The organism is Luteimonas galliterrae (assembly GCF_023374055.1).
In the GTDB taxonomy this organism is placed as follows: domain Bacteria; phylum Pseudomonadota; class Gammaproteobacteria; order Xanthomonadales; family Xanthomonadaceae; genus Luteimonas_C; species Luteimonas_C galliterrae.
This window is the reverse complement of record NZ_JAMBEP010000001.1, coordinates 513,502-974,874: the sequence shown is the minus strand read 5'-3', so window position 1 is coordinate 974,874 and position 461,373 is coordinate 513,502. Positions and strand designations below refer to the sequence as shown.

The 461,373-nt window shown below is 65.3% G+C and carries 393 protein-coding genes, 8 tRNA genes, 1 other RNA gene and 5 pseudogenes (1 of these 407 only partly in view); 187 read left to right on the top strand and 220 right to left on the bottom strand.

Annotation, left to right across the window (positions count from 1 at the left end; genetic code table 11):
* Positions 1-70: 70 nt before the first annotated feature.
* The 6 genes from M2650_RS04410 to M2650_RS04385 all read right to left on the bottom strand — a co-directional run bounded on the left by M2650_RS04410 (position 71) and on the right by M2650_RS04385 (position 5,419).
* Complete coding sequence (locus M2650_RS04410) at positions 71-982, bottom strand: C13 family peptidase (RefSeq protein ID WP_249471708.1); 912 nt, start codon at positions 980-982, stop codon at positions 71-73.
* A gap of 23 nt (positions 983-1,005) precedes the next feature.
* Positions 1,006-1,710 carry an acireductone synthase gene (mtnC, locus tag M2650_RS04405; protein ID WP_249471705.1) on the bottom strand — a complete coding sequence of 235 codons (705 nt, stop codon included), beginning with the start codon at positions 1,708-1,710 and terminating at the stop codon, positions 1,006-1,008.
* A 177-nt stretch (positions 1,711-1,887) separates the two neighbouring features.
* On the bottom strand, positions 1,888-2,445 hold the full coding sequence (locus tag M2650_RS04400; protein ID WP_249471702.1) for a 1,2-dihydroxy-3-keto-5-methylthiopentene dioxygenase: 558 nt from the start codon (positions 2,443-2,445) through the stop codon (positions 1,888-1,890).
* Between the two features lie 136 nt (positions 2,446-2,581).
* The gene (locus M2650_RS04395; protein ID WP_249471700.1) at positions 2,582-3,226 is read right to left on the bottom strand and encodes a methylthioribulose 1-phosphate dehydratase; all 645 of its coding nucleotides are present in this window, start codon (positions 3,224-3,226) and stop codon (positions 2,582-2,584) included.
* 179 nt (positions 3,227-3,405) lie between these two features.
* Complete coding sequence (locus M2650_RS04390; RefSeq protein WP_249471698.1) at positions 3,406-3,786, bottom strand: cupin domain-containing protein; 381 nt, start codon at positions 3,784-3,786, stop codon at positions 3,406-3,408.
* 88 nt (positions 3,787-3,874) lie between these two features.
* A complete protein-coding gene (locus M2650_RS04385) occupies positions 3,875-5,419 on the bottom strand; it encodes an amino acid permease (RefSeq protein ID WP_249471695.1) in 1,545 nt (514 codons plus the stop codon).
* A gap of 172 nt (positions 5,420-5,591) precedes the next feature.
* On the opposite strand from M2650_RS04385, the gene M2650_RS04380 reads away from it, so the two are divergent.
* Positions 5,592-6,149 carry an NUDIX hydrolase gene (locus tag M2650_RS04380; protein WP_249471692.1) on the top strand — a complete coding sequence of 186 codons (558 nt, stop codon included), beginning with the start codon at positions 5,592-5,594 and terminating at the stop codon, positions 6,147-6,149.
* Between the two features lie 214 nt (positions 6,150-6,363).
* On the opposite strand, the gene yeiP is transcribed toward M2650_RS04380, so the two are convergent.
* The 10 genes from yeiP to M2650_RS04330 all read right to left on the bottom strand — a co-directional run bounded on the left by yeiP (position 6,364) and on the right by M2650_RS04330 (position 16,228).
* Positions 6,364-6,930 (bottom strand): elongation factor P-like protein YeiP, encoded by a 567-nt coding sequence (yeiP, locus tag M2650_RS04375; protein ID WP_249471689.1) that lies wholly within the window; start codon positions 6,928-6,930, stop codon positions 6,364-6,366.
* A gap of 150 nt (positions 6,931-7,080) precedes the next feature.
* Positions 7,081-7,851, bottom strand: coding sequence for an SDR family NAD(P)-dependent oxidoreductase (locus M2650_RS04370; protein WP_249471686.1), 771 nt, complete (start codon positions 7,849-7,851; stop codon positions 7,081-7,083).
* Positions 7,852-8,019: 168 nt separating this feature from the next.
* Positions 8,020-8,517: a GNAT family N-acetyltransferase gene (locus M2650_RS04365; RefSeq protein WP_249471684.1), complete on the bottom strand. Its 498-nt coding sequence runs from the start codon at positions 8,515-8,517 to the stop codon at positions 8,020-8,022.
* Positions 8,510-11,080 (bottom strand): sensor domain-containing protein, encoded by a 2,571-nt coding sequence (locus tag M2650_RS04360; RefSeq protein WP_249471681.1) that lies wholly within the window; start codon positions 11,078-11,080, stop codon positions 8,510-8,512. The genes M2650_RS04365 and M2650_RS04360 overlap by 8 nt, the downstream gene beginning before the upstream one ends.
* Positions 11,077-11,970, bottom strand: coding sequence for a hydroxymethylglutaryl-CoA lyase (locus M2650_RS04355; protein WP_249471679.1), 894 nt, complete (start codon positions 11,968-11,970; stop codon positions 11,077-11,079). Before M2650_RS04355 ends, M2650_RS04360 begins: the two co-directional genes overlap by 4 nt.
* Positions 11,967-12,563, bottom strand: a complete 597-nt coding sequence (locus M2650_RS04350) for a hypothetical protein (protein WP_249471676.1) — start codon at positions 12,561-12,563, stop codon at positions 11,967-11,969. The genes M2650_RS04355 and M2650_RS04350 overlap by 4 nt, the downstream gene beginning before the upstream one ends.
* Positions 12,560-14,569 (bottom strand): acetyl/propionyl/methylcrotonyl-CoA carboxylase subunit alpha, encoded by a 2,010-nt coding sequence (locus M2650_RS04345; RefSeq protein WP_249471673.1) that lies wholly within the window; start codon positions 14,567-14,569, stop codon positions 12,560-12,562. Before M2650_RS04345 ends, M2650_RS04350 begins: the two co-directional genes overlap by 4 nt.
* A 4-nt stretch (positions 14,570-14,573) precedes the next feature.
* Positions 14,574-14,984: an endonuclease domain-containing protein gene (locus M2650_RS04340; RefSeq protein WP_249471671.1), complete on the bottom strand. Its 411-nt coding sequence runs from the start codon at positions 14,982-14,984 to the stop codon at positions 14,574-14,576.
* A 65-nt stretch (positions 14,985-15,049) separates the two neighbouring features.
* Positions 15,050-15,433 carry a VOC family protein gene (locus M2650_RS04335; RefSeq protein WP_249471669.1) on the bottom strand — a complete coding sequence of 128 codons (384 nt, stop codon included), beginning with the start codon at positions 15,431-15,433 and terminating at the stop codon, positions 15,050-15,052.
* Positions 15,434-15,436: 3 nt separating this feature from the next.
* Positions 15,437-16,228 (bottom strand): enoyl-CoA hydratase-related protein, encoded by a 792-nt coding sequence (locus M2650_RS04330; RefSeq protein WP_249471668.1) that lies wholly within the window; start codon positions 16,226-16,228, stop codon positions 15,437-15,439.
* A gap of 115 nt (positions 16,229-16,343) precedes the next feature.
* Here M2650_RS04330 and M2650_RS04325 point away from each other — a divergent pair, with 115 nt between their 5' ends.
* From M2650_RS04325 to M2650_RS04315, 3 genes are read left to right on the top strand one after another with little or no spacing between them, the layout of a single operon-like run.
* A complete protein-coding gene (locus M2650_RS04325; protein ID WP_249474200.1) occupies positions 16,344-16,607 on the top strand; it encodes a FeoA family protein in 264 nt (87 codons plus the stop codon).
* Positions 16,604-18,487, top strand: a complete 1,884-nt coding sequence (gene feoB, locus M2650_RS04320; RefSeq protein ID WP_249471666.1) for a ferrous iron transporter B — start codon at positions 16,604-16,606, stop codon at positions 18,485-18,487. The genes M2650_RS04325 and feoB overlap by 4 nt, the downstream gene beginning before the upstream one ends.
* Entirely contained in the window at positions 18,484-18,738 is a 255-nt protein-coding gene (locus tag M2650_RS04315) for a DUF6587 family protein (RefSeq protein WP_249471663.1), read from the top strand. The genes feoB and M2650_RS04315 overlap by 4 nt, the downstream gene beginning before the upstream one ends.
* Positions 18,739-18,887: 149 nt before the next feature.
* Here M2650_RS04315 and M2650_RS04310 read toward each other — a convergent pair whose 3' ends face one another.
* The 6 genes from M2650_RS04310 to M2650_RS04285 form a co-directional block, all read right to left on the bottom strand.
* Entirely contained in the window at positions 18,888-19,247 is a 360-nt protein-coding gene (locus tag M2650_RS04310) for a hypothetical protein (RefSeq protein WP_249471659.1), read from the bottom strand.
* A complete protein-coding gene (locus tag M2650_RS04305) occupies positions 19,244-19,774 on the bottom strand; it encodes a bactofilin family protein (protein ID WP_249471657.1) in 531 nt (176 codons plus the stop codon). The genes M2650_RS04310 and M2650_RS04305 overlap by 4 nt, the downstream gene beginning before the upstream one ends.
* Before the next feature lie 207 nt (positions 19,775-19,981).
* Positions 19,982-21,589 carry a carboxyl transferase domain-containing protein gene (locus M2650_RS04300; RefSeq protein WP_249471656.1) on the bottom strand — a complete coding sequence of 536 codons (1,608 nt, stop codon included), beginning with the start codon at positions 21,587-21,589 and terminating at the stop codon, positions 19,982-19,984.
* Between the two features lie 168 nt (positions 21,590-21,757).
* Positions 21,758-22,129 (bottom strand): hypothetical protein, encoded by a 372-nt coding sequence (locus tag M2650_RS04295; protein WP_249471654.1) that lies wholly within the window; start codon positions 22,127-22,129, stop codon positions 21,758-21,760.
* A gap of 126 nt (positions 22,130-22,255) precedes the next feature.
* A complete protein-coding gene (locus tag M2650_RS04290; RefSeq protein WP_249471653.1) occupies positions 22,256-22,636 on the bottom strand; it encodes a hypothetical protein in 381 nt (126 codons plus the stop codon).
* 123 nt (positions 22,637-22,759) lie between these two features.
* Positions 22,760-23,935 carry a thiolase family protein gene (locus M2650_RS04285; RefSeq protein ID WP_249471652.1) on the bottom strand — a complete coding sequence of 392 codons (1,176 nt, stop codon included), beginning with the start codon at positions 23,933-23,935 and terminating at the stop codon, positions 22,760-22,762.
* A 229-nt stretch (positions 23,936-24,164) separates the two neighbouring features.
* Here M2650_RS04285 and M2650_RS04280 point away from each other — a divergent pair, with 229 nt between their 5' ends.
* From M2650_RS04280 to M2650_RS04270, 3 genes are read left to right on the top strand one after another with little or no spacing between them, the layout of a single operon-like run.
* Complete coding sequence (locus M2650_RS04280) at positions 24,165-26,984, top strand: autotransporter serine protease (RefSeq protein ID WP_249471651.1); 2,820 nt, start codon at positions 24,165-24,167, stop codon at positions 26,982-26,984.
* Between the two features lie 59 nt (positions 26,985-27,043).
* On the top strand, positions 27,044-27,481 hold the full coding sequence (locus M2650_RS04275; protein WP_249471649.1) for an ArsR/SmtB family transcription factor: 438 nt from the start codon (positions 27,044-27,046) through the stop codon (positions 27,479-27,481).
* Between the two features lie 19 nt (positions 27,482-27,500).
* Positions 27,501-28,040: an SRPBCC family protein gene (locus M2650_RS04270; protein ID WP_249471647.1), complete on the top strand. Its 540-nt coding sequence runs from the start codon at positions 27,501-27,503 to the stop codon at positions 28,038-28,040.
* Between the two features lie 121 nt (positions 28,041-28,161).
* Here M2650_RS04270 and M2650_RS04265 read toward each other — a convergent pair whose 3' ends face one another.
* A complete protein-coding gene (locus tag M2650_RS04265) occupies positions 28,162-28,965 on the bottom strand; it encodes a 3-hydroxybutyrate dehydrogenase (RefSeq protein WP_249471644.1) in 804 nt (267 codons plus the stop codon).
* A gap of 298 nt (positions 28,966-29,263) precedes the next feature.
* On the opposite strand from M2650_RS04265, the gene M2650_RS04260 reads away from it, so the two are divergent.
* The 6 genes from M2650_RS04260 (at position 29,264) to M2650_RS04235 (ending at position 33,135) form a co-directional block, all read left to right on the top strand.
* The gene (locus tag M2650_RS04260) at positions 29,264-29,881 is read left to right on the top strand and encodes a CDP-alcohol phosphatidyltransferase family protein (RefSeq protein ID WP_249471641.1); all 618 of its coding nucleotides are present in this window, start codon (positions 29,264-29,266) and stop codon (positions 29,879-29,881) included.
* Between the two features lie 73 nt (positions 29,882-29,954).
* Positions 29,955-30,989 carry a class III poly(R)-hydroxyalkanoic acid synthase subunit PhaE gene (phaE, locus tag M2650_RS04255; protein WP_249471638.1) on the top strand — a complete coding sequence of 345 codons (1,035 nt, stop codon included), beginning with the start codon at positions 29,955-29,957 and terminating at the stop codon, positions 30,987-30,989.
* Positions 30,986-32,059, top strand: coding sequence for a class III poly(R)-hydroxyalkanoic acid synthase subunit PhaC (locus M2650_RS04250; RefSeq protein WP_249471635.1), 1,074 nt, complete (start codon positions 30,986-30,988; stop codon positions 32,057-32,059). The genes phaE and M2650_RS04250 overlap by 4 nt, the downstream gene beginning before the upstream one ends.
* Positions 32,056-32,430 (top strand): YfeK family protein, encoded by a 375-nt coding sequence (locus M2650_RS04245; RefSeq protein ID WP_249471633.1) that lies wholly within the window; start codon positions 32,056-32,058, stop codon positions 32,428-32,430. Before M2650_RS04250 ends, M2650_RS04245 begins: the two co-directional genes overlap by 4 nt.
* Positions 32,431-32,470: 40 nt before the next feature.
* Positions 32,471-32,674 carry a PspC domain-containing protein gene (locus M2650_RS04240; RefSeq protein WP_249471630.1) on the top strand — a complete coding sequence of 68 codons (204 nt, stop codon included), beginning with the start codon at positions 32,471-32,473 and terminating at the stop codon, positions 32,672-32,674.
* Positions 32,671-33,135, top strand: coding sequence for a hypothetical protein (locus tag M2650_RS04235; RefSeq protein WP_249471628.1), 465 nt, complete (start codon positions 32,671-32,673; stop codon positions 33,133-33,135). The genes M2650_RS04240 and M2650_RS04235 overlap by 4 nt, the downstream gene beginning before the upstream one ends.
* A 317-nt stretch (positions 33,136-33,452) precedes the next feature.
* On the opposite strand, the gene M2650_RS04230 is transcribed toward M2650_RS04235, so the two are convergent.
* The 3 genes from M2650_RS04230 to M2650_RS04220 form a co-directional block, all read right to left on the bottom strand.
* Positions 33,453-34,070, bottom strand: a complete 618-nt coding sequence (locus tag M2650_RS04230) for a DUF3011 domain-containing protein (protein ID WP_249471626.1) — start codon at positions 34,068-34,070, stop codon at positions 33,453-33,455.
* The gene (locus M2650_RS04225) at positions 34,067-34,483 is read right to left on the bottom strand and encodes an EF-hand domain-containing protein (RefSeq protein WP_249471624.1); all 417 of its coding nucleotides are present in this window, start codon (positions 34,481-34,483) and stop codon (positions 34,067-34,069) included. The genes M2650_RS04230 and M2650_RS04225 overlap by 4 nt, the downstream gene beginning before the upstream one ends.
* Before the next feature lie 124 nt (positions 34,484-34,607).
* On the bottom strand, positions 34,608-35,405 hold the full coding sequence (locus M2650_RS04220; protein WP_249471621.1) for an NRDE family protein: 798 nt from the start codon (positions 35,403-35,405) through the stop codon (positions 34,608-34,610).
* A 229-nt stretch (positions 35,406-35,634) separates the two neighbouring features.
* On the opposite strand from M2650_RS04220, the gene M2650_RS04215 reads away from it, so the two are divergent.
* Positions 35,635-35,847, top strand: coding sequence for a hypothetical protein (locus M2650_RS04215; RefSeq protein ID WP_249471618.1), 213 nt, complete (start codon positions 35,635-35,637; stop codon positions 35,845-35,847).
* A gap of 21 nt (positions 35,848-35,868) precedes the next feature.
* Here the strand turns inward: M2650_RS04215 and M2650_RS04210 are convergent, their stop codons facing one another.
* Positions 35,869-36,486, bottom strand: a complete 618-nt coding sequence (locus M2650_RS04210) for a cation efflux transmembrane domain-containing protein (protein ID WP_249471615.1) — start codon at positions 36,484-36,486, stop codon at positions 35,869-35,871.
* A gap of 110 nt (positions 36,487-36,596) precedes the next feature.
* Positions 36,597-37,970, bottom strand: coding sequence for an ATP-dependent RNA helicase DbpA (dbpA, locus tag M2650_RS04205; protein ID WP_249471612.1), 1,374 nt, complete (start codon positions 37,968-37,970; stop codon positions 36,597-36,599).
* Positions 37,971-38,164: 194 nt separating this feature from the next.
* Here dbpA and M2650_RS04200 point away from each other — a divergent pair, with 194 nt between their 5' ends.
* Together M2650_RS04200 and M2650_RS04195 are read left to right on the top strand one after the other, a co-directional pair.
* Complete coding sequence (locus tag M2650_RS04200) at positions 38,165-38,521, top strand: DUF1428 domain-containing protein (RefSeq protein ID WP_249471609.1); 357 nt, start codon at positions 38,165-38,167, stop codon at positions 38,519-38,521.
* A 136-nt stretch (positions 38,522-38,657) separates the two neighbouring features.
* Positions 38,658-39,239: a dihydrofolate reductase family protein gene (locus M2650_RS04195; protein WP_249471605.1), complete on the top strand. Its 582-nt coding sequence runs from the start codon at positions 38,658-38,660 to the stop codon at positions 39,237-39,239.
* A 7-nt stretch (positions 39,240-39,246) separates the two neighbouring features.
* On the opposite strand, the gene M2650_RS04190 is transcribed toward M2650_RS04195, so the two are convergent.
* The 7 genes from M2650_RS04190 to M2650_RS04160 form a co-directional block, all read right to left on the bottom strand.
* On the bottom strand, positions 39,247-40,527 hold the full coding sequence (locus M2650_RS04190; RefSeq protein WP_249471602.1) for an RNA polymerase sigma factor: 1,281 nt from the start codon (positions 40,525-40,527) through the stop codon (positions 39,247-39,249).
* A gap of 48 nt (positions 40,528-40,575) precedes the next feature.
* The gene (locus M2650_RS04185) at positions 40,576-40,764 is read right to left on the bottom strand and encodes a hypothetical protein (RefSeq protein ID WP_249471599.1); all 189 of its coding nucleotides are present in this window, start codon (positions 40,762-40,764) and stop codon (positions 40,576-40,578) included.
* A gap of 46 nt (positions 40,765-40,810) precedes the next feature.
* Entirely contained in the window at positions 40,811-41,233 is a 423-nt protein-coding gene (locus M2650_RS04180) for a YciI family protein (RefSeq protein WP_249471596.1), read from the bottom strand.
* A 179-nt stretch (positions 41,234-41,412) separates the two neighbouring features.
* Positions 41,413-42,627 carry a hypothetical protein gene (locus tag M2650_RS04175; RefSeq protein ID WP_249471593.1) on the bottom strand — a complete coding sequence of 405 codons (1,215 nt, stop codon included), beginning with the start codon at positions 42,625-42,627 and terminating at the stop codon, positions 41,413-41,415.
* Between the two features lie 204 nt (positions 42,628-42,831).
* Positions 42,832-44,079, bottom strand: a complete 1,248-nt coding sequence (locus M2650_RS04170; protein WP_249471592.1) for a TCR/Tet family MFS transporter — start codon at positions 44,077-44,079, stop codon at positions 42,832-42,834.
* 285 nt (positions 44,080-44,364) lie between these two features.
* Positions 44,365-44,808: a nuclear transport factor 2 family protein gene (locus tag M2650_RS04165; protein ID WP_249471589.1), complete on the bottom strand. Its 444-nt coding sequence runs from the start codon at positions 44,806-44,808 to the stop codon at positions 44,365-44,367.
* Positions 44,809-45,027: 219 nt separating this feature from the next.
* Complete coding sequence (locus M2650_RS04160) at positions 45,028-45,471, bottom strand: GNAT family N-acetyltransferase (RefSeq protein WP_249471586.1); 444 nt, start codon at positions 45,469-45,471, stop codon at positions 45,028-45,030.
* Positions 45,472-46,310: 839 nt separating this feature from the next.
* On the opposite strand from M2650_RS04160, the gene M2650_RS04155 reads away from it, so the two are divergent.
* From M2650_RS04155 to M2650_RS04145, 3 genes are all read left to right on the top strand, one after another.
* A complete protein-coding gene (locus M2650_RS04155) occupies positions 46,311-46,457 on the top strand; it encodes a hypothetical protein (protein ID WP_249471583.1) in 147 nt (48 codons plus the stop codon).
* 66 nt (positions 46,458-46,523) lie between these two features.
* On the top strand, positions 46,524-47,180 hold the full coding sequence (locus tag M2650_RS04150) for a hypothetical protein (protein WP_249471580.1): 657 nt from the start codon (positions 46,524-46,526) through the stop codon (positions 47,178-47,180).
* An 89-nt stretch (positions 47,181-47,269) separates the two neighbouring features.
* Positions 47,270-47,785, top strand: coding sequence for a hypothetical protein (locus M2650_RS04145; protein ID WP_249471577.1), 516 nt, complete (start codon positions 47,270-47,272; stop codon positions 47,783-47,785).
* 340 nt (positions 47,786-48,125) lie between these two features.
* Here M2650_RS04145 and M2650_RS04140 read toward each other — a convergent pair.
* From M2650_RS04140 to M2650_RS04075, 14 genes are all read right to left on the bottom strand, one after another.
* Positions 48,126-48,212 (bottom strand) — tRNA-Leu (locus tag M2650_RS04140).
* Between the two features lie 79 nt (positions 48,213-48,291).
* The gene (locus M2650_RS04135; RefSeq protein WP_249471574.1) at positions 48,292-48,744 is read right to left on the bottom strand and encodes a DUF2214 family protein; all 453 of its coding nucleotides are present in this window, start codon (positions 48,742-48,744) and stop codon (positions 48,292-48,294) included.
* 58 nt (positions 48,745-48,802) lie between these two features.
* Positions 48,803-49,402, bottom strand: coding sequence for a cysteine dioxygenase family protein (locus tag M2650_RS04130; protein WP_249471571.1), 600 nt, complete (start codon positions 49,400-49,402; stop codon positions 48,803-48,805).
* Between the two features lie 178 nt (positions 49,403-49,580).
* Entirely contained in the window at positions 49,581-50,696 is a 1,116-nt protein-coding gene (metX, locus tag M2650_RS04125) for a homoserine O-acetyltransferase MetX (protein WP_249471569.1), read from the bottom strand.
* 120 nt (positions 50,697-50,816) lie between these two features.
* Complete coding sequence (locus M2650_RS04120) at positions 50,817-51,836, bottom strand: tetratricopeptide repeat protein (protein WP_249471566.1); 1,020 nt, start codon at positions 51,834-51,836, stop codon at positions 50,817-50,819.
* Positions 51,836-52,249: a cytochrome c-type biogenesis protein gene (locus M2650_RS04115; RefSeq protein WP_249471564.1), complete on the bottom strand. Its 414-nt coding sequence runs from the start codon at positions 52,247-52,249 to the stop codon at positions 51,836-51,838. The genes M2650_RS04120 and M2650_RS04115 overlap by 1 nt, the downstream gene beginning before the upstream one ends.
* Before the next feature lie 197 nt (positions 52,250-52,446).
* On the bottom strand, positions 52,447-52,986 hold the full coding sequence (locus M2650_RS04110) for a DsbE family thiol:disulfide interchange protein (RefSeq protein ID WP_249471561.1): 540 nt from the start codon (positions 52,984-52,986) through the stop codon (positions 52,447-52,449).
* Entirely contained in the window at positions 52,986-55,028 is a 2,043-nt protein-coding gene (locus M2650_RS04105) for a heme lyase CcmF/NrfE family subunit (protein ID WP_249471558.1), read from the bottom strand. Before M2650_RS04105 ends, M2650_RS04110 begins: the two co-directional genes overlap by 1 nt.
* A gap of 180 nt (positions 55,029-55,208) precedes the next feature.
* Entirely contained in the window at positions 55,209-55,667 is a 459-nt protein-coding gene (ccmE, locus tag M2650_RS04100) for a cytochrome c maturation protein CcmE (RefSeq protein ID WP_249471555.1), read from the bottom strand.
* Positions 55,668-55,728: 61 nt separating this feature from the next.
* Entirely contained in the window at positions 55,729-55,899 is a 171-nt protein-coding gene (locus tag M2650_RS04095) for a heme exporter protein CcmD (protein ID WP_249471552.1), read from the bottom strand.
* A complete protein-coding gene (gene ccmC, locus M2650_RS04090) occupies positions 55,896-56,648 on the bottom strand; it encodes a heme ABC transporter permease CcmC (RefSeq protein ID WP_249471549.1) in 753 nt (250 codons plus the stop codon). The genes M2650_RS04095 and ccmC overlap by 4 nt, the downstream gene beginning before the upstream one ends.
* 73 nt (positions 56,649-56,721) lie before the next feature.
* Complete coding sequence (gene ccmB / locus M2650_RS04085) at positions 56,722-57,405, bottom strand: heme exporter protein CcmB (protein ID WP_249471546.1); 684 nt, start codon at positions 57,403-57,405, stop codon at positions 56,722-56,724.
* 204 nt (positions 57,406-57,609) lie between these two features.
* Positions 57,610-58,257: a heme ABC exporter ATP-binding protein CcmA gene (gene ccmA / locus M2650_RS04080; RefSeq protein ID WP_249471543.1), complete on the bottom strand. Its 648-nt coding sequence runs from the start codon at positions 58,255-58,257 to the stop codon at positions 57,610-57,612.
* Positions 58,258-58,292: 35 nt separating this feature from the next.
* On the bottom strand, positions 58,293-58,778 hold the full coding sequence (locus M2650_RS04075; RefSeq protein WP_249471540.1) for a DUF3293 domain-containing protein: 486 nt from the start codon (positions 58,776-58,778) through the stop codon (positions 58,293-58,295).
* A gap of 65 nt (positions 58,779-58,843) precedes the next feature.
* On the opposite strand from M2650_RS04075, the gene M2650_RS04070 reads away from it, so the two are divergent.
* Together M2650_RS04070 and M2650_RS04065 are read left to right on the top strand one after the other, a co-directional pair.
* A complete protein-coding gene (locus M2650_RS04070) occupies positions 58,844-59,989 on the top strand; it encodes a pyridoxal phosphate-dependent aminotransferase (protein ID WP_249471536.1) in 1,146 nt (381 codons plus the stop codon).
* A gap of 114 nt (positions 59,990-60,103) precedes the next feature.
* A complete protein-coding gene (locus M2650_RS04065; RefSeq protein WP_249471533.1) occupies positions 60,104-60,901 on the top strand; it encodes an amidohydrolase in 798 nt (265 codons plus the stop codon).
* Positions 60,902-60,942: 41 nt separating this feature from the next.
* Here the strand turns inward: M2650_RS04065 and M2650_RS04060 are convergent, their stop codons facing one another.
* Both M2650_RS04060 and M2650_RS04055 read right to left on the bottom strand, forming a co-directional pair.
* Positions 60,943-61,512, bottom strand: coding sequence for a hypothetical protein (locus tag M2650_RS04060; RefSeq protein WP_249471530.1), 570 nt, complete (start codon positions 61,510-61,512; stop codon positions 60,943-60,945).
* 6 nt (positions 61,513-61,518) lie between these two features.
* Entirely contained in the window at positions 61,519-62,619 is a 1,101-nt protein-coding gene (locus M2650_RS04055; RefSeq protein ID WP_249471527.1) for an NAD(P)/FAD-dependent oxidoreductase, read from the bottom strand.
* A 218-nt stretch (positions 62,620-62,837) separates the two neighbouring features.
* Between M2650_RS04055 and M2650_RS04050 the strand changes: the two genes are divergently transcribed.
* Together M2650_RS04050 and M2650_RS04045 are read left to right on the top strand one after the other, a co-directional pair.
* Positions 62,838-63,125 carry a DUF3247 family protein gene (locus M2650_RS04050; RefSeq protein WP_249471524.1) on the top strand — a complete coding sequence of 96 codons (288 nt, stop codon included), beginning with the start codon at positions 62,838-62,840 and terminating at the stop codon, positions 63,123-63,125.
* A 109-nt stretch (positions 63,126-63,234) separates the two neighbouring features.
* Positions 63,235-63,693 (top strand): hypothetical protein, encoded by a 459-nt coding sequence (locus M2650_RS04045; RefSeq protein WP_249471521.1) that lies wholly within the window; start codon positions 63,235-63,237, stop codon positions 63,691-63,693.
* 97 nt (positions 63,694-63,790) lie between these two features.
* On the opposite strand, the gene M2650_RS04040 is transcribed toward M2650_RS04045, so the two are convergent.
* The 3 genes and pseudogenes from M2650_RS04040 to M2650_RS04030 all read right to left on the bottom strand — a co-directional run bounded on the left by M2650_RS04040 (position 63,791) and on the right by M2650_RS04030 (position 67,405).
* Positions 63,791-65,488, bottom strand: a complete 1,698-nt coding sequence (locus M2650_RS04040) for a pseudouridine synthase (protein WP_249471518.1) — start codon at positions 65,486-65,488, stop codon at positions 63,791-63,793.
* A gap of 203 nt (positions 65,489-65,691) precedes the next feature.
* Positions 65,692-66,292: pseudogene (scpB, locus tag M2650_RS04035) on the bottom strand (SMC-Scp complex subunit ScpB); the annotation flags it as partial.
* A gap of 192 nt (positions 66,293-66,484) precedes the next feature.
* A complete protein-coding gene (locus tag M2650_RS04030) occupies positions 66,485-67,405 on the bottom strand; it encodes a segregation and condensation protein A (protein ID WP_249471515.1) in 921 nt (306 codons plus the stop codon).
* Between the two features lie 427 nt (positions 67,406-67,832).
* On the opposite strand from M2650_RS04030, the gene M2650_RS04025 reads away from it, so the two are divergent.
* The 12 genes and pseudogenes from M2650_RS04025 to M2650_RS03970 all read left to right on the top strand — a co-directional run bounded on the left by M2650_RS04025 (position 67,833) and on the right by M2650_RS03970 (position 87,610).
* Positions 67,833-68,132, top strand: coding sequence for a YciI family protein (locus tag M2650_RS04025; protein WP_249471511.1), 300 nt, complete (start codon positions 67,833-67,835; stop codon positions 68,130-68,132).
* Between the two features lie 2 nt (positions 68,133-68,134).
* Complete coding sequence (locus tag M2650_RS04020; RefSeq protein WP_249474197.1) at positions 68,135-68,413, top strand: BolA family protein; 279 nt, start codon at positions 68,135-68,137, stop codon at positions 68,411-68,413.
* Between the two features lie 2,441 nt (positions 68,414-70,854).
* Entirely contained in the window at positions 70,855-73,875 is a 3,021-nt protein-coding gene (locus M2650_RS04015) for an RHS repeat domain-containing protein (RefSeq protein ID WP_249471508.1), read from the top strand.
* 348 nt (positions 73,876-74,223) lie between these two features.
* A pseudogene (locus M2650_RS04010) lies at positions 74,224-74,498 on the top strand (BolA family protein).
* A 292-nt stretch (positions 74,499-74,790) separates the two neighbouring features.
* The gene (locus M2650_RS04005; protein ID WP_249471505.1) at positions 74,791-75,813 is read left to right on the top strand and encodes a LacI family DNA-binding transcriptional regulator; all 1,023 of its coding nucleotides are present in this window, start codon (positions 74,791-74,793) and stop codon (positions 75,811-75,813) included.
* A gap of 74 nt (positions 75,814-75,887) precedes the next feature.
* Positions 75,888-78,920: a TonB-dependent receptor domain-containing protein gene (locus tag M2650_RS04000; RefSeq protein WP_249471502.1), complete on the top strand. Its 3,033-nt coding sequence runs from the start codon at positions 75,888-75,890 to the stop codon at positions 78,918-78,920.
* Positions 78,921-78,986: 66 nt separating this feature from the next.
* Positions 78,987-80,615, top strand: coding sequence for a glucoamylase family protein (locus tag M2650_RS03995; protein WP_345779834.1), 1,629 nt, complete (start codon positions 78,987-78,989; stop codon positions 80,613-80,615).
* A gap of 9 nt (positions 80,616-80,624) precedes the next feature.
* Complete coding sequence (locus M2650_RS03990) at positions 80,625-81,908, top strand: sugar ABC transporter substrate-binding protein (RefSeq protein ID WP_486624465.1); 1,284 nt, start codon at positions 80,625-80,627, stop codon at positions 81,906-81,908.
* The gene (locus M2650_RS03985) at positions 81,905-82,786 is read left to right on the top strand and encodes a carbohydrate ABC transporter permease (protein WP_249471496.1); all 882 of its coding nucleotides are present in this window, start codon (positions 81,905-81,907) and stop codon (positions 82,784-82,786) included. The genes M2650_RS03990 and M2650_RS03985 overlap by 4 nt, the downstream gene beginning before the upstream one ends.
* Complete coding sequence (locus tag M2650_RS03980) at positions 82,783-83,619, top strand: carbohydrate ABC transporter permease (RefSeq protein ID WP_249471493.1); 837 nt, start codon at positions 82,783-82,785, stop codon at positions 83,617-83,619. Before M2650_RS03985 ends, M2650_RS03980 begins: the two co-directional genes overlap by 4 nt.
* Positions 83,620-83,741: 122 nt before the next feature.
* Entirely contained in the window at positions 83,742-86,870 is a 3,129-nt protein-coding gene (locus M2650_RS03975) for a discoidin domain-containing protein (RefSeq protein ID WP_425602528.1), read from the top strand.
* A 56-nt stretch (positions 86,871-86,926) separates the two neighbouring features.
* Positions 86,927-87,610 (top strand): hypothetical protein, encoded by a 684-nt coding sequence (locus tag M2650_RS03970; RefSeq protein ID WP_249471486.1) that lies wholly within the window; start codon positions 86,927-86,929, stop codon positions 87,608-87,610.
* 122 nt (positions 87,611-87,732) lie between these two features.
* On the opposite strand, the gene eda is transcribed toward M2650_RS03970, so the two are convergent.
* The 6 genes from eda to M2650_RS03940 all read right to left on the bottom strand — a co-directional run bounded on the left by eda (position 87,733) and on the right by M2650_RS03940 (position 95,098).
* Complete coding sequence (eda, locus tag M2650_RS03965; RefSeq protein ID WP_249471483.1) at positions 87,733-88,389, bottom strand: bifunctional 4-hydroxy-2-oxoglutarate aldolase/2-dehydro-3-deoxy-phosphogluconate aldolase; 657 nt, start codon at positions 88,387-88,389, stop codon at positions 87,733-87,735.
* 132 nt (positions 88,390-88,521) lie between these two features.
* Positions 88,522-90,441, bottom strand: coding sequence for a phosphogluconate dehydratase (edd, locus tag M2650_RS03960; protein ID WP_249471480.1), 1,920 nt, complete (start codon positions 90,439-90,441; stop codon positions 88,522-88,524).
* A gap of 46 nt (positions 90,442-90,487) precedes the next feature.
* Positions 90,488-91,237, bottom strand: coding sequence for a 6-phosphogluconolactonase (pgl, locus tag M2650_RS03955; protein ID WP_249471477.1), 750 nt, complete (start codon positions 91,235-91,237; stop codon positions 90,488-90,490).
* On the bottom strand, positions 91,237-92,259 hold the full coding sequence (gene glk / locus M2650_RS03950) for a glucokinase (protein WP_249471474.1): 1,023 nt from the start codon (positions 92,257-92,259) through the stop codon (positions 91,237-91,239). Before glk ends, pgl begins: the two co-directional genes overlap by 1 nt.
* Positions 92,256-93,686, bottom strand: coding sequence for a glucose-6-phosphate dehydrogenase (zwf, locus tag M2650_RS03945; protein ID WP_249471471.1), 1,431 nt, complete (start codon positions 93,684-93,686; stop codon positions 92,256-92,258). The genes glk and zwf overlap by 4 nt, the downstream gene beginning before the upstream one ends.
* Before the next feature lie 20 nt (positions 93,687-93,706).
* Positions 93,707-95,098, bottom strand: a complete 1,392-nt coding sequence (locus tag M2650_RS03940) for a GH1 family beta-glucosidase (RefSeq protein WP_249471467.1) — start codon at positions 95,096-95,098, stop codon at positions 93,707-93,709.
* A 178-nt stretch (positions 95,099-95,276) separates the two neighbouring features.
* Between M2650_RS03940 and M2650_RS03935 the strand changes: the two genes are divergently transcribed.
* Positions 95,277-96,359: an ABC transporter ATP-binding protein gene (locus tag M2650_RS03935; protein ID WP_249471464.1), complete on the top strand. Its 1,083-nt coding sequence runs from the start codon at positions 95,277-95,279 to the stop codon at positions 96,357-96,359.
* A gap of 157 nt (positions 96,360-96,516) precedes the next feature.
* Here M2650_RS03935 and M2650_RS03930 read toward each other — a convergent pair whose 3' ends face one another.
* From M2650_RS03930 to M2650_RS03910, 5 genes are all read right to left on the bottom strand, one after another.
* On the bottom strand, positions 96,517-97,692 hold the full coding sequence (locus tag M2650_RS03930; protein WP_249471461.1) for a mechanosensitive ion channel family protein: 1,176 nt from the start codon (positions 97,690-97,692) through the stop codon (positions 96,517-96,519).
* A 91-nt stretch (positions 97,693-97,783) separates the two neighbouring features.
* On the bottom strand, positions 97,784-99,727 hold the full coding sequence (locus M2650_RS03925) for a S9 family peptidase (RefSeq protein WP_249471458.1): 1,944 nt from the start codon (positions 99,725-99,727) through the stop codon (positions 97,784-97,786).
* A 300-nt stretch (positions 99,728-100,027) separates the two neighbouring features.
* On the bottom strand, positions 100,028-101,845 hold the full coding sequence (locus M2650_RS03920) for a hypothetical protein (RefSeq protein WP_249471455.1): 1,818 nt from the start codon (positions 101,843-101,845) through the stop codon (positions 100,028-100,030).
* A gap of 99 nt (positions 101,846-101,944) precedes the next feature.
* Positions 101,945-102,868: an ABC transporter ATP-binding protein gene (locus M2650_RS03915; RefSeq protein WP_249471453.1), complete on the bottom strand. Its 924-nt coding sequence runs from the start codon at positions 102,866-102,868 to the stop codon at positions 101,945-101,947.
* A 35-nt stretch (positions 102,869-102,903) separates the two neighbouring features.
* Positions 102,904-103,314 carry a GntR family transcriptional regulator gene (locus M2650_RS03910; protein WP_249471450.1) on the bottom strand — a complete coding sequence of 137 codons (411 nt, stop codon included), beginning with the start codon at positions 103,312-103,314 and terminating at the stop codon, positions 102,904-102,906.
* 387 nt (positions 103,315-103,701) lie between these two features.
* On the opposite strand from M2650_RS03910, the gene smc reads away from it, so the two are divergent.
* The 9 genes from smc (at position 103,702) to pbpC (ending at position 123,948) form a co-directional block, all read left to right on the top strand.
* Entirely contained in the window at positions 103,702-107,205 is a 3,504-nt protein-coding gene (gene smc, locus M2650_RS03905; protein WP_249471447.1) for a chromosome segregation protein SMC, read from the top strand.
* A 104-nt stretch (positions 107,206-107,309) separates the two neighbouring features.
* Entirely contained in the window at positions 107,310-108,053 is a 744-nt protein-coding gene (gene zipA, locus M2650_RS03900; protein ID WP_249471445.1) for a cell division protein ZipA, read from the top strand.
* A gap of 230 nt (positions 108,054-108,283) precedes the next feature.
* Complete coding sequence (gene ligA, locus M2650_RS03895) at positions 108,284-110,362, top strand: NAD-dependent DNA ligase LigA (RefSeq protein WP_249471442.1); 2,079 nt, start codon at positions 108,284-108,286, stop codon at positions 110,360-110,362.
* Positions 110,363-110,366: 4 nt separating this feature from the next.
* On the top strand, positions 110,367-111,350 hold the full coding sequence (gene epmA / locus M2650_RS03890) for an EF-P lysine aminoacylase EpmA (RefSeq protein WP_249471439.1): 984 nt from the start codon (positions 110,367-110,369) through the stop codon (positions 111,348-111,350).
* A 109-nt stretch (positions 111,351-111,459) separates the two neighbouring features.
* Complete coding sequence (locus M2650_RS03885) at positions 111,460-112,158, top strand: DUF3011 domain-containing protein (protein WP_249471436.1); 699 nt, start codon at positions 111,460-111,462, stop codon at positions 112,156-112,158.
* Positions 112,159-112,296: 138 nt separating this feature from the next.
* Positions 112,297-113,355 (top strand): S-methyl-5-thioribose-1-phosphate isomerase, encoded by a 1,059-nt coding sequence (mtnA, locus tag M2650_RS03880; RefSeq protein ID WP_249471433.1) that lies wholly within the window; start codon positions 112,297-112,299, stop codon positions 113,353-113,355.
* Positions 113,356-113,667: 312 nt separating this feature from the next.
* Complete coding sequence (gyrA, locus tag M2650_RS03875; RefSeq protein ID WP_249471429.1) at positions 113,668-116,259, top strand: DNA gyrase subunit A; 2,592 nt, start codon at positions 113,668-113,670, stop codon at positions 116,257-116,259.
* Between the two features lie 272 nt (positions 116,260-116,531).
* Complete coding sequence (locus M2650_RS03870) at positions 116,532-121,442, top strand: alpha-2-macroglobulin family protein (RefSeq protein WP_249471426.1); 4,911 nt, start codon at positions 116,532-116,534, stop codon at positions 121,440-121,442.
* 142 nt (positions 121,443-121,584) lie between these two features.
* Positions 121,585-123,948, top strand: a complete 2,364-nt coding sequence (gene pbpC, locus M2650_RS03865; RefSeq protein WP_249471423.1) for a penicillin-binding protein 1C — start codon at positions 121,585-121,587, stop codon at positions 123,946-123,948.
* Between the two features lie 131 nt (positions 123,949-124,079).
* Here pbpC and M2650_RS03860 read toward each other — a convergent pair whose 3' ends face one another.
* Entirely contained in the window at positions 124,080-124,652 is a 573-nt protein-coding gene (locus M2650_RS03860) for a ferritin-like domain-containing protein (RefSeq protein WP_249471420.1), read from the bottom strand.
* A 21-nt stretch (positions 124,653-124,673) separates the two neighbouring features.
* Positions 124,674-125,150, bottom strand: coding sequence for a peroxiredoxin (locus M2650_RS03855; RefSeq protein WP_249471417.1), 477 nt, complete (start codon positions 125,148-125,150; stop codon positions 124,674-124,676).
* A 160-nt stretch (positions 125,151-125,310) separates the two neighbouring features.
* On the opposite strand from M2650_RS03855, the gene M2650_RS03850 reads away from it, so the two are divergent.
* On the top strand, positions 125,311-125,769 hold the full coding sequence (locus M2650_RS03850; protein ID WP_249471414.1) for an Hsp20/alpha crystallin family protein: 459 nt from the start codon (positions 125,311-125,313) through the stop codon (positions 125,767-125,769).
* 74 nt (positions 125,770-125,843) lie between these two features.
* The gene (locus M2650_RS03845) at positions 125,844-126,740 is read left to right on the top strand and encodes a DnaJ C-terminal domain-containing protein (RefSeq protein ID WP_249471411.1); all 897 of its coding nucleotides are present in this window, start codon (positions 125,844-125,846) and stop codon (positions 126,738-126,740) included.
* A 131-nt stretch (positions 126,741-126,871) separates the two neighbouring features.
* Here the strand turns inward: M2650_RS03845 and M2650_RS03840 are convergent, their stop codons facing one another.
* The 11 genes from M2650_RS03840 to purB form a co-directional block, all read right to left on the bottom strand.
* Positions 126,872-127,249 carry a response regulator gene (locus M2650_RS03840; protein WP_249471408.1) on the bottom strand — a complete coding sequence of 126 codons (378 nt, stop codon included), beginning with the start codon at positions 127,247-127,249 and terminating at the stop codon, positions 126,872-126,874.
* 65 nt (positions 127,250-127,314) lie between these two features.
* A complete protein-coding gene (locus tag M2650_RS03835; protein WP_249471406.1) occupies positions 127,315-128,307 on the bottom strand; it encodes an oxidoreductase in 993 nt (330 codons plus the stop codon).
* 120 nt (positions 128,308-128,427) lie between these two features.
* Positions 128,428-128,721: a GIY-YIG nuclease family protein gene (locus M2650_RS03830; protein ID WP_249471402.1), complete on the bottom strand. Its 294-nt coding sequence runs from the start codon at positions 128,719-128,721 to the stop codon at positions 128,428-128,430.
* Between the two features lie 143 nt (positions 128,722-128,864).
* A complete protein-coding gene (locus M2650_RS03825) occupies positions 128,865-129,458 on the bottom strand; it encodes an LOG family protein (RefSeq protein ID WP_249471399.1) in 594 nt (197 codons plus the stop codon).
* A gap of 137 nt (positions 129,459-129,595) precedes the next feature.
* Entirely contained in the window at positions 129,596-131,020 is a 1,425-nt protein-coding gene (lpdA, locus tag M2650_RS03820; RefSeq protein WP_249471396.1) for a dihydrolipoyl dehydrogenase, read from the bottom strand.
* A 144-nt stretch (positions 131,021-131,164) separates the two neighbouring features.
* Positions 131,165-132,400, bottom strand: a complete 1,236-nt coding sequence (gene sucB, locus M2650_RS03815) for a dihydrolipoyllysine-residue succinyltransferase (protein ID WP_249471393.1) — start codon at positions 132,398-132,400, stop codon at positions 131,165-131,167.
* A gap of 19 nt (positions 132,401-132,419) precedes the next feature.
* On the bottom strand, positions 132,420-135,254 hold the full coding sequence (locus M2650_RS03810) for a 2-oxoglutarate dehydrogenase E1 component (RefSeq protein WP_249471390.1): 2,835 nt from the start codon (positions 135,252-135,254) through the stop codon (positions 132,420-132,422).
* Between the two features lie 274 nt (positions 135,255-135,528).
* Positions 135,529-136,443: a GNAT family N-acetyltransferase gene (locus M2650_RS03805; protein ID WP_249471388.1), complete on the bottom strand. Its 915-nt coding sequence runs from the start codon at positions 136,441-136,443 to the stop codon at positions 135,529-135,531.
* Between the two features lie 19 nt (positions 136,444-136,462).
* Positions 136,463-137,644 carry a cupin domain-containing protein gene (locus M2650_RS03800; RefSeq protein WP_249471385.1) on the bottom strand — a complete coding sequence of 394 codons (1,182 nt, stop codon included), beginning with the start codon at positions 137,642-137,644 and terminating at the stop codon, positions 136,463-136,465.
* 43 nt (positions 137,645-137,687) lie between these two features.
* Complete coding sequence (locus M2650_RS03795; RefSeq protein WP_249471382.1) at positions 137,688-138,086, bottom strand: VOC family protein; 399 nt, start codon at positions 138,084-138,086, stop codon at positions 137,688-137,690.
* 8 nt (positions 138,087-138,094) lie between these two features.
* Positions 138,095-139,468 (bottom strand): adenylosuccinate lyase, encoded by a 1,374-nt coding sequence (purB, locus tag M2650_RS03790; RefSeq protein ID WP_249471380.1) that lies wholly within the window; start codon positions 139,466-139,468, stop codon positions 138,095-138,097.
* 218 nt (positions 139,469-139,686) lie between these two features.
* On the opposite strand from purB, the gene M2650_RS03785 reads away from it, so the two are divergent.
* Positions 139,687-141,108 carry a class II fumarate hydratase gene (locus M2650_RS03785; protein ID WP_249471376.1) on the top strand — a complete coding sequence of 474 codons (1,422 nt, stop codon included), beginning with the start codon at positions 139,687-139,689 and terminating at the stop codon, positions 141,106-141,108.
* 79 nt (positions 141,109-141,187) lie between these two features.
* Here the strand turns inward: M2650_RS03785 and M2650_RS03780 are convergent, their stop codons facing one another.
* From M2650_RS03780 to M2650_RS03760, 5 genes are all read right to left on the bottom strand, one after another.
* Positions 141,188-141,949 carry a DUF4097 family beta strand repeat-containing protein gene (locus M2650_RS03780; protein ID WP_249471374.1) on the bottom strand — a complete coding sequence of 254 codons (762 nt, stop codon included), beginning with the start codon at positions 141,947-141,949 and terminating at the stop codon, positions 141,188-141,190.
* A 143-nt stretch (positions 141,950-142,092) separates the two neighbouring features.
* Complete coding sequence (locus M2650_RS03775; RefSeq protein ID WP_425602499.1) at positions 142,093-143,124, bottom strand: ABC transporter permease; 1,032 nt, start codon at positions 143,122-143,124, stop codon at positions 142,093-142,095.
* Positions 143,121-144,008: an ABC transporter ATP-binding protein gene (locus tag M2650_RS03770; RefSeq protein WP_249471371.1), complete on the bottom strand. Its 888-nt coding sequence runs from the start codon at positions 144,006-144,008 to the stop codon at positions 143,121-143,123. The genes M2650_RS03775 and M2650_RS03770 overlap by 4 nt, the downstream gene beginning before the upstream one ends.
* Positions 144,005-144,367 (bottom strand): GntR family transcriptional regulator, encoded by a 363-nt coding sequence (locus tag M2650_RS03765; protein WP_249471368.1) that lies wholly within the window; start codon positions 144,365-144,367, stop codon positions 144,005-144,007. The genes M2650_RS03770 and M2650_RS03765 overlap by 4 nt, the downstream gene beginning before the upstream one ends.
* A 3-nt stretch (positions 144,368-144,370) precedes the next feature.
* Positions 144,371-144,883 (bottom strand): hypothetical protein, encoded by a 513-nt coding sequence (locus M2650_RS03760; protein ID WP_249471365.1) that lies wholly within the window; start codon positions 144,881-144,883, stop codon positions 144,371-144,373.
* A 150-nt stretch (positions 144,884-145,033) separates the two neighbouring features.
* Here M2650_RS03760 and M2650_RS03755 point away from each other — a divergent pair, with 150 nt between their 5' ends.
* The 6 genes from M2650_RS03755 to M2650_RS03730 all read left to right on the top strand — a co-directional run bounded on the left by M2650_RS03755 (position 145,034) and on the right by M2650_RS03730 (position 149,838).
* A complete protein-coding gene (locus tag M2650_RS03755; protein ID WP_345779853.1) occupies positions 145,034-145,582 on the top strand; it encodes a glutathione peroxidase in 549 nt (182 codons plus the stop codon).
* Between the two features lie 88 nt (positions 145,583-145,670).
* Positions 145,671-146,618, top strand: coding sequence for an FKBP-type peptidyl-prolyl cis-trans isomerase (locus tag M2650_RS03750; protein ID WP_249471362.1), 948 nt, complete (start codon positions 145,671-145,673; stop codon positions 146,616-146,618).
* A 101-nt stretch (positions 146,619-146,719) separates the two neighbouring features.
* Positions 146,720-147,553 carry an FKBP-type peptidyl-prolyl cis-trans isomerase gene (locus M2650_RS03745; protein ID WP_249471359.1) on the top strand — a complete coding sequence of 278 codons (834 nt, stop codon included), beginning with the start codon at positions 146,720-146,722 and terminating at the stop codon, positions 147,551-147,553.
* Between the two features lie 20 nt (positions 147,554-147,573).
* A complete protein-coding gene (locus M2650_RS03740; protein ID WP_249471356.1) occupies positions 147,574-148,914 on the top strand; it encodes a UDP-glucose dehydrogenase family protein in 1,341 nt (446 codons plus the stop codon).
* Between the two features lie 4 nt (positions 148,915-148,918).
* The gene (locus tag M2650_RS03735) at positions 148,919-149,137 is read left to right on the top strand and encodes a SlyX family protein (protein WP_249471355.1); all 219 of its coding nucleotides are present in this window, start codon (positions 148,919-148,921) and stop codon (positions 149,135-149,137) included.
* A 59-nt stretch (positions 149,138-149,196) separates the two neighbouring features.
* Positions 149,197-149,838, top strand: a complete 642-nt coding sequence (locus M2650_RS03730) for a DUF2058 domain-containing protein (RefSeq protein WP_249471352.1) — start codon at positions 149,197-149,199, stop codon at positions 149,836-149,838.
* A 90-nt stretch (positions 149,839-149,928) separates the two neighbouring features.
* Here M2650_RS03730 and M2650_RS03725 read toward each other — a convergent pair whose 3' ends face one another.
* The 4 genes from M2650_RS03725 to M2650_RS03710 form a co-directional block, all read right to left on the bottom strand.
* Positions 149,929-150,978 carry an acyltransferase family protein gene (locus M2650_RS03725; protein WP_249471350.1) on the bottom strand — a complete coding sequence of 350 codons (1,050 nt, stop codon included), beginning with the start codon at positions 150,976-150,978 and terminating at the stop codon, positions 149,929-149,931.
* A gap of 17 nt (positions 150,979-150,995) precedes the next feature.
* Positions 150,996-153,701, bottom strand: coding sequence for a methionine synthase (metH, locus tag M2650_RS03720; protein WP_249471347.1), 2,706 nt, complete (start codon positions 153,699-153,701; stop codon positions 150,996-150,998).
* Entirely contained in the window at positions 153,698-154,783 is a 1,086-nt protein-coding gene (locus M2650_RS03715) for a homocysteine S-methyltransferase family protein (RefSeq protein WP_249471345.1), read from the bottom strand. The genes metH and M2650_RS03715 overlap by 4 nt, the downstream gene beginning before the upstream one ends.
* 117 nt (positions 154,784-154,900) lie before the next feature.
* Entirely contained in the window at positions 154,901-155,830 is a 930-nt protein-coding gene (locus tag M2650_RS03710) for an ArsR/SmtB family transcription factor (RefSeq protein ID WP_249471342.1), read from the bottom strand.
* 102 nt (positions 155,831-155,932) lie between these two features.
* Between M2650_RS03710 and M2650_RS03705 the strand changes: the two genes are divergently transcribed.
* The 4 genes from M2650_RS03705 to M2650_RS03690 all read left to right on the top strand — a co-directional run bounded on the left by M2650_RS03705 (position 155,933) and on the right by M2650_RS03690 (position 164,141).
* Entirely contained in the window at positions 155,933-157,114 is a 1,182-nt protein-coding gene (locus tag M2650_RS03705; RefSeq protein ID WP_345779852.1) for an acyl-CoA dehydrogenase family protein, read from the top strand.
* A gap of 64 nt (positions 157,115-157,178) precedes the next feature.
* Positions 157,179-162,152, top strand: coding sequence for an NAD-glutamate dehydrogenase (locus M2650_RS03700; protein ID WP_283254613.1), 4,974 nt, complete (start codon positions 157,179-157,181; stop codon positions 162,150-162,152).
* 123 nt (positions 162,153-162,275) lie between these two features.
* Positions 162,276-163,055, top strand: coding sequence for an NAD kinase (locus tag M2650_RS03695; protein ID WP_249471336.1), 780 nt, complete (start codon positions 162,276-162,278; stop codon positions 163,053-163,055).
* Positions 163,056-163,232: 177 nt separating this feature from the next.
* Positions 163,233-164,141 carry a 5'-nucleotidase gene (locus tag M2650_RS03690; protein WP_249471334.1) on the top strand — a complete coding sequence of 303 codons (909 nt, stop codon included), beginning with the start codon at positions 163,233-163,235 and terminating at the stop codon, positions 164,139-164,141.
* 97 nt (positions 164,142-164,238) lie between these two features.
* On the opposite strand, the gene M2650_RS03685 is transcribed toward M2650_RS03690, so the two are convergent.
* The 16 genes from M2650_RS03685 to asnS all read right to left on the bottom strand — a co-directional run bounded on the left by M2650_RS03685 (position 164,239) and on the right by asnS (position 177,866).
* Positions 164,239-164,808 (bottom strand): DUF2939 domain-containing protein, encoded by a 570-nt coding sequence (locus tag M2650_RS03685; RefSeq protein WP_249471331.1) that lies wholly within the window; start codon positions 164,806-164,808, stop codon positions 164,239-164,241.
* Positions 164,809-164,837: 29 nt separating this feature from the next.
* On the bottom strand, positions 164,838-165,524 hold the full coding sequence (locus tag M2650_RS03680) for a DUF2461 domain-containing protein (protein ID WP_249471328.1): 687 nt from the start codon (positions 165,522-165,524) through the stop codon (positions 164,838-164,840).
* The gene (gene sbcB, locus M2650_RS03675; RefSeq protein ID WP_249471326.1) at positions 165,521-166,963 is read right to left on the bottom strand and encodes an exodeoxyribonuclease I; all 1,443 of its coding nucleotides are present in this window, start codon (positions 166,961-166,963) and stop codon (positions 165,521-165,523) included. The genes M2650_RS03680 and sbcB overlap by 4 nt, the downstream gene beginning before the upstream one ends.
* Positions 166,963-168,330 (bottom strand): FAD-dependent oxidoreductase, encoded by a 1,368-nt coding sequence (locus M2650_RS03670; protein WP_249471322.1) that lies wholly within the window; start codon positions 168,328-168,330, stop codon positions 166,963-166,965. The genes sbcB and M2650_RS03670 overlap by 1 nt, the downstream gene beginning before the upstream one ends.
* 59 nt (positions 168,331-168,389) lie before the next feature.
* The gene (locus tag M2650_RS03665; protein ID WP_249471319.1) at positions 168,390-168,719 is read right to left on the bottom strand and encodes a GIY-YIG nuclease family protein; all 330 of its coding nucleotides are present in this window, start codon (positions 168,717-168,719) and stop codon (positions 168,390-168,392) included.
* Positions 168,720-168,780: 61 nt separating this feature from the next.
* Positions 168,781-170,049, bottom strand: a complete 1,269-nt coding sequence (gene kynU, locus M2650_RS03660) for a kynureninase (RefSeq protein WP_249471316.1) — start codon at positions 170,047-170,049, stop codon at positions 168,781-168,783.
* Between the two features lie 32 nt (positions 170,050-170,081).
* Positions 170,082-171,092 carry an amidohydrolase family protein gene (locus M2650_RS03655; protein WP_249471315.1) on the bottom strand — a complete coding sequence of 337 codons (1,011 nt, stop codon included), beginning with the start codon at positions 171,090-171,092 and terminating at the stop codon, positions 170,082-170,084.
* A gap of 1 nt (position 171,093) precedes the next feature.
* A complete protein-coding gene (locus tag M2650_RS03650) occupies positions 171,094-171,624 on the bottom strand; it encodes a 3-hydroxyanthranilate 3,4-dioxygenase (RefSeq protein WP_249471313.1) in 531 nt (176 codons plus the stop codon).
* A gap of 5 nt (positions 171,625-171,629) precedes the next feature.
* Complete coding sequence (locus M2650_RS03645; protein WP_249471310.1) at positions 171,630-172,058, bottom strand: RidA family protein; 429 nt, start codon at positions 172,056-172,058, stop codon at positions 171,630-171,632.
* 15 nt (positions 172,059-172,073) lie between these two features.
* Positions 172,074-172,727: a carbonate dehydratase gene (gene can / locus M2650_RS03640; protein WP_249471306.1), complete on the bottom strand. Its 654-nt coding sequence runs from the start codon at positions 172,725-172,727 to the stop codon at positions 172,074-172,076.
* Positions 172,724-174,151: an aldehyde dehydrogenase gene (locus tag M2650_RS03635; protein ID WP_249471305.1), complete on the bottom strand. Its 1,428-nt coding sequence runs from the start codon at positions 174,149-174,151 to the stop codon at positions 172,724-172,726. Before M2650_RS03635 ends, can begins: the two co-directional genes overlap by 4 nt.
* 148 nt (positions 174,152-174,299) lie before the next feature.
* Positions 174,300-175,085 (bottom strand): SDR family oxidoreductase, encoded by a 786-nt coding sequence (locus M2650_RS03630; protein ID WP_249471302.1) that lies wholly within the window; start codon positions 175,083-175,085, stop codon positions 174,300-174,302.
* 13 nt (positions 175,086-175,098) lie between these two features.
* On the bottom strand, positions 175,099-175,719 hold the full coding sequence (locus M2650_RS03625; RefSeq protein ID WP_249474184.1) for an FMN-binding negative transcriptional regulator: 621 nt from the start codon (positions 175,717-175,719) through the stop codon (positions 175,099-175,101).
* 8 nt (positions 175,720-175,727) lie between these two features.
* Positions 175,728-176,033: a hypothetical protein gene (locus tag M2650_RS03620; protein ID WP_249471299.1), complete on the bottom strand. Its 306-nt coding sequence runs from the start codon at positions 176,031-176,033 to the stop codon at positions 175,728-175,730.
* Positions 176,030-176,338, bottom strand: a complete 309-nt coding sequence (locus M2650_RS03615; protein WP_249471296.1) for a hypothetical protein — start codon at positions 176,336-176,338, stop codon at positions 176,030-176,032. Before M2650_RS03615 ends, M2650_RS03620 begins: the two co-directional genes overlap by 4 nt.
* 127 nt (positions 176,339-176,465) lie before the next feature.
* Entirely contained in the window at positions 176,466-177,866 is a 1,401-nt protein-coding gene (gene asnS / locus M2650_RS03610) for an asparagine--tRNA ligase (protein WP_249471291.1), read from the bottom strand.
* Positions 177,867-177,931: 65 nt separating this feature from the next.
* Here asnS and M2650_RS03605 point away from each other — a divergent pair, with 65 nt between their 5' ends.
* The 10 genes from M2650_RS03605 (at position 177,932) to M2650_RS03560 (ending at position 187,123) form a co-directional block, all read left to right on the top strand.
* Positions 177,932-178,270: a HesB/IscA family protein gene (locus M2650_RS03605; RefSeq protein ID WP_249471288.1), complete on the top strand. Its 339-nt coding sequence runs from the start codon at positions 177,932-177,934 to the stop codon at positions 178,268-178,270.
* Positions 178,271-178,652: 382 nt separating this feature from the next.
* Entirely contained in the window at positions 178,653-179,084 is a 432-nt protein-coding gene (rpsF, locus tag M2650_RS03600) for a 30S ribosomal protein S6 (RefSeq protein ID WP_249471285.1), read from the top strand.
* A gap of 12 nt (positions 179,085-179,096) precedes the next feature.
* Positions 179,097-179,327, top strand: a complete 231-nt coding sequence (rpsR, locus tag M2650_RS03595; protein WP_249471282.1) for a 30S ribosomal protein S18 — start codon at positions 179,097-179,099, stop codon at positions 179,325-179,327.
* A 175-nt stretch (positions 179,328-179,502) separates the two neighbouring features.
* The gene (gene rplI, locus M2650_RS03590; RefSeq protein WP_249471279.1) at positions 179,503-179,958 is read left to right on the top strand and encodes a 50S ribosomal protein L9; all 456 of its coding nucleotides are present in this window, start codon (positions 179,503-179,505) and stop codon (positions 179,956-179,958) included.
* 318 nt (positions 179,959-180,276) lie between these two features.
* Positions 180,277-181,686, top strand: coding sequence for a replicative DNA helicase (locus M2650_RS03585; RefSeq protein ID WP_249471277.1), 1,410 nt, complete (start codon positions 180,277-180,279; stop codon positions 181,684-181,686).
* Positions 181,687-181,689: 3 nt separating this feature from the next.
* On the top strand, positions 181,690-181,902 hold the full coding sequence (locus M2650_RS03580; protein ID WP_249471276.1) for a KTSC domain-containing protein: 213 nt from the start codon (positions 181,690-181,692) through the stop codon (positions 181,900-181,902).
* Positions 181,903-182,058: 156 nt separating this feature from the next.
* On the top strand, positions 182,059-183,177 hold the full coding sequence (gene alr / locus M2650_RS03575; protein WP_249471274.1) for an alanine racemase: 1,119 nt from the start codon (positions 182,059-182,061) through the stop codon (positions 183,175-183,177).
* Between the two features lie 52 nt (positions 183,178-183,229).
* On the top strand, positions 183,230-184,657 hold the full coding sequence (locus tag M2650_RS03570) for a cryptochrome/photolyase family protein (RefSeq protein WP_249471272.1): 1,428 nt from the start codon (positions 183,230-183,232) through the stop codon (positions 184,655-184,657).
* A gap of 146 nt (positions 184,658-184,803) precedes the next feature.
* Positions 184,804-186,276: a WS/DGAT/MGAT family O-acyltransferase gene (locus tag M2650_RS03565; protein ID WP_249471268.1), complete on the top strand. Its 1,473-nt coding sequence runs from the start codon at positions 184,804-184,806 to the stop codon at positions 186,274-186,276.
* Between the two features lie 109 nt (positions 186,277-186,385).
* Positions 186,386-187,123: a YiaD family glycine zipper/OmpA-like lipoprotein gene (locus tag M2650_RS03560; RefSeq protein WP_249471265.1), complete on the top strand. Its 738-nt coding sequence runs from the start codon at positions 186,386-186,388 to the stop codon at positions 187,121-187,123.
* Positions 187,124-187,282: 159 nt separating this feature from the next.
* Here M2650_RS03560 and M2650_RS03555 read toward each other — a convergent pair whose 3' ends face one another.
* Positions 187,283-188,164, bottom strand: coding sequence for a DUF6999 family protein (locus tag M2650_RS03555; protein ID WP_249471262.1), 882 nt, complete (start codon positions 188,162-188,164; stop codon positions 187,283-187,285).
* A complete protein-coding gene (locus M2650_RS03550) occupies positions 188,161-190,041 on the bottom strand; it encodes an iron-containing redox enzyme family protein (protein ID WP_249471259.1) in 1,881 nt (626 codons plus the stop codon). Before M2650_RS03550 ends, M2650_RS03555 begins: the two co-directional genes overlap by 4 nt.
* A 235-nt stretch (positions 190,042-190,276) precedes the next feature.
* Between M2650_RS03550 and M2650_RS03545 the strand changes: the two genes are divergently transcribed.
* The 19 genes from M2650_RS03545 (at position 190,277) to M2650_RS03455 (ending at position 218,341) form a co-directional block, all read left to right on the top strand.
* A complete protein-coding gene (locus tag M2650_RS03545) occupies positions 190,277-191,305 on the top strand; it encodes a glucokinase (protein WP_249471256.1) in 1,029 nt (342 codons plus the stop codon).
* Between the two features lie 162 nt (positions 191,306-191,467).
* Positions 191,468-192,472: a glycosylasparaginase gene (locus tag M2650_RS03540; RefSeq protein ID WP_249471253.1), complete on the top strand. Its 1,005-nt coding sequence runs from the start codon at positions 191,468-191,470 to the stop codon at positions 192,470-192,472.
* Positions 192,469-193,218 (top strand): copper homeostasis protein CutC, encoded by a 750-nt coding sequence (locus M2650_RS03535; protein ID WP_249471250.1) that lies wholly within the window; start codon positions 192,469-192,471, stop codon positions 193,216-193,218. Before M2650_RS03540 ends, M2650_RS03535 begins: the two co-directional genes overlap by 4 nt.
* A gap of 435 nt (positions 193,219-193,653) precedes the next feature.
* Positions 193,654-196,578, top strand: a complete 2,925-nt coding sequence (locus M2650_RS03530) for a TonB-dependent receptor plug domain-containing protein (RefSeq protein WP_425602527.1) — start codon at positions 193,654-193,656, stop codon at positions 196,576-196,578.
* A gap of 296 nt (positions 196,579-196,874) precedes the next feature.
* Positions 196,875-199,178 (top strand): GH92 family glycosyl hydrolase, encoded by a 2,304-nt coding sequence (locus M2650_RS03525; protein ID WP_249474181.1) that lies wholly within the window; start codon positions 196,875-196,877, stop codon positions 199,176-199,178.
* 155 nt (positions 199,179-199,333) lie between these two features.
* Complete coding sequence (locus M2650_RS03520) at positions 199,334-200,383, top strand: LacI family DNA-binding transcriptional regulator (RefSeq protein WP_249471243.1); 1,050 nt, start codon at positions 199,334-199,336, stop codon at positions 200,381-200,383.
* A complete protein-coding gene (gene fucP / locus M2650_RS03515) occupies positions 200,380-201,705 on the top strand; it encodes an L-fucose:H+ symporter permease (protein ID WP_425602498.1) in 1,326 nt (441 codons plus the stop codon). The genes M2650_RS03520 and fucP overlap by 4 nt, the downstream gene beginning before the upstream one ends.
* Positions 201,702-202,706 carry a carbohydrate kinase family protein gene (locus tag M2650_RS03510; RefSeq protein ID WP_249471240.1) on the top strand — a complete coding sequence of 335 codons (1,005 nt, stop codon included), beginning with the start codon at positions 201,702-201,704 and terminating at the stop codon, positions 202,704-202,706. The genes fucP and M2650_RS03510 overlap by 4 nt, the downstream gene beginning before the upstream one ends.
* Positions 202,693-203,892, top strand: coding sequence for an AGE family epimerase/isomerase (locus M2650_RS03505; protein WP_249471237.1), 1,200 nt, complete (start codon positions 202,693-202,695; stop codon positions 203,890-203,892). Before M2650_RS03510 ends, M2650_RS03505 begins: the two co-directional genes overlap by 14 nt.
* Positions 203,893-203,916: 24 nt before the next feature.
* Complete coding sequence (locus M2650_RS03500; protein ID WP_425602497.1) at positions 203,917-206,550, top strand: beta-mannosidase; 2,634 nt, start codon at positions 203,917-203,919, stop codon at positions 206,548-206,550.
* A gap of 7 nt (positions 206,551-206,557) precedes the next feature.
* Positions 206,558-207,949, top strand: coding sequence for a glycoside hydrolase family 47 protein (locus tag M2650_RS03495; protein ID WP_249471231.1), 1,392 nt, complete (start codon positions 206,558-206,560; stop codon positions 207,947-207,949).
* A 40-nt stretch (positions 207,950-207,989) separates the two neighbouring features.
* A complete protein-coding gene (locus M2650_RS03490; RefSeq protein WP_249471228.1) occupies positions 207,990-208,493 on the top strand; it encodes a hypothetical protein in 504 nt (167 codons plus the stop codon).
* Positions 208,494-208,999: 506 nt separating this feature from the next.
* Positions 209,000-209,347, top strand: a complete 348-nt coding sequence (locus M2650_RS16500; RefSeq protein ID WP_249471225.1) for a DUF6531 domain-containing protein — start codon at positions 209,000-209,002, stop codon at positions 209,345-209,347.
* A complete protein-coding gene (locus M2650_RS03480) occupies positions 209,322-212,963 on the top strand; it encodes an RHS repeat-associated core domain-containing protein (protein WP_249471222.1) in 3,642 nt (1,213 codons plus the stop codon). The genes M2650_RS16500 and M2650_RS03480 overlap by 26 nt, the downstream gene beginning before the upstream one ends.
* Positions 212,960-213,235, top strand: a complete 276-nt coding sequence (locus M2650_RS03475; RefSeq protein ID WP_249471219.1) for a hypothetical protein — start codon at positions 212,960-212,962, stop codon at positions 213,233-213,235. The genes M2650_RS03480 and M2650_RS03475 overlap by 4 nt, the downstream gene beginning before the upstream one ends.
* A gap of 521 nt (positions 213,236-213,756) precedes the next feature.
* The gene (locus M2650_RS03470) at positions 213,757-214,911 is read left to right on the top strand and encodes an RHS repeat domain-containing protein (protein ID WP_249471216.1); all 1,155 of its coding nucleotides are present in this window, start codon (positions 213,757-213,759) and stop codon (positions 214,909-214,911) included.
* Positions 214,868-215,191, top strand: coding sequence for a hypothetical protein (locus tag M2650_RS03465; protein WP_249471214.1), 324 nt, complete (start codon positions 214,868-214,870; stop codon positions 215,189-215,191). The genes M2650_RS03470 and M2650_RS03465 overlap by 44 nt, the downstream gene beginning before the upstream one ends.
* A gap of 1,081 nt (positions 215,192-216,272) precedes the next feature.
* The gene (locus tag M2650_RS03460; protein WP_249471213.1) at positions 216,273-216,485 is read left to right on the top strand and encodes a hypothetical protein; all 213 of its coding nucleotides are present in this window, start codon (positions 216,273-216,275) and stop codon (positions 216,483-216,485) included.
* Positions 216,486-216,544: 59 nt separating this feature from the next.
* A complete protein-coding gene (locus M2650_RS03455; RefSeq protein WP_249471211.1) occupies positions 216,545-218,341 on the top strand; it encodes an RHS repeat-associated core domain-containing protein in 1,797 nt (598 codons plus the stop codon).
* Positions 218,342-218,639: 298 nt separating this feature from the next.
* On the opposite strand, the gene M2650_RS03450 is transcribed toward M2650_RS03455, so the two are convergent.
* On the bottom strand, positions 218,640-218,966 hold the full coding sequence (locus M2650_RS03450) for a hypothetical protein (protein WP_249471209.1): 327 nt from the start codon (positions 218,964-218,966) through the stop codon (positions 218,640-218,642).
* A gap of 730 nt (positions 218,967-219,696) precedes the next feature.
* Here M2650_RS03450 and M2650_RS16495 point away from each other — a divergent pair.
* Together M2650_RS16495 and M2650_RS03440 are read left to right on the top strand one after the other, a co-directional pair.
* On the top strand, positions 219,697-220,407 hold the full coding sequence (locus M2650_RS16495) for an energy transducer TonB (protein ID WP_249471206.1): 711 nt from the start codon (positions 219,697-219,699) through the stop codon (positions 220,405-220,407).
* A 129-nt stretch (positions 220,408-220,536) separates the two neighbouring features.
* Positions 220,537-220,857, top strand: coding sequence for a DUF6166 domain-containing protein (locus M2650_RS03440; RefSeq protein WP_249471203.1), 321 nt, complete (start codon positions 220,537-220,539; stop codon positions 220,855-220,857).
* Between the two features lie 296 nt (positions 220,858-221,153).
* Here M2650_RS03440 and ssrA read toward each other — a convergent pair.
* Positions 221,154-221,507: a transfer-messenger RNA gene (gene ssrA / locus M2650_RS03435) on the bottom strand.
* A gap of 115 nt (positions 221,508-221,622) precedes the next feature.
* Here ssrA and M2650_RS03430 point away from each other — a divergent pair.
* Positions 221,623-223,842, top strand: a complete 2,220-nt coding sequence (locus M2650_RS03430; RefSeq protein WP_249471201.1) for a CHASE domain-containing protein — start codon at positions 221,623-221,625, stop codon at positions 223,840-223,842.
* A 127-nt stretch (positions 223,843-223,969) separates the two neighbouring features.
* On the opposite strand, the gene smpB is transcribed toward M2650_RS03430, so the two are convergent.
* Positions 223,970-224,476, bottom strand: coding sequence for an SsrA-binding protein SmpB (gene smpB / locus M2650_RS03425; protein WP_249471198.1), 507 nt, complete (start codon positions 224,474-224,476; stop codon positions 223,970-223,972).
* Positions 224,477-224,522: 46 nt separating this feature from the next.
* Here smpB and M2650_RS03420 point away from each other — a divergent pair, with 46 nt between their 5' ends.
* Together M2650_RS03420 and M2650_RS03415 are read left to right on the top strand one after the other, a co-directional pair.
* On the top strand, positions 224,523-224,948 hold the full coding sequence (locus M2650_RS03420) for a type II toxin-antitoxin system RatA family toxin (RefSeq protein WP_249471195.1): 426 nt from the start codon (positions 224,523-224,525) through the stop codon (positions 224,946-224,948).
* Positions 224,949-224,951: 3 nt separating this feature from the next.
* Complete coding sequence (locus tag M2650_RS03415) at positions 224,952-225,206, top strand: RnfH family protein (protein ID WP_249471192.1); 255 nt, start codon at positions 224,952-224,954, stop codon at positions 225,204-225,206.
* A 13-nt stretch (positions 225,207-225,219) separates the two neighbouring features.
* Here M2650_RS03415 and M2650_RS03410 read toward each other — a convergent pair whose 3' ends face one another.
* On the bottom strand, positions 225,220-225,624 hold the full coding sequence (locus M2650_RS03410; protein WP_249471189.1) for an outer membrane protein assembly factor BamE: 405 nt from the start codon (positions 225,622-225,624) through the stop codon (positions 225,220-225,222).
* Between the two features lie 107 nt (positions 225,625-225,731).
* Here M2650_RS03410 and fur point away from each other — a divergent pair, with 107 nt between their 5' ends.
* Positions 225,732-226,133 carry a ferric iron uptake transcriptional regulator gene (fur, locus tag M2650_RS03405; RefSeq protein ID WP_249471186.1) on the top strand — a complete coding sequence of 134 codons (402 nt, stop codon included), beginning with the start codon at positions 225,732-225,734 and terminating at the stop codon, positions 226,131-226,133.
* Positions 226,134-226,248: 115 nt separating this feature from the next.
* Here the strand turns inward: fur and recN are convergent, their stop codons facing one another.
* Entirely contained in the window at positions 226,249-227,916 is a 1,668-nt protein-coding gene (gene recN, locus M2650_RS03400) for a DNA repair protein RecN (protein WP_249471184.1), read from the bottom strand.
* Between the two features lie 119 nt (positions 227,917-228,035).
* Here recN and hrcA point away from each other — a divergent pair, with 119 nt between their 5' ends.
* The 15 genes from hrcA (at position 228,036) to recJ (ending at position 245,399) form a co-directional block, all read left to right on the top strand.
* Positions 228,036-229,091, top strand: coding sequence for a heat-inducible transcriptional repressor HrcA (hrcA, locus tag M2650_RS03395; RefSeq protein WP_249471182.1), 1,056 nt, complete (start codon positions 228,036-228,038; stop codon positions 229,089-229,091).
* A gap of 42 nt (positions 229,092-229,133) precedes the next feature.
* Positions 229,134-229,652, top strand: coding sequence for a nucleotide exchange factor GrpE (gene grpE / locus M2650_RS03390; protein WP_283254612.1), 519 nt, complete (start codon positions 229,134-229,136; stop codon positions 229,650-229,652).
* 104 nt (positions 229,653-229,756) lie between these two features.
* Positions 229,757-231,676 carry a molecular chaperone DnaK gene (dnaK, locus tag M2650_RS03385; RefSeq protein ID WP_249471180.1) on the top strand — a complete coding sequence of 640 codons (1,920 nt, stop codon included), beginning with the start codon at positions 229,757-229,759 and terminating at the stop codon, positions 231,674-231,676.
* Positions 231,677-231,773: 97 nt separating this feature from the next.
* Positions 231,774-232,268 (top strand): group II truncated hemoglobin, encoded by a 495-nt coding sequence (locus tag M2650_RS03380; protein ID WP_249471176.1) that lies wholly within the window; start codon positions 231,774-231,776, stop codon positions 232,266-232,268.
* Positions 232,269-232,308: 40 nt separating this feature from the next.
* Positions 232,309-233,436, top strand: a complete 1,128-nt coding sequence (gene dnaJ, locus M2650_RS03375) for a molecular chaperone DnaJ (RefSeq protein ID WP_249471173.1) — start codon at positions 232,309-232,311, stop codon at positions 233,434-233,436.
* A 147-nt stretch (positions 233,437-233,583) separates the two neighbouring features.
* Complete coding sequence (locus M2650_RS03370) at positions 233,584-234,888, top strand: dicarboxylate/amino acid:cation symporter (protein ID WP_249471170.1); 1,305 nt, start codon at positions 233,584-233,586, stop codon at positions 234,886-234,888.
* A gap of 141 nt (positions 234,889-235,029) precedes the next feature.
* Positions 235,030-235,737, top strand: a complete 708-nt coding sequence (dapB, locus tag M2650_RS03365; RefSeq protein ID WP_249471167.1) for a 4-hydroxy-tetrahydrodipicolinate reductase — start codon at positions 235,030-235,032, stop codon at positions 235,735-235,737.
* A gap of 247 nt (positions 235,738-235,984) precedes the next feature.
* Positions 235,985-237,109, top strand: a complete 1,125-nt coding sequence (gene carA / locus M2650_RS03360) for a glutamine-hydrolyzing carbamoyl-phosphate synthase small subunit (protein ID WP_249471164.1) — start codon at positions 235,985-235,987, stop codon at positions 237,107-237,109.
* Between the two features lie 149 nt (positions 237,110-237,258).
* On the top strand, positions 237,259-237,708 hold the full coding sequence (locus M2650_RS03355; protein ID WP_425602526.1) for a DUF6973 domain-containing protein: 450 nt from the start codon (positions 237,259-237,261) through the stop codon (positions 237,706-237,708).
* Positions 237,611-238,351, top strand: a complete 741-nt coding sequence (locus M2650_RS03350; protein WP_249471161.1) for a hypothetical protein — start codon at positions 237,611-237,613, stop codon at positions 238,349-238,351. The genes M2650_RS03355 and M2650_RS03350 overlap by 98 nt, the downstream gene beginning before the upstream one ends.
* Before the next feature lie 59 nt (positions 238,352-238,410).
* Positions 238,411-241,674 (top strand): carbamoyl-phosphate synthase large subunit, encoded by a 3,264-nt coding sequence (carB, locus tag M2650_RS03345; protein ID WP_249471158.1) that lies wholly within the window; start codon positions 238,411-238,413, stop codon positions 241,672-241,674.
* Positions 241,671-242,147 carry a transcription elongation factor GreA gene (gene greA / locus M2650_RS03340; protein ID WP_249471155.1) on the top strand — a complete coding sequence of 159 codons (477 nt, stop codon included), beginning with the start codon at positions 241,671-241,673 and terminating at the stop codon, positions 242,145-242,147. The genes carB and greA overlap by 4 nt, the downstream gene beginning before the upstream one ends.
* On the top strand, positions 242,144-242,728 hold the full coding sequence (locus M2650_RS03335) for a hypothetical protein (protein WP_249471152.1): 585 nt from the start codon (positions 242,144-242,146) through the stop codon (positions 242,726-242,728). The genes greA and M2650_RS03335 overlap by 4 nt, the downstream gene beginning before the upstream one ends.
* A 14-nt stretch (positions 242,729-242,742) precedes the next feature.
* Complete coding sequence (locus tag M2650_RS03330) at positions 242,743-243,690, top strand: phosphoglycerate mutase (protein ID WP_249471150.1); 948 nt, start codon at positions 242,743-242,745, stop codon at positions 243,688-243,690.
* Positions 243,687-245,399: a single-stranded-DNA-specific exonuclease RecJ gene (gene recJ, locus M2650_RS03325; protein WP_249471147.1), complete on the top strand. Its 1,713-nt coding sequence runs from the start codon at positions 243,687-243,689 to the stop codon at positions 245,397-245,399. The genes M2650_RS03330 and recJ overlap by 4 nt, the downstream gene beginning before the upstream one ends.
* A 104-nt stretch (positions 245,400-245,503) precedes the next feature.
* Here the strand turns inward: recJ and M2650_RS03320 are convergent, their stop codons facing one another.
* On the bottom strand, positions 245,504-246,694 hold the full coding sequence (locus M2650_RS03320; RefSeq protein ID WP_249471145.1) for an acyltransferase family protein: 1,191 nt from the start codon (positions 246,692-246,694) through the stop codon (positions 245,504-245,506).
* A 154-nt stretch (positions 246,695-246,848) separates the two neighbouring features.
* Between M2650_RS03320 and M2650_RS03315 the strand changes: the two genes are divergently transcribed.
* The 5 genes and pseudogenes from M2650_RS03315 to M2650_RS03295 all read left to right on the top strand — a co-directional run bounded on the left by M2650_RS03315 (position 246,849) and on the right by M2650_RS03295 (position 253,930).
* Positions 246,849-247,745 (top strand): LytTR family DNA-binding domain-containing protein, encoded by an 897-nt coding sequence (locus tag M2650_RS03315; RefSeq protein ID WP_249471142.1) that lies wholly within the window; start codon positions 246,849-246,851, stop codon positions 247,743-247,745.
* 51 nt (positions 247,746-247,796) lie between these two features.
* A protein-coding gene (prfB, locus tag M2650_RS03310; protein ID WP_249471139.1) for a peptide chain release factor 2 occupies positions 247,797-248,925 on the top strand; the annotation gives its coding sequence in 2 pieces (ribosomal slippage) (positions 247,797-247,871 and positions 247,873-248,925; 1,128 coding nt in all).
* A gap of 102 nt (positions 248,926-249,027) precedes the next feature.
* Positions 249,028-250,545, top strand: coding sequence for a lysine--tRNA ligase (gene lysS, locus M2650_RS03305; protein ID WP_249471136.1), 1,518 nt, complete (start codon positions 249,028-249,030; stop codon positions 250,543-250,545).
* A 180-nt stretch (positions 250,546-250,725) separates the two neighbouring features.
* Positions 250,726-251,781: pseudogene (locus tag M2650_RS03300) on the top strand (HD-GYP domain-containing protein); the annotation flags it as partial.
* Position 251,782: 1 nt separating this feature from the next.
* The gene (locus tag M2650_RS03295; RefSeq protein WP_249471132.1) at positions 251,783-253,930 is read left to right on the top strand and encodes an ATP-binding protein; all 2,148 of its coding nucleotides are present in this window, start codon (positions 251,783-251,785) and stop codon (positions 253,928-253,930) included.
* 76 nt (positions 253,931-254,006) lie between these two features.
* On the opposite strand, the gene M2650_RS03290 is transcribed toward M2650_RS03295, so the two are convergent.
* Together M2650_RS03290 and M2650_RS03285 are read right to left on the bottom strand one after the other, a co-directional pair.
* A complete protein-coding gene (locus M2650_RS03290; RefSeq protein WP_249471130.1) occupies positions 254,007-254,909 on the bottom strand; it encodes a crotonase/enoyl-CoA hydratase family protein in 903 nt (300 codons plus the stop codon).
* A 147-nt stretch (positions 254,910-255,056) separates the two neighbouring features.
* Positions 255,057-256,745, bottom strand: a complete 1,689-nt coding sequence (locus tag M2650_RS03285; protein WP_249471127.1) for a long-chain fatty acid--CoA ligase — start codon at positions 256,743-256,745, stop codon at positions 255,057-255,059.
* A gap of 214 nt (positions 256,746-256,959) precedes the next feature.
* On the opposite strand from M2650_RS03285, the gene M2650_RS03280 reads away from it, so the two are divergent.
* Positions 256,960-257,379 (top strand): nuclear transport factor 2 family protein, encoded by a 420-nt coding sequence (locus M2650_RS03280; RefSeq protein WP_249474173.1) that lies wholly within the window; start codon positions 256,960-256,962, stop codon positions 257,377-257,379.
* 172 nt (positions 257,380-257,551) lie between these two features.
* Here M2650_RS03280 and acnA read toward each other — a convergent pair whose 3' ends face one another.
* The 4 genes from acnA to M2650_RS03260 form a co-directional block, all read right to left on the bottom strand.
* Positions 257,552-260,317, bottom strand: a complete 2,766-nt coding sequence (gene acnA, locus M2650_RS03275; protein ID WP_249471124.1) for an aconitate hydratase AcnA — start codon at positions 260,315-260,317, stop codon at positions 257,552-257,554.
* Between the two features lie 269 nt (positions 260,318-260,586).
* A complete protein-coding gene (gene hflD / locus M2650_RS03270) occupies positions 260,587-261,189 on the bottom strand; it encodes a high frequency lysogenization protein HflD (protein ID WP_249471121.1) in 603 nt (200 codons plus the stop codon).
* The gene (gene mnmA / locus M2650_RS03265) at positions 261,186-262,334 is read right to left on the bottom strand and encodes a tRNA 2-thiouridine(34) synthase MnmA (protein WP_249471118.1); all 1,149 of its coding nucleotides are present in this window, start codon (positions 262,332-262,334) and stop codon (positions 261,186-261,188) included. Before mnmA ends, hflD begins: the two co-directional genes overlap by 4 nt.
* Positions 262,331-262,795, bottom strand: a complete 465-nt coding sequence (locus M2650_RS03260) for an NUDIX hydrolase (protein ID WP_249471115.1) — start codon at positions 262,793-262,795, stop codon at positions 262,331-262,333. The genes mnmA and M2650_RS03260 overlap by 4 nt, the downstream gene beginning before the upstream one ends.
* A gap of 120 nt (positions 262,796-262,915) precedes the next feature.
* Here M2650_RS03260 and clpS point away from each other — a divergent pair, with 120 nt between their 5' ends.
* From clpS to M2650_RS03245, 3 genes are all read left to right on the top strand, one after another.
* Entirely contained in the window at positions 262,916-263,236 is a 321-nt protein-coding gene (clpS, locus tag M2650_RS03255) for an ATP-dependent Clp protease adapter ClpS (RefSeq protein ID WP_249471112.1), read from the top strand.
* An 80-nt stretch (positions 263,237-263,316) separates the two neighbouring features.
* A complete protein-coding gene (gene clpA / locus M2650_RS03250; RefSeq protein WP_249471109.1) occupies positions 263,317-265,596 on the top strand; it encodes an ATP-dependent Clp protease ATP-binding subunit ClpA in 2,280 nt (759 codons plus the stop codon).
* Between the two features lie 61 nt (positions 265,597-265,657).
* Positions 265,658-266,362 carry an aspartate/glutamate racemase family protein gene (locus M2650_RS03245; protein ID WP_249471106.1) on the top strand — a complete coding sequence of 235 codons (705 nt, stop codon included), beginning with the start codon at positions 265,658-265,660 and terminating at the stop codon, positions 266,360-266,362.
* Between the two features lie 26 nt (positions 266,363-266,388).
* On the opposite strand, the gene M2650_RS03240 is transcribed toward M2650_RS03245, so the two are convergent.
* The 6 genes from M2650_RS03240 to trxB all read right to left on the bottom strand — a co-directional run bounded on the left by M2650_RS03240 (position 266,389) and on the right by trxB (position 272,072).
* Positions 266,389-267,738, bottom strand: a complete 1,350-nt coding sequence (locus M2650_RS03240) for a choice-of-anchor Q domain-containing protein (RefSeq protein ID WP_249471104.1) — start codon at positions 267,736-267,738, stop codon at positions 266,389-266,391.
* 266 nt (positions 267,739-268,004) lie between these two features.
* Positions 268,005-268,532: a DUF4124 domain-containing protein gene (locus tag M2650_RS03235; RefSeq protein ID WP_249471101.1), complete on the bottom strand. Its 528-nt coding sequence runs from the start codon at positions 268,530-268,532 to the stop codon at positions 268,005-268,007.
* A gap of 8 nt (positions 268,533-268,540) precedes the next feature.
* Complete coding sequence (gene infA, locus M2650_RS03230) at positions 268,541-268,759, bottom strand: translation initiation factor IF-1 (RefSeq protein ID WP_112926214.1); 219 nt, start codon at positions 268,757-268,759, stop codon at positions 268,541-268,543.
* An 88-nt stretch (positions 268,760-268,847) separates the two neighbouring features.
* A complete protein-coding gene (aat, locus tag M2650_RS03225) occupies positions 268,848-269,591 on the bottom strand; it encodes a leucyl/phenylalanyl-tRNA--protein transferase (protein ID WP_249471099.1) in 744 nt (247 codons plus the stop codon).
* Positions 269,592-269,735: 144 nt separating this feature from the next.
* Entirely contained in the window at positions 269,736-270,863 is a 1,128-nt protein-coding gene (locus M2650_RS03220) for a GNAT family N-acetyltransferase (protein ID WP_249471097.1), read from the bottom strand.
* Positions 270,864-271,118: 255 nt separating this feature from the next.
* Complete coding sequence (gene trxB / locus M2650_RS03215) at positions 271,119-272,072, bottom strand: thioredoxin-disulfide reductase (RefSeq protein ID WP_249471094.1); 954 nt, start codon at positions 272,070-272,072, stop codon at positions 271,119-271,121.
* Positions 272,073-272,353: 281 nt separating this feature from the next.
* Between trxB and M2650_RS03210 the strand changes: the two genes are divergently transcribed.
* The 7 genes from M2650_RS03210 to M2650_RS03180 all read left to right on the top strand — a co-directional run bounded on the left by M2650_RS03210 (position 272,354) and on the right by M2650_RS03180 (position 281,156).
* The gene (locus M2650_RS03210) at positions 272,354-273,421 is read left to right on the top strand and encodes an alanine dehydrogenase (RefSeq protein WP_249471091.1); all 1,068 of its coding nucleotides are present in this window, start codon (positions 272,354-272,356) and stop codon (positions 273,419-273,421) included.
* A gap of 226 nt (positions 273,422-273,647) precedes the next feature.
* Positions 273,648-276,011 (top strand): DNA translocase FtsK, encoded by a 2,364-nt coding sequence (locus M2650_RS03205; RefSeq protein WP_249471088.1) that lies wholly within the window; start codon positions 273,648-273,650, stop codon positions 276,009-276,011.
* A 284-nt stretch (positions 276,012-276,295) separates the two neighbouring features.
* Complete coding sequence (locus M2650_RS03200) at positions 276,296-276,694, top strand: hypothetical protein (protein ID WP_249471085.1); 399 nt, start codon at positions 276,296-276,298, stop codon at positions 276,692-276,694.
* Positions 276,695-276,759: 65 nt separating this feature from the next.
* Positions 276,760-277,383, top strand: a complete 624-nt coding sequence (gene lolA, locus M2650_RS03195) for an outer membrane lipoprotein periplasmic chaperone LolA (RefSeq protein ID WP_249471082.1) — start codon at positions 276,760-276,762, stop codon at positions 277,381-277,383.
* Between the two features lie 121 nt (positions 277,384-277,504).
* Complete coding sequence (locus M2650_RS03190) at positions 277,505-278,857, top strand: replication-associated recombination protein A (protein ID WP_249471080.1); 1,353 nt, start codon at positions 277,505-277,507, stop codon at positions 278,855-278,857.
* Positions 278,858-278,954: 97 nt separating this feature from the next.
* A complete protein-coding gene (gene crcB, locus M2650_RS03185) occupies positions 278,955-279,353 on the top strand; it encodes a fluoride efflux transporter CrcB (RefSeq protein WP_249471077.1) in 399 nt (132 codons plus the stop codon).
* 129 nt (positions 279,354-279,482) lie between these two features.
* Positions 279,483-281,156: a Kelch repeat-containing protein gene (locus M2650_RS03180; protein WP_249471075.1), complete on the top strand. Its 1,674-nt coding sequence runs from the start codon at positions 279,483-279,485 to the stop codon at positions 281,154-281,156.
* A 106-nt stretch (positions 281,157-281,262) separates the two neighbouring features.
* On the opposite strand, the gene M2650_RS03175 is transcribed toward M2650_RS03180, so the two are convergent.
* Positions 281,263-283,260 carry an LVIVD repeat-containing protein gene (locus tag M2650_RS03175; RefSeq protein ID WP_249471074.1) on the bottom strand — a complete coding sequence of 666 codons (1,998 nt, stop codon included), beginning with the start codon at positions 283,258-283,260 and terminating at the stop codon, positions 281,263-281,265.
* Positions 283,261-283,410: 150 nt separating this feature from the next.
* Positions 283,411-285,786 carry a winged helix-turn-helix domain-containing protein gene (locus tag M2650_RS03170; protein ID WP_249471072.1) on the bottom strand — a complete coding sequence of 792 codons (2,376 nt, stop codon included), beginning with the start codon at positions 285,784-285,786 and terminating at the stop codon, positions 283,411-283,413.
* A 368-nt stretch (positions 285,787-286,154) separates the two neighbouring features.
* Between M2650_RS03170 and M2650_RS03165 the strand changes: the two genes are divergently transcribed.
* The 9 genes from M2650_RS03165 to M2650_RS03125 all read left to right on the top strand — a co-directional run bounded on the left by M2650_RS03165 (position 286,155) and on the right by M2650_RS03125 (position 293,224).
* A complete protein-coding gene (locus tag M2650_RS03165; RefSeq protein WP_249471069.1) occupies positions 286,155-286,733 on the top strand; it encodes a hypothetical protein in 579 nt (192 codons plus the stop codon).
* 24 nt (positions 286,734-286,757) lie between these two features.
* Positions 286,758-287,171, top strand: a complete 414-nt coding sequence (locus M2650_RS03160; RefSeq protein WP_249471066.1) for a hypothetical protein — start codon at positions 286,758-286,760, stop codon at positions 287,169-287,171.
* Between the two features lie 399 nt (positions 287,172-287,570).
* Positions 287,571-288,467, top strand: a complete 897-nt coding sequence (locus M2650_RS03155) for a hypothetical protein (RefSeq protein ID WP_249471063.1) — start codon at positions 287,571-287,573, stop codon at positions 288,465-288,467.
* Between the two features lie 151 nt (positions 288,468-288,618).
* Positions 288,619-288,990: a hypothetical protein gene (locus M2650_RS03150; RefSeq protein WP_249471060.1), complete on the top strand. Its 372-nt coding sequence runs from the start codon at positions 288,619-288,621 to the stop codon at positions 288,988-288,990.
* Entirely contained in the window at positions 288,987-289,667 is a 681-nt protein-coding gene (locus M2650_RS03145; RefSeq protein WP_249471057.1) for a C39 family peptidase, read from the top strand. The genes M2650_RS03150 and M2650_RS03145 overlap by 4 nt, the downstream gene beginning before the upstream one ends.
* A 7-nt stretch (positions 289,668-289,674) precedes the next feature.
* On the top strand, positions 289,675-290,178 hold the full coding sequence (locus M2650_RS03140) for a hypothetical protein (protein WP_249471054.1): 504 nt from the start codon (positions 289,675-289,677) through the stop codon (positions 290,176-290,178).
* Positions 290,175-291,488, top strand: a complete 1,314-nt coding sequence (locus M2650_RS03135) for an acetate kinase (RefSeq protein WP_249471052.1) — start codon at positions 290,175-290,177, stop codon at positions 291,486-291,488. The genes M2650_RS03140 and M2650_RS03135 overlap by 4 nt, the downstream gene beginning before the upstream one ends.
* Positions 291,489-291,620: 132 nt before the next feature.
* Positions 291,621-291,923, top strand: coding sequence for a hypothetical protein (locus M2650_RS03130; protein ID WP_249471049.1), 303 nt, complete (start codon positions 291,621-291,623; stop codon positions 291,921-291,923).
* A gap of 11 nt (positions 291,924-291,934) precedes the next feature.
* Positions 291,935-293,224 (top strand): M20/M25/M40 family metallo-hydrolase, encoded by a 1,290-nt coding sequence (locus M2650_RS03125; RefSeq protein WP_249471046.1) that lies wholly within the window; start codon positions 291,935-291,937, stop codon positions 293,222-293,224.
* 2 nt (positions 293,225-293,226) lie between these two features.
* Here the strand turns inward: M2650_RS03125 and M2650_RS03120 are convergent, their stop codons facing one another.
* A complete protein-coding gene (locus tag M2650_RS03120; protein WP_249471043.1) occupies positions 293,227-294,132 on the bottom strand; it encodes an arginase family protein in 906 nt (301 codons plus the stop codon).
* Positions 294,133-294,240: 108 nt separating this feature from the next.
* Positions 294,241-294,762 carry a hypothetical protein gene (locus tag M2650_RS03115; protein WP_249471040.1) on the bottom strand — a complete coding sequence of 174 codons (522 nt, stop codon included), beginning with the start codon at positions 294,760-294,762 and terminating at the stop codon, positions 294,241-294,243.
* A gap of 114 nt (positions 294,763-294,876) precedes the next feature.
* Between M2650_RS03115 and M2650_RS03110 the strand changes: the two genes are divergently transcribed.
* Positions 294,877-295,353, top strand: coding sequence for a DUF305 domain-containing protein (locus M2650_RS03110; RefSeq protein ID WP_249471037.1), 477 nt, complete (start codon positions 294,877-294,879; stop codon positions 295,351-295,353).
* 27 nt (positions 295,354-295,380) lie between these two features.
* The gene (locus tag M2650_RS03105) at positions 295,381-295,773 is read left to right on the top strand and encodes a DoxX family protein (protein WP_249471034.1); all 393 of its coding nucleotides are present in this window, start codon (positions 295,381-295,383) and stop codon (positions 295,771-295,773) included.
* Positions 295,774-295,796: 23 nt separating this feature from the next.
* On the opposite strand, the gene M2650_RS03100 is transcribed toward M2650_RS03105, so the two are convergent.
* Positions 295,797-296,294 (bottom strand): lipocalin-like domain-containing protein, encoded by a 498-nt coding sequence (locus M2650_RS03100; protein WP_249471031.1) that lies wholly within the window; start codon positions 296,292-296,294, stop codon positions 295,797-295,799.
* 32 nt (positions 296,295-296,326) lie between these two features.
* On the opposite strand from M2650_RS03100, the gene M2650_RS03095 reads away from it, so the two are divergent.
* The gene (locus tag M2650_RS03095; protein ID WP_249471026.1) at positions 296,327-297,250 is read left to right on the top strand and encodes a LysR family transcriptional regulator; all 924 of its coding nucleotides are present in this window, start codon (positions 296,327-296,329) and stop codon (positions 297,248-297,250) included.
* A gap of 21 nt (positions 297,251-297,271) precedes the next feature.
* On the opposite strand, the gene M2650_RS16365 is transcribed toward M2650_RS03095, so the two are convergent.
* Positions 297,272-297,664: a GFA family protein gene (locus M2650_RS16365; RefSeq protein WP_283254609.1), complete on the bottom strand. Its 393-nt coding sequence runs from the start codon at positions 297,662-297,664 to the stop codon at positions 297,272-297,274.
* A 122-nt stretch (positions 297,665-297,786) separates the two neighbouring features.
* Between M2650_RS16365 and M2650_RS03080 the strand changes: the two genes are divergently transcribed.
* The 10 genes from M2650_RS03080 (at position 297,787) to M2650_RS03035 (ending at position 321,629) form a co-directional block, all read left to right on the top strand.
* A complete protein-coding gene (locus M2650_RS03080) occupies positions 297,787-299,043 on the top strand; it encodes a serine hydrolase domain-containing protein (protein ID WP_249471023.1) in 1,257 nt (418 codons plus the stop codon).
* Between the two features lie 151 nt (positions 299,044-299,194).
* Complete coding sequence (locus tag M2650_RS03075; RefSeq protein ID WP_249471020.1) at positions 299,195-299,437, top strand: hypothetical protein; 243 nt, start codon at positions 299,195-299,197, stop codon at positions 299,435-299,437.
* Between the two features lie 730 nt (positions 299,438-300,167).
* Complete coding sequence (locus M2650_RS03070; RefSeq protein WP_249471017.1) at positions 300,168-313,031, top strand: autotransporter-associated beta strand repeat-containing protein; 12,864 nt, start codon at positions 300,168-300,170, stop codon at positions 313,029-313,031.
* A 923-nt stretch (positions 313,032-313,954) separates the two neighbouring features.
* The gene (locus M2650_RS03065; RefSeq protein WP_249471015.1) at positions 313,955-316,318 is read left to right on the top strand and encodes a YadA family autotransporter adhesin; all 2,364 of its coding nucleotides are present in this window, start codon (positions 313,955-313,957) and stop codon (positions 316,316-316,318) included.
* A 121-nt stretch (positions 316,319-316,439) separates the two neighbouring features.
* Positions 316,440-316,874 carry a heavy metal-responsive transcriptional regulator gene (locus tag M2650_RS03060; protein WP_345779832.1) on the top strand — a complete coding sequence of 145 codons (435 nt, stop codon included), beginning with the start codon at positions 316,440-316,442 and terminating at the stop codon, positions 316,872-316,874.
* Between the two features lie 4 nt (positions 316,875-316,878).
* The gene (locus M2650_RS03055) at positions 316,879-318,636 is read left to right on the top strand and encodes a copper resistance system multicopper oxidase (RefSeq protein ID WP_249471012.1); all 1,758 of its coding nucleotides are present in this window, start codon (positions 316,879-316,881) and stop codon (positions 318,634-318,636) included.
* A gap of 242 nt (positions 318,637-318,878) precedes the next feature.
* Entirely contained in the window at positions 318,879-319,724 is an 846-nt protein-coding gene (locus M2650_RS03050) for a copper resistance protein B (protein ID WP_249471009.1), read from the top strand.
* A gap of 50 nt (positions 319,725-319,774) precedes the next feature.
* A tRNA-Ala gene (locus M2650_RS03045) sits at positions 319,775-319,850 on the top strand.
* A 54-nt stretch (positions 319,851-319,904) separates the two neighbouring features.
* Positions 319,905-319,980 (top strand) — tRNA-Glu (locus M2650_RS03040).
* A gap of 131 nt (positions 319,981-320,111) precedes the next feature.
* A complete protein-coding gene (locus M2650_RS03035) occupies positions 320,112-321,629 on the top strand; it encodes a serine hydrolase domain-containing protein (RefSeq protein ID WP_249471006.1) in 1,518 nt (505 codons plus the stop codon).
* Between the two features lie 83 nt (positions 321,630-321,712).
* Here M2650_RS03035 and M2650_RS03030 read toward each other — a convergent pair whose 3' ends face one another.
* Complete coding sequence (locus tag M2650_RS03030; protein WP_249471003.1) at positions 321,713-322,198, bottom strand: DUF1249 domain-containing protein; 486 nt, start codon at positions 322,196-322,198, stop codon at positions 321,713-321,715.
* A 255-nt stretch (positions 322,199-322,453) separates the two neighbouring features.
* On the bottom strand, positions 322,454-323,275 hold the full coding sequence (gene ppsR, locus M2650_RS03025; protein WP_249471000.1) for a posphoenolpyruvate synthetase regulatory kinase/phosphorylase PpsR: 822 nt from the start codon (positions 323,273-323,275) through the stop codon (positions 322,454-322,456).
* Positions 323,276-323,406: 131 nt separating this feature from the next.
* On the opposite strand from ppsR, the gene ppsA reads away from it, so the two are divergent.
* Positions 323,407-325,779 carry a phosphoenolpyruvate synthase gene (gene ppsA / locus M2650_RS03020; RefSeq protein WP_249474167.1) on the top strand — a complete coding sequence of 791 codons (2,373 nt, stop codon included), beginning with the start codon at positions 323,407-323,409 and terminating at the stop codon, positions 325,777-325,779.
* A gap of 134 nt (positions 325,780-325,913) precedes the next feature.
* Here ppsA and M2650_RS03015 read toward each other — a convergent pair whose 3' ends face one another.
* Together M2650_RS03015 and orn are read right to left on the bottom strand one after the other, a co-directional pair.
* A complete protein-coding gene (locus tag M2650_RS03015) occupies positions 325,914-326,342 on the bottom strand; it encodes a YciI family protein (protein WP_249470998.1) in 429 nt (142 codons plus the stop codon).
* Positions 326,339-326,917: an oligoribonuclease gene (gene orn / locus M2650_RS03010; protein ID WP_249470996.1), complete on the bottom strand. Its 579-nt coding sequence runs from the start codon at positions 326,915-326,917 to the stop codon at positions 326,339-326,341. Before orn ends, M2650_RS03015 begins: the two co-directional genes overlap by 4 nt.
* A gap of 60 nt (positions 326,918-326,977) precedes the next feature.
* Here orn and M2650_RS03005 point away from each other — a divergent pair, with 60 nt between their 5' ends.
* A complete protein-coding gene (locus M2650_RS03005; RefSeq protein WP_249470991.1) occupies positions 326,978-327,493 on the top strand; it encodes a DUF2721 domain-containing protein in 516 nt (171 codons plus the stop codon).
* Positions 327,494-327,548: 55 nt separating this feature from the next.
* On the opposite strand, the gene tadA is transcribed toward M2650_RS03005, so the two are convergent.
* Positions 327,549-328,055, bottom strand: a complete 507-nt coding sequence (tadA, locus tag M2650_RS03000; protein ID WP_249470988.1) for a tRNA adenosine(34) deaminase TadA — start codon at positions 328,053-328,055, stop codon at positions 327,549-327,551.
* A 93-nt stretch (positions 328,056-328,148) separates the two neighbouring features.
* On the opposite strand from tadA, the gene M2650_RS02995 reads away from it, so the two are divergent.
* Positions 328,149-329,534, top strand: coding sequence for a serine hydrolase domain-containing protein (locus M2650_RS02995; RefSeq protein ID WP_249470984.1), 1,386 nt, complete (start codon positions 328,149-328,151; stop codon positions 329,532-329,534).
* 3 nt (positions 329,535-329,537) lie between these two features.
* On the opposite strand, the gene M2650_RS02990 is transcribed toward M2650_RS02995, so the two are convergent.
* From M2650_RS02990 to folD, 8 genes are all read right to left on the bottom strand, one after another.
* Complete coding sequence (locus M2650_RS02990) at positions 329,538-330,122, bottom strand: DUF1993 domain-containing protein (protein WP_249470981.1); 585 nt, start codon at positions 330,120-330,122, stop codon at positions 329,538-329,540.
* A gap of 102 nt (positions 330,123-330,224) precedes the next feature.
* Positions 330,225-330,638 (bottom strand): GFA family protein, encoded by a 414-nt coding sequence (locus tag M2650_RS02985; RefSeq protein ID WP_249470978.1) that lies wholly within the window; start codon positions 330,636-330,638, stop codon positions 330,225-330,227.
* Positions 330,639-330,674: 36 nt separating this feature from the next.
* Positions 330,675-331,157, bottom strand: a complete 483-nt coding sequence (locus tag M2650_RS02980) for an SRPBCC family protein (RefSeq protein ID WP_249470975.1) — start codon at positions 331,155-331,157, stop codon at positions 330,675-330,677.
* Positions 331,154-331,453: an ArsR/SmtB family transcription factor gene (locus tag M2650_RS02975; RefSeq protein WP_249470972.1), complete on the bottom strand. Its 300-nt coding sequence runs from the start codon at positions 331,451-331,453 to the stop codon at positions 331,154-331,156. Before M2650_RS02975 ends, M2650_RS02980 begins: the two co-directional genes overlap by 4 nt.
* 278 nt (positions 331,454-331,731) lie before the next feature.
* The gene (locus tag M2650_RS02970) at positions 331,732-332,157 is read right to left on the bottom strand and encodes a YciI family protein (RefSeq protein ID WP_249470970.1); all 426 of its coding nucleotides are present in this window, start codon (positions 332,155-332,157) and stop codon (positions 331,732-331,734) included.
* A 145-nt stretch (positions 332,158-332,302) separates the two neighbouring features.
* Positions 332,303-333,871 (bottom strand): glutamine-hydrolyzing GMP synthase, encoded by a 1,569-nt coding sequence (guaA, locus tag M2650_RS02965; RefSeq protein ID WP_249470967.1) that lies wholly within the window; start codon positions 333,869-333,871, stop codon positions 332,303-332,305.
* Positions 333,872-334,095: 224 nt separating this feature from the next.
* Positions 334,096-335,553, bottom strand: coding sequence for an IMP dehydrogenase (gene guaB / locus M2650_RS02960; RefSeq protein WP_249470963.1), 1,458 nt, complete (start codon positions 335,551-335,553; stop codon positions 334,096-334,098).
* Positions 335,554-335,846: 293 nt separating this feature from the next.
* Complete coding sequence (folD, locus tag M2650_RS02955; RefSeq protein ID WP_249470960.1) at positions 335,847-336,707, bottom strand: bifunctional methylenetetrahydrofolate dehydrogenase/methenyltetrahydrofolate cyclohydrolase FolD; 861 nt, start codon at positions 336,705-336,707, stop codon at positions 335,847-335,849.
* Between the two features lie 197 nt (positions 336,708-336,904).
* On the opposite strand from folD, the gene M2650_RS02950 reads away from it, so the two are divergent.
* Positions 336,905-337,225: a DUF1244 domain-containing protein gene (locus M2650_RS02950; RefSeq protein ID WP_249470957.1), complete on the top strand. Its 321-nt coding sequence runs from the start codon at positions 336,905-336,907 to the stop codon at positions 337,223-337,225.
* A complete protein-coding gene (locus tag M2650_RS02945) occupies positions 337,222-337,989 on the top strand; it encodes an alpha/beta hydrolase (RefSeq protein WP_249470954.1) in 768 nt (255 codons plus the stop codon). Before M2650_RS02950 ends, M2650_RS02945 begins: the two co-directional genes overlap by 4 nt.
* Positions 337,990-338,014: 25 nt before the next feature.
* Here M2650_RS02945 and moeB read toward each other — a convergent pair whose 3' ends face one another.
* The 10 genes and pseudogenes from moeB to ndk form a co-directional block, all read right to left on the bottom strand.
* Positions 338,015-339,148 carry a molybdopterin-synthase adenylyltransferase MoeB gene (gene moeB, locus M2650_RS02940; protein WP_249470948.1) on the bottom strand — a complete coding sequence of 378 codons (1,134 nt, stop codon included), beginning with the start codon at positions 339,146-339,148 and terminating at the stop codon, positions 338,015-338,017.
* A gap of 233 nt (positions 339,149-339,381) precedes the next feature.
* Positions 339,382-340,599, bottom strand: coding sequence for a molybdopterin molybdotransferase MoeA (locus M2650_RS02935; RefSeq protein ID WP_249474164.1), 1,218 nt, complete (start codon positions 340,597-340,599; stop codon positions 339,382-339,384).
* A gap of 129 nt (positions 340,600-340,728) precedes the next feature.
* Positions 340,729-341,166 (bottom strand): annotated as a pseudogene (mobA, locus tag M2650_RS02930) (molybdenum cofactor guanylyltransferase); the annotation flags it as partial.
* Positions 341,167-341,316: 150 nt separating this feature from the next.
* The gene (gene der, locus M2650_RS02925; protein ID WP_249470945.1) at positions 341,317-342,717 is read right to left on the bottom strand and encodes a ribosome biogenesis GTPase Der; all 1,401 of its coding nucleotides are present in this window, start codon (positions 342,715-342,717) and stop codon (positions 341,317-341,319) included.
* A 117-nt stretch (positions 342,718-342,834) separates the two neighbouring features.
* Positions 342,835-344,040, bottom strand: coding sequence for an outer membrane protein assembly factor BamB (gene bamB / locus M2650_RS02920; RefSeq protein WP_249470940.1), 1,206 nt, complete (start codon positions 344,038-344,040; stop codon positions 342,835-342,837).
* Positions 344,041-344,095: 55 nt separating this feature from the next.
* Positions 344,096-344,728: a YfgM family protein gene (locus M2650_RS02915; protein WP_249470937.1), complete on the bottom strand. Its 633-nt coding sequence runs from the start codon at positions 344,726-344,728 to the stop codon at positions 344,096-344,098.
* Positions 344,729-344,852: 124 nt separating this feature from the next.
* The gene (locus M2650_RS02910; protein WP_249470934.1) at positions 344,853-345,671 is read right to left on the bottom strand and encodes a RodZ domain-containing protein; all 819 of its coding nucleotides are present in this window, start codon (positions 345,669-345,671) and stop codon (positions 344,853-344,855) included.
* Positions 345,668-346,486, bottom strand: a complete 819-nt coding sequence (pilW, locus tag M2650_RS02905) for a type IV pilus biogenesis/stability protein PilW (protein ID WP_249470930.1) — start codon at positions 346,484-346,486, stop codon at positions 345,668-345,670. The genes M2650_RS02910 and pilW overlap by 4 nt, the downstream gene beginning before the upstream one ends.
* The gene (rlmN, locus tag M2650_RS02900) at positions 346,473-347,630 is read right to left on the bottom strand and encodes a dual-specificity RNA methyltransferase RlmN (protein ID WP_249474162.1); all 1,158 of its coding nucleotides are present in this window, start codon (positions 347,628-347,630) and stop codon (positions 346,473-346,475) included. Before rlmN ends, pilW begins: the two co-directional genes overlap by 14 nt.
* 34 nt (positions 347,631-347,664) lie before the next feature.
* A complete protein-coding gene (ndk, locus tag M2650_RS02895) occupies positions 347,665-348,090 on the bottom strand; it encodes a nucleoside-diphosphate kinase (protein WP_249470927.1) in 426 nt (141 codons plus the stop codon).
* 245 nt (positions 348,091-348,335) lie between these two features.
* On the opposite strand from ndk, the gene M2650_RS02890 reads away from it, so the two are divergent.
* From M2650_RS02890 to M2650_RS02880, 3 genes are all read left to right on the top strand, one after another.
* A complete protein-coding gene (locus M2650_RS02890; RefSeq protein ID WP_249470924.1) occupies positions 348,336-348,953 on the top strand; it encodes a TetR/AcrR family transcriptional regulator in 618 nt (205 codons plus the stop codon).
* 59 nt (positions 348,954-349,012) lie between these two features.
* Positions 349,013-351,400, top strand: coding sequence for a 3-hydroxyacyl-CoA dehydrogenase/enoyl-CoA hydratase family protein (locus M2650_RS02885; protein WP_249470920.1), 2,388 nt, complete (start codon positions 349,013-349,015; stop codon positions 351,398-351,400).
* A 109-nt stretch (positions 351,401-351,509) separates the two neighbouring features.
* Positions 351,510-352,715: an acetyl-CoA C-acyltransferase gene (locus M2650_RS02880; protein WP_249470916.1), complete on the top strand. Its 1,206-nt coding sequence runs from the start codon at positions 351,510-351,512 to the stop codon at positions 352,713-352,715.
* Between the two features lie 226 nt (positions 352,716-352,941).
* Here the strand turns inward: M2650_RS02880 and M2650_RS02875 are convergent, their stop codons facing one another.
* The 9 genes from M2650_RS02875 to cmk all read right to left on the bottom strand — a co-directional run bounded on the left by M2650_RS02875 (position 352,942) and on the right by cmk (position 361,517).
* The gene (locus M2650_RS02875) at positions 352,942-353,277 is read right to left on the bottom strand and encodes a tRNA-binding protein (protein ID WP_249470912.1); all 336 of its coding nucleotides are present in this window, start codon (positions 353,275-353,277) and stop codon (positions 352,942-352,944) included.
* A 6-nt stretch (positions 353,278-353,283) separates the two neighbouring features.
* Complete coding sequence (gene galU, locus M2650_RS02870; protein ID WP_249470909.1) at positions 353,284-354,180, bottom strand: UTP--glucose-1-phosphate uridylyltransferase GalU; 897 nt, start codon at positions 354,178-354,180, stop codon at positions 353,284-353,286.
* A gap of 4 nt (positions 354,181-354,184) precedes the next feature.
* Positions 354,185-356,092: a polysaccharide biosynthesis protein gene (locus tag M2650_RS02865; RefSeq protein ID WP_249470906.1), complete on the bottom strand. Its 1,908-nt coding sequence runs from the start codon at positions 356,090-356,092 to the stop codon at positions 354,185-354,187.
* Entirely contained in the window at positions 356,089-357,090 is a 1,002-nt protein-coding gene (locus M2650_RS02860) for an MraY family glycosyltransferase (protein ID WP_249470903.1), read from the bottom strand. The genes M2650_RS02865 and M2650_RS02860 overlap by 4 nt, the downstream gene beginning before the upstream one ends.
* Positions 357,090-358,268, bottom strand: coding sequence for a lipopolysaccharide assembly protein LapB (lapB, locus tag M2650_RS02855; protein ID WP_249474159.1), 1,179 nt, complete (start codon positions 358,266-358,268; stop codon positions 357,090-357,092). Before lapB ends, M2650_RS02860 begins: the two co-directional genes overlap by 1 nt.
* 6 nt (positions 358,269-358,274) lie before the next feature.
* On the bottom strand, positions 358,275-358,547 hold the full coding sequence (locus tag M2650_RS02850) for a LapA family protein (protein ID WP_249470896.1): 273 nt from the start codon (positions 358,545-358,547) through the stop codon (positions 358,275-358,277).
* A gap of 86 nt (positions 358,548-358,633) precedes the next feature.
* Positions 358,634-358,936 (bottom strand): integration host factor subunit beta, encoded by a 303-nt coding sequence (locus M2650_RS02845; protein ID WP_249470893.1) that lies wholly within the window; start codon positions 358,934-358,936, stop codon positions 358,634-358,636.
* A gap of 63 nt (positions 358,937-358,999) precedes the next feature.
* Complete coding sequence (rpsA, locus tag M2650_RS02840; RefSeq protein ID WP_249470890.1) at positions 359,000-360,694, bottom strand: 30S ribosomal protein S1; 1,695 nt, start codon at positions 360,692-360,694, stop codon at positions 359,000-359,002.
* Between the two features lie 142 nt (positions 360,695-360,836).
* Positions 360,837-361,517, bottom strand: a complete 681-nt coding sequence (gene cmk / locus M2650_RS02835; RefSeq protein WP_249470887.1) for a (d)CMP kinase — start codon at positions 361,515-361,517, stop codon at positions 360,837-360,839.
* A 102-nt stretch (positions 361,518-361,619) separates the two neighbouring features.
* Here cmk and ykgO point away from each other — a divergent pair, with 102 nt between their 5' ends.
* From ykgO to M2650_RS02790, 9 genes are all read left to right on the top strand, one after another.
* The gene (gene ykgO / locus M2650_RS02830; protein WP_144899174.1) at positions 361,620-361,745 is read left to right on the top strand and encodes a type B 50S ribosomal protein L36; all 126 of its coding nucleotides are present in this window, start codon (positions 361,620-361,622) and stop codon (positions 361,743-361,745) included.
* 160 nt (positions 361,746-361,905) lie between these two features.
* Positions 361,906-362,601: a hypothetical protein gene (locus M2650_RS02825; RefSeq protein WP_249470880.1), complete on the top strand. Its 696-nt coding sequence runs from the start codon at positions 361,906-361,908 to the stop codon at positions 362,599-362,601.
* 198 nt (positions 362,602-362,799) lie between these two features.
* A complete protein-coding gene (locus tag M2650_RS02820) occupies positions 362,800-363,129 on the top strand; it encodes a hypothetical protein (RefSeq protein ID WP_249470877.1) in 330 nt (109 codons plus the stop codon).
* 61 nt (positions 363,130-363,190) lie between these two features.
* Positions 363,191-364,219 (top strand): agmatine deiminase family protein, encoded by a 1,029-nt coding sequence (locus tag M2650_RS02815; protein WP_249470873.1) that lies wholly within the window; start codon positions 363,191-363,193, stop codon positions 364,217-364,219.
* A gap of 148 nt (positions 364,220-364,367) precedes the next feature.
* Positions 364,368-365,255 carry a carbon-nitrogen hydrolase gene (locus tag M2650_RS02810; protein WP_249470870.1) on the top strand — a complete coding sequence of 296 codons (888 nt, stop codon included), beginning with the start codon at positions 364,368-364,370 and terminating at the stop codon, positions 365,253-365,255.
* A gap of 73 nt (positions 365,256-365,328) precedes the next feature.
* Complete coding sequence (locus tag M2650_RS02805; RefSeq protein WP_249470868.1) at positions 365,329-366,264, top strand: alpha/beta hydrolase; 936 nt, start codon at positions 365,329-365,331, stop codon at positions 366,262-366,264.
* Positions 366,265-366,353: 89 nt separating this feature from the next.
* On the top strand, positions 366,354-366,959 hold the full coding sequence (locus tag M2650_RS02800) for a TetR/AcrR family transcriptional regulator (protein ID WP_249470864.1): 606 nt from the start codon (positions 366,354-366,356) through the stop codon (positions 366,957-366,959).
* 32 nt (positions 366,960-366,991) lie between these two features.
* Positions 366,992-367,906 (top strand): alpha/beta hydrolase, encoded by a 915-nt coding sequence (locus M2650_RS02795; protein WP_249470861.1) that lies wholly within the window; start codon positions 366,992-366,994, stop codon positions 367,904-367,906.
* A 97-nt stretch (positions 367,907-368,003) separates the two neighbouring features.
* Complete coding sequence (locus tag M2650_RS02790; protein WP_249470858.1) at positions 368,004-369,224, top strand: TraB/GumN family protein; 1,221 nt, start codon at positions 368,004-368,006, stop codon at positions 369,222-369,224.
* A gap of 84 nt (positions 369,225-369,308) precedes the next feature.
* Here M2650_RS02790 and M2650_RS02785 read toward each other — a convergent pair whose 3' ends face one another.
* Genes M2650_RS02785 through M2650_RS02770 form a run of 4 tightly spaced genes read right to left on the bottom strand, consistent with a single transcriptional unit; the run spans position 369,309 to position 380,256 of the window.
* Entirely contained in the window at positions 369,309-372,404 is a 3,096-nt protein-coding gene (locus M2650_RS02785; RefSeq protein ID WP_249470855.1) for an efflux RND transporter permease subunit, read from the bottom strand.
* A 49-nt stretch (positions 372,405-372,453) separates the two neighbouring features.
* Positions 372,454-375,564 (bottom strand): efflux RND transporter permease subunit, encoded by a 3,111-nt coding sequence (locus M2650_RS02780; protein ID WP_249470852.1) that lies wholly within the window; start codon positions 375,562-375,564, stop codon positions 372,454-372,456.
* 13 nt (positions 375,565-375,577) lie between these two features.
* Positions 375,578-379,102 (bottom strand): efflux RND transporter permease subunit, encoded by a 3,525-nt coding sequence (locus tag M2650_RS02775; RefSeq protein WP_249470849.1) that lies wholly within the window; start codon positions 379,100-379,102, stop codon positions 375,578-375,580.
* Positions 379,102-380,256: an efflux RND transporter periplasmic adaptor subunit gene (locus M2650_RS02770; protein ID WP_249470846.1), complete on the bottom strand. Its 1,155-nt coding sequence runs from the start codon at positions 380,254-380,256 to the stop codon at positions 379,102-379,104. The genes M2650_RS02775 and M2650_RS02770 overlap by 1 nt, the downstream gene beginning before the upstream one ends.
* Before the next feature lie 220 nt (positions 380,257-380,476).
* Here M2650_RS02770 and M2650_RS02765 point away from each other — a divergent pair, with 220 nt between their 5' ends.
* A complete protein-coding gene (locus M2650_RS02765) occupies positions 380,477-380,812 on the top strand; it encodes a c-type cytochrome (protein WP_249470843.1) in 336 nt (111 codons plus the stop codon).
* Complete coding sequence (locus M2650_RS02760) at positions 380,809-381,258, top strand: c-type cytochrome (protein ID WP_425602496.1); 450 nt, start codon at positions 380,809-380,811, stop codon at positions 381,256-381,258. Before M2650_RS02765 ends, M2650_RS02760 begins: the two co-directional genes overlap by 4 nt.
* 184 nt (positions 381,259-381,442) lie before the next feature.
* Here the strand turns inward: M2650_RS02760 and M2650_RS02755 are convergent, their stop codons facing one another.
* The 3 genes from M2650_RS02755 to M2650_RS02745 form a co-directional block, all read right to left on the bottom strand.
* Entirely contained in the window at positions 381,443-383,596 is a 2,154-nt protein-coding gene (locus M2650_RS02755) for a TonB-dependent siderophore receptor (protein ID WP_249470836.1), read from the bottom strand.
* A 214-nt stretch (positions 383,597-383,810) separates the two neighbouring features.
* The gene (locus M2650_RS02750) at positions 383,811-385,466 is read right to left on the bottom strand and encodes a hypothetical protein (protein WP_249470833.1); all 1,656 of its coding nucleotides are present in this window, start codon (positions 385,464-385,466) and stop codon (positions 383,811-383,813) included.
* Positions 385,467-385,481: 15 nt separating this feature from the next.
* Positions 385,482-386,078 carry an NfuA family Fe-S biogenesis protein gene (locus M2650_RS02745; protein WP_249470830.1) on the bottom strand — a complete coding sequence of 199 codons (597 nt, stop codon included), beginning with the start codon at positions 386,076-386,078 and terminating at the stop codon, positions 385,482-385,484.
* 161 nt (positions 386,079-386,239) lie between these two features.
* On the opposite strand from M2650_RS02745, the gene M2650_RS02740 reads away from it, so the two are divergent.
* Complete coding sequence (locus M2650_RS02740) at positions 386,240-386,581, top strand: 4a-hydroxytetrahydrobiopterin dehydratase (RefSeq protein ID WP_249470826.1); 342 nt, start codon at positions 386,240-386,242, stop codon at positions 386,579-386,581.
* Between the two features lie 167 nt (positions 386,582-386,748).
* On the opposite strand, the gene M2650_RS02735 is transcribed toward M2650_RS02740, so the two are convergent.
* Positions 386,749-387,711, bottom strand: coding sequence for an RluA family pseudouridine synthase (locus M2650_RS02735; protein ID WP_249470824.1), 963 nt, complete (start codon positions 387,709-387,711; stop codon positions 386,749-386,751).
* A gap of 394 nt (positions 387,712-388,105) precedes the next feature.
* Here M2650_RS02735 and rne point away from each other — a divergent pair, with 394 nt between their 5' ends.
* A complete protein-coding gene (rne, locus tag M2650_RS02730) occupies positions 388,106-391,285 on the top strand; it encodes a ribonuclease E (RefSeq protein WP_249470820.1) in 3,180 nt (1,059 codons plus the stop codon).
* A 21-nt stretch (positions 391,286-391,306) separates the two neighbouring features.
* Here the strand turns inward: rne and M2650_RS02725 are convergent, their stop codons facing one another.
* Both M2650_RS02725 and M2650_RS02720 read right to left on the bottom strand, forming a co-directional pair.
* Positions 391,307-391,954, bottom strand: coding sequence for a response regulator (locus tag M2650_RS02725; RefSeq protein WP_249470816.1), 648 nt, complete (start codon positions 391,952-391,954; stop codon positions 391,307-391,309).
* A 115-nt stretch (positions 391,955-392,069) separates the two neighbouring features.
* Positions 392,070-392,963, bottom strand: coding sequence for a ZIP family metal transporter (locus M2650_RS02720; protein WP_249470814.1), 894 nt, complete (start codon positions 392,961-392,963; stop codon positions 392,070-392,072).
* Positions 392,964-393,072: 109 nt separating this feature from the next.
* Here M2650_RS02720 and M2650_RS02715 point away from each other — a divergent pair, with 109 nt between their 5' ends.
* Positions 393,073-393,996, top strand: a complete 924-nt coding sequence (locus tag M2650_RS02715) for a M28 family metallopeptidase (protein WP_249470812.1) — start codon at positions 393,073-393,075, stop codon at positions 393,994-393,996.
* A 72-nt stretch (positions 393,997-394,068) separates the two neighbouring features.
* Entirely contained in the window at positions 394,069-394,878 is an 810-nt protein-coding gene (locus M2650_RS02710) for an isocitrate lyase/PEP mutase family protein (RefSeq protein ID WP_249470809.1), read from the top strand.
* Here the strand turns inward: M2650_RS02710 and M2650_RS02705 are convergent.
* Positions 394,842-395,255 (bottom strand): hypothetical protein, encoded by a 414-nt coding sequence (locus M2650_RS02705; protein WP_249470806.1) that lies wholly within the window; start codon positions 395,253-395,255, stop codon positions 394,842-394,844. The two genes, M2650_RS02710 and M2650_RS02705, sit on opposite strands and share 37 nt — an antisense overlap.
* 314 nt (positions 395,256-395,569) lie before the next feature.
* On the opposite strand from M2650_RS02705, the gene M2650_RS02700 reads away from it, so the two are divergent.
* On the top strand, positions 395,570-396,022 hold the full coding sequence (locus M2650_RS02700) for a fasciclin domain-containing protein (protein ID WP_249470803.1): 453 nt from the start codon (positions 395,570-395,572) through the stop codon (positions 396,020-396,022).
* Between the two features lie 142 nt (positions 396,023-396,164).
* Here the strand turns inward: M2650_RS02700 and M2650_RS02695 are convergent, their stop codons facing one another.
* The gene (locus M2650_RS02695) at positions 396,165-397,991 is read right to left on the bottom strand and encodes a hypothetical protein (protein WP_249470800.1); all 1,827 of its coding nucleotides are present in this window, start codon (positions 397,989-397,991) and stop codon (positions 396,165-396,167) included.
* A 215-nt stretch (positions 397,992-398,206) separates the two neighbouring features.
* Between M2650_RS02695 and M2650_RS02690 the strand changes: the two genes are divergently transcribed.
* Complete coding sequence (locus M2650_RS02690; protein ID WP_249470797.1) at positions 398,207-399,805, top strand: tetratricopeptide repeat-containing sulfotransferase family protein; 1,599 nt, start codon at positions 398,207-398,209, stop codon at positions 399,803-399,805.
* A gap of 470 nt (positions 399,806-400,275) precedes the next feature.
* Here M2650_RS02690 and M2650_RS02685 read toward each other — a convergent pair whose 3' ends face one another.
* The 3 genes from M2650_RS02685 to M2650_RS02675 all read right to left on the bottom strand — a co-directional run bounded on the left by M2650_RS02685 (position 400,276) and on the right by M2650_RS02675 (position 402,658).
* Positions 400,276-401,115, bottom strand: coding sequence for an N-acyl homoserine lactonase family protein (locus M2650_RS02685; protein ID WP_249470794.1), 840 nt, complete (start codon positions 401,113-401,115; stop codon positions 400,276-400,278).
* Positions 401,116-401,171: 56 nt separating this feature from the next.
* Positions 401,172-401,261, bottom strand: a tRNA-Ser gene (locus M2650_RS02680).
* 389 nt (positions 401,262-401,650) lie between these two features.
* Positions 401,651-402,658: a LysR family transcriptional regulator gene (locus M2650_RS02675; protein WP_249470791.1), complete on the bottom strand. Its 1,008-nt coding sequence runs from the start codon at positions 402,656-402,658 to the stop codon at positions 401,651-401,653.
* Positions 402,659-402,775: 117 nt separating this feature from the next.
* Between M2650_RS02675 and M2650_RS02670 the strand changes: the two genes are divergently transcribed.
* Positions 402,776-403,357 (top strand): FMN-dependent NADH-azoreductase, encoded by a 582-nt coding sequence (locus tag M2650_RS02670; RefSeq protein ID WP_249470788.1) that lies wholly within the window; start codon positions 402,776-402,778, stop codon positions 403,355-403,357.
* A gap of 218 nt (positions 403,358-403,575) precedes the next feature.
* Here M2650_RS02670 and serS read toward each other — a convergent pair whose 3' ends face one another.
* A complete protein-coding gene (serS, locus tag M2650_RS02665) occupies positions 403,576-404,856 on the bottom strand; it encodes a serine--tRNA ligase (protein WP_249470785.1) in 1,281 nt (426 codons plus the stop codon).
* 117 nt (positions 404,857-404,973) lie between these two features.
* Here serS and M2650_RS02660 point away from each other — a divergent pair, with 117 nt between their 5' ends.
* Positions 404,974-405,621 (top strand): energy transducer TonB, encoded by a 648-nt coding sequence (locus tag M2650_RS02660; RefSeq protein ID WP_249470782.1) that lies wholly within the window; start codon positions 404,974-404,976, stop codon positions 405,619-405,621.
* A 121-nt stretch (positions 405,622-405,742) separates the two neighbouring features.
* On the top strand, positions 405,743-406,324 hold the full coding sequence (locus M2650_RS02655) for an energy transducer TonB (protein WP_249470778.1): 582 nt from the start codon (positions 405,743-405,745) through the stop codon (positions 406,322-406,324).
* Positions 406,325-406,352: 28 nt separating this feature from the next.
* Here the strand turns inward: M2650_RS02655 and M2650_RS02650 are convergent, their stop codons facing one another.
* The 7 genes from M2650_RS02650 to M2650_RS02620 all read right to left on the bottom strand — a co-directional run bounded on the left by M2650_RS02650 (position 406,353) and on the right by M2650_RS02620 (position 414,683).
* Complete coding sequence (locus M2650_RS02650; protein ID WP_249470775.1) at positions 406,353-407,810, bottom strand: O-antigen ligase family protein; 1,458 nt, start codon at positions 407,808-407,810, stop codon at positions 406,353-406,355.
* Between the two features lie 11 nt (positions 407,811-407,821).
* Positions 407,822-408,811, bottom strand: coding sequence for a glycosyltransferase (locus M2650_RS02645; protein WP_249470772.1), 990 nt, complete (start codon positions 408,809-408,811; stop codon positions 407,822-407,824).
* 162 nt (positions 408,812-408,973) lie between these two features.
* On the bottom strand, positions 408,974-410,281 hold the full coding sequence (aroA, locus tag M2650_RS02640; protein ID WP_249470769.1) for a 3-phosphoshikimate 1-carboxyvinyltransferase: 1,308 nt from the start codon (positions 410,279-410,281) through the stop codon (positions 408,974-408,976).
* Positions 410,271-411,404 (bottom strand): histidinol-phosphate transaminase, encoded by a 1,134-nt coding sequence (hisC, locus tag M2650_RS02635; protein ID WP_249470766.1) that lies wholly within the window; start codon positions 411,402-411,404, stop codon positions 410,271-410,273. The genes aroA and hisC overlap by 11 nt, the downstream gene beginning before the upstream one ends.
* Complete coding sequence (gene pheA / locus M2650_RS02630) at positions 411,401-412,576, bottom strand: prephenate dehydratase (RefSeq protein ID WP_249470762.1); 1,176 nt, start codon at positions 412,574-412,576, stop codon at positions 411,401-411,403. Before pheA ends, hisC begins: the two co-directional genes overlap by 4 nt.
* Positions 412,569-413,654, bottom strand: coding sequence for a 3-phosphoserine/phosphohydroxythreonine transaminase (gene serC / locus M2650_RS02625; RefSeq protein ID WP_249470759.1), 1,086 nt, complete (start codon positions 413,652-413,654; stop codon positions 412,569-412,571). Before serC ends, pheA begins: the two co-directional genes overlap by 8 nt.
* Before the next feature lie 267 nt (positions 413,655-413,921).
* Complete coding sequence (locus tag M2650_RS02620) at positions 413,922-414,683, bottom strand: FHA domain-containing protein (RefSeq protein ID WP_283254682.1); 762 nt, start codon at positions 414,681-414,683, stop codon at positions 413,922-413,924.
* Between the two features lie 141 nt (positions 414,684-414,824).
* On the opposite strand from M2650_RS02620, the gene M2650_RS02615 reads away from it, so the two are divergent.
* Positions 414,825-415,100: a polyhydroxyalkanoic acid system family protein gene (locus tag M2650_RS02615; protein WP_249470755.1), complete on the top strand. Its 276-nt coding sequence runs from the start codon at positions 414,825-414,827 to the stop codon at positions 415,098-415,100.
* Positions 415,101-415,209: 109 nt separating this feature from the next.
* Here M2650_RS02615 and M2650_RS02610 read toward each other — a convergent pair whose 3' ends face one another.
* Positions 415,210-415,926, bottom strand: a complete 717-nt coding sequence (locus tag M2650_RS02610; protein WP_249470753.1) for a DUF8198 family protein — start codon at positions 415,924-415,926, stop codon at positions 415,210-415,212.
* A gap of 211 nt (positions 415,927-416,137) precedes the next feature.
* On the opposite strand from M2650_RS02610, the gene M2650_RS02605 reads away from it, so the two are divergent.
* The 3 genes from M2650_RS02605 (at position 416,138) to M2650_RS02595 (ending at position 419,244) form a co-directional block, all read left to right on the top strand.
* Positions 416,138-417,409 (top strand): patatin-like phospholipase family protein, encoded by a 1,272-nt coding sequence (locus M2650_RS02605; RefSeq protein WP_249470750.1) that lies wholly within the window; start codon positions 416,138-416,140, stop codon positions 417,407-417,409.
* Between the two features lie 190 nt (positions 417,410-417,599).
* Complete coding sequence (locus M2650_RS02600) at positions 417,600-418,136, top strand: phasin family protein (protein ID WP_249470747.1); 537 nt, start codon at positions 417,600-417,602, stop codon at positions 418,134-418,136.
* A gap of 166 nt (positions 418,137-418,302) precedes the next feature.
* Entirely contained in the window at positions 418,303-419,244 is a 942-nt protein-coding gene (locus tag M2650_RS02595; protein ID WP_249470744.1) for a restriction endonuclease, read from the top strand.
* A 128-nt stretch (positions 419,245-419,372) separates the two neighbouring features.
* Here the strand turns inward: M2650_RS02595 and M2650_RS02590 are convergent, their stop codons facing one another.
* Complete coding sequence (locus M2650_RS02590) at positions 419,373-421,364, bottom strand: SDR family oxidoreductase (RefSeq protein ID WP_249470741.1); 1,992 nt, start codon at positions 421,362-421,364, stop codon at positions 419,373-419,375.
* Positions 421,365-421,506: 142 nt separating this feature from the next.
* Between M2650_RS02590 and M2650_RS02585 the strand changes: the two genes are divergently transcribed.
* Together M2650_RS02585 and M2650_RS02580 are read left to right on the top strand one after the other, a co-directional pair.
* On the top strand, positions 421,507-421,764 hold the full coding sequence (locus M2650_RS02585; RefSeq protein WP_249470738.1) for an acyl-CoA-binding protein: 258 nt from the start codon (positions 421,507-421,509) through the stop codon (positions 421,762-421,764).
* 182 nt (positions 421,765-421,946) lie between these two features.
* Entirely contained in the window at positions 421,947-422,573 is a 627-nt protein-coding gene (locus tag M2650_RS02580) for a TetR/AcrR family transcriptional regulator (RefSeq protein ID WP_249470735.1), read from the top strand.
* Positions 422,574-423,208: 635 nt separating this feature from the next.
* Here M2650_RS02580 and M2650_RS02575 read toward each other — a convergent pair.
* The gene (locus tag M2650_RS02575; protein ID WP_249470732.1) at positions 423,209-423,604 is read right to left on the bottom strand and encodes a hypothetical protein; all 396 of its coding nucleotides are present in this window, start codon (positions 423,602-423,604) and stop codon (positions 423,209-423,211) included.
* A 140-nt stretch (positions 423,605-423,744) separates the two neighbouring features.
* Here M2650_RS02575 and M2650_RS02570 point away from each other — a divergent pair, with 140 nt between their 5' ends.
* Both M2650_RS02570 and M2650_RS02565 read left to right on the top strand, forming a co-directional pair.
* Positions 423,745-424,596: a tetratricopeptide repeat protein gene (locus tag M2650_RS02570; protein WP_249470728.1), complete on the top strand. Its 852-nt coding sequence runs from the start codon at positions 423,745-423,747 to the stop codon at positions 424,594-424,596.
* Between the two features lie 124 nt (positions 424,597-424,720).
* Positions 424,721-424,795 (top strand) — tRNA-Val (locus M2650_RS02565).
* A gap of 126 nt (positions 424,796-424,921) precedes the next feature.
* On the opposite strand, the gene M2650_RS02560 is transcribed toward M2650_RS02565, so the two are convergent.
* From M2650_RS02560 to M2650_RS02545, 4 genes are all read right to left on the bottom strand, one after another.
* Positions 424,922-425,167, bottom strand: a complete 246-nt coding sequence (locus M2650_RS02560) for a hypothetical protein (RefSeq protein WP_249470725.1) — start codon at positions 425,165-425,167, stop codon at positions 424,922-424,924.
* 43 nt (positions 425,168-425,210) lie between these two features.
* The gene (locus M2650_RS02555) at positions 425,211-425,783 is read right to left on the bottom strand and encodes a type II toxin-antitoxin system VapC family toxin (protein WP_249470722.1); all 573 of its coding nucleotides are present in this window, start codon (positions 425,781-425,783) and stop codon (positions 425,211-425,213) included.
* Positions 425,776-426,579, bottom strand: coding sequence for a hypothetical protein (locus M2650_RS02550; RefSeq protein ID WP_249470719.1), 804 nt, complete (start codon positions 426,577-426,579; stop codon positions 425,776-425,778). The genes M2650_RS02555 and M2650_RS02550 overlap by 8 nt, the downstream gene beginning before the upstream one ends.
* Positions 426,580-426,712: 133 nt before the next feature.
* Entirely contained in the window at positions 426,713-427,291 is a 579-nt protein-coding gene (locus tag M2650_RS02545) for a dihydrofolate reductase family protein (protein ID WP_249470716.1), read from the bottom strand.
* A gap of 549 nt (positions 427,292-427,840) precedes the next feature.
* Between M2650_RS02545 and M2650_RS02540 the strand changes: the two genes are divergently transcribed.
* Positions 427,841-428,395: a DUF1579 domain-containing protein gene (locus M2650_RS02540; RefSeq protein WP_249470714.1), complete on the top strand. Its 555-nt coding sequence runs from the start codon at positions 427,841-427,843 to the stop codon at positions 428,393-428,395.
* 52 nt (positions 428,396-428,447) lie between these two features.
* On the opposite strand, the gene M2650_RS02535 is transcribed toward M2650_RS02540, so the two are convergent.
* The 6 genes from M2650_RS02535 to xth all read right to left on the bottom strand — a co-directional run bounded on the left by M2650_RS02535 (position 428,448) and on the right by xth (position 434,543).
* On the bottom strand, positions 428,448-428,834 hold the full coding sequence (locus tag M2650_RS02535) for a response regulator (RefSeq protein ID WP_249470712.1): 387 nt from the start codon (positions 428,832-428,834) through the stop codon (positions 428,448-428,450).
* Positions 428,831-430,021, bottom strand: a complete 1,191-nt coding sequence (locus tag M2650_RS02530) for a two-component system sensor histidine kinase NtrB (RefSeq protein WP_249470710.1) — start codon at positions 430,019-430,021, stop codon at positions 428,831-428,833. The genes M2650_RS02535 and M2650_RS02530 overlap by 4 nt, the downstream gene beginning before the upstream one ends.
* A gap of 98 nt (positions 430,022-430,119) precedes the next feature.
* Complete coding sequence (locus M2650_RS02525; protein ID WP_249470708.1) at positions 430,120-431,739, bottom strand: FMN-binding glutamate synthase family protein; 1,620 nt, start codon at positions 431,737-431,739, stop codon at positions 430,120-430,122.
* A 5-nt stretch (positions 431,740-431,744) separates the two neighbouring features.
* A complete protein-coding gene (locus tag M2650_RS02520) occupies positions 431,745-433,022 on the bottom strand; it encodes a nucleotide sugar dehydrogenase (RefSeq protein WP_249470706.1) in 1,278 nt (425 codons plus the stop codon).
* A 97-nt stretch (positions 433,023-433,119) separates the two neighbouring features.
* Positions 433,120-433,731: a GIY-YIG nuclease family protein gene (locus tag M2650_RS02515; RefSeq protein ID WP_249470704.1), complete on the bottom strand. Its 612-nt coding sequence runs from the start codon at positions 433,729-433,731 to the stop codon at positions 433,120-433,122.
* A complete protein-coding gene (gene xth, locus M2650_RS02510) occupies positions 433,728-434,543 on the bottom strand; it encodes an exodeoxyribonuclease III (RefSeq protein ID WP_249470702.1) in 816 nt (271 codons plus the stop codon). Before xth ends, M2650_RS02515 begins: the two co-directional genes overlap by 4 nt.
* 111 nt (positions 434,544-434,654) lie before the next feature.
* Here xth and M2650_RS02505 point away from each other — a divergent pair, with 111 nt between their 5' ends.
* A complete protein-coding gene (locus M2650_RS02505; RefSeq protein WP_249470700.1) occupies positions 434,655-434,852 on the top strand; it encodes a hypothetical protein in 198 nt (65 codons plus the stop codon).
* Positions 434,853-434,858: 6 nt separating this feature from the next.
* On the opposite strand, the gene M2650_RS16360 is transcribed toward M2650_RS02505, so the two are convergent.
* Positions 434,859-434,987, bottom strand: a complete 129-nt coding sequence (locus tag M2650_RS16360; protein ID WP_283254606.1) for a hypothetical protein — start codon at positions 434,985-434,987, stop codon at positions 434,859-434,861.
* Positions 434,988-435,086: 99 nt separating this feature from the next.
* Entirely contained in the window at positions 435,087-437,426 is a 2,340-nt protein-coding gene (locus M2650_RS02500; protein ID WP_249470698.1) for an HzsA-related protein, read from the bottom strand.
* Between the two features lie 899 nt (positions 437,427-438,325).
* Here M2650_RS02500 and M2650_RS02495 point away from each other — a divergent pair.
* Both M2650_RS02495 and M2650_RS02490 read left to right on the top strand, forming a co-directional pair.
* On the top strand, positions 438,326-443,302 hold the full coding sequence (locus tag M2650_RS02495; protein WP_249470696.1) for an RHS repeat-associated core domain-containing protein: 4,977 nt from the start codon (positions 438,326-438,328) through the stop codon (positions 443,300-443,302).
* Positions 443,290-443,769, top strand: coding sequence for a hypothetical protein (locus M2650_RS02490; protein WP_249470694.1), 480 nt, complete (start codon positions 443,290-443,292; stop codon positions 443,767-443,769). The genes M2650_RS02495 and M2650_RS02490 overlap by 13 nt, the downstream gene beginning before the upstream one ends.
* Before the next feature lie 36 nt (positions 443,770-443,805).
* Here the strand turns inward: M2650_RS02490 and M2650_RS02485 are convergent.
* The 13 genes and pseudogenes from M2650_RS02485 to M2650_RS02425 form a co-directional block, all read right to left on the bottom strand.
* Positions 443,806-443,892, bottom strand: a tRNA-Leu gene (locus tag M2650_RS02485).
* Positions 443,893-443,998: 106 nt separating this feature from the next.
* Positions 443,999-444,072, bottom strand: a tRNA-Cys gene (locus M2650_RS02480).
* A 107-nt stretch (positions 444,073-444,179) separates the two neighbouring features.
* Positions 444,180-444,255, bottom strand: a tRNA-Gly gene (locus M2650_RS02475).
* On the bottom strand, positions 444,246-444,890 hold the full coding sequence (pgsA, locus tag M2650_RS02470) for a CDP-diacylglycerol--glycerol-3-phosphate 3-phosphatidyltransferase (protein ID WP_249470692.1): 645 nt from the start codon (positions 444,888-444,890) through the stop codon (positions 444,246-444,248). Before pgsA ends, M2650_RS02475 begins: the two co-directional genes overlap by 10 nt.
* Positions 444,887-446,740 (bottom strand): excinuclease ABC subunit UvrC, encoded by a 1,854-nt coding sequence (gene uvrC, locus M2650_RS02465; RefSeq protein WP_249470690.1) that lies wholly within the window; start codon positions 446,738-446,740, stop codon positions 444,887-444,889. The genes pgsA and uvrC overlap by 4 nt, the downstream gene beginning before the upstream one ends.
* A complete protein-coding gene (locus M2650_RS02460; RefSeq protein WP_249470688.1) occupies positions 446,737-448,140 on the bottom strand; it encodes a hypothetical protein in 1,404 nt (467 codons plus the stop codon). Before M2650_RS02460 ends, uvrC begins: the two co-directional genes overlap by 4 nt.
* 35 nt (positions 448,141-448,175) lie before the next feature.
* Positions 448,176-448,652, bottom strand: a complete 477-nt coding sequence (locus M2650_RS02455; RefSeq protein ID WP_249470686.1) for a low molecular weight protein-tyrosine-phosphatase — start codon at positions 448,650-448,652, stop codon at positions 448,176-448,178.
* The gene (gene kdsB, locus M2650_RS02450) at positions 448,652-449,437 is read right to left on the bottom strand and encodes a 3-deoxy-manno-octulosonate cytidylyltransferase (RefSeq protein ID WP_249474156.1); all 786 of its coding nucleotides are present in this window, start codon (positions 449,435-449,437) and stop codon (positions 448,652-448,654) included. Before kdsB ends, M2650_RS02455 begins: the two co-directional genes overlap by 1 nt.
* Before the next feature lie 114 nt (positions 449,438-449,551).
* Positions 449,552-450,541, bottom strand: coding sequence for a tetraacyldisaccharide 4'-kinase (gene lpxK, locus M2650_RS02445; protein WP_249470684.1), 990 nt, complete (start codon positions 450,539-450,541; stop codon positions 449,552-449,554).
* The gene (gene msbA, locus M2650_RS02440; RefSeq protein ID WP_249470682.1) at positions 450,538-452,313 is read right to left on the bottom strand and encodes a lipid A export permease/ATP-binding protein MsbA; all 1,776 of its coding nucleotides are present in this window, start codon (positions 452,311-452,313) and stop codon (positions 450,538-450,540) included. Before msbA ends, lpxK begins: the two co-directional genes overlap by 4 nt.
* Positions 452,310-452,732: an ExbD/TolR family protein gene (locus M2650_RS02435; protein WP_249470680.1), complete on the bottom strand. Its 423-nt coding sequence runs from the start codon at positions 452,730-452,732 to the stop codon at positions 452,310-452,312. The genes msbA and M2650_RS02435 overlap by 4 nt, the downstream gene beginning before the upstream one ends.
* Before the next feature lie 17 nt (positions 452,733-452,749).
* Positions 452,750-453,427: a MotA/TolQ/ExbB proton channel family protein gene (locus tag M2650_RS02430; protein WP_249470678.1), complete on the bottom strand. Its 678-nt coding sequence runs from the start codon at positions 453,425-453,427 to the stop codon at positions 452,750-452,752.
* Positions 453,321-455,832: pseudogene (locus M2650_RS02425) on the bottom strand (DNA internalization-related competence protein ComEC/Rec2); the annotation flags it as partial. The gene M2650_RS02430 and the pseudogene M2650_RS02425, both read right to left, overlap by 107 nt.
* 146 nt (positions 455,833-455,978) lie before the next feature.
* Between M2650_RS02425 and M2650_RS02420 the strand changes: the two are divergent.
* Positions 455,979-456,488 (top strand): rhodanese-like domain-containing protein, encoded by a 510-nt coding sequence (locus M2650_RS02420; RefSeq protein ID WP_249470674.1) that lies wholly within the window; start codon positions 455,979-455,981, stop codon positions 456,486-456,488.
* Positions 456,489-456,681: 193 nt separating this feature from the next.
* Here M2650_RS02420 and lolD read toward each other — a convergent pair whose 3' ends face one another.
* From lolD to M2650_RS02380, 8 genes are all read right to left on the bottom strand, one after another.
* Positions 456,682-457,383, bottom strand: coding sequence for a lipoprotein-releasing ABC transporter ATP-binding protein LolD (gene lolD / locus M2650_RS02415; RefSeq protein ID WP_249470672.1), 702 nt, complete (start codon positions 457,381-457,383; stop codon positions 456,682-456,684).
* Positions 457,376-458,620, bottom strand: coding sequence for a lipoprotein-releasing ABC transporter permease subunit (locus M2650_RS02410; RefSeq protein WP_249470670.1), 1,245 nt, complete (start codon positions 458,618-458,620; stop codon positions 457,376-457,378). Before M2650_RS02410 ends, lolD begins: the two co-directional genes overlap by 8 nt.
* A gap of 60 nt (positions 458,621-458,680) precedes the next feature.
* On the bottom strand, positions 458,681-459,046 hold the full coding sequence (locus M2650_RS02405) for a hypothetical protein (protein ID WP_249470668.1): 366 nt from the start codon (positions 459,044-459,046) through the stop codon (positions 458,681-458,683).
* A 37-nt stretch (positions 459,047-459,083) separates the two neighbouring features.
* Positions 459,084-459,332: an FAD assembly factor SdhE gene (locus M2650_RS02400; RefSeq protein WP_249470666.1), complete on the bottom strand. Its 249-nt coding sequence runs from the start codon at positions 459,330-459,332 to the stop codon at positions 459,084-459,086.
* The gene (locus M2650_RS02395) at positions 459,329-459,760 is read right to left on the bottom strand and encodes an MAPEG family protein (protein WP_249470664.1); all 432 of its coding nucleotides are present in this window, start codon (positions 459,758-459,760) and stop codon (positions 459,329-459,331) included. Before M2650_RS02395 ends, M2650_RS02400 begins: the two co-directional genes overlap by 4 nt.
* A gap of 6 nt (positions 459,761-459,766) precedes the next feature.
* Positions 459,767-460,549 (bottom strand): succinate dehydrogenase iron-sulfur subunit, encoded by a 783-nt coding sequence (locus tag M2650_RS02390; RefSeq protein ID WP_249470663.1) that lies wholly within the window; start codon positions 460,547-460,549, stop codon positions 459,767-459,769.
* Between the two features lie 2 nt (positions 460,550-460,551).
* Positions 460,552-461,097, bottom strand: a complete 546-nt coding sequence (locus tag M2650_RS02385; RefSeq protein WP_249470661.1) for a hypothetical protein — start codon at positions 461,095-461,097, stop codon at positions 460,552-460,554.
* Positions 461,098-461,174: 77 nt separating this feature from the next.
* Positions 461,175-461,373: the 3' end of a hypothetical protein gene (locus tag M2650_RS02380; protein WP_249470659.1), read on the bottom strand. 260 nt of this gene lie beyond the right edge of the window; the window shows 199 of its 459 coding nt (coding positions 261-459); the start codon falls outside the window, past its right edge; the stop codon is at positions 461,175-461,177.

Here is a 461,373-nt window from a genome sequence, read left to right as displayed (position 1 = left end):
GAGCTCTTGATCTTCGTTGCCAAAAAGCTCGCGGCTGAAGCCGCTCCTACGAAAAGCAGAATGCTTCGCTCTACAAAGTGGGGGCTTTACGTTTGCGGTTGACCGCGGGGTAGGGATAAGGCACGGGTTTTCCCGGCGCCAGATCCGATTCCCAGGCCTGCAGGCGCTTGCCGATGCGCTCGCCGACGTCGACCTGCGGCAGCGACGGCTCGAAATCCTCACGGCGCTCGCGTTGCGCGATCGATTTGCTGGCGATGTCGTACGCGGCGACGAAGCTGGTGGTGCGGTTGAGGCCGTCGATCAGCCAGGCGCGCCCGAAATAAGTGGCCTCCGATTCGCTGCCGCAACCGAACGAAGCGCGGTCGGCGCGCGCGGCGGTCAGCAGCAGCGTGTCGGGGCTGCGCAAGGCGGGCACGAATCCGCCCGAGTAGCAGGCGGAAATCACCACGACGCGGTTACGGATGCCGGCGTCGTCGAGCGCCTGGCGCAGGTCTTCGGGCGTCAGCCAGTCTTCCAGCACGGGCTGCAACTGCAGGGCCAGTTCGTGGTCTTCGGTGCCGTGCATGGTCAGGTAGAGCAGCAACAGGTCCTGCTCGCGATCCATGAGCTTGCCGATCCGCGCCAGCGCGTCGTAAAGATTGTCGTAGGTGGCCAAGGCCGCAGGCGACTTGCCCAGGCTGTCGGGATGGTTGATCAGCGTGAGCACATGGCCCCGCGCGCCGAAACGCCGCTCGAACAGCGATCTCAAGTAGACCACCTCGTTGCGGAAAACGTTCTCTTCGCCGTCGCCGGCGAAGCCGACGACGTAGAGATCAGGCTTGCCGGCGCGTTGCGGCGCCAGCGCGGCGAAGTCGCGGTCGAGCAGCGCCCGGTCGCGCTCGGCGAGCGTCTGCCCGGGTTCGACGGCGTCGACAGGCTTGGGCTGGTCGGCGGCCAGGGCGGTCGACAGCAGCAACAGGCCTATGAGCGCTGCGAAGCGCATGGCGTACCGGCGCGCCCGCCTTCTCACGCCGGATCCGGGCGGACGCCCGAGAAGTCCTCGGCGCGCGGATGGCCGTGGGCAGCCTCGCCGGTGCGCGGTTGCGGATAATCTTCGCGACGGTCGATCAGCACCGTGCGCAGGCCCGCTTCGCGTGCGGCATCCAGTTCTTCCACCACGTCGGACAGGAAAACGATCTCGCCGGGCGCGCGGTCCAGGCGCTGGGCGATGTTGCGGTAGCTGGCGGCATCGCGCTTGTGCCCGACTTCGGTGTCGAAGAAGGCCGAGAACAACGGCAGGAAGTCGCCGGCGTCGGTATGGCCGAACAGCAGCTTTTGCGCCGCCACGGAACCGGACGAATACACCGCCAGCGCATGCCCGTCGCCATGCCAACGCTTGAGCATGCGCGCCGCGTCCGGATACACCGGTGCGACGAAATCGGCGCTGAGGTAGCCGTCCTGCCAGATCATGCCCTGCAGGGCCTTCAGCGCGGTGTGCTTGCGGTCCTGGTCGATCCAGCCCTGTAGCGTTTCGACGATGACTTCGTCGGTGCAGATGCCGCCGTTTTCGATGGCCACGGCGTCGAGCCAACGACGCACGTCGGGATCGTCGTGATGATCGCGGACGAAGTCCGGCAGCGCGTCGCGGGCATACGGAAACAGCACGTCCTTGACGAAGGAGATGCTGCTGGTGGTGCCTTCGATGTCGGTGAGGATCAGGGGCTTGGTCATTTTCGCTCGTCATCCCAGCGCAAGCTGGGACCCATTTTGATTTTTATCGTGGAACGGCAAAGTCACTGGATTACCCGCTTCGCTCGCCCTCCGGGCCATCTGCTGACGCAGATGTTCGCTACGGCCTTCGGCCTTCGCAGTCTCGCCTTCGCGGGAATGACGGCTTAAAGCTAACGCCTATCGGGCTCCACCCTTTTCGTAACGCGGAAATTTCTGAGCGATATCGGTGCCGGTGAAATGGCCCACCCATCCGTCCGGCTCGGTGAAGAAGCGGATCGCGACGAAGCTCGGTTCCGGCCCCATGTCGAACCAGTGCGTGGTGCCGTCCGGCACGGCGATCAGGTCGTCCTTGACGCATTCGATCTCGTACACCTTGCCGCCCACGTGCAACGTGAACAGGCCGGAGCCGGCGACGAAGAAGCGCACTTCGTCTTCCTTGTGGAAGTGTTCGTCGAGGAATTTCTTGCGCATCTCGGCACGGTTGGGGTTGTCCGGCGCGATGCTGACCACGTCGACCGTCTTGAAGCCGTGCTGCTTCACCAGCCGGTCGATGTCGGTCTTGTATGCGGCCATCACTTCTTCGGGCGTGGCGCCGGGCTGGATCGGCTGCGCGGCCTGCCAACGCTCGAAGGTCACGCCGATCTTCTGCAGCTCGCGCGCGATGTCGCCGCCATCGCTGCTGCTGAACTGCGGGGTGTCGGGGGCGTCGTCGGCGAAAATGCGGAGTCGGCTCATGGCGGTGTGGGGTATGAGTGCGGGTTATCAAGATTAACAGGATGGGCATGTAGGTCGGGGCATGCCCCCGACGGCTCTTCTCCCACGAGCGGCGTCTCTCGCAATCGAGCGGCGTCGGGGCGTAGCCCCGACCTACTCAGTGTCTGGGGGCGAGTTTGCGCAATTCCAGCTCGCAGCCCAGCAGGAATTCGAAGGCTTCCAAGTGGCGGCGGGCCTCGGCCATGTCGCCGCCCCAGGCGTAGAGGCCGTGGCCGTCGATCAGATAGCCCCACATGCACTGCTTGTCGAGCAGGGCATCGACCTGGGCGGCGAGGGTCGGCATGTCCTGGGTGTTGGGGAACACCGGCACGTCGATGGCCACTTCATGCGTGGTGTTGCCGGCGAACGCCTTCAGCAGCTCGTAGCCTTCCAGGTGCACGTGGCCCGCGCCCGCGTACAGGCGCGAGGCGATGGTCTGGGTGGGCGAATGCGTATGCAGTACGCAGCCGATTTCCGGGAAGCGGCGATAGAGCTGGGTATGCAGCAGGGTTTCGGCGGACGGGCGGTGGTCGCTGCCGGCGGCCTGGCCGTCCCAGTCCACGACCATGATGTCGGCCTCGGTCAGCCGGCCCTTGTCGCGTCCGGATACGGTGATCGCGGCATGGCGCTCGTCCAGCCGGCGCGAGAAATTGCTGCTGGTCGCCGGCGTCCAGCCCAGCGCGGACAGTTCGCGCACGTTGACGATGATCTCGCCGGCCAGCTCGCGCAGGCGGTGAGTGTCGTAGGGCAGGGCGTCGCTCATGGCGGGCAGTTTACCGCGGCTTTCTTCCTCTTTGAAAAAGGCAGTTGGGGGATTTGCTTTCCCCCCTTTGAAAAAGGGGATACAGGGGGAAATTTGCTTTTGATCTTGCCTTCCGCAGCGCGCGGTGAACAGCGAAGAGCAAATCCCCCCAACCCCCGCCCTTTTTCAAAGGGGAGTTTTCAGGGTGGGGAAGCACCGAGCTGTTCGGCGATGCTTCGCGTCATCTCGGTGACCACATCGCCGGTATGCAGCGTGGTCTTGCGCTCGATCAGCAACAAGCGGCATTCCTCATCCGCTACCGGGTTATGGCGCACCCCCTTGGGCACGACATACATTTCGCCCGGGCCGAGCTCCACCGACTCGTCGCCTTCCAACTCGATCTTCAACCGCCCGGAGAGCACGTAGAACAATTCGTCCTCGTCGGCATGCGCATGCCAGGCCAGCGTGCCCTTGACCTTGGCGACCTTGATATAGGCGTCGTCGACTTCGGCCAGCACGCGTGGGGACCAGTATTCGTCCAGGCGTTCGGCCTCGGCGGCGGGGGAAATGGGTTGCGGCATGGCGTTGTCCGAGGCGTGGGCTGCGAAGAGTGTGCCGCAAAAGAAAACGGCGCGGTTGCCCGCGCCGTTTCGGTATCGCTTGAGACGCTTACGGGCCCGGATCCGGACCTTCGTGGAAGGTCGGGTGCGGCTCGAGCACGGGCTTGTCGGCCGGCGGCGAACGGCCCGGGGCCAGATCGCTCTTGCGGTAGCCGTACAAGGCGTAAACGATCATGCCGATCACCGCCCAGCCGAAGAACAGGCTCAGCGTGTACATCGACAGGTTGAGGAACAGCAGCAGGCAGCCGGCGATCGCCAGCGGGCAGACCAGCCATACCATCGGCGTGCGGAACGGACGCGGGCGGTCGGGCTGCTGCTTGCGCAGGACCATCACCGCGAACGCCACCATCACGAACGCGAACAGCGTGCCCGAGTTGGAGATGTCGGCGAGCACGCCGACCGGGAACCAGGCGGCGAAGCCGGCGACGAACAGGCCGGTGATAATGGTCACCACGTACGGCGTGTGGAAGCGCGGATGCACCTTCGACAGCACGGCCGGCAGCAGGCCGTCGCGCGACATGGTGAAGAAGATGCGGGTCTGGCCGTAGATCATCATCAGGATGACCGAAGGCAGTGCCAGCGCGGCAGCCAGGCCGATCATGTTGCCCCAGCTGGCGAAACCGAGCATGCGCAGCACGTGCGCCAGCGGCTCCTTGCTGCAGACCAGCGCTTCGCTGCCTTTGCAGGCCGCAGCCAGTTCCGGACTGCCGGGATGGAAGGCCATGCCGTTGGCATCGAGCATCGGCTGCGAACCGATCGAGCCGACGGCGCCATAGCCCACCAGCAGGTAGAAAATGGTGCAGACGCCGAGCGAGGCGATCAGGCCGATCGGGATGTTGCGGTTCGGGTTCTTGGTTTCTTCCGCGGCGGTCGAGACCGCGTCGAAGCCGACGTAGGCGAAGAAGATCGACGCCGCCGCACCGAGCACGCCGATGCCGCCGAGCGGGCTGCCCCAGCCGGTCGGGAAGAAGGGCTCGAAGTTCGGATCCTGCGCGGCGGGGACGGCGATGATGATGAATGCGGTGAGCGCCGCGACCTTGATCAGCACCAGCACGGCATTGACCTTGGCCGACTTGGAGGTGCCGAGCACCAGCAATATCGTCACCAGCAATGCGATGCAGAACGCGAGCAGGTTGAAGGTGCCGCCGTCTCTGGGGCCGGTGCGGAGGAATTCAGGCAAGGGATAACCGATGCTGATCAGCAGCCCGTTCATGTAGCCGGACCAGCCGACCGAGACAGCGCAGGCTGCGACCGCATATTCGAGCACCAGCGCCCAACCGACGGCCCAAGCCAGGCCTTCGCCGAGCACGCCGTAGGTGTAGGTGTAGGCGGAGCCGGACACCGGCACCATCGAGGCCAGTTCGGCATAAGCCAGCGCGGCGAGTCCGCAGACCACCGCTGCGATCACGAAGGCCAACATCATCGCGGGGCCGGCTTTCTGGCCCGCTTCGGCGGTCAAGACGAAGATACCGGTGCCGATGATCGCGCCGATGCCCAGCATGGTCAGTTGGAAGGCGCCCAGCTGGCGTTTGAGCGATTTCTTTTCGGCTGTAGCGAGGATCTGATCGAGCGGCTTGACGCGCCAAAAAAGCATTGCGTTCTCCCCAAAAAATTTCGAAGACGGCGGGTAAGTGAGCCCGGCGGCAGGCCGCCCGGAACTGCGGGACATTAACCGGCGCGCCGCCCGCGGCACAAGCGCCATGAGTGGGGCCGGGGCTGGATAATGGCCGCTTGGACGGGACAATCCGGATATGCGGCAGTGCAGCATGAGTAATGACGGGACGACTGAACAGGGACTTTTACATGCGGCGCTGGCCGAGTACCGACAGCGTGCGCCGGACGAGGCGGACAGCGTCGACGACTTCCTGCAGCTGCTCGGCGATGCCGAAAACCCGTTCGTGCGCGAGCGCCTCGCCGGCCATTTCACCGGCGCGGCCTGGCTGGTCAGCGCCGACGGCGAACGGATCCTGCTGACCCATCACCGAAAGCTGGACCGCTGGTTGCAACTCGGCGGCCATGCCGACGGAGACGCCGACCTGAGGCAGGTGGCTTTGAAGGAAGCCGAGGAGGAGTCCGGACTGACCGGCTTGTCGGTCGAGCCGGACATCTTCGATCTTGACCGGCATTGGATTCCCGAGCGCAAGGACGTGCCCGGGCATTGGCATTACGACGTTCGCTACGTGGTGCGCGCCGGCGCGGACGAAGCGTTCACGGTCAGCGACGAGTCGCACGCGTTGGCTTGGCGCGAGATCGCCTCGCTGCTGCAGGACGCGTCGCTGGACGCATCGCTGCACCGCATGGCGCGCAAGTGGCTGGCGCGATAACCCATGCGCTTGTAGAGCGGGGCTTGCCTGGCTGCTTTCCGCTCTCTGTAGGAGCGGCTTCAGCCGCGAGCTTTTCCAGCGTTGGAAATACGAGATCAAGAGCTCGCGGCTGAAGCCGCTCCTACAAGAAAGGCAGCGGAGCAAGCTCGGCTCTACAAGGTTTAGGCGAAGAGCAGTGGGGCAAGTCCCGCTCTACATAAGCAAGAGTGGCGACTTAGTCCGCACGGCCGGCGAATTCGCCGGTCGTGGTGTTCACCAGCACGCGCTCGCCGACCTTGACGTACTCCGGCACCTGGATCTCGATGCCGGTCGACAGCGTGGCCGGTTTCGGCCGCTTGGTGGCGGTGCCGCCCTTGAGCTCGGGCGGCGTGTCGGTCACTTCCAGCGTCACGCTGGTCGGCAGCTGCAGCGCTACCGGCTGGTCGTCGATGATCTGCACGTAGCAGCCGGACAGGCCCTCGCTGATATAACCGGCGCCGTCGCCGACCACGTCGGCGTCGAGCGTGTAGGGCGTGTAGTCCTCGTCGTCCAGGAACACGAACGCACCGCCGTCCTTGTACGAGAACGTCGCCTGGCGGCGCGACAGTTCGACTTCCTTCAACTCGTCCTCGGCGCCGAGGCTGAGATCGTATTTGCTGCCGCCGGGCACGCTGTACATCGTGAAGCGGAACTTGACGTTGCCGCCGCGGCCCTGCGGCGAGCTGCGTTCGATGTCGCGCACCTGGTACACGGTGCCGTTGTGTTCGACTACGTTTCCTTTCTTGACGTCGTAGGCTTTCATGTTCTTTATTTCACGAGAAGTGGGAAGTCGTTTTTTACTCGTCATCCCGGCGAAAGCCGGGATCCAGTGCTCTTGGTTCGAGCTGGAACGGCATCGACGGCAAAGGCGCTGGATCCCGGCTTTCGCCGGGATGACGGACGAAGGAGTTTGTTATTTCGGCGCCAAACGGACCGCGCCATCCAAACGAATCGTTTCGCCGTTCAAATAACGATTCTGCAGGATGTACGCGACCAGGTCGGCGAACTCTTCCGGCTTGCCCAAGCGCGACGGGAACGGAATCGAAGCGCCCAGCGACTGCTGCACTTCCGGCGGCATGCCGTCGACCATCGGCGTCCAGAAGATGCCCGGCGCCACGGTCATCACGCGGATGCCGAAGCGCGACAGTTCGCGCGCCATCGGCAAGGTCATGCCGACCACGCCGCCCTTGGAGGCGGAGTACGCGGCCTGGCCGATCTGGCCTTCGTAGGCGGCCACCGAGGCGGTGTTGACGATCACGCCGCGCTCGCCGTCGTCGCCGGCGGCGTTGTGCTGCATCAGCGCGGCGGCGGCTTTGGCGACGTTGAAGCTGCCGACCAGGTTGACCATCACGGTGCCGGCGAAATTCTTCAGCGGCATCGCGCCTTCCTTGCCCAGCACACGACCGGCGCCGAGGATGCCCGCGCAGTTGATCACCGCGTTCAGACCGCCGAGGAATTCGTTCGCAGCCGCGACGTTCGCGACCACGCCGGCCTCGTCGGTGACGTCGGTGCGGAAGTAGCGCGCCTTGGCTTGGCCCAGCTCGGCGACCGCAGCGGCGCCCTTATCGTCGTTGACGTCGAACAGCGCGACCTTGCCGCCGTGGGCGACCAGATGGCGGGCCACGGCCAGGCCCAGGCCGGAGACGCCGCCGGTGATGAGGGCGCGGGTGGTGTCGAGTTGCATGGGGGTTCCTGGCGGGCGGAAACCGCCATTTTACCCGTTAGCTTCTGTCCGGAAGAAGCGGATTCAGAGCCTGCTTTTTGTGGGAGCGACTTTAGCCGCGAGCTTTTGCGGGCAGACCATCGCCCTCGATAAAAGCTCGCGGCTGAAGCCGCTCCCACAAGGGCGAGCCTACAAATCGAGGAGGTAGAAGGTGTTGCAGCCGCCGTGGCCGGTGGCGCCGCGAGGGCCGTCGATGCGGCGAAACCCGGTGCGCTCGTAGAGCTTCATGGCCGAATCCATGCCGGTCAGCGTTTCCAGGTAGCAATGCTTGAAACCGATCCGGCGGGCCACGTCCAGACAGCGCGACATCAGTTCTGCGCCGGCGCCTAGGCCGCGAAGCGTGGGCAGGAAATACATCTTGCGCAGTTCGCAGGTGTCGGCATCGCCGCCTTCCAGCGGCGCGACCCCTCCGCCGCCTTCGACATTGCCGTCGCGTTCGACGACGAAATACGCGCAGCGCGGGCCGTCGTAGGCGCGGCTCATCCAATCCACTTCCGGGTCGTTGATGGCGAAGCCGGTGCCGCAAGCGCCGAATTCGGGCATCACGGCGCGGATTATGCGGGCGACGGCGGCGTCGTCGCGCGGTTCGATGGCACGGATGGAAAATGCGGCGATCGTTTCAGGCATGGGCAAGGTTGCGGTCGAGGCGATGCACGAATTCGTCGGGCGCCAGGCCCGGCGCGAACAGGAAGCCCTGTCCGACCGGCACGCCGAGCTGCATCAGGAACTGGCGCTGCGCTTCGGATTCTACGCCCTCGGCCACCAATCCCAAGCCCAGGCTGCGCGCGATCGCCGCCACCGCGCGGCACACGGCGACGTCGGATTGGTTCTCCGGCACGCCCTGCACGAACAGCTGGCTCAGCTTGAGGCCGTGGATCGGCAACCGGCGCACGTAGTTGAGCGCGCTGTAGCCTTCGCCGAAGTCGTCGATGGTCAGCATCACGCCTAGCTCGCGCAGTTCCATGAAGGTCTTGACCGTATCCGGAGCGTCCTCGATCAGCACGCGCTCGGTGAATTCCAGTTCGAGCGCGGCGCCGGGCAGGTCGAATTCCGACAGCGCGTCGCGCACGCTCGCGGCGAGGTCCTCGGCCAGGAACTGGCGATAGGACACGTTGATCGCCACGCGAACGATGCCGTAGCCCTGCTTGCGCCACTGGTCGATCTGCCGGCAAGCCTCGCGCAGCACCCAGCCGCCGATGCGGACGATGTCGCCGGTGGTTTCGGCATGGCCGATGAACAGGTCCGGCCGCATCTCGCCGAGCTGGTGGTTTTCCCAGCGGATCAGCGCCTCGGCGGCGATCACCCGGCCGTGGCGCAAGTCGACCTGCGGCTGGTAGACCAGATGGAACTCGTCGTTGTCGGCGGCGCGGCGCAGGTGCGTCTCGATCTGCAGGCGGTCCTGCTGGCGCTGCGCCAATTCCGGCGTGAACGCCTGCCAGCCGTTGCGCACGCGGCGCTTGCTGTCGTACATCGCCACGTCGGCGTTCTGGATCAGCTGCTGCGGACGGTTGCCGTCCTCGGGCGCATAGGCGATGCCGATGCTGGCGGTGATGGTGAATTCGTCGTCGCCGAAGCGGAATACGTCGCCGAATGCGGCCAGCAACGAATTGGCGAGGCGTTCCGGGCGCAAGGGGTCGTCGCCGGTGGTGCAGACGATCAGGAATTCGTCGCCGCCGAAGCGCGCGATCAGGCCTTCATGCCCGGCCGCCCCGACGATCCGCTGCGCGGCCGTGACCAGCAACTCGTCGCCGGCGGCGTGGCCCAGCACGTCGTTGACCGTCTTGAAGCGGTCCAGATCGACGTACAGCACCGCGATGCTGTCCTGGCCGGGCGTGGCGAGCATGGCGGAGAGTTCGCCCAGGATCGCGTCGCGGTTCATCAGCCCGGTCAGCGGGTCCGTGCGCGCTTGCACGCGCAGCACGTCTTCGGCCTGCTTGCGCTGGGTGATGTCCTGGATGGTGCCGCTGAGGCGGGTGGCGCTGGGGTTGCCGGCCTCGGCCTCGCCGATCATGCGGATCCAGAATGCATGCCCATTTTCGCGCAGGCCTTGAAGTTCCAGGTCGAAGCCGGCGTTTACATCGACCAAACGGTTGAGTGCCGCCTGCAGTGCCGGCCGGTGGTGCGGGCGCAGGCAGTCGAGCAGTTCCATCATCGTCTCGGGCGCATGCGCATGGCCGAGGATGCGGCGCACTTCGCCGGTGAGGTAGAGCTGCTGGTTGACGCGGTCCCATTCCCAGCCGCCGACGTGCGCCAGCGCCTGGGTGCGGTCGAACAGCGCGTTGTCGCGCTTGAGTGCGGTGACGTCGCTGAACAGCGCGAAGACCTGGTCGGGCGCAGAGCCGCCCGCGGAGAACACGGGAACGTGGGTGACCGAAATCCAGGTCATCTGCCGCGTCGGAATGTGGAACATGCCCAGCACCGTGCTCTCGATGATCTGTCCGGTGCGGATGGCGCGCATCGTGGGCTGCTGTTCCAGGGTCAGTTCCCTGCCGTTCTCGTCCACCACCTTCCAGTCGGCGGGCTTGAAGCTGCGCTGCAGGTTTTCGCCGGGCGCGACGCCGAAGATGCGGTGCGCGGCCGGGTTGGCCGAGACCACATGCGCGCCGGTCTCGTCGGCGCGGAACAGGATCACGCCCTTGTCGATCGATTCAAGAAGGAGGCGGTACTTGGATTCGGTTTCCCAGCGCTTGCTCAGGTCGCGCGCGACCGCAACCAGCGCGCGAGCGCCGTCGTACTCGATGTTGGCCGAATGCACTTCCACCGGGAAGCGGGTGCCGTCGGCGCGCATGTTGGTGACTTCGATGACGTAGCTTTCGCCCTGGTCCAGCGCTTCCAGCACAGGATCCATGTGGTCGCGCGGCAAATCCGGATTGAGCACGTGGATCGGCCGGCCGACGATGTCTTCGCGCGGCCGGCGGTAGGCGGCCATGCCAGCGGCGTTCAAGTCCAGCACGGTGCCGTCGAGCGCGATGATGCTGGTGGGGTCGGGCACCGCGTCGAACAGCGTGCGGTAGCGCTTGCGCGCCGCTTCGGCTTCGGCCATCGCCGCATGCAGGGCGCCGTGCGCTTGCGCGAGCAGCGCGCGCGTGGCTTCAGGCAGGTGCTTGTCGTTGCCGGCCTTTTCGAGCGCCTGCAGTGTGGCTTGCGTCGCCGCGAGGGTATCGGTCTCCGGCGGCGAGTGGGCGTTCACGCGGCCGCCAGCGCCTTGCCGACCTTGCTGCCGGTCTCGCGGCCGAGCAGGGCAGAGAGCCACCGCCCGGTGTCGGCGAGCTTGTCGAGATCGACGCCGGTTTCGATGCCCAATCCGTGCAGCATGTAGACCACATCTTCGCTGGAGACGTTGCCGCTGGCGCCTTTCGCATACGGGCAGCCGCCGGTGCCGCCGACGGCGGCGTCGACCACGGCCACGCCTTCTTCCAGGCAGGCGAGGATATTCGCCAGCGCCTGGCCGTAAGTGTCGTGGAAGTGGACGGCGAGCGCGGCCATCGGCACTTCCGCGGCGACGGCCTTCAGCATGGCGCGGGCTTTCTGCGGCGTGCCCACGCCGATAGTGTCGCCCAGCGATATTTCGTAGCAGCCCAGCGCGTGCAGCTTCGCCGCCACGCGCACCACGTCGGGCACCGGCACTTCGCCCTGGTAAGGGCAGCCGAGCACAGTCGATACGTAGCCGCGCACGCGCACGCCGTCGTCCGTGGCGCGTTCGAGCACCGGGCGGAAGCGTTCGATGGATTCGTCGATGCCGGCGTTGATGTTCTTGCGGTTGAAGGCTTCCGATGCCGCGGTGAACACCGCGATTTCCTCTGCGCCGACCGCGCGTGCGCGTTCATAGCCACGTTCGTTGGGCACCAACACCGGATAAGCGATACCGGGCTTGCGATGGATGCCGGCGAAGACTTCGGCGGCGTCGGCCAATTGCGGGATCCATTTCGGGCTGACGAAGCTGGTCGCCTCGATGGTGCGCAGGCCGGTGCCGGACAGGCGATCGATGAGCTCGATCTTGTCGGCGGTGGCGATCATCGCCTTCTCGTTCTGCAGCCCGTCGCGCGGGCCGACTTCGACGATACGCACGGACCGGCTCACGGCGCGAGCCCCGCGCCCAGGCGGCGGAATTCCGCCCAGCCGCGCCCCTCGGAAACGAACAGTTCGGGATGCGAAGCGAGCAGGCCAGGCATGCCGTCGGCATCGGTTTCGACCAGCGACACGGTCTCCGCCAATGCCTTGCCGGACAGCATGCCTTCGTCGATGGCGTCGCTGGCGTAGGCCTGGTCGGCCATCGCCGCTTGCAGCGTTTCGCCGTCGATGCGGTAACGCATCAGAAAGCGCTGCTTGTCGAGAGCCTGCAGATCGCTGTCGGCCAGGGCGCCCTCGGCCAGGCCGGTCAAGCGTGCGATATCGCCTTTCTCGAAGACCAGATAACCCTGGCCGTCGAGCTGGAAACTGCGCAGCTTGAAACGCAGCGGCTCGGCCGCGCCCCTGGCCTGCGAACCGCCGGGGATCGTAGCCTGGCACTGGCGGTCGATCACGACGGCATCCTTGGCGGCCATGCCGTCCGGGGCCCAGCGGCCTTCGAGCCTGGGATCGCAGGCCAGCGCGACTTCGGGCAGGTGCTCGAACGCCACGCAGGCGCCCAGCGCAAGCGGAAGCGATGCGGCCGCCAGGATGCGTGCGTTCATGTCGATAGCGTCGCCAGCACCGCATCGGCCTCGACGAAATCGCCGGCGTTGGCGCGCAGTTCGGCGATCACGCCGTCACGCGGCGACTTCAACGCCAACTCCATCTTCATCGCTTCCATCACCAAGAGCTCCTGGCCTTCGATCACGCTATCGCCGGCACCGACCTTGACCAGCACCACCCGCCCCGGCATGGGCGCCACGATGCGGTCGTCGCCCCGGCCCGCGCCGGCCGGCTCGTATCGATATAGGGCTACGGGCTCCAGACGCAAGCGGCGCGCACCGTCGTGCACGTCGAGCGACCCCGGTCCCGCCGTCACTTGGAAACGCCACCCCTGTTCATCAAAACGCGCACTGAGGCTGCTTTCGGTCAGGCCCTCATCGGTCAGGCGCGCGCCGGAGACCGACACGGTGCGGCCGTCGTGTTCGATGCGGTACTCGCCGGCGCTGCCGTGACCGACCACCTGCAGGCGTCGGCCGCGGTGGATGAAGGCCAAGGTGCGGCCGCCGGCGTGGCCCAGGCGCCAACCGTCGGCGATGGCCCAAGGCGAATCGGGCTCGGACGAGGCGCGCGCTTGTTCGCGCTGCGCCGCTTCCTGCAGCAGCAGCGTTGCGACCGCCGCGGCCAGCAGCAGGTGCGGCTCGGCGTCCTGCGCCGGCATGAATTCGTCCAGGTGACGGTCGAGATAGCCGGTGTCGATATGGCCGCCGACGATCGCCGGATGCCGCACCAGTTGTTCCAGGAATTCGATATTGGATTTCGGGCCGGCGATGCGGCATTGCGCCAGGGCTTCGCGCAACCGCGCCAGCGCGCGCGGGCGGTCTTGGTCCCAAACGATCAGTTTTGCGATCATCGGATCGTAGAAGATGGTCACCGTGTCGCCTTCGATCACGCCAGAATCGATGCGCACATGCTCCGACGGCGGCGGCAGACGCAACTGCTGCAGCTTGCCCGAGCCGGGCAGGAAGCCCGCTTCCGGATCCTCGGCGTACAGGCGGACTTCGATCGCATGGCCCTGTTGGGCGATTGCGTCCTGCGCCAGCGGCAATGCATCGCCGGCAGCCACGCGCAATTGCCATTCGACCAGGTCCAGGCCGGTGACGAGCTCGGTCACCGGATGTTCGACCTGCAGGCGGGTATTGATTTCCATGAAATAGAAACCGCCGTCCGGCGCGACGATGAATTCGACCGTGCCGGCGTTGACGTAATCGATCGCGCGCGCAGCCAGCACCGCCGCTGCGCCCATCGCCGCGCGCATCTGCGGGGTGAGGAAGGGCGAGGGCGATTCCTCCAGCACTTTCTGGTAACGACGCTGCGCCGAGCATTCGCGTTCGTTGAGGTGGACGACATTGCCGTGGCTGTCGCCGAACACCTGGATTTCGATGTGGCGCGGCTGTTCGACGTAGCGTTCCAGCAGCACCCGGTCGCGGCCGAACGCGCCCTTGGCTTCGCGCTGGCAGCTTTCCAGATTGGGCAGGAACTCCTCGGCGCTGCGCACGATGCGCATGCCCTTGCCGCCGCCGCCGTGGGCGGCCTTGATCATCAGCGGAAAACCGATCCGTTCCGCTTCGCGCGTGAGCAGCTGTGGCGATTGGTCTTCGCCGGTGTAGCCGGGCACCACCGGCACCCCGGCCGCCTGCATCAGTTCCTTGGCGCCGGCCTTGCTGCCCATCTTGCGCATCGATGCCGCTTTCGGGCCGATGAAGGCGATGCCGGCCGCTTCCACCGCATCGGCGAAGTCGGCGTTTTCGCTGAGGAAGCCGTAACCTGGGTGGATCGCCTGCGCGCCGGAGCGTTTTGCCGCATCGATGATGGCTTCCCCGCGCAGGTAGCTGTCCTGCGGCCGCGGTCCGCCGATCGGATAGGCCTCGTCCGCCAGGCGCACGTGCTGCGCATCGGCATCGGCGTCCGAGAACACCGCCACGGTGCGGATGCCGAGCTTGCGCGCGGTGCGGATCACGCGGCAGGCGATTTCGCCGCGGTTGGCGATCAGGATCTTGTCGAACATGCTTTTAGCCCTCCCCTTCAAGGGGAGGGTTGGGTGGGGATGGTTTTGCTCTCGCGCGCAATGTCGTCCAAATCACTTCAAGCACTCCATCCATATTTTCGAATACTTCATTGTTCCAGAACCTGAGTACGACAAAGCCTGCTTTTTCTAGCGTGGCAGTGCGTTTGGCATCGTAGTCGGCAGCGTCAGCGTGCTGGCCTCCGTCAAGTTCGATAACGATCGTCCGTTCGAGGCAAGCGAAGTCGAGTATGTAGTCATCAAAGGGGTGTTGGCGTCTGAATTTCGCGTTGTCGAGCTGTCTGGCGCGTAGTCGTTGCCATAAGGCGTTCCGCATCCGTCGGCATGTTGCGTAGTTGCCGCTGCAATTTGGCGCCGAGGATTTTTCTGTTTGTCTGACCATCCATGCGGGCTCCATGCGGCTTTCCGGCGTTTAAAACCATCCCCACCCAACCCTCCCCTTGAAGGGGAGGGCTTCAAGCCTTATTCCGGTGCGTGACAGACCGCTTCGATGTTGTGGCCATCCGGATCAAGGACGAACGCGCCGTAGTAGTTCTCGTGATAATGCGGCCGCAGCCCGGGCGGTCCGTTGTCTTTGGCGCCGGCGGCGATCGCGGCTTCGTAGAAGGCGCGCACGGCGGCGCGGTCCGCGGCGGCGACGGCGACGTGGGTGCGCGCCTGCTTGTCGTGCGTGCCGATCCAAAAATCCGGTTTGCCTTTGCCGAAGCCTGCCGCGCTGGAACCGTCGCCGGTCATCTCCGGGGTCACTTCCATCACTAAGCTATAGCCGAGCGGCGCGAACACGGCGGCATAGAACGCTTTCGAGCGTTCGAAATCGGAAACCGGAAGGCCGACATGATCGAGCATGGTCTACTCCTTGGATGCCCAAGCGGGAGAACGTTTTTCCAGGAATGCGCCGATGCCTTCCTGACCTTCCGGCGAGATGCGCAGGCGCGCGATCAGATCGGCGTTGGCGGCATCCGATGCGTCGCGGTCGTTGCTGTGGGCGACGTCGCGCACCAGGGTCTTGGCGCTTGCCGCCGCGATCGGGCCGGCTTTCAGCAACAACTCCGCCTGCCGTTGCACGGCCGCGTCGAGCTGGTCGGCGGAAACCACCAAGTGCAGCAGGCCCATCTGCAGCGCCACGTCCGCGCCGAAGGTTTCGGCGCTGGCGAACCAGCGCCGTGCTTGGCGCGGACTGATCGCGGCGATCACGTAGGGCGAGATCACCGCCGGCAGCAGGCCAAGCTTGCTTTCGGTCAGCCCGAACCTGGCCTCGGGCACGCCGATCGCGATATCGCAACAGGCGACGAGGCCCACGCCGCCGCCGAAGGCCGCGCCGTGCACGCGGGCGATGGTCGGCTTGGGAAGTTCGTCCAGGGTTCGCATCAGGCGGGCGAGGGCGAGAGCGTCTTCGCGGTTCTCGGCCTGGCTGGCCTGGGCCATGCCGCGCATCCAATGCAGATCGGCGCCGGCGGAGAACGAAGCGCCGGCGGCTTCCAGCACCACCACGCGCACGGCGGAGTCGGCGGCCACGGTTTCCAGCGCCCGGGTCAGTTCGCCGATCAGGCCGGCATCGAAGGCGTTGTGCAGCTCCGGCCGGTTCAGGCGCAGATGGGCGATCGGGCCAGCGCGTTCGGTCAGCAGCGGCGGGGTCGTCATCCGTGGGGCTCGCGGGGCGGGCCTGCATGATAGCCGGAGGCAGCGTTGCGCCCCGGCAGCCGCCGGCGTCGCCGGCAGATGCTAGAATGAGAACAATTCTTGTTTGCCGATGAACATGATGCTTTCCGACCTGCCGCGACGCACTTTGGCCACCGTGGAAGCCGTCGAGGATCGGGGTCCGAACGACCCCATCGCGCGGCGCCTGCGCGAACTGGGTTTCGTCGATGGCGAGCAGGTGCAGGTGATGGCGATCGGCCCGATCGGCGCCGAGCCGTTGCTGGTGCAAATCGGCTACACGCGTTTCGCGCTACGCCGCGAGGAAGCGGCCCGCGTCCGCGTGCGCAGCAACGGCGCGGATCAAGGCGCGGGGCAGGCATGAACGCCGCCGCCATTCCGATGCGCCTGGCCCTGGTCGGCAATCCGAACAGCGGCAAGACCGCCCTGTTCAACCAGCTGACCGGCAGCCGGCAAAAGGTCGCGAACTACGCCGGCGTCACCGTCGAACGCAAGGAAGGCCGGCTGGTCGCGCCCTCGGGCCGGCATTACGCCGTGCTGGATCTGCCCGGCGCCTACAGCCTGCATCCGGCGAGCCTGGACGAGGCGATCGCGCGCGACGTCTGCCGCGGCTTCTATCCCGGCGAACCGGCGCCCGATGCGCTGGTGTGCGTGGTCGATGCCACCAACTTGCGCCTGCACCTGCGTTTCGTGCTGGAGCTGCGCGAGATCGGCAAGCCGATGATCGTGGCGTTGAACATGGCCGACGCGGCGCGCCGGCGGGGCATCGTCATCGACGTCGATGCCTTGCAGCGCGAACTCGGCGTGCCCGTGATCGAAACGGTCGCCGTGCGCAGCGGCGGCGCGAACGCGCTGGTGGCCGCGCTCGATCGCATGGATGCGGCCGCGCCGCCGCCGCAGAAACGCCTGGCCGCGCACGATCGCGACGGCGCCGTCGAAACCGACGCGCTGCACGCCGAAACGCGCCGCCTGCTGTCGCTGGCGGTGACCATGCCGCGGCGCACCGCGCGCATCGACGATGCGCTCGACCGCTGGCTGCTGCATCCGGTGTTCGGATTGCTGGCGCTGGCGGCGGTGATGTTCCTGATCTTCCAGGCGGTGTACGCCTGGGCCACGCCGATGATGGACGGCATCGATGCCGGCACCGCCTGGCTCGGCGAGTGGGTCGGCGCCACGCTGCCGGAAGGGCCGCTCAACAGCCTGCTGGTGAACGGCATCATCGCCGGCGTCGGCGGCGTGATCGTGTTCCTGCCGCAGATCCTGATCCTGTTCGCCTTCATCCTCGCGCTGGAGGAATCGGGCTATTTGCCGCGCGCGGCGTTCCTGCTCGACAGGATGATGGCCGCCGCGGGCTTGTCCGGTCGTTCGTTCATCCCGCTGCTGTCGAGTTTCGCCTGCGCCATTCCCGGCATCATGGCCACCCGGTCGATCCAGGATCCGCGCGACCGCCTGGCCACGATCATGGTCGCGCCGCTGATGACGTGCTCGGCGCGCCTGCCGGTGTATGCGCTGCTGATCGGCGCTTTCATTCCGCAGCAGCAGGTGTGGGGCGTGTTCAACCTGCAGGGGCTGGTGCTGTTCGCGCTGTACATGGCCGGGATCCTCAGCGCGCTGGCGGTGTCGTGGGTGATGAAGAAATGGCGCCGCGACAAGAGCGAGCATGCGTTGCTGCTGGAGCTGCCTTCGTACCGCCTGCCGCATCCGCGCGACCTGCTGATCGGGCTGTACGAGCGCGCGATGATCTTCCTAAAGCGCGTGGGCGGCATCATCCTGGCGCTGACGGTGCTGCTGTGGTTCCTGCTGTCGTTCCCCGCGGCGCCTCCCGATGCGGTCGGTCCGGCGATCGACTACAGCTTCGCCGGGCGCATCGGCCATGCGATGACGGCGATCTTCGCGCCGGTCGGATTCAACTGGCAGATCTGCATCGCGCTGATTCCGGGCATGGCGGCGCGCGAAGTGGCGGTGTCGTCGCTGGCTACGGTGTACGCGTTGTCGGCCGCGGACGACGACGCGGCCGCGCAGGCCTTGTCGCCGTTGATCTCCGACGGTTGGTCGCTGGCCACGGCATTGTCGCTGCTGGTGTGGTTCATCTATGCGCCGCAATGCCTGTCGACGCTGGCGACGATCCGGCGCGAGACGAATTCTTGGAAGCAGGTCGCGATCAGCGCGGGTTACCTGTTCGCGCTGGCTTATCTGGCGTCGCTGATCACCTATCAGGTCGCCGTGGCGCTGGGGGCGGGATGAGCGCGTCGCTGCTGCTGCAGTACGCGGTGATCGGGCTGGCGGTGGCGGTCAGCGCGGCCTTCGTCGCCAAGAAGCAGTTTCCGAATGCGACGCGCAGGTTGCGCATGGCCTGCGCGCTGCCGCTGGTGCGCGAGGGCAGGCCGGATTGGGTGCGCGCGATGGGTCGCTGGATAGCGCCGCCGGCTTCGCTCATAGGCGCGGGCGCTTGCGGTGGATGCGACAGCTGCGGCAGCGCGTCACGTGGACCTTGATCCGCGGAGTTTTTGTGGGAGCGGCTTCAGCCGCGAGCTCTTAATTTCGTGCCAGCGGGAAGAAAGAGCTCGCGGCTGAAGCCGCTCCCACAAATTCGCGCCTCGAGGTTCAAGAGCAGCGGAGCAAGCCCCCCGCTCTACAAAGCCGATCAGTGCCGGCGCGCCTTGGCGCCGGTTGGCGCGAACATCTCCACCGCCAACGAAAACGTACGTTGCTCGTTGGGATGCAAAGCGCCCACGCCGACGACGTGGCGCGACACTTCCTCGCCGCGTTCGTTGGTCACCACCACCACCACGGAATATTCCGAAGAGCCGCCGTCGGCCGGCTGCCGGATGATGCCTTCGACCTTCAGCGGCGAAGGCAGCGGCTGCGCCAGCGGCGACGCAGCCGAATCGATGCGCAGATAGTGCTTGCACGCCGGGCATACCGCGGCGCTTTCCAGGATCCTGGTCTTGCAGTGCGGGCAGGTTCGCGTGGAACCTGCCGTGCCCGGGCGCGGCGTGCTCATGCGCCGGCGCCGTTCTCCGACTTCTTACCGCCCTTGTCGTCCTTCCAACCGAAGTCGGCCTGGCCGCGCATGCGCGAACCGGCGGCGACGGTGAGCGAGCCGGCCTTCAGATCGCCGACCAGCACGCCGCTGGCCTGCAATTCGACGACGGCTGCGGATTCGATATTGCCTTCGAGTTCGCCGGCGATCGTCACCTTGTTGGCGCGCACGCCGCCGGTGAGCTTGGCGCCGTTCTCGATGGTCAGGTCGCCCTGCACATTGACGTCGCCCTTGAACTTGCCGGCGATGCGTACGTGGCCGGTGCCTTCGATCTTGCCTTCGATGGTGAGATCGGAAGCGATCAGCGATTCCTTGCCGGCGGGCTGCGCGGCCGGCGCCGGCGCTGCGCTGAAACTCGGTGCCGGGGTCGGCGCCGGTGCGAAATCGTTGCTCGCATTCTCGCGCGGCGGCAGCGGCGCGGGCGGCGGATCCAGCGGGAAGCTGGCAGTGTCTTTCTTCGCGGGGGTCTGTTCTTTCCAGATCGCCATGGGGCGGTTCCTCTTATCGATTGCAGGGCAGGGGACGACGGCGTCGTACCCGGAGACTAACACGTCAATTCTGCGTGATGGTTGCGATAAGTCTCACAAAACCCATGACTTGCGCGATGTTTCGATCCGGCTTGTTAAAAAGCCATCACGCGATCTGAGCGGGGCTGAATGCCGTTAAATTTCCATTAGCGTGGCCTATGCGCGGGCCTACATCCTGAATACGCCGAATTTGGCCGGTTCGATCGGCGCATTCATCGAAGCGGAGATCGCCAGGCCGAGTACGCGCCGCGTATCGGCCGGGTCGATCACGCCGTCGTCCCATAACCGCGCCGTGGCGTAGTACGGATTGCCCTGCGATTCGTACTGCTCGCGGATCGGTGCCTTGAACGCGGCTTCTTCTTCGGCGCTCCAGGTCTTGCCCGCGCTCTCGATGCCGTCGCGCTTGACGGTGGCGAGCACGCCTGCGGCCTGCTCGCCGCCCATCACGCTGATCCGCGCGTTCGGCCACATCCACAGGAAGCGCCCGCCGTAAGCGCGGCCGCACATCGCGTAGTTGCCGGCGCCGAAGCTGCCGCCGATCACTACGGTGAATTTCGGCACGGACGAACAGGCTACGGCGGTGACCATCTTCGCCCCGTCTTTGGCGATGCCGGCGTTCTCGTATTTCCTGCCGACCATGAAGCCGGTGATGTTCTGCAGGAACACCAGCGGGATGCCGCGCTGGTTGCACAGTTCGATGAAGTGCGCGCCCTTCAGCGCGCTTTCCGAGAACAGGATGCCGTTGTTGGCGACGATGCCCACCGGATAGCCGTGCAGGTGCGCGAAGCCGCATACCAGGGTCTTGCCGTAGCGCGCCTTGAATTCCTGGAACTCGCTGCCGTCGACGATGCGCGCGATCAGCTCGCGGATGTCGAACGGACGGCGCGTGTCCCTGGGCACGATGCCGTACAGTTCCTCGGTCGCGAACGCCGGCTCGAGCGCCGGCCGCGTTTCGACCGGCATTTTCTTGCCGCGGTTGAGCGTTCCGACGATGTCGCGCGCGATCTGCAACGCATGCATGTCGTTCTCGGCGAAATGGTCGGCCACGCCGGACACGCTGGTGTGCACGTCGGCGCCGCCCAGCGATTCGGCATCGACCACTTCGCCGGTGGCGGCTTTCACCAGCGGCGGGCCGCCGAGGAAGATCGTGCCTTGTTCCTTGACGATGATCGACTCGTCGCACATGGCCGGCACGTAGGCGCCGCCGGCGGTGCAACTGCCCATCACCACCGCGATCTGCGGGATGTTCTCGGCGCTGAGCCGCGCCTGGTTGTAGAAGATGCGGCCGAAGTGCTCCTTGTCCGGAAACACTTCGTCCTGCAGCGGCAGGAAAGCGCCGCCGGAATCGACCAGATAGACGCAGGGCAGCCGGTTCTCGCGCGCGATTTCCTGCGCTCGAAGATGCTTCTTCACCGTCATCGGAAAATAGGTGCCGCCCTTGACCGTGGCGTCGTTGGCGACGACCACGACTTCCTGGCCGAGCACGCGGCCGATGCCGGTGACGATGCCCGCAGCGGGCGCGGCGCCGTCGTACATGCCTTCGGCGGCCAGCGCGCTCAGTTCCAGGAACGGCGAGCCCGGATCGAGCAGGGCGGTGATGCGGTCGCGCGCGAGCAGCTTGCCGCGCTCGGTGTGCTTGTTGCGCGCCTTCTCGCCGCCGCCCGCGGCCGCGGCCGAAAGCCGCGCGTCGAGTTCGTCGACCAGGGCGCGGTGGTAGGCGGCGTTGTCGCGGAATTCCTGCGAACGCGGGTCGAGTTGGGACGCGAGTACGGGCATGTCCGATGTCCGGCAATACGCAGCGAAGTCGCCATTGTGCCGGATTTGCGGGTGCGGCTTTAGCCGCGAGCTTTTCAGCCGATTGCGTAAAGAGCTCGCGGCTAAAGCCGCTCCCACAAAAGCGAAAAGCCCCGGGTGCGGGGCTTTTCGGTGAGGCGATCGGACGGCTTACTTCTTTTCTTCGGCTTTGACTTCGTCAGCGGCCTGCTGCGCCTTGTCGGCCACGTCCTTCGCGGCGTCGGCGGTGGCCTGCGCGGCGTCGGCGGTGGCTTCGTTGGCGGCGGCGGCAGCCTTGTCGGCGGCGGCGTCTACGGCCTGGGTAGCTTCGGCAGCGGCTTCGCCGGTGGCGGCAGCGGCAGCGTCGGCGCCTTCGGCCACGGCCGTACCTGCTGCGCTGGCGGCATCGGACGCTTCGGTGGCGGCCTGGTCGGCGGCAGCGGCGGCTTCGGACGTTTGCTGTTCGGCGGTGGCGGTTTCGTTCTTGCAGGCCGAGAGGGCCAGGACGCCAGCGGCGAGCAGTACGTAGAGCTTGGTGTTCATGGGCTTCTCCGGTCGATTGCGGAAAGGGTGGTGTCGCAACAACGGTCGCAGCCTAACGCAGGCTTCGTAAAAGAAAAAGCCGCCGGCAGGGCCGGCGGCTTTTCTGACAAACAAGACAAGAAGCGATTACTTCTTCTCTTCTTCCTTGGCAGCGTCGGCGCCGGTCTCGGCGGCGTCCTTGGCAGCGTCGGCAGCCTGGCCAGCGGCGTCGGCGGCGTTGGCAGCGGTATCGGCAGCAGCGTCGGCAGCACCGGTGGTCGCGGTGGTGGCGGCGGCGTCGGCCGAGGTCGCAGCGGCGTCGGCGGCGGTGGCAGCGGCGTCGGCCGACTGCTGGGCGGCGTCGGCGGCCATCGTGTCGCCAGCGGCGGCAGCGGTGTCGGCAGCCTGCTGGGCTTCGGTCGCGGCGTTGGCAGCGTCAGCGGCCGACTCTTCAGCCTGCTTCTGGTTGCTGCACGCGGCCAGGGCCAGACCCATCGCCAGGGCGAGCAGAGCCTTGTTCATGGACATAATCGAATTTCCTCGTCGTTTAGTTTAGGCAACGCGCAGATGCGCGCCAATAACATGATGACAAGCCCACCGGACGTGTCAAGCGGTTGACCGGCTTTTTTTGTGTTATCCGTTTTTAACCTTTCACAGAATCTCCACGGCCACGGCCGTGGCTTCGCCGCCGCCGATGCACAGCGAGGCCACGCCACGCTTGCCTCCGCGCGCTTTCAGCGCATGGATCAGGGTCACGACCAGACGGGCGCCGCTGGCGCCGATCGGGTGTCCCAGGGCCACTGCGCCGCCGTTTACGTTCAGTTTCTGGTGTGGGATGCCCAGGTCTTTCATGGGCGCCATCGCCACGCAGGCGAAGGCTTCGTTGATTTCGAACAGGTCGACGTCGCCGACCTGCCAGCCCGCCTTCTGCAGCACGTTTGAAATCGCTTTCACCGGCGCGGTGGTGAACCATTCCGGCGCTTGCGCGTGGCCGGCGTGGGCCACGATCCGCGCGAGCGGTTTCAGGCCGCGCTTGCCGGCTTCGTCCGCGGACATCAGCACGGTGGCGGCCGCGCCGTCGGATATTTTCGATGACGAAGCCGCGGTCAGGCGGCCTTCCTTGCCGAAGGCGGCGCGCAGGCCGGGGATCTTGGCGGTGTCGATCTTGCCCGGTTCCTCGTCGCTGTCGACGACCGTTTCGCCCTTCCTGCCCTTGACCGTCACCGGCACGATCTCGCCTGCGAAAGCGCCGTTGCCGATCGCCGCCTGCGCGCGCTTGGCGCTTTCCGCCGAATAGGCGTCGAGGTCTTCGCGGCTGAAGTCGTACTTCTCGCAGGCCATGTCGCCGAATACGCCCATCGCCTTGCCGTCGTAAGGATTGGTCAGGCCGTCCCAGGCCATATGGTCCAGGAATTCGGCGCTGCCGTAGCGGATGCCGGTGCGCGAATTGTTGAGCAGGTGCGGCGCATTGGTCATCGACTCCATGCCGCCGGCGACGATCACCGACGCGCTGCCGGCCTTGATCAGGTCGTGGCCCAGCATGATCGCTTTCATGCCCGAACCGCAGACCTTATTGATGGTGGTGCAGCCTGTCGCGTCGGGGATGCCCGCCGCGCGCGAGGCCTGGCGCGCGGGCGCCTGGCCCAGGCCTGCCGGCAGCACGCAACCCATGATCACTTCGTCGATCTGATCGGCGGCGAGGCCGGCGTGTTCGAGCGCACCGGTGATCGCGGCCGCGCCCAGGACGGGCGTGGCGACGCCGGTGAACTGGCCTAGGAAAGAACCGATGGCGGTGCGCTTGGCGCCGACGATGACGACTTCGGACATGGACAACTCCGGGAATGAACGGCATGTAGCCAGTAGCGCCATTATCGCGCTTTATCGGTCCGGATGCTGCGCCGCGTCATAACGCTGCCGGAAAGGGGTTCAAGTCACGAAAGCGGCCCCGCGGAATTGCCGGGCGCGCATTTCTGCACTAAAACACCGACAACCGCTGCTCGAATGTGGCGAGCGGCTGCCGAGCGCAATCTCAGACTCGAATCGCCAGGGAACGATGATGAATGAACTGATCCGGCGGCGCTGCCGCAAATCCTCGCTGACTTTCGCAGTGGCTATGGCATTGGCTTTGAGCCAGGCGGGTTGCGGTGGAGGCGGCGGCGACGGCAACGTGCGGCCCACGCCGCCGCCACCGCCGCCCACGACGCGGCCCGAACCGGCGATCGACGCGCACCTCGCGTTGACCAATACCGAGCCCGCGCACGTGGCCGGGTTCACCGGCGACGGCGTAGTGATCGGCGTCGTCGATAGCGGCGTCAATCGCAACCATCCCGCGCTGGCGGGACGGGTCGTCCAGAACCTGGTCTATGTCGATCCGGCCAGCAACGACCTGAGCGTCGACGACGTGGCCGAGCACGGCACCGCGGTCTCGCAGATCATCGCCGGCAAAGCGGTAGGCGCGTGGCCCGGCGGCATGGCACCCGGTGCGCAGATCGTGTCGGCGCGCATCATCAACGACAACCCGCCGCCGGACGACGGCTCGGGCATGGGCAACGAAGTGCCGCCGGGCGACGACACGCCGAATTTCCTCGGCATGGTCAATGCCGACCTGATCGATGCGGGCGTGCGCGTCACCAATAATTCCTGGGGCGGCCTGTATTGGAACAGCAGCGTGGTCACCGATGCCTTCGTGCAGGCCTACACCCCGTTCGTGATCGACCATGGCGGCCTGGTCGTATTCGCCACCGGCAACGAGGGCAACCCGCAACCCAGCGATACCGCTTCGCTGCCCAGCCAGGGGGGCGCCGGCGCCGCTGCCCTCGAAAAGGGCTGGCTCGCGGTGGGCTGGCTCAATAACGCCAATCCGACCCAGCTGGATCCGAGTTCCAACGCCTGCGGCGTGGCGATGAATTACTGCCTGGTAGCGCCGGGCGGCGTCATCGTCACCGGCGCCAACGATACGGTCGGCAACCCCACCTACTGGCAATGGTTCGGCACGTCGCTGGCGGCGCCGCAGGTCACCGGCGCTGCGGCACTGGTGTGGGAAGCGTTTCCGTATTTCGACAACGACCTGGTCAGGCAGACGCTGCTGGGCGGTGCGAAAGATCTCGGCGCGGCAGGGCCCGATGCGGTGTTCGGCTACGGTCTGCTCGATGTGGGCAAGTCGATCCAAGGGCCTTCCAAGTTCGACTGGGGCGATGTCGAGGTCGCGTTCGACGGCATCACCTCGACTTGGGGCAACGCGATCCACGGCGACGGCGGCTTGACCAAACGCGGCACCGGCACGCTGGTGCTGGCCGGCGACAACACTTATTCGGGCACGACCGACGTGCTCGGCGGCACCGTGAGGGTGTCGGGCACCGTTTCGGAATCGACCTTCCACGTCGGTCCGCAGGGCAACCTGGCCGGCTCGGGCTTCATCCTGGGCAATGTCAACAACGACGGCACCGTCACCGTGCAAGGCGTGGCCGACATGAACGTCGGCGGCGATTACCGCCAGTCCCCCACCGGCCGATTGGCGGTCGATCTGGGCAATGCGTTGCAAGTGGGCGGCCAAGCCTTCCTGGCCGGCGACTTGCACGTGCTCGGCATCAAGGACGGTTACGTGACCCAAGACCGCGAAACCGTCCTCGCCACCGCGGGCGGCGTCACCGGCACCTTCGCCAACCTGACCGTCGCCCCCGGCGTTTTCTTGAATGCGACGCCGGGCTACGACGCGACCACCGCTTGGCTGGACATCACCAGCGTCAGCGTCACGGCGGTGCAAGGCTTGAACTACACCGCGGCATCGACAGCGTCGGCGGCGCGCGTGGAAAACGCGATGAAGGCGATCGACAGGCAGATCGCGAACGGCGGAGCCGGCGCGATCGACGGCGGATTCATCGCCGCGGCCGCGGATTTCCAGCGCGCGCCGACGATGCGGGCGGCCGAAGCCTCGTTGCAGAGTCTTTCCGGCGAATTGCACGCCACCGCCGATGCGATGACGTACGAAGGCATGGAGGCGAGCCGGCATGCGTTGTCGTCGCGCTTCGATGCGCTCGGCGAACGGCCGCGGTCGATAGGCATGTGGCAGCACAACCTCGACCAGGGCGGCGGCATGTCGCGCGCCGGCTTCAGCGGTTTCGATTACGACCTCAGCGGCCGGATGACCGGCATCGACATGCGCCTGGGCGAATATGGCGTGCTTGGCCTGGCGGGCAGCCAGACGCAAGGCACCGGCTGGTTGAATCAGCGCGACGACCGCAGCCGCAGCCGCCAGAACGAGGGCCAGGTCTACGCAGGATTGATCGGCGAGCATGCGTACTTGCATGGCGGCCTCGGCTTCGGCCGCTTCGACCGCAAGATCGACCGCAGCATCCTGCTGGGCAGGCGCGACGCGCGTGCGAGCACCGCGTATTCCGGTGACTACGACGTGACGCATTTCGAAGCCGGCTGGCGCATGCGGATGGGTGGCACGCGCATCACGCCTTACCTGGGCAGCCAGTTCGCGCGCATCCGCAACGAAGGCTTCAGCGAATCCGGCGCGGACGGTTTCGGGCTGAAAACCCGCGGCAACGAAAGCGAACGCTGGCAGGCTATTTCCGGCCTGCGTGCGGACAAGCGGTGGCGGTGGGCCGGTGGCTGGCTCAGCCTGGAGGCGCGCGCCGAATGGCAGGAGACCCTGTCGGCGGACGGTGGCGCGTTCGATGCCAGTTTCGTGGGCGTGGACCAGTGGCAAACGCTCGCCGGCATCGGCTTGGCCGATCGCAGCCGGCTGTTCGGCGTAGGCATGGACTGGGGCTTCTCCGATCGCGCCAATCTGCGCTTGGACTTCAGCCGCCGCTATGCGCCGAACCTGGAGGACAACCAGGCTTCGCTGCAGTACGCGATCGGGTTCTGACGCCGTACCGTTTCAGCGCCAGGGCGGAATGAGCACGGCCGGATTCCCCGCCGCCATTCTTGGCCGAACGGGATGATTCAACCTTGCGGTTGACAATCGCCGCGGCCGGGCATAATATCAACCATATGGTTGAACATAATTCCTCCCGGCTGGACCAGGTTTTCCGAGCGCTGTCCGACCCCACGCGCCGCGCGATGCTGCGCCGCCTTTCCGCGCGCGAACGCAGCGTCGGAGAGTTGGCCGAACCGCTGGACATGTCGCTGGCCGCCGCATCCAAGCACATCCAGGTGCTGGAGCGGGCAGGGCTGGTGGAACGCGAAATCCAGGGCCGCATCCATGTGTGCCGGCTTTCGGCCGAACCGCTCGCGCATGTCCAGGACTGGCTGAGGTTCTACGAACGCTTCTGGAACCAGCGGCTCGATGCGCTGGAAGGCCTGCTCCGCGCAGAAGACGCCGCTACGGCGAAGAAACCGCGCAGGCGCAAGCAAAAACGCTGATCGCTTCAAGGAGTCCGCTATGAATGACCACGGCATCGTCACCGCTCCCGGAACGTTGCGCATCGAACGGCTCATGCCCGGTCCGATCGAACGCCTATGGGCCTATCTCACCGAACCGGAAAAGCGCCGCGCCTGGTTGGCGGGAGGCGACATGCAACTGCGCCCCGGAGGCGAAGTCGAACTGGTGTTCCGCAATTCGGAACTGACCGACGGCGACGACCGGCCGCCTCCCAAATACGAGAAGTACGCCGGAGAAAGCCGCATGCGCGGGCGCATCGTCGCCTGCGAGCCGCCGCGCCTGCTCAGCTATACCTGGGGCGAGGGCGGCGACAACGTCTCCGAGGTCAGCTTCGAACTCACGCCGCGTGCCGACAAGGTGCTGCTGGTGGTCACGCACCGCAACCTGGCCACGCGCGACGACATGCTCAGCGTCGCCGGTGGTTGGCATGCGCACCTCGGCATCCTGGACGACCGCCTCAACGGTCGCGAGCCGGCAGGCTTCTGGCGCACGCACGCGCGCCTGGAAGCGGAGTACGAGCGTCGAATAGCGCCAGCCTGAGCGTCGCCGCGCTTTTTGTAGAGTCGAGCTTGCTCGACTGCTTTCCCCGTAACACGCGTCGCGGCCGCGAAAGGATCAAGAACAGTCGAGCAAGAAGCCGCGCATGGCGATCGCACGGCGACTACTGCGCCGTCCAGCCGCCGTCGACCGGAATCGCCGCGCCGGTCATGTTGTGCGCCTCGCGCCGGCACAGCCAAGTCGCCAACGCGGCGATGTCGTCGGGCAAGGACATGCGCAGGCTGGGCTGCTTTTCGCTCAGCAGCGCGCGCACCCCGTCGTCGCGGCTGCCACCGTTGCGGCGGGCCTCGATCTGCGGCTCGATCAGCGGCGTCTCGACCCAGCCCGGGCAGATGCAGTTCACCGTGACCCCGCCGCTGTCGCGGCTACCGCTGCTGGCGTATTCGAGCGCCGCCACCTTGCTCATGCCGACCAGGCCGAACTTGCTCGCCACATACGGCGCTTTCTGCACCGAGGCCACCAGCCCGTGCACCGAGGCGACGTTCACCACGCGACCGAAACCGCGTGCGGCCATGCCCGGCAGCAAGGCCTGCATCGTGTGGAAAGCCGCACTCAGATTGATCGCGAGGATCGCGTCCCAGCGTTCGGCCGGCATGTCGGCGACCGCAGCGGTGTGCTGGATGCCGGCGTTGTTGACCAAAACGTCGATCGGCGACCAGGCCTGCGCGTCGCGCATCATCGCCGCGATGCGTGCCGGATCGCGCAGGTCGGCGTCGAAATGGCGGACGTCGGCCGCGCCGGCGTCGCGCACGGCGCCGACCGCAGCGTCGATCTGGGCGGCGTCGCCCAGCCCGTTGATGGCGACGCGCGCGCCGCAGGCGGCGAGGGCGCGGGCGATGGCGAGCCCGATGCCGGAGGTGCTGCCGGTCACCAAGGCGGCGCGTCCTTCGAGGAAACGGTCGTTCATGGGGAATTTCTGCGCTGATGTCTGCAAGAGCGAACCGTAGCAGGATTGCGCGCCGGAAGCGTGGTACCGAAGTACGATGAAGGCCGGCACCGGCCTTGCCAGCGTCGCCGCATGGCGCATCTGGAAAGCGGGCTGCGTTGCCGGCCAATCAGTAGGGGGCGGAACGCGCGCAGCGCATTCCGCCGCTCGCACAGCTGCCGCGGATGGCCGCCTATGCGGCGAAATCGCCTTCGGCGGTTCCGCCTTACCGGCTTCACGCGGGTTTTGGCAGTCTGTCGCATCCGCACCGGAGCGCGACATGAAGCAACGCCATTTTTCGATGCTGCGCGACTTCCATCTGGCCGACTGGTTCACGCTGGCCAACGCTTTTTGCGGCACCGGCGCGATTTTCGCTGCGATGCGCTTCCTGCAGGAAGGCGTGGTCGGGGATCTGCTGATCGGGATGGCGCTGATCCCGCTGGCTTTCGTATTCGATGCGCTGGACGGACGGATCGCGCGTTGGCGCAAGGTCGCCTCCACGCTCGGGCGCGAGCTCGATTCGCTCGCGGACGTGATCTCGTTCGGCGTCGCTCCCGCCGCGCTCGGCTACGCCTGCGGGCTGCAGGGCGGCTGGGACTGGATCGTGCTGAGCTATTTCGTGGTTTGCGGCGTCAGCCGCCTGGCGCGTTACAACGTCACCGCCGAAACGTTGGCCGACGGCGGCGACAAAGTGAAATTTTTCGAAGGCACGCCGATCCCGACCAGCCTGGCGATCGTAGTGCTGCTCGCCGTCGCCGCCTGGCAAGGACGTATCGGCGAATCGTTGTGGCTGGGCATGGTCCAGCTCGGACCGTGGCAACTGCATCCGTTGGCGCTCGTGTACGCGCTGTCGGGCTCGCTGATGATCAGCAAGACCCTGCGGATCCCGAAGCCCTGATCCGCCGCCTGCGAACCGTAACGTGGCTTGGGCGGCCGGTTGCTATCATCGGCCCGGACCCACGGAGGCGGCGATGACCCAAGCTGGAAACGCGATGCCCGGCGATTTCGAAGCGCTGGCCAAACAGTACTGGAATGCCTGGAGCGGGATGATGCGCGGCGCCGCTGCGCCGGGCGCAGCGGCCTCCGGCGCGCAGGGCTGGCACGAGGCCATCGAAGGCTGGAGCAAGCTGGTCCACGGCGGCCGCGAGGAGATCAATGTCGCGGTCGAACGCTTCAATGCGCAGGCGCGCGGCTGGTACGGACAGATGCAGCAGGTGGCCGCGCAGTTCGCCGGCCAGGACAGCAATGCGGCCGAAGTGGCCCGGGCCTGGAAGCAGGCGATGGGCGCGGTCGGCGAGAATCCCTTTCCGGAAATGTTCCGCTCGATGCGCGGACAGGGCCAGCAAGGCCTGGAGCAGTGGATCGAAGACGCATCGCCTTATCTGGAAGCCTGGCGCCGCGAAAGCGCCTCATGGCTCGGCATGCCCGCGTTCGGCTTCGCGCGCGAGCATCAGGAGCGCTGGCAGAAGCTGGCGCGGGCGCAACTGGATTACCAGGAGCGCAATAGCGCCTACAACGCGCTGATGATGAGAGCCTCGCAGCGCGCCTACGAATTGTTCGAGGACAAGCTGCTGGAACGCGAAGAGCCCGGACGCCAGATCACCTCGGCGCGCGCGTTGTTCGACCTGTGGATCGATGCCGCCGAAGAAGCCTACGCCGATATCGCGCTGTCGCCCGAGTTCCGCGAAGTATACGGCGAACTGGTCAACGCCCAAATGCGCTTGCGCAACGCGTTCCAAAAAGAGGTCGAGCAGGTCAACGCCATGCTCGGCATGCCGACCCGGACCGAAATGGACGGCGCGCACCGCAAGATCGCCGAACTCGAGCGCGCCTTGAGCCGGTTGCGCAACGCCGCGGGCGGGCAAGCCAAAACGCAGCCTCCTGCCGAGCCGGCGGCGAAAAAGACCGCCGCCAAATCCGGGCAGAAACCAGCGCCGAAAAGACAAAACGCCGATGCGGCCGCCAAGCGCGGCAACGGCAAGAACGCGAAGGGGACGCGCCGATGAACGGCCCGCTCAACGTCAGCGCCGACGGCCTGGCCCACGAGGCGCTGCGGATGCAGCAGAAACTCGCCGCCGGCGTGGAGACGCTGCGCAACGTCGACGACATCGAGTACGGCGCCACCGCGAAGCAGGAAGTCTGGCGCGACGGCAAGGTGGCGCTGTACCGCTTCGTCGGCGAAAAAACGCCCACGGCCAAGGTGCCGCTGCTGATCAGCTATGCGCTGGTCAACCGTCCGTACATGGTCGATCTGCAAGCCGACCGTTCCATCGTCAAGGGATTGCTGGCGCGCGGCGAGGACGTCTACGTCATCGACTGGGGCTATCCGGACCGCTCCGACCGTTTCCTGACGCTGGAGGATTACATCGAGCGCTTCCTCGGCGGCGCGGTCGATCATCTGCGCCGCGCTCACGGCCTGGATGCGATCAACCTGCTCGGCATCTGTCAGGGCGGCGCGTTCTCGCTGTGCTACAGCGCGCTGCATCCGGACAAGGTCCGCAACCTGATCACCATGGTCACGCCGGTCGATTTCCACACGCCGGACAACATGCTGTCGAACTGGACCCAGGGCATCGACATCGATCTGTTCGTCGACACGCTCGGCAACGTGCCGGCCGACCTGATGAACTGGTGCTACCTGACGCTGAAGCCGTGGCGGCTGTTCTCGCAGAAATACGTGGGGCTGGTCGACATCCTCGACGACAAGAAGGCGGTCGAGGACTTCCTGCGCATGGAGAAGTGGATCTTCGATTCGCCGGACCAGGCCGGCGAGGCCTTCCGCCAGTTCATCAAGCAGTTCTACCAGGGCAACGGTTTCGTCAAGGGCGGCATCGTCATCGGCGAGAACGAGGTGCATCTGGGCCTGATCGAGATGCCGGTGCTGAACATCTTCGCCGAGCAGGACCACTTGGTGCCGCCGGCGTCGTCCAGGGCCCTGAAGGGCCTGATCGGCAGCGGCGATTACACCGAGCTGTCGTTCCGCGGCGGCCACATCGGCATCTACGTCTCCGGCCGCGCGCAGAAGGAAGTGCCCGATACGATCCACTCGTGGCTGGATCAACGTTCGCCGAAATGAGGCGGTTCGCGCTCGCGCTCGCCGGCGCCGTTTGCTTTCTGTCGCCGCACGTGCCCGCCGCCGCTGCGCAAGCGGACGCGCAGGCGGAGATCGCCGGGCTGATCGCGGCGCTGGACGCTTCCGACTGCCGTTTCGAGCGCAACGGCAAGTGGTACGGCGCCGCCGAAGCGCGCAGCCATCTGCAGCGCAAGTACGATTGGCTGCGCAAACGCAACATGGCCGCGACGGCCGAGCAGTTCATCGAGCGCGCGGCCAGCGAGAGCAGCGTCAGCGGCCGGCCGTACCACGTGCAGTGTCCGGGCCAGGCCCGGCAGGCGTCCGCGGACTGGTTCCGGCAGCAGCTGCGGCGGTTGCGCGCAACCGCGAAATGAGCGGTTAGACTGGGCTCGACCCGTCCAGCCACCGAGCCAGATGAACACGTCCAAGCCCATCCTTGCCCGTTCCATCAACGACCGCGTCCTGGCCGGCGTGATCGGCGGCATCGCCCATCGCTTCGGCTGGAATTCCACGCTGCTGCGCGTGATCTACGTCGTGCTGTCGGTGATATCGGTTGCGTTCCCGGGGATCCTGGTCTACCTGATCCTGTGGTTGCTGATTCCGGAAGGGAACGATTGAGCGAAGCGCCGCGCTTGCCGATCGCCGCGGCCTGCGCGCTCGGCGCGCTGTGGACGTTGCCCAACACCTTGCTCGGCCTGATCGCGGGCGTCGTCGGCATCGCGTTCGGCGCGCACGCGCACTACAGCCATCGCGATCTGGCGATCGTTTTCCACCGTTGGCCTTGGGGGCCGGGGGGCGCGATCACGCTGGGCAACGCCATCCTGCACACCGGCGACACGTTGGATTCGCCCTGCCTGACGTACGCGCATCGCGCCGGCCATGGCGAAGAGTCCGAGATCCTGCTCGCCGATCACGAACGCGCTCATGTCTACCAATACATGGCGCTGGGGCCGTTGTTCCTGCCGTTGTATCTGTTGTGCGGCGGCGTCAGCGTGCGCAATCGTTTCGAACGCGCGGCCGACCGTTATGCGCGGCACGGCAGCGGTTGGTGGCCATGGGCGCGACCGCCGCAGAAATAATTTCGTCGCATGGCGCTTTTTTGACACCGGCTTAACGCCGCCGCCCGTATCCTGCAAACGTCGAAGAAAAAGCGACGACGCAAGTCAGAGCAGAAGCTTCGGCAACGAAGGCTCAGCCGATCAGGGAAACCTGAAAGACTGGGCCTTCACTTTTTTGCATTTGTTTTTTAGCAGATTTATCCGCGACTTGTGCATCGCCACCGCAGTGGATTCTGGAATGCGCGCGTAAGCGACTGATCGTCTTCGCGACCGCGCATTCAGCCTGAACAACGACGGCCCGCATGGCGGGCCGTCGTTGGTCCTGCGGCAATGTCGTATCAGTACACGGCGAATTCCGCGCGGCAGCCGTTGGTCACCCAGATCGATCCGGGCTGAGTACCCCAGGTGTTGCCGTAGCGGCACGGCGTGCCGCTGATCTGGCGGTACACCTCCACCGGTCCGTTGCGCGGCACCGCGCAGTTGGTCAGGCCGTTGTTGCGGGATTCGCAACGGATCACGGCGATCGGGTTGTAGCCGCCGCCGTAACCGGGGCGGTAGCCGCCGCCATAGCCGGGGTTGTAGTGCTGGTCGTAGCGGTCGTCGTCGCGGTCCTTGTCTTTGTTGGCCAGGATCGCCGCGCCGATCAGCGCGGCGATCGCGACGCCCGCCACCGCGCCGCTGTTGCTGCCCGAGCTGTGGTTTTCGCCGACCGTGAATTCCGCACGGCAACCGTTGGTGACCCAGATCCGGTTGCGGTCGTAGCCCCAGGTATCGTTCTGCCAGCAACCTTGCGAGCTGAGCTGGCGAGACAGGCGCACGCCGCCACGCGTGTCTACGCCGCAGCTCTGGTAGCGCCCGCCCTGAGATTCGCAACGCACCGTTTGCTGTGCGCGGGCCTCGCTGGCTGAGAAACCGGCGGCGGCCAGCAAGCCGCAAAGAAGGACGAAGCGGTTCATGGCGTGGCCTCCTTCAGCTTGCGTCGCGCCTGCGCCAGGGCTTCGATCTCGTCGCCGGCGAGGGCGCCGTCGCGGTCGGCATCGAACTCGTCGAAGGCCGGCCGCAGCGCGGCGCTGTAATCCTCGAGCTTCACTTCGTTGCTCGCGCCTTCGCTCTTGTTGACGACGATCGAATGCGTCGGCACCTCGTCGCCGCTCAACATGCCGTCGCCGTTCGCGTCGGCCGCGGAGAAACGGCGCATCATGGCGTTGCGGAATTCCTCGTGCCCGATCTTGCCGTCGCCGCTGCGATCCATCCGCTTGACGATGGTTTCGCTGGTGACGTTGACGCTCTTTCTTTCTTCGGCCTGTCCGTGCGCAGCCGCGGCGGCCAGCAGCGCGGCCGCGGCGCACCATCCCCATCGGCGCTTCATAAGTCCTGCCCCCATAGCGTTTATCGGCATGGCTATGCCGCTCCCGAGATTCGGCGGAGTCCGGTTAAGCCCGAATGAAGGCCGCCTGGCGGGATGTCTACTGCATTTCGATGACGCGGACGATCTAGCCCGGAGCGGCTGTCCGCGCCAGCGTCGCCAGGCTTTCGCCTAATGGCGTCGCATTCGGGCCGAAGCGGCGCTCGGCGAAAACGATCCGCTCGCGGCCGACCAGCACCACGCTGCTGCAGCGGGTGCCGTAGCGTTCGCTGCGCACGAAGGGCGGCGACAGCGCCCGTTCCAGATCCAAGCCGACGCCGGTGTCGGGCAGGGCGTCGTCGGGCGCGGGCGTGGTGTCGGCCAGCGCGTCCAGCAGAGGAGCGATCGACGCCGCGTCTTGCGGACCTTCGGCAGCCGGCGACTGCAGCCAGGCCGTCAGTGCACGCGTCGCATGCCCGCTCTTCGGCCAGGCCGCATCGAAGGGGCCGTTGGACATGGCATGCAAGCCCGCTGCGACGCTATCGGCGACGTAATGCGGATGGTTGCTGGCGAAAGTCAGCGCGGCGCCATCCCACACAAGCAGGTTGAAACGGCCGTATTCGGCCGCGCTCGGACCTATGCTGTCCGCATAGTCCCCGGACGAGGCAGTGCCGCGTACGAAGTCGCGCACCAGCGATCCACGCGAACGCGGCAGAGACTCGGCGGATAGTCCGGCACGCACATTGGTTACGGCCGCGAGGCGGCCTCGCGTGGAAGCCATCAGCCAACCACCACCAGCCTGCAGGTCGCGGCCGCCGTAGACCTCGGGCGCCTCGGGATCGGCGCCTGCCGGCGCGGTAGGGCGGCTGTGCAGCTCGTCGCGGTTGGCGATCAAGGCCAGTTCGTAACGCGGATGGGCACGCCAAGCGAGCGCGATCAAGCACATACGGCCATCCTAGCCTATCGCCAAGGGGGTAGGAAAATTCCTACAAAGGCTCGGGCAGTCCACCTATGCCCTAATCGTGACGCAGGACGCAATCTGCGCAGGCCCCGGCAGCACGGCTTGATGCACTGGCAACGGACGCCGCTCAGCAAAGGAGATTAGCCGCCACCTTGAGCAAGTGGAAAGCAGGGCCGGGGCGCTTTTTTTCTACATAGTTTTTTGGGAGGCCGCCATGGAACGGACGCTCTATACCGTGGAACCGACCGAACCAGGCTGGCAGGTCAGCGTCAGCGGCAAGCCGCTCGAACACTTCCGTCTCAAAGTCGCCGCCCTCTGCGCGGCCGAAACCTTCGCCCGCATCCGCTACCACGCCACCGGCGAGCCCACCGGCGTGCACATGCGCATGCTGTGCGGCGATCGGGTGATGGTGGGCAAGCACGGTTGACTCGGCGAACGCGCCTCGGCGCTAGCCAGGCGCGCGCAATCCCTGTAGCGACGCACTGAATACGCGGAACGACGAGCGCAGGAACATCGCCAGCAAGGCTACTGCGATCAGCATATCCGGCCAACCGCTGTCGAACAGCCATACGCCCGCGCCGGCGACCAGTACCGCCAAACCTTCGCCGACATCGTTGCGCGAGCATTCCCAAGCCGAAGCCATATTGACGTCGCCATGGCGATACGGATGCAGCAACCGCAGGCAAGCGATGTTCGCCGCGAGGTTGATCAGCGCGGCGATGCCGATGGTTTCGAAGATCGGCGTGGCCGGGTGGGCCAGACGCCAAGCGATCTGGACCGCCACGGCTATCGCAGCGAACAGGATCAGCGCGGATTTCAGCAGCGCGACGCGCGCTTTTACCTGCAGCGTCGAACCCACCACGGCCAGGCTCGCCGCGTAGGTGAGGGCATCGCCCAGGTTGTCCAGGCCGCCCGACAGCAGCGAAGTCGAGCGGCCCTGGATCGCAGCCGCGACCATCAATACGAAGGTGGCCAGATTGATCGCAAGCACGATCGCCAGCACCCGTCGCTCCTGGCGCCGCAGGGCGTCGGCGTCGATCCGCTTTTCGCAACAATCCTTGGACATCGACGGGCGAGTTTCCTAGGCTTGGCTCGGATTTTACGCTCAAGGTTGACAGACGGCGCCGGCGATACAAGTACCGACGAAAAAAGCCCGAATTCCGCAGAAGCGGCCGACTAGATCTTCCGCACGCGGAACTTGCGGCCCTTGATGCCGCCGTCGCGCAACTGCGCGACGGCATGATCGGCCTCCGCCCGCGCGACCGCGACGTAGGCGCGCGTGGCGAACACGTCGATCTTGCCGACGGCCTCGGCCGGCAGTCCGGCGCGGCCGGTCAGCGCGCCCATTACGTCGCCCGGCCGCAGCTTGTCGGTGCGGCCGGCGTCGATCTGCAGCGTGGCCATCGGCGCCTGCGGCGCATTGCGCACCTGTTTTCCGGCCATCGGAGCACGGCGCCAGCGCAGTTCGACGCCCTGCAGTTTCTCCAGCGCCAGCGCGCGCGGTATTTCCGGCGGCGCGCACAGGCTCAAGGCCAAGCCGCTTCGTCCGGCGCGTGCGGTGCGGCCGATGCGGTGGGTATAGACGTCCGGGTCGGTCGGCAGTTCGTAGTTGATCACCGCGCCGATGTCTTTCACGTCCAGTCCGCGCGCGGCCACGTCGCTGGCGACCAGCACGTTGCAGCTGCGGTTGGCGAACTTCACCAGCACCTCGTCGCGGTCGCGCTGTTCCATGTCGCCGTGCAGCGCCAGCGGCGAGAAGCCGTAACGCATCAGTTCGGACACCAGCGCCTCGGTATCGCGGCGCATGTTGCAGAACACCACGCTGGATTCCGGCCGGTGCTCGATCAGCAAACCGGCGAGCGCGGCGGGCTTTTGCGAGGCGTCCACCTCGTAGAACCATTGCTCGATGGCGGGCGTCTCGGATTCGCCGCCGACCGTCACTTCGACGGCATCGCGCAGCATGCGGCGTCCCAGGCCGCGGACCGCTTCCGGGTAAGTCGCCGAGAACAGCAGGGTCTGCCGGGTTTTGGGCGTCTTGCCGACGATGTCGCGGATCGCTTCCTCGAAGCCCATGTCGAGCATGCGGTCGGCTTCGTCCAGCACCAGCGTGCGCACGCCGGCCAGGCCCAAGGCCTGCTTGCGAAGCAGTTCCTGGATGCGGCCGGGCGTGCCGACCACCACGTGCGGCGCATGCGCCAGCGACGCCAGCTGCGGCCCGAGCGGGATGCCGCCGCACAGCAGCGACAGTTTCAGGTTGGGGATGCCGACCGCGAGCCGGCGGATCGCCTTGCCGACCTGATCGGCCAGTTCGCGGGTCGGGCACAGCACCAGCGCCTGGGTCTGGATCTGCTGCGGATCGACGCGCTGCAGCAAGCCGAGCGCGAAGGCGATGGTCTTGCCGCTGCCCGTCGGCGCCTGCGCGATCAGGTCGCGGCCGTCGAGGATCGCCGGCAGGGCTTGGGCCTGGATCGGCGTCGTATCGGCGAATTCGAGCGATTCCAGGCCTTGCAGCAGGGCGGGGGACAAGGGCAGGGCGGCGAATGCGGTCATGCGACATGATCGCAGGATTAACGCCATTGCCGGCACTCTGGGCGCCATTGCGCCGCCGGAGCCAGTCCCGAACTGCCGATTGCGGCCCCGGCGAGAAAATCGCCGACGGATGTCGAATTCGGTCCGTGCCGTGCGTCGTACCCGGAAGGGCGCCTGCTTAGGCGCTCAAGTTCACCCACCCCGCTGGAGGAATCATGAGCTACGTCGATGGATTCGTGGTACCGGTACCGAAGAAGAACGTAGAGGCCTACCGCCGCTTCTCGCGCAAAGCGGGCAAGATCTGGATGGAATACGGCGCGTTGGAGTATCTCGAGTGCGTCGCCGACGACGTGCCGCCGGGCAAGGTCACCTCGTTCGCGATGAGCGTCAAGCTGAAGAAGGACGAAGTGGTGGTGTTCTCGTGGATCCGCTACAAGTCCCGCAAACACCGCGACGCGGTCAACAAGAAGGTCATGGCCGATCCGCGCATCGCGAAGATGGGCCCGGACAACATGCCCTTCGACGGCAAGCGCATGATCTACGGCGGTTTCAAGCCCATCGTCAGCCTCTGAGCGGAGCTTGCGCCGCCTTGCGCGGTCGTCCCGGCGGCTTGCCCCGCTCTTTGTAGAGCGGGGCTTGCCCCGCGATCGACGATATCGCCGCTTGGCTGGGTGCCCAAAAACGCACAAGGAAGAAGGATCGTTCGATATGAGCAAAGTCGTACTGCATTTTTCGATGTCGCTGGACGGCTTCATCGCCGGTCCGGGCGTCACCGTCGCATCGCCGATGGGCGAGGGCGATGCCGGTTTGCATCTGCACGATTGGATCTTCGAAAAACCCCAAGATGCGATCGATGCCGAAGCGGCGGAACAGATGCAAGCAGGCACCGGCGCCGTGGTGCTCGGCAGGCGCACTTTCGACGTCGGCATCGGCGAGTGGAAGGACGTGCCGTATCCGGCGCCTTGTTTCGTGCTGACCCATCGCCCACAGGCGCCGCTGGCCCAGAAAAGCGGCGCATTCACCTTCGTTGCCGACGGCATCGAAAGCGCGATCGCCCAAGCGCGCGCGGCGGCCGGCGACCGGGATGTCACCGTGATGGGCGCCGATACCGCGCAGCAGGCGCTCAAGGCCGGACTGGTCGACGAACTGAAACTGCAAGTGGTCCCGATCCTGATGGCTCGCGGCGTGCGGCTGTTCGATCGCCTCGGCGTCGACGGCATCGATCTCGAGTTGATCCGGCAGGCGCAGTCGCCGCGGGTCACCCACCTGCATTACCGCGTCCTGAAATGATCGGCGGCTATGCCTGTCCGGAAGCGGCCGCAGCGGCATCCCGCGCCCGCTCGAGCAGCAGGTCGCGCTCGCGCGCATTGCGGGTGAGCGAAGCCGCGCGTTCGAACTCGGCGCGGGCTTCGTCAAAGCGGCCCAGCTTCTTGAGCAGGTCTCCGCGCACGCTAGGCAGCAAGTGGTAGCTCTTCAGCGCAGGCTCGTCGGTCAGCGCATCGACCAGATCCAACCCCGCCGCCGGGCCGAAGAGCATGGCCAACGCGACAGCGCGGTTCAATTCCACGACGGGCGAGGGCGATAGTTCGGCCAAGGCGCCGTACAAGCCGACGATGCGCGCCCAATCGGTCTGCTCCGGCGCCAGCGCGCGCGCATGGCAGGCTGCGATCGCCGCCTGCAAAGCGTAGGGACCGCGCGCGCCGCCGAGTTTTTCGGCGCGTTCCAATGCGGCTAGCCCGCGCTGGATCAGCAGGCGGTCCCAACGCGCGCGGTCCTGGTCGAGCAGCAGGATGGGTTGCCCCGACGGCCCCACGCGTGCGCCTGCGCGCGAAGCCTGGATTTCCATCAGCGCCACCAGACCGTGCACTTCGGGTTCCGATGGCGCCAGTTCGGCCAGGATGCGTCCCAGGCGCAAAGCCTCGTCGCACAAGCCGGGCCGGATCCAGTCGTCGCCGACGGTCGCCGAATAGCCTTCGTTGAAGATCAGGTAGATGACGCCGAGCACCGACGACAACCGCTCGGCCAGCTCGGGCCCGCGCGGCACTTCGTAGGGCACCTGCGCATCGGCGAGGGTGCGCTTGGCGCGGACGATGCGCTGGGCCACCGTCGGCTCGGGCACCAGGAAGGCGCGCGCGATCTCTTCGGTGGTCAGGCCGCCCAGCAGGCGCAGCGTAAGCGCGACCCGGGCTTCGGTGGACAGCACCGGATGGCAGGCGGTGAAGACCAGGCGCAGCAGGTCGTCGCCGATATCGTCGTCGACGAAATCCTCGATCCGGGTCGCCGTGGCCTCCTGCACGTCTTCCAGTTCGTAGCCGATTTCTTCGTGTTTGCGCTGCTGCAGCTTGCTGCGGCGCAGGCGGTCGATCGCGCGATGCTTGGCCGTAGCCATCAGCCATGCGCCGGGGTTGTCGGGCACGCCCGATTCGGGCCAGCGCTCGAGCGCAGCGACGAGCGCGTCCTGGGCGAGCTCTTCCGCCAGCCCTACGTCGCGCACCATTCTCGCCAAGCCGGCGATCAGCCTGGCCGATTCGATCCGCCAGACGGCATCGATGGTGCGGTGGGTCTCGGTCGCCGTCATGGCGACCGATCAAACCATCATCGATGGGTGCGCGCAAGGCCCGGAACGTCAGTGATCCATGCGGTCCGCACCGGTCAGGCGATGCCGCCCGCAGGCATGGAGGCCGATACCGGCCCGCACCGTCTCCGTCGCTCGCGCCTCCATTTCTGCAAGTTCGCGCGATTCGTTCGCGGAGACGGTTTCCTCGCGCCTCTGGTCCGCAGCGGCGGGATCGCGGTGCAGCAGCAGCCACAACATCGACATATTCGATACGTTCGGGTCGGCGCGCCGGGTACGGTCCGCGTTATTGCCGGCGCGCGACTTCGGCGCGCAGGCGCTCTTCCTGCTCGCGCAGTTCGGGGGTGAATTCGGCGCCGAAATCCTCGGCTTCGAACACCTGGCGGATCTCGACCTCGGCGCCGTCGCCGAACGGCGCGCGCTTGAGCCATTCGATCGCTTCTTCCTTGGAACGCACCTGCCACAGCCAGAACCCGGCGACCAGTTCCTTGGTTTCCGAGAACGGGCCGTCGATGACCGAAGTGCGCTTGCCGCCATGGAATTTGACGCGTGCGCCCTTGGAACTGGCCTGCAGGCCTTCGCCGGCCAGCATTACGCCGGCCTTGACCAGTTCTTCGTTGTATTTGCCCATTTCGGCCAGCAGCTCTTGGGTCGGCAGCACGCCGGCTTCGCTGTCCTGGTCGGCTTTGACTATCACCATGAATCGCATCGTCGTTTCTCCTCGTCGGTTGGGAAGGGAGGCGGCTGCCGGCGACGGGCGCCGGCAGCGCTGGCCTCTTATGGCATCGACGAATCGAAGACGGCGTTATCGACAAATTTCCGAATCTTTTTCCCTGGTCGTTAAGTGCTTGTAATCGCTGGCTTTAGCGGCCATCGGCCGCGGCGGTTTCAATGTCCGGCGATGAACGGCGTCGCCACGAATGCCACCGTCTTGCCCGCCACGCTGGCGACGCCGGTGATCCGGCCCAGGTTGTCGATGTCGTTGGCCGCGGTGAGCAATGCGGTGTTCCCGGGCGAGATCAGCAGGTTCAGATCGCTGGGTACGCCGTTCTGCCAGATCACGGCGCGGCAGTCGCCGCCTGCGCTGTTGCAGGATTGGCCCACGATCTGGCGCCACTCGTTGATGCCCAGCGCTTGGCCGCGGCCGAGTTGCTCGGCATCGTGGGCAGGCAGCAGGTCCAGGCGCTTGATCGGCTGGCCCTTGGTCCACAGGAAGGCGCGCGGCCGGAAGGAGGTGCCGACCTCTGCGGAACGGTTGGCGAAGCCGACCACGTCGCCGCGTTGGTTGATCGCCATCGGCGTGTTCCAGGCGATGCCGCCGAAATCGCCGATGTCCTGCGGCTGGCCGTTCTCCCACAGCACATTGCTTTTGGCGCTGAGCCCGCCGACGGCGTTGCTGCAGGCGCCGGAGATGCCGACGACCTGGCCGCGGTCGTTGATCGCCGTGGCCGAGCTGACGCCGTCGCCGGGCAGAGGCGGAAGCTCGCGCAACTGGTGCTTGCCCGGGCCCCACATCGCGGCGCGGAACTGCAGGACCTGCGGCGCGGTGCACTCGGGATCGTGCACGCCGTTCTCCGCCCAGCCCACGGTCTGGCCCCAGTTGTTGGTGCCGGTCGCGAAGCTGTGCGTGCCGCCGGCGAACGGCGGCAGCCGGGTCATGATGCCGTTCTGCCACTTGAAGCCCATGCAGCGTTTGCCCGTGGCCGTGGCTTCGGGGAAGAAGAAGCCGCAGCTCCAGATCTCGTTCAGCGGATCGGGTTCGTCGGTCTGGGCGATGCCGGTGACGATGCCGCGTATGTTCTTCACCGGCCACAGCACCGCGCTATTGGTGCCCGCGCCGCCGAGCGTGCCCAGGTCGGTGCGCGCGTTTCCTCGCCACAAAACCGCGTGGGTGACCTGTTCGCCTTCGAAACTCGACTGGCCGGCGACCCAGCCGCGGTCGTTGATGCTGTTGCCGGAAGTGGCGTTGCCGCCGAGCGTGGACAGCAGTTCCAGCCGGTAGCGGATTTGCAGCGATGAGCGCGATGCTTCGGAATCCGCAGCGTAGGCCGGGCTGGCCATCAGCGCCGCGGACAGTACGGAAAGTGCGATAGAAGTCTTCATGGGGCCTCCTTCGGGCCGAGCGAACCCGTGGCGGCCGCGCGTGCGCGGCCGACGGATGACAAAGGACGTCGGTTTGTCTTCGCGCGCAACGCAGAACTGTTGCGCGGCATCGGTATGCCACCGCTGCGTTGCGTTTGCTCGCCGTTTCCGGACAGGTTTGCCGGCGGCAGCGGGCGCGGATCGGCGAGCTCCGCGCCCGCGACGTCAAGTTTCGGCTTTCGCCAGCGTCTCCCGATGCGCGCGTCGCGCAACGCGCCAGCCGATCACGCCTGCGAAGGCCAGCACCAGCGCTGCGATCAAGAAGGCCGCGCCGGGATGCGGCAAGCGCGCATCAGGCCCGATCGATACCGCGTAAAGCGTGCCGAAGAACAACGGCGACAGCACGCCGGCGATGCTGGCGACGCTGTTGTTGGCGCCCTGCAACTGGCCCTGTTCGGATTCGGAGACGCGTTGCGTCATCAGCGACTGGATCGTCGGCATCGCCAGGCCCCACAGCGCGTTCGGCAGCATCGCCAGCGCGAACAGCAGTCCGCTCGGCGCCAGTCCCATGCAGGCGATGCCGACCGCGCCGGCGAACAGGCCGAACACCATCGTCTTGCGGTCGCCGAAACGCTTCACTACCGGTCCGACCAGAACGCCCTGGACGAGCATGTCGAGTACGCCGACCATCGCCAACAACACGCCCACCTGCCACGGGCTCCACCCGTAGCGGTAGCCGGCGTACAGCACGAACACCGCCGAAAACACGTGGTGGGCGAAGTACAGCAGGAAGTTGACGCCGGCCAGGCCGAGCAATTCGTGATGCGACTGCAGCAGCCGCATCGCGCCCAGCGGATTGGCGCGGCGCCACGAGAACGCCATGCGTTTTTCCGGCGGCAGCGACTCGGGCAGAATGAGGGCGCCGTACAGGAACGCGACGCCGCTCATCGCCGCCGCCGTCCAGAACGGCGCACGCGGCGAAATTTCGCCCAGCACGCCGCCCAGCAGCGGTCCTGCGACGAAGCCGGCGCTGAACGCGGCGCCGATCAGCCCGTAGCCGCGCGCACGCTGTTCCGGTTCGGTGATGTCGGCCATGTACGCGTACACCGTGGTGAAACTTGCCGACGTGATGCCGGCGACGATGCGGCCCAGCGCCAGCCACCACAGGTCGGGCGCCACGGCCATCAGCACGTAGTCGGCGGCCAAGCCTGCGGTGGAGAGCAGGATCACCGGCCGGCGTCCATACTGGTCGGACAGCGAGCCGATGATCGGCGACGCGACGAACTGCATCAGCGCCCACAGCGCCACGAACACGCCGTTGATCACGCCGGCGCGGGCATTGGAGCCGGTGAACTGTTCGATCAGCGTCGGCAGCACCGGAATGACGATGCCCATCGCCACGATGTCCAGCATCGCGGTGACCAGAATGAAGGCGATCGCGGCCTTGCCGGCGCGAAAGTCGGTAAGAGACATGAGTGGGTTTCCGAGAATGGAGGCGCGCGGCCATGGGCCGCGGCGGGACAAGGGGCATCCGGGGTCAGGCGACCCGGGAGCGGTGCGGCTTGTCAGTTAAAAAACAATTCTCATAGCGGCGGCCTCGGCGAACCGAGCGGCGATTCTACACGACAAGAGCGGCGGGGGAACACCCGCATAGCAGACCGCTCTTCGTAGGAGCGGCTTTAGCCGCGAGCTCTTCCTCACATTCCGCGTTAGCAGATCCCTCGCTGCGCTCGGGATGACACGAGAACGGTGAATACGTCACTTCACCGGCAAACGCGACGCATGGCTGGCCACGATCACCCAACCCTCGGGCTTGCGTACGTAAGTGTCGGTGAACTGGAAATCCAGCGAATAGGGCTTGCCGTCGCTCTTGCCCTCGACCCGCGTGATGCCGGTGGTCACCGCGGCGTCGCCGTACAGGCGGACGACCGTATCGCGGTTGCGGAACACGTCGTATCGCGTGCCGCGGCGCAGGTCGGCGACTTCGTCGGCGCGGGTGGTGACTTTGCCGGTGGAACTGGTCAGGGTGAACGTCGGGTCCAGATGCTGCTCCAGCCATTGCGCATCCTCGCGCTCGAACGCCGCGCAGATCTCGGTTTCGGCCTGCAGGATCGCCTTGACGTCATCGGCATCGGAGGCGAAGGCGGGCAGACAGGCGAGCAGGGCGGCGATCGGCAGCGACAAGACAAAACGATGGGGCATGGCAGGCTCTCCTGTAGTGCCGTCAATTTAACCCACGCGCATGGGCAGGCTGCAGGCTATTGGCGCTGCCGGAAATGACCGTACCGGTGCTTGCCGAGCCGGACTCGGCGCGTTAGACATTTGTGTGCTAGACGCGTTTGCGTAGCGCTCGCGCAAATCGGCAGGAGAACGAGCAGCCGCGTTATGCGCCGAATCCCGGGTGCGCTGCGCTTACCCGAGCTACGCGGACTGGCTCAGCGTTTTCTCGAAACGCCACACTTCGAGCGGGAATGCGCCATCGGGGGTCGGCAACTCATCGATCATGTTTCCCGCCAGCACCCAGCCGTTTTTCTCGTAGAACCTCGCCGCCCGGTGATTGCCTATCGCACAGGTCAGCCAAGTGGCATGGACGCCGCGATCGCGCAACCGCGCCTCGCCATCGGCCAATAGGGCAACGGCGACTCCGGTGCCTCGCGCGGCGGCCGAAACGAAGAGTTGATAGAGCTCGTCGCCCCGGGTGATGCACAACCCGAGCGGCTGCCCGGGTTCGCCTATTACCCGCACCTGCGGCATGAGTGATTGCAGCCTGCTTCTGAAACTCTCCAGCGTCCGGTACTTGGCGAGCGCCGGCGGCAGGATAGGCGCATGCGAATCGACCCACCCTTCGTGCCAAAGCCGGGCCAAGGCATCGAGCTCCGTTTCGTAGGCAGTCCTGACTTCCACCCCGGTTCTCCGTTGACCCAGGCTCCGATGGGGCCGATGGATAGTCGCCACATAAAAAAGTCAGGCTGCGAAGCCTAACCCTTTTTTCTTGGTGCGAAGGTGGGGACTCGAACCCACACGCTCCAGCGGTGCCGACCGCATCTTGATGCATGCGGTGTGGGGTCCAACGTATCGCTTGGGCCACTACGGCGGATATGCGAATCGGGCGCCCAACGTAACGCACATTCCGCTTGGTGGGTGCAGGGTCGGCATCTCCCAGAGCTGTCGACCCTTTTTTCGCCTCGAAGCCCTTGAAAAACGTGACTACCATCACAATTCCGTCGTGGTGGCGGTAGTTTAAGGGGAGAGGATTGTGCCGTTGCCACGAGCCAATATGTCGTTCAGGTTTCTTGTGGGTAACGGGGTGGAAACACTGTGTGTAGTGGTCTGTCTCATCTGATGAGACCACATATAGTGGTTGCAGGTGCTTGTTAATTCGTTAAAGGGTGATAAAATCGAGACGAACTGTCCCAAAAAAAACGCCCCGCATGGGCGGGGCGCTTGTTCTACAACTGACAGCTAAGGAGGGAACCACAACCTAGAACCTGAACAGACTGTCCAATGGTTCGGATAGTGGATCGCGTTAGCTGCCCGTCCTGGCAGACACGAAAGTATAGGCCGATATGGCCCCTTTCGGCAAGCATCTATGCAGGTCTCCACTTCCGGCCAAGTGGCCATCTTCGATCCCTACTTGGGGACGGCGGTGTTCCGTTGGGCAGTCGCAATGACTGAATCCAACCAACGACCAGAGGTGAATCGCAATGAGCGACAAGAAGACCACTCAGTACCGCAGTGCGAAGTCCGGCGAGTTCGTCACCAAGCAATACGCCGAAACGCACAAATCGACCACGGTCAAGGAACGCAACAACGTTCCGAAACCGTCGCCGTCGAAATCGCGCGGTAAATGAGAAACGGAAGGGGACAGCGATGTCGCCCTTTTTTCATTCGTAGATGCAAAAGGAAATCAAACAGATATGAGCGCTGTCCCTAAACCCCATGTAATTTTGAATCCCCGGTTGTCTGCCAGAAACGCGGCAAAGTATTTCTTATTGCCCGGTGCAGACCAAATACGGTTACTGCGAGATCAGAAGTTCCCGAGATTGGAACCGCAAGTTTTCAAGCAGCCGTACTACGCAATCTCGAAGCGCGGAATTCGCGCTTTTCTAGAGCGTGGCCCTGAAAGTTTAGTTGATACCCGAGCCCAAATTCAGAGGATGCGTAACGCACCTCAACGTATGCATCTAACCAGGGTGCTGGGCGAATTTTTGAATTCAGAGCACGCCCAGCGCGGGTTGAAGCCGATCTCATTTCCTCGCTGCCAAGCATACATCCGGAATCTTGAGCTTCGTCTCTCTCCGGATTTGGTGGCATATGAAGGTAAGGAAGAGCGCTTTATATATTTCAATGAGAAGGCTGAGCAGTGCAGCCCGGAAGTGGCACGGATTACGCTTGAAATTGCCTACTGGATTCTCAAGCAGAATGGGGTGGAGTTAAAACCCCAACAGCTAGAGTACATCGATCTATTTACGGGGGTCCTTTATCGAGGCCGCAAACCTCGAAAGAAGACGATGCAGGACTTAGAAGAAAACGCGCGGCTGATTGAAAGTTTGTGGCCAACGATCGAGCCGTAAAGTTATCCCCTGCTCACATCCATGGCGTACATGAGCAGGGGCATTTAACGTCATATCGGTAGCGTTTGTCGTATTCTCAGGGGTACTAAATGGCTATTAAGTACACCAGCTCGGATGACATCTATAGGGAGCTGGTTGAGGAGTCTAATCAAAGTTGGCTGCTTGGTTTAGTGGCTTTTGCAATTGTTGAGGAGCAGCGCATTGAATGGATCAAGCACAAGCTAGATACCACAGGAAAGCGCCCAACTTCTGCACAGATTGATGATTGGTATGCATCGCAACCGCAGAGTGTTTTGATCCGTGCGAAAGGTGAGGCAGAGTCTGCGTTAGAGGCTTACGGTGCAGAGGCGGTTGAGGAATTTGATGCGACGTATCGGAAAGATATCGAAAACGGCATTGTTGTTGGCGCCATCAAGGATTTAAAGCGATTCTGGCCACAGTTCTTCATGAATCTAGGAAGCGGCATCCTGAGTTCGTTTATTTTTGCAGCTCTTCTGATATGGCTGGCGTTCTTGCTGTTCAATGAGCCGTCAACCAGTGATATATCTTCAAAACTTAAACAAACATTGGAGTTGAACGATGGCGAAGTCAGAGCAAACAAGTAAGCGTGCTGCGAGCGCAGCGTCTAAGGTTCTGCGCGAAAGCGGATCTAGTAAGTCTGCGAAAAGCGCAGCAGGCTCTGCGCTAAGTCAGCGCAGCAATTCAAAGTCAACGTCAGGCGGCGCCGCGTCTGCTGCCTCTAAGGCCCTGCGCGGCGCCGGTACAAGCAAATCAGCGAAGACTGCGGCGGGTTCGGCGCTCACGCAGAAGCCAGGTCGCGGCAAATAAGACGTGCTTAAACTGCCGATCTGCTAGGCCGCCTTAAGCGGAGTTACAAAGCATGTATAAATCTGCGGTTGCCCAAAAGGAAAGGGCCTAGCCTCGCGGCTAAGCTCTTGTTTTTCTTGGTGCCGAAGGTGGGACTCGAACCCACACGCTTTTAAGGGCGGCGGATTTTGAGTCCGCTGCGTCTACCGATTCCGCCACTTCGGCGCGGCCGCAAAGTATAGCGGAGTGGGCCAGGTCATCGCGACTCGCCCTCACCCAACCCTCTTCCGCAAGCGGGAGAGGGCTAGAAACCGCCGTAGCGGGCCATGGCCGCGGCGCAGACCAGGATCACCGCGATCAGCATCAGCTCGAAGCGGATGATCCGGCTCAGGCCGGCGACTTCCGCGGCGGGCGGGACGAAGGCCGGATCTGCCTTCAGGGCCTTGCGCCAGCGCAGGAAGCGCAGCGTCGGCCAGATCGACAGCACGGCGGCCAGCAGGAAAGCGCCGACCTTGGCATGGAACCAGGGATTGTGCAGATAGAAGTCGTAGCCCTTCATGCCATGGAAGACCCGGGCGAAGCCGACCGCCAGCAGCAGTACCGCGACGATGCCGTAGCCGCGGTCCACGCCGCGCAGGCGCTCGAGCGCGGCGGCGTCGATCGGGCGGGCCAGCAGCACCGATTGGGTGACCAGCATCGAGATCAAGCCGAAAAACAGCAGATGGTGGAACGAAGCCAGCAGAAGATCGGTCAGCATCGGGCTACCTGTTCGGTGGCGGATGGCGTCCGCGCCAGGCGGATACGAACGGTTCGGCTCAGGCCGCTTCGTCGGTCCGCAACTCGCTGTCGGTGCGCAAGAACCACTCGCCCGACTGCGGCTGGAACTTGGAGCAGCACTCCATCGGCGCCTTGTAGATATGCAGCGATACCGCGACGCGGTCGGCGCTGGCGTTGCCGATGGTGTGGTATTCGTGCGGCGGAATCAGGCTGCCTGCGCTGCCGGGGCCGGCGTGCATGCCGCCGGCGGCGCGGAAGCGGAAGCGGTCGCCTTCGCGTTCCAGCAATTCGTACTGCGTGATTTCCAGTTCGCCGTCCCAGACGCCTTCCACGCACCACAAGCCGGAATGATCGTGGATCGGCGTACCTTGGCCGGGGCCCCAGGTCATCGCCACGACGCTGTAGCCGTGCTCCGGGCTGCGGTAGATCTCGCGGCGCGCGTAATGGTCTTCGATGGGTTCGAACACGCAGTCGGGGAGATGCACGTCCGGATCGCGGATCAGCGCGCACAGGCTGTTGCGCAGCGCGGCGGTGACGGCGTGCTCGTCGGCTTGCGCGACGGCGGCGTCGACCGCGGCGACCAGCTTGTCGCGACCCTGGAATTCGACGCTGTGACAGTCAGACTGGATGGCGTTCATACGGGCATTCTAACGCCGTGGCCGGGCATTCGCTCGCCGTCGCGAATTACCGGCCGGAACGGCGCATTAAAGCCCTGCCCTTCAAGGGGAGGGCTGGGTGGGGATGGTTTTAATCCCGGTAGCTGAGGTGGAGCTCAAAACCATCCCCATCCCAGCCTTCCCCTTGAAGGGGAAGGGGTTAGAGCATGGCCAGGAACCCGGAGACAGCCGGCCCGAACCGGTCGATATCCACCAGGAAGGCGTCATGGCCCTGCGGCGACTCCAGCGCTAGGAAGGCGGCCTGATTGCCGCCGGCGCGCAGCCCATCGGCGATCTGCTGTTGCTGCTGCAGCGGGAACAGGATGTCGGTATGCACGCCGATGGCCAATGCGCGGCCGATACGGATCCGCGCCAAACCATCGTCCGCGGATCCGCCGCAGGATTCGCCCAGGTCGAACCAATCCATGCAGCGGCTGAGATAGAGATAGCAGTTCGGGTCGAAGCGCCGCACGAAGCGGCGGGCGTGGCCTTCGAGATAGCTTTCCACCTCGAATTCCAGGCCGAACGGATCCTCGTCGTCGCGCCGGTCCGAATCCAGCCGGACGCGGCCGAAGCGGCCGTCCCATTCCAGCGCCGAGCGATAGGTGATCACGCCGAGCTTGCGCGCCATGCGCATGCCGCTTTCGGGGTAGTTCTGCTCGTCGTAACGGCCGTTGTTCCACTTCGGATCCAGGCGGATGGCCTCGCGCTGCAGCGAGCGGATCGCGATCGAGAACGGCAGCGCGCGCGCCGCGCCGGAGATATTGATATGGCTGCGCGCGAACGACGGATGCCGCGCCAGCAAGGCGAGCGCGGTCATGCCGCCCATCGAATTGCCTATGACGCAGGCCAGCTGCTCGATGCCCAGCGAGCGCGCCACGTGCACGGCGGCGTCGGCGATGTCCTCGATGGACAACTCCGGAAAGGCGAGGCGGTAGAGATCGCCGGTATCGGGGTTCACCGACGCGGGACCCGTGGAGCCCTTGCAACTGCCGAGCGAATTGACGCAAACCACGAACCAGCGATCGCTGTCGATGGGCTTGCCGGGGCCGAGCATCGCTTCCCACCAGCCGGCTTCGGGGTCGCCTTCGTTGGCGGCCGCGTGCGCATCGGGCGACAGGCCGGTGACGATCAGCACCGCATTGTCCCGCGCTGCGTTCAATGCGCCCCAGGTTTCGTAGGCGATGCGCGCGCCGTGCAGTTCGCCGCCGCGTTTCATCGGAAAAGGCGAGGGCAAGGTGGCGAAGCGGGTGCCTGGGGGGATGAATTCGGTCATGGGCCAGTTTAATGTGTTGCTTTTCGTGGGAGCGGCTTCAGCCGCGAGCTCTTGATCTTAGGCGCATGCACCGGTGTGAAAAAAGCTCGCGGCTGAAGCCGCTCCCACGAAAAGCCGCTTTCATAAGGATTTGGCGCCGATCACCAGCTCCACCGGCTGCTTCGCCGGCAACGCCACCCGCATCGGTTCCGATTCCAGGTCGCCTTCTTGCCGCATAGCGTTGCCGCTGGCCGACAAGCGCGCGACGATCTCGACTTCCTGCAGCGCGGACAGCTTCTGGGTAGGCATCGGGCCGTCCGCGTCGTCGAGCACGACGGTCAGCGGCAATTCCTGGAGCGAATGCTTTTCGACCGCGACCGGCATCGGTGGGCCGCCGGGTTTGCGTGCGATCACGAACACGCTCGCGTCGCCGCGCAGGCGCACGCGCGAAGCGAAATCGGGGTCGAGCGACACTTTGACGGTCAGCGCCGTAGCGCCGGCCGCAGGCTGCGCATTCTTTTCGGCGGCCGGCAAGGGCGGCAAGCCTGCGGCGGTGCGTGCGGCGTCGATCTGCGGGCGCAGCGTGGCGGCGGTGTTCTCATCGACCATAGCCAGCAATGGTTCCCAGGTCTGCGCAGCCTCCGCCGGCTTGTCGGCCTGACGTTGCGCGATGCCCAGGAACCAGCGCGCGCGCTGATGCTGCGGCGAGCGCTTCAGCACGACTTCCAAGGACGCCACGGCTTCTTGGTCGAAGCGATGCTGGGGATTGGCCAGGGCGCGCGATTCGGCGTATTCCACCTGCACGTCGTCGTTGTCGGGAGCCAGCGCCGCCGCCTTGGCGTAGGCATCGCGCGATTTTTCCGGTTGCTGCCGCTCGCGATAGGCGCGACCGAGCAGGCGCCAGCCGTCGATCTGGCGCGGGTCGCGTTGCAGATCGCCTTCGAGTTGGGCGATCGCTTCTTCGATGCTCGCGGGTGCGCGCTGCGCTACCGGGTCGAGCGAGGCCGGCGTGCCGACCAGCCAGTACAGACCCGCGGTCGACAGCAGCAATGCACCGGTCAACCCGGCGGCGGACGCAGGGCGGCTGCGCCACAGCGGCCGCAGTACGAAAGCCACAGCGAGAATCGCCAGCAGGGCGGCGAGGACGATGAAAAGCGCCATCACCACTCCTGTTTATCGTCGGCCGCCACGCTTAGGTCGCTACCGCGCCTGCGCACCACGCGATAGACCACGAAACCGCCGATCAGCAACAGCGCGGCCGGGCCGAACCACAGCAGCCAGGTCTTGGATTCCACGCGCGGCTTGTACAGGACGAAATCGCCGTAGCGCTGGGCGAGGAAAGCCTTGATCTGCGCATCGGTTTTGCCCTGACGCATCAGTTCGAGCACTTCGGCGCGCAGGTCGTGGGCGATCATCGCGTTGGAATCGGCCAGCGACTGGTTCTGGCACATCACGCAACGCAGTTCGGCGGCGAGGGCGTGGAAGCGGCGTTCTTCAACGCTGTTCTGGAATTGCAGCGGGGTGGGGTCGGTGGGGGTTTGGGCATAAGCAACGGATGCAGTAAGCGCGAGCATCGCGACGATTGAGAGCGCGAACCTCTTCACCGTCATCCCAGCGAAAGCTGGGACCCATTTTGATCCTGCTTCGATAACGAAACGGCTCAAAGACAAAATGGGTCCCAGCTTTCGCTGGGATGACGGCATAAGGCAAAGGCGCTGGATCCCGGCTTTCGCCGGGATGACGCCTTTTGGGACAGAGTGGGCGGCGGACATCAGCGCTTGCTCTCGGCAGCTTCCAACGCCGGCAACAACTCTTCCATCACCACCGTATCGGTCAGCGGCCCGACATGCTTCCAGCGGACGATGCCTTTCGCATCCACGAGGAAGGTCTCTGGCGCGCCGTAAATGCCCCAGTCGATCGCGGTCTTGCCTTCCACGTCGGTAACGACCACGAAGAAGGGATTGCCGAACTGTTCCAGCCAGCGCAATGCGTCGGCGCGCTCGTCCTTCCAGTTGTAGCCGATCACGCGCACGCGCTTGGTTTCGGCGAAACGGGTCAGCACCGGATGCTCGACGCGGCATTCGGCGCACCAGCTGCCCCAGACGTTCATCACGTACGGGGCGCCGCGCAATTGCCTGGACGAGACGCGGTGGCCGGGGTCGTGCAGCACCGGCAGGTCGAACGCTGGCGCGGGCTTTCCGATCAGCGGCGACGGCAGCGCATCGCGGTTGGGGTTGCGGCTGAGCCAGACGCCGGCGGCGAGCAGCACGCCCAAGGCGATGAAAACGAACAGTGGTAACCAGCGTTTCATCAGTCGCTGTCTCCTGCGGATACGTCGGACATGCTTTCTTCGTGGCGGCGCGGCGCGCTTTCGCCAGAGGCGTCGGGCCCGTCGGCCCAGGGTTGCGCGCGCTTCACCGCGCGCTCTTTAATGAGGGCATCGTTGCGCGTCGCGCGAAAACGGCGATCGGACGCGGCGACGAGACCGCCCAATGCCATCAATGCCGCGCCGAACCAGATCCAGCGAACGAACGGTTTCACGTGCACGCGCACGGCCCAGGCATCGTTGCCCAGCGGTTCGCCGAGCGCCACGTACAGGTCGCGGAAGACGCCGGGCGCGATGTCTGCCTCGGTCATTACCTGGCCGCCGCTGGCGTAGCTGCGTTTCTCGGGGTGCAGCGTGGTCAGCGGCACGTCGTCGCGCAGCACCTGCACGGTGCCGCGGTCTGCGACGTAGTTGGGGCCTTCGTGGTGCGTCGCGCCGTCGAAGCGGAATGCGTAGCGGCCCAGCTCGACCGATTGGCCCGGCGCCAGCGCGAGCTCGCGCTGTTGGCTGAGGCCCTCAGTCAGCAAGGCGCCGACCAGAAAAACTGCGATGCCGACGTGCGCCAGCGTCATGCCCAGCATTTCGGCGGTGAAACGCGCGCCGTTGCCTGACAAACGCGTCCAGAGGAAGCGCAACGTTCCGGCCGCGACCCAGGCGGCTGCGGCAAGCCCGGCCGCGGTCTTCAACGGGCCCTGCGGCGCCAGGAAGAACGCGGCGATGCCGATGCCGAGCGCGAGTCCCAGCCACGGCACGAGCATCCTCATCGGACGCGACACTTCCTCGCGCTGCCAGCGCGACACCGGACCGAACGGCAACAGCAGCACCAGCGGCGCCATCAGCAACACGAAAAGCAACGAGAAATACGGCGGGCCGACGGAAATCTTGCCCAGCTCCAGCGCATCGGCCAGCAGCGGATACAACGTGCCGAGCAACACCATGCCGCAGGCGGCGACCAGCAGCAGATTGTTGGCCAGCAGCAGGGTTTCGCGCGATGCCGCGGCGAAAGGCTTGCCCTCGTCCTTGGCCGGCGAGCGCAAGGCGTACAGCAGCAGCGAGCCGCCGATGACGATGCCGAGGAAGATCAGGATGAAAAGCCCGCGCGAAGGATCGGCCGCGAACGCATGCACGCTGGTCAGCACGCCCGAGCGCACAAGGAAAGTGCCCAGCAACGACAGCGAGAACGTAGCGATGGCCAGCAGCAGCGTCCAACTGGCGAAGCTGCCGCGTTTTTCGGTGACGGCCTGCGAATGCAGCAAGGCGGTGCCGGCCAGCCAAGGCATGAAGCTGGCGTTTTCGACCGGATCCCAGAACCACCAGCCGCCCCAGCCCAATTCGTAATACGCCCACCAGCTGCCGAGCGCGATACCGGTGGTGAGGAAGGCCCACGCGACATTGGTCCACGGCCGCGTCCAGCGCAGCCAGCGCGCATCGATGCGGCCGTCGAGCAGCGCGGCGATGGCGAACGCGAACGGCACCGCGAAACCCACGTAACCGACGTACAGCATCGGCGGATGGATGATCATGCCCGGGTCCTGCAACAGCGGATTCAGGTCGCGGCCCTCGGCGGCGGCCGGCAGCAAACGCAGGAAGGGATTGCTGGTGAAGATCAGGAAGGCCAGGAAACCGACCGTGACCAAGCCCAGCACGCCGAGCACGCGCGCGATCACCGGTGCGGGCAACGATTTCGAGAAGTACGCCACCGCCCCGGTCCACAAGGCCAGGATCAGCGCCCACAGCAGCAACGAACCTTCGTGCGCGCCCCAGACCGCGGTGTAGCGGTATACCACCGGCAATAGCGAATTGGAGTTCTCGGCGACGTACTGCAGCGAGAAATCCTGGGTCACGAAGCCGTAGGTGAGGATGGCGAACGCCAGCAGCACCAACGACAGCTGCGCGTAGGCCGCCGGCCGCGCGACCGCCATCCACGCATCGATGCCGCGCTGCGCGCCGACCAGCGGCAATGCCGCCTGCAAGGCGGCGATGAGCATCGCCAGGATCAGTGCGATTTGGCCGAGTTCAGGCAGCATGGTGGCGCTCTTGCGGCTCAGCTGCGGGGAAGTGCGACGGCAAAGCGCCAAATCCCCCTGCGCCCCCCTTTTTCAAAGGGGGAGAAAGCAAAGAGCCGCGATTGCTGCAGCTCGGCGAGCGCACTGCTGTTGCTGTTCCCCCCTTTGAAAAAAGGGGGCAAGGGGGATTTGCTGTTCCGTTCACTGCGCAGACCCAGGCGTCGGCACATCGTGCTTCTTGTGCGCGGCCCCCATCTTGTCGGCGACTTCCTTGGGCATATAGGTTTCGTCGTGCTTGGCGAGCACCTGTTCGGCGATGAAGACATCGCCCTGCATGCGTCCGGTGGCGATCACCGCCTGCTTTTCGCGGAACAGGTCCGGCAGGATGCCGGTATAGCTGACGGGCAGGGTGGCATCGCCGTCGTCGACCACGAAATGCGCTTCCATCGAACCCGGCGCGCGCTGGAACGAGCCGGCTTTGACCATGCCGCCCAGGCGGAAACGCGCCTGTTCGCCGGCTTCGCCCTTGAGCACTTCCGAAGGCGTGTACAGGTAGGCGACGTTGCGCTGCAGCGCGAGCGCGACCAATGCGGTGGCGATCGCGGCGGCGGCGACAAGCGCAAGGATCAGGAGCAAGCGGCGTTTGCGGGTGGGGTTCATCGGTTTTCGATTCTTTATCTTCCGTCATCCCAGCTTTCGCCGGGATGACGGGTCTGGTGATTCACGATTCTCTTGTCAGCGGCTCGTTCTTGTCGGTTCTCGTCTGCCGCGCCGCGCGTGTCTTCGCCGCTTTCAGTAGTTGCCGGATACTGACGCGCGGCGCGACGAAATCCCAAAGCAGCACGGCGAAGAACACCGAATAAGCGGCGATGACATAGCTCTGATAACTCATTTCGCGCCTCCGCCGGCCGACTGCCGCACCCAATCCTTCCCGAACTCTCGGCGCAGATTGTCCGCGCGCGCGCGGGCCAGCAGCGAGCCGATGAACCAGAGCTTGGTGCCGACGATCATCCAGATCAGCGGCTGCACCATGCTCGCGTCCATCGTCGACTTGCCGAACAGGCTGATGGTCTGGCCCTGGTGCAGCGAGTTCCACCACACCACCGAATAGCGGATCACCGGCAGCAGCGCGACGCCGACGATCGCCAGCAGGCCGGCGGCGCGTGCGGCGGCGCGGCGGTCGTCGATGGCGTGGTACAGGCCGATCACGCCGAAATACAGGAACAACAGCACCAGTTCGGTGGTCAGACGCGGATCCCAGTCCCACCAGGTGCCCCACATCGGCTTGCCCCAGATAGAACCGGTGGCCAGTGTGATCGCCGTGAACGCCGCGCCGATCGGCGCGCAGGCCATCGCCAGGATCTCGCACAGCTTGATCCGCCAGATCAATGCGATCGCGGCATAGAAGGCCATCAGTGCGAACACGAACAGGCTCATCCAAGCGCTCGGCACATGGATGTAAAGGATGCGGAAACTGTCGCCTTGCTGATAATCGGCCGGCACGTCGAACAACCCGCCCCACAAACCGTAGGCCATCACCAGCACCGCCAGGCCATAGGACCACGGCGCCCAACGCGCGGCGAAGCGGTCGAAGTAGGGCGGCGAACCGAGTTGGTGGAACCAGCGGACGACAGGATTCATTCTTTTCGTTCCCTCTCGCGCAGGGCGAAAGAGGGCAGGGGGATAGGTGGGTGGCTATGCATCTGTGGCGACCTCAGCTGAGCGCGATCCGGATCGCCGCCGCAGCTGCCAACGGCGCTAGCACCAATGCCAGTACCAGGCCGGCGGCGAGCATCAGCAACGCGCCGACCGGGTCCAGGCCCTGCGCGGCGCGAGCCACGCTTCCCGCCCCGAACACCAGCACCGGCACATACAAAGGCAGCGCCAGCAGGGCGACAAGGATACCGGAGCGGCGCATGCCGACGGTTAAAGCGGCCACCACGGCGCCCAACAGGCTCAGCAGCGGCGTGCCCAGCGCCAGCGAAGCCAGCAGCACGGGCAACTGGGCATGCGGCAGGTGTAGCAGCTCGGCCAACAGCGGCGTGGCGACCAGCAGCGGCAGGGCCGTGGTCGCCCAGTGCGCAAAAACGCGGATCGCCACCAGCCAAGCCAGCGGTACCGGCGCCAGCAGCCATTGTTCGAGCGAGCCGTCGTCGGCGTCGCCGCGGAACAGGGTGTCCAGTGCCAGCAGGCCGGCAAGCAGGCTGGCCAGCCACAGCACCGGCGCGGCGATCCGCGCCAGGGTTTGCGCTTCGCCGCCCATCGCCAGGCCGAACAGCATCGTCACCAGCAGGGCGAACAGCGCCGGTTGCAGCGCGTCGCCGCGGCGGCGCCAGAGCAGGCGCAGGTCGCGGACGAGCAGGGCGCGGGCGGATTCGAGCAGGGAGGGAGTGCTCATGCGCCATCTGCCTTGCTTTTTGCCGTCATTCCCGCGAAGGCGGGAATCCAGTGACTTGGCTTTAGCCCTCTCCCGCTGTGCGGGAGAGGGTTGGGTGAGGGCGCGCGGGATGGCAGATCGCATCGTCGCTGTATGGAGAAGCGAAAGTCACTGGATTCCCGCCTTCGCGGGAATGACGGCTTTAAAAGCGGTGCGGCCATGCGGTTAAGCATCCCCGCCTCCCAGCACCAATTCCCGCGTCCGCACCGGCGGCGCCGCATATGCGCCATGCGTGGTCACCAGCGCCGCGCCGCCATCCTGCAGGTGCGCCGAAATCATCCGATTGACCAGGTGGATGCCGTCCAGGTCCAGGTTCGCGTAAGGCTCGTCCAGCAACCACAACGGCGCCGGAGACAGCCACAGGCGCGCCAGAGAGAGGCGTTTCTTCTGGCCGGCCGACAATTGCCGCGCCAGCGCGTCTTCGTAGCCGCTCAGGCCGACGATGCCGAGCGCGCCGGCGATCGTCTGCCTGGGGCGGCGGCCATGCAGGCCGCACAGGAATTCCAGGTTCTCGACGGCGCCAAGATCGGCCTTCAAAGCCGGCAGATGGCCGAGATAGGCGATCGCATGGCTGCGTTCGCGGCTGCGGGCGCGCCGGCCTTCGATTTCGATTTCGCCTGCATCGGCCCGCAGCAAACCGGCCAGCACGCGCAGCAGGGTGGTCTTGCCGGCGCCGTTGTCGCCTTGCACCAGCAGCGCCTCCCCGGATTCGACGGCGAAATCCAGCGGCCCGAACACGGCTTGCTCGTTGCGCGCGAAACTCAGGCCGTGTGCGGCTAGCAACGGCGGGGTGTGGGCGGTGGCGTCGGTCATCGGGGGTCGCAGGCCGCGGTCCGGCGGCTAGCCGCTCATTCTACCCAGTCGACGAAGCCGAGTCGTTCCAGCGGGTCTTCCAGCCGGTCGGGCATCGGCGCGAGCATGCGCAGCCGCAGCGGCTGCCCGCGCCGCCAAGCGACCATGCCCAGTTGGCCGAAGCGCCGCCCCATCGCGTCCAGATCGGGCATCGGCAGGTCCATCACCAGCCAGCTCGGTTCGCGCCAGCGGCGGTCGGGCGCGGAAGAGAACGCCGGTACGAAGACCCTGCCGCTGGCGAGCAGCGCATCGTGCAAAGCCTGGTCGGCGCGACGATTCACCGACTCCGGGCGCGGCACCGATTGCGGATCCCAAGCCGACAGCAGCGCGAATTCGCCCGCATCGCCGAAGACCAGCTCAGCCCCCGGAGCGGGCAGGCCGATGCGCAAGTCGTGCCAGCTGCCCTCGTGCTGCCAGCGATAGTCCGCCGCCAGATAAGCGAACAGCAGCTGTCCGACGCGTTCGTTTTCCGTTTGTTGCATGGCCAAGGTTTAACCGATCACCGCCAATCCGTAAACTCGGAAATCTCGCATCGCCGGACGCTTCCATGCTGCAGACCAAGTTGCCCAAGGTCGGGACGACGATTTTCACCGTGATGTCCCAACTCGCCGCCGAACACGGCGCGGTCAATCTGGGCCAAGGCTTTCCGGATTTCGCGGTGCCGGCGCGCCTGGTCGACGAACTCGACAAAGCGATGCGCGCCGGCCATAACCAGTACGCGATGATGACCGGCGTGCCGGCGCTGCGTCAGGCCATCGCCGCAAAGACGGAACGCGTTTACGGCCATCGACCGGACGCGGACAGCGAAATCACCGTCACCAGCGGCGCGACCGAGGCGATTTTCAATGCCGTCGCCGCGGTGGTGCGGCCCGGGGAAGAAGTGATCGTGCTCGACCCTTGCTACGACAGCTACGAGCCGGCCATCGACCTCGCCGGCGCACGCGCCGTGCACGTGCCGCTGGATCCGCGCAGCTTCGCGCCCGACTGGCAGCGCGTGCGCGAGGCGATCGGGTCCAAGACGCGGATGCTGATGATCAACAGCCCGCACAATCCGTCCGGCGCCATGCTGTCGGCCGACGATATGCGCACGGTAGCGGACCTGTTGCGCGATACCGGCGTGTTCCTGCTGTCCGACGAGGTATACGAACACATCGTATTCGACGGCGCCAGGCACGAATCGGCGCTGCGCTACCCGGAGCTGCGCGAGCGCACCTTCGTGGTGTCCAGTTTCGGCAAGACCTACCACTGCACCGGCTGGAAGGTGGGCTATTGCATCGCTCCGCCCGCGCTCAGCGCCGAATTCCGCAAGGTGCACCAGTACAACGTGTTCTGCACCTTCAACCCGGCCCAGCACGCGTTCGCCGCGATGCTCGACGCCGAGCCGGAGCACTACGAGCAGCTCGGCGCGTTCTACCAAGCCAAGCGCGACCGTTTCCGCGAACAGCTGCTGACCACGCGCTTGAAGCCGCTACCGGTGCCGGGTGGTTATTTCCAGCTGGTCGATTACTCGGCGGTAAGCGATCTGGACGACCTGGCGTTTTGCCGCTGGCTGACCATCGAGAAGGGCGTCGCGGCGATCCCGTTGTCGCCGTTCTACGAGTCGCCGCCGGCCGGACAGCGGTTGGCGCGGCTGTGCTTCGCAAAGAACGAAGCCACGCTGGATGCGGCGATCGAGCGTCTGCAAAAATTGTAGGAGCGGCTTCAGCCGCGAGCTTTTCCTGCAAGCCGCCAAAAAACAAGATCGAGAGCTCGCGGCTAAAGCCGCTCCTACAAAAAGCGAAAAGCTCGTTCAAGGACTGGAAACATTGTGAACAACCTCCGCATCTCGCTCGTCCAAGGCGCCACCCGCTGGCACGATCCGGCCGGCAACCGCGACTATTACGCCGACCTGATCGCGCCGCTGCACGGCACCACCGACCTGGTCCTGCTGCCGGAAACCTTCACCAGCGGCTTCAGCAACGAAGCGATCGACCAGGCCGAGACCATGGACGGGCCGACGGTGGCCTGGATCAAGGCGCAAGCGAAGAAGCTCGATGCCGCCGTCACCGGCAGCGTGCAACTGCGAACAGACGAAGGCGTGTTCAACCGTTTGTTGTGGGCGACGCCCGACGGCGACCTGAAGCATTACGACAAGCGCCATCTGTTCCGCTATGCCAAAGAGCACGAACGCTATGCCGGCGGCCGCGAGCGGCTCACGGTGGAATGGAAAGGCTGGCGGATCTGCCCGCTGGTCTGCTACGACCTGCGTTTTCCGGTTTTTTCGCGCAACCGCTATGACGTCGAACGCAAGGGCGGGCTGGATTACGACCTGCTGCTGTACGTCGCCAATTGGCCCTCGGCGCGCGCTTATCCTTGGAAGACGCTGCTTCGCGCGCGCGCGATCGAGAACCTGTGCTACGTGGCCGGCCTCAACCGCGTCGGCACCGATGGCAATGGCCTGCACTATGCCGGCGATAGCGCGGTAATCGATTTCCTCGGCCATCCGGTCAGCGAATGCACGGACGAGGAAGTCGTGGTCACCACCACGCTGCTCGCATCGGAACTCGCCGCGCATCGCGAGCGTTTCCCGGCGATGCTCGACGCAGACGCCTTTACGCTTTCGTAGGCTGGGTTGGCTCCATCAACCCGGCGCGCGCCGCATCGGCCTCAGCGGCAAACACCGCCGCTCGATTCGGGTCGCGAATCGGCGACGAAACGAAACTCGCGATAGCTCCAGAGGTAGCGGTCGCCGTTTTTGACCATCCAGGCGTGCGACTGTGCATGCTCGCCGCGGTCGTGCAGGGAAGCCATCAAGCTCGAGGTTTCGTAGCACTCCGGCCCTGCGACGATCAGGGCCGCATGCATGGCCGCCGCGCGTACGATTTCTCCAGAAAAAAGGGGAAGCCAGACAGCGAAGAAGGGCAGATAGAAGAAATAGGCGATAGCCGGCGCCGCGAGCAGGCGCCGTCCGAAAAAGATGCAGATCGCCGACAGGCTGAAGAAGTAGACGCCTGCCGCCCACAGCGAAAACGTCGTGAACTTCGCCAGATCGTCCATCGCCGCGAACAGCAGCACGGGCGGGAATACCGCATAGATGAGCGCCAACAGCGGGTTGATCGCCAGCATCACGTTCAGCGCCAGCCATAGGTGCACGGCGAGCACCGTACCGACGGCGCGCATCGCGTCGCAGAAGAACGAACCTATCGCCTGGCGCCATTCGACGAATTCGCCGTCCATCGCCGGTCAGGCTCCGCGTCGATGGAAATAGATCCGTTCCGCAGCCCATCGCAGCGGCGCCGAATCCAACAACATGTCGAAAGGCCAATCCGCCTGGAAGCGGTCGTACGCACCGCGCAGCACGCGTTTCAGCCGAAAGCGCGGTGCGGCCTGCGCAGCGACGCGTTCCGGCGGCGGTCCGCCATGCCGCATGTGCCTGGCGATGGCCTCGCCGACCGCCCAGCCGTGCTTCCATGCCGAATGGATGCCGCCGGCGGTGACCGGCGAGACGATGCCGGCCGCATCGCCGACCAGCATCACGCCTGGCGCGGATATCGACGATACCGGTCCGCCGCAAGGGATGAGTCCGGCGCGCGTCGCGCTGGCTTCGACGCCTGCGGACAGTCCGATCAGCGGCCGGATGCAATCGAGGAAGCCGTCGATGTCCGGCCCCTGCGTGCCGGCGCTGCGATGCCGCAATGCAAGCCCTACCTGCACGCCGGTCGGATTCTGCGTCGCCCAGCCGATGTAGCCGGGCGCGTAGCGCTTGCTGATGAAGCAATGCAGCGCGTCGGCTTCGCGCAATCGCGCGCCGGCGAACTCGTATTCGATGCCATACAGGAAATCCCGCACGCGCCCGAGCCCGGCGCGCTGCGCGACGCGCGACTTCGCGCCGTCGGCGCCGACCAGATAGCGCGTGCGGCCCAGGCCTTCGAGCATCCAGCCTTCACCGTCGCGTTGCGCCGCGTTGAAGGAACATTGCAGCCGCAACTCCACGCCTTGCGCGTGCAGTTCATCGGCCAGCCAGCGCATCAGATTGGGCGTGTCGGTGGTCAGGAAGTAGTAGTCCGGCGCCCGCAGCGGCAGGCTGCGCAGGTTCGGCGAGTACAAGCGCACGCCTTCGACGCGGCGGTACAGCGCTTCGGGCATGCGGTTGAGCCAGGTCTGTTCCGCGGCCTCCTTCACGATGATGCCGGTGGTATGCAGCTTGATGCCGGGATCGCGCTTGCGCTCGAGCACGCACACACGCAAGCCGTACTGCGCCGCCGCCAGGGCGCAGGCCGCGCCGGCGAAGCTGGCGCCGACGACGGTCACGTCCCAGTCTGATTTTTCGCTTGTTTTCGCCATCGCCCTTACCGCCAGCCTCCCGCAAAGCCAAGCCGGCAAGGTCGCCGGAAGCAACGGCAGTTTCGCGCCGCGCCGCGTGCGCACGATGGGCGGAATGTGAAGCCGGCGCGAAGTGGACCGGTGTCGAGATGGATGAATCGGGGCCCTAACGAACGCCTCACCCGGCGATTACGCGAGCGCGCGGATGCTGTTTCCGAATTCTTCCCGGAGGCGCTTCCATGGGCCAGTTCGCAGAATGCGTCTACACCGACCAGGCGGATATCGCGCTGTTGGAATCGCGGGCCACGCAATTGCCCGACGAAGCCAAGGTCGAAGTCGTCCTGATAGACGGCAGCAAGCTGCAGGGCGTGGTTTCGGCGCGACCCGTCGTGCAGGTGTTCCGCGACGGCGACGGCGACGAAGGCATCAACGGCGTGGTGCGGATCGACGATGCGCGCAATCCGGAACATGCACACTATCTCTGGCTGGACGAGATACTCGAAGTCCATCAGACGGGATCGGCATAGCCCGCCTATTCAGTCGCGCGACAGGCTGGGGACGCCGGCATCACCGTGGCGTGATCCGCCTGGGTGGACACTGGGCGCGGTATCGGGATGTTTCCACCCAGGAGGTCCTATGAAAACCGCCGCCAAACACAGCGTCATCCCGCTCATCGCCGCGTTGGCCTTCGCTTTGGGCCTGTCGTGCTCGCCGCGCGCGCTCGCCGCGGACGGACTGGAATGCAAGCTGGCGTACAACATCGACGGCTGGTCGCTGGTCTACAAGCATGCGACCGGCAACGGCACCGTAACCTGCAGCGACGGCAAATCGTTGCCGGTCAAGATCAAGGCGCAGGCGATCGGCCTGACCGCGGGCAAATGGGAGATCCGCGACGGCAAGGGACGCTTCAGCGATGTCAGCAAGATCGACGATGTGCTCGGTACTTATGCGCAGGCCGAAGCCAACGCCGGCGTGGTGAAGAGCGGTTCGGCGCAGGTGTTGACCAAAGGCCCCGTATCGCTCGCGCTGGCCGGCACCGGCGGTGGTGTTAACTTGGGCGTGGATGTGGGCCGCTTCGAGTTGACCCGTCCATGAGCCAGCGTCGATGCAACCGATGACCGCGTAAACGAGACAAGGCCGGCATAAGCCGGCCTTGTTTTATTTCGCATCCCCAGGCGTTGTACCGCCCAAGTCAGCGGTTGCCGCCTTGCGGTCCGCGGTTGCCGCCCGGTCCGCGATTGCCGCCAGGCCGCGGTCCGCGCGGTCCGCCCGGCGGACGATTGCCGCCGGGGCGATTGCCGGCCGGACGCGGCCCGCGCGGACGATCGTAGGGATTGAACGTGCCGGGGTTGGCATGGTCGGACGGGAAGCTCGGCGCATTGCCGGGATGGCCGTACGGGCGCGGCGAACGCGGGCCTTGTCCCTGGCCTTGTCCGGGACCGCGCGGTCCGCGCTGCTGATCGTTGCCGAAACCGCCTTCGCGACGCGGCCCGCGCTCGCCCTGGCCTTGATACCCGCCGCCTTCATTGCGCTCGCCGCGGTAAGGAGCGCGTTGTCCGCCCGGCCCGCTATTGCGTGCACCGCCGGGACGCGCGCCGCCGCCCGGCCGTGCGCCGCCCGGCTTGTTGCCGTAAGGCTTGCCCGGCCCGCGACGCGGCTGCTGGCCGTCGGCATTGCGGTGTCCGGTCGGGCCGGTATCGACGCCTTCAGGCACATACCAGGTGCGGAACGCGGCCGGATTGCCTTCCGGCAACGGCTTGGGCCCCTTGTGCGCGCGTTGCTTGAACGGCTTCTGCGATTGCTTGGCGGCGGCTTCGCCGCTCACCGTCAAGCCGCCGTGCCCGCCTTTACCGAATCCGCCCTTGTTGCCGAAACGGCCGCGGCCGCGATCTTCGCGGACGTGATCGAAGCGGCGCAGCTCGCGGCCTTCGTCGGCGGTGTTGTGGCCGCCGACGTAGCCGTGCGAGCGTTCGCCGGCGATGTGCACGGTCGACTTCTTGGCGGCCTTGCGCTGGCCGATCACCGGCTGCAGCGTCAATGCGGGCGGCGGACCTTCTTCCAGCTTCAATTCCTTGCGCAGCGCTTCGACCTTGTCGGCCGCCATTTCCTGCGACTGTCCGCGCAGCAGCGGCTGCGGCAGCGATACCGAGCCGTAACGGATGCGCTTCAGGCGGCTGACCTGGCAACCCTGCGATTCCCACAGGCGGCGCACTTCGCGGTTGCGGCCTTCCTTCAGCAGCACGCGGAACCAATCGTGCGAATCGGTGCCGCCGATGCGTTCGATGTCGTCGAACTTGGCCGGGCCGTCGTCCAGGGCCACGCCGCGGCGCAGGCGGTCGACGATGTTGTCGGGCACGGTCTCCATGCCTTCGGGCGCGCGCACGCGGCAGACGTATTCGCGTTCGACTTCGAACGAGGGGTGCATCATCGCATTGGCCAGCTCGCCGTCGGTGGTGAGCAGCAGCAGGCCGGTGGTGTTGATGTCCAGGCGGCCGATCGCGATCCAGCGCGCGCCCTTCAAGGCCGGCAGCGCTTCGAAGATGGTCGGGCGGCCTTCGGGGTCTTCGCGCGTGGTCACTTCGCCTTCGGGCTTGTTGTACAGCAGCACGCGGGCCGGTTCGGTCAGGGCGCTGGCGACGAAGCTGCGGCCGTCGAGTTCGACCTTGTCGCCGCTCTTGATGCTCATGCCGGTCTGCGCGACCTCGCCGTTGACCTTGACCAGGCCGTCGGCGATGCGCTGCTCCAGCGCGCGGCGCGAGCCTAGGCCCGCTTGCGCCAGCACTTTGTGCAGGCGTTCTTCCAATCGGGGGGCGTTGTCGTTGTTCTGTTCGGCGCCGCGCTTGAGCGAGAGCTTGCGCGTGCCGTTGCTGGGAGTGGTTGAATCACTCATTTAAGTACTCCGGGCGCTGTCGCCGTCGTCGGCGAGGGCGGTGTCGTTCGATTCGTCTTGCGATTCGGGGTGGGTGAGGTCCGCGTCTTCGTCGTCGTGTGCGGCGTCTCGCGGGTGTTGCTCGTCTTCGTCGACGAGGTCGGCATCGAGGCCGTAGCTGTCGGTTTCGGCGGCGAGGTCGGGGTCGATGCCGGTTTCGGCGTTGGCTGCGTCGACGGCGACATCGCCGATCGGCAGCGTTTTCTCGCCTTCGAGCTGCAGTTGCGGTTCGAGTTCGCCGAAATCCTTCAGCTCGGACAGCGGCGGCAGTTCGTCCAGGCGCTTGAGGCCGAAGTAATCCAGGAAACCCTTGGTGGTGCCGAGCAGTTCCGGCCGGCCGGGCATGTCGCGATGGCCCACCACGCGGATCCATTCGCGCTCTTCCAGCGCCTTGATGATGTTGCTGTTGACCGTCACGCCGCGGATCTGCTCGATCTCGCCGCGGGTGATCGGCTGGCGGTAGGCGATCAGCGCCAACGTTTCCAGCGTGGCGCGGGTGTATTTGGTCTGGCGCTCGGTCCATAGCCGCGCGACCCAGGCGTGCACGTCGACCTGCACCTGGTAGCGGAAGCCGGAAGCGACCTCGACCAGCTCCACGCCGCGCTCGGCGGACTGCTCGCGCAGCGTTTCCAGCGCCTTTTCGACGCTGTCGGCCGGCGCCGGCTGGTCTTCGGGGAACAGCGCATGCAGCTGCGCCAGCGTCAGCGGTTGGTTGGCGGCCAGCAGGGCGGCTTCGACGATGCGGTTGATGAGTGTTTGATCCATCGGGAATTGCGATTCTTTGGTTTGTTGATTTGTCTTGAGCCGTCGTTCCCGCGAAGGCGGAATCCAGCGACTTTATTTTTGTCGTCATCCCAGCGAAAGCTGGGACCCATTTTGCTTTTCGAGGTTGCTACAACGGCAAGATCAAAATGGGTTCGAGCTTTCGCTGGAATGACGGGCGTGATGTTTTTGCCATTACTCCGCGTCGTTCGCCGCCGGCGCGTCGTCGTCAAACTCGCTCGACAACTCAAGCGCCGTGTTGCCATCGCCGCCATCGCCGATGGCCAGCGATTTCAGATAGATCGGCGCCAACGGCGCTTCCTGGACGATGTCCAGCAACTGCTCCTTGGCCAGCTCCAGCAGCGCAAGGAAGGTCACCACCACGCCCAATTTGCCTTCGCGCGGCTCGAACAGCGATTCGAAGCGGTGGAAGGCGCCATCGCCGAGCCGGGTCAGCAGCTCGCCCATGCGCTGGCGCACGCTGAGCGCATCGCGCTTGATCGCGTGGCCGGTGAACAACTCGGCGCGCTTGAGCACGTCGTGCAAGGCCAGCAGCATCTCCCGCAGGTCTACCGGCGGCGGCAGGCGCACCGAGGCGCGGTCCGGGACGAAGGCATTGGCGGTCGCGGTATCGCGGTCGAGCCGGGGCAGGGCGTCGATATCCTCTGCGGCCTGCTTGAAGCGCTCGTATTCCTGCAGGCGGCGCACCAGGTCGGCGCGCGGGTCGTCTTCCAGGCCTTCTTCGGCCGGCGGCCGCGGCAGCAGCATGCGCGACTTGATCTCGGCCAGGATCGCGGCCATCACCAGGTACTCGGCCGCCAGTTCGAAGCGCAGCTCGTGCATGGCCTGGATGTAGTCGACGTACTGGCGGGTGATCTCGGCGACCGGGATGTCCAGGATGTCCAGGTTCTGCCGGCGGATCAGGTACAGCAGCAGGTCCAGCGGACCTTCGAAGGCCTCCAGGATCACTTCCAGCGCGTCCGGCGGTATGTACAGATCCTGCGGGATCTGCAGCAACGGCTGGCCGAGCACCATCGCCAGCGGCATTTCCTGCTGCTGCGGATGGACGGGCGCGTGGTTTTGGGGTGTCGCGTCGGGCGCGGTTTCTGCAGTCATCTTGGGTAGCGGCCCCCTCCGGGCCACTGGACGTACGGTGGGCGCGGCGGGCCGCGGCGCTTGGATCGGTACCGCTTAAGTTCTGCGAACCCAGTCGCAAGGGCGGAGCGTCGCCCAAACATCACGACCGGCCGCGCCGCGCGGGGACGAGGCGGGGGACGGCGGAAGAGATGGTCGGGCGCGGGCCGGTGGGGGCAGCGATTCGAGCGTCAGCGTGAGGCGTGGGGCGCCTGGTTCGCGACGGCCGCTGCTTCCGGCCTCGAGCAATGGGTCAAGGGTACGGGCTGCGGTGGGCCGTGTCCAGCCTGTGCCCTTTTTCTGCGGCAGGGGCTTCAGCTGCGGTCGTGAGTCGCGGCTGGCTTCGGATGCGGGCAGGGCGCCCGATACAATCGACACTTCTCGGATCGGCGAAGGCGGGTGCAGGCGGATGTGGTACGCGATCGAAGGCCACGATGGCCCGGATGTACTGGCCAAGCGCCTGCAGGCCAGGCCCGAACACCTGGCTCGCCTCACCGCGCTGCGCGACGAGGGCCGCTTGCTGCTGGCCGGGCCTTGCCCGGCGATCGACGCCGAGGATCCCGGCCCGGCCGGTTTCAGCGGCAGCATCGTCATCGCCGAATTCGCATCGCTCGCCGACGCCCGCGCCTGGGCCGATGCCGACCCATACGTCGCCGCGGGCGTCTACCAGCGGGTCGACGTGCGTCCGTTCCGGCCGGTGTTGCCGTGAGCCTGCCGCGCGAGCAACGCGTGGAAGCGATCCGCGCCGCGCTGCAGGCTTCGCTGGCGCCGACGCTGCTGGAGATCCGCGACGACAGCCATCGCCATGCCAAGCATGCCGGCGCTCAGGACGGGCGAGGGCACTTCCATGTCGAGATCGTCAGCGAGGCGTTCGCAGGGCTGGCGCCGCTGGCGCGCCACCGTGCGGTCTATGCGGCGCTGGGCGATTTGATGGTTACCGACATCCACGCCCTGTCGATGCGGGCTCGCACGCCCGACGAAGTCGACTAGCATTGTAGGGGGCTTGCCCTGCTGCCTTCGCTTTTGATTTACGGGTTGCCCTAGATGCAAGACGAGTCCTGGGGCCGCGGTCTAAGCGACGAACCGCTCAAGTGCAGCCTCATCTGTCGGATTTGGCCTGTCGAATCGAAGTGCAAGCCGAAGCTGGTGATGGTTGTTGTTGTCTATGTCAACTTACAGTGGGTCTGATGGGGGAACTGTTTCGCCCGAAGCTGTGTCATCCGAAGTTTGGCCTGCTAAAGCAGATTGGGCCATCTAGTCTTTGACAAGGGAAGTGAGGCTGCGATTGCGCGGGGGCGCAGGGTAATTAAAAAGGGTGCTCCATGGGGTTCAAGACAGCATCAGCAAAACTGAGTGTTTTCTGTCGTATGCGGCAGTACGCCGAGCCATGTGCCTATGTGTCGAGCCCTTGCGATAGCAAATATATATGATTAGGTTCTGATGCAGCAGAGCCTTTATCAGCTTGGAATACTTAAGCGTACAGAAGGGAATACATTTTGGAACGGCAGCTCTCGTTTGCATTAGCTTGCGTGGCGATCCTCGTTTCTGGCTCTGCATCAGCGCAGCTTGTAGCCACTGTGGCTGGGGACTATCAAAGCGTTGAGAAGGAGAGCTCTCCTAGCATAATGCAATCGGATAGTCCTTTCGGTGAGGAAATCGAGCTGTCCACCGGGCAGGTGCAATTCCGTGTGACTGATATAGAAGTTAAAACAAACGGATTACCAGTCTTTTTCGGGCGAAAGCTAGATATAGCAAAAGGAGTGCAAAGGTGTGTGGGGGATGCTGACAACATCCTATGTGGATGGCGCCTCGATGTGCCTCATCTGCATGGGGTATTCACAGATTCATCGGGATGGGTTTCGTCAAACTCCCAAGAGCCTCTCAAGCGATGCAGCAACGGCATTAAGCCACCTAACGTGCATGGAATTCAGTTCACTGAAATTGAGTATGGTGCTAGCGAGTACTGGGGCGGCAACAAGATAAGTATACCTGGATACCCAGAATCGTTAATGCTGTCCTTGCTGCCGGGCGCAGAAATTCCAACCGATGGCGCAGTCTATGCTGGATCTACAACCCAGGACTGGCGTGTTGGTTGCTTGCCTTCCATTAAAAATGGGACCGGTGAAGGCTTTTTTGTTCGCTTGCCTGACGGCACCAAGTATCAATTCGATTGGATGGCTTCTCGATCAGCCCCTCCATTGATTGATGCCTCTTTATATTGCAAGTATGGAGGTGGTGAATGCCGTACTGGCATAAATCTCTATAGAAAAGAAGTATTCCTGTTTGCGACCCGCGTTGAAGATAGATTTGGAAATTGGGTTGAGTACGAATACGATCCTGCAAACCCTTTCAGGCTTAAGGCGATTAGGTCTAATGACAACGCGTCTATCGCCATTGCGTACGACTCACAGGGAAGAATCGGCTCAGTATCCTCTAGCACGAGAAGCTGGACCTATCACTACACTCCAGACGTAAATGGATACTCCATTCTGTCTGAAGTCATACGGCCTGACGGAAGTAGCTGGAAATATGTGTACGACAATATCGGTCGCCCGGCCAGAGACGTGGGCAACTATTTATGGCAGGGCTGTTTGCTGGCCCAAAACGTAAGTGCCAATAACTGGTCCTCTAGTCAAGCCCCAAAGCCTGAGGACGTAGGTTCATTTGTCGCTACTAATCCCGCTGGGGCCATAGGTACATTTAAATTTCGCAAATTAGTGCATGGCAGCGACAAGACCCCATTTACATGCTACGACCCAATATATCCGCCCTATACGACTTTCTTTGGTGATGAAGAACTAAGTGGGCCTCCAATGGCCTTTGATGTTGCTTCGCTGTATGAAAAAACAATCACAGGCTCTGGCCTTGCCACGCAGCGTTGGGAATACAAATACGACTCGAGTTGGAGCACTGTCAGTGCTTGCAATCAAGGACAACCCTGCAGGGGCTATTCGATAACGACAGTCGTAGATCCTGGTCAGGTAACTGCAGAGTTCAGGTTTAGCACTGATTATTCGAGCAACTTCGGCAGACTTCTGAGCGAAACCATCAAAAAAGGTGGAAACGTTGTAAGAACTATAACGCACTCTTATTTAGCATCATCGTCCGGTCAGCCATTTCAAGATGTTTATGGTCTCGTCGAGCACGGAAATTATAACCCCGTCCTCTTTAAAGTCCGGCCTGTTGCATCGATAACCATATCTCAAGATGGTGCGCAGTCCATTTGGAAGGCGAATGCCTTCGACAACTTTGCACGCCCCACGGAGATCACTCGTTCCAGCGCGCCGGGCGGTTACACCCGCACCGACACAAGGCTTTACCACTACAACACCGCCAAGTGGGTCATCGGCCAGGTCGCCAGTAGCACCTGCAATCAGCCGCTTAGCTGCGCCAATCTGGTCGAGTCCAAAATCGACTACGACGCCAACGCCATGCCATGGAAGACCTACGCCTTCGGCAAGCTGCAGCAAACCCTGACCTACGACACCGCCTCCGCCGTCGCGACCGGCCAACGCGGCACCCTTAAAACCGTCACTGACGGCAACAGCAACGTCACCACCTTCACCGATTGGATGCGTGGCATCCCGAAAAAAATCACCTTCGCCGACGCCAAGTTCAAATCGGCGACGATCGGCGACCTGGGCCAGATCACATCGATCACCGACGAGAACGGCTACACCACTGCCTACGGCTACGACGCCATGGGCCGGTTGAACCTGATCGACTATCCCGATGGCGACACGCCCAACTGGGTCAACACCACGATCACCTTCGCCAAGAACGGCAGCGCGGTCTACGGCCTGCCGGCGGGCCATTGGGAACAGACCGTCGCCACCGGCAACGCGCGCAAGGTCACTTACTTCGATGCGTTGTGGCGGCCGGTGGTGGTGGTCACCTACGACACCGCCAACACCGCCGGCACGCTCAGCCAGAGCGTGACCCGTTACGACGCGGACGGCAGGCCCGTATTTGCGTCCTATCCGCAGCGCAGCCAGGATCCGGCCGTCTTCAATACCTGGGCCAACCCGGCCGTCGCGCCCAACGCGTTGGGCACGGACACCGTCTACGACGCCTTGGGCCGCGTCACCGCAGTCACCCAGGACAGCGAGTCGGGCCCGCTGACCGCGAACACCGCCTACCTGAGCAATGTGGACGGCCCGTACACGGTGCTCACCAACCCGCGCGGCTTCCAGACCCGCACCTGGTTCCAGGCCTACGACCAGCCCAATTACGATACGCCCGCAGAAATCTGGCACCCCGAAGCCACCCGCACGGTGATCGACCGCGACGTGTTCGGCAAACCCAAGACGCTGACCCGCCGCAACGATGCCGGCACGGTCTCGCTGACCCGCAGCTACGCGTACAACGCCCACCAGGAACTGTGCCGCACAGTCGAACCGGAAACCGGCGCCACCCTGCTGGGCTACGACCTGGCCGGCAACCTGAAATGGTCCGCCGCCGGTTTGCCCGGAGCCACGCCCTGCGAGCCCAACGGCACCACTCCCGCGGTCGCGGTGCGCCGGGTCGACCGCACTTACGACACCCGCAACCGGCTCAAGACGCTGGCCTTCTATGGCGGGCTGGGCAACCAGACCTGGACCTACACGCCCGACGGCCTGGCCCAGAGCATCGTCACCGACAACGGCGGCGGCGATGTGGTCACCAATAACTACGCCTACAACAAGCGTCGCTTGATGAGCAGCGAGAGTCTGGTGTGGGGTGCGGTCAACTGGCCGATCGTCTACGACTACAACACCTATGGCCACCTGGCTTCGCAAAATTGGCATGGCCTGCTGGTCGACTACGCGCCCAATGCCCTGGGTCAGCCGACCAAAGCCGGCGCCTATGCCAGCGGTGTGACCTACCATCCCAACGGGGCGATGGCCCAGTTCACCTACGGCAACGGCATGACGCATACGCTGAGCCAGAACGCGCGCGGCCTGCCCGAAATCAGTTGCGATTTTTACGGCACTTGCACCGGCGCAGCCGCCTTGCGCGATGTCTACGGTTACGACCAGAACGGCAACGTGCTGGCCATCCTGGACGGCCGCACCGGTGCGCGCAGCGACCGGGACATGACCTACGACGGCCTGGACCGGCTCAAGACCGCGGTCTCGCCGATGTTCGGCAACGCCAGCTACAGCTACGACGCGCTGGACAACCTGACCCGGGTCGCGATCGGCGGCACCGCGGCGCGCGACCACTATTACTGCTACGACGCGGCCTGGCGCCTGACCAACCTGAAGACCGGCAGCTGCGCCGGCACCAGCGTGATCGGGCTGGGCTACGACGTGCAGGGCAACCTGATCAACAAGAACGGCGTCACCTATACGTTCGACCTGGGCAACCGCCTGCGCAGCAGCAGCGCCTTGGCCTCGCGTTACCTCTACGACGGCCACGGCCGCCGGGTGCTGGACCAGACCTCGGCCGGGGACAAGGTCAGCCAGTACAACCAGGCCGGCCAGCTGACCCTGGCCGGCGACGGCCGGGCCAACACGGTCAGCGAGTACGTGCACCTCAACGGCAGCCTGCTGGCGATCCGCGAGCGCGATGTGGGCACCGGGGTGTACACGACCCGGTACCAGCACACCGATGCGCTGGGCAGCCCGGTGGCGGTGACCGATGCCAATCGCGTCGTGATCGAGAAGAGTGAGTACGAACCTTACGGCGGCCTGCTGAACCGACCGCTGGAGGACGGGCCGGGCTACACCGGGCACGTGAGCGATGCCGCCACCGGGCTTAGTTACATGCAACAGCGCTATTACGATCCTAAGATCGGGGGTGGGCGGTTCTTGTCTGTCGACCCTGTCACCGCCACGAGCGTGGGCGGCAACTTCAATCGGTATTGGTATGCAAATAACAACCCTTACCGATTTACCGATCCTGATGGTCGTGAAAGCGCATGTTTCTCGACAGGCGTGGGTTGCGGTCTAACGCCAATTACTGCAGAGATTGAGCGGAAGCAGGCGGTTGCGATGGCCGGATTAGCCGCGACGGCGCTTGCATTCGTTTCACCCGCTGCAAGCAGGCAGCTCTTAACTTGGGCAGGCTCCAACTTTGGCGCTGTTTCTACAGGAACCAGCGTCGCAGCTGAGGCAGCTGGTGTGACGGGGACTGCTACTGCGGCCATGGCGGCTGCCGTGAAAAGCGCCTATACCGTGAGGATTGTTGAACAGGCTGGTGACACTGTTGAAATCCTGGGAAAGGGTGCCAAGGGCAACATAACTGTAATTGCAGAAATGGTTAAAAAAGGTGGACAGCTGATATTGAACGGCGCTCACATAAGTGGGCAAGGCAAAGGCACTAGCTCATTAAAAGAGCTCAAGCAGTTGGCCCGTGCCTTAGGCCAGCAACAAGGTGCAGAATCGGTCATTATTAAAGGAGGCGTCAGAACTACCGGCGCGAATCCAGGCAAAGTTCCTATTGAAATCAAGGTAAAGGTGGACCAATGAAAACAATCAAGATCAGTGGATGGGAGCCTGGTTTTGATAAAGTGGCCATGAATAAACTCCTTCGGGATGAGTTCGGTTATTCACTGAACGAGGCGAAGAGCGCGGTTGATAAGATAGTCTCAAACGAGCCTGTAGCGCTGACGGTTGATCATGCCTCTCTTGCGCGAATTACATCGGAGCTAAACCGATTGAGGGTTAAGTTTGAGGCGTAGATTAGGAACGGCATTGATGCGCCAAGGCTATACACAGCGACGTGCGTCCGTTCGGGCCGGTGTAGACTCTGAAATGGTAGGCTTTGGCTGCGATGTGCCCAGCCGGAGAGAGCCGCATGGTTGACTTGCCGTGAGCCTGCCGCGCGAGCAACGCGCGGAGGCGATCCGCGCCGCACTGCAGGCTTCGCTGGCGCCGGTGCTGTGGAGATCCGCGACGACAGCCATCGCCATGCCAAGCATGCCAGCGCTCAGGACGGGCGAGGGCATTTCCATGTCGAGATCGTCAGCGAGGCGTTCGCAGGCCTGGCGCCGCTGGCTCGCGCGGTCTATGCGGCGTTGGGCGATTTGATGGTTACCGACATCCACGCCTTATCCATGCGCGCCCGCACGCCCGAAGAGGCTGCTTCGTAACGACGAACTTCCCTGACTACGATTCGCTTTTCGTAGGAGCGGCTTCAGCCGCGAGCTCTTTCCAGCACGCCGCGACCGGATCGAAAGAGCTCGCGGCTGAAGCCGCTCCTACGAAAAGCAGGTGGTGTCGCATCGTGTCTTGTTGCGATGCAGCAACCGTCATGGCCTGTCTGAAGCGAGTCCCCTTGTCGCCATGCCGATGCTGCACTTGCAGCATAACGTTTGCTTTACATCGCGCGTTGTAAACGTTTACATTCCCGGCACACCCCCGCCGGCGGAGGCGCATAAACGCGTGAACGTGACGATCAAGGACGTAGCGCGAGCGGCGAACGTGTCCGTCGCCACGGTTTCGCGAGCCCTCAACGGCCACCACAACGTGGCCGAAGCCGTCCGTCTTCGCGTGATCCGCGTCGCCAGCGAGTTGCGTTACAGCCCGCATGCCGCTGCGCGCAGCCTCAGCAGCCGCCGCACCCACACCATCGGTGTGGTGCTGCCCGACCTCTACGGCGAATTCTTCTCCGAACTGATGCGCGGCGTCGACCAGGTCGCGCGCGAGCGCGGCTTCCACCTGCTGGTGTCCAGCTACCACGGCAACCCGGAAGAACAGGGCGCCGCCCTGCGCGCCATGCGCGGGCGCGTCGACGGCCTGTTGCTGATGTCGCCCTACATCGGCGACACCGGGCACCTGACCGACAATCTGTCGCCGACCCAGCCGGCCGTGCTGATGAATACGCACCTGCCCGACAGCGGGCTCGCCTCGCTCAGCGTCGACAATTACGGCGGCGCGGTGGCGATGGTCAAGCACCTGGCCGACAGCGGCCGCAAGCGCATCGCCTTCATCGCCGGTCCGCAGGACAACTTCGATGCGCGCGAACGCCAGCGCGGCTATGCCGATGCGCTGGCCGAACGTGTGCCCGGCGCGCAGCCGTGGATACTGCCGGGCGATTTCAACGAAGCCTCCGGCCATGCGGCGGGCGTGCAGCTGGCGTCGTCGGAACCGCGTCCGGACGCCGTATTCGCCGCCAACGACATGATGGCGCTGGGCTGCCTGTCCGCCTTCCACCAGGCCGGCGTTCGCGTGCCCGAGCAGGTCGCGCTGGCCGGTTTCGACGACATTCCCTTGTCGCGTTACGTGCAACCGTCGCTGACGACGGTGCGCGTCAACATCGCCAGATTGGGCGGGCAGGCCATGAGCGCCTTGTCCGACGCCATCGGCACGGATGCCTCTCCACCCGCTTCGGTGTCGTTGCAACCGGAGCTGATCGTGCGCGAGTCCACCGCGGGCCGCATCGAAAAACCGGCCGGCAGTTCCTGATTGCGAGCGAACGTTTTTTTGTCTTTCGATGTAACCGATTACAACCGATGCATCGCCCTGGGAGGGGTCTGGTCATGAAACAGCTGCAAGCGAAGAAGACGCATTTGAATCGCAGAATATTGAGTTGTGCGCTGGCGAGTTGCCTGGCGATGGTCGCTGGCGGTGCGTTGGCGCAATCCACCGGCGCTACTTTGCGCGGGCAAGTGACCGCCGATTCGGCCCCAGCTTCGGGTGCATCGGTAACGGCAACCAACACTCGTACGGGCCTGACCCGGACGGTACAGACCTTGGGCGGCGGCAACTATAGTTTGGCCGGCCTGCCGCCTGGCAGCTATAAAGTGGATGTGACCGCCGACGGCAAGACCACCTCCAAGACGGTCACCCTGCAGGTGGGCCAAACGGCGACGTTGAACATGAGCGTCGGCGGTCTGCCCGAGACGGCCACGACCGGGGAAGCGACGACACTCGATACCGTGACAGTCATTGCCGCGCCACTGGTGGAAACCAAGACTTCGGAAGTATCGACCTACATCTCGACCAAGCAAATCGAATCGCTGCCGCAAGGAACGCGCAACTTCCTTGCGTTCGCGGACACCGTGCCCGGCGTCCAGTTCGTAGTGTCCGGAAACGGGTCGGCCACGGTGCGCAGCGGTGCGCAGACGGCCAACGGCGTGAATGTGTTCATCGATGGCGTCGGCCAGAAGAATTACGTCTTGCCCGGCGGCGTCAGCGGGCAGGACGACACCCGCGGCAATCCGTTCCCGCAATCCGCGATCGGCGAATACAAGGTCATCACGTCCAACTACAAAGCCGAATTCGATCAGCTGAGCAGCGCGGCCATCACCGCGGTGACCCGCTCGGGCACCAATGAGTTCGAAGGCGACGTATTCTGGGATCGTACGTCCTCCGACTGGCGCAAGCCGACCCCGGCGGAGGAAAAGGCGGGCATCAAGGCGCGCTCGAAGGAAGAGCAGTACGGCATCACTTTCTCCGGTCCGATCATCAAGGACCAGATGCATTTCTTCCTCGCGTACGAAGCCAAGACCTATGCGACGCCATTCACGGTCACGCAAGGCGAAGGCGCTGCGCCTTCCGACATTCCGGAGCAGTTCCGCGGCCTGTTGGGGCCGACCGTGGCGCCGTTCCAGGAGGACCTGTTCTTCGGCAAGATCGATTGGTCGATCGGCCAGAGCCATTTGCTGGAGCTTACGGCGAAGTATCGCGACGAGACCGAGATCACGGGCATCGGAGGAGTCAACGCGCTCCCGTTCGCTACGGCCAAGGACAACGACGATCTGAGGGTGGACCTGCGCTGGCAATACAGCGCGGACCGATGGATCAACGATATGCACGTCACTTTCGAGGATTCCAATTACGAGCCCGGCCCGGTCGAAACGGGCAACGGCTACATACTCACCCGCGACGACAACGACGAGAACGGCGGTCGACGCGTGCTGGCCGCCGGCCCCGGCGAGAACGGACAGCAGAAAGGGCAGAAAGGGTATTCGCTCCAGGACGACCTGACCTTCCTCGATCTGGAATGGCACGGCTTCCACACGGTGAAGGCCGGCTTCAAATACAAGGTGATCGACGTCAACGCGGTCGAGCAGTTCTTCAGGAATCCCCAGTATTTCTACGACATCGACGAAAGCACCACGCAACCGTACCTGGTGCGCTACGCCAGCGCGCTGCCTGGCATCGGCAACGGCAGCGTCGAATCGCGCAATAAGCAGTTCGGCATCTATATCCAAGACGATTGGGAAGTCAACGACAAGCTGACCTTGAACTTGGGCATCCGCTGGGATTGGGAAGAAAGCCCCATCTACCTGAACTACCGCACGCCGGCCGACGTGCTCGCTGCGTTCAACGGTCCCGATCCGCGCGCGTCCGATCCGAACCAGACTTATGCGCAGACGTTGGCCTTGGGCGGCATCGACATCAACAAGTTCATCAGCAACGGCAGCAATCGCAAGAACTTCAAAGACGGTTTCCAGCCGCGGCTCGGGTTTTCGTATGACCTGAAAGGCGACGAGCGGCACGTGATATTCGGCGGCGCAGGCCGTTCCTACGACCGCAATATCTTCAACAATCTGCAGCTCGAGGCGACCAAGGGCACATTCCCGGTCTACTCGCTCAAGTTCAACACGCCCGACCATCCGTGCACGGTCGGCGTCGACAATTGCTTCGACTTCGATCCTAGTTTCTTCAATCGCGCGACGTTGGATGCGATCGCGGCCGCTAGTCCCAACGCCGGACGCGAAGTGTTCATGCTCAGCAACGACCTGAAGACGCCGTACTCGGACCAGTTCAGCATCGGCATGCGCAACGCCGTCGCATGGGGCGGTACCGACTTCAACACCACGGTCACGCTATCGCGTATCGAGAGCCACGACGGATTCGCCTTCCTGCTCGGCAATCGCCGTCCGGACGGTTCGTTCTTCGAGCCGGGCGCGATACGCGAGTCGCCGTTCGGCTTCGGACTACCCGGCTTCCAGTCGGTGCTGCTGGGCGTCAACGGGATCGAAACCAAGGCGAACGCCTTGGCGCTGCAGATCGATAAGCCCTACACGCAGCAATCGCCGTGGAGCTTCACCGCCGCCTATACGTATACCGACGCGAAGGAGAATCGCCAGTTCAACGAGACGTTCTCGCTCGATTACCCGACGCTGGAAGGTTACGGTTGGTTCCAGGCGGCAGGCATACCAGAGCATCGATTGGTGCTGTCGGGCATCTACGACGGCCCTTGGGGCCTGACGTTCTCCGGCAAATACACGATATCGACCTCGACGCCTTACTACTACGTCGACGATACGAACTCGCCGCCTGGCCGAAGCACGCAATCGGTCGTCGCCCAGTTCGAGCCCGACTCCAATTTCCAGCAATTGGATCTGGCGGTGCAGAAGAACTTCATCATTCAGGACGATGTCAGATTCAGGATCAGGGCGGACCTGTTGAACGTCTTCGACGAAAGGAACTACAACAGCTATGACCTTTTCACTGGACGCTTGTCTGAGCCGAGTGGGCTGAACGAAAAGTTCGGTATTGAAACCGATGGAATCATCCTGCCGACGAGAACGTTCAAGCTATCCGCCGGCTTCAGCTGGTAAAACCAACGCGGGCCGGCCCCCGCGCCGGCCCGCTGCTCCCCAACGCTATGAAAGGTTCCTGGCTACATGCGCGTACGTCCGCTCCAACTCTTCTTCGTTTCCATGCTGGCATTCGGAGCCTGCGCGCTGACCGGTTGCGGACAGGATGAACCCGAGCGGAAACCCGATATCGCCGCGCCCAAGCCCGGCCCGATCGCGCAAACGCCGGCGCCGGCGCCGGTGAGGCCCGGCCCGCCGGAGCTGCCGCCGCTGTTCCGCGACATCGAGCGCAAGACTTTCCAGTTCTTCTGGGACACCACCAACGAATTGAACGGGCTCACGCCCGACCGTTTTCCGTCGCGGCCGTTCGCCAGCATCGCCTCGGTGGGCTTCGCGCTGACCGCGTACCCGATCGGCATCGAGAACGGCTGGATCAGCCGCAGGCAGGCGGTCGACCGCACCCTGGTCACGCTGAAATTCTTCCGCGACGCGCCGCAAGGCCCGCAGCGCACCGGAAAGACCGGTCATCACGGGTTCTATTACCACTTCCTCGACATGCAGAGCGGCCATCGCTACGAGCCATGGGTCGAGCTATCCAGCATCGACACGGCGCTGTTGATGAGCGGTGTGCTGTTCGCGCAAAGCTATTACGATCGCGACGACCCGCGCGAGAAGGAGATCCGCGACCTGGCGGAGGAGTTGTACCGGCGCGTCGACTGGGCCTGGTTGCAGCAGCGCAAACCGCTGATCTCGATGGGCTGGTATCCGGAGAGCGGCTTCATCCAGCACGACTGGAGCGGCTACAACGAAGCGATGATGCTGTACATCCTGGCGATGGCCTCGCCGACGCACCCGGTCGGCCCGGATGCGTGGTCGGTATGGACGCGGACCTACGACCTGAGCTGGGGTGTTTTCGAGGGACAGGAATACCTTAGCGGCGCGCCGCAGTTCTGGCACCACTACGCTCATGTCTGGATCGACTTCCGCGGCATCCGCGACGATTACATGCGCAATCGCGGCATTGATTATTTCGAGAATAGCCGGCGCGCGACCTACGCGCAGCGCGCGTACGCGATCGAGAACCCCATGAAGTGGAAGGAATACGGCGAGAACGTTTGGGGCCTGACCGCGAGCGACGGGCCGCAGCGCACCACCCAGTATTATCAGGGCCAACAACGCGAGTTCCGCCACTACAGCGCGCGCGGCGCCGGGCTGCGGGACGATTTCGACGACGGCACGCTCGCTCCGACCGCCGTGGTGGCATCGTTGCCATTCGCACCGGAGATCGTGATCCCGGCGACGCAGGCGTTGCACGAGCGCTACGGCGAGTACCTGTATTCCAGCTACGGTTTCCTCGACTCGTTCAACCCCAGCTTCGATTACGACATTCCGTTGAAGACAGGGCGGCTGGTGCAGGACAAGGGCTGGGTGGCGAGCGATTACATCGGCATCGATCAGGGGCCGATCCTGGCGATGATCGCCAACTATCGCAACGAGTTCGTCTGGAAGGTGATGAAGCGCAATCCGCACGTCCGCAGGGGCCTGGAACTGGCCGGATTCCAGGGTGGTTGGCTGACGCCGCAGGGCGAGGCCCCGCAGGTTTCGCCGCCGGATCCCAAAGCCGCGGCGGCGCGGGCGGTCGGCGTAGCTGAATCGCGCGCTGCCAATGCGCAATCGCAGCCGCCGGAGGCGCCGCGCCCGGCGCCTCCGCAATAAACTGGGCGGGTGCGCATCGCCAAGCCTCTGTTGATACTCGCCCTGGTCGCGTGGCTGCTGGCCGGCTGCGCGCGCGAGCCCGAGGTCACCACGATCCGTTTCTGGGCGATGGGCCGCGAAGCCGAAGTCGTCGGCGAACTGATCGACGATTTCGAACGCGAAAACCCGGATATCCGGGTCGACCTGCAACAGATCCCCTGGACGGCTGCCCATGAAAAGCTTCTGACCGCTTTCGCCGCCGACGGCCTGCCGGACATCTGCCAGCTCGGCAACACCTGGATACCGGAGTTCGCCGCGCTCGGCACGCTCGAGCCGATGCAGCCGTATGTGGACGCGTCGAAGGTCGTCGATCCCCAGGATTATTTCCCGGGCATCTGGGATACCAACGTGATCGATGGCCGGCTGCTCGGCGTGCCCTGGTATGTCGATACCCGCCTGGTGTTCTATCGCAAGGACATTCTGGCCAAGGCCGGCTTCGACCATCCGCCGGCCACTTGGGAAGAATGGGATAGGGCGATGGCGGCGGTGAAGCGCGTGGTCGGACCGCAACGCTACGCTTCGATGCTGCCGCTCAACGAGTTCGAGCAGTTGCTTTCGCTGGGCCTGCAACAGCCCGATCCGCTGTTGCGCGACGACGACGGCCGCGGCAACTTCGAAAGCCCCGGCTTCCGCCGTTCGCTAGCGTTCTACGCCAACATGTTCGAGCAGGGCTGGGCGCCGCCGATGTCCGAGACGCAGATCTCGAACGTGTGGGACGAGTTCTTCAAGGGCTTCTTCACTTTCTACGTGTCCGGCCCGTGGAATATCCGCGAGTTCAAGAAACGCGTGCCGGCAGGGTTGGAAGACGCTTGGGGCACCGCGCCGTTGCCCGGACCCGACGGTCCCGGCGCCGGCATCGCCGGCGGCACTAGCCTGGTGCTGTTCCGTTCTTCGCCGCGCAAGGCCGCTTCGTGGAAGCTGGTCGAATTCCTGTCGCGGCCCGCCGTCCAGCAGCGTTTCCACGCCGCGATCGGCGACCTGCCGCCGCGGCGCAGCACCTGGGAATATCCGCAACTCAAGGACGATCCGTACGCGCAGGCGTTCCGCGACCAGCTCGAACGGGTCAAGCCCACGCCCAAAGTGCTGGAGTGGGAACGGATCGTGCAGGAGATGCGCCTGGCCAGCGAGCGCGTGGTGCGCGGCGGCGAAAGCCAGGACGACGCCTTGCGCGACCTGGACAAGCGCGTCGACGAAATCCTGGAAAAGCGGCGCTGGATGCGCGACCGCGATCGCGGCACGGCAGGCGCGCAATGACCAAGGCATCGTTCGCCGGTTGGATGTTCGCAGCCCCCGCGCTGATCGTGATCGGCGTGTTCTTCGGCTTGCCGGTGCTGGCGGCGCTGGCATTGAGCCTGACCGATTTCGATCTGTACGCGCTCGCGGACATGGGCAATCTGCGCTTCGTCGGCGCCGGCAACTATCTGGAATTGCTGCGCACGCCGATGTTCTGGAAGTCGCTCGGCAACACCACTTACTTCGTCGTGGTCGGCGTGCCCTTGTCGATCGGAGTGTCGCTCGGCGCGGCGATGCTGCTCAATGCGCCGGTCGCGCGCTTCAAGGCGCTGTTCCGCACGGCGCTGTTCGCGCCGGTGGTGACCACGCTGGTGGCGGTGGCGGTGATCTGGCGTTATCTGTTCCATACCAGCTACGGGTTGGTGAATTGGGTGTTGGGCCATTTCGGCATCGCGCCGATCGACTGGCTCGGCGATCCGACCTGGGCCATGCCGACGATCATGCTGCTCGCGGTGTGGAAGAACTTCGGCTACAACATGGTGATCTTCCTCGCCGGACTGCAGTCGATTCCGCAGGATCTTTACGAGGCGGCGCGGATAGACGGCGCGTCGAAATGGCGGCAGTTCCTGCACATCACGCTGCCGATGCTGGGACCGGTGCTGCTGGTGGTGGGCGTGATCACCATTTCAGGCTATTTCCAGCTGTTCGCCGAGCCTTACGTGATGACCCGCGGCGATCCGCTGCAGAGCACGGTCAGCGTGCTGTACTACATGTTCGAGGAAGGCTTCCGCTGGTGGAACCTGGGCCGCGCTTCGGCGGTCGCGTTCCTGCTGTTCCTGATCATCCTGGCGGTCACCACGCTGCTGCTGCGCTTCGGGCGCAAGAAGGAGCTGGTATGAGCCGCCAGGTGGGCGAGTCGCGGTTCGGCGCGTTCGCGGTGAACGCCGCGCTGGCGTTGCTGGCGGTCGTCAGCCTGGCGCCGCTGGCCTGGATGGTGTCGGTATCGTTCATGCCGATCGGCGAGGCCAGCCATTTCCCGCCGCCGCTGCTGCCATCGTCGGCGACGCTGGTGAATTACCACCAGCTGTTCGAGCGCACCGGCATGGCGCGAAATTTCGCCAACAGCCTGATGGTATCGGTGGCCATCACCGGCCTGTCGCTGCTGGTCAACACGATGGCCGGCTACGCCTTCGCCAAGCTGCGCTTCGCCGGGCGCGAGCGCATCTTCCAGCTGCTGCTGGCGGCGCTGGTGATCCCGGCGCAGGTGGCGATGCTGCCGTTGTTCCTGATGATGAAGCAGCTGCACCTGGTCAACAACTACGGCGGCGTGATCGTGCCGGCGCTTGCGACGGTATTCGGCATCTTCCTGGTGCGCCAGTACGCGCGTTCCATTCCCGACGAATTGCTGGAAGCCGCGCGGATCGACGGCGCCAGCGAGTTGCGCATCTTCTTCCAGATCGTGCTGCCGATGCTCAAGCCGGTGCTGGTCACGTTGTCGATCTTCACCTTCATGGCGGCCTGGAACGATTTCATGTGGCCGTTGATCGTGCTGACCGACCAGGAGCACTACACGCTGCCGGTGGCGCTGGCCTCGCTGTCGCGCGAGCACATCCAGGACGTGGAGATGATGATGGCTGGGGCGGTGATCACGGTGTTGCCGGTGCTGCTGTTGTTCCTGTTGTTGCAGCGGTACTACATCCAGGGCTTGTTGCTGGGGAGCGTGAAAGGTTGATGGCAAGGAAAAGTCAAAAGCAAATCCCCCCCAGCCCCCCTTTTTCAAAGGGGGGAGAAAAGCGAAGCATGTTTCCGTCGCCATCGGCTGTTCCCCCCTTTGAAAAAGGGGGGCTGGGAGGGATTTGCTTCTGCTTGGCATTGCTCTACGCGTCGTCGACCCACGCCCAGCCAGCATCGCGCCTGCTTGATGCATTCGAGAACCCATCCGATTGGAAAGTCGTCGTCTCCAACCAGGTCAGCGGCAAGTTGAGGCAGATACAAGGCGTCGACGGCAAGGCCCTGTGCCTGGACTACGACTTCAGCGGCGTCTCGGGCTACGCCGGCATCCAGCGCGACATCGCCATCGACTATCCGCAGAATTACCAGTTCACGTTCCAACTGCGCGGCGATTCGCCTAAGAACGATCTGCAGTTCAAGCTGATCGACGCCAGCGGCGACAACGTATGGTGGGTCAACCGCCCCAAATACGACTATCCGCGCGATTGGGCGCAGGTCCGCTACAAGAAGCGCCACATCGACAAGGCCTGGGGTCCCGACCCGGACCGCACGCTGCGGCGCAGCGCGAAACTCGAATACACGATCTACAACAACGAGGGCGGCAAAGGCTCGGTCTGCTTCGACGAACTCGCCTTCGCGCCGCTGCCGCCCGATGACCGTTCGCCGTTGAAAACGACTGCGATGGCCACTGCCGCCAACGGCGGCGCCGTGGCGGGCAGGGCGGCCGACGGCGATCCGGGTACGGCCTGGTACGCCGATTTCGCCGCCGAGCCCAGTCCGCAACTGACGCTCGACCTCGGTAAGCGGCGCGAATTCGGCGGCTTGGTGCTCGAATGGCAGCCGAAGGAATACGCGACGGATTATCTAGTGCAGCTGTCCGACGACGGCAAGCAGTGGCGAGATGTCCGCACTGTGATCGGCGGCGACGGCGGCACGGATTACCTGGCGCTGCCGGAATCGGAAGCGCGCTACATCAAACTATTAGCCGGCGACGGTCCGCAAAACTCGTTTGGCCTATCCGAAGCGACGGTGCAGCCGCTCGAATTCGCCGCGACGCCCAACGATTTCGTCCGTTCGGTCGCCAAGGATTCGCCGCGCGGCTGGTATCCGCGCGGGTTCATCGGCGAGCAGCCGTATTGGACGATTCTCGGCATCGACGGCGGCGAAGAGCAAGGGTTGATCGGCGAAGACGGCGCGATCGAGGTCGCAAAGAGCGGTTTCAGCATCGAGCCCTTCGTGATGGTCGATGGCGAAGTCGCCACCTGGGCCGATGTCGGTCTTTCGCAATCGCTGCAGGACGGCTATCTGCCGATTCCCAGCGTGGAATGGAAACACGACTTGTTCGGACTGCGGGTTACCGCATTCGCGCAGGGCGAACGCATGCGTTCGCAACTGGTCGCCAGATATCGGCTGACGAACGCCAGCGACGCTGCGCGCGACTATGTCCTGGCGCTCGCCGTACAGCCTTTCCAAGTGAATCCGCCGACGCAGTTCTTGAGTACGGTCGGCGGCGTCAGCGCGATCGGCCGGCTATCGGTCGACGGCGGCACCGCATCTATCGCCGATAAGGCGCGCGTATTCGCCGATCACGCACCCGACGCCAGTTTCGCCAGTACTTTCGATGCAGGGATGGCGATATCGCACCTGTTCGCCGGCGCTTTGCCCGAGCCGCGCAGCGTCGACGATCCCACCGGTTTGGCGTCCGGCGCGATGCTGTACCGCATGCGCCTGATGCCGGGCGAATCCCATGAAGTGGCATTGATGATCCCGATGAACGGCCCCGGTACGGTCGCTGCAAAACCGTGGGATGCCGAACGGTTGCAACAGGCGGTCGCCGCGGACTGGCGCGGCAAACTCGACCGCGTGCACATTTCAGTGCCGAAGCAAGGCCAGGCACTGGTCGACACCTTGCGCACCGCGACCGCGCACATGCTCGTCTCGCGCATCGGTCCGCGCCTGCAGCCGGGTACGCGTTCGTATGCGCGCAGCTGGATCCGCGACGGCGCAATGATCTCCGAAGGCCTGCTGCGCATGGGCCGGGAAGACGCGGTGAAGGATTACGTGGCCTGGTACGCGCCGTACCAGTTCAAGGACGGCATGGTGCCGTGTTGCGTCGACCGCCGCGGCAGCGATCCGGTGCCCGAGAACGACAGCCACGGCGAACTGATCTTCAATATCGCCGAACTCTACCGCTACGACGGCGACCGCGCGTTCTTGGCGAAGATGTGGCCGCATGTGCTCGGCGCTTTCCAATACATGGAAAAACTCAGGCTGAGCGAGCGCACCGAAGCGAACCGGGCCAAGAACCGGGCGTTCTACGGCATGATGCCCGTGTCGATCAGCCACGAAGGCTATTCGGCCAAGCCGGTGCATTCGTACTGGGACAATTTCTGGGCGCTGCGCGGCTACAAGGATGCGGTCGAAGTCGCGCAGTGGCTGGGCAAGACGCAAGACGCGGAGCGCTTCGCGGCGGCGCGGGACCAGTTCCGCGACGATCTGTACGCATCCCTGCAAGCCGCGGCGGCCTTCCACAAGATCGACTATCTGCCGGGCTCGGCCGAGCTGGGCGATTTCGACGCGACCTCAACGACGATCGCGCTGGCGCCCGGCGGCGAGCAAGGCAGATTGCCGAAGAGGCTGCTCGACAACACCTTCGAGCGCTATTGGCGCGAATTCGAACAGCGCCGCGACGGCGAGCGCGAATGGGAAGCCTACACGCCCTACGAATGGCGCAACGTCGCCGCTTTCGTGCGCCTTGGCTGGCGCGAGCGCGCCTGGAGCGCGGTCGATTTCTTCTTCGCCGATCGCGAACCCGCAGCCTGGAACCAGTGGGCCGAAGTAGTCGCGCGCGAGCGGCGCAAGCCGTTCTTCGTCGGCGACCTGCCGCATGCGTGGGTCGCGTCGGATTTCGTACGCTCGGCGCTGGACATGTTCGCCTACGTTCGCGAGATCGACGACAGCATCGTGCTGGCGGCGGGCATTCCGGCGGCGTGGCTGGACGGCGAGGGCGTCGCGATCCGCGATCTGCGCACCGCCAACGGCAAGCTCGCCTATTCGCTGCGTCGCGAAGGCGGCACGCTGCGGCTCGACATTCCGAAAGGGCCGGCGTTGCCGAAAGGCGGCCTGGTGCTGCCTTGGCCTTACAAAACCGCGCCGGGAAGCGCAACGATCAATGGCAGGCCGGCGCAGTGGCACCACGGCGAATTGCGGATCGCGTCGCTGCCGGCGAAGGTGGAAATCGCGGCGCCTTGATGTCCTAATGCCGCATCGGGTGTAAGTTCGCCTCCTGACAGTCTGCGGGAGATTACGTGGAACGCATCGCCGCTCCGCTATGGCCGCTACCGTTGGCGATCGCGCTGGTGATGCTGGTCGCCACCCATCTGGCCTGGATGCTGTCGGTGCAGGCGGGTTACGTACCGCTGTGCAACCCCTACTGGGACGGCTGCACATCGATCAGCCGCGCTGCGCGCCATGGGCTGGGCAATCATCTGTTCCGTCTCATGATGCTGCCGTGCGCCGTCTTGCAGGGCTTGCACTGGTGGTCCGCGCGCGATTGGTTGCGTTTGCAGCGCCCGGGCGCGAACGGCGGAGGCGCCTTGCTGCCTTTAGGCATAGGGGCCGCGCTGTCGTTGGCGGTCTATGCGACTTTCCTCGGCACCGAGGGCGAGGTCTACCGTTTTCTGCGGCGCTACGGCGTGATCGTCTATTTCGCGTGCAGCTATCTCGCGCAATTGGTGTTCCTGCGCCAGTTGCGGCGCCGCGGGCTGGCGCAGGGTCCGCTGCCCGGAGTCATGCTGGTGATCTGCGTGACGATGCTGCTGCTGGGCGTGATCAATGCGGTACTCGCCGCCGTCGCGAGCGAACGGCTGAAGGACGTGATGGAAAACGCGTTGGAATGGCAGTTCGGAATACTGCTGGTGGCCTGGTTCGTCGCCCAGGCCTGGCTGTGGCGGCGCAGCGGTTATGCGTTCGGCTTTCGATCCGATTCGTAGGCTTTCTCGCAGAGTCGAGCTTGCTCGGCTGCCCTTTGCAAGCCCCGCTCTACAGAAGCGGAAAAGCAGCGGAGCAAGCTACGCTCTACAAAAAAGCGGAGCTACGCGTTAAAAAAGCGGGGTTACGCACTGCGCGCACGCACGATGGCCGCTGCGCGCGCAGAACTTTCGCGGACCTTGGCGTAGTCGCCGGCCGCCAGCCATTCCTTGGCCAGCATCCACGAGCCGCCGATGCAGGCGACATTGGGCTGCGCGAGATAGTCGGCGGCGTCGTGCTCGCCGATGCCGCCGGTCGGGCAGAGTTTCAGTTCCGCGAGCGGGCCGGCCAGGCCCTTGAGCATCGCCAGCCCGCCGACGGCGCTGGCCGGGAACAATTTACAGACGCGGAAGCCGCGCGCCATCAGCGACAGCAGTTCGGTCGGCGTGGCCGCGCCCGGTACCGCGGGGACCGCGGCTTTCGCGAGTGCGTCGGCAAGCGCGGGCGGGGTGCCTGGCGTGACAAGGAAGTCGGCGCCGGCGTCGATGGAGCGCTCGATCTGTTCTGTTGTCAGCACCGTGCCTGCGCCGATCACGATGTCCGGCAAAGTTTTCTTCAATGCCGCCAAGGCGTCGATGGCCACCGGAGTTCGCAACGTCAACTCAATGGCGGACAAACCGCCTGCGAGCAGAGCCTCGGCCAGTTTGTGCGCCTGGTCGATGCTGTCGACGGTTACGACGGGAAGGATGCCCGCAGCGCGGAGCAGTCGTTCGGCTTTGTCTTGATGCTGGGCAATGGTCATTGCGTTTCCGGAGTTGCGCTTTGCAGGTTCGAGTATCGAAGCCGTCATCCCGGCGAAAGCCGGGACCCAGGCTCGTGCGGCTATCAGCGGCCTGGATCCCGGCTTTCGCCGGGATGACGGCTTGAAAGTGGATCAAGCATCCTTCGCTTCATGCGGCGCTTCCGCAGCGAGGGTACCGCCGCCGAGTTCGTATTCGGCGTCGTATTCCGGTTCGGTTTCGCCATGCTGGAAAACCGGCCCGCAGGAAATGGACAGCGCGCCCTGATCCGGCGGCGTCACCAGCGCGCGGCTGTTGGCGAAAAGATTGCGGCCCATGTCGAACGCGGGCGGCGTGCTGTCGACGGCGATGCCGCGCGCGTTCCACTCGGCGGCATCGACCAAGGCCTCCAGCACGCCGGCTTCGCCATCCAGGCGCACCATGTCGCCTTCGCGCAACTTCGCCAGCGCGCCGCCGTGCGCGGCTTCGGGCGTGACGTGGATCGCCGAGGGGATCTTGCCCGAAGCGCCCGACAGGCGGCCGTCGGTGACCAGCGCCACGCGCCGGCCCTGGTTCTGCAGCATGCCCAGCAGCGGCGTCAGCGAATGCATTTCGGGCATGCCGTTGGCGTGCGGGCCCTGGAAGCGCACCACGGCCACGAAATCCTTCGGCAGCGCGCCGGCGGCGTGCAGTTTGTTCAACGCCTGCGGGTTGTCGACGACCACGGCGGGCGCGGTGATGCTGCGATGCTCGGGCTTGATCGCCGATAGTTTGATCAGCGAACGGCCCAGATTGCCCTTGAGCAGACGCAATCCGCCATGCGTCTCGAACGGCGCCGACACCGGCCGCACGACTTCTTCGTCGCCCGATTGCGCAGCGCCGGGCGCATACGCCAGCGATCCGCCGTCCAACCGCGGCTCGTCGCAGTAAGCCCGCATGCCGCCGGCGACCACGGTCGGGATGTCCGCATGCATCAAGCCGGCGTCGATCAGTTCCCGGAATACGTACGCCGTGCCGCCGCTGGCGGCGAAGCGGTTCACGTCCGCCTCGCCGTTGGGATAGACGCGCGCCAGCAGTGGCACCGCCAGCGCCAGCGCGTCGATGTCTTCCCAAGTCAACACGATGCCGGCGGCGCGCGCCACCGCGACGAAATGGATGGTGTGGTTGGTGGAACCGCCGGTAGCGAGCAGCGCGACGACCGCATTGACGATGGCGCGTTCGTCGATCAGCTGCCCGATCGGCCGGTAGTCGGCGCCGAGCGCAGTGATGCGCAAAGCGCGTTCGGTCGCGGCGCGGGTCAGCGCGTCGCGCAGCGGCGTGCCGGGATTGACGAACGACGCCCCGGGCAGCTGTATGCCCATCGCTTCGAGCAGCACTTGATTGGAATTGGCCGTGCCGTAGAACGTGCAGGTGCCTGGCGCGTGATACGAGCCCGACTCGGCTTCGAGCAGCTCCTCGCGCGTGGCTTCGCCGGCCGCGTAGCGCTCGCGCACTTCGGCCTTCTGCTTGTTCGGGATGCCGGGCGTCATCGGCCCGGCCGGGATGAACACCGCCGGCAGATGGCCGAACGCCAGCGCGCCGATCAACAGGCCCGGCACGATCTTGTCGCACACGCCCAAGTACACGGCCGCGTCGAACATGTCGTGCGAGAGCGCGACGGCGGTGGCTTGTGCGATCGCATCGCGCGAGAACAAGGACAATTCCATGCCGGCGCGGCCCTGGGTGACGCCGTCGCACATCGCCGGCACGCCGCCGGCGACCTGCGCCGTGGCGCCGAGCGAGCGCGCGATGTCGCGGATCTGCGTCGGATACGTCTCGAACGGCTGGTGCGCCGACAGCATGTCGTTGTAAGCGCTGACGATGCCCAGATTCGGCGTGGCATCGGCCTTCAGCCGCGATTTGTCGGTGGCGTTGCTGCCGGCGAAGCCGTGCGCCAGATTGCCGCAGCTCAAGCGCGCGCGCAGCGGCCGGTTCTCGTGCATCGCTGCGACGCCGTCCAGATAGGCCGCACGCCAGCCGCGGCTGCGTTGGCGGATGCGTTCGGTGACTTCGTGCAGGACGGGGTGCAAGGTCATGGGTATCGGATCGCTGTCGAGCGGAGATGGAGCGGGATGAGGCGGATCAAGGGCACCAGTGGATCTGCAGCGCCGCACCGGGCGTGGTGAAGGCCGCGCGGACCGGCATCCGGCCGATGTCGTCGCTGTCCGGCACCCGGTCGAGCAGCTTGCGCTTGGATTCGCCGCGCACCAGCAGCATCCGTTCGCGCGCCTTCGACAATCCTTGGGGCGTCAGCGTGATGCGCAACGGCCACGCGCCGGCGCCGGGGCAGCCGCTGGCATCGAAGGACACGTAATCGGAATGGCTGGCCAGCGCCCGCGCCAAGTCGCGCGCGCCGGGGAACAGCGATGCAGTGTGGCCGTCCTCGCCCATGCCCAGCACCGCCGCGCTCGCCTGGCGGCGCGCATGGGCGTTGGCGGTGGCGACGGCTTCTTCCAGCGTGCGGCCGACGCGCGTCATCGGTTCGAAATGCGCGGCTTTGGCATGATTCTGCAGCAGCGTATCGCGCACCAGCCGCGCGTTGCTGTCGGCATCGTCCGGTTGCAGCCAGCGTTCGTCGACCAGCGCGATGTCGACCTTGTTCCAGTGCAGCGGCGTTTTCGACAAGGCGCGGTATACCGGTGCCGGCGTCGTGCCGCCCGAGAGCAGCAGGCGCGCGTGGCCGTTGCGCTCCAGATCGCGGCGCACGATGGCGGCCAGGGCCCCGGCGCAGGCCGAAGCCCAGGCGTCGGCGTCGGGATAGGCATGGAATTTCACCCGTGTCGGCGACGCGGAATCGTCATCGGTCAGCGGCGGCCGGATTTCGTTGGGCATCAGTGGCTGGCAGCGTGCTCGTTGCCGTATTGCAATGCTAGCGCGGCGGCGCCGAGCAAGCCGGGATGCGGATGGACGACGGCAAGCGTCGGCACGGCCGCCATGTTGGACGAAAACCGCCCTTTGTGCTCGAAGCGTTGCCGAAAACCCGAGTGCTGCAGCGCATTCAGCATCTTCGGCACCAGGCCTCCGGTCAGATAGACGCCGTCCCAAGCGCCGGTGGTGAGCACCAGATCGCCGGAGATCGCGCCGAATACGGCGCAGAACACGTCGATCGTGCGCATGCTGCGCACATCGCCCTGCGCGGCGCGTTCTGTGATGTCCGCCGGCCGCATCGGGCCAGGATCTTCGCCGGCGATTTCGCTCAGCGCGCGGTGGATGTTCACAAGGCCGGGCCCGCAGATCAACCGTTCGTTGGATACGCGCCCGAATTGCGCGGACAAGCGTTCGAGGATCTCGATCTCTTCCGGCGTGCCTGGGGGAAAGCTCACGTGTCCGCCCTCGGTCTCGAGCGGATAAGCGCGGCCGTCGCGGATGATCAACGCGCCCACGCCAAGGCCGGTGCCTGGGCCGAGTACGGCATAAGTGCGGTCGGCGCCGGCACGCACGGGCTTGGCCGTCGCGCCGCCGATCGGGACCAGCGCATCGCCTTCCAGCAACAGGATCGCCATCGCCTGCGCGGCGAAATCGTTGATCAGATGCAGGTCTTCGAAACCAAGCGCGGTCTGGGTGCGGCTGCGCGAAATCACCCAGGGATGGTTGGTGATGCGCGCTTGGTCGCCTTCCACGCGGCCGGCCACTGCGAACACGCCGCTGCGTATGCCGCCATCGTCGAGCGGAGTGGGTTCGATCGTATCCAAGTAATGGCGGGCGGCGTCGCCCAGCGAGGGGAAATCGGCGACCGCGAATTCGCGTACGCTCTCCACCACCAGCGGCATCGCCGCGCGGGTATCGGCCAGCGCGAAGCGCGCATTGGTGCCGCCGATGTCGGCCAGCAGCACGCGGGGGCCGGTCGCGTTCACTCGGATTTCTTCCGGTGTCCGTTGCCCGACAGCGTCGCCGGCAGGAACGCCTCGGCCGCGGCCGGGCCCCAGGAGCCGGCCGGGTAGGGCTGCGCCGGCGTGCCGGCTTTCCGCCAGGCGTCGCTGATGCTGTCGATCCACTGCCAGGCCGCTTCGACTTCGTCGTCGCGCACGAACAGCGTCTGGTCGCCCTTCAGCGCGTCCACCAGCAGGCGTTCGTAGGCGATGCGGCGTTTCGGAGCCGGCGACATCGACAAATCCAGCGACATCGGCTGCAGTTCCGTCGCGCCCCATTCCGGCGCGGCCAGGCTGCCCATCAGGCCCAACTCGATGGTTTCTTCCGGCTGCAGGCGCATGCGCAGGCGGTTGTGGCGCGCGCGTTCCTTGCTCGGCCGTTCGAATACCCAGTGCGATACCGGCTTGAACGAGACCAGCACTTCGGTGGCGCGCGAGGGCATGCGCTTGCCGGTGACCAGCCGGAACGGCACGCCGGACCAGCGCCAGTTGTCGATGTAGGCGCGCAACGCCACGAAGGTCTCCACGTCGCTGTCGTGCTTGAAGCCGCGCACCGCCTGTCCGTCGACCACGCCGTCGGCGTAGCGGCCGCGCACGCTGTCCTGGGCCACGTCGGCCACGGTCATCGGCCGCAGCGAACGCAGCACCTTGCGTTTCTCGTCGCGGATGCTGTCCGCGTCGAGCGCCGACGGCGGCTCCATAGCGATCAATGCCAGCAGCTGCAGCATGTGGTTCTGGACCATGTCGCGCAGCGCGCCGTAATGCGCGTAATAGCCTTCGCGGCCGTCGACGCCGGCGGTCTCGGCGACCATGATGTCGACCGATTCGATCCAGCGGTTGTGCCACACCGCTTCCATCAGCGTATTGCCGAAGCGCAGCGCCAGCAGGTTCTGCACCGGCGCCTTGCCCAGGTAATGGTCGATGCGGAAGATCCGCGATTCGTCCAGCGCCGCCTTGAGCGTGGCGTTGATTTCGCGCGCCGAAGCCAGATCGTGGCCGATCGGCTTTTCCAGCACCAGCCGCGATTCGCCTTCCAGCAGGCCGGCGGCCTTCAGGCCGCGGGTGGCGGGCGCGAACAGGTCCGGCGGCGTGGACAGGTAGCTCACGCTGGGCCGGTCCGCGTATTGCGACAGCGCGGCCGCCATCGCGTCGGCATCGTTGAGGTCCAGGGCGTGGTAGCGAGTGCGGCGGAGCAGGTCCTCCAGCGCCGCGTCGTCGCGCGAGTCGCCGTTCGCCAGCCGTTCGCGCAGCCAGGCCTGGAAGCCGCCGTCGTCGTATTCGCTGCGGCCGACCGCGATCACGCGGAATTCCGGCGGCAGCAGCCGATCGCGCAACAGGTGCTGCAGGGAAGGGAAGAGGTAACGCTGCGACAGGTCGCCGGTGGCGCCGAACAGCAACAGGGTGTCGTGCATGGCGCGGCTCTGGAACTCCGTCAGTAAGGTAAGGGGTCCGAAAGCGCGTCGCCATTGCTGGCGATGACCTTGCTGTAGAAGCGCGCGCTGTCCTTCGGCGTCCTTTCCTGCGTGCCGTAGTTCACGTGCACGATGCCGAAGCGCTTGGAGTATCCCAGCGACCATTCCAGGTTGTCCAGCAGCGACCACACCATATAGCCGCGGATGTCGCAACCGGCGGCGATGGCGTCGTGGATGGCGGACAGGTGCTTGCGCAGGTAGTCGATGCGCAGCGGGTCGCGGATGCGGCGGGCTCCCGATGGGTCTGTGTCGGCCACCGGCGGATCGAAGAACGCGGCGCCGTTCTCGGTGATATAGGTCGGGATATTGCCGTAGCGGTCCTTGGCCCAGACCAGCAAGTCCGTCAGGCCTTGCGGAAAGACTTCCCAGCCCGTTTCGGTGTACGTGCCGAGCGGTTGTTTGACCGGTCCGGCGCGCAAGGGATAACTGTCGTTCGCCTGGGTGACGTTGCGCGTGTAGTAGTTGATGCCGATGAAGTCCAGTTGCTGTCTGATCAGGTCAAAATCTTCGGCCGGCCAGTCCGGCCAGGCCTCGCCGAAGATCTCCTTCATTTCGTCCGGGTAGCTGCCGAGCAAGGCCGGATCCAGGTACTGGCGATTCATGTACGCATCGGCGCGACGCACCGCCGCCTGATCTTCGGCCGAATCCGACGCGGCGTATTTCGGTTCGATGTTCACCACCAGGCCGATCTCGTGCCTGCCCTCGGCGCGGTAGGCCTGCACCGCGGCGCCATGCGAACGCATCAGATTGTGCGAGGCGATCGGCGCTTCGAAACGGCTGCGATGGCCCGGCGCCAGCGCGCCGTGCAGATAGCCGCCGTCGGTGATCACCCACGGCTCGTTGAGCGTGACCCATTTCTTCACCCGGCCGTCGAGCGCGCGGTACAGCACGCGGCCGTAGTCGGCGAACCAGTCGGCGCAATCGCGGTTGAGCCAGCCGCCGCGGTCGTCCAGCGCCGCCGGCAGGTCCCAGTGGTAGAGCGTCAGCAGCGGTTCGATGCCGTTGGCCAGCAGCTCGTCGACCAGGCGCGAATAGAAGTCCAGACCTTTCTGGTTCACCCGGCCGGTGCCCTCGGGCAGGATCCGTGACCAGGACACACTGAAGCGATAGGCCTGCATGCCCAGTTCGCGCATCAGCGCCACGTCTTCCTTCCAGCGCCGGTAGTGGTCGCAGGCGACGTCGCCGGTGTCGCCGTTCAAGGTCATGCCAGGCGTGTGCGCGAACCGGGTCCAGATGCTGGGGCCGGCGCCGTCGGCCAGGGGAGAACCTTCGATCTGGTGGGCGGCCGTGGCCGACCCCCACAGGAAACCTTTGGGAAATTGCTTTTTTGCAGCGGTAAGCGGTGGGCTCATCGCATGATCCTTGGCGGTAGTCGGCTCGGCGGAGCCTGTGAAAACGATTACATGGCAGAATACCGCATGCGTCCGGCCAGTGTAATGGTGCGACCGCACAGAATGGGTCCCTCTGCAATCGTATGCGGTCCGCAGGGCGCCTTCAGGCAGGATGGAACAGGCAGCAGCCGGAGAACCGATGGCCAGAGTCCAGCTAGACCAGGTGCGCAAGGTGTATCCGAACGGCTTCGTCGCCGTCGACGGCGCCACGTTCGAAGTCGCCGACGGCGAATTGCTGGTGCTGGTCGGGCCCTCGGGCTGCGGCAAGTCGACGCTGCTGCGGATGATCGCCGGGCTGGAATCGATCAGTTCGGGCACGCTCAAGATCGGAGAGCGCGCCGTCAACGACGTGGCGCCCAAGGATCGCGACATCGCGATGGTGTTCCAGAGCTATGCGCTGTACCCGCACATGACCGTGGCCGAGAACCTCGCTTTCGGATTGAAGCTGCGCGGCCACGACAAGAACGCCATCGGCGCCCGCGTGGCCGAAGCGGCCAAGACGCTCGAGCTCGATGCCCTGCTCGACCGCAAACCCGCGGCGTTGTCCGGCGGCCAGCGCCAGCGTGTCGCCTTGGGTCGCGCGCTGGTCCGTCAGCCGCAGGCGTTCCTGCTGGACGAACCGCTGTCCAACCTCGACGCCAAGCTGCGCATGTCGATGCGGGTGGAGATCGCCCGCCTGCACCGCCAGTTGGGTGCGACGATGATCTACGTCACCCACGACCAGATCGAGGCGATGACGCTGGGCCAGCGCATCGTCGTTCTCGACAAGGGCGTCATCCAGCAGATCGATACGCCGATGGCGCTGTACAAGAAGCCGGCGAACCTGTTCGTAGCGACGTTCCTGGGCAGCCCGGCGATGAACGTGCTGCGCGGGCGCTTGTCCGGCGAGGGTGGATGGGCCGTGCAACTGGCCGATGGCATGCGCGTGCCGCTGCCCGGGGCTCGCGTGCGCGAGCAATGGATCGGACGCGAGATCGACATCGGCATCAGGCCCGAGCATCTGCGCCCGACGTCCAATGGAGAGGCGGGCGCTTTCGAGGCGGAAGTGGAAGTCGTGGAACCGGTCGGCAGCGAAGTGTTCGTCAATCTCCGGCTCGGCCAGCAGCCGCTGGTCGCGCGTTTCGAACCGAACGTGCTGCCCGAGCGCGGCAAGCCGATGGCGATCGCGGTGGCCGGCGAGCGGACGCATTTCTTCGACCCCGACAGCGGCGCTGCTCTGTAGAGCGGAGCTTGCTCCGCTGCTTTTCGCCTTTCGTAGGTGCGAATTTATTCGCACGATTTTGGCCCGAAGAGCGTGCGAATAAATTCGCACCTACGAGAGCAGCGGAGCAAGCTCCGCCTACAAAAGCGAAAGCGGATGCGTTGCCAACGCCACGGCGCTATCCGGAAATCCCGTCCCGTGCCGGCGCTTCGGCCAGGTCGGCTTCGTTGACGTCCTCGGCGCCCGGCGAAGTCGTGGCGCCATGGAATTCGGCCTCGGACATCGTCCGCTCGCGCATCTCGTCGGGCTTGACGCGCCCGAAGCGCAGGCGCAGGCGCGGCAGCGCGTAAGGGTGCGACGTGTTGAGGAATTCGACCATCCGTTCGCGCACCGCGCAGCGCAGGTCGAACAGGTCGCCGGAATTGCGCGCGCTCACCAGCAGGCGGATCTGGATGGCGCGCTGGTCGGCGTCGGTGACCTGGGCCACGCAGACCCGGCCATCCCAGCGTTCGTCGCTTTCGCAGATCCGCTGCAACGCATCGCGGACTTCGGCCATCGGCGTGCGGTAGTCAAGCCAAAGGAAAGCGGGTCCGAGCAGTTGCGAAGTGGTGCGCGTCCAGTTCTGGAAAGGATTTTCGATGAACCATTGCAGCGGCACCACCAATCGGCGTTCGTCCCAGATCCGGACTACGACATAAGTGCTGCCTATTTCTTCGACACGGCCCCATTCGCCCTCGACGATGACGACGTCGTCGAGCCGGATCGGCTGCGCCAGCGCGATCTGCAACCCCGCGATCAGGTTGCCGAACACGGGCTTGGCGGCGATGCCCGCAGCCAAGCCGAGGATGCCGGCGGAAGCCAGCAACGCCGTGCCGAGTTGGCGGATGGGCGGAAAGGTCATCAGCGCGATCGAGATGCCCAATAAGATGATCCCGCCCTGGACGATGCGGCTCAGCACACGCGCTTGCGTCTGCACCCGGCGCGCGCGCAGGTTGTCGGCGATCTCGACCGGATGCTCGCGCAGGATGCGCCTTTCCACGGCCCCCACTGCGCGCACCGCCAGCCACGTGAAGCAGAGCAGGACGCCGACGCTGAGCCAGTGCTGCGCCCGCGCGATCCACTCCGAGGGCAATGGCGTGGCGTGCACCGCGATGCTCAGGAACAGCAGCGGCAGCGCGACCGCGGCAGGCGTCGCGATCACGCGCACGACCCTGGCGCGCAACCGGGTGGCGACGTGCGCCTTCGCCCGGCGCGATACCGACGATAGCGCTTGCTGGACGAGAAAGCCCAGAGCCAGCGCGATCGCCAGCGGCCAGGCGATGGCGCCGGCTTGTTGCCAGAACCCGGATTCCATGGCTACAGCTTCGCAGCGAAGCCGTAAACATAGCGTCGACCCGAATGGGCAGCCGAAAAAGGGCGGTCCCACGGCCTATTGCCGCGAATCGCTATTGCAGGTCGCGGAAATCCGAGCCGGCCAGCAGCAGGTTGCGGCGCAGATGCTGGCGCAATGCCTTGTCCGGCCGCTTCGGCTCCACGCCGCCGAGCCGGCGGTGCAGGATTCGTTCGAGCAGGTAAAGATAGGCCTCCCGAGTGAGAGGGTCGACGAGCTGGTGCTCGCCTTCGGCATCGACGAACAGGCTCACATCCTTGCCCAGCGTCTTGAGCTCCGCCGCGTAATGCAACACGCTGCGGATCGGCACCCGTTCGTCGTCGCCGCCGGCCAGCAGCAGTACCGGGCGATTCATGCGCGGCGCGTTCGCGATCGGCGATTGCGCGCGCAGTCGCTCGGCGATGGCGGCATCGGCCGGGTCCAGCGACAGCAGACGCATGCTGGTCGAGAGCGGAATGCCTGGCGACACCCGATCTACGCTGCGCGAATACCAACGCAGCACCCAGCCGAAATCCGCCGGCGGCACCGCCGCCACGCCGACCTTGAACAATTCGGGCTGGAAGGTGACGCCCTGCAGCGCGGAATAACCGCCGAACGACGCGCCGATCATGCCGACCCGGCCGGCGTCGCCGATGCCCTGGGCGAGCAGATAGCGCACGCCGTCGACGATGTCCTGCTGCACGCGTCCGTTGCCGAAATCGCCTTTGCCCGCGAACATGTATTCGCGGCCCAGGCCGGTCGAACCGCGGAAATTGGGCTCGAAAACCACGTAGCCGCGATTGGCCAGCAGCTGCGATTGCGCGCTGAATTCCGGGCGGTACAGATTGAACGGACCGCCGTGCACGTTGGCGACCAGCGGTGCGCGCGCCGGGTCGACGCCGGGCGGCAGCAACACGAAGCCCTGCAACCGCATGCCGTCCGAGCCGGGATAGGCGAACGCGATCTTGCGCGCCATCTGCGTTTCCGGAAGGCGAGACGTCGGCGTACGGCCGTGATGGAAGCCGGCGTCGCCGAGGATCTCGCGGAAGTCGCCCGAGACCGGGTCGTACAGATGCAGCCGCTCGCCTTTCAGCGAGCCCGCGCGCTCGTGCACGAGCCAGCGCGCGCCGGCGCCGCGGCCGACTTCGATCCGCAGATTGCGTTGCGGGCAGCGCTTTTCGATGGCCTCGACATGGCGACTGGCGTCTGGCGTCAGTCCGAAGTTGGCCGCGACCGTGCTGCGGTAGCTCGCAATCAGCGGTTGCCGGGTGAGCGGATCGAGCGCGACCTCGTCGATGTCGGCTTCGCCCCGCGGATCGTCCTGCAGGGTCTGCAGCCTTCCGCCGGGATCCAGGCGGGCGAGGCGAACTCGATCGCTGCCGACGTTCGTTTCCAGCAGCGCGCTGCCGTCGTTGCCGGCCGAGAGCAGCGAGCAGCGTTCCAGGTTCACGCAGCGCATGGCTTCGCGTCGGCGGCCGCCAACGATCCGGTAGACGACGTATTTGTCGCTTTCCGCAACGCTGACGAACGCCAGCTTCGCGCGATCGTCGAACGCGAAGCCGACGATCTGCCGGGCATCTTCGTGCAGTAGCGTTTGCTTGCCGTCGACGCCGATCCGATACAGCCGCCATCGCTTGGACAGGCGCGACACCAGCGGCGGGCTTTCCAGGACGATGGCGGCGGCGGGCGATGCGGGGTCGGCCGTCTCGAACTCGCGCTCCCAGCGCCCGCCGAGTTTGGCGATCGCGCCGGAACCGGCTTGGCCGGCCGTCGCCAGCGCGAACAGCTGCCGCGGCGAGGCCAGGAACAGCCAGCGACTATCGCGCGACCACGACAATCGCGCGGCGTCCGTCTGCGACAGCAGCCGCCTCGGCGCGCCGCCGGCCGTGGGCAACAGCCAGACGCCGCGGTTGCGGCCTTCTTCGCGCAGGTAGGCGACATGGCGGCCATCGGGCGAGAGCGTGGCGCCGGAGACATCGGGGCGGGCAAGGAATTGGACGCGATCGAATTGCGGGGGCAACCGGCGTGCTTTTTCCACTGTGGCGGCAGCGCGTAGTTCGTTTGCATCTTGGGCCCGCACGAGCGGCGCCAGCAGCATCAGAGCAAGCAGCGCTTTTCTTGGGAGCGGCTTCAGCCGCGAGCTTTTCCCAACAGATAGCGATGAAAGCCAAGAGCTCGCGGCTGAAGCCACTCCCACGAAAAGCGGCCATCGCATTTTTGGGGGCGACTGCGTCCGCGCCCCGCGATACTCCGGGAACGTTGTCATGTTGTTCTCCTGCGAGGCCCGTCCAGGGACGGGCCGGAATGGGTCAGCGATCGGTCATGCGGTCGCGGCTGTCGTGAGCGGCAAGTCCGCCAGCGTTTCGCGTTTCGGATACAGCAGCCAGAGGCTCATCAGCGCCGGCAGGCCGATAGCCCCGCAGAGCACGATCCAGGCGATGCGCGTCGGCATCGGCAGCGATGTCTGGCGCGTGCGCCACACCGCTCCCAGTAGCGAGAACAGCATCAGCGTCCCGGCGATCGCCTTCGCGCCGCCCGGCACCGGCGGACGATTCGTGTCGAAATAGGGGACGTAGCCGGCGAACAGACCGGTCGCCGCTCTTTGGACGGCGTACAGGACAGGCGACACGTACCAATTGCGATAGCGCCACGCGACCGGGTAGTCCAGGCCGGTTTCGCGCCGTGCGATCCGCGATACGCGTCCTTGCTCGTCCACGCGCACGATTTCCTGGTAGGGCAGGGCGCCTTCGGCGTTGTACGAACGCCAGGTGAAGGCGAAGGAAATCAGATAGCCGTCGAGCAGTTCCATCATGTCGATCCGCGACATGTCGCCGATCTTGCCGGGCAGCGGCACGCGCTGGCGCGGCGTCAGCACGCCATCGTCGTTCTTGAACTCGTCGGCGTCGTAGAAATACAGCGCGCGATCGCTGAGCAGGGCCATGCTGTCGCCGACGTTGCCGTAGCCGGCGACGATCTCTCCGGCGGGCAGGCGCGCGCGGGGCAGCACGATCTCGTCGTCGCTGTCGTACTGGTAGACGGTGTCCCTGCTGACCAGGATGCCGTCGGCGGCGGGCAGCGGCGGATATGCGAACGGCGTCTGCCCGGCGACGCCCAACGCGCCGACTGGACGCTTGTCGACCAGGCTGTAGCCTTCGAAGCGCATGCTGTCGTGGCTGAACACCCAGCGCACGCGGCGTTCGTTGTCGTCGAACTCCATCGGCGCGAGATTGGTCAGCTCGTTGCGTACCGGCGCCGCGCGGAAATACTGGTCGATGCCGTAAATTTCGGAGATCCCCGCCTGCTCGCGCCACAGCGGCGTTTCCGGGCCGCGGCTGTCCTTCAGGCCGATGACGATCAGGTCCTTGCCTTCCGCGTTCTCGGCTTCCTTCTCGCCGCCGGCCATCGGTACGGCGCGGTTGTTGGGATGCGAGCCTTGCGCGATCCAGACGAATTCGACGCCGAAGAACACCATCACCAGCGCGAACCACATCGTCATCTGCAGCGGTGCGGCCGTCGCGACCGTGCCCACCGTGCTTCGTGGCGCCGCGCCGAGGTCGGGTTTGAACGCGGCCAGCACCATTGCCGACAGGAAGGCCAGCGCCATCAGCTGCACCACGATCGCGCCGATGCCGGTAGCCCGGCCGAACGCGAGCAGCAGCAGGAAGACCAGCGCGCAGAAACTGTAGCGCTTGTTCGCCAGCATCGCGTAACCGCCGGCAAGGTAAGCGCATAGCGCGATCAGCCATCCCGACAGGCACAGCAGCAGGTGCCGCGCGTCGACCACGCGCGCGGTCATCAATTCCTGCCAGCCCGCGATCAGCAACAGTGGCAGCAGCACCGCGATCGCCAGCAAGGCGACGCCGGCGCCGAACAATGCGGCCGCCACCTGCCAGTGCGGCATCGGCCTGTGCAGCAGATTCAACCAGGTGTTGGGACGGCGATATCCGCCCATCTGGTACAGCCCCAGCAACATGCCGGTGAGACCGTACACGCCTCCCAGCACTTCGTAGACGAGTTCGGGCTGCTGCGCCAGATCGACCACGCGGGTCATGAAACCCAGCACCACCACCTGCAGCGCGGCGTAAGCGGCGACCCAACTGCGGAAGCGCAGAATTTCGGCCTTGAATAGATCCCACATGTCTGTAGTCCTTTTTCCTGTCATCCCGAACGAAGTGAGGGATCTGCTTTCCCAGGGAGTAGATCCCCACTTCGTTCGGGACGACGAATTGGATGATGTTCAGGCCGTCTGCTGCACCGGCGCCGCGTGGTTCTTGGCCAGGAAACTGTTCACCGCACGATCCAGGCTCACCTGCATGCTCTGCACCGAGCGCGCGCCGTTGGCGCGCAGGAAATCGGCGAAATCCTCGTCCTGGTCCAGCACCAGGTAGTGGTGCAAGCCATCCAAACGCTGCATTTCCAGCAGCCCCGGCACCGTGGCCGGCGGCGGTCCCTTGAACGGGATATCGGCGATCCAATGGCTGACGCGCGCGCAGAAATCCTCCGGCGCCGACATGTTCTTCAGCTGCCCGCGTTCCAAGATGATCAAGTTGTCGGCGACGCGCTCGATCTCTTCCATCTGGTGCGAGCAATAGATCACCGTGCATTCGTCGGCGGCATTGCTGTACATCAGCGATTCCAGGAAGGCGCGCTTGGCGACCACGTCCAGGCCGAGCGTCGGTTCGTCCAGCACCAGCAGTTCCGGTCCCTGCGCCAACGCGAGCGCCAGGTTGAAGCCGGCGCGTTCGCCGCGCGACAACTGGCCTACTTTCTGCTCCGGCAGCACGTGGTAGTGGCCCAGCACGCCTTCGAAAGCGGCTTCGCTCCAGCGCGGATACTGGCGGCGGTGCATGTCCTTCACCGCCGACACGCGCATCCAGCCGGGGAGGGTGTGCTCTTCGTTGACGAAGCCGATGCGGGCGCGATCCCGCGGCGTCAATCGCTGGCTGTCGTGCCCGAGGATGCGCGCTTCGCCCGCGGTCTGCGGCAGGAAGCCCAGCAGGATGCGGAACAGCGTGGATTTGCCGGCGCCGTTGGCGCCGACGATGGCATGGATACGGCCGCGCGGTATGCGCAAATCGAGGCGATCGAGCGCGAGCTTGCGGCCGTAGCGTTTGCTCAGCTCGACGGTCTCGATGACGTATTCGGGTTCGGGGACGGACATGGCGGTCTCGTGCGGTGGTCGTCGGGTTTCAGGAATCAAGCGGTCTTGCGGGGAACAAGCAGACGAAACTCGTGGTGCAGGCGCGCCTGCACCTCGTCAGGCGGGTAATCGAGCGCGATCACGTCGTGCAGGAAGCGCTGGATGGCGTCGTCCAGGCGGCGCTCGCGTTCTGCATCGCTCAAGCGCTGGCGGGGCGGCGCCACGTACAGGCCCAGGCCCTGGCGCGACTCGAGCCAGCCCTCGGTAGTCAGCTCGGTGTAGGCCTTGGCGACCGTGTTCGGATTGATCGTCAGTTGCTGCGCCAGGCCGCGCACGCTGGGCAGTTGCGCGCCGGGCTCGAGTTCGCCGGTGGCGATCTTCATGCGCACGGCATCGACGATCTGTTTGGTGATCGGGCGGGGATCGCCGGTGGCGATCTGGATCATCAGGGCTTGGGTACGGGCCATCTCGACTCCTGCTGCACTAACTGTACTATAGGTACCAGTACAGTACATACAGGTCCGGTCTGTCAAGCGGCATACGACGAAATGGGACAAGGCGGCGCCGAAACCGCTTTTCGTAGATGCGAATTTATTCGCACGCTTTTTTCGCCCACCCGAAAAGCGTGCGAATAAATTCGCACCTACGGAGGGCGCACCCTCGACGCCGCTGGTCGATCCGGAGTCGCTGCCGCATCCCGGCCCGCGCTCGCTATACTCTGTGAATCTCCGGCGAAACCGCCGGATTGTCGCTATATGAATCAACTATTTAGCGGCTGGAAGAAACCCAAAACCTGAACCAGATGCGCGCGCGGCACGGCGGGACGCATCGAGCCTGAGAGAAATCACCGCCGCATGCGCCTGTCCACGATCAAGCTGTCCGGTTTCAAATCCTTCGTAGAGCCGACCACCCTCCACCTGCCGACCAATATGACCGGCGTGGTCGGGCCCAACGGCTGCGGCAAGTCCAACATCATCGATGCGATCCGCTGGGTGATGGGCGAAAGCGCGGCCAGCCGCCTGCGCGGCGACTCGCTGACCGACGTGATCTTTTCCGGCTCGACGTCTCGCAAGCCGGTGTCGCAGGCGATGGTCGAACTGATCTTCGACAACTCCGACCACACCATCACCGGCGAGTACGCGGCGTACAACGAGATCTCGGTCAAGCGCACGGTCAGCCGCGACGGGCAGAGCAGCTACTACCTCAACGGCGGCAAGTGCCGGCGCCGCGACATTACAGACCTGTTCCTGGGCACGGGCCTGGGCCCGCGCAGCTATTCGATCATCGAGCAGGGCATGATCTCGCAGGTGATCGATGCGCGGCCGGAAGAGCTGCGCGTCTACCTGGAAGAAGCCGCAGGCATCTCCAAGTACAAGGAGCGGCGCAAGGAAACCGAAACCCGTATCCGCCACACCCGCGAAAACCTCGATCGACTGAACGATCTGCGCGAGGAAGTCGGCAAGCAACTCGACCACCTCAAGCGCCAGGCGCGCCAAGCCGAGCAGTACCAGGCCATCCAGGAAGAACGCAAGATCAAGGATGCCGAGTGGAAAGCGCTCGAATTCCGCGGCTTGGACGCGCAATTGCAGGCCCGTCGCGAGGCGCTGTCGCAGCAGGAAACCAAGCTGCAGCAGCTGATCGCCGAACAGCGCGAAGCCGAACGCCAGATCGAAACCGGCCGCGTGCGCCGCGAGCAGGCGGCCGAGGCCTTGAATAAGGCGCAGGCCGAGGGCTACGAAGTCGGCGGCAATCTGGCCCGCATCGAACAGCAGATCCAGCACCAGCAGGAAATGGCGCAGCGTCTGCAGCGCGCGCGCGACGAAGCGCAGGCCGCGCTGGCCGAGCTCGGCCAGCACATCAGCGGCGACCAGGCCAAGCTCGACGTGCTGCGCGCCGCGATGGCCGAGGTGGAACCGCAACTGGCGCAATTGCAGCAGGACGACGGCGCGCGCCAGGACGCGTTGCGCGACGCCGAAGCGGCGCTGGCCGACTGGCAGCAGCGCTGGGACGCGCACGCGCGCGAGCAATCCGAAGCCGCGCGCGCGGGCGATGTGGAACGCACCCGCGTCGACTATCTCGACCGTCAGGCGTTGGACGCCGACCGCCGCCGCGAAATTCTCGGCAACGAACGCAGCGGCTTGGACCTGGACGCGCTGGCGGCTTCGTTCACCCAAGTCCAGGCCCAGCACGATACGCAGAAAGCCTCGCTCGAAACGCTCGACCAGGAAGTCGAGACGCGCAAGCGGGCCGTCACCGAATTGCAGGACCAGCAACGCACCGCGCAGGCCGAACTGGCCGAAGTGCGCAAGCAGGCGCAAACGGCGCGCGGCCGCCTGTCGTCGTTGGAAACGCTGCAGCACGCCGCGTTGGGCCAGGAACAAGGCGCGGCGGTGGAATGGCTGCGCCAGCAGGGCCTGGATTCGTCGGCGCGCGTCGGCGAGAAGCTCGTCGTCGAAGCCGGCTGGGAGAACGCCGTCGAAGGCGCGCTCGGCCAACTGATCGAAGGCGTGCTCGTCGAAGCGCCCGAAGCGCTGGTCGATGCGCTGGGCGAGCTGGCCGAAGGCCGCTTGACCCTGGTGTCGCCGGCCGATGAAGGTTTCAGCGCGCCCGCGGGCACACTCGCGGCGAAGGTGAAGGGCCCGGATGCGATCCGCCGCCTGCTGGCCAAACTGCATGTCGCCGAAGACCTGCCGTCCGCGCGCGCTTTGCTGCCGCGCCTGGGCGAGGGCGAATCGGTCATCACCCGCCACGGCGAGCGCCTCGGCGCCGGTTGGGTGCGCATGGTGCGCTCGGGCGCCGCCAAGCAGGGCGCGCTGCTGCGCGAACGCGAAATCCAGACGCTGCGCGCCGAGATCGAAGCGCTGCAGAAGCGCGAAGCCGAGCTCGACCGCGGCATCGTCGCCTGGCGCGATCGCCTGCTCGCCGCCGAACAGCAGCGCGAAGACGCGCAGCGCGCTTCGTACATGGCGCACCGCGGCGTGTCCGAACTCGCCGGCCAGCTGCAGAGCCAGCAGGGCCGGCTCGAATCCGCACGCGCCCGCATCGAGAAGATCGACGCCGAACTCGCGCAACTCTCCGCGACGCTGGAGACCAGCCGCGAACAGGCCCGCGAGGCGCGTTCGAAGCAGGAAGACGCCGTATCGCGCATGGCGCAATTCGAGAACGCGCGCCGCGCGCTCGACGAAGAGCGCACGCGTCTGGTCGAAATCCGCGACGCTGCCCGCAGCGCCGCACGCGAATCGCGCGATGCGGCGCACGCGCTCGCGCTGACGCTCGAATCGCAACGCGCGCAAGTGTTGGCGTTGACCCAGGCCCTGGACCGCATGGGTGGCCAGCGCGGCCAGCTCGACGGGCGCCTGGGCGAGCTGACCTCGCAGTTGAGCGAAGGCGACGACCCGGTCAAAACACTGGAAGTCGAACGCCAGGCGCTGCTCGAAAAACGCGTCGTCGCCGACAAGGCGCTGAATGCCGCGCGCGCCGATGTCGAAGGCATCGACAACGAGCTGCGCGGTTTCGAGCACACCCGGCACCAGCGCGACGAACAGGCCATCGTGCAGCGCGATGCGATCTCGCAGGCCAAGCTGGACCAGCAGGCCTTGTCGCTTAAGGCGGAACAGCTATCGGAAGCGGTCGCCGCCGCCGGCTTCGTGCTCGACGATGTCGTCTCCAGCCTCGCCGACGACGCGGACGTCGCCGCGTGGGAAAAGACCGTCCTCGATTTCGACGCCAAGCTGCGTCGCCTGGAACCGGTCAACCTGGCCGCCATCCACGAACACGCCGAAGCCGCGCAGCGCAAGGAATACCTCGACGCGCAGGACGCCGACCTCACCGCCGCGCTGGAAACGCTGGAAGACGCCATCCGCAAGATCGACCGCGAGACCCGCGGCCGCTTCAAGGACACCTTCGACCGCGTCAATTCCGGCATCCAGGCCCTGTATCCGCGCCTGTTCGGCGGCGGCCACGCCTATCTGGAGTTGACGGGCGAGGACCTGCTCGATACCGGCGTGACGATCATGGCGCGCCCGCCGGGCAAGCGCGTTTCCAACATCACGCTGCTGTCGGGCGGCGAGAAGGCGATGACGGCGGTGGCGCTGGTATTCGCCATCTTCCAGCTCAATCCGGCGCCGTTCTGCCTCCTGGACGAAGTCGACGCGCCACTGGACGAAGCCAATGTCGGCCGCTTCACGGCGCTGGTCAGCGAGATGAGCGAACACGTACAGTTCCTGTTCGTCACCCACAACAAGGCCACGATGGAGGCCGCCCACCAGTTGAGCGGCGTTACCATGCGCGAACCCGGCGTGAGCCGGTTGGTGTCGGTCGACCTGGCCGAAGCCGCGCGCCTGGCCGGTGCTGCTTGAGCCGTGATTCGGAATTGGTGATTCGAGATTGGGAAATGCGAGCGGCTCGCTCGACGAATCCCAAACCCCGAATCCCGAATCCCAGCAGTTAGAAGGAGGAAACGATGTCCGACGTATGGCTGTTGCGAACCGGAATCCTCATCGCCGGCATCCTGCTGGTGGCCGCCATCTATTTTTTCGGACGCCCGCGCCGGGGCGCGCAAGGACGGCGCGTCGACAAGGCCGCGCGCAACGAAGGCGAGCGCATGGAGCCGACGCTCGGCGCGCAGATCGAAGGCGACTTGGCCGGCGGCGGATATAGCGACGATGCGGCCGTGCAATCCGAGTTGAGCCTGCTCGACGACGCGATCGGCGGCGCTTCGGCCGGCAGCGACCTGGGCCGCCGCGACAGCGAAAACTTCGACAAGATCATCTCGCTGTACGTCGCCGCGCGCGCCGGCCAGCAGCTGCAAGGGCCGGACATCGTGGTCGCTGCGGAAAAGGCCGGGCTCACCTTCGGCCACATGAACGTGTTCCACCGGTTGATGGAAGGGCATCCCGAACGCGGCCCGATCTTCAGCGTGGCCAACATCATGAAACCGGGCAGCTTCGAGATGGCCGAGATCCAGTCGTTGCAGACGCCGGCGATCGCCTTCTTCCTGACGCTGCCGGCGCCGCTGTCCGCGCTGGAAGCCTGGGATACGATGCTGCCGACCGCGCAGCGCATGGCCGAACTGCTCAACGGCGTGGTGCTGGATCAGGAGCGCAATGCGCTCGGACGCCAGCGCATCGCCCACATCCGCGACGACCTGCGCGCCTACGACCGGCAGCACGAAGCGCCGCCGATCAAGCGTTCCCCGCGCTGGTAGTACCGCTTTTCGTAGGAGCGGCTTTAGCCGCGAGCTCTTGCCTTTCTTCCCCTTTGTAAAAGGGGGATTGAGGGGGGTTTGCTTTTGCTGTTGCTTTTAAAAGCAAGATCAAGAGCAAATCCCCCGTAGCCCCCTTTTTCAAAGGGGGGGCAACAGCAGGAGCAAAAGCTCGCGGCTAAAGCCGCTCCTACGAAAAGCCGCGGCCGAATCGGGCGCGCTAGAATCCGCCGATGAGCCCCAAACCCGCCGACCGCATCGCCAAGCTCCGGCGCCAGCTGGAAGACGCCAACTACCGCTATCACGTGCTCGACGATCCCAGCATCCCGGACGGCGAGTACGACCGCCTGCTGCGCGAACTGGAAGCGCTCGAAGCCGAGCACCCCGAACTGGCCGATCCCAATTCGCCGTCCCAGCGCGTAGGCGACAAACCGTCGTCCAAGTTCGCCGAAGTGAAGCATGCGGTGCCGATGCTGTCGCTGGCGAACGCGTTCGCCGACGAGGAAGTGGCCGATTTCGTCGCCCGCATCAGCAGGGAAACCGGCGACGACGCCCCGGAATTCTCCGTCGAACCCAAACTCGACGGCCTGGCGATCAGCCTTCGCTACGAAGACGGCAAGTTCGTCCGCGGCGCCACGCGCGGCGACGGCGTCACCGGCGAAGACGTCACGCCCAATCTGCGCACCGTGCGCGCGATCCCGCTGCAATTGCGCGGCAAGCCGCCGAAAGTGCTGGAAGTGCGCGGCGAGGTCTACATGCCCAAGGCCGCTTTCGAAAAGTACAACGCCTGGGCCGCCGAACACGGCGCGAAGACGCTGGCCAATCCGCGCAACGGCGCGGCCGGCTCGTTGCGCCAGCTGGATCCGCGCATCACCGCGCAGCGTCCGCTGAGCTTCTACGCCTACGCGCTGGGCGAAACCGACGCCAAGCTGCCAAAAACCCACACCGAAACGCTGGCGTGGCTGCGCGAACTCGGCCTTCCCGTGTCGTCGCTGGCCGACGCGGCCACCGGCACCGAAGGATTGCTGGCCTATTACCGGCGCGTCGGCGAGGAGCGAAATGCGTTGCCGTTCGACATCGACGGCGTGGTGTACAAGCTCAACCGCTACGACCAGCAGCGCGCGATGGGCTTCGTCTCGCGCGCGCCGCGCTGGGCCCTGGCGCACAAGTTCCCGGCGCAGGAAGAGGCCACCGTGGTCGAGTCGATCGAGGTCAACGTCGGCCGCACCGGCGCGGTGACTCCGTGGGTGCAGATGACGCCGGTGCATGTGGGCGGCGTCATGGTAGGCCGCGCCACGCTGCACAACGCCGACCAGATCGCACGGCTCGATGTGCGCGTCGGCGACAGCATCATCGTCCGCCGCGCCGGCGACGTGATTCCGGAAGTCGTGCGGGTGATCGAGGAGCGGCGCCCGCTCGACAAGAAGGGCAAGCCGCTGCATCCGCCGTACGCGCTGCCGACGGAATGCCCGATCTGCGGCTCGGACGTGGTGCGCGAAGAAGGCGAAGTGGTCGCGCGCTGCACCGGCGGCCTGTTCTGCCCCGCGCAGCGCAAGGAGGCCCTGATCCATTTCTCGTCGCGCCGGGCGATGGACATCGGCGGCCTGGGCGAACGCTTCGTCGATGCGCTGGTCGAATTCGGTTATGTCGAAACGGTCGCCGATCTGTACAAGCTGACCGTCGACGACTTCCTGGAAATGAAGCGCCGCGCGGACGAGCGCGACGGCACCGTTCCCGAAACGGTGAAAGCGGGCAAAGTGGCCAGCAAATGGGCCGAAAACCTGATCGCCGGCATCGACGCCAGCCGCAACACCACGCTCGAGCGCCTGTTGTACGCGCTGGGCATCCGCGACGTCGGCGAAAGCACCGCGAAAACGTTGGCGCGCCACTTCGGCGCGTTGGCGCCGCTGATGGCCGCCGACGAAGCGACGCTGACCGAAGTGCCCGATGTCGGACCGGTGGTGGCCGCGCGCATCGCCCACTTCTTCGCCGAACAGCACAACCGGGAAGTGATCGCCGGATTGCGCAAGAACGGCGTGCACTGGCCGGAAGGCGCGCCGCAGCGCGCGGTCGACGGACCGCTGTCGGGCAAGACGGTGGTGCTGACCGGCGGCCTGGAATCGATGTCGCGCGACGAAGCCGGCGCCAGGCTCGAAGCCCTGGGCGCCAAGGTATCCGGCAGCGTCTCCAAGAAGACGGGCATCGTAATCGCCGGCGAAGCGGCCGGCTCCAAGCTGGCCAAGGCGCAGGAGCTGGGCCTGGAAATATGGGACGAAGCCAAGCTGCTCGACTTCCTCGCCAAGAACGGCTGAAGCCATGACGGCGAAGGCAGGCGATTGGCGCCCGTCCGCGCAACCGGAAGCCATCCGGCTGCGCGCGCGGCTGTACGCGGCCATCCGCGCTTTCTTCGCCGAGCGCGATGTGCTGGAAGTGGAAACGCCGATCCTGTCGGTGGCCGGCAACACCGATCCGAACATCGCCTCGTTCTCGCTGCAATTCTCCGGCCGCACCGAAGGCGCGCCGCGCACGCGCTGGCTGCGCACGTCGCCCGAGTACCCGCTCAAACGCTTGCTCGCCGGCGGCGTCGGCGATTGCTACGAATTGGGCCGCGTGTTCCGCGACGGCGAGGCCGGCGGCCGCCATAACCCCGAATTCACGATGCTGGAGTGGTACCGCACCGGCTGGGACCATTTCCGGCTGATCGACGAGAGCGTGGCCCTGGTGCGTGCGGCGCTCGCGTTGGTCGGACGCGATGCGCGCGTCGAAAAGATCACATACCGCGACCTGTATCGCCGGCACCTCGGCATCGATACCGCGACGGGGACCGACGACGAATTCCGCGCGGCCCTGGGCGAGATCGAAATCGATCCCGCAGGCCTCGGCCGCGACGACTGGCTGGATTTGCTGATGACCCACCGCATCCAGCCGACGTTCGCGGCGGACCGCCTGACCGCCGTATACGACTATCCGGCCTCGCAATGCGCGTTGGCGCGGATACGCCCGGGCGATCCGCCGGTGGCCGAGCGCTTCGAAATCTACTTGGGCCCGCTGGAGCTCGCCAACGGCTACCACGAGCTGCAGGACGCGGCCGAACAGGGGAAGCGTTTTCAGCGCGACCTAGCCGTGCGCGAGTCGCGCGGCGCGCCGTCGCCGCCGGTCGACGAAAGGCTGCTGGCCGCGCTCGAGCACGGACTGCCGCAATGCGCCGGCGTGGCGCTGGGCGTCGACCGCCTATTGATGGCGATGCTCGGCGCTGACCGTATCGGCGACGCGATCGCGTTCGGTTTCGAAAGAGCCTGAACGGCAAGCGCAACACTTGCGGCGCATCGTAGGCCGGGCGAAGATCTTTGCGCCCGCTTTCATGTGCGCGGGTTAGAGTCGCAATATGGCGTTTAATCCAGGGGTCGCCATGCGTCAGATGCTGTACTGCGGCGTTCTGTTATTCGCTGGCTCGATGCTCGGCATCGGCGATGCCTGCGCGCAGGTGGAGAACTACAACGAATCGCGCAGGGCGCTTCCGAAGGACGTGGTCCGCTGCGAATCGGACGAGGGAAGGACGCGCCAGTGTCCGGGCGATACCAGCGGCGGCGTGAAGTTGGTCCGGCAATTGTCCGATTCGCCCTGCATCGAGGGCACGTCCTGGGGATTCGGCCGTAACGGCATCTGGGTGACGCAGGGCTGCCGCGCGTACTTCGCGATCGGAAACAATCGCGGTAGCCAAGCGAGCGATCTATTGCGCTGCGAATCGGGAGATGGCCGTTGGCAGTCTTGCCCCATCGAATCCAAGGAACGCATTTACCTGGTCCGGCAATTGTCGGACAGCCCTTGCATACTGGATCAGAGTTGGGGCCGGGACGAACGCGGGATCTGGGTATCGCAAGGTTGCCGCGGCGAGTTCAAGGTAGCGGGCGGACATGGACTGGGCGAACGCGTGCGATGCGAATCCAAAGGCGGCAAGGAGCGCCGCTGCAAAGCCAGCATCGACCAAGGCGTAAGATTGCTGCGGCAGCTGTCCGATGCCGTGTGCGTCAAGGACCAGACCTGGGGCTGGGACGAAGAGGGCGTGTGGGTGCGCAGCGGATGCAGGGCCGAGTTCGAGCTGCGTTGAAGGCTCTTCGTGGGAGCGGTTTTAGCCGCGAGCTCTTTTTCCCTTGGATCGCGCGGACGGGAGGAAGGAGCTCGCGGCTAAAGCCGCTCCCACGAAGAGCAGAGACGCTCGGCCCATGCGCATTGTTAAACTAGCGGCATGGCCAACGATATCGAGTACGACCGCTACGACCGCATTCGCCCGATCCGCTGGACCGGCGCGGCGCTCGAACTGCTCGACCAGCGCAAACTCCCGTTCGCGGTGGAATACCTGACGGCTGCGACCAGCGACGAGGTCGCAGGGGCAATCCATGCCCTCGCCGTGCGCGGCGCACCGGCGATCGGCATCGCTGCGGCCTGGGGCGCGGTGCTCGCCGCGCGCGATATCGATGCCGGCGACGGCGCAGCGGCGCTGGCGAAACTCGAACCCGCCTTGCAGCGGCTCAACGCTGCGCGCCCCACCGCGGTGAACCTGGCTTGGGCGCTGGCGCGGATGCGGCGCGCGCTGGCCGGCGCCGGCGGCGATTGGCGGGACGTGCTGGAACGCGAAGCGCAAGCCATCGCCACGGAAGACCTGGCCGCCAACCGCCGGATGGGCGAGATGGGCGCTGCATTGATCGCTCCGGGCAGCGGCGTGCTCACCCACTGCAATACCGGCTCGCTGGCCACCGCCGGCTTCGGTACCGCCTTAGGCGTGATCCGTGCCGGCGTCGCGCAGGGGCGCATCGGCAAGGTGTTCGCCGACGAAACGCGTCCGTGGATGCAAGGTTCGCGCCTGACGGTGTGGGAATTGCAGCAGGACGGCATCGACGCCACCCTGATCGCCGACGCCGCCGCCTCGCACTTGATGAAGAGCGGGCAGGTGGATTGGGTCGTCGTCGGCGCCGACCGCATCTGCGCCAATGGCGACACGGCCAACAAGATCGGCACCTACCAGCTGGCGATCTCCGCGCGCCACCACGGCAAGAAGTTCATGGTGGTGGCGCCGTCGTCGACGGTCGACATGGACACGCCCAGCGGCGACCTGATCGAAATCGAGGAACGCGACCCGAGCGAACTGCTCGGCGTGTCCGGCAGCCGCACCGTGGCCGACGGCATCCAGGCCTGGAACCCGGTGTTCGACGTGACGCCGGCCGCGCTGATCGACGCCATCGTCACCGAGAAGGGCATCGTCGAGCATCCGGATGCCGAGCGCATGAAGGCTATTTTCGGCGCCTAAAGCGCTTTTGCTCTTCGTAGGAGCGGCTTTAGCCGCGAGCTCTTTCCATCATATCGTGGCATGTAGGAAAAGCTCGCGGCTAAAGCCGCTCCTACAAAAAGCGGGACTGTCGCAAGACCTCTGAGACCAATGCCGGGGCAGTCCGGGAAAACTCACTGCAAGTGCCTGTTTCTACGCAGGTTTTCGGTGGTTTCACAAGCTGTTTCTGTGGTATGATTTCACGTCTCCGAAACCGGCCCATTTCCGGCGTCGCGGACCCCCGGTCCGCAGGTCGGCCTTGGGCGTGCAAACCCCTTCAATTACGGACCCCTGATGGCAGAACTCGCCAAGGAAATCATCCCCGTCAATCTCGAAGACGAGATGCGCCGCAGCTACCTGGATTACGCCATGAGCGTGATCGTCGGGCGCGCGCTTCCCGACGTCCGCGACGGCCTCAAGCCGGTCCACCGGCGCGTGCTGTACGCGATGAACGAGCTCGGCACCCACAGCAACAAGCCGCACGTGAAGTCGGCGCGCATCGTCGGCGACGTGATCGGTAAGTACCACCCGCACGGCGACCAGTCGGTGTACGACACCCTGGTGCGCATGGCCCAACCGTTCTCGCTGCGCTACCTGCTGGTCGACGGCCAAGGCAACTTCGGTTCGGTCGACGGCGACGACGCCGCGGCGATGCGCTACACCGAAGCGCGCATGACCCGGCTCACCCACGAGCTGCTGGCGGACATCGATAAAGAAACCGTCGACTTCCAGCTCAACTACGACGAGAAGGAAAACGAGCCGACCGTCCTGCCGACGCGGTTCCCGAACCTGCTGGTCAACGGCTCGGCCGGCATCGCGGTGGGCATGGCCACCAACATCCCGCCGCACAACCTGGGCGAAGTGATCGCGGCCACGATCGCGCTGATCGACGATCCCGAGATCGACATCGACGGCCTGATGCAGCACATCCCGGGTCCGGATTTCCCGACCGCCGGCATCATCAACGGCGTCGGCGGCATCCACCTGGCCTACCGCACCGGCCGCGGCCGGGTGCGGATGCGCGCCAAGGCCGATATCGAGATCAACGACGACAACGGCCGCGAGGCGATCGTCGTCACCGAAATCCCGTACCAGGTCAACAAGTCGCGATTGATCGAGAAGATCGCGGAACTGGTCAAAGAGAAGAAGCTGGAAGGCATCAGCGAGCTGCGCGACGAGTCCGACAAGGACGGCATGCGCATCTACATCGAGATCAAGCGCGGCGATTCGGCCGATGTGGTGCTGAACAATCTGTATTCGCAGACGCCGATGGAATCGGTGTTCGGCATCAACATGGTCGCGCTGGTCGACGGCCGGCCGCAGCTGCTGAACCTGAAGCAGATGCTGGAAGCGTTCGTCCGCCACCGCCGCGAAGTGGTGACCCGCCGGACCATCTTCGAACTGCGCAAAGCTCGCAACCGCGCCCATATTTTGGAAGGCCTGACGGTCGCGCTCGCCAACATCGACGAGATGATCGAGCTGATCAAGACCTCGGCCAACCCGAACGAAGCGCGCGAGCGCATGTTGGCCAAGACCTGGGAACCGGGTCTGGTCGGCGCGCTATTGGGCGCGGCCGGCGCGGAAGCCTCGCGTCCTGAAGATCTGTCCAAGTCGATCGGTTTGATCGATGGGCGCTACCAGTTGTCCGAGGCGCAGGCCAAGGAAATCCTGGAAATGCGCCTGCACCGCCTGACCGGGCTGGAACAGGAGAAGCTGACCGACGAGTACAAGCAGTTGCTGGAAACCATCCGCGGCCTGATCGAGATCCTCGAGAATCCCGACGTGCTGATGGAAGTGATCCGCACCGAGCTGCGCAACGTGAAGGAAGAGTTCGGCGATGCGCGCCGCAGCGAAATCCGCGCCAGCGAAGAGGATCTGGACATCCTGGACCTGATCGCGCCGGAGGACGTGGTGGTCACGTTGTCGCACGCCGGCTACGCCAAGCGCCAGCCGGTGAGCGCCTACCGCGCGCAGCGCCGCGGCGGCCGCGGCCGTTCGGCGGCGGCGACCAAGGAAGAGGATTTCATCGACCAGTTGTGGCTGGTGAACACGCACGACACCTTGCTTACCTTCACCAGCGCCGGCCGCGTGTTCTGGCTGTCGGTGCATCAGTTGCCCGACGCCGGCCCGAACGCGCGCGGCCGGCCGATCATCAACTGGATCCCGCTGGAGCAGGGCGAGCAAGTGCAGGCCGTGCTGCCGGTGCGCGAGTACGCCGAAGGCCAATACGTGCTGTTCGCCACGCGCAACGGTACGGTCAAGAAGACACCGCTGCCCGAGTTCGCGTACCGCCTGCAGCGCGGCAAGATCGCGATCAGCCTGGACGAGGGGGATGCGCTGATCGGCGTGGCCCTGACCGACGGCGAGCGCGACGTGATGCTGTTCGCTTCCAACGGCAAGGCCGTTCGTTTCGCCGAACGCGAAGTGCGCGCCATGGGCCGCACCGCTACCGGCGTGCGCGGCATCCGCCTGGCCGAGGGCGAAGCGGTCAAGAGCCTGGTCGTGGTCGAAGGCGAGGGCGACATCCTCACCGCCAGCGAACGCGGATTCGGCAAGCGCACGCCGGCGGCCGACTACCCGCGCAAGGGCCGCGGCACGCAGGGCGTGATCGCGCTGCAGACTACGGCGCGCAACGGCAAGCTGGTCGGCGCGATCCAGCTCAGCGACCACCACGAGGTGCTGCTGATCTCCGATGGCGGCACGCTGGTGCGCACCCGCGCCGCGGAGATCTCGCAGGTCGGCCGCAATACCCAGGGCGTGACCCTGATCCGGCTGGCGGACGACGAGAGCCTGCAGGCGATCGAGCGCCTGGACGCGTCGCTGGACGAGGGCGAGGAGGCGGCCGGTGCGGGCGCCGATCTGCCGGAGCAGCATCCGCCCGCTTAAGAGTAGGGGCTCATCAACCTTCTCCCCTCGGGAGAAGGTGGCGCGCAGCGCCGGATGAGGATTCGGCGAAGCCGCGATCATCGCTGGTCGCGGCATCCTTCGAACATGCGGTGTTTTTTCTCGCGAACTTGAGCGATATCGCTCCGCCGAACCCTCACCCCAACCCCTCTCCCGACGGGAGAGGGGCTTTGGTTTCCACGCATTGAAGCGACCGCTTTTCGCTCACTTCTTCGTCATATACTCGAATCGACTCGAGGGAATGGGGAAGGGGCATGCGCAATCGCGGAATTGTGGTGGCCGGAATCGCGGCCAGGATCCTGTTGCTGGCGTTGCTGCTCGCCGGTTTCGCCGCCTGCAAGCGCGACGACCACGGCCAGCTGCCGCCGCCTAGCGGCGAGGCGATCAAGGCCAAGCCCGAACAGGTGCAGGGTTTCGCCCTGGCGTCCGCCTATCCCGACCAGCACGACGGCGATCTGGCCATCGCGCTCGAATTCAGCCGTCCTCTGGTCGGTACCCAGTCCTTCGACGAACTGATCGCAGTCGCCGGCCCCGGCGGCGCCACCGTCAAGGGCAGCTGGGTGCTGGACAAGGGCGGCAAGATCCTGCGTTTCCCTTACGTTGAAGCGAGCAAGGACTACGAAGTCACGATCCGCGCCGGCCTGAGCGCCGCGGACGGCAATCGTCTGGGCAAAGAGATCAAGCAGAAGGTCTATACCGGTCCGCTGGATCCGGTGGTCGGTTTCGCCTCGCAGGGCAGCGTGCTGCCGGCCAAGGAATCGCGCGGCCTGCCGGTGGTGTCGGTCAACGTCAAGGAAGTCGATGTCGAGTTCCTGAAGGTCTCCGACAAGTCCTTGCCGAAGTTCTTCGCCGAATACCAGCGCGGCGGCCGCCGTGGCAGCTGGGAACTGGAGCGCGACTACGACGACAACGTGCCGCTGTCCAAGCTGGCCGAACCGGTCTACGTCAACCGCTTCGTGCTCGGCGGCAAGCCCAACGAACGCGTGCTGACCTACCTGCCGGTGCAGGACATCGCCGAGCTGCAGGAGCCGGGCCTGTATTTCGCGGTGATGAAACGCGCGGGCCAGTTCCAGGATCAGTTCGAAACCGCTTACTTCTCGGTGAGCGACGTCGGCCTGCATACGCGCGCCTACAAGGACAAGTTGTTCGTGCATACCGCATCGCTGTCCGGCGGCGCCCCGGTGGGCGGCGTGGAGCTTCGCATCCTGGATGCCAACGGCGAGCCGGTGCTGAAGGGCGAGACCGACGGCAACGGCAATGCGATGCTCAATTACAAGCTGGACGCGGCGCACGTGCTCACCGCCACGCGCGGCAAAGACGTGTCCCTGCTGCCCTTCAACCAGCCGGCGCTGGACCTTTCCGAATTCGCCGTCGCCGGCCGCGAGCAGGCCTGGTTCGACGTGTTCGCCTGGTCCGGCCGCGATCTGTATCGCCCCGGCGAAACCGTGCGCCTGTCCGCGCTGCTGCGCGACCAGGACGGCAAGCCCACCAAGCCGCAGCCGCTGTTCCTGCGCCTGAAGCAGCCGGATGGAAAAACGTTCGACGAGCGCCGTATCGAACCGGGCGCCCAAGGCTACTTCTCCTACGAAAAGCTGATCCCGTTCGAAGCGCCGACCGGGCGCTGGCAGGTGGAGTTCCGCACCGATCCCGACAGCAAGGAAGCGGTGCAGGGCATGACCCTGCGCATCGAAGAATTCCTGCCCGAGCGGATGAAGTTGGACCTGGATGCGCCCGCGGTCCTCAAGCCCGGACAGCCGCTGAAGCTGCAGGCGACAGGCGCGTATCTGTATGGCGCGCCGGCGGCCGGCAATCGCTTCACCGCGAAGCTTGCGGTGGCCGTCGAACAGCATCCGGTCGAAAAGCTGCCGGGTTACTTCTTCGGCGACCCCACTCTGGAGCTGCCCAAAGAAGCCAAGGACGTCGTCGATACCGAACTCGATGCCCAGGGCAAGCTGCAGCAGGACCTCGCCCTGCCCGCAGAGGTCAAACCGGTCAGCCCTGTTGCCGCCGTCGTTTCCGGCAGCGTTTACGAAACCGGCGGCCGTACCGTCACCCGCACGCTCAAGCGCGTGCTGTGGCCGAACGACGTGCTGGTCGGCGTGCGGCCGATGTTCGACGACAAGGAAGGTGCCGATTCCAACGCCGCTGCGCGTTTCGAGCTGCTGCGCGTGGACGCCGCGGGCAACGCGCACGCCGGCAAGGGCCTGAAGGTCACGTTGGTGCGCGAGCGCCGCGACTACCATTGGAATTACGACGACGAAGGCGGCTGGGACTACGACTTCACCCGCCGCTTCGAAAACGTCGAGACCAAAACGATCGATGTCGGCACCACGGCCGCACGCTTCGACTTCCCGGTGGAGTGGGGCGAATATCGCGTCGACGTATTCGATCCCGCCACCGGCCTGACCAGCCGCTATCCCTTCACCGCCGGCTGGAGCTGGGACGACCAGAACCGCGGTAGCGACGCGCGTCCCGACAAGGTGAAGCTGTCGCTGGACAAGACCCAATACCGCGCCGGCGACAAACTCAAAGTCACGCTGACGCCGCCGCACGACGGCAAGGGCGTCTTGATGGTCGAGAGCGACCACATGCTGTACGTGCAGGACATCGACGCGAAGGCCGGGAGCACGTTCGAAATCCCGGTGACGCAAGAATGGGAGCGCCACGACGTCTACGTGACCGCACTGGTATTCCGCGGCGGCAGCGCGCCGAGCAAGATCACGCCGGCGCGCGCGGTCGGCGTTGCGCACGTACCGATGGACCGGCGCGACCGCAGGGTCGGCGTGGGCCTGTCGATGCCGCAGCAGATGCGGCCCGAGCAGGACCTCAAGGCCACCATCGCCGTGCCCGAGCTGGCCGGCAAGGAAGCCTACGTGACCGTGTCGGCGGTCGATGTCGGCATCCTCAACATCACCCGCTTCCCGGTGCCTGACGCCAATGCCCATTTCTTCGCGCAACGGCGCCTGGGCGTGGACGCTTACGACCTGTATGGCCGGGTCATCGAAAGTTTCGAAGGCAGCGTCGCCAAGATCCGCTTCGGCGGCGACATGGCCCTGCAGCCGCTGTCGCAGGCGCGACGGCCGACGTCGCGCGTGCAGACCGTGGACTTGTTCGCCGGCCCGGTGAAGCTGGACGCGAAAGGCGTGGCGCGCATCAAGCTGGCGGTGCCTGATTTCAACGGCACCTTGCGCGTGTCGGCGCTGGTCTATTCCGACCAGCGCTACGGCAACCGCGACAAGGAACTGCTGGTGCGCGCGCCGATCGTGGCCGAGGCCAGCCTGCCGCGCGTGCTGGCGCCGGGCGACCGCAGCACGGTCACGCTGGACGTGCAGAACTTCACCGGCAAGCCCGGCGATTTCAAGATCCGCGTGGACGGCGAGGGCCCTCTCGGCATCGCCGACAATGCGCGCAGCGCGAAGCTGGCGGGCGACGCCAAGACCACGCTCAGCTTCCCGCTGGTGGCGAAGGAGGGCTACACCACGGCCAAAGTGCGGGTCCGCGTGGACGGCAACGGCTTCAAGGTGGACCGCCGATACGACGTGCCGGTGCGCGCAGCCTGGCCCGGCGTGCTGCGGGCGCAGACGCGGGTGCTGGATCCGGTCGCGCCGGTATCGCTCGGGGCGGATTTCGCCGACGGTTTGATGGCCGATTCGGTCAGCGCCCGCATGACGGTCAGCGCGCTGCCGCCGATTCCCTTCGCCAGCGTGCTGAAGGGCGCGCTCGAATATCCGTACGGCTGCGCCGAGCAGACCACCAGCAAGGGCTATGCCGCACTGCTGCTCGACGAACCGACCGCGAAGATGCTCGGCGTGAAAGGTCTGGACGCGAAGCAGCGCCGCGCCCGCCTGGAAGGCGCCTTCGGCCGGCTGGGATCGATGCAGGTCGGCAACGGCCATTTCTCGATGTGGGGCGACGACGATTACGTCAATCCCGGCCTGACGCCGTACATCGTCGAATTCCTGCTCGATGCGCGCGACGCCGGCTTCGACGTTCCCGACGGCGTGCTGCAGAAGGCGCTGACCCGCCTCAACGAGGACCTGCTCGGCGGCGGCGCGCCGTTCTACGGCTACGACAACCGCGATCACCTCAAATTCGCCTATCAGGCGCATGCGGGTTACGTGCTGGCGCGCGTCAACCGGGCGCCGTTGGGCACGCTGCGCGCCTTGTACGACAACGACCGCAGCAAGTCGCTGACCGGCCTGTCGCTGGTGCACCTGGGCCTGGCGCTGTCGCTGCAAGGCGACAAGAACCGCGGCCAGAAGGCGATCGCGCAGGGCTTCGCGCTGCGCAAGGAACGGCCGGAATACCTTGGCGATTACGGCACATCGTTGCGCGACGAAGCGCTGATGATCGCGCTCACCCACGAGCGCGGTCTGAACAAGCCCGAATACGATGCGCGCGTGGTCGACCTAGGCCGCGAGCTGGATGCCCGCCGCAACCGGCAGTGGACCTATTTCAGCACGCAGGAACAGGTCGCGCTGGGCCGCGTCGGCAAGGCCTTGCTCGCCCAGCAGGGCAAGCAGTTCAGCGGCACCTTGCAGGTCGGCGATCTGGCCGAGGATATCCCCAGCGCCAAACTGTGGGGACGCGATTTCGACTACGCCACGCTGAGCCGCGGCGTCCGTTTCGCGCCGGAAGGACAAGGCCCGCTCTACGTGAGCCTCGAGGCCGCCGGCATCCCGCGCAGCGCGCCTGCGCCGGACAACAGCGTGCTCGATGTCGAGCGCAAGTGGTACACGCCGGACGGCAAGCCCTGGGCAGGCGGCAAGCTGCGCGAAGGCGATGCGCTGATCGTCGCGGTCAGCATCACCGCTAGCCGCGCCATGCCCGATGCTTTGCTCACCGACCTGCTGCCGGCGGGGCTGGAGATCGAGAACTTCAACCTCGGCGACGCCAAGCAGTGGGCGGACGTGGTGGTCGACGGCATCGAAATCACCGACCGCGGCAGCGCGGCCGAAGTGCGGCACGAGGAGTACCGCGACGACCGTTACGTGGCTGCGCTCAAGCTGGAGAGCAACGACAGGGCCCGCGTGTTCTACCTGGTCCGCGCGGTTACGCCGGGTACTTACACCGTGCCGCCGCCGCTGGTGGAGGACATGTACCGGCCGGATTTGCGCGGCGTGGGCAAGTCGAATCCGGCGACGATTACGGTGGTGCAGCCTTGAGACGATGGGATGTCCGCTAGTTGCGGGCATCCCATCGCTGCCACCCTTACAGCCGTCATCCCGGCGCAAGCCGGGATCCAGTGGATCCGACGTCATATCCGTGCCCATCGCAACTCCCGAACACGCGGGCCTGGATCCCGGCATGCGCCGGGATGACGGCCGAAAACAACCGCGGCAGTGGCGGCCATGGCTGCGCTGGAGCACCGTCGCGTTGCTTTCGTCGCTATTGCTGCTCGACCTGATCTTCCCGATCCCGCTGCCGAAGCAACGCGACACCAGCATCCTGGTCGCCGCGCGCGACGGCACTCCGCTACGCGCTTTCGCCGATCGCGATGGCATCTGGCGCTATCCGGCCTCGCTGCAAACCGTCTCGCCGCTTTACCTGCAGGCACTGCTCAACTACGAGGACCGCCATTTCTGGCGCCACCCCGGCGTCAACCCGGTGGCGCTGGTACGCGCAGGGTGGCAATGGGCGCGCCACGGCCGCATCGTCTCCGGCGGTTCGACGCTGACGATGCAGGTCGCGCGCATCCTCGATCCGCACTCGCGCACGCCGTGGGGAAAACTGAAACAGCTGCTGCGCGCGTTGCAGCTGGAAGCGCATCTGTCCAAGCGCGAAATACTGACGCTCTACCTCAACCGCGCGCCTTACGGCGGCACCATCGAAGGCGTGGAAGCCGCGAGCTGGGCGTATCTGGGAAAACCGGCGGCGCGATTGTCGCAGGCTGAAGCGGCCTTGCTGACCGTGCTTCCGCAATCGCCCAGCCGCCTGCGTCCGGACCGCGAACCGGAAGCCGCGCGTCGCGCGCGCGACAAAGTGCTCGCGCGGATGGCCGCGCTCGGCGTGTGGAGCCGCGCGGAAGTCGAAGACGCCCGAATAGAGCCGGTGGTAGCGCGCGCGCTGCAGCCGCCGCTGTCGGCGGCGCTGCTGGCCGAACGCTTGCGCCGCGCGCATCCGCGCGCCGAGCGCATCGTCTCTACGATCGACCCGCAATTGCAACGCACGCTGGAAGAACGCGTCGCCGCCTATTTCTCGCAACTGCCCGAACGCACTTCGGCCGCGTTGCTGGTCGTGGACAACGCCACGCTCGAGGCCCGCGCCTACGTCGGTTCGGTGACGTACGGCGACAAGGCACGCCTGGGCCACGTCGACATGGTACAGGCCTGGCGCTCGCCGGGTTCCACGCTGAAGCCGTTCCTGTACGGACTGGCGCTGGACGACGGCCTGATCCATTCGGAAAGCCTGCTGGTCGACGCGCCGCAGGCCTTCGGCGATTACAGGCCGACCAATTTCGATACCGAATTCAATGGACCGATCGGCGTGGCGCAGGCCTTGCGCCTGTCGTTGAACGTGCCGGCGGTGGATATGCTCGATCGCGTCGGGCCTTCGCGATTCGCAGCGCGGTTGGCCAATGCCGGCGTCGAACTGAAATTCCCGCGCGGCGCCAAGCCGAATCTGGCATTGATACTCGGCGGCACGGGCGTGCGGCTGGAGGATCTGGCCGGCGCATTCGCCGCGTTCAACCGCGAGGGTGTCGCCGGCCGCGTGCGTTATGCCGCGGGCGACGCGCGCGTCGAACGGCGCCTGCTATCGCCCGGCGCTGCATGGATCGTGCGCGAAATACTCGAAGCCAACCCGCGGCCGGGACAGGCATCGGAGGCCTTCGATCCCGGATTGCGACCCAAGGTGGCGTGGAAAACCGGCACCAGCTACGGCTTCCGCGACGCTTGGGCGGTCGGCGGCACGCGCCGCTACACCGTCGGCGTCTGGGTCGGCCGTCCGGACGGCACGCCTTTGCCCGGACAATACGGCGCAGTCACGGCCTTGCCGCTGATGTTCGAAGTGGTCGATAGCCTGCCGCGCGTGCGCGGCGAGGCCGTGCCGCGGCCGGCGCCCGCGAGCGTGGCGGAGGCCGAGATCTGCTGGCCGTTGGGCACCGGCGCCGACGCGCAGTCCGCCGCGCTCTGCCATCGCAAGATGAAAGCCTGGACGCTCGACGGCGCGTTGCCGCCCACCTTCGCCGAACGCGGCGCACGCTTGTGGAGTCCGGGCCTGGAGCGGTTCCGCATCGATGCCGACACGGGCCAGCGCCTGTCGGGGGACTGCGCGCGTCCGCATCGGGCGCAGGTTGCGGAAATCGCGCGCTGGCCATCGTTGGCGTCGCCGTGGCTTTCCAGCGCAACCCGCAAAGCGTCCAGCTTGCCGTCGCTGGCGCCGGACTGTACGCCCGACGGGCGCGACGCCGCCGAGGAGCTGCACATCGAAGGCATCAACGATGCCGCCACGCTGGCGCGCGCGCCCGGCAGCGACAAGCCCTTGCGTCTGCAAGTCCGTGCGCTCGGCACGGACGCGCGGGTGCAATGGCTGCTGGACGGGCGATGGATCGGCGAGACGCGCGGTGCGCAGGTGTTCGCCCACGACTACGATGCAGGCGGCGAGCACACGCTCACAGCGCTGGCGAACAGCGGTGCTTGGAAGCGCGTGAGGTTCCGCATTCTGCGTTGATGTTCTTCCCCCTTTGAAAAAGGGGGATTGAGGGGGATTTGCTTTTGATCTTGTCTTCGGGCAAAACAAGATCAAAAGCAAATCCCCCATCGCCTTCGGCGATTGCCCCCTTTTTTCAAAATGGGCAACAGCTACTTGCCGATCCAGCCGTTGAGCAGGTCGGCGAACTCGTCGGCGTGCTCTTCTTCCTGCTCGAGGATGCCTTCCAGCATCCGTTTGGTGGTCGTATCGCGGTCGCCGATGTAGTTGATCATCTGCCGGTAGCTGTCGATCGCGATGCGCTCGGCGATCAGGTCTTCCTTGACCATGTCGCGCAGGTCCTTGCCTTCCTGGTACTCGGCATGGGAACGGCGGGTCAGCGTATCCGGATTCAGGTCCGGCTCGCCGCCCAACTGCACGATGCGTTCGGCGATCTTGTGCGCATGCGCTTGTTCCTGCTGCGCGTGCTCCAGGAATTGGCCCTTGACCGCATCCGCGAGCATGCCCGAGGCCATGAAGTAATGGCGGTAGTAGCGCAACACGCAGACGTATTCTGTAGCCAGCGCGTCGTTGAGCAGCTTGATCACGGCGGCTTTGTCGGCCGCGTAGGTTTGGGTGACGGCGCCTTTGTCGATGTTCTTGCGCGCGTTGGCGCGCAGCGTGGCGGTACTGTCGATGCCGCCTGCGGAGGCGACCTTGGCACTGTTGGCTGGCTTCTTGCTCATGGCTGGCCTCGGGGACTGGGTTCAAAGCTGCGAAAGCATGTGCTCGGCCGACGAAACGCGGAATTCCCCGGGCGCTTCGATATTGATCTTCTTGACGACGCCGTCCTCGGCGTAAAGCGCGAACCGTTTGGAGCGGGTGCCCATGCCGTAAGCGCTGGCGTCCATCTCCAGGCCCAACGAGCGGGTGAAATCGCCGTTGCCATCGGCCAGCATCATCAGCCCGTCCGGCACGTGCTGGCTTTCGCCCCAGGCCTTCATCACGAACGGGTCGTTGACCGACATGCACAGCACTTCGATACCCTTCTCACGGAACTGCCCGAAATGCTCGACGAACCCGGGCAGGTGCCGTTCCGAACACGTCGGGGTGAACGCGCCAGGCACCGCGAAGAGCACGACCTTCTTGCCGTCGAACAGCGTGGGGGTATCGACCGTTTCGACGCCTTCGCGGATGCGTTGCAGGGTGGCTTCGGGCATGCGGTCGCCGACTTGGATGGTCATAGGGCTCTCCGTGGGGAAGGCCCGAGTCTAGCGGGGCGCTGCTAAAACCGCGTCAACGGCGCCCGCCGGGGCGGGCTTGAAATCGTTCCGCCGGGACCTATTTTCCCGGCATGGCGGCCGTGCGCCGCCCTTTCCGAGCCAACGTATTGGAGTGAAGACCATGAGTATCGTCCGTTACCGCCAGTGGCCCGGCCAGACCGCGCTGCAGGATGAGATCAAGCAGGTGTTCGACCGCTTTTTCGACAACGCCGACACCGACGAATCGGCCGTGGTGACCGCGCAGTGGGTGCCGCGCGTGGACATCAAGGAAGAACCGAACCGTTTCGTCATCTACGCCGACCTGCCGGGCATCGATCCGCAGGACATCGAGGTGCAGATGGACAAGGGCATCCTGTCGATCAAGGGCGAACGCAGCAGCGAAAGCACCGCAGAAACCGAGCGCTTCTCGCGCGTGGAGCGCCGCTACGGCAGTTTCCACCGGCGTTTCGCCCTTCCGGACAGCGCCGACGCCGACGGCATCGCCGCCAGCGGCCGCAATGGCGTGCTGGAAATCACCATCCCCAAGAAGCCCGAGACCACGCCGCGACGCATCCAGGTAGGCGCGCCGACCGTGCAGTGATCGCGGCCTGACAACAAGTGGGCTAATCTCGGCCTGCGGCAGCGATGCCGCGGGCCGAGCGTCGTGGAGCCGATATGCAGTTCAAGGATTACTACCAGATACTCGGCGTCGAACCGAGCGCGGGCGAAGCGGAACTGAAGACCGCTTATCGCCGGCTGGCGCGCAAATACCATCCCGACGTCAGCAAGGAAGCCGGCGCCGAGGAAAAATTCAAGGCCGTCAACGAAGCTTACGAAGCGCTGCGCGATCCGCAGAAGCGCGCCGCCTACGACCAGTTGCGCACGCGCGGCTACCGGCCGGGCGACGAAGTGCAACCGCCGCCCGGCGGATTCGGCCACGGCCCCGGCGATTTCGATTTCGACGAAGTCTTCGCCGGCGGCGATGGCGGCGGCTTCAGCGATTTCTTCGAGAGCCTGTTCGGACGCGCGCGCGGAGGCGGCGGTTTCGGCCAGCAGGCGCCCGGCCGCGGGCCGCGGCCGCAGGGCCCCACGCGCGCCAAGTTGGCGGTGCCGCTGGAAGCGGTCCACGACGGTTCCACGGTGCGCATCGGCATCAACGGAAAATCGCTGGACGTCCGCATCCCCAAGGGCATCAAGCCGGGCCAGCTGATCCGGCTGGCCGGGCAGGGCGCGCATGGCGATTTGCTGCTCGAAATCGAATACGCCGCGCATCCGCAGTTCGAAGTGGACGGCCGCAACATCATCTACGTGTTGCCGGTGGCGCCCTGGGAAGCCGCATTGGGCGCGACGGTCAGCGTGCCCACGCTCGGCGGTGCGGTGGACCTGAAAATTCCCGCGGACTCCGAAGCCGGCCGCAAGCTGCGCCTGCGCGGCCGCGGACTGCCGGGTGCCCAGGCGGGCGATCAAATCGTGGAGCTGGAAGTGCTGGCGCCGCGCGCCAACAACGACGCCGAGCGCGAGGCGTATCGCCGCATGCAGGAAGTGTTCGGCGACGATTGGCGCCGGGCGTAGTCTTGCCGTGTTTTTTGTGGGAGCGGCTTTAGCCGCGAGCTCTTGATGCCCTGCGACGGCTCGAAAAGCTCGCGGCTAAAGCCGCTCCCACAAAAGCCGCTTCTGGAAGTCGCGCAACAAGAAGCGGCTTATCAGGCGGCCGCGGGGCCGCCCAGCAACAGGCCGACGACTTCGGCCAATTCGGACTCGCTGAAAGGCTTGGTGATGTAGGCCTTCGCGCCTTGGCGCATGCCCCAGACCCGGTCGGTGTCCTGGTCCTTGGTGGTCACCAGCACCACCGGGATGTGCTGGGTCGCCGGGTCGCGGTTGATCGAACGCGTCGCCTGGAAGCCGTTGAGATTGGGCATGACCACGTCCATCAGGATCAGGTCGGGCAATTCGCGCTTGGCCGCGTCCACGCCGGCGGCGCCGTCCTCGGCGGTCAGCGCTTCGTGGCCGAGTTTTTCGACGATGCGACGGATGCCCATCAATTGCGACGGCGAGTCGTCGACGATCAGGATGCGCGCCATACTTTCCCCCATGGAGTCGGGCAGATTGTAACGCGGGCCCCGGCTTTGCAAGCGCGGGTTTAGGCTCAGAGTGTGACCAGCGTCCTGCCGTGCGAGCCGCCGGCCAGCATGCGTTCGAAGACTTCCGGCAGCTGCTGCAGCGTCGCTTCGCGGGTGCAGATGGCGTCCAGGTGCGCCGGTTTCCAGTCCGTGGCCAGCCGGCGCCAGATTTCGTCTCGGATGTCGCGCGCCGTGCCGGCGGAGGCCACGCCGAGCAGGGAAACGCCGCGGATGATGAACGGCATGACCGTCGCGGGCAGGTCGTGCGAAGCGGCCAGGCCGGCGCTGGCGACGTTCCCGTAAGACGCCGTCTGCGCCAGCAGGCTGGCGAGCATCTGTCCGCCGACGTTGTCCAAGCCGCCGCCGAAGCGCGTCGATTCCAAGGGCCGGGCGGTGGAGAGGGCATCCCGGCCCAGCACTTCGTGCGCGCCGATCGCGGTGAGATAACCGGCCTGGTCGGCTTTGCCGCTGACCGCGTGCACCTGGTAGCCGGCACTGCTGAAGATATCGATCGCAAGCGAGCCAACGCCGCCGGTGGCGCCGGTGACGGCCAGCGGACCGAGTTCGGGCGTCTGTCGGTTTTCGGTCATGCGGAACAGGGCCAGCGCGGCGGTGAAGCCGGCGGTGCCCAGGATCATGCTTTCGCGCAGGCTCAATCCTTTCGGCAGCGGGATGGTCCACTTCGCTTCCAGCCGGGCGTACTGCGCGTAACCGCCGTCGCGCGTTTCGCTCAGGCCCGAGCCAGTGACGAGAACGGCATCGCCTTCCTTGAATTTCGGATCGGTCGAAGAGACCACGTGCCCGGCGACGTCGATGCCGCCGACCAGCGGAAATTTCCGCAGGATCTTGCCTTGGCCCGTGCCGGCCAGCGCATCCTTGAAGTTGACCGAGGAGTAGGCGGTCTCGATCAGGACTTCGCCGGGGGCGAGGTCGCCGAGCGCGATCTCTTCGATGCCGCTGCGGTAGCCGGCGGGGTCGTTGTGGATGCGGAAGGCGTTGAAAGTCTTTGACGTCGTCATATTCCCAGCTCGTCATCCCGGCGAAAGCCGGGATCCAGGGTATCCGACGGAGCTCGGGCCGCCAACGGCATCCTCATATCTGCCATTATCGCAGAAGCTGGATCCAGGGCCGACCTAAATTCAGTGATCCACGATGTCGGGATACAGATCCCGCCACCTGCGGTTCGTGTCCTCGATCAGGCGCAGCTTCCATTTGCGCGGCCACTCCTTGATCGCTTTCTCGCGGCTTATCGCAGAGACCATGGTGCCATGCAGCTCGTACCACACGAGGTCGTGTACGCGATACCTTCTCGTGAACCCTTCGACGACATCGTTACGGTGTTCGTAGCAGCGCTTGACCAGATCCGAGGTCGCACCGATGTACAAAGTGCCGTTGCGGCGGCTCGCCATGATGTAAACGGCCGGTTGTTTCATCGGTGCGACCTCCATGCCTGGATCCCGGCTTTCGCCGGGATGACGGTATTGGAGGTTATCGGGCCATATCGAGCGCGTACTTTCGCTGGGGCGACGGCTGGAAAAATTGTCGGAGAAGTGACGAGCGTTGCGCGGGAAATTTCCTAGCGCAATTCCTTGCGCCGCTTCTCGTCCATCCATTTCGAAGCCTGCGCAGGTTCGTACGCGCGGAGCCACGAGAACAGCGCGTCCATATCGTCGCCATGCCACAGGTCGGCGCGCTGGTCGGCGTGCAGGAAGCGTTCGGCGACCATGCGATCCATCATCGCCACCAGCGGCTGGTAGAAGCCGTCGACATCGAAGAACGCGCAAGGCTTGTCGCCCAGGCCGAGCTGGCGCCAGGTCAGCATCTCGAACATCTCGTCCAGGGTGCCGAAGCCGCCGGGCAGGGCGACGAAACCGTCGGACAGGTCGAACATGCGCGCCTTGCGCTCGTGCATGTTGGCGACGATTTCCAGCCGGGTCACGCCGCGGTGCGCGACTTCCCATTCGACCAGCTGCTGCGGGATCACGCCGACCACTTCGCCGCCGGCTTCCAACGCCGCATCGGCAACGATGCCCATCAGGCCGACGTTGCCGCCGCCGTAGACCAGGGCGAGATTTTCCTTGGCGATGCGGGCGCCGAACGCGGCCGCGCGTTCGGCGTAGATCGGCTTGTTGCCGGCGTTGGAGCCGCAGTAGACGCAGATCGATTTCATGCTTTCTCCTTCTCCCTCCGGGAGAAGGTGCCCGAAGGGCGGATGAAGGTTCGGTGTAACGACGCAAGTTCGAACTAGCGCCGCTCCGCCGTACCCTCACCCCAACCCCTCTCCCGGTGGGAGAGGGGCTTCGAACGTCAATTGGCCTTATGGATCGCGCGCTTGTCGACCGCCATCGCAGCGTCGTGGATCGATTCGGACAACGTCGGATGCGCATGACAGATGCGGGCGAGATCGTCGGCCGAGCCGCTGAACTCCATCGTCAGCACGCCTTCGTGCACCAGCTCCGACACGCCCACGCCGACCAGATGCATGCCCAGCACGCGATCGGTCTCGGCATGCGCGATCACTTTGACGAAGCCGGCCGGTTCGCCCATCGCCACAGCGCGTCCGAGCGCGGCGAACGGGAAGCTGCCGGTCTTGTACGGCACGCCGTCGGCCTTGAGCTGCTGTTCGGTCTTGCCGACCCATGCGATTTCCGGCTCGGTGTAGATCACCCAAGGAATGGTGTCGTAATTGACGTGGCCAGGCAGACCGGCGATCAATTCGGCCACCATGATGCCTTCCTCGAAGCCCTTGTGCGCCAGCATCGGCCCGCGCACGCAGTCGCCGACCGCCCAGACGCCGTCGACGCCGGTGTGGCAGTGTTCGTCCACCTCGATCACGCCGCGCTGATCCAGCTTCACGCCGACGCCATCGGCCAGCAGGCCCTTGCTCGCGGCGCGACGACCGACCGAGACCAGCAACTTGTCGACAACGATCGTCTTTTCGCCTTCGCTGTCGGTGTAGGTGACATGCACCTCTTTCTTCTTAACCTCGCACTTGGACACCTTGGCGCCGAGGCGGATGTCCAGGCCTTGCTTTTTGAATTCTTTCGCGGCCGTCTTGGCGACTTCGGCATCGGCGGCGGCGAGGAAATCGGGCAGGGCTTCGAGGATGGTGACCTCGCTGCCCAACCGCTTCCACACGCTGCCCAATTCCAGGCCGATCACGCCGGCGCCGATCACGCCCAGGCGCTTGGGCACGGCGGTGAAATCGAGCGCACCGACGTTGTCGACGATCATGTCGTTGTCGAATTTGGCGAACGGCAGCTCGATCGAATCAGAACCGGCGGCCAGAATCACATTGGTGCCCTTCAGCTCGACTTCGGAGCCGTCGTGCTGCTTGACCTTGACGATGTTGCCCGGAAGCAGCGTGCCGAAGCCGTAGTACGGCGTCACTTTGTTCGCCTTGAACAGCATCGCGATGCCGCCGGTGAACTGCTTAACGATCTTGTCCTTGCGGCCGATCATCGTGCCGATATCGACCTTGGCGTCCTTGAACGTGATGCCGTGCTCGCCGAACAGATGGCCCATGTTCCAGTACTGGCGCGAGCTGTCGAGCAGCGCCTTGGACGGGATGCAGCCCACGCGCAGGCAGGTGCCGCCGAGCGCGGGCTTGCCGTCCTTGCCTAGCGCGGCATCGATGCAGGCGGTCTTCATGCCCAACTGCGCGGCGCGGATCGCGGCATGGTAGCCGGCCGGGCCGGCGCCGATGACGATGACGTCGAATTGTTCTGCCATGGTTCGGTTCCTTGCATTTCCTTCTCCCTGCGGGAGAAGGTGGCGCGAAGCGCCGGATGAGGGTTCGGTGTGGGGTTGCGGTTACGCACTCGCGCCGTACCCTCACCCCAACCCCTCTCCCGCAGGGAGAGGGGCTTTAGAGCATCACATCCCGAGCAGCATCCGGTTCGGGTTCTCCAGCTGGTTCTTGATGTCGACCAGGAACAGCACCGCATCCTTGCCGTCGATGATGCGGTGGTCGTAGGACAGGGCGATGTACATCATCGGCGCGGCGACCACGGCGCCGTTCTCGACGATGGCGCGCTCCTTGATGGCGTGCATGCCCAGGATCGCACTCTGCGGCGGGTTGACGATCGGCGTGGACATCAGCGAGCCGAAGGTGCCGCCGTTGGTGATGGTGAACGTGCCGCCCTGCAGGTCGTCCAGCGAAAGCTTGCCGTCGCGCGCCTTCTTGGCGTACTCGGCGATCTGCTGCTCGATCTCGGCGAAGGACAGGCGCTCGACGTTGCGCACCACCGGCGTCACCAGGCCCTTGTCGGTGGAGACCGCGATCGAGATGTCGGAATAGCCGTGATAGATGATGTCGTTGCCGTCGACCGAGGCATTGACCACCGGATGGCGCTGCAGCGCGTTCGCCGCGGCCTTGGCGAAGAAGCTCATGAAACCGAGCTTGATGCCGTTGGCCTTCTCGAACGATTCGCCCAGCTCCTTGCGCATCGCCATCACCTTGCCCAGGTTGACTTCGTTGAACGAGGTGAGCATGGCGATGGAGTTCTTGGACTGCATCAGGCGCTCGGCGATGCGGGCGCGGATGCGGGTCATCGCTACGCGCTCTTCCGGGCGCGCACCGCCGCCGACGCCGGCGGTCTTGCCGCTGGCGTAGTTGATCAGGTCTTCCTTGGTCACCGCGCCGCGGCGGCCGGTGCCTTCGACCTGAGCCGGATCGATGCCTTCCTTCGCCGCGGTGAACTTCGCGCCGGGCGGCAGTTCGTTGCCGCTGGCGACAGGCGCAGGCTTGGTGGTGGCCGGCGCGGCGGCTTCGGCTTTGGCGGCTTCCGCCTTCGGCTGCACTTCCTGGGCGCCGGCGGCAGGGGCCTTTTCGGCTTTCGCTTCGGCCTTAGGCGCTTCGGCGGCAGCGGCAGCGCCTTCCTCGATGATCGCGATCACCTGCTGGCTGGTGACGGTGTCGCCTTCCTTGAACTTGATTTCCTTGAGCACGCCGTCGACGGTGGACGGCACTTCCAGCACCACCTTGTCGGTTTCCAGGTCGACCAGGTTCTCGTCGCGCTTGACCGCGTCGCCGGCCTTCTTGTGCCAGGTGGCGATGGTCGCGTCGGAAACGGATTCGGGGAGAACGGGGACTTTGATTTCGGTGGCCATCGGAGGCGTCCTAGTTGAGTTACTCGGCAGCGTGCTTGCCATTGAACGGGTTGACCAACGCGTCGGCGACCAGCTGTTGCTGCTCGGCGACATGGTCGTTGAAATGACCGACGGCAGGCGAGGGCGAGCGCGCACGGCCGGCGTAATGCAGGCTTTGCTTGGGTTGCAGGCAGACATCCAAGTGATGCTTGATCTGGTACCAAGCGCCCTGGTTCTGCGGCTCTTCCTGGCACCAGACCACGTCGGCGGCCTTGCCGAAGCGCTTCAGTTCGGCGACGAGTTGCGTGCGCGGGAACGGGTACAGCTGTTCCACGCGGACCAGGGCCACGTCTTCCAGGCCCTGCTTCTGCGTTTCCTCGAACAGGTCGTAATACACGCGGCCCGAGCACAGCACCACGCGTTTGACTTTCTTCGGGTCGGCCTTGGCATCCGGAATCAGATGCTGGAATTCGCCATCGGCCAATTCGTCCAACGACGACACCGCCAGCTTGTGGCGCAGCAGCGACTTGGGCGTCATCACCACCAGCGGCTTGCGCGTGTTCATGCGCATCTGCCGGCGGATCATGTGGAAGGCCTGCGCCGGCGTGGTCGGCACGCAGACCAGCATGTTCTCCAGCGCGCACAGCTGCAGGAAGCGCTCCAGGCGCGCCGAGCTGTGCTCGGGGCCCTGGCCTTCGTAGCCGTGCGGCAGGAACAGGGTCAGGCCGCACAGGCGTTCCCACTTGGCCTCGCCCGAAGACAGGAACTGGTCGATCACCACCTGCGCGCCGTTGGCGAAATCGCCGAACTGCGCTTCCCAGATGTCCAGCGTGTTCGGATCGGCGGTGGAGTAACCGTATTCGAAGGCCATCACCGCTTCCTCGCTGAGCAGCGAGTCGAGGATGGTGGCGTCTTCCGGGTTCTTGACCAGTTGCTGCAGCGGCAGGAAGTCCTTGTCCGTCTTCTGGTCGTGCAGCACGGCATGACGGTGGAAGAACGTGCCGCGGCCGCTGTCCTGGCCGACCAGGCGCAACTGATGGCCTTCGTCGAGCACCGCGGCATACGCCAGGTTCTCGGCGAAGCCCCAGTCCGCCGGCAGTTCGCCGGCCGCCATCTTGCGGCGGTCTTCGTAGATTTTCGCGACGCGCGCGTGCAGCACGACATCGGCGGGCACGGTATTGATCAGCGCGGCCAGCTCGTCGAGTTTCTTGCGCGGCACGGTGGTGTCGACCGGGTCGCTGAGCTTGCCGGACAGGTACTTCGACCAGTCGATGGTGAATTCGTCCGGCTTGACCGTCGCCAACTCGGTAGTGACTTCGCCGGCATCGAGCTTGTCGCGGTACTTGTCGACGACCGCCTGCGCCTCGCCTTCCTTCAGCACGCCGGTGGCGAGCAGGCGGTCGGCGTAGAGATCGCGCGGCGTCTTGTGCGCGCGAATGGTCTGGTACATCAGCGGCTGGGTGGCGGCCGGCTCGTCGGCTTCGTTGTGGCCGTGGCGGCGGTAGCAGACCAGGTCGATGACCACGTCCTTGCCGAAGCGCTGGCGGAAATCGAAAGCCATTTCGGCGCAGAACACCACGGCCTCGGGATCGTCGCCGTTCACGTGCAGCACCGGCGCGCCGACCATCTTGGCGACATCCGTGCAGTACAGCGTGCTGCGCGCGTCCTGGCGGTCGCTGGTGGTGAAGCCGACCTGGTTGTTGATGACCACGTGCACGGTGCCGCCGACGCGGAAACCGCGCGCCTGCGACATCTGGAACAGTTCCATCACCACGCCCTGGCCGGCGAATGCGGCGTCGCCGTGCAGCAGCACCGGCAACACCTGCTTGCGTTCTTTGTCGCCGCGGCGGTGCTGGCGCGAACGCACGCTGCCGACCACGACCGGATCGACGATTTCCAGGTGCGAGGGGTTGAACGCCAGCGCGATGTGGACCGGGCCGCCCGGCGTTTGCACGTCGGCGCTGAAGCCCATGTGGTATTTGACGTCGCCGGTGTGGGCGCGGTCGTCGCGGCTGTGCTCGAACTTGCCTTCGAACTCGTCGAACAGCTTGCGCGGCGATTTGCCCAACGTATTGACCAGCACGTTGAGGCGACCCCGGTGGGCCATGCCCAGAACCACGTCCTTGACGCCGTCGCTGCCCGCGCGGCGGATCATGTTGTCCAGCAGCGGCACCAGCGCATCGCCGCCTTCCAGCGAGAAACGCTTCTGGCCGACGTACTTGGTGTGCAGGTAGCGCTCCAGGCCTTCGGCCGCGGTCAGGCGCTCCAGGATGCGGCGCTTGTCCTCTTCGCTGCGCTTGAAATCGCCGCCGGCGCTTTCCAGGCGCTCGTACACCCAGCGGCGCTGCTCCGCGTCGGAGATGTGCATGAACTCGGCGCCGATCGGGCCGGTATAGGTCGCCTTGAGCAGGGCCAGCAGATCGCCCAGCTTCATGCGCTCGCGGCCGGCGACGCCGCCGGTGCTGAACTCGGTGCCCAGGTCGCTTTCCGACAGGTGGTGGAAACCCAGGCTCAGATCCGGCGCGTCGGGCTTGTCGAGCATGCCCAGCGGATCGAGGTTCGCGGCCAGATGGCCGCGCGAGCGGTAGGCGGTGATCAGGCGGCCGACGTGGCGTTCGCGCTCATCGCCGCCGCTGCCGGCGCTAGCGACGACCACGCCGCGCGCGGCTTGGCGGCCGGCCTGGGCGACGGCATCGATGACCGCCGAATGCGGCACGTCGCCGGCTTCGCGGCCCTTGAACGCATCGAAATAGGCTTTCCACTTGGGTTCGACGCTATCTGGCGCGACCAGGTATTGCTCGTACAGTTCCTCGATATAGGCGGCGTTGGCGCCGAGCTGGGAGGACTGCGCAAACTGCTTGAGGAGACTGTCCACGTCTGGCGTAAGTAGGCTCGTGATGGGGGCAAGCGCTTGATTCGACAGGAATATCAGCTTCCTGTGAAACCCTGGGCGCAAGAATCGAAATTATAGCCGCTACGGTTGCCGCAGCGCATCATTCGTTGGTCGTACGCTGCTTTCCGGCTTTCGTAGGAGCGGCTTTAGCCGCGAGCTTTTCGGTTCGGGCAGGACCGATATCGGGGTCAGATGAGCGATCCGCAAGATCAAAAGCTCGCGGCTAAAGCCGCTCCTACGAAAAGCAGGCTCAGGGTCAAAGGCCCAACGCTCGGAACTCGGTACAGGGCCGCGAACGTTCCCAGATGGGCCTGAAGCTCTCGGCCAGTTGGCGGGCGCGACCGGCGCCATCGAGGTCGGTCTCGCCATCGAAGCGGTGGCCCAGGCCGCGGAAGTAATACCCGCCCGTATCGTTGGCGACGAAGGCCGACGGATAGGCGCGGTCGGCGGGATCGTCCACCTCGCGGAACACGAATACGCTCGGCAACCGTTGCGCCAAACCCAGCAGCGGCGCATGCGCGTGCTGCACGGCGTCGGCGTCCTGCAGCAGGATCCGGGCTTCCCCGCCGTGGCCGCCCGTGCCGTAGCGGCGCAGGGCTTCGAGCACCTCGGGCGCATCGAACAGGCCCGGGTCCAGCTCGCGGCTATAGATGTACAGGTTGCGCCGCGCGCGCAACGCGATGGCCACGGTGGTGGCGATGGCGGCATCGCGATCTTCGACCGCGGTGGCGCCGTCCAGCTTGCGCCGCATCGCCTGGTGCTCGATGCCGGCTTCCCAGAACCGTTCGCCGTAGGGCACAAAGCCATGGCGGGTATAGAAAGCGGAGGCCGACACCTGCGAATTCAGCGCCAGCTCGCGCCAGCCGCGCTGTCGGGCCACTTCGATCAGCGCCAGCAGCATCGCATCGCCCACGCCTTTGCCGCGCCATTCGCGCAGCACGGCCATCCGCCCCACCTTGTGTTCGGGGGTCAGGCGGCCGGTGCCGATCGGGCGGCCGGCGTCGTCGCGGGCGATCACGTGCAGGCATTGGGGATCCAGCGCGTCCCACTCCTCTTCGAGCGGCACGTTCTGTTCCTGTACGAATACCGTCTCGCGGACGGCACGCAATTCGGGCAAGCCGGTTTCGTAATCGATCGGCTTCACCGTGAAACCGGGAGTGTTGGCGCTCATGCCTGATCCTCATCGGGCATTACCAACTGTAGTGGCCGCCCAGCAGCAGCTCGTAGACGACGTCGCGGCCGCTCTCCGACAGCGCGGCATAACTGCGGCTGTCGAAGCGGTCGGCGGCGGCGATGCGTTGCGCGTCGCGCACGGGCAGGGCATGGTCCTGGCCCGCGGCGTACAGGATCGCGCCGCGTGCGGCCTTGCGCCAGGCCATCCGCGTCCACGGATGCCGCTGCAACGCGGCGCCCTGCTGCAGGTCCCATTCGATCTCGATGCGCGAGCGCGTCTGCTCGCCGGGTACGGCCTGTCCGGCACTGCGATAGAGCGTGATGAAGCGGCCGAACCAGTCGCCGAGGCGTTCCGTATCGTTCATGCGCAGCGCGTTGAGCGCTTCGACCACGCGACGCATGGCCTCGTCGTCGATTTCGTTCGGATCCTTGGCCGGCGCCAGGTCCGGGTCGCGGTAGCGCAGCGATTCGTCCGCATCCGCGGCCAGCGTGTCGACGAAATCGCCGAGCAGTTCCGCGGCGGCCGGCGCACGCATGCCGATCGAGAACGTCAGGCAGGCATCCTCCGCGACGCCGTGATGCGGCACGCCGGGCGGCAGGTAGAGCATGTCGCCGGGGCCTAGCACCCAGTCGTGGGTCGGATCGAAACGCTGCAACAGTTTCAGTTCGGCATCCAGGCGGAAATGCACCGGCGGGTCGGGACGATCGTCGATTTGCCAGCGCCGATGGCCTTGCGCCTGCAGCAGGAACACGTCGTACTGGTCGACGTGGGCGCCGACCGAGCCGCCGGGCGCGGCGAAGCTGACCATCACGTCGTCGATGCGCCAGCGCGGCAGGAAGCCGAATGCGAGCAGCAGCGCGGCGATGTCGGCGTCCCACTTGTCGACGTCCTGCACCAGCAGGGTCCAGTCGTGCTGCGGCAGCGTCGGGAACATGTCTTCCGGGAACGGGCCGTGGCGCAGCAGCCAGCGGTCGTGTTCGCGTTCGTGCGCGACGATCCGCGCCAGCACGCCGTCCTCGCAGGCCAGGCCGGCGAGGTCTTCGGGCGAGATCGGCGAGACGAAATCGGGGAAGGCGTTGCGGATCAGTAGCGGTTTTTTCTGCCAGTAGTCGCGCAGGAAGTCTTCCGCAGGCATGCCGAGCGGCTGTTGGCGGGTGGCGTCGACCTCGATGGGAAGTGCGGATTTGGGCTTGGCCATGATCTGTCGTTTCGCTTTTAAGCAACGGCGTGGATACATGGGGTCATGTCGCGATCTCGTCATATCCACGCCCGAGGAACTGCACCAGGCACCAACCGTGGCCGAACGGATCGGCCAATTGCACGATACGCCCCCAGGTGCCTTCGCGGATGGCGCCTTCCTGCGCGGCGCCTGCGGCCAGCGCGCGGGCCAGGGCGGCTTCTAGGTCGTCGACGACCACATCGCAATGCATCGGCGTCCAGTGGCGCGCATACTCGCGGCTGCGATCGGCGGCCGCGATGCTGCCGGCATCTTTCTGCAACAGGTAGATCGGCGCTTCGGCACCGAGCAGTTCGACGATCGAATCGCCCAGCCGCCGCGCTGGTTTCAAGTCGAACGCAGCGGCGTAGAACGCGACCGCGGCGTCGAGGTCGGGCACGTCGATGTTGATCAGCAGCCGCATGGCCGCGCTCAGATGTCCTTGGCGAGCTTTTCGGCCAGGCCGGTGTAGCTGCCGGGCGTCATTTCGAGCAATCGCTGTTTGTCCGCCGGCGGCAAGTCGAGCGAACCGATGAATTCGCGCATCGATGCCTGGGTAATGCCCTGGCCGCGGGTCAGCGCCTTCAATTGTTCGTACGGGCTGGGCAAGCCGTGCCGGCGCATCACGGTTTGAACGGCTTCGGCCAGCACTTCCCAGGCGCCGTCGAGGTCGGCGGCCAGGCGTTCCGGGTTGACGCTGAGCTTGTCCAGGCCGCGCAGCAGCGCATCGGTGCCGACCAACGCATGGCCGAACGCGGTGCCGAGCGCCCGCAGCACGGTCGAATCGGTCAGGTCGCGCTGCCAGCGACTGATCGGCAGCTTGGCGGCGAAATGCTCGAACAAGGCGTTGGCGATGCCGAAGTTGCCCTCGGCGTTCTCGAAATCGATAGGGTTGACCTTGTGCGGCATGGTCGAGCTGCCGACTTCGCCGGCTTTCACCGCCTGCTTGAAGTAACCGAGCGAGATGTAGCCCCAGACGTCGCGGCACAGGTCGATGCAGATCGTATCGATGCGTTTTTGCGCATCGCTAATCTCGGCGATGCCGTCGTGCGGCTCGATCTGCGTGGTGTAGGCGTTGAAATCCAGGTCCAGCGATTCGACGAAGCGCTTGGCGAGCGCCGGCCAGTCGACTTCGGGGTACGAGGCGACGTGCGCGTTGTAGTTGCCGACCGCGCCGTTGATCTTGCCGCCCAGCGCGACCGCCGCCAGTTGTTCGCCCTGGCGCTGCAGGCGCGCGACCACGTTGGCCAGCTCCTTGCCGACGGTGGTGGGCGAAGCGGTCTGCCCGTGCGTGCGCGACAGCATCGGCAGCGCGGCATGCTCGTGGGCCATCGTGCGCAGCTTCTGGATCAGCGCGTCCAGCTTGGGCAGCAGCACCGATTGGCGCGCTTCGTTGAGCATCAGCGCATAGGACAGGTTGTTGATGTCCTCGCTGGTGCAGGCGAAATGCACGAACTCGAGCGCCGGGCCGAGCTCGGCGTCGTCTTTCAGCCGCTCCTTGATGAAGTATTCGACCGCCTTGACGTCGTGGTTGGTGGTGCGTTCGATTTCTTTGACCCGTGCTGCGTCGGCGACCGAGAAATCCGCTGCCAGCGCGTGCAGGCGCGCGGCTGCGCCAGCTGCGAAGGGCTTGAGCTCGACGATGCCAGGTTCGGCGGCCAGGGCCAGCAGCCATTCCACTTCCACCTGCACCCGCGCCTTGATCAGCCCGTATTCGGAAAAGATCGGGCGCAGCGCGTCGACTTTGCCGGCGTAGCGGCCGTCGAGCGGGGAGAGGGCGAGCAGTTGGGATTCGGCGGCGGACATGGATTCGGCGGCGGCGGGCAAGCGATCATTTTAGCGCGCCCATGGTCGGCCCGCTGATTCGAGGGCCTCCAGTCGCCAGGCGGCCGGCTTTTTGTGGGAGCGGCTTCAGCCGCGAGCTCTTTTCCGCAGGTCGCAGCGGTCTGGAGAAAGAGCTCGCGGCTGAAGCCGCTCCTACAAAAAAGCGGCGTATCCTGCCCGGCAGCGAAAGAGGAACCGCCATGGCCAAGCGTAAAACTCCATCGGACTACCGCATCGAGCACGACAGCATGGGCGAATTGAAAGTGCCCGCCGCCGCGCTGTGGGGCGCGCAAACCCAACGTGCGGTCGAGAATTTCCCGATCTCGGGCCGGCCGATGCCGCGCGGTTTCATCCGCGCGCTGGGCCTGATCAAGGCCGCGGCCGCCGCGGTCAACGCCGATCTTGGCCTGTTGCCGAAAAACGTCGCCAAAGCCATCCGCGATGCCGCTCTCCAGGTCGCGGACGGCACGCACGATGCGCAATTCCCGATCGACGTGTACCAGACCGGTTCGGGCACGTCGTCCAACATGAACGCCAACGAGGTCGTCGCCACGCTCGCCTCGCGCGCCGGGAAAGCCCAGGTGCATCCGAACGATCACGTCAATCTCGGCCAAAGCTCGAACGACGTGATTCCGACCGCGATCCGCGTTTCGGCGCAACTGGCCACGGTGGAAGGCCTGTTGCCGGCGCTCAAGCATCTGCGCCAGACCATCGACCGCCGCGGCAAATCCCTGGACAAGGTCGTCAAGACGGGACGCACCCACCTGATGGACGCGATGCCGCTGACTTTCGCCCAGGAATTCGGCGCCTGGTCGTCGCAACTGTCGTCGGCGCAGGCGCGCATCGAAGACGCGCTGAAGCGGTTGCGCCGCCTGCCGATCGGCGGCACGGCCATCGGCACCGGCATCAATGCCGATCCGCGTTTCGGCAAGGCGATGGCGAAATCGCTGTCGTCGCTGGCCAAGGCGAAATTCGAGTCGGCCGAAGACAAGTTCGAAGGCCTGGCCGCGCAAGACGACGCGGTGGAACTGTCGGGCCAACTCAACGCATTGGCGGTGGCGCTGATGAAGATCGCCAACGACCTGCGCTGGATGAACGCCGGCCCGCTGGCGGGCATCGGCGAGATCGAATTGCCGGCGCTGCAGCCGGGCAGCTCGATCATGCCGGGCAAGGTGAATCCCGTGATCCCTGAAGCGACCTGCATGGTCTGCGCGCAGGTGATCGGGCATCACGCCGCGATCACCGTTGCCGGCGCCAGCGGCAATTTCCAGCTCAACGTGATGCTGCCGCTGATCGCGCACGACCTGTTGGATTCGATCGGGCTGCTGTCCAATGCGATGCGTCTGCTCGCCGACAAGGCCATCGCCGGGCTCAAGGTGCGCAAGGACACCGTCGAGGCGGCGCTCGGCCGCAACCCGATCCTGGTGACGGCGTTGAACCCGATCATCGGTTACGAAAAAGCAGCCGCGATCGCCAAGCGCGCTTACAAGGAAAACCGGCCGGTATTCGATGTCGCATTGGAAGACAGCGGGTTGTCCGCGGCGCAACTGAAAAAACTGCTCGACCCGGCGGCGCTGACCAAGGGCGGCATCCACGCCGGCGGCGCGGGTGGCGGCGGGTAAAAAAAGCCCCGCTTTCGCGGGGCCAGTACGGCGAACGCTGGGAGGGCCGATCGCCGCGTAGGGGGCTTGCTGTTAGCTCTCAGTCTTCGCTGGGAATATCGATGCGGCCTTTCACGTCGCGATGGTCGACGCTGCCGCTGCCGACGTGGTTCACCCGCAGACCGCCGCCGACCGCGGCCACGTTGAGGCCACCCGAACCGATCGTGCGGGCTTCGACGTTGCCGCCGACCTTGCGCAGGTCGACATCGCCCGAACCGATCGTGCCGATCCGCACGTCGCCGCGGATGTTGCTGCCTTCGACATCGCCCGAGCCCACCGCGGCCAATTCGAGCTTGCCGATGTCTTCGACCTTGATGTCGCCGGAACCGACGCCGGCATCCAGGCTTTCCGCGCCGCGGACGACCAGGTCGCCGGAACCGACGTGGGCGACGACGTTCGTCAAGCCGGTAACGTCCGCATCGCCCGAACCGACCGCCACTTCAAGCGCGACGGTCTTGGGCAATGTGATGTTCACATCCAGATAAGCGTAGTTTCTGCCGAACCAGCCGCCGGACCCGTTGCTGCGCTCGTTCTCGGTGGTGATGATCAGGCGATCGCCTTCGCGGCGCTGGGTCAGTTGGATCTGGTCGAGGCCTTCCTGCGAGCTGGCGCAGGCGCGGCCTTCGACGCGGGCGGCGTTGCCGGCTTTGACGTGGAAATCATAAGGACCGGTCCGCACCACGACAGTACGCACGCCGGCCATGTTCACCGACAGGTTGCGGGCCGCCTGGAACTGGCAGTTTTCGGCGGCGCAGGCCAAACCGGGCAGGGCCAGCAGGACGAGGGGCAGGGCTTTCCACATGGGTCGTGACTCCTGGTTGGTGGCGATCGCTGGCGCGGCCTGGGCCGGCATATTTGGGTTTGATGCGCCAACCGCTGCGAGGGTTGCAAACGCCTTGCCCTGTCGCGAACCGGCCCGCATTCGCGGGCCGGTGTCTGTCGCTATCAGCCCTCGTCGCGCCAGCGGCGCAGCCGGATCGCACCGTAGATCATCGCAGCGCCTATCGCCGCGCCGATCCAGAGATCGACCGTGGCGAAGGCCTGCCAGCTGCTGGTGAGGTCGATCGCGCGGGCCAGGTCTTCGGCGTCGTTGATGCTCGAGCCGTTCTCGCCGACGTTTTCGTTGAAATACCAGGTGCCGGGAACGATGCTCATCAAGCCGCGGAAGACCAGCACGTACCAGACGTCGGTGTGCGGAATCGAGATGCCGGGCAGGGTGCCCATCCAGCTGATCACGGTCGCGGCCAGGATCGGCACCAGCACCGCCCACAGGAACGGTTTGCTGCGCGCCCAGGCCGAGCACAGCATCAGCCAGCCGACGCTCGGCAGGGCCCACAAAGCGTAGACCGGAATGGTCGACAGCGCATGCAGCAGCACGCGGAACGGATGCGACTCGGTGAAGATCGCGCTGGCCACCGGTATGCCGTTGGCGAACAGGCTCACCGCAGCGCATAGCCACAGGGCCAGGCCGATGGCCATGCCGATGGCGGAGGCGACGATCGGCGCCAGCAGCAGCGCCCACGCGGCCTTGGACAGCACGACCTGGGTGTCTGACATCGGCAGCGACTTCCAGAACAGCACGCTGCGGTCCTTGCGCTCGTCGTACAGCGAACCCAGCGAGTAGAAGAAGGCCACGAACACGAACACCGCCATGGCGATGCCGATGCCCATCAGCAGGCTGATGTCGCCGCCGTAGCCGACCGCTTCGCGCGCCGCCTCCAGGCCCTGCTTGCCGTTGAGCTCGACGCCGAACCAGTCGATCTCCTCCCGGTGCTTGGCCTTGTTCAACAGGATCGAACCGGTGATGGTGCCCAGCAAGGTCAGCGCGGTGACGATGGCGCCGGCGACGATCGGCGCCCAGAAGAAGCCGCCCTTGTGCTCCCAGAACTCGCGCCGCAGCAGCATCTTGAAGACGTGGGTCGGGTGCGCGGCTGCGTGGGTGCGCGTCGCGGCCATGTTTTCGGCGGGGGCGTTCATGCGTAGGTTCCCTTCATGGTGGCGACGAACAGGTCGGCCAGGCCCGGCGTGCGGGTTTCGCCGAATTGGGCAAGCTGCGCTTGCGGCACGCCGTCGTAGAGCAGCACGGTCTTGCCGAACGGCAGCGCGCGCTCGTCGATCGGCTTGAGCGTGCGCGCGGCCTCGGCCTTGTCGGCGCCGACCAGCACTTCGACGTAGCGCGCGCCGACGTCTTCCATCGGCGCCTGCAGCACGATCTTGCCGTCGCGGATGAACATCACGTCGGTAAGGATATGCTCGACTTCCTCCACCTGGTGGGTGGTGACGATGATCGTCTTCTGCTCGTCGAAATAGTCCTCCAGCAAGCGCTGGTAGAACTGCTTGCGGTACAGGATGTCCAGGCCCAGGGTCGGCTCGTCCAGCACCAGCAGCTTGGCGTCGATGGCCATCACCAGCGCCAGGTGCAACTGCACGATCATGCCCTTGGACAGCTCGCGCACGCGCATGTTCGGCAAGAGCTGGGTGTTGGCCAGGAAGCGATCGCAGCGGGCGCGGTCGAAGCGCGGGTGCACGCCGGCGACGAATTCGATCGCCTGGGCGACGCGGATCCAGCGCGGCAGCACCGCCACGTCGGCAATGAAGCAGACGTCGTTCATCAGTTCGTCGCGCTGCGTGCGCGGGTCGCGGCCGAGCACTTTCAGTTCGCCTTCGAAGGGGATCAGGCCCAGCATCGCCTTCAGCGCGGTGGTCTTGCCGGCGCCGTTCGGACCGATCAGGCCGACGATCTTGCCGGCTTCGATCTCGAACTGGGTGCCGTCCAGCGCCAGCTTGTTCTTGTAGGCCTTGCGCAGGCCGCGGGCGCTGACCACGCGCTCGTGTTCCGGATAGAGGGACGGGGCGTTCATCGCGCGCCTCCCTTCTTCAGCAACTCGTCCGGCGAAAGCCCCAGGCGCTGGATGCGTTCGAGCACCAGCGGCCATTCCTCGCGCAGGAAGCGCTCGCGCTCGCTGGCGAGCAGTTTTTCCGACGCACCCTCGATGACGTACATGCCCAATCCCCTACGTTTTTCGACTAGAGATTCGTCCGCGAGCTCTTGGTAGGCGCGCGAGACGGTAATCGGGTTCAGCTGGTATTCGGCGGCGACCTGGCGCACCGAGGGCAGCGGATCGCCGGGCTTGAGCAGGCCGTCGAGCAGCATGGCCACGACGCGCTCCTTCAGCTGGCGATAGATGGGAGCGCCTTCGCTCCATTGGATTGCGGTCATGGGTCAGCCCCGGTTTGCGAACGAGAAGTAGGGCATGGCCAGCGAGCGGCGGTGCTGCCGCGGCTTGCGGACCGGCGCCGGCGGTGCGTCGTAGGTTTCGGTTGCTTGGGCCGCTTCGGCCGTCCCGGCCGAAGCGAATTCTTGGAGGGCGGCGTTGAACGCGGCTTCGGTGGCGACCTCGGCGGTGAAGCCGGCGACCCGGCCGAGAATCTCGCCGACGTCCTGCTTGCCGCCCTGCAGTTCCTTGGCCAATGCCTGCGCGCGCAATTCGATGTTCTTGGCCTGGACTTGCGCGGCGCGTTCGACGGCCTTGGCGCGGGCTTCGGCGGCGCGGATGCGCTCGGCCTGCCGGCTTTCGGCTACGGTCGCAGCTTCGACGACTGCCGCGAGGGCGGTCGACTGCAACCGGGCCGTCGGCTCGGTCTGCGGAGCGGGCGTTGCCACGATCAGCCCTGCCGTCATCAGGACGGTCGCTACAGACAGTGCGGAGAACGTGTTGTGCAGCTTGCGGTTCATGGCCGTCGTCCTGGTCTGGGGTGACTGGTGTTGTAGTCAACTATAACACCAATCCAACTTTCGTCAATATCGCCAGGACCCAACTAAAGGCATACTCCGCCAACGCCCAACCGAGATCCGGAAGTGAACGCAAATAATTGTTTTTTAAAGATATTTGCTCTATCAGCAGTATTGGTTTCCGGTTTGGCCCTGGCGGCGGGCGGGTTGCTGGACCGGTCGTATCGGCCATTGACCGGCAAAACCCCGGTCAATCTGCAGCAGCAGTACGGCGGAAAAGTGCTGCTGGTGGTGAACACGGCCAGCAAATGCGGCCTGGCGCCGCAGTTCGAGGCGCTGGAAGCGCTGAACGCCAAATACCAGAAGCAGGGCTTCGCGGTGCTCGGTTTCCCGTCAGGCGACTTCAAGAACCAGGAATACGGCGATGAGAAGCAGATCCAGGAATTCTGCACGCTGACCTATGGCGTCAAGTTCCCGATGTTCGAGAAAGTGCATGTCAAAGGCGATGAGGCCACACCGCTGTACCAGGATCTGATCAAGGCCACTGGCGACACGCCGGAGTGGAATTTCCACAAATACCTGATCTCCCGCGACGGCCGCGTGGTCGGCAGCTTCGCCAGCCGCACGGTGCCGGACGACAAGGCGCTGGTCGCCGCGATCGAGCGCGAATTGAAGGCGTCCGCACCGGCCGCCAAGCCCTGAGGCCGGCCCGAGATTGCCCTGAGCCGTTGACGCAAACGACAATACCCGCTTCGCGCCGCCGCGGCGGCGGCGCAGGCAGGAGTCCCGAATGAAAGATTGGATGCGCGGCGCGGCCGCGGCGGCATTGGCTGCGGTCGCATTCGGCGCGGCCGCCCAGCAGGCGCAAGCGCCGCTGGTCACCGAACGCGACAAGGTCAGTTACACGATCGGCATGGACGTCGGCCGTTCGATCGCGCCAGCCGCGCCCGATATGGACATGGCGGCTTTCGAACGTGCCGTGCGCCATACCTTCGACGGCGGCCAGCCGCTGTTGACCGAAGCCGAGATCAAGCCGCTGGCCGACGCGCTGATGAAGCGCATCGCCTCGCGCAGCCCGGCGCCCAATGCGCCCAAGCCCAGCGGCCCGCCGCCTGCGATCTCGCGCGAAAAGGTCGGTCTGCTGGTGGGTAGCGACGTGGGCCGGTCGCTGACGCCGATCAAGGACGAGATCGACGTGGCCGTGCTGACGCGCGGCCTGCGCGCTGCGACCGGCGACGGCAAGCCTTTGCTGACCGACGCCGAAGCCGCGGTGGTGCGCGATGCCTTCACCCAGCGCATCCAGGCCAAGATGCAGGCCCAGGCCGCCACGCTGGGCGCCAAGAACGAAGCCGACGGCGCCGCCTTCCTGGCCAAGAACAAGACGGTCAAGGGCGTGTTCACTACGCCCTCCGGACTGCAGTACATGGTGTTGCGGCAGGGCTCGGGCGTGCGGCCCAAGCCGAGCGACCGCGTCCGCGTGAACTACCACGGCACGCTGCTCGACGGCACGGTGTTCGACAGTTCCTACGATCGCGGGCAACCGGCCGAATTCGGCCTGAACCAGGTGATCGCCGGCTGGACCGAAGGCGTGACCCTGATGCCGACGGGGGCGAAATACCGCTTCTGGATCCCCGGCAACCTGGCTTATGGCGCGAAAGGCTCGCCGCCGAAGATCGGCCCGAACTCCACCCTGATTTTCGATGTCGAATTGATGGCCATCCTGCCCGCCGGGCATTGACCGGACGGCCGTAACCCGGTCGTTCAGCCCCGGGCTCTCAAAGTAACCGCTTTGCTGCGTCCGGATTTCCGGACTTCCCCCGATTCGAGGAGTACCGCTTGATGACGTCCCGCCTGCGTAACAGCGCCACCGCGCTAGCCTTGGCCTCGCTCACCCTGTTCGTTGCCGCTTGCAACAAGCCCGGCGACAAGGACAAGGCCGACACCGCCGCCAAGCCCGCCGACGCTGCTGCCGATGCCAAGGCCGACGGCAAGAAGGCCATCCCGGGCCTGGCCACCGAGAAGGAGCAGGTCAGCTACATGGTCGGCATGGCCATGGCGCGGCAGCTCCAGCCGATGAAGGAAGAACTGGACGTCGACACGATGGTGAAGGCCATCAAGACCTCGCTGGCCGGCGAGAAGCTGCTGCTGGACGACAAGCAAGCCGCCGAAATCAGCGAGGCCTTCGGCCAGCGCATGCAGGCCAAGCAGATCGCCGACATGCTGAAGAAGGCCAAGGACAACCAGGAAGCCGGGCAGAAGTTCCTGGCCGAGAACGGCAAGAAGCCGGGCGTGGTGACCACCGCTTCGGGCCTGCAGTACCAGGTGATCACCGAAGGCAAGGGCGCCAAGCCCAAGGCCAGCGATGTGGTCCGCGTCAATTACAAAGGCACGTTGCTGGACGGCAAGACTTTCGACAGCACCTACGACCGCAACGAGCCGGCCATGTTCCAGCTCCAGCAGGTCGTGCCGGGCTGGCAGGAAGGTATCGCGCTGATGCCGGTCGGCAGCAAGTACCGATTCTGGATCCCGAGCAAGCTGGGCTACGGCGAGCAGGGCACGCCGGGCGGCCCGATCGGGCCGAACGCGACGCTGGTGTTCGAAGTGGAGCTGCTGGACATCGTCAAGCCCGAGCAGATGCCGAGCCGGTTGCCGCCGGGCGCACCCACCAAGTAATCGCGGCTCCGGGAGTCTAGATGCGACTTACGATATTCGGGACCGGCTATGTCGGCCTGGTCACTGGAACATGCCTGGCCGAAGTAGGCCACGACGTGGTCTGCGTCGACATCGATGCAGACAAGGTGGCGGGCCTCAAGCGCGGCGTGATTCCGATCTACGAACCTGGGCTTGCGCCGATGGTGCAGGCCAACCACGCCGCAGGACGCCTGGATTTCACCACCGATGCGGCGACGGCCGTCGCCCACGGCGACGTGATCTTCATCGCGGTGGGAACGCCGCCGGACGAAGACGGCAGCGCCGACCTGAAGTACGTGCTGGCGGTGGCCCAGACCATCGGCAAGCACTTGGCGCGCAACGCGGTGGTCGTGAACAAGTCCACGGTGCCGGTAGGCACCGCCGACAAGGTGCGCGCCGCCATCGCGCAGGAGCTTAAAGCGCGCGGAGCCGATGTCGCTTTCGACGTGGTCTCCAATCCCGAATTCCTGAAGGAAGGCGATGCGGTCAAGGACTGCATGCGCCCGGACCGCATCGTGATTGGCGCCTCCAGCCCGCAGGCCATCGAGAAGATGAAACGGCTCTACGCGCCGTTCAACCGCAACCACGAACGCATCGTGGCGATGGACGTGCGCTCGGCCGAGCTGACCAAATACGCCGCCAACGCGATGCTGGCGACCAAGATCAGCTTCATGAACGAGATCGCCAACATCGCCGAGAAAGTCGGCGCGGACATCGAGCATGTGCGGCAGGGCATAGGCTCGGATCCGCGCATCGGTTGGCACTTCATCTACCCGGGCGCCGGCTACGGCGGCTCCTGCTTTCCGAAGGACGTGCAGGCGCTGGCGCGCACCGCGCGGCAAGTCGGCCACGAGGCCGCGCTGCTGCAGGCCGTGGAAACGGTCAACGACCGCCAAAAAGGCCACCTGTTCGAGCTGATCGCGCGCCATTACGACGGCGAAGTGAGCGGCCGCACGTTCGCGGTGTGGGGGCTCGCTTTCAAGCCCAACACCGACGACATGCGCGAGGCGTCCAGCCGGCGCCTGTTGCAGCAACTGTGGGATGCCGGCGCCCACGTCCGCGCCTACGACCCGGAGGCCGCGCAGGAAGCCGGGCGCATCTTCGGCCAGCGCGATGGATTGGTGTTGTGCGAATCCGCCTCCCAGGCGCTGGAAGGCGCCGATGCGCTGGTGGTCGTCACCGAATGGAAGCAGTTCCGCAGTCCCGATTTCGCGCGCTTGCACGCGAGCCTGCGCGACCGCGTGATCTTCGACGGCCGCAACCTGTACGAGCCCGACGAAGTCGAAGCCGCGGGCCTCGCTTACTGGGGCATCGGCCGCGGCCGTTCGATCCGCGTCGACTGAAGCCATGGGCAACGACGACCTGCAGCGGCGGCTGGTGGAACTGGAAACGCGGCTCGCTTTCCAGGAACAAGCCTTGGCCGAACTGAGCGACGCGCTGGCCGCATCGCGCCTGGAAACCGCGCGCAACGCCGAGCTGCTGCGTCGCGCGCTGGAGGAAATGAAGCAGGCGCGCGGCGAATTCTTCGCCGACCCCGCCGAAGAGCCGCCGCCGCCGCACTACTGAGCGCCGGCCCTGTGTGCCTTGGCGTAGCCCGCAGGCGGCACGACGAATAGAATCGACGCATGAGCGACTCCCTCCGCGACCAATTGCTCGGCCTGGGCTTCAAACCCGCGCCCAAGCCCGACAAGCCTGCGCGGCCCGACAAGCCGAAATCCGCGGACCATGCCGGGCGCAAGCCGCAGCCCGGCAAGTCCCACCCGGGCCGGCCGCACGGCAAGCCGCAACATGGCCGGCCTGCGCACGGCAAGCCCGGCCATGCGGGCAAGCCGCGCTCGCAGGAAGAGATCGACCTGGCCAAGGCCTATGCGATCCGCGCGCAAAAGGAAAAGGACGAGCGCATCGAAGCCGAACGCTTGCGGCAGGAAGAGGCGCGCAAGCGCCGCGAAGCCAAGGCCAAGCTGGCGGAATTGCTCAAGGACAAGGCGCTGAACGATCCGAATGCGGAGATCGCCCGCCATTTCGACTACGGCGGCAAGATCAAGCGCGTCTACGTCAATGCGGAGCAGCTGAAGGCGCTCAATGCCGGCGAGCTCGGCGTGGTGCAGCTCGATGGTCGTTATCTGCTGGTCGCCTCGGCGCTGTTGGCCGAGGCCGAAGCGATCTTCGCTCCGTCGGTAGCGCTGAAGGTCGATCCGGACGCGACGGCCGAAGAAGATCCCTATGCCGATCCGCAATACCAGGTGCCCGACGACCTGGTCTGGTGATCTTGCTTTCGTAGGTGCGAATTTATTCGCACGCTCTTTACAGGCAAAAGCGTGCGAATAAATTCGCACCTACGAAGATCCACAGCGAAACTAGACGGCAGGCAACGGCGGAGCCGCCGCGGAAGGTTTGTAGCGATGCAGCGCGGGCCGCTCCACCAGATGCCACGACAGCATCGCCAGCAGCAAAGCGCAGCACGCCGAACTCGGCAGCAGCTGCAGCGGGGTCAGCGACGGGAACAGTGCGACCAGCGATTGCTGCACCGGAAACCCGTACAGGAATAATCCGTACGAATAATCGTGGCCGCCCGGCCAACGCAGCGTCGGCAGCCGATAGGCCGCCCAGAAGGTGAAGTAGATCGCCGCGATCACAGCAGCGGGACCGAATGCGCCGGTGCCGTGCGTGGCGAATGCGATCAGCGCGAACGCCGCCATCAGCCAATGCGAAGCCGGGATCCGGTCGCGCCAATGCGCGCATAAAGCCGCGATCAGATAGGTCTGCGACAAAGCTCGGTACTCGTTGACGTCCGGTTTGCCGCTCAACCATTCCCAGCCGCCATAGCCCACCACCGCGAGCGCGACCAGAGTGAAAGCCCAGCGCCGCCTGACGATCGTCAACGCCGCCAACAGGCCCAGATAAAAGTACCAGCGCACTTCCAGGCTCAGCGACCACAGCGTGCCGTTGACCACCTTGGGGTAAGGATTGTTCTCGAACACGCCCGGCAGCGTCCATGCCAGCGTGACCGGTTGCAGATTGCGGCTCAGATACCGCCAGGTCTCCTCCGCCCGCAGATACTCGGCGGGGGGCAGCGTGGTGAATGCCAGGCCGATCGCGAACACGCAGACCAGCAGGCAGGCGAGATAGGCCGGATACACCCGCAGGAAACGGTTGCGCACATAGCGCCACAATCCGGGATTGCGCAGCAGGCTCAACGTGACCAGATAACCGCTGATCGCGAAGAACAGGTAGACCGCGAGGTTTCCGGCATAGAACCCCGGCATCAGCTTCGCGAATGCGTCCGCTTCGCCGGGCGCATGTCGGCTCAGCGCGTAGCTATGGCCGTAGATCACCATCAGCGCCGCCAAGTGGCGCAGCGGCAGGTAGTTGTCGCTGCGTTTTCTTGCGGCTTCGTCGAGGGTCACGGCGCGATCCGGCTGGGCTATTCCGGATCGTAATCCAGGTTGGAGGCCAGCCAACGCTCGACCTGGGCCAGGCTCGCGCCCTTGCGCCGCGCGTAATCGGCGGCTTGCTCCTTCGATACGCGGCCGACGACGAAGTATTGGCTCTGCGGATGGCTGAAGTAGTAGCCCGACACGGCCGCGGTGGGCAGCATCGCGAAGCTTTCGGTCAGGGTCATGCCGGCGTTGCCGCCGGCATCGAGCATCGCGAACAGCGCGCCTTTCTCGCTGTGCTCGGGGCAGGCGGGATAGCCCGGAGCAGGGCGGATGCCGCGATACCGTTCGGCGATCAGCGCTTCGTTGTCGAGCGATTCGTCGGCGTCGTAGCCCCAGAATTCCTTGCGCACGCGCTGGTGCAGGCGTTCGGCCAACGCTTCGGCCAGGCGATCTGCGAGGGCCTTGAGGAGTATCGCGTTGTAATCGTCGTGATCGGCCTCGAAGCGCGCGACGTGCGGTTCGATGCCGATGCCGGCGGTAACGGCGAAGGCGCCGATCCAGTCCGGCTTACCGGAACTTTTCGGCGCTATGAAGTCGGCCAGGCAGAAATCGGGCCGCTCGACCGGCTTGTCCACCTGCTGCCGCAGAAAATGCAGCGTCGTTGTTTTTGCGGAGGAGGGTTCGGCCCCCACACAGGCGACTTCCACATCGTCGCCCACGCTGTTCGCCGGCCACAGCCCGAACACGGCCTTCGCGGTCAGCCATTTCTCGGCGACTATCCTGTCGAGCATGGCCCGCGCATCGCGAAACAGTTCGCTCGCCTGCTTGCCGACCACGTCGTCGGTCAGGATCGCCGGATACTTGCCGGCCAGTTCCCAGGCCTGGAAGAACGGCGTCCAGTCGATCAGTTCGATCAGTTCCGGCAGCGGGTAGTCGTTGAAGACGGTGATGCCAGGCTTGTTCGGCGCCGGCGGCGTGTACTGCTCCCAGCCGCCGTCGAATTTCTGTCCGCGGGCCTTTTCCAGCGACACCAGCCGCTTGGCGTCGCCGCGATTGCGGTGGCGCTCGCGGATTTCGGCGTAATCGGCATCGTTGGCGGCGACGAAGTTGGCGCGCAGGTCCTTGGAGATCAGCGACTGCGCCACGCCGACCGCGCGCGAGGCGTCCTTCACCCAAACCGTCGGCGATTTGTAGTGCGGATCGATCTTCAGCGCCGTGTGCGCGCGCGACGTGGTCGCGCCGCCGATCAGCAGCGGCATCTCGAAGCCCTGGCGCTGCATTTCGCGGGCGACGTGGCTCATCTCCTCCAACGACGGCGTGATCAGGCCGGACAGGCCGATCAGGTCAGCGTTCTCGGCCTTGGCGCGGTCCAGGATCACCTGGGTCGGCACCATCACGCCCAGGTCGACCACATCGAAGTTGTTGCAGGCCAGCACCACGCCGACGATGTTCTTGCCGATGTCGTGCACGTCGCCCTTCACCGTGGCCATGACGATCTTGCCGTTGGACTTGCCGACGTCGCCGGTGCGCAGCTTCTCCGCTTCGATGAAGGGCAGCAGATAGGCCACCGCTTTCTTCATCACCCGCGCCGACTTGACCACCTGCGGCAGGAACATCTTGCCGGCGCCGAACAGGTCGCCGACCACGTTCATGCCGTCCATCAGCGGGCCTTCGATCACGTCCAGCGGGCGCTCGCTCAGCTGGCGCGCTTCCTCGGTGTCGGTCTCGACGTACTGATCGATGCCGTGCACCAGCGCGTGGCTCAGCCGCTCGCGCACGCCTTTCCCGCGCCAGGCCAGTTCCTCGGCCTTGGTTTCGCCCTTCTTGCCTTTGTAGCGCTCTGCGACCTCCAGCAGGCGCTCGGTGGCGTCGGGGCGACGGTTGAGGATCACGTCCTCGACGTGCTCGCGCAGTTCCGGGTCCAGGTCGTCGTAGATCGGCATGGCACCGGCGTTGACGATCCCCATGTCCATGCCGGCCTTGATCGCGTGGTACAGGAACACCGAGTGGATCGCCTGGCGCACGGTCTCGTTGCCGCGGAACGAGAACGACACGTTGGAAACGCCGCCGGAGATATGGCAGTGCGGCAGCGTCTGCCGGATGATGCGCGTGGCCTCGATGAAATCGACCGCGTAGTTGTTGTGTTCCTCCATGCCGGTGGCGACGGCGAAGATGTTCGGATCGAAGATGATGTCTTCGGGCGGGAAGCCGACCTGTTCGGTGAGGATCTTGTAGGCGCGGGTGCAGATTTCGACCTTGCGCTCGCAGGTATCGGCCTGGCCCTGTTCGTCGAAGGCCATTACCACGGTCGCGGCGCCGTAGCGCAACACCTTGCGGGCGTGTTCGATGAACGCTTCTTCGCCTTCCTTCAGCGATATGGAATTGACCACGCCCTTGCCCTGCAGGCATTTCAGGCCGGCCTCGATCACGCTCCACTTGGACGAATCCACCATCACCGGTATGCGGGCGATGTCCGGCTCCGACGCTATCAGGGTGAGGTAACGCGCCATCGCTTTCTCGGAATCGATCAGGCCCTCGTCCATGTTGACGTCGAGGATCTGCGCGCCGTTGGCGACCTGCTGTCGCGCGACCTCCACGGCCTCTTCGTAGCGATCTTCCTTGATCAGCTTGCGGAATTGCGCGCTGCCGGTGACGTTGGTGCGCTCGCCGACGTTGACGAACAGCAGTTCGGGCGTGATGACCAGCGGTTCGAGGCCGGAAAGCCGCGTGTAACGGGGGGAAGTACTCATGCGGCTTCGGACAGTTCCGTTTGCGAGGGCAGGCGCCGCGGCGCGAGGCCGCGTACGGCTTCGGCGATCGCCTGGATGTGGGCCGGCGTGGTGCCGCAGCAGCCGCCGACGAAATTGAGCAGGCCCGATTCGGCGAATTCCTTCAACGTGGCCGCCATTTCCTCCGGCGTCTCGTCGTACTCGCCGAACGCATTCGGCAGGCCCGCGTTGGGATGCGCGCTGACATAGCCTTCGGCGATGTTCGACAGGGTTTCCACGTGCGGACGCAGATCCTTGGCGCCGAGCGCGCAGTTGAGCCCGACCGACAGCGGCCGGCCGTGCGCGACCGAAGCGTAGAAGGCTTCGGCGGTCTGGCCGGACAGCGTGCGGCCGGAGGCGTCGGTGATCGTGCCGGAGATCATCACCGGCAGCCGGCCGCCGCGCGCATCGAACACTTCCTCGATCGCGAACAAGGCGGCCTTGGCGTTGAGCGTGTCGAAAATGGTTTCCACCATGATTACGTCGGCGCCGCCGTCGATCAGGCCTTCTACGGCCTCGCGGTAGGTGCCGCGCAATTCGTCGAAGCTGGTGTTGCGGAAGCCGGGATCGTTGACGTCGGGACTGATCGATGCGGTGCGGCTGGTCGGGCCGAGCACGCCGATCACGAAGCGCGGCTTTTCCGGCGTCTTCGCTTCGACGGCATCGCAGCAGGCGCGGGCAACGCGGGCGCCTTCCTTGTTCAACTCGTAGACTAGGTGCTCGAGGTGGTAATCGGCTTGGCTGATCGACGTGGCGTTGAAGGTATTGGTCTCGACCAAATCGGCGCCGGCTTCGAGATAGGCGGTGTGCACGCCGGCGATCACGTCCGGCTTGCTAAGCAGCAGCAGGTCGTTGTTGCCTTTGAGGTCGTGGCCGCACTGCGGGCCGTGTTCGTGGGTGCTGTCGAAGCCGCCCGCGAAGCGTTCGCCGCGGTAGTCGGCTTCCTGCAGGTCGTGGCGCTGGATCATCGTGCCCATGGCGCCGTCGATGATCAGGATGCGTTCGGCTAGCGCGTTTTCGAGCTTGGCGACGCGGTCCGGGTTCAACCAGGGGAGGGTTTTCATGTCAAGTCTCCGTGGAGCGGTTGCTTCTTGTGGGAGCGGCTTCAGCCGCGAGCTCTTGCCTTCGTTGCGGCTGGAAAAAGCTCGCGGCTGAAGCCGCTCCCACAAGGAAAGTAGCGGTCATGGTTTCCTGGCGATCAGCGAGATGACTTCGAAATGCGGTGGGCGCTTCTCGCGGGTGATGGTCTCGGCGTTCTGCACCTCCAGCCCGGCCTTTTCGGCGAACTTGCGCAGTTCCTTCTCGCTGAAGCCCAGGTTGACGTGGCCGTACAGATCCACCGCGGCCTTGTGCTCGTGCTTGGCCAGGCTGGACAGCAGCAGCCGGCCGCCCTTCCGCAATGCCCGCGCCGCTTCGGCCACGGCCTGCGCCGGCTTGGCCGCGTAAGTCAGCGCATGCATCAGCACGACCAGGTCGAATTCGCCGGCGGCGAAGGGCAGGGCGTGCATGTCGCCATTGCGCACTTCCACGTTTTTGAACGGCCGCAGGCGCTCGGCGGCCGCGGCGACCACGCGCGGGCTGGCATCGACGCAGACGTAACGCTGCGCATGCGGCGCCAGCAACTCGGCCAGCACGCCGTCGCCCGAAGCGATGTCGAGCACGTCGCCGGTTTCCAGCAGCGGTAGCGCGCCCCGCGCCAGCGCTTCCCATGTGCGCCCCGGCGAGTAGTGGCGTTCCATGTCGCCGGCGACCGAATCGGCCCAGTTCTGGTCGGCCGCGCGGGTGGCGAGTACCGCCGGTACGCGGTCGGCGTCCTGCCGCAGCAGCGGGTCGTCGCTGCCGTCGCGGATGCTTTGCCACAGCGCGCGTTGCGCCGGGTCGAGCGTGGCATCGTCGAAACGGTAATAGGCCGACACGCCGGCGCGCCGGTCGCGGACCAGGCCGGCTTCTTTCAGCTTGGCCAGATGGGTCGAGACGCGCGGCTGCGCCAGCCGGGTGATCGCGGACAGTTCGGCCACCGTCAGTTCTTCGCCTTCCAGCAAGGCGAGCAAACGCACCCGGGTGGCGTCCGCGAAAGTCTTCAGGCGGCTGGACCAGCCTTCCAGATCCATAAATATCTTCCCATCGCGATATAAAGATAATTGTCGGCCCGAAGGGCTCGCAGGTCAAGCCGGGGTGCCCGGAGGTGGGGTTATCGCGAGGCGGCGGCTACAATTCGCAATTCGACCGATTGCGGAGTGCGCGACGTGGATTTTGGGTTCACCGAAGAGCAGTTGATGATCCAAGACGTGGCGCGGCGCATCGCGCAGGAGAAGATCGCGCCCAGCGCCGAGCGTTTCGACAAATCCGGCGAATTCCCGCTCGACAACATCAAGCTGCTGGGCGAAAACGGACTGATGGGCATCGAGGTGCCGGCCGAGTACGGCGGCGCCGGCATGGATCCGGTCGCCTATGTGCTGGCCATGGTCGAGATCGCCGCCGGCGACGCGGCGCATTCCACCATCATGTCGGTCAACAACTCGCTGTTCTGCAACGGCATCCTCACCAACGGCACCGAGGCGCAGAAGCAGAAATACGTGCGCGCCATCGCCGAGGGCGCGGAAATCGGCGCGTTCGCGCTGACCGAGCCGCAGTCCGGCTCCGACGCCACCGCCATGCGCTGCCGCGCGGTGAAGCAGGCGGATGGCACCTTCGTCGTCAACGGCAAGAAAAGCTGGATCACCTCCGGCCCGGTCGCCAAGTACATCGTGCTGTTCGCGATGACCGACCCGAGCAAGGCCTCTCGCGGCATTTCCGCTTTCCTGATCGACACCGCCCGCGAAGGCTTCCACCGCGGCAAGACCGAGCCCAAGCTCGGCATCCGCGCTTCGGCCACCTGCGAGATCGAATTCACCGATTACGTTGTGCAGCCGGACGAGTTGCTGGGCGACGAAGGCCACGGCTTCAAGATCGCGATGGGCGTGCTGGACGCCGGCCGCATCGGCATCGCCTCGCAGGCGATCGGCATCGGCCGCGCCGCCTACGAAGCCACGCTGGCCTACGTGCGCGAGCGCCAGGCCTTCGGCCAGCCGATCGGCGCCTTCCAGATGACCCAGTCCAAGATCGCCGACATGAAGTGCAAGCTGGACGCGTCGCTGCTGCTCACCTTGCGCGCGGCCTGGCTCAAGGGCCAAGGCAAGCGTTTCACCACCGAAGCCGCGGTCGCCAAGCTGACCGCGTCCGAAGCGGCGATGTGGATCAGCCACCAGGCCGTGCAGATCCACGGCGGCATGGGCTATTCGAAGGAGATGCCGCTCGAGCGCTATTTCCGCGACGCCAAGATCACCGAAATCTACGAGGGCACCAGCGAGATCCAGCGGCTGGTCATCGCCCGTCACGAAACCGGCCTACGCTGAACCACGACGGCGTGAACGACGGCGCGCCGCACCGCGCGCCTTTTTCCATCGGACGACAGTTCCCATGAGCAGCAAAAGCACCAAGAAAGCTTCCGTTCCCGTCGCAGCGGCGCGAAAACCGTCCGCTCCGCAAGACAAGGCAGGCGCCAGCCTGTTGCAGCCGATCTTCGATGCGATCCGCAAGCTGGCCGGCAAGGCCCGCCAGGAAGACGCCAGCGCCTTCGCCAGTGCCTTCTACTACCGCATGACCGCCGACGAGTTGCCGCTGCACAGCCCGGCCGGCTGGGCGGCGCTCGCCAACGATTTTCTCGATTTCGCGCGCACCCGCAAACCCGGCAAGCCGGAACTGCGGCTGTTCAACTCCAATATGAAGGAGCACGGCTGGGAATCGCCGCATACCGTGCTGCAGATCGTCAACGACGACATGCCGTTCCTGGTCGACTCGGTGACGATGGCGCTGGCCGAACTCGGCATCGGCGTGCATGTGCTCGGCCATCCGGTGGTGCAGATCGCGCGCGACAAGGCCGGCAAGCTGACTGCGGTCGGCGAGGGCAAGCCCGAATCGCTGATGCATCTGGAAATCGACAGGCAGCAGGTCGCTGCGATCCCCGCCATCGAAACCAAGATCCGCGATGTGCTGGGCGACGTGCGTTCGATCGTGGACGACTGGGACGCGATGCGGCAGAAGATGCAGCAGGTGGCCGATGGGCTCGGCGCGCGCCGCATGCCGGTCTCGGACGCGGGCCGCAAGGAAGCGCAGGAATTCCTGCGCTGGGCAGCCGACGACCACTTCACTTTCTTCGGCTACCGCGAATACCAGGTCAAGAAGAAGGGCGGCGACGACGTGCTGGCGGTCGTCGAAGGCTCCGGCCTGGGCCTGCTGCACGGCAAGGACCTTGGCAAGCCGCGCCTGCTCAAGTCGCTGGCCGCGCACTACATGCCGCAGTCGGGTTCGGTCGATGCGCTGATCCTCACCAAGACCAACGCGCGCTCCACTGTGCATCGCCCGGGCTATATGGATTACATCGGCGTGCTCGAGTTCGACGACAAGGGCCGCCCCGTCGCCGAGCAACGCTTCCTGGGCCTGTACACGTCCAGCGCCTACAACCGCCGTCCGTGGGAGATCCCGCTGGTGCGCGAGCGCTACGAACACGTGATGCGCGAGTCCGGCCTGCGCTCCAACAGCCACAGCGGCAAGGCGCTCAAGCACATCCTGGAGACGCTGCCGCGCGACGAGCTGTTCCAGTCCAACGAGGAAGAGCTGTACCGCACCGGCATGGGCATCCTGGGCCTGCAGGAGCGCGTGCGCAGCAAGCTGTTCCTGCGCCGCGACCGCTACGGCCGTTTCTTTTCGGTGCTGGTCTATATTCCGCGCGACCGCTTCAATACAGACGTGCGCCTGCGCATCGAAAGGATGCTGCGCCGCGCGCTGCACGGCGAGCAGGTCGACACCAGTGTGGTGTTGGGCGAGTCGCCGCTGGCGCAGTTGCACCTGATCATCCGGCCCAAGTCCGGCGAAGCGATCGAGATCGACTCGGCCGAACTCGAAACACGCCTTACCCAGATCGTCCGCAACTGGCAGGACGAGCTGCGCGACCAACTGGTCGTGCGCCATGGCGAAGAGCGCGGCCTGAAGCTGGCCAACCGTTATGGCCGCGCGCTGCCGGCGGGCTACATCGAGGAAGTCACGCCCGCGGTCGCCGCCAGCGACGCCGAGCACCTGTCCGCGCTGACCGGTCCGGACGACCTGCGCCTGAGCCTGCAGCGCTCGCGCCGCCGCAACGAGAGCAGCCTGCGCTTCAAGCTGTACCGCTACAACGACGACATCCCGCTGTCCGACGCGCTGCCGATGATGGAGAACATGGGTTTGCGCGTGCTCTCCGAGCATCCGTACCGCATGGAGATCGAAGACCAGGTCGTCTACATCCAGGATTTCGAAGTAGAAGGCGTACGCGACGACTTCGACATCGACAGCGTCGACGAGAATTTCGAGGAAGCCTTCGCGCAGATCTGGCGCGGCGCGGCCGAGAACGACGGCTTCAACCGCCTGGTGCTGGCCGCGGGCCTGACCTGGCGCCAGGTGGCGATGCTGCGCGGCTACTGCAAGTACCTATTGCAAGTCGGCGTGCCGTTCTCGCAGGCCTACGTGGAAGCTACGTTCGCCCGCTATCCGTTGCTGGCACGGCTGCTGGTGGAACTGTTCGAAGCCAAGTTCGATCCGTGCACCGGCCTTGAGAGCAAGGCGCAAATCAAGCAAGGCGTGGAACGCTTCAGCAAGCAGCTGCAGAGCCTGGTAGGCCAGGACGAGGCCGCCCAGGCAGCTCTCGCGCCGGTGCTGGAAGCGCGCGGCAGCGATCGCGGCACGCAATACGAGAACACGCGCATTGCGCTGAAGAGCCTGCTCGACCGCGTCGCCAGCCTGGACGAGGACCGCATCCTGCGCAGCTTCATCGGCGTGATCGACGCTACCCTGCGCACCAGCTATTACCAGACGCGCGACGGCAAGCCGGGCGACTGCATCAGCTACAAGTTCGATTCGGCCAAAGTGCCGGACCTGCCCAAGCCGCGGCCGTACCGCGAGATCTTCGTGTACGGCGCGCGCGTGGAAGGCGTGCACCTGCGCTTCGGGCCGGTGGCGCGCGGCGGCCTGCGCTGGTCCGACCGGCGCGAGGACTTCCGCACCGAAGTGCTGGGCCTGGTGAAGGCGCAGATGGTCAAGAACACCGTGATCGTGCCGGTCGGCTCCAAGGGCGGCTTCTTCGCCAAACGGCCGCCGGCAGGCGGCGACCGCGACGCGGTGCTGGCCGAGGGCATCGCCTGCTACAAGATGTTCATCAACGGGCTGCTCGACATCACCGACAACATCGCGCCCGACGGCAAGATCGTGCCGCCCAAGGACGTGGTGCGGCACGACGGCGACGATCCTTACCTGGTCGTCGCTGCGGACAAGGGCACGGCCACGTTCTCCGACATCGCCAACGGCATCGCCCGCGAGCACGGCTTCTGGCTCGACGACGCCTTCGCGTCCGGCGGTTCGGTCGGTTACGACCACAAGGCCATGGGCATCACCGCCAAGGGCGCGTGGGAATCGGTCAAGCGCCATTTCCGCGCGATGGGCCGCGACAGCCAGAAGCAGGACTTCACCGTGGTCGGCATCGGCGACATGTCCGGCGACGTGTTCGGCAACGGCATGCTGCTGTCCAAGCACATCCGCCTGCTGGCCGCGTTCGACCACCGCCACATCTTCCTGGATCCCAATCCGGACGCCGCAACAACGTTCAAGGAACGCCAGCGCATGTTCAAGCTGCCGCGTTCGAGCTGGGACGATTACGACAAGAAGCTGATCAGCAAGGGCGGCGGCGTGTATCCGCGCAGCGCCAAATCGATTCCGCTGTCGCCGGAGATCAAGGCCGCGCTGGGCATCGACAGCGGCATCGGCGCGATGAGCCCGGTCGAATTGCTGAGCGCGATCCTGAAAGCGCCGGTGGACCTGCTGTGGAACGGCGGCATCGGCACCTACGTCAAGGCCAGCAGCGAAACCCACGCCGATGTCGGCGATCGCGCGAACAATGCGTTGCGCGTCAACGGCAGCGACCTGCGCTGCAAGGTGGTGGGCGAGGGCGGCAACCTGGGCCTGACCCAGCTGGGCCGCATCGAAGCGGCGCTGCATGGCGTGCTGCTCAACACCGATTTCATCGACAACTCCGCCGGCGTCGATACCTCCGATCACGAGGTCAACATCAAGATCCTGCTCAACGGGCAGGTGCAGGCCAAGAAGCTCAAGGTCGAAGACCGCAACAAGCTGCTGGCGTCGATGACGGACGAGGTCGCGAACCTGGTGCTCAACGACAACTATCGCCAGAACCAGGCGATCAGCCTGATGGAGCGGATGAGCCTGACCCGGCTGGGCTCCAAGCAGCACTTCATCCGCACGCTGGAGTCGCAGGGCCTGCTCGATCGGCAGATCGAATTTTTGCCGTCGGACGCCGAACTCGCCGAACGCAAGGCGCGCGGCACCGGGCTGACCCGTCCGGAACTGTCGGTGCTGCTGTCCTACGCCAAGCTCGTCGCCTTCCAGCAGTTGCTGGAATCGGACGTGCCCGAAGATCCGTATCTGTCGAAGGAACTGGTCCGCTACTTCCCCGTGCCGCTGCAGCAGAAATACGCCAAGGCGATGGAACAGCACCGCCTGAAGCGCGAAATCATCGCCACCGCGGTCACCAACTCCACCATCAACCGGATGGGCGCGACGTTCCTGCTGCGGATGCAGGAAGACAGCGGGCGCACGCCGGGCGAAGTGGCCAAGGCCTTCACCATCACCCGCGAAACGCTGGATGCGCGCGAGTTGTGGACGCAGATCGATGCGCTGGACGGCAAGGTTTCCGAATCGACGCAGATCGACGCCTTGCAGGTGATCTGGACGCTGCAGCGCTCGTTCACGCGCTGGTTGCTGGCCAGGCCGGGCGCGATTCCGGACATCGCCACGGCGGTGTCGCGCTATCACGACGGCTTCAAGGACATTCGCGCCGGCAAGAACATCCTGCCCGATTCGCAGCGGCCAGCTTACGAGGCCAGCCTGCAGGACTGGAAAGCCAAGGGCGTGCCGGACGAGCTGGCCGGTCAATTGGGCGCGTTGCCGTATCTGGAGCCCAGCTGCGACATCATCGAAGTCGCGCGCGAGCGCAAGCTCAAGACGGTCGAAGTGGCCAAGGTGCATTTCCGCCTGGGCGAGGCGCTGCGGTTGCCGTGGCTGGTCGAGCAGATCGATAAGCTGGTGGTGGACGGGCGCTGGCACGCCGTCGCCCGCGGCGTGCTGCGCGACGAGCTGGCCACGCAGCAGCGCATCCTGGTCGGCCAGGTGCTGGCCATGCCGGGCGCCGATGCCGACGCCAAGGTCAAGCACTGGCTCGAGCGCGACGACGCATCGCTGCGCTTCACGCTGGCGATGCTCAACGAGCTGGCCGCGCAGAAGTCGCTGGACTATCCGACCGCATCGGTCGCCGTGCAACGCCTGTCTCAGCTCGCGTCGCGCGGCTGACCGATCCGAAGCCCGGGTGGAGCGAAGCGATACCCGGGACCTCACGCCGCGGGAAAAGCCCCGGGTATCGCTGCGCCTCACCCGGGCTACGCGTGGTCGCAGAGCTCGGGTTATGCTCGCGGCATGAGTTCTCCACGCATCGCCTTCCTCGCCAGCCCCGCCGACGGCGCCCAGGGCGCGCTCGCGCGGCTGGCCGGGCGTTACGGTCAGGTCGAGCCGGCCGAGGCGGACGTGATCTGCGCGCTGGGCGGCGACGGCTTCATGCTGCAGACCTTGCACCGGCACGGAAGCCTGGGTAAACCGGTGTACGGCATGAAGCTCGGCACGGTCGGTTTCCTGATGAACCATTACGACGATGCCGGCAACGGGCCGGCGTTGCTGGAACGCCTTGCGCAGGCGGAACCGGCGGTTTTGCGGCCGTTGGAGATGGTCGCTTCGACCGAATCCGGCGCCTCGGTGGGCTCGCTGGCCTACAACGAAGTGTCGTTGCTGCGTCAGACGCGCCAGGCCGCGCACATGCAGATCGATTTGAACGGCCAAACCCGTTTGGACGAATTGGTCTGCGACGGCGTGATGGTGGCCACGCCGGCCGGCAGCACCGCCTACAACTACTCCGCGCACGGACCGATCCTGCCGCTGGGCTCCAGCGTGATCGCGCTGACGCCGATCGCGCCGTTCCGGCCGCGGCGTTGGCGCGGTGCGCTGCTGAAGGCCGACACGGAAGTGCGTTTTCGCATCCTCGACCCCTACAAGCGCCCGGTCAGCGCCACCGCCGACTCGCACGAAGTACGAGACGTGGTGGAAGTGACCATCCGCGAGTCGCGCGACCGTACGGTGACCTTGTTGTTCGACCCCGAGCACAACCTGGAAGAGCGCATCCTCAGCGAGCAGTTCGTCGTCTGACTGCTTTTCGTAGGAGCGGCTTCAGCCGCGAGCTCTTGATCTTTCTGGTTATCTCCGAGCCGAGCGGGAGCCTGCTAATTGCGTCCCTGCTCGAAAAAAGCTCGCGGCTGAAGCCGCTCCTACGAAGAGCGGCCGTTCGTCGCTGACGGTGAGACGCCATGCGTGCAAAATAAGCGCATGAGCGAAACCGTCGTCAACCCGCCGCTGGTCGTAGCCATCACCGCTCGCGCCCTGTTCGATCTGGAAGACAGCCACGGCCTGTTCGAGCGCCAGGGCATCCAGGCCTATGCCGAGCATCAGCGCAGCCGCGAGGACGACGTACTCGAGCCCGGAATCGCCTTCCCACTGGTGCGCAAGCTGCTGGCGCTGAACGAGGGCGCGCCGCCGGACGCGCCCCATGTCGAAGTGATCCTGCTGTCGCGCAATTCGTCCGACACCGGGTTGCGCATCTTCAATTCCATCCAGCACCACAACCTGGGCATCGTGCGCGCCACGTTCACGTCCGGCGCGCCGACCTGGCCGTACATAAAGCCGTTCGGCGCGCAGCTGTTCCTGTCCGCGAATCCGGAATCGGTCAGGCTGGCGCTTGAAAACGGCGTCGCTGCGGCCACCATCCTGCCGGCCAAGGCGCCGCAGCAACGCAGCGGCCAGCTGCGCATCGCCTTCGACGGCGATGCGGTGATTTTCGGCGACCAGGGCGAACGCTATTCGCGCGAGCAAGGCGTGGAGGCCTTCGGGCGCTACGAGCGCGAGAATGCGCATGAACCGTTGCCGGGCGGCCCGTTCCGCGGCTTCCTCGACGCATTGCACCGCTTGCAGGCCGCCTTTCCCTCCGGCGATGCAGCGCCGATCCGTACCGCGCTGGTCACCGCGCGCTCGGCGCCCGCGCACGAGCGCGTGATCCGCACCTTGCGCGCCTGGGATGTGCGCCTGGACGAGGCCCTGTTCCTAGGCGGCCGGGACAAAGGACCGTTCCTGGACGTCTTCGGCGCCGACATCTTCTTCGACGATTCGCTGCACAACATCGATTCGGCGCGGCAGCACGTCGCTGCTGGGCACGTTCCGCACGGCGTCGCGAACAACTGAGCGGTTGCTCTTCGTAAGAGCGGCTTCAGCCGCGAGCTTTTCTCGGGTCGATGGTTCTGAAATCAAGAGCTCGCGGCTGAAGCCGCTCCTACGAAAGCTATAGCGGCAGGCGGATGTCCGAGAGCTTCCAGTTGAGCCCATCGCGGGTCATCACGAACACGATCGGCCGTCCGGAATCGTCCTGTACGGTGGCGCTGAACCGCGACAGCGACTCGTAGCGGTACTTGGCGCCGTCGAACGGGCGGGCCGACGGAGCGGCTGTCGCAGAGGCTTCCGCATCGCCGGTCGGTGCGGCCGGCGCTGGCGCAGGCGAGAAGCCATCATCGATGCGTCTCCAAACCTTGCGTCCCTCCATCAACGCGCCCAGGCCGGTCGGCGTGACCATCGCGTCCACCGCGCCGCCGGCCAGGCCGCTGGCGATCGACAGGCCGATCGCGCCCAGCGCGCTGGATTGCACCTCCGGGCCCGCCTCGCGCACCAGCCGATCGGCGAGCTGCGCCTTCAGGCTGGCGCGCAGCGCGGGGAAATCCACTTGCTTGGACAACGCAGCCGCATCCTGCCTTTCTACCGCGGACCGGATCGCGCGCACGGTGAGGTAGGGCCCCGCGCCGACATAGGCGACCAGCGCGATCAGCGCCGCTGCCACCAGCCAAAGCCATCTTTTCATCGCAGGACTCCCGTTGGCGTTGGGCACGATCAGAACTCTAGGTCGAGCGCCGCGCAAAGATAATCGACGAAAGGCGACAATCCGGCCAGGTCTTTTTCCAGCGTTTGCCGCAGCCGCGGGCCCAGCATCGTGCTGTCTTCTATCCGGCGCACGGCGACGAAATTCTTGTGGCGCAGGTCGTCGATGAACTCGAAATCGGCCGGAAAGCCGCGCGGAGGCCGCACCAGCATCTCGTCGGATTCGAAATCATAGCGCCGCGCGAACGCCGGCGCATGCGCGGCGGCCTTCCAGCCGCCCGGATTCTCGAATATGAACTGGCGTATGCGCCGCTGCGTTTCCGGCTCCGGGTGCCACAAGCCCGCGCCGACGAAGCATTCGCCAGGCTCCACGTGCAGATAGAACGACGGCGCGGGTACCTGCTTGCGCCGTTCGTGGTAAAGCCGCGCACCCTGCCAGGATTTGTAGGGCGCCTTATCGTTGGCGAAACGGGTATCGCGGTAGATGCGGAACAGCGAGCCGTTGCTGGGCCGAGGGTCGGAACGGAAGTGTTCGCTGACTTCCTTCAGTGCCGGCTGGAGTTCGGTCAGCAGGCGCAGGAACGGATCGCGCAGGTGATTCTCGTAATCGGCCCGGTGCGCGTGGAACCATTCGCGGTTGTTGTGCCGCGCCAAACCGCGCAGGAACTTGAAGGTCTTGTCGTTGAAATAAGCCGTCATTGCAGGTCGTTCTCGATGTTTTCGCCCCAGGCCGCCAAGCGGTCCAGCAATTCGCGCTTTTTGCCATCTTCCGCGTGGGCGGCGCGTAAAACCGCGATTTCGGCCTTGAAGGCGTCGAGTGTGAACTCCGACAAGCCGCTGTCGTCGATCAGCCGGTGGCGGCGGTAGGCGTTCCAGCGTTCGTGCTCGGCCGTGCTCAACGTATCCGGCCAATTGCGCGCGCGATACCGGAACAGCAGTTCGGCCAGCCGGGGATCCTGGAATCCGAAATCGCGCTGGCCCAGCTGCTGCGGCGCAGTGCCGCGGACCTGCGCGAACTTGCGCTTGTCGGCGTCGCCGATGAAGCCGTCGTATAAGCCCGCATCGGCGTCTGCCGGGCCGCGTTGCGCTTCATCCGCGTAGATGCGCCGCACTTTTTCGGCCAGCGCCGGGCCGGCGGCGCGAAGTTTCTCCGCGCGCAGCGACACGACCGCCGCGTCGATCCCCAGGCGCTCGAAATCGGGCGCACGCAGGTGTTCCCAAGCCACCAGGGCGGGGCAGCGGTTCAAGTGCACTTCCTTCAGGCCAATGCGCTTCTCGCCCTCTGGCAAGTCGGCGGCCGGCGTATACAGGCGATCGGCGATCTCGTCGGCGGCGAGGTCGAGCAAAGCCTCGGGTTCGCCGTCCAGATCGAACACGATCACCCGGCTGTCGATGCGCGGGTGGCGGGCCAAGGGCAATACCGCCGCTGCGCTCAGGCGGCTGGCCGGGTAGCGTTGCGATACGTGCAGCACCGGCACCATGCCGACCACGTCGAGCATGCCCGCTACACGCCGCTTGTCGCGCAAACCCAAGGCGTATTCCCAGAACCGCGGCTGCGCCTTGCGAAGCAGGCGCGCCATCCCGATCAAGGCGCGCACGTCGGAAAGCGCTTCGTGCGCATCGCCTTGGCGCACTGCATTGGCCACGGCCAGGTGCTCCAGCCGGAACGAAGCGAAGCCGTCTTCGCGCTTGGGCCATGCGATGCCGTCCGGCCGCAGCGCGTGCGCCAGGCGCATCACATCGAGCAGGTCCCAGCGCGAATTGCCGCCGCGCCATTCGCGTTCGTATGCGTCGTAGAAATTGCGGTACAGCCCGTAGCGGACGAATTCGTCGTCGAAGCGCAGCGAGTTGTAGCCGACGCTGCAGGTTTCCGGCCGCGCCATTTCTTCGAAGATGCGGGCGAAGGCTTCGGCCTCCTCGACGCCGTCGCGCTGCGCGTCCTGCGGCGCGATGCCGGTGATCAGCGTGGCGATGGGCGAGGGCAACAGGTCGTCGGCGGGTATCACGAAGAAATCGATCGGCGCCTCGATTTCGTTCAACTCGGCGTCGGTGCGGATCGCGGCGAATTGCGCGATCCGCGTCCGGCGCGGATCGCTGCCGAAGGTTTCCAGATCGTAGAACAGGAAGCTGGCCGGCACTACGCGGCGTCCTGCAGCGGTCGCAGGCGGGCCAGCACTTCCGCATCCACGGCCGGCCAATCGACGCCTTCCAGCGAATTTAGGCCCTGCGTGGCGCGCACCAGTATTTCGCGTTGGATATCGCTTCGTTCGAGCGCGACCGAGTACGGGATCAGCATGAAAGTGACCATCGCGTAATGCGGCACGAAGCGGCCCGGATGGCGTTCCTGCAGCGCGCGCTCGAGTTCGCGTTGCAGCAGGAAATCTGGGTCGTCGACGCGGTCGCGCATCTCCAGATAGTTCTCCAGCGCCATCTGCTGGATGGCGGCGGCGTTGGGCTTGCGGTCGGCCTCGAAAGCGGCGAACGCAGCGGCAAGATCGTCGGAGGCTTCGAGCTTTCGCGCCAATGCGACGCAGTCTTCGAAAGCGCAATTCATGCCCTGGCCGTGGAACGGCACCATCGCGTGCGCCGCATCGCCCAGCAGCACGGCGTCGCCGCCCAGATGCCAGCGATCGAGATAGAGCGTCGCCAGCGTGCCTGGCGGATTGCGCTGCCAGTCCTCATCCAGCTGCGGGATCAGCGGCAGGGCGTCCGCGAAGTCGCGCTCGAACAAGGCGCGCGCGTCGGCTGCGGTCTTGACCGTGGCGAAGCTGGGATCGCCTTCGTTGGGCAGGAACAACGTGACGGTGAAAGTCTTCTCGTCGTTCGGCAGGGCGATGCACATGTAATGGCCGCGCGGCCAGATGTGCAGAGCGTTGGGCTCGATGCGGAAGCTGCCGTCCGGCGCCGGCGGGATCTCCAATTCCTTGTAGGAGTGATCCAGGAACTCGGTGCGTTCGCCCAAGCCGGAGCGCCGGTTCATCGCGGCGCGCAGCGCAGAGCCCGCGCCGTCGGCGCCGACCAGGGCGCGGAAACCGATTTCGTGGGGCTGGTCCGTACGGTCGTCGCGGAAGCGGGCGGTACGGACCTCGAAATCGACGCTTTCGAGCCGGCGGTCGAAATGCAGCTTGGCGCCGGCGCGCTCGGCCAGGTCGAGCAGGGTGATGTTGAGATCGCCGCGGTGCACCGACCAGATCACTTCGGAATCGTCGCGGCCGTAGCGTTGCAGCTGCGATTGGCCGTCGAGGAAATGCACCATGCGGCCGCGCATCATCACCGCTTGCGCCATTACCGGCCCGTCGGCGTCGGCTTGGCGCAGGGCATTGAGCCCGCGTTCGGCCAGCGCGAGATTGATCGAGCGGCCGCCTTCGTAACCCTTGACTCGCGGATCGCCGCGTTTCTCGTAGACGTCGATCGTCCAGCCGCGCCTGGCCAGCAGGGTGGCAAGCAGGGCGCCGGCGAGGCCTGCGCCGACGATGGTGAGGGAATTGTCGTTCGAAGTGTTCAAGACGTCATCCAAATACGATCTTTACTGTTGCTGTTGCTGTTGCTGTTGCCTCTAAGCCGTCATTCCCGCGAAGGCGGGAATCCAGTGACTTTGCTCTGGCCCGTAATCTCGTCCCAATGGTCGTTCCAATACGGATTCTTTTCTTCGATCAGCCGAACCTTCCAGGCTCGATTCCATTTCTTGATCTGCTTCTCGCGTGTTATGGCCGAAACCATGTCGCCATGAAGTTCATACCAAGCCAGCTTCCCGATATCGTATTTCTTGGTGAAGCCATCCACGATGTGTTCCCGGTGCAGCCAGGTCCGGCCGACGAGGTTGCTCGTAACGCCCAAATACAAAGTCGCATTCCGATCCCTTGCCTTTATGTAAACCGCTGGTTGTTTTTCCATCGCCGTCTCCAAGCCCAAGTCGCTGGATTCCCGCCTTCGCGGGAATGACGGCTAAAAGCAACTATCCCGGCCACCCTTGCACTGTCTGGATGAAACGGAGCACGTCAGCGAAAGTGTTGTACAAAGGCGCAGGCGAAATACGGATCACATCCGGCTCCCGCCAATCGCCCAGCACGCCCTGGGTGGCCAGGTAGTCGAACAATAGACGCCCGCGTTCGCGCCCGCCGACCACCCGCAACGACAACTGGCAGCCGCGGCGTTCCGGCTCGGCTGGCGTAGCGATCTGCAGCGTGTCTGACAGGCGCTCCCGTATCAGTGTTTCCAGATATCCGGTCAGCTTCACCGACTTCTCGCGCAATGCGGCCATGCCGGCGCGTTCGAACAATTCCAACGAGCCGCGCAACGGTGCCAGGCCGAGTATCGGCGGGTTGCTGAGCTGCCAGCCGTCGGCGCCCGGCGTCGGCACGAAATCGGGACCCATGCGGAAGCGCGTCGACTGTTGGTGGCCCCACCAGCCTGCGAAACGAGGACGGCCGCTGTTCGCGTGCCGCTCGTGCACGAAGCAGCCTGCGACTGCGCCAGGACCGGAATTCATGTACTTGTAGTGGCACCACACGGCGAAATCGGCATCGCTGTCGTGCAGTCCCAGGGGAATGTTGCCCACCGCATGCGCCAGATCGAAGCCGACGAGCGCGCCGGCCGTATGGCCCAAGCGCGCGATTTCCTTCAGGTCGAAAGCCTGGCCGTTCCGGTACTGCACGCCCGGCCAAACGATCAGCGCCAGGCGCGAGCCGTGTTCGGCGATGGCGCGTTCGATCGACTGCATCGAGAAGGTGCCGTCCGGCTCGTCCGGTTGCAATTCGATCAAGTCGGTCGCCGGATCGAAGCCATGGAACCGGACTTGCGATTCCAACGCATATCGATCCGACGGGAACGCGCCGGCTTCCATCAATATCGCGGGTCGTTCCCGCGTCGGTCGGTAGAAACTGACCATCATCAGGTGCAGGTTGGCGGTGAGCGAATTCATCGCCACCACTTCGGAAGGCTGCGCGCCGACCACGGCCGCGAGCGGATCGCGGACCAGCTCGTGGTACGGCATCCACTGCGCCTGTCCGGTGAAATGGCCCTCGACCGCTTCCATGGCCCACTTGTCCAGCACTTCCTCGACATGGGCGCGCGCCGATTTCGGCTGCAGGCCGAGCGAATTGCCGCAGAAGTAGGCCTGCTCGGCGCCGTCGTGCCTGGGGATGAGGAATTCATCGCGAAATGCGCGCAGTGGGTCGGCGGCATCCTGCGCCTGGGCGTAGGACTCGGAGTGCAGTGGGTTCATTTCGGGCATCGAGGACAAGGGCGGTGGCGCCGTCAAGCGAAACGGGAAGCGGGCAGGCCCAGCCATTCCAGTGCCGTGCCATGGTAGAGCCGCGCCTGGTCGGCGGCGTTCAAATCCAGCGCGGCGATGCCGGCGCCCGGCTCTTGCTCGCCGAGCGGGAAGGGATAGTCCGTGCCGAGCATCACCCGTTCCACACCACAGGTATCTATGAGATATCGCAGCGCGCGCGGATCGGCCACCCAGGAATCGAAATACACGCGGTGCAGGTACTCGCGCGGATTGCGCGGGTTGTCGGTGGCGACCAGGTCCGGGCGCATGTTGAAGCCGTGTTCGATGCGGCCGATCGTGTACGGGAACGCGCCGCCGCCGTGCGCGAAGCAGACCTTCAGTTTCGGCAAGCGCTCGAGCACGCCGCCGAAGATCAGGCAGCAGGCGGCGCGGGCCTGTTCGGCCGGCATGCCGACCAGCCACGGCAGCCAGTATTTTGGCATGGTGTCGGTGCCCATCATGTCCCAGGGATGCACCAGGATCGCTGCGCCCAGTTCGCTGGCCGCCTGGAAGAATTCGAACAGTTCCGGCGCGTCGAGGTTCCATTCGCCGATGTGCGAACCGATCTGGACGCCCTGCAGGCCGAGCTGGTCCATGCAGCGCTCGAGCTCCTGCACGGCCAGGCGAGGGGACTGCAGCGGCACCGTGCCGATGCCGGCGTAGTGGCGCGGATGCGCACGGCAGGTTTCGGCCATGTGGTCGTTGAGCGCGGCGTGCAGCTCCAGCGCGTGATGCGGCTTGGCCCAGTAGCTGAACATCACCGGCACCGTGCTGATCACCTGCACCTGCACGTCGAAGCGCGCGTAGTCGGCGATGCGCTCGTGCGGATCCCAGGTCTTGGGCCAGATTTCGCGGAAGAATTTGCCGTCCTTATAGATGCGATGGCGGCCGTCGTCGCCGTGATGGATCACGGGGAAGCGGTTGTCGCCGTATTTGGCGGCGAGGTCCGGCCAGTCGCGCGGCAGGTAATGGGCGTGGGTGTCGATTTTCAGCACATCAAGTATCCGGCATCACGTATTTCGAAGGCGCCGGATTCAGATGCCCGCAGTTCTTGCAGGTCCGATGCTCCTTCGACGAATAAAACCGCTCGAACACAGGCGGAAAATCCTTTTCGATGTCGTGCAGGAAGAAATATTCCTCGTAGATCTTGTGGTTGCAGTTCTCGCAGAACCACAGCAATCCGTCGTCCTCGTGCGGCAGACGCTTGCGTTCGATGACCAGGCCGATGGAATTCGGGCCTCGCTGCGGCGAATGCGGCACGCGCGGCGGCAGCAGGAAGGTTTCGCCGGCCTTGATCGGGATGTCGCGGACCTTGCCGTCCTCCTGGATGCGCAGCGTCATCTCGCCTTCGAGCTGGTAGAACCACTCCGGGCCTTCGTCCCAGTGGTAATCCGTGCGCTCGTTCGGGCCGCCGACCACCATGACGATGAAGTCGCCGTCGTAGACGCACTTGTTGCCGACCGGCGGCTTGAGCAGGTGGCGGTGTTCTTCGATCCAGGCTTGGAAATTGAGCGGTGCGGCTAGCATTGGCGCTACTCCTTGATCCTCGCGACGCACTTGAGCTCGATCGCGATCGGCGTCGGCAGGGCGGTGATGCCGAGCGTGGTGCGGCAGGGGGCGCTGGCCGCATCCGGGAAATGCTCGGCCCAGACGGCATTGTAGGCCTTGAAGTCGCGCGCCATGTCGGTGAGGTAGACGGTGACGTCGACCAGGTCTTCCCAGCGCGCGCCGCTGGCTTCCAGCACGGTGCGCACATTGGCGAAGACCGCATGCGCCTGCGCGACGATGTCGTACTTGCGTACGCGTCCGTCGGCGAACATTTCGTTGCCCGGAATGGCGTCGGTCGCGGGATCGCGCGGGCCGATGCCGGACAGGAACAGCAGCTCGCCGACGCGGCGCGCGTGCGGATAGGCGCCGACCGGCTTAGGGGCCGCGCTGGCGTGGATCGAGGGCGAAGTCATGGGCGGCTCCTGCGTTCAATCCATCAACGAAATGGAATCGATGGCGGTACGGTACGCGGCGGTCACTTCGTCGGCGGCGGCGACGTCGATCGACAACTGCCGTACGCGTCCGTTCTCCAGGCTGTAGACCCAGCCGTGCACCGCCACCTGCTGGCCGCGGGCCCAGGCGTCCTGCACGATCGTGGTCTGGCAGACGTTGAGCACCTGTTCGATCACGTTGAGCTCGCACAGGCGCTCGTGGCGAGAGCGTTCCGGGCCGGCTTCTTCCAGCAGGCCTTCGTGCTTCTGCATCACATCGCCGACATGGCGCAGCCAGTTGTCGGCCAGGCCGACGCGGGTGCCGGTGAGCGTGGCGTGGACGCCGCTGCAGCCGTAATGGCCCACGATCAGGATGTGCTCGACCTTGAGCAGGTCGACCGCGAACTGGATCGCGCTCAGGCAGTTGAGGTCGGTGTGCACCACCAGATTAGCCACGTTGCGGTGCACGAACACTTCGCCCGGATCCAGGCCCAGGATCTGGTTGGCCGGCACGCGCGAATCCGAGCAGCCGATCCACAAGTACTTGGGCGTCTGCTGCTTCGAGAGCCGGTCGAAGAAGCCGGGATCCTCGCGGACCACGCGCTCGGCCCATTCGCGGTTGTTGCGCAGCAGTTCGTCGAGCGCGGTCATGACAATGCGATGCCTATGTTCTTGGGTTCGGTGAAGAAACGCATCGCCTCGGCGCCGCCTTCGCGGCCCAAGCCGGACTGGCCCATGCCGCCGAACGGCGTGCGCAGGTCGCGCATCAGCCAGGCGTTGATCCAGACGATGCCGGCATGGATCTCCGCCGCGATGCGGTGCGCACGGTTGAGGTCGCGGGTCCAGATCGAGGTGGCCAGGCCGTAATCGCCGGTATTGGCCAGGGACAACGCCTGCTCGTCGTTATCGAAACGCTGCAACGTCACGACCGGGCCGAAGATCTCGTCGCGGTTGGTGGCGCAATCCGGACCGAGACCTTCGATGACGGTGGGCTCGACGAACCAGCCCGGACGCTCCAGGGCTTTGCCGCCGCACAGCACCCGGCCGCCTTCATCGCGCGCGCGCGCGATCGCCGCTACGACCTTGTCGAAATGCGCCTGCGACACCAGCGGTCCGAGCTGCGCGTCGCTGTCGATCGGATCGCCGACGCGCAAGGCCAGCGCGCGCTGCACCAGCGCGTCGCGGAACTCGTTGTAGATCCCGCGTTCGACCAGGATGCGCGAGCCGCACAGGCAGATCTGGCCGCTGTTCTGGAAAGCCGAACGCACGATCGTGTCGAGATGGTCGCGCCAGTCGCTGTCGGCGAACACCAGCGTGGCGTTCTTGCCGCCGAGTTCCAGCGAGATCTTCTTGAGCATCGGCGCGGCGATGCCGGCGATGCGCTTGCCGACGGGCGTGCTGCCGGTGAACGAAATCGCCTTGATCTTGCGGTGCGCGACGATGGCTTCGCCGACGTTCGGCCCGAGCCCGTTGACGATATTGAGCGCGCCTTTCGGAAAACCGATCGCGGCCATCAACTCGCCGAGCATCGTCGCGGTCTGCGGCGTGATCTCCGAGGGCTTGGCGACGACGGCGTTGCCGGCGGCCAGGGCAGGCGCGATCTTCCAGGTGAATAGGTACAGCGGCAGGTTCCACGGCGAAATCGTGCCGACCACGCCCAGCGGCTGCCGCAGCGTGTAATTGAGTCCGGCTTGGCCGTGGTGCGATTCGCTGGCGAACTGGGTCGCGGCATGCGCGAAGAAGCGCAGGTTGGATATCGCGCGCGGGATCTCGACTTCGCGCGCCAGCTTCAGGGGCTTGCCGCCGTCGCGGGATTCGGCGTGGGCGAAATCGTCGAGCCGCGCTTCCAGCGCATCGGCCAGTTTTTCCAGCCAGCGCGAGCGCTCGCTGTTGGGCAGGCCGGACCATGCCGGGAAGGCGGCTTCGGCCGCGGCGACGGCCGCATCGACATCGCTCGCGTCGCCGTCGGCGACCTGGGCGAAAGGCTTGCCGTTGGCGGGATCGAAGACGTCCAGCCAGCGCCCGTTGGCCGGGGCGTGCGCCTTGCCGTCGATCCAGTGAGGGAGCTGCTGCATGCCTTTAGCTTAACCGATAGCTTTGTGGAGCGGCTTTTGCAGGGATTTTGTGGGAGCGGCTTCAGCCGCGAGCTCTTTCCTCATTAGCGCCGGGTTTTCGAAAAGCTCGCGGCTGAAGCCGCTCCCACGAAAACCATATAAAGCTAGGCTAGATGGAGTTCATGCGGCCGCCATCGACCGCCAGGCTCACGCCGTTGATATAGGCCGCCGCCGGCGAGCACAGGAAGGCGATCACGCCGCCGGTTTCTTCGGGCTTGGCGAAACGGCCGACGGGTACCGTGGCGCGCATGGCCGCGATCACCGCCTCCTCGGATTTGTTTTGGGCCTTGGCACGGTCTTGCACGATCTGCTCGACGCGCGATGTCTCGGTATAGCCCGGCAACACATTGTTGACGGTGATGCCGTGCGGCGCCAGTTCGCGCGACAGCGTCTTGGCCCAACCCGCCACCGCGCCGCGCACGGTGTTGGATACGCCCAATCCCGCGATGGGCTCCTTCACCGAAGTTGAGACCACGTTGACGACGCGGCCCCAGTTCGCCGCCTGCATACCCGGCAGTACGGCCTGCAACAGGATCTGGTTGGCGATCAGATGCTTGTTGAACGCATCCAGGAAGGCTTCCGCATCCGCGCTATGCGCAGGACCGCTGGGCGGGCCGCCGGTGTTGTTGACGAGGATGTGGACCGGCCTTTCGGCGACGAGGGCTTGCATTCGGGCCCGTAACGCTTCGCCATTGGAGACGTCGGCGGCGATCCAGCCGTGCCATTGGGTCCCGCTGCGGGGCAGGGCATCGGCGACCTGCTGCAATGCTTCGGCGCGCCGCGCGAGCACGGTCACGTCGGCGCCGAGCAGGGCGAGTTCGTGCGCGGCAGCGCGGCCGATGCCTTCGGAAGCGCCGCATACGAGTGCGTGTCGGCCGCTGAGGTTCAGGTCCATGACTTTCTCCAGGTCACGCTTCGCGCGCCTTCATCATGCTTGCGATGGCGTTCGCGCCGACGTCGGCCTGGCCGGACAGCGCGGCGATCACGGCGCGCCGATTGGCTTCCGGATGGTTCTGGCTGAGCTTGAACTTCATCTCGATGCGCTGCGGTACGAAACGGAAGCCGACGATGCCGCGCAATTGGCTGCGGTGATCCTCGCGCCCGGGCTCGAACTCCCAGTCGCTGCCGACCTGCGCTTCGAAGCGCTTGCTCAGGCGCGACACCAAATCGGCCAGCCCGGCTTCGTCGTCGTAGCGCTGCAGCGCGCCGCGCAGATGGGCGACGGCGTAGTTCCAGGTCGGCACGCGCGCGGCTTCTTCCTTGTCCGGATACCAGCCCGGCGACACGTAAGCGTGCGGGCCATGCAGGATCATCAGTGCGTCGCCTTCGTGGCGCGCCTGCGGATTGGGTTTGGCCCAATGGCCTTCGATCAGCACCGCGCCGCCGTCGCGCCGGTACAGCACAGGCAGGTGGCTGGCGTGCGTTTCGCCCTGCGCATCCGTGGTGATCAGGGTGACGAAAGCGTCGGACGCGACCAGCGCATCCAATCGTGCCAGATCGGTTTCGGCGAACGCGCGCGGCAGGTACATCTGCGCGTTCATGCGCGGCTGCCGAGTTGCTGGACCATGCGCGGGCGCAGGCTGTCCTCGGTCAGGCCCTGCGGCGGCGCGATCTCGGCCAGGCTGAAGCCGCGCGCCAATGCATCGTCTTCGTCGAGGCCGTCGAAAGCCACGAATTCCGCGTCCATCAGCATCGCGCGGGCGGTGTCCTCGCTGTCGTAGACCAGGGTGTTGCCGTCGCTGTCGAAGACGTCCGCGACGCCGGATTCGTGCACGTGCAGCCGCGCCCACACGATCGTGCGTCCGAGCGAGGCCAGCCACCATTCGTAGCGGCCGCCGCTCATGCCGCGCCCGCCAGCGACCACAGCCACAACAGGCCGGCGCACACCAGGCCGAACAGGATGGTCATCAGCGACAGCCGCGCCGGCGTGGCCAGGCCGCTGAACTGCGGATCGCGCGTTTGCCGATAGCCGCCGGCCAGCAGCCACCACAACGCGGACGGTTTGAGGAAGGCGCCTGGACCGAGTTGCTCCGCGATCGCCGGGTGGCGGTCGCGCACGTGCACCAGCGCCAGCGGCCAGAAGATGACGAAAGCGCAGGCGCCGGCGATGGCGATGGCGACGAAGAGTAGGGCGAGGAAGAGGATCACGTTTAGGCGTTGCCTTCAAATTCCCGTCATTCCTGCGAAAGCAGGAACCCATTTTGACGTTGCCGTTCTTGTTCGAAAATCAAGATCAAAATGGGTCCCAGCTTTCGCTGGGATGACGATGATGTGGTTAGAACTCGGCGTTCCCGGGCGCACGCGGGTAGGGAATCGCATCGCGGATATTGCTCAGCCCGCACACGTACACCACCAGCCGCTCGAAGCCCAGGCCGAAACCGGCGTGCGGCACCGTGCCGTAGCGGCGGAAATCGCGGTACCAGCCGTAATGCTCCGCATCCAGGCCGAACTGCGCCATGCGCGCGTCGAGCATGTCCAGGCGCTCTTCGCGTTGGCTGCCGCCGATGATCTCGCCGATGCCCGGCGCCAGCACGTCCATCGCGGCGACGGTGCGGCCGTCGTCGTTCAGGCGCATGTAGAACGCCTTGATCTGTTCGGGGTAGTTCATCACCACCACCGGCCGGCCGACGTGCTGCTCGGTCAGCCAGCGCTCGTGCTCGGTCTGCAGGTCCAGGCCCCATTCGACCGGGAAATCGAACTTCTGCCCGGACTTCTGCAGCAGCGCCACCGCCTCGGTGTAGTCGATGCGTTCGAACGGCGAGTTGATGAAGGCTTCCAGTTTGCTTACCGCAGTCTTGTCGACGCGCTCGGCGAGGAAGGCCAGATCGTCGGCGCGCTCGGTGAGCACGGCGCGGAACAGGTACTTGAGGAAATCCTCGGCCAGCTTGGCGTCGTCGTTGAGGTCGGCGAAGGCGATCTCCGGTTCGATCATCCAGAACTCGGCCAGGTGGCGCGTGGTGTTGCTGTTCTCGGCGCGGAAGGTCGGGCCGAAGGTGTAGACCTTGCTCAGCGCCAGGCAGTAGGCCTCGACGTTGAGCTGGCCGGACACGGTGAGGAAGGTTTCCTTGCCGAAGAAGTCGCGGCTGAAGTCGATCGCGCCGTCCTTGCCTATCGGCAGGTTGGCCAGGTCCAGGGTCGAGACGCGGAACATCTGGCCCGCGCCTTCCGCGTCGGACGTGGTGACGATCGGCGTGCTGATCCAGTAGAAGCCATGCTCGTGGAAGAAACGGTGCACCGCCATCGCCAGGCAATGGCGGATGCGGGTGACCGCGCCGAACAAGTTGGTGCGCGGGCGCAGGTGCGCCACTTCGCGCAGGAATTCCAGCGAATGGGCCTTGGGCTGGATCGGATAGGTTTCCGGATCCTCGACCCAGCCGACGACTTCGACCTCCTCGGCCTGGATTTCGAAGCTCTGGCCCTGGCCCTGCGATGCGGCCAATTTGCCGGTGGCGATCACCGCACAGCCGGCGGTCAGCCGCTTCACCTCAGATTCGTAGTTGGCCAAGCTGTCCGGCGCCACGACCTGGATCGCGGCGAAGCAAGAGCCGTCGCTGACGTTCACGAACGACAGGCCCGCCTTGGAGTCGCGCCGGGTGCGCACCCAGCCGCGGACCGTGACTTCGCCGCCTTCGGCGACGTGCCCAGCGAGCGCCTGTTCGACGCTGATCGTCGTCATACCTTGAATCCTGCGTTTTAGTAGCGATATAGGTCGGGCAGTTTAACAAGAGTAGAATGCCGGTCATGGCCATTACCCTCGCTCCCGCCGCACTCGAACGCGTCAAGGGCTATCTTGCGGACACGCCGGCCGCCATCGGCCTGCGTTTCGGCGTCAAGCGCACCGGTTGTTCCGGTTGGGGCTATGTGGTCGATCTGGCCCGCGACCAGCGCGAAGACGACACGATCAGCGAGCAGGACGGCGTGCGGATCTACGTCGATGCCGACAGCCAGGCCCTGGTCGACGGCACCGAGATCGACTTCCTCAAGCAGGGCCTGAACGAACAGTTCGTGTTCCGCAACCCCAACGTGGCCGCCGAGTGCGGGTGCGGGGAGAGCTTCACGACGGATGCCGAAGCGGCCTGATCCGCTTTAGCCCTCTCCCGCCTGCGGGAGAGGGTTGGGTGAGGGCGCGCGGAGCATCAGATGCCACGTCGCTTTCTGGGGAAGCCCGAAGTCACTGGATTACTCGCTTTGCTCGCCCTCCGGGCCATCTGCTGACGCAGATATTCGCTACGGCCTTCGGCCTTCGCAGTCCCGCCTTCGCGGGGATGACGGCCTCTATAGACCTCTTCCGGGCGTAGCGCAAGGCCGCAGGTCAACCCTATTTGCGCCCAAGTCCCTGAATCTGCCATAATTTCCGGCTCCCGATCCATCGGGAGACCTTGCTCCACCGCGCCCAGCCCGGGCGGTCGGGGAGCTGTCCGGCCCGGATGCGAATCCGGACCCCATCCATAAGGAATCAAACATGCGTCATTACGAAATCGTATTCCTGGTCCATCCGGACCAGAGCGAGCAAGTACCGGCCATGGTCGAGCGCTACAAGGGCTTGATCGAAAACGCCGGCGGCAAAGTCCACCGTCTCGAGGATTGGGGCCGCCGCATGCTGGCCTATCCGATCCAGGACCTGGTCAAGGCCCATTACGTGCTGCTCAACATCGAAGTCGGCCAGGAAGGCCTGAACGAGCTGGTCGATGGCTTCCGCTTCAACGACGCCATCCTGCGCCACCTGGTCATGAAGCGCGACGACGCCGTGACCGAGATGTCGCTGATCATGAAGAACAAGGACGAGAAGGGCGACAAGCCGGAGCGCGGCGAACGCCGCCGCCGCGACGAGGACAGCGAAGGCGCGATCGGTACCGCCGACGTTGCCACCGACGAAACCGCCGAAGCCGCCTAAGGAGCATCTGACATGTCCAAGTTTTTCCGCCGCCGCAAGTTCTGCAAGTTCACCGCCGAGGGCGTGGTCGAGATCGACTACAAGGATCTCAACACCCTGCGCCAGAACCTCACCGAGACCGGCAAGATCGTGCCGAGCCGCATCACCGGCACCAAGTCGCGCTACCAGCGCCAGTTGGCCAGTGCGGTCAAGCGCGCGCGTTTCCTGGCGTTGATCCCGTACACGGACAACCACAACGCGTAACGAAATCCTCCTTCCCCTTCAAGGGGAAGGCCGGGATGGGGATGGTTGAGCCGCGACGTAGCAAAACCATCCCCACCCAACCCTCTCCTTGAATGGGAGGGCTTAATCCACCGTCCTTCGGACAGCAACTTAAGTTGCGGCGCTCTGCGTCGCTAACGAATACGGAGTCAATCAAATGCAACTGATCCTGCTGCAGAAAGTCGTGAACCTCGGCAACCTTGGCGACAAGGTCAACGTCAAGCCGGGCTACGGCCGCAATTACCTGGTGCCGCAAGGCAAGGCCGTGCCGGCCACGCCAGCCAACATCGCCCAGTTCGAGGCCAAGCGCGCCGAGTACGAAGCCAAGGCCAAGGCCATCCACGACGAGGCCGAAGGCCGCCGCGCCAAGCTGGAAGGCGCCAGCGTGACCCTGCATGCCAATGCGTCGACCGAAGGCAAGCTGTACGGCTCGATCGGCCCGCGCGACATCGCCGAGGCGCTGACCAAGGCTACCGGCGTGACCGTCGAGAAGTCCGAAGTGGTGATGGGCGAAGGCGCCATCCGCCACATCGGCGAGTTCGAGGTCATCGTGCACCTGCACGCCGACGTCGAAACCCCGGTGAAGGTGGTCGTGGAAGCAGAAGCCGCCTAACGCGCTTCGAAGCTTTTTACGGACGGGCGCCGCAAGGCGCCCGTTTCGTTTGGGGCCGTGGCTTTTCGTAGGAGCGGCCTCGGCCGCGAGCTTTTTGCCAGACGATCGCGACGACAAAAGCTCGCGGCTGAAGCCGCTCCTACGAAGAGCGGAGCACGGCGATTGAAGGCCACCGTTGGGTGCGTCGCAGCATTTGCGATTCCCACCGGTTATCCACATGGTTATCTGCAACGCTTCCGGCAAGGAGCGACTACGATGGCCGACCCGATACCCTTTACCTCCGTCAGCCACTCAAGAGCTCTGGAATCCCAAAACCCGATGTCCGCACGCCCCGGTTTCCGCAACGACCTCCGCAACGACCGTGGCGACAGCCGCATCGAGCAGCTCCGCGTGCCGCCGCAGTCGGTCGAAGCCGAACAGGCGGTGCTCGGCGGCCTGATGCTGGCGCCGGATGCCTTCGACCGCATCGCCGACCAGCTCACCGACCACGACTTCTACCGTCGCGACCATCAGTTGATCTTCCGCGCCATCCGCGAACTGGCCGAGCGCAATCGGCCCTACGACGCGGTCACCCTGGGCGAATGGTTCGAATCGCAGGGCCTGATCGAGCAGGTCGCCGGCGGCGCCTATCTGGTCGAACTGGCCAGCACCACGCCTTCGGCCGCCAACATCGCCGCCTACGCCGAGATCGTGCGCGACAAGGCGGTGTTGCGGAAGCTGATCGATGTGGGCACCGGCATCGTCAACGACGGCTTCCAGCCCGAAGGCCGCGACAGCAGCGAGATCCTGGCCAAGGCCGAGCAGGACGTGTTCGCCATCGCCGAGGCCGGCGCGCGCGGGCGCAGCGACTTCACCAGCGTGCACAAGGCGCTGTCCGAAGCCTTCGACGTACTGCAGACGCGCTACGCCAACGGCGGCAGCATCACCGGCCTGCCGACCGGCTACACCGAGTTCGACGACATGACCGCCGGCTTGCAGCCTACGGATCTGGTGATCCTGGCCGCGCGCCCGTCGATGGGCAAGACCACGCTGGCGCTGAACATGGCCGAATACGCCGCGCTCAAGACCAAGAAGGCGGTGGCCGTGTTCTCGATGGAAATGTCGGCCAGCCAGCTGGCGCTGCGCCTGATCTCCTCGGTCGGCCGCGTCAACGCCACCCGCCTGCGCACCGGCCAGCTGGAGGACGAGGACTGGAGCCGAGTCACCAGCGCCATCCGCCAGCTGCGCGAAGTGAAGGTGTTTATCGACGACACCCCGGCATTGTCGCCGGAAGTGCTGCGCAGCAAGGCGCGCCGCCTGAAGCGCGAGCACGACCTGGGCCTGATCGTGATCGACTACCTGCAACTGATGGCCGTGCCCGGCAACAGCGAGAACCGCGCCACCGAAATCTCGGAGATTTCGCGCGGTTTGAAAGCGCTGGCCAAGGAGCTCAACGTACCGGTGATCGCGCTGTCGCAGCTGAACCGCTCGCTGGAAACGCGCACCGACAAGCGCCCGGTGATGGCCGACTTGCGCGAATCGGGCGCGATCGAGCAGGACGCGGATCTGATCGTCTTCATCTACCGCGACGAGTACTACAACAAGGAAAACTCGCCGGACAAGGGCCTGGCCGAAATCATCATCGGCAAGCAGCGTAACGGCCCGACCGGAGCGATCAAGCTGAAGTTCTTCGGCGAATACACCCGCTTCGACAACCTGGCCCACGATTCGGTGGGCAGCTTCGAATAGGCCATGCGCCGGGAGCAGGTCGAATCGGATGCGCTGCGTAGCGTGGGCTACGACCCGGACCGGCGCATCCTGGAGATCGAGTTCAACAGCGGCAAGGTCTACCGTTATTTCGATGTGCCGGAGACGGTGTATGCCGGGCTGATGACCGCGGCTTCGCACGGGGAATTCTTCAGCGACCACATCCGCGATGCGGGCTTCCAGTACGAACAGCGGTAAGTCCGCCGCACAGCCTCGCTCTTACGAAGAGCTGAAGCGGCGCGGCACGGGACATTACAATGGCGGCATGGCCAGACCTGCCTCCGCCCACGTCGCTTCCATGTCCCGCGCCGCAACTTCGGTCCGTTGCTCGGTCGGCCGCTTCGAGTCGGCGCGATGAGCGATCCCTCCCGGCCCACCCGCATCGTGGTCGACCTCGACCGCCTGGCCTTCAACCTGCGCAGCATCCGTGCGCATGTCGGCGTGCCGGTGATGGGCATCGTCAAAGCCAACGCCTACGGGCATGGGCTGGTGCCCGTGGCGGCGCATCTGCAAACGCAGGGCGTGGACGCGTTGGGGGTCGCGTTCCTGGAGGAGGGCATCGCCCTGCGCAGAGGCGGCATCACGGCGCCGATCCTGGTCATGGGCGGCATCTTCGGGCCGCAGGCGGCGCAGTTCATCGCGCACGATCTCGAGATCACAGTGTCTTCGGTCGACAAGCTCCGTCAGGTCGAAGCGGCCGCCGAGGCCTTGGGGCGCAAGGCCGTGATACATCTGAAGGTCGATACCGGCATGGAACGCATCGGCGTGCACAGCTATTCCGCCGGGCCTTTCATCGAAGCTGCCGCGGCGTCGCAATGGTGCGTGGTCAAGGGCGTGTATTCGCACCTGGCCTGCGCCGACGATCCGGTTTCGCCGATGACGGCCTTGCAGCTCGAGCGCTTCCTCGAAGCCTGCGAGCATTTCAACCGGATCGGCGCGCCGATGCCACTGCGCCACCTGGCCAATTCCGGCGGCGTGCTGCATTTTCCGCAGACCCATCTGGACATGGTGCGCCCGGGCATCGTGCTGTACGGCGTGCTGCCCGATCCCGCCTCGCGGCCCGCCGTGGCGGTGAAGCCGGCGCTATCGCTGGTCTCGCAAGTCGTGTACTTCAAGGTGGTCAAAGCCGGCAATCCGGTCAGCTACGGCGCCACCTGGGCGCCGGCTCACGACACCCGCGTAGTGACCGTGCCGATCGGCTACGGCGACGGCTACCCGCGCGGCCTCTCTTCGCGCGGACAGGTACTGATCCGGGGCCACGTCTATCCCGTGGTCGGCAGGATCTGCATGGACCAGTTCATGGTCGACATCGGCAGCGACAGCGCCTGGAACGAGGACGAAGTCGTCTTGATCGGCGCGCAGGGCGACGCCGCGATCGCGGCCGAATCGCTCGCACAGGCCGCGGGCCTGATTCCATACGAAGTGCTGGTCGGCCTGAACGAGCGCATCCCGCGCGAATACCGCCAGGCCTGAGCCGGGCCGCGGGCGCTGATGCGGCCTGCACGGGGCTTGGCGATACTGCGCCATGCCCAACGCCCTGGTCTGGTTCCGCAACGACTTGCGCCTGGCCGACAACCCGGCGCTGCAGGCCGCGCTGGACGACGGCTACGTGCCGATCTGCATCTACATCCACGCGCCGGACGAGGAGGGCGGCTGGGCGCCCGGTGCGGCCTCCGATGCCTGGCGCCACCGTTCGCTGGCGGCATTGGATGCGGATCTGCGCCAGCGCGGTTCGCGGCTGCGCCTGTTCTTCGGCCCGACTTTGCCGACGCTGCAGACCTTGCTGATGGCCTGCGATGCCGAGGGCGTGTTCTGGAATCGCCGTTACGAGCCCGCCATCGAGAAACGCGACACGGCGATCAAGAAGACGCTGCGCGCGCAAGGCCTCCGCGCCGAGAGCTTCAACGGCAGCTTGCTGTTCGAGCCCTGGACGTTGCAGACCCGAGAACGCGGGCCCTACCAGGTGTTCGCGCCGTTCTGGCGCGCTGCGCTCGCCGCATGGCGGCCGCAAGCGGTGCACGATGCGCCCAAGCGCATCGAAGAAACGGAAGAAGGGCCCGACGGCGTCGCGCTGGACGTGCTGAAACTGTTCCCGTCGCAGCGTTGGGACGAAAACTTCTGGCGACAATGGTCGCCGGGCGAGGCGGGTGCGCGCGAAGCGCTGGAGGCCTTCGTCGACGGCGCGCTGCACGGCTATCGCGAACAGCGCGATCGCCCCGACCGCATCGGCACTTCGCGCCTGTCGCCGCATCTGCATTTCGGCGAGATCGCGCCGTGGCGCGTGATCGCCGTGCTGGAAGACGTGCGCTCTGCGGGCATGGCAGCCGATATCGACACCTGCATTCGCCAACTGGGCTGGCGCGAATTCGCCCACCATCTGCTGCATCACTTCCCCGATACGGTCGATCGCAACCTCAACCCGCGGTTCGACAAGTTCGATTGGGCGCGGCGCAATCCGCGCCAGACCGAAGCCTGGCGTTCGGGCGCGACGGGCGTGCCGATCGTCGATGCCGGCATGCGCGAGCTGTGGCAGACGGGCTGGATGCACAACCGCGCGCGGATGGTCGTCGCCAGCTATCTGTGCAAGCACCTGCGTCAGCACTGGCTGGAGGGCGCGCGCTGGTTCTGGGACACGCTGGTCGACGCCGATCTGGCCGACAACACGCTGGGTTGGCAATGGGTCGCCGGCACCGGCGCCGACGCCTCGCCTTACTTCCGCGTCTTCAATCCGGTGGTGCAGGCCGAAAAGTTCGATCCGGACGGTGCCTACATCGCAAAGTGGGTGCCCGAGCTTGCGGCCTTGCCGGTGCCGGCGAAATTCGCGCCATGGTTGCATCCGCACCTGGCCGCGACTTACGCACCGCATTATCCAAGCAAGCCGATCGTGGACCTGGCCAAAGGCCGCGACGCCGCGCTGGCGGCCTATCGCGCTTTGACGCTCCGCTCTTCGTAGGAGCGGCTTCCGCGAGCTTCTCGTTACACATTCTTATGGGCAGGCAGGGCTCGCGGCTGAAGCCGCTCCTACAAGAGCAGGCCGAGTCGCGTTGACCGTCATCCGAGGCCGTGATTCACTGACCGCATTGCCAGCGGGAGCATGCAATGCCCAAGCAGGGCGCAGTCAAACCGGTCCGCAAACGGGCCCGGCGCAAAGAGGCCATGTCGCGCGTCGATACGGCATGGCTGCGCATGGAGCGCCCGACCAACCCGATGATGATCACCGGCGTGCTGATGTTCGCCGAGCCGATGGCGCTGGCCAAGCTCAAGAGCGTCATCGAGCACCGCTTCCTGGATTACGCTCGCTTCCGCCAAAAGGCCGTCGATGCCGCCGCCGGCGCGTCCTGGCAGGACGACGAGCATTTCGATCTCGACTGGCACGTGCAGCTGGCGGCGCTGCCCGGACGCGCCGACAAGAAGGCTTTGGAACGTTTCGTAAGCCAGCTGGCCTCCAGTCCGCTCGACAAGTCCAGGCCACTCTGGCAATTCCATCTGGTCGAAAAATACGAAGGCGGCTCCGCGCTGGTGGCGCGCATCCACCACAGCTACGCCGACGGCATCGCGTTGGTGCAGGTGCTGTTGTCGCTGACCGACACCAAGGCCGTGCCCGACAAGCGCAGCGAACTCGACAAGGCATGGTTGAAGCAGGACGGCGCCGAAGTCGCGCGCCGGGTCGGGGCGGTCGCGCGCTACAGCAAGCTCGGCGGCAAGGTCCTCGAAAAAGGCATGGAGATGTACCGCGATCCGACGCTGGCGGCGATGCTGGCCAAGGAAGGCGGCGAGATCGCGCGCGAGCTGCTCCATGCGCTGTCGCTGCCGGACGACCCGCCGTCGATGCTGCGCGGCAAGCTCGGCGTCAGCAAGCGCGTGGCCTGGGCGCCGCCGCTGGACCTTGAAGAGGTCAAGGCGGTCGGCCGCGCCTGCGATTGCACTGTCAACGACGTGCTGATGGCTGCCGCCGCAGGTGCACTGCGCGATTACATGCGGGAGCGCGGCGACGATGTCGACGGCATGACCTTGCGCGCCACGGTGCCGGTGAACCTGCGACCGCTCGAACACGCACGCAAGCTCGGCAACCATTTCGGCCTGGTCTTCCTCGATCTGCCGGTCGGGGAGGGCAATCCGATCCGTCGGCTCGAACACGTCGCGGAGTGCATGAACCAGTTGAAGAACTCACGCCAAGCTATTGTTGCATTTGGGCTATTGGCGGCTTTAGGCATGGCGCCGGCTGCCGTCCAGGGCGTCGCTCTGGAGTTGTTCAGCCGCAAGGCCAGCGCGGTGGCGACCAATGTGCCGGGCCCGCAGCAGCCGCTGTACATGGCGGGCTGCACTTTGCGCGAGATGATGTTCTGGGTGCCGCAAACCGGCTCGATCGGCATCGGCATCTCGATCCTCAGCTACAACGGCCGCGTCCATTTCGGCCTGATCGCCGACGCCAAGCTGATCCCCGATCCGGACGCGGTGATCCGCCGCTTCGGCGCCGAGTTCGACAAGCTGCTGTACCTGTCGCTGATGGGCGATTGGGACCGTTCGATGGATTCGGTCTCCGCCGAAGCGCTGATGGCCGACATCGGCTGAACGGGGCGTATGCGGCGATTCCGACGTTTGGGGTCCCGTCACCCGCCGGCGACGCCGACGTGATTAGCTTGTCGGCGCGAAATCCACTCCCAACGACGAGGAGCGTCATATGAACTTGTTCAAGCAATCCGCAATAGCGATGGCGGTAGCGGGAAGCATGCTGCTGACGGGCTGCATGAGCACCGGCGGCGGCTACAACGGCGGCTATTACGGCAACCAGCCGCCTCCTCCGCCGCAAGGTCAGCAAGGCCAGCCGCAGCAGCAGGGCGGCATGAGCAAAACCAGCAAGGGCGCACTGATCGGCGCGGCCATCGGCGCGGCTGCGGGCCTGCTCAGCGGCGGCGACGCCACCGAGCGGCGCCAGCGCGCCCTGGTCGGCGTGGGCGTCGGCGGCCTTACCGGCGGCGCCATCGGCGCCTACCAGGACCGCCAGGAGAAGATCCTGCGCGAGCGCACCGCCGGCAGCGGCGTGGACGTGGTCCGCCAGGGCGACAACATCACCCTCAACATGCCCAGCGGCATCACGTTCGGCTTCGACAGTTCCAACCTCGATCCCGGTTTCTATCCGGTGCTCGACAACGTCGCCAACACGTTGCAGGAATACAACCAGACCATCATCGAAGTGGCCGGCCACACCGACAGCGTCGGCACGGACAGCTACAACCAGGCGCTGTCCGAGCGCCGCGCCAATGCGGTCGGCAATTACCTGATGAGCCGCGGCGTGATGCGCGACCGCTTCATCATCGTAGGCGCGGGCGAGTCGCGGCCGATCGCGAGCAACGATACCGAATCGGGACGCGCGCAGAACCGGCGCGTGGAGATCACGCTGGTGCCGGTGCGGTCGTAACGCCGAGGGGCAATCTTCCTCAGCAAAACGGGCCGCTTTTGCGGCCCGTTTTTTTGGCATTCCGGAAGCGAGGGCTCTGCTCTTCGTAAGAGCGGCTTCAGCCGCGAGCTTTACCAATCGCGATCGTTCGGCACAAGAAGCTCGCGGCTGAAGCCGCTCTTACGAAGAGCTGGCGGCTTGCTCGGCTTTCGCGCGGCTCAACAACGCATGCAGCATCTCGGTCGACAATCCATGCAGCACCAGCCGGAACCCGGCCCGCAACGTGGTCAACGGCACCAGCGGATGCTTGTTGTTGAGGAAGACCAGATACTCCGGCTTCTTCAGCAGCGTCGCCGCATAAATGCCGATCACCTCGTCCAGCTGCAGCGAATTGGTCGCGCGCCAGAAATCGTTGTCTGTCAGGAACAATTGGTACACCGGCGTGTAGACCTCGATCGCGGTCTGCAGGTCGATGAAATTGGTCCAGCGGTCCGGCATGTCCTGCAGGCGCAGCGGCGGCTGGTCGATCATCGAGAAATCCGGCCGCGCCGGCGGTTCGATCGGCTTCCCGCCGAGCGCGCGGTTCAGGTTGATCACGAAATTGAAGAGGTTCAGGTCGTGCTGCAGGAAGACGTCGTCGCGCAGCGCGTCGATATCGGCAGGTTTCAGCGGATGAGACGGCAGCGTCTGCCCAGGTAGCGCATTGGCGCCGATGAAGGCCAGCACCTGCGAGCCGAGGTGGAAATGGCGCAGGATCAGCCAGTTCGCTTCGGGACGGACGAAAGTCTTCATGCCCCAAACGATCAGCCGGTGCAGGATCCGCGACGAGGTCAGATCGTTCGGCATCACGATCTTCAGCAGCTGGATCAGCACGATCGCCAGCCGCGCCAGCGGCCGCACCACCGGCAGGACGAATTGCCGCGAACGGGAAGCGGCATCCGACAGCCAGGCGCGTTTGACTTCGTCCGCCAAGGGTCCGCTGGCATCGAGATAGAGCGCGAGCCAGGGATTGGGATCGCGAGGATCGTGCGGCGCATGCAGCCAGGCTTCGGTCTTGCTCACCGGATCATCTCCAACTGCCTGGCGTAGAGCGCGGCCACATGGCGCGCATCATCGACGATGTCGTCGGCGATGTCGCGCCCGCCGATGGCCAGCGCGGTTTCCACCGCCGCCAGCCAGCGTTGCAGATGCGCCACGTCGTTCTCTCCGTGATAGGCCAGGAAGTTGAAACTGCGGCCCAGCCAGCCCAGCCGCTGCCGCAGCAAAGGCAACAGCGCCGGCACGATCCGCTGGCCGGTGCCTTCGATGACGTACATCGCGCCGAGCAGGCCCAGCGCGTCGGGTTGCGCGGCGCGCGCATGCAGGTAGGCGTTGAGCGCTTCGCCGCCGGGATTGCGCTTGAGCTCGTCGAGCGAGGCGACCTTGCCGCCGGCGTTGCGGTAATCCTCGAACAGCACGTCGTAGTCGAACTGTTCGTCGTCGGCGTGGTGGCGAACGGTGTCGCGCAGCACGGCGTATTTCGGCGTGAGGTGGTCGGCCGCTTTACGCATCCAAAGGCTGCCTTGGCGTACCTGCGGCACCCATTGCTCCATCCAGCCGACGTAATCGGCCTTGCCGACGCTGCCGTCGAGGATCTTGCCGACCAGCGGCGTTTTCCAGACCCGGCTGCGGTAGTCGTGCCAGACCAGGGCCAGTTCGCGCAGCAGGCGCGCGACTTCGGGCAGTTGCCTGTCGTCGGCGGCATGCGGCGGCGCCGGCAGCGGCACGGGCGAGGGCGAGGGCGGTTCGATCGCTCGCGTCGTCGCCGCGGTCTGCGTTGCGGGCGCGTCCGCATCGACGACTTTCAGCAGCGCGAAGGCGACGGTGAAACGTCCGGATTCCGGCACGAACAGCAATATGTTCTGCCCCGGCTGCGGTCGCCGCTCGCGCAGGAAATCGTCGAGCATGGTGAAGATCGATGCCGAGCCTAGGTTGCCGCGGAACTTCAGGTTGCTGTACCACTTGTCTTCGGGAATATCGAGTTGCGCCAACTGCAGGCACTGCTTGACCACCGGCGCGAAGCGCTCAGAAGAATAATGGCAGAGGAAGTGGTCGACCGCGGCCGGATCGATGGCGCCGGCCTGCGCCAGCTTCACGTATTCGTGCGTGGCCACGTCGAACAGTTGCGGTAGCAGGCGGATGTCCTGGCGCAGCAGCATCGCGCCTGCCGCGTCGGCGGCGGTGAAATCCTCGTGGTCGCCCCACAGGCTGCCGTCGGGCGCCTGACCGGCTTGCATGCACAAAGGCAATTCGCCGGAGAAGGATTTCAGGTGCAGACGCTCGAGTTTCAATGCGATGCCGGCGCCGGGACGCGTGGACAGGCGCCATGCGCCGGCGCCGTCGGACAGCATCCAGCGCAAGAAGTGCGCGTCGAAATCGGCGTTGTAGCCGCCCGGAGCGAAACGCGAGCGCTTGAACAACCGCGACGGGAATTCCGCCGCCGCCACGACTGCATTGCGGTGCTGCCCATGCTGCAGCGCAAGCGCCGCATGTTGCAGCGCCGCCATGCCCGATGCGCAGACGCCGTGATGGCTGGCCGTGGTCATCGCCGGCGCGCGCAGTTCGGCCTGCAGCATGTTGGCGAAGCCGGGCAGGATCAGGTCGCCGGACGAACTGGCCGCGGCCAGCAGGTCGATCTCGCGCAAGGCCGCCTGGGCATCGTCGCCCAGGCAGGCGCGTACGGCGTTGGCGGCCAGCGCCGCGCAGGTGTGCGTGCTGCGGCCCTGCTCGTCCAGGGCGTAATGGCGGGTCTGGATGCCGTTTTCGCCCAGGATGCGGCGTTTGATCCGCGGCGACAGGGCGTTGATCGGCGCGATGTAACGGTCGATGTCGTCGTTGCCGACCGGGTCGCCCGGGAAATAGGCGCCCGTGGAGGTGATGTAGACGTTGTCGAACCGCATGCGATTTCCTTGTCCGTGTCCGCTTTATACCGAAAAGCCGGCCCGGCCCGTAATGCGCCGAACCGATCGGAACGGTCCGGGCTCGCCGCAAACGCTACCGTATTGATGCCGTCATGCGCCTGCGCACGACGCCGGGCGCCGGGAATCGATAGGAATGTCGCGCGGAATATTCAATAATCCGCCGCAGGAGCCCAATGATTCGAAGATCACCGCCGGTCTTCGCCACGGGAGCGTAATGGCCCAGAGCGCAATCGCAGCGATGCCCACTTCCGTGCCGCACGAGCGGCCTTTCATCGCTGCGGATGTCGGCGGCACCCACGCCCGTATCGCGCTGATGCGGGCCGGCATCGGCGGCGGCGCGGCGACGATGCTGCATTACCGGCAGTACGTCTGCGCCGAGCACGAAGGCCTGTCGGCGATCGTGCGGGATTTCATCGATGCTTTCGACGCCGGCGGCGTCGAGCATGCCGCCATCGCGATCGCCGGGGTGCTGCACGGCGACGAGCTGGTCAACACCAACCTGCCGTGGCAGGTCTCGCTGTCGCAGATGCGGCGCGCGCTGTCGCTGAGCGAACTGGCGCTGATCAACGATTTCGAAGCGATGGCCCGCGCTACGCCTTACATCGATCCGGCCGCGGCCACGCTGTTGACCGGCCCCGCGCTGGCTGCGCCGCCCGGGCCGACGCTGGTGATCGGTCCGGGCACCGGACTCGGCGCCGCCTTGTGGATGCCGCCGGCATCGCGCGACGCGCATTCGACGGTCATGGCCACCGAAGCCGGCCATGCGGCATTGGCGCCAGGCAACGAACGCGAGCTGGAATTGCTGCGCCGGCTGTTGCGGCAATGGCCGCACGTCGACAACGAACGCGTGCTGTCGGGTCCGGGGCTGCTCAACGCCTATCGCTGCCTGTGCGACATGGAAGGCGTCGCGCCGCGATGGACGGATCCCGCCGAGATCGCCGCGGCTGCGGAACGCGGCGACGATGCGCAAGCGTTGGAAGCCCTGCAGATCTTTTGCGCCATGCTCGGCAGCCTGGTCGGTGACCTGGTGCTGACGTTCGGTGCGCAAGCCGTGTACCTGGCCGGCGGCATACCGGCGCATATCCGCCCGTTCCTGCAGCAGAGCGGTTTCGTCGAGCGCTTCCTCAACAAGGGCGTGCTGCGCAGCGTGCTGGCGAGCGTGCCGGTGTGGTTGATCGAGCATGGCCGCTTCGGGCTGATTGGTGCGGCCGCCTGGTACATGGATCGGCGTGCCGCGGAGTGATTGCGAGCTTCTTCCAGCAGCTTTTGCTCTGTCATCCGGAACGCAGTGAGGGATCTGCTTCACGCACTTCGCCACGTCCGTCGGGCCTGAGATCCTCACTGCGTTCGGGATGACAAGGCGTGTAGGGACGTTCCCACGACACAACGAACCAAGGCTTCCACAGTGACCACTCGCCGCGACTTCCTGCAAACCTCCCTGATCGCCGCCGGCGCGCTGGCATTGCCGCGGGCGGTGCGCGCCGCCGCCGCAAGCAACGGTGCGAAAGTCGTATCGACCTGGGATTTCGGCGTGCCGGCCAACCAGGCCGCATGGCGGGTCCTGGCGCGCGGCGGTTCGGCGCTGGATGCGGTCGAAGCCGGCGCGCGCTGGGCCGAAAGCGAACTGTGCAATCCGACCGTCGGCCGCTGCGGCAATCCCGATCGCGACGGCGCGCTGACGCTCGATGCGAGCATCATGGATGGCGACGGCCGTTGCGGCGCGGTCGCGGCCTTGCAGGACATCGCGCACCCGGTGTCGGTCGCACGGCGGGTGATGGAGAAAACGCCGCACGTGATGCTGGTGGGCGAGGGCGCGCAACAGTTCGCCGTGCAGCAGGGTTTCGCCAAGGAAAAGCTGCTGACGCCGCAGGCTGAAAAAGCCTGGCGCGAATGGTTGAAGACCGCGCAATACCGGCCGCAGATCAACGCCGAGCGCGCCAGAATTCCCGGCAACAAAGAGAACCACGACACCCTGGGCATGCTCGCGCTCGATGCCGGCGGCAAACTCTCAGGCGCCTGCACCACCAGCGGCATGGCGTGGAAGCTGCATGGCCGCGTCGGCGACAGCCCGATCGTCGGCGCGGGCCTGTACGTGGACAACGAAGTCGGCGCGGCGACCGCGTCCGGCGTCGGCGAGGAGATGATCCGCAACGCCGCGAGTTTCCTGGTCGTCGAACTGATGCGGCAGGGCCGCACGCCGGCCGAGGCCTGCCGCGAAGCGATCGACCGCGTGGTGCGCAAACGGCCTGAAGCGAGCAAAACGCTGCAGGTGTGCTTCCTCGCGTTGAACAAGCACGGCGAGGTCGGCGCGTTCGCCCTGCACAAGGGCTTCGTTTACGCGGTTTGCGATGCAGGCAAGCAGGATGCGTTGCTAGATGCGGATTCGGTCTACGCGACCGAACAGAAATGAGCGCGGCGGACCGGCCGCTGCTGGAAATCGCGGCCAATTCCGTGGCTTCGGCATTGGCCGCGCAAGCCGGCGGCGCCGACCGCATCGAATTGTGCGAGAACCTGGGCGAGGGCGGCACCACGCCCTCGCACGGTACGCTCGCCGTCGTCCGCGAGCGCCTGCGCATACCGGTGTATGTGCTGATCCGCCCGCGCGGCGGCGATTTCCTTTACGACGACGCCGAGTTCGAAACGATGCGCCGGGATATCGAGCACTGCGTTCGTTTGGGCTGCGATGGCGTGGTGATCGGGGCGCTCGACGCCGACGGCGCGATCGACATGCCGCGTTGCCGCGACCTGATCGCCGCCGCCGGCCCGATCGGCGTTACCTTCCACCGCGCCTTCGACGCCGCTCGCGATCAGACCGAGGCGTTGCAGGCGGTCATCGCGCTGGGTTGCGAACGCGTTCTGACGTCCGGCGCTGCTGCCGATGCCCTATCGGGCGCCAGCAACATTGCCGCACTCGCGAAAGGGGCAGGGCAGGGACTGCGCATCATGGCTGGCGCCGGGATCACGGCGGACAATATCGGCCTGATCGCCGAACGCAGCGGTGCGCACGAGTTCCACGCTTCTGCGCGCGCTTTGCATCGCTCCGCGATGCGGTTTCGGCAGTCCGGCTTGCAGGGATTGGAGCCGGATCGCATGCAAACCGATGTCGAGAGGGTGCGGGCGTTGATGGTCGCGCTGAAGCGCGTGCCCCGCTCTTAAGAAGCCGTCATTCCCGCAAAGGCGGGAATCCAGTGACTTGGCTTTAGCCCTCTCCCGTTGGCGGGAGAGGGTTGGGTGAGGGCACGCGATATTTCCGATGGCCTCGTGGCGATCTGGTGAGGCCTTCAAGTCACTGGATTCCCGCCTTCGCGGGAATGACGGCTTAAAAACGAAGCAATGTGAATCCCGCAGGACGCTAGGAGCGTGCACAGCACTTGCTGCGCCGCGTCATGCCTTTCCGCTGTCATCGTGCTTTCATTTAGATCGATCCAGTTCACAGGGGCGCTGGATCACCGGCTCATGCCGGTTTTATTTATCGTGAATTTAGATCGATCTAAATCAAATAAATCCGATATTTAAGCCGAATATCCGACCAAGGGGACTCCAGTGACGATCCAGCCCAGGCCCGCCCGAAACGCCCTGTCCAAAGCCCTGCTGCCGATCCTTTTCGCACCGCTCGCTGCGCTGGCGCAGGCGGCGCCCCAGACGACGCAGGCGCAACCCGAAGAGCCCGCGGCGCAAACCGGCGCGAAACAGCTGGACAAGGTCACGGTCACCGGTTCGCGCATCAAACGCGCAGAAGTCGAAGGCCCCGCGCCGCTGACGCTGATCACGGCCGAGCAGATCAAGAAGGAAGGCTTCGTCACCGTTTACGACGCGCTGACCACGCTCAACGAAGCGATCGGCACCGTCGAATCGGACGTGCAATGGGGCTCGCATACGCCCAACGCCAGTCCGTTGAACCTGCGCAATATGGGCCCCGGCCGCAGCCTGTTGCTGGTCAATGGCCGCCGCGTTGCGGATTACCCGCTGCCTTACGGCGGCCAGAGCAATTTCGCGAATTACGGCAACATCCCCGCTGCGGCGGTGGAGCGCATCGAAGTGCTCACCGGCGGCGCTTCGGCGATCTACGGCTCCGATGCCGTCGCGGGCGTGGTCAACGTCATCCTCAAGCAAGGCTATCAAGGCGACGAGATCCGCCTGCGGCATGGCGCGTCGACCGAGGGCGGACGCGAGACCACCGACCTGTCGTGGGCCGGCGGCAAGAGCGGGCCGCAGTGGAATCTGACCTATGCCGTGCAGTACACCAAGCAAGAGCCGCTGTTCGGCCGCGACCGGCCGCAGATGGACGACGCCGGCGACGCGCCTTATCCGTCGTGGAATGCGGAGCAGCGCAAGCTCGGTTTCCGCCCGAGTACGGGCCTGGGCCTGATCGACGCCGATACCGGCAACCGCCTCGCGCCGCCGGCGGGCGCCTGCGACCGCTTCGGCGGCGAGTACTACCTCGCCAATCGCCAGTTGTACGACCGCAACAGCGGCACGATCACCGATACCGGCCAACTCTGCGGCCTGTCCGCGGACTTTGCCAATTGGCTGTTGCGCAGCGGCAGCGAGGACTTCTCCGGCTACCTGCACGGCACCTGGGATTTCGAGAACGGATTGCAGGCTTGGGCGAACCTTGCGGTGTACGACGCGAAGGGCATCTGGGGCACATCGCCGCCGGCGGTGGTGCTGCCGGGCAACCCCGCGCTGCCGGCGTTCCACGATGCGGGCAGCGGCCGCAACCTGATCGGCATCCGCAACATCACGCCCAGCGAGGCCGGCGGTTTCGACGCCTTGCGCAACTCCAACAAGGAAAAATCCTGGGACTTGAGCGCGGGCTTGCGCGGCACTATCGCGGATCGCTTCGATTGGGAAGCGTCGCTGGGCCGGGCCCGCTACACCGTGCGCGAGAACATCTCGACGGTCGATTGGGACAAGGCCGAAGCCTATTTCCTCGGGCCGCAACTGGGCACGACGCCGGACGGACTGCCGATCTACGACCTGGACGAATCGCGCTGGTGGAGTCCGGTCACGCCGGAGCAGTACCGGCAATTCGGCGCGCACTCGATCAACGAGGCCTCGTCCTGGGTCACGCAGGGCAGCTTCACCATCGACGGCGACCTGTTCGAAGGCTGGGCCGGACCGATCGGTTTCGCCGCGGTGCTCGAAGCGGCCGAGCAGGGCTATCGCCTGCGGCCGGATCCGCGCGCCAATCTCGATTACGAAGTGCAGAACGTCGATCGCGGCGGCGGCGAACGCAGGCGCTATTCGGCGGGCGTCGAATTCAAGGTGCCGTTGCTGGAGTCGGTGACCGCCACGCTTGCCGGCCGCTACGACCGTTACGGCGATTACAAAGCGTTCGACAACGCCGACCGTCTCGAGATCGGCACCCAGAGCGAATCCACCTGGAATGCAGGCTTGGAATGGCGGCCCACCGACAATCTGTTGCTGCGCGGCAGCTATGCCACCAGTTTCCGTGCGCCCGATATGCACTTCCTGCTGGCGCAGCCGAGTTCGTCGCAGGTGCAGACCACCGATCCCTACACCTGCATCCAGAGCGGCGACTATCTGATCGCCAATTGCGGGCAGGGCAGTCCGCATTTCTACGCTTTCGACATCAACCGCCGCGGTACCCCCGATTTGCGCTCGGAACTGGGCGATTCGTGGACGGTCGGCCTGGTCTGGGACGTGCTGGACAACCTGTCGCTCACCACCGACTACTGGTCGATCGACCTGGAAGACGAAATCCGCGACATCGGCGAGGACATCGTGCTGCGCGACGAAGCCGGCTGCCGCACCGGCAAGACCATCGATCCGAACGTGCCATGGACCAATCCCGGCGGCGCGGACTATTGCGCATCGATCGTCTCGCGCGTGGTGCGCGACGCCGACGGCCAGATCGTATCGGTCGAACGCGGGCCGATCAATATCGCGCAGAAGCACGTCGAGGGCATCGACGCTTCGTTGCGCTACCGCCTGGATACGGCCCGCTGGGGCGATTTCCAGTTCGCGCTCAACTACACCAACCTGCGCTCGCTGCGCGAACAGACCTACCGCACCGACCCGAACCCGGAGCGTCGCGATCGCGACATCCGCAGCAAGATCCGCGGCAGCGTCAGCTGGCAGGGAGAGAAGTGGAACTGGAACGTGTACGGCGACCGCATCGGTTCGGTGCCGGGCGTGCGCTATCACTGGGATCCGGTGCTGGGCGGCTTTGGCGGCTGCACGCCGTTCCCGGATGGCGGCGTGCCCAACGATCGCGCCGATTGCGTCGATACCGACCCCAATAGCCCCACCTACCAGCAGAAGACCTCGCGCTATTTCGGCCGGGTGGGCCCTGCGATCACCTGGAATTTCAATGTCGGCTATCAGTTCAGCGAGCGGGCCCGGTTGAATTTCTACGTCAACAACGCGTTCAACAGCACGGGCTGGAACCATAAGGATCCGTATAAGCTGGACTACGAGTTCTACAACAGCCGCCTGTTCAATCCGGTCGGCCGCGAGATCGCGCTGGAATACGTGTTCAAGCTAAATTGAGTACTTCCGGACGCGACGGGTCTGCGACGATGCTTAAGCTGCCGAGTCATGCAAAATCCGGCTCGACCCGCCGCAATGGCGGGTTGATCGCCGTCTTGTTCGCGGTGTTGCCAGCTTTCCTTCTCCCAACGGGAGAAAGTGGCGCGACAGCGCCGGATGAGGGTTCGGCGCAAGTGCGTAGCCCCGGTCCCGTGCCGAACCCTCATCCGCCCTACGGGCACCTTCTCCCGGCGGAAGAAGGAAAGCAGGATGCCGGCGGGCGAAGCGCCGACCTTGCGACTCAGGTCAACACTTTCATCGGCAGCAAGGACGACGGCAATACCTTTCCAGGCGCATCGGCGCCGTTCGGGATGATCCAGGTCAGCCCGATCGGCACGCATTACTCCGGCTGGCGTTACGACGATCCCAAGATCCGCGGCTTCGGCCATTTCTTCCTGTCCGGCGCGGGTTGCTGGGAACAGGGCGGACAAGTGTCGGTGCTGCCGGTGACGGGCAAGATAGGCCCGGGCGCCGCGTTCGACACCCGCAAGGCGGACAGTTTCGATCAGAAGAAGTACGCCTCGGCCTACAGTCATGACGGCGAAGTCGGGCAGGCCGGCTACTACAAGGTCCGTTTGACCGATTACGGCGGCATCGACGCCGAAGCCACCGCGCTGACCCGCGCCGCGGCGGAACGCTACACGTTCTCCGGCGGCAAGCAGGGCCACCTCCTGGTCAACCTGGGCCAAGCCAACGAGCGCCATCGGGTGATGCGCAGCGCGCTGCGCATCGTCGGCGACCGCATCGTGGAAGGCGAAGTGGAAACGCTGAGCTTCTGCGGCGGTACGCGCTACACCACCTGGTTCCGCTTGCAGTTCGACCGGCCATTCAAAGGACATGGCACCTGGAACGCGGCCGGCGGCAAGTCCGATTCGCGCGAAAGCAGCGCCGGCGAAGCGGCCAACGGCGCTTGGTTGAGTTTCGACCTGGGCAAAACGAAATCGGTGACCGTCGTCAGCGCCGTTTCGCACGTCGATGCGGATGGCGCCCGCGGCAACCTGCAGACGGAAGGCATGCAAGGCAAGCGACTGCTGCGTTTCGACGAGATGAAGCAGCGTGCGCAGGATGCGTGGCGCAAGGAGCTGGCCACGGTGCGCATCGACGGCGGCGGCGCGGACGACCGTATCGTCTTCTACACCGCGCTGTACCACGCGCTGTTGCAGCCGTTGACCGGCAACGACGCCGATGGCCGTTACCGCGGCTGGGACGGCCGCATCCATCGCGCGGACGGTTGGACCTATTACGAGTTCTTCTCGCTTTGGGACACCTACCGCACCCAGAACCAGTGGCTGGCGATGCTGCGTCCGCAACGCGCCCGCGATATCGCCGCCTCGGTGCTGAAGATCCACGAGCAGGCCGGCTGGCTGCCGCGCTGGGGCTACGCCAATTACGAAACCAACATCATGACCGGCGACCCGGTGACGCCGTTCCTGGCCGACCTGTGGCGATTCGGCGCGCTCGAAGGCCGCGAAAAACAGGCTTATGCGGCGTTGAAGCAGAACGCGGACGGCTTGCCGCCGACGGAATCCAGGATGGCGGGGCGTTCCGGCAACGAGAGCTATCTAAAACAAGGGTTCGTGCAATACGACAAGGCGTTCAAGCCCAAGGGCATGGACGTGGATCCCCATCACGGCGGATCGGCCACGCTCGAGTACGCATTGGCCGATTGCGCGTTGTCGCAGATGGCGCAGAGCCTGGGCGAAACCGCCGATGCGGCCCGCTACAGCGGACGCGGCCGAAATTGGCGCAAGCTTTGGGATGCCGACGTGCGCGACAAGGAACGCGGTTTCACCGGTTTCCCGCGGCCGCGCACGCTCGACGGCAAGTGGTACGTGCCCAAGGAAGGCGCCTACAGTCCGGCGTCCGACCATGGCTTCCACGAAGGTACGGCTTGGCAATACCAATGGTTGGTGCAGCAGGACGTGCCTGGCCTGGTGCGGGCGATGGGCGGCAAAACCGAAGCGATAGCGCGTCTGGATGCGTTCTTCGCCTACGACGATCTGCTCGCCAATCCATCGACGGCTGCGCGCAAGGATTGGGTAGTCGGCCCCTACAGCTACTACAACCAATACCGCTACAACCCCAACAACGAACCCGATCTGCATGCGCCGTGGATGTACACGCTGATCGGCGAACCGTGGAAGACCTCCACGGTGCTGCGCGCCGCACAGGCCTTGTTCGCCAATGCGCCCAATGGCGTTACCGGCAACGACGACCTGGGCACGATGTCGGCCTGGTATCTGTTCAGCGCCATCGGCCTGTATCCGGCGGTGCCCGGCACGGGCCAGTTGCTGCTGCATGCGCCGCGCTTCCCTGCCGTGACGCTGGACCTGGGCGAGGGCAGGTCGTTGCGGATCGAGGCTCCGGGCGCCGACGGGAACCGGCTGCAGTACGTCGCCGGCGTGCGTATCGATGGCGAATCCAGCGACCGCGCCTGGGTGGATTGGGCGCAACTGCGCGACGGCGGCACGCTCTCGTTCGAGCTGACGGCAACGCCCGGCGCAGGCTGGGGAACGCGCCCGGCCGACCTGCCGGCGTCGCCTTGCGCGGCGCCGCGGTGATGCGAACGGCCATGCCTATCTCCAGCCGTCGCCCGCGCCGTGTAATGATTCGCGGATTCCGAGGTTTGCGCAGGACGGCATTTCCCTATGAAGCAGGCCCCTATGAAGCGCGCCGACATGGAGCAACGCGCATGCCGGCCGCAGGCCCGCAAACGATGAGCGGATCCCGCAGCGAACGCAAAGCCGTGACCGTCACGGATATCGCCCGCGGCAGCGGCGTGTCGCGCGCGACGGTATCGCTGGTGCTGCGCGGCAGTCCGTTGGTGCATGCCGATACGCGCGCCAAGGTCGAGGCCGAGCTCAAGCGCCAGGGCTACGTCTACAACCGCAGCGCGGCCAACCTGCGCCGGCGCACCTCGTCGAGCGTGGCGCTGGTCATCAACGACCTGTCCAATCCCTTCTTCGCCGAGTTCGCGGCAGGCGTGGACGATGTCGTCATGGCCGAAGGCTACGTCACGCTGCTCGGCAATACCGGCGAATCGCCGGAACGCGAGCAAGCGGTGCTCGCTTCATTGATGGAGCACCAGCCGGCGGGCGTGATCCTTTCGCCGGCCGAGCACAGCGACGGCGAGCGGCTGGAACGCGTGCTCGGCACGCAGGCGCCGGTGCTGGTGTTCAACCGCGAATTGCCCGGCGCGCACTGGGACTTCCTGGCTCTGGACAATCGCCGCGGCGCCAGGCTGGCGACGGAACATCTGCTCGAACTCGGCCATCGCCGCATCGCCTTCTTCGGCGGCCATGCCGATTCCAGCTCGTGCCGCGAACGCCGCCAAGGCTATACCGATGCGCTGGCTGCGGCCGGCATCGCCCCGTCGCCGGAAGGGCTGATCGAAACCGCGCCGACCCGCCTGGATGCGGCTACGCACAGCGACGCCTTGTTCGCGGATGCCGCCGTGCCGCCGACCGCTGCGGTCTGCTACAACGACACGGTCGCGCTGGGCCTCATGCTGGGACTGACCGCGCATGGCCGTCGGCCCGGCCACGATTTCGCCCTGACCGGCTTCGACGATATTCCCGAAGCGGCCCTGGCCGTACCCGCGTTGACCACGGTAGCCGTCGATCCGCGCGAACGCGGCCGCCAGGCCGCGCGGTTGCTGCTGCAACGCATCCGCCAGCGCGAACAGCCGGCGCAGCAGACGGTCGCGCCGGTGCAATTGCTGGTGCGCGCAAGCAGTTGTCCTCCTCCCGATAGAGACGGCGCATGACCGGAACAGGTATTCCATCCCCTTCGGCCGAGCGCGCCGCAAACGCGGCGGCCGGCGCGATGCCCACCGTCGACACGCGGATCGCGTTCGCGGCGGTTACCGCCATCTTCTTCATGTGGGGCTTCCTGACGGCGCTCAACGATGTGCTGATCCCGCACCTGAAGGCCGTGTTCGAACTCAACTGGACGCGGACGATGCTGATCCAGTTCACTTTCTTCGGCGCGTACTTCGTGATGTCCGTGCCGGCGGGATGGGTGGTGGACAAGGTCGGCTACAAGCTCGGCATCGTGATCGGCCTGGTCGTGGCGGGCTGCGGCGCGTTGCTGTTCCTGCCGGCTGCGCAGATCCAGTGGTATTACCTGTTCCTCGGCGCGCTCTTCACGCTGGCCAGTGGCATCACCTTGTTGCAGGTCTCGGCCAATCCCTACGTCAGCCTGCTGGGCGATCCCGCCCGCGCCGCCAGCCGCTTGAACCTAGCCCAGGCGCTGAATTCCCTCGGCCACACCACCGCGCCGTGGGTCGGCGGCATGCTGATCCTGGCGACGGCCGTACTGGGAGCCGAACAACTGGCCGCGCTCAGCGAGCAGCAGCAACAGGCTTACCAGGCCGCGCAAGCCCAGTCCGTCCAGATTCCCTATCTCGGTTTGGCGCTGACGTTGTTCGTGCTGGCGGCGGTCGTGTTCGTCCTGCGCCTGCCGGCATTGACCGAAGCGACCGAACGCGCGGCCCGGCGCCATCACACGTTTTCCGAAGTGCTGCGCATTCCGCACGTGCGTTGGGGCGTGGTGGCGATCTTCGTTTACGTCGGCGCCGAAGTCGCGATCGGCAGTTTCCTGATCAATTACATCGCCCAGGCCGACATCGGCGCGATGAGCGAGGCCAGCGCCGCGAAATACGTGTCGTTCTATTGGGGCGGGGCGATGGTCGGCCGTTTCCTCGGCTCCGCGCTGTTGCTGCGGGTGAGCGCCCGCCGGCTGCTGGCGTTGTACGCGGCGATCGCCTGCGTCCTGCTGCTGGTTACGGTGTCCAGCCATGGGCTCGTGGCGATGTGGAGCGTGATCGCGATCGGGTTGTTCAATTCGATCATGTTCCCGACCATCTTCACCCTGGGCATCGAGCGTCTCGGGCCGATGACAGAGAAAGCCTCCAGCCTGCTGGTGATGGCGATCGTCGGCGGCGCGATCGTGCCGTTGGCGCAAGGCGTTCTTGCCGATCGCATAGGCGTGCAGGCCGCATTCGCGCTGCCGCTGCTGTGCTATGCCTACATCATCTGGTACGGCCTTTACGGCTCGCGCCTGGCGCCGGAGGCGCCACAGACATGACGCGGACCGGGACGATCGTCTGCTTCGGCGAAGCCCTGATCGATTTCCTCGCGCAGCCGCCGCAAACGGCGGACTCGCCGCGTGCGTTCCTGCAATTCGCCGGCGGCGCGCCGGCCAACGTCGCGGTCGCGGTCGCGCATCTGGGCGGCGACACGCAATTCGTCGGCATGCTGGGCGCGGACATGTTCGGCGACTTCCTGCTCGACAGCCTGCACGGAGCGGGCGTGGGCACGGATTTCGTGGTTCGCACCGAGCAGGCCAAGACGGCGCTCGCTTTCGTCGCGCTGGATGCGGACGGCGAACGCAGTTTCAGTTTCTACCGCCCGCCGTCGGCGGACCTGTTGTTCCGTGCCGAGCACTATGCGCCGACCTGCTTCGACGGCGCCGCCGCGTTCCACGTCTGTTCTAACAGCCTCACCGAAACCGGCATCGCCCATGCGACCTTGGCGGGCATGGGGCGGGCGCACGAAGCCGGCGCCTTGGTCAGCATGGACCTGAACCTGCGTCCGGCGCTTTGGGCGCAGGATGTCGACCCTCATCCTCGGCTCTGGGACGCGTTGCAGGCTGCGGACCTGGTCAAGCTCGCCCGTTCGGAACTCGAATACCTGGCGGCGCCGTCGGGCGGCGACGAGGAAGCCGTGCTGGCGCGGCTATGGCGGGGACGGACCCAGATCGTTGTCGTTACCGATGGCGCTGCGCCGGTTCGCTGGTACACGCGCGCAAGCGCCGGCGACGTGCCGAGTTTCGATGTGCGTGCGGTGGACACCACTGCGGCCGGCGATGCGTTCGTCGGCGGCTTGCTGTTCCGCCTGGCCCGGCACGGCATCGATGGCGCCCATTTGCCCGGTTTCCTGAGCGATACGGCGGCCCTGGCCGATGCATTGCGTTTCGCGGCGGCGGCCGGCGGCCTCGCGGTGACCCGCAATGGCGCCTTCGCCGCGATGCCGCGGCTTTCCGATGTCCAAGCCTTGCTGGAAGCGCGATCGAATGAACACGCCTGAGACGAATCCGCTACCCGATTTCCGTTCGCGCGCATTCCTGCGCGCGCATATCGCCGACACCATGGCGTTCTACCATCCGCGCGCCATCGATCCCGCAGGCGGCTTCTTCCACTATTTTCGCGACGACGGCAGCGTCTACGACGCCAGCCACCGCCACTTGGTCAGCAGCACGCGTTTCGTCTTCAACTACGCGATGGCTTATCGCGAGTTCGGGAATCGCGAGTACCTGGATGCCGCGCGCCACGGCCTGGATTATCTGCGTCGAGCGCATCGCGACCCCGGCGGCGGTTATGCCTGGACGCTGCGCGACGGCGTACCGGAGGACCGGACGAATCACTGCTACGGCGTCGCATTCGTGCTGCTGGCGTATTCGACCGCGCTGAAGGCAGGTGTCGAAGAGGCCAGCGCGTGGATGGACGAAACCTGGCGCTTGCTCGAATCCCGTTTCTGGGAGGCCGAGGCCGGCCTGTACAAGGACGAGGCCGACGCCGATTGGAATTTCTCGCCCTACCGCGGCCAGAACGCCAATATGCACATGTGCGAGGCGATGCTGGCCGCGTTCGAAGCGAGCGGCGAACGCCGCTATCTGGATCGCGCCCTGCAACTGGCCGACCGCATGACGCGCCGCCAGGCGGCGAAAGCCGACGGCCTGGTTTGGGAACATTACGATCGCGACTGGAACATCGACTGGGACTACAACCGCGATGATCCCAAGCACCTGTTCCGTCCGTGGGGCTTCCAGCCCGGCCACCAGACCGAATGGGCCAAGCTGCTGCTGATCCTGGATCGCCACGTGCAGGCAGAATGGCTGGTGCCGACCGCGCGCCATCTTTTCGATACGGCGCTCACGCGTTCGTGGGATGGGCGGCGCGGCGGCATGTACTACGGCTTCGCGCCCGACGGCAGCGTATGCGACGACGACAAGTATTTCTGGGTGCAGGCCGAATCCCTGGCCGCGGCAGCCTTGCTCGCCGCGCGCACGGGCGACGCCGCCTATTGGGATTGGTACGAACGCCTGTGGACCTACGCATGGCGGCATTTCGTCGACCACCAATACGGGGCGTGGTACCGCATCCTCGACGCGGATAACCGCAAATACAGCGACGAGAAGAGCCCCGCTGGCAAAACGGACTATCACACGATGGGCGCCTGCTACGAAGCGTTGAACGTAATGGATTCCCCTTAACCGCCGCCGAGGAGCCGATCTGCGATGCACGCATGGCGGCATTCTTTGCGCATTTGGCTTGCGGTTTTCGCCATGGCCTGGACCGCCGCAGCGACGGCATCGCCCGTATCGCGCGCGCTCGATAGCGGCTGGCAGTTCCGCCTGTCGCCGAACGATACGGTCGCGGCCGCGCATGCGAAGGCGGCGGAGTGGCATCCGGCCAGGGTACCGGGCAGCGTGCATACCGACCTGCTGGCGAACGGACTGATCGCCGATCCCTACGCCGGCGCGCCGGAAGCGGGCCTGCAATGGATCGGCCTCGCAGAATGGGAGTACCGCACCGAATTCGACGTGGACCAGGCCACGCTCGGCCGCAAGCACGCCGAACTGGTTTTCGAAGGCCTGGACACGTTCGCCGACGTCCACCTCAACGGCAAGAAGCTGCTTTCGGCCGACAACAGCCATCGCACGTGGCGCATTCCGGTGCAGGGCGTTTTGTCGGCGCGCGGCAACGAATTGCGGGTGGTGTTCCATTCGCCGATCCGGCGACTGCTGCCCCGGGTGCAGGCGATGCCGCACAAGATCGCCGGCAATTACCCGTCGCCCTACGGCGACGAGCCGAAGGACGCGATGACGGCCAATTTCGCGCGCAAGCCCGGCTACCACTACGGTTGGGATTGGGGGCCGCGCTACGTGACCGCCGGCATCTGGCGGCCGCTGCGCCTGGAAAGCTGGGATGGTTTGCGTATCGACGAACTGCACATCCGGCAATCGCACGTGGATAGCGAGCGGGCCGAGCTGTCCGCCGAGTTGCGGATCCAGGCCGATAGCGCGCAGGAAGCCACGCTGGAAATCGAATACCTCGATCCCGACGGCAAAACGATATCCGCCGCGAAGCAACGGGTGACGCTCGCGCCGGGCAGCAACCGGACATCGCTCCCCGTGAGCATCGAACGCCCCAGGCGCTGGTATCCGGCCGGTTACGGCGAACAGGCGCTATACCGGTTTACCGCGAGAATCGTGGGCGCCGACGGCTCGGCAGCGCAATCCGGCCGCCGCACCGGCCTGCGCAGCATCGAGCTGCGCCGCGACAAGGACCGGTGGGGCCGGGGCTTCGCCTTCGTCGTCAACGGCATCCCGATCTTCGCCAAGGGCGCCAATGCGATTCCGCTCGATGCTTTCCCCGCGCGCGTGACGCAGGCGCAATTGCGCCGCGTGCTGGAATCGGCGCGCGACGCGAACATGAACATGATCCGCAACTGGGGCGGCGGTTATTACGAAAGCGATGCCTTCTTCGATCTGGCCGACGAATTGGGTCTGTTGGTCTGGCAGGACTTCATGTTCGGCGGCGGCATGCAGCCCGGTTACGATGCGGCGTTCCGCGCCAACGTCCGCGCCGAAGCGCGCGACCAGGTGCGGCGCTTGCGCCACCATCCCAGCATCGCGTTGTGGTGCGGCAACAACGAGGAAGAAACCGCCTGGAAGGATTGGGGCCAGGGCAAGAAGCTGACCGCGGAGGCGCCCGCGTTCGCCCGCAAGGTTTGGGACGGCTACGTGCAGTTGTTCGGCAATGATTTGCGCGAGATCGTGGCGGAGGAGGGCGGCGGCGTGCCTTACTGGTCCAGTTCGCCCAGCAACGACCTCGATGGACGCAGCAACGATTCCGACCACGGCGACAAGCACTACTGGGGGGTATGGGCGGGCTCCGAACCGTTGGAGAATTATCTCGACGAGACGCCGCGCTTCATGTCCGAGTACGGCCTGCAGGCCTGGCCGTCGATGGCGACCATCCGCAGCTTCGCGCAACCGAGCGACCTGCGAATCGACGCGCCGGTCGTCCGGGCCCACCAGAAATTCCTGGCCGGCGACGGCAACCAGCGCCTGCTGCACTACATCCGCGCCGGCTACGGCGAACCGCGGGATTTCGAGGATTTCGTCTATCTCAGCCAAGTAATGCAGGCCGAGGGCATCGAACTGGCCGCATTGCACCATCGTGCCTCGCGCCCACGCACGATGGGTTCGTTGTATTGGCAGCTGAACGATGTCTGGCCGGGGGCGTCGTGGTCCAGCATCGACTACTACGGCCGCTGGAAGCCGCTGCATTTCCATGCGCGGCGTTTCTATGCCGACTTGGCGGTCGCTGCGCTGCGCCATCGCGGCAGGACTGCGGTAATGCTGGTTTCCGACAAGACCGAACCGGTCGATGCGCAATTGCGCATTCGCGTACTGGACGTAGACGGCAAGACGCACCGCGACGAACACAGAACGGTCGTATTGGCGCCGCTGGCAGCGACGCCGGCGGGCGACTACGCGGACGCGGACTTGCTGCAGGGCGCGGACCCGAAGCGAACGGTGGCCGTTTTCGAGTTGTCGGTGAACGGCGCTCCGGTTTCGCGCCGCCTGGTCTATTTCGAGGCGGCCAAGTCGCTGGATTTGCCCGATCCGGGCCTGCGCGCGACGTTGCGGCGCGACGACGGCGAGTACCGGCTCGAACTCCGCGCACTCGCTCTCGCGCGCGCAGTGTGGGTCGAATTCGGCGATACGGATGCCGAAGTGTCGGACAACGCGCTGACCTTGCTGCCCGGCGAAACCGTCGCGTTGCGCGTGCGCTCGAAAGCCGGCGCGGAAGAACTGCGTCGCTCCATGAAACTGCGCTGGTTAAGGCCACAACAGAGGTGATATCCCGATGAGAGCCCTCCTATCCATCACGCTGACCGCGCTTGCGCTGGCCTTCCTGCCGTCGCCGGCGCAGGCGGCGGACTCGAAAGGCCCGATGACCGATGCGGAAGCCGCGACGCTGGCGCAGCGCGTCAAAGCCGAAACCCAGCACGCCTGGCAGGGCTACAAGCGCTACGCCTGGGGCCACGACGACCTGAAGCCCCTCAGCAAGGGCGCGCGCGACTGGTACGAGCAATCCTTGCTGATGTCGCCGGTGGACGCGTTGGACACGCTGATCCTGATGGGCTTGGACGCAGAAGCCAAGGAAGCGCGCGAATTGATCATCGCCAAGCTGTCCTTCGACCGCGACCTGTACGTGCAGAATTTCGAAGTCACCATCCGCCTGCTCGGCGGATTGCTGTCCGCCTACCAGCTGACCGGCGACGAGCGGCTGCTCAAGCTTGCCGAAGACCTGGGCAAGCGCCTGCTGCCCGTGTTCGGTTCCAAGACCGGCCTGCCTTACACGCACGTCAACCTGCGCACGGGCCAGGTGAAAGGAAAAGTGAGCAATCCGGCGGAGACGGGCACGTTGCTGATCGAGTTCGGCAGCCTGAGCAAGCTGACCGGCGACCCGGTCTATTACGAAAAAGCCAAGCGGGCCCTGGTCGAAACCTACAAGCGGCGTTCCAAGATCGGGCTGGTCGGCGCGGCCATCGACGTCGAAACCGGCGATTGGACGCGCAGCGACAGCCATATCGGCGGCGGCATCGATTCGTACTACGAATACCTCTACAAATGCTGGCTGCTGTTCGGCGACGCCGAATGCAAGAAGATGTGGGACGACAGCATCCCGGCCGTGAACCGCTATCTGGCCGACGAAGTGCGCGACGGCGAGCTTTGGTACGGCCGCGCGGACATGAACACCGGCAAGCGCACCACGACGCGTTACGGCGCCTTGGACGCCTTCATGCCGGCGCTGCTCGCTTTGGGCGGCGATCTGCCGCGGGCGCGCCGGCTGCAGGATTCCGGGTTGAAGATGTGGCGGCTGCACGGCATCGAGCCCGAATCGCTCGACTACGTCGCCATGAAAGTCACCTCCGGCAGCTATCACCTGCGCCCGGAAATCGTCGAATCGGCCTATTACCTCCACCACTTCACCGGCGACGCGAAGTACCGCGAGATGGGCCGCGAATTCTTCGAGGATTTCGTGCGCCATTGCCGCACGGAGCATGGCTACGCGGCCTTGAAAGACGTGCGAACGATGGAGAAGGACGATTCGATGGAGAGTTTCCTGTTCGCCGAGACCTTCAAGTACTACTACCTGCTGTTCGCATCGCCGAAGGCGTTGGATTTCGACGGCATCGTTTTCAATACCGAAGCGCATCCGCTGCGCCGCGCGAGCGTTCAGCCCAAACAGTGAGCCGGCAACGCCGCTTCTATCGCCAATACTGGAGGGACCGATGGATTACCGTCTGCTGACCAAGCGGCTCGACATGCCCGCCGACTTTTCCCCGCCGCTCCGCCTGGCCGGCGAAGGGATCGTGGCCACGGCGATCACGCGGGACGACCTCCAGGACGATGTCCGCGGCATCAATGCGAGCCTGGCGCTGATCCGCAGGACGAGAGGTGGAGGATGGCCGGCCGAAGCCGTGACAGAAGACTTCAACTACGTCGACCTGGTCTGGCACGAGCTCGAGTTCCGCGAGCGCGAGTCGTTCACGTATGTCCTGCGGGACGACGAAGGCGGCTATCTCGGCTGCTGCTACCTGTACCCGATGGGACGGCGCACGCAGCTCGACGACGAATTGCTGCGCTACGACGTCGATGTCAGCTGGTGGGTCACGCCGAGCGCTTACGAAGCAGGCTACTACGCCAAGACGTACCGCGCGTTGCGCCAGTGGCTCGCGGACGAATACCCGTTCTGGAAAGCCTACTTCTCGAACCGCGAAATTCCGGACGAGTGAGCGAAGATGTTCAAGCTGATCGATCTGTGTGGCCGACAGGCGCTGAGAATCGGTTGAGCTTGGAAGTGCTGAGATAAATGCGACTCCTATCGCATATCGGAAATTGATCTCGTATCACTGAATTTCGAAAGGCCGCCATTGGCGGCCTTTTTCGTCTTTGAACCCGCATCGCATTCCACAGACGTGGTCGTGGGATGCGATCCGTATCGGGGAGGCGAGCAGGACGCAATGCCTGTAATTTCACTCAGGAAGTACACATGAAGTGTCTATCGGAGCCCCGACGCATCGCATGGGGGCTTTTCACGGCAATGCTTTTGTTGCCGGCATTAGTTTGTGCAGAACAAGCACAAGATTTGCCCAAGGTCACGTCACATGGTGAATGGCCTTATCCAGGGAATACCGTTGGCGAATGGCCGAGCGGACTTTTTGTCAGTGCAAACCGGGATCAACCCGTCATCGATGGCTTCAATCACGGCTCAGATGCCTTCGTCGGCAACCCAGGCGACGTGGCCCAAGGCGCCCAAGACGCCGCCCAAAAAGACTGCGGCCTGGGCAATCCCATCCTCCCGTCCACCGGCAACAAGATCGAACCGGAGACCGACTTCGTCTCCACCGGCGAGATGCCGCTGTTCCTCAAGCGCACCTACAACCGCTACTGGGACCAGAAGGGCCTGTTCGGCTACTACTGGCTGAGCAATTTCGATTTGCGCATCGCCAAGACGCCGGACAACAAGATCATCACCGCCTACCGCAGCGACGGCCGCAAGGTGAAGTACGTCTACAACGCCGTACCCAGTGCGGCCTGGTACGAGAACCAAGGAGCAGCCGGTGTCCAAGATCGTGGCCAGCGGTAGCGGCTACCTCCTGTACGGCGAAGACGACAGCCTGGAGACCTACAATGCCGCCGGGCAGATCACCAGCCTCAAAAACCAGCAAGGCATCGGCATCGCCTTTACGTACGCGGACGGCAAGCTGACCCAGGCCGGCCACACCTCCGGCCGCAAGGTCCTGTTCGGCTGGACCGGCGATCTGTTGACCAGCGTCACCGATCCGGCCGGCAACGTGTTCACCTACAGCTACTGGAATTCGGCGCCGGGCATCCACCAGCTGGTGTTCGTTTCCCAGCCCGGCACGCCGATTACGACGATTACCTATCACTACGAACTGCCGTTCAATCCCGGCGCGCTGACGGGCAAAAGCTATAACGGCGTGCGGTATTCCACCTTCACCTACGACAACTACAACCGCGCCACCAGCAGCGTGCACAGCGGCGGCGCGGACAAGCACACGTTTGTGTACGGTTTTGGCGGTGAGGGCATCCTCAATGTCGAGCACACCAATCCGCTGGGCAAGAAAACCGCGTTCGTATTCAAGCATGGCGAGCTGCAGTCCGAGACCGGTCAAGCCTCTCTGTATTGTCCCGGCGCGACCTACCGCGAGATCACCTACGACGCCAACGGCTACCAGGACAAGGCCACCGACTTCGGCGACGGCATCACCGACACCGACTACAACGCCAAGGGCCAGTTGCTGAAGAAGACTGAAGGCGCGGGCACGCCGTACGCCCGGGTCACGACCTACCAGTGGGATCCGGCCAAGAACCGCATCACCCGCGAGACGGTGACCGGCTACCGACAGACCGATTACATTTACTTCGCCAACGGCCGCCTGAGCCAGGTCAAGACCACCAACCTCAGCGCCAAGGGCGTCGCGGGCCAAGTCCGCACCACCGCCTACAGCTACACCACGCATCCCAATGGCTTGTTGAAAACGTCCACCATGGATGGCCCGCTGCCCGGCGATGGCGATGCGGTCACTCAAGAATACGACGCGCTGGGCAACCTGATCGCGGTGCGCAACAAGCTGAGCCACACGGTGACCTATTCCCAGCACAACGGACTCGGGCTGCCGGGTCGAGTGACGGGGATCAACGGCGCGGTCACCGGCTACACCTACGATGCGCGCGGCAAAGTGCTGGTCGAAGCGCATTTTGTCCTGGGGGTTTGGCACGCAACGAACCACACCTATGACAACCGTGGGCGCCTGATCAAGACGACCGCGCCCGATGGCGTGACCACCACGTACGCCTACGAGACCAATAACCGCCTGGTCACCATCACCCGGCCGGACAAGCACTCGGCCTATGTCAGCCTGGGCAGCGACTTCATCGCCTTCCAGCGCTTCACCTACGACTTGGCCGGGAACCCGACCAAGATCGAAAAAGGCGTCGATTACCTGCCCTTGAACGGCTTCGCGCCCCCCGAAGCGTCCGACGCCGAAGAACCCGGCCTGTGCCACCCGCAGCCTGATTGCGAGATGGACCCGCCCAACCCGCAGCCCACCCGCAAGGTCCTGGTCACCTGGCGCACCTTCATCGACTACGACGAACTGGGCCGGGTCCGCGCCCGCCGCGGCAACGCCGGCCAGAACGTGCGCTACACCTACGATGCCAACGGCAACATCAAAACGATCGTTGATTCGTTGAACAAGACCACCACGCTGGCCTACGACGCGCTGGGCCAGCTGATCCAGTCCACCGATCCCAAAGCCGGTATTACCCAGTTCGCCTATGACCCCGGCGGCCAGCTGATCCAGGTCACCGATCCGCGCAACGCGATCACCCGCTACGACCTGGACGGCTTCGGCCAGTTGTGGAAGCAGACCAGCCCGGATAGCGGCGTCAACTCGTTCGCCTACAACGCGGCCGGGCAACGCACCCAGCTCACCCGCGCGGATGGCACGGTCACGACCTATGCCTATAGCGACACACTCGGCCGCTTGACCGGCATCACCGCGGCCGGGCAAGTGCACGGCTTTACCTACGATGCTTGCACCGGCGGCAAGGGCCTGCTGTGCCGGGTCACCGATCCCTACGGCCAACTGGACTACACCTACTCGCCCCAAGGCTGGCGGCTGTCGCAGTTGCAGAAGATCGGCGCCAGCGGCATCGCCTTCAACCAGACCTTCGCCTACGACGGCCAGGGCCGTTTGACCTGGCACATCCACTCCGGCGGGGTCGCCTTCACGTATGCCTATGCCGACGGCCAGCTGACCGAACTGTGGGCCAAGATCGGCGATACCTGGAAAACGGTGGCCGACCCGCTGACCTACCAACCGTTCGGCCCGGTGGCGGGTTGGAATTACGGCAACGGTCTGGCCCGCGGCACCAACCACGACTTGGACGGACGCACCTTCGGCCTGAGCACCATGAACGCCAACACGGTGCTGCAAAGCCTGACCTACGCGTTCAACGCCAACGATGCGGTCACCAAGATCACCAACGGCGCCAACGCGGCATTGACGCAGACCTACGGCTACGACGAGCTATCGCGGCTGACTTCGGTCACGGCCACCAACGCCAACCAGAGCTTGGGATACGACAAAACCGGCAACCGCACCAGCCACACCTGGGGCGGGCTGGTGGATGGCTACGCCACCGCCCCGGCCAGCAACAAGCTCACCGCGATCACCGGGCCGCGGGCCAAGACGTTTATGCACAACGCCAACGGCCACATCACCTCGGTAGGCGCGACCACTTACACCTACGATGCGTTCAACCGGTTGAGCAGCGCGACCAAGGATGGCATCCAAACCACCTACTGGGTCAACGCGCTGGGCCAGCGGACGTACAAGAGCCAGGGCGCCCCCAAGGCCAAGGGTTTCGTATACGGCCTGGACGGGCAGCTGGCGGCGGAGTACGACTGGAACGGTCCGGGCTGGACCCACTACCTGCGCCTGGGCGGCGAACCGATCGCGATGGTGCGCGGCAACCAGCTGACCTTCCTGCACAACGACCATCTGGGGCGGCCGGAGTTGGCGACCAACGCCGCCAAAGCCCCCGTGTGGCGGGCCAGCAACTATGCGTTCGACCGCACGGTGACGCTGGACAGCATCGGCGGGCTCAATCTCGGGTTCCCGGGGCAGTATTTCGATGCCGAGACGGGGAATTGGTACAACCTCAACCGGACGTTCGTGCCTGGATTGGGGCGCTACTTGGAGACCGATCCGATTGGGTTGGCAGGAGGGATCAACCCGTTTACCTATGTTGCGGGAAATCCGGTCAATGCGATTGACCCGCTTGGGCTCGATACTTTTGTGGTTAATAGGGATTTGTCTGCACTAGGTGATTCGGCCCGTTCAATTGACAATCCGCTTACACATACTTTCATGTTTACCACGAACCCAGATGGCTCTCTTGAGCACACTTACAGCTGGGGTAACGATGCAAACTTGAGAGGATGGAATCTAGATCAAGCGATCGATAGAAAAACTGCTGCAGAAGCCTTGGTTAAGGGGCTTGCTGTCAAGGTTGGAGATGCGAAGCTCGATCCGTATGTGATGAAAGCATTTCGTGAGCTAAATCAATCGAAATACGAACACGGCAATGGGGTCATTACAAATAACTGCAAAACCGAAGTCCAGAATCTTTGGGGGTTGTCGATGCAGATGATGTATGGAATATCGCCATGACACGAAGTACGGCGTTAGCTGTTCTCTTGTGCGCAACCATTTTTGCGGGCACGGCGTTCATCGCATATTGGCTCGTGCTTCCGGCGTTTTTTGGTGGAGCGCGAAGCTATATTCCACTTTTTCTTTTTACAGCTGCATCGTTCTTATCGGGTATCTATTTAACGGTTCGCCGATCGGGAATTGGTGTCAAGTCGGTATTTGTTGGATTAGTTGCTGCGGGGTTTACTTTTGCAGTTTCGATTGCGCTAATCGTTCGTTTCTTAGGTTCCTGATGACCCTGGGCGGATCAGCGAAACGGTGGTCAGAGTGCGTTTTTCAGAAAGACAATCTGATCTCGTTTTTTAGAGGTTGGCGATGAGCACCGCAGTTAAGGTCATAGCAATTTTATTCATTGCGTCTTGTCTGTTGTGGTCTGACGCCGGCTCATCGATGCGGACTGGTCCTCCAAACCATGGACCAAAAAAGGGGCGGAGTAATTATCTGTTTGAATTCGGTGTTTTCTACAACCTATGATTCTGTCAGCTGATGCCACCTGATGAAGCCGATTCGAACGGATAATTACTCCGTCCCCTTTATCTGCGGTCGTGAGCTCTAGGCATTAGGCGTTCCCGACGGATTATGTGCCCCCCCCCCCCCCCCCGCAAGCTCTTAGGCCGAGAAGGCTGGAATGAACTCTAGGCGAAAAGGAGACGGAGTAATTATCTGTTTGAATTCCAGAAAAGGGGGCGGAGTAATTATCTGTTTGAATTCGGTGTTTTCTACAACCTATGACTCTGTCAGCTGATGCCACCTGATGAAGCCGATTCAAACGGATAATTACTCCGTCCCCTTTATCTCGCCCAGCAACAAGCTCACCGCCATTACCGGGCCGCGGGCCAAGACGTTTATGCACAACGCCAACGGCCACATCACCTCGGTAGGCGCGACCACTTACACCTACGATGCGTTCAACCGGTTGAGCAGCGCGACCAAGGATGGCATCCAAACCACCTACTGGGTCAACGCGCTGGGCCAGCGGACGTACAAGAGCCAGGGCGCCCCCAAGGCCAAGGGCTTCGTATACGGCCTGGACGGGCAGCTGGCGGCGGAGTACGACTGGAACGGTCCGGGTTGGACCCATTACCTGCGCCTGGGCGGCGAGCCGATCGCGATGGTGCGCGGCAGCCAGCTGACCTTCCTGCACAACGACCATCTGGGGCGGCCGGAGTTGGCGACCAACGCCGCCAAAGCCCCCGTGTGGCGGGCCAGCAACTATGCGTTCGACCGCACGGTGACGCTGGACAGCATCGGCGGGCTCAATCTCGGGTTCCCGGGGCAGTATTTCGATGCGGAGACGGGGAATTGGTACAACCTCAACCGGACGTTCGTGCCTGGATTGGGGCGCTATCTGGAGACCGATCCGATTGGGTTGGCGGGTGGGTTGAATACGTATGCCTATGTCGGAGGGAATCCGGTTAACTTCGTTGATCCGCTTGGATTGGTGTGTATCTCGAATCGTGCCAAGAGCGCGATTTCAGGTGCAGCTGGTGCTGGGGCAGGTGCTGCTGTTACGACGAAGAATCCCTGGGCAACTGCAATTATGACGGTGGTGGGTGGCATTAGTGGTTATGCACTAGGTGATGCGGGCGGAAGCGCCGCAACCGGGGGCGTAGCGGCCGGTTTTTCTCCTGGAGGCGGGAAGTTCAGCCCCAGAGCAGCTGCAATTGGCGCGGCTACCGGCGGGCTTGCAGGAGCGGAATCATCTGCACTGGTAGCTGGGTCTATGGGGGCTATCGAAGGAGCAGCAAATGCACCGCGGGCAATCAACCCGACGGGTTGGAATGCAGTTGCAGGCCCTGCGCTACGTGGCGTGGCTGGTGGGGCCGTAGGCTATGGTGCAAGCGAACTGGCTGAAAGCGCTGTGGATGCTTTCAATTCGCGCTTTGGAGACTGTAGCTGTGAAAAGTAGAAGAGAAATTCGTTGGTTGCGGATAGCCGGAATTCTGCTGCTCTTTGCTTTAGTTGCGTTTGGCTGTCGATTTATTCTCGATGAAGTGACCGCGGCCTTTCCAGAGTATTCCGTTGCTGTCAATGTGGTACTGATGATTTTGTTTGCAGTCTTGCTGGCTTTTTTAGTCATGCCGTTACTAGTCAAAGAATTAGGTTTTCAAATCGTTGGAAAGCAAACTCATCCTCCTCAGAAAGAGAGTCCAGCAGATGGGCATGATGATCGCGGTAATCAGGGCTGATGAGATCGGGCGTTGAACGTATATGCCTACGTCTCGGCCAATCCGGCAAATCGAATTGATCCAGCAGGTTTGGATGACGTAAGTGCAATCTTGTATGGGTCTGGCGTGGTAGACAGAATGCCAGAGCGAAAAGCAAACATGAGAGCGCCGGACTATGTGAGAGTTCAAGCCAGTCTCTATGTCTTTAGTGCCGCCAGAACGCTTTCACGCAGCGGCAACATGTATGTCTCAGGAGGAGTTGGGCGCGCATACCCAACCCCAAAATTCAAGTTGCAAGCCTCGCTATCAGTGGGCTGGTTGAATCAGTGCGAAGAACCATCGGGGTCAGACGTTGATGATTTTCTTAGTGGCTACGGCATGGCTGGAGCTGCGGGTTACGATGGCATTGGCGGGGGAGTTTCCTGGTCACCTGGCAACGGTACCGCGACGGAGGCGGGCGTTGGCGTGGGCGGCGGGGCATCTCCTGGAGAGGTCGCATATCCAGATGGCAGTCTTGGCGGAGGATGGTGATGAATTTTTTATCAAAAGTAATCGTCATTGCATTCATCATCGTTTGTTTTTGGATAGTTAGCCTCCGATTGGCAAAAACAGATTGGTCTTCGAAACCATCGATCGAGCAATTAAAGGTAATTCACAATGGAGTAGGAGTTCCGTTAGGCGGAAAAAAAATTTCCGAGATACAAGTTTCAAAGATTACTTTCTTCGGATACAAATCACGAATTATTTCTAATTCAAGTATTCGAGTATTGATTGATGAGTACTCGAAAATTGCGGAGAAGAAAAAATGGACCATCAAGACTAAGCAAGAACGAGAAGGTCACTATCGCGTAATTTACTGTGACGATTCATTTGCTCACGACATTGAAATGAATTCCAACCACTCCGAACAGAATGTTATTACGACTGGAACTTATTGGTCATCCGATCCGGGCGATTCGAGATATTGTCGGTGATGTCAGGAAAGCAATTATCGAGGCGCTAAAATGCACGAGGAACATGCGTCAGAGTACGTTTTTCAGAAAGACACTCTGACCCTATTTTTAAGCTCACCGCCATCAGCGGACCGCGCGCCAAGGCCTTCATGCACAACGCCAACGGCAACATCACCTCGGTCGGCGGCACCGCTTACACCTACGATGCGTTCAACCGGTTGAGCCAGGCCTCCAAGGACGGCGTAGGCACGGTGTATTGGGTCAATGCCCTGGGCCAGCGTACCTACAAGAGCCAAGGCGCACCGAAGGCGAAGGGGTTCATGTACGGCCTGGACGGTCAACCAGAAAAGGGGACGGAGTAATTATCTGTTTGAATTCGGTGTTTTCTACAACCTATGATTCTGTCAGCTGATGACACCTGATGAAGCCGATTCAAACGGATAATTACTCCGTCCCCTTTATCTGCCGCGGCTTCACCTACGATGCTTGCACCGGCGGCAAGGGCCTGCTGTGCCGGGTCACCGATCCCTACGGCCAACTGGACTACACCTACTCGCCCCAAGGCTGGCGGCTGTCGCAGTTGCAGAAGATCGGCGCCAGCGGCATCGCCTTCAACCAGACCTTCGCCTACGACGGCCAGGGCCGTTTGACCTGGCACATCCACTCCGGCGGGGTCGCCTTCACGTATGCCTATGCCGACGGCCAGCTGACCGAACTGTGGGCCAAGATCGGCGATACCTGGAAAACGGTGGCCGACCCGCTGACCTACCAACCGTTCGGCCCGGTGGCGGGTTGGAATTACGGCAACGGTCTGGCCCGCGGCACCAACCACGACTTGGACGGACGCACCTTCGGCCTGAGCACCAAGAACGCCAACACCGTGCTGCAGAGCCTGACTTATGCGTTCAACGCCAACGATGCGGTCACCAAGATCACCAACGGCGCCAACGCGGCATTGACGCAGACCTACGGCTACGACGAGCTATCGCGGCTGACTTCGGTCACGGCCACCAACGCCAACCAGAGCTTGGGATACGACAAAACCGGCAACCGCACCAGCCACACCTGGGGCGGGCTGGTGGATGGCTACGCCACCGCCCCGGCCAGCAACAAGCTCACCGCGATCATCGGGCCGCGCGCCAAGACGTTTATGCACAATGCCAACGGCCACATCACCTCGGTAGGCGCGACCACTTACACCTACGATGCGTTCAACCGGTTGAGCAGCGCGACCAAGGATGGCATCCAAACCACCTACTGGGTCAACGCGCTGGGCCAGCGGACGTACAAGAGCCAGGGCGCCCCCAAGGCCAAGGGCTTCGTATACGGCCTGGACGGGCAGCTGGCGGCGGAGTACGACTGGAACGGCCCGGGTTGGACCCATTACCTGCGCCTGGGCGGCGAACCGATCGCGATGGTGCGCGGCAACCAGCTGACCTTCCTGCACAACGACCATCTGGGCCGGCCGGAGTTGGCGACCAACGCCGCCAAAGCGCCCGTGTGGCGGGCCAGCAACTACGCGTTCGACCGCACGGTGACGCTCGACAGCATCGGCGGGCTCAACCTCGGGTTCCCGGGGCAGTACTACGATGCGGAGACCGGGAATTGGCATAACGGATTCCGGGACTACAACAAGAGCATCGGGCGGTACTTGCAGACCGATCCGATTGGGTTGGCAGGAGGGTTGAATACGTATGCCTATGTTGGGGGGAATCCGATTAATGCGTATGACCCCTTTGGCTTGTTGTGTATTAGTAAGAATGCAAAAAATGCGGCTTCCGGTGCCACAGGTGCCATGGTTTCGATGGGATTCGCTGCGCGAGGGAATCCTTGGGCGATAGCCGGTGCAGGAATAGTGGGGGGAGGCGTTGGTTACTTCGCCGGACCCACGGCGTCGTCAGCGCTTACGGGAGGTTTGAGCGCAGTTGCCGCAGGGCCGCGAAATTTTGTGACCTTTGCGATAGGTGCTGCGGCCGGAGGGCTTACTGAAGCTTCGGGAGGCCAGCCGATAGCCGGTGGTGCCATAGGCGCGATTGAAGGCGTCCTGAACTCCCCGGTTACATCAGCGGCTCGAGCGACAACCTATGGTGCGACGCTCGGGCCAGCAATAAAGGGGGGATTGATTGGTAGTGCGGCGGCCTCAGCAAGTAAGATTGTTGAGAAAGGAATTGATGCTGCAAACGCTCGCTGGGGAGATTGCACCTGTGAAGGAGAATAAATGGTCTCTGGCGGTCAGAATAGGCCTTGGTTTACTGCTTGCCATTCTTACAGGGCAGATCAACAAGTATTTAGCGCACATAGCACCGGGCTCTATAAACACTATAAAAATAGCCACGGCGTTATTACTGGCAGCTGCACTCTATGTTTTGGTTTTGAGGCCACTGCTTGAGTATGCTGATGCCCAACGGAAAGCAAAGCGCGATAAATAATTCTTCTGACCCCCTTGGCTTTAGGCAAAAAAGGGGACGGAGTAATTATCTGTTTGAATTCGGTGTTTTCTACAGCCTATGACTCTGTCAGCTGATGCCACCTGATGAAAGCCGATTCAAACGGATAATTACTCCGTCCCCTTTATCTGCCCTCGCTTGGACAGACGCCTCTAGATATTCCATGGGATCAGAAAGCTGACTACATTCAAGCATCCATATCGCTCTATTTTTTCTCGGGAAATTTGACATTGAGCAGGAGCGGAAATCTTTACGGATCGATGGGGATTTCGCGAGGATATCCAAATCCAGTTCGAGGGCTTGGGGCGTCGGTAAACGCTGGCCATTTGACGAAGGAATGTCCAGATCGCGATCAGCAAGCTGCAGCCGCGGACAAGCAAATAACAGGGCTGTCATATTCTGCAACGGCTCATGCCGTATTTGGCGGAGGCTATGAATACTCACCGGGCACAGGTGGTGCAGTGCTATTTGGATTTGGTGCTGGCGTTGACGTGTCGCCTGGCACCGTAGGTGGCTCAAATCCTCTAATGCAGACTGGGCTGGATTGGTGATGAAAGTTTGGATAAACGTACTAGGCGCGATGTTGATCGCGGCGATTGGTTTTTTAACGTTGAGAAGTATGCAGAGCGGGTCAAATAAGCCAAGGCCAAGCAACGAATCGCTCAGACAAGATTTGCTAATAGCAGCGTCGAGCTCGGATCAATTCCAGATAGGAAGAATTGATTTTTTGGATAAAACCATATTGGTTTCCGCAAGTACAACAGTCATTTCATCAGATCGAGTAGCCGAAGAAAAAATTGGCGTAAATCTGGCAAGACATGGTTGGAGGCAGATGGAAACTCCGCTTGTGAGAACTTACATTCATTGCAAGGAACCAGTTGTCATAAAAATAGTTGGGCCGACTGCTTTATCAGAAAATTCCTTCAGGTACTACCTGGAAGCCAGTTGGGGAAATTTTGCTTCCTACTGTAAACGAAGGTCATAGCAAAGAAACGGGATAAGTGAGGCCCTGGGAACTTGCAGGCTGAGGCGGTCTCAAGCTGCGAATGGGCTACGACACTAGGTTGATAGAGGCAGCTCAGTTCGCGACTCTGCTTTTGTTCTTATAGAAACTAAGGAGTGCTTCGTGTCTTTACGCATGATTGTATTCGCCGGTCTGCTGGTGTTGATATCCACAAACGTGAGTGCTCAGTCAGAAGAGATGGCAAAGCAAGCAATGAAAGCTTATGAGGAAAAAGATTACGCTGCATGCGCGAACTTATTTCTAGATTCGTTCAATGCGACAAGCCAATTTTTCAAGGACGATCAGGCCATGCAGGTTGATCACTACAACGCGGCCTGTTGCTTAGCCCTGGCGGGTCGTGAGACGGAAGCCATGTCGTATCTAGAGAAAGCTATCAACAACCCGTACTTCTGGGACTTAAAACACCTCAAGGAAGACCCAGATCTGATCGGACTCCACGACACGGCCCCGTGGTCTGCCGTATTGGCAAAGGCGGAAAGCAATATGGCGACCCGTCAACCAATGACGGGAGCAAGCTTGGACATCGAATGGGCACGCAAACATATGCCAAAGGTACCTCGGGAGGTTTCACGGGCCCGTGGGCACGGCATGGTGCTTCTTGTCGTAACTGTAGATTCGAATGGCCTGCCGAAGAAGATATTGATTGGGCAATCGAGTGGTGACGATTTACTGGACGGTGCTGCCGCTGAGGCGGCGAAAAGATGGCGCTATTATCCGTGGGTTACAAAAAACGGCATTAAATTCTCGGGCTTGGTCCGTATTCCCGTTAATTTCACCCTAGATCGAAAATTCATGATCGAATTTCGACATTAGCAAGTTGGCATAGGATGAGTTGAGCGAAGCGATACTCAACATGCCATCTAGCTGAAAGTTCAGGTTGTCCACACAACAAATGTATCGGGGGATGCGATTTCCAATGATGATGAAGCAAGGAGTTTCGTCATGCCAGAAATCCTCCTCCGCTATGTCGAAGGCGCCGGCGTAGCTCTGTATCGACACGAGGCCAGCCAAGCCGCTGAGCTGCTTGCGCCTCGACGCGATTTATACGATTACAGCGGCGGCTTCAGTTGGGGCTACGGCGGCCCCGGTCCGGTCAACTTGAGCCATGCCATTGTCGGCAAGGTGTTCGAGTTCGATGGTTTCCGCAAAAGCATATGCAGGAAGCACGCCCGTATTCTGCTGCACGAGGTCATCGTCAAACTGAAGCCGGAATGCGAGTACGACCTCCCGGTCGAGGCCTTGAAGGAGCTGTTGACGCAGTGACAGGTACTTTGGCGGTCGTTCGTTTAAACGCCTCTGCCATCTCTTTTTTTCGAATGAAAGCTGGGATAAAAATCCCGCTTTCAAGAACGTCTCGCTGCTTCGTGAACTCAGAAGGCCGCCGTCGACGGCCTTCTGCGTCCTTCGGTGCGGTAGGTCGGGATGAAACCCCAAGATCACGTGCTGGAACGCCTACTTCTCGAACCGCGAAATCCCGGACGAGTAGGCGCCGGACAAGAAAAAGGCCGGAACTCCGTGCGGAATTTCCGGCCTGTCTCGGTCCTGATCGGACCGGCTAATGGTGGAGGTGGGGGGAATCGAACCCCCGTCCGAAGGCACTCCATCCCCGGCACTACATGCTTAGCGCGCCGTTAGTTCTCGTACCTGGGCAACACGGCGCGCAAAGCACACCCAGGCACACACCCGCTAAGGTTGAACCGCGGTTGGCGGGTCGCCGCCGCGATCGATTCCGTGATAATGACCCTACATCCACGAGCACGGACACAAGTGGGTTCGGGGCTTACGCCTTAAGCGGCGAGAGCGTAGTTGTCGTCGTTGGCAACTAGAGTTTTGCAGCTGGATTAACGAGGAAAGCTACCCCCTCGGCATGCGCCAGGCGATTTCGCGACCCCCGTCGAAGCCAGTGCACCCCCGGGATGTCGTTGTTGCTGACCTGTGCAGTATAGGGCGTGCCGGCCCGGTCTCAAGGGCGTTCGCGCCCAGGCACAGGACGCGTTCATCGGCGCCATGGCCGGCTATGCTGGCGCCATGAGCGCCCAGGCCCGTCCCCCCGCATCGGCTCCACCGCCCGGCGAATACGGCAGGCATGTGCCGGTGACGCCTTTCCGGGGCTATTTGCTGGCGCTGGCGGTGCTGCTCGGTTCGGTGGCGTCGGTGATCCTGTTCTGGCGCAACGCCTACGAGCGGGAAATGAGCGCGGCGCAGGCGGATTTCGTTTCCGCCACGCAGCAGATGGCCGCGCTGGTCCAGCAGCGGATGATCAACTACGAGTTGGCGCTGGGCGGCGGCGCCGCGCTGTTCGCCAGCGTGCGGCCGACGCCGCAGCAGTGGCAGTCCTTCGTCGATGGCCTGGATACGCGCGAACGTTTTCCCGGCCTGCTGGGCATGGGCTTCGCGCCGTACGTGACGCCGGACGGACTGCGCCAGTTGCAGATCGAAAGCCACGACGCCGGTTATGGGCTGTTCCGCATACGGCCGCCGGGCGTCCGCGCCAACTACGGGCCGATCCTGTACCTGGCGCCGATGACGCTGGAGAACCGCGGCGTGATCGGTTACGACATGTTTTCCGAGCCCGTGCGGCGCACGGCCATGATCGCAGCGCGCGACAGCGGCAAGCCGCGACTGTCCGGACCGGTGAAGCTGTTGCAGGACGATTTCGCCGGGAGCCGGCAGACGGGCCTTCTGCTGTACTCGCCGATCTTCCGCCTCGGCGACACGCCCCGGAGCCTGGATGCGCGGCGGGAATCGTTGCAGGGCTGGGTCTATATCCCGTTTCATATGCCGGCGCTGGTGCAGACGGCGTTGCCGTACCGCGATCGTTACGAAGGCATCCAACTGCAGATCTACGACGACACGGGGCCGAAGGCGGAACTGTTGTACACCGACGCCGAATTCGGCAAATCGGACGAAGCCGCTTTCTCGCGCAGCGTGCAATCGGAAGCGTACGGGCGGCGCTGGCGCATGGACTTCCGTTCGGGCCCTGCGGAAGCGATCAGTCCGGGCCTGGCCGGGTTGCGCACGCTGTTGCTGGTCGGACTGCTGTCGTCGCTGCTGCTGTTTTGGCTGGCGATGCTGTTGGCGCGGACCGAGAACCGTGCCCGCCAGATCGCCACGCAATTGACCGAGGACTATCGGCGCAGCGAACAGCGCTTCCGCATGGCGATGGTGTATTCGGCGATCGGCAAGGCGCTGCTGGACCACGAAGGGCGCGTGGTCGAAGCCAATCCCGCCTTGTGCGACATCGTCGGGCGCGACCCCGAGCGACTGGCGGGCGTGCCTTTCTCGTCCCTGTTCGACGACGCCACCGATCCGATCCGCACGACCGAGATGGAAGCGGTAGCGGAGGGCGTGTATCGGACCACGCGTCGGCTGCACCGCAACGACGAGCTACGTTATGTGCAGCTCACTTACGCGCCGGTGCCAGGCAACGTGGGGCAGGACATCGCCCGCCTGGTGCAGGTGGAGGACGTCAGCGAGCGGCTGCACGCCGAAGCGCAGGTGCGCGCCCTGAACCGCACGCTGGAGACCCGCGTCGCCCAGCGCACGCGCGAGCTGAGCGCCGCCAACAACGAGCTGGAGTCGTTCGCATACAGCATTTCGCACGATCTGCGCACGCCGTTGCGGTCGATCGAAGGCTTCAGCCGCCTGCTCGCCGAACGCTATCAGCAGCAGCTTGACGGAGCGGGCCGCGACTATCTGGCGCGGATCCGCAACGCCACCTCGCGGATGAGCGAGCTGATCGAAGCCTTGCTGAAGATGTCCCGCCTCAGCCGCAGCCAACTCAATCCGTTGCCGTTGGATCTGAGCCAACTGGCGGCCGAAGTGGTCGCCGAATTGCGCAGCGCCGAGCCGGGTCGCGAAGTCGAGGTGGCGATCGCGCCCGGTTTGCAGGCCGTCGGCGACCCGGCACTGGTGCGCAATCTGTTGATGAACCTGTTGGGCAATGCCTGGAAGTTCACCCGCGATTGCGACCGGCCGCGGATCGAATTCTTCCGGGAGACGCGGGGTGTCGCGGACGAACCGGTTTTCGTAGTGCGCGACAACGGCGCCGGTTTCGAAGCGGATTACGTCGGAAAATTGTTCCGCCCGTTCCAGCGCCTGCATAGCCAGGAGCAGTTCAGCGGACACGGCATCGGACTGGCCTCGGTCAGGCGGATCGTGGAACGCCACGGCGGCACGATCCAGGCCGACGGCAAGCCGGGCGAGGGCGCGACATTCAAATTCACGTTGCCTGGCGAGGGCGCCTGATTTTGTAGACGCGTGCTTTTGTAGGAGCGGCCTTAGCCGCGAGCTTTTCGAGCGGCGACGCGCTTGGAGAAAGAGCTCGCGGCTAAAGCCGCTCCTACAAAAAGCCGATCTACAAGGAGAGGACGGTTCAGGCGTCTTTGTTGTGGCGTCGCATCAGACGCTGCTTGTCGCGCGCCCAATCGCGGTCCTTGGCGGCTTCGCGCTTGTCGTGCGACTGCTTGCCCTTGGCCAGGGCCAATTCCGCCTTCACCTTGTTGCCTTTCCAATACAGGGCGGTCGGCACCAAGGTATAGCCGTCGCGCTGCACGCGGCCGATCAACTCGTCGATCTCGCGCTTGTGCAGCAGCAGTTTGCGGGTGCGGTGGGCGTCGGCCACGACGTGGGTCGAAGCGGAGATCAACGGCGTCATTTGCGCCCCGATCAGGAACAATTCGCCCTTGAGGATCATCGCGTAGGCTTCGACGATATTGGCGCGGCCGGCGCGGATCGCCTTCAGCTCCCAGCCCTGCAGCGCCAGGCCGGCTTCGAAGCGCTGCTCCAAGTGGTAGTCGTGGCGCGCGCGCTTGTTCAGCGCGATCGTCCCGCCGCCGTTTGCCTTATCCTTGCCGGCCTTCTTGTTGGAAGTCTTGCTCATCGTGTCCATTGTCCCCGATGGGGGCCTGGCGCGCTAATTTCCCGCCATGCCTACCATCCATCGCTCCGCCCTGGTCGAACATTCCGCCGCCCGCATGTTCGCGCTGGTCAACGATATCGGCGCCTACCCGCGGCGCTTCGACTGGTGCGAATCGGCCCAGGTGCTGGAAGCCGGCGAGAGCCGCGTGGTGGCGCGGCTGGATCTGAAGCTGGGCAGCTTCCGCACCTGGTTCGTCACCGAGAACTCGCTGGCGCCGCCGCACCATATCGACATGAAGCTGCGCGAAGGGCCGTTCAAGGCACTCGGCGGGCGCTGGGAATTCCATGCGCTCGACGAGTCGGCCTGCAAAGTGACGCTGACGTTGTCGTTCGAGGCGGCGTCCAAGCTGCTGGCGCCAGCGGTGGCGCTGGGCCTGCAAGGCCTGGCCGACCGCATGGTCGACGATTTCGTCCGCACCGCGGACCGCGGCTGAACTATGAAGATCGAAGTAGTGCTGGCCTGGCCGCGGCGCGCCGAATCGGCGACGCTGCAATTGCCGACCGGTGCCACCGTGGCCGATGCCGTCGCCGCCGCGGGCTGGAGCGATATCGCAGGGATCGACGGCTATGCGGTCTTCGGCCAGCGCGTGCGGGCCGATACGGTGTTGGGCGAGGGCGACCGGGTGGAATTGCTGCGGCCGTTGCAGGCCGACCCCAAAGAGGCGCGGCGTCGCCGCGCGCGCAAGGCTTGAGCGCGCCGAACGATCAGCGGCCGCCCTTTTTCTTGTCGTCCCTCTTCAGGTTGTAGCCGAATTGCTTGGGCGCCAGGATCGCCAGTTGTTCGTCCTGCTCGGGGAAGTATTCGCCTTCCCATTTGGTCAAGGTGTCGTTCTCGAAATGCAGGGTGAGATTCTTGACCTCGGTCTTGCCGACGCGGCCGGTGCGCTGGGTGGTGGTGTAATCCCAGCGGTCGTGGTGGAAGGGGTCGGCGATCGACGGCGAACCGAGCAGCGCTGCGACCTGCTGCTTGCCCATGCCGGGCTGCAACTGGTCCACCGCGCTCTTTTCCAGCAGGTTGCCCTGGTAGATCGGCTGCCGGTAGACGATGCCGCAGCCGGCGGTGAGGGCGGCGATGAGGACGAGGAGGACGGCTTGGCTCGGCTTGCGCATTCAGGGTTCGCGGCTGGGGCGGATTGCGGCGATAATACACCGAAGCCACGCGGCCCCGCCCGCGCCCGCCAACGCGTTCATCCTTGGTTATCGCGCACGGAGTGCTGATGGAATCGCAAGATCTACGCAAGGTCGGCCTGAAGGTCACCCACCCCCGGATGCGCATCCTGGAGCTGCTGGAGCAGTCCAAGCCGCGGCACATGACGGCAGAAGACATCTACCGGCACCTGCTGGAAGAGGGCGAGGAGATCGGCCTGGCCACGGTCTACCGCGTGCTGACCCAGTTCGAAGCGGCCGGCCTGGTCCTGAAGCACAACTTCGAGGGCGGGCATGCGGTTTACGAGCTCGACCGCGGCGGCCACCACGACCACATGGTGGACATCGATACCGGCAAGATCATCGAGTTCGAGAGCGTCGAGATCGAGAAGCTGCAGCACGAAATCGCCGCCCGGCACGGTTATCTGCTGGAAGAGCATTCGCTCGTGCTGTACGTCCGCAAGAAACGCTGAGCCTCACTGCGCGCTTTTCGTGGGAGCGGCTTCAGCCGCGAGCTCTTGTTTTCCGATCGCCGCGCATGAAAAAAGCTCGCGGCTGAAGCCGCTCCCACAAAAGCCAAGCGGACGCTCAATCGACGTTGCTGAGAAGACGCTTGGCCGCGGCGCGCGCTTCCTTGCTCACTTCCACGCCGCCCAGCATCCGCGCCAGCTCTTCGGCACGCTGCTTGGCATCGAGTTTTTCCACCGCGCTCTGGGTCACGCCATCGCTGGCGGCCTTGCTGACGCGGTAATGCGCATGCCCTTGCGCCGCCACCTGGGGCAGGTGGGTCACGCATAGGGCCTGGCGCTTTTCGCCGAGTGCGCGCAGCTTTTGGCCGACGATTTCGGCCACCGCGCCGCCGATGCCCGAATCCACCTCGTCGAACACCATCGTCGGCACCAGATCGCCGCCCAATGCGGCCACTTCGATCGCCAGCGAAATGCGCGACAACTCGCCGCCGGACGCGACCTTGCGCAACGGCCGCGGGGGCTGGCCCGCATTGGCCGAAACTAGGAATTCCACGCGCTCGGCGCCGTTGGCATCGGGACGCTCGGCCGCGTTCGGCTCCAACGCCACTTCGAATTTGCCGCCGCCCATGCCCAGCTCGCCGATCAGGGCGGTGGTGGATTTGGACAGCGCTTTGGCCGTCTTGGTACGGGCCTCGGTGAGTTTGGCGGCAGCAGCTTGCCACTGCTTGCGGGCGGCGGCGATCTCGCCGTCGAGTGCTGTCACGCGCTGGCCGGCGCTGCGCAGCAATTCCAGCTCCGCCGCGAGCGCATCTCGCTGCGCCGCAAGCTGCTCGGGCGCGACGCGGTGTTTGCGGGCGAGATCGTGGATGCGGCCCAGGCGGCGTTCCATGTCTTCGAACTGTGCCGGATCCAGGTCCAGGTCTTCGCGGACGCGTTCGATCAGCGCGATCGCCTCGTCGAGCTGGATCGATGCGGCGTCGAGCAGGGCATCGATGTCGGCCAGCCGCGGCTCGTGTTCGACCACCCGCATCAGTTCGCTGCGGGTCTGTTGCAGTTGCCGCGTCATCGATGGCGCGTCCTCGCCGGCCAGGCGCGCGAAGGCGCCGTCGCAGGCCGCGATCAGCGCGGCTGCATGCGCGTGCCGGCGATGCGTGGCGCCGAGTTCGGCGATGGCATCCGGCTCCAGCGCTTCGCGCTGCAATTCTGCGAACTGGTGCTCCAGGTAGGCGATGCGCTCGGAGACGTCGCCCTGTTTCGATAACGCCTCGCGCTCGCGCAGCAAGGCGTTCCAGTGCGCGGCCACGGTTTCGACCGCAGTCAATGCCGCCTCGTGTCCGCCGAAACCGTCGAGCAGGGCCAGCTGGCTGGCCTTAGACAGCAACGCCTGGTGTTCGTGCTGGCCGTGGATTTCGACCAGCAGGCCCGCCAGTTCGCCCAACTGCGCCAGCGTGGCCGGGCGGCCGTTGATCCAGGCCTTGGAACCGCCGTCGGCGCGTAGGGTGCGGCGCAGCTGGCAGTCGTCGCCTTCGTCCAGTTCCTGTTCGCGCAGCCAATCGCGGGCGGGCATGGCATCGCTCAGGTCGAATTGCGCGCTGAGTTCGGCGCGCTCGGCGCCGTGCCTGACCATGCCGCTGTCGGCGCGCAGCCCGGACAGGAAGCCGAGCGCATCGACGAGCAGCGACTTGCCGGCGCCGGTTTCGCCCGAGATCACGGTCAAGCCCGCGCCGAACTCGAGTTCGGCGGTCCGGACGACGGCGAAGTCCTTGATCGTCAGTAGCGTCAGCATGGATGCAATTGTGCCGTGCGGCCCGCCAGCCTGCCATGCGCGGGTCGCGGAACTTGCGACAGGGCCGCAATCCACGAGCGACGCTTGCGCGCACCGCCGGTCCGGCTTATACCGCCCACGTGGCCAGACCTTCCGACGACTCGTCCCTAGACCCGCGCGCGCGCCAGCTGCTGCGCACGCTGATCGCGCGCTACATCCGCGACGGCGAGCCGGTCGGTTCGCAGACCCTGGCGCGCCACGCCGGTCTGGACGTCAGCCCGGCGACGATCCGCAACATCCTGGCCGACCTGGAAGACACCGGCCTGCTCAGCGCGCCGCACGCTTCCGCCGGGCGCATACCCACCGCCCAGGGCTACCGCGTCTTCGTCGACAGCCTGCTGCAGGTCAAACCGCTGGCCGAAGGCGAACTGTCGCGGCTGCGCAGCGAACTGCCGGCGGGGGCGGGCACCCAGAACCTGCTCGGCAACGCTTCCGAGCTGCTGTCGGCGATGACCCATTTCGTCGGCGTGGTCAGCGTGCCGCAGCGCGAGCAGTTTGCGTTCAAGCACATCGACTTCGTCCCGCTGGACGGCCAACGCGTACTGGCGATCCTAGTGTTCGCCGACAACGACGTGCAGAACCGCATCCTGCAGACGCGCCGCGTCTACGGCCCGGCCGAGCTGGAGCGCGTCGCCAATTACCTCAACCATCATTTCGCCGGACGGCCGCTGGCCGACATCCGCGCCACGCTGCTGCACGAAATGCGCAGCGCCCGCAGCGAGATGGAGAGCCTGCTGGCGCAAACCGTGGAACTGGCCGAACAGGCCCTGGCGCCCGGCGCCGAAGACATGCTGCTGGCCGGCCAGACACGGCTGATCGGCGTGCAGGACCTGGCGGACCTGGACCGCCTGCGCGAGTTGTTCGAAGCCTTCGCCCGCAAGCGCGAGATCCTGCAATTGCTGGAGCGCACGGTGCACGCGCCCGGCGTGCGCATCTTCATCGGCGAGGAGACCGGCCTGGCGCCGCTGGACGGCGTGTCGCTGGTGACCGCGCCGTATGCCGCCGGCGGCCGCGTGCTGGGCGTGCTGGGCGTGATCGGGCCGACCCGGATGGCCTACGACCGAGTCATTCCGGTCGTGCAGGCGGCGGCCGACGCGCTGGGTTCCGCCTTGAATCCCGGGGCCCAGCCCTCATAGGTTGTCGGGTAGGGCGGCAGGACGACCGCCCGGAACCTGGACATGACCGCAACCGAACAACGACCCGACGATGCGGCCGCAGAAGCGGCCCTGGACGCCGACCACCCCCTGTACGGCTTGATCGAGACTCTGAAAGGCGACCTGGAACAACTGCGCGCCGAATCGCTGCGCGAGCGCGCCGACCTGGACAACCAGCGCAAGCGCCTGGCGCGCGACGTCGAGCTGGCCCGCAAATTCGCCAACGAGCGCCTGCTGGCCGATCTGCTGCCGGTGTTCGACAGCCTGGAAGCGGCGCTGGTCACCGCCCCGCAAAACGACCCGCTGCGTGCCGGCGTGGAGCTGACCCTGCGCCAGCTGCACAAGGTCGCCGAGGCCAATGGCCTGGTCGAAGTGGCGCCGATGCCCGGCGACAGTTTCGACCCGGACCGGCACCAGGCCGCGAGCGTGGTCGACGCGCAGGGCGTGCCCCCGGGCGCGGTCGCCCAGACCTTCCAGAAGGGTTACCTGTTGAACGAGCGCTTGCTGCGGCCGGCCATGGTGGTTGTCGCCAAGCACGACTAGACGATGTAGGCGAACGCTTGAACCGGCGGCCCCAGGCCCCAGATTACGGACATCGACGGCAACGGCCGTCCCCAACATTCAGATTCGAGAGAGGGAGCAATACCATGGGCAAGATCATCGGCATCGATCTCGGCACGACCAATTCGTGCGTGGCGATCATGGAGGGCGGCAAGGCCCGCGTCATCGAAAATTCGGAGGGCGACCGCACCACGCCTTCGATCGTCGCCTACAGCAAGGACGGCGAGGTGTTGGTGGGCGCTTCCGCCAAGCGCCAGGCCGTCACCAATCCCAAGAACACCTTCTACGCCGTCAAGCGCCTGATCGGCCGCAAGTTCAACGATGCGGAAGTGAAGAAGGACCGCGACCTGGTCCCGTACGCGATCGTCGAGCACGACAACGGCGACGCCTGGGTCGCGACCAGCGACGGCAAGAAGCTGTCCGCGCAGGAAGTGTCCGCGCGCATCCTCGAAAAGATGAAGAAGACCGCCGAGGCCTACCTGGGCGAGACGGTCACCGAAGCGGTGATCACGGTGCCGGCCTACTTCAACGACAGCCAGCGCCAGGCCACCAAGGACGCCGGCAAGATCGCCGGCCTGGACGTCAAGCGCATCATCAACGAGCCGACCGCGGCTGCGCTGGCCTATGGCCTGGACAAGGCCGGCGGCGACCGCAAGATCGTCGTCTACGACCTGGGCGGCGGCACCTTCGACGTGTCGATCATCGAAATCGCCAACGTCGACGGCGAAAAGCAGTTCGAAGTGCTGGCTACCAACGGCGACACCTTCCTGGGCGGCGAAGATTTCGACAAGCGCGTCATCGACTACCTGGTCGACGAATTCCAGAAAGAGCAGGGCATCGACCTGCGCAAGGATCCGTTGGCGTTGCAGCGCCTGAAGGATGCGGCCGAGCGCGCCAAGATCGAGCTCTCCAGCTCGCAGCAGACCGAAGTGAACCTGCCGTACGTGACCGCCGACGCTTCCGGTCCCAAGCACCTCAACCTGAAGCTCACGCGCGCCAAGCTCGAAGCCCTGGTCGAGGACCTGATCAAGAAGACCATCGAACCGTGCCGCATCGCGCTGAACGACGCAGGCCTGCGCGCCAGCGAAATCGGCGAAGTGATCCTGGTCGGCGGCCAGACCCGCATGCCGAAAGTGCAGCAGGCCGTGGCCGACTTCTTCGGCAAGGAACCGCGCAAGGACGTCAACCCCGACGAGGCCGTGGCCCTGGGCGCCGCGATCCAGGGCGGCGTGCTGGCCGGCGACGTCAAGGACGTGCTGCTGCTCGACGTGACCCCGTTGTCGCTGGGCATCGAGACGCTGGGCGGCGTATTCACCAAGATCATCGAGAAGAACACCACCATCCCGACCAAGGCCTCGCAGACCTTCTCCACCGCCGAGGACAACCAGTCCGCGGTGACGGTGCATGTGCTGCAGGGCGAGCGCGATCAGGCTCGTTTCAACAAGTCGCTGGCCAAGTTCGACTTGTCCGGCATCGAGCCGTCGCCGCGCGGCATGCCGCAGGTGGAAGTGTCGTTCGACATCGACGCCAACGGCATCCTGCACGTGCACGCCAAGGACAAGAAGACCGGCAAGGAGCAGAAGGTCGAGATCAAGGCTGGTTCGGGCCTGTCGGATGAGGAAATCCAGCGCATGGTCAGCGATGCCGAAGCGCATCGCGAGGAAGACAAGAAGTTCCACGAGCTGGTCAACGCGCGCAATCAGGCCGATGCGCTGATCCATGCCACCCGCAGCGCCATCAAGGAGCACGGCGACAAGGTCGGCGGCGAGATCATCGGCAAGACCGAAGCCGCGCTGGCGGACCTGGAAACCGCGATGAAGGGCGACGACAAAGCCCAGATCGAGGCCAAGTCGAAAGCGTTGGAAGAAGCCGGACAGTCGCTGTACGCCGCCGCTGCCGCCGCGCAGCAGCCGGGTGCCGAGAGCGATGCCGGCGCGTCCGCCTCGAAGAACGACGACGTCGTCGACGCCGAGTTCACCGAGGTCAGGGACGACGAGAAAAAGTAAGCCCGGGTACGGGAATCGAGAGACGGGAGACGTGGTTCGCTGCGTGCTCCCGTTTCTTTTGAAGCTCCGCTCCGACGGTATGCAAACGGATCGCGCAATGACCACTGAAGTCCAGGAACCTGCATCCGCCGCACCGTCCAGCCCGTATGACTGGGCAGGCGGGATGGCCGCATTGGAAACGCTGACCGAAGCGTTTTACGGCAAGGTCAACGCCGATCCGTTGCTGCAGCCGGTGTTCGCGAAAATGGATCCGGAACACCCGCGGCACGTCGCGCGTTTCCTCGCCGAAGTGTTCGGCGGCCCGAAGGCATATTCGGAAAGCCACGGCGGGCACGCGGAGATGATCAGGCACCATCTGGGCCGCCATCTGCAGGAAGCGCAGCGCCGCCGTTGGGTGCAGTTGCTGATCGATGCCGCCGACGAAATCGGCCTGCCGGACGATCCGGAATTCCGTTCGTCCTTCGTGGCGTATATCGAATGGGGTACCCGCCTGGCCGTGATCAACTCGCAGCCGGGCGCGGAAGTCGCCGAAGAACAGCCAATGCCGCAATGGGGTTGGGGCGAAACCAAAGGGCCGTACGTCGCGCCATGAGCGACGCCGGCGAATTCATGCATTCCAAGAAAACCAATACATGAGCAAGCGGGATTACTACGAAGTACTGGGCGTGGCGCGCACGGCGACCGACGAGGAGCTGAAGAAGGCCTATCGGCGCTGCGCGATGAAATACCATCCGGACCGCAATCCCGGCGACAAGGAATCCGAAGCCTCGTTCAAGGAATGCAAGGAAGCCTACGAAGTGCTGTCCGATGGCGGCAAGCGCCGCATGTACGACGCGCACGGCCACGCCGCTTTCGAGCACGGCATGGGCGGCGGCAACAGCGGCCCGGCGGGCTTCGGCGACGTCGGCGATATCTTCGGCGACATTTTCGGCAACATTTTCGGCGGCGGTGCCGCGCGCGGTCCGCGCCGCGGCGCCGATATCGGCTATGTGATGGAGCTCGACCTGGAAGAAGCCGTCGCCGGCCTCGAAAGGCGCATCGAAATCCCCACGCTCGCCGCCTGCGGGCATTGCAACGGCACCGGTTCCGAAGACGGCAAGCTGGAGACCTGCCATACCTGCCGCGGCCATGGCCAGGTGCGGATGCAGCGCGGCATCTTTTCGATGCAGCAGCCGTGCCCGCATTGCAACGGCCGCGGCAAGACCATCAGAAATCCATGCGCGGAGTGCCACGGCAACGGCCGCGTCGAGCAGGAAAAAGTGTTGTCGGTGAAGATTCCCGCCGGCGTGGACAACGGCGATCGCATCCGCCTGTCCGGCGAAGGCGAAGCCGGCCCGCCCGGCAGCCCGCCGGGCGATCTCTATGTCGAGATCCGCGTGCGCGAGCACGAAATCTTCACCCGCGACGGCGACGACCTGCATTGCGAAGTGCCGATCCGCATCTCGCAGGCCGCGCTCGGCGACACGGTGCGCGTACCCACCCTCGACGGCGAGGCCGAAATCCGCATACCGGCCGAAACCCAGACCGGCAAGGTGTTCCGCCTGCGCGACAAGGGCGTCAAGTCGGTGCGCAGCCGCGCGCCGGGCGATTTGTACTGCCGCGCCGTGGTCGAGACGCCGGTCAACCTGACCGCCGAGCAGCGGACTTTGCTGGAGCAGTTCGAAGCGACCTTCATCGGCGAGGGCGCGCGCCGCCATTCGCCGCGGTCCAGCACTTTCATCGACGGCGTCAAGGGTTTCTGGGACCGCATGACGTCCTAGCGGCTTTGTTGTCGCTCTTGTGGGAGCGACTTTAGCCGCGAGCTCTTCGAGACCTGGAAGAGCTCGCGGCTAAAGCCGCTCCCACAAAGGCCGCTCCCACGAAAAGCAGTGCGTGCTAGGCTCGGCCGGTTCGTCTGGGAGGGCGGCATGGCCAAGGGCTGGTGGAAGAACCTGTACATCCAGGTGCTGATCGCGATCGCGATCGGCGTACTGGTGGGGCACTTCCACCCCGAGCTCGGCGCCAAGATGAAGCCGCTCGGCGACGGCTTCATCAAGCTGGTCAAGATGATCATCGCGCCGGTGATCTTCCTCACCATCGTCGCCGGCATCGCCAAGATCGGCGACTTGCGCCACGTCGGCAAGATCGGGCTGAAGGCGCTCATCTATTTCGAAGTGTTGACGACGCTGGCGCTGGTGATCGGCCTGGTCGTGGCCAATGTGCTGAAGCCGGGCGCCGGCATGAATATCGATCCGGCGCAGATCGACGCGTCCGGCATCGCCCAATACCAGAAGGCCGCACACGAACAGGGCACGGTCCCTTTCCTGCTGGACATCATCCCGCACGATTTCCTCTCGGCCTTCACCGAAGGCAAATTGCTGCAGGTGTTGCTGGTGGCCCTGCTGACCGGCGTCGCGCTGACCCGGATGGGCGGCGCAGGACAGCGGGTGCTCGAACTGTGCGAGGACCTGTCGCACGTGGTGTTCGGCATCGTCGGCATGATCATGCGGTTGGCGCCGATCGGCGCGTTCGGGGCGATGGCGTTCACCATCGGCAAGTTCGGCCTGGGGTCGCTGGCGTCGCTGGGCTGGCTGCTGTTCGCGGTCTACATCACCTGTTTCGCGTTCGTGTTCGTGGTGCTGGGCGCGGTGGCGCGGATCTCGGGTTTTTCGCTTTGGCGCTTCCTCAAGCACATCCGCGGCGAGCTCTTGCTGGTGCTGGGCACTTCGTCTTCGGAATCGGCGCTGCCGCGCCTGATCAACCGGCTGGAAGAAGCCGGCTGCGACCGTGCCGCGGTCGGCCTGGTCGTGCCTACCGGCTATTCCTTCAATCTCGACGGCACCTGCATCTACCTGACGATGGCGGCGATATTCATCGCCCAGGCCGTCGGCGTCGACCTGAGCCTGGGCGAGGAGCTCACCTTGTTGGCGGTGCTTCTGCTGACATCGAAGGGCGCGGCCGGCGTCACCGGTTCGGGCTTCGTGACGCTGGCCGCGACGCTGGCCGCGCTCGGCGGCAAGGTGCCCGTGGAAGGCGTGGCGCTGATCCTGGGCGTGGACCGTTTCATGTCCGAGGCGCGGGCCATCACCAACTTCATCGGCAACGGCGTGGCGACGATGGTGATCGCCAAGTGGGAAGGCCTGCGCGACGACGCCAAGATGCGCGCCGCGTTCGCGGCCGGCCCGCAGCCGGAAAGCGCGCCGGTGCTGCGCGATCCCGACCAGGGCGATTGACTGCTTTTCGTAAGAGCGGCTTCAGCCGCGAGCTTTTTTCCCGTACCGCGATTTGCAGTGAGAAGGCTCGCGGCTGAAGCCGCTCTTACGAAGAGCACGCGGCTCTTGTGGACGGTGGGGCGCTGCGGCTAGCCTGAGCGCATGACCGAAACGGCGAAACTGCTGATCCACGGCGCCTCCGGCCGCATGGGCCAGGCCCTGCTGCGGCTGTGCGCGGAAGGCGGGAATTGCACTGTCGTGGGCGCCGTATCGCGCAAGGTCGGCCAGCGCGTGATCGACGGCGTACCGCAATTCGCCAGCAACGAGCTTGCGGGCGTGCCGGCGTTCGATGCGGCCGTCGATTTCAGCCTGGCCGAAGCCTTCGACCCGATCCTGGCCCTGTGCGCCGAACGCGGCGCGGCGCTGGTATCCGGCACTACCGGCTTAAGCGAGGCCCAGCGTGCGGCCATCGCCGAAGCCTCGGCCCGGATCCCGGTGCTCTGGGCGGCGAACTTCAGCCTGGGCGTGGCGGTGCTGAGCGAGCTGGTCGAACGCGCCGCCGCGGCCTTGCCCGGCTGGGACTGCGATATCGTCGAAGCGCACCACGCGGGCAAGAAAGATGCACCTTCGGGCACTGCGCTGGCACTGGGCGAAGCCGCGGGGCAGGGCGGCGCCCTGGCGCGTTACGCCAGCCTGCGTGCTGGGGACATCGTCGGCGAGCATCTGATCCAGTTCGCCGGCATCGGCGAGCGGATCGAATTGGTCCATCGCGCCACCAACCGCGATATCTTCGCCCGCGGCGCGCTGCATGCCGCCGGGCGGCTTTCAGGCCGTGCTCCTGGCGTTTACCGGCTACGCGATCTGCTCTGAATAGCGGCTTTTCGTAAGAGCGGCTTCAGCCGCGAGCTCTTGACCACAGCAGGGGCGTATCCAGTGCCTGCTTTGAGGCCTGATGCCACCCGAGAAGCTCGCGGCTGAAGCCGCTCTTACGAAAAGCAGATTCGCGCTGGCGTCCTTAGCCCCGGCCCGGTATCATTCTCGCTCGCCTGACACCCCTGCCTCCGGACCGGTTCCCGCCGCTTCGGCGGTTTCTTGCAATCCGACGTAGGCGAAGCACGTGACCCAGCCCGCAATCCTTGCGCTTGAAGACGGAACGGTCTTCGAGGGCGTTTCCGTAGGCGCGCCCGGCCTTTCGGTCGGCGAGGTGGTGTTCAACACCGCCATGACCGGCTACCAGGAAATCCTGACCGATCCGTCCTATGCCCGGCAGATCGTCACGCTGACCTATCCGCACATCGGCAACACCGGCTGCACCGGCCAGGACGACGAAGCCGCGCAGGCCTGGGCCGCCGGCTTGATCGTGCGCGACGTGCCGCGCCGGCCCAGCAGCTGGCGCAGCCAGGTATCGCTGCCGGAATGGCTGCTGGCGCGCGGCATCGTCGCCATCGCCGATATCGACACCCGCAAGCTGACGCGTCTGTTGCGCGACCGCGGCGCGCAGAACGGGGCGCTGATGGCTGGCGAGATCGATGCGGAGAAAGCGGTCGAGGCCGCCCGAAAGTTCCCCGGCCTGAAGGGCATGGATCTGGCCAAGGAAGTCAGCGTCCGCGCCGCCTATCCATGGCGCGACGGCCAGTTGGACCTGGACAGCAACCGGTTCGCCCGTGCGGAAGCGAAATACAAAGTGGTGGCCTACGACTTTGGCGTGAAGCGCAACATTCTGCGCATGCTCGCAGAGCGCGGTTGCGACGTCACCGTAGTGCCGGCGCAGACCTCCGCGGCGGACGTGCTCGCGCTGAAGCCCGATGGCGTGTTTTTGTCCAACGGCCCGGGCGATCCCGAGCCCTGCGATTACGCGATCGCCGCGATCCGTGAATTCGTATCCAGGAAGATTCCGACTTACGGCATCTGCCTGGGCCACCAGCTGCTCGGCCTCGCGGTCGGTGCGAAGACGCTGAAGATGAAATTCGGCCACCACGGCGCCAACCATCCGGTCATCGACCTGGACACCGGCCGGGTGATGATCACTTCGCAGAACCACGGCTTCGCGGTTGACGAATCGACGTTGCCGGCCAATGCGCGCGTCACGCATCGCTCGCTGTTCGACGGCAGCAACCAGGGCATCGCCTTGACGGATGCGCCGGCGTTCAGTTTCCAAGGACATCCGGAAGCGTCGCCGGGTCCGCACGATGTGGCGCCGTTGTTCGATCGGTTCATCCAGGCAATGGATAGCGGCAGGTGAAACAAGGTTTTCGCCACTGGATGACTGCAAAGGCGAAGCTCTTCGCTTTCAGCCGTCATTCCCGCGAAGGCGGGGCTTTCAACAGCCGAACGGCTGGTCATCCAGTGACTTCGCTCTTCGGACATTCCGCGGCCTCGTCACGAAAGCCGCTGGATTCCCGCCTTCGCGGGAATGACGGCACGAGGAAACGATGGTTTCGCCGCCTCGCTGTTATCTGTGCACTGCTGGCGGCTTATCCGATCTTCGTCTTCGCCACCGTCTACGCGCAATGGTTCGCCGCAGACCTGCCGGGCGGGCGCAACGGGCCCGCCGACGCCTATCGCCATGCGTTGGCCAGCGCCACCGTCGCCTACACCGCGACGCCGCGCTGGGTCGACTGGGTCACCGCGGTGATGGAACGCGGTGGCGCCGGCAACGAAAGCCGTGCCATGGACGCCCACAACAACCGCATCGGCGCGGCGATCGGCGCGCAGGCCGAGAGTTGGAGCGCGATGCAAGCCCATGTGCTGGCTGCCGTGCAGGCCGGCGGCATCCGCGCTGCCGGCGAGAACACGATCACTTGGCTGCCGCCCGAGCGGTGGCAGAACCGTTTGTATTGAGAGCGATATGCGAGAGCGCCCCGACATCGAAGCCGTCTCGGTTAGCCGCGCAGGTTCCTCAGCGAAGGGCTTCGAGATAAAACGGTCGGCCGCAGTATCTGCGTTCGTTGCAGCATCGCTTTTGTGGTTCATGCAGCCGGCGCACGCGCAAACGCCCACCGACATCGAAATCTCCCAGATAAAGAGCTTGCTCGGCTTCACGCCCGACGTCACCCGCAAGGTGGTCCGGGCCAGTTTCGACAGTCAGCCGGAGTTGAAGCGTTACGACGCCGCGCAGCAGGATTGTCTGCTCGACGCGCTGCAGCCGGAGGTGGAAGGCAAACTGAGCGAGGCTTTCGGCGACCTGTTCGAGGACAGCGAGACGGTCGCTGCATGGTTGCGCTTCGCCGGCACGCCGGGCGGCGCCAAGCTTACCGGCGCGATGCGCGCGGGCGTGGACGCGATGATCAACGGCGGCACGGCGCCGAATCCGTTCGGCACGGTTTCCGGCATGACGGCGGCCGAACGCGCCGATGTGGCCGCCTTCATGGAAAGCCCGGCCGCCGGCGTGCTGAAGAAGGATTTCCCGGATTTGGAAAAGCCTGTCGCATTCGGTCAGGACGCCGCGCGCAAGTGCGGCATCGACGAATGGAACGAAAGTTGAAGAACCCCAGCCGCAGCGGGCGCACCGCGCCGCCGGCCCATATTCTGTAGAGGAACGTCATGCCAAAACGCAGCGACATAAAAACCGTACTCATCATCGGCGCAGGCCCGATCGTCATCGGCCAGGCCTGCGAGTTCGACTACTCAGGCGCGCAAGCCTGCAAGGCGCTGCGCGACGAGGGCTACCGCGTGGTGCTGGTCAACAGCAATCCGGCCACGATCATGACCGATCCGGAAATGGCCGATGCGGTCTACATCGAGCCGATCAACTGGAAGACGGTCGAAAAGATCATCGCCAAGGAAAAGCCCGATGCGCTGCTGCCCACCATGGGCGGACAGACCGCGCTGAACTGCGCGCTGGACCTGGCCGACAACGGCGTGCTCGAGAAATACGGCGTCGAGCTGATCGGCGCCTCGCGCGACGCGATCCGCATGGCCGAGGACCGCGAGCTGTTCCGCGTGGCGATGGCCGAGATCGGCCTGGAATGCCCCAAGGCCGAAGTCGCGCGCAGCTTCGAGCAGGCGGTCGACATCCAGACCCGCGTCGGCTATCCCACCATCATCCGCCCCAGCTTCACCCTGGGCGGCAGCGGCGGCGGCATCGCCTACAACCGCGAGGAATTCGAGGACATCGTCAAGCGCGGCCTGGAGCTGTCGCCGGTGCACGAAGTGCTGGTGGAAGAATCGGTGCTGGGCTGGAAGGAATTCGAGATGGAAGTGGTCCGCGACGCCGCGGACAACTGCATCATCGTCTGCTCGATCGAAAACCTCGATCCGATGGGCGTGCATACCGGCGACTCGATCACCGTCGCCCCCGCGCAGACCTTGACCGACAAGGAATACCAGCGCCTGCGCGACGCCAGCATCGCCGTGCTGCGCAAGATCGGCGTCGACACCGGCGGCAGCAACGTGCAGTTCGGCATCAACGCGCAGACCGGCCGCGTGGTCGTCATCGAAATGAACCCGCGCGTGTCGCGCTCGTCCGCGCTTGCGTCGAAGGCGACCGGCTTCCCGATCGCCAAGGTCGCGGCCAAGCTGGCGGTCGGCTACACGCTCGACGAATTGAAGAACGAGATCACCGGCGGCCTGACGCCGGCCTCGTTCGAGCCGAGCATCGATTACGTGGTCACCAAGATTCCGCGCTTCGCTTTCGAAAAATTCCCGCAGGCCGACGCGCGCCTGACCACGCAGATGAAGTCGGTGGGCGAGGTGATGGCGATCGGCCGCACTTTCCAGGAATCGCTGCAGAAGGCGCTGCGCGGCCTGGAAACGGGCAAGGTCGGCCTCGATCCGACCGGATTGAACCTGGCTAACGAGGACGACCTGGCCACCATGCGCCGCGAAGTGAAGGAAGCCGGCCCCGAGCGCCTGTTCTACCTCGGCGACGCGTTCCGCGCCGGCATGAGCGTGGAGGAAGTGCATGCGCTGTCCTTCGTCGATCCCTGGTTCCTGGACCAGATCGAAGAAATCGTCGCCACCGAGAAAGAAGTCGCCGCGGCGGGCGTCGATGCGCTCGATGCCAAACGCCTGCGCAAGCTCAAGCGGATGGGCTTTTCCGATGCGTGCCTGGCGCAGTTGGTCGGCACCGACGAGAAGGCGCTGCGCGCTTTGCGCCGCGCGCACGGCATCAAGCCGGTCTACAAGCGCGTGGATTCCTGCGCGGCCGAGTTCGCCACCACCACCGCCTATCTGTATTCGACCTACGAGGACGAATGCGAGGCGCAGCCCACCGCGCGCGACAAGATCATCGTGCTGGGCGGCGGGCCGAACCGGATCGGGCAGGGCATCGAATTCGACTACTGCTGCGTGCACGCCGCGCTGGCGCTGCGCGAAGACGGCTACGAGACCATCATGGTCAACTGCAACCCAGAGACCGTGTCGACCGATTACGACACCTCCGACCGCCTGTACTTCGAACCGCTGACGCTGGAAGACGTGCTCGAGATCGTCGAGCTGGAAAAGCCCAAGGGCGTGATCGTGCAGTACGGCGGGCAGACGCCGCTGAAGCTGGCCCGTGCGCTGGAAGCCAACGGCGTGCCGATCATCGGCACCTCGCCGGACAGCATCGACCTGGCCGAAGACCGCGAGCGCTTCCAGCAGTTGGTCGAGAAGCTGGGCCTGAGGCAGCCACCGAACCGAACCGCGCGAAATCCCGAGGAAGCGCTGGCGCTGGCCCGCGAGATCGGCTATCCGCTGGTCGTGCGCCCGAGCTACGTGCTCGGCGGCCGCGCGATGGAAGTCGTGCATGCCGACGCCGACCTGGCGCGCTACATGCGCGAGGCGGTGCGGGTGTCCAACGATTCGCCGGTGCTGCTCGACCGATTCCTGGACAACGCGGTCGAAGTGGACATCGACGTGATCGCCGACGACACCGGCGCAGTGCTGATCGGCGGCGTGATGGAGCATATCGAAGAGGCCGGTGTGCACTCCGGCGACTCGTCGTGCTCGCTGCCCCCGTATTCGCTGTCCGCCGAAACCCAGGCGCGTCTGCGCGAACAGGTGGTCGCGCTCGCCAAGGCGCTGAACGTGGTCGGCCTGATGAACACCCAGTTCGCGGTGCAGGCCGGGGAAAACGGCGAGGACGTGATCTTCCTGCTGGAAGTCAATCCGCGCGCCTCGCGCACGGTGCCGTTCGTGTCCAAGGCCACCGGCATGCCGCTGGCCAAGATCGCGGCGCGCTGCATGGCCGGCAAGTCGCTGGCTTCGCTGGGCGCCACCCAGGAAATCGTGCCGGACTACCACTCGGTCAAGGAAGCGATCTTCCCGTTCGCCAAGTTCCAGAACGTGGATCCCATCCTCGGCCCGGAAATGCGTTCCACCGGCGAAGTCATGGGCGTGGGCCGCCATTTCGGGGCCGCTTTCGCGCGCGCCCAGGAAGCCGCCAGCATCAAAGCGCCGCCGGCTACGGGCAAGGCCTTCATCTCGGTGCGCGACCCGGACAAGCCGCGCGTGCTGCCGGTCGCGCAGGACCTGATCCGCCGCGGCTATACGCTGGTCGCCACCAGCGGCACCGCCGCCTGGCTGCACGGCCAGGGCATCGAATGCGAGCGCATCAACAAAGTGATCGAGGGCCGCCCGCATGTGGTCGACTTGATCAAGAACGGCGAGATCGCCTATATCGTCAACACCACCGAGGGCAAGCAGGCCATCGCCGACTCGTTCTCGATCCGCCGCGAGGCGCTGCAGCACCGCGTGACCTATTCGACCACCATTGCCGGCGCCAAGGCCTTGCTGCATTCTTTGGACTATCGAGACAGCGGCCCGGTGTGGTCGCTGCAGGAATTGCACAAGGAACTGGACATGCAGGAAGAGGCCAAGGCATGAGGGCGCCGTTGACCACCCAGGGCGCGCAGCGGCTGCGCGCCGAGCTGGAAGAGCTGAAGTCGGTCAAGCGGCCGGCGGTGATCGCCGCGATCGCCGAGGCGCGCGCGCACGGCGATCTGAAGGAGAACGCCGAGTACCACGCGGCGCGCGACCAGCAAAGCTTCATCGAAGGACGCATCAAGCAGCTGGAATCGGAGCTGTCGCATGCGCAGGTGATCGACGTAGCCACGCTCAATGCCGGGTCGAAGATCGTGTTCGGCGCCAGCGTGGTGCTGGCGGACGTCGAAACCGACGAGGAGCGCCGCTACCAGATCGTCGGCGACCTCGAAGCGGACATCAAACACGGCCTGATCGCGATTTCCTCGCCGGTGGCGCGCGCATTGATCGGCAAGCACGAAGGCGACAGCGTCGTAATCGAAGCGCCGGGCGGCACGCGCGAGTACGAGATCGTGGGAGTGAGCTACCAGTCATGAACGCATCGCTACGAATACTGCTGTGTGCCCTGGCGCTCTCCTGCGCCGGCTCCGTCGCGGCGGCCGAGCGCGCCGATTGCGCCGCGCTTGCCGCCACGGCCGATGGCGAACCGGATTTCCGCCCGCCGCTGCAGGCCAAAGTGACGGGCAAGGGCAGGCTGCATTTCCACAACGCGCCGTCGGCGGCCTGCAGGCAGAAAATCTTTGTGATCCCGGGCGATGCTCTGACCGTCTACAAACCGTATCAGGGCTGGGTGCAGGTGATGTACGTCAGCCGCGCCGGCAAGGATTTCACCGGTTGGGTCGAAGAGAAACGGCTGGCGATCGAAGGTGCCTACGGCCAGGATCCTGCTGCTGCGGAGTTGCCGAAAGACGTGGTCGCCTTCATCAGCCGCCGCGACGATTGCGAGCATTTTCTGGGCGAAGAACCGTACGACGCCGAACGGCGCGAATATCTGGCCAAAACCGTGCGCGAGCTGTGCACCGGCAGCAACGAAGAACTGGCGGCCTTGCGTGGCAAGTACCGGAACAACGAGGCCGTGATCCAGGCCTTGTCCGGCTACGAGCGCATCGCCGAATGAGAATGGGCTGACCCATGGCGCGGGCCACCTTCCTGTTGCCCGCTGCCGAACGTTTCGGCGGTCAGCGCCTGTCCGCGACAACCGCCGTCGCGCTGGGGCGCGCCGATCGTCCGCCGGCGACGCAAGCCGGCAGGCGCGCCCAGCTGCTGCGGCACTACAGTCTGCCGCCCGGCACCTGGCCGATCGCCGCGCTCTCGCGCCAGGCCGATGCGGGCGACGCCGGTACGGACGCCTGGTTGCGTGCCGATCCGGTGTACATGCGCCCGGACATCAATGGCGTGCGATTGATGGCGCACGGCGAATCGATGGGGATGACGCGGACCGATAGCGAGGCGCTGCTGCCGGCCCTGAAGCCGCTGTTCGGCGATGCCGGGTTCGCGCTCGATGCGCCGGCGCCCTCGCGTTGGTACCTGCGTATGGCGCGCGAAACCCGTATTCCCGCCTTCGCCGATCCGGGCGATGCGCTGGGCGACGACGTATTCGAACATGCCGACCTCGGCCCCGACGGCTCCCGCTGGCGCGTGCTTCAGAGCGAAGCCCAGATCGTGCTGCATAACCACCCGTGGAACGCCGCACGCGCCGCGCAAGGCAAGCCGCCGATCAATTCGCTCTGGTTCTGGGGCGCGGGCACGCTGCCGGACGCGCGCATGCGGGCGCATGACGCGCATCCGACCGCGTGCACCGGCGATCCGACCTTGCACGCTTTGGCCTCCGCAGCCGGCGGTGCACAGAGGTTGCCGGCGCGGTATCCGGGCGCTGCCGGCGACGCGCTGTTCGACCTGGCGGCAATGCGCGATCTGGCTCGCCTGGATGCCGACTGGCTGCAACCTGCGCTGGACGCATTGCGCCGCGGCGATATCGAACGCTTGCAATTGGACTGCGAGGACGGCCGCCGCTTCGCCCTCGAGCGTGCGCATCGCTGGCGCTTCTGGCGCAGGCCGCTGCAGCGGCTGAGCGAATGATCCAGCGCACGATCCGCCGCAGGGAATGCCAGATCGGCGAAGGCTGGCCCGACAGCGTGCCGCCGCTGCTGCGCCGCATCTACGCAGCCCGCGGCGCGCACGATCCGCAGCAGGCGCAGCCGCGCCTGGCGAACTTGCTGCCGCCGGATTCGCTCGGCGGTCTCGCGCAGGCCACCGCGCTGCTCGCGGACGCTATCGCACGGGACCGCCATATCGTCGTGGTCGGCGATTTCGACTGCGACGGCGCCACCGCCTGCGCAGTCGGCGTGCGTGGCTTACGAATGCTCGGCGCCGCGCATGTGTCGTATGCGGTTCCCAATCGGATCGTGCATGGCTATGGCCTGTCGCCGGCTTTGGTGGACGAACTCGCGGCGTTGCGGCCCGACTTGTTGGTCACCGTCGATCACGGCATCGCCTGCCATGCCGGCATCGCCGCTGCCATGGCACGCGGCTGGCAGGTGTTGGTGACCGACCACCATCTTCCCGGCGATCGGCTCCCGCCGGCGGATGCCATCGTCAATCCCAACCTGCGCGGGGATGCGTTCCCGAGCAAGATGCTGGCCGGGGTCGGCGTCATTTTCTACGTGCTGCTCGCGCTCAGGCGGCATCTGCGCGTAACGGGCGCGCTGGCGGGCTGCGAACCCGATCTCACCGCATTGCTCGATTTGGTCGCGGTCGGCACGGTCGCCGATCTGGTGCCGCTGGATGCCAACAATCGCGCCTTCGTGGCCGCCGGCCTGCGCAGGCTGCGCGCGGGGCAGGGCTGCGCCGGATTGCACGCGCTGATCGAAGTTTCCGGCCGCGAGGCGCCGAGGCTGACCGCCGCCGATATCGGCTACGCGTTGGCGCCGCGGATCAACGCCGCCGGCAGGCTCGAAGACATGGCGCTGGGCATCGAATGCCTGCTGACCGACGATGCGCGGCAAGCGCGCGAACTCGCCACCGTCCTGCACGGCATCAACGCCGAACGCCAGGGCCTGCAGCAGAACATGGTCGACGATGCCGAAGCGCTGCTAGCCAAGGCCGGCATTTCGGACGAGATACTGCCTTCGGCCCTGTGCCTGTTCGATCCGGAATGGCATCCGGGCGTGGTCGGCCTGGTGGCGTCGAAACTCAAGGAGCGTACGCATCGGCCGACGGTCGCCTTCGCACCGGCCGAGCCGGGCAGCGGTCTGCTGCGCGGTTCTGCGCGCTCGATTCCCGGCTTCCACATCCGCGATGCGCTTGCGGCCGTCGATGCCGCGCATCCCGGCCTGATCGAAAAGTTCGGCGGTCACGCCATGGCTGCGGGCCTGGCCCTGTCGCTCGATGCGCTGCCGGCGTTCGCGTCGGCGTTCCGGGCGCATGCCGAAGCCATGCTGGATGCTGCGCTATTGCAGTCGGTGTTGCTGAGCGACGGCGAACTCGTTGCCACGGACTTCAACCGTGCCACCGCCGAAGCGCTGCGCGACGGCGGGCCGTGGGGGCAGGCGTATCCGGAGCCGCTGTTCGACGGCGAATTCGATGTGCTGTCGTGGCGAATCGTCGGCGAGCGCCACCTCAAACTCGAAGTCGCCTGCGGCACGCTACGCCTCAACGCCATCCACTTCGGCGGCTGGCATAACCAGCCGCCGCCGCCCCGTTTGCGCTTGGCCTACCGTCTCGCGCCCGACGACTACCGCGGCGGGCAGGCGATCCAGCTCATCGTCGAGCACGGCGAAGCTTTGTAGAGCGGGGCTTGCTCCGCTGCTTTTTTGTAGGTGCGAATTTATTCGCACGCTTTTCATCGAAAAATCAAGAACATGCGAATAAATTCGCACCACGAAGGCAAGGCTTAAGTCGCTGATTGAGCAGCACTGGGAAGTACGATCGCGGCCGGCTTGCGCTTAAGCCCAAACAGCGGCCGCAGCCAATCCACCCGGCGGATCACTTCATACCCTGAAAAACAAGCAGCGTAAGTCACCACCACCAACAGCGGGCCCTCGAACAAGGGTCGGATGCCGAACGGCTTCAGTTGCACGGCGGCCAGGATGATCACGGTCTGGTGGAGGATGTAGACCGGGAACACCGCCGGCACGAGATAGCGCAGCGCCGCATTGTCGGCGTGACGGAGGCGGTACGCGAAGCCGAAGATGGCGGCGATGGTGGCCCACTGGTTCAATGCCCACATGCCGCGCCGGAAAATCCGCATCGCTTCCGGCGGCGGACTGGCGTCGCTGTAGCCGCTGGCATAGAACTGCCAGATGATGAAGCCATAGCTGGCGGCGGCCAGCAACACAGACGCCCAGCGCAGCCGTTGCAATGCTTCCCAGAAGCTCCGGGTGCGCGCCATCAGGAAACCCAGCAGGAACACGCTGAAGTACTGGGCGTGGTTGTACCAGTCGTCCACCAGCGCGTGCGTGGCTTCGAAACGTGCGGCCAGTGCGATACGGGCGATGGCTAAAAACAACACCGGCCACAACAGGGCGCCCCAGCCGGACAGCGGACCGCCGAGCCATTCACCCAGGCGCCGGCAGGCATTCGGCATGAGGCGGGTGACGGCCCACAACACCACCGTATAAACCCACAGATAGGCGACGAACCAGAGATGGTTCCAGGTCGGCAGCAGCAGGCATCCGTCGTTGTCGCAAAAGCTCTGATCGGCTGAGAGATAGCGTCCCCAGAACGCGAGATAGCCATCGTGGTAACCACCGGGATAACCCGAGTAGAGCACCTCGTAATACGACTGCGGCGGCACGATCAGCACCATGCCGACGATCAGCGGCAGCAGCAGTCGCCAGGAACGGGACCCCAGGAAGCCCTTCGGCATCTTCGCCAGCAGGAAGGCGCTGGCGGCGCCCGAGACCATGAACAGCAGCGACAGCCGCCAGGGGCTGCTCAGCAGCATGAAGGGTTCAAGCGCCTCGCTGGCGCCGGGGCTTTTGATGTGCCAATCCCAGCTCACGTAGTACATGCCCACGTGGTAGAGCACCAGCAGGCCGAAGGCACAGACGCGGACCCAGTCGAGATCGTGGCGGCGTTCCATGGCGCATTCCTATGTATGGACTGGCGACGATTGGGCGCCTCCGACGCCGCGGCGGGCGGGCGAGGGGACTTGTTGCGGGCGGTGAGGGACGAATCGCGGGCCGGTAGGGACGATCGCCGGCGGCGGTTTCGGCGCGCTCGCCTAGAATGCGCGAATGCCTGAGTCCGCCGCCGACGCCGCCTACCGACGTTTCCTGCCCTGGCGCCGCGCCTTCGAGATCGGCTTCTGGGTGCTGCTGGTCAGCGTCAACTGCATCGCCAACAGCATCACCACGCTGATGGACATCCGGCGCAGCGAATCCGCCACCCTGGATTGGGAGCCCGCCGTATGGGAACTCAGCAGTGGGCTGGTATGGCTCCTGGTGATGTTGCCGGCCATCGTCTGGTTCACCCGTCGCTACCCACTGCACTGGGACAACTGGCGGCGGCAACTGCCCCGGTACCTGTTGGCCAGCGTGTTCGCTTCAGCCGTGCACGTGGCGGGCATGGTGGCCCTTCGCGTGCTGGTGTACCGCTGGCAGGGCATGGACTACGACTTCGGTCCCTGGGGGCGGCAATTCTTCTACGAATACCTGAAGGACATGCGCACCTTCGCTTCGATCGTGCTGACCATGGAGGGCTACCGCTTCATTTTGCGCCGCTGGCAGGGGGAGGCCAGCCTGCTCGACGTGCCCGACGAAGGCCCGCCGATGGAGCCGGTCGAACGGCCTGAGCGCTTCCTGATCCGCAAGCTCGGCAGGGAATTCCTGGTGGCCGCCAACGATATCGAGTGGATCCAAGCCTCGGGCAACTACGTCAACCTGCGCGTGCGCCAGCACGATTACCCGCTGCGCAGCACGATCGCGGGCATCGAAACCAAACTCGACCCGCGCCGCTTCGCGCGGGTCCACCGCAGCTATATGGTCAACCTGGACCAGGTCGCGTCGATCGAGCCCATGGATAGCGGCGACGCCCGCCTGCATCTGAAGGACGGCACCCAGCTGCCGTGCAGCCGCCGCTATCGCGCCGACCTGCGCGGCCGCGTGGGCGCAGGGGCCGAATCCAGCGCCTAAGTCCGGCGGCTGCTAGAATTCGCGGCTGTTTGGCCTCCCAACGCAATCGAAATGATCGAACTCAATCCCATCCGCCAGCGCATCGCCGACCTCAGCGGCCGGCTGGATTCGCTTCGGGGGTATCTTTGACTACGACGCCAAGCGCGAGCGTCTGGAAGAAGTCAATCGCGAACTGGAAAACCCCGATGTCTGGAACCAGCCCGAACGCGCCCAGGCTTTAGGCCGCGAACGCTCGCTGCTGGACAAGACCGTCAACGGCATCCGCGAACTCAGCGAGGGCCTGGTCGGCGCCGGCGAACTGCTGGACCTGGCCGAAAGCGAGAACGACGAGGAGACCGCCAAGGCCGTGGTCGAAGACGTCGAGCGCTACGGCGGCCGCGTCGACAAGCTCGAGTTCCAGCGCATGTTTTCCGGCGAAATGGATCCGGCCAACGCCTTCGTCGACATCCAGGCCGGCGCCGGCGGCACCGAGGCGCAGGACTGGGCCGAAATGCTGCTGCGCATGTACCTGCGCTGGGCGGAATCGCGCGGCTGGAAGACCGAGTTGCTGGAAGTCAGCGGCGGCGACGTTGCCGGCATCAAGTCGGCCACGTTCCGCGTGGAAGGCGATTACGCCTACGGCTGGCTGAAGACCGAGATCGGCGTGCACCGGCTGGTGCGCAAGTCGCCGTTCGATTCGGACAACCGCCGCCATACTTCGTTCACTTCGGTGTTCGTATCGCCGGAAGTGGACGACAAGATCGACATCGAGATCAATCCGGCCGACCTGAAGACCGACGTGTACCGTTCCTCCGGCGCCGGCGGCCAGCACGTCAACAAGACCGAATCGGCGGTGCGCATCACCCACGTGCCGTCGGGTATCGTCGTCGCCTGCCAGACCGAACGCAGCCAGCACGCCAACCGCGACCGCGCGATGAAGATGCTGGCGGCGAAGCTGTACGAGATGGAGATCCAGAAGCGCAACGTGGAACGCGATGCGCTGGAAGCCACCAAGTCCGACATCGGCTGGGGCAGCCAGATCCGCAACTACGTGCTCGACCAGAGCCGGATCAAGGACCTGCGCACCGGCATCGAGCGCACCGATACGCAGAAGGTGCTGGACGGCGACCTGGACGAATTCGTCGAGGCCAGCCTGAAATCGGGCCTGGAAGCCGGTTCAAAACGCTCCGACGCCGTGTAATCTCCCGTAATCCTTTGTGGAAGCGGCTTTAGCCGCGAGCTCTTGCCCCGCCGAAAAGCTCGCGGCTAAAGCCGCTCCCACAAGATCATCCAAGCCAAGCCCATGACCGACGAAACCGCTCAGCAGACGCCCGCCGACGAGAACGCCCTGATCGCCGAACGCCGCGGCAAGCTCAAAGCGCTGCGCGGGCAGGGCATCGCCTTCCCGAACGATTTCCGGCGCGTGGACCACGCCGGCGACCTGCAGGAAGAATTCGCCGACGCCGAGCGCTGGACAGGCGAGGAACTCGAAGCCCTCGGCCGCCGCGTCGCGCTGGCCGGCCGGTTGTTGGCGAAGCGGGTGATGGGCAAGGCCGCGTTCGCGCAGATCCAGGACGTGACCGGCCGTATCCAGCTGTTCCTGCAGTCGGCCACGCTGGGCGAGCGCTACGACGCGTTCAAGGGCTGGGACGTGGGCGACATCGTCGCCGCCGAAGGCACGCTGATGCGCACCAAGACCGGCGAACTGTCGGTCAAGGCCGACACGCTGCGCCTGCTGACCAAGTCGCTGCGGCCGCTGCCGGACAAATGGCACGGGCTGAGCGACGTCGAGCAGCGCTACCGCCAGCGTTATGTCGACCTGATCGTGACCCCGGAAGCGCGCGAGGTCTTCGTCAAGCGCTCGCAGATCATCGCCGCGATGCGCCGCTGGCTGGACGCGCGCCGCTTCCTGGAAGTGGAAACGCCGATGATGCATTACATCGTCGGCGGCGCCACCGCCAAGCCGTTCGTCACCCATCACAACGCGCTCGGCCTGGACCTGTATCTGCGGGTGGCGCCGGAGCTGTACCTGAAGCGGCTGGTGGTCGGCGGCTTCGAGCGCGTCTACGAGATCAACCGCAACTTCCGCAACGAAGGCGTCAGCACCCGGCACAACCCCGAGTTCACGATGCTCGAGCTGTACGAGGCCTACGCCACCTACGACGAGGTGATGGACCTGACCGAGTCGATGATCCGCGACGTCGCCACGGAGACCCTCGGCACCACCGCGTTGCAATGGGAAGGCCATGCGATCGATGTCGGCCCGCGCTTCCGCCGCTGGAAGTTGGAAGAGGCCGTGCGCGAGCTCAATCCGCAGATCAGCGCGGCCGACTGTCGCGACCGCGACGCTCTGGCCAGGCACTGCCAAGCGCTGCGCATCCCGGTGAAGGCCGGTTACGGCTGGGGCAAGCTGCTGCTGGAAATCTTCGAGAAGACCGTCGAGCACGGTCTGGTCCAGCCGACCTTCATCACCCATTACCCAGTCGAAGTGTCGCCGCTGGCGCGAGAGTCGGACACCGAACCGGGCATCACCGATCGCTTCGAGCTGTTCGTCGGTGGCAAGGAACTTGCGAATGGTTTTTCCGAACTCAACGATCCGGAGGACCAGGCCGCGCGTTTCCGCGCCCAGGTCGACGCCAAGGCCGGCGGCGACGATGAAGCCATGCACTACGACGCCGACTACATCCGCGCGCTGGAAGTGGGTTTGCCGCCGACCGGCGGGCTGGGCGTGGGCATCGACCGATTGGTGATGCTGTTCACCGATTCGGACTCGATCCGCGATGTGCTGCTATTCCCCTACATGCGGCCGGAAGCCGGCTGAGGGCGACAGGCGGCCGGAAAACGGCCGTGTGCGGCCTGATTCGGCGTTGTGCTGAATGATTAGGCCGGCCGACGAAGGGGTTGGCGGCCAGGACTTGCCGTAGAACCCCATCAGGCTCAACATGTGGCAATTATGAATGCTGCGCTAGGACGGCTGGCAGACGGGCCACAGGGGAGCTCCGTGAACATCGTCATTGTCGACGACCAGACCTCAGCACGGACCATGCTGCGGCACATCATCGAGGACATCACGCCGCAGCTGTCGGTGAGCGATTTCGGCGATGCGGAAGCCGCGCTGAGATGGTGCGACCACAACCGGCCGGACCTGCTGTTGCTCGATTACCGCATGCCCGGTATGGACGGGCTGGAATTCGCGCGCCGCTTCCGCCGCGCGCCGTCGCACCGCGACGTGCCGATCGTGCTGGTGACCGTCGTCGGCGACGAGCCGGTGCGGCAGGCCGCGCTCGAGGCCGGCGTGATCGACTTCCTGGTCAAGCCGGTACGCCCGCGCGAACTGCGCGCGCGCTGCAAGAACCTGCTGCAGTTGCGCCAGCAGACCGAGAACGTGAAGCAGCGCGCGCTGTCGCTGGAGCAGCGGCTGCTGTCGAGCATGCACGAGGTCGAGGAGCGCGAGCGCGAGACGCTGTCGCGGCTGGCCCGCGCCATCGAATATCGCGACGTCGGCACCAGCGCCTTCCTGGAGCGCATGGCGCACGTGGCCGGGCTGATCGCCGAGCACTTGGGCATGTTCGAGGACGAGGTGCGCGTACTGGAAATGGCTGCGCCGCTGCACGACATGGGCAAGATCGCCATCCCCGATGCGATCCTGCTCAAGCCCGGTCCGCTCACCGAGGACGAGACCACGGTAATGCGCACCCACCCGCGGATCGGCTACGAACTGCTCAACGACAGCCAGAACCGCTTCATCCAGATGGGCGCCGTCATCGCGCTGCGCCACCACGAGCGCTACGACGGCAGCGGCTATCCGGACGGCTTGTCCGGCGAGGCGATCCCGATCGAGGCGCGGATCGTGGCGGTGGCCGACGTGTTCGACGCGCTGATCTCGCCGCGCCCGTACAAGGATCCGTGGAGCATCGACGCCGCGCTCGCCTATCTCTACGCGCAGCGCGGACGCCTGTTCGACCCCAACTGCGTCGACGCGCTGGTGCGCAACCGCTCGCGGCTCGAGGACATCTGCCAACGCTTCTCCACCACGCGGAGACCGGGGCTCAATTGAGATGCGTGCCTCGCTCGCCGCCTTGAAGCAGCGCTTGGCGCACCGCCCCGACAGCGAACATGGGCAGGCGATCGTGCGTTTGGCGATCGCATCGCTGATCCTGACTTATCTGTGGAGCCTGCAGCAGTTCGGCGACAACGCCAACGTCCGGCCGATGCTGCTGGTGATGGCGGTGGAGACGCTGGTGGGCTTCGGCCTGCTGGCGGGCATCGTGATCCATCCCGGCGTGTCGCACCTGCGCCGCTGGATCGGCATGCTGGCCGACTACACCACGCTGGCCGTGCTGATGTCGCTCAACGCCGAGGCGTTGGCGCCGCTGTACGTGATCACCATGTGGGTGACCATCGGCAACGGCTTGCGTTACGGCACGTTCTACCTGTATTCGGCGGTGGGGCTGTCTTCGCTCTCGTTCATGGCGGTGATCCTGGCCAACGACTACTGGCGCCAGCAGCCTTACCTGGCCGGTGGCCTGTGGTTCGGGCTGATCGCCATCCCCGGGTACCTGTCGTCGCTGCTCAAGAGCCTGCAGCGCGTCACCGAGGAGGCTCGGCGCGCCAATGCCGCCAAGACGCGCTTCCTGGCCAACATGAGCCACGAGTTCCGTTCGCCGCTTAACGGCATCATCGGCATGGCCGAACTGATGCGCGGCACCAAGCTCGGGCCCGAGCAGAAGGAATATGCGGAAGTCATCCACACCTCCGCTCAGACCTTGCTGCTGCTGGTGGACGACGTGCTCGACATCTCCGCGATCGAGACCGGCAAGCTGCAGCGCAAGGACGCCGATTTCAACCTGGCCGACCAGATCGAGCGCCTGCAGAAGATGCTGCAGCCGCAGGCGGTGGGCAAGGGGCTGACGCTGAAGGTCGGCATCGACAAGGACGTGCCGGTGCTGCTGCACGGCGACGGCGCGCACCTCAACCAGATACTGCTCAACCTGATGCACAACGCGGTCAAGTTCACCGAGCAGGGCGAAGTGTCGCTGTCGGTGAAGACCCAGAGCGTCGATGGCGACCGCGCGCAACTGCTGTTCTCGGTGCGCGACACCGGCATCGGAATCCCCGAAGACGCCAAGGAACGCATCTTCGGCGCCTTCGAGCAGGTCGACAGCGGCCCGACCCGCCGTTTCGGCGGCACCGGCCTGGGCACCACCATCGCCAAGACTCTGGCGCTGCTGCTGGAAGGCGAGATCGGGCTGGAAGACAACCCCGGCGGCGGCAGCCATTTCTGGGTGCGGCTGCCGATGCGCGTACGCCGCGGCGAAACGCAGCGCGAGATCGACGAGGGGCCGGGCAACATCGTCGCCTTCGACGACCCCTTCATCCGCCACAAGGCGCGGGTACGGCCGCTGCGGATCCTGATCGCCGACGACCAGCACGCCAACCGCACGGTGGTGACGCGCATCCTGGAGCGCGCGGGCCATCGCGTGCAGGCCGCCAACGACGGCGAGCAGGCGCTGGACATGATCGAGGTGGGCAACGTCGACTTGGCCGTGATCGACATGCACATGCCCCAGCTCAGCGGCCTGGACGTGATCCGCCAGTTGCGTTTCATGCAGGCCGGCAGCAAGCGTACGCCGATAATCGTGCTCAGCGCCGACGCCACGCCGCAAGCCTCGCGCGACGCCGAGGAAGCCGGCGCGCAGGCCTTCCTCACCAAACCTGTGGTGGTCGGCAAGCTGCTGGAAACCATCGCCGACGTGATGAGCCCGCAGAAGACGCCGGCGGTGCGCCCGGTCAGCGAGTCGGCCAGGCCGGTCACCAATCCGGCGGTGCTGAAGGAACTGGCGGAGATGGGCTTGGGCGAGCCGTTCCTGCGAGATTTCGTCGAACAATGCCTCAAGGACGCCGCCGGCTGCCTGGCCGAATTGGGCCAGACCGGCGCCGCCAAGAACTGGGGCGATTTCCGCGAAGCGGCTCACGCCTTCAAGGGCGTGGCCGAAAACCTGGGTGCGCAATTCATCGCCGAGCGCTGCTCTTACGCCATGCGCGCCAGCGACGAGACGCTCGCGCGCGACTATTCGCGGCTGGTCGGCGAACTGACCCAGCAGTTGTCCGCCGTTTCCGAGCAGAGCCGCAACGAAGTGGTGCGTTTGACCCGCACGAGTCCAGACACGCCAGGCTCTTCGATGCCTGGCCCCGACGCTTCCTGAGCGGCCGGGCTGACCACACCCGCGTCGGGTGTGGACGTCCCCCTGATTCCCTTCAGTTCCCCTTGCCTGAAGCCCCTTAAGCCGAGATGGCCTGCTGCAGCGTTTGCGGCGTGACGGTTTCGGCGCGGCGTTGCTGGGCGCGGATCAGGCGTTCCATGGTGCGCAGCGCGCGGTCGTTGAGGCGCATTGCGGCGTCGACCCACTCGGTGGTGACTGCCAGCAGCTCGTCCAGCGACACCGGCTTGCAGGCCTGGCGGATCGCGTTCATCGAACGCAGCGCGTTGCCCATGCGCTTGTGCTTGCGGATCAGCTCGCGCGCGAACTGCTGGCCTTCGCCCTTGGGCACCACGTAGTCCACCACGCCCATCTGCAGCAGCTCCTCGACCGGGTAGACGCGCGCGTCGAGCATCATCCGCTCGGCCTGCGCCGGCGACACGCGGCGAGTCAGGAAGGTGTAGGCGCCCATGCCCGGGAACAGGTCGAACAGGACTTCCGGGAAGCCCATGCCGGTGCCTTCCTCGGCGATGATGGTGTGGCAGCACAGTGCGGCTTCGAAACCGCCGCCCAGCGCGTCGCCTTGGATCACGGCGATGCTGTGCACGCGGTCTTCGTACAGGCGCGAGAAGTTGTAGGCCACTTCGACGCACAGGCGCGCGTATTCCAACAGGCGGCCTCGGTTGCCGCTGCGGATCAGGTGCGAGAACAGTGCGAGGTCGCCGCCGAGGTTGAACACGTCGGCATCGGAAGCGAGCACAAGGTGGTGGATGCCGGCTTTCGGATCGCTATCGGCCGCCAGCTTGCGGCGAATGCGTTCCTGGCTGCGCTTCATCTCTTGCAGCAGGCGTTCGGAGAAGCAGGGGTGATAGACGTCCGAGGGATTGGCGTGCATGTAGCACCAATCGGCTTGGCCGGTTTCGTCGGTGACGTGGCGGACCAGGGACGGATCGAGAGTGACGGGGACGCGTTCGAGCAAGGACATGGCGGGGCTCCGGACAGGGCAAAGGATCGACATTAGGCGGACAGGCCGCCCGCGCGACGATCCTACACCTGAACCAAATCTAAAGATGCAAGCCCGCCCCCGGACCGGCCGGGGGACTAGAAGTCGTTCATGCAGGGGAAAGCCGGCCTAGCCGACAGCTGTCGTAGAAGGCGGATCCCGCAGCTCCCGCCTCAAGATTTTGCCGACATTGGTCTTGGGCAGCTCGGTTCGGAATTCCACGAATTTGGGCTGCTTGTACCCGGTGAGGTTCTCACGGGCATGGGCCTTGACCTGGTCGGCGGTCAGGGCGGGATCCTTCTTCACGATCACGACCTTCACCGCCTCGCCGGACTTCTCGTCCGGCACGCCGACCGCGGCCACTTCCAACACGCCCGGCATCAGCGCGATCACATCCTCGACTTCGTTCGGATACACGTTGAAGCCCGAGACCAGGATCATGTCCTTCTTGCGGTCGACGATATAGAAATAGCCTTTCCCGTCCATCTTCGCCATGTCGCCGGTATGCAGCCAGCCGTCGGCGTCGATGACGTTCGCGGTTTCCTCGGGGCGCTGCCAATACCCCTTCATCACCTGCGGGCCCTTGATGCACAGCTCGCCGACCTGGCCCATCGGCAGTCGGTTGCCGTCGTCGTCCTTCACGCAGGCGTCGGTGGAAGAGATCGGCAGGCCGATCGCGCCGTTGTAATCGGCCAGGTCGAGCGGATTGATGCAGGCGGCCGGCGAAGTTTCGGTCAAGCCGTAGGCTTCCACCAGCGTCACGCCGGTGACCTTCTTCCAGCGGTCGGCGACGGCGCGCTGCACCGCCATCGCGCCGCCCAAGGTCAGTTTCAGGTGCGAGAAATCGAGTTTGTCGAAGCCCGGCGTATTGAGCAGGCCGTTGAACAGCGTGTTGACGCCGGTGATCGCGGAGAACTTCACCTTGCCCAGCTCCTTGACGAAGCCGGGCATGTCGCGCGGGTTGGTGATCAGGTAGTTCATGCCGCCGAACTTCATGAAGACCAGGCCGTTCGCCGTCAGCGCGAAGATGTGGTACAGCGGGATCGCGGTGATGATGATCTCTTTGCCCATCTCCATGTTGGTGCCGATCCACGCCGACGCCTGCTGCATGTTGGCGACCAGGTTGCGGTGGGTCAGGATCGCGCCCTTGGCCACGCCGGTGGTGCCGCCGGTGTACTGCAGGAAGGCGATATCGCCGGGTTCGATGACGACTTCCGGCAGCGCATGCCGCTGGCCCAGCGTGAGCGCGTCCTTGAAGCGGATGGCGCCGGGGATGTCGTAGTCGGGCACCATCTTCTTCACGTTCTTCAGCATGAAGTTGACGATCGCGCCCTTGGGGAAGCCGAGCATGTCGCCCAAGCCGGTGGCGATCACGTGCTTGACTTCCGTCTCGGCCAGCACCTGCTGCAGCGTGTGGCCGAAGTTGTCGAGCACCACGATCGCCTTGGCGCCGGAGTCCTGCAACTGGTGGCGCAGTTCGCGCGCCGTGTACAGCGGATTGTGGTTAACGACCACCAGGCCCGCGCGCAGGATCCCGAACGTCGCGATCGGGTACTGCAGGCAGTTCGGCATCATGATCGCGACCCGATCGCCCTTCTTGAGCTTCAGTTCGCCCAACAGGTAGGCGGCGAACTGCCGGCTGAGCCGATCGATCTCGTCGTAGTTCAGGGTTTTGCCGAGGTTGCTGAACGCGGGTCTGTCGCGGAACTGCTCGAACGAGGATTCCAGCACCGAAACGATGGAAGGGAATTGCTCCAGATCGATCTCGGCCGGCACGCCGGCCGGGTAGCTGGACAGCCACGGACGTTCTTGATCCACTGCGATTTCCCCCATCGTGTGATGATTCTTGGCTGAGGCGCGCGGCGCCTGCCGGGATTGGAGCATAGGCTCTAGAGGCTGGCAAGGCGGATCGCAGCACCGCTGTCGAGACCTGAGCGCGGCGTGCTAGCGTGATCTTTCTCGCCGCTTCCGAGCCGCCATGTCCGGATCCGCTTCGAATCGCCGAACACCATTCCCGCAAGCCTGCTTGCGTATGTTCGCCTGCGCCCTGGTCGGCGCGTGGCTGTTCGCTGCGTGTTCGAAAACGCCGCCGGAAGAAGCCTTGCGGCAGCGCCTGGCGGAATTGCGGCAAGGCATCGAAGCGCGCGACGCGGACGCGGTCGAAGAAGCGTTGGCCGAGGATTTCATCGGTCCCGACGGCCTGGACCGCACAGGCGCACGGCGCCTGGCGGCGCTCATGCTGATGCGCCACGACGCGGTGAGCCTCACGTTCGGGCCGTTGGACGTGCGGGTGCGCGACCGGCATGCGACCGTGCGTTTCACCGCGGCGGCCACGGGCGGGTCGGGGCGCCTTCTGCCCGATTCGGCCCAGATTTACGACGTCGAAACCGGATGGCGAATGGAAGGCGACGAGTGGCGCATGACCAGCGCCGATTGGAAGCCCGAACTCTGAGCCCGCCTTCCGTTTTTTCGTAGGAGCGGCCGTTTTGTAGGAGCGGCTTTAGCCGCGAGCTTTCGCTACGTGTTCGCGAGAGCTTGGAGGGAAGAGCTCGCGGCTAAAGCCGCTCCTACAAAAAGCGGAAAGGGCGGCCAGGCCGCCCTTTCGCTGCGTTACGAAGCGAAGATCAATCCGCCTTGCGCGCCGCCAACTGCCGCAGCACGTACTGCAGCAAGCCGCCATGGCGGAAGTACTCGACTTCCTTCGGCGTCAGCAGCAGCACCTTGACCTCGAAGGTCTTCTTGCTGCCGTCGGCCTTGGTCGCGGTGACGGTGGCGGTCTTCGAAGCGCCGTCGTTCAGGCCGGTGATATCGAAGCTTTCCGAACCGTCCAGGCCCAGCGTCTGCGCGTTTTCGCCGTCCTTGAACTGGCAGGGCAGCACGCCCATGCCGACCAGGTTGGAGCGGTGGATGCGCTCGAAGCTCTCGGCCACGACCGCCTTGACGCCAAGCAGGTTGGTGCCCTTGGCCGCCCAGTCGCGCGAGGAGCCGGTGCCGTATTCCTTGCCGGCGAACACCACCAGCGGCACGCCGTCGGTCTTGTAGCTCATGGCCGCGTCGTAAATCGCCATCTTCTGCGGCGCTGCGCCGCCCTTGCCGTAGTACAGCGTATTGCCGCCTTCCTCGCCGCCGAGCATCAGGTTCTTGATGCGGATGTTGGCGAAGGTGCCGCGCACCATCACGTCGTCGTTGCCGCGGCGCGAGCCGTAGCTGTTGAAGTCCGCCGGCTGCACGCCGCGTTCCTGCAGGAAGCGGCCCGCGGGCGAATCCTTCTTGATGTTGCCGGCCGGTGAGATGTGGTCGGTGGTGATCGAATCGCCGAACAGGCCCAGCGCACGGGCGCCGTGGACGTCGTCGATGTTGCCCACGCTCATCGTCATGCCGTCGAAGTAGGGCGGATTCTTGATGTAGGTGGAAGACGCGTCCCACCGGTACGACTCGCCGTCGGGCGAGGCGATGTTGTTCCAGCGGCTGTCGCCCTTGAACACGTCGGCATAGTTCTGCGCGAACAGCTCCGGGCCGACGGTGGCGGCGATGGTGTCGCCGATTTCCTTGTTGCTCGGCCAGATGTCGCGCAGGAACACGTCCTTGCCGTTCTGATCCTGGCCGATCGGCTGCGTGGTCAGGTCGATGTTGACCGTGCCGGCCAGCGCATAAGCCACGACCAGCGGCGGCGAAGCCAGATAGTTGGCTTTTACTTCCGGATGCACGCGGCCTTCGAAATTGCGGTTGCCCGACAGCACCGAAGCCACGACCAGTTCGTTCTCGGCGATGCCCTTGGACACTTCGTCCGGCAGCGGGCCGGAGTTGCCGATGCAGGTCGTGCAACCGTAGCCGACCACGTAGAAGCCGAGCGCTTCCAGGTCGTCCAGCACGCCGGCCTTCTTCAGGTAATCGGTGACCACCAGCGAGCCCGGGCCGAGCGAAGTTTTGACCCACGGCTTGGCCTTCAGGCCGAGCTTGTTGGCGTTGCGCGCCAGCAGGCCGGCGCCCAGCATCACCGCCGGGTTGGACGTGTTGGTGCAGGACGTGATCGCGGCGATCACCACCGAGCCGTCGCGCAATTCGGCGTCGTGGTTCTGGATGCGGATCTTGGACACGGGCTCGGCGGCCAGATGCTCGGCCTGCGGCTGGGCGCCGCCTTCTTCCTTGAAGTCCTCGATCGCGCAGCCGGTCTTAGGCTTGCGGTTGGCGGTGAGCGGGCCGAGGTTTTCCCTGAAGTTGCGATGCATGTCCTCGAGCAGCACCCGATCCTGCGGACGCTTGGGGCCGGCCAGCGAAGGACGCACGTCGGCCATGTCCAGTTCCAGCGTGGCGGAATATTCGGCGTGCGGCGAATGGGCGTCGTGCCACAGGCCCTGCGCCTTGGCATAGGCCTCGACCAGCGCGATCTGGTCCTCGCTGCGGCCGGACAGGCGCAGATAGGTCAGCGATTCGGCGTCGATCGGGAAGATGCCGCAGGTGGCGCCGTATTCCGGGGCCATGTTGGCGATGGTGGCGCGATCGGCCAACGGCAGGTACTGCAGGCCGTCGCCGTAGAACTCGACGAACTTGCCGACCACGCCGTGCTTGCGCAGCATCTGGGTGACGGTGAGCACCAGGTCGGTGGCGGTGGCGCCTTCGGGCAGCCTGCCGGTCAGCTTGAAACCGACCACTTGCGGGATCAGCATCGACGAGGGCTGGCCCAGCATCGCCGCTTCGGCCTCGATGCCGCCCACGCCCCAGCCCAGCACGCCGATGCCGTTGATCATCGTGGTGTGGCTGTCGGTGCCGAACACGGTATCCGGGAAGGCCATCAGCTCGCCGTCGACCTCGCGTTCCATCACCACGCGCGCCAGGTTCTCCAGGTTCACCTGGTGGACGATGCCGGTGTTGGGCGGCACTACCTTGAAGTTCTCGAACGCCTTCTGGCCCCAGCGCAGGAAGCCGTAGCGTTCCTTGTTGCGTTCGAACTCGATCTTGCCGTTCAAGTCCAGCGCATCCGGGCGGCCGAACACGTCGACCTGCACCGAATGGTCGATGACCAGTTCGGACGGGATCAGCGGATTGATCTGCGAAGGCTTGCCGCCGAGCTTGGCGACCGCGTCGCGCATTGCCGCCAGGTCGACGACGCAGGGCACGCCGGTGAAGTCCTGCAGCACCACGCGCGCCGGCATGAAAGCGATTTCGGTGTCCGGTTCGGCCTTCGGGTTCCACTGGGCGACCGCTTCGATGTGCTCCTTGCCGACCGTGATGCCGCCGTCTTCGTGGCGCAGCAGGTTCTCCAGCAGGATCTTCATCGAATAAGGCAGCTTGGCCAGATCGAAGCGCTCGCCGAGTTTGGGCAAGCTGACGTAGGTGTACGACTTTCCGTTGACGTCGAGTCGGGCGCGGGTGGCGAAGGAGTCGGCCATGAAGGCTCCTGGCGGTATGGCGGGGAGGGCGGGAGGAAAACACCGCGGTTAGCCTGCTTATTATGCCGTAAGCGGCGTTCGGACGCAGCATCCATGCGGTACAGACCAACGTCGTATGGCAAGCATCCGCTGTGGTTTTTGCTGTCGCCCCTTTGAAAAAGGGGGCTATGGGGGATTTGCTTCTGCTTTGGCTTTTTTTACTCCGGATCGAAGAGCAAATCCCCCTCGGTCCCCTTTTTCAAAGGGGGAGGAACAGCAAAAAAGCGGCGTTAGCCGCCAGCGGCTTCCAGCATCTCCCTGCGGCGCAGGAAAAAATCCCAGAAACTGCCGCCCAACTGCCGCCACAGCACCGCCGAGCGCAGCGCGGCGAGCAGGATCGAGCGGATTTCAGCCACGACTCCGGCCTGGCCGAGATAGTGCGGATTGCCTTGCACCATCACCCGTGGGCGCAACTGGCTGATAGTGCCGGCATAAAGGCTGCCCAGCCCGGCCAGGATGTCCGGATGCGCGCTTCCCAGCCGCTCGGCCGCCGGCGCCAGCGAGGCGATGCCGCGCTGCACCTGATTCACCGCTTCGGCGTCGCCGACGAAGCTGCGCTCGATCTGCAGCACTGCCAGCGCCAGCTTGGGCAGCAGCGGATCTTCGCTGCCGCTGCCCAGGTACTCGCGCACCAGCCGCAAACCGGGCTGCAGTGAGGACGCGTCGCCGTAGACCGCCAGCGGCGATTCGGCATCGATCCGGAACACCGAGTCGATGGCCGTAGCCACCACGCTCGCATCCGATTGTCCGGTTTCGGCGATCCGGCGCACCTGCTGCAGCGCCTGCGCCAAGCCCGCCAGGGCCAATATCCGTTCCTGCATCGCCGGGTTCATGCTGCGTAATTCCTTTCCGTGTGAGCGTGCAGCCTGAGTTCCAACGGCGCATCGGTGGCGGCGATCACCGCGCCGCCGAGGCAGGCATCGCCTTCGTACAGCACCAGCGACTGGCCGGGGGTGACGGCGCGCTGGTCGCGCGCGAAACGCGCCTGCAGCGTGCCGTCGTCGCGCACGGTCACCTCGCAGGCTTCCGCCGCCTGCCGGTAACGCGTCTGCGCGGTGCAGGCGAAGCGTTGCGCCGGCGGGTGGCCGGCGATCCAGTGCGCGCCTTCCGACCACAGGTTGCGCGACTGCAGCCACGCATTGTCGATGCCCTGGTCGACGTACAGCACGTTGTTCGCCACGTCCTTGCCGACCACATACCAGGGCGCAGCTTCGAAACCGCGCACGCCGCCGATATTCAGCCCCTCGCGCTGGCCGAGGGTGAAATAGAAGACGCCGGCATGCGTGCCGACGGCGCGGCCGTCGGGCGTGCGGATTTCGCCTTCGCGGGCAGGCAGGTAGCGCGACAGGAATTCGCGGAAATCGCGTTCGCCGATGAAGCAGATCCCGGTGGAATCCTTCTTCTCCGCCGTCGGCAGCGCGGCTTGGGCGGCGAGGGCGCGCACATCGCGCTTGAGCATGCCGCCGAGCGGAAACTCGGTAGCCGACAATTGCGCCTGTCCGAGCTGGTGCAGGAAATAGCTCTGGTCCTTGCCGCTGTCGACCGCCCGCAGCAGCGCCCAGCGGCCGTCGCGCTTTTCGACCCGCGCGTAATGGCCGGTGGCGATGCGCTCGGCGCCCAGGTCGCGCGCCGCATCCAGGAAATGCTTGAACTTGATCTCGCGGTTGCACAGCACGTCAGGATTGGGCGTGCGCCCGGCGGCGTATTCGGCCAGGAAGTGCGAGAACACGCCGTCCCAGTACTCGCGCGAAAAATCGCGGAAATGGATCGGCAACCCGAGCCGGCCGCAGACCGCGACGGCGTCCTTGCGGTCGTCTTCGGCGCGGCAGTCGCCGCTGCCGTCGTCGGCCCAGTTCTGCATGAACAGGCCGGCCACCGTCTCGTCCGGATGGGCGAGGGCGCGGTCGCGCAGCAGCAGCGCGGCGACCGAAGAGTCGACGCCGCCGGAAACGCCGACGATGGTCCGGGGCGCGCTCATGCCAAGTGCTGGGCCAGGGCCAGCGGATAGCGCCGTCCGGCCAGGTAGTCGGTCACCGCGCGCCAGACCAGCGGGCTGCGGTGGCGCGGCTGTGCGGCCTGCAGTTCGTCGGGGGTGAGCCAAAGCGCGCGCACGATGCCTTCGTCCAGCGATCGTTGCGGATCGTGGAACACAGTGTCCGCCGCGAAAGCGAAGCGCAGGTAATGACGCTGGGTTTCCGGCGCCTTCCACTGGTAGGCGCCGATGAAGGCCGTCAGGCGCACGTCCCAGCCGGTTTCTTCGCGCGTTTCGCGCAAGGCGGCATGCTCCAGGCTTTCGTCCGGTTCCAGATGGCCGGCCGGCTGGTTGAGCACCAGGCTGCCGTTGACCCTTTCCTCGACGCACAGCAGGCGTCCGTCGCGCACCACCACCGTGGCCACGGTCACATCGGGCTGCCAGAAGCGGCCCTCGCGATAGCTCATGCGCGGCGTCCTGGGTGGGTCGGGATGAGCTTGTCGATTCGCATCACGCCCCTATTTTCCTTTGTTACGGGGTGCCGCGTCCACGTCGCGCCCCTTCCGCACGTTCGTATAATCGAGACCATGGCAAAGAAAACCGATCAAGACCGCGACCACGGCGCCATCGTCGAGACGGCCAAGCCCGAAACGGCCCGGCCGCCGCTGTATTCCGTCCTATTGCTGAACGACGACTACACGCCGATGGATTTCGTGGTGGAAGTGCTGGTGAGCTTCTTCTCGCTCAGCCTGGATAAAGCCACCCAGATCATGCTGCACGTGCATACCCGCGGCCGCGGCGTTTGCGGCGTCTACACCCGGGAAGTGGCAGAGTCGAAGGTGGCCCAAGTTAACGAGTTCTCCCGTATGCATCAGCATCCCCTCCTGTGCACGATGGAAAAAGCCTAGGATGAGGCGGGGGCCTAGGATGGAAATGGTCCGAAGTCGTCCCCAGATAGGGCAGCAGTCGTAACGGAGGCATCCGCCCCATGTTCTCGAAAGACCTCGAACACACCATCGGCCAGTGCTACAAGCGCGCCCGCGAGGCGCGCCACGAGTACATGACGGTCGAACACCTGCTGCTGGCCCTGCTGGACAATCCCTCCGCCGAAGCGGTGCTGAAAGCCTGCAGCGCCGATTTCCCGCGCCTGCGCAGCGAACTGGACCAAGCCATCGACACTTCGGTCGCCAAGCTGACCGACGACGACGGCCGCGACACCCAGCCCACGCTGGGCTTCCAGCGCGTGCTGCAGCGCGCCGTCTACCACGTGCAGTCCTCGGGCAAGAAGGAAGTCACCGGCGCCAACGTGCTGGTGGCCATTTACGGCGAGAAGGATTCGCACGCGGTCTATTTCCTCAACCAGCAGGACGTGACCCGGCTGGACGTGGTCAATTACCTGTCGCACGGCATCGCCAAGCTCGGCGAGGACGAGTCCGCGCAGAGCGGCGAAGACCAGGCCAAAGGCGGGGAAGGCGAGGGCGAGCACAAGGGCGATGCCCTGAGCGAATTCGCCAGCGACCTCAACCAGCTGGCCCGCGACGGCAAGATCGATCCCCTGGTCGGCCGCGCCGACGAAGTGGAACGCACCATCCAGGTGCTCTGCCGCCGGCGCAAGAACAACCCGCTGTACGTCGGCGAAGCCGGCGTCGGCAAGACCGCGCTGGCCGAGGGCCTGGCCAAGCGCATCGTCGAAGGCAACGTGCCCGAAGTGCTGGCCGACGCCACCATCTATGCCCTGGACCTGGGCGCGCTGGTCGCCGGCACCAAGTACCGCGGCGATTTCGAGAAGCGGCTCAAGGCTGTGCTCGCGCAATTGAAGAAGCACCCGGGCGCGATCCTGTTCATCGACGAGATCCACACCATCATCGGCGCCGGTTCCGCTTCGGGCGGCACCATGGACGCCAGCAACCTGATCAAGCCGATGCTGGCTTCGGGCGAGCTGCGCTGCATCGGCTCGACCACGTTCCAGGAATACCGCGGCATCTTCGAGAAGGACCGCGCCCTGGCGCGCCGCTTCCAGAAGATCGACATCGTCGAACCGACGGTGGGCGAGACCGTGGAGATCCTGCAAGGCCTCAAGCCGCGCTACGAACAGCACCACGGCGTCAGCTACGCCGACGATGCGATCAAGGCCGCGGTCGACCTGTCGGTGAAACACATCGGCGACCGTTTGTTGCCCGACAAGGCCATCGACGTGATCGACGAAGCCGGCGCGCGCCAGCGCCTGCTGCCCGAGGACGTGCGCAAGCAGATCATCGACGTCGAAGAGATCGAGACCATCGTCGCCAAGATGGCGCGCATCCCGGCCAAGCAGGTCAGCGCTTCCGACAAGGACGTATTGCTGCACCTGGAGCGCAACCTGAAGATGGTGATCTTCGGCCAGGATCCGGCGATCGAAACGCTGACGTCGGCCATCAAGCTCGCCCGTTCCGGTTTGGGCAACCCCGACAAGCCGATCGGCAACTTCCTGTTCGCCGGCCCCACCGGCGTGGGCAAGACCGAGGTGACCAAACAACTCGCGCTGCAGTTGGGCATCGAGCTGGTCCGCTTCGACATGAGCGAATACATGGAGCCGCATTCGGTCAGCCGTCTGATCGGCGCGCCTCCGGGCTACGTCGGATTCGACCAAGGCGGCCTGCTGACCGAGAAGATCGTCAAGACGCCGCACTGCGTGCTGCTGCTGGACGAGGTGGAGAAAGCGCATCCGGACATCTTCAACATCCTGTTGCAGGTGATGGACCGCGGCATCCTGACCGATACCAACGGCCGCGAAGCCAACTTCAAGAACGTGATCCTGGTGATGACGACCAACGCCGGCGCCGCGCAGGCCGCACGCCGGACGATCGGCTTCACCCAGCAAGACCACAGCACCGACGCGATGGAAGTGATCCGCCGCAGCTTCACCCCGGAATTCCGCAACCGCCTCGATGCGGTGGTGCAGTTCCAGGCGCTGGGCTTCGACCACATCCTGCGCGTGGTGGACAAGTTCCTGATCGAGCTGGAGATGCAACTGCACGACAAGAACGTGTCGCTGTCGGCCACCCCGGCCGCGCGCGACTGGCTGGCCCAGCACGGCTTCGATCCGCTGATGGGCGCCCGCCCGATGGCCCGCGTCATCCAGGACAAGATCAAGCGCGCGCTGGCCGACGAACTGCTGTTCGGCAAGCTCGCCGGCGGCGGCAAGGTCAGCATCGACGTGCGCGACGGAGAGATCGTGGTCGATGCACAGGCCGAGCCGGAGAAGTTGTTGCCGGCGACGGTGAGGTAACGTTCGCCGAAGTCTGACCGAAAAAGCGGGCTTCGGCCCGCTTTGTCGTGGAGCCCGTCGCATGACCCGACATATCGGCATCGTCGCCTGTTCCGCCGAAGGCGCTGCGCTTTGTTATCGCACCCTCTGCGCAGAAGGGTCGAAACTTCTCGGCCCGCATGCGCATCCTGAAATTTCGATGCACACGCCGTCGCTGGCCGACTATGTCGCTTGCTTGGACCGCGACGACTGGCCGGGCGTGGGCGAGATCATGCTCGCTTCGGCGGAAAAGCTTGCCAGAATCGGCGCCGACTTCCTGATCTGCCCCGACAACACCATCCATCAGGCGCTGCCGTACATCGCAGCGCGTTCGCCGCTGCCCTGGCTGCATATCGCCGAAGCGGTGGCGTCCGAAGCCGCCACGCGCGGATTTCGGCGCATCGGCATCACCGGCACGCGCTGGCTGGTGGATAGCGAGACCTACCCGGAAAAATTCGCCGCTCAAGGCCTCGAATATTTGCGTCCGAGTGGCGAAGAACGCGACCAAATCAGCCGCATCATCATGGACGAACTGGTCTACGGCGTGTTCAAGCCCGAATCCGTCGCCTATTTCCGGCAAGTGATCGGACGGATGAAAGAGCAGGGCTGCGATGCCGTGGTGCTCGGCTGCACAGAGATTCCGCTGATCATCGACGACTCTAACTCGCCGCTGCCTACGCTCGACTCGACGCGCCTGCTGGCGCGCGCGGCATTGCGACGGGCGGTATCGAGCGAAGCGTCGGCGTAAGCACGACACTCCGCAACAGCGTTACCTCAGCGTTCGTAGGCGCCGATATCGGTACCTGCGCCTTTGGTTCTGGGATAGCTGGGGCCGCGCTGGTCGTAGACGAGGCCCGCGGCGTTGTTGCCGGCGTCGATGGCAGGGCTGCCGGCCATCAACGCATGGGTCAGGCGCACGCCGCCGTTGTCGGTTAAAGGTTGAAGCAAAGGATCGGCGGAAACAGTGTCCTCAGGCAATTCGGTCGAAGCTCCGCCTTGCATCACTAGATTGTTCGCACCCGTAATCGAGACGATTGTTGATGCTCCAACTTCTCGGGCATCGAGATCGGTACTGGGGCTGCCTTTGCAGGTGTTGTTGGCGAAGATACTGCTGTCTAGATGTGGCGGCAGCTGTTCATCATAGAGAGTGACTGTCACGGCACCCCTGCATTGTTCCCCAGTCATGTTGTTGTAGGCGATAGTGCTGTTGCTCGCCACGAAGCCGCCACGGGTTTCGATAGCGGAGATGAACGGAGAGGAATTTCCGGAAACGGTGCTGTTGACGATGGTCAGTTCATTTATTTGCAGAGCGCCATCTTTGGTAGTGGCGGAGTTCCCGGTAATCGCGGAGTTGATGATCTCGGCTTTCCCGAACACTTCCGCACCGCCGCCCACCCGGGCGACGTTATTGGTCAGCGCCGAATAATGCATGGAGATACTGCCGTAGATGCCTGCTCTGAGGCCGCCTCCCGAGGAGGCTTTGTTGTTGACAATGCGGCTGCGTTCGAGCGCGATGCTTTTTTCGGCGGCTATTCCCCCGCCGTAAGTGCCCGCGCCGCTGAGGCCGTTCGAATGGACGACGCTGCGGGTCGCCATGACGTTTCTCTGCGCATAAATGCCCCCTCCGCCGGCATTGACTCTGGCGTGAGCGCCGCAATGGCGGACTTCGACCCAATCGATGTTCACATCGCCCGCGGAATAGACGCAGCCGCCATAGGCATTACCATCGCCGTCATAGACCACATGCTGTCCGTGCTCGACCGAAAGATGGGAGAGCTTCAGCGTGCCGGCCCCCGTGTGGCGCAACACGCCGCTCTTGTAGACCCCGTCGATGGCCAGTTTGTAGCGCCCCGGCCCGACGATGTTCAAGTCCTGCTGCGCGATCGCGATCGGCGTGCCGGCCAGCTTGATCTGATCGCAATTCAATTGCGTGAGATCGACGGTATCGCCGCTGCTGGCCTGGGCAACCGTATCGCGCAGACTGCCGGACCCGCTGTCGTTGCAATTGGCCACCGATAACGTGGCCGCGCTTGCCGGAGTTGGCAGCGATAACGCTCCAAAACATAGAAGGAACGCCGTTGTCGGCACGGCGTGCCGGCGGGCGCAACGAACGCGGATGTTCATCCGATCTCTCCCATGCGATCTTCCACATGATCGCGATGCGCCGGAGTCTGGCGTCACGTATGTGAGAAAGATGTCGTCAACGCGCGTCACGCGATGCATTGCATCGTGTTTGAAAACGCTTCCGCAACGACTGGCCGCGATGGAGATCGCGCTAACGAACGTCAAGCCCAATTCATCATTCTGTTACGATGAATTGTTCTCAGCGCGAAGTTTTTCGTCGCTGCAGCCAAGTCACGAACGTGAACAAGCGGCGCAAGCCGCGCGCTTCAACGGCACAGCGCCGCGACGTTGCGCTGCAGTTCGGCCTTGGTCTGTTCCAAGTCCTTCCGCTCGGCCGCGGTGGGCCGTTTGGGCCCGTCTTGCTTCTCGGCGGCTTCGACGCGTTCCAAAGAACGCCGCCAGACCGCGCATTGTTCGGCATCGCGCTTGGCGCGTTCTTCCTGCGTCTTTGGGTTGCGCTGCTTGCGCAGGTATTCGCGGTTCTGTTCCAGTTGCTTCTGGATGTCGCCGACGGCCGGTTGCGGAGGCTGGCCGACCGCGGGAGGCTGTTGCGTCGCGATCGCGGGTTTCGGCGGATCGACGCGCGGAATCTTGGTCAGGTCGCGCGGCGCGGCCGGATCGGCCGGCGTGACGGTTCGCGCTTCCTTGGCGCTGGTCGGCGGCGGCTTGTCGGTGTAGTGGACGTTGCCGCTGGCGTCTTTCCAGCGATAGGTGGTCTGCGCTTGAGTCGCCGTGCAAACCAGGGCAGCCGCGAACAGGAGCGCGGCGGGTGCGAACCGGTGAGGGGTCCGCACGCCGGCCATCATTTCATCCGATAGGTGATGCGGCCCTTGGTCAGGTCGTAAGGCGTCATTTCGACCTTGACCTTGTCTCCTGTGAGGATGCGGATGTAGTTCTTGCGCATCCGCCCGGAGATATGGGCGATGATCTCGTGGCCGTTCTCCAGCTTCACCCGGAACATGGTGTTCGGGAGGGTTTCGGAGATCGTGCCTTCGAATTCGATGACGTCGTCTTTCGCCATGCGTCCTTTGCTGCCTGAGATTGCCGGGCGCGGAGCGCCTGGAAGCCGGGCATTCTGCCACGCGCGGCCATGGCAAGCAAAGAAAGCGTTAATCCGCGCCGCAGGCCAGTTGGCTGGCGCGCAATTGCCCGAAGGCATCCGTCCAGCGGCCCGGCGCCTGCGTTTGGGCCAGGCCATGCGCGATGCGGGCGATGAATTCCCGGCGCGGCCACGATTCCGCGCCCAGGCTGAGCAGGTGCGGGCTCTCGACCTGGGCATCGATCAGGGGCCAGCCCCAACCGTGGAGGCGCCGCGCCAGAGCGGCCAGGGCCACTTTCGAACCGCCCGATTGCGCGCTGAACATGCTCTCGCCGAAAAACATCCGGCCTACCGCCACGCCGTAGATCCCGCCGGCCAGGCGCTCGCCGTCGAACACCTCCACCGAATGGGCGTGGCCATGGCGGTGCAATTCCAGGTAAGCCGATTGCATGGCATCGGTGATCCAGGTGCCGCGCTGGCCCAGCCGCGGCGTATGCGCGCAGGCCGACAACACCGCAGCGAAGGCGGTATCGGCGCGTATTTCCCAGTGGGACGAGTTCAATGTCCGGCGGAAGCGCGACGACAGGCGCACGCCGTCGCTGCGGAATACGGTGCGCGGGTCGGGGCTCCACCACAGGATCGGCTGGCCGCGCGAATACCAGGGAAAGATGCCGTGGCGATAGGCGTTCAATAGCCGCACAACGGACAGGTCGCCGCCCATCGCGAGCAGGCCGTCGGGCTCGCGCAGCGCGGTCTCGACCGGCGGGAACGGCGAGGCCGGGTCCGGGTCGAGCTGCGGGATGCGCAAGGCCATGCCGGGCACGTTAAACCAACGGCCTTTTTTGTGGGAGCGGCTTTTTGTAGGAGCGGCTTCAGCCGCGAGCTTTTCCTGACTATGCAACAACTCGAAAAGCTCGCGGCTGAAGCCGCTCCTACAAGAGCCGCTCCTAAAAGGGCATTAGCGGCCGGCCCGGAACGGCGAATGCCCCGCCAGCGTCGCCGCATACCGCCGTACCGATAGCGCTTCCTCCTCGCACCAGCGCACCAGCGCCTGGGCGAAGTCCGGATCGGCGATCCAATGCCGGCTGCGCACGAAAGCAGGCAGGAAACCGCGCGCGATCTTGTGTTCGCCCTGGGCGCCGGGCTCGAACACGCGCAGGCCTTCGCGCAGGCAATAGTCGATGCCCTGGTAATAGCAGGTCTCGAAATGCAGTCCCGGCAAGGCGCGCGCCGCGCCCCAATAGCGGCCGTACAGCGTATCTCCGCCGCGCAGGCACAGTGCGCCGGCAATGGTTTCGCCTTCGTGGTCGGCCAGGAACAGCACCAAATTGTCGGGCATGGTTCTGGCGAGATGACGCAGGAAATCCAGCGTCAACGCTGGCGAATTGCCGTATTCGGCGAAGGTCTGCAGGTAGAAGCCGTACATCGCGGCGAGATCGTCGTCGCTCGCGTCGCGTCCGTGCACGGCGCGGAACGTCGCGCCGGCGCGACGGGTCTTGGCGCGTTCCTGGCGGATGTTCTTGCGGTGTTTGTGGTCCATCGCCGCGAGGAAGCCTTCGAAATCCTGCCAGCCGGCGTCGTTGCGCCAGTGGTATTGCACGTCGATGCGCGGCAGCCAGCCTTCTCCGAATGCGCTGTCTTCGGCTTCGGTGTGGAAATTGACGTGGGCCGACGAGAGCCGTTCGCCATCGGCGGCATGGGCCATCGCGGCGAGCAATTGGCTGCGGGCGGTATCGTTGCGCGCCAACAGGCGTGGGCCGGTTACCGGCGAGTAGGGCACCGCGCAAAGGTATTTCGGGAAATAGTCCTGGCCGTAGCGAGCATAGGCGTGCGCCCATGCGTGGTCGAACACGAATTCGCCGTGGGAATTGGTTTTCAGGTAGCCGGGCGCGGCGGCGATCAGCGAGTCGCCTTGCCACAGGGTCAGATGTTGCGGCGTCCAGCCCCATTCTTCGCGCAGGCAGCCGTGCCGTTCGAGGCCGGATAAGAAGGCGTGCGCGACGAAAGGGTTGCGGCCGTCGTGCAGGTCGTCCCAGGCCGCCGGATCGATATCGGCGAGTTTTGCGCAGATGCGTGCGGTAGGCATCCGGATGCCTTTTCTCCCGTCATCCCAGCGAAAGCTGGGACCCATTTTGATCTTGCTGTTGAAAACGCAAAGTCGCTGGATTCCCGCCTTCGCGGGAATGACGGCTTAAAGCAACAGCAAAATGGGTCTGGCGACCCCCGGCCATCGCGCACGGCGCGATGGCGCTCAGCGGCGCGCGAGCCCATGGCTCGCAAACGCGGCGCTTCGCCCCAGCTTTCGCTGGGATGACGGGTGGGGAGGATCGCGGGGATCCGATCAAGCGTCCTTGTCCAAAAACTTCTCGGCGTCCAACGCGGCCATGCAGCCGAAGCCGGCCGACGTGATCGCCTGCCGGTAATGCTGGTCGGCCACGTCGCCGGCTGCGAACACGCCGGCTACCGACGTCGCCGTGGCGCCGCCGCTCAGGCCGGAGCGGATCTCGATGTAGCCGTTGTTCATCGCCAGCTGGCCTTCGAACAACGAAGTGTTGGGCGTGTGCCCGATCGCCACGAAGAAACCGTGGATGTCGATCTGGCGCGTGGAATCGTCGAGCGTAGAACGCAGCCGGAGGCCGGTGACGCCGGCGTCGTCGCCCAGCACCTCGTCGACGGTGTGGTGCCACACGGGCACGATCTTGCCGGCCTGGATCTTGGCGAACAGCTTGTCCTGCATGATCTTTTCCGCGCGCAGCGTGTCGCGGCGGTGCACCAGATAGACCTTGCTGCAGATGTGCGACAGATAAAGCGCTTCTTCGACCGCGGTATTGCCGCCGCCGACCACCGCCACATCGCGGTCCTTGTAGAAGAAGCCGTCGCAGGTGGCGCAGGCGGACACGCCGCGGCCCTTGAAGCGTTCTTCGGATTCGATGCCCAGATACTTGGCGGTGGCGCCGGTGGCGATGACCAGCGCGTCGGCGGTGTATTCGCCGTTGTCGCCCTTCAGCCGGAACGGACGTTGCGACAGGTCGGCGCTATGGATGTGGTCGAAGATCGTTTCGGTCTCGAAGCGCTCGGCATGCGCCTGCATGCGCGCCATCAGGTCCGGGCCCTGCAAACCGTGCGCGTCGCCCGGCCAGTTGTCGACCTCGGTGGTGGTCATCAGCTGTCCGCCCTGCTGCAGGCCGGTGACGACCACCGGCTTCAGGTTGGCGCGGGCGGCGTAGACGGCGGCGGTCCAGCCGGCGGGGCCGGAACCGAGGATCAGCAGGCGGCAGTGCTTGGAGGCGGTCATGTATACTCGCAAACGGTATGAAACACGCTTTGGACGACCATTCCGGGACGATTTTGAGGTCGCGGGACGGTCGGACAGGGCAGCGCGGCGGAACCCATAGCTTGGCGACCGCAACGCCGCTTATCAAGGCGTCAGACCACAACATTGTGTGCCGCGACGCATCGCGCCCTCGGCATATTGGGAATCCTTCGCCCGCGCAGCCATGTGCGGGTTTTCAACATCTAGCGTCAGGCATTTCCGGACGGACCGGTACGGCCTGGCACCCTTGACGGAGATTTGCGATGCGTATCGGCGTACCCAAAGAAACCAAGACCCTCGAAGGCCGCGTTGCATTGGTGCCGGCGGCGGCGGGCGATTTGATCAAGCGCGGCCACGAGGTATGGCTGGAGAAGGACGCGGGCATCAAGTCCGGTTTCAAGGACGCCGACTACACGGCGCTGGGCGTCAAGATCGCGCCCGATGCGGCCGCGCTGTACGACAAGGGCGAGCTGATCGTGAAGGTCAAGGAGCCGATCGAAGGCGACCTGAAGCTGCTGCGCAAAGACCATCTGCTGTTCTGCTACCTGCACCTGGCGCCGCTGCCCGGCCTGACCAAGCGCCTGCTCGACATCGGCCTGACCGGCGTCGCCTTCGAAACCGTCGAACTGGACAACGGCGACCTGCCGCTGCTGGCGCCGATGTCGATCATCGCCGGCAAGATCGGCGTGCAGGTCGGCACGCATCTGTTGCACCAGCCCATGGGCGGCAAGGGCAAGCTGCTCGGCGGCCTGCCGTCGACCGAGCGCGGCAAGGTGGTGGTGTTCGGCGCCGGCCAGGCCGGCGGCAACTCCGCGGCGCTGGCCGCGGCCGGCGGCGCGAATGTGGTGGTGTTCGAGAAGCGCCAGGACCGCATGGACGAAATGATGCGCCTGGGCAACAACGTCACCGCGCTGTACCCGTACGAAGATCTGGTGGCCCGCGAAGTGGCTTCCGCCGATCTGGTGATCGGTGCGGTGCTGGTCACCGGTGCGGTCGCCCCGCACGTGGTCACCCGCGAAATGATGAAGAACATGGAAGACGGCAGCGTCATGGTCGACATCTCCATCGACCAGGGCGGCTGCTTCGAAAGCTCCCGCGCCACCACCTGGAAAGAGCCGACCTATGTGGAAGAGGGCGTGACCCACTTCTGCGTGACCAACATGCCCGGCGCCGTGCCGCAGACCTCGTCGCAGGCGATCTGCGCGGCGATCCTGCCGTGGGTCAACAAGCTGGCTTCGGGCAGCTGGCGCGACAACGCTGCGCTGGTGAAGGGCATCAATGTGGAAGGCGGCAAGTTGGTGCATCCTGCATTGCAGGGGATGAAGCTCTAAGCGGGTCGCTCATCCCGAACGTTCCAACCTGTCATCCTGAACTCCCAACTGTCATCCCGAACGAAGTGAGGGATCTACTCGCAGGGAAAGCAGATCCCTCACTTCGTTCGGGATGACAAGCTAGGGCGGTTCGGGATGACAGCTACGCCAAAGTCTTGCTAGTGTTTGACCAGTTTTAACAGTAAGATCAACCCACTAGGGGATTTTCTTCAGGTAATCACGCACGGTGGCACGCCCGCTCTCGGAACGTCAGAAGAAACAGCGCAACGCCGCTGCCGCCGCTCCGCCACCGGCGGCGCCGAATCCGCGTCGCCAGCGTTTGCTGCGCGACATCGCGCTGATACTGATCGCGCCGGTACTGTTGTACATGCTGGCCAGCCTCTTCACCTTTTCGCCCAGCGATCCCAGCTGGTCGCATTCGGGCAGCGTGACCGCGCCGCTGCACAACATGGGCGGCCGCGTCGGCGCGTGGCTGGCCGACATGCTCATCTACATCTGCGGCTACGTGGCGTTCCTGCTGCCGATCATGCTGGGCGTCGTGGCCTGGATCGCCCTGTTCGGCATGGACGCGGACGGCGATGGCGATGCCGACCTAGGCCCCGCGCTGCGGCTGGTGGGCATCGTCGGCTTCCTGGTGTCGGCGGCGGGCCTGCTGTACCTGCGCATCGGCACGGTGGCCGATTTCACCGCCGGTGCGGGCGGCATCCTCGGGCAATTGGTAGGCCGGTCGCTGGCGCGAGGCTTCGGCATGATGGGCAGCAACCTGTTCCTGATCGCGCTGCTGCTGGTGTCGATCACGCTGGCTACCGGCCTGTCCTGGCTGGCGGTGATGGACCGCCTGGGCAAGTGGGCACTGGCGCTGCCGGGCCTGTTTCGGCGCGGCACGCAGCAGGCCGTGGAATGGCAGGAGGCGCGCGCCTTTCGCGAGGAGCGCGTCGAGTCGCGCAAGATCGATACCGAACTGCGCGCCAAGCGTGCACCGGTCAAAATCGAGCCACCTGCGCCGGCGCAGGTGGAGAAGAGCGATCGCGCCAAGCGCGAGCAGCAGATTCCGCTATTCCATGTCGGTGACGGTTCCGGCATTCCGCCGTTGGCGCTGCTCGACGATCCCAAGCCGCAGCAGAAAGGCTACAGCGAAGAAACGCTGGAAACGCTGTCGCGGCAGATCGAATTCAAGCTGCGCGATTTCCGCATCGAAGCGCAGGTCGTCGGCGCTTATCCCGGGCCGGTGATCACGCGCTTCGAATTGGAACCGGCGCCGGGCGTCAAAGTCAGCCAGATCAGTTCGCTGGACAAGGACATCGCGCGCGGCCTGTCGGTGAAATCGGTGCGCGTGGTCGACGTGATCCCGGGCAAGTCGGTGGTCGGCCTGGAAACGCCGAATACGCATCGCGAGATGATCTATCTCAGCGAGCTGCTGCGCTCGAAGGAATACGACAAGTCCGGCAGCCCGCTGACGCTCGCCCTGGGCAAGGACATCGCCGGCCGCCCGCTGGTCGCCGATCTGGCCCGCATGCCGCACTTGCTGGTGGCGGGCACCACCGGCTCGGGCAAATCCGTCGCGGTCAATGCGATGGTGCTGAGCCTGCTGTACAAGGCCGGCCCGCAGGACCTGCGGATGCTGATGATCGACCCGAAGATGCTCGAATTGTCCGTGTACCAGGGCATTCCGCATCTGCTGGCGCCGGTCGTCACCGACATGAAGGAAGCCGCCAACGGCCTGCGCTGGTGCGTCGCGGAAATGGAGCGCCGCTACAAGCTGATGAGCATGGTCGGCGTACGCAACCTGGCTGGCTTCAACAAGAAGGTGAAGGACGCGCAGGACGCCGGGCAGCCGATGATGGACCCGCTGTTCAAGCCGAATCCGGAACTGGGCGAAGCGCCGCGCCAGCTGGAGACCTTGCCGTTCATCGTCATCTTCATCGACGAATTCGCCGACATGATGATGATCGTCGGCAAGAAGGTCGAAGAACTCATCGCAAGGCTGGCGCAGAAGGCGCGCGCCGCCGGCATCCATCTGATCCTGGCCACGCAGCGGCCGTCGGTGGACGTGATCACCGGCTTGATCAAGGCCAATATCCCGACCCGCATCGCATTCCAGGTGTCGAGCAAGATCGACTCGCGCACGATCCTCGACCAGTCCGGCGCCGAAACGCTGCTCGGCCACGGCGACATGCTCTATCTGCCGCCGGGCACGGCCATGCCCGAGCGCGTGCACGGCGCCTTCGTCAGCGACGAGGAAGTGCACCGGGTGGTCGAGCACCTCAAGCAGAGCAGCAGCGGCCCGGACTACATCGAAGGGGTGCTGGAGGAAGTGCAATCGATGGGCGAAGGCCTGGTCGTCGGCGCCACCGGCCTGCCGGAAAGCACCGCCGGAGCAGGGGACGAAAGCGACCCGCTGTACGACGAGGCGGTCCGGATCGTCACCGAGACCCGCCGCGCCTCGATCTCCGGCGTCCAGCGCCGGCTCAAGATCGGCTACAACCGCGCCGCCCGCCTGGTCGAAGCGATGGAGGCCGCGGGCGTGGTCTCTCCGCCCGAACACAATGGCGACCGCAGCGTGCTGGCACCGCCGCCGCCGAAGGGCTAAGCTCCCGGCGGGGGAGTGTGCGGCACTGGGGAAAACTCATGTACGGCATTCGATGGCTGCCAGCCGTTCTGGCCGCGCTCGTAGCGTGCGCGGCGGTACCTGACGCGCACGCGCAAACCTGGCTGCGCTGGAGCAAAGCCACGCCGGTCAAAGATCCGGCCAAACAGACTGCGGCGCCCAAGCGTCGGATCGCAGCGGCACCCACCATCGCATCGGTGGCGCCGTCCCGCATCGCAGCTCCTCTCATGCCGCCACCGCCCGAGCCGAAGAAAGAAGCGCCACCGATGCGTAGCGGCCCTTCCATCACGATTATCGAGGAACCGCGTCCGCCGGCGCAGGTTTCCTCGCCTGTCGTGGCCAGCGTCGCACCGCCTGCGCCGAGCTTGCCTCCTTCGCCGGTCGCGGTGCCGTCGCCCGCGCCCAGTTCGCCGCCCGTGCCGATGTTCGCGCCGCCGCGTGCGCCGGCGATCGCATCGCCGGTGCGAATGGACGACGTCGTCGTGCAAGCGGCGCCGCTGATGCTGGTTGCGGAAACGGTTGCGGCATCGCCCCCGGCCTGCAGCGATTGCCCGACCCAGGAAGAACTGCAAGCCACTTCCGCCGCGCCTGTGCCGGGCGAAACGCCGCCTGAAGACCGCCAACTGCAATCCGAGCTAAAGCGCAGGCTGCTGCAGGGCCAGTGAGAAGGCGCTATTCAGCTGGGCGCTTGCAGACTTCCGGCATCGTTTTTCCAGGAACAGCCCCGCCAATGAAACGCGTCCCTTTCCTCGCCGCCTGCGCCGCGGCCCTGTTTTCGCTGGCCGCGATGGCGGCCGCGCGAGACGACCTGACCGCCTTCACCCGCGGCTTGAAAGGCCTCGACGGCCAGTTCGTGCAGAAGGTGTACGACCCCAACGGCAAGTTGAAGGAATCCACCAGCGGCCGCGTGGCCATGGCGGCGCCGCGCCAATTCCGCTGGGAGTACCTCAAGCCGCACCCGCAGCTGATCGTCGCCGACGGCAAAAAAGTGTGGGTCTACGATCCCGATCTGCAGCAGGTGACGGTGCGTCCGCAAGGCGTCGAAGAGCAGAACAGCCCGCTTGCTGCGCTGATCGACACCAGCAAGCTCGACCGCGACTTCGCGATCAAGGAAGCCGGCAGCGAAGGCGGCCTGGAGTGGCTGCTGCTGACGCCGCGCAACCAGGACCAGGCCAGCTTCGAATCGGCCAAGCTCGGCTTCGGCCCAGGCGGCCTCGCGCAGATGCAGGTGATCGATGCGGTCGGCCAGCGCACCGAGATCGCCTTCAGCGGCTGGAAGCGCAATCCCGGATTCGCCAAGGACACGTTCGCCTACACGCCGCCCAAGGGCGTGGATGTGATCGGCGAGAACTGAGCCGTCTTTTTTGTGGGAGCGGCTTTAGCCACGAGCTTTTGCTGGTCCCGTCATCTGCGAAGAGCTCGCGGCTAAAGCCGCTCCCACGAAGAGCGAACAGGGTCGGCGCTAGAATGCCCTTGTGGCCAAATCCAAACCCCGCCTGAGCGACGCCCCGGACCTGCTCAGCGTCGACCGCGACGCTTTGCGGCCGCTCGCCGAACGCATGCGCCCGCAGACGCTGGACGAGATGGTCGGCCAGCGCCGCCTGCTGGCGCCGGGCTCGGCCTTGCGCAGCTCGATCGAATCCGGCCATGTGCATTCGATGGTGCTGTGGGGCCCGCCCGGTTGCGGCAAGACCACGCTCGCGCTGCTGCTGGCCAAATACTCCGACGCCGAATTCAAGGCGATCTCCGCCGTGCTGTCCGGCTTGCCCGAAGTGCGCCAGGTGCTGGCCGAAGCCGGGCACCGTTTCGACGAAGGCCGCCGCACGGTGCTGTTCGTCGACGAGGTGCATCGCTTCAACAAGGCGCAGCAGGACGCGTTCCTGCCGCATATCGAACGCGGCACCATCCTGTTCGTCGGCGCCACCACCGAGAATCCGTCGTTCGAATTGAACTCGGCGCTGCTGTCGCGTTGCCGCGTGCACGTGATGGAAGCGGTGTCGACCGACGACATCGTCGAAGCGCTGCAACGCGCGCTGGCCGACGAAGAACGCGGTCTGGGCGGGCGCGGGCTGCAGATCGAACCGGAAGCCTTGCGCGAAATCGCCGGCGCCGCCGATGGCGACGTGCGGCGCGGGTTGACGCTGCTCGAAATCGCTTCCGAACTGGCCGGCGAGAGCGGCCGCATCGACCAGGACACGCTGCGCCAGGTGTTGGCCGACCGCACGCGCCGCTTCGACAAGGGCGGCGAGCAGTTCTACGACCAGATCTCAGCGCTGCACAAGTCCGTGCGCAGTTCCAATCCCGACGCCGCGCTGTACTGGTTCGCGCGCATGCTCGACGGCGGTTGCGATCCGATCTATCTGGCGCGCAGGCTCACGCGCATGGCGGTGGAAGACATCGGCCTGGCCGATCCGCGCGCTTTGCAGATGGCTACCGAAGCATGGGACGCCTACGAACGGCTCGGCAGCCCGGAAGGCGATCTCGCCTTGGCGCAGGTGGTCATTTATCTGGCTAGCACCGCCAAATCGAACGCGGCCTACATGGCGTTCGGCGCGGCCAAGCGCGACGTGGAGGAATACGGCACGCAGGAAGTGCCGATGCACATCCGCAACGCGCCGACCAAGCTCATGAAGCAACTCGGCTACGGCAAGGGCTACCAGTACGACCACGACCGCGAAGGCGGCATCGCCGTCGACCAGACCGGCTTTCCCGATGCGATGGGCGAGCGCGTCTATTACGAACCGGTCGAGCGCGGCATGGAAATCAAGCTGAAGGAAAAACTCGATGCGCTGCGCGCCGCCCGCGCTCTTGCGATGCGCAAATCATGATTCTTGTGGGAGCGGCTTTAGCCGCGAGCTCTTGGGTCCTCGGCTCAGTCGAAAAGCTCGCGGCTGAAGCCGCTCCCACAAGGCAAGGAAATAACCGATGAGTCCAGCGATCTGGTGGCAACAACTGGCCTTGGTCATGGCCGGCGGCGCGCTCGGCGCGGCGGGGCGTTTCTGGATCGGCGGTTACCTGCTGCGCCAGATCGGCAGCGGCTTCCCCTGGGGCACGCTGGCCGTCAACCTGATCGGTTCCTTCGCGGCGGGCTATCTCGCGATCTGGCTCGAGGGCAGGGGGCCGGCGGCGTTGTACTGGCGCGCCTTCCTGATCGTCGGCGTGCTCGGTGCGCTGACCACGTATTCGGCGCTGATGGTCGAATGCCTGCTGCTTGCCCGTTCGCAACGCACCGGCATGATGCTGGGCTATCTGGCGATCACCTTGCTCGCCGGACTGTTCCTGGTTTGGCTGGGCGCGCGCGCCGCCGGCTGGATGCGGCCGTAGCCGTGAGCCGTCAAGCGTTTGGAACGCATTGGTAATGCAATAGGAATGCCGTACCGGTAACGCGGTCACAGCGTTGCGGTCCGGCCCTCCCCCTGCGGGCCGCCCCACAAACGCCCCCGGAGATGACCTATGCGCCCGATGTCGCTTGTCCGCGCCCTGTGGTACGGATTCGTTGCCCTCATACCCTGGTTGCTGCTGTTGCTGATTCCGTTCGGCGAGGTGCTCGCGGCGCACTTCGAACGCGCCGGCGACCTGCGACAGGGCCGCGACATGGCCATGGCCGCCACCTTGCCCGACGGGCGCGTGCTGGTCACCGGCGGCGTCGGCTTGAACGACGAAGGCTGGGGCGTCTACCTGGCCACGTCCGAACTGTTCGATCCGGCGACGAATGCCTTCGTGCCTACCGGCGCGATGAACGACGGCCGCGACGGCAACGCGACGCTGACGCCGCTGGCCGACGGCAGAGTGCTGGTCACCGGCGGCATCGGCCAGAACGAACAGGGCGACAACGTCGCCTTCGCCAGCGCCGAGGTTTACGACCCGGCCACCGGGCAGTTCACGCGCACCGCCAACGACATGAGCAGCGTGCGCTACTTCCATACCGCCACCTTGCTCGCCGATGGCCGCGTGCTGGTGACCGGTGGCTGGGGCGCGGGCGAGCGCCTGGCCAGCGCCGATGTGTACGACCCGGCGACGAATCGCTTCGCCCGCGTCGGCGACATGACCATCGAACGCAACAGCCATACCGCCACACTGCTCGCCGACGGCCGCGTGCTGATCGCCGGCGGCCTGACCACCGATGCGGAGATCGTCGCCAGCGCCGAGCTTTTCGATCCGGTCAGCGGCCACTTCAGCGCCACCGGCGGCCTGGCCCAGCCGCGTTTCATGGCGACGGCTTCGCGCCTGGAAGACGGCCGCGTGCTGGTCGGCGGCGGCATGGACAACGGCGAGTGGCGTCCGGCCGGCGAGCTTTACGATCCGGCCAGGGGCCAGTTCGCCAGCGCCGGATCGCTGCATTGGTCGCGCAGCGATCACGCGCAAACCACGCTGCCCGATGGCCGCGTGCTGCTCACCGCAGGCGGCACCGACGAAGGCCCTACGCGCCGCGCCGAACGTTTCGATCCGGTCAGCGGCCGCTTCACCCTGGTCGCCAACATGGCCTTGGGCCGTGCGCGCGCTGCGACGGCGATGCTGCCCGACGGCCGCGTGCTGGTCGCCGGCGGCAACCGGCCCTGGGAACCGCCGCTGGCGATCGCCGAGGTGTACACGCCCACGCCGGGCCCATACGCGGATCTCGCGCTGGACATGCGCAGTTCCAGCGCGAACGTGCCAACCGGCGGCGCCTTCCACTATCTGTTGTCGCTGCGCAATAGCGGCACGATCGCCGCGCGCGATGCCGGCATCGATATCGAATTGCCGGAAGGCATCGAGGTCGGCCAGATCAAGGTCGCCGAATCGGGACTGTCGGGCGCTTGGCGCTGCGATCGCAACGGCACGGCCGTGTCTTGCGCTTCTCAGGGCGTGATTCGGCCCAATCCAAACCCCGATTTGCCGCGTCCGGCGCTTGCGATCCGCATAGACGCCGCCGCGCCGGCGACGGGATCCGAGTGGCCGCTGTTCGCGACCGCGCTGGCCAGCACGTCGACCAACGAAGACATCACCGCCAACAACGAAACCGAAGTTGTCTTCAACGTGACGAGCGCCGCAAAGGCACGTCGTGTCGCCGCCGAAAGAACCGGCGGCAAAACCCAACCGTCGCGCGTGGTTCGCGACGCGGTCAACGGCGCGGTGCGCACGCGTTGACCGATCGAAAGAAGAACGGCGGGCCGGGCATGCGGCGAACCGCAATGCCCGCCCACCGTGGGATGCAAGACCCGGACATGAGGGAACAGGTCGTGCATCCCAAAGCTCATCGCTGACGAGGAGATGAGGGGGAAGGCAGGCGCGCTTCCTTGCCGCCTGCCGAAGTCTTGAACACTTGCACGCCGGTTTCGCCGCCGGCCACGTAAAGCACGCCGTCCGACGGCGCCAGCAGGCGCTGCGGCACCTGGTGCCCGAGGTTGGTCAGCTTCAGCAGCACCGGATGGGTGGGATCGGAAACGTCCAGTTCGTGCAAGCCGTCGATGTTCGCGTACCAGGCGCGGTCGCCGCGCTGGGCGACCTTGTTGAATTGCGAATAGCCGGGCGTGTCGTAACGTCCCACGACTTTGGGCGAGCGCGGGTTGGCGATGTCGACCACCTGCAGGCCTTCCGTGCACGCCACGTACGCCAGCGAAACCGCGCTGTCGATCGTCACGTCGAACGCATGGCCGCAGCCCTGGTTGAAATGCGCCGCGAATGCGGGTTTGGCCGGATTGCTGAGGTCGAAGATGCGCAGACCGCCCGTGTCGGTGCCGGTGCCCGATTCCTGGCTCTCGGCCATGTAGGCGTATTGCCCGTCGACCTTGATCCGATAAGGCTGGCCGGACAGGCCGTCCCACCAGGTCAACTCGGGCGCGGCCGGATCGGAGATGTCGACCGCGCCGAACAGGCCGCCGTTGGTCCATTTGGCGACGTAGGCATAGTTGCCTTTGACATCGAGAACCGCCGCATACGGAAACTCCAGGCGTCCTTCTTCCACCGGCTGCTTGGGATTGGAAAGATCCACGCCGATCAGGCCGAAGCCCCAGGCCGCCACCCATGCGCGGTTGCCGGACACGACCGCCTGTTCGAAGCTGCGCGCCTCCATGTTTTCCGGCAGCCGCGCTTCGAACCGCGACAACGGCGACAGCGTATTCGGATCGCTCATCATCAAGCCGTAGTTGGGCTGCACCAGCAGGGCGCGGCCGCGGTACATGGCGATGTCGCGCGGATCCACGCCGCCCGGCAGCCATGCGGTCGCTACGCGGCGCGGTTTGGCCGGCGCGCTGACGTCGATCGAATGCACCAGATCGGTGTTGGTCTGCAGCAGCAGGTGCTTGCTGCCGCTGCGCACGGCGTAGTGGCCGCCGAATGCGGACATGTCGAAGTGGCCAACCGGCCTGGGCGAATCCAGATTGGACAGGTCGTAGATGTCCAGCCCTTCGCCCCAGCCGTAACCGTAGAAATGTTTCGCGCCGACGCGCACGCCGTACGTGGCCGGCGGCACGTCCAGATAGCTGCGCTTGACGATCTGGGTCGGATCGCTGAGGTCGAATACGCTCAGCTGGTTGCCGATGCCGATGGCCATGCCCGGTTCGGGCGTCAGGCTGAAAGTATCCAGCCCGTCCACCGAGTGCGCGGCGAGTTTGACCGGGTCTTCGGGGTTGCTCACGTCGTACAGATCCAGCGCCGTGCTCAAGATCCAGCCGCGCCCGGTCGCCTGGATGAGATTGCCGTTGGCGACGAGCTTGGTGTACTGGATCGGCACGCTGTCGATCGCGCTGCGGGTGAAGCGCGGCTTGACCGGGTCGGACAGATCGCCGACGAACAGGCCGTGGTTGTTGTCGAACAGGTACAGATGCCCGTTGGCGGCGACCACGCCCAGCAGCACCTTGTTGTCGGCGTCGGAATAATCCTCGGACTCGCCCACCAGCGCCGGCTTGGCCGGGTCGGCCAGCGAATACACGGCGACGCCGCCGGTGCCGTCGTGGCCGCGCCAGCTGGCGTACAGATAATCGCCGTTGCGGGTGATCGAATTGATCGCACCGCCGGCCGGGTCGGTGGTGGCCACGCGCAGCGGCGCGGTCGGCTTGGCGTAGTCCCAGGTCGCCAACACGCGGCCGGTGGGGATATGGACATAGCGGCCGTCGACGATGGGCTCGCTTTTCACCGCGCCGCCCCGCGCCAGGGCGAGTTCGAGCGCGGAAGCTTCGGCGGCGGAGGCGGGCAGGGGAGAGGCGAACGGGAGTGCGGACAACAACGCTACGGCAAGCAGCTTGCGGGTCATGCCTGTGGCTCCTGGGGGCTGGAGAACGTCGGGGATGTCGGTCGGGCGACGAGGGAATCGCCGTGGGGGAAGCCGACCTTGCGACGGGCCTGCGTGGCCGTCATTCCAATCGTTTGACGATTGCATTACTCGCGATGGAATGCCGCCGTTTCAGTGAACGCGGTCACCCGAGGCGGCCGATTTCGCGGGTTCGGACAGCGTCGGATCCAGCGACGCCGGGATCGCGCGCTCGCCTGCCAGTCGCTTGGCGCGGTCGTAGGCCTGCGGCCATTGCGGCCGCTGGCCCAGCGCGCGCAGCAGCCGAACCTGCAGCACGGCCATGTCGAAATCGTGCTCGGCCCACGGCGCGACGCGGCCGATCAGCGCCCCGGCTTCGGCCGTGCGGCCGCGTTCGAGCAGCCAGCTCGCATAGGCATCGATGGCGATCGCGGTTTCTTCGGGCACGCCTTCCTGTTCGGCCAGCGCCACGGCTGCGCGGTAGGTCGTTTCCGCCGCGGCCGTATCGCCGCGTGCCCGCTGCAGGCTGGCCAGGGTCAGCCGTTCCGGCAACGTATCGCCATAAGGCGTGATGGCGTTGCCCGAGGATGGGGCCAGATCGGCGGCCAGCGCGGCCTGCTCGCGCCGGAACGCGGTCCACGCGCGCAGCCGCGGGTTGGACTGCGGCGGCCAGGCGCGCAACGCGGCATCGGCCATCGCCACGGCCTGCCGGCCCTCGCCGCCGCGGCGGGCCAGATCCACCCGCAGATAGTCGCGGCGGCCGTAATCGGCGGGCACGGCCAGCGCGGCTTCGGGCATCGCCAGCAGCGTGCCGGCTTCGCGCAGCCGGCCAGCGACGATCAGCACTTCGGCGCGAGTGAGGATCAAATCCGCGCGCTGGCTCGGGTCGCGCATGCGCGGCAGCATCGCCCAAGCCCGTTCGCTTTCGGCGAGCGCCGCATCCGTGCGCAGCAGTGCGACTTGCACGCCCATCAGCACCTTGCGCACGGTGGCCAGCTCGTTCATCGCGCCCATGGCCTTGAAATCTTCCGCCGCTTTTTCCAGATACGGCAGCGCGTGCGCCGGACGCTGCCGGTCGAATTCGAGGATGCCCAGATTGGCGTCGACGCGCGCCACCGCCAGCGCATCGCCGCGCGCCACCAGTTGCACGCGTGCCCGGCCGAGGTCGGCCAGGGCCAGGTCGTAGCGCTTCTGTAGCGAGTACGCGACCGCGCGGCCGCTCAACGCCTGACCCAACTCGGCGGGATGCCCGCCGCCGCCGATCAGTTTCGTTACTTGGTCGTAAGCGCGTTCGGCTTCGGCGTAACGGTCCAGCCGGATCAGCATCGCGCCGCGCGCATTGAGCAGGCGCGCGTGGAAAGCCGGATCGCGGCGCGCCTCTTCGCTCGCCAACGCATGGTCGAGGGTCGCCAATCCGCGCGGGTATTCGCCCGCGCGGAAATCCACGCGCGCCAGCTGGTACTGCAGTTGCGGTTGCGAGCGCTGCAGTTCCGGCGCTTCCAGCAGGATGCGCCGCGCGGTTTCGATCTCGTTGGCCAGCATCGCGGCGCGCGCGCGCTGCAGGCGTTCGGCGAGCGCCGGTTCGGCGCTGCCGGCCGGCGAACGGCTGCCGCCGAGCGTGGGCGACAAGCGGTCCGCGGCGAGCCGCGCAGCTTCGAGCAGATCGGCATGGCGCGCCTGGCCGCGTTGCTTGATGCCCGCAGCGTCGGTCGCCGTCAACGCCACTTCCCATGCGTCCTGCGTCTGCCTGGCCCGGCTTTCGACGATCCACACCGCACGCGTCGCGCGGCGCAAGGCCCGGTTGTCGTCTTTGCTCGCTCGTTCGCGCAGCACGCTCAGTACCGTTTCGCTGGGCAGCACGGGCAAGCCCGCGCGATGCAGGCGGTCGGCGACGAAATCCATCAATCCCAGCCGCGCCCATGGCGCATCGTTGGGCTCGGCCACGGCGGTCGGCAGCACCAGGATGGTCCTGCCGGACGGCGCCGCTTCGGCGATCCGCTGCGAGAGCCCCGGCACGACCGGCGGCGCGCGATGCATGAGCATCCAGCCAAGCCAGGCCAGCACGATCAGCGCCGCTGCGCCGCCCAGCCATCGGATATGCCGCCGCCAGGCGCTGCGGGCGGGCGCCGCAGGCGCGACGGGCGCAGACAGCTCGGGCGCCGCTGCGAAAGCGGGCGGAGTATCGGCTGAGGCACCATCGTCGCCCATCATTTCCGCCTGCGTCTGCTCCAGCCAGCGGAATCCGTAACGCGGCACGGTACGGATCGAGCGCTGCTCATGGCCGTCGTCGCCGACCGCGCGCCGCGCGCGCAACACGATCTGCGCCAGCTGCGCATCGGACACGTCGGCTCGGCCGAATACCGCATGCACCAGTTCGTCGCGGCTGACCGCGCGGTCGCGGTGCTCGATCAGGCATATCAGGCATTCGAACACGCGCGCCGGCAGCGCTACGGGCTGGCCGCGCAGCCGCAGTTCGCGTGTGGCGAGATCGAGTACGTACTCCCCGAAACGATAGCGAGCGATGGTCATGAATGCCGATAGGGTATACGGACAGTCGCGCCCGCACGTCCGCTATCGACCCGAGCCATTCATGCGCCGGCGAAGATCACGCGCGACGGCCGATCACAAGGTGGCCTCGGCCCACCATCGGCATCTCCCAAGGCGATGTCGGCACTGGATGCAGGCGCTGTTGCTATACGCAAGCCGCATCCAACTTGCTGCACTCAATTCTTTTTAAACAACTTCATGTAGTATGTTTAAGTTATTGTTTTTTCTAATTAACTTGCGGCAGTAAAGGCTGCTCATGAGTCGGGCTCTAGGGTCCGCAACGACTTGCCCATGCTCGGACACAGGCGCATCCTCCGCGCGGGGGAGTTGCGTTCATTCCGGAGGAAGCCATGCGTCTTGTGATAGCCGCACTAATAGGTGGAATCGTGATGTTCGTCTGGGGCGCCGTCGCGCACATGGCATTGCCGATCGGCGAAATGGGCATGAAGACCGCCGTCGAACAGGATGCTGCGCTGACCGCGTTGAAAGCATCAGCAGCGGAAGGCGAGGGCATCTATATGCTGCCGGGCTTCGCGCCCGAAAAAATGTCCGATAGCGCCTTCGTCGAAGCGTTCCAAAAGCAATACGCTTCCAGCCCCTATGCCTTGGTGATCTACCAGCCCGGCGGCAATCCGGCGCTGACGAGCATGCTGCCGAACCTGGTCAAGCAATTCGTAACGGACACGTTTGCGGCCTTCGTGGTCGCCTGGGTGCTGGCGCTGGGGACTTTCGGCTTCGGGAAGCGCGTATTGATCGCGGGCGCGTTGGGGCTCTTCGCCTGGATCACGATCAGCCTGCCGTATTGGAACTGGTATCTGTTTCCGAGCACGTTCACTTTCGGCACCCTGCTCGAACAGGTGGTCGGCTGGCTGTTGGCGGGCGCTGCCATCGCATGGTGGCTAGGCCGCGGCGAGAAGAAGACGGCCTGACGGGCCGCAACGATGCCGCGCCAAATGGCCGACAACGCAAACCAAGCCCGGGACGCCTCGGAGGACGCGTCCCGGGAATCGGCGCTGCCCTGGTCGATCACCCTGCCTGTGGCCGTGGGCGTTTTCCTGGGCGCGATGCTGCTCGGCCTGTTGCTGCTGGCCTATGCCAACGGGCAAAAGAACATCGCTGAAACAACCGCGGCGGAGACCCGGCCGCAGCGCTCGCTGCCTGCCGCAGGTTCGGCCGAAGCCGTCGTGCCGCCCGCCGTTGTCGAAACCGCTTCGGTGCTGCCCAAGCTGCCGGGCCTGATCGAAGCCAATCGTTTGCGGCTTAAGACCGCCTGCATCGCCGGTACCGTGGGCCACCGCCGCAGCAACGGCTGGGTGCAGGCCGTCGACGACAACGCGCCCAGGCGCTGCGTGGCGACCAGCCAATAGCCGCCGGCGCGTCCCTTAGCCGTGAAAACCTTGTGAAAATAGCGGCTTAGCGACGTTCTGCATATCGAATCCGTCGCAATACTGTTTCAGATCCGCAACCTTTTTGACGGTCGCGCGGGAGCCGCTGTAATCGCGCTTGCCGCGCGCCGTCATGCGCTAACGAGGGTTGGGAACCGGCAATGCCGCGCGCTTGTGTTTCAGACCCGAAACGTTTTTTGCAATTTGGCCCCTCATTTTCGGCAATCACGCGCGTCAGCCTGCTTTTGGCGGCCGCATAGTCCATCGAAAACAATGGCCTACGAAATATTAATGCGTACCGGCATTAATGATGCATGTCTCTTTTGCGCCGTGAGCGGATGCCACCCCCGGGCGTCCTGTCGGCGTGCAGGAGAAAAAGATATGCATATCCGTAAATCACTTATCGCCTCCGCGGTGCTGATCGGCATCGGTATGACCGGCCAAGCATGGGCCCAGGCGGAAAACACAGAGAACGGCCCTGGACGCAATATCCAGGTAGCGATAGACGACGATAGCGACAACTCCAACAGCAGCAGCGGCGACAACCGCAACAACGACGGCTACGCCGAATCCAGCGGCTACGGCACAGCGGCCGCCAACAATGGCGGTACGGCGACCGCCAATTTCTCCAACTCCTTCAACTCCAGCAAAGCGATCGCGGTGACCCGCCTCGACGGCTATGTCACCGACATCCGCGTGCGCGATATCGGCAACTACGCCGGCAACAGCGGCAATGCCAATGGCGGCAGCGGCGGTGCCGGCGGCGGCGGTTATGGCGGTTGGGGCAATGGCGGCGCCGGCGACGGCGGACGCGGCGGACGCGGCGGCGATGCCGACAGCGATAGCGGCGATGCCGGATCGGCCAGTGTCGCGGCAAGCGCGGGCGGCTCGGGCAGCGGCGGCAGGGCGCGCGATCGCGGCCCAGGCGCAGCGACGGGCGGTGCAGGCACCGGCGGCGCGGGATCGGCTACCAGCGGCGCGGCGACGGCCAGCACCGGCTCTGCCAGCTCGACGGGCGGGGCGGGCGGTGCAGGCGGCTCGGGCACCGGCGGCGCGGGCGTAGGCGGTGCCGGCAACGGCGCGGCCGGCGGCACAGGCGGCAACGGCGGCGCGAACTTCGTCGACGCCGGCACGTTCGACATGTCCAACGACATGACCAGCGTCGGGCAAACGGCGGCCGGCATCATGGTCGCGGCCCAGAACAGCGGCTTCGCCTCGCTGATCCAGCAGGGCGTCACCGTGCAGGCCAACCTGACCGTTGGACCCAGCGCTCCGTAAGCGCAGCCCAGATGCGCCGCGGGGGCGCAAGCCTAGCGCGGCGCATCGCGTGCCCGCATGCGCGCAGCGCGCAATCGCGTGCGCTTGCGGGCGCGACACGCATGGCTGAAGGAGAACGACCATGCCTGCATGCAGAACAAAGGCATTCGCGATGACGACCGCGTTGTCGGCATCGATGTTCGGATCGGCCTGGGCCGATGAGCCCGTCGCCGTCGGCGCAACAACTGAGGCGCCGGCACGACTTACTTTCGCGGCGCCTGTCGAAGGGCTGGGTCCGGCGTTGGATCCAGCGTCGCTGGAAGGCTATCGCGGCGGCGACGACAGCGTCGAGAACCATGTCGACATCCACGGCCAGGTCGACGGCAATACCGCGCGGAACACCGTCAGCGGCAACAATACGCTCGGCGGAGACGCGTTCTCGAACGCCAGCGGCATCTCCACCGTGATCCAGAACAGCGGTTCGAACGTGCTGATCCAGAACGGCATGATCGTCAACGTGCAATTCGTTGGATCCGGTCCATGAGATCGTGCCTGCTGGCCGCGCTGGCCTTCGCCTTCGTCATTGCCGACGCGCAAGCCGGCTCCACCGAAGTGCGCGCCGCGAACGGCAGCTACACGGTGCGCCTGACCAGCCTGAAAGAGGCGCGTTTCAAAACGACGGTGCGCCAGCAATACGACTTCAGCTGCGGCTCGGCCGCGGTAGCGACGCTGCTGACTTACCAGTACGGCCAGCCGGTGACCGAAAGCGAAGTCTTCGTGCGCATGTACGCCCATGGCGACCAGGCCAAGATCCGCGAGGAAGGTTTTTCGCTGCTGGACATGCGCCGTTATTTCGAATCGCTGGGCTACGAGGCCGACGGCTTCGAACTCCCGCTGGACAAGCTGGTGGAGGAAGGCCTGCCGGCGATCGTATTGCTCAACGAGCGCGGTTACCGGCATTTCGTCGTGGTCAAGGGCCTGCGCAATGGGCGCGTGCTGATCGGCGATCCGGCGCTGGGCACGCGCGCGCTGTCGCGCGAACGTTTCGAAAAGCTGTGGGACAACGGCGTGCTGTTCGTGGTCCACAACAAACGCGAACTGGCGCATTTCAATACCGGAAACGACTGGCGCGTGGCGCCGACGGCGCCCGTCGATCAGGCGATCCAGCGCACCGGCCTGCAGAACATCGTCATGCCGCGACGCGGACCGGGAGACATCTGAGGCGGCCATGCGTACGATTCCGCATCGCTTTAGCGCCTTGTCATGGCTGATGGCCGGCCTGACGTGCGCGGTACCCGCTGAGGCGCAGGACAGCGAGGCTTCGCCGCTCGGCCAGCCGGTGGTTTTCGATAGGCTGGAAAGCCTGCGCGGCGGCTTCGACCTGCCGTCCGGATTGCAAGCTTCATTCGGCTTCGAGCGCGTGGTGTATCTCAACGGCGAACTCGTCGCCACCACGCGCGTCAGCATCCCCGACATCGGCAACATGACGCCCGAACAGGCGCAATCGCTGGCGGCGGCCAAGCAGGCCACGCTGGTGCAGGTGGGGCAGGGCAATACCTTCCAAGGCGGCGCAGGCGCGGGCGGGCTGGTGATCCAGAACACGCTCGACAATCAGGACATCCAGGTGCTGACCACGCTCGACATCGGCACCAACATGCTCGGCCACTACAAGGATCTCAACACGGAGGCGGCCCTGCGCGATGCGCTGATCGCGGCGCCGGGCTCGCCTTGAACCTGCGATCGCCACGGGTGTCGCTGCTGGCGGCCTGTCTGGGCGCGGCGCTCGCCGCCGCCGGCGGCGCCGCGCACGCACAGCAGGCTTCCGAATCGCGGCTGGACCAGCTGCAGGAGCAGATCGACGCGCAAACGCTGAAGCTCGAGCAGATGCGGCAGGCCCTGTCCGAGCAGGAGGGCAGCGTCGCCGAGTTGCAGCGCGCCTTGAACGAAGAACGTCTCGCGGGCGCACGTGCGAGAGGCGGTTCGATACCCGCATTCCAGGAAGCGCCCGTTGCGCAAACGGCTGCGCAGGAACGCATCGAACAGCAACCGGCGCAACCGGTCGGCCGCGCGCCCGAACCGGAAACGCGGCCGCCCGAAGTCGCGCAGATCTTCGACCAGCCCGGCGTGCTCACGCCGAGCGGCAAGCTCGTGCTGGAACCGTCGCTGCAGTTCGGCTATTGGGCCAACGACCGCGTCGCGCTGGTCGGCTACACCATCATCCCGGCGCTGCTGATCGGCCTGATCGACGTCCGCCAGGTCAAGACCACCACCGCGACCGGCGCGATCACCGCGCGCTACGGCATCGGCAGGCGGTTCGAACTGGAAGCCAAGGTGCCGTACGTCTACATCGACGGCGACACGATCAGCCGCGAGATATTCACCGGCAGCGCGGTCGACCGCGTGTTCAACGCCAGCGGCCACGGCATGGGCGACGTCGAAGTCACCGCGCGCTACCAGTTGAACCAGGGCGGCATGGACAAGGCGTTCTGGGTCGGCTGGCTGCGCTACAAGAGCCGTACCGGCCGCGATCTGTTCGAAGTGACCACCGACTGCGTGACGCGCTGCGTCGGCAACGCCACCGGCACCGGCCTGCCGCTCGAGTTGCCGACAGGCACCGGCTTCGAAGCGCTGCAGCCAGGCGTGACCTGGCTCTATCCCACCGATCCGGTGGTGTTCTTCGGCAGCTTCAGCTACCTGCACAATTTCCCGCGCAAGAACGTCAGCCGGCGGGTGCTGGGCGGCGCCGAGGAGCCGCTCGGCGAGATCGATGCGGGCGACATCTACGGCTTCAACGTCGGCATGGGCCTGGCCTTGAACGAAAAGGCTTCGATCAGCCTGGGCTACGACCAGAGCATCGTCGGCAAGACGCAGCAGAACGGCCAGGACGCGCCCGGCTCCGTGCGCGTCGTTTTGGGCACGCTGCTGATCGGCGCTTCGTACCGCTACAACGAGCGCAGCACCTTGAACCTGTCGCTTGGCGTGGGCGTTACCCGCGACACGCCGGATCTGACGCTGACTGCACGGCTGCCGACGTCGTACTGATCGCTACCGCACTTATCGCTATCGTCAGGCCTGCGCGATAACCGATGGCGGGTGCGAATCACCTGCGGCTTCCACTGACCGGCCGAGTGCGTACCGAGCAAAGTGGCGGGTATCCCCCGAGCGGATACCGACATGGCGCCCTTGTTCCGTCCAGGCGTTGGAGAACATACCTCTCCGGCCTGGTGCTTGTGCCTGCTGCTGGCCTGCGTGCCGCTGTGCGGCGTCGCCGGCGAAATCGATGCCGGCGGCGCTTCGCGCGATGAACAGCCGCCGCCGATGCCGGCGCACGCGGTTCCACCCCTCGGCGACGAATGCCGCGATATTCGCAACCCGCGGATCGATGGCATGGGCCGGTGGGCGTGCGCGGTCGCCGTCGGTGCAGCCGGCGAACGCGACACCGCCGTCGACGCGCGTGGCAACACAGCCTCCCACTGAAAGGATTCAGCATGAAAATGATTCGAATTGCCCCGGCATTGCCGGTGTTGCTCTGCATGGCAGGCGCTCATGCGCAAGCCGGCACCCAGGTCGCATACGACGCCTTCGCGCCGGTGTACGTGGTCAGCTCGCCCGATACTTACCGCAAGAGCCTCGACGGCATCGCCCGCAACGCCCAGAACAGGCGCGACGGCGGAGGCAACGACGTAGTGATCTCGGAGGTGAGTCAGCACCAGTTGCCCGAGGTCACCGGACGCATCCATTCGCGCGAACAGCGCTGCGGCGGATTTTTCTCTTTCGATAGCCGCGCGGAAGCCGAAGCGTTCGTGCATTCGGCGGCCCCGGCCAACGCCGGCGCCTCGAATCCGATCGTCTATACCATCGACAACCAAGCCACTGTGATGCCGTGGCTGCCGCAGGTCCGCGAAGAAAATATCTACCGCACCATCAAACACCTTTCGACCGCTTACCCGAACCGCTACTACGCCAGCGCCAATGCGTACGTGCCGTCGACATGGATTCGGGACGCCTGGCTCGGCCTGGCCGCGGGCCGAGACGATGTGAACGCAGTACTGTTTCCGTGCTCCTCGTGCGGCAACCAGTATTCCGTGATCCTGAGTATCGAAGGGAGCGAAGAGCCGGACGAGATCGTGGTGCTTGGCGCGCATCTGGATTCGATCGCCCCTAGCAGCGGCACTAAAGCCATGCTCGCCCCAGGTGCGGACGACGATGCTTCCGGCATCGCAACGTTGACCGAGGTCCTACGCGTAGCGCTGACGAGCGGCTGGAAACCTAAACGAACCGTGATGTTCATGGCCTATGCGGCCGAGGAAGTGGGCTTGCGCGGCTCGCTCGCGATCGCCGACTCGTTCAAGACGGGCGGAAAAAAAGTCGTCGGCGTCCTGCAACTGGACATGACCAACTACAAATCCGGCAACGGCCCGGACCTGCGCCTGGTGACCGACAACTCCGATCCGGCCTTGCAATCGTTCGTCTCGGCGCTGTTCCAGGAGTATCTGGCGCCGGTCGGTCCGACGCTCGGCAGCTTCACTTGCGGCTACGGTTGTTCCGACCATGCCTCGTGGACGATCAAAGGTTTCCCATCGGCGATGCTGTTCGAAGCCGGCGACGACGACGGCGGCTATTTCCCCTACATCCATTCGCCGCACGACAAGCTGGAGAATATGGGCGATTCGGCCGGCCGCAGCGTTTATTTCGCGCAGATGGCATTGGCTTTCATGGGCGAAGTCGGCAAGACGGCAAGCGGTACGCTAGGCAAGCGCGTCGCCGACGTCGACTGATGTCATCGCAGTTTGGCGGGCGCACCGGTACCGAGCGCGTCCGCCAGCGTGTCGGTAAGCCTGCGTCCCGCCTCCCCGTTCTTGTCGAGATTCGGGTTGTAGACGGTGACCTCGATGCCCATCGCCATGCCGCTGACTAGGGCGATCCGCAACGTTTGCGTCAGTTCTTCGGTCGACAAGCCGCCGGACAGGCGGTATTCCACCGCGGGCATTACCTCATCGTCGAGGCAATCCGCATCGACATGGATGAAGAATCCCTCCAGCTCCAGCCGCGTCAGGTGTTTCACCGCAGCCCAGGCCGCGGCTTTGATGCCGAGCGAGCGGATTTTTTCGAGATCGTAGGCCAGCAGGTCGTCCGGCAGCGGCTGGCTGCCGTATTCGGCTTGTTCTTCCGCATCGCGGAAACCGAACGCGACAACATCTTCTTGGCGCACCAGCGGGCTGCGATTTTCGATATCCGTCAGCAGGGCAGGGCCATGGCCGGTCGCGAAGGCCAAGTCCATCGATGCCGCTTCGCCGTTCGGATTGGCCTCGGGCTGGTAGAAATCGGCGTGGCCGTCGATGAACAGCAGACCGTACCGGCCGCGGCGTTTGAACGCCAGCGTCGTGCCGAGCAGGATCGAGCAATCGCCGCCCAGCACCACCGGAAATTCGCCGCGATCGAGCGCCTCTTCCATCGCATCCGCCAGCTTCGGCGACCATGCCGCGATCGAATGCGCATTCAACGTCAAAGTCTCTTCGTCGCGCGCACTCCCGTACGCAGGCACGCGCAGCCGGGTCGCGTGCCGCGCCTGCATGCGCGTGGCCAGGCCATGACCCAGCAGCGCTTCGGGCAACAACTCCACGCCGGTGGGCCGCAAGCCGAGGTTCGATGGCGCTTCAATGATGGCGTAGCGTCTTTCGCTCACCGGATGCTCCGTTTCGAAGGCATCCGAGTGTCCATGAAAGCCGGGAAAGGCCGCGTCACGGCGCCGTGAGGAATCCTGGGGGGCGCGAGGAGGGGAGGGCCGGCGACGTCACTCTTCCTTGTCGCGTATCGACATGAGCCCGACGAAGAACAGGAATTCGAGGGCCGCGAACGCCAGCAGCACCATCAGTCCCAGTACGTACACGGCTTGCCCGCGCGGCACGACGACGTTCCAAACGCTCAGCCACAGCGCGGCGCCCATCGCCAGGGCGATGGCGAAAATGGCATAGAGCGCCGGCGTGATTACCGGCACGGTCACCAGGCGCTGCGCCGCACGATCCCGGCGTTCTCCGCGCAAGGCCAACAGGTTGCCGAGGATGAACCAGGAGCCGAGCAGGGCGCTGCACCAGCCCCACACCGTCGCCGGCGACCAACCAGCGAGCGCCATCGGAAACGGCAGCAGCGAAAAAAACAGCACCAGGAAACTGTCGCCGATCAACAACCAGAGCAAACGCAACTCCGTCGACGACCAGGGCCGCGTTCCGCGGAAGCGGATCGTCACTACCAGCCCGGAAAAACCGGCCAGCGTGACCGCGATCTTGGCGAGAGTTTGCAGGATCGGCTCGTTCACGGCGCGAAACTACACGAAAACGCGCTCTTACGACATTCGAAACCAAGCCTTCGCATTGCGGCTACTTCCCATGGGCCAGCATCGCGGCCGACGCCGCTTAACGGAGTTTGTGCGATGCAACATTCAGCTTACCGATCGCACCGGGGCGAAAGCCATTACGGCCGTTTGATGGCGATGGCGATTCTCTCGTTCTTCGTCATGTACGCGCTGATGTACGCGATGGTCGATCGCTGGAGCAACGTCTTCGCGAACACCAACCAATTCTATATGGCGGGCTTGATGGTGGCGCCGATGGTGATCATCGAGGTCGCGCTGATGCGCGGCATGTATCCCAACAAGGGCGCGAATGCGCTGATCGTTGGCCTCAGCATCGCGGCAGGGCTTTTCTTCTGGTTCGGCATCCGGCAACAGATCGCGATTACAGACGCCCAATTCCTGAAGTCCATGGTGCCGCACCACGCAGGCGCGATCCTGATGTGCGAGAAGAGCAAGCTCCAGGATCCGGACCTGCAGCGCCTGTGCGGCGAGATCGCCTCTTCGCAGCAGCGCGAGATCGACCTGATGCAGGCGAAGCTCAAGGCGATCGACTAGAGGCGCCCGGCCTCACACGAAACGGAGATGCCCATGTACCTATCGGCCGACCTGGCGCAACTCGCCACGATCACCGGACGCGTGCTGCTCGGCGGCTTGTTCGTCCTCGGCGGAATAGAACACTTCACGTCGTTGCCCGCAGTGAGCGGCGCGATGGCCAAGCGCGGCGTCCCCATGGCGCACCTGGTCCTGATCGCAGGCAGCCTATTTCAGATCGCCTGCGGCGCGTTGCTGATGCTCGGGCTCTGGGTGACCGCAGCGGCTTTGGGATTGGTGGTATTCACGCTTGCGGCCTCGGCCATCTTCATGAACTTCTGGAGCCTGCAGGGCGAGGCGAGGGCAGGGGCCATCGGCGGCTGGAAAACCAATCTGGCGCTTATCGGAGGCTTATTGGTCGCTGCCGCCAGTAACGTGCTTTGACTTTTTTCGGCTGGCGACCCGCGTCAGTCCAGCTTCCGCCACACGGAAACCGGGATGCGGCCGTCCGGACGCGGCGGCACCCGATAGCTCAAGGTTCGGCCTTCTAGTTTGTACTTGCGCTTCTGCACGGTGCCTTCCCAGTTCGGAAACGAAGCCGATTCGATCGCGAATAGCAAAAGGCCTTCCTTCGCGTCGACCGTGACGGTACCGAAATGGGTGCTCGAGCCCATGACCGCCGCCTTGAATTCATCGGCGGTGCCGTTGCCTTTGTCCGGCCCGACGAATCGCGGGCGTTCGGATTTGAAGATCTGCAGCGAATAACGTCCCGCCGCGTCGACGATCAGCCGGCCCTTGGGGTTTTCTCCGTAGTCGCGCACGCGCTCGCCGTCGGGCCGGATCTGGTCGGCGGCGACCAGGGTCCACGTTCCGCGCAAAGGCGATTCCTGCGCCGAGGCGGCAGCGACGATGGTCAGGCTGCCGATTGCGGCCAGTGCGGCCAAAGCGATGTTGGCAAGACGCATGACGACTCCGATTCCGGGTGGCGAGGGCTGGGATGCGGCTCAGCCTAGTCAGCCGCCATCCATTTGAATACCCTGTTGATCCGGATATCTGTCATTTCATTCTTAAATGGATGGCCATGAAAAGCCTGGATGTAAGCGCGGTCAAGGCATTCGTTCTGACCGCGGAGCTGCAGAGCTTCACGCGCGCCGCGGACGTGCTGGGGACGGCCCAATCCGCGATCAGCCTCAAGTTGGCCCGGCTGGAAACGCAGCTCGGCCGGCGCCTGCTGGAACGCACGCCCAGATCGGTTCGCCTGTCCGCCGAGGGGCTCGCTTTTCTCGATGCGGCGCGGGAACTGGTGGCCACGCACGATCGCGCGGCCAAGTCGTTCGAGACGCAGCCGCGTCGCCTGGTCGTGGGCGTCAGTCATCTGATCGTGGGCAGCGCCTTGCCTGCGCTGCTCCGCCAGATGAGGCATCACGATCCGGCCTTGCAGCTGGAAATGCGCGTCGCGGGAACGCGCGACCTCATGCAGGCATACGAGCGCCGCGAAGTGGAAGCGTCGCTGGTGTTGCGTCCCGATGATCGGCGCAAACAGGGCAGGGTGGCGTTCTCCCAATCGTTCCACTGGTTCGCGGCCGCCGATTGGAAGCCGCAGCGCGAACAGCCGCTGCCATTGGCGACCCAGGGCGAGTCGTGCCGGGTACGCAACGCTGCGGTGCGCGCGCTCGATCGTGCAGGCATCGGCTGGAACGAGATTTTCGTCGGAAAAGGCGCTGCAGTCGTCGGCGCCGCAGCCGCCGCCGGGTTTGCGGTGGCGCCCTTGGCAAGACAGACGGCGCCGGCCAATACGATCGACATCGGAAGCCGACTGCGACTACCCGCCATTCCGGCCCAGGACGTGCTGCTTTACAGCGCGCTCAACGACGCCCGTTCGCGCGACGCGCTGCGCATTCTTTGCCTGGCCTTCCAATGAAGTCCGCACGGCTTGTGCGAGCTATTCCTCTAAGCGACTCGTGCCGTCGCGATCGCGGTCGTATCGCTTCTTGAGCGGAAACGGCGGCAACCAGGATTCGCGGCGGATGGTCCAGAGTTCGTAGGTGGGCGTCAGCTGGTCGGGGGCGTCCAGTATTCCCAAGTTCACTTCGATTTCGTCCGCGGTGCGTGAGAAAACGGGCGAACCGCAGTGGGGACAGAAAAACCGCCCAGCGTGATTGCGCGTTTCGCCTTCGATCGAAACCGCATCCTGTGGGAATATCGCGAAAGCTTGAAAAAGAGCGCCGTGGTGCTTACGACAGTCGAGACAGTGACAAATGCCGACCCGGTATGGGCGTCCCGACGCCTCGATCCGGACGTTGCCGCATAGGCAACCGCCTGCAAATCGGTCCATGCTGTTTCTCCTTGGATCAAGTTGGCGGAATGTTTACAACGAGCGGCAATGGCATGCAATTTGGGGCTGTCGCCATCGGATCTTGATGCGACCGGCGTTAGCGTATCCAATGGGGAATGCCGATGCGCCCAGTTCCAGACCGCCGCCGCTTTATTTACCGTGCCGCCGCGCTCGGCGTGCTTGGCGTGCTGCCTTGGGGCCGCGCGATGGCGGCTTCGTGCAAAGAGGCCAACAGTTCCTGGATTCCAGACGACGAGTTTCTCGCAGGGCTGCCCAGGATCATGAAGGCTTTCGCCGTACCCGGCGTCGGCATTGCGGTCGTCGAGGGCGGTACGGTGGCCTGGAGCCGAGGCTTCGGCGTGACCAACGCGTCGACCGGTGCGCCCGTCGATGCGCGGACGGTGTTCGAAGACGCGTCGCTGAGCAAACCGGTATTCGCCTATCTGGTCATGCAGTTGGTAGAGCAGGGCATGATCGACTTGGATCGTCCGCTGGTGCGGTATCGGCGCCCCGAATACCTGGCCGATCACCCCTGGGTAGCGCTGATCACCCCGCGCGACGTGTTGCGTCATACCACCGGGCTGCCGAACTGGCGCGCTTCGCCGGCGACGGAAAAGCTCGTACCGGTGGTGAAGCCTGGGACCCGCATCGACTATTCCGGCGAGGCCTTCTTCTGGCTGCAGTTGGCGGTGGAAACGATCACCGGCCAGAGCCTGGACGATTCGATGCGGACGCATCTATTCGGCCCGGCCGGCATGAAGGACAGCAGCTACACGTGGAATGCGGACCTGGCCGCGCGATCCGTCTACGGCCACCCTGCGCACGATGCGACGGATGCACGCATGCCGTCGCAGATGTTCCGCGAACGATGGAGCGTCGCCCAGAAAGTCGCGGACCGCTGGGGCAAGCCGCTATCCGCATGGAAGTACGAAGACGCCGAACGCGCGTTGCCCGAAGTGATCGCGCTCGCACCGCCTGGCTTGGTGACGTGGCCGGGCGACATCGTCGCCAATGCGGCGGCGAGCCTGCGCACCACCGTGCAGGATTACGCGAAGTTCCTGGCCCTGATGATGGCGCGCAAGCAGCGCGCGCCATGGGAGATCGCCGAAGCCACGCGGCAGGCCATGCTCACGCCGCAGATCAAGGTACCCGGCCGATGGACGGAGAAAGGCCTGGGTTGGAACATGGAGGAGACCCGCGACGGCCCGGTGTTCTACCACTCGGGCAGCAACGGCGGCATCTTCAAGAACTTCGCGATCGGCGACGCGCAACGACGCCGCGGCATCGTCGTGTTGACCAATGGCGGCAGCGGCTCTTTCGTCCATCAGCGTGTGGTGCGGGCGGCGACGGGATACGACCTGCTGTCCTATGATCTCTAGCTGCTTTGTATAGCGATAAACGTACTCTGACCCCGTTTTCGGGTCTCGCGCCTGGCGTATTCGTCGCCCCAACCGACAAACTCAAAGTGGTCGGCACCGTGCTGCAGGCGAGGTTCGCCGATCGCAGCAGCCCGCTCAACAGCAGCCGCGCGTGATCCTGCGTTACGCCGAAGCCAAGCGCTTGCTGGTGTCCGGCCTGTTGGACCATGGCGGCGAGATGGCCGAACGCGCCGCCGTGGTCGATGCGCGCTACGGCGAGGGCCACGTGCTGCTGTTCGCCGGCAACCCTCTCTGGCGCGGCGAGACCGTCGGGACTTATGCCCCGGTGTTCAGCGCCATCGGCAATTTCGACCGGCTCGACGCGGGAACATCGCCGGAGCCGGGCACACCATAGGCGCCAGAGGCCCTATCCGGAGTCAGACATGTGGCGGGGGTAAGCCGGCTTTCAAGCGGTCGATTTATGTTTCGCCTTCACGATGCGGTGAGCGGGTCGCTCCCGATATTTTTTCAGCCGAGAATCGCGAACCAGGTCACAACATCGCTCCGTCCCGACGCGTGCGGATGCGTCCCAAGGGGCGGCCCGTTTCGGAATCGGGCTCGGCCGGGACTAAGGGGCGATCGAGTATCAGGGCCTGTACTGCCGGTCCTGACTGCATTCGCCATCCAACTGCGTCGTCAGACGATGGGCTGGGGTGCCATCATGTTCTTGCGCAACCGCTTATATAGGATTAGGTTGTAATCGCTGGATCAGTCGACGGTCGCCTAGGGGAACCGGACGAGGACTGGACTGCGCAAGCCGACCGGGGGGTAGGCATGTTGCATGGAAGCCGGATTAGTGAAGGCCCGCAATACGGACGGAGCCTTTTTTTGGGTGGCATCGGCGGGCGCTGCGGTCGGAGCCGTATCAACGGCTTCGCTAGAGCGGCGCAATGGCACGTCTCGCCTAACGAAAAAAAGCAAATCGGCCCACCGAAAAAAAACGGGCCGATACGGATGCGCGCTCCGTCAACCGTCTGCGCCGGCGGCGCCAGACTTGGTGCGCCAACCCAATCGAACTTTCATCGTTTCGCGCCCCTGCGTTTTCGGGCGCTGCATCCGATTGTGCTTTATGACAGGGGGTCTTTATGAATCGCGTTTTCCGCATCATCTGGTCCAAGACTTTGCGCGCCTGGATAGTCGCTTCCGAGCTCGCCATGCGTTGCGGCAAGGGCGGCGGCGAAGTCGACAAGCGGATCGCAGCGACGGCTACGGCGCTCGACCGCATTGCGGAAGGCAACTGGAGACTCAGGCTGGTCGCGCTGGGGGTGCTGATAGCGCTATATGTGCCGGCGCAGGCAGCGGACAGGTGGTGGGACGTCAACGCCACCGCGTTAGGCCAGGGCGGCACCGGCACCTGGAACACGAGCTCGCTGTTCTGGAACGAGTTCAACGACGGCGTGACCGGCCCGATGGACTCGTGGAACAACGCAGCGCCCGGCGGCGACAACGCCTTCTTCATGGGCACCGCCGGGACGGTGACGTTGGCGGGACCGATCACGGTTCATGACATCACCTTCGGCACCAACAATTACACGTTGACCGGCGGCACGCTGACGTTCACCGGCACCACGCCGACGATCAACGTCACTACCGGCACCAGCTTCATCGATTCCGCCATCGCAGGCACTGCAGGCATCACCAAGAGCGGCGGCGGCGGCCTGTGGCTCAGGGGCGCGAATACCTTTTCCGGCGGCTTCACGGTGTCCGCAGGCGGGATCGGACTCGCCAATGATGCGTCGCTGGGCGCAGCCGGCAATGGCGTCTCGCTGGCGAACGGCACGTCGATCACTTCGACGGACCCGCTTGCCGCAAGCCGCACGATCACGATTCAGAGCGGCGTCGCGAGCGCGACTAACGGCGCGCTGACCGCGCGCTATACCGGCTCCGGCGGCCTGAATGTCGCCGGCACGCTCAGCAATAACGGAAACGATTATACCGGCCGCACGGCCTTCGGCCAGGGAACGCACGGCTTCACTTCGGTCGCCGACCTAGGCGTGGCCAGCTCGCTGGGCGCACCTACCGACGCGACATCGGGAACGATCCATTCCAGCGCCGGCGGTGGAATAGGCAACACGCTCATCTACTCGGGCGACGGCGATGCCTCCAACCGCAACTGGCGTTTCAACAACACCTCCAGCGGCGGCAATCAACTGCGAAATTCCGGCACCGGCACGCTGACGTTGACTGGCGACGTCGACGCCGCCGGTTCTTTTTCGCTCTCCATGTCATTCGCGGCGCAAACTGCCGATATGCAGCTGCTCGGCGTCATCAGCAGCAGCGGCGGCAGTCGCGCCATTGGGTTTACCGGCGGAGGCGTAAGCCGGACGATCACGCTCGGTGGCGCCAACACCTACACCGGCGCTTCCACCATCAACGGCGTAACGGTGAGAGCGAGCACGCTTGCTAATACGGGCACCAGTAGTTCCTTCGGAACGGGCGCCGCCGGCGGCATCAATTTGATCAACGGCGTGCTGAGCTATGCCGGCGCGGCGACCGGCACAGACCGTACATTGGCGATCTCGGGCGCCAGCGCGATCCGCAACGACGGCACCGGTGCGCTATCGCTCAGCGGAGCGACGACGGTCAACGCGGGCGGCACCCTGACGCTGGACGGCGGCTTCGCCGGAACGAATACGCTCTCCGGCGTCGTTTCGGGCGCAGGCAATCTAGGCATGAACGGTGCCGGCACCTGGATGGTGAGCGGCGATAACACTTTCACAGGCAGCACTACCGTGCAAAGCGGCACGCTCGTCGCCGGCCATGCCGCCGCCTTCGGCGCGTCTGGAGCGCTCGTCGTCAACGGCGGTACGCTGGACCTCGGCGGTTTCGACATCACCGCAGCTTCGCTGGCAGGCACCGGCGGAAACGTGGATACCGACGGCGGTTCGCTGACCATCAGCGCCACCAGCGGCACTACCCGATACGGCGGCAATATCACCGGCGACGGCGGCCTGACCAAGCTGGGCGCCAGCACGCTGACGCTGTACGGCGCCAACACATATACCGGCGCAACGACAGTCGGCGGCGGCACGCTGGCGCTGGACTTCGCGGACGCCGCCGCGCCGGCGAGCAATATCGTTTCCGCCAGCTCGACGCTCAACTTGGGCGGCGGGACGGTGAACATCACGGGCGCCAACGGCGAGGCTAACAGCCAGAGCTTCAGCGGGCTGAACGTTACCGCGGGCAACAACACGCTGCGCGCCACTTCAGGCACCACCGCCGGCAGCAGCCTGACGGTCAACCTGGGCAATATCGTCCACGCGGGCGGTATCGTGAATTTTGTCGCGCCGACGAGTGGCGCTTTCAACACCAGCAATGCCAACGGCGCATTGGGCGGCTGGGCGACCATCACCACCGGCACGCAGACCGATTACGCGGAAGTGGTGGGCGGGCAGATCGTTGCTTTCGACGACTATACCGACCAGGACAACGCCAGCCTCTGGCAGGACGGCCAATTCCTCAGCGACGAGGGCGGCACGGCCAACACGGCCTTCTTCAACACGGTCAGCGGCAGCAAGCAGGTCGCCGGCCTGAAGTACACGGCCGCGGCGAACTCCACCGTCACCGTGAGCGCTGGCCAGACGCTCGGCCTGGACGGCACCATCATCGTCAGCTCCACCACGGGCAGCACCAACCAGACCATCCAGGGCGGTTCGGTGACGGGCGCCGTCGGCGGCGGCACGCTGGGCGTGCTGAAGAACAGCGCCGGCACATTCACCATCGCTTCGAACATCGTCGATAACGGCGGCGCGGTCGGCTTCACCGTAGGCGGGACGGGCGGCGGCACGGGCGGCGCATTGGGCACGGGCGCTGTCGCCCTGACCGGCAGCAACACTTATACCGGTGCGACCACGGTGAGCGGCGCGACGCTGGCCTTCAACAGCATCGGCAACGGCGGCGCGGCCAGCGCAATCGGCGCCTCGTCCAGCGCCTCGTCGAATTTGATACTGGAGAACGGCACGCTGCGCTATACCGGCGGCACCGCCGGCACCGACCGCGGTTTCACCCTGATCAACGGCGGCACCACACGCAACTTCGAGGTCTTCAACGCCGCCACCAACGTGACCTTCTCCGGCCAGGTGACCAGTCCGGACGACGCCGGCTTCACCAAGACCGGTGCGGGCACGCTGACCTTGGCCAATGCCGGTAACGATTACGTCGGCGTCACCAACATCGCCGCCGGTACTTTGGCCGTGAACACGCTCGCCAACGGCGGCCTGGCCAGCGGCATCGGCGCCGCGAGCAGCGCCTCTTCGAATCTTTCGCTAAGCGGCGGCGGACGCCTGGACTATTTGGGCGGCACCGTATCGACCGACCGCGGCTTCACGCTGGGTACCGGCAACGGCCGCATCGGCGTCGCGCAGGCGGGATCGACGCTCACGATGAGCGGCATCGCGACCGGCACCGGAGGACTGTTCAAGGATGGCGCCGGCACGCTGGTGCTATCCGGCAACAACACCTACACCGGCGGAACCCAGGTGACCGCCGGCATCTTGCAGGCCGGCTCCAACCAGGCCTTCGGCGGCAACGCGACCGGCGCAGGCGCAGGCGCGATGACCGTAAACGCTGGGACTACGCTCGACTTGGCCGGCTTCAGTCCCTGGGTCGGCGGCTTGAACGGCGCAGGCAACGTACTGCTGGGTTCGGGCACGCTGAAGATCAATGGCAACGGCAGCTTCTCCGGTGCCATCAGCGGTACCGGCGGGATCACGGTCTCCGGTCCGACCCAGGTGATGAACGGCTGCGGCAACAGCTATACCGGCGTCACCGCGCTCACTTCGGCCACCTTGAGCACCGACTGCCTGGCGAACAGCGGGCTGGTCAGCGGCATCGGCGCCTCGAGCGATGTGTCCGGCGGATTAGTGCTCAACTCGGGCACGCTGACCTATACGGGTGGTACGGTCGACATCAACCGCGGTTTCACCCTCTTGGGGACGGGCGCCATCAATGTCTTTCAATCCGGAACGACGCTGGGGTTCGCAGGGCCGATCGTCGGGACCGGCGGTTTTTTCAAGCGGGGTGCCGGCACGCTGGTGCTAAGCGGAAACAATACGAACTCGGGGGGCATCTCGATCGAAGCCGGAACTTTGCGCGCCGGTTCTACCAGCGCGTTCGGAAATGGCCTCAACGGCGTCACGCTGAGCAACGTCGCCGGCGCAACTTTGGATCTCGACGGCATCAACAATACGATCGCTACCGTGAACGGCGGTGGCGCTGCCGGCGGCAACGTGACGCTTGGCAGCGCAACGCTCACGCTAGGCCACGGGAGCGCCGGCACGGCCACATACCTTGGAGCAATAAGCGGCAGCGGCAGCCTGATCAAGACTGGGAACTCAAGCTTCGTACAGGTGCTCAGCGGCTGCAACAGCACCTATGACGGGAGCACGACCATCGTCTCTGGCGTGCTTGCGGTCAATTGCTTGGAGAGTGGCGGCATCGCCAGCTCGATCGGCGATTCGAGCGCGGATGCGGCCAACTTGGTCCTCAATGGGGGTACGTTGCGCTACGTCGGCGTAGGCGGTAGCACGGATCGCCAGTTCACGCTCGGCACCAGCGGCGGCGGGCTCGAGGCTTCGGGCACCGGCGCGATCGATTTCACCAGCGCGGCGCCGATCACCTTGTCGGGCACCGGCAACCGTACGTTGACGCTCAGCGGCACCAATACGGACAACAACGCGCTGTCGGCGCGGATCGACAACCCGAGCAGCGGCATCACCTCGCTCGCCAAGACCGGCACCGGCACTTGGGTGCTGAGGAATTCGGGCAGCACCTACACCGGTGCCACCAACATCAGCGGTGGCGTACTCGCCGTGGACAAGCTCGCCAATGGCGGACAAGCAAGCTCGATCGGTATGTCCGGTTCCGCGGCGACCAATCTCGTCATCGGCCAGGGCTCGACCCTGCGCTATACGGGCTTGGGCGACACGACCGACCGCCTGTTCATGCTCCAGACCGGGGTCAGCTTCATCGAGTCCTCGGGCACCGGTGCGGTCGTCTTCAGCAATACCGGTTCGGCTTCCTACAGCGGCGCCGGCGCGCGCACGCTGGCGCTGGGCGGCACCAATACAGGTCTGAACACGATGGGCGGCACCATCATCGATCAGAACGCCACCACCGGAAAGACGACGCTGGCCAAGAACGACGCCGGCACCTGGGTGCTGACCGGCAACAACAGCTACAGCGGCAACACCGTCATCAACGACGGTAATTTGATGATCGGCAACGGCGGTATCTCCGGCAATGCCGGTACCGGCAACGTCGTCGTAGTCAATCCGACTTCGACGCTATCGTTCAACCGCTCGAACTCCTTCAACTTCACCGGGACGCTGAGCGGGCTGGGCAACATCGCCCAGATCGGCACCGGCACGACGGTGCTGACCGCGGCGAACAACAGCATCGGCGGCGTGACGGGCATCGATGCGGGCACGCTGCAGATCGCGACCAACAGCCATCTCACGACCGGCTCGACGGCGATCAATGCCGGCACGCTGCAAGTACAGACGGGAGGCTCGCTGACCACCCCGAGCATCGCCATGAACGCGGGCTCGACGCTGAATGTCAACGGCATCGTGCAGGCCCAGGGCGGCGCGGCGAGCGCGATGACCGGCGATGCGGGCGACAGCACCATCAACGTCAACGCCGGCGGCACGTTGCGCGCAAACGGCGATCTCGGCGGCGGCAGCGATACGGTGAACCTCGCTGGCACGCTGGACACCGGAGGCGGGGTGCTGGGCCTGGGTGGCGGCGACGACACTTTGACGATCAACGAAGGCGCAACGCTCGCGAACGCTAGCGTTGCGGCAGGAACCGGTACCGACACGCTGCAGGTGAACAATACGTCGGCGATGACGCTCGGCGGTGCGGACTACACCAGTTTCGAAAGCTTGATCAAACAGAACACGGGTCCGCTGACGCTGACCGGCGGCCACAACTACAGTGCCGGTGTGCAACTGCAAGGCGGCATTTTGAATGCCGGCGTCGGCAGCGCAGACAGCGTGATCGCGTCCACGGTGACAATGGCCGACAACACCGTTCTCAACGTCAACGGCATCGTGCAGGGCGCGAGCGGCACGAGCGCGACCATGACCGGCAGCGCAGGCGCCAATACCATCAATGTCGCCGCGGGCGGCACGTTGGTCGCCGCCGGCGATCTGGGCGATGGCAGCGACACGGTTACCTTGTCGGGCACGTTGGATACTGGCCCCGGCACGCTGAACCTCGGCGCAGGAGACGATGCGGTCACGCTCAACGATGGCGCGAGCCTGGCCGGCGCCGGCATCGATGCCGGCGCTCATTCGGCGGGCGACGTACTGACCCTCAATAACGCGCTGGCGCTGAACTTCGACGGCAGCCGCACCGCCGGCTTCGAGAGCTTGATCAAGCAGAACACCGGCGTCGCGACAATGACCGGCAGCCAGAGCTTCACCGCCGGCACGACGATCAGCGGCGGAACGTTGGATGTGGACGGAAGCCTGACCACGCCGACCGTCGACATGACGGGCGACACCGCGCTCACTGTCGACGGCAGCCTGCAAGGCATCGGTGGCGCCTCGGCGACGATCTCCGGCGATGGCGGCGCGCAAACCGTAACCGTGAACGGCACGGCTACGGCGACCGGCGACTTGGGCGCCGGCAACGACACGCTCGACGTCGCCGGCACGCTGGATCTCGGCGGCGGCATCTTCAACCTCGGCGACGGCGACGACAACTTCGTCGTGCACGACGGCACCCAAGTCATCGGCACCATCGACGGCGGCGCGGGCCTGGACAGTCGCACCTACGACATCAATACGACTGCCGATCTCGGCGCGTTGGCCAACTTCGAGGGCGTGACCAAGACCGGAACCGGCACGTTGAACATCAACGGCCCCGGCACGACCGACCTGCAGGATGTGCAGGTGCTGGGCGGCACGCTGAACATCGGCGCCGGGGCCAGTGTGGCCGCAACTGCCGGCAGCGCGTTGAACACCGTGGTCGGCAGCGGCGCGACGCTGAACGTCGACGGCGACTTCGGCTGCGGCAGCGAGAACGATGCGATGTCGGTGGCGGGCGCGGTGACCGGTGGCGGCGCGATCGACCTGTGCGGCGGCGACGACGTCCTGATCGTCAACGATGGCGCCGACTTCACCGGCTTCACCGGCACGATCAGCGGCGGCGCCGGCATCGTCGGCGACATCATCGTGCTGAACAACGCGGCGGCATTGAGTTTCGGCCCCGGCAACGTGACCGGTTTCGAGTTCTTGGAGAAGGAGAACATCGGCGAGGCGACGCTGACCGGCAGCCAATCGTACGGCGGCGGCGTCGGCCTCAACGTCGGCACCTTGACGGTAGGTGCGGGCGCCACTCTGGCGACGCCGACGTTGGTGGCGGCGAACGGCACCACGTTCAACGTGGCCGGCAGCTTGCAAGGCCTCGCCCCGGGTTCGGCGGCGAACGTCCTCGGCGACGCGGGCGTTCAAACGATCCATATCACCGGCACGGCCCTGGCGACCGGCAACCTCGGCAGCGGCAACGACACGCTGGACGTGACCGGCACGCTGGACACCAACGGCGGCATATTCAACCTGAGCGACGGCGACGACAACTTCGTGGTCCACGACGGCACGCAGATCATCGGCACCATCGACGGCGGCGGCGGCTTGGACAGCCGTACCTACGACATCAACGCCACTGCCGATCTCGGCGGGCTGCTGAACTTCGAGGGCGTGACCAAAACCGGCATCGGCGTCTTGAACATCAACGGTCCGGGCGCGACAGATCTGCAGGATGTGCAAGTGCTCGGCGGCACGCTGAACGTCGGCGCCGGCGCGAGCGTGGTGGGCAAGCCCGGCCTGGCGCTGAACACGGTGGTCGGCAGCGGCGCGACGCTCAACGTCGACGGCAGCTTCGGCTGCGGCGACGCCAGCGACAGCCTGACGGTGGCGGGCACGGTGTCTGGCAGCGGCACGATCGACCTGTGCGGCGGCGACGACACGCTGACCCTGAGCGACGGCACGGTGCTGGCGAACACGATCGACGGCGGGGCGCACAGCACCGCCGACCGGGTGGTGCTGAACAACGCTAGCGCGATGACCTTCGACGGCACCAACACCATCAATTTCGAGATACTGCAGAAGGACAACACCGGCGCGGCCACGCTGACCGGCGCTGCGGCGTACAGCGGCGGCACCGTGCTCAACGGCGGCATCTTGACCGTGGCCGGCAGCTTGACCACGCCGACCGTCACGATGGCCGACGCGACCACGCTCAACGTGGACGGCAGCCTGCAAGGGGCCGGCGGCGCGGCGGCGATCACCGGCAGCGCGGGCGCCAACACGATATCGGTGGCCGCGGGCGCCACGCTCAACGCCACCGGCGACCTGGGCGGCGGCAACGACGTGCTGGATGCGGCCGGCACGATCGACACCGAAGGCGGCGTGTTCTCGCTGGGCGCGGGCGACGACATCTTCAACGTGTACGACACCACCGACACCAGCCTGGCCACCATCGACGGCGGCCTGGGCAACGACCTGCTGGACGTGAACGTCGGCGCCGGCAACACGGTTCCATTAGGCGGTCTGACGAATTTCGAATCCCTGGGCAAGTCCGGCGCCGGCACGCTGGAGATCCACGGCGCGTCCAGCTTCATCGACGTGAATCTCAACGACGGCACCTTGCGCGTGACCGGCACGGGAAGCATCGCGGCGAACAACACCACCATCCTGTCCGGCGCCACGCTGGAACTGGCCGATGGCGGCGCCTACGGCGGCACAGCGGGCGACGATACCTTCACCGTCGCCGGCACCATCGTCAGCACCGGCAGCCCGAACACGGGCCGGATCGACCTGGGCGACGGCAACGACACCTTCACGATCCAGGACGGCGCGAACCTGTCCGGCCTGGCGCCGGAACCGGTGAGCGGCGGCGCGGGCACGGATACCTTCGTCGCCGATCTGGCGGGTACGGCCACGCTCGGCGGCGCAGTCGATTTCGAAACGCTGACCAAGACCAACGCCGGCACCCTGATCGTGGCGGGTCCGGCTACGTCCAGCTTCAGCACGGTGAATGTGCTGGGCGGCACGCTCGACGTCGGCGCCGGCGGCAGCTTGACCGGCGTGCAGAACGCCACCGTGGCCAGCGGCGCCACGCTCAATATCGCCGGCGCATTCGGCTTCACCAACGGCGCGGACAACTTCACTGTTGCGGGTACGGTGACCGGCGCCAGCGCGATCGACATGCTGGATGGCGACGATACTTTCACCATCCAGGACGGCGCGGATTTGTCGGGACTCGCCGGACCGGTCGACGGCGGCGCGGGCAACGATACGTTCGTGTCCGATTTGGCCGGCACCGCTACGCTCGGCGGCGCGATCGGCTTCGAAGCCTTGAACAAGACCAATACCGGTACGCTGATCGTCGCCGGCCCGGCGGCCTCCAGCTTCAGCACGGTCAATGTCGCCGGAGGCACCCTGGATATCGCCGCCGCCGGTTCGATCGGCGGCGTGGTGACCGGGACTGTAGCCAGCGCCGCGACGTTGAACGTCGATGGCAGCTACGCCGGCTCGGCCGGTAACGACAGCTTGACGATCGCGGGCTCGATTACGGGCAACGGCAGCATTGCCTTCGGCAACGGCGACGACACGCTGACACTGAACGACGGCGCCGATCTCGGGGCCTTCAACGGCACGCTGGACGGCGGCGCGCACGGCGCCGGCGACCGCGTGGCGCTGAACAATACCGGCGCGACGACCTTCAATGCGGCGAACATCGTCAACTTCGAGTTCCTGCAAAAGGACAACACCGGCGAGGCGACGCTGATCGGCGCCATGAGCTTCAGCAGCGGCACGACGCTCAATGGCGGCACGCTGACGGTAGGCGGCAACTTAGTCACGCCGACCTTGTCGATGGGCGACGACACCGTGCTCAACGTCGCGGGGATACTGGAAGGCGGGGGCGTCGACGCGATAATCACCGGCAGCGCCGGCACGAACACCCTGACCGTGGCCGGCCTGGCCGCCATGCATGGCGATCTGGGCGCGGGCGACGATGTGCTGGACGTCTCCGGCTTCATGCTCAGCGGCGGCGGCGTCTTCGCGCTCGGCGACGGCGACGACGATTTCGTCGTGCACGACGGCACGGTGGTGACTGCCACCATCGACGGCGGCGCGGGCCTGGACAGCCGCGTCTACGACATCAACGGCACGGCCGAGTTCGGCGCGCTGCTCAACTTCGAGGGCGTGACCAAGCGCGGCGCGGGCACGCTCAACATCAGCGGTCCGGGCGCGACCGACTTGCAGAGCGTGGAAGTGGAGGGCGGCACGCTGAACGTCGGTGCGGCCGGCAGCGTGGTGGCGACCGCGGGCAGCTCGCTGAACACGGTCGTCGCCGGCGGCGCGATCTTGAACGTCGAGGGTGCGTTCGGCTGCGGCGACAACGCCGATACGATGACGGTGGCCGGCACCATCTCCGGCTCCGGCACGGTCGCAATGTGCGGCGGCGACGATACGCTGACGCTGCAGGACGGCGCGACGCTGGCCAATATCGTCGACGGCGGCGCGGACACCGATACCGTCGTTCTGGACAACGCGAACGCGATGAGTTTCGACGGCGCCAACACGGTGAACTTCGAGACCCTGCGCAAGGAGAATGCCGGCGAAGCGACGCTGACCGGCGCTTCGACCTACACCGGCGGCACCCTGCTCAACGGCGGCACGCTGACGGTGGCCGGCGAGCTGACCACGCCGACCGTGGCGCTGGGCGATGCCACGACGCTCAACGTCGATGGCACGCTGCAGGGCGCGGGCGGCGCGGCGACGCTCGCCGGCAGCGCCGGCGCCAACACGGTGAACGTGACCGGTACGCTGCGAGCGACGGGCGATCTGGGCGCGGGCAACGACGTATTCGATGTGGCCGGCACGCTGGATACGGGCAGCGGCACGCTCGCGCTCGGCGATGGCGACGACACGCTCACCATCCACGACGGTACGAACATCGTCGGCACGGTCGCGGCCGGCGCGGGCAACGACACGTTCAACACCGACATCGCGACGAACGCGGATCTGGGCGCCGTGCAGGGCTTCGAAACGCTGAGCAAGACCGGCGCGGGCACGCTGGACATCAACGGCCCGGCGAGCTCGGACTTCACCACCGTCAACGTGCTCGCGGGCACCTTGAATGTGGCTTCCGGCGGCAGCGTCGCGGCCCAGAACAGCACCGTGGCCGCAGGCGCGACGCTTCGGATCGCCGGCATCTACAGCGGCACCGCCGGCGACGATAGCTTCACTTCGATGGGCGCCGTGAGCGGCGCGCTCTCCTTCGGCGCAGGCAACGATACCGCGCGCTTCGTCGGCGGCGACATCAGCGGCCTGGCCGGCGTGCATGGCGGCGTGGGCGGCAGCGATCTGCTGAGCTTCAGCGGCCTGGACCTGGACGACGGCAACGCCGCCGGTATCGTGGAATGGGAGCGCGTCGAGTTGCTGCAGGACAGCTCGCTCACCCTCGGCACGAGCTTCATGCCCAGCGGCTCGCTGGCAATCGATGGCACGTCGCGACTGGTCGCCAATGCCGGCGCGTCCATCGGCGGCAGCGTGGAGAACGCGGGCCTGATCGAGGTCGGCGCCAACCGCTTCGCGATCGGCGGCAGTTACAGCAGCAACGACGGCGCACTGACGCTGACGGTGTCGCCAGGCGACGCCACTTCGGGCGGGCTGGACATCGCCGGCGACGTGACGGGCACCACGCGCGTGACTTTCGCCAGCGACGGCAGCAGCCCGGGCGAGGGCACGACCTCGATCCGGGTGATCGCCAGTCCGAACGACAATACCGCTACGGCGGGCAGCTTCGTGCCCGATTCGGCCGACGGCGTCGTGCGTCTGGAAGGCAGTCCGCTCGCCTGGGAGTTCGGTCAGCAGAGCGACCGCAACTGGTATCTGAGCACGGGCGAGGGCGGCACGGATGTGCTGCCGGAAATCGCCGGCTACGGCGCGCTGCCGGGTCTGGGCGCGCTGATGAGCCAGCGCGGCGACGACTTGGCGCACCAGCGCCTGGCCGGCGCTCGCGGCGCCGAACGGCCGCAGTGCGGCGAGGAACGCAACCGTTCGGAGAACGCCGGCACCGATCTCATCGACGATTGCCGCGGCGTGTGGGTCGCGGTGGCCGCGACGGAAGTCGAACTGGGCGCCGATCCCGGCTTCGAAGTGACCGGCGACGATACCGGTCTGTACGTCGGCGTCGACGGCGTGATGGAGCGCGAAAATTCGGTGCTGCGCGGCGGCGCGTATCTCGGCTACATGCACAGCGTGTACTGGGCCACCGGCGTCAACTCGAGCGCGGTCGCGGGCATGGGTCCGGCGCGCATCGACCTCGATACGCCGATCGTGGGTTTGTACGGCACCAGCGAGTGGGACAACGGGAACTACATGGATTTGGTGCTCACCGGCCAGCGTCCGCGCGCGGAAGTGCGCACGGCCGACGGTTTCGCCGACCGCATCGACGCCGACACCCTCACGCTCAGCGCCCGCTACGGCCACCGTTATCGCCTGGACAACGGCTGGACGCTGGAACCGCAGGTGCAACTGTCCGGCAGCCGCGTGCAATGGGACGGCAAGACCGATGCGGCCGGCCGCCAGCTCAGTTTCGACGACGACCTGGTCGCCACCGCGCGCGCCGCGCTGCGCGTGGAGAAAGCGTTCGACACCGCGGGTGGGGCGCAGATCCGGCCCTGGGCTACGCTCGCGGTGCACAGCACGTTCGGCGGCAACGACAACGGCTTGCGCGTGGCGCAATCGGGCGTCGCGCCGAGCGCGTTCCCGGGTCACGACCTGGGAACATCGGCGAACCTGGACGCCGGCGTGGAAGCCGCGGTCGACCGCAACGTCAGCTTCTTCGGCGCGATTTCGATCGGCCAGGATCTGAAAGGTAGCGATTACGAGCAGCGCGGGCTCAATTTGGGCATGCGCGTGCGTTGGTAGCTCCAGGCAATGGGATGGCTTGGGGCAACAAGCCGGCGTGGACCAGCTCCACGCCGGTTGACCCCAACGCCGATTCCTTCTTCATAAGCGAGATGTACAAATCTCTACTGAGTGTCGACGTTCCGCAGGATTTTCGACGCCGTCTGCGAAAAGCAGAATCGCCTGCCTCAAAAGTGCGCGGTTTCTACATGGGAAGGGCGGCTTGGTCGAGGCCTGAGGTCAGTATCCATCTCCATAGAAGGGCTGGCGAGCCCTAAACAGACAAAGCGCTGGGCTATGTTTAATTTCGCATAATGTATATTATGTAATTAATCATTGACTTAGCAGGCTGGCTCAGCCGGTAACGCCCATACTTCCTCAGACCTCCCAACCCCGATCAACGACTTGGATCGGCGGCCGACGCATCGTATCGGCGTGCACGACGATCGTGTCGTAGTCCTCGAAGGCAACGAAGGAAGGCGCCGCGGCCATCCACGCGCGCAAGGTCTTCTCAATGCGTGCACCTAATGAACCGAAGCGCCGATCATGATTTCGGCGACGTGCTGGTCGTTGCGGATGCCGGCCAGCAGAAGAAGCGCCGCCGCCGGGCTGTCGACAAATTCATCGCCTGATCAATTGCAGGCCCGCGACCTTGCGATTGGCAGGACTTGTTCCCGTACGTTTTGCCGTGTCGCCGAACCGTGACGATTTCCACAATACGCCGCCTTCGATGACGGGCTGCCGTATCGCGCTTGTTTGTTGCGATCGTCGTCGAAGGAAGGATTTCAACGCCCAGGCCGCGTGATCTTCGGATCCCGCGTCGCGCGATGGCGCGCGCCGGTATCGATACGGCCTGCACGAATCCGACTGCACGGACGAAACCGATGCCGCATGACAGCGGGGAATCGTTCGACTCCTTTTTGCGTTAAGCCAAGGAAGCCTTTATGTCCTACACACGCCCCTCCCCCGCCCCACGCATCAACCGCCCTGCCCGTCTCGCGTTCGCCGTGATGCTCGCATTGGGCATCGCCAATCAGGCGATGGCCGGCGAAACCTGCGCAGGCACCACCAATACGACCGCAAACGGCGTGGGTGCCGTCGCGTGCGGCACCGATGCGGTCGCGAGCACCGATACCGCCACCGCATTCGGCGGCTCGTTCGGCGGTACGGCGACAGTAGCCAGCAATTTCGATGCGAGTGCATTCGGATCGGGCGCACAGGCCACCGGCAGCGACAGTACCGCGATCGGCGCTTTCAGCGAGGCCGACAGTTTGTTCAGCACTGCGGTGGGTCAAGCCGCGGAAGCCGTCGCCGAGGAAGCTACCGCGTTGGGCAGCAACAGCTTCGCCGATGGCTTCAAAAGCACCGCGGTGGGTTCGGACTCCGATGCGTTGGACGACTTCACCACAGCTGTCGGTGCGGACAGCCAAGCGCTCAGAGCGTCGGCTACCGCCGTCGGTTTCAGCAGCAAGGCGCTCGGCGAGAACAGCAGCGCGTTCGGCCAAGGCAGCAATGCAGGCTCCGATTTCAGTGTAGCGCTGGGCGCGAACAGCCTGGCCAGCGGCTCGCAATCCACCGCCGTCGGCGAACTGACGCGTGCGACCGGCGAGTTCAGTACGGCAGTCGGCCAAGGCTCCCAAGCGCTCGGCGAGAGAAGCAGCGCGTTCGGCGAGAACAGTTTCGCGGACGACTTCGGTGCGGTCGCATTGGGCAATTCGAGCGAGGCGAGCGGGCCTGCTTCGATCGCTGCGGGGTTCAACAGCGAAGCCAGCGGCAATAGCGCATCCGCGTTCGGCGCTGCGGCTCGTGCGCAAGGCGAGGCCAGCATCGCGGTGGGCGTCAATTCTACGGCGCAATTCCAGGCCACGGCGATCGGCAGCGGTAGCGATGCGACGGGCGACAGCAGCACGGCGATCGGCTTCCGATCCGACGCATCGGGTGCTGCGAGCACCGCTTCCGGCGTGTTCGCGACGGCATCCGGCGCAAACAGCGTGGCCACCGGCGTTTCCGCGACCGCCGGCGGTTTGAACAGCATCGCCATCGGCAATAGCAGCACCGCGACCGGCACCGATTCGGTCGCCATCGGCACCGGGGCGCGGGTCAATAGCGACGAAAGCATCGCGCTGGGCGGCAACGCCAATGCCGAAGGCAATGCCTCCGTCGCGCTGGGCCAGGGCAGCATCGTGACCAGCGACAACAGCGTCGCCATCGGCGCGGCCAGCAACGCCGACGGCGCGAACACGTTCGCCGCCGGCCACGACAGCCTGGCGCAAGGCAACGGCGCGATCGCTACCGGGGCCCAGAGCGTGGCGACCAACAACGGCACGGTTGCGATCGGTGCCGTGCTGGACCGAAACAACGATGGCGCGATCAGCGACGACGAACGCACCCGCGCCACCGGCCTGTTCGGCACCGCCGTCGGCAGCGGCGCGCAGGCGCTCGGCACGGTGGCCACGGCCAACGGCTGGCTCGCGACCGCGTCGACCGACCGCACCACCGCCCTCGGCGGCAATACCGACGCCACGCAACAAGGCGCGACGGCCGTGGGTTCTTTCGCGCAATCCACCGGCGAAGGCAGCACCGCGATCGGCGGCCGCACGGTGCTCGGCGCCAATACGTTCACCACGGTCGCTTCGGGCCGTTTCGCCACCGCGGTGGGCAGCGGCGCGCAGGCGCTGGGCAGCAATGCGACAGCCAGCGGCTGGCTCGCGAATGCGGCGCTGGACCGCACGACCTCGATCGGCGGCAACAGCGACGCCACGGCCGTCAACAGCACCGCGATCGGCGCGTTCGCGCAAGCCACCGCGGACAACAGCGTCGCGTTGGGCCAGGGTTCGGTGGCCGATCGCGCCAACTCCGTATCGGTCGGCGCGAACGGCGCGGAACGCCAGGTCGTGAACGTTGCCGACGGCGCCGCGGCGACCGACGCCGCCAACGTACGCCAGGTGCAGGCTGGCGATGCGCAGACGTTGACGCAGGCCAACGCTTATGCGGATTCGCGCATCCAAGCGTTGGGTCTGGATTTGGGCGGACTGCGCCGTGAAATCGACGACCGCTTCGTCAACCAGGACAAGCGCATCAGCCGGATCGGCGCGATGGGCACGGCCATGGCGCAGATGACCGCGAGCGCGGCCGGCATCCGCATGCAGAACCGCCTGGCCATCGGCGCCGGTACGCAGGCCGGTCACGCAGCGCTCGCCATCGGCTACCAGCGGGCCATCGGCGACAGCGCGGCGTTCACCATCGGCGGTGCCATGAGCGGCGATGGCGAGGACAGCGTGGGGGCGGGTTACGGCATCGGTTGGTGACTTGCCCTGCCCGGTCGTCCTGGCCGCAGCAAAAACGCCCGGCTTCGCGTCGGGCTTTTTGTTTGGGCGAAGCGCCTTGACCCTGGAGTCAGGTCCAGGGTTCAAAATAACCGTCCTTCCAATGAAAGAAAGCGGCGACCAGACCATGCGGATCGGAGAAATCGCGGAACGTGCCGGCGTCGGGGTGGATACCGTCCGTCTCTACGAACGGCTGCAACTGCTGCCGGCTGCGCAGCGCACGGCGTCGGGCTACCGGATGTTCGGTTCGGACGACCTCGAGCGGCTGCGTTTTATCAGGCGGGCCAAGGCTTTAGGCTTCACATTGGATGAAACCCGCGAACTGCTGAGGCTGGCGTCCGACAACCACAGCGAGCGCGCGGAGGTGCTGGCGCTGGCTCAGCACCGGCTGGATGACATCGAAGAGAAAATCGCCCAGTTGGCGGCCATGCGCGACAGCCTGGGCCGCTTGGTGAAGGAATGCTCCGGCACCGGGCCGGTACAGGGTTGCCCGATCGTCGATGCCGTCCTGGCCCACGACATTAAAAAGCTGTCCTAACTCAATGACTGAAAAGCGATATCGATTCGATACCGAACGCAGGCAGTTCGTCACCGGCTTGGCCGCGCTGCCGCTGCTGGCGACTTGGCCCGGCCATGGCCGCACCCAGAATCCGGCAGCGCCTGTCGTACCCGAACTGCGCGGAATCCGCTTCGAATTGAGCGTCGGCGCCAGCCCGGTGAACCTCACCGGCAAATCCGCCTGGGCGAAAACCGTCAACGGCTCGCTGCCGGCGCCCACGCTGCGCTGGCGCGAAGGCGATACGGTCGAACTGCGCGTGGGCAACCGCCTGCGCGAGGACACTTCGCTGCATTGGCACGGCATCCTGCTGCCGGCCGGCATGGACGGCGTGCCCGGGCTCAGCTTCCACGGCATCGCGCCCGGCGAAAGCTATCTGTACCGCTTCCGGGTGCGCCAGGCGGGCACCTACTGGTACCACGCGCACTCCAGCCTGCAGGAAGCGGTCGGCGTGTACGGCGCGATCGTGATCGACCCGCGGGAACCGGATCCCATCGCCGCCGACCGCGACCACGTGATCCTGCTGTCGGACTGGAGCGACGAGGACCCGCACGCCATCGTCCGCAAGCTGCGCAAGCAATCGGACTACTACAACCTGCACAAGCGCACCGTCGGCGACTTTTTCCGCGACGCGCGGCGCGACGGCTTCGATGCCGCCGTCGCCGACCGCAAGGCCTGGGGCAGGATGCGGATGAGCCCGACCGATCTGGCCGACGTCACCGGCCTCACGTACACGTATCTGGTCAACGGCGCGCCGCCGGCGGCCAACTGGACGGCGTTGTTCGCACGCGGCGAAAAAGTGCGGCTGCGTTTCATCAACGGCTCCGCGATGACCTTCTTCGACGTGCGCATCCCCGGCTTGAGGATGACGGTGGTCGCCGCCGACGGCCAGCCGGTGCATCCGGTCAGCGTCGACGAATTCCGCATCGGCGTGGCCGAAACGCTGGATGTGGTCGTCGAACCTGCCGAACGGCCGTACACGATCTTCGCCCAGGCGATGGACCGCGGCGGCTATGCGCGCGCCACGCTGTCGCCGCGGTCCGGCCTGCAGGCGGACGTGCCGCCGCTGGATCCGCGCCCGATCCTGACGATGCAGGACATGGGCCACGGCGGCATGGCGGGCCACGACATGTCGCAGATGAAAGGCATGGAAGGCGGCTGCGGCGCCGATATGAAGATGCCCGCCATGCAGCATGCCGGGCACGACATGAGCGGCGGGATGATCGCGCATCCGGCCAGCGAAACCGGCAATCCCGCGGTCGACATGCAGACCATGACGCCGTCGCGTGCGCTGGACGACCCAGGCATCGGCCTGCGCGGCAATGGGCGCCGCGTGCTGAGTTACGCGGACCTGAAAAGCACGTTCGCCGATCCGGACGGCCGTGAGCCGGGCCGCGAGATCGAGTTGCACCTCACCGGCAACATGGAACGCTACACCTGGGGCTTCGACGGCATCCCTTTCTCAAAAGCCGACCCGGTACGCTTGAACTACGGCGAACGCTTGCGCATCGTGCTGGTCAACGACACGATGATGGAGCATCCGATCCATTTGCATGGAATGTGGAGCGATCTGGAGAACGCCGACGGCGAATTCCACGTGCGCAAGCACACCATCAGCGTGCCGCCCGGACACGTGCGCAGTTACCGCGTCACGGCCGACGCGCTCGGCCGCTGGGCCTACCACTGCCACATGCTGTTGCATATGGAGTTGGGCATGTTCCGCGAAGTGCGGGTGGACGCATGAGCCGCTTGCGCTTGCTGGCAATGCTGTTCCCCCCTTTGAAAAAGGGGGGCCAGGAGGGATTTGCTTTTGATTCTGATCTTGCCCCTGCCTTCGCTTTTCGTAGGAGCGGCTTCAGCCGCGAGCTCTTCGAGCGCCCGCGGAACATCAAAAGCTCGCGGCTGAAGCCGCTCCTACGAAGAGCAACAACAGCAACGGCAAGAGCAAATCCCCTCTGCCCCCCTTTTTCAAAGGGGGGAACAGCGGTGTTGCTGTTCTTGATGTGTTTCGCGTTGCCTGCCCTCGCGCAGCACGAAGGCCACGACATGTCGCAGATGTCCTCGCAGCCGTCGGCGTCCGACAAACCGCAGGCCACCTCCCCTGCCCCGCTACCGGCACCGACCACGGAAGAACGCGCCGCCGCATTTCCCGATTTGCACGGCATGGACATGCGCGACCACATGGACGACGACCCGGTGATCGGCATGCTGCAATTCGACGAGTTGGAATGGCAGCGTTCGTCCGGGACTTCCGGCGACGACGCCGGCCTGGCCTGGAACCTGCGCAGTTGGCTCGGCCGCGTCGACGACCGGCTCTGGCTGCGCAGCGAGGGCGAACGCCGCGACGGCCGCACCGAGCACGGCGACATCGAACTGCTCTGGGGCCACGCTACCGGCCCGTGGTGGGACGCGATGCTCGGGGTCCGCCACGACTTCGGCCAAGGCCACCCGCGCGACTGGGCAGCGTTCGGCGTGCAGGGGCTGGCGCCTTACAAATTCGAAGCGGCCGCAACCGCCTACGTCGGCGACTCGGGCCGGCTGGCGGCGCGCGCCGAGGCCGAGTACGAGCTGTTGCTGACCAATCGGTTCATCCTGCAGCCCAAATTGGAGGTCAACCTCTATTCGCGCGACGATCCGGAGAACGGCATCGGCCAGGGCTTGAGCGATGCCGAGTTCGGTTTGCGCCTGCGCTACGAAATCCGGCGGGAATTCGCGCCTTATCTGGGCTACGTCTGGTCCCGCAAATTCGGCGCGACCGCGGACTTGGCCCAGGCGGCCGGGGGCGATCGCAGCGAGGCCCAGTGGGTCGCCGGCGTCCGTTTCTGGTTTTAGCTTGACGCTACGAAACCCCGCCCGTTAAAATTTCGCGCTTTCCAGCCCGTGGGGCCATAGCTCAGCTGGGAGAGCGCCTGCATGGCATGCAGGAGGTCGGCGGTTCGATCCCGCCTGGCTCCACCAAAAGTTTCGGAAGGATACGCACGGCAGCCTCGCCGTCGTCACCGGCTACACAGCGTCCCCATCGTCTAGAGGCCTAGGACATTACCCTTTCACGGTAGCGACCGGGGTTCGAATCCCCGTGGGGACGCCAACTTTTCGAGTAAGTTCAGGCCCGGGCAACCGGGCCTTTTTTCTTTTTCGCCGCACGCGTTTTAAACGAGCCCGTGCGATCGCGCATCCCATGATCGAGCGGTCGCAAGCCGCAATCACGGAAACGTATCGATGCTGTCGACCCGCGCTGCGCGCAAGATGCGCTTGCTTTGCCTTCTTATTTCAACCGCGGCTTACGCGACGTCCGCCGCAGCCGAAACGACGAAGTCCGATCCTTACGCATCTATCCGCTCGGACATCGAAACCGAGATCGCTGCGGGCCGCCTGACCGGCGTATCGGTAGCCTTGGTAAAAGACGGCAGGATCGTCTGGGAACAAGGCTTCGGCTGGGCTGACCGGGAAGCGCGCCGGCCGGCCACCGCGCATACCGCATTTTCGGTCGCATCCACTACGAAGCCGTTCACGACTACCGCGCTGATGACGCTTGCCGCAGCGGGCGAACTCGACCTCGACCGGCCCGCCAACGATTATCTCGGCGCGGAAAAGATCGTCGACGCGAACGGTCCGGCGCAGCAGGCCACCGTGCGGCGCCTGGCGACGCATTCTTCCGGGTTGCCGACGTTCTTCGCGATGTATCCCGAAGGCGGCGATGCGGTGCAGCCCGGCATCCCCGAACTGGTGCGCGACTACGGCCGCCTGGTCGCGCCGGTCGGCGAACGCTACGAATATTCCAATCTGGCGATGGGCATCCTGGCCGAGATCGTGGCCAGGCGATCCAAACAAGAATTCGGACGATACCTGCGCGACCGCGTGCTGCGGCCGCTGGGCATGAACGACAGCTTCTTCGATACCGATCTTTCGCGCCGCGCCGAGATGGCGGTGCGTTATGCGGACGACGGGAAGCCGCTGCCGTTCTATCTGACCGCAACGCCGGGCTCGGGCGAGTTGTACGCCAGCGCGCACGATCTCGCCCGCTTCGCCATGCTTCATCTCGGCGGCCAAGGGCTGGACGCCTCGGCGCGGATCCTGGACAAGGCGCAATTGGACGAATTGCACCGCCCCGCCACCACGGTCGCGCCTGGAGGCTTCTACTACGGCATGGGCTGGCAGGTATTGCGCCAGCCCGGCAGGCCGGAAGTGCTGTATCACGGCGGCGGCCAATCGGGCGTCAAAACCGAATTCGTGCTGGTGCCTTCGGCCGGCGTGGCCTGCATCGTGCTCAGCAACCGCCGCGGCGGGCCCGGCTTCATCGATGGCGTGCGCGATCGCATGCTGCGCACCGTCGTCGACGACTGGCGTGGCATCCCGACGCCGCCCAGCCCGCCCCTGCAGCCGCTGCGGCCCGTCGAAGACTATGCCGGCGTCTGGCGCGGAACCATGGTCGCGCAGGGAAAACGTCTTCCGGTGGTATTGAGCGTGACCGACGCATCGACGGGCACCTTATCCGTCGGAAACGGCGACGCGCGGCCGATCGCCGATTTCGGCCTTATCGACGGCCTGGTGTCGGGCGAAAGCCACGGCCATATCGGCAGCGCGGATACGATCCGCGAACGGCTGGATCAGCTGTCGTTGAATCTCAAACTGCGCGGCGACCGCATCGACGGCGAAATCGTCGCCTGGCGCAAGACGTCGGAGAGCATGGCGATGTTTCCGTATTGGGTCGAATTGCAGCGGGACGAGGCCAGGTAATCGCTCTAAAAAGGCCGACAAGAGCTGTCATTCCGAACGCAGTGAGGGATGACAGCTTCTTTCTCGGTCTCGTGCGAGTTACTTCAAGAGGCGGCGCGTTCGGCCGCTTCGAAAGCGCGCAACGTCGCCACGCCATGGCCACGTTCGGCCAGGTAATCCAGCCACTTGCCCAGGAAAGTGTTCATGCGCAAACGGTGACCGATCACTTCGGCCGGCGGCGGATACATGCCGATCACATCCTGCCAGCGCCGCCCGACGTAGCAGTGCGTAGCTTCGGCCTGGCGCGCGTCGCGGTACAGGCGCACGAATGCGGACGGATCGGGTTCGCCGGTAAGCGGATCGGCCAAGGCGTAAGTCAGGCGTAATTCGACCGTGAAGCGGTGCTGTTCGATCACGTCGACTTGCAGGTCCAGCCCGTCGCCGATGCTGGAGCGATACGCGCCTACGGCCAAATCGGCTGGTTCGAACAGCCGCGTCAGTTTGGCATGATTTTCCGCATACAACCCCATCAGCCAGCCGAAACGGCCGATCCGGGGAATGCTTTTGCGGCGGAGCGCAACGGTACGCATGGGCCCGATGCTACACGCGAAATCTTGCGTGCGGCAGCATTGACGGAATGGCGCGGCGACGTTAACTTAGGAGTCCTTCGCGAAACGATAAAGGCCGCCTTCGGGCGGCCTTTTCGTTTTCCCAGCCGCTGCGTCCTTCCCTTTGTAGGAGCGGCTTTAGCCGCGAGCCCTTTCCCACATGATCGCAGCGTGTTGGAAAGAGCTCGCGGCTAAAGCCGCTCCTACGAAAGCCGTCGCTTCTACAAGGCCTTGCCGTCAGTACATCTCGCGGTGGATCCCCAGCGTCGTCAGCACCTTGCTGGCGATCTCCTCGATCGACGTATTGGTGGTGCTCAGCACCGGAATCCGTTCCGCCCTGAACAGGGCTTCGGCCGCTGCCACTTCGCGCTTGCAGGTCTCGAGCTGCGCATAGCGCGAATTGGGACGGCGTTCCTGGCGGATTTGCTGCAGGCGGACCGGATCGATGGTCAATCCGAACAGCTTCTGCCGGCAATTGCGCAGCCGGGCCGGCAGACGGTCGTGCTCCAGATCCTCTTCGGTCAGCGGATAGTTGGCCGCGGCGATGCCGTAATGCAGCGCCAGATACACGCAGGTCGGCGTCTTGCCGGCACGCGAGACGGCGACCAGGACCACGTCGGCCTCGTCGTAATTCACCGCGATGCCGTCGTCGTGGGTCAGCGCGAAATTCATCGCGTTGATGCGCCGGTGGTAGGTCTCGAAATCGGCCATGCCGTGGGCCTGGCCGACGCGCGACTGGCGCATGGTGCCCAGCTCGCGTTCCAGCGGCTCGATGAACGGCGCGAAGATGTCCAGCATCAGCGCCCCGCTCTCGGCGACCAGTGCTGACAGTTCCGGATCGACGCAGGAATTGATCACGATGGGCCGCGTGCCGTGCGACAGCCCGATGTCGCGGATGCGGCCGGCGATCTCGCGCGCCCGCTCCGGCGTATCCACGAACGGGATGCGGTCGGTGACGAAGCGGTGGTCGGTGAACTGGGTCAGCAGGCTGTGGCCGATGGTCTCGGCGGTGATGCCGGTGCCGTCGGAAACGTAGAAAACCGGGCGCGTCATGGACATGCGTAAACGTTTTCCTGAACCGTGATGAGCGCCGCGGCGGGCCGGGTTGCTAAAATAACAACTTCGGCCGGCCCTGCCCGCCCCTCCCCTGCCCTTTAGAAACCCCGGAGCCTGTTTTGAGCGATCAACCCCTGAGCGCCAATATCCTTTGGCTGCACGACCTGCGACTGACCGATCTGGCCCAAGTGGGCGGCAAGAACTCCTCGCTGGGCGAGATGATCGGCAACCTGGCCAAGCTGGGGGTTTCGGTGCCGGGCGGCTTCGCGACCACCGCGGACGCTTTCAAGGACTTCATCGCCCATAACGATCTGCACCAGCGCATCTTCGACCGGCTGGCGACGCTGGACGTCGAGGACGTGCCGGCGCTGAACAAGGCCGGCGCCGAGATCCGCGGCTGGGTGATCGATGCGCCGCTGCAACCAGGGCTGGATGCGGACATCCGCACCGCTTACAAAAAGCTCAGCGCCGAGAACGGCGGCGGTGAAATCGCGGTGGCGGTCCGCTCTTCGGCCACCGCCGAAGACCTGCCCGACGCCAGTTTTGCCGGCCAACAGGAAACCTTCCTCAACGTCACCGGCGAGGACGATGTGGTGCGCAAGGTGAAGGAAGTCTTCGCCAGCCTCTACAACGACCGCGCCATCGCCTACCGCGTGCACCACGGCTTCAAGCACGAGGACGTGTTCCTGTCCGCCGGCGTGCAGCTGATGGTGCGTTCGGATGTCGGCGCCTCCGGCGTGCTGTTCACGCTGGACACCGAATCAGGCTTCCGCGAGGTGGTCTTCATCACTTCGAGCTACGGCCTGGGCGAGAACGTCGTGCAGGGCGCGGTGAATCCGGACGAGTTCTACGTCTACAAGCCGACGCTGCTGAAGGGCAAGCCGGCGATCCTGCGCCGTTCGCTGGGCGCCAAGCAGATCCGCATGGTCTATTCCGACAAGCCCGGCGAGCGCGTGCGAAACGAGGACACGCCCGCCGAGTTGCGCAACAAATTCTCGATCAGCGACGAAGACGTTCACGAACTGGCCAAGCAGGCCCTGGTGATCGAAAAGCACTACCAGCGCCCGATGGACATCGAATGGGCCAAGGACGGCGTCAGCGGCAAGTTGTTCATCGTCCAGGCGCGTCCGGAAACGGTGAAATCGCGCGGCCATGCCACCCAGATCGAGCGCTTCCACCTGGAAAAACGCGGCGACGTAGTCGCCGAAGGCCGCGCCATCGGCCAGAAGATCGGCAGCGGCGTAGCGCGCGTGGTGCGCAGCCTGGACGACATGAATCGCGTGCAGCCCGGCGACGTGCTGGTTGCGGACATGACCGATCCGGACTGGGAGCCGGTGATGAAGCGCGCTGCGGCCATCGTCACCAACCGCGGCGGCCGCACCTGCCATGCGGCGATCATCGCCCGCGAGCTCGGCGTGCCGGCAGTCGTCGGCACCGGCAATGCGCTGGATCTGATCGCGGATGGCAGCGAAGTCACCGTCAGCTGCTCGGAAGGCGACACCGGCTACATCTATGCCGGCTCGCTGCCGTTCGAGCGCATCACCACCGATCTGGCGTCGATGCCGCCGGCGCCGCTGAAGATCATGATGAACGTGGCCAACCCCGAGCGCGCGTTCGATTTCGCGATGCTGCCCAACGCCGGCATCGGCCTGGCGCGCCTGGAAATGATCATCGCCGCGCACATCGGCGTGCATCCCAACGCGCTGTTGCAGTACGACAGGCAGGACGCGGATACCAAAAAGAAGATCGACGCCAAGACCGCCGGTTATGCCGATCCGGTCAGTTTCTACGTCGATCGCCTGGCCGAAGGCATCGCCACGCTGACCGCCTCGGTGGCGCCGCATCCGGTGATCGTGCGCTTGTCGGACTTCAAGTCCAACGAATACGCCAACCTGATCGGCGGCAGTAATTTCGAGCCCCACGAAGAGAATCCGATGATCGGCTTCCGCGGCGCCAGCCGCTACGTCGATGCCTCGTTCGCCGACGCCTTCGCGTTGGAATGCAAGGCCGTGCGCAAGGTGCGCAACGAGATGGGCCTGGACAACCTGTGGGTGATGATCCCGTTCGTACGCACGCTGGACGAGGGCCGCAAGGTCGTCGAAGTGCTGAAGAAGAACGGCCTCGAACAGGGCAAGGACGGCCTGAAGATCATCATGATGTGCGAAGTGCCGTCCAACGCGTTGCTGGCCGACGAATTCCTGGAGATCTTCGACGGCTTCTCGATCGGTTCCAACGACCTGACCCAGCTCACGCTCGGCCTGGATCGCGACTCGAGCATCGTCGCCCACCTGTTCGACGAGCGCGATCCGGCAGTGAAGAAGCTGCTCTCGATGGCGATCAAGTCGGCGCGTGCCAAGGGCAAATACGTCGGCATCTGCGGCCAGGGCCCGAGCGATCACCCGGATCTAGCGGAGTGGCTGATGCAGGAAGGGATCGAATCGGTTTCGTTGAATCCGGATACCGTCGTCGATACCTGGCTACGCCTGGCCAAGTCCAAAGCATCCTGACGCTTTTGTAGAGCGGGGCCTGCTCCGCTGCTTTCGTAGGTGCGAATTTATTCGCACGCCTTTGATCTTTCGCGCAAAGCGTGCGAATAAATTCGCACCTACGAAAAGCATAAGCGCCGTGCCTGCGCAGACGCCTATTTCAGGGCCGCACCCGGTTCGGACAGCCAGGGGTGTATTTCGCAGGCCAAGCGTCCCGCCTTCACAGCCGGATCGTCTGCGCACATTTTCTCGGCGGCCGCACGATCTGGCACATCCAGGATGAAGATGCCGCGCCAGTCGCCGTCGTCCATGAAAGGCCCGGCGATCTGAAGTTTTCCGGCTTCGGCATAGGCCTTGATGTTGGCCATGTGTCCGGCCTGAAGCTTGGCGCTTTCCTCCGGCGCCTGGTCGCGTTTGGCGCCGCGCTTGAGCATCACGAACCAGTATTGCTTCATGCCCGCCGGTAACGCGGACGCCGCTTTCGCCTGGGCCGGCTCCGGCTTCGCGGCCGGTTGCTGCGCACCGGCATTCGACGCCGGCATGGCGAGCAGAAGGAAGGTCGCCCAGAAAATGTGGTTCTTCATGTGTCGTGCTCCCGGTTGCTTGAAAACTTGCCCATCGCCTGCCGGTAATGGCGCAGTTCTTCGATCGAATCGCGCACATCGCTCAACGCGGTGTGCGCCGCCTGCTTGCTCACGCCGGCGAGCACTTCGGGGGCCCAGCGCCGCGCCAGCTCCTTGATCGTGCTGACGTCCAGATTGCGGTAGTGGAAGAACTTCTCCAGCGCCGGCATCTGCCGGTGCAGGAAACGGCGGTCCTGGCAGATCGAGTTGCCGCACATCGGCGACTGCCTCGGGTTCAACCAGCGCTGCAGGAATTCCAGCGTGCGCCGCTCGGCTTCGGCCATCGGAACGCCCAGCTCCAGCACCCGCTTCCAGAGGCCGGACTTGCCGTGTTGGGTGCGGTTCCATTCGTCCATGGCCTCGAGCGCGGCCAGCGGATGCGAGATCGCGAACTCCGGGCCTTCGGCCAGGATGTTGAGCTGCGAATCGGTGACCACGGTGGCGATCTCGAGGATCGAATCGTTGTCGGTGTCGAGCCCGGTCATTTCCAGGTCGATCCAGATCAGGCGGCCATCGTTTTCGGATATTGACGTCATAAGCTCGCAGCCGGCCCCGGGTCGCGGCATCATAGCGCAGCGCCCTCACCCGCCATCACCATGCCCCAGAACGCCGCCGCCTTCGCCCATTACGCGGTCCTAACCGCGATGCTCGCGCCCGCGTTCTTCCTGACCGCGACCGCGTCGCTGCTGATGTCGGCCAACAACCGGCTGTCGCGGATCATCGACCGGCTGCGTTCGATACTGAAGGAACTCGAAGACACCTCCGATCCGGAATACCGCGGCATCCTGGAGCAGCGCATCGCGATGCAGCGCCGCCGCAATGTACTGATCCTGCGCGGCAGCCAGTTGCTGTACGGCGCGATCAGCTGCTTCGTCGGCACCAGCCTGAGCGTCGCGGTCGACGCCTTCGTCGGCTATCGGTTCGGCATGCTGCCGACTTTGCTGGCGGTGTTCGGCGTACTCGCGCTGTTCGCCGCCAGCCTGTGCCTGGCGCGGGAATCGACGTTGGCGATCACCGCGATCAACGAGGAAATGGACCACCGCTATGCGATCGCGCGGATGCGCAAGCGCGAGCAGCATGCGGACGCGCAGGCCGAGGGCGAAACGGAATGATGGGGCTTGCCGCCGTTCTTCCCCCTTTTCAAAAGGGGGGTGAACAACCGGAGCTTCAGGAAAGGGGTGGCTTGCCGCGTTTGCGGCGGAAGTAATTGGTTAGCCGCGAACTCGCTTCTTCCGCCAGCACGCCTGCGACCACTTCAACTCGATGGTTGTGGCGCGGATCGGCGAGCAAGTCGAACACGCTGCCCGCCGCGCCGGTCTTCGGATCGGATGCTGCGTACACCACGCGCGCCAGCCGCGCATGCACCATCGCCATCGCGCACATCGCGCAGGGCTCCAGCGTCACGTACAGCGTGCAGCCGACCAGGCGATGGTTGGCCAGCGCCCTGCCCGCTTGGCGCATCGCCACGATTTCCGCGTGCGCGGCCGGATCGGATTCGGCGATGTTGCGGTTCCAACCTTCGCCGATCGCCACGCCCGCGGCATCGACCAAAACCGCGCCGACCGGAATTTCGTCGTCCTCGCGTTCGGCGCGATCGGCCAGCGCCAGCGCCCGCTCCATCCAGCGACGATCTATGTCCGTCTGCGGCACGCCAGCCTCGATTGCGTATTCCATATGCAAGACTAGCGCATCGATAGCCATGGGCGGTCAACGGCCGCAGCCCGCTTGCGTTGGGCAGCTCATATGCCGACTCGCCGGAGACCGCTGATGCGCCTGCTCGCCTGTATCGCCGCCTTGATCTTGGCCGGAGCCGGCCATGCCGCCGCCGTTTCGCCGCCCTCCGATGCCGCAGTCGCGAAGGCCGTCCGCAAGGCGCTCGAACAGGCCGCGGCTCCCGAAGGGCCCGGAGTCGTCGCGCTCGTCGCCAAGGGCGATCGCGTGGTCTACCGCGAGGCGCGCGGCCTCGCCCAACTGGAATTGGGCGTTCCTTTGACGACGCAGCACGTGTTCCGCATCGCTTCGGTCACCAAGATCTTCACCGCCGCGACGGTGCTGAAACTCGCCGAACAGGGCAAGCTGTCGCTCGACGATCCTTTGGCCGCGCACCTGCCCGATTTTCCGCACGCCGGCGAGATCACCTTGCGGCAGTTGTTGAACCACACCGCCGGCGTCTCGGATGCCGCGGCGGACCCGCAGCCTGGCTTCTCGAGACGCGAGATCGACACCGCGACGCTGATCGCCGAAATCGGCAAGCGGCCGTTGGATTTCGCGCCCGGCACGCGCTGGGCCTACTCGAACGCCGGTTACGTCCTGCTGGGCGCGGTGATCGAAAAAGTCACCGGCGAGCCCTGGCATGTCGCGATGCAAAAACTTTTCGCCCAGCCATTGGACTTGCGCGACACGCGCTACGGCGACGAATCCACGTTGATTCCTCGCCGCGTGGCCGGATACACCACCGATTCGCGCAGCCGCGTCGTGCGCAATCCGGTTCCGATCAGTTCGAGCATTCCCGCCGCGGCGGGCGGCCTGGTTTCCACCGCCGACGATCTGCTGCGCTGGATGCGCGCGCTGGCGGACGGAAGCGCCGTCGGACGGCAAGGGTTCGCGGAAATGATTGCACCGCCCGATCTTCCGCAAAACTCGGAACGTTATGGATTGGGCATGTATCTTTGGACCGTGCGCGGCCAGCCCATGGTCGGACATACCGGACAGATCAACGGGTTCTCCTCGATCCTGGCCTATCTGCCAGAACAGGACATCACCATCGTCGCCCTCGCCAACGACGACCACTTCGACGCGAAGACGATGGGACGCCGTTTGGCGGCGATCGCATTGGGCGATCCCTACGCAGACGTAATGCCGGTGTCGCCGTCGCCGGAGGCCTTGCGCACGCTCGCGGGAACCTATCGCTACGACGAGAACACGCTGCAAACGCTGTCCGTCCGCGACGGCAAGCTTTATTCGCAGCGGCAGGGGCGCGGCGCGATCCCGCTGCAGGTCGATGCGGGCGGAAGGCTGTATTTCGTGCCCGACGAGATCAGCTATTTCGTTCCCGTCCGCGATGCGCACGGGAACGTGATCCGTCTGGACTTCTTCCGTAGCGGCGAAGGTCCGCCGCGGGCCATGCCGCGGGTGGACCCGCCGGCTCGCTGACGCTCAGCTCGGCTGGATCTTGCCCAGGTAATCCATCTTGCCCAGCGGCACGCCCTTGTGCCGCAGCAAGCCGTAGGCGGTGGTCAGATGGAAATAGAAATTCGGCAGCAGGAAGCTGCGCACGTAATCGTCGGCGACGAAATGCAGTTCGCGCTGGCCGGCCTTGAAACGGATCTCGCGCTTTTCTCCGCCGTCGACGGTTTCGGCCGGCACGCTGCGCAGATACTCGACAGTCTTGGCGATGCGCTGCTTGAGATCGTCGAGCGTGGCTTCCTCGTCGGCGAAGCTCGGCGCCTGGCTTTGCGACAGGCGCGCGCCGCCGAACTTGGCGGTATCGCTGGCGCGCTGGATTTGGCCGGCCAGGTTGAGCATGTCCGGGGCCAGCCGGGTCTGCACGTACTCGGTGCCGTCGATGCCCTGCTCGTTCGCGTAGGCCGCGGCCTTGTCGATCTGGCGGGACAGGTTTTCCAGACCGCGGATCAAAGCGGGAATGGACAGGTCGTACAGCGAAAGCGTCATGCGCGTCTCCAGCAATACCGCGGTGTCGGAATCCGCCAAGGATAGCGGAGCCGGGCCGGCGTCACGCATCGCAGCTTCCTGCGTGCCGGGCTTGCGGATTTGTGGAGTTGATCGGCGCCGTTTCAAGGGGTGATTCCCACGCGCCAGGGTTTCAGGCGGACGCCGTCACGCCTACTCCGGCATTCCCGCGAAGCTCTGCAACGCGGGATCGACGCGATCCCAGGCTTGCGCGCGCGAAGCGAACGTCACCGCCTGCGGCCGGTATAGCGAAGGTTCGTCCAGGCTGCCGGCATGGATCGTAAAGAACGCCGGCGTCGCCGAGAACGTCAGATACACCGGCGCGCCGCATTGCGGACAGAACGCGTGCGATTTGACGTTGCCGTTGTCCGCGGCGACCTGCCAGATTTTCGCCTCTCCGCTCAGTTTGACGTTCTGCTGGGAGGGAAACGTCAAATACGAACCGTGGCCCGTTCCGCTGCGCTTCCGGCAATGCTGGCATTGGCATTCGTTCATGAAAATCGGCTCGTCCGCGATCTCGTAGCGCACGGCTCCGCAGGCGCAACCGCCGATGTAGGCATCGCTCATGGTTTTCTCCTCGATGATGGATCGCTTCGGCGCGGATCAGTGCCGCGTGGACGAAGCCTCTTGTTCGGCGGCGACGGCGTCGAGGTTATGCATGACCTTGCTCCAGCCTTCGCTCATGTTCTGGTAGGCGGTATCGTTCTTCGGCAACACGAAGCCGGAATGGACCAGGCGCAGACGCGTGCCTTCGCCGGCTTTGCTGAGCGTCCAGGTGACTACCGTTTCCAGGCGCGAGCCGTAGCCGACGTTGTCCTCGTGCCCGCCTTTCCAGGCGTAGACGAAACGCTGGTTCGGAACCACTTCCAACACTTGGCAATGGATGACGCCGTCCCACTCGCCCGCCGGCATGGTGCTGAAGGTGAAGCGCTTGCCCACCACGGGTTCGAATCCGCTCGGCGGCATGATCCAACGCGCCATCAGCTCGCCGTCGGTCAGCGTTTTCCAAATCGTCTCGGGCGAATGCGGGAACACCTCGTCGACGACGATGTCCTGCGTGACGGGTTCCAGAGCGGCGTCGTTCATGGGTCGATCTCCTTCAATAGAGTGCGCAAGTCGGCGAAGCGTTCGCGCCAGAAGACGCCGTAATGGCTCATCCAATCGACCAGCGGCGCGAGGCCGGCCGGTTGGGCGCGGTAGTAGACGTTCCGCCCTTCCGGCCGCTCGGCGACAAGGCCGGCTTGCTTCAAGGATTTCAGGTGCTGGGATACCGCGCCTTGGGTCACGCCGCTGCCGCGGGTCAGTTCGGCGACGGTGATCTCGTCCGCACCGACGATGCGTTCGTAGACGGCGCGCCGGGTGGGATCGGCGAGCGTTCGCATGACGGCGTTTAGAGCGGTGCTTTCGGCCATGGGAGAAATATTAGCGGATGCTAATTAATTAGTCAACGCTAATTTATAACGCCGTCACGGATGGCTCAGAGCTAATCAAATCAGTGCGTTGAAGGACATACTTCCGTCGAAAGCCAATATTCGACGGATCGCCTGGATCCCGGCTTGCGTCGGGATGACGTGTCGTGTGGCGACATTGGACTATCGGCGCGTCGCCCGATCACTCCCCTTCGAAGACCGAAGGGAAGCAATCCGGCTCGAGCCGACGGTCAGGCGACGCCGAGCTTTCCGCGCTCGCCGCTACGGGGCGTCGCGAGCTCCTCGGGCGTCACGAACGCGGCCAGATCTTCGGCCTCGTAGAACGGCAGGATTTCCATGATGCTGTCCGCCGTCAGCGGCGCTCGCTTCACCCAGGCCAGAGCTTCGTTCATGTCCCGAACCTGCCAAATCGAGAAGCCGGCGACCACTTCTTTGCTCTCGGCGAACGGTCCGTCGACGATCGCCAGCTCGGTCCCGTCGAAGGTGATCCGCTTGGCTTCCGCGCCGGTCTTCAGGCCCGCTGCGGCGACGAAGACGCCGGCCGTGACCAGCTCTTCGGTGAACCGGTCCATTGCGGCGAACGCCTCGAGTTCTTCGGGCGTGGGGGCCTTCGCATCGCCGAGTTCGGCGGCTTTGACAAACACCATGACTCGCATCGTCTTTCTCCTGGTTTGAGCTCGCCCCATTGGCGTCTCTTATGGGGCGACGAGCGAGCGTTTCGAATATCGACCCTGTTCAGACAGTTTCTAAAATATTGCGTTAATTCATTGTATTAATTGGATTAATTCTGGTGCGCCAGCCCTACTCCCACTCGATCGTAGCCGGCGGCTTGCCGCTGATGTCGTAAACCACGCGGGAAACGCCGCGCAATTCGTTGATGATCCGGTTGGAAACGCGACCCAGGAAATCGTAGGGCAGATGCGCCCAATGCGCGGTCATGAAGTCGATGGTCTCGACCGCGCGCAGCGCGATCACCCATTCGTAAGCGCGCGCGTCGCCGACCACGCCCACCGATTTCACCGGCAGGAACACGGCGAAGGCTTGGCTGGTCTTGTCGTACAGATCGGCCTTGCGCAGTTCTTCGATGAAGATCGCGTCGGCCTTGGCCAATAGTTCGGCGTATTCGGGCTTCACTTCGCCGAGGATGCGCACACCCAGGCCCGGACCGGGGAACGGATGGCGGTAGACCATTTCGCGCGGCAGGCCCAACTCAACGCCTAGGCGCCGCACTTCGTCCTTGAACAGTTCGCGCAGCGGTTCGACCAGACCCAGCTTCATCGTCTCGGGCAGGCCGCCGACGTTGTGGTGGCTCTTGATGACGTGCGCCTTGCCGGTCTTGCTGCCGGCCGATTCGATCACGTCCGGATAGATCGTGCCCTGCGCCAGCCATTTCGCATTGGCCAGTTTGTGCGATTCCTCGTCGAAGATGTCGACGAAGAGGTTGCCGATGATCTTGCGCTTGGCCTCGGGATCGGCGACGCCTTTCAATTTCTCGAAATAGCGTTCGTGGGCGTCGACGCGGATCACCTTGACGCCCATATGCTCGGCGAACATCGCCATCACCTGGTCGCCTTCCTGCCAGCGCAGCAGGCCGGTGTCGACGAACACGCAGGTCAGTTGCTCGCCGATCGCCTTGTGCAGCAGCGCGGCGACCACGGACGAATCGACGCCGCCGGACAGACCCAGGATGACCTCGTCCGAACCGACCTGTTCGCGCACGCGGGCGATCTGGTCTTCGATGATGTTGGCCGCGGTCCACAGGGTTTCGCAACCGCAGATGTCGACCACGAAGCGGCGCAGTATTTCCTGGCCCGACTTGGTGTGGGTGACTTCGGGATGGAACTGCACGCCGTACCAGCGCTTGTCGTCGTTGGCGAACGCGGCGACCGGCACGCGGTCGGTCCTGGCGGTGACGGTGAAATCCGGCGGCGCCTGGGAAACATGGTCGCCGTGGCTCATCCACACGTCCAGGCGCGGCGGCGAACCGGGATGGTCTTTCAAACCTTCGAACAGGCGGTCGGCGGCGACTAACGAAACCTCGGCATGGCCGTATTCGCGCGAATCGGCCGATTCGGTTTCGCCGCCGAGCTGCTTGGCCATGGTCTGCATGCCGTAGCAGATGCCGAGCAGCGGCAGTCGGCTGTCGAAGACTTCTTGCGGAGCACGGGGCGAGCCGTGCTCGGTGGTCGATTCGGGACCGCCGGACAGGATGATGCCCTTCGCCCCGAATTTCGCGATCTCGGCCGGATCGTGGTCCCAGGCCCAGATTTCGCAGTAGACGCCGATCTCGCGGATGCGGCGGGCGATCAGCTGGGTGTACTGCGCGCCGAAATCGAGGATGAGGATCTTGTCGCTGTGGAGGTCGGTCATAGGTGCGTGTCTGACGAATCCTTGTTGCTTCTTTAGGCCGTCATTCCCGCGAAGGCGGGAATCCAGCGACTTTGCTTTTGTTCTAGCCCTCTCCCGCTTGCGGGAGAGGGTTGGGTGAGGGCGCGCGATATCGCCGATGCCTTCGCCGCGATCTGGAGCGGCGTTAAAGCCACTGGATTCCCGCCTTCGCGGGAACGACGGCTTAAAAGCAAATCGCCAACACCTCACCCCATCCGATAGTTCGGCGGTTCCTTCGTAATCTGCACATCGTGCACATGACTCTCGCGCTGCCCGGCACCGGTGACTTTCACGAACGACGGCTTCTTGCGCATCTCTTCGATGGTCGCGCAGCCGACATAACCCATCGTCGCGCGCAGGCCGCCGGCCAGCTGGTGGACTACGTTGCTCAGCGGCCCGCGATACGGCACGCGGCCCTCGATGCCTTCCGGCACCAGCTTGTCCGCATCGCTCGCATCCTGGAAATAACGGTCCTTCGACCCCTTCTCCATCGCGCCGAGCGAACCCATGCCGCGGTAGCTCTTGTAGCTGCGGCCCTGGAAAAGTTCGGTCTCCCCCGGCGATTCCTCGGTGCCGGCGAACAGGCCGCCCACCATCACCGTGGAGGCGCCGGCGACGATCGCCTTGCCGATATCGCCCGAGTAACGGATGCCGCCATCGGCGATCAGCGGAATGCGGTCCTGCAACGCCTCCGCCACCATGGACACCGCCGTGATCTGCGGTACGCCGACGCCGGCGACGATGCGTGTGGTGCAGATCGAACCCGGACCGACGCCGACTTTCACCGCGTCCGCGCCGGCATCCATCAATGCCAATGCGGCGTCGCCGGTGACGATATTGCCGCCGATCACCTGCAGGTGCGGGTAGTTTTTCTTGGTCCAGGCGACGCGGTCGATCACGCCTTGCGAATGGCCGTGTGCGGTGTCGACGATCACCACGTCCACGCCGGCCGCCGCGAGCGCTTCGATGCGTTGTTCGGTATCGCCGCCGACGCCGACCGCGGCGCCGACCAGCAGGCGCTCGGACGAATCTTTCGCGGCGTTGGGATTGTCGCGCGCCTTCTGGATGTCCTTGACCGTGATCAGCCCGCGCAATTCGAAGCCGTCGTTGACCACCAACACCTTTTCGATGCGGTGCTTGTGCAGCAGCTGCAGCACTTCCTCGTCGCTGGCGCCTTCGCGCACGGTGATCAGGCGTTCCTTCTTGGTCATGATGTGGCGGACCGGATCGTCGAGCTTGGTCTCGAAGCGCATGTCGCGCCCGGTGACGATGCCGACCAGCTGGCCGCCGTCGACGACCGGCACGCCGGAGATGTTGCGCGCGCGGGTGAGGTTGAGCACTTCGCCGATGGTCGTTTCCGGGCTCACGGTGAACGGTTCGCGGATCACGCCGGCTTCGAATTTCTTGACCCGGGCCACTTCGGCCGCCTGCTGCTCTAACGACAGGTTCTTGTGGATGATGCCGATGCCGCCGAGCTGGGCCATGGTGATGGCCAGCCGCGCCTCGGTGACGGTGTCCATGGCGGCGGACACGATGGGCAAAGTGAGGCGCAGGTCGCGGGTGAGACGTGTCGCGAGCGAGACGTCCTTGGGAAGGACGGTGGAATGCGCGGGGACGAGGGATACGTCGTCGTAGGTGAGCGCTTCAGCCTGGATGCGCAGCATGGGCGGTCCGGAGGGGAGAAGCGCGCCATTGTAACGCTTTTTGGCCTTCTCCCACCGGGGTGAGGCCGCGCTGCTTGCGAGCCATTGGCGCGCGCGCGGCCGAACGCCCTTGCGCTATGCGCAAGGGCCGGGGCGCGGAGCGAGGTGGCGCGAAAGCGCCGGATGAGGGTGCGGCGAAGCGACGAAGCGTTCCGATTGCGGTGCGAAAACCATAAGGCTGACGATTCAAATCGCGACGGAAACCTACACGGCTTCGCCGACCCCCCCCCAACCCTCCCGGTGGGAGAGGGGCTTTAAGCTTCGGCCGCCTCGGCGGCTTCCAGCGTGTTCTGCATCAGGGTCGCCACGGTCATCGGCCCTACCCCGCCCGGCACCGGCGTGATCCAGCTGGCCCGCTCTGCGGCCTCGCTGAAGCCCACATCCCCGACCAGACGGCCGTCTTCCAGCCGGTTGATGCCGACATCGATCACCACCGCGCCTGGTTTGACCCAGTCGCCCGGGATCAGCCGCGGCCGGCCGACCGCCACCACCAGAATGTCCGCCTCGCCGATATGCCGGCGCAGCACTTCCGGCGGAGTGAACTTGTGGCAGCTGGTGACCGTGCAGCCGGCGATCAGCAGTTCCAGCGCCATCGGCCGGCCGACGTGGTTGCTGACCCCCACGATCGTCGCCGACTGGCCGCGCACCGGCCGGTCGGTGTAGGCCAGCAGCGTGGTGATCCCGCGCGGCGTGCAGGGCCGCAGGCCGAACTGGCGCAGGGCCAGGTGGCCGACGTTCTCGGGGTGGAAGCCGTCGACGTCCTTGCGTGGGTCGATCCGGTGGATCAGACGCGTCGCGTCGGGGATGCCCGGCAGCGGCAGCTGGACCAGGATGCCGTGCACGGCCGGGTCGGCGTTCAGGCGGTCGATCAGGGCCAGCAGCTCGGCCTCGGTGGCGCCGGTTGGAAAGTCGAAGTCCAGGGCGCGGATCCCGACCTTTTCGGCCGCGCGCCGCTTGTTGCGCACGTAGGACTGCGAGGCCGGGTCGCTGCCCACCAGCACCACCGCCAATCCCGGCCGAGCCTTGCCGGCGGCAACGCGGGCGTCGACCTGGCGCTTGAGGCCATCGAGCAGGTCATCGGCGATGCGTTTGCCGTCGAGGATTTTTGCGGTCATGCGGTGGAGGATGGCCTGCGCTAGAGTCGAGCTTCGTATTCTCCCCGTTCCGTCATCCCAGCGAAAGCTGGGACCCATTTTGATCTTGTTCCGAAACGCAAAGTCGCTGGGTTCCCGCCTTCGCGGGAATGACGGCTGAAGCAACAGCAAAATGGGTCTCAGCTTTCGCTGGGATGACGAATCTCCGGTAAATCCCGATGACCGCCGACCACGAAACCACCCTGCTCGAAGCCGCCGCCTTCCGCCGCCTGGTGCATCACCTGATGCACGAACGCCCGGATGTGCAGAACATCGACCTGATGATCCTCGCCGGCTTTTGCCGCAACTGCCTGTCCGACTGGTATCGCGAAGCCGCCGAGGCGCGCGGCATCGCCATGACCAAGGACGAGGCGCGCGAAGCGATTTACGGCATGCCTTTCGCGGAATGGAAGGCGAAGCACCAGCACGAAGCGACGCCGGAACAATTGGCCGCATTCGATGCCGCGCAACGCGCGCACCCAAAGGCAGGCGCCCCATGAAATTCGTCTGGTCGCTGGCAACCGTGCTCGCGCTGGTCTACGCCGGCCTCTGCGCGCTGATGTACTTCAAACAGCGAGACTTGATCTATTACCCTCAGATCACCCGCGTCGATCCTGCGCAGACCGATTTTTCGATGCAGCGCGAAGGCCTGGTCCTGCGCGGCTGGACGGTCAATCCCGGCCGCGCGAAGGCGATCGTCTACTTCGGCGGCAACGGCGAGAGCATCCAGGACAGCCGCGACGAATTCGCACGCTGGTTTCCCGGCCACAGCGTGTACCTGGTGGCTTATCGCGGCTACGGCGCCAGCGATGGGCAACCCGACGAAAAAACGCTGCTCGCCGATGCGCTGGCCGTCTTCGACCGCGTGCAGTCGCAGCATCCGGGCCAGTCGGTATCGGTGATCGGCCGCAGCCTGGGCAGCGGCGTGGCCGCTTATGTCGCATCGAAACGGCCGGTCGACCGATTGGTGCTGGTCACGCCGTACGACAGTCTCGCCGAAATCGGCCAGGCCCATTACCCATGGCTGCCGGTGCGCTGGCTGTCGACGCAGCGCTACGAATCGGCCGCCTATCTTGCCGGCTACAAGCGGCCGCTGCTGGTCGTACGCGCAGATCGCGACGAGATCATCCCCGCCGAAAGCACCGCGCGCCTGATCGCCTCTTTGCCCCAGCCGCCGCAGGTGGTCACGTTGCCCGATACGGGCCACAACGGATTGAACGACAAGCCCGAATACGGCCAGTCGCTGAGCGCTTTTCTGCAATGACTCAGACCGCGGCTCTTTGTCCCGATTAGCCGCCGGCGCAGAACGCCGCGTAGTCGATGTAACCCGGGAATGCGCGCCCGGGTGCGCAAACGGCGCAACCGGGATCGGGCGACAGCCGCGTCTCGCGGAAACGCATCGACAGCGCATCGAAGTGCAGCAGGCGCCCCGCCAGCGGCTCGCCGATGCCCAGGATCAGCTTGATCGCTTCGGTCGCCTGCAACAGGCCGATCACGCCGGGCAGCACGCCGAGCACGCCGGCCTCGGCGCAATTGGGCGCGGCTTCCGGCGGCGGCGGCTCCGGGAACAGGCAGCGATAGCACGGCGCGATGCCGCGATGGCGGCCGGCATCGAACACGCCCGCCTGCCCTTCGAAACGATGCACCGCGCCGTACACCAGCGGCTTGCCCAGCTTCACGCAGGCATCGTTCAGCAGGTAGCGCGCCGGGAAGTTGTCGGCGCCGTCAACCACGACATCGACGCCATGGAGCAAGCGTTCGACGTTGGCGCTGGTGATGCGCTCGGCCACGGCTTCGATCGTCGTGCGCGGGTTGAGCGCCGTCAGCGCGGCCGCCGCGGATTCGACCTTGGCGATGCCGATGCGCTCATCGGTATGCAGGATTTGGCGCTGCAAGTTGCTGCGGTCCACCACGTCGTCGTCGGCGAGGCGAATCGTGCCGACGCCTGCCGCCGCGAGATAGAAAGCGGCCGGCGAACCGAGCCCGCCGGCCCCGACCAGCAGCACGCGCGCGGCTTCGAGCCGCTTCTGCCCCTCCATGCCGACTTCAGGCAGGCGAAGATGGCGCGAATAGCGGTCGTGGAAATCCATGTCGATATCCTGCGACGGCTCGGCGACCGGCAGGCCATCGGCGATCCAGCGCGTGGTGCCGCCCTGAACGGAAGCGATGTCCGCATAGCCCTGAGCTTGCAATGCCTCCGCAGCCTGCAGCGAACGCGCGCCGGATTGGCAGATCAGCAGGATTTCCGCGTCGCGCTGCGGCAGATGCGTCGCCGGATCCGATTCGAGCTCGGCCTTGGCGACGCCGCGCGCGGATTGCGCCATCCCGAGCGCGCGTTCGTGCGCTTCGCGGACGTCGATCAGGATCGCGCCACGCGCTTGGCGTTCCTGGGCTTGGCGAGGGCTGATTTCGGGGATGCTCATTTCGAGATTATCGCGCTAAAAACTGACCCCATCGCACACGCGGACGAAACGTAGTTTTCCCTCTCCCCTCTGTGGGAGAGGGACAGGCCGAAGGCCAGGGAGAGGGGCCGGCTTTTCGCGCCGTGTCAGAGCAAGACCAGAAGCACGCTTCGCTCCGCTCGCGCCCCCTCTCCTGCCCTGCGGGCACCCTCCCCCGCAAAAGGGAAGAAAAACTGACTTCGCGCTTCTCTATGCTAGTACGGCAACACTTCCACCACGCCGCCGACCGCATAGTCCGCCACCCGCTCCGGCAACACGATCAACGCATCGCTATCGGCCGCCGCGCGCATCCGGTGCGAGCCGTCCGCAGGATTCGGTTGAACATGCAGAATGCCGTCCGAGGCGGATTGCAACCGGCCGCGTAAGAACTCCAGACGCTCGTGCGCCTTATGCCACGGCGCGGACAGGCGCGCGAAGAAACGCGGCCGCGGCTCCCCCCTGCCTTGCAAACCGTCGACCAGCATGCGGCCCAGCGTCAGATAGGTCGCCAATACCGATACCGGGTTGCCCGGCAAGCCCAGGAACAGCGCACGCTCCAGTTCGCCGAACAGCAGCGGCATCCCCGGGCGCATGCGCACCTTCCAGAAATGCACGCGGCCTTGCGATTGCAGCAAGGTGGGAATGAAGTCCTTCTCGCCGGCCGATACCGCGCCGCAGGTGATCACGATGTCGAATGCCTGCGCCGCGTCGCGCAACATCGACTCGATACGCGCCGGATCGTCCGGCAGCGTCGGCCATGCCGTCGGCTCCAGGCCGTCGGCGCGCAGCAGGCCCATCAGCAATTCGCGATTGGAGTTGTAGATCTGGCCCGGTCGTAACGGCAGTCCCGGCTCGACCAGCTCGTCGCCGGTGGTGAACACCGCCACCGTGGGACGCTGCGCGACTTCGAGCGCGGCCATGCCTATCGACGCGGCCAAAGCGATGCGCGAAGGCGTCAACGGCTGTCCCGCCTGCAGCACGCGGTCGCCGATCTTCGTATCCTCGCCTGCGCGGCGCACGTGCGCGCCCGGCTTGGGTGCGATTAGAACACGCACGGTATCGCCGTCGATCCGCGTATTTTCTTTCATTACCACGGTATCGGCGCCTTGCGGCATCGGCGCGCCGGTGGTGATGCGCGAGCATTGTCCCGGCCCGATGCGCAGATCCAGTGACAGGCCGGCGAACTGCTCGCCGACCAGGCGCAATGCCGTGTCGCCGTCGCTGCCCAGATCCGCGTGACGCAAGGCATAGCCGTCCATCGCCGAGTTGTCGAATGGCGGCAGCGGGATCGCGGTGATCGCGTCCTGGGCCAGCACTCGGCCATGCGCGCGCGGCAGTGCGAGCCCTTCGCTCGGCAGTTGGCGGCCGGCAGCGACGCTTTCGACGATGCTGCGCGCCTGTTCGAATGCGATCCGGGTCGGGAATTCGTTCATGGGGGCGTCGATGCCTGCGGCGGCGAGATCGTCGGGCGTGTTGAGATTACCGAAGCGCAGGCCCGGAAAACGAACGCAGGCCATATCCAGCCGTGCTTGCAAGGCATGGATGGCGTAATCGTTGGCATCGATCGCGCGGGCGATGGCATCGCGCAAGGCCGCCGACGGCCAGAGCGCGACCAGCGGCTGCGCGCCGTCGTCGTCCTGCGCGTAGGCGCCGCGTTCGCCTGCGCCGGCGAGCTCCGGCAACAGGCGATCATCCACGAGGACTGCGTCCACAGGTAGCGTTAGCAGCCATTGCGTCGTGCAGGCCTGCGCCAACGCATCCAAGCCGCCGAGCGGGCCGATATCGAAAACGCGGTCGGGGATCGCGCGCAATCCCTGGTCGGCATAACGGGCAAGATCGCGATTGGCGCTGACCAGGACGCTATCGGCCCGAGAAGCGAAACTTCGCGCCAGACGCAGTACTTGCGGTTCGCCGTCGCGCAGCAGCCAGGCCTTGTCGAGGCCGCCGAGGCGCGTGGCGCGGCCGCCGGCGAGGATTCCGAGAGTGACGCACTCGCGCATCGTAGCGCTCAGTCCCGCTGCTTTTGTAGGTGCGAATTCATCCGCACGCTTTTTTTGCCGTTCAACGTAAAACGTGCGAATGAATTCGCACCTACGAAGAGCAAAAGCAGCCGAGCAAGCTCCGCCTTTCCGGATGAAGATGCTGATGTTTTATTTGTTGCGTTTGACATGCCTGATCAGGCGCTTCTTCTTCGCCACTTGGCGCTCGGTCAGCACGTTCTTCTTGTCCTTGTACGGATTGTCGCCTTCCTTGAACACGAAGCGCACGGGCGTGCCGACCAGCTTGAAGCGCTTGCGGAAGAAATTCTCGAGATACCGCTTGTAGGTATCGGTCAGGGTGCGCAGGCGCGTGCCATGGACGATGAACGTCGGCGGATTCTCGCCGCCCGCGTGCGCGAAGCGCAGCTTGGCGACGTGACCGCGCACTACCGGCGGCGGATTGGTCTCGTAGGCGATTTCCAGCGCTTTGGTAACCTCGGAGGTGCCGAACGTGCGCGTCGCGGACGCGTGCGCGCGATGGATCGCACGGAACAGCTCGCGCAGGCCCGAACCATGCTTGGCGCTGATCCGCACCGCCTCGGCCCATGTCACGAAGCTCAGCTTGCGCGATAGCAGGCCTTCGACCTGTTCGCGCTGGTAGGCGCTCAAACCGTCCCACTTGTTGACCGCCAGCACCAGGGCGCGGCCGGCGTCGAGCACGGCGCCCAATACGCTCGCGTCCTGGTCGGTGACGCCCTCGTTGGCGTCGAGCATGATCACCGCCACCTGGCAATGCTCGATCGCCTGCAGGGTCTTGATGATCGAGAACGTTTCGACGGCCTCTTCCACTTTCGACTTGCGGCGGATGCCGGCGGTGTCCACCAACCGGTACTTGCGGCCGTCCCGCTCGAGATCCACCGCGATCGAGTCGCGCGTGGTCCCGGCGACTTCCGAGGCGATCATGCGTTCTTCGCCCAGGATGCGGTTGACCAAGGTCGATTTGCCCACGTTCGGACGGCCGACGAAGGCGATGCGGACGCGCTCGGGGTCGTCGTCGAGGATCTGCGCATCGCCGTCGGGCGGCAACCGCGCCAGCACTTGGGCGAGCAATTCGTCGATGCCCTGACGGTGCGCCGACGAAATCGCGAACGCGTCGGCGAAACCGTAGCGCGAAAATTCGGCCAGCGCGGTGCGCGCGTCCAGGCCGTCGGTCTTGTTGACCACCAGGAAGGTCGGCCGCGCGCTTTTACGCAGCCAGCGCAGGATGTCGTCGTCGAGCGAGGAAGCGCCTTCGCGGCCGTCGACCACGAACAACACCAGATCGGCTTCCTCGGCCGCCGCACGCGCCTGGCGCGCGGTCGCGCCGGCCAAACCCTCGTCGACGCCGGCGATGCCGCCGGTGTCGACGACTACGAACGGCCGCGCCTCGTGCAAACGGCAGACGCCGTAATGGCGGTCGCGGGTCACGCCCGGTTCGTCGTGCACGAGCGCGTCGCGGCTGCGGGTCAACGCGTTGAACAGCGTCGACTTGCCGACATTCGGGCGACCCACAAGAGCGACTAGCGGCAACATACGTTCGGTGTCTGGTTTTCAGGTGTGGAGCGGTGGGGTCGTCGAAAAGCGATGGCCCCGGGCAGCGAGACTACCCGGGGCCATCGCATCGAGCCATCTTTAACGGCCGAAATGCGGTTATTTGACCTGGAATGCGGTCAATTCGCCTTCGATGTTCTGGGCGATCAGGATGCCGTCGGCGACCACCGGCTGCGCCAGCACGGCCTCGCCGCCGACGCGGGTGCGCGCGGCCAGGGTACCGTCGGACAGCTTCAGCCAATGCAGGTAGCCGTCGAAATCGCCGACCACGGCATAGTCGCCCTGCACCGCCGGCGCGCTCAAGTTGCGGCGCACGAGCGCGGCCTGCTGCCACATGGCCGCACCGGTGGAGCGGTCCAAAGCCCATACCGTGCCGCCCGGATCGGAGACGACCAGGCGGTCGCTCCCCAAGCCCAGGCCGCCGACGCCGCCGTTGTCCTTGGTCCACAGCGGACGCCCGCTCGGCGCATCGATGGCCAAGGTCTGCTGTTTGTAGCTGGTGGCATAGAGCGTGGTGCCGTCCAGCACCGCGGGGCCGTCGACATCGGCCATGCGCTCCAGTTCGCTGCGGCCTTCGGCCTGACCCACGGCCTGCGACCACAGCTCGGAGCCGTCGCTCATCGACAAGGCGGTCACGCTGCCGTCGTCGTTGCCCACGAACACATAGCCCGGGCCGACGGTCGGCGATGCATTGCCGCGCACGGTCAGCACCGGCAATTCCTTGGTCCAGAACCAGCGCCGCTCGCCGGTGGCGGCATCGAAAGCGCTCACCCGACCGTCGTTGGCGTGTACGAGCACCAGGCCGTTGCCGACCGCAGGCGCTGAGATCACCTCGTTGCTGACCTTGGCTTTCCACTTCTCGGCGCCGGTGGCGGCATCGAGCGCGATCACATCGCCTTCCAGGGTGCCCACGACCACCAGGCCGTCGCCGGCGCCGGGACCGCCGCTCAAGGGCAGTTCGGAATCGTAGTGCCAGACCGACTTGCCGGTGCGCAGATCGAAAGCGCGCACGCCGCCTTCGACGGCCGCGGCATAGACGCGGCCGTCGGCCACGGCCGGCCGCTGGCGCACGCCCAGGCGCTTCTCGCCCTTGCCGGCCTGCACCGACCACAACTTGGACACGGTGGCGCTGGGCGTGAAATCGGTGAGCTCGGCCGGCTCGGCCTCTTTGTCCTTCTTGCCGCCGAACCAACCCTTGATGGTGTTGCAACCGCCGAGCGCCAGGACCATGAGGCCGGCGATGGCGATACGCCTGACCAGAACGAGTTTCGGCGTGGGGCCTGGCTGTGACTGGGCTTGGATCATCGATCGGTATTCCTTGCATCGGACGCCGGCGGCGCCGTGAATGGCGGCCAGTGTCTCAGGTCTTGCCGTCGGGATTGGAGGGTGTGCCGCCGGCATCGGTCAGCTTGAGTTCAAGCAGGCGGCGATCAGGCGAGCCCGCATCGAGCTGCGCGAGCGCCTTGGCGTACGCCGCACGCGCCTGGTCGAGTTGCGACAGGGCCTTGTGGGCATCGCCCTTGGCTTCCCAGGCGCCTGCGCTTTGCGGGGCGCCGAGCAATTTCAATGCTTCCTGCGGCTTGCCGCCGTCGGTGAGCAGGCGCGCCAGGCGTTCCCGGGCGACCGACGCCACCGCGGCATCCTCGGTCTTGATGCCGCGCAATGTGGCGATCGCGGCATCGCGCTGATCGGCATCCACCTGCGTCTTGGCCAGTTGCAGCGATGCGAGCGCTGCGTACTCGCTGCCGGGCGGCAGCGCGGCGACCGCCGTCTTGGCCTTGGCCGGATCGGTTTCAAGGGCCTTGATCGCCGACGCATAGGTTTCGCCGGCCGCGACGCGGTTTTCATGATGGCTCTTCTGCCACCACTGCCAACCCCAGATAAGGCCCAGACCCAGGGCCACGCCGCCGAACAGGCCCAGGGCGTTCTTCTGCAGCCAGCTGCGGACTCGTTCGCTTTGTTCGTGCTCGTTGAGCAGGTCGTCGATCGCCATGCGGTCTCTCGCCCGCGACATTGCGCAGGCCTTTCAAAAAGGAAGCGACCCGACAGGCGGGTCGACGGTTCGGGCAAGCGCTCCCTTCGACGGATCAGGCGGCGGCCAATCGGCCGCCACGAACTCATTCGGGCGCGAGGGAGCCGTCAGAGGATACCGTAAAGCGCGCGACGTTGGCGCGGCGGAAGGGCTCGGTGTCGACGAGTTGGCCGCTTTTCAGCACTTCCACGGCAGAAGCGTTGCCGATCACCATGCGTGCGACTTCGCCCTCGGCATAGCTAAGTTCGGTGCCGGCCGGCAGCAGACCCTGCTCAAGCCTGCGGCCGTCTGGCGCGATGACTTCCATCCAGCTGTCGCCGTTCATGCGCAGCTTCAGCGTGGGGGCCGGCGCCGGCTGCGAAGCCAGCGGCGGCGCCAGCGATGCGACCATGGGCGCGCGATCGCGGGCGGGCGCCGGCGCCTTCGAAGCGGTTTGCGCCGGCGGCTGCCGGGGCGGCGCATCCAGGCCGGCGCTGTCGTCTTGCGAGGGCAGCCCCACCGGGCCGCGCGTGGCCATCATCCAGACCGGCACGACGATCACTGCGGTCATCACCACGTATACCAGCCGGCGCGCGGTCTGTTCGAACAGGCGCTGCAGCGGCGGGGTGTGCACATGGCTGACGATTTCCGACGGCTCGATCTGGCGAACGCCAGCCATCTCGATGGCGTCGTCGATGCGGATGCCGAGCAGCTTGGCGTAGCTGCGCAACTGGCCGCGCACGAATACGGCGGCGCCGGCGCGATCCCAATCGTCGTTCTCGAGCGCCTGGACGACACGGATCGGCATTTTCAGGCGCGTGGCGACGTCTTCGATGCGCAGGCCGGCTGCCTCGCGCGCCTGGCGCAGGCGGATGCCGCAACCGGCCGGTGCCGGTTGGGCGATGAAATGGTCTTGGCTGGTCATGGTTGTCGGGTTTCCACAGCGTTCGCGGCGCCGGCTTTAGGGAACTCCTGCTTCAGCCGGCGAACGTAACGATCGGCGGCGGCCCTGTCGCCGAGTTTATTTTCGATTTGTGACGCTAGTAGCAGCGCCGAGGCGTTTGCCGGCGCCGAGCCGAGCCTGCGTTCGGAAAACGCGCGCGCCTCGAAGTAGTCGCCTCGGGCATAGGCCAGTTCGGCCATCGCACCCAAGGCGACCGAATTCTTCGGATCCCGCTGCATCGCCTGGCGCAGGTAACGCTCGGCGCGATCGCTCTGCCCGACCTGGGCTGCGCACGAGCCGGCATTGGCCAGCGCCGAGTCCACCCGCGCGTAATTGGGCGCGGCAATGGCGCGGTCGAACCAGCCCAGCGACTCGGCCGCCTGGCCGTTGCCGCATAGCCAGGCGCCGTAGTTGTTGAGTTCGGGACCACCGGTGGGCGCCAGTTCGGCGGCCCGCTTGTAGTAGGCCCCGGCCTGGGCGCTGCGGCCGCGGTGGTTCTCGATGACCGCCAGCAGGGTGTTGGCGTCTATCGACTGCGGATCCTGCTTGAGGGCGGCGCGCGCCTCGCGTTCGGCCGAATCCCAGTCGCCGCTTTGCAGCCGGTGGGTGGCCAGGCCGATCCGTTCGCGAGCGGCGATGCGCTCCTTGACCGCGGCGTTGTCGTGCGCGACCACCGGGTCCTGGGTCTGCTTGTATTCGGTCTTGCTGTAGTCGGGTTTGACGAACGTCAGTCGGCTGCACGCCGGCAACGCCGTCGCGGTGAGGAGCAGGATCAGGCCGGCGTCACGCAGCCGCATCGACTGCCCCCTCGTCGCCCTGCCCGGTCTGGGCCTCGAGCCGTTTGCGGAATTCGGCCTGGCGCCGTGTCTTGTCCGCCACCTGGCCTTTGAGCTGGCCGCAGGCGGCGTCGATGTCGTCGCCGCGGGTGCGCCGCACCATGGTCAGCACGTGCGCGTCCAGCAACGATTTCTGGAAGGCGCGGATGTCGGTTTCCGAAGATCGCTCGAAGCGCGTGCCCGGGAACGGATTGAACGGGATCAGGTTGACCTTGGCCGCGTCCTTCATCTGCATCGCGTTGTCGAACTGGCGCATCAGCTTGGCCAGCTGGCGCGCGTGCGCCGGCTGGTCGTTGACGCCTTTCATCAGCGTGTATTCGAACGTGATCGACTCGCCCTTCTTGCGCCGGGCGTAGCGCTCGCACGCGGCCATCAGTTCTGCGATCGGATATTTCTTGTTGAGCGGCACCAGTTCGCTGCGCAGCTCGTCGTTGGGCGCATGCAGCGATACCGCCAGCGACACGTCGCTGACTTCGCCCAGCTTGTCGATCATCGGCACCATGCCGGCGGTCGACAGCGTCACGCGCTTGTTGGCCAGGCCGTAGCCGAGATCGTCGCGCATGATGCTCATCGCGCGGACCACGTTGTCGAAATTCATCAGCGGCTCGCCCATGCCCATCATCACCACGTTGGTGAGCTTGCGCTGGCGGTGCGGCACGTTGCCGAGATGTTTCGCCGCGACCCAGACCTGGCCGATGATCTCGGCGGTCGACAGGTTGCGGTTGAAGCCTTGCGTTGCGGTCGAACAGAACTGGCAGTTGAGCGCGCAGCCCACCTGCGACGACACGCACAGCGTGCCGCGGCCCTTATCCGGGATAAAAACCGCTTCGATCGCATTGCTGCCGTCCATCCCGAGCAGCCACTTGTGGGTGCCGTCGGTGGAGGGCTTTTCGAACTGGATCTGCGGCACGCGCACTTCGGCGCGCTCCTCGAGCTTGGCGCGCAGCGCCTTGCCCAGGTCGGTCATTTCGTTGAAGTCGGTGATGTGGCGGTGGTGGATCCACTTCATCACCTGCTGGGCGCGGAAACGCTTCTCGCCGAGGATATCGGCGAAGAAGCGCTCCAGACCCTCGCGATCGAGGTCGAGCAAATTCTGCTTGGCGATCGCGTCGTTCACTTCAGCATGTTCAACAGGTTCATCAGCGCGCGTACACGTCGGTGGACGGGAAGAAGTACGCGATCTCGACCGCAGCGGTTTCCGCGGCGTCCGAACCGTGCACGGCGTTCGCATCGATCGAATCGGCGAAGTCGGCGCGAATCGTGCCCGGCGCTGCGTCCTTCGGATTGGTGGCGCCCATCAGCTCGCGGTTCTTGAGCACGGCGCCTTCGCCTTCCAGCACCTGGATCATCACCGGGCCGGACGACATGAATTCGACGAGCGCGTTGAAGAACGGACGCTCGCGGTGCACCGCATAGAAACCTTCGGCTTCTTTGCGCGACAGGTGCTTCATCTTAGCCGCCGCGATCTTCAGGCCGGCTTTTTCGAAACGCGAATAGATTTCGCCGACGACGTTCTTGGCGACGGCATCGGGTTTGACGATCGACAGGGTGCGCTCCAGCGCCATGTGGATGAACTCCAGGGTGCGTGGGCCCGTCAGCGGCCCCTTGCAGCTGAACGAAACCCGAGGTTATCACGAAAATCCGCGTGCGGACGCGGGGTTAGACACACTTTCGAAGGGAATTTTAACGGATGCGTCACCGGCCGTACACCGCCGCGTGGCCGGTTTTTCGCCGCTTGACCGTTTGGCCCGGATCGTGCATCTTTCAATCATTCGTTTGAATCGACTAATTCAATCGGGGGATTGAGCCCATGGCCGGCACCAATTTCAACACCAAGGACCGCATCCTCGGCGCAGCCGAATCGCTGTTCGCGCAACAGGGTTTCGCCGGGACGTCGCTGCGCGAGGTCACCAGCCGTGCGGATGTCAACATCGCCGCGGTCAACTACCACTTCGGCAGCAAGGAAAACCTGATCAACGAGGTGTTCCGGCGACGCCTGGACGAGCTGTCCGAGCGACGCCTGAGCGCGCTGAAAGACGCTCGCGAACAATCCCCCAGCGACCTGCAGGCCGTGCTGGCCGCCTTCATCGAGCCTGCGCTGGCCTTGAGCCTGGATCGCCAGGGCGGCTCGGCCTTCGTCCGCGTGCTGGCCCGCGCCTATGCCGAAAAGGACGAACGCCTGCGCCAATTCGTGTCCGAGCACTACGGCCACGTGATGCGCGAATTCTCCAAGGCCGTCGCCGCCTGCTTGCCCGACCTGCCGCGCGAAACCTTGGCCTGGCGCCTGGATTTCGTCGCCGGAGCCCTCACCTATGCCATGGCGGACTTCGGCCACAACAAGCGCATGGGCGCCGGCAACGACCAGGCGCACTGCCAGCGCGCGGCGCGCGAACTGGTCCGTTTCGCGGCCGCCGGCCTGGGCGGCTGATCCCTTCAGCGCCCGATTCCGCAACCCGACTTTCCATTAAAACCAAGGATCTACGGGATATGTCTGAGAAATTGCTTGTCCGCCGCGCCGCGGTACTCGGCGCCGGCGTCATGGGCGCGCAGATCGCCGCCCACCTGACCAATGCAGGCGTGGACACCGTGCTGTTCGACCTGCCGGCGAAGGAAGGCGGTCCGAACGGCATCGTGCTGAAAGCCATCGCCAATCTGGGCAAGCTCAGCCCTGCTCCACTCGCCAGCAAGTCGCTGGCCGAGGCGATCGTCCCGGCCAATTACGGCACTGCCGACGACAACAGCGGCCTGGAGCAACTACGCGGCTGCGACCTGATCATCGAGGCCATCGCCGAACGGATGGACTGGAAGCAGGAGCTGTACAAGAAGATCGCGCCGTTCGTGGCCGACCACACTGTGCTGGCCAGCAACACCTCCGGCCTGGGCATCAACAAGCTGGCCGAAGTGCTGCCGGAGCAACTGCGCCATCGCTTCTGCGGCGTGCATTTCTTCAATCCGCCGCGCTATATGCACCTGGCCGAACTGATCCCGGCCAAAACCACCGACAAGTCCGTGCTGGCCGGCCTTGAAACCTTCCTGACCACAACCCTCGGCAAGGGCGTGGTCTACGCCAAGGACACGCCCAATTTCATCGGCAACCGCATCGGCGTGTTCTCGATCCTGGCCACGGCCCACCACACCGCCGAGTACAAGCTGGGCTTCGACGAAGCCGATGCGATCACCGGCCCGCTGATCGGGCGGCCAAAGTCGGCCACGTACCGCACTTCCGACGTGGTCGGCCTGGACACGATGGCGCACGTCATCAAGACCATGGCCGACACGCTGCCCGACGATCCCTGGCACCCATACTTCCAGCCGCCGAAATGGCTCGAAGCGCTGATCGCCAAAGGCGCGCTGGGCCAGAAGACCGGCGCGGGCATCTTCCGCAAGGTCGGCAAGGACATCCAGGTGCTGGACCTGAAGGCGCAGGACTACAGGGTCGCCACCGGCACCGCGTCACCCGAAGTCGTCGAGATCCTGAAGACCAAGAACCCGGCCGAGAAGTTCGCCAAGCTGCGCGAAAGCCAGCATCCGCAGGCGCAATTCCTGTGGGCGGTGTTCCGCGACCTGTTCCATTACAGCGCTTACCACCTCGCCGACATCGCCGAGACCGCCCGCGATGTCGACCTGGCCATCCGCTGGGGCTACGGCTGGTCGCTGGGACCGTTCGAGACCTGGCAGGCCGCCGGCTGGAAGCAGGTGGCGCAATGGATCGCCGACGACATCGTCGCCGGCAAGGCGATGAGCAATGCGCCGCTGCCGGACTGGGTGTTCGACGGCCGCGAGGGCGTGCATGCGGCCGAGGGCAGTTACAGCCCGGTCAAGAACGCCAAGTTGCCGCGCTCCGCCCTGCCCGTCTACCAGCGCCAGCGTTTCCCGGATCCGCTGCTGGGCGAGTCGTTCGCGCAAGGCGATACGGTGTTCGAGAACGACGGCATCCGCATGTGGACGGATAACGACGGCATCGCGGTGGTGTCGTTCAAGACCAAGATGAATACCGTTTCGGACCACGTGTTGAACGGATTGCAGGAAGCCGTTTCGCGCGCCGAGAAAGATTTCAAAGGCCTGGTGATCTGGCAGCACAAGGAGCCCTTTTCCGCCGGCGCGGACCTCGCAGGCGCGCTCGGCCTGCTGCAGGCAGGCGACGTGAAAGGCTTCGAAGCGATGGTCGCCAACTTCCAGGCCACCAGTCAGCGCATCAAATATTCGTTGGTGCCGGTAGTGGCCGCAGTGCGCGGCCTGGCGTTGGGCGGCGGTTGCGAATTCCAGATGCACAGCGCGAAAACCGTCGCCGGCCTGGAAAGCTATATCGGCCTGGTCGAAGCCGGCGTCGGTCTGCTGCCCGCGGGCGGCGGCTTGAAGGAAATCGCGGTGCGCGCTTCGCATGCCGCGGGTCCGGGCGGCGACGTGTTCGCCCAGCTCAAGCGTTATTTCGAGACCGTGGCGATGGGGAAGGTGTCCACTTCCGCGGTCGAAGCGCAGGAACTGGGCCTGCTGCGCGACACCGACAAAGTGGTGTTCAACGCCTACGAGCTTCTGTACGTCGCGAAACAACAAGTAATGGCGTTGGCCGAAAGCGGCTACCGTCCGCCGCTGCCTGCGCGCCGGGTCGCGGTCGCCGGCGACGTCGGCATCGCCACCTTCAAGATGATGCTGGTCAACATGCTCGAAGGCCGCTTCATCAGCGAATACGACTACGAGATCGCCACCCGCATCGCCACCGTGCTGTGCGGCGGCGAGATCGACCGCGGTGCGCTGGTGGACGAGGAATGGCTGCTGGCGCTGGAACGCAAGCACTTCGTCGAGTTGGCGCAGCAGCCCAAGACGCAGGAACGCATCGCGCACATGCTCAAGACCGGCAAGCCGCTGCGAAATTAATGCATGACCTTGTGGGAGCGGCTTTAGCCGCGAGCTTTTCCCACATCGTCGGAAACAGAAAGCTCGCGGCTAAAGCCGCTCCCACAAAGAGCCTCATTCGAGAAATGCCATGACCCGCCAAATCCAAGACGCCTACATCGTCGCCGCCACCCGCACGCCCGTCGGCAAGGCGCCCAAGGGCGTATTCCGCAACACCCGTCCGGACGACATGTTGGCGCATGTGTTGAAAGCCGTGATCGCGCAGGCGCCGGGCATCGACGTGAGCCGCATCGAGGACGCGATCATCGGCTGCGCCATGCCCGAAGGCGAGCAAGGCATGAACGTGGCGCGCATCGGCGTGCTGCTGGCCGGCCTGCCCGATACGGTCGCGGCGCAGACCATCAACCGCTTCTGCTCGTCCGGACTGCAGGCCGTGGCGCTGGCGGCCGACCAGATCAGGCTCGGCAACGCCGACCTGGTGCTGGCCGGCGGCACCGAATCGATGTCGATGGTGCCGATGATGGGCAACAAGGTCGCGCTGAGCCCGGCCGTGTTCAACGACGACCACGTCGCCATCGCTTACGGCATGGGCATCACCGCCGAGAAAGTCGCCGAGGAATGGAAGGTTTCTCGCGAGGACCAGGACGCGTTCGCGCTAGCCTCGCACCAGAAGGCGATCGCGGCGATCCGGGCTGGCGAATTCAAGAGCGAGATCACGCCATACGAAGTGGTTTCGCATGTGCCGGATCTGGTCGGCAACGTCGTGCAATTGCGCAAGCAACTCGTCGAAAACGACGAAGGCCCGCGCCCCGACAGTTCCGCCGACGGGCTCGCAAAGCTGCGTCCGGTGTTCCGTAACGGCCAATTCGGCGGAACCGTCACCGCCGGCAATTCCTCGCAGATGAGCGACGGCGCGGCCGGCGTGCTGCTGGCTTCGGAACAAGCGATCAAGGATTACGGCCTGACCCCGCTGGCGCGCTTCGTTTCGTTCTCGGTCGCCGGCGTGCGTCCGGAAGTGATGGGCATCGGCCCGATCGCGGCCATCCCGAAAGCCTTGAAACAAGCCGGCTTGACGAAAGATCAGATCGACTGGATCGAACTCAACGAAGCCTTCGCTGCGCAGGCGCTGGCGGTGATCCGCGACAGCGGGCTGGATCCCTCGAAGGTCAATCCGCTCGGCGGCGCCATCGCGCTAGGCCATCCGCTCGGCGCAACCGGCGCGGTGCGCACTGCGACCATCGTCCACGGCTTGCGACGCCATCAGTTGAAGTACGGCATGGTGACGATGTGCATCGGCACCGGCATGGGTGCAGCAGGCATTTTCGAAGCGTTGTAATCGCCCTCGCTTGTGTAGAGCGGAGCTTGCTCCGCTACTTTGGCTTTGTGGGAGCGGCTTCAGCCGCGAGCTTTTTTAATCACGGCTGCGGATAAGAAGAGCTCGCGGCTGAAGCCGCTCCCACAAGAGCTGCCCAGAAACGTAGCCCGGGTGGAGCGAAGCGATACCCGGGGCTTTTGTCTCGCCCGTGAAAGGCCCCCTGCTATCGCCTGCGGCTCCACCCGGGCTACGCCAGCCGGGCGCCGTTCGGCACTGGCCGCTCGATCGCGGTCAGCACCACGCCCTCCTCCGTCGGAAACCCCGTCAACAGGAACTCCGATACGAAAGGCCCGACCTGCTTGGGCGGAAAATTGATCACGCCGACGACCTGACGGCCGACCAGCTCATCGGCGCCGTAAAGTGCCTTGATCTGCGCGCTGGTCTTCTTGATTCCGAACGGACCGAAATCGACCCAGAGCTTCCACGCAGGCTTGCGCGCCTCGGGAAACTCTTCGGCCTTCAGCACCGTACCGGCGCAGATCAGCACCTTCTCGAAATCTGCCCACTCGATCGGTTCCGCCATCGCGCCTCACTCCAGCTCGATGACGCCCAGTTCCTTCAGCGCGTTTTGCATCAGCTGCGCAGCCGCATCGCTGAGCTTCTCGTGGTCCAGCGCGTAGCGGATGGTGGCTTCGATCAGGCCCAGGTGCGTGCCGCAATCGAAACGCGTGCCCTGGAAGCGGTAAGCCAGCACCGGCTCCTGCGCCAGCAGTGTGGAAATGGCGTCGGTCAGCTGGATCTCGCCGCCCGCGCCGGGCGTGGTCTTCTCCAGCAGGTCGAAGATGCTGCCCGAAAGGATGTAGCGCCCGACCACCGCCAGCGTGCTCGGCGCGTCTTCGGGGTCCGGTTTCTCGACCATACCGGTAATGCGGCCGGCGCGGCCGGAAAAACTGTCGGTGGCGACGATACCGTAGCTGCCGGTCTGGTCTCGCGGCACGTTCTGCGTGGCGATCACGCTGGCGCCGCTGGACTCGGCCAGGTCTGCCATCTGCTTGAGCGCGCCTGGACCACGGTTCCAGATGAGGTCGTCGGGCAGCACGACCGCGAAAGGCTCGTCGCCGACGATCGGCTTCGCGCACAGCACGGCATGGCCCAGGCCCAGCGCTTCGGTCTGGGTCACGAACACCGCACGCACGCCTTCGGGCAGCACATTGCGGATCAGGTCGAGTTGCTCGTGCTTGCCGGCCTTCTCGAGCTTGTGCTCGAGCTCGTAGGCCTTGTCGAAATAATCCGCTACCGCATGCTTGTAGCGATTGGTGACGAAAATCAGCGTGTCGCAGCCGGCTTCGATCGCTTCGTCGACCGCGTACTGGATCAGCGGACGGTCGACGATCGGCAGCATTTCCTTCGGAACCGTCTTGGTGGCCGGGAGAAAACGCGTGCCATGGCCGGCCACCGGGAATACCGCCTTACGGATACGTCGCACTGCTTCAAATCCTCCGCGAATCGCGCGCCGGGAAACGGACGATGGTGGCCACATGCTGCTCCTGCGGCTCGTCGGCCGGCAGGAACTCGGGCACGGCCAGTTGCAAGGCGTCGCCGAGCGCAGCCTGGTCGTAGCGCGCGCAAGCCTCGCGCATGCCGCGCAACGTGCCCAGCACCTGCTCGGACACGACGCTGCGCGCCTCGGCCTGCAGGATCTTGGGATGCGCGGTCTGCCGATAGCGCTCGTCGGCATGGAACAGCGTCTCGTGCAGTTTCTCGCCGGGGCGCAGGCCGGTGTAGACGATGGCGATGTCCCTGCCCGGCTGCTTGCCGGCCAGGCGGATCATCTGCTCGGCCAGCAGGCGGATCGGCACCGGCTCGCCCATGTCCAGCGTATAGATGGCGTCGTGCGAGCCGATCGCGGCGGCCTGCAGGATCAGCTGGCAGGCTTCCGGGATCGTCATGAAGTAGCGCGTGACTTCGGCGTCGGTGACCGTGACCGGGCCGCCGGCGCGGATCTGTTCGCGGAACAACGGCACTACGCTGCCGGCGGAATCGAGCACATTGCCGAAGCGCACCGTCACGAAATGCGTGCTGCGCTGGACCGCCATGGCCTGGCAGACCATTTCGGCCAGGCGCTTGCTGGCGCCGAGTACGTTCGCCGGGTCCACCGCCTTGTCGGTGGAAATCAGCACGAACGTGCCGACACCGGCATTGCGGCAGGCGGAGGCGACGGTCTCCGTCGCCAATACGTTATTGCGCACCGCTTCGCGCAGTTGCGCTTCGAGCAGCGGCACCTGCTTGTAGGCGGCGGCATGGAACAGCGCATCGGGCTGGGCCAGTTCCAACGCGTGGCGGATCACCGCCGGGTCGCCGCAATCGCCCAGTACGGCGATGCATTCGAGGCTGGGGAAATCGCGGCGCAGTTCGGCTTCCATGGTCATCAGCGCCAGCTCGTCGATTTCCACCAGCGCCACGCGCTGCGCACCATGCCGCGCGCACTGGCGGCAAAGTTCGGAACCGATCGATCCGCCTGCGCCGGTCACCATCACCGAACGTCCGCCGAGCCAGCCGCGAATAGCTTTCCAGTCCGGCAATACCGGCTTGCGGCCGAGCAGGTCCTCGATCGCGACTTCCTTCAACTCGCCGGGCAAGGAGCGGCCGACCAGCACGTCTTCCAGCCGCGGCACGGTACGGAAAGGCAGGCCGGTACGCTCGCAGGCGGCGACGACACGCTGCATCTCGGCGGCTTCGACCGCCGGCATCGCGATCACCAGCAGCTTGGCCGAAGTTTCCTTGGCGATCTCCACGACATCGTCGATCGCGCCGAGCACGGGCACGCCGTGCAGTTTGCTGCCGCGCAGTTTCGCCGCATCGTCCAGGAAGCCCACCGGCTGGTAAGCGCCGGAACGGCGCAGGTCGCGGACGAGCGCATCGCCGGCCTCGTCCGCGCCGAGGATGAGCGTGCGTACGGGACTGCGGCCATAACGCTCGCTGCTGCTGTCCTTCCATGCGCGGTACAGCAAGCGCGGCGTGCCGAGCAGGCCGACCAGCGCGAACGGATACGCCAGCAGCACGGCGCGCGGCACCTGTCCGAGCCGGTTGTAGATGAACAAGCCGAGCACGATCGCCAGCAGGCCGATCACGCTGGCTTTCACGATATTCCACAGGTCAGGCACGCTGGCGAAGCGCCACAAGCCGCGATACAGACCGGCCTGCCAGAACACCAGACCCTGCGCGACCAGGACGATCGCGATCTGCGTAGACCACCAATCCACCGGCGGCGGATTGGCCGCGAAGCCGTAACGCAGCCAGTGCAGGCCCGTCCAACAGCACCAGACCATCGCCAGATCGTGGACGACGACCGCAAGCCTGGGCAGTGCGGCACTCAAATGGTCTCGCCAGGCCCTCATTCTTCGTTCCTTGAGTTTGTGGTGCCAAGAACCGCCAAATCCCGCCCCCGGCGCAAGCCGCGCCACGCCAATACGGACAGGGTATACCACCCGAATAACAACATTGTAATGAATGCCGTACCGCGGTCGCGACACGACCACCACAGTGCGATGGCGATCAGCGTCCAGCCGGCATAAGCCAAGGTGACCGGAACGTGGCCCCACCGCCTCGCTGAAACCTGATATGCATGCATGACGTGCGGCGTCCACCAGCGCTCCCCGCGCAGCATCCGCCCCACCAGCGTCAAGGCCGCGTCTACAAGAAACGCCGACAGCGGCAGCAGCGACAACGGCCAGCCGGGAATGCGGGCGGCGGCCAGGTCCGCATAAAGCGCCGCCACGGCGAAACCCAGCGCTCCGCTGCCGACGTCGCCCAGGAAAATGCGCGCCCGGGGTACGTTCAACGGTAGGAACCCGCAACAGGCGGCGCACAGGGCCAATGCCAGCCATTGCAGAGAGCCGCCCAGGACCCAGGCAGCCCCGGCAGCCAGCAGGGCCGCCTGGCTGGCAGCCAGACCGTCGATGCCGTCCATGAAGTTCCAGACGTTGGTCAGCCCGATCGACAATACGAAGGTCGCAAGGGCCATCAGCGCATCGCCGTGGACGCTATAGCTGCCCCAAGCCAATGCCGCCGCCGCCAGCGCATGCACGGCCAGCCGCAGCCAGGGCGACAATGGACGATGGTCGTCGATCCATCCGATCGCGGCGACCAGCGCGAACCCCACGCCGAATCCGGCCAGCCACGGTCGCCGCGACGGATCCTGCGCCCAGAGCCAAGCCACGGCGGCCAGCCCGGCCGCGACGATCGCGATACCGCCGCCGCGCGGCGTGGCGGCCCGATGGCTTCGGCGTTCGCCGGGCTGGTCCAGCAGTCGGGCCCGCAACGCATACCATCGCGCCGCGATCGTACCGAGCAGGCCGATGGCGAAATGCAACGCCAACCATCCCGCCAACGGCATCAGACCACCGCGTAGTTCAGCAGCGGCTTGATCGTGCCCCATTCTTTGCAGCTGGGGCATTGCCAATGGTGCGAGCGCGCGCCGAAACCGCAGCGGCTGCAGCGATAGCTGGGATTGCGCACCAGCAGTTGATCGGTGATGTGCTTGAGATCGTGCAGCGTGGCTTCGGCGTCGGTGCCTTCGGCCAGGGTCAGGTCGATCAGCGCCGCTTCGCCGCGCACCGAGGGACGGTCCTTCAATTGCCGCGCCAGGTAGGCGCGCGCCGCCGCCACGCCTTCGTCGGATTCCACCAAGCGCGTCAATGCGAGCACCGGCGCCACGCCGCGGTAGTGCTCGCTCATCTCGGTCAGGAAGGAACGCGCACCGGGCACGTCGCCGACGTGCTGGTAGCACTCCAGCAACGACGGCAGGATCTCCGGCAGATAATCGGGGTCGTGCCGCGCGGCACGTTCGAAGGCGCGGATCGCTGCGGCGTACTCGCCTGCTTCGACTTCGATGCGCCCTTCCAGCAGTCCCGGCCGCACCGCATCGGAATCGGCGGCGTAGGCGCGCGCGATCGCCTGGCGCGCGCCCTCGACATCGCCCGCCGCGCGCTGCCGGTCGGCGAGTTCGCACTCGAACTGCGCGATCAGCTTGCCCATCGGCTCACCGGTCGCCGCTTCGTAGCGGGTCGCGTTCTCGATCGCCTTGCCCCAATCGCGTTCGGCCTGGTAGATGCCGATCAAGTGCTTGAGCGCTTGCGGCGCGCGCTGGTCGATCTTGGCCAAGTCGCTGAATACCGTTTCGGCGCGATCGAGCAGGCCCGAACGCATGTAGTCCTCGCCCAGCGCCAACAAGGCCTGCACTTTCTGCTGGTCGTTGAGGTCAGGACGCTGCACCAGGCCCTGGTGCAGGCGGATCGCGCGATCCACTTCGCCGCGGCGCCGGAACAGGTGGCCCAGCGCGACCTGCGTCTCGAAGGTGTCCTTGTCCAGTTCGGCGATGTGCAGGAACAGTTCGATCGCCTTGTCGGGCTGTTCGTTGAGCAGGTAGTTGAGGCCGCGGAAGTAGGTGGTCGACAGCCGGCTGACCTGCGTGTCGCTATGCCGCTCGCCGCCGCGGCGGCCGATGATCCAGCCGGTCAGCGCCGCCACCGGCAGCAGCAGGAAGAACCAGAACCATTCGTTGACGAAGGCCATCATCGGTCACAACCGCTGTTCGGGAGACGGTGCGGGAGGCGCGGATTTGTTCGCCGTCGCGCGGCGCAGGCGTTGCCGCAGCGGCAGTACTGCGCTTACCGTCAGGATCAATCCGCCGAGGACGACGCCGGCCAGCAGGGCCGCGAGCACGGCCACGCCCAGGCTGGCGCGGAACGTAGCGAGACCCAGATCGAGCGCGATCGGCTGCGGATTGAGCGCGCCCACGGCGATGCCAGCCACGAGGCAGGCGATGGCGGCTAGCAGGCGGATCAGGCGCATGTTCACTCGACTCCGGGGGAAGGCCTAGCTTAGCCGAGCGGCGATGCCTTCCACAAAAACGCGACCGACTAGCCGCGCGGCGGAGATCAGTCTTCGCTGGCTTGCGGCTCGACGCCGCTGACGCGCTCGCGCAATTCCTTGCCGGGCTTGAAATGCGGCACATGCTTGCCGGGCAGCGCAACCGCGTCGCCGGTCTTGGGATTGCGGCCGGTACGCGGCGGCCGGTAATGCAGGGAAAAACTTCCGAAACCGCGGATCTCGATGCGGCCGCCTTCGGACAAGGCGCCGCCCATCATCTCCAGCAACGACTTCACCGCCAGGTCGACATCGTCGGCCTTCAGGTGCGCCTGGCGCTGGGTGAGTATTTCGATCAGTTCGGACTTGGTCATGGACGCCGGCAGGGCTCAGGGCCACGAAGGGTCCGGCATCGCCGGACCCTTCGCTGTTGGCCTTTACTCGGAATCGGACTTGCTGCCGAGCTGTTCGCGCAGCAACGCACCGAGCTTGGTCGTGCCGCTGGAGGCATCGGAAGACGCCTTGTTGTACTCGGCCAGCGTGTCCTGGATCTCGGCTTCGTCCTTGGCCTTGATCGAGAGCTGCATGGTGCGGCCCTTGCGATCCATACCGATGAACTTGGCTTCGACCTCGTCGCCCACCTTCAGGTACTGGGTGGCGTCGTCGACGCGTTCCTTGGCGATGTCGCGGGCGGCCACGTAGCCTTCCACGCCGTCGGCCAATTCGATCGTGGCGCCCTTGGCGTCGACTTCCTTGACCTTGCCCTTGACCACGGAACCCTTCTGGTTGCCGGCCATGTACTGGCCGAACGGATCCTGCTCCAGCTGCTTGACGCCCAGGCTGATGCGCTCGCGTTCCGGATCCACCGCCAGCACCACCGCTTCGAGCGTGTCGCCCTTCTTGAAGTTGCGGGCGATGTCTTCGCCGGTGGAGTTCCAGCTGATGTCGGACAAGTGGATCAGGCCGTCGATGCCGCCGTCCAGGCCGATGAACACGCCGAAGTCGGTGATCGACTTGATCTGGCCGGAGACCTTGTCGCCCTTCTTGTGGATGGCGGCGAAGGTTTCCCACGGATTGGACGAGACCTGCTTCATGCCCAGCGAGATGCGGCGGCGCTCTTCATCGACGTCCAGCACCATCACCTGCACTTCATCGCCGACCTGCACGATCTTGGACGGGTTGACGTTCTTGTTGGTCCAATCCATTTCGGAGACGTGCACCAGGCCTTCCACGCCCGGCTCGATCTCGACGAACGCGCCGTAATCGGTGACGTTGGAGACCTTGCCGAACACGCGGGTGTTGGCCGGGTAGCGGCGCGCGATGTTGTCCCACGGATCCTCGCCCAGCTGCTTCAGGCCCAGGCTGACGCGGTTGCGCTCGCGGTCGTACTTGAGCACGCGCACGTCCAGCTCCTGGCCCACTTCGACCACTTCGGACGGATGGCGCACGCGCTTCCAGGCCATGTCGGTGATGTGCAGCAGGCCGTCGATGCCGCCCAGGTCCACGAACGCGCCGTAGTCGGTGAGGTTCTTGACCACGCCCTTGAGGATCGCGCCTTCCTGCAGCTTCTCGAGCAGTTGCTCGCGCTCTTCCGAATGCTCGCTCTCGACCACCGCACGGCGGGAGACGACTACGTTGTTGCGCTTGCGGTCCAGCTTGATGAGCTTGAACTCGAGTTCCTTGCCTTCCAGGTACACCGGGTCGCGGACCGGACGCACGTCGACCAGCGAGCCCGGCAGGAACGCGCGGACGTCCTTGATGTCGACGGTGAAGCCGCCCTTGACCTTGCCGCTGATGCGGCCGGTGATGGTCTCGTTGTTGTTGAGCGCTTCTTCCAGCTCGTCCCATACCATGGCGCGCTTGGCCTTCTCGCGCGACAACACGGTTTCGCCAAAGCCATTCTCAATGGAGTCGAGCGCGACCTTGACTTGGTCGCCCACGCCGACGTCGATCTCGCCGGCGTCGTTACGGAACTGTTCGATCGGCACGATGCCTTCGGACTTCAGGCCGGCGTTGATCACCACCACGTCGGTACGCACTTCGACGACGGTGCCGGTGACGATGGAGCCCGGCTTCAGCTTGGCCAGATGGGTTTGGCTTTGTTCGAACAGTTCTGCGAATGATTCGGTCATTTCTGATTACTCAGGTTGAACACATGGATCGTCGTGCGCGATTCCTGCTTGCGCGGCGATCCACCGGTTATCGGCCTGCGCGGGATGCGTGTGGCCGTAAGTGTTGTGATTGAAAAACCCGTCCGGAGGATTCCGGCGGGACCTATCCGCTGCGCTCGACCAGCGCCAACACCTGTGCGACGACCGTGTCGATGGAGAGCCCGGTGGTATCGATGCGGATGGCGTCTTCGGCCGGTCGCAGCGGTGCCACCGCACGCTCCGCGTCGCGGGCATCGCGGGCGAGGATCTCGTGCAGCAGACCGTCCAAGGTAACGGAAACTCCTTTGTCTTTCAACTGCTTATGGCGCCTTTCGGCTCTTTCTTCGGCGCTTGCGGTCAGAAATACCTTGTGGATGGCGTCCGGGAAGATCACCGTGCCCATGTCCCGGCCATCGGCCACCAGGCCCGGGGGCTGGCGGAAAGCCCGCTGTTTGTCGAGCAGGGCCTCGCGGACGGCGGGCAGCGCGGCGATGGCCGAGGCGGCCGCCCCGGCCGTTTCCATGCGCAATTGGTGGGTCGCGTCCTTGCCGTTGACGATCACCCGCGGCTCGACTCCGCCCTCCCCGGTCTCGAAGTGGATTTCGGTGCGGCGGGCGCAGGCGGCTACGTGCTCGGCGTCGCTCAGGTCGACCTCGGACCAGGCCGCCGCCAGGCCCACGGCCCGGTACAGGGCGCCCGAATCCAGGTAATGCCAGCCTAGACGGGCAGCCACCAGGCGGCTGATGGTGCCTTTGCCCGAGCCGGAAGGCCCATCGATGGTCAGAACGGGTACGGTCTTGGCCATCTTCTCTCCCTCGGCGTCGGGCCATTCTAGGCGCAAGCCGCAACCTCTTGAACAGATTCAAGAAACTAGACATAATGTCGGACTTTTCCGCCGAGGTGTGTCATGAAGGTCCTGTCCTCCCTGAAGTCGGCGAAGGCCCGTCACCGCGACTGCAAGGTGGTTCGCCGCCGTGGCAAGGTCTTCGTGATCTGCAAAACCAATCCGCGCTTCAAGGCGCGCCAGCGCTAAAACCTGCGCCTTCGGGCGTACCGGTTAAGCGTGATCGAGGCCGCAGCAATGCGGCCTTCGTCGTTTCCGAGGCACACTGGCCATGTTTCACGGAGTCAGGTTCCCCCTGCGCCCTGCCCGTTCAAAAGCCGGCCGTCCGCTCCGAGGGAGTTGGTTGGGTATGAATCGTATCGCACGTCCGCTGCCCCTTGCATTGCTAGCATTCGCCTGCGCCGTCTCGGCCGATGCACTGGCGATCGACCGCACCCGCCAACAAGACACCGGCGCGATGCCGACACGGGGGATGTCCATGACGCAGGCCGATGCCCATTACGGTGCGCCGAGCGAAAAGTCCGATTCGCGCGAATGCGAGTTGATCAACTTGATCATTGACGGCTATTACCATGCGCCCACAAAAGTCTATGCGGTCCGCAACTACAATCCCGGCGGCAAGATCAGCAATCACCATATGGTGAATACCGCGCTGGAAAGGCATTTCGACCGATCGCAAATTGATGCGGTATTCCGCCAGATATTTCACAGCATGCCTGTGCGGACGAGCGATTTTGCTTGCAACACGCCGATCGAATTCGTTTCGGAAAAGAAAGCGGCGAAGATCAGCTCAAAAAATCGTTACGACCCCAGAGATTACCGCCATGACCTGTACACCTTGCACCACAGCAAGGAGGAGTACACCGCCTACTATTTCAGCTCGCCGGTTTATTTCGGCGACTATGCGGCCATGAAATGCACCGCCCGCAGAAGCAGGACCGACGCGCGATACGAGCTCTTTCTCATGAAAAGGGTAAACGGCAAATGGCAGTTCCTCGACATACTCGATGCCGGTATCGATGAGAGCTTTCAAGATGCCAAGTAAAATGAACGGAAGATATGGATGCCGTCACTGGGCTGAGCGCATGAGGCAGGCCTAAGTCGCCGGTTCGGCGTACCGCGCGCATCGGAAGCGTGACCGGTGCCGCAGCAATGCGGTCTTCCTCGTTTCCGGCATCGATACCTTGTTTTCTCCGGGCGGCTTCCGTCTACAATCCGGCGTCCAAGCCGAGGGAGTTGGGTTATGAACCGTATCGCACGTCCGCTGGCCTTCGCTCTGCTGCTGGCGACCGCCGGCAGCGCCTCGGCCGATAAGCTGCTGATCGACCGTACCCGCCAGGAAAACATGGCGGCGATGCCGACCCGCGGCATGACCATGGCCCAGGTCGAAGCCCGCTACGGCGCGCCGGCCGGCAAGCTCGATCCGCGCGGCGGCCAGAAGCGGCAATGGCCGACGATCAACCGCTGGACCTATCCAGGCTTCGTCGTCTACTTCGAAAAGAACAAGGTGATCGACGCGGTGGCGATGCAGGCCGCGCCCAACGAGATCGGGCCGAAGCCGCCCATTCGCTGAAGCGGCATCCAAGTTTCGCAAGCGCCTGCCATGTTGCGCGCAGGCACGACTGAGTATGGGAATGACTGATCGTTTGCGTTTCCCCGCGGAGTGGGAGCCCCAATCCGCGGTCCTGATCGCTTGGCCGCACGAAGGCACCGACTGGGCCGAGCGGCTCGGCGAAGTCGAAGAGACCTACATCGCACTGGTCGCGGCGATCGTGCGCTTCGAGCGCGCCGTCATCTGCGTGGCCGACGACGACGTGCAGGCGTATGCGCGTGCGCGCCTGTCGTCCGCGCGCATCGACATGGATCGCGTCGCTTTCGTCGAAGTGCCTTACGACGACACCTGGCTGCGCGATTCGGGTCCGATCACCTTGCTCAAGCAACAGGGCTTCCGGCTGCTCGATTTCCGCTTCACCGGCTGGGGCGGCAAGTTCGAGGCGAGCCTGGACGACCAGTTGATCGAAGCGCTGAATACAAAGCGGGTGTTCCGCGACGCGCAGACGCAGCCGATCGACTTCGCGCTGGAAGGCGGCGCCATCGACGCCGACGGCGATGGCACCCTGCTGACCACTTGGCAATGCCTGCACGAGCGGCATCCCGACAAGTCCCGCGAAGAGCTCACCGCAAAGCTGTCCGATTGGCTGGCGCAACAGCGCGTGCTGTGGCTCGACCACGGCTATCTGGAAGGCGACGACACCGACGCGCACATCGACACCCTCGCCCGTTTTGCCGCGCCCGATGCGATCGTTTTTCAAGCCTGCGACGATCCGGCCGATTCGCATTACGCCGAATTGAAGGCGATGGCCGACGAGATCGCCGCGCTGCGCACGCGGGATGGGCGACCCTACCGCCTGTTCCCGTTGCCGTGGGCCAAGCCCATCGTCGACGGTGGACGTCGTCTGGCGGCGAGCTACGCCAATTTCCTGATCGTCAACGGCGCGGTGCTGATGCCGGCATATGGCGACGAAGCCGACGCGGCCGCGGTCGCGGTGCTTGAAAAGGCCTTCCCGGGCCGCGAAATCGTGCCTGTGCCATGCCGTCCGCTGATCTGGCAGAACGGCAGCCTGCATTGCATCACCATGCAATTGCCTCACGGTTTGGTTTAGGCCGATCTCCAACCTGTCATCCCGAACGCAGTGAGGTATCTGCTCCCATCGTTAGTAGATCCCTCACTGCTTTCGGGATGACGCTTCATATACGGGCCCCGGACGACGGCTCTACAATGGCCGCGCTGACGCCGGTTCCGGAGCCACGATGAAAAAGACCACCCTGCCCGTCGCCCTGATTCAGGAAAAGAACCACGGCGACGCCGCGGCGAACCTGGCCACGATCGAACAGCGTGTGGCCGAAGCCGCCAAGCAGGGGGCCAAGCTGGTGCTGCTGCAGGAACTGCACAACGGCCCGTATTTCTGCCAGCACGAATCGGTGGCCGAGTTCGACCTAGCCGAAACCATTCCCGGCCCCAGCACCGAACGTCTCGGGAAACTGGCGAAGCAACACGGCGTGGTGCTGGTCAGCTCGCTGTTCGAGAAGCGCGCGACCGGGCTCTACCACAACACCGCGGTGGTCTTCGAAAAGGACGGCTCGACCGCGGGCAAGTACCGCAAGATGCACATCCCGGACGATCCGGGTTTCTACGAGAAGTTCTATTTCACGCCCGGCGACATCGGCTTCGAACCGATCGACACTTCGGTCGGCCGCCTTGGCGTGATGGTGTGCTGGGACCAGTGGTATCCGGAGGGCGCGCGGCTGATGGCGCTGGCCGGGGCAGAACTGCTGCTGTATCCGACGGCGATCGGTTGGGACCCGGACGACGAACAGGCCGAGAAGGATCGCCAGCGCAACGCCTGGATCCTCAGCCATCGCGGCCATGCCGTAGCCAACGGTTTGCCGGTGCTGTCGTGCAATCGGGTCGGCCACGAGCCTTCGCCGCTGGGTACATCGGGCATCCGTTTCTGGGGCTCCAGCCACGTGCTAGGCCCGCAGGGCGAATTCCTGGCCGAAGCGGACCAGGACAAACCCGAAGTGCTGATGTGCGAAGTGGACATGGAACGCAGCGAGCACGTACGCCGCATTTGGCCGTTCCTGCGCGACCGCCGCATCGATGCCTACGGCGACCTGCTGAAGCGCTACCGCGATTGACCTGCCGACAGTAGGTAGCGGCACCTGACGCACGGGTCTGGGCCGGCGCCATCGCGCGGGATAAAACTCCGCCATGGCCAAGACTCTCGCACGCCCTGCATCGCCGCGCACCGGATTGGCCAAGCGCATGACCCGGATCGGCGGACAGGTAGCGCTTTCGGGACTGCGCTTCCGCCTGCGCGTAGGCGCCAAGCTGCAACCCGGTCGCACCCTCGCGCGGGCTTGCGAGCTGTTCTGCACTCCGCTGCCGCAATCGCGGCAACGCGCGGCGATGGCCGACATGAGCGATGCGGCGCGCGAAACGATGCGCATCGCCGGTCTGGGCATCGCGACGTATCGATGGGGCGATCCCGAACGCGAACCGTATGTGCTGCTGTCGCATGGGTGGTCCAGCAGCGCGTCCGTGTTCAGGCCATGGGTACCGCGCCTGCGCCAAGCGGGTTATGCGGTGGTGGCGTTCGACCAGCCCGCTCATGGGCTCAGCGAGGGACGTTGCACGAACCTGCCCGGTTTCGTCGAAACTCTGCATGCAGTCGCGGACCGCCATGGCGCAGCTGCGGCATTGATCGGACATTCGCTGGGCGGCGCGGCCTCGGCCGTCGCATTGGCGCAGGGGCTGCCGACGCCGCGCGCGATCCTGGTGTCGCCGTCGGCGGATCTGGCCGCCGCCACGCGGCGATTCACCAGCCTGATGCGCCTGCCGGAAGACTTCGGCGAAAGGATGATCGATGCCTTCGTCGACGGCCCGGTACCGATCCACGAACTGCAAGCCCACCGTATCGCGCCGCGCATCGAAGCCGATGGCCTGATCCTGCACGACCTGGAAGATCGCGAAATTCCCTGCGAGGAAGGCGAACGCTACGCCCGGCATTGGCCGCGCGCCCGGATGATACGGACCCGCGGCCTCGGCCATACCCGGATCCTGGCCGATGAACGGGTCATGGCCGCCGCAGTGGCATTCCTGGCGGGCATGCGGCCCGGCGACGTGATCCCGCCGGTACAGGGATGAACAATGCGGCGCACTCGATGATCGCAGGATGGCCTGCCGTGCCGACGAACGGTCAAATAAAAACGAACGATCGTGCTATTATCCAGCCGGTGAACATCCTGACCGCCACCCAGAAAGGCGCCGCCACCCGCGAAGCCATCATCGACCAGGCCTACGACATGGCCCGGCAGACGGGCCTGGAAGGCCTGTCGATCGGCCCGCTGGCGCAAGCGGTGGGGATGTCCAAGAGCGGCGTCTTCGCCCATTTCGGATCGCGCGAAGACCTGCAGTTGGCCGTGCTTGAATCGGCCGCGATGCGCTTCGGACAGGCGGTACTGATCGCCGCACTTTCGCAACCGCGCGGCCTGCCGCGCCTGCGCGCGATCATGCGCAACTGGTTCGAATGGGGACGGATGGCCACCGGCGGCTGCGTGCTGGTGGGTTCGGTCAGCGAATACGACGACCGCCCCGGCCCGATCCGCGACCGCGTGCGGCAGAACGAACAGCGTTGGCGCACCGAACTGCAGCGCGCTGCGCAGCTGGCGATCGACGCCGGCCACCTGCGCGATGGCGACACCGACCAATATGCATTCGAGCTGTACGCGATACCGCTCGCCATGCTGCACGAAGCGGGACTGTTCGGCTACGAACGCGCCCGCCGCCACGGCGACACCGCGCTCGAGCGCTGGATCGCCGCCCACTCCCCCACCGCCTGATCCTGAGATGAGGTGCCGCCATGCGTGTCTCGATGTCCAGAATTAGCACGACCGTTCGATCCTATCTGCAGATGGCGGGCTTGCGCGCCAGTTTCCTGCTGGGCGGCTGGTTGAATGCCCCGGCTACCGTGCGGCGCGCCGGCGATCTGTTCTGCACGCCTTTTGCGAGCTCGCGCACGCGCGCCGCGCAAACGCCGCGCGGCGATGCGGTGGAAGGCAGCTTCGAATTGGACGGCCGCGTTATCCACACTTATGTCTGGGGCGATCCGAAAACGCAGCCCTATGTTCTCCTTGCGCACGGCTGGTCGAGCCACGCCACGCGCTTCCTCCCCTGGATCGGCCGCCTCCGGGGCGCCGACTACGCGGTGGTGGCGTTCGACCAGCCGGCGCATGGACTCAGCTCCGGCAACCGCTCCAACCTGCTCGACTTCGCGAACACGCTGGAGGCGGTCGCGCACCGTTTCGGACCGGCCGCGGCGTTGATCGGGCACTCGCTGGGCGGCGCGGCGGTCGCCACTGCGCTGGCGCGCGGCGTTCCCGCCGAACGCGCGGTCCTGATCGCGCCCGCCGCCGACCCCATCGATGCGGCGATGCGCTTCGCCGGCCTGGTCGGCCTGCCGCAGCGGCTCTGCCAGCGCATGATCGCGGCGTTCGAAGCGCATATCGGGTTTTCCTTCGATGCGTTCCAAGCCCATTTCAACGCGCCGCGGATCGCCCATCCGGCGCTGATCGTGCACGACGTCGAAGACCGGGAAGTGCCCTGGGCCGAAGGCGAGCGCTACGCCCGCTTCTGGCCGGATTCGCGCCTGCTCAGCACGCAGGGACTGGGGCACAACCGGATCGCGCAGGACGAAGGCGTGATCGCCGCGGCGCTGCGCTTCCTGCGCGGCGAACCGGTCGGCGAGCGCGTGGTGTCTTCGCCCAACCTGCCCTTCGGCTTCGCCTGAACCGTATGACCGGCGGCCTTTGCCGCCGGCGCCGGCGAGCGTCTATGCTGCGCGGCCGTGGTTTTGTCGCCGCGGCCCGCAGATCACGAACGCCGCGATGACCCTCGAGCACGAATCCCCCGCTTCCACCGACCCTTTCGCCGGCCAGCCGCACGCCATCGTCGAGCGCGACGGCGTGCGCTACACGCTGCTCGGCACCGCCCACGTCTCGAAAGCCAGCGTGGATGCGGTGCGCGCGGCGATCGATAGCGGGAATTACGACACGGTGGCGGTCGAACTCGACCAGCAACGCCTGCAGGCGATGACCGACCCCGATGCGCTGGCCCGGCTGGATCTGGTCAAGGTGCTGCGCGAAGGCAAGGCCGCGCTGTTCGCCGCCAACCTGGGCCTGGCCGCTTACCAGCGCCGGCTCGCCGAGCAGTTGGGCATCGAACCCGGCGCCGAGCTCAAGGCGGCCGCGCAGGAAGCGCAGGCGCGCGGCCTGTCGCTGACGCTGATCGACCGCGACGTCGGCCTCACCTTCAAGCGCGCGCTGGCCAGCCTCGGCTTCTGGAAACGCGCCAAGGTGGGCGCCGGCATCTTCGCCGGGCTGTTCGTCGACGAGGAAGTCGGCGAGGAAGACATCGAGAAGCTCAAGCAAGGCGACCTGATGGAAGCCAGCTTCAGCGAGTTCGCCGACGAAACCCCCGAGCTCTACGAAGCCATCATCAGCGAGCGCGACCGTTACATGGCGGCGAAGCTGCGCGAAACGCCGGCCGGCGCGCGCGAGGTGCTGGCGGTGGTCGGCGCGGGCCATCTGCAAGGCCTGACCCGACATCTTCGCGACGAAACGGCAGCGCCGGCCGGCATCGTCGCCTCGCTCGAAGCGCTGCCCGAAAAATCCTCGGTGCCGTGGTTCACGATCGCGCTGGCGGTGTTCGTGCTGGGCGGCTTCGCCTGGGGCTTCTGGCGCGGCGGCGTCGATGTCGGCACCGACCTGGTGCTGTACTGGGTGCTGTGGACCGGCGGCCTGGGCGCGCTGGGCTGCGCCATCGCCGGAGGGCATCCGCTCAGCATCCTCGGCGCCTTCGTCGCTTCGCCGGTGACGCCGCTGCATCCCGCGCTCGCCTCGGGCACCATCAGCGCCTTGATCGAAGCCTGGGTGCGCAAACCGACCTATGCCGATTTCATGGCCTTGCGCGACGACGTGCAGACCTTGAAAGGCTGGTGGCGCAACCGCGTCGCACGCGTGCTGCTGAACTTCTTCCTGACCAGCCTAGGCACCGCCATCGGCGTGTGGACCGGCGGCGCCAGAATGCTCGGCAAGCTCTTCGGCTAGCTTTAGTAGGTGCGAATTCATTCGCACGCTTTTGGCTTTCGAGAAAGAGCGTGCGAATGAATTCGCGCCTACGAAGAGCCCAGCCTATTCTGCAGCAATGGCTGCGATCGCCGCCGCCGGTGGCGCATCGGGCTTCCTGTCCTGGGCACGCTTGATCAAGCGCGCGGTGCCGTGGCTCAGGTCGTCCAGCAAGGCGTAGATCGTCGGCAGGAACAGCAGGCTCACCAGCGTCGAGAACGCCAGGCCGCCGGCGATCGCGCGCGCCATCGGGTAGTACGGCGGCATGTTGTCCGCGGTTTCGGTCTGCAGCGCGATCGGGATCATCGCCAGGATCGCCGTGCCCATCGTCATCAGGATAGGCCGCAGCCGCTCGCGCCCGCCCGAGACCAGCGCGTCGGTGCGGCTCATGCCGCGCCGGCGCAGGTTGTTGATGTGCTCGATCATCACGATGCCGTTGTTCACCACCACGCCCATCAGCACCAGGATGCCGATGAAGGCCATGATCGACAGCTCGGTGCCGGTGAGCCAGAACAGCCAGAACACGCCGAAGATCGAGAACACCACGCCGCTCATGATCGCCGCCGGGAACAGCAGCGATTCGAACACCGCCGCCATCACGATGTAGATCATCACCAGCGCGATCAGCAGGTTGAACATCATCTGCTTCTGCGCCTCATCGTCGCGCTCGAAGCCGCTGCCGTCGAAGGAATACCGGTAACCCGCCGGGAACGATACGTTCTTGAGCGTGTCCTCCATCACCTCGCGCGCCTCGGGCATGGTGGTCTTGCCCGTCAGGTTGGCGAGGATGGTCAGCGTGGTCTGGCGATTGGTGCGCTCCACCCGGCTCGCGGCCGGCAGCACCTGCACGTCCACCATGCTCAGCAGCGGCACCGTGCGGCCGTCCGGAGCGCGCACGGTGAACGAGGCGATATCGCCCAAGCCGAAATCGTCCGCGCCCGCGAAGCGCACCCAAACCGGCACCTCGATGTCGCCGCGGCGGAACTCGCGCAGCTGCGCGCCGCGCAAAGCCAAGCCGACGAAGCGGGACACTTCCTGCGTGCTGAAGCCGAACGACGCGGCTCGCTCCCGGTCCACGCGCACGTTGAGTTCGCTGTTGCGGTCGCCGCTGTCGACGCGCACGTCGCGCAGCTCTTTGTGCTTGGACAGGATCGGCAGGATGTCGTCGGCCAACTCGCTCAAGGTGGCGGTGGAATCGCCGACCAGTTGCACCTGAACCGCCTGGCCGTCGCCCCCGCCGCCGCCCTGGTCGCCGAAATTGAGTTCGGCGCGGGCGGACTTCGGCAATTCCTTGCTGATGATGTCGATCAGCGGCTTGGTTTCCTTGACCTTTTCCTTGTCGAACGTGATCTGGGTGCGGCCGCCGCCGCGCTCGCTGTAGAACGAGAACAGCTGCACGATGTTGAAGCGCTTGCGGTTGGCGTCCAGGTAATTCTCCACCCGCTGCACTTCTTCCAACATCTGGTCCTTGCTGTAGCTGCCCTTCCACTGATAACGGATGTTGACTTCGTTGCCGTCGTCGCCGCCGAACATGTCGGACTTGACGTTCATCACCGGCACGAAGCTGAGCGCGACGATCAGGACGATGCCGACCACGCTCCAACCGCGATGTTCCAGCGTCCAGCGCAGGAAGCCGGCGTAGCGCTTCTGCAGCCGCGCGATCAGGCCGCTCTCGTTGCGCACCGCCGGCGGCGTCTTCATCCGCGCCGCCAGCATCGGGATCAGGCTGACCGCCACCAGCCACGACGCCAGCAGCGACACCGAGATGGTGATCGCGATCTGGGTCATGAAGATGCTGATGTCGTTGGTCTCGCCGAACAGGTTCGGGATGAACACGATGCAGTGGCACAGCGTGCCCGCCGACAGCGCGATGGCGACGTGGCGGGTGCCGATGATCGACGCCAGCCGCGGTTGGTCGGGCATCCGCTCGCGTTCCTGGTAGATGCTTTCGACCACCACCACCGCGTTGTCGACCAGCATGCCGATGGCCAGCAGCAGGCCCATCATGCTCAGGATGTTGAGGGTGATGCCGAAGAAGTACATGAACCCGAGCGTCATGATGAAGCAGATCGGGATCGCCAGCGTCACCATCAGCGTCGACGGCCAGTGGCGCAGGAAGAAGAACAGCACCGCCATCGACAGCACCAGGCCGACCGCACCGGCTTCGGCCAACTGGGTCAGCGAGCTGGTGACTTCCTCGCCTTGGTTCTGGATGACCTTGACCTGCAGCCCGCGCAACGACGGCTCCTGCTGGATCTTCTCCACCTCCGCCAATACGGTGCGCGACACCTGCACCAGGTTGGCGTTGCGTTCCTTGAAGATGTCCAGGCCCACGGCGGGTCGCCCATCGAGGCGGCGGCCGTAGTCCATGCGCTGCGGCTTCAACCGGACTTCGGCGATATCGCCCAGGCGCAGGCCCTTGTTGTCGATGACCAAGTCGCGCAGTTGCAGCAGATCGCTGAGTTCGCCGACCGGCTGCACGCGCAGGCGCCGTCCGCCATCCTCGATCTGCCCGGCGGAGATCGAGAAGTTCACCGCCTGCAGGCGCGTGGTCAGTTCGTTGAGGCTGATGCCGTGCGCGGTCAAGCGATCGGGCACGATCGCCACTTCGATTTCGTTGGCCGCCGCGCCGGAAACATCGACCTTGGCCACGCCAGGAATGCGTTCGAGCCGGCGCTTGAACTCGCGATCGATCAGCTCGTAGGCGCGGGTGAGATCCATGCTGCCGGCCAGCCTCACCTGCAGCACCGGCTCGTCGGTGGAAGACCAGTTGCCGACGAAATAGCGCTGCAGGTCGTCCGGCAGCTCTTCGCGGATCGCATCCAGCCGCTCGCGCGCTTGCGAGGCGGCGATCGCGACATTGGTGTCCCAGTCGGAATAGAACACGCCGACGAAGGCGCCCTCGGCGTTGGCGTTGCTCTCCAGCCGCTTGATGCCCGGCATCGTCGCCAGCGCGTCTTCCGCCGGCCGCAGCACGGTGCGCTCCACTTCCTCCGGCGTCGACCCGGTATAGGGGATTTGCACGAACACCGCCGGGAACGAGATCTCCGGCAACGATTCCAAAGGCAAGCGGAACGAAGCGATCAGGCCGATGACCACCATCGACACGAATAGCATGATGACCGTGACCGGCCGCTTGATGCTCAGCTCGGCGATGCTCATCGTGCGATTCTTCTCATGCGGTTCCCGCGAAAATGTATGGGCAAGGGATTCACTCGGCCTTGATGGCGGTAATCGCCGCGGTGGGCATGTTGCCGCGTCCGGCGCGTGCGCGCGCCGTCAGTTTCGAGCTGCCGTGCTTCAGGTCGTCGAGCATCGCATAGATCGTCGGCAGGAACAGCAGGCTGACCACGGTAGAAAACGCCAGGCCGCCGGCGATCGCGCGCGCCATCGGGTAATAGGCAGGCATGTTGTTGTTGCCGCCGCCGGTGGCCAGCGCGATCGGCACCATCGCCAGGATCGCGGTGCCCATCGTCATCAGGATCGGCCGCAGCCGCTCTCGGCTGCCTTCCACTAGCGCTTCCGTGCGCGACAGGCCGCGACGGCGCAGGTTGTTGATGTGCTCGATCATCACGATGCCGTTGTTCACCACCACGCCCATCAGCACCAGAATGCCGATGAACGACATGATCCCGAAGGTGGTGCCGGTCAGCCAGAACAGCCAGAACACGCCGAACACCGAAAACAGCACGCCGCTCATGATCGCCGAGGGGAACAACAGCGACTCGAATACAGCCGCCATCACTACGTAGATCATGATCAGCGCGATGACCAGATTGAACATCATCTGCTTCATCGCGTCGTCGTCTTCCTGGAAGGCGCTGCCGTCGAAGGAATAGCTGTAGCCGGCCGGGAATGAAATCGACTTCAGCGTGTCCTCCATCGCCTTGCGCGCTTCCGGCATCGTGGTCTTGGCGGCCAGGTTGGCTTTCAAGGTCAGCGTGGTCTGGCGGTTGGTGCGCTGCACCTGCGTCGCCGCAGGGCGCACCGCGACGTCGACCATGCTCAGCAGCGGCACCGTGCGGCCGTCTGGCGCGCGCACCGTGAAGGCGGCGATGTCCTCGACGCCGTACCGTTCCGCGCCCGCGAAGCGCACCCAGACCGGTACCTCCGTCTCGCCGCGGCGGAATTCGCGCAACTGCGCGCCGCGCAGGGCCAGGCCGACGAACCTGGACACCTGCTCGGCGCTGAAGCCGAACGTCGCGGCGCGTTCGCGGTCCACGCTCACGGTCAATTCGCTGTTCTGGTCGCCGATATCCACACGCACATCGCGCAGTTCCTTTCGTTTGGACAGGATCGGCACCAGATCGTTGCCCAATGCCATCAGCGTTTCTGAAGAATCGCCGACCAGTTGCACCTGCACGTTCTGCCCGGGCTGGCCGCCGCCGGGCCCTCCGCCGCCGTTTCCGACATTGATGTCCGCGCGCGCGGATTTCGGCATGTCCTTGCCGATCGCCTCGACCAGCGGTTTGGTCTTGCCCGCCATGTCGTCTTCGAAGGTGACCATGGTGCCGGCATCGCCCTGCTCGCCGAAGAAGGAGTAGATCTGTTTGATGTGGTACTTCTTCCGGTTCTCTTCGAGATAGTTCTCGACGCGCAGGATCTCCTGCGACATCTGCGGGATGGTGTACGAGCCTTTCCAGTTGTAGCCGACATAGGTTTCGGTGCCGTCGTCGCCGCCGAACATGTCGAACTTGGTGTGCTTCATCGGATAGATGCTGACCGCGACGATCACCAGGATGCCGAGCACGCTCCAGCCGCGGTGCGCCAACGTCCAGCGCAGCAGCCGTGCGTAGGCGGTCTGCAGGCGCGGGATCAGCCCGCGGTCGGAACGCACCGCCGGCGGGGTTTTCAGCCGCGCCGAAATCATCGGAATCAGACTCACCGCCACCAGCCACGACGCCAGCAGCGACACCGAAATGGTGATCGCGATCTGCGACAGGTAGATACTGAGGAAATTGCGTTCGCCGAACAGGTTCGGGATGAAGACGATGCAGTGGCACAGGGTGCCCGCCGACAGCGCGATCGCGACGTGGCGGGTGCCCAGGATCGAGGCCAGCCGCGGCTGGTCGGGCATACGTTCGCGCTCCTGGTAGATGCTTTCGACCACCACCACGGCGTTGTCGACCAACATACCCACCGCCAGCAGCAGGCCCATCATCGTCAGGATGTTCAACGTAACGCCGGCGAAGTACATGAAACCCAGCGTCATCACGAAGCAGATCGGGATCGCCAGCGTCACCATCAGCGTCGACGGCCAGTGGCGCAGGAAGAAGAACAGGACCGCGATGGACAGTACCAGGCCGATGCCGCCGGCCTCGGCCAGGTCGGTCAGCGATTTGGTGACGTTCTTGCCCTGGTTGTCGAAGATCTTGGTCTGGATGTCGCGCAGCGCCGGCTGCTTGCGGATCTCCTCCACTTCCTTCAACGCATTGCGCGAAACTTCCACCAGGTTCGCGTTGCGCTCCTTGAAGATGTCCAGGCCGACCGCCGGCCTCCCGTCGAGGCGGCGGCCGTAGTCGGTGCGCGCTTGCTTGAAATTGACCTCTGCGATATCGCCCAGGCGCAGGCCCTTGGTATCGATGACCAGGTCGCGCAGCTGTTGCAGGTCGGTGATTTCGCCCGCGGGCTGCACGCGCAGGCGCTGGCCTGCGTTGTCGATCTGGCCTGCGGAGATGGAGAAATTCACCGCCTGCAGGCGGGTGGTGAGATCGTTGAGGCCGATCCCGTGCGCGGTCAGGCGGTCCGGCGCGATCGCGATCTCCACCTCGTTCGGCGACGCGCCCGAAACCTCGACCTTGGCCACGCCCGGTATGCGCTCCAGGCGGCGCTTGAATTCGCGATCGATCAGCTCGTAGTCGCCGCTCAGGTCGGTGCCGTTCGCGCCGGCCAGGCGCAGCCGCAGCACCGGCTGGTCGGTGGTGGAGAACTTCATCACGAAGTAGCGCGTCAGGTCGTCCGGCAGATCCTCGCGGATGGCGTCGATCCGTTCGCGCGCTTCCGATGCCGCGATGGCCACGTCGCGGCTCCAGTCCGAAAACTCGATAAAGATCTCGGCGCCGTCGGCGCGCGCAGTGGAATTGATGCGCTTGATGCCGGACATGGTGGCGACGGCCTCTTCGACCGGCCGCAGCACCGTGCGCTCGACTTCCTCCGGGGTGGAACCGCTATACGGCAGCTGGACGAAGATGAAAGGCGGCGAGACTTCCGGGAACGCCTCCAGCGGCAACCGCACAGCCGCGATCAGGCCGATCGCCAGCATCGAGACGAAGAACATGATCGCCGTGACCGGCCGCTTGATGCTGAGTTCGGCGATGCTCATCGCGGTGCATTCCTCAGACCGCGTCCGGGCCGGCCAGCGGCGCCTGTTCGTCGTGGATGTGCTCGGCTACCGCCTCCGCATCGCGCCGCGCGCGGCGTCCGCGTTCGCGGTAGTACTCGTCGGCGCGGCGGTCGAGCAGGTCGTACACCACCGGGATGACGACCAGCGTCAGCAGCGTCGACACCAGCAGGCCGCCGATCACCGTGATCGCCATCGGCGAACGCACTTCGGCGCCTTCGCCGAACGCCAGCGCCAGCGGCAGGAAGCCGAACAGCGTGCACATCGTGGTCATGATGATCGGCCGCAAGCGCGAGCGCGCGCCTTCGATCAGCGCCTCGTGCTTGGGCGTGCCCGCCTCGCGCAGCTGGTTGACCTTGTCGATCAGGATGATCGCGTTCTTCACCACCAGGCCCACCAGCAGGATCAGGCCGATGAACACCACCACCGACACCGGCGAACCGGTCAGCAGCAGCGCCAGCACCGCGCCGACCAGGGCCAGCGGAATGGTGAACAGGATCACGAACGGATGCAGCAGCGATTCGAACTGCGACGCCATCACCAGATAGACCAGGAAGATCGCCAACCCGAATGCGAACAACAGCGACTTGATCGAATCGTCCAGTTCCTCGCCCTGCCCGCCGATGTGCATGCCCACATCCGGACCCAATGGATTCTCGGCCACCATGTTCTGCACTTCGGCGACCGCGGTGCCCAAGTCGACGTCGCGAAGGTTCGCCGAAACGATCGCCACCCGCACCTGGTCGGCGCGGTGGATTTCGCTGGGGCCCACCGTCGAAACGACCTCGGCCACCGATTCCAGCGTCACTGGCTGGGCGCTGTTCGGGTTGACGATCAGGCGGCGGATGTCCTCGACCGACGCGCGATCGGATTCCTGCGCGCGCACCAGCACGTCGATCTTGCGGTCGCGGAAGCTGTAGCGCGTGGCGACGTCGCCGCGCACTTTCTTCACCACCACGTCGGCTATCTGGCGCGTGGTCAAGCCGAGCGCGCCGGCGCGGTCCTGGTCGAAGCGGATCTGGATTTCCGGGAAGCCCTGCTCCACCGTCGACTTGACGTCGGCGTAGTGCGGATTGGCGCGCAGCATCGCCGCCATCTTTTGCCCGGCGGTTTCGATCGTGCCCAGGTCCTGGCCGCGCAGCTCGATTTCCAGCGGCGTGGAGAAGCTGAAGAGTTCCGGGCGGCTGAAGTCGACCTGCGCGCCAGGATGCGCCTGCATCGACGCGCGCAGGCGCTCGGTTTCTTCGGCCTCGACCTGCTTGCTGCCGCCATCGGCCATCACTACGGTCAACTTGCCGATGTTCTCGCCGCTTTCGGTCGGATTGGCATCCAATCGCGTGCCGCTGCCGCTGACGCCGTACAACGCGCGGATGCCGGGATCCTTGTCGTGCGCCTGCTGCAGCTCGCGCACCAACTTGTCGGTTTCGCGCAGCGGCGTGCCGGGCGGCAGCTTCACCGTCATCTCGAAACGGTCCTGCGCCAGCTGCGGGATCAGGTCCGCACCGAGCAGCGGCACTACCAGCAAGGTCGCTGCGAATGCCGCCGCCGCGAAGCCCAGCACCAGCCAGGGGCGACGCAATGCCGCAGGCAGCAATTTCAGGTAGCCGCGCTCGGCGCGGCCGTACGGCGCCATCGCCAGATCGCTGAACTTGCGCATCACCGGCCCGACCACCGCGACCAGGCCGCGCCAGACGCGGATGAAGAACCAGGCGATGCCGAAGAAAATGCCCCGCGAGGCCGCGCCCACGCCGTGGCCGACTGCGGCGACCGGCTTCTGCAACTTCGACTTTGGCTGCCACTTCGGATGCGGTTCTTCTTCCGGGAAAGACAGCGGTGGCTTCCCTTTCAGCGAACTCAGCATCGGAATCAGCGTCATCGCCACCACCAGCGAGATGGCGATCGCGATCGCCACCGTCATCGCCTGGTCGCGGAACAGCTGGCCGGCGATGCCCTGCACGAACACCAGCGGCAGGAACACGGCGATCGTGGTCAGCGTCGACGCTACCACGGCCATGCTGACTTCGCGCGTGCCGGCGATCGCCGCGTCGATGATGCCCAGGCCGCGCTCGCGCGCCTTGGCGATGCTTTCCAGCACCACGATCGAATCGTCCACCACCAGGCCGGTCGCCAGCGCCAGGCCGCCGAGCGACATGACGTTCAAGCTCAAGCCCAACCGGTCCATGAAGAAGAAGGTGGCGATGATCGATACCGGCAGCGACAGGCCGATCACGAACGTGCTCCAGCCGTCGCGCAGGAACAGGAAGATGATCAGGACGGCCAGCACGCCGCCGATCACCGCATCCACTTTCACGTCGTGGATCGCGTTGCGGATGAACTGCGATTGGTCGTCGATCGTGGTCAGTTCCACGTCCGGCGGAACCTGCGATTTGATCTGCTCCAGCCGTTCCTGGATCGCATCGGCCGTAGCGACAGTGTTCGCGTCGCCTTCTTTGTAGATCGCCAGCTCGACCGCTTCCTTTCCGGCCAGGCGGATGATCGCCTCGCGCTCCTTGAAGCCCTGGCGCACGTCGGCGATGTCTTTCAGCCGCACCGGCATGCCGCCGGCGATGGCGGCGGACGACGAAGAGTTCGCGCTCTGCACCGAAGCCGCCGCAGCCATCGCCGCCGCATCGCCGGTGGAGGCCGCGATGGCGGCCATCTGCGCCGCCGCGCTTTGCGCCGCGTTGTTGCCGCCGCTCTGCGTGGTGACCAGCATCTCGCGCATTTCCGGCACGCTGGCGAACTGGTTCACCGTGCGCACCAGATAGCGCTGCGAACCTTCTTCCAGGCGTCCGCCGGAGATGTTGATGTTCTCCTGCTGCAGGCGCTGGATGACGGTATCGATCGGCAAGTTGAGTTGCGCGAGCTTCTGCTGGTCGATGTCGACCTGGATTTCGTCTTCCAGGCCGCCGCCGACCTTGACCGCGGCGACGCCTTCCACCGGCTCGAGCTTCTTCTTCAGGTCGTCGTCGGCGTAGCGGCGCAGCTCGGTCAGCTTGCGGATGGTGTCGGCCTCGTCGGCGCCGGCATCCTTGGCCGACAGCGCCAGGCGCAGGATCGGCTCGGTCGAGGGATTGAAGCGCAGCAGCACCGGCGCCTTGGCTTCCTGCGGCAGAGAGAGCACTTCGATCTTGTCGCGCACCTCCAGGCTGGCCTGGTCCATGTCGGTGCCCCAGGCGAATTCGAGCACCACGTCGCTCTGTCCGGTGCGCGACACCGACTTGAGCTTGCGCAGGCCTTTCACCACGCCGACGGCTTCTTCCACCGGTTCGGTGATCAGCGTTTCGATTTCCGCCGGCGCAGCGCCGGTGTACTCGGTGCGCACCGTCAGCGTCGGGTAGCTCAGGTCGGGCAGCAGGTTGACCTTCAGGTCGCGCAGGGCGATGAAGCCGAACAGCACGAAGGTCAGCGTGATCATGAAGATGGTCACGCGGCGGCGCGTGGAGAATTCGACCAGGCCGGAGGTGGTCGCTGCGGCCGCCGCGCGCGCCTTGTCGGCGCCCGTGCTTGGCGACGCCATTACTGCTTACCAGTGGCGGGTTTGGCCGGGGTCTTGGCTTGCGCGACCGCCTTGCCGTCCATCGAAATGACTTGCACCACGCTGCCTTCGCGCAGCGCCACCTTGCCGGCGGTCACGACCTGATCGCCCGGTTTCAGCCCGCTGCGGATTTCGGCCCAGGCGCCATCGGTGTAACCCAGCTTGACCGGCACGCGTGCGGCTTTACCGGCGCGGATGGCGAACACGGCCGGGTCGTTCTCGTCGTCCAGCAACGCGCTGCGCGGCACCACCAGCGCATCGGCGCGCTGGTCGTAATCGATCTTGATGCGGCCGAACATGCCGGGCTGCAGCACGCCTGCATTTTCGAAGGCCAGCACCACGCGGAACGTGCCGCTGCCCGAATCGACCACCGGCGCCACGCGATCCACCTTGCCGCTGAAACTCTTGCCCGGCAGCGCATCCACCGCCATCGTCGCCGGCTGTCCGGCCTTCAACGTGACCAACTCGCGTTCGGGCACGTTGAGGGTGGCTTCCAGCCTGGAGTTGTCGACGATGCGGAAGATCGGCGTATTGATCTGGACGAAGTTGCCGTCCTTGATCGAACGCGAGGCGATCACGCCGGAAATCGGCGCCAGCACGGTCGCGTAGGACAGCTCGAGCGTGGCCAGCCGATGCTGGGCGCGCATGTTTTCCAGGTCGTATTTGATCTGATCGACATCGTTGGCGCTGATCATCTGCTGCGCGACCAACTGCTGGGAACGGCGGTAACTGTTCTCCAGCTTGCGCATCTGGGCTTCGGTCTGGGCCACCGCCAGGCGGGCGCGGTCCGGATCCAGACGCACCAGCGGCTGGCCGGCGCGAACCTGCTGGCCTTCCTCGACAAGCACGTTCAGTGCCACACCGGAGGTCTTGGCGACGACGTTCGATTCGCCGCGCGGCTCCAGCGGCGCGGTGCCGGTGTAGCTGGCCGCGATCGGGCGATGCGCCGCGCGGGCCACTTCCACCGGAATGGCTTCGGGCTTGTTGTCTTTGCCGTCCTTGGCCTGGGCCTCGCCTTCCCCTCCGCCACCCTTGCAGGCGCATAGGCTGGCGAGCAGAAGGGCGGTCGTCAGCAGGCGGGCGCGGCTGGCGGTATGCGTCCTGGCGGAACCGCTGGCATGGGCGAAAAGGGGCATCGGAACGGGCTCTGAGAGGTGTTGTAGTTAGATATATCACCTAGGCAGCATGGCAACCATGCGCCGAAGGTAATAGTGACGTGAGAGGGGGCGAAACCGTTGCAACCGTTCGTCGTTCCGATGCCAGCGTTGGGCTGCGCGCGATGCGCAAGCTATACTTTGCCGACTGCGCGGCGATGACCGCCGCGCGACATTCTGCCAGCCCACCGAGAAGACATTAATGCGACCGTTGCCGATCGCCTGCCTCGCGCTAGCCATCATTGCCGCCCCCGCCCTCGCCGCCGATCCGGCCAAGCCGCTGGTCGGCGACGCCAAGAAAGGCCACCAGCTGACCTACACCTGCCAGGGTTGCCATGGCATCGAGGGTTACAAGAACGCCTACCCGAACTATCACGTGCCCCGCATCGGCGGTCAATCGCAGGAATACCTGCGCAACGCCCTGAGCGAGTACAAGGCCGGCAAGCGCAAGCATCCGACCATGCAGGCCCAGTCCGAGAGTTTCTCGGACCAGGATATCGCCGATATCGCCGCCTTCCTTTCGGAGCTGAAGCCGTGAGCCGCGCCATGACCACGACCCGACTCGCCTTCGCCCTGCTCGCCGCCCTCGCCTTCGCGGCCTGCACCCCGTCCGGCGAAACGCCAGCCGAGCATTCGTCCGCCGACCGCGGCGAAGGCCACACTTCTTCATCCGCCGGGTTGCCGAAAGGCCATGCCGACGCCGGCGAGAAGCGCAGCCTGGTCAAGAGCAAGGCCACTAACCAGAGTTGCATCGACTGCCACGGCAAGGAAGGCAACGTGCCCCTGGATCCGACCTACCCCAAGCTGGGCGGCCAGTACGCGGACTACATCGCCCACTCGCTGCAGATGTACCGCGACGGCGACCGCGAGCATCCGCTGATGTCGGGACAGGCGAAGGATCTGACCGACCAGGAGATCGCCGACCTGGCCGCGTTTTTCTCGACGCGTCCGAGCCAGTTGCGCGACCTGCACGGCGTGCATTGATCCGACTGTAGAAGCGTCAATAGAAAAGGGCCGCGAGGCCCTTTTCTTTTTTGCCGTTCTTCCCCCTTTGAAAAAGGGGGATCGAGGGGGATTTGCTTTTGCTTTTCTGCCGTTGCGCCTCCACCCAACATCAAGAGCAAATCCCTCCGTGTCCCCCTTTTTCAAAGGGGGAGAAAGCAAGCGCTCACCAGCGATAACCGACTTCGGCGACGATCCGCCGCTCGGTGCCGTACCAGCAATCCCCGCGCGAGAGACAGGTGGCGAAATAAGTCTTGTCGGTCAGATTGACCGCGTTGAGCGACAGGCGCCAAGGGCCGCTTTCATAGGAAATCAACGCGTCGAACAAGGTATTGGACGGCGTCACCAGCGTATCGGTGCCGTCCCACGTCTTGCCGACGTACCGCGCGCCGCCGCCGATCCGCAATCCCGGTACCGCTGCGATGCGGTAGGCCGCCCACAACGCCGCGGAATTCTCGGGGATGCTTTCGAAACGGAAGCCGGTCGCTTCGTCGGTCGCCTTCGAGTGGGTGTAGCTCGCGATCAGGTCCCACTGGCCGAGGCTGGCGTTGGCCTCCAGCTCGATGCCTTTCGCGTCCACGCGGCCGCGCTGCACCGAGAAATTCGGATCGACCGGATCGGGCGTGAGGCGTCCGGTTTCCTCCAACTTGTAGACCGCGGCGGTGGCGGTCACGCCGTACGCGTCGGGCACCCATTTCAAACCGGCTTCGACTTGCTTGCCGCGGGTGGGATCGAAGGCGTCGCCCAGGCGCGATTGGCCGGCGACCGGCTGGAAAGATTCGGAATAGGCCACGTACGGCGACCAACCGCCCCGCGCCAGATACACCACGCCGAAATTCTTGGTCCAGGCATCGTCGTCGGCGCGATCGGTTTCTACGCCATCCGGACCGGATAGGCGCGTTTGCACGTCGTCATGACGTGCGCCGGCGACCACGACCCAGCGATCGTCGATCTTGATCTGGTCCTGCAGCAGCAGGCCGGTCTGGCGCATGCGGGTATGGACCAGGCTGGACGGGTCGATGACCGGTTCGGGACAGTTGCCGTACACCGGCGCGTAGACGTCGAACGGCACCGGGCACGGTGTGTCGAACGCAGTGGATTTGTCCGCCCGCGACAGCATCGCATCCACGCCGAACAGCAAGGTGTGCTTCACCCGGCCGTCGCCCACGCGACCTTCCAACAGCAGGTCGGCATTGCTGATCTTGGCGCGGTCGTCGTTGCCGTAGCTGAGCCGGGTGATGGTCCGGTCCTCGCCCAGCGCGTTGTCGCCGTAGCCGTTGCCCTGCGCGTCCACTTCCCAGAACGCGGCGTAGGCGGTGCGTATCTTGCCGCGCACGCGATCGTGGCGCAGGTCGTGGCGCAGCGACCAGGCGCCGTTGAACTTGTATTCGAATTCGTAGCCCACCCGGGTGCGTTCGCCGAGATTGACGTCCCAGTCCGGCTCGCCGACGAAGCGTTCCAGCGGAATCGGCCCGTTCGGCGCCGGCAGCAGCGTTCCCGCCCACGGGAAGAAGCCTTCGGTGTTGCGATTGCGGTCCCTCTGGTATTCGGCGTAGGCGATGAGCTCCACGCGTTCGGAAGGCCGCCAGGCGATGGCCGGGGCGATGTAACGGCGCTGGTTATCGGCGTAATCCACCTGGGTATCGTTGTCGCGCCACAATGCAACCAGGCGATAGCTGAACGTATCGCTCAACGGCCCGGTGAAGTCTGCGGCCAGTTGCCGATGATCGTTGTTGCCGGCCTGCAGCGCGACCTCGCGCGACGCGACGGCCTGCGGCCGCTTGCTGACCAGGTTCACCACGCCGCCGGGCGCGTTCTGCCCGGCCATCACCGACGACGGCCCGTGCAGCACTTCGACGCGCTCGAAAGCGAAAGGCTCCTCGCGCACGGCGCCCCACCAGCCGACCAGCGGCAGGCGCATGCCGTTGAGCAGCGTGGTGCCGGAACTGCCGCCGCGCAGCGCGAACCAGTCGCCGCGGTTGTCCAGGCCGTATTGGTCGGTGCGCACGCCGGCGCTGTAGCGCAAGGCTTCCTGCAATGTCTGCGCGTTCTGGTCGCGGATCTGCCCGGCGGTGATGATGCTGATCGCCTGCGGCAGTTCCTCGATCGGCGTATCGGTCTTGGTGCCGGCGCGGGTGCTGCCGGCGGAGTAAGGCGCGGCCTGGCCGTGCACGGTGAGCTTGTCGAGGGTTTTGGGATCCCGCTCGGCGGCGGCGATGGCATCGTCGGCGGGCGATGCCATCGCTTCCAGCGACAACAGCAGGCTCAAGGCGAGCAGCGAAATCCCGCAGGCGGGAAGGTTCTTCTTCTGGGCAGGCATGTCGGTCCGATGGGCAGTGGCGGGAGATTCACGCGTGCCTGGCCATCGAAGCGAGCTGGGAACGTACCGGCCCATATTAAAACAACCGGCCCGGATTTTGTGGGAGCGGCTCTTGTGGGAGCGGCTCTTGTGGGAGCGGCTCTTGTGGGAGCGGCTTTAGCCGCGAGCTCTTCGGTTGTGGAAAAGCTCGCGGCTAAAAGCCGCTCCCACAAAGCTACGGCTTTTTGAGGCTGTCCTGGTCTTCCTGCAACTCCGGCTTGAACGGAATATCCGGCGGCGGGCGCCCTATCGCCGGCTGGTCGAACATTTTTTCGCTGTCCGACATGCCGCAGCCGCCACCGACCTGCAGCAGCGACACCACGCATTCCAGGCGCTTGGACGTGCCCGGAATCGGGATCGACAATTTCTTGATGCCTTTACGCACCCATTCCTGCAGCAGGGTTTCGTGCGGCACCCAATACTTGTCGAAGCGGGTCGGCTCGTAGCCCAGGCGCGGACGATTCAACCAAGTGCCAGCGCGGTCCAAATCGGCGACGTGTTCTTCTTTCGATCCGGGCGGATTGCCGTATTGCGACGGCGTTTGCGCGCCACCCGCGCCGGGCGGCAGGCGCAAACTGCCATCGGCGTTGTAGAGGCCCGCCTTCGCGCCCGGCTGCTGCCCGCCTTTCGGCTGGCCGGCGACATTGCGTTGCGCATCGCCCCAATCGTCGCCTTTCGCCGGCGTAGGCACGGTGCCTGGTTTGGGACCGACACCCGCGCCGCTCGACGCCGCTGCCGGCTGCGTGCCGCTGGCCGGCGCAGCCGGCGCATCGGGCGCACCGGAAGGCTGCGCCGATGCGCTCGCGCTTTCGGTCGACGCCGCCGCGCCGGGCGGCATCGGCAGGGATTGCGGTTCGGCGGCGGTCGCAGGCACGCTCAGTTGAGCTTGCGCGGTGGCGGCTGCCGGCAATTCGCGCGCGCGCACGGCCGGCAAGGGTTGCGGGATTTCGATGTCGGTAGGCTGCTCGGAAATCTGCGGCACGGCGATCTGGCGCGGCGGCTGCACGCGGTCGATCGGCCGCACCGGCGCCGGGGCGCGCGGCAGCGGGATCGCTTCGACTTCGCTGCGCAAGGTCGGCACCGCTACGCTCGGCGTCGGCGCCGCATCGATCGGCCGCGGTTGCGGCGGCGGCAGGCGGAAACGGGTTTCGTCCGGCCGGTTCGTCTCGGTCACCTGCAATAACTGCTCGTCCGGCGGCTCGACGGTTTCCTCCGCGAGCTGCGGCTGCTCGCGCTGCACCTGCTCTAGCGGCGGCGCTTCGACCAGGCTCTGCGGCGCTTGCGCTTCGCTCAGTTCGGGACGTTGGGGTTGCGGCTGCGCTTGCCGCTGCGCAGCGGTCGGCGCGACTACGGCATCGGGCCGCGGCGATGGCGGACCGCCGCCCTCTTCTTCTGTCGTGCCTTCGCCGATGAACTGCACACGCACGGCGACATCGCTGGCTTCGCCTGTCGTATCGACGAAATGCGTGTAGGCCAGGATGACCAGCATCACCACGAACACCAGATGCACGAGCAGCGTGATCGCATAGGCGACGAAACGCATCCAACGCTCGTCGGTGCCGGCCGGTTGCCATTGCTGCCGCCACAACGTGCCGAAGGAGCGCCAGCGGCCGAGCTGGGCGACCGCCGGCGCAGGCGGCGCCGGCTCGCGTTGCAGGAATACGGCGATGATCGCGTCGGCGGTGGCGCCGGTCACCGCGCCGACGCGCGCAGCCATCGTCGCGAACCAGGCGGTCCATCCCGGCGGAAATTCGCCCGGCGGCCGCTCGGGGCGCAACGATCTGCGCATGCGTCTGCGCAGCGCTTCGATCAGTTCGGCCGAGGAATACACTCGCGCCGGAGCCGGTTACGCCGCGGCGTCGCGCGAGATGTACGGCGCCTGGCCGGTGTCGTGATCGGTGGCGTCGCGCACCGCGGTCACGCCCGGCACCTTGGTCAACAAGGTTTTCTCGATCCCCTGCTTCAAAGTGACGTCGGCCATGCCGCAGCCGTGGCAGCCGCCGCCGAAGCGCAGCACCACCACGCCGTCGCCGGTCACTTCCTGCACGGCCACATGGCCGCGGTGCTGGGCCAGCTGCGGATTGATCTCGTGCTCGACGATCCAGCGCACGCGCTCGACCAGCGACGCCGATTCCGTCGGCGCCTCGCCCTTGATCTTGGGCGCGCGGATCTGCAATTGGCCGCCGGTGGCGAGCGTGGCGTAGTCGATCTCGGCGCCGTCGAGATATTTCACGCTGCCGGCGTCCAACCACAAAGTGAAGCCTTCGCAATCGATGGCCCACTCGTCGCCGTGCAGATCGCCGGGCTCGGCGAACTCCAGGCGCACGTCGGCGCCGGGCGTGCCGGGGTTCATCGCCGCCAGGCGCACGCCCAGACCGGGCAGGTCTTCGCGCTCGATGAGCTTGCGGAAGTGCGTCTGGGCGGATTCGGAAATCTGGATCATGAGTAGATGGCGGCCTTGCGCCCGATCAGCTTGCGCACATGCTGGACCTGGGCGGATTCGGAAATCTGGATCATGGGCGTATTCTACCGGGCTTGCGTCACGCCGTTCGTACGCCGCCTAGCAGAGCATGAAGGGCGTTTGCCATTCGTTAGGAGTCCGCCATGTCCGACCTGATTCCGCTCGCCCAGGCCCATTGCCTGCCCCGCAAGGGCAGCGAACACAAGCTCAGCGAGGCCCGTATCCGCGAACTGATGCCGGAAGTGGCGGGTTGGGAACTGGCGGAAAACGGCCACGCGCTGACCCGGACCTTCGCCTTCAAGGACTACTATCGGACGATGTCGTTCGTGAACGCCCTGGCCCACATGGCCAACCGCGAAGACCATCACCCCGACCTGAGCGTGCATTACGACCGCTGCGTGGTGCGCTATTCCACCCACGACGTGGGCGGGCTGAGCGAGAACGACTTCATCTGCGCCGCTAAAGCCGATGGCCTCTACGCATGAGCTTTGCTCTTCGTAGGAGCGGCTTTAGCCGCGAGCTCTTGATCGGTTCGCGCGGAACAGCAAAAGCTCGCGGCTAAAGCCGCTCCTACGAAGAGCCGACGCTTGCGGCTGCCCCCTGGGGGGCCGTCACGGCAAACGCTGCTGTCACTTCCGGGATGCCTGCAACCTCAAGCCAACCGATCCAGCACATCGACTAGATCGGGCGCCAGCGGCGCATTCAACACGTATGGCACGCGGCCGCCATCCAATGCGAATTCCAACGACGTCGCATGCAGGAACAGCCGCTTCAGGCCGGCCTGCTCGCGCAACCGCTTGTTGATCGCCTCATTGCCGTATTTGTCGTCCCCCGCCACCGGATGGCCGATGTGCTGCGCATGCACGCGGATCTGGTGGGTGCGGCCGGTCTCAATGCGCACTTCGCAATACGAATGCCCGCCGCGCCGCTCCAGCACCCGGAAATGGCTTAGCGACGGCTTGCCCGCGGCGTTGACCTGCACGTGCCGCTCGCCGCCCTGGCGCAGGCCGACGTGTAGGGCCGCGTCCACGCTCATCACGCCGTCGGGCATGCGTCCGGTCAGCAGGGCCAGATAGCGCTTGGCGATGCCGCCCTCTTCCCGCATCAGGGCCTGCAATTCGATCAGCGCCGAACGCTTCTTGGCGACGATCAGCAAGCCGGACGTGTCCCGGTCCAATCGGTGGACCAGTTCCAGGGAGTCCTTCGGCCTCAAGGCGCGCAAGGTTTCGATGGCGCCGAAACTGATCCCGCTGCCGCCATGGCTGGCCACGCCTGAGGGTTTGCTGATCGCCAGCAGGCGGGCATCCTCGAAGACGATGCTGGCCTGCATCGCTTCGAGCAGGCCCTTGGCCGGGGTGCCCTTGTCGGCCGGGTCTTCGAGCCGGATCGGCGGGATGCGAACCTCGTCCCCGCCCTCCAATCGGCGCTCCGGCTTGCTGCGGCCGCCGTTCACCCGCACCTGGCCCGAGCGCAGCAGCTTGTAGATCAGGCTGCGCGGCGCTCCTTTCAGGTAGCCCAGCAGGAAGTTGTCGAGCCGCTGCCCGTCTCGGTCTTCGGCGATACGGACGGTGTGGGCGGCACCCGCGGAACGGGCTGGGGCTTCGGAAGGGGGCATCTGCAGTCTTGGTCTGATACACTCGCGATGCGAGATAAGGGTTTGATTTCGCTGGAAGTTACCCGGGCCGAAAGCCCGCCTTCCCGCGATCCCCGTCGCAGTGCGCAACCACCGCTCCCGGAGCGGCCATGTTAGCGGCTGCACGGCAAGCCCGGACATCGCCCGGTGCGTCAGACATCGGCGCTGAACAACGACCCGAGCGGCGCCAAGGCCCAAGCCGAAGCAGCCGCCGGCCCGCAACAGTTAAAAACAGAGACAAGCGCTCCCGCGGCCTGCCGTGGTGTAGAAGCGCTGGAAACCAGGACGCCGCTGCGCTTGCGCGGCCGGCGCCCAGCAGTATCCAGGCGAAACGCCCCGGCGTTCCGCGTGCGAGAGCGCGCGAGGAACGCACAACATGAAACGCATGCTGATCAATGCGACGCAGGCTGAAGAACTGCGCGTCGCCATCGTCGACGGACAAACCCTTTACGACATCGATATCGAACAACCGTCCAAAGAACAGAAGAAGTCCAATATCTACAAAGGCCGAATCACCCGGCTCGAGCCCTCCCTGGAAGCGGCCTTCGTCGAATACGGCGCCGAGCGCCACGGCTTCCTGCCGCTGAAGGAAATCTCCCGCGATTACTTCCAGGCAGGCGTCGACCATAACAAGGCCGGCCTTAAGGAACTGCTGAAGGAAGGCCAGGAAGTGGTCGTTCAGGTAGACAAGGAAGAGCGCGGCAACAAGGGCGCCGCCCTGACCACGTTCATCTCGCTGGCCGGCCGCTACATGGTGCTGATGCCGAACTCGCCGACCGCGGGCGGCGTCTCGCGCCGCATCGAAGGCGACGACCGCGCCGCGCTGAAAGAAGCGATGGACAAGCTGGAGATCCCCGACGATATGGGGGTCATCATCCGCACCGCCGGCGTCGGCCGCGATGCCGAAGAACTGCAATGGGATCTGGACTACCTGCTGCAGGTCTGGCGCTCGATCGCCGAAGCCGCGCTGACCAAGCCGGCGCCGTTCCTGATCTACCAGGAATCGCGCCTGATCATCCGCGCCTTGCGCGACTACATGCGCGCCGACGTGGGCGAGATCCTGGTCGACGCCGACGAGATGTACGCCGAAGCGAAGGAATTCGTGCAGCAGGTGATGCCGCACAACCTGCGCAAGCTCAAGCACTACACCGACGACACGCCGCTGTTCAACCGCTTCCAGATCGAATCGCAGATCGAGAACGCCTACGAACGCCAGGTGCGCCTGCCTTCGGGCGGTTCGATCGTGGTCGACCAGACCGAAGCGCTGACCGCGATCGACGTCAACTCGGCGCGCGCCACCAAGGGCGGCGACATCGAGGAGACCGCGTTCAACACCAACCTGGAAGCGGCCGAGGAAGTCGCGCGCCAGATGCGCCTGCGCGACCTGGGTGGCCTGGTGGTGATCGACTTCATCGACATGTCGTCCAACAAGCACCAGCGCGAAGTCGAGAACCGCCTGCAGAACGCGCTCAAGTACGACCGCGCGCGCGTGCAGATCGGCCGCATCTCGCGTTTCGGCCTGCTCGAAATGAGCCGCCAGCGCCTGCGTCCGAGCCTGGGCGAAGCCAGCCAGATCGTCTGCCCGCGCTGCGACGGCCATGGCCGCATGCGCAGCGTCGAGTCGCTGTCGCTGTCGATCCTGCGCGTGGCCGAAGAGCACGCGATGAAGGAGAACACCGGCCAGGTGCTGGTGCAGGCGCCGACCGAGATCGCCAACTTCCTGCTCAACGAAAAGCGCCGCGCGCTGGCCGAGATCGAGCAGCGCCACGATTCGCCGATCGTGATCGTCGCCGACGACCAGCTGGAAACGCCGCATTACGAAGTGACCCGCATCCGCGAGAACGAACTCGGCGAAGAGACCAGCAAGCCCAGCTACCAGCGCGGCACGCCGCGCAAGCTGGCCACGCATGCGCTGACCAAGGCGCATCTGAACATCCCGCCGGCGCCGGCCGTGACCAACGTCAAGCCGCTGCAACCGGCGCCGATGCGCGACGATCCGGCCGAAGAGCGTCACGCTCATCCGGCGCCGGCGCCGATCCGCGTCGCGCCCAAGCCCAAAGCCGGCCTGTTCGCGCGGATGATGCAGTTCTTCGGCGGCGAGCAGACCGCCGAAACGCCGCCGCCCGCCCCGCCCGCCCGCAACGAGGACCGCACGCGCAACGACCGCAACGCGCAGCGCCGCGACGGCCGCAACGGCGGCGGCAACAAGCAGCAGGGACGCGGCGAGCGCCGCGACGAGCAGAGGCGCGACGACCAGAAGCGCGGCCAGCCGCAGGCGCAGGGCCAGCAGAACAAGCAGCCACCCAAGCAAGCCCAGCAGCAGAAGCAGGGCCAGCCCAAGCCGCAGCAACAAGGCCAGCAGCAGAAGCAGCCAAAGCCGCAACAGGACCAGAATCGCGAACCGCGCCCGCCCAAGGCGGAACGCGCCGAGATTCCTGTGCAGGCGCAAGCCGCTGCCGCCGCTGTCGAGCAGCCCAGGCCGAAGCAAACGCCTGTGGCCGAAGCCGCCGCAATTGCCGACGCGACGCCGCCCAACATCGCCCACTTCGACATCGGGCCGGCGCCGGCCGTACCGGCCGATAGCGCCGCCTCGCCTGCCGACGAAGCGGCCGATGCTGCCGCCCACGCGACCGAGGGCGGCGAAAACGCACGCCGTCGCCGCGGCCGTCGTGGCGGCCGCCGCCGCCGCCGCGGTGGCGCCGAAGGCGCTGCCGGCGGCGAAAACACCGTCGAAGCGCTTCACGAAGACGATGCCGCCGTCGCCGCGCAGCGTTCGCAGCCGGAGTTCGATTTCGACGACGCGCTGCCCGAATCGCGGCCTGTAGCGCCCGCTGCCGTCGCGCCCATCGCAGAACCGGCGAAGGACGAATACGTCGCCGAAGCTTCGTCTTCGCTGCGCGCGCCGCAGTACGCGATTGCCGCAGAACCGGCGATCGTGCCGGCGGTCGAGAAGGCCGGGCCCGCCGCGATCGAGCCGGCGTCGGCGGTTGTCGAGCCTGAGGTCGTCGCTTCGGAACCGGCACCGGCGCCCATCGAACCGTCGCCAGCCGCAATCGCTGCCGTCGAAATCGCCGCGGCTGCACCGGAATCCGAGCCGCGCGAACAAGCCGCACCGCAGCCTGGCGTCGAATCGCCAGTCGCAGCCTCGCCGGCAAACGACAAGCCGAAGAACGCGCCGAAAGAAACCGCAACGCCGCCGCGTCCGCCGCGCGTCGCCGCGCAGCAGAGCGACGCGATCCATGCCCTGCCGTTGTCCGCCGCGATCGCCGTTTCGTTGGCCGAAAGCGCCTACCGCCCGGCCGTCAAACCAATGGCGGAAAAGCCGGCAGTCGAACCTGCTCCGGCACCCGTAGCACCGGAAGCGCCCGCACAGGAAACGCAAGCGCCCGAAACGACGGTTGCGACCGGCTTCGTCGAACCCGGCACGCCGCAAGCGCCCGGCCTGTTCGACGAGGCGCCCGCCGCGCCGCCGGAAGAAGCCGCGGCGCAAGTGGCCGCCAGGCAGCCTGCGCAGGATCCGAACGAAGCCCCGCGCGAAGGCGAGCGCGGCGCCTGACCAACCGGGCCCCGCGCACGCTTATACGGCGTGCGCGGGATTGCCTACGCCGTATTGGCTGGCCAGTCGCGCCAGTGCGATGCTGTCGCCCACGCCCAGTTTCTCGAACAAACGCGTCTTGTGCGTGTTGACGGTTTTCGCGCTCAGGCTCAACCGCTTGGCGATGTCTTCCTGGCGCAAACCCTGCGTCAACAGCAAGGCGATTTCCATCTCGCGAGGCGACAAGGCATCGAACGGCGATGCGCCGCCCTGTATGCCGGACAAGGCCAGGTTTTGCGCCACGCCGCTCGCCAGATAGCGCTTGCCGCGCGCCACGTCGCGCACCGCGCGCAGCAATTCGATGCTGTCGCCGCCCTTGCCGACATAACCGGACGCGCCGGCTTCGAGCAGGCGCTTGGGCATCGGCCCGTCTTCGAGCACCGATACCACGATCACGCGCGTGCCGTGGTCGCCTTTGACCACGCGTTCGGTCACTTCCAGGCCGCTGACGCCGGGCAGGTGCAGGTCGCACAACACCACGTCGGGCTTGAGCTTGCGGATCTGCGGCAGGGCTTCTTCGCCGCTCTCGGCTTCGCCGACCACGTCGATGTCGACCTCGCCGCCCAGGATCATCTTCATTCCGGCGCGGACCAGGGCATGGTCGTCGACCAGGAACACACGGATAGTCATCCCTGCAACTCCCCTCTCCCGATGCCAGCGTAGGTGGCGGGTCGGGAGATGGCAAGCGCGGCGTTCGACGGGAGCGGGACGGTTCGCATCGCGCTGTCGGGAAAATCCGGAGCGTTCATCCCAGGGCCGTGTCCAACAGCATCATCACCACGAAACCCAGGATCAGCCCGCCGGTGGCGAAGGCTTCGTGTCCTTTGCGGTGCGATTCGGGGATGATTTCGTGGCTGATCACGAACAGCATCGCGCCGGCGGCGAAGGCCAAGCCCCAGGGCAGCAATGCCGCCGACAGGCTGACCACCGCGGCGCCGATCACGGCGCCCACCGGTTCGACCAGGCCCGAGGCCATGCCGATCAGCACCGCCAACCCGCGCTTGTAGCCGGCCGACACCAGCGCCACCGCGACCACCAGGCCTTCGGGCACGTCCTGGATAGAAATGCCCATCGCCAGCGCGCTGGCGCGCACCGGATCGTTGCCGGCGTAACCGACGCCGATCGCCAGGCCTTCGGGCAGGTTGTGCAGCACGATCGCAAAAACAAACAGCCAGGTGCGCCGCAATGCGCGCGCGGCATGTCCTTCCACGCCCTTGATGAAATGCTCGTGCGGCAGATAGCGTTCCATCACCAACAGCAGGGCCGCGCCCAGGATGATGCCGCCGCCCACGATCAAACCCGATTCCCAATTGCCGGAACCGCGCGCCTCGGCCGCGCCGATCGCGGGCACGATCAGCGAAAACGAACACGCCGCCAGCATCACGCCGGCACCGAAGCCGAACAGGCTGTCCTGCACGCGGTCGGACAGGCGCTGCGAGAACCACACCGGCAGCGCGCCGAGCGCGGTCGCGATCGCGGCCATCGTGCCGCCGAGGAAGGCGTTGAACACCGGCGCCGGATAGTCCGAACGCAAGTGCTGCCACAGGCCCTGCAGCATCGCGAACAGGCCGAGCACGACGATGCCCATGCCGAGCCAACGGCGGAATACGGCTGCGGGCGGCAGCGAGGGGCTGTGCATGGCCCAATCTGACCACATTGACCGCGCAGTGGGTAGCCGTTCGTGGCCGGCCGCCGGCCGCCGGAGCGGCCGATCGTGCAAACTACGGCTTTCATCACAGGGGGTTGCGATGCGTCTTTCCATGCTTTCCGCCGGCCTGGCGCCGGCTTGCGCGTTGTTTCTGGCCGCTTGCGCATCGCCGTCGCCGGTCGCGACGCGGTCCGATGCCGCCGTAGTTCCTGCGCAAGCCGCCGTAGCGCAGCCCAGTCCCGCGGACGCCTGGATGAGCGATGTTTCGGCGATCGCCGCAGCGACGGACAACGCAGGACGCCGTGCCGCCATCGAAAACGCGCTCGCGGCTTCCGGCATCCAGGCGCGCCAGGCGCCGTTCGCGTTCGAAAAGCACAAGGGCACGAATCTGCTGGCGGACATCGGCGGACCGGCCGACGCGCCGCTGTTGCTGATCGGCGCGCACTCGGACAAGGTGAAGGAAGGCGACGGCGCCACCGACAACGCTTCCGGCAGCGCGGTCGTGCTGGCGCTCGCGCAACGCCTGAAGCAACGCCCGCTGCAGCATCACCGCGTGGCGGTCGCGTTCTGGGACCTGGAAGAGTTGGGCCTGATCGGCGCGCGCGCCTATATCGCCGACGGCGGCGCCAAACCGGCGATGTACGTGAATTTCGACGTGTTCGGCTGGGGCGATGCGCTGTGGATGATGACGCCGGACGAATCCAACGCACTCGTCTCGGCGAGCCGCGAGGCGACGCAGGCGGCCGGCATCGAGTTGTCCGCAGGCGACAAGTATCCGCCGACGGACCATCTTGCGTTCCACAAGGCCGGCTGGCCGGCCGTTTCGTATTCGCTGGTCGGCAAGAACGAGATTCCGAGCATCCTGAAGGCGTTCTCGCATCAGAAAGTCGATCCGCCGGCGAAAGTGATGCAGGTGATCCACAGCGACAACGACACCCTGGCGCAAATCGATGCGGACGAAGCCGCGCGCGGCGTCGCCGCGGTCGAAGACGCGTTGCGGCGCTGGGATGCAGCGTCGCGGTAGTCTGTCCGAAAACGGCTGGCGCGCCGGCGCTGAGACGCGACAATAGGGGCTCACTTCCGACGAGAATCACGCATGTCCGGTAACGAAGCGACCGCCGCGCTGCGCCAACTCCACCAACAGGGCCTGCTGCTGCTCGCCAACGTCTGGGACGCCGGCACCGCGCGCCTGGTCGAGAGCCTGGGCGCGAAAGCCATCGCCACCACCAGCGCCGGCGTGGCCTGGTCGCTGGGCTATCCGGACGGCGACGCGCTGCCCATCGCGAAGCTGGCCGATGCCGTCGCCGGCATCTCGCGCGTATTGCGGGTGCCGTTGACGGTGGATAGCGAGTCCGGCTATTCGGACAACCCTGCGACCGTCGCCGACAACATCGCGAGGTTGATCGATGCCGGCGCCGCCGGCATCAACCTCGAAGACGGCGATCGCGACCCTGCCCTGCTCTGCGCCAAGATCGAGCGCATCAAGAGCGCTTGCGCACGCATGGGGACCGATGTGTTCGTCAATGCGCGCACCGATGTCTATCTCGCCGGCCTGGCGCCGGAAGGCCGGCGTGTGGAAGAAACGCTGGCCCGCGCGAAACGGTATCGCGATGCCGGCGCCGACGGACTGTTCGTCCCCGGCGTCGTGGATGGCGAACAAATCCGCGCCATCGCTGCCGGTGCGGGTCTGCCGTTGAACGTGCTGGTGCGCCCGAACCTGCCGCCGGCGGCGGAATTGGAGCGCCTCGGCGTGCGCCGGTTGAGCGCTGGATCTGCGACCACTTCCTCGGCGTATGCGCGGCTCGCCGCGCTGACCCGGGGCTTCCTGGCCACCGGCGCATCGGCGCCGCTGACCGAGGATGCGATGGGTTACTCCGACATCAATGCGCTTTTCGCCGGGCGCTGAACCGGTCGCAAGCAACGGTCGAGGTCGTTGTAGCGCGCACGCCAGGCGCTCAGCGGCCTGACCGAATCCGGGCCGCGCCCTTCGACGGGCCATAGCGCCGCATCGCGGAGATCCTGGGCAATCAAGGAGATCAGCGCCGAGCTTTCGGCGTCGGGCCAAGCCTCCGGGAATGCCGAAGCGACGAGTTCCGCGCGTAACTGCCTCAAGCTGAGTTCGCGCGTGCCGGCCCAGTGTTCGAACTCTTTCGCCGCATATTTGGTCAGCCGGCCAGAGGTCGCTCTTGCGATGCCAAGCAATCCTCGATTCCGGCTCGACTCCTCCGCTAGGGAACCCGAAAAATTCGGCTGGATCGTGCGATGCGGTTTACGGGGATTCATGTCGTTCTCGTGGAGGTGATTCGCTGCCTTCTGTTCGAGCGTGTCGCGCCGTCCGAGCCTGGCGACTATGCCAGCTCCATCGTCCCGCAACGCAGCTATCGGACGGACGGCATACGAAGTAACGCCGAAGTAACAAGGAATGGCGCATGATGCATGGGCATTACGGCGCAACGCCGTAACGGCCACTCAGCAGCGCCGCACTTCCCTCCTCTCTCCGCACTGAGCATCGCATTCCCGTCGTCGACGGGAGTCAACGGCTTCGGCCGCTTCCGATTCGGAAAACCTTCGGATCGTCCACCAAGGAATTACCCGCTATGAACACCCCGACCAATACCTCCCCGTCGAACCTGCTCGACACCGCCGCCGCCAACGGCACCTTCAAGATCTTCGCCAAAGCCGTCGAACAAGCCGGCATGAGCGAAACCCTGCGCGGACCGGGTCCGTTCACGATCTTCGCTCCGACCGACGCCGCGTTCGAAAAGCTGCCGGCGGGCAAGCTCGACAACCTGCTCAAGCCGGAGAACAAGGACGAGCTGGTTTCGATCCTCAACTACCATGTCGTCAGCGGCCGCAAAAGCTCGGCCGACATCGGCAAGTGGGAATCGGCCAAGACCGTGAACGGTCAAGCCGCTCCGATCAAGCTGGTCGACAACAAGGTCGTCATCGACGGCGCCCAGGTGACGACTGCCGACATCGGTTCCAGCAACGGCGTCATCCACGGCATCGACAAGGTCAACATGCCGGCTGCGGCGCCGACCAAGCAGTAAGTCCGGGCGGATGGGCGATGGCTGCGGCAGGAAGCCGCTCTGCTCTGCCCTTCCGGAACGCACGACGACGGCCGCCTTTCGGCGGCCGTTCTTTTTTTGCCGTTGTGCTCGCTGGCTCCGATGGCGCGCAGCGGCGCCCGACTCACCAGCAATCGCTTTTCACGACATACAGGCTGCGACCTCCCGAGAACGATTGCACGCGCTGCGCGCACTCGGCCATGTATTGCTCGACCGCGGGCGTCCCCCCGGATATCCCTTGCCGGAACAACAGGTACCGGACCGATCTTTCGGACAGGTACCGCTTTACGTAGTCGGCATCCTTAGCGTAGAGATTGAGGCCGACCGCATGCATGCCGTGCAAGTTGAACAGCGGCGGCTCGAGGAACAGCACCATATGGTCGTTGATGCCTACCGCTTCGCCGGGCTTGCGGATCCGGTTTAGGACCTGGTACGGCGCTGCGTATCCCTCAGCCTCGGTTGCCTTCTCGCGCCCGATCCGCTGCGCATCTTGGAGTACGGCGAGGCGTTCGTAGGCCGCGCCCAAGCTCGGATTCTGCACGACCAGCGCGCAGACTAGGGCGATGCCGGCGAAATAGGCGGCGATTCTCGACTTGTACGGATATCCCCGCAAACGGACCTCGACCCTGAAGCATGCGAACGAGAACAGGATCGCGAAACAGATCAGGACGTACCGCGACAAGAAACGGTTGTCGTAGGTCGACGCATAGAAAACGAAGAACCACAGCAGCGCCGAGCAGGCGATCACACTGGCTAGCTCCACCCTGCGCTTGACAGCGTCCCCGATGAGGAAGGCGAGCAAAACCGGCACGACCAGCAGGCTCAGGATGCCGAGGCTTTGATTGCCGGGTATGGGATAGCGGCCGAGGACGATCGGAACGAACTGATTCACGAGGTTGTACGCGGAAGCTTCGATGCCGTTGCTGTTGCGCACGGCGGCCGCGAGCCGGATTTCTTCCGGGAATGGCGTCGCGACCGGAGCGATCGGATTGCCACTGACGGCATACGCGTAAATCACCCAAGGCAGGATCAAGACCAGCCCTATGACCGCACCTACGATGCGGGCTTTCGGCGGCAGCCTCCGCGAGAAGCAGACGAAAGCGAAAGGCAGCAGCAGCGGAAAGATATTCGTGATCTTGATGCTCACTGCATAGGCCGCCAGCGCGCACGCGACGAAAAACATCCGCGGCTTGACCTGTTCGTAAGCGTTCGCCAGAAGCGCCAATGACAGCAGCCCGACTCCGGCAGCGACGATATCGTTCTTGAGGAAGCCCCAGTAAACCACCGGGCCCAATGTGAACGTCGCAAGGGCCGCCAGCGCGCCGGCGCGCCAGGAACCGCCGAACGCACGGCACAGGAGCAACGTCGAAAGCGGAAAGAAAGCGCTGGTAATCGCGTTGAACAGCTTCAACCCGTCCGCCATCGCCGGAACGTCGCCCAACCGCTTCAGATCGGCCACCGACGAATAAAGGATGTCGTAACCCAAATAGGTGCCGTTATGCAGCAACGTGTCGTTGCCCGAAAGGCTTCCGGATACGCTCATGAGCCATGGCAGCCCAAGGTGGTATTGGCGCGCATCCGGATGCATCAGCGGGCTCAGGAAGCTGCCGACGGTGAGCGCAACGCAAAGCAGCGCCATGAGCGCCAGCGGCAGCCAAGCCACGGCTATGGCCGAAGACATCGCCGGGCGCTGCGGACTGACAACGAGCACGAACGCAAGGCCGGCCAAGCCGGCGGCATGCAAAACCCACACCCACGCATAGGCGAACATGCCGGCCGCGCCGGCAAAGAGAAGTATCAGAGAATAGGCCAGCATCCCGAGCGCGGGCGCGGTGACGGCCCTTTCCAACCGCGACAAGCCATCGGCGCGTCCCAGCGCGAAACGCAATGCGAGCGCCCCGAGCCCGGCCATCGATAGCAGCGCCAGGCATGGCGTCAGGATCGACGGCATCCACCCGAATCCAGGATATGGGTTCATCGATCGCTTGTTCCCCTGCTGGCCTGCGCATGCGGCGCTTCAGTTCGCCCGCCCCCGGCGCACGCCCTGCCGCGCGCCCATTATGATCCGCCCACCGGCTTCGCTTGCAAGATCGCGGCCAGGCGCGCGCATCCAAACGCGGCCACGGGCCGCATCTTTCCGGCATAAGATTACGGCCTGGAGCCGAGTTGACCGCCCTCATGCACCACGACTTGCGGATGTTGTGGCAACAGGCCCGGAGCGCCGAGGCCGCAGGCGAGACGGCGGCCGCGCTTTCGGCTTATCTGTCGATCCTGCGCCAGGAACCAGGCCATCTCCACTCGCGCCTGCGCGCGTCGGTGCTGGAACAGGGTTTCGGCCATTATCGGCAATCGCGTACGCATGCCCTCATGGCTGCCGATACGATCTGCGAGCGCTCCTGGGCCGACATCGCTGCCGTGACGCGCCTGCTGCTGGCCTTCGACGAAGGACAAGCACTGCGCGACCTCATTTTCGGAGCCGACTGGATCAGCGTCGACATCGTCCGCGCCTCGCCGTTGCTGGCCCAGCAGCTGTACCTGACCGGCCACGTGGACGATGCGCTCGCCCTGATCGACGCGGTGTTCGCACGCGCGGCCGACAGCGAGCATCTGAGCTATGCGCGCGCGAACGCGCTGCGCTACAGCGGGCGCATGGACGAGGCCACGGAGGAGTACGAACGCTGCCTGCGCCTGCAGCCGAACTATCCCTACGCGCATTGGGCGCTTGCCTACCATCGCAAATCCGACCCGCCGTTGTCGCGCGTCGACCGGATCAAGCGAGCGCAGGCGACGCTCGATGCCGCTGCGCCGGAGCAGGCCTACTTCCACTATGCGCTGTTCAAGGAATACGACGACGCCGGCGAAACCGACGCGGCGTGGCATAGCCTGGCGGCAGGCGCGGCAATCAAGCGCAAAACGATTCGCTACGATCCGCATGCGGAGCGACAGGGCTTCGATACGCTGCGGCGGACTGTGGATGCCGATTTCGTGGGCGATACCGGTCTGGCCCCTGCCGATGCGACGCAAGTCCCGATCTTCATCGTCGGCATGCCGCGCACCGGCACCACGCTGCTGGAGCGCATGCTCGGCAACCATAGCCAGGTCGCGGCCGGCGGCGAATTGCGCGATTTCAACAGCGCGCTTTGCTGGGAGACCGATAGCTTCATCCCGACCTCCGTCACCGATGCTTCGGTCGAACGCCTCGCAAGCGCCGATTGGGCTCGCGTCGGCGAAACCTACCTGCAGCGCACGGCTCCGCGCTATGCGGGGAGCCGCTATCTGGTCGACAAGAACCCGATGAATTTCGTCCAGGCCGGCTACATCGTCAAGGCGCTGCCGCAAGCGAAGATCCTGTGCCTGCGCCGTTCGCCGATGGCGGCCTGCTTCTCCAACCTGAAAGAGCTTTTCACCAACGTCGCCTACGGCTACAGCTACGACCAAACCGAACTTGCGGATCATTACGCCCGCTTCGCTTCGCTCAGCGAGCATTGGCGGCGAATCGTGCCGGAGAGGTTCGCGATCGTCGACTACGAAGACCTGGTTTCCGATCCTGTGCGCGCTTCAGAACGCATCATGAAGTTCTGCGGCCTGGCTTTCGAGCCGCAGACCGTCGACATCACGCGGAACACTGCCGCCGTGGCCACCGCCAGCAGTTCGCAGGTACGGCAACCGATACACGCGCAGGGCGTGGACGCCTGGCGCAGGTACGCGAAACATCTGGGGCCGTTGCGGGAGCGCCTCGACAGCATTCGTTCGGATGCGCCCTAGGCGGACGGCTGCCAAAAAAAAGCGGCGGCCATCGTGCGCCGCCGCCCGCAAACGCAAAACGCTCGCCTACTTAGAACGTGGACTCGACCGGAACCGGGCACTCTTCGAACACGCCCGGCGCCGACGACACCGGTTGGGCGGAGAAAGCGGAAGAAATACCGAACAGCGAAAAGAACAGAAGCGACATGGATGAAAAATCCTCGGGGGAAGGTACAGGGATAGCACCGCGCTGCGCAGGCAAACGCGAACCTGGACGACGGGCAATGCATCGGCCGCGCCGGCATGCGGCGATGGCCGCGATGCCGGCATAGCTTCAAGCCAAACGCTCCCGGCAGCCAGCCACGATCGACAGGCTGCGCGCCCGCTATCGGGCAGGTCCGGCGAATGGCATTCGTGGGTGGCGAGCACCCGCGGATGGTTCGTTCTTGCGCGCGATGGGCGCTATTCCGGCCGCCTCGAGGCGATCGGCCTCATTCGGCCGCTTGCGGAAATGCCGGCAACTTGGCGACATCCTTTTCTTCGTGCTGGATGATCAACGTCGCCTTCAGGTTGCGCGCGAGTTTTTCGAAGCGGTCCATCGAGGCCAGCGATTGCGCGCGATCGGTGTTGAACGAAGGCACGCCCATCGACGCCATATTCTCGCGGAAGTGCACTACGTCGCCGGACAGCAGCACGTTACCGCGCTTGGGCAGCCGCACCAGCAGGCCATGGTGGCCAGGCGTGTGCCCGGGCAGGTCGAGCATCATCACGCTGCCGTCGCCGAACACGTCGTGATCGCCGACCACCTTTTCGACGTCGGCACCTTCCCGCAGCCAGGGCGCGAAAAACTCCGAACGCGCCTCGTGCTCCGGCCGGCCGAGCACGTCGAAGTCACCCTTCCCGATCAGCAGTTTCGCCTGCGGGAAATCCGCTGCCTGGCCGACGTGGTCGAGATGGTAGTGGCTGATGCCGACCACGGAAATTTGCGCCGGTTCGACGCCTATCTTCGCGAGCTGGTCGACCACGGTCGCGCCGAGCGACGTGGAATCCGCATCGCCCCGCGCGAACGGCTTGTTCAAATAAGTCTTCGCCAGGCCCGTATCCCAGAGCAAGTAAGCGTCGCCGTGCCGGATCAGGTAGCAGCTACCAACGAAATACTTGCTCTGGCCGACGTAAGCGCGCGTGTCGGACAGCTCGTCCAGGTTATAGGTCCAGAGCTCGCCGCAATCCAAGCGCCACAGCCTGACTTCGGGTTTCGAAGCCAGCGCGGCGGCGAACGACAACGGGAGCGCGAGAACCGTGGCTGCGATCAGGCGAAGGCGTTTTTTCACGGCGTCTTTTCCATCGTGTGCGGCATGCGGAGCACGACGATATCGCAGAAACCGGTTGGCGGAGAGGGTGGGATTCGAACCCACGGATGGTTTGACCCATCGCCGGTTTTCAAGACCGGTGCCTTAAACCGCTCGGCCACCTCTCCGTTGTACTTCGCGCCGCGCTACGCGCGTATCGCCGGTTTGACTCGGGGCATCCTGCCCCTCGCCCTGCGGGCCATCGGCCTTCGGCCGATGTTCGCTCCGGCATCCATGCCTTCGCAGTCAAGACCGGTGCCTTAAACCGCTCGGCCACCTCTCCGTTGTACTTCGCGCCGCGCGCTACGCGCGTATCGCCGGTTTGACTCGGGGCATCCTGCCCCTCGCCCTGCGGGCCATCGGCCTTCGGCCGATGTTCGCTCCAGCATCCATGCCTTCGCAGTCAAGACCGGTGCCTTAAACCGCTCGGCCACCTCTCCGGTTATCTCACTTAGCGCACCGGCCGCATCGCGCGGCCGGCTTAGGTTTTTTCGGCGGAAGGGAGACCCTCCCCGACTCAGGCGATTGTCGCATGCGCCGCTTCGTCGGCGCTGCGCTTGCCGGATTTGCCGCCCTTGTCGACCGGCTTGCCCTTCTGGCAGTTCTGGCAGTCCAGGCGCGAGGATTCGATCAGCGGCGGCAGTTTTTCGGCCAGGAAATCGATGAACACCCGCACCGCCGGCAGCAGGCCGCGGCGCGAGGCGAAGACGGCGTGGGCGATGCCCTGGGGCAGGCGCCATTCCGGCAGCACCACTTCCAGCTCGCCCTTGCGCACGGCTTCGGCGCACAAGGTTTCGGGCAGCATGGTGATGCCCAGGCCGCCCTTGGCCAGCGCCATCAGCATCGGGAAATCGAAACCGGATACGCGCGGCTTCAGTTCGACCTTGCGCACCTCGCCGTCGCGGCCCTGCAGTTCCCAGCGCTGGCGCGCCTCGTCCTCGTTCATGGTCAGGGTGACGTGGTCGTTCAATTCTTCGGGCGTGTTCGGGCGGCCGGCGCGGTCCAGGTATTTGGGGCTGGCGACCAGCAGTTCCTGGATCTGGCCGAAGCTGCGCATCACCAGGCTGCCGTCGTCGTCGAGCTTGGAACGCACGCGCACGGCGACGTCGAAGCCTTCGTTGATCACGTCGACGCGACGGTTGCTGACGTGCAACTGCACGCGCACCTGCGGGTATTTGGCCAGGAATTCGGGCAGCAGCGCCGGCATCTGCTGCTGCGCCAACCCGACCGGCACGCTCACGCGGACCACGCCACGCGGCTCGGCGCTGAGCCGGTCGACGACTTCGCGCGCGGCCTGCGCCTCGGCCAGCATCGACTGGGCGTGGCGATGCACGCTCTGGCCGACGTCGGTGACTGCGAAACGGCGCGTCGAACGCTGCAGCAGGCGCACGCCCAAGTCGTTCTCGAGCTGGCTGATGCGCCGGCTCAGGCGGGATTTGGGGATGCCCAGCGCGCGCTCGGCGGCGGCGAAACCGCCGTGGTCGACGACGGCGGAGAAGTAATAAAGGTCGTTGAGATCCTGCATGGCTATAATTCCATCATCAGAACGCTACGGGATATTTGACCACCTTTATCCCATAAAAGCAACAACCCATAGTTCGCTTCGACCGCGGCGCTCTGCCGCTCCTCGGAAATCTAAGCCATGAAGCTGCTCCATCTCGATTCCAGCGCCCTGGGCGCCGATTCCGTCACCCGCGAGCTCAGTGCCGCCATCGTCGCCCGCTGGCAGGACGCCGTGCCCGGCCTGACCGTCGAATACCTCGACCTGGACGCCAACCCCCTGCCCCACCTCACCAGCCGCACGCTGGCCCGCGCCGACGTCATTTGCAACGAGAAGGAAGACCAGCTCTTGGCGCAATTCCTGGCGGCGGACGTGGTGGTGGTCGGCGCGCCGATGTACAACTTCGCGATCCCGTCGACGCTGAAGGCCTGGATCGACCGCATCACGGTACGCGGCAAGACCTTTCGCTACACCGGGAACGGACCCGAAGGCTTGGCCGGCGGCAAGCACGTGATCATCGCGACCGGCCGCGGCAGCGTGCACGGCGACAATGCGCCCAGCGACTTCCAGGAACCTTATCTGCGCTTCCTGTTCGGGTTCATCGGCATCAAGGACGTGGAATTCGTGCGCGCGGAGGGCGTAGGCCTGTCGCCGCAGCATCGCGCCGAGGCGCTGGCGAAGGCGCATGCGGCGATTCCGGGGCCGTTGCCGAAAGCGGCTTGAGTGCGACGATCCGCTTTTCTGTGGGAGCGGCTTCAGCCGCGAGCTTTTGCCCTGCTTGGCATCCCGAGCGCAGCGAGGGATCTACCTTCGATAGCAGCGTGGAAGCAGATCCCTCGCTGCGCTCGGGAGGACAGCGAAAGAGCTCGCGGCTGAAGCCGCTCCTACGAAAAGCAGGGCAAAGCCCGATCCTGGCTTTCGCCGGGGCGACGGTCCTTAGACTATGCGATCCGTTCCACGCCGTTCATGTACGGACGGAGCGCTTCGGGAATATCGATCGAGCCATCGGCGTTCTGGTAGTTCTCCATCACCGCGATCAACGCGCGGCCGACGGCGACGCCCGAACCGTTGAGCGTATGCACCAGCTCCGGCTTGCCGGTGGCGCCGTTGCGCCAGCGCGCCTGCATGCGCCGCGCCTGGAAATCGCCGCAATTGGAACACGAGGAAATCTCGCGGTAGGTCTGCTGCGACGGCAGCCAGACTTCCAGGTCGTAAGTCTTGCGCGCGGCGAAGCCCATGTCGCCGCTGCACAGCAGCACACGGCGATACGGCAAGCCAAGCCTTTCCAGCACCACCTCCGCACAACGCGTCATGCGCTCGTGCTCAGCGTCGCTTTCGTCGGGCCTGGCGATCGACACCAATTCGACCTTCTCGAACTGGTGCTGGCGGATCATGCCGCGCGTGTCGCGGCCGTGGCTGCCGGCTTCGGCGCGGAAGCACATCGAATGCGCGGCCATGCGCAGCGGAAGCGAGGTCTCGTCGAGGATTTCGTCGCGGACGATGTTGGTCAGCGGCACTTCCGAGGTGGGGATCAGGTAACGCTTGGTTTCGCCGACCTGGGTGCTGAACAGGTCTTCCTCGAATTTGGGCAACTGGCCGGTGCCGCGCATCGATTCGTCATTGACCAACAACGGCACGTTGGTTTCCAGGTAATCGTGCTCGCCGGCGTGCAGGTCCAGCATGAACTGCGCCAGCGCGCGGTGCAGGCGCGCCAACTGCCCGCGCAGCACGGTGAAACGCGCGCCGCTCAGCTTGGCCGCGGTATCGCCGTCGAGCCAGCCGTTGCGCGCGCCGAGTTCGACGTGGTCCTTCACCGCGAAATCGAAAACGCGCGGTTTGCCCCAGCGATGCTGCTCCACATTGTCGTTTTCGTCGCTGCCCGCGGGAACGCTGTCGTCGGGCAAGTTCGGAATGCCGAGCGCGATCGCGTCGATTTCGCCGCGGATCGACTCCAGCCTCGCCTCGCTGGCCTTGAGTTCGTCGCCGAAGCCGGCGACTTCGGCCATCAATGCCGATACGTCCTCGCCCCTGGCCTTGGCCTGGCCGATCGCCTTACTGCGCGTGTTGCGCAGGTTCTGCAGTTCCTGGGTGCGCACCTGGATCTGCTTGCGCTCGCTTTCCAGGCGCTCCAGCGCGGCGGCGTCGAGCTCGAAACCGCGCGTTTCGCGCAGGCGGGCGGCCAGTTCGGCGGGCTGATGGCGCAGCAATTGGGGATCGAGCATCGGATGACGGAACCGGGTCGTGGAACCGTGGATTATCGCGTGTCGCGCGGCGGCATGACCAACCGGCCGCGTTGCATGTGCAAAAATGCCGCTACCCCGCCGCAAGCCCCCGCATCGATGAGCACATCTCCACAGCCGCCGCCGGCGACTCCCGCATCCGGCGGACCGACGCCGTTCTGGCGGCTTTCGCGCCGCACCTGGCTCTTGATCGGCGCTGCGTTCGCGGCGGGATTGCTGCTGTTCCTGCTGCTGTGGTCGGGCAAGCGCGAGCACGATTTCTTCCGGGTCGCGCCCACCGCCAGCCCCGCCGGCAGCGAGGAATACGAACCTTTGCCGGCGCCGCTCCCGGCCGACCAGAGCGCCCGCCCGCCGGCAGCAGAAGCGGAAGAGGCACCATCGGAAACGCCGAAGATCGTCGAGCGGGCGCCTGCTCCGCCCCCCTCCATACCTACGCCGCCCGCGTCTCGCACGACGGCGCCCCCGCTGGCTTCAGGGCCAGCGCCGGTGCCGATCGAAACACCGATGCCCCGTTACCCGGCCCAAGCCGCGCGCCGGGGCCTGGGCGGCACCGTCCGCGTCCGTGCCGATGTCGGCGCCGATGGCGTACCGACGGCCGTAGCCGTGGTCCAAGGCAGCGGGATGCGCGAACTGGACCGCGCTGCGCTCGATGCTGTGCGCCGCTGGCGGTTCCGGCCCGGACAGGTCGACGGCAAGCCGGTGCCCGGCAGCGTGGTCGTCCCCATCGAGTTCGCGTTGCGGCGCTGAAGCCTAACGGGTTGGGGTAAGGGAGTCTTTGTGAACGGGCCGTTTATTGTCCGCTCACGGGGCATCGACAAAGCCGCATGCAAGACTCGCCCGTCGCAACGACGTCGAGGGAGTGCAGGCCATGAACGAGACCCCGAAAACCCCCGAAGACAACCGGGCCGGCGACGCCACGCCGCGCAAGCGCAATAGCGCAGTGCTTTGGCTGCTGCTGGTGGTGGCTTTGCTGTTGCTGGGCTGGTGGTGGTTCGGCCAGCGGGGCGCTCAAGAATCGATGCCGGAACAAGCGCCAGGAACCACCGTCGGCGAACCGGCGGCGACGGCCGCAGCCGAAGCGGAGAAAGCCGCCGTCGAAGCGCGCAAGAAGAAGGCCGCCGAAGCGGCCAAGCCGCGCAAACCCAGCAAGCCCGCCGCGCCGCGCGTCACCGAGCCGCAGCCGATCGCCAGCGCCAGCGCACAGCCCGACTATCCGCGCGACGCCCAGCGCCGCGGCCAGAGCGGTCGCGTGCTCTTGCGGGTGGACGTCGCCGCCGACGGCAGCGTCGCCAACGTCGACTTCGTGCAGCGCAGCGGCACGCCCGAGCTCGACCGCGCGGCCATGAACGCCGTCCGCAAATGGCGCTTCAACCCGGCCCGCCGCGACGGCAAGGCCGTGGCCAGCAGCGTCAACGTGCCGATCGATTTCGTGCTGCCGGCCAACAACTGAACCTTCGCCGGGGAGGATGCCGCCCGTTTCAGCGGGCGGCGTCCGCCTGCCTGCGCCTGATCAGGCCGTAGGCCACGCAGCAGCCGAATATGATCTCGAGCGGCGCGCGCGAATAGTCGTAGCGCCAAAGCAACGAGTCGAATCCGTTCGCGATCAGCACGATGCCTATGCAGCCGGCCACCATCCAGAACATCGCATTGGATACGGCGCCACGGCGCCATGCCATCGCCAGCTCCCGCATCAACAGCGCCAGGAACAGCCCGAGCAGGCACACGCCGACCGCGCCCATGCCGACCAGCGCGTCGATGTAGGCGCTATGCAGGTGCGCATGGCGCTGGCCGTCCAGACGCAGGCCCGATCCTGCGATCAGCGCCGACGTGCTGCGCAGGCCCCAGCCCAGCAGCGGACGTTCCCGCCAGCGCGCCATGCCGAATTCGTAGAGCGACATGCGCACGCTGATCGCCTTGTTGTTCACGCTGGCGGCACGGGAGGCCTTCGCTGCGGGATCGTGGGTTGCGCCGGCTCTCGCGCTTTGCCCCACGTGGGATTCGTGGCGCTGGCTCGCCGGCACGGCGCGCGAGATCCGCGCCGCCGCCGCAGCGCCTTGCTCGTCGGCATCGGAGACTTGCGGCAGCAATTGTTCCGCGCCGGCGAACCTTTGCGCGACGATATCGCGCGCACCCAGCAGCAACAGAAGCGAAATCGCGGCCACGCCCACCAAAGGCAGCCAGGGCACGGCGCCGCCGCGCTCCCGCTTGCCCGTGTACCAAACGCTCAGCACGATCACCGGCACGGTGGCGGCGAAAGCCAGCCAGGCGCCCCGCGATTGCGAGAAAAGCAGCGCGCAGAAACTGCCGACATAAGCCACCAGGAATACTGCCATCAATCCGCGCCGCCTGCGGAAACGGCCGTGCACGTTCCACGATTTCAACAGCAGGCACAGCGCGAGCCAGCCTCCGAGCGCGGCCAGCTGTCCGGCCAGGTTTTCGGGCATCCCGAGTTTCGGGCGCAGCCGTCCGTCCCATATCTGCGGCAGGTCGGCCCACGGCATATAGGCGAGCACCGCCGTCAACAGGCCAGCGATCATCAGGGCGAACAGCAACGGTATCGCACGCGGCATCAGCGACAGCCACCATCCGATCACGCAACTGAACACCCCGAGCCGCACGAATTCGGACGCCGCGCTCAGCTGCCTGGAATAGCCGATCGCAGGGAAAACGGACGTCGCATAGGCGGCATGCGCGATCACGAAGAGGATGAAAAAACCCTGCAGCCACGTCGCCGGCAGCCTGGCCAGCTCGCGCCAGGGACAGGGGCCCGCGAACAGGATCAGCAAGGTCGCCACGAATGCGCCGTATTCCGGCTTGAGCTGCCCGCCGAAATCGGTCATGGCGAACAATGCATGGAAGCACAACGCCACCAGCGCCAGCGACTTCAACCGGAAATGGACCGAATCGTCCTGCAGGGGAACCGAAACGGTGGTCATCGCCGTGAAGCTCAAGCGATGCCGCGCATCGCCGCGACGACCGCCGCGCGGAACGATTCGTCGTTGTCTTCGTACCAGGCGCGCGCATTGCGGCCCATCGCCACCAGCTGCGAGACGTCCATGCCGCGCAGCGCCTCGATCGTCGATTCCATCGCAGCGTCGTCGAAATCGAAGGTGACCGCCAGGTTCTGCTTGGCCAAGGGCCTGGCCAGGACCAGCATGCCGCGCTCCGGCTGCACCAACTCGTTCATCGGCTCGGCATCGAGCGTCACGGTCACCGCCCGCGCGCTCATGGCTTCGGCGATGTAATGCCCGAAGCCTTCGGTCTCGGAGGGGCAAAGATGGAACATGTGCGAGTTCTGCAGGTCGGCCAGTTCGTCGTCGGTGAGGTAATCCACCCGATGGTCGATATTGGCAACCTTCTCCTGAATCTGCGCTACCGACGGATGCTGCAGGATGGTCAGCAGCGGCCACTCCGGATGGCGACGCCACAGCTCGATCAGCCGGCGCGTGCCTTTGCGCGCGCTGCGGCCGGCCAGGTGGAAGAAAGCGACCTCCTTCTGCACGCCCTCGCGCCAGCGGTCGACGCTGGTGAAGCCGATGTAGCGTGTCGGCACGCCGAGCGCGGCGAGGACGCGCGTCCCGTGCCGGGTTTTGGTCAGCGCCAGGTCGATGTCGCCGACATGCCGAGCGTCGCGCGCATCGAACCACTCCGGATTCGGCACCAGCAGGTTGCGGCGCGCGAACGGCAGGAATTCCGGACGCACGTGCTCAAGCATCAAGTTGACGTCGAAGCGGCGCGCTTCGAAACGGCCGCTCAGGCGATACCACAGCAGGCGCAGGCGCACGATCGGCGGGCCGAACCACTTGCGCAGTTTCCCGCGCCGCAGCGAAGTCAGGGTGACCGCGAAGCCGGCGTCGCTTAATACGTCGGCCAGCAAGCGCATGTCACGCGCCAAGCCGACGCCGTTGTCCCAGCCGATCACATTTACCCGTACCACTTACCTGTCCTTCACAGCAGGGAGCGCCATATGCCCGTCAACGGCGACTGCACGGCGGAGCATGTCGCCCCGGCATCGCGCTCCCCTTAGCGCTACGCATTCTTGTCAATTCGAAGCCGATTATGACCGAACGAGTATAAACAAGGCAGGAGATTGCTCAAGTTACGCCGCCGGACCCACCTGTAGCCCGACCGCGTTCGCGCGCTCGCCGAAATCGGGAAAGGATGTCGCCACGTTGGCGACATCGGCTATGCGGATGCGTTCCCGGCTCATCTGCGCCGCCACGGCGAAGGCCATCGCCACGCGATGGTCGCCATGACTTTCGACATACCCGCCGCGCAGCGTCCCGCCATGGACGTCGGCCCCGTCGGCGGTTTCGTCCACGCCTATGCCCAGTCCGCGCAGGCCCGCCGCCATCGTCGCCAGGCGGTCGGACTCCTTGACCCGCAGCTCGGCCGCGCCCCGTACCCGGGTCGTGCCCTGCGCGCAGGCGGCGGCCACGAACAGCACCGGGAATTCGTCGATCATGTCCGCGACATGCGCCACAGGCACGTCGATGCCGCGCAACCGGGCGTGGCGCACGCGCAAATCCGCCACGGGTTCGCCGCCACGCACGCCTCGCTTCTCTTCGGCGATATCCGCACCCATCGCGCGCAGCACATGCAACAGGCCAGTGCGGCGCGGATTGAGGCCTATGTTTTTCAGCAGCAGTTCCGAGCCCGGCACCAGCGTCGCGGCGACGATGAAAAAAGCGGCCGACGAAAAATCCGCCGGCACCGCGATGTCGGTGGCGCGCAGTCGATGGCCGCCGGGCAGCCTGGCGATGCCGGGCGCGAACTCGATCGGCCAACCGAACGCCGCGAGCATGCGTTCGCTGTAGTCGCGCGTGGGTTGCGCTTCGCGCACGACGGTCTCGCCGCTCGCGCGCAGACCGGCCAGCAGTACGGCAGACTTGACCTGCGCGCTGGCGACTTCGGCCGCGTAGTCGATGCCCCGCAGCTTGCCGCCGCCGCGGATGCGCAGCGGCGGCAAGCCGCCGTCCGCCGCTTCGATCCGCGCGCCCATGCGCAACAGCGGATCGATGACGCGGCGCATCGGCCGCTTGGAAAGCGAAGCGTCGCCGACCAAGTCGCAATCAAAGTCCTGCCCGCACAACAGGCCGGCCAACAGGCGCATGGCGGTGCCGGCGTTGCCGCAATCGAGCGGCGCATCCGGCGCTCGCAGGCCGTCGATGCCGGCGCCGTGGACGATGCGCACGCCATCCGATGGCGCGTCGATGCGCACGCCCATCCGTTTGAAAACGGCGGCCGTGGCGCGCGTATCCTCGCCTTCGAGGAAACCATCGATGCGCGACGCGCCGTCGGCGATCGCGGCGAGCATGACCGCGCGATGCGATACCGATTTGTCGCCCGGGATGTCCATCTCGCCGCGCAATGCGGCGCCGGGTCCGGCGATCCAGTCAAGGCCCATTCCGTACTCCATCCAGCGCCTGCAGGAGCCGTGCGTTTTCCGCGGCGTCGCCGACGGTGATGCGCAGGCATTCCGGCAGCCCGTAGCCGGCCATCGGGCGCAGCACCACCCCGCGCTCCACCAGTTCGCTTTCCAGCGCGACGCTTCGCGGGCCGAATTCGACCAGCAGGAAATTGGTCTGCGACGGATATACCCCGTGGCCGCGGTCGCGCAGCGCGCGCGCCAGCGCATCGCGCCGTTCGATATTGGCGGCGCAGCCGGCCCGCAGGTGTTCCGCGTCGCCCATGGCGGCTTCCGCCGCGGCGAGGCCCATCGCGTTGACGTTGAAGCTCTCGCGCACCCGCTCCATCACCGCGATCAGCTCCGCGTGCGCGACGGCATAGCCGATCCGCAGCGCGGCCAGCGCGTAGGCCTTGCTGAAAGTGCGGGTGACGATGAGGTTCGGGTAACGGCCGATCAGCGGGATCGCCGAAGCGTAATCGGGCGCATCCGCCAGTTCGGCATAGGCTTCGTCGACGACCACCAGCGTATTTTCGGGCACCTTGCCCATGAACGCGGCGAATGCCGCCGCGCCGTACCAGGTGCCGGTCGGGTTGTTCGGGTTGGCCAGATAGACCAGTCGCGTCGATGGCGCGATCGCGTCGGCGATGGCGTCCAGATCGTGCCCTCGCGCCATCGCATGCCGGCGCGGGAAAGCGGGCGCGGCGATGAAGTCGGCGCCCGACGCCTGCGCGGCCAGCGCATACACCGCGAATCCGTACTGCGAAGCCGCCACCGACGCGCCCGGCCCCGCGAACACCTGCGCGAACTGCATCAGCAACTCGTGCGAACCGTTGCCCAGCAGCAATTGCGCGGACGCCACGCCGTGCTTGGCCGCCAAGATCCGTTTGAGGTCTCCGCCCAACGGATCTGGATAACGATGCAAATCGTCCAGCGCGGCCAGGATCGCCTCGCGCACGCGCGGACTCGGACCATAAGGATTCTCGTTGGAGCCCAGCTCGGCCAGTCCGCCCACTCCGAAGCGCCGGCGCAAGGCGACCAGATCGTGCCCCGGGTCGTAAGCCCTCAACTTGCGGATGCCGCTGCCGGCGAGCCGCTCGAAATCGATACCGCTTGCGCTCACAGCACGGCGACCGGATACGACCCCAACACGCGCACATCGCCGGCGTTCTCGCCGACTTCGGCCAGCGCGTCGCGCAGCGGAGATTCGTCGACGTGGCCGGCGACGTCGATGAAGAACGCGTACTGCCACAGGCCGCCGTGCGCCGGCCGCGATTCGATCCGGTTCATGCTGATGCCGCGCCTTGCGAGCGGTTCCAGCACGCCGTACAGCGCGCCGGGACGGTCGCGGATGAACACCAGCAGCGACGTGCGGTCGTGTCCCGAAGGCGGGAACAGCTCGCGCCCCAGCACCAGGAAGCGCGTGGTGTTGTCGGAACGGTCCTCGATGGGTCCGGCGATCGTCTTCAGGCCGTACACGTGCGCGGCCGTCTCGCCGGCGATCGCGGCGGCATCGTCGGCGTTGCGCGCGCGCCGCGCGGCCTCGGCGTTGCTCGACACCGCGATCTTCTCGGCCCGGGGCAGGTTCTGGCGCAGCCAGCCGCTGCATTGCGCCAGCGACATCGGGTGCGAATAGACCCGTTCGATGTCCTCGATGCGGCCGGTGCGCGAAAGCAAGTGCTGGTGCACGCGCAACTCCACTTCGCCGCAGATCATCAGCGGCGAAGTGAGGAACATGTCCAGCGTCGACTGGATCGTGCCCTGCCCCGAATTCTCCACCGGCACCACGCCGAAATCGGCGTGCTTGGCGGCCACTTCCTGGAACACTTCCTCGATGCTCGCCAGCGGCAGGCCCTTGGCCGAATGGCCGAAATGCTTGTGCACGGCCTGCTGCGAGAACGTGCCTTCCGGACCCAGGTAGCCGATCTTCAGCGGCTCCTGCTGCGCCAGGCAGGCCGACATGATCTCGCGGAACAATCGCACCAGCGTCTCGTCGCCGAGTGGGCCTTCATTGCGGTCGACCACGCGCCGCAGCACCTGCGCCTCGCGCTCGGGACGGTAATAATCCACTGCTGCGGCCAGCTTGCCCTTGGCCTTGCCGACCTGATGCGCCCATTGCGCGCGTTCGGCGATCAGCTGCTGGATCTGGCGATCCAGGCCGTCGATCTGCGCGCGCACTTCGGCCAAGTCGGGTTTGTCGGGCGAAGCCTTGTCCACCGCACGTTTGTTCGATGCCGCTTTCTTGGCGACGGCAGGTTTCTTCGTCTTGCCGGCGGGGAGTTTTCGCTTAGCCATGTCTTTTCCGGAAACCCTGCATGAAATCGGCGAGCGCCTGCACGCCTTCCTCCGGCATCGCGTTGTAGATCGACGCGCGCATGCCGCCCAGGGCGCGATGGCCCTTCAACGAGATCAACCCCGCTTCCGAAGCTTGCTTGAGGAAGGGCTTATCCAACGCCTCGTCGTGCAGGAAGAACGGCACGTTCATCCGCGAGCGCACGGCGGGGCCGACTTCGTTGCGATAGAAGCCTCCGGAGCCGTCGATGACCGAATACAGCAGCGCCGATTTGCGCGCGTTGCGGCGCGCGAATTCTTCCACGCCGCCTTCGGCCAGCATCCACTTGAAGACCAGCCCGGCCAGGTACCAGTTCCAGGTCGGCGGCGTGTTGAGCATCGACTCGCCCTTCAGCTGCGAGCGGTAGTCGAAAATGTCCGCGCGCGGCTGGCCGGCGCGCTCCAGCAGGTCGCGGCGCAGGATCACCACGCTGATGCCGACCGGGCCGAGGTTTTTCTGCGCGCCGGCGTAGATCAGGCCGTACTTGGAAATATCGATCGGCTCGGACGCGATACTGGAACTGAAATCGGCGAACAGCGGCGCCGCACCGACGTCGGGCGTGTCGCGGAACTCGACGCCATGGATGGTTTCGTTGGCGGTGATGTGGACGTAGGCGGCATCGTCGGACAAGGTCCACGTCGCGCGATCCGGAATGGTGCGGAAACCATCGGACTCGCTGCTGGCGGCGATGCGCGCGTCGACGTAAGGCTTGACCTGCTTGATCGCCGTCTTGCCCCAATGGCCGCTGATCACGTAGTCGGCGGGCTGCCCAGGATCGGCGAAGTTCAACGCGATCAGCGCCTGCTGCGCGGTCGCGCCGCCTTGCGTGAACAGCACGGCGTAATCGTCGGGAACGCCGATCAGCTTGCGCAGATCGGCCTCGGCCTCGGCCGCAACGCCCATGAATTCCGGCCCGCGATGGCTCAGTTCGACGATCGACGCGCCGACGCCGTGCCAGTCGAGCATTTCTTCCTGGGCTTGGCGCAGCACCGGCTCGGGCAGCGTGGCGGGACCGGCACTGAAATTGAAGGCACGAGGCATCGCGGGGTTCCGTGTAGGGGTCGACCCTAGTATGCCGCAGTGCAGCACGTGCGCCGATGGTTTCGGCTGGAACTAATATCGAGCCGCCTGGGTGCCGAACGGGTCGCGAAGCAGCTTCGCGGAGTGGGGCTTGCCCCGCTCCTTTGGCTTGTGATCTCGTAGGTGCGAATTTATTCGCGCTCTTGATTCTCCGATAAAAAACGTGCGAATAAATTCGCGCCTACGAAAACGGCGGAGCAAATTCCGCTCGGCAGAGCCGGCCCGGACCTATTTCGGGCCGAACCAGAACAGCGCCGCCAGTGCCGCGGCCATCAGCACCGCAGCCACCAATAGCCAAGGCAGACGCCACAGGGAGCCGGCCGTGGCGCTACGCGAGTCGCCGGGCAGATCCGCGTCGAACGGCCGCTCCTGGGCGGCCTGCGCCGAGGCCGCCGCGGCCGTGCGCGCCGGCGCCTCGACCACGAAGCGATGATGCGCGTCGAATACGATCTGGTCGCCGGGCGACAGCACGGCGTCGCGGACCCGCTCGCCGTTGACCATGGTGCCTTCGTACGAGCCCAGGTCGCGCAGGACGACCTGCTCGTCGTGCAGCTCGATCCGCGCATGGCGATCGGCGAAGGCCGGATCGTCGATGCGGATATCGGACGACTCCAGCCGCCCGACCACGCGCGGCCGCTCCAAGGTGAAGCAGCGGCCGTGGTACTGGCCGCCCACGCCGCGCAGCACGGTGCGCAGGTTGCCGTTGCCGTCGGCGGGCGCATTGGCCAGCTCGCGCGGCAGGCCGTCGGCCACGCCGGCGCCAGCCAGCACCATTTCGATGCCTTCGACGTGGACGCTGTCGCCGAGCCGCAGCATGGTCATGCGCAGCACCGGCCGGCCGTTCACATGCACGCCGCGGATGCCGTCGGCCACCGCCAGCCATACGCCGCGGCGATCGACGCAGAACTGCACCAGCGCATCCTGCGGCGAATCGACGACGTCGATGGCGCGATCGTGGTAAGGATCGCGGCCTATGCCATGCACGCCCATGCCGATCGGGATGTCGGGGTGGTCGTGGCTCGGGAATCGCAGTCTCAGGTCGTTCACGCCGGGCAATCTTACATGGCCGCGCGCTTGGATCGAGCCCGGGGCGGCCCCACAATGCCGCCACAGATCATCGGAGCGCCCTTCATGCCCAGCATCGACATCCGCCATGCGCACACGCTGACGCCGGCGAAAGCGCGCAAGGCGGTCCAGGAAGTCGCCGACAAATTGGCCGAGCGGTTCGGGGTCGACTACGAATGGGACGAGGACACGCTCAATTTCAGCCGCTCGGGCGTGGACGGCAAGATCGATCTGCAGCCCAAGCAACTGCGGGTCAGCGCCCAGCTGGGCTTCCTGCTGTCGGCGCTGAAGGGGCCGATCGAATCGGAGATCCGGCGCGTCCTGGAAGAACGCTTCAAATAAGCGTGTTTTTTGCGAGAGCGCTTTTTCGTGGGAGCGGCTTCAGCCGCGAGCTTTTCGGCCATCGAAGATCAAGAGCTCGCGGCTGAAGCCGCTCCCACAAAAAGCAGGCCTACGCGCCGAAGGGGTCTTCGTGGCCTGCGAACAGCCGCCGCGCGACTTTGCGCTCGTTGCGCTCGATCCGGGCCAAAAAGGTCGTGGCGTCTCCGAGCGCCGCGAATGCCTCGAAGCCCCGCTCCAGGAAGCCCTGCAGCTCACCCAGCCCGGCCGCTTTGGCAGGACCGCGCGACAGCCTGAGCAGGGTCGCCACGCCGGGCATGCGCAAGGCGCCCGCTAGGCCTTGGCCTACCTGCACGATCAGGTCGATCTGGCGCCCTCGCAGCCGCGCCAGACCCACTTCGCGATAGGCACGCGCATACAGCGCCGGATCCAGCCGTTTGCGCGTCGGCGCCAATAGTTCCAGCGCCTCGGCCAGGCGCAGGTCGAAGGCGTGGGTCAGCGCGCCGAGCTCGATGCCGTCGGCCACCGTGCGCAACAGGGCTTCGGGCAGCAGGCGCTGCATCATCGGCAGCACCTTGGCGATGTCCGCATCGCGGCGGCTGAAATCGTGGTCGCCGTAGACATCGGTCAGGAAGAAACGCGCCGCTGGCGCGCTGCGCGGATCGTCGAGGAATTCGGCGAAGCTCGCCTCCAGCCGGCGCGCTTGCCAGCGCTGCAGTTCCGGCAACCAGCGCGAACGGTTGCGCGGTTCGCGGCGCGGATCGTAGAGCGCCTGGTGGCAGGCCAGGCGGCGCTGCAGGCGCGGGACGACGGAGCGTGGCCGGGGCATGGCCGCAACTTTAGCGGATAGGGATGGCGGCATGCGGCGCCACGCGAGCAGCAGGCGCTATCAGTTCTGTCATCCCGACCCCGAAGCAGATCCTTCACCACGTTCGGGATGACAGGACAAATTCGAAAGGACGGGTAAGTACGCATAACACCGGCGCCGTCCGCCGACAGCGATCGGCTACACTCGCCCCACTTCCGCTTTGCGATCCTCAATGCTGTTACTCCACCAGGCCCGCAACCGGCCCAAGGCCTCCAAGAAGCCGTCGGCCGCGCCACCGAAAATCGGCCTGGCGATCGCCGGCGGCGGCCCGATCGGCGGCATGTACGAACTGGGCGCCCTGCGTGCGCTCGACGAGGCCCTCGACGGCCTGGATCTCACCCGCCTGGACTGCTACGTCGGCGTCAGTTCCGGCGCCTTCCTCGCCGCCGGCCTGGCCAATCGCATGAGCACGGCGGAGATGTGCCGGATCTTCATCACCGGCACCAGCGACGACGTGGATTTCCGCCCGGAAACCTTCCTGCGCCCGGCGATCCTGGAATACCTGCGTCGCGCCTCCAACCTGCCGCGGCTGGTCGCCGAATGGTGGCGCGAACTGCTGTTCTCGCCCGGCGAAGCGCGCTGGGCCGATCTGATCACGCGCTTCGGCGGCCTGGTGCCCACCGGTTTGTTCGACAACAGCGAAGTCGAACGCTTCCTGCGCGAAGTGTTCGAACGCCGCGGCCGCAGCAACGACTTCCGCGAATTGGGCCGGCCGCTGTACGTGGTGGCCGTGGACTTGGACAGCGGCGAAGCGGTGCGCTTCGGCGGCCCGGGCTGGGACGACGTGCCGATCTCGCGCGCGATCCAGGCCAGCGCCGCCCTGCCCGGCCTGTATCCGCCAGTGCAAGTGCGCAACCGCCATTTCGTCGACGGTGCGCTGCGCCGCACGATGCATGCCTCGGTCGTATTGGAGCGCGGCGTGGATCTGCTGCTCGGCATCAATCCGCTGGTGCCGTTCGACAACAGCGCGACGCCTCAGCGAGGCGCGGAGCGCGATCCGCTAGGCCTGGCGGGCGGCGGCTTGCCGGCGGTGCTGTCGCAGACTTTCCGCACCATGCTGCAATCGCGGATGGAAATAGGGCTGGCCAAGTACGCGCAGCAGTATCCGGACGTCGACCAGCTGGTGTTCGAACCCAATGCCGACGACGGCGAATTGTTCTTCACCAATCTTTTCAGCTTCTCCTCGCGCCATCGCGTCTGCCAGCTCGCCTACCGCAACACGCTGGCCGACCTGCACAAGCGCGCCGACACGCTGCGCCCGCTGCTGGCCGCGCACGGCATCCGCCTGCGCGACGAGATCCTCGACGACCCGCACCGCTCGATCCTGGACGGCCTGGACGTGCCGCCGCGGATGACCGAGACCACCGCCAAGCTGCGCCGCGCCCTGGATGATGTGGACCAAGTGGTCGCCGCGCAGCGCGCCGAGCGCCGCGCCCGCCGCTAACCCGCTTTTCGTAGGAGCGGCTTTAGCCGCGAGCTCTTTCCTGCAAATTCTCGCGATCTGAGGGATAGAAGCTCGCGGCTAAAGCCGCTCCTACGAAAAGCGGGAAAAGCCGCCACCCGCTGGTGTGAATGCTCTAGACACCACGGCCAGACTGGATCGCACTCCCATCTGCGCCCAGCAAGAGAGACCCATGGCCAAGTTCAAGAAAGCGTCCAAGAAGAAGTCCGCGGCCGGCAGCGCCAGCGCGCAGGCCCACGCCGAACAGCTGTCGGGCAAGCTCAGCGAATCGGCGCAGCAGATCTGGCTGGCAGGCGTCGGCGCTTTCGGCCGCGCCCAGGCCGAAGGCACCAAGCTGTTCGAAGCGCTGGTGAAAGAAGGCCTGTCGTTCGAGCAGACCGCGCGCAAGTTCGCCGGCGGCCGCGCCGATGCCGTGCGCGATGCCGTCGAGAACCGCGTCGGCGTTGCGCGCGAACGTGCCGCCGACACCTGGGACAAACTGGAAAAAGTCTTCGAGGACCGCGTGCAGCGCGCCTTGACCAAGCTGGGCGTGCCGGGCCGCGACGATCTCAGCGCCCTGATCGATCGCGTCGATGCGCTCAATGCCGAGCTGCGCAAGGTCAACGGCTCCCCCGCGCCGCGCAAGCGCGCGGCGAAGCCGGCCGCAGCCAAATCCGCCGCTCCGCGCAAAACCGCCCGCAAGGCGCCGGCACGCAAGCAAGCCAAGTAACGCGCCACAGCCGCGGCTCCGGCCGCACCGGTTCAGCCCGCCAGTCCGCACGAAGTTCGAGGCTCCCCTCCCCCTCACGACTTCGGACTGGCGGGCTTCTTATTGTCCGCGATCGGCTGGCGCCGCCGCGCTATAGTGCCGGCCTGCGAACCAGGGGTCGCCGGACATGTCGCCACTCATGCTAGGGCTGTTTTGCACGTTGACCGTGGGCGCAGCCGCCACGTTCTATTTCTGGGGCGTGCGCCGTCGCCAGGACGAATCGGTCGAAGGCATCCACAGCCTGAGCGCCATGCATTGGCGCGAATTCGCCGGCCTGGTGCTGGAGATGCTGTTCCGGCGCGGCTATTCCGCGGCAGAACTGCACCCGCTGGGCAGCGGCGACCAGTCGGACATCCTGCTCAAGCGCGAAGACGGCGTGTGCGTGCTGTCGTGCAAGCACGGATCGGCCTATCGCCTGGGCGGCAGCGCGGTCGAAGAACTCGCCAACAGCGTACGCATGAACGACGCCGTCGGCGGCATCATGGTCACGCCGGGCAGTTTCGCGCCCGAGGCTTACGCGCTGGCCAGGCCGCAGCGGATCGAACTGATCGACGGCAAGACGCTATGGCCGGAGGTCGAGCCGTTGCTGCCCGAACCGCTGCGCAAACGAGTGCAGGCTTACGCGGCCGGACGCGCGAAACGCGGCGTGGGCATCGGCTGGACGGCAGCGCTGGTGGCGGGCCTGGCGATCGCATTGTTGCTGCCGCGTTCGGACGGCGACACGCCCGATGCGCCTGCGGCCGTCGCCGCGCCTGCTCCGGGCACCACCGCAACCCCGAAGCCCGTCGCCGCGTCGCCTCAAGCGGCCGCTGCGCAGACCGAATCGCAGCAGGAACAGCGCCGCAAGGACGCCGCCAGCGCGATCGCGGCATTGCCGGGCGTCGAGCGTGCGCTGTGGTCGACGCAGTCCACGCTGTCGCTGGACATCAACAGCGACCAACCCGACCTGTGGAACGGCATCTGCGGCATCATCGACCGCTACGAAGAATTGCGTGCGACGCGGGTGCAGATGAACCCGCCGCCGAACAGCGGGCTGCCGGTGCGCTTCAAGCAGTGCCACACCTACTAGCGCCACCTGCAACCATCCGCTCTTCGTAGAGCGGCTTTTGTGGGAGCGACTTTAGTCGCGAGCTCTTTCCAACAAGCTCAAGCGAACTTGCGTGAAGAGCTCGCGGCTAAAGCCGCTCCCACAGAAAATCACCAATGCACCCCGCGCATCAGCGCGGCGAACGCGATCTGCTCGCCGCTGGGCTGGGTCTCGCCCTTCAGCGCCTTCTTGTCGCCCTTGGCCGCGGCCGAATCGGGGAACAGTTCGAACGCGGTGTTCATCACCACCTCGTACGCTTTCGGCGCGACCGCGTTGAGCAACGCGGCGAAGATGCCCAAGCGCGTCGCGATCCGGCTCGGCTTCTCGATGATCGCTTTCACCAGCAGATCGGCGGCCTCTTCCGGACTCAGCGTCGGCACGCTGTCGTACATCTTGGTCGGCGCGATCATCGGCGTCTTCACCAGCGGCATGTTGATCGTGGTGAAGGAAATGCCCTTGCCCGACAGTTCGCCCTGCGCGCAGCGGCTGAACGCGTCCAGCGCGGCTTTCGATGCGACGTAAGCGGAAAAACGCGGCGAATTGGCCAGCACACCGATCGAACTGATATTGATGATGTGGCCCTTGCGCCGATGCGTCATCGTCGGCATGAAGCCCATGATCAGGCGCAGGCTGCCGAAATAGTTCAGCTGCATGGTCCGCTCGAAATCGTGGAAGCGGTCGTAGCTGAGCTCGATCGAACGGCGAATCGAACGGCCGGCGTTGTTGATCAGGATGTCGACGTGGCCGTGCTCCTTCAGCACCTTCTCCACCAGCCGGTCGCAGTCGGCCATGTCGGCCAGATCGGCCGTATACGCGAACACTTTGCCGCCCTTGGCTTTCATTTCGTCGCGGGCCTTGAACAGTTCCTCCTGCCCGCGGGCGACGATGACCGTCACCGCGCCGGCCTCGGCCACGCGCTGCGCCGTGGACAGGCCGATGCCGGACGAGCCGCCGGTGATCACCACCACCTTGTTGCGCACCTTGCCTTTCAGCGTGCGGTCCACGAACAGGTCCGGATCCAGGTGCCGTTCCCAGTAATCCCACAGGCGCCAGGCGTAATCGTCCAGCCGCGGCACCGCGATGCCGCTGCCGCGCAGCGCGCGTTCGGTTTCGCGGTTGTCGAAGCGGGTCGGATAAGTGATGAATTTCAGCGTCTGCTTGGGGATGCGGAAATCCTTCAGCAGCATGCCGACGAAGCGCCGCACAGGCGGCAGGTTGCCGACCGCGCCACGGATGCCGCTGGGCACGAAGGCGAACATGCGCGCATCGATGCGCATCGTCATTTCCGGCGCGTGGCCGGCCCGAGCGAAGGCGTTGAGCACCTCGCCGACGCGCATCGGTTCCGGATCGGTCAGGTGGAAGGTATGACGGTCGAGCTTGGGCTTATGCGCGATGTGATCCATCGCATCGGCTACGAAATCCACCGGCACGATATTGATGCGTCCGCCCTCGATGCCCAGCGTCGGCATCCACTGCGGCAGCATCTCGCGCAGCTTCTTGATGAAGGTGAAGAAGTAGTAAGGACCGTCGATCTTGTCCATCTCGCCGGTCTGCGAATGGCCCACGACCATGCCGGGCCGGTAGATGCGCCACGGGATGCGCTTTTCGTCGCGCACCAGGCCTTCGGAGTCGTGCTTGGTGCGCAGATAAGGATCGTCCAACCCTTCGGCTTCTTCGAACATGTCCTCGCGGAAGACGCCTGGATACAGGCCGGCGGCGGCGATCGAACTGGTGTGATGGAAGCAGCCGGCATCGATCGCGGCGGCCAGATCCAGCGCGTGCTGAGTGCCGTCGACATTGGCCGCACGCTGGCTTTCCGCGTTCGCCGACAGGTCGTAGATCGCCGCCAAGTGAAAGAAATGTTTCACCTTGCCGGACAGGGCCCGGATCTGCGCCGCCGACAGGCCGCATTTGGCCGCGGTCATGTCGCCGTGGACCACGACGATGCGCTTCATGTCCCAGCCCATCTTCTTGGCGACGGCCTCGAGCTTCTTCTGCGAGTCCTTGCGCACCAGCACGTGGATGGCGCCCTTGCGCTTGAGCAGGTTGCCGACCAGGTAGCGGCCGATGAACCCGGTGGCGCCGGTGACGAAATAGCTCATGACCTCTCCCGAACCGAACCAGGGCCACCGGAGGCGGCCGTCGCGCCTACGTTGCCAGAGCCCGGCGTCCGCGACAATTCCCCTGCGTATTGACCACCCCGCCGGTGCGTGCTGTCATGCCGCTCTCGCCGGGAGGATGACCATGTCTGATCTGCAGAAGCGTTTCGAACAAGCCACCAAAGACATCCAGGCCCTGCCCGAAAGACCCGACAACGACACGTTGTTGCGCCTGTACGCCCTCTACAAACAAGGCTCGGAAGGCGACGTGAGCGGCGACAAGCCGGGATTCTTCGATTTCGTCGGCACCGCCAAGTACGAGGCCTGGTCCAAGCTCAAGGGCACCTCGCAGGACGATGCGATGAAGAAGTACGTCGATCTCGTCAAGAAGCTGACGACGTAAGCTCACTCCCCTTCAAGGGGAGGGCTGGGGTGGGGATGGGTTTCGCCGCGTCTGATTAGGAAACCCATCCCCATCCCGGCCTGTCCGGCCTTCGCGCATAGCGCTTCGGCGTTCAGGCGGATGCGAGCCATGGCTCGCAAGCGATCCGCCTTCACCCCCTTGAAGGGGAAAGAGTAGAACGAATGGCCCGCGAAACCCGCCAACGCATCCTCGACTGCTCGCTTGCGATGTTCAACGCGCAGGGCGAACCCAACGTCACCACCAACCATATCGCCGACGAGCTGGAGATCAGCCCGGGCAATCTGTACTACCACTTCCGCAACAAGGACGACATCATCGAGCAGCTGTTCGGCGGCTACGAACAGCGCATCGATACCGCATTGGCGCCGCCGTCGGGCCGCCTGCCCAATCTCGAGGACATCTGGCTGCAACTGCACCTGGTGTTCGAATGCATCTGGGACTATCGCTTCCTGTACCGCGACTTGGTCGACATCCTCAGCCGCAACCGCCGCCTGCGCATCCGCTTCGCCCGCATCCTCAAGCGCGCCGACGACAGCGCGCACCAGGTGATGCGCGGACTCACCCAAGCCGGCGTGATGCGCGCCTCCGCGGCCGAACTCGACGCCGCCGCCACAAACATCCTGGTGATCGCCACCTTCTGGCTGAACTACGCCTCGGTGCGCGGCGAAAAAGACGAACAAGCCGCGATCCGCGCCGGCATCGTGCAGGTGATGATGCTGCTGGCGCCGTTCCTGCGCGATGCCGAGAGGGTCCACCTGAATCGATTGACCGAGGCCTATCAGGAATAGCGATGCATATGAACGGCCTTATCGCCGCCTACCAAAGCCGAGCCGATTCGGCTTTCGCTCTCTTCATAGAGCGGCTTCAGCTGCGAGCTTTTTCCAATAGGTCGTGGCGATCCGAAAGAAAGAACTCGCGACTAAAGCCGCTCCTACGAAAGGCAAGCTCAAGCAGGCGCGGCGGCCGGCCGCGCCCCATCGCTCAAAACAGACGCCAGCGATCGCATGGCGTCTGTTTTTGGCGAACAGGCGCCGTTATGGGATCGGGATGGGATACGTTTTCCAACCGACGATCTTGCACACGCTCATCTGATTTTCGTGATCCGTAAAACAGCTGTAAATGGGGCAGGTCATCAAATTCCCCTTGGTAAAGCACCGCGGATCAAACTCGCCGCTCTGCCCTGCCGCAACCGTTCCATCGGTTCCTTCTTGATCGCCCAACTGCTCCGCCATCGCATAGCCTGCTCCGATCATCAACGCTAAACAGGCGGCCAAACTCCTCCATACAGAGGACCTCATTGGTGTTTCTCCAGGTCATACGCCGAACATCGGCACATATAAGACGTAAAAACCTGTCGAAGCGGCTCCCGAAAAGCGACGCCCCGCAGAGCGGGGCGTCGGATAAGCCGGCAACGCGGGTTGGGTTAGCGCCGGACGCCGCGAGCCCGCTTCACTGGCGTACGGGCGACACGCCGGGACTTCGCGGCAGGCTGCCGTGCTTTGCGCACGGGACGGCGCGGCTTGGGCGTCAAACCCAACTTGGCCAGTACGGGCGCCAATCGGGTTTCGATATCGCCGCCCGCCTGCCGAAGCTTCGGCTCGACCCGCTCGGCGACCGTCAGCAAGCCGCCGCGGGCGACAGCGACCGCATCGGCCGCAAAATACCCGGCACGCCCGCGCAGCTTGCCGGCTTCTTCCACGGCGATTTCGAAAGCGGTACGCGCTTCGCGACGGGCGACGACGGCCGCGCCGATCGCAGCGAGCCATACATGGCGCAGCGTGGTTTCCTTGCTGGCGCGGGAATTCTTCTTGGCGACCATCTTCAGGCTCCGGTGCACCGGCGCGATGCCGGTTTCTCGGCACCTAGCCTGCGCGAGCCGCCTGGAGCAATCACACTACCCTTGCCAGCCGCCGTTCGTCGCGTGATGCTTGCCGCCTCGCCGCATACGAAGGATCGAACATGGCCGCCAAGTCCGCCTGGGCCCCGTTTCCGCACGACGCCAAGGCTTATGCCTACGCCGGCGACGCGCTCAAGAAAGCCTGGCCCAAGCTGCACGCCGGCGACGCCGAACCCTTCCCCGACGCCAAGCGCGCGCAGGCTTTGATCGACGCCGCCGGCAAGGCGGCCAAGTCCGCCAAGGCCGACACGCTGGCCACCGCATTGCAGGACGCCTGGCGCGCCTTCCACCGCGGCGATTTCAAGGCCGCCTTCGATGCCGGCAGCGAGTTGGGCCCGTTCGGCGCCTCGGTCGCCGTCAAGGCGATCGGCATCCACGCCACGTATCTGGTCGACGACGACGGCGAAAAGCTCAAACGCTTCGAACAAGCCGCCAAGCTGGCCGAAACCGCGATCAAGACCCTGCCCGACGACGCCAACAGCCACTACCGCCACGCCTTCGCGCTGGGCCGATACAGCCAGGGCCTGAGCATCGCCAAGGCGCTCAAGCAGGGCATCGCCGGCAAGGTCCGCGAGTCGCTGGACACCGCGCTGGAACTGGCCCCCAAACACGCCGAAGCGCACACCGCGCTGGCCCTGTACCACGCCGAGATCATCGGCAAGATCGGCGCGATGATCGGCGGCCTGACCTACGGCGCCAAGGCGACCGAAGCCGAATCGCACATCAAGACCGCGCTCAAACTGACCCCGGACTCCCCGATCGCCCACATCGAACACGGCAACGTGCTGATGCTGCTGTACGGCGACAAGAAAGAGGACGCCGCCGCCGCGGCCTACGAAAAAGCCGCCAAGCTGAAGCCGCAGGACGCGATGGAGGCCCTGGACGCGGCCTATGCCAAGGAGCAACTGGAGTAGTGCTTTAGCCCTCTCCCGCTTGCGGGAGAGGGTTGGGAGAGGACGCGCGAACTCGCCGTCTGCGCCGTCACTCCCGTCCCCAGACTTGTCCCCCGCCCGCCCAACCCCCTAAAATGCACGGCTCGGGCGGTTAGCTCAGCGGTAGAGCATTGCCTTCACACGGCAAGGGTCGCAGGTTCGAACCCTGCACCGCCCACCAGTCGAATCAAACAGTTAGGCCGCCCGCTGGGCGGCCTTTCTGCTATGTATGGCACAGGTACGGCAATCGCATCCGAAATCAAATGGCTTTCACCACCAACCGCCCCTGTAGGCGGAGTGCCAATATCTACAGATCAGACGGCATCTCGACCTGCTCCAACAGGCGCCGATACTCGTCCTCTGGCATGTCGAAGACAGCGTAGATAGCGTGCGTGTAGACAATTGGATTGGACCCAATTCCCATCCCGCTCTCGCATCTCCACTCATAAAGCACTTTCACGCCTTCGGCTGTTTCTGCCCAATAGCGGTTTGGAGTGTCGTCCCACTTCACATGCGTTTCATGCAAGGGGCCACCGATGAAAGTCACGATCATGCCGATGTTCTAATCGAACGACTTTGGGCTCGCTTCGGCGGACCTACTTCGTTTCTTGGGAGGTGCTTGTGGAATTGATAACCAGAGAAGATCCGTCGTCGATGCCCAGACTTCCCTGACGATACTCGTCAGGTAGCAACTGGGTGTCGCTTGGAGCGCAGACACGAAGGCCCATGGCCAGGAATGTCGAGGCGTTAGTAGTGAAGCGTCCATCGCGGTGCAAGAATTCGTTGCATCGAAAGCGGATTGCAGTGGCGGCATGAACTGAATCGAAGCCCTTGAGAGCTATGCCATGAGACCAGCGCAAAGTACGCGCATCTTCCATGAGAGATAGCGTCGGCTGTATAAGTGAGATCCCGCCTTTACCCGACGTCAGAAGCTGAAGGAAAAGCGGTTTCGCCTTCTCCAGCTTAGCCGGATCACCAACGTGCGTGCACTCAGCAACGCTTAGAGATGAGGTGAATATCGCAATCTTCCCCTCACGAGAGGCCTTCAATAGTTGCTGCAAGTGCCAAGCATCTTGTTCTCGCTCTTGATCGACGCCCGCCCCAACGGCAAATTTCACCAAATCAATGATCGGCGCAGCATCGAGATAGATCTTCGGCTTATCAGTCACCACGGATCCCCTCGACAAACTGCTCACTAGTCAAATTACCCGTGTAATCGGGAACGGAGCCAAAGAGCGCGCTAACCTCTGCCTCGTTGAAATCACACGCCGGCGTAAAGTCTTCGACTTTTATCTCTCGAGTGATGCCTGTAGTAGCATCCTCGCGCAACCAACCCTCAACGAAGACAATCGCTTCCTTGTCTTCGAGAAGCTCGACCGCTGCCTTGTACATTTCGGGGCGAAAGAAGCATTTGACGAGGGCACCCGTAGAGAGCTCTCGAATTCTGAGATACGGCGGGTCATGCTCTTTGAAGAAGGCGTTGACTACACCTTGCACCTCGCCGTAGGTATGTCGATCGACGATGCCTTCAGTTATTTCAGTTGCATCGGAGCGCTGAACATCGAACCACGTAACAGGCCTATGTTCGTTGTCTTTATAGACACCTATGCGCATCTTCTCACCAGGGTCAAGAGCCCTAGTGACGTTTCTGAATTGCCGGCGCGTTTCTGGCCGGATACGTACCGAGACGCCGAAGTAATCTGAATTTTCTCCAGCGATCATTTCAAGCGCTTGTCGGCCAATTTCAGCCTGAAACGGATCAACCGGATACGCATAGCGCACATCAAAATCAACCGAGGCATTTTCGAATTCTTCAGCGAGCCAAGCATCAGTCTGCGGAAGACCGAGATCCTCGCTGAGCATGACGAGAAACCGCGTGGTTTCGTCGCAGACACGCGCGAGCTTTCCGAAGGGCATGCCGACACGCCCCTTATTTAGTTCGATGCGAATGCGTAACGCGCTCATTGGACAAGCATACCCATTCCCGTCTCAATTGCGGCGACCCAGACCTTGGGGGCCGGATAGCTTATCCCAACTGGCAGAATGCCAGCACGGTAGGTTGGGGTTTCACCCCAACCTACGGCCTGCATGGACCGAATCAGCCATGCAACATGGGCCGGTACACGAGCTCTTGAATGTCGCCATCAAGCGTCCACCTCTCGATCAGCTCAAGATCGAAGTCGGCAGCATCTTTGAAGATCGGCTCCCGTCCGCTCTGGCCGGTGATCACGGGGAAGACCGTGACCTGGACGCGGTCGACCAGACCGGCCGCCATCAGCGCGCGGTTCATCGATAGGCTGCCGTGGGAGCGCAACGGCACGTCGGACTCCTTCTTGAGCTTGGCGACAACGTCGACGGCATCGCCGCTCACGAGGGTCGCATCCGGCCATTCGAGCGGGGCTTTCAGCGTCGTCGACACCACCGTCGCGGGCAGATTCCTCATCCGGGTGACCCATGGATCAAACACCTCGGACTCCGCGATGGCGGAAGCCACCATCTTCGCGAATGCCCGGTACGTGTTGGCGCCGAAGACCATCCGTTGCTCCGCGCTGTACAAAGCAAGCCGATGATCGAGCAATTCGGGACCTTGCTTGCCCCAGTAGCCGCCCCAATCGCCGCTGTTGGAGCCGAAGCCGTCGAGGCTGCTAAAGACATCGAAAGTGTAGATGGCGGTCACGGCGTTCTCCTCAAGCACGGTTGGCCGCATGTTCCGATGCGACGCGCCAATTGGAGGTGAAACCCGCCAAAGGCCTGGTGTTCCGCCTTCGGCATCAGGGAATCCGCCTACAAGGTCGCTCTATCGGAAGCCGCCGACCGGGCATTCGGCGCGCAACGCAGTTCGTCGATGGCCCGGCAAGCGCGGTAGGTTGGGGTGAAACCCCAACATCGCGAATCCACGATTGCGACGGAACGTCGAACACGCGCCGCCATCTGAAATGACGCGCGCCTTCACCCCAACCCTCTCCCGCAAGCGGGAGAGGAGGCGGTCCGCTTCTTTGGCAGACAGATGGGCGGCAGAAATCGGCTCACCTATGCGTCCCGGAGCCCCGCTGTTCGCGTTGCCGCGCCTCAGTCCTGATTCGGACGTCAGTCCCGAAATAATAAATGCGTCCGAAAACGGCGAGTAATGGGCTCCGGCCGCCTGTATCACTTGGCGCTCTTGTTGTGAGACCTCCAAGAACAACCGCCCTTTAGCCGACAGGCTCACTAAAAAAACGAAAGGCCCATGAACGAAACCCTTAGACTCAAGTATCTACAAATCGCATTGGCAACCGTTGGCCTCGTTTTCGTCGCCCAAGCCGTCGCTACCCCTGCTGCCGCGACGCCTGCGTCTCCCCATTGCAGCGCCGCCGAATACCGCCAGCTGGATTTCTGGATCGGCGATTGGGACACCTTCGAGAGCGATGCGCCGGACGGCCCGTCGGTGGCTCGCGCCCGCGTCGATTCCATCGCCGGAGGCTGCGCCATCCATGAGCTTTACGAGCAAAACGACGGGCTTATCGGCGACAGCATCCTGAGCTACGACCCGGTGCGCAAACAATGGCAACAGACCTGGGTCACCAACCGCGGCTCGATCATGGTGATCGTAGGGAACTTCAAGGACGGCGCGCTCGTTCTCGAAGGCGAGGTGCATACGAGGGATGGAAGCACGGTCCTGCAACGCATTACCTGGGAATCCAAGGGCGATGGCGTGCGCGAGTGGGCTGTGCTGTCGAAGGACGGCGGCAAAAGCTGGACGCCGGCGTTCGACGTCCTCTTCCTAAAACGTAAAGCGCAGTAGGTTTGCGGTGAAACCCGGCATCGTGGATCCACGGCCGCGACGGAAACCGACATCAATCGTCTTTGGCGGCAGGCGCCAGCCCCACAAGCCGCTCCAAACTCTCCACCAACTGCCCGATCCGATATGGCTTCGGCAAAAAATGCACGTCTGTCGGAATCGGCGGCAGCTGTCCCTTGGCGAAGCCGGAGGCCAGCAGCACGCGTATGCCGGGACGGATCTGGGCGGCGCGTCCGGCCAGTTCGACGCCGGACATGCCGTTGGGCATGCTGACGTCGCTGAAGACCACATCGATGCGCAACGGGCCGCTCAGCAGTTCGATCGCGCCCGGGCCGTCGGAGGCGACCAGCACTTCGTAGCCGTGGTCCTGCAGCGCTTCGACGACCACATCGCGCAGCAGCACCTCGTCGTCCACGAACAATACCGAGCCGCGGTCGCTCATCGCTCGCCCTCGCCCTCGCCCTCGCCCTCGCCGTCCGCAGGAAGGCAGATCGAAACGCGGGTGCCCGTCCCCAGCTGGCTGACGATGTCGGCGAACCCTCCGGACTGCGCAGCGAATCCGTGCACCTGGCTCAGGCCCAGTCCGCTGCCCTTGCCCACTTCCTTGGTCGTATAGAACGGCTCGATAGCGCGCTCCTGCACCGCCGCGCTCATGCCCGTGCCGTTGTCGGCAACGGTCACGCAGACGTAGCGGCGCTCGACGGCATCGGCCTTGTCGGGCGGCGACGCATACCGCAAGCAAGTGCCGATGCGGATCGTGCCGCCGTCGGGCATCGCATCGCGGCTGTTGACGACGAGGTTCAGCACGGCCGCTTCGAATTGCGCGGCATCGACGAAGACCGCCGGCAAGCCTTCGCCGAGCTCGAAGCGCACGTCGATCGCGGTGTCGCAGGCGCGCCGGTAAAGCGATTCGGATCGCGCCAAAAGACCGTTGACGTCGTGCCATTCCGGCGCCAGGTTCTGGCCGCGCGCGAAGGCCAGCAGCTGCCGGGTCAGCAGCGCGCCGCGATCGGCGGCGCGCACGGCGCCGTCCACCAGCCGGCCGACGCGCTCGGCATCGTCCGGATGCGCCTTGATCAGCTCCAGGCTGTTGATGATGACAGTGAGCAGATTGTTGAAGTCGTGCGCCAGCCCGAAGGTCAGCTTGCCCACGGCTTCGATCTTCTGCGATTGCGCCAGCGCCCGCTGGGCCAGTTCGAGCCGCTTCTGGGCCTCGTAGCGTTCGGTGATGTCGCGGGTGATCTTGGCGTAGCCGATCAGGCGGCCGTCCTGCCAGATGGGATCGATGACGACGCTGGCGCGGAAGCGCGATCCGTCCTTGCGCAGGCGCCAGCCTTCCTTTTCGTATTTGCCGTGCTCACGCGCCATGCGCAGGCCGTATTCCGGCTCGCCCGCCAGGCGGTCTTCTTCGGTGTAGAAGCGCGAGAAGTGCTGGCCGACGATCTCTTCGCGCGTGTAGCCTTTGATGCGCTCGCCGCCGGGATTCCAATTGCTGATGACGCCGTCCGGATCCAGCATGTAGATCGCGTAGTCGGTGACGCTTTGCACCAACAGCCGGAATTGCTGCTCGTCGTCGATGAGTGGAATGGATCCTATCGCCGTAGTTTTCACGACATGCGCAGCAGACATGACCGGATGCCCCTTGGTCGGCGAAGGCTGAACGGCGACGCGTGAAGGTTGCGTTTACAGCCGGCCACTGAACGCTTCAGATACCTGCAAAGATGCTCTCAGGCCGACTTGCCGATGCGCAATGCGCTCACCCGCTCCGGCGCCGCGAAGCTGTCGCTGCGCGCCACCGCCCAGAAATGCCGGAACACGGCATGGTCCGGAATGCCCGAGATCAGTTCGCCGGGCCGCAGGAAGTTGTACAGCGTACCCAACGACTGTATCTCCACTGCGGACACGCGCCGCAGGATGTGCTCCGGACCGAGCTGCGAGGGATGCTCCAAGCCGGCGGCGCACAGCAAATCGCGCAAGGCCTTGAGCGTGTTCTGGTGGTAGTTGAAAACGCGCGTGGCCTTGTCCGGCACGTCCAGCCGTTTCCAGCGCTTGGGGTCCTGCGTAGCGACGCCGGTCGGGCAACGGTCGGTGTGGCAACTCTGCGACTGGATGCAGCCCAATGCGAACATGAAACCGCGGGCCGCGTTGCACCAGTCCGCGCCCAGCGCCAGGATACGCGCGATCTCGAACGCGCCTGTGATCTTGCCGGCCGCGCCGATCCTGATCTTGTCGCGCAGTTCCAGCCCGACCAGCGTGTTGTGCACCAGTACCAGCGCCTCGCGCATCGGCACGCCGACGTGCTCGATGAATTCCGCGGGCGCCGCACCGGTGCCGCCCTCGGCGCCGTCGACGACGATGAAATCCGGCAGCAGGCCGGTTTCGGCCATCGCCTTGGCGATGCCGAACCACTCCCAGGGATGGCCGATGGCCAGCTTGAAGCCGGTCGGCTTGCCGCCCGACAGTTCGCGCAGGCGCGCGACGAATTCTAGCAGTCCGAGCGGCGTCGAGAAGGCGCTGTGTTGCGCCGGCGATACGCACTCCACGCCTTCCGGAACGCCGCGCGTCGCGGCGATCTCCGCACTGACCTTGGCCGCGGGAAGCACGCCGCCGTGGCCGGGCTTGGCGCCTTGCGACAGCTTGATCTCGATCATCTTCACTTGCGGATCGCACGCATTTTTGGCGAAGCGCGCTTCGTCGAAGCGCCCCGCTTCGTCGCGGCAGCCGAAATAGCCGGAACCGATCTCCCAGACCAGATCGCCGCCGTTTTCGCGGTGATAAGGCGAAACCGAACCCTCGCCCGTGTCGTGGTAGAAACCGCCGCGCTTGGCACCGCCGTTCAAGGCGCGGATCGCATTGGCCGACAAAGAGCCGAAGCTCATCGCCGAAATATTGAACACGCTGGCGTCGTAGGGCTGCGCGCAGCGCTCGCCGATGCGGACGCGGAAATCGTGCGAGGCGATCCTGGTCGGCACCATCGAATGGTTGATCCATTCGTAGTCGACGCTGTAGACGTCGCGCTCGGTGCCGAACGGCACCACGTCCAGCGCCTGCTTGGCGCGCTGGTACACCAGCGCCCGCTGCTCGCGCGAGAACGGCGATTCCTGCAAGTCGCTTTCGATGAAGTACTGGCGGATTTCCGGGCCGATCGACTCCAGCCCGTAGCGGAAATGCGCCAGGATCGGATAGTTGCGCCGCAACGTGCTGCGCTTCTGCAGCAGGTCCCAGGTGCCCAGAGCGGACAGCAGGCCGAAGACGGCCACTCCCCACAGCCAGTCGCGATAGGCGATCGCCAGCGCCAGCGAAAGGGCGAACAGCAGCAGGCTGGCGATATAGGCGGCGTAGCGCATGGCGGCTACAGCCTATCGTCCACCGCGTCGCGCGGCCAGACCGATTTCACGTCGTAAACGGCCGCACCCGGTTTTCCCAGTGCGCGGATCTCGGCTGCCGTCATTTGTGCGAACTGCCGGTGCGCCACGGCGAGCACCACCGCGTCGTAGCGGCCGCGCTCGGGTTCTTCGACCGGGCGCACGCCCGCCTCGCGTTCGGCCTCGTCGGCATCGGCCCACGGATCCCAGACGTCGATCGACACGCCGGCTTCGCGCAGCGCCCGGATCACGTTGGCCACCCGGCTGTTGCGCAGGTCCGGTGTGTTTTCCTTGAAAGTGACGCCGAGGATCAACGCTCTCGCCTGCCGCGGATCGACCTTGCGCTCGGCGAGCAGGCCCAGGATGCGATCGGCCACGTGCCGCTCGACCTTGTTGTTGACTGCGCGCGCGGTTTCGATCAGGTCGGGGTGATAACCGGCCGCCTCGGATTTGTGCATCAAATAATAGGGATCCACACCGATGCAGTGCCCGCCGACCAGGCCAGGGCGGAACGGCAGGAAATTCCATTTGGTGCCGGCCGCTTCGAGCACGTCCAGCGTATCGATGCCGAGGCGGTCGAATATCAGCGACAGTTCGTTGACCAGCGCGATGTTGACGTCGCGCTGCACGTTCTCGATCACCTTGGCCGCTTCGGCGACGCGGATCGACGGCGCGCGATGGGTGCCGGCGGCGATGATGCCGGCGTACAGCGCGTCGACGAAACCCGCGATCTCCGGCGTCGATCCGGACGTAACCTTGACGATCGACGGCAACGGCCGCTTGCGGTCGCCTGGATTGATCCGCTCCGGGCTGTAGCCGCAGAAGAAATCGGCATTGAACGCCAGGCCCGATCCTTGCTCCAGCAGCGGCACGCAGACTTCTTCGGTGGTGCCGGGATAGACGGTGGATTCGTAGATCACCACGTCGCCGCGTTTGAGCACGCCGGCCAGCATCCGGCTGGCACCCTGCAGCGGGCCCAGGTCGGGGCGCTGCTGCGCGTCGATCGGCGTGGGCACGGTGACGATGTAGACGTCGCAGGCGCGCAGGTGTTCCACGCTGTCCGAGTAGCGCACCCGCGAAGCCGCATGCAGGTCGACGCTGTCGGCTTCCAGCGTGCGGTCGTGGCCGGCGCGCAGCTCGGCGACCCGTTGCGCGTCGATGTCGAAGCCGACCACGTCGCGCTGCCTGCCGAATTCGATCGCCAGCGGCAGGCCGACATAGCCGAGTCCGACGATGGCGATACGGGCTTCGGCGGGGTCGCGCATACGGCTCCAATATAGGGCATGGCTCGGGACAGAACTGCCGCACGGCCCGGCTGTGGTGGGATTTTATGTCGGCGACGGGCCGAATGCGCGCCTGCGCTCAACGGCCGGCCCGATACCATCGCAGCACGTCTTCGGGCAGCACCGGCGCCAGATCGATGTCGAAGGCCGCATAGGCGTCCAGCGTGTCGCGCATGGCCTGGCGCAGCGATGCCTCATGCGCCGGCATATCCGCATCCGCAAGCGACAGCGCCGCATAGGCCGTCTCGGCCCAGGAATAAAGTTCTGTGCTCTGCCGCAACAAGCGCTCGCGCAGCCAGGGCCTCAGCGAGGGGTGATGCACGTATCCCTCGTCCGCCAGCGCATGCGCACGCCCGCGGAGAATGCCATAGGCGCCTCGATACCATTCCGTGGCGCCGCCCGCCGGCTCGCGGATCGTCAGCGGCGCCGGCGCATTGTGGATGGCGAGCACGCGATGCATCGCCGTTTCCAATGCACGCGCCTCGCGAACGGTATCGGTCTGGATGAGGAACGCGGCATCCAGGTCGAAGAATTCGTAGAACCTGCGATGGAGCTGGTGCAGGCGCAACAAGGGGTCGCGCGCGAACCCGACCTTGAGGATGTCGTCGTACACGCACGGCGCGACGTAGAGAAAACAGGCGCCCCGACTCAAGGTCCTGGGGTTGGCGTCGTCCTGATCGTCGAACGTCATCGCTTCTTGGCGCGTCGCGAAGCGGCCGCCCCCAGCATTACCCAAGCCGGCGCGTGGTCGCTGGCTTTCGCAAGCCCGCGCACCCAGCGGTCGACGCCGGCGCCGCGCAGCCTCGGCGCCAGTTGCGCGTTGAGCAGGATGTGGTCGATGCGCAACCCAGCATCGCGCTGCCAATGCTGGCGGAAATAATCCCAGAACGTGTAGATGCGCCGGTCGGGATGGAGTTCGCGCAGCGAATCGACCCAGCCCTGCTCGAGCAGCGTCCGGTAGCGCTCCCGGCTTTCCGGCTGCAACAACGCGTCCTTCAGCCACGAACGCGGGTTGTAGATGTCGAAGTCGGTCGGCACGACATTGAAATCGCCGGCCAGGGCCACCGGGTGGCCGCTGTCGAACAATGACCGCGCATGCCGGATCAGGCGGTCGAACCACTTCAGCTTGTAGTCGAACTTCGGGCCGGGCTGCGGATTGCCGTTGGGCAGATAGAGGCAACCGACGATGATGCCGTGCGCGGCGGCCTCCAGGTAACGGCTCTGGTCGTCCGCCTTGTCGCCCGGCAACACGCGCCGGCTTTCCACCGGCTCGGCGCCCTTGGCGAGGATGGCGACGCCGTTCCACGAACGCTGGCCTTTCCACAATGCGCCGTACCCGGCTTTGCGCAGATCGTCGGCCGGGAAACTCTGGTCGATCGCCTTGAGCTCCTGCAGGCAGGCGATGTCCGGCGCTTCCTTCTCCAACCAGGCCAACAGATGCGGCAAGCGCGACCTGATGCCGTTCACGTTGTAGGTGGCCAGCTTGATGGTTTTGCGCGCCATGCCGTTCGGAGCCTGCCCTGCAGCGGTCGGAGATCGCGTCGAACGGGCCTTGACGCGGCCCACAACACCGGACTTTTATGCTGGCGGCGACGTAAACACGGTGTGCAGGCCATGACCAAACTCGACAAAGCGCTGCGCCGGGAAGTTGATATCGGCGATATGCCTTACACGCTCACGATCGACCCGGACGGACTCAAGCTGGTCGAAAAAGGCCGGCGCAAGGGCATCGAACTGAAATGGCTCGACTTGGTCAACGGCGATGCCGCGCTGGCGGCGGCGCTGCAGGCGTCCGTCGGCGCCGGCAGATAGGCGCGTTCAACCGCGCTTCTGGTTGTCTTCCGCCTGTTTGTTGCGCTCTTCTTGGGTGCGCTGGTCGCGCTTCTCGTCGCGCTCCTGGTCGGCGGGGCGTTTGTTGCCGTTCGGGTTCGGCTTGGTGTCGTTCATGTCGTTTCCCATGCCTTGGCAGGCTGGAAATCTAGCCTGCCGCACGTGAATCCGGCGTCGCGAGAGATCGTGCGCAACGCTATCGCCTGTCGCCGCGCCCTATTTCCGAGTGCGCTCGGGCTTCGACCGGTAAGCCACCACCGGCGCGACGGCCGCAGCCGACGCTTTCGGCGGCAATCGCGGCTGCGCACCGTTCTGCTCGAAGATCGCATCCTTGGTCTGCAGCCAATGCAGGAGCAGATCCCGCAAGGCCTGCGGCTTCTGGGTCGCCGCGGGCTTGCCCGCCTGATTGAGGCTGTTCTCACCGTGGCATCCGGCGCAGGTGCGGATCTCGCCCGCTTGCATCGTGACCCAGACGCGCTCGCGCACGATCGGCACGCCTGCGCCGTCGGTCGTCTGCCAGGTCAGCGCGCGGTTCGCCGGTACGAAAGCTGCCGTCGATCCGTCGTTCGCGATGCGCACGCTGCCTGCGGGCCCGCCGGGGTCGGCCGGATTGTTCGGCACCTTCATCGGCTGCGCGATCGGGCGCAGGCCGCCGTCGGAGCCGGAGTAGTTGTCGTAGCCGCGCACCTGGTTCGCCTGCAGGATCTGGTAGTGCGCGATGTTGTAGAGGGCGCCGGTGCCGGCATCGCCGGTGGCCGTGGTCTTGACGCCGCCAGGTACCTGCAGGTTGAAGGGCTGCGCACGGTCGTTGCGGTCGCGGCTGGTCTGGTTGCGGGTGACGATCAGCGCGAGCTTTTTCGCCTTCAGCCACGCGCGCAGCTCGGCTTCGTTCACTTGCAGCTCGGTCAGCACGGATTTCTCGATCGGATCGATGGCGAGCGTGGTCGCTTGCGGCGGCGTACGCGCCACGACCTCGACCGGCTCGATTTCCCACAACAATCCGCTGTAGCTGTCTTCCGCATCCGGCGTGAACCACGACAAGGTCTTGTGGATGCCTGCGCCGGTGAGCATGGCGCCGGCGACGAACTTGCCGCTGCTATCGGTGCCCAGGTGCTGCAGGCGCAGCTGTACGCCGCTCTGCGAGGCCGAATGGACGCTGGCCACCATCGGCCCGTTCGACATCGGCAGCGGATTGCGGAAACGGCCGGAGCCCGCCGACGCGACGGTGATCGTCATCTGCTCCGCATCGAGCGTGGGCGCGCCGGTCATGCGGATGATCGGGTCCGTGGTCAGCCGGCCGAATTCGTCGGTGTAGATGCCGTAATAGATGCCCGGCTGCAGCGGATCCTCGCGCAGATGGAAGATGCCGTTGTCCTGGCGGATCAGCGTGCGATTGGCGAAGAAGCTGTTGTTGGAACCGGCCTGGAGCTTGGGATCGTTGAGGAAGGATTCGGGCAGGATGCCGGGCGCATCGTAGAAGAGCTCGTGCCGGCCGATGTGGTTGAGCGTCAGTTCGTCGGTGCCGTCCTGGTTCATCTGCCACGGCGCGAACAGGTTGTAGGTGTGGGAAGACACCTGCCCGTAAGGGCCGGATACGTTGGCGTCGCGGCGCTCCGGGAATGTTTCTCCGAGCTCCGGCAACCGGTGCGATCCGGCGGCTTCGCTGGCCAGGTCGTACGCGCCCAGCGGGTTGCCTTGCCCTTCCGCCTGCTGGTCGCGCTGCAGGTGATCCCAGCGCGTGAAGATCAGGCGGCCGAAGCTGTCCACCGTCGGCGAAAACGCGCCGCTCACGGTGTGGTTGAGGATGGATACCGTGCCTGTGGCCGCATCCAGACGGAAGATGCCGGTGATCGTGGGCGTGCTTTCGTATTCGTCGAGCTGCGGATACAGATGCGCCTGGCCGTCGCGCGGGCGATCGGACGTGAAGAGGATATCGCCGTCGCTGGCATAGAACGGCGACACGTTGTTGTAAGGGTAGCCCGGCTGCTTCGCGACTTTGGTGATGACCGCGGCCTGGCCTTTCGCCAAACCGGTGATTTCGTACAGCTGCCAGTGGCTCTTGGGCCGCTCGAACTGCTTGGGCGCCGCGCCGATCAGCATGCTGAAAATCGCCTTCTGCCCGTTCCAATGCACCGCGGGTTCGCGCACGGCGATGGCCTTGGTGCGTTGCGGGCCGATCTCGCCGAAGCCGGCTTCCTGGGTGAGGTTGCGAACCGCGCCGTCGGGATAGCGGATCATCAGGTCGCCGCCGCGCGGCACCGAATCCAGGTCCGCCAAGTGGTTGGCGAACGTGTTCATGCGCCCGGGAAACTTGTCGGCGGGCATCGGCACCTGGGTGACGAACAGGATCGGGTTGGCGATGGCTGCGGTCGCAGCCGTCGTACCGACGGCTGCAGGCCGCACCGCCTTCGCCACCGGGCTGGCGGCCTCGGGACGTGATCCGGAAGGCCCGCCCGAAGCACCAAGCTTGGCATCGCAAGCGCCAAGCAATGCGGCCAGCGCCAGCAACAAGACCGCCGACGCACTGCCGCCCGATAAACGATGAGAAATCTTCATCCAGCCCCCCCGCTGAGAATTCCGCCGCCGACGTCCGGCGCACGCGCAACGGCTTGCGATGCGCAAGGGATCGAATTGTCGGAATCGGGGCGAAGCAGCGTAACCCGGCATCGTCCCTGGTTATGCACCTACTTTGGTTAGCGGACACCACCTGACGGGCTACACGCGCTGCCGCGGCGGTCGGCACCGTACCGTTGGATGCGAGGTTCGACACGCACGATGAGCCGAATGCCGGAATACCGTTGGGGGCCGGAGACGGGCCTTCATCGGGGGTCAGAAAAATCTGACACGGAATACAGATTTCTCTGACCCTTCCGCACCCCTTGCAATAGAGTCGGCAAAGTAATATCCCTGCAAGCGACAAGGCAGCGCGCGCCGATCACACAAATGGTGACATGCCGCACAAATTCGATGGGGTATCGATTTGTAGGGACGGATTGGTTCGCGGGCGATCTTCGTATGCCTAGTCCAAACCGGTGGCACGGTCGAGGGATACTGCGAAATTAAGGCTTGCGGGTGAGTGCAAGCACATATTGCTTTCACAGGGGGATGCAATGATGCAGGGATTCGGAGTCCTGAGGACCCCGCAATACGCGGCTGGCCTCGTCTTGGCGACATTGATGCTGCTTTTGCCGCTACCGGCCTATTCGCTACGGACGGTATGCGAAGATCCAGTAAGAGTCGGACAATGCAATCTGGGCCATTGCGAAGTCATAGCCGGCAAATGCCACCAGGTAATGGACTCCGGCGACTACGAATTCCTATCCCATTCGGGCAGGGAATCGAGGATAGGTGAAGGGCGGCCGGGAAGCTCCGGAGGAAATGGCCCTGGCACCGATTCCACCAAAAGCAACGATGTCGTAACGCAGGTCGTCACGCCGCCCTGCGAGACTACGGACATGCCCGTGGTGATCGCATCGGGAAACAAGATCCTGCCCGAAGTGGATTTTTACGTACCGCCCAAGACCACGCCGCTCGCTGTCGCGCGCACTTACGACAAGTCCCTCGACCGCATCGGAATTTTCGGCAGGCGTTGGGCTTCCAGCCTTGAATACACCCTCAGCTTCGACTACAGCGGCACGCAGTGCCATGGCCGCCTGGACGCTTTGGCAGCCTGCTCGGCCAGTGGCCAACCCCTGACCAAGATTTACGCGAATCGAAACAATGGTTTCGCAAGCATCTTTCTTCAGGAACCTGACGGGTCGTGGCGCGACGGCGGCGGTAGGAGCCTCGTGCCCCATGGCTCGGGCTGGCGCCTGACGACCAAAGAAGGCGGTCAAGAAACGTACGATGCCGCAGGCCGTCCGCTGACCATACTCGACGAGCGTGGCATCGGGCTGACCTATGGCTATAACAGCGGCAATCAACTCGCCAACGTCGTCCATACGAGCGGACGCGCCATGCAGCTGAGCTGGAGCGGCGGCAAAGTGGCGACCATCACCGCTCCGAACGGCAAAGCCTACAGTTACGGATATAACGCTACCGGGTACCTGGCCAGCGTCACCTACCCCGACGGCCTGGGAGTGCGCACATACCACTACGAGGATACGGCGCAGCCAGGCGGCCTGACCGGCATTTCGGTCAATGGCGTGCGCTATACGCGTTATTCCTATCAAGCCGACGGCCGCGCAGCCTGGTCGGGTTTCGAGGACGGCATTGCGCGTAGCATGTTTTCCTACGGTAGCGACTACACCGATGTCCAGAATCCGCTTGGCCAAGTAACGCGCTATCAGACGTCAGACTTCAATGGCAGCAAGCGCGTCATCGCCGTGGATCGTCCGAACAGCCCTACCTGCCCCGCAGGTGGCAGGGATACCACTTACGACATCAACGGCAATCCGAAAGACGAAGCGGACGCTTTTGGCGTCAAGACGGACTATACCTACGACGCCGATGGCCGAATCACCCAGAAAATCGTCGGCATCGGCCCCAACGGCGAAACCGACCAGCAGCAGATCACGCAATTCGTATGGGATGCGGTCCGTAAAAGCCGCCTGAACGCCGTCAAGGTCTTCGGCAACTCGACGGGCCAGCCGATCGCCGAAACCAGCTACACCTACTACCCGGACGGCGACACCAAAGCGCGGCTGTTATACACCGTGTCGGTCAAGAACCTCAGCGCCACCGGCATCCCCAACGCCACGAGGACCACGACTTACACCTACACGCTGCACCCGAGCGGCATGGTCGCCACGGTCATGGAGGACGGACCCTTGCCGGGCACCGGCGATGCGATCGTCAGCGTCTACGACACGGCGGGCAACCTGACCGCAGTACAGAACAGCCTGCAACACACTACCTATTACGATAACTACAACGCTTTGGGCCAGCCTGGCCGCGTCATCACACCAAACGGGGCGATCACCGACTACACCTACAACGCCCGTGGCCAAATACTGACGACAACCGAACACGTGAGCGGCGTCGCCAATACCACGACCAATCTTTATGACAATCGGGGACGCCTGATTGCAGTCACCACGCCCGATGGCGTCGTAACCCACTACGATTACGACAACGCCGACCGCTTGTTGAAGACCTATCGCGTAGAACCGGGCTTCCCATCGACTCCCGTAGCCGGCCTGACTGGCGGCGCCTCGAGCGCGCCTGCGTATGTGCTGTCCACGGAATCCATGCCGCAGTCCCAAGCGTACGTTCCTGATCTCAGCTATTCCGACCCCGAGGGCGCGATAGTCGCAGCGAACGAGATGCCGGCATATCTGCTGCCGAACGCGGCGCAACCGGATGGAGAACTCAATCCCAACGGCATCTGCCAGGATTGCGACCCCGAAGACCCACCCGGCGGCGGCGGCGGCGGCGGATACAGCGGGACGATCGGCGCCACGCCCAATCCCTGCACCATTCCATGGGGCGGCTCGGTTTGCACTGCGTCGATCAGCTGGACGTCCAATGCCGTCAACGCGCAGGTGTGGGTCACCGGACCGGATAACCTGAATCCTCAGTTGTTCTCCAACGCGCAAAGCTATACCCAGGCGGCGCCTTGGATCAGCACGGGCATCGCCCGCTTCCATCTGAAGGTGGGCACGCAGACTTTGGCGACGGTGGATGTACGCGGCAACACGACGCCCAATGGCGCGCCGTCGGTGCAGCTGACTACGGCTGCCCAGAGCGTGCAGGGCGGCACCGCGGTTACCTTGTCGGCCAACGCCTCGGATGCCACCGGCGGCGTGCAACGTGTCGAATTTCTCGTCGACGGCCAAAAGGTCGGGGAAGATGCCGCAGCGCCATACGTCTTCTCCTGGTATGCGAGCCCGGTCGGCGCGCATACGGTCTATGCCCGCGCTGTAGATCCCTACGGCGTCAGCTCGACATCCAATGCTGTTGGCATGACGGTGACCGATCCGCCACCGACGCTGGGCTTCGAGCGTGTGACCTACAACGCGGCAAGCCAGATCACCCAGATCGAGACGGGCGTCGAGTACACGCCGATGACTTCTGGCGTTATGGCCGGCCAGACCGCAGGGATCGGGCTCGCGGCCATGGGCGTCGTGGCTCCAGGCGAGGAGTACATGCCGAATCAGTGCCATCCGTATCCGGACTGCGTCGATCCGGACCCCACCGATCCGCCACCGCCTCCGCCGCCGCCGAACACCCCGCCGCCACGCGTCACCGAAATCCTCACCCGGGCTTACATCGACTACGACGCTGGCGGCTTCGTCAGCGCGCAGCGCGGCAATAACGCCCAGAACTTCCGATATTTCTATAACGAGAACGGCGATCTAGCCAAAGTCACCGATTCGCTCGGGCGAAACACGACGTACGGCTACGACCGCTTGCGCCGAGTGAACCTCACCATCGATGCGAAGGGCGGAACGGTCGCGACGACCTACGATCCGCTGGGACGACTGGTGCAGGTGAAAGATCCGCGCGACCGTACGACCAGCTACACCTATGACGGCTTTGGACAGCTTTGGCAACAGATCAGTCCGGACACCGGCATCACCTCTTTCCAGTACAACGCCGAAGGGCAACGCACGTACCTCATTCGGGCCGATGGCAGCGCCTTGGCGTTCGGCTACGACGCACTCGGCAGGCTGCACTGGTACGGCACCAGCGGCACCGAGGGTCGCTTGCTGGAATACGACAATTGCACGAACGGCAAAGGCCGGCTGTGCGCGATGAGCAGCGCCCCCAGCGGTGCGTGGAGCCATTTCGCCTATACGCCGCAAGGCCAACTCGCCGCGCGCCGGGACAGCACCTACGGCTCCGACGACTACACGGCCTTTGCCTACGACGGGATGGGCCGGATAGCCGGCATCAGCTACCCGAGCGGCGTTTACGTCGGCTACGGCTACGCCAACGGCCGCCTTGCCGGCGTATATGCCAATACCGGAAGCGGCAACGTCAACGTGGCCACAGGCTTCAGGTACCAACCATACGGACCGATATTGGGATGGACGTACGGCAACGGTATGAGCCGCAGCTACAACTACGATCTCGACGGCCGCATACGCGGCGTCAGCAGTTCGAGCGCATCCGGCCCGGCGCAGAGCCTCACCTATGGATACAACGCCAACGACGAAATAGTCGCGATGACCGACGGCGTCTACGCGTCCCTCAGCCGCGATTACGGATACGATGAGCTCGGCCGGCTGACCCACGTCACGGCCGCAGGGGCCAATATGGCCACCTGGCAGTACGATGCCAACGGCAACCGCAGCAGCCACGTCGGACCCAATGGCGACAAGCTTTACACCATCGACGCCGCCAGCAATCGCATAGCCGGCTCCAATCTGGCCGACATCAATACCGCGATCGAATACGAATACGACGGCCGCGGCAACCGCAGCCGGGAGCACGCGCACTACCATCACATCACCACCTACGAATACGACGGCTTCAACCGCATGTCCAAGGCGTCGTACTACAACGGGGCGACGACTGCGGACACGCAATATGTCGTGAACGCATTGGATCAGCGCGTGGGCAAAACCGGCCCCGACGGTTCGACGCGGTTCTTATACGCGGGTCAGAACCAATTGCTGGCCGAGAGAGCGCCTAGCGGCTGGAAGAGCTATATCTGGGCCGGCAGCGAGCTGGTCGGCATCGTCACTGCGAACGGCAATCTGAACTTCGTGCATAACGATCACCTCGGCCGCCCCGAGGCCGTCACCAACGGCAGCCGTCAGCCGGTTTGGCGAGCCGCGAACTACGCTTTCGAGCGCACCGTTTCGCTCGACAGCATCGGCGGATTGAATTTGGGGTATCCCGGACAGTACTACGACGCCGAAACCGGAAACTGGCACAACGGATTCCGCGATTATGACGCGCGGCTCGGGCGGTATCTGCAATCCGACCCGATCGGTCTAGGCGGCGGCTTGAACACATACGCCTATGTCGGCAGCAATCCGATCAGCGACACCGATCCGTATGGGCTGGAGGCGCCGAATTACTCCCTAGGGCTGATGCCGGGCCAGGTTGGCGGCACGCCGTGCCAACAGGCGGCCGTCCAACAGATGTTCGGCGACATTGCGATCAATATTTCTCCTGCTTCGCTTATCGAAGCCGCGGCGAATATATTCTTCGATGTTTCGCTCAATCCGACGACCTGGGGCGATGGACAGGAAAGGACGCAGGAAGCGATAGTGGGTTCCGTCGCTTCCGCGATCTTCAAGGCGGAAGAATGGGCCGAAAGGGGAAGGATCAGCCCCAGCCATGCGCGCTATGAAGAACTTTTGAAGCGCGGGAACCTGGGCCCGAGGAATGCGGCGTCCACCGCCAAGAAGCTGGCTAACTCGACGAATGCGATGCGAGGCGCCGCAAGGGCAAAAGCGATCGGCGGGCCCATTCTCGGGGCAGTGGGCGCCGTTGCCGGCGCATGGAACAACATGAGCGATTGCACATGCGCGAAGTGAGCATCTCCAAGCGCTCAAGCATTATCGTCGGAGTGGCGTTGGCTGCCGTTTCCGCATACCTGATCCAGTTCGTGCTGCTGCGCGACCCATGGGTGCTGCCCGGCGCCTACCCTATCGGCCTGGGCGCGCTGATTCTGGCGTACACCGCGACTTTCTATGCGAAAGTCGAATTCGAGGGGTTGGGCATCCTTCCGACCAGGCCCGCTTTTGCCATCGCCTTCTGGCTATCTGTTTTTCTGATTCTATTGCTGTTCGTCTTCCGAGAACGACTCGGCGCCCCGGCTCTCGAAAGAGAAGTAAGCTGGAGCCACTTGGTCGTGGGCTTGCTGCTTTATTTTTTTTCGGCAGCAGCCATTCTCGGAAGTTTCTTCTCTGGATTCGGATTCAGCGTGTTCTTGCAGAACCCTTTGCTCTGGCTCCGCTACTTGGCCATGCGTTCAAGCGGCCAGCTTAAAAAAGAAGATTAGCCTCTGTCTTATACGGATTTCGGCATTGACGCCATTTGGTGCCCGGGGCGGGGGTCGAACCCGCATGGCCTTGCGGCCGAGGGATTTTAAGTCCCTTGCGTATACCAGTTTCGCCACCCGGGCTTGGACGGCTTCGGCAGGACCTGCGCCTGCCGCTTGTGCATGTTAAGCGCGCAACAAAAAACCCGCACGTGGCGGGTTCGTTCGGCATGGATCGCGCGATCGGAATTGGAGGCCTGGGTCGGAATTGAACCGGCGTACGCGGATTTGCAGTCCGCTGCATAACCACTCTGCCACCAGGCCGGTGACGTTTCGTCGAAAAAACAGCTTATGGCTTCCGGCCGACGAATGCACGGACGCCTTCAAGACCCCATTAAAACGAAACCCCGGCGAGCCGGGGTTGCTGGATCTGGAGCGGGAAACGAGACTCGAACTCGCGACCTCAACCTTGGCAAGGTTGCGCTCTACCAACTGAGCTATTCCCGCGGAAGAGGCGGAATTTTAACGTCTGACGCGGGAGTGTCAACAGCGACGCCCTCGCCGGCTCGCAAAACCGGCCATGCGGCGCGCAGGTAGGCATACCCCGACCACAAGGTCAACAGGGCGGCAGCCGCCAAAAGCCAGTCGCCGATGTGGAAAATCGGCTCGCCCAGCCATGCCGCCGGACGCGGCGGCTTTTCCGGCGTGACCGAATACAGCAGGCACAGCAGCGCCAGCATCTGCACGACGGTCTTGATCTTGCCGATGGCAGCCACGCCCACCTTGGCCCGCTGGCCCAGTTCGGCCATCCATTCGCGCAATGCGGAGACGGCGATCTCGCGGCCCACGATCACCGACGCCCAGAACGCCATCCACGGCGTCGGATGCCCCTGAACGATCAGGAACAGCGCCGTGGCCACCATCAGCTTGTCCGCCACCGGGTCCAGAAAGGCCCCGAAAGCGGAGTACTGGTGGTAGCGGCGGGCGATCCAGCCGTCCAGCCAATCGGTCAGGGCCGCCAGGCCGAACACCGCGGCGGAGGCGAAATTGGTCCACTTGAAAGGCAGGTAGAACACCAGCACCAGCACCGGAATCATCACGATCCGCAGCAGCGTGAGCATGGTCGGTACCGTCAACTTCATCCCTTGCCTGACTCCTGTTGCGGCCGCTCCAGTCCGTGCAGCGCCGCGTAGATCCGCTCGGCCAGCGCGGCGTTGACGCCTTCGACCCGGGCGATTTCCTCGATGCCCGCGGCCTTCAGGCCCGCCAAACCGCCGAAATGCCGCAACAGATTAGCGCGTCTGCGCGGACCGATGCCGGGAATGTCTTCCAGGCGGCTGCTGCTGCGCGCTTTCTGGCGGCGTCCGCGGTGGCCGGTGATGGCGAAGCGGTGCGCTTCGTCGCGGACCTGCTGGATCAACTGCAGGCCCAGCGAATCCGGGCCCGGATGCAGCTCGCGTCCGTCCGGCAACACTAGCGTCTCATGGCCGGCGCGACGCCCCTCGCCCTTGGCCACGCCGACCAGGCGCACGCCGTCCACGCCCAGGTCGCCCAGAACTTCGCGCGCCTGGGCCAGCTGGCCGGCGCCGCCGTCGATCAGCAGCAGGTCGGGCAGCACGCCGCCCTCTTCCACCGCGCGCCTGAACCGGCGGTCGAGCGCTTGATGCATGGCCGCGTAATCGTCGCCCGGTTCGATGCCGGCGATGTTGTAGCGGCGGTACTGGCTGCGCAGCGGGCCGTCGGCGTTGAACACCACGCAGGACGCGACGGTCGCCTCGCCCATGGTGTGGCTGATGTCGAAGCACTCGATGCGCTGCGGCGCTTCGTCCAGTTGCAGCAGTTCGCGCAGCGCTTCCAGCCGCGCGCCCTGCGCGGCCTGGCTGGAAAGTTCGGTCGCGAGCGAGAGTTCGGCATTGCGGCGCGCCAGGTCGAGGTAACCGGCGCGCTCGCCGCGGACGCTGGTCTTGATCTGCACCTTGCGGCCGCCCTCGGCGCTGAGCGCGTGTTCGATCAGTTCGCGGTCGGGAATGTCGCGGTCGAGCACGATCTCGCGCGGCGCCGGCTGTTCGGCGTAGTACTGCGAAACGAAGGCGGACAACACCTCTTCCGCGCTGTCCACGCCGTTGGTCTTGGGGAAGAAGGCACGGGTGCCGAGGTTGCGGCCGTCGCGGAACGCGAGCAGCAGCACGCAGGCGGCGCTGCCGTGCATCGCGCAGGCCAGCACGTCCAGCTCGGCGGCCTTGCCGTCGACGTACTGCCGCGCCTGCAGCTTGCGCAGCGTGGTGACCAGGTCGCGCAGGCGTGCGGCCTGCTCGAATTCCAGGCGCGCGCTGGCCGTTTCCATCGCCGTGGTCAGCTCGTCCGCCAGCTCGTCGCTGCGGCCATCGAGGAACAGCGACGCGCGGCGCACCGCGGCGGCGTATTCGCCGGCTTCGACGAAGCCCACGCACGGCGCGCTGCAGCGGCCGATCTGGTACTGCAGGCACGGCCGCGAACGGTTGCGGAACACGCTGTCCTCGCAACTGCGCAGCTTGAACAGCTTGTGCATGGTGCCCAGCGTCTCGCGCACGGCGCCGGCGCTGGGATACGGGCCGAAATAGCGCCCGGGCAGGTTGCGCGGGCCGCGGTGGAAGGCCAGCCGCGGCCATTCCTCCTGGGTCAGCAATACGTAGGGATAGCTCTTGTCGTCGCGCAGCTGCACGTTGTAGCGCGGCCGCAGCGATTTGATCAGCTGGTTCTCCAGCAGCAGCGCCTCGCCTTCGGTGCGCGTGGTCGTGACTTCCATGCGCGCGACCTGGGCCAGCATCGCCAGGGTGCGGGGCGATTTCGGGGCGGCGTTGAAATAGCTCGCCACGCGGTTGCGCAGCGCGCCGGCCTTGCCGACGTACAGCACGCTGTCGTCGGCGGCGAACATGCGGTACACGCCGGGCGCCGTGCTCAGCTGGCGGACGAAAGCCTTGCCGTCGAAGCTGGTCTCTTTCTGCCGGCTCATTCGCCTACCGGTACGTGACGCAAGGTGCCGTCGCGACCGTCGAGTCTGAGCAGGGCATGCGCGCCGGTATCGGCGATCCACAGCGCGTCGTTGCCGCAAGCCACGCCGCCGGGGCTATGCAGGCGTTGCGGCAGGCTGAAGCCGCTGACGACGCCGCCGCCCAGGCGCAGGGTGCACAGGCGGTCGTTGCCGGCGTCGGCGATCCATAGCAGCGGATCGTGCGGATCCAGCGCGATCGCGCGCGGCCATTGCAGGCGCGCGATGCTGCGCGGGCCGTCGATGTTGCCGAAGTCGTAAGGTCCCTGCCCCACCAGCGTCTGCACGCGCTGGTCGCGCAAGTAGACGGCGCGGATCGCCGAGCCGGCCGCATCGCACACGTACAGCACATCCTGGCGCAAAGCCAGGCCGGTGGGTTGCGCGAACGCGGCGAACATGCCGTTGCCGTCGTTGATCGCGAAGAAGCCCGAACCGGCGACGGTTTCCAGCGCGCCGCGGGACAGGTCGTAAGCGCAGATGCGGTTGTCGCCGGCCATCGCCACGTACAGGTGCGAGGCGGATGCCTGCAGGCCGCAGGGCTGATCGATGGTCGCGGTACCGATCTGCGTCGGTCCCTCGCCGTTGCCGCACAAGGTGGTCACGTCGCCGCTGAGCAGATCGATGCGGCGCAGGGCATGGTTGCCGGTGTCCGCCACGAACAGGGCTTCGCGCTGCAGCGCCAGGCCCTGGGGACGGCGGAAAGCGGCGTCGCCCGCGCCGCCGTCCATGTAGTCGTAGGCGCCGCTGCCGAACTGGCGCACGATGCGGCCGTTGAAATCGCATTCCAGGATGCGGTGGTGGCCGGTGTCGGCCAGGTACAGCTTGCCCGTGCCCACCACCAGTGCCGTGGGATACGACAGCGGCAGCTCGGGCATCAGACCGCGCTTGCCGTTGGCCGCGGGTTTCTTCCTGGCCGGGACTTCCGGCGTTTCAGCGACCAAGGCCTGCACGAGCTCGGCCAGTTCGGCCATCGGGCCGGCGCCGACGATGCGCTTGCGTTCGCGGCCTTGCGCATCGAGCAACAGCAACGTCGGCCACGACTCGATGCCGAATTGCTGCCACGCCACCCAATCGGCGTCCAGCGCCAGCGGAAACGGCAACGCATGTTCGGCCTGCAATTGCTGCAGGTTGCGCGGATCGCGTTCGGCGTCGAAACGCGGCGCGATCAATGCCGCCGCCTGCAGCTTGTCGCCGTGCCGGCGCAGCAGGCGCGACATGTCGTCCAACCGTTGCCGCGTCCAGGCCGAACTGGCGCAGCCGAACAGCAGCAGCGCCGGCGCGCCGCGCAAATCGGCCATGCGCAGGGCCTCGGGGCGGCCCGGCCAGGTCAGGCGGTCGGTCAGTTCCGGGGCGCTGGTCGCCATCGCTGCGTTCGGTCCGTTGCCAAGCATGGCCAAGATTATGCGCCAAGCTCCCGTTGCAGGCGTCCGATCATCCGCTCCCCGGCCGCGTCGATCCGATCCCAGACGGCTTGGAAGTCGGCGGGGCCGCCCTGGTAGGGATCGGCCAGGTCGAACGGCGGCGGCAGGCCTGCCCATACCAGCATCCGTTCGATGCCCAGTGCGGCGGCCGTGCCGCAACGCCGCTGCACCTGCTGCAACACGCTCGCATCGGCGCACAGGATCAGGCTGTCGGCACGGAAATCGGACGGTTGCACCTGCCGTGCGCGCTGGCCGGAAATGTCGATGCCGTGCGCAGCGGCAGTGGCGATGGCGCGCGGATCGGGCGGGCCGCCCACGTGCCAGTCGCCAAGGCCGGCCGAATCGACTTCGATCCGCCCCGCCAGCGCCGGCGTCCGCGCGATGCGCGATCGCAACCAGCCCTCGGCCATCGGCGAGCGGCAGATGTTGCCCAGGCACACCATCAGAACGCGCATCAACCCGCTCCGGACAGCGTCGCCTCGGCGCGGGCCAGGTCTTCGGGCGTGTCGACGCCGGGCGGGAACGGTTCGGGCGTGATCGCGACCGCAATCCGGTGGCCGGCTTCCAGGACCCGCAGCTGCTCGAGCGATTCGAGCCGCTCGAGGCGTCCGGGCGGCATCGCCGCAAACCGGCGCAGGAAACCCGCGCGGTAGGCGTAAATGCCGATGTGGCGCAACCATTCCGGCTCTCCGTCGGCATTCCCCGGCAGGCGGCTGCGGTCTTTGGCGAAGGCGTCGCGCGGCCATGGAATCGGCGCACGGCTGAAATACAGCGCATCGCCGCTATCGGAACGCACCAGCTTCACCGCGTTCGGATCGAACAGGGTTTCCGCGTCCTGGATCGGAGCGGCGAGCGTCGCCATCGCGGCAGCGGAGCTCTGCAACAATTCCGCGACGGCGCGGATGCCCGCAGCCGGCGCGAAAGGCTCGTCGCCCTGCAGATTCACGACGAGGGTGTCGTCGCTCCAACCGGCGATCTGCGCGCATTCGGCGAGCCGGTCCGTGCCGGAAACATGCCCAGGCGACGTCATCGCCACGCGTACGTCCGTCTCCCGCAGCGCTTGCGCGATGCGATTGTCGTCCGCCGCCACCCAGACCTCTCGCGCGCCGGCGGCCAGCGCACGGCGCGCTACGTGCACTACCAGCGGCTCGCCGCCGAGCAGCCGCAGCGGCTTCCCCGGCAAACGGCTGGCGGCGTAACGGGCGGGAATGGCGACGATGAAGTCTGGATTAGTTGGCATGCTCAAGGTCAGTATTCGTGAGTCGCCCCGGAAAATCGGACATCGGATTTACCACTGTCGCGATTAAGGCGAACAAACAGGTCCCTCACTGCGTTCGGGATGACGTACATCTCGTTACCGGCCGGGCTTGTGCAACCTGTCCAACAACGCGATCCAAAACGCTTCAGGCAACTCTGCCGTTACGGGCACGCGGAAATAACGCTCGGTGGCGAATGCCGCGCACTTCACGGCATCCTTTTCGGTCATCAGCACCGGCAGATCGCTGCCGAAGCTGAAATCCTCGGCCACATAGCGATGATGATCCGGAAACGCGTGCGGCACCACGGCGATGCCGTGGCCGCGCAGCATCGCGAAGAAACGCTCGGGGTTGCCGATACCAGCCACCGCATGCACGCGCTGCCCGGCGAATCCCGCCAACGGCCGCGCGCGGCCGCCGAGCAGGGGTTGCACCTGGTCGGAATGCAAGCGCATGGGCCATTCGCCGAAGCCGGTGTCGCCGCCGTTGACCACGCGGAAATCGCACTCCGCGCCGCGCTCGGGCGGCTCGCGCATCGGTCCGGCCGGCAGCAGGCGGGCGTTGCCGTAACGGCGCGCGCCGTCGATCACTTCGACTTCCACGTCGCGCGCCAGCCGGTAATGCTGCAGGCCGTCGTCGCAGACGACGACGTCGCAGCCGGCTGCGACCAGCGCACGGGCGCCGGCGACGCGGTCGCGATCGACGCGCACCGGGATGCCGCAGCGGCGCGCGATCAGCACCGGTTCGTCGCCGGCGACGGCCGCGTCGGTATCGCGCTCCACCCATACGGGCTTCGATTCGTCCGCGCGGCCGTAACCGCGACTGACCACGCCGGGCTTGCGGCCGGCAGCGGCCAGGCGCTCCACCAGCGCGATCGCCAGCGGCGTCTTGCCGGTGCCGCCGGCGGTGAGGTTGCCGATCACCACCACAGGCGCGCCGACCCGCACGCGGCGACGCCACCCCTTGCGGAACAGCGCGCGACGCGACGACGCCAACACGGAGAACAATCCGGAAGCCAGACGGGCGTGCAGCGGCGGCGTGCTGCCGTCGTACCACCACGCCGGCGGTTGCCGCGCGCTGCCGCTCATGCCGGATCCGGCGCGTTGTCCGCGCTCGCGGGCTCGCGGAACTGCATGCGGTGCAAGCGCGCGTACACGCCGCCGCGCGCGATCAACTCGCTGTGCGTGCCCTGCTCCACCAGGCGGCCGCGGTCGAGCACCAGCACCTGGTCGGCGTGCTCGATGGTCGACAAACGATGGGCGATGACCAGCGTGGTGCGGTCCGGCATCAGATGCTGCAGCGCATCCTGCACCAGGCGCTCGGATTCGTTGTCCAGCGCGGCCGTGGCCTCGTCCAGGATCAGGATCGGCGCGTCCTTCAGCATCGCGCGCGCGATCGCCAGGCGTTGGCGCTGTCCGCCGGACAGGCGCCCGCCGTTCTCGCCGATCGGCGAATCGGCGCCCTGCGGCAGGCGTTCGACGAATTCCATCGCATTGGCGCCTTGGATCGCCGCGGCGAGCTCTTCGCCGCTGGCTCCGGCCATCTCGCCGTAAGCGACGTTAGCGGCGACGCTGTCGTCGAACAGCATCACGCCCTGGCTGACGAGCGCGATCTGGCGGCGCAAGTCGGCGAGCGGATATTCCTCGATCGGATGGCCGTCGAGCAGGATCTGCCCGCTTTCGGCGGTATAGAAGCGCGGAATCAGCCGGATCAGCGTGGTCTTGCCGCTGCCGGAACGCCCGACGATCGCCGTCACGGTGCCGGGCCGCGCGACGAAACTGATGTCTTCCAGCGCCGCTTCCTGCTGGCCGGCGTAGCGCGCGGTGATGTTGCGGAATTCGATCTCGCCCTTGGCGCGATCGAGCTTGCGCGTGCCGGTGTCGGCCTCTTCCGGCGCGTCCAGCACCGAAAACAGGCGATTGGCCGACGAAACGCCGCGCTGCAGCATGCTCTGCACGTTGGTCAGCTGCCGCAGCGACGGGATGATCGCCATCATCGCGATCATCATCCGCACGAAATCGCCGGCGGTCAGACGGCCCTGCACCGCTTCGTGCCCGGCCACCAGCAACAGCACGGCCAGGCCGATCGCGCCCATCAGCTGCACCAGCACCGAAGCGGACGAACGCGTAGTCTCCACTTTCAGGCTCAGCTGCAGATTGTGCTGCACAAGATCGCCGTAACGTTTGAGTTCGGCTTCCTGCGCACCGTATATCTTGACTTCCTGATGGCCGTGCAGCGACTGCTCGGCGCTCTGCAGCATCTTGGCCGCGCCTTCCTGGATGCGATGGTTGATGCTGCGGTAGCGGCGCCCGACCTTGTCCATCACGAAAGCCAGCACCGGGCCCAGCAGCAGGATCGCCAGCGTCACCCGCGGACTGGTCCACACCATCACCGCGAACATCGCGATCACCTGCAGGCCCTGGCTGAGCATGACTTTCAACGCATCGACCGCCGCCTGCGCGACCTGCTCGGTGTCGCCGCCGAGCCGGGTCAGCATCGACGGCACCGTTTCGCTGTCGAAACGCGAACCCGGCAGGCGCAGGTATTTGCCCAGCAGCAGATTGCGCAGGTCGCGCGACACGCTGCGGCCGGCGCGCGCCATGCTGTAGTCGGTGACGAAACCGGCGATGCCGCGCGCCACGAACAGGCCGACGATGAACAGCGGCAGCTTCCACTCGATCGTGGTGTTTTTGGGATCGAAAGTGTCGTCGATGATCGGCTTCATCAACGCCGTAAAACCGGCGCCCGCGGCCGCTTCGATCGCCATGCCGACGAAGGCCAGCGCCAGCAGCGCCCGGTACGGCCGCGCGTAGCCCAGCAGCCGCTTGTAGGTGGGCCAGGGACCGGCCGGTTCGGTCACCGGCGCGGCTCCGGCGCGGTCGCGATCATGATTTGGCGAAAGCCCAATTGACCGAGCGCGTCGTAAGCGGTGACCACCGCCTGGTGCGGCGTGCGGCCGTCGGCGCGCAACAGCACTGGACGGTCGCGGTCGTTGCCGGCGACATCGACGATGGTGCGCTTGAGCGACTCGACGTCGGTGCGAAGCGCCTCGCGGTCCTGGACGAAATAGCGCCCGTCGGCGTTGACCAGCACGCTGAGCGTATTGGGCGGCGTCTTGGGCGGCTCGCCGGTGGCCTGCGGCAGCTGCAAGCGCAGCACCGAGCGCGTGTCGAAGGTGGTGGTGATCACGAAGAAGATGATCAGCACCAGGATCACGTCGATCAACGGGATCAGGTTGATCTCGGGCTCGTCGTCGGCGCGGTGGTCGCGGATGCGCATCGCTGTCGGCCCCGGTCTCAGGCCGTGCCGGCGTGCGCGGAAGCGGAGGCCGACGCCATCGGCATCGTTGCCGGCAGGTCCTGCGGCACCCCGGGGCGCGCATCGAGCGTATCCATCAGCCGGATCGCCTCGTGCTCCATCGCCACGATGTATTCGGCGATGCGGCCGCGGAAATAGCGGTGGAACATCAACGCCGGCACGGCCACGATCATGCCCGTGGCCGTGCACACCAGCGCCTTGCCGATGCCGCCGGCCAGCTGGTTCACGTCGCCGACGCCGTGGTCGAGGATGCCCAGGAACATCTGGATCATGCCGACCACGGTGCCGAACAGGCCCAGCAGCGGTCCGGCCGCGGCGATCGTGCCCAGCGTGTTGAGGAAGCGCTCCATCCGGTGCACCAGGTGGCGGCCGACGTCCTCGACGCGTTCGCGGATCTCCTCGCGCGAGCGGTTACGCACGTCCAGCGCCGCGGCCAGCAGCTCGCCCAGCGGCGAGGTGCGGCGCAGCGAATCGATGTGGGCGGGATCCAGCCGGCCCCGCGCCGCCCAGGCCCGTACCTCTTCGCCCAACCCGGGCGGCAGCACGACCTTGCGGCGCAGGCTCCAGAAACGCTCGACGATGATCGCCAGGCCCACCACCGTCAGCAGCAGCAGCGGGATCATCGGCCACCCGCCCGCCTTCACCAATTCCAGCACGCTCAACCTTCCGGCACATCGGGCCGCGTTCGATCCTGCCGATAGGATACCCGCTCGTGCCGCCGGGTCGCGTCCCAGAGCCGCGGCAGCCGCTGGCGGCGGGTCTGCGCCGTGATCCCGTCCGCAGTCAGCCCGATCCGCAAGGCGCCGCCCTCGAGCGTGGACAGCGTTTCGGCGCCGGCCCTCTGCCAACGCTCGACCACAGCCGGGTTCGGATGCCGGAAGCGGTTGCCGTAACCGGCCGACAGCAACGCATAACGGGCGCCGGTAGCGGCGACGAAGCCCGGATCGGACGAACTGCGGCTGCCGTGATGAGCGACCTGGACGACATCGGCGCGAACCGCGGCCGGATCCTCGCGCAGCAACCGCCGCTCGATCACCTCGCCGATATCGCCGGTCAGCAGCGCCGCGCCGTGCGCGGTCTCGATCCGCAATACGCAGCTGGCCTCGTTGCCCAGGTACGGGAAATGGCGCGGCGGATGCAGGAAGCGGAATTCCACGCCGTCCCATCGCCAGCGCGTGCCGGCCAGACAGGGCCGCGTCTGCGGCAGCCCAGCGCCGTCCGGCGCAGAAGCGCTCGCGATCGCCATGACGCGCCGTACGGCATGCGCGCCGCCGGCGTGATCGTTATCGGCGTGGCTGATCACCAGCTTGTCGAGCCTAGGTACGCCCAGCGCGTGCAAAGCCGGCAGTACCGCGCGTTCGCCGGCATCGAAACCGTCGCGCACCGCCGGCCCGGTGTCGTAGAGCAAGGCATGCCCGGAGGTACGCACCAGTACCGACAAGCCCTGGCCGACATCGATCACCGTAAGCTCCGCTTCGCCATGGCCCGGCAGCCCGCGTTGCGGCCACAGCAAAGGCAGCCACAACAGCAAGGCCAGCGGTTTCGCAGGCGTGCCGCGCGGCAGCAGGAGCCAGAGCGCGCCGAACAGCGCCAGCGGCAATGCGTACCACGCGGGTTCGGGCAGCCAGCGCATGGCCAGGCCGCTGTCGGACAAAGCTTCGAACACAGGCCAGCTCCACTCGAAGGTCTGCGCCGACAGCCGCCAGAGCATGCCGCCGGAACCGGAGTTCAACGCTTCGGCCGCCAGGCCGAGCAGCGATAGCGGCACGACCACCAAGCTCCACCACGGCACTGCGATCAGATTCGCCAGCGGACCCGCCGTCGAAGCCTGTCCGAACAGCACCGCGCTCAGCGGCAACAGGCCCAGCGCTGCCACGCCCTGGGCGCTGAAGAAATCGCGCAGCATGCTGCCCGTGCTTCGCGGCAAGCACCAGAGCAGCCAGGCGACGCCGACGAAGCTCAGCCAGAAACCGGGCGCCAGCGCCGACAGCGGATCGACCGACAACAACGCGAACGCAGCCAACGCCAGCGCTTGTGCAGGATGCGGCGGCCGCCGCCACAAGCGCGCCGCCACCACCACGGCGATCATCAATACGGTGCGCAACGTCGGCAACGCGAAGCCCGCCATCGCCGCATACACCCCCGCGCCGAGCAAGGCGGCTACCCCTGCGGCCTGCGACCGCGGAGCGCGCCGCGCCAAGGCCGGCAACGCGCGCCACAAGCCCAGCACGAACAGCGCAAAGAAGCCTGCGGCCAAGCCGACATGGAATCCGGAGATCGCAATCAGGTGGGTGAGCCCGTTGGCGCGCAGGATCTCCCAGTCGCGATCGTCCAGCGCCTGCGTGTCGCCCAGCGCCAGCGCACGAACGAAGCGCGAAGACGGCCGCGGCACTTGCCGGGCGATGCTGCGCGACGTCGCTTCGCGCCAGGCATCGATGCCCGCCGGCGGCGACAAGGCGCGCGCGGTCCCGGGTTCCCTCACGTAGCCGGTCGCGACGATGCGTTCGGCCAGCGCATGCCGTTCGCCGTCGAAACCGCCAGGGTTGCGCAAGCTGCGCGGCGCACGCAGCTTGGCGCGGATCCGCCAACGCGCGCCGGCGCTCAGCGCGGTACGCGGGCCTGGCGCGACCGCGTCGAAATCGTCGTACCAGGACAACTGCACCACCTGGCCCCGCAACGCAGCCGGTTGCGAGGGATCGCGGTCTATGCGCATGCGGAAACGCGTGCGCCGCGGTTCGCTTTGCGGCAATCCCACGATGCGTCCGCTCAGTACGCTTTCTTGGTGCTCGAGCGCCGGCGGCAGTTGCTGCGCCATCGTCGAAGCCGCATGCAGTCCCGCCAAGCCGAATCCGAGCGATAGCGCCCCGCAGAGCCGCCAACGATCGGCGCGCAGCCACCCCGCGAAGCCAAAAGCGAAAGCAGCCGCGAGCCACGGCCAGGCCGGCAGCGCCGGCAGCACCAGGCATGTGCCGACGCCGGCCACCAGCGCCAGGCTGGTCGCGATGCCGAACGGGGCCGGCGCAAGGCGGGCCGAAGGCGTTGGCGGGGAGGAAGCTTCCATATCCCACTGTCGCCGTAGGCCGCACGTCCGGCTATCGGTGCCGCACATGCCTGCGCGTAGGAAATTTCCTGCCGGGTTTAGCCCCGATTAACCCCGCCTGCTCTTGAATCGCCTCACGGCCGTTCGGCCGTCATCGAGGCGGAGCCATGAAAAAGCCGATAGTGCCGACACTGCTGCTGGCGTTCGCCGGCGTCGCCCAGGCCCAGGAAATCCCCAATCGCCTGATCGATTACGACGGCTTCGCCGGGCAGGTCGCCCATGTCGGGGAAATCCGCCAACGCCATCGGCTCACCGAGGACGAATTCATCCGCATGGCGAACGAGCCGGGCACCGTGGTTCTGGATGCGCGCAGCGCGGAAAAATACGCGCAGCTGCACATCAAGGGCGCCAGGAATCTGAGCCTGCCCGACATCACCGCCGACGAGCTGGCCAGTATCCTGCCCGACAAATCGACCCGCGTGCTGATCTACTGCAACAACAACTTCCTCAATGCGCCCGGCGCGTTTCCGTCGAAAGCCGTGACTGCCTCGTTGAACATCTACACCTACAACGTGCTGCATAGTTATGGGTACGAGAACGTCTACGAACTCGGGCCGTTGTTCGATATCCATCAGGCCAAGATCGTTTTCGAAGGTACCGACGTGGGCCGGCAGTAACGGTTTTGCTTTTCGTAGGAGCGGCTTCAGCCGCGAGCTTTTCTCGCCGGCTGCGACGCGGCCGGAAGAGCTCGCGGCTGAAGCCGCTCCTACGAAAAGCTTTTACGCCGATGGAAAAGCGCGTGCGAATGAATTCGCACCTACAAAAGCAGCGGGCAAGCCCCGCTCTACAAGAGGCCGAGGCTGTGTCGGGTCAGACTTCTTCCGGCGCCAGCTCGCGCAGCTTGCCTTCGTGCAGTTCCAGCACCCGGTCGAGCCGCCGCGCCAGGCGGCGGTCGTGGGTGACCATGACCAGGCTGGTCTTCTGCTCGCGGTTGAGTTCCAGCATCAGCTCGAAGACGTGCGCGGCGGTTTTTTCGTCCAGGTTGCCGGTGGGTTCGTCGCCGAGCACGCAGGCGGGCCGGTTGACCAGCGCGCGCGCGACCGCGGCGCGCTGGCGCTCGCCGCCGGACAGTTCGCCCGGCTTGTGCTCCAAGCGATGCCCTAAGCCGACCGATTCCAGCAGCGTCCTCGCGCGCGACGACGCATCCGGCACCGTGGTGCCGTTGAGCAGCACCGGCAGCATCACGTTTTCCAGCGCCGTGAATTCCGGTAACAGATGATGGAATTGATAGATGAAGCCCAGCGCCTTGTTGCGCAACGCGCCGCGCGCCGCATCGGACAGGGCGGACATCTTCTGCCCGGCGACATAGACTTCGCCCGCGGTCGGCGTATCCAGCCCGCCCAGCAGATGCAGCAGCGTGCTCTTGCCGGCGCCAGACGCGCCGACGATGGCAACGGTCTCGCCCGCCGTCACCTCCAGATGCAACCCGTCGAACACCGGGGTGCGCAGCTTGCCCTCGGCATAGGTCTTGGCCAGGCCGTCGGCGTGCAATACCTGCATCCGCTCACTCATAGCGCAGCGCCTCCGCCGGCGCCGTGCGCGACGCGCGCCAGGCCGGGTAGATCGTGGCCAGGAAGCTCATGACCAACGCCACGATCGCGATCGCGACCACGTCGCTGGCCTGCAGCTCGGTCGGCAGGCCGGTGATGTAGTACACGTCTTCGGGCATCAATTGCACGCTGAACACCTGCTCGATGGCGCGCAGGATGTGCTCCAGGTTCAGCGTCAGCAAAATGCCGCCGACCACGCCGATGAAAGTGCCGATCACGCCGATCAGCGTGCCCTGCACCATGAATATCTGCATCACGCCCTTCGGCGCCAGGCCCAAGGTACGCAGGATGGCGATGTCGGCCTGCTTGTCGGTGACCAGCATCACCTGCGAGGAGACGAGGTTGAATGCGCCCATCGCGATGATCAGCGACAGCAGGATCGCCATCATCGTCTTCTCCAGCTTCAGCGCGCGGAACATGTTGGCGTTCTCGCTGCTCCAGTCGCTGACGCGGTAGCCGCCGTGCAGCCGTATCGCCAGGTCCCGGGCCACGTCCCACGACAGGTTCATGTCGTGCAGCTTCAGGCGCACGCCGGTGACGCCGTCGCCGATGCGCGCCAGCTTCTGCGCGTCCTGCAGGTTGATCACCGCCAGGTTGCGGTCGTATTCCTGGTAGCCGGCCTCGAAGATGCCGCTGACGGTGAAGCGTTTCAGCTGCGGAATGGCGCCCATCGGCGTGGCGCGCATGTCGGTCATCACCGTGACCTTGTCGCCGACGCCGGCGCCGAGCCAGATCGCCAGTTCCTTGCCCAGCACGATGTTGAAGCTGCCCGGCGACAACTGGTCCAGCTTGCCCTGGACCATCTTGTCGGCCAGCACGGACACTTTGCCCTCCTCTGCCGGCAGCACGCCGCGCAGGATGGCGGGCTCGCGCCGCACGCCGGTCAACAGGCCCCAGGTTTCGACATAAGGCGCGGCGCCTGCGACGCGTTTGTCCTGCATGGCCGAGCGGACCGCCAACGGCCAGTCGGCCATCACGTCGCCATCGTCGGCGGCGACCGTGGCGTGCGCGGCCATCTGCAGCATGCGGTCGCGGATTTCCCGCTGGAAACCGCTCATCACGGCCAGCGTGGTGATCAGTGCGGCCACGCCCAGCGCGATGCCCAGGATCGAGGCCAGCGAAATGAAGGAGATGAAGCCGTTGCGGCGTTTGGCGCGCAGGTAGCGCAGGCCGATGGCGACGGGGATGGGTTTGAACATCTAGTGCTTTCTGGAACCCGTTATTGCGGGAGCCCGCGTGCCGACGCCGGACAGGGACGGCTATGGTGCCATCGAAGCCGCGGACCGCGAAGCCCGGACCGATGCCGCGGCCAGACGCAGTTCACGTCGCCGCGCGGCCGGCAGCGTGTCCGGCCACCAGCTCTGCCGTCGCCAGCGGCCGGCGGCATCGCGCCAGCGGACGAACGCCAGCGGGCCGCGCCAAGCGACGGCGACGTCCCTCGCCGCCACGCCATCGGCCGTCGCCGGCCGGCCGTCGCCCGGCCAGAACCAGGCCTGCGCAGGCTTGCGCGCCTCGTGCCGCGCTTTGGCGCCCCCATACGCGAGCGCAGCCGCGGCCAGCGGCCAAGCCCAAGCGCGAGGCATCTCGGAGACGACGAGCGACAACGCGCCCAGCAAGGCCAACATCAGGATCGCCGCGACCAACCAGCGCGACGGCCGCCACTCAAGGCGGCAACTGGCGGATGCGTTCGACCAGCGCGGCGATTTGCCCATCTTCGGGGACGTCGTAGCCCATGAACCAGCGCCAGAGCTTATCGTCCTCGCCGTCCAGCAGCTTTAGGAAAACCCCGCGTTGCGCGTCGGAATCCTGCGTCCACGCCTGGTCGAGATAGCGCAGCATCAACTGGTCGAGCTCGCGCATGCCGCGGCGACAGCGCCAGCGCAGGCGTTTGAGTTCCGCCTCGTCGCTCACGACAACAGCAGAAACGCCAAGTACGCCCACAGCAGCCAAAGCACGGCGGCGCCGGCCATATACGCCATGAAACGGTGCATGACCTTGTTGTAGCCGCAGTGGATGGCGCTGTGCGCAAAACGCAGCGCCACGAACGCCCAAGCCAACGCCATCAACACCGGGGTCGCCGAGTCCGTCAGCGCCGCGATCGCGAGCGCCATGTAGAACAGCACCGGCAGCTCGAAAAGATTCCGGAAGTTGTCCGCTGCACGGCTATCAGTAAGTTTTGCGGCCGCTTGCGCGGACGTCGCCACCGTTTGCGGGTGGATGCGCTCGCGCCTCATCTGTCCGATGCGGACGATGTACAAGCGGCACCACACCAAGAACGTCAGCGCCACCAGCGCGAACGCCGGATAGAAGACCACGATGCTCGGCGTCGTGCTCGGCATGCGGGCTCAGCCCCTGCGCGCCAGCATCAGCTGCTTGATCTCGCCGATCGCCTTGGCCGGGTTCAAGCCTTTCGGGCAGGTGCGCGCGCAATTCATGATCGTGTGGCAGCGATAGAGCTTGAACGGATCCTCGAGGTCGTCCAGGCGCGCGCCGGTGTCTTCGTCGCGGCTGTCGATGATCCAGCGGTAGGCCTGCAGCAGGATAGCCGGGCCCAGGTAACGGTCGCCGTTCCACCAGTAGCTCGGGCAGCTGGTGCTGCAGCAGGCGCACAGGATGCATTCGTACAGGCCGTCGAGCTTGGCGCGGTCTTCCTTGGACTGCAGGCGCTCGCGGTCCGGTGGCGGCGCGCTCTGGGTGCGGATCCACGGTTGGATCGAGGCGTACTGCGCGTAGAAATGGGTCAGGTCCGGCACCAGGTCCTTGACCACTTCCATGTGCGGCAGCGGATAGATCGGCACTTCGCTCTTGCCGCAGTCCGCAATGGCCTTGGTGCAGGCCAGCGTATTGGTGCCGTCGATGTTCATCGCGCAGCTGCCGCAGATGCCTTCCCGACAGGAACGGCGGAACGTGAGCGTCGGATCGATCTCGTTCTTGATCTTGATCAACGCGTCCAGAACCATCGGGCCGCACGCCTCGAGGTCGACCTCGTAAGTATCGGTGCGCGGATTGGCGTCGTCGTCCGGGCTCCAGCGGTACACCTTGAAAGTACGTGGCTGTTTCGCGCTGGGGGCGGCGAAATGCTTGCCCTTCTGGACCTTCGAGTTCTTGGGAAGAGTGAATTCAGCCATGATTACTTCGTTCCGATCGTTTTTTTCGCGTCGACGAACCGCAATGAAGAACAAAAATCGTGAAGCGCACCGCGCCAGCGGGTCCAATCTGCATCGGGCGAAGCCGACACGCCGCAGCGATAGAATGCCGGCCCGGCCCGCAGCGTGATCTCGCGATAAGCCATCTTCGCCGTACCACCGCGGCCTTCGCCGTAGTTGTAGTTGACGTCGCCGAGCGCTGCGGTCTCGACCGCATCGTACCCAGCGACCTTGATCCATCGGGCCGGAACCGGGTTGTCTGCGCTTACGACCGAAGCGGAGCGGAATACGGCGTCCAGCGAAGCTGGCGCCATCGCGCCCGATAGCTTCTCCACATACATCTGCGCCAGCACCTGGCAGCCATCGGCCATCGCCGGATTGCACACGTTCAAATGCAACGACGACGCGTCGCTCGCCATCATCATCCAATCGTGCTGCACTTCGACCGTGACGTCCGAGCCCTCCAGCGCGATCCGCTCGCCCGCCGCTGCGACGCCGCAACCGGCCAGCAACAGCGCCGAACAGCGCACGACTGAGCGCCTGAAGACGAAACGCCCGCCTTTCCGGATTTGCGAACGCTTCGGTAGCCTGGATTCGGCCATATGCCCTACTTCGCGCCGCGCTGGCGGGCGAATTCGCAAAGGTCGCCGACGGTGGTGCCGGCGTCGTTCTCCATCTGCGTCATCAGGATGTCGTCCGCGCCGTCGTCCTGGCGCGCGACTTCCTTCCCGTCCAGCAGATAGCGTATCGAGGCAGTGCCGCTGAAATGCCGGTCGCAATCGAGCAGTACTTCGGTGATCGACTCG

Coding starts and splice junctions, on each gene's coding strand:
- M2650_RS02950 (WP_249470957.1), top strand. CDS start 336,905: ATGACCGCCGACCACGAAACCACCCTGCTCGAAGCCGCCGCCTTCCGC.
- M2650_RS02500 (WP_249470698.1), bottom strand. CDS start 437,426: ATGAAGATTTCTCATCGTTTATCGGGCGGCAGTGCGTCGGCGGTCTTG.
- rpsR (WP_249471282.1), top strand. CDS start 179,097: ATGTCCAAGTTTTTCCGCCGCCGCAAGTTCTGCAAGTTCACCGCCGAG.
- M2650_RS04185 (WP_249471599.1), bottom strand. CDS start 40,764: ATGTTGTGGCTGCTGCTGCACCGCGATCCCGCCGCTGCGGACCAGAGG.
- M2650_RS03320 (WP_249471145.1), bottom strand. CDS start 246,694: ATGGAACGCCGCCACGATCTCGACTGGGTCCGCGTCTGTGCCTTCGGC.
- M2650_RS04310 (WP_249471659.1), bottom strand. CDS start 19,247: ATGAGCACGCCGCGCCCGGGCACGGCAGGTTCCACGCGAACCTGCCCG.
- M2650_RS04105 (WP_249471558.1), bottom strand. CDS start 55,028: ATGCTGCCTGAACTCGGCCAAATCGCACTGATCCTGGCGATGCTCATC.
- M2650_RS03240 (WP_249471104.1), bottom strand. CDS start 267,738: ATGAACATCCGCGTTCGTTGCGCCCGCCGGCACGCCGTGCCGACAACG.
- M2650_RS02705 (WP_249470806.1), bottom strand. CDS start 395,255: ATGAATCCCCGTAAACCGCATCGCACGATCCAGCCGAATTTTTCGGGT.
- M2650_RS03210 (WP_249471091.1), top strand. CDS start 272,354: ATGCGTATCGGCGTACCCAAAGAAACCAAGACCCTCGAAGGCCGCGTT.
- M2650_RS02575 (WP_249470732.1), bottom strand. CDS start 423,604: ATGGTCGCCAAGAAGAATTCCCGCGCCAGCAAGGAAACCACGCTGCGC.
- M2650_RS03695 (WP_249471336.1), top strand. CDS start 162,276: ATGAGTTCTCCACGCATCGCCTTCCTCGCCAGCCCCGCCGACGGCGCC.
- M2650_RS03745 (WP_249471359.1), top strand. CDS start 146,720: ATGACGTCCCGCCTGCGTAACAGCGCCACCGCGCTAGCCTTGGCCTCG.
- M2650_RS02815 (WP_249470873.1), top strand. CDS start 363,191: ATGACTGATCGTTTGCGTTTCCCCGCGGAGTGGGAGCCCCAATCCGCG.
- moeB (WP_249470948.1), bottom strand. CDS start 339,148: ATGAGCATCCCCGAAATCAGCCCTCGCCAAGCCCAGGAACGCCAAGCG.
- M2650_RS03935 (WP_249471464.1), top strand. CDS start 95,277: ATGGCCAGAGTCCAGCTAGACCAGGTGCGCAAGGTGTATCCGAACGGC.
- M2650_RS03995 (WP_345779834.1), top strand. CDS start 78,987: ATGCGCGTACGTCCGCTCCAACTCTTCTTCGTTTCCATGCTGGCATTC.
- mnmA (WP_249471118.1), bottom strand. CDS start 262,334: ATGAGCGCGCCCCGGACCATCGTCGGCGTTTCCGGCGGCGTCGACTCT.
- hflD (WP_249471121.1), bottom strand. CDS start 261,189: ATGAACCCGGCGATGCAGGAACGGATATTGGCCCTGGCGGGCTTGGCG.
- recN (WP_249471184.1), bottom strand. CDS start 227,916: ATGCTGACGCTACTGACGATCAAGGACTTCGCCGTCGTCCGGACCGCC.
- greA (WP_249471155.1), top strand. CDS start 241,671: ATGAGGGCGCCGTTGACCACCCAGGGCGCGCAGCGGCTGCGCGCCGAG.
- M2650_RS16360 (WP_283254606.1), bottom strand. CDS start 434,987: ATGAACGACACCAAGCCGAACCCGAACGGCAACAAACGCCCCGCCGAC.
- M2650_RS04280 (WP_249471651.1), top strand. CDS start 24,165: ATGAATGAACTGATCCGGCGGCGCTGCCGCAAATCCTCGCTGACTTTC.
- M2650_RS03450 (WP_249471209.1), bottom strand. CDS start 218,966: ATGACAGCCCTGTTATTTGCTTGTCCGCGGCTGCAGCTTGCTGATCGC.
- ligA (WP_249471442.1), top strand. CDS start 108,284: ATGAGCCCCAAACCCGCCGACCGCATCGCCAAGCTCCGGCGCCAGCTG.
- M2650_RS02550 (WP_249470719.1), bottom strand. CDS start 426,579: ATGAGCGCGTTACGCATTCGCATCGAACTAAATAAGGGGCGTGTCGGC.
- M2650_RS04225 (WP_249471624.1), bottom strand. CDS start 34,483: ATGAAGCGCCGATGGGGATGGTGCGCCGCGGCCGCGCTGCTGGCCGCC.
- lpdA (WP_249471396.1), bottom strand. CDS start 131,020: ATGGCAGAACAATTCGACGTCATCGTCATCGGCGCCGGCCCGGCCGGC.
- M2650_RS03410 (WP_249471189.1), bottom strand. CDS start 225,624: ATGCGCAAGCCGAGCCAAGCCGTCCTCCTCGTCCTCATCGCCGCCCTC.
- M2650_RS03200 (WP_249471085.1), top strand. CDS start 276,296: ATGCGTAGCGGCCCTTCCATCACGATTATCGAGGAACCGCGTCCGCCG.
- M2650_RS04345 (WP_249471673.1), bottom strand. CDS start 14,569: ATGTTCGACAAGATCCTGATCGCCAACCGCGGCGAAATCGCCTGCCGC.
- M2650_RS02775 (WP_249470849.1), bottom strand. CDS start 379,102: ATGGCGTCGCCAAGCACGGGCGCCGACAAGGCGCGCGCGGCGGCCGCA.
- M2650_RS03805 (WP_249471388.1), bottom strand. CDS start 136,443: ATGAGCGCCAACACTCCCGGTTTCACGGTGAAGCCGATCGATTACGAA.
- M2650_RS04400 (WP_249471702.1), bottom strand. CDS start 2,445: ATGAGCCGACTCCGCATTTTCGCCGACGACGCCCCCGACACCCCGCAG.
- M2650_RS02820 (WP_249470877.1), top strand. CDS start 362,800: ATGAACCGTATCGCACGTCCGCTGGCCTTCGCTCTGCTGCTGGCGACC.
- M2650_RS03130 (WP_249471049.1), top strand. CDS start 291,621: ATGGCGCCCTTGTTCCGTCCAGGCGTTGGAGAACATACCTCTCCGGCC.
- M2650_RS02825 (WP_249470880.1), top strand. CDS start 361,906: ATGAATCGTATCGCACGTCCGCTGCCCCTTGCATTGCTAGCATTCGCC.
- dbpA (WP_249471612.1), bottom strand. CDS start 37,970: ATGACCGCATTCGCCGCCCTGCCCTTGTCCCCCGCCCTGCTGCAAGGC.
- M2650_RS02580 (WP_249470735.1), top strand. CDS start 421,947: ATGGCCCGCGAAACCCGCCAACGCATCCTCGACTGCTCGCTTGCGATG.
- M2650_RS03060 (WP_345779832.1), top strand. CDS start 316,440: ATGAAAGAAAGCGGCGACCAGACCATGCGGATCGGAGAAATCGCGGAA.
- M2650_RS03510 (WP_249471240.1), top strand. CDS start 201,702: ATGACGCGGACCGGGACGATCGTCTGCTTCGGCGAAGCCCTGATCGAT.
- M2650_RS02845 (WP_249470893.1), bottom strand. CDS start 358,936: ATGACCAAGTCCGAACTGATCGAAATACTCACCCAGCGCCAGGCGCAC.
- trxB (WP_249471094.1), bottom strand. CDS start 272,072: ATGACCGCCTCCAAGCACTGCCGCCTGCTGATCCTCGGTTCCGGCCCC.
- M2650_RS03830 (WP_249471402.1), bottom strand. CDS start 128,721: ATGAAACAACCGGCCGTTTACATCATGGCGAGCCGCCGCAACGGCACT.
- ccmA (WP_249471543.1), bottom strand. CDS start 58,257: ATGACCGACGCCACCGCCCACACCCCGCCGTTGCTAGCCGCACACGGC.
- M2650_RS03460 (WP_249471213.1), top strand. CDS start 216,273: ATGCACAACGCCAACGGCAACATCACCTCGGTCGGCGGCACCGCTTAC.
- M2650_RS03570 (WP_249471272.1), top strand. CDS start 183,230: ATGCCCAACGCCCTGGTCTGGTTCCGCAACGACTTGCGCCTGGCCGAC.
- recJ (WP_249471147.1), top strand. CDS start 243,687: ATGATCCAGCGCACGATCCGCCGCAGGGAATGCCAGATCGGCGAAGGC.
- M2650_RS02660 (WP_249470782.1), top strand. CDS start 404,974: ATGAGCACATCTCCACAGCCGCCGCCGGCGACTCCCGCATCCGGCGGA.
- M2650_RS02600 (WP_249470747.1), top strand. CDS start 417,600: ATGGCCAAGTTCAAGAAAGCGTCCAAGAAGAAGTCCGCGGCCGGCAGC.
- M2650_RS02505 (WP_249470700.1), top strand. CDS start 434,655: ATGACCAAACTCGACAAAGCGCTGCGCCGGGAAGTTGATATCGGCGAT.
- M2650_RS02490 (WP_249470694.1), top strand. CDS start 443,290: ATGCGCGAAGTGAGCATCTCCAAGCGCTCAAGCATTATCGTCGGAGTG.
- M2650_RS04120 (WP_249471566.1), bottom strand. CDS start 51,836: ATGGCGCTTTTCATCGTCCTCGCCGCCCTGCTGGCGATTCTCGCTGTG.
- M2650_RS03690 (WP_249471334.1), top strand. CDS start 163,233: ATGAGCGAAACCGTCGTCAACCCGCCGCTGGTCGTAGCCATCACCGCT.
- dapB (WP_249471167.1), top strand. CDS start 235,030: ATGACCGAAACGGCGAAACTGCTGATCCACGGCGCCTCCGGCCGCATG.
- M2650_RS03150 (WP_249471060.1), top strand. CDS start 288,619: ATGACGACCGCGTTGTCGGCATCGATGTTCGGATCGGCCTGGGCCGAT.
- M2650_RS04220 (WP_249471621.1), bottom strand. CDS start 35,405: ATGTGCTTGATCGCGCTCGCTTGGCGTGCCCATCCGCGTTACGAACTG.
- M2650_RS04195 (WP_249471605.1), top strand. CDS start 38,658: ATGAGCAAAGTCGTACTGCATTTTTCGATGTCGCTGGACGGCTTCATC.
- M2650_RS03760 (WP_249471365.1), bottom strand. CDS start 144,883: ATGAACCGCAAGCTGCACAACACGTTCTCCGCACTGTCTGTAGCGACC.
- guaA (WP_249470967.1), bottom strand. CDS start 333,871: ATGACCGACCTCCACAGCGACAAGATCCTCATCCTCGATTTCGGCGCG.
- M2650_RS04050 (WP_249471524.1), top strand. CDS start 62,838: ATGGGCCAGTTCGCAGAATGCGTCTACACCGACCAGGCGGATATCGCG.
- M2650_RS02695 (WP_249470800.1), bottom strand. CDS start 397,991: ATGCCGTCGATCCTGACGCCATGCCTGGCGCTGCTATCGATGGCCGGG.
- clpS (WP_249471112.1), top strand. CDS start 262,916: ATGGCAAAGAAAACCGATCAAGACCGCGACCACGGCGCCATCGTCGAG.
- M2650_RS04110 (WP_249471561.1), bottom strand. CDS start 52,986: ATGAAACGCTGGTTACCACTGTTCGTTTTCATCGCCTTGGGCGTGCTG.
- M2650_RS03855 (WP_249471417.1), bottom strand. CDS start 125,150: ATGACCATCCAAGTCGGCGACCGCATGCCCGAAGCCACCCTGCAACGC.
- M2650_RS04070 (WP_249471536.1), top strand. CDS start 58,844: ATGCTGCAGACCAAGTTGCCCAAGGTCGGGACGACGATTTTCACCGTG.
- aroA (WP_249470769.1), bottom strand. CDS start 410,281: ATGGGCCTTGACTGGATCGCCGGACCCGGCGCCGCATTGCGCGGCGAG.
- M2650_RS02795 (WP_249470861.1), top strand. CDS start 366,992: ATGTCCAGAATTAGCACGACCGTTCGATCCTATCTGCAGATGGCGGGC.
- M2650_RS03985 (WP_249471496.1), top strand. CDS start 81,905: ATGACCAAGGCATCGTTCGCCGGTTGGATGTTCGCAGCCCCCGCGCTG.
- M2650_RS04075 (WP_249471540.1), bottom strand. CDS start 58,778: ATGCAACAAACGGAAAACGAACGCGTCGGACAGCTGCTGTTCGCTTAT.
- M2650_RS03160 (WP_249471066.1), top strand. CDS start 286,758: ATGGCCGACAACGCAAACCAAGCCCGGGACGCCTCGGAGGACGCGTCC.
- M2650_RS02595 (WP_249470744.1), top strand. CDS start 418,303: ATGTCGCCACTCATGCTAGGGCTGTTTTGCACGTTGACCGTGGGCGCA.
- M2650_RS02405 (WP_249470668.1), bottom strand. CDS start 459,046: ATGTTGGCCTTGCTGGGCGCGTTGTCGCTCGTCGTCTCCGAGATGCCT.
- M2650_RS03835 (WP_249471406.1), bottom strand. CDS start 128,307: ATGACGACGTCAAAGACTTTCAACGCCTTCCGCATCCACAACGACCCC.
- edd (WP_249471480.1), bottom strand. CDS start 90,441: ATGACCTTGCACCCCGTCCTGCACGAAGTCACCGAACGCATCCGCCAA.
- M2650_RS02675 (WP_249470791.1), bottom strand. CDS start 402,658: ATGCAGGATCTCAACGACCTTTATTACTTCTCCGCCGTCGTCGACCAC.
- M2650_RS02875 (WP_249470912.1), bottom strand. CDS start 353,277: ATGGCGGAACCGATCGAGTGGGCAGATTTCGAGAAGGTGCTGATCTGC.
- M2650_RS03335 (WP_249471152.1), top strand. CDS start 242,144: ATGAACGCATCGCTACGAATACTGCTGTGTGCCCTGGCGCTCTCCTGC.
- M2650_RS02850 (WP_249470896.1), bottom strand. CDS start 358,547: ATGCGCCTGATCCGCCTGCTAGCCGCCATCGCCTGCCTCGTGGCTGGC.
- M2650_RS02865 (WP_249470906.1), bottom strand. CDS start 356,092: ATGAGGGCCTGGCGAGACCATTTGAGTGCCGCACTGCCCAGGCTTGCG.
- fur (WP_249471186.1), top strand. CDS start 225,732: ATGGAATCGCAAGATCTACGCAAGGTCGGCCTGAAGGTCACCCACCCC.
- M2650_RS03605 (WP_249471288.1), top strand. CDS start 177,932: ATGGCCATTACCCTCGCTCCCGCCGCACTCGAACGCGTCAAGGGCTAT.
- M2650_RS03650 (WP_249471313.1), bottom strand. CDS start 171,624: ATGCTAGCCGCACCGCTCAATTTCCAAGCCTGGATCGAAGAACACCGC.
- M2650_RS03710 (WP_249471342.1), bottom strand. CDS start 155,830: ATGGATCTGGAAGGCTGGTCCAGCCGCCTGAAGACTTTCGCGGACGCC.
- M2650_RS02700 (WP_249470803.1), top strand. CDS start 395,570: ATGAACACCCCGACCAATACCTCCCCGTCGAACCTGCTCGACACCGCC.
- metX (WP_249471569.1), bottom strand. CDS start 50,696: ATGACCGAATTCATCCCCCCAGGCACCCGCTTCGCCACCTTGCCCTCG.
- M2650_RS04325 (WP_249474200.1), top strand. CDS start 16,344: ATGATGCTTTCCGACCTGCCGCGACGCACTTTGGCCACCGTGGAAGCC.
- M2650_RS04055 (WP_249471527.1), bottom strand. CDS start 62,619: ATGGCGAAAACAAGCGAAAAATCAGACTGGGACGTGACCGTCGTCGGC.
- pgl (WP_249471477.1), bottom strand. CDS start 91,237: ATGCCCAACGAAATCCGGCCGCCGCTGACCGATGACGATTCCGCGTCG.
- serC (WP_249470759.1), bottom strand. CDS start 413,654: ATGCCTCGTGCCTTCAATTTCAGTGCCGGTCCCGCCACGCTGCCCGAG.
- M2650_RS03765 (WP_249471368.1), bottom strand. CDS start 144,367: ATGACCGCAATCCAATGGAGCGAAGGCGCTCCCATCTATCGCCAGCTG.
- M2650_RS02560 (WP_249470725.1), bottom strand. CDS start 425,167: ATGATCGTGACTTTCATCGGTGGCCCCTTGCATGAAACGCATGTGAAG.
- M2650_RS04200 (WP_249471609.1), top strand. CDS start 38,165: ATGAGCTACGTCGATGGATTCGTGGTACCGGTACCGAAGAAGAACGTA.
- rplI (WP_249471279.1), top strand. CDS start 179,503: ATGCAACTGATCCTGCTGCAGAAAGTCGTGAACCTCGGCAACCTTGGC.
- clpA (WP_249471109.1), top strand. CDS start 263,317: ATGTTCTCGAAAGACCTCGAACACACCATCGGCCAGTGCTACAAGCGC.
- pheA (WP_249470762.1), bottom strand. CDS start 412,576: ATGGCTAAGCGAAAACTCCCCGCCGGCAAGACGAAGAAACCTGCCGTC.
- M2650_RS02805 (WP_249470868.1), top strand. CDS start 365,329: ATGGCCAAGACTCTCGCACGCCCTGCATCGCCGCGCACCGGATTGGCC.
- M2650_RS03545 (WP_249471256.1), top strand. CDS start 190,277: ATGGCCCAGAGCGCAATCGCAGCGATGCCCACTTCCGTGCCGCACGAG.
- M2650_RS03490 (WP_249471228.1), top strand. CDS start 207,990: ATGGATTACCGTCTGCTGACCAAGCGGCTCGACATGCCCGCCGACTTT.
- infA (WP_112926214.1), bottom strand. CDS start 268,759: ATGGCGAAAGACGACGTCATCGAATTCGAAGGCACGATCTCCGAAACC.
- M2650_RS03630 (WP_249471302.1), bottom strand. CDS start 175,085: ATGGACCTGAACCTCAGCGGCCGACACGCACTCGTATGCGGCGCTTCC.
- M2650_RS03825 (WP_249471399.1), bottom strand. CDS start 129,458: ATGAAATCGATCTGCGTCTACTGCGGCTCCAACGCCGGCAACAAGCCG.
- M2650_RS02540 (WP_249470714.1), top strand. CDS start 427,841: ATGAACGAAACCCTTAGACTCAAGTATCTACAAATCGCATTGGCAACC.
- smc (WP_249471447.1), top strand. CDS start 103,702: ATGCGCCTGTCCACGATCAAGCTGTCCGGTTTCAAATCCTTCGTAGAG.
- M2650_RS03505 (WP_249471237.1), top strand. CDS start 202,693: ATGAACACGCCTGAGACGAATCCGCTACCCGATTTCCGTTCGCGCGCA.
- M2650_RS03420 (WP_249471195.1), top strand. CDS start 224,523: ATGCCTACCATCCATCGCTCCGCCCTGGTCGAACATTCCGCCGCCCGC.
- M2650_RS02880 (WP_249470916.1), top strand. CDS start 351,510: ATGACCCGCCAAATCCAAGACGCCTACATCGTCGCCGCCACCCGCACG.
- carB (WP_249471158.1), top strand. CDS start 238,411: ATGCCAAAACGCAGCGACATAAAAACCGTACTCATCATCGGCGCAGGC.
- M2650_RS04230 (WP_249471626.1), bottom strand. CDS start 34,070: ATGAACCGCTTCGTCCTTCTTTGCGGCTTGCTGGCCGCCGCCGGTTTC.
- M2650_RS04285 (WP_249471652.1), bottom strand. CDS start 23,935: ATGTCCGAAGTCGTCATCGTCGGCGCCAAGCGCACCGCCATCGGTTCT.
- M2650_RS03470 (WP_249471216.1), top strand. CDS start 213,757: ATGAAGCCGATTCAAACGGATAATTACTCCGTCCCCTTTATCTCGCCC.
- M2650_RS02785 (WP_249470855.1), bottom strand. CDS start 372,404: ATGAGCATCGCCGAGCTGAGCATCAAGCGGCCGGTCACGGTCATCATG.
- M2650_RS03455 (WP_249471211.1), top strand. CDS start 216,545: ATGAAGCCGATTCAAACGGATAATTACTCCGTCCCCTTTATCTGCCGC.
- M2650_RS02890 (WP_249470924.1), top strand. CDS start 348,336: ATGGCCGGCACCAATTTCAACACCAAGGACCGCATCCTCGGCGCAGCC.
- M2650_RS02975 (WP_249470972.1), bottom strand. CDS start 331,453: ATGCGAACGCTCGCCGATCCCACCCGGCGCGCCGTCTACGAACGCATC.
- M2650_RS04350 (WP_249471676.1), bottom strand. CDS start 12,563: ATGAACGCACGCATCCTGGCGGCCGCATCGCTTCCGCTTGCGCTGGGC.
- M2650_RS03100 (WP_249471031.1), bottom strand. CDS start 296,294: ATGCGTCTTGCCAACATCGCTTTGGCCGCACTGGCCGCAATCGGCAGC.
- kdsB (WP_249474156.1), bottom strand. CDS start 449,437: ATGCCAACTAATCCAGACTTCATCGTCGCCATTCCCGCCCGTTACGCC.
- M2650_RS02770 (WP_249470846.1), bottom strand. CDS start 380,256: ATGCCCCTTTTCGCCCATGCCAGCGGTTCCGCCAGGACGCATACCGCC.
- M2650_RS02755 (WP_249470836.1), bottom strand. CDS start 383,596: ATGCCTGCCCAGAAGAAGAACCTTCCCGCCTGCGGGATTTCGCTGCTC.
- M2650_RS03535 (WP_249471250.1), top strand. CDS start 192,469: ATGAGCGCGGCGGACCGGCCGCTGCTGGAAATCGCGGCCAATTCCGTG.
- M2650_RS03290 (WP_249471130.1), bottom strand. CDS start 254,909: ATGTCCTTGCTCGAACGCGTCCCCGTCACTCTCGATCCGTCCCTGGTC.
- der (WP_249470945.1), bottom strand. CDS start 342,717: ATGTTGCCGCTAGTCGCTCTTGTGGGTCGCCCGAATGTCGGCAAGTCG.
- M2650_RS03245 (WP_249471106.1), top strand. CDS start 265,658: ATGACCCGACATATCGGCATCGTCGCCTGTTCCGCCGAAGGCGCTGCG.
- M2650_RS02390 (WP_249470663.1), bottom strand. CDS start 460,549: ATGGCTGAATTCACTCTTCCCAAGAACTCGAAGGTCCAGAAGGGCAAG.
- M2650_RS02520 (WP_249470706.1), bottom strand. CDS start 433,022: ATGCGCGACCCCGCCGAAGCCCGTATCGCCATCGTCGGACTCGGCTAT.
- M2650_RS04060 (WP_249471530.1), bottom strand. CDS start 61,512: ATGGACGGCGAATTCGTCGAATGGCGCCAGGCGATAGGTTCGTTCTTC.
- M2650_RS04270 (WP_249471647.1), top strand. CDS start 27,501: ATGAATGACCACGGCATCGTCACCGCTCCCGGAACGTTGCGCATCGAA.
- M2650_RS03620 (WP_249471299.1), bottom strand. CDS start 176,033: ATGAGCGGCGGCCGCTACGAATGGTGGCTGGCCTCGCTCGGACGCACG.
- M2650_RS02990 (WP_249470981.1), bottom strand. CDS start 330,122: ATGCGTGACGCCGGCCCGGCTCCGCTATCCTTGGCGGATTCCGACACC.
- serS (WP_249470785.1), bottom strand. CDS start 404,856: ATGCTCGATCCCCAATTGCTGCGCCATCAGCCCGCCGAACTGGCCGCC.
- guaB (WP_249470963.1), bottom strand. CDS start 335,553: ATGCTGCGCATCCAGGCTGAAGCGCTCACCTACGACGACGTATCCCTC.
- M2650_RS04370 (WP_249471686.1), bottom strand. CDS start 7,851: ATGCAACTCGACACCACCCGCGCCCTCATCACCGGCGGCGTCTCCGGC.
- rpsF (WP_249471285.1), top strand. CDS start 178,653: ATGCGTCATTACGAAATCGTATTCCTGGTCCATCCGGACCAGAGCGAG.
- M2650_RS03635 (WP_249471305.1), bottom strand. CDS start 174,151: ATGCAGCAGCTCCCTCACTGGATCGACGGCAAGGCGCACGCCCCGGCC.
- M2650_RS03165 (WP_249471069.1), top strand. CDS start 286,155: ATGCGTCTTGTGATAGCCGCACTAATAGGTGGAATCGTGATGTTCGTC.
- M2650_RS03005 (WP_249470991.1), top strand. CDS start 326,978: ATGCCCCAGAACGCCGCCGCCTTCGCCCATTACGCGGTCCTAACCGCG.
- M2650_RS04300 (WP_249471656.1), bottom strand. CDS start 21,589: ATGCCCGTACTCGCGTCCCAACTCGACCCGCGTTCGCAGGAATTCCGC.
- lpxK (WP_249470684.1), bottom strand. CDS start 450,541: ATGAGCGGCAGCGCGCGGCAACCGCCGGCGTGGTGGTACGACGGCAGC.
- smpB (WP_249471198.1), bottom strand. CDS start 224,476: ATGAGCAAGACTTCCAACAAGAAGGCCGGCAAGGATAAGGCAAACGGC.
- M2650_RS03685 (WP_249471331.1), bottom strand. CDS start 164,808: ATGAAAAGATGGCTTTGGCTGGTGGCAGCGGCGCTGATCGCGCTGGTC.
- M2650_RS03940 (WP_249471467.1), bottom strand. CDS start 95,098: ATGAGCCCACCGCTTACCGCTGCAAAAAAGCAATTTCCCAAAGGTTTC.
- M2650_RS03475 (WP_249471219.1), top strand. CDS start 212,960: ATGACACGAAGTACGGCGTTAGCTGTTCTCTTGTGCGCAACCATTTTT.
- M2650_RS02945 (WP_249470954.1), top strand. CDS start 337,222: ATGAAATTCGTCTGGTCGCTGGCAACCGTGCTCGCGCTGGTCTACGCC.
- M2650_RS04260 (WP_249471641.1), top strand. CDS start 29,264: ATGAAGCAACGCCATTTTTCGATGCTGCGCGACTTCCATCTGGCCGAC.
- M2650_RS03110 (WP_249471037.1), top strand. CDS start 294,877: ATGCAACATTCAGCTTACCGATCGCACCGGGGCGAAAGCCATTACGGC.
- M2650_RS02585 (WP_249470738.1), top strand. CDS start 421,507: ATGTCTGATCTGCAGAAGCGTTTCGAACAAGCCACCAAAGACATCCAG.
- M2650_RS03680 (WP_249471328.1), bottom strand. CDS start 165,524: ATGACGGCTTATTTCAACGACAAGACCTTCAAGTTCCTGCGCGGTTTG.
- M2650_RS03095 (WP_249471026.1), top strand. CDS start 296,327: ATGCGGCTCAGCCTAGTCAGCCGCCATCCATTTGAATACCCTGTTGAT.
- M2650_RS04095 (WP_249471552.1), bottom strand. CDS start 55,899: ATGAGTTATCAGAGCTATGTCATCGCCGCTTATTCGGTGTTCTTCGCC.
- M2650_RS02525 (WP_249470708.1), bottom strand. CDS start 431,739: ATGCGCTACGCCGCCTATATCGCCAGCCTGCTGCTGTTCGCCCTTTCG.
- M2650_RS03770 (WP_249471371.1), bottom strand. CDS start 144,008: ATGAACGCCCCGTCCCTCTATCCGGAACACGAGCGCGTGGTCAGCGCC.
- M2650_RS03465 (WP_249471214.1), top strand. CDS start 214,868: ATGCTTTCAATTCGCGCTTTGGAGACTGTAGCTGTGAAAAGTAGAAGA.
- M2650_RS03700 (WP_283254613.1), top strand. CDS start 157,179: ATGAGCAGCAAAAGCACCAAGAAAGCTTCCGTTCCCGTCGCAGCGGCG.
- ppsR (WP_249471000.1), bottom strand. CDS start 323,275: ATGTCCATGACGCGCCCGGTTTTCTACGTTTCCGACGGCACCGGCATC.
- M2650_RS04295 (WP_249471654.1), bottom strand. CDS start 22,129: ATGAACACCAAGCTCTACGTACTGCTCGCCGCTGGCGTCCTGGCCCTC.
- M2650_RS03520 (WP_249471243.1), top strand. CDS start 199,334: ATGAGCGGATCCCGCAGCGAACGCAAAGCCGTGACCGTCACGGATATC.
- M2650_RS03015 (WP_249470998.1), bottom strand. CDS start 326,342: ATGAAGAACCACATTTTCTGGGCGACCTTCCTTCTGCTCGCCATGCCG.
- M2650_RS02610 (WP_249470753.1), bottom strand. CDS start 415,926: ATGCCCCGGCCACGCTCCGTCGTCCCGCGCCTGCAGCGCCGCCTGGCC.
- M2650_RS04135 (WP_249471574.1), bottom strand. CDS start 48,744: ATGCTGACCGATCTTCTGCTGGCTTCGTTCCACCATCTGCTGTTTTTC.
- M2650_RS04170 (WP_249471592.1), bottom strand. CDS start 44,079: ATGTCTCTTACCGACTTTCGCGCCGGCAAGGCCGCGATCGCCTTCATT.
- M2650_RS04380 (WP_249471692.1), top strand. CDS start 5,592: ATGAGTAATGACGGGACGACTGAACAGGGACTTTTACATGCGGCGCTG.
- M2650_RS03080 (WP_249471023.1), top strand. CDS start 297,787: ATGCGCCCAGTTCCAGACCGCCGCCGCTTTATTTACCGTGCCGCCGCG.
- M2650_RS03730 (WP_249471352.1), top strand. CDS start 149,197: ATGAGCGACTCCCTCCGCGACCAATTGCTCGGCCTGGGCTTCAAACCC.
- M2650_RS03645 (WP_249471310.1), bottom strand. CDS start 172,058: ATGACTTCGCCCTCGATCCACGCCAGCGCGGCCCCTAAGCCGGTCGGC.
- M2650_RS02655 (WP_249470778.1), top strand. CDS start 405,743: ATGAACGAGACCCCGAAAACCCCCGAAGACAACCGGGCCGGCGACGCC.
- yeiP (WP_249471689.1), bottom strand. CDS start 6,930: ATGAAAGCCTACGACGTCAAGAAAGGAAACGTAGTCGAACACAACGGC.
- M2650_RS02910 (WP_249470934.1), bottom strand. CDS start 345,671: ATGACCAGCCAAGACCATTTCATCGCCCAACCGGCACCGGCCGGTTGC.
- ccmE (WP_249471555.1), bottom strand. CDS start 55,667: ATGAACCCCACCCGCAAACGCCGCTTGCTCCTGATCCTTGCGCTTGTC.
- M2650_RS02935 (WP_249474164.1), bottom strand. CDS start 340,599: ATGAACGAATTCCCGACCCGGATCGCATTCGAACAGGCGCGCAGCATC.
- zipA (WP_249471445.1), top strand. CDS start 107,310: ATGTCCGACGTATGGCTGTTGCGAACCGGAATCCTCATCGCCGGCATC.
- M2650_RS03740 (WP_249471356.1), top strand. CDS start 147,574: ATGCGACTTACGATATTCGGGACCGGCTATGTCGGCCTGGTCACTGGA.
- ccmC (WP_249471549.1), bottom strand. CDS start 56,648: ATGAATCCTGTCGTCCGCTGGTTCCACCAACTCGGTTCGCCGCCCTAC.
- M2650_RS03070 (WP_249471017.1), top strand. CDS start 300,168: ATGAATCGCGTTTTCCGCATCATCTGGTCCAAGACTTTGCGCGCCTGG.
- M2650_RS02715 (WP_249470812.1), top strand. CDS start 393,073: ATGCGTCTTTCCATGCTTTCCGCCGGCCTGGCGCCGGCTTGCGCGTTG.
- M2650_RS03440 (WP_249471203.1), top strand. CDS start 220,537: ATGCCAGAAATCCTCCTCCGCTATGTCGAAGGCGCCGGCGTAGCTCTG.
- lapB (WP_249474159.1), bottom strand. CDS start 358,268: ATGGCCTTCGTCAACGAATGGTTCTGGTTCTTCCTGCTGCTGCCGGTG.
- lolA (WP_249471082.1), top strand. CDS start 276,760: ATGAAACGCGTCCCTTTCCTCGCCGCCTGCGCCGCGGCCCTGTTTTCG.
- mtnC (WP_249471705.1), bottom strand. CDS start 1,710: ATGACCAAGCCCCTGATCCTCACCGACATCGAAGGCACCACCAGCAGC.
- M2650_RS02885 (WP_249470920.1), top strand. CDS start 349,013: ATGTCTGAGAAATTGCTTGTCCGCCGCGCCGCGGTACTCGGCGCCGGC.
- M2650_RS03220 (WP_249471097.1), bottom strand. CDS start 270,863: ATGCCTACCGCACGCATCTGCGCAAAACTCGCCGATATCGATCCGGCG.
- M2650_RS03560 (WP_249471265.1), top strand. CDS start 186,386: ATGAACTTGTTCAAGCAATCCGCAATAGCGATGGCGGTAGCGGGAAGC.
- asnS (WP_249471291.1), bottom strand. CDS start 177,866: ATGACGACGATCAGCGTCGAACAGGCGCTCGCTGGGCACGTCGCCGAA.
- tadA (WP_249470988.1), bottom strand. CDS start 328,055: ATGGAATACGCAATCGAGGCTGGCGTGCCGCAGACGGACATAGATCGT.
- M2650_RS03380 (WP_249471176.1), top strand. CDS start 231,774: ATGACCACTGAAGTCCAGGAACCTGCATCCGCCGCACCGTCCAGCCCG.
- M2650_RS02790 (WP_249470858.1), top strand. CDS start 368,004: ATGACCCTCGAGCACGAATCCCCCGCTTCCACCGACCCTTTCGCCGGC.
- M2650_RS03665 (WP_249471319.1), bottom strand. CDS start 168,719: ATGGAAAAACAACCAGCGGTTTACATAAAGGCAAGGGATCGGAATGCG.
- M2650_RS04315 (WP_249471663.1), top strand. CDS start 18,484: ATGAGCGCGTCGCTGCTGCTGCAGTACGCGGTGATCGGGCTGGCGGTG.
- mtnA (WP_249471433.1), top strand. CDS start 112,297: ATGGCCAACGATATCGAGTACGACCGCTACGACCGCATTCGCCCGATC.
- cmk (WP_249470887.1), bottom strand. CDS start 361,517: ATGGCCAAGACCGTACCCGTTCTGACCATCGATGGGCCTTCCGGCTCG.
- M2650_RS03775 (WP_425602499.1), bottom strand. CDS start 143,124: ATGAACGCCCCCGCCGAAAACATGGCCGCGACGCGCACCCACGCAGCC.
- M2650_RS03430 (WP_249471201.1), top strand. CDS start 221,623: ATGAGCGCCCAGGCCCGTCCCCCCGCATCGGCTCCACCGCCCGGCGAA.
- M2650_RS03495 (WP_249471231.1), top strand. CDS start 206,558: ATGAGAGCCCTCCTATCCATCACGCTGACCGCGCTTGCGCTGGCCTTC.
- kynU (WP_249471316.1), bottom strand. CDS start 170,049: ATGAACCCACTGCACTCCGAGTCCTACGCCCAGGCGCAGGATGCCGCC.
- M2650_RS03845 (WP_249471411.1), top strand. CDS start 125,844: ATGCAGTTCAAGGATTACTACCAGATACTCGGCGTCGAACCGAGCGCG.
- alr (WP_249471274.1), top strand. CDS start 182,059: ATGAGCGATCCCTCCCGGCCCACCCGCATCGTGGTCGACCTCGACCGC.
- M2650_RS03920 (WP_249471455.1), bottom strand. CDS start 101,845: ATGTGGGATCTATTCAAGGCCGAAATTCTGCGCTTCCGCAGTTGGGTC.
- phaE (WP_249471638.1), top strand. CDS start 29,955: ATGACCCAAGCTGGAAACGCGATGCCCGGCGATTTCGAAGCGCTGGCC.
- M2650_RS04115 (WP_249471564.1), bottom strand. CDS start 52,249: ATGCTCGCGCTTACTGCATCCGTTGCTTATGCCCAAACCCCCACCGAC.
- M2650_RS04030 (WP_249471515.1), bottom strand. CDS start 67,405: ATGACTGCAGAAACCGCGCCCGACGCGACACCCCAAAACCACGCGCCC.
- M2650_RS03795 (WP_249471382.1), bottom strand. CDS start 138,086: ATGCGGCTGCTGATCAACATCGACGTGCCCGACCTCGACGCCGCGGTC.
- M2650_RS02740 (WP_249470826.1), top strand. CDS start 386,240: ATGTCCGACCTGATTCCGCTCGCCCAGGCCCATTGCCTGCCCCGCAAG.
- M2650_RS04245 (WP_249471633.1), top strand. CDS start 32,056: ATGAGGCGGTTCGCGCTCGCGCTCGCCGGCGCCGTTTGCTTTCTGTCG.
- M2650_RS02590 (WP_249470741.1), bottom strand. CDS start 421,364: ATGAGCTATTTCGTCACCGGCGCCACCGGGTTCATCGGCCGCTACCTG.
- M2650_RS04410 (WP_249471708.1), bottom strand. CDS start 982: ATGCGCTTCGCAGCGCTCATAGGCCTGTTGCTGCTGTCGACCGCCCTG.
- M2650_RS03140 (WP_249471054.1), top strand. CDS start 289,675: ATGCGTACGATTCCGCATCGCTTTAGCGCCTTGTCATGGCTGATGGCC.
- M2650_RS02535 (WP_249470712.1), bottom strand. CDS start 428,834: ATGAGCGACCGCGGCTCGGTATTGTTCGTGGACGACGAGGTGCTGCTG.
- ccmB (WP_249471546.1), bottom strand. CDS start 57,405: ATGAGCACTCCCTCCCTGCTCGAATCCGCCCGCGCCCTGCTCGTCCGC.
- M2650_RS02970 (WP_249470970.1), bottom strand. CDS start 332,157: ATGCGAGTCATGGTGTTTGTCAAAGCCGCCGAACTCGGCGATGCGAAG.
- M2650_RS03500 (WP_425602497.1), top strand. CDS start 203,917: ATGCACGCATGGCGGCATTCTTTGCGCATTTGGCTTGCGGTTTTCGCC.
- M2650_RS02980 (WP_249470975.1), bottom strand. CDS start 331,157: ATGAACGACGCCGCTCTGGAACCCGTCACGCAGGACATCGTCGTCGAC.
- M2650_RS02860 (WP_249470903.1), bottom strand. CDS start 357,090: ATGCCGTTGGCGGGATGGTTGGCGTTGCATTTCGCCATCGGCCTGCTC.
- M2650_RS03105 (WP_249471034.1), top strand. CDS start 295,381: ATGCCCATGTACCTATCGGCCGACCTGGCGCAACTCGCCACGATCACC.
- M2650_RS03260 (WP_249471115.1), bottom strand. CDS start 262,795: ATGAGCTATCGCGAGGGCCGCTTCTGGCAGCCCGATGTGACCGTGGCC.
- M2650_RS03550 (WP_249471259.1), bottom strand. CDS start 190,041: ATGCGGTTCGACAACGTCTACATCACCTCCACGGGCGCCTATTTCCCG.
- M2650_RS02780 (WP_249470852.1), bottom strand. CDS start 375,564: ATGAGCATCGCCGAACTCAGCATCAAGCGGCCGGTCACGGCGATCATG.
- sucB (WP_249471393.1), bottom strand. CDS start 132,400: ATGGCCACCGAAATCAAAGTCCCCGTTCTCCCCGAATCCGTTTCCGAC.
- M2650_RS02735 (WP_249470824.1), bottom strand. CDS start 387,711: ATGCCCCCTTCCGAAGCCCCAGCCCGTTCCGCGGGTGCCGCCCACACC.
- ykgO (WP_144899174.1), top strand. CDS start 361,620: ATGAAGGTCCTGTCCTCCCTGAAGTCGGCGAAGGCCCGTCACCGCGAC.
- M2650_RS03175 (WP_249471074.1), bottom strand. CDS start 283,260: ATGACCCGCAAGCTGCTTGCCGTAGCGTTGTTGTCCGCACTCCCGTTC.
- M2650_RS04305 (WP_249471657.1), bottom strand. CDS start 19,774: ATGGCGATCTGGAAAGAACAGACCCCCGCGAAGAAAGACACTGCCAGC.
- M2650_RS03125 (WP_249471046.1), top strand. CDS start 291,935: ATGAAAATGATTCGAATTGCCCCGGCATTGCCGGTGTTGCTCTGCATG.
- M2650_RS04165 (WP_249471589.1), bottom strand. CDS start 44,808: ATGCCCCATCGTTTTGTCTTGTCGCTGCCGATCGCCGCCCTGCTCGCC.
- folD (WP_249470960.1), bottom strand. CDS start 336,707: ATGACCGCAAAAATCCTCGACGGCAAACGCATCGCCGATGACCTGCTC.
- pbpC (WP_249471423.1), top strand. CDS start 121,585: ATGCGCCGGGATGACGGCCGAAAACAACCGCGGCAGTGGCGGCCATGG.
- M2650_RS02460 (WP_249470688.1), bottom strand. CDS start 448,140: ATGGCGACCAGCGCCCCGGAACTGACCGACCGCCTGACCTGGCCGGGC.
- M2650_RS02615 (WP_249470755.1), top strand. CDS start 414,825: ATGCCCAGCATCGACATCCGCCATGCGCACACGCTGACGCCGGCGAAA.
- M2650_RS02725 (WP_249470816.1), bottom strand. CDS start 391,954: ATGACTATCCGTGTGTTCCTGGTCGACGACCATGCCCTGGTCCGCGCC.
- zwf (WP_249471471.1), bottom strand. CDS start 93,686: ATGCACGACACCCTGTTGCTGTTCGGCGCCACCGGCGACCTGTCGCAG.
- M2650_RS04240 (WP_249471630.1), top strand. CDS start 32,471: ATGAACACGTCCAAGCCCATCCTTGCCCGTTCCATCAACGACCGCGTC.
- M2650_RS04335 (WP_249471669.1), bottom strand. CDS start 15,433: ATGCTCGATCATGTCGGCCTTCCGGTTTCCGATTTCGAACGCTCGAAA.
- M2650_RS03840 (WP_249471408.1), bottom strand. CDS start 127,249: ATGGCGCGCATCCTGATCGTCGACGACTCGCCGTCGCAATTGATGGGC.
- M2650_RS03065 (WP_249471015.1), top strand. CDS start 313,955: ATGTCCTACACACGCCCCTCCCCCGCCCCACGCATCAACCGCCCTGCC.
- M2650_RS02410 (WP_249470670.1), bottom strand. CDS start 458,620: ATGTTCAAACCCATCCCCGTCGCCATCGGCCTGCGCTACCTGCGCGCC.
- M2650_RS04210 (WP_249471615.1), bottom strand. CDS start 36,486: ATGTCCAAGGATTGTTGCGAAAAGCGGATCGACGCCGACGCCCTGCGG.
- gyrA (WP_249471429.1), top strand. CDS start 113,668: ATGGCAGAACTCGCCAAGGAAATCATCCCCGTCAATCTCGAAGACGAG.
- can (WP_249471306.1), bottom strand. CDS start 172,727: ATGACCGCGCTCGACGAACTGCTGCGCAACAACCGCGAATGGGCCGAG.
- M2650_RS04025 (WP_249471511.1), top strand. CDS start 67,833: ATGTGGTACGCGATCGAAGGCCACGATGGCCCGGATGTACTGGCCAAG.
- M2650_RS03580 (WP_249471276.1), top strand. CDS start 181,690: ATGCGCCGGGAGCAGGTCGAATCGGATGCGCTGCGTAGCGTGGGCTAC.
- M2650_RS03800 (WP_249471385.1), bottom strand. CDS start 137,644: ATGGCCAAGCCCAAATCCGCACTTCCCATCGAGGTCGACGCCACCCGC.
- acnA (WP_249471124.1), bottom strand. CDS start 260,317: ATGGCCGACTCCTTCGCCACCCGCGCCCGACTCGACGTCAACGGAAAG.
- M2650_RS04040 (WP_249471518.1), bottom strand. CDS start 65,488: ATGAGTGATTCAACCACTCCCAGCAACGGCACGCGCAAGCTCTCGCTC.
- M2650_RS02720 (WP_249470814.1), bottom strand. CDS start 392,963: ATGCACAGCCCCTCGCTGCCGCCCGCAGCCGTATTCCGCCGTTGGCTC.
- dnaK (WP_249471180.1), top strand. CDS start 229,757: ATGGGCAAGATCATCGGCATCGATCTCGGCACGACCAATTCGTGCGTG.
- lolD (WP_249470672.1), bottom strand. CDS start 457,383: ATGAGTGAGCGGATGCAGGTATTGCACGCCGACGGCCTGGCCAAGACC.
- M2650_RS04130 (WP_249471571.1), bottom strand. CDS start 49,402: ATGAACGCCATCCAGTCTGACTGTCACAGCGTCGAATTCCAGGGTCGC.
- M2650_RS03170 (WP_249471072.1), bottom strand. CDS start 285,786: ATGACCATCGCTCGCTATCGTTTCGGGGAGTACGTACTCGATCTCGCC.
- M2650_RS03585 (WP_249471277.1), top strand. CDS start 180,277: ATGTCCGCACGCCCCGGTTTCCGCAACGACCTCCGCAACGACCGTGGC.
- M2650_RS04330 (WP_249471668.1), bottom strand. CDS start 16,228: ATGACGACCCCGCCGCTGCTGACCGAACGCGCTGGCCCGATCGCCCAT.
- M2650_RS02810 (WP_249470870.1), top strand. CDS start 364,368: ATGAAAAAGACCACCCTGCCCGTCGCCCTGATTCAGGAAAAGAACCAC.
- fucP (WP_425602498.1), top strand. CDS start 200,380: ATGACCGGAACAGGTATTCCATCCCCTTCGGCCGAGCGCGCCGCAAAC.
- M2650_RS02710 (WP_249470809.1), top strand. CDS start 394,069: ATGTCCGGTAACGAAGCGACCGCCGCGCTGCGCCAACTCCACCAACAG.
- metH (WP_249471347.1), bottom strand. CDS start 153,701: ATGAGTACTTCCCCCCGTTACACGCGGCTTTCCGGCCTCGAACCGCTG.
- M2650_RS03980 (WP_249471493.1), top strand. CDS start 82,783: ATGAGCCGCCAGGTGGGCGAGTCGCGGTTCGGCGCGTTCGCGGTGAAC.
- M2650_RS02455 (WP_249470686.1), bottom strand. CDS start 448,652: ATGCGCGTTCTGATGGTGTGCCTGGGCAACATCTGCCGCTCGCCGATG.
- M2650_RS04340 (WP_249471671.1), bottom strand. CDS start 14,984: ATGGAGCCCGCATGGATGGTCAGACAAACAGAAAAATCCTCGGCGCCA.
- M2650_RS02670 (WP_249470788.1), top strand. CDS start 402,776: ATGAAGCTGCTCCATCTCGATTCCAGCGCCCTGGGCGCCGATTCCGTC.
- M2650_RS02985 (WP_249470978.1), bottom strand. CDS start 330,638: ATGAGCGATGCCTACATCGGCGGTTGCGCCTGCGGAGCCGTGCGCTAC.
- ndk (WP_249470927.1), bottom strand. CDS start 348,090: ATGGCGCTGGAGCGCACCCTGTCGATCGTCAAACCCGATGCCGTCGCC.
- M2650_RS16365 (WP_283254609.1), bottom strand. CDS start 297,664: ATGGACCGATTTGCAGGCGGTTGCCTATGCGGCAACGTCCGGATCGAG.
- M2650_RS03180 (WP_249471075.1), top strand. CDS start 279,483: ATGCGCCCGATGTCGCTTGTCCGCGCCCTGTGGTACGGATTCGTTGCC.
- M2650_RS03885 (WP_249471436.1), top strand. CDS start 111,460: ATGCGTCAGATGCTGTACTGCGGCGTTCTGTTATTCGCTGGCTCGATG.
- M2650_RS02995 (WP_249470984.1), top strand. CDS start 328,149: ATGCGCCTGCTCGCCTGTATCGCCGCCTTGATCTTGGCCGGAGCCGGC.
- eda (WP_249471483.1), bottom strand. CDS start 88,389: ATGACCATTGCCCAGCATCAAGACAAAGCCGAACGACTGCTCCGCGCT.
- crcB (WP_249471077.1), top strand. CDS start 278,955: ATGAGTCCAGCGATCTGGTGGCAACAACTGGCCTTGGTCATGGCCGGC.
- pgsA (WP_249470692.1), bottom strand. CDS start 444,890: ATGAAGTTGACGGTACCGACCATGCTCACGCTGCTGCGGATCGTGATG.
- pilW (WP_249470930.1), bottom strand. CDS start 346,486: ATGCGGCTGCGTGACGCCGGCCTGATCCTGCTCCTCACCGCGACGGCG.
- M2650_RS02495 (WP_249470696.1), top strand. CDS start 438,326: ATGCCCGTGGTGATCGCATCGGGAAACAAGATCCTGCCCGAAGTGGAT.
- lysS (WP_249471136.1), top strand. CDS start 249,028: ATGACCGACGAAACCGCTCAGCAGACGCCCGCCGACGAGAACGCCCTG.
- xth (WP_249470702.1), bottom strand. CDS start 434,543: ATGGCGCGCAAAACCATCAAGCTGGCCACCTACAACGTGAACGGCATC.
- M2650_RS02395 (WP_249470664.1), bottom strand. CDS start 459,760: ATGCCGAGCACGACGCCGAGCATCGTGGTCTTCTATCCGGCGTTCGCG.
- M2650_RS04215 (WP_249471618.1), top strand. CDS start 35,635: ATGGAACGGACGCTCTATACCGTGGAACCGACCGAACCAGGCTGGCAG.
- M2650_RS03145 (WP_249471057.1), top strand. CDS start 288,987: ATGAGATCGTGCCTGCTGGCCGCGCTGGCCTTCGCCTTCGTCATTGCC.
- rne (WP_249470820.1), top strand. CDS start 388,106: ATGAAACGCATGCTGATCAATGCGACGCAGGCTGAAGAACTGCGCGTC.
- M2650_RS02765 (WP_249470843.1), top strand. CDS start 380,477: ATGCGACCGTTGCCGATCGCCTGCCTCGCGCTAGCCATCATTGCCGCC.
- M2650_RS04155 (WP_249471583.1), top strand. CDS start 46,311: ATGAGCGACAAGAAGACCACTCAGTACCGCAGTGCGAAGTCCGGCGAG.
- M2650_RS03280 (WP_249474173.1), top strand. CDS start 256,960: ATGTTCGCCTGCGCCCTGGTCGGCGCGTGGCTGTTCGCTGCGTGTTCG.
- M2650_RS02605 (WP_249470750.1), top strand. CDS start 416,138: ATGCTGTTACTCCACCAGGCCCGCAACCGGCCCAAGGCCTCCAAGAAG.
- M2650_RS04385 (WP_249471695.1), bottom strand. CDS start 5,419: ATGCTTTTTTGGCGCGTCAAGCCGCTCGATCAGATCCTCGCTACAGCC.
- purB (WP_249471380.1), bottom strand. CDS start 139,468: ATGTCCGCCGCCGAATCCCAACTGCTCGCCCTCTCCCCGCTCGACGGC.
- M2650_RS03035 (WP_249471006.1), top strand. CDS start 320,112: ATGCTGTCGACCCGCGCTGCGCGCAAGATGCGCTTGCTTTGCCTTCTT.
- M2650_RS02620 (WP_283254682.1), bottom strand. CDS start 414,683: ATGGGCGTGCATGGCATAGGCCGCGATCCTTACCACGATCGCGCCATC.
- M2650_RS04015 (WP_249471508.1), top strand. CDS start 70,855: ATGCCATGGAAGACCTACGCCTTCGGCAAGCTGCAGCAAACCCTGACC.
- M2650_RS02435 (WP_249470680.1), bottom strand. CDS start 452,732: ATGCGCATCCGCGACCACCGCGCCGACGACGAGCCCGAGATCAACCTG.
- M2650_RS03625 (WP_249474184.1), bottom strand. CDS start 175,719: ATGTACCTGCCGCGCGCGTTCGCCGAAACCGATCTGGCACGATTGGAT.
- M2650_RS04190 (WP_249471602.1), bottom strand. CDS start 40,527: ATGACGGCGACCGAGACCCACCGCACCATCGATGCCGTCTGGCGGATC.
- M2650_RS03055 (WP_249471012.1), top strand. CDS start 316,879: ATGACTGAAAAGCGATATCGATTCGATACCGAACGCAGGCAGTTCGTC.
- M2650_RS03330 (WP_249471150.1), top strand. CDS start 242,743: ATGGCGCGGGCCACCTTCCTGTTGCCCGCTGCCGAACGTTTCGGCGGT.
- feoB (WP_249471666.1), top strand. CDS start 16,604: ATGAACGCCGCCGCCATTCCGATGCGCCTGGCCCTGGTCGGCAATCCG.
- M2650_RS03415 (WP_249471192.1), top strand. CDS start 224,952: ATGAAGATCGAAGTAGTGCTGGCCTGGCCGCGGCGCGCCGAATCGGCG.
- M2650_RS03860 (WP_249471420.1), bottom strand. CDS start 124,652: ATGAGCAAGAAGCCAGCCAACAGTGCCAAGGTCGCCTCCGCAGGCGGC.
- M2650_RS04250 (WP_249471635.1), top strand. CDS start 30,986: ATGAACGGCCCGCTCAACGTCAGCGCCGACGGCCTGGCCCACGAGGCG.
- M2650_RS04145 (WP_249471577.1), top strand. CDS start 47,270: ATGGCTATTAAGTACACCAGCTCGGATGACATCTATAGGGAGCTGGTT.
- grpE (WP_283254612.1), top strand. CDS start 229,134: ATGACCGCAACCGAACAACGACCCGACGATGCGGCCGCAGAAGCGGCC.
- orn (WP_249470996.1), bottom strand. CDS start 326,917: ATGACGTCAATATCCGAAAACGATGGCCGCCTGATCTGGATCGACCTG.
- uvrC (WP_249470690.1), bottom strand. CDS start 446,740: ATGAGCCGGCAGAAAGAGACCAGCTTCGACGGCAAGGCTTTCGTCCGC.
- M2650_RS02530 (WP_249470710.1), bottom strand. CDS start 430,021: ATGTCTGCTGCGCATGTCGTGAAAACTACGGCGATAGGATCCATTCCA.
- rpsA (WP_249470890.1), bottom strand. CDS start 360,694: ATGACCGAATCATTCGCAGAACTGTTCGAACAAAGCCAAACCCATCTG.
- M2650_RS03870 (WP_249471426.1), top strand. CDS start 116,532: ATGCGCAATCGCGGAATTGTGGTGGCCGGAATCGCGGCCAGGATCCTG.
- M2650_RS03715 (WP_249471345.1), bottom strand. CDS start 154,783: ATGAAAACCCTCCCCTGGTTGAACCCGGACCGCGTCGCCAAGCTCGAA.
- M2650_RS04365 (WP_249471684.1), bottom strand. CDS start 8,517: ATGCCTGAAACGATCGCCGCATTTTCCATCCGTGCCATCGAACCGCGC.
- M2650_RS03030 (WP_249471003.1), bottom strand. CDS start 322,198: ATGCGTACCGTTGCGCTCCGCCGCAAAAGCATTCCCCGGATCGGCCGT.
- dnaJ (WP_249471173.1), top strand. CDS start 232,309: ATGAGCAAGCGGGATTACTACGAAGTACTGGGCGTGGCGCGCACGGCG.
- M2650_RS02420 (WP_249470674.1), top strand. CDS start 455,979: ATGAAAAAGCCGATAGTGCCGACACTGCTGCTGGCGTTCGCCGGCGTC.
- M2650_RS03315 (WP_249471142.1), top strand. CDS start 246,849: ATGCCTGAGTCCGCCGCCGACGCCGCCTACCGACGTTTCCTGCCCTGG.
- M2650_RS04290 (WP_249471653.1), bottom strand. CDS start 22,636: ATGTCCATGAACAAGGCTCTGCTCGCCCTGGCGATGGGTCTGGCCCTG.
- M2650_RS03780 (WP_249471374.1), bottom strand. CDS start 141,949: ATGTGGAAAGCCCTGCCCCTCGTCCTGCTGGCCCTGCCCGGTTTGGCC.
- M2650_RS03350 (WP_249471161.1), top strand. CDS start 237,611: ATGTGCTGGCTGCCGTGCAGGCCGGCGGCATCCGCGCTGCCGGCGAGA.
- epmA (WP_249471439.1), top strand. CDS start 110,367: ATGACGGCGAAGGCAGGCGATTGGCGCCCGTCCGCGCAACCGGAAGCC.
- M2650_RS02745 (WP_249470830.1), bottom strand. CDS start 386,078: ATGATCCAGATTTCCGAATCCGCCCAGACGCACTTCCGCAAGCTCATC.
- M2650_RS04045 (WP_249471521.1), top strand. CDS start 63,235: ATGAAAACCGCCGCCAAACACAGCGTCATCCCGCTCATCGCCGCGTTG.
- M2650_RS04175 (WP_249471593.1), bottom strand. CDS start 42,627: ATGAAGACTTCTATCGCACTTTCCGTACTGTCCGCGGCGCTGATGGCC.
- M2650_RS02515 (WP_249470704.1), bottom strand. CDS start 433,731: ATGACGTTCGACGATCAGGACGACGCCAACCCCAGGACCTTGAGTCGG.
- M2650_RS04265 (WP_249471644.1), bottom strand. CDS start 28,965: ATGAACGACCGTTTCCTCGAAGGACGCGCCGCCTTGGTGACCGGCAGC.
- M2650_RS02650 (WP_249470775.1), bottom strand. CDS start 407,810: ATGACCACCGTTTCGGTTCCCCTGCAGGACGATTCGGTCCATTTCCGG.
- M2650_RS04000 (WP_249471502.1), top strand. CDS start 75,888: ATGAAACAGCTGCAAGCGAAGAAGACGCATTTGAATCGCAGAATATTG.
- M2650_RS02570 (WP_249470728.1), top strand. CDS start 423,745: ATGGCCGCCAAGTCCGCCTGGGCCCCGTTTCCGCACGACGCCAAGGCT.
- M2650_RS04180 (WP_249471596.1), bottom strand. CDS start 41,233: ATGCGATTCATGGTGATAGTCAAAGCCGACCAGGACAGCGAAGCCGGC.
- M2650_RS04150 (WP_249471580.1), top strand. CDS start 46,524: ATGAGCGCTGTCCCTAAACCCCATGTAATTTTGAATCCCCGGTTGTCT.
- M2650_RS03850 (WP_249471414.1), top strand. CDS start 125,311: ATGAGTATCGTCCGTTACCGCCAGTGGCCCGGCCAGACCGCGCTGCAG.
- M2650_RS02915 (WP_249470937.1), bottom strand. CDS start 344,728: ATGGCGATCGACGACCTGCTCAACGAGCACGAACAAAGCGAACGAGTC.
- M2650_RS03915 (WP_249471453.1), bottom strand. CDS start 102,868: ATGTCCGTCCCCGAACCCGAATACGTCATCGAGACCGTCGAGCTGAGC.
- M2650_RS03750 (WP_249471362.1), top strand. CDS start 145,671: ATGAAAGATTGGATGCGCGGCGCGGCCGCGGCGGCATTGGCTGCGGTC.
- M2650_RS03910 (WP_249471450.1), bottom strand. CDS start 103,314: ATGGCCCGTACCCAAGCCCTGATGATCCAGATCGCCACCGGCGATCCC.
- M2650_RS03785 (WP_249471376.1), top strand. CDS start 139,687: ATGGCCAAGCGTAAAACTCCATCGGACTACCGCATCGAGCACGACAGC.
- M2650_RS04390 (WP_249471698.1), bottom strand. CDS start 3,786: ATGCCGCAACCCATTTCCCCCGCCGCCGAGGCCGAACGCCTGGACGAA.
- M2650_RS03155 (WP_249471063.1), top strand. CDS start 287,571: ATGCATATCCGTAAATCACTTATCGCCTCCGCGGTGCTGATCGGCATC.
- M2650_RS04395 (WP_249471700.1), bottom strand. CDS start 3,226: ATGAGCGACGCCCTGCCCTACGACACTCACCGCCTGCGCGAGCTGGCC.
- M2650_RS03565 (WP_249471268.1), top strand. CDS start 184,804: ATGCCCAAGCAGGGCGCAGTCAAACCGGTCCGCAAACGGGCCCGGCGC.
- aat (WP_249471099.1), bottom strand. CDS start 269,591: ATGGCCTTGCGCATCCCGCAGCTCGACCCGGACCCGGCCTCGCCGTTC.
- M2650_RS03295 (WP_249471132.1), top strand. CDS start 251,783: ATGCGTGCCTCGCTCGCCGCCTTGAAGCAGCGCTTGGCGCACCGCCCC.
- M2650_RS03930 (WP_249471461.1), bottom strand. CDS start 97,692: ATGGAATCCGGGTTCTGGCAACAAGCCGGCGCCATCGCCTGGCCGCTG.
- bamB (WP_249470940.1), bottom strand. CDS start 344,040: ATGATCCAAGCCCAGTCACAGCCAGGCCCCACGCCGAAACTCGTTCTG.
- M2650_RS03370 (WP_249471170.1), top strand. CDS start 233,584: ATGGCCAAGGGCTGGTGGAAGAACCTGTACATCCAGGTGCTGATCGCG.
- M2650_RS03735 (WP_249471355.1), top strand. CDS start 148,919: ATGGGCAACGACGACCTGCAGCGGCGGCTGGTGGAACTGGAAACGCGG.